404 protein-coding genes, 5 tRNA genes, 14 pseudogenes and 1 riboswitch (2 of these 424 cut by a window edge) are annotated in these 447,941 nt (G+C 70.7%); of the genes and pseudogenes, 252 read left to right on the forward strand and 171 right to left on the reverse strand.

Features of this window, described 5'->3' with window-relative positions:
- From ACJX2R_RS29725 to ACJX2R_RS29735, 3 genes are all read left to right on the forward strand, one after another.
- Positions 1-56 carry the 3' portion of an N-acetyltransferase family protein gene (locus ACJX2R_RS29725; RefSeq protein ID WP_413102656.1) on the forward strand. Its footprint begins 469 nt before the window's first position, so only the last 56 of its 525 coding nucleotides appear in the window; the start codon falls outside the window, past its left edge; it ends in the stop codon at positions 54-56.
- Positions 57-163: 107 nt separating this feature from the next.
- Positions 164-451: a DUF4229 domain-containing protein gene (locus ACJX2R_RS29730; RefSeq protein ID WP_262701516.1), complete on the forward strand. Its 288-nt coding sequence runs from the start codon at positions 164-166 to the stop codon at positions 449-451.
- Positions 452-806: 355 nt separating this feature from the next.
- Positions 807-2,132 carry a dicarboxylate/amino acid:cation symporter gene (locus tag ACJX2R_RS29735; RefSeq protein WP_262701515.1) on the forward strand — a complete coding sequence of 442 codons (1,326 nt, stop codon included), beginning with the start codon at positions 807-809 and terminating at the stop codon, positions 2,130-2,132.
- Between the two features lie 59 nt (positions 2,133-2,191).
- Here ACJX2R_RS29735 and ACJX2R_RS29740 read toward each other — a convergent pair whose 3' ends face one another.
- Together ACJX2R_RS29740 and ACJX2R_RS29745 are read right to left on the reverse strand one after the other, a co-directional pair.
- Positions 2,192-2,512, reverse strand: coding sequence for a DMT family transporter (locus ACJX2R_RS29740; RefSeq protein WP_262701512.1), 321 nt, complete (start codon positions 2,510-2,512; stop codon positions 2,192-2,194).
- Between the two features lie 33 nt (positions 2,513-2,545).
- Positions 2,546-2,613: riboswitch (guanidine-III (ykkC-III) riboswitch) on the reverse strand.
- Between the two features lie 4 nt (positions 2,614-2,617).
- On the reverse strand, positions 2,618-3,634 hold the full coding sequence (locus ACJX2R_RS29745) for an alpha/beta hydrolase (protein ID WP_413102657.1): 1,017 nt from the start codon (positions 3,632-3,634) through the stop codon (positions 2,618-2,620).
- A 132-nt stretch (positions 3,635-3,766) separates the two neighbouring features.
- Between ACJX2R_RS29745 and ACJX2R_RS29750 the strand changes: the two genes are divergently transcribed.
- Entirely contained in the window at positions 3,767-4,483 is a 717-nt protein-coding gene (locus ACJX2R_RS29750; RefSeq protein ID WP_413105972.1) for a TetR/AcrR family transcriptional regulator, read from the forward strand.
- Positions 4,484-4,534: 51 nt separating this feature from the next.
- On the opposite strand, the gene ACJX2R_RS29755 is transcribed toward ACJX2R_RS29750, so the two are convergent.
- Both ACJX2R_RS29755 and ACJX2R_RS29760 read right to left on the reverse strand, forming a co-directional pair.
- On the reverse strand, positions 4,535-5,704 hold the full coding sequence (locus ACJX2R_RS29755; RefSeq protein ID WP_413102658.1) for a lipase family protein: 1,170 nt from the start codon (positions 5,702-5,704) through the stop codon (positions 4,535-4,537).
- Between the two features lie 117 nt (positions 5,705-5,821).
- Positions 5,822-6,907 carry an AraC family transcriptional regulator gene (locus ACJX2R_RS29760; protein WP_413102659.1) on the reverse strand — a complete coding sequence of 362 codons (1,086 nt, stop codon included), beginning with the start codon at positions 6,905-6,907 and terminating at the stop codon, positions 5,822-5,824.
- Between the two features lie 186 nt (positions 6,908-7,093).
- On the opposite strand from ACJX2R_RS29760, the gene ACJX2R_RS29765 reads away from it, so the two are divergent.
- Positions 7,094-7,540: a cupin domain-containing protein gene (locus ACJX2R_RS29765; RefSeq protein WP_413102660.1), complete on the forward strand. Its 447-nt coding sequence runs from the start codon at positions 7,094-7,096 to the stop codon at positions 7,538-7,540.
- Between the two features lie 90 nt (positions 7,541-7,630).
- On the opposite strand, the gene ACJX2R_RS29770 is transcribed toward ACJX2R_RS29765, so the two are convergent.
- The gene (locus ACJX2R_RS29770) at positions 7,631-7,834 is read right to left on the reverse strand and encodes a cold-shock protein (RefSeq protein ID WP_030834854.1); all 204 of its coding nucleotides are present in this window, start codon (positions 7,832-7,834) and stop codon (positions 7,631-7,633) included.
- A gap of 395 nt (positions 7,835-8,229) precedes the next feature.
- Here ACJX2R_RS29770 and ACJX2R_RS29775 point away from each other — a divergent pair, with 395 nt between their 5' ends.
- The 6 genes from ACJX2R_RS29775 (at position 8,230) to ACJX2R_RS29800 (ending at position 14,858) form a co-directional block, all read left to right on the forward strand.
- Positions 8,230-9,048, forward strand: a complete 819-nt coding sequence (locus ACJX2R_RS29775; protein WP_262701506.1) for a menaquinone biosynthetic enzyme MqnA/MqnD family protein — start codon at positions 8,230-8,232, stop codon at positions 9,046-9,048.
- A gap of 80 nt (positions 9,049-9,128) precedes the next feature.
- Positions 9,129-10,901, forward strand: a complete 1,773-nt coding sequence (locus ACJX2R_RS29780) for a serine/threonine-protein kinase (protein WP_413102661.1) — start codon at positions 9,129-9,131, stop codon at positions 10,899-10,901.
- A 126-nt stretch (positions 10,902-11,027) separates the two neighbouring features.
- Positions 11,028-12,227: a cyclic dehypoxanthinyl futalosine synthase gene (gene mqnC / locus ACJX2R_RS29785; protein WP_413102662.1), complete on the forward strand. Its 1,200-nt coding sequence runs from the start codon at positions 11,028-11,030 to the stop codon at positions 12,225-12,227.
- Positions 12,227-12,676, forward strand: coding sequence for an imidazolonepropionase-like domain-containing protein (locus ACJX2R_RS29790; RefSeq protein ID WP_182467881.1), 450 nt, complete (start codon positions 12,227-12,229; stop codon positions 12,674-12,676). The genes mqnC and ACJX2R_RS29790 overlap by 1 nt, the downstream gene beginning before the upstream one ends.
- Before the next feature lie 55 nt (positions 12,677-12,731).
- Positions 12,732-13,424 carry a demethylmenaquinone methyltransferase gene (locus ACJX2R_RS29795; RefSeq protein ID WP_191067564.1) on the forward strand — a complete coding sequence of 231 codons (693 nt, stop codon included), beginning with the start codon at positions 12,732-12,734 and terminating at the stop codon, positions 13,422-13,424.
- A gap of 123 nt (positions 13,425-13,547) precedes the next feature.
- Complete coding sequence (locus ACJX2R_RS29800) at positions 13,548-14,858, forward strand: geranylgeranyl reductase family protein (RefSeq protein ID WP_413102663.1); 1,311 nt, start codon at positions 13,548-13,550, stop codon at positions 14,856-14,858.
- A gap of 117 nt (positions 14,859-14,975) precedes the next feature.
- Here ACJX2R_RS29800 and ACJX2R_RS29805 read toward each other — a convergent pair whose 3' ends face one another.
- Entirely contained in the window at positions 14,976-15,758 is a 783-nt protein-coding gene (locus ACJX2R_RS29805) for a VOC family protein (protein ID WP_413102664.1), read from the reverse strand.
- 267 nt (positions 15,759-16,025) lie between these two features.
- On the opposite strand from ACJX2R_RS29805, the gene ACJX2R_RS29810 reads away from it, so the two are divergent.
- On the forward strand, positions 16,026-16,445 hold the full coding sequence (locus tag ACJX2R_RS29810) for a CBS domain-containing protein (RefSeq protein WP_262701499.1): 420 nt from the start codon (positions 16,026-16,028) through the stop codon (positions 16,443-16,445).
- Between the two features lie 128 nt (positions 16,446-16,573).
- Here the strand turns inward: ACJX2R_RS29810 and ACJX2R_RS29815 are convergent, their stop codons facing one another.
- Positions 16,574-17,389, reverse strand: coding sequence for a C40 family peptidase (locus tag ACJX2R_RS29815; protein ID WP_413102665.1), 816 nt, complete (start codon positions 17,387-17,389; stop codon positions 16,574-16,576).
- A 712-nt stretch (positions 17,390-18,101) separates the two neighbouring features.
- Here ACJX2R_RS29815 and ACJX2R_RS29820 point away from each other — a divergent pair.
- From ACJX2R_RS29820 to nuoN, 14 genes are read left to right on the forward strand one after another with little or no spacing between them, the layout of a single operon-like run.
- Positions 18,102-18,461, forward strand: a complete 360-nt coding sequence (locus ACJX2R_RS29820; RefSeq protein WP_020869381.1) for an NADH-quinone oxidoreductase subunit A — start codon at positions 18,102-18,104, stop codon at positions 18,459-18,461.
- Positions 18,462-18,494: 33 nt separating this feature from the next.
- Positions 18,495-19,049 (forward strand): NuoB/complex I 20 kDa subunit family protein, encoded by a 555-nt coding sequence (locus ACJX2R_RS29825; protein WP_020869380.1) that lies wholly within the window; start codon positions 18,495-18,497, stop codon positions 19,047-19,049.
- Entirely contained in the window at positions 19,046-19,789 is a 744-nt protein-coding gene (locus ACJX2R_RS29830) for an NADH-quinone oxidoreductase subunit C (RefSeq protein ID WP_262701497.1), read from the forward strand. The genes ACJX2R_RS29825 and ACJX2R_RS29830 overlap by 4 nt, the downstream gene beginning before the upstream one ends.
- On the forward strand, positions 19,789-21,123 hold the full coding sequence (locus tag ACJX2R_RS29835) for an NADH-quinone oxidoreductase subunit D (protein ID WP_413102666.1): 1,335 nt from the start codon (positions 19,789-19,791) through the stop codon (positions 21,121-21,123). Before ACJX2R_RS29830 ends, ACJX2R_RS29835 begins: the two co-directional genes overlap by 1 nt.
- Positions 21,124-21,140: 17 nt before the next feature.
- A complete protein-coding gene (nuoE, locus tag ACJX2R_RS29840) occupies positions 21,141-21,950 on the forward strand; it encodes an NADH-quinone oxidoreductase subunit NuoE (protein WP_346167709.1) in 810 nt (269 codons plus the stop codon).
- Positions 21,950-23,332, forward strand: coding sequence for an NADH-quinone oxidoreductase subunit NuoF (nuoF, locus tag ACJX2R_RS29845; RefSeq protein WP_138914455.1), 1,383 nt, complete (start codon positions 21,950-21,952; stop codon positions 23,330-23,332). Before nuoE ends, nuoF begins: the two co-directional genes overlap by 1 nt.
- Positions 23,329-25,818, forward strand: coding sequence for an NADH-quinone oxidoreductase subunit G (locus tag ACJX2R_RS29850; RefSeq protein WP_413102667.1), 2,490 nt, complete (start codon positions 23,329-23,331; stop codon positions 25,816-25,818). Before nuoF ends, ACJX2R_RS29850 begins: the two co-directional genes overlap by 4 nt.
- A gap of 26 nt (positions 25,819-25,844) precedes the next feature.
- Positions 25,845-27,170, forward strand: coding sequence for an NADH-quinone oxidoreductase subunit NuoH (gene nuoH, locus ACJX2R_RS29855; protein WP_413105973.1), 1,326 nt, complete (start codon positions 25,845-25,847; stop codon positions 27,168-27,170).
- Entirely contained in the window at positions 27,163-27,777 is a 615-nt protein-coding gene (nuoI, locus tag ACJX2R_RS29860; RefSeq protein ID WP_413102668.1) for an NADH-quinone oxidoreductase subunit NuoI, read from the forward strand. Before nuoH ends, nuoI begins: the two co-directional genes overlap by 8 nt.
- The gene (locus tag ACJX2R_RS29865; RefSeq protein ID WP_413102669.1) at positions 27,774-28,697 is read left to right on the forward strand and encodes an NADH-quinone oxidoreductase subunit J; all 924 of its coding nucleotides are present in this window, start codon (positions 27,774-27,776) and stop codon (positions 28,695-28,697) included. Before nuoI ends, ACJX2R_RS29865 begins: the two co-directional genes overlap by 4 nt.
- Positions 28,694-28,993, forward strand: coding sequence for an NADH-quinone oxidoreductase subunit NuoK (nuoK, locus tag ACJX2R_RS29870; protein WP_046084223.1), 300 nt, complete (start codon positions 28,694-28,696; stop codon positions 28,991-28,993). Before ACJX2R_RS29865 ends, nuoK (ACJX2R_RS29870) begins: the two co-directional genes overlap by 4 nt.
- A 16-nt stretch (positions 28,994-29,009) precedes the next feature.
- The gene (gene nuoL, locus ACJX2R_RS29875; protein WP_413102670.1) at positions 29,010-30,950 is read left to right on the forward strand and encodes an NADH-quinone oxidoreductase subunit L; all 1,941 of its coding nucleotides are present in this window, start codon (positions 29,010-29,012) and stop codon (positions 30,948-30,950) included.
- A 3-nt stretch (positions 30,951-30,953) separates the two neighbouring features.
- Positions 30,954-32,633 carry an NADH-quinone oxidoreductase subunit M gene (locus ACJX2R_RS29880; protein WP_262701491.1) on the forward strand — a complete coding sequence of 560 codons (1,680 nt, stop codon included), beginning with the start codon at positions 30,954-30,956 and terminating at the stop codon, positions 32,631-32,633.
- Entirely contained in the window at positions 32,630-34,282 is a 1,653-nt protein-coding gene (gene nuoN, locus ACJX2R_RS29885) for an NADH-quinone oxidoreductase subunit NuoN (RefSeq protein WP_413102671.1), read from the forward strand. The genes ACJX2R_RS29880 and nuoN overlap by 4 nt, the downstream gene beginning before the upstream one ends.
- A 703-nt stretch (positions 34,283-34,985) precedes the next feature.
- On the opposite strand, the gene ACJX2R_RS29890 is transcribed toward nuoN, so the two are convergent.
- Both ACJX2R_RS29890 and fahA read right to left on the reverse strand, forming a co-directional pair.
- Entirely contained in the window at positions 34,986-35,483 is a 498-nt protein-coding gene (locus ACJX2R_RS29890) for a PT domain-containing protein (RefSeq protein ID WP_262706153.1), read from the reverse strand.
- A 60-nt stretch (positions 35,484-35,543) separates the two neighbouring features.
- Positions 35,544-36,794: a fumarylacetoacetase gene (fahA, locus tag ACJX2R_RS29895; protein ID WP_413102672.1), complete on the reverse strand. Its 1,251-nt coding sequence runs from the start codon at positions 36,792-36,794 to the stop codon at positions 35,544-35,546.
- 459 nt (positions 36,795-37,253) lie between these two features.
- Here fahA and ACJX2R_RS29900 point away from each other — a divergent pair, with 459 nt between their 5' ends.
- The 4 genes from ACJX2R_RS29900 (at position 37,254) to ACJX2R_RS29915 (ending at position 41,801) form a co-directional block, all read left to right on the forward strand.
- Positions 37,254-38,264 (forward strand): polyprenyl synthetase family protein, encoded by a 1,011-nt coding sequence (locus tag ACJX2R_RS29900; protein WP_413102673.1) that lies wholly within the window; start codon positions 37,254-37,256, stop codon positions 38,262-38,264.
- Positions 38,265-38,548: 284 nt separating this feature from the next.
- Positions 38,549-39,784: a LolA family protein gene (locus ACJX2R_RS29905; protein WP_262706156.1), complete on the forward strand. Its 1,236-nt coding sequence runs from the start codon at positions 38,549-38,551 to the stop codon at positions 39,782-39,784.
- Positions 39,785-39,859: 75 nt separating this feature from the next.
- Positions 39,860-40,843: an ABC transporter ATP-binding protein gene (locus tag ACJX2R_RS29910; RefSeq protein ID WP_413102674.1), complete on the forward strand. Its 984-nt coding sequence runs from the start codon at positions 39,860-39,862 to the stop codon at positions 40,841-40,843.
- The gene (locus tag ACJX2R_RS29915; RefSeq protein ID WP_413102675.1) at positions 40,830-41,801 is read left to right on the forward strand and encodes an ABC transporter permease; all 972 of its coding nucleotides are present in this window, start codon (positions 40,830-40,832) and stop codon (positions 41,799-41,801) included. The genes ACJX2R_RS29910 and ACJX2R_RS29915 overlap by 14 nt, the downstream gene beginning before the upstream one ends.
- Before the next feature lie 79 nt (positions 41,802-41,880).
- On the opposite strand, the gene ACJX2R_RS29920 is transcribed toward ACJX2R_RS29915, so the two are convergent.
- The 9 genes from ACJX2R_RS29920 to ACJX2R_RS29960 form a co-directional block, all read right to left on the reverse strand.
- Positions 41,881-42,822 (reverse strand): M28 family metallopeptidase, encoded by a 942-nt coding sequence (locus ACJX2R_RS29920; protein ID WP_262706159.1) that lies wholly within the window; start codon positions 42,820-42,822, stop codon positions 41,881-41,883.
- A gap of 195 nt (positions 42,823-43,017) precedes the next feature.
- Complete coding sequence (rarD, locus tag ACJX2R_RS29925; RefSeq protein WP_413102676.1) at positions 43,018-44,034, reverse strand: EamA family transporter RarD; 1,017 nt, start codon at positions 44,032-44,034, stop codon at positions 43,018-43,020.
- A 137-nt stretch (positions 44,035-44,171) separates the two neighbouring features.
- Positions 44,172-45,029, reverse strand: a complete 858-nt coding sequence (locus ACJX2R_RS29930; protein ID WP_413102677.1) for an SDR family oxidoreductase — start codon at positions 45,027-45,029, stop codon at positions 44,172-44,174.
- A 131-nt stretch (positions 45,030-45,160) separates the two neighbouring features.
- Positions 45,161-47,158: an APC family permease gene (locus ACJX2R_RS29935; RefSeq protein WP_413102678.1), complete on the reverse strand. Its 1,998-nt coding sequence runs from the start codon at positions 47,156-47,158 to the stop codon at positions 45,161-45,163.
- Positions 47,159-47,264: 106 nt separating this feature from the next.
- Positions 47,265-48,347 carry a 2-oxoacid:ferredoxin oxidoreductase subunit beta gene (locus tag ACJX2R_RS29940; RefSeq protein ID WP_413102679.1) on the reverse strand — a complete coding sequence of 361 codons (1,083 nt, stop codon included), beginning with the start codon at positions 48,345-48,347 and terminating at the stop codon, positions 47,265-47,267.
- Complete coding sequence (locus ACJX2R_RS29945) at positions 48,340-50,292, reverse strand: 2-oxoacid:acceptor oxidoreductase subunit alpha (protein WP_413102680.1); 1,953 nt, start codon at positions 50,290-50,292, stop codon at positions 48,340-48,342. The genes ACJX2R_RS29940 and ACJX2R_RS29945 overlap by 8 nt, the downstream gene beginning before the upstream one ends.
- Before the next feature lie 251 nt (positions 50,293-50,543).
- On the reverse strand, positions 50,544-51,257 hold the full coding sequence (locus ACJX2R_RS29950) for a response regulator transcription factor (protein WP_262706165.1): 714 nt from the start codon (positions 51,255-51,257) through the stop codon (positions 50,544-50,546).
- A gap of 185 nt (positions 51,258-51,442) precedes the next feature.
- Positions 51,443-52,786: a sensor histidine kinase gene (locus tag ACJX2R_RS29955; RefSeq protein WP_413102681.1), complete on the reverse strand. Its 1,344-nt coding sequence runs from the start codon at positions 52,784-52,786 to the stop codon at positions 51,443-51,445.
- A 255-nt stretch (positions 52,787-53,041) separates the two neighbouring features.
- Positions 53,042-54,295: a sensor histidine kinase gene (locus ACJX2R_RS29960; RefSeq protein ID WP_413102682.1), complete on the reverse strand. Its 1,254-nt coding sequence runs from the start codon at positions 54,293-54,295 to the stop codon at positions 53,042-53,044.
- 180 nt (positions 54,296-54,475) lie between these two features.
- On the opposite strand from ACJX2R_RS29960, the gene ACJX2R_RS29965 reads away from it, so the two are divergent.
- The 12 genes from ACJX2R_RS29965 (at position 54,476) to ACJX2R_RS30020 (ending at position 66,299) form a co-directional block, all read left to right on the forward strand.
- Complete coding sequence (locus ACJX2R_RS29965; RefSeq protein ID WP_413102683.1) at positions 54,476-54,898, forward strand: NADH-quinone oxidoreductase subunit A; 423 nt, start codon at positions 54,476-54,478, stop codon at positions 54,896-54,898.
- Positions 54,889-55,575: an NADH-quinone oxidoreductase subunit B gene (locus tag ACJX2R_RS29970; protein WP_413102684.1), complete on the forward strand. Its 687-nt coding sequence runs from the start codon at positions 54,889-54,891 to the stop codon at positions 55,573-55,575. The genes ACJX2R_RS29965 and ACJX2R_RS29970 overlap by 10 nt, the downstream gene beginning before the upstream one ends.
- 236 nt (positions 55,576-55,811) lie before the next feature.
- A complete protein-coding gene (locus tag ACJX2R_RS29975; protein ID WP_413105974.1) occupies positions 55,812-57,047 on the forward strand; it encodes an NADH-quinone oxidoreductase subunit C in 1,236 nt (411 codons plus the stop codon).
- The gene (locus ACJX2R_RS29980) at positions 57,044-58,009 is read left to right on the forward strand and encodes a complex I subunit 1/NuoH family protein (RefSeq protein ID WP_413102685.1); all 966 of its coding nucleotides are present in this window, start codon (positions 57,044-57,046) and stop codon (positions 58,007-58,009) included. Before ACJX2R_RS29975 ends, ACJX2R_RS29980 begins: the two co-directional genes overlap by 4 nt.
- Positions 58,009-58,659, forward strand: coding sequence for a NuoI/complex I 23 kDa subunit family protein (locus ACJX2R_RS29985; RefSeq protein WP_413102686.1), 651 nt, complete (start codon positions 58,009-58,011; stop codon positions 58,657-58,659). Before ACJX2R_RS29980 ends, ACJX2R_RS29985 begins: the two co-directional genes overlap by 1 nt.
- Positions 58,656-59,270 (forward strand): NADH-quinone oxidoreductase subunit J, encoded by a 615-nt coding sequence (locus tag ACJX2R_RS29990; RefSeq protein ID WP_413102687.1) that lies wholly within the window; start codon positions 58,656-58,658, stop codon positions 59,268-59,270. Before ACJX2R_RS29985 ends, ACJX2R_RS29990 begins: the two co-directional genes overlap by 4 nt.
- The gene (nuoK, locus tag ACJX2R_RS29995; protein ID WP_413102688.1) at positions 59,270-59,671 is read left to right on the forward strand and encodes an NADH-quinone oxidoreductase subunit NuoK; all 402 of its coding nucleotides are present in this window, start codon (positions 59,270-59,272) and stop codon (positions 59,669-59,671) included. Before ACJX2R_RS29990 ends, nuoK (ACJX2R_RS29995) begins: the two co-directional genes overlap by 1 nt.
- A complete protein-coding gene (locus ACJX2R_RS30000) occupies positions 59,668-61,737 on the forward strand; it encodes an NADH-quinone oxidoreductase subunit L (RefSeq protein ID WP_413102689.1) in 2,070 nt (689 codons plus the stop codon). The genes nuoK (ACJX2R_RS29995) and ACJX2R_RS30000 overlap by 4 nt, the downstream gene beginning before the upstream one ends.
- A gap of 3 nt (positions 61,738-61,740) precedes the next feature.
- A complete protein-coding gene (locus tag ACJX2R_RS30005) occupies positions 61,741-63,330 on the forward strand; it encodes a complex I subunit 4 family protein (protein ID WP_413102690.1) in 1,590 nt (529 codons plus the stop codon).
- Positions 63,327-64,886 carry an NADH-quinone oxidoreductase subunit N gene (locus ACJX2R_RS30010; protein ID WP_413102691.1) on the forward strand — a complete coding sequence of 520 codons (1,560 nt, stop codon included), beginning with the start codon at positions 63,327-63,329 and terminating at the stop codon, positions 64,884-64,886. Before ACJX2R_RS30005 ends, ACJX2R_RS30010 begins: the two co-directional genes overlap by 4 nt.
- Positions 64,887-65,043: 157 nt before the next feature.
- A complete protein-coding gene (htpX, locus tag ACJX2R_RS30015) occupies positions 65,044-65,910 on the forward strand; it encodes a zinc metalloprotease HtpX (protein ID WP_262704989.1) in 867 nt (288 codons plus the stop codon).
- The gene (locus tag ACJX2R_RS30020) at positions 65,907-66,299 is read left to right on the forward strand and encodes a YccF domain-containing protein (RefSeq protein ID WP_262704990.1); all 393 of its coding nucleotides are present in this window, start codon (positions 65,907-65,909) and stop codon (positions 66,297-66,299) included. The genes htpX and ACJX2R_RS30020 overlap by 4 nt, the downstream gene beginning before the upstream one ends.
- 112 nt (positions 66,300-66,411) lie before the next feature.
- On the opposite strand, the gene ACJX2R_RS30025 is transcribed toward ACJX2R_RS30020, so the two are convergent.
- Positions 66,412-66,900 (reverse strand): YajQ family cyclic di-GMP-binding protein, encoded by a 489-nt coding sequence (locus ACJX2R_RS30025; protein WP_037963620.1) that lies wholly within the window; start codon positions 66,898-66,900, stop codon positions 66,412-66,414.
- Between the two features lie 189 nt (positions 66,901-67,089).
- Between ACJX2R_RS30025 and ACJX2R_RS30030 the strand changes: the two genes are divergently transcribed.
- Positions 67,090-67,171, forward strand: a tRNA-Tyr gene (locus ACJX2R_RS30030).
- Positions 67,172-67,402: 231 nt separating this feature from the next.
- The gene (locus ACJX2R_RS30035; protein WP_413102692.1) at positions 67,403-67,849 is read left to right on the forward strand and encodes an MscL family protein; all 447 of its coding nucleotides are present in this window, start codon (positions 67,403-67,405) and stop codon (positions 67,847-67,849) included.
- 42 nt (positions 67,850-67,891) lie between these two features.
- On the opposite strand, the gene ACJX2R_RS30040 is transcribed toward ACJX2R_RS30035, so the two are convergent.
- Complete coding sequence (locus ACJX2R_RS30040; RefSeq protein ID WP_413102693.1) at positions 67,892-69,130, reverse strand: amidohydrolase family protein; 1,239 nt, start codon at positions 69,128-69,130, stop codon at positions 67,892-67,894.
- Positions 69,131-69,343: 213 nt separating this feature from the next.
- Here ACJX2R_RS30040 and ACJX2R_RS30045 point away from each other — a divergent pair.
- Positions 69,344-69,810, forward strand: a pseudogene (locus ACJX2R_RS30045) (DUF3574 domain-containing protein).
- Positions 69,811-69,837: 27 nt separating this feature from the next.
- On the opposite strand, the gene ACJX2R_RS30050 reads toward ACJX2R_RS30045, so the two are convergent.
- The gene (locus ACJX2R_RS30050) at positions 69,838-70,503 is read right to left on the reverse strand and encodes an NAD(P)H-binding protein (RefSeq protein ID WP_413102694.1); all 666 of its coding nucleotides are present in this window, start codon (positions 70,501-70,503) and stop codon (positions 69,838-69,840) included.
- 24 nt (positions 70,504-70,527) lie between these two features.
- On the reverse strand, positions 70,528-71,808 hold the full coding sequence (locus tag ACJX2R_RS30055; protein ID WP_413102695.1) for an amidohydrolase family protein: 1,281 nt from the start codon (positions 71,806-71,808) through the stop codon (positions 70,528-70,530).
- 228 nt (positions 71,809-72,036) lie between these two features.
- Here ACJX2R_RS30055 and ACJX2R_RS30060 point away from each other — a divergent pair.
- From ACJX2R_RS30060 to ACJX2R_RS30085, 6 genes are all read left to right on the forward strand, one after another.
- Positions 72,037-72,109: transfer RNA gene (locus tag ACJX2R_RS30060), tRNA-Thr, on the forward strand.
- 59 nt (positions 72,110-72,168) lie between these two features.
- Positions 72,169-72,241: transfer RNA gene (locus ACJX2R_RS30065), tRNA-Met, on the forward strand.
- A gap of 87 nt (positions 72,242-72,328) precedes the next feature.
- On the forward strand, positions 72,329-72,493 hold the full coding sequence (gene rpmG, locus ACJX2R_RS30070) for a 50S ribosomal protein L33 (RefSeq protein WP_009715907.1): 165 nt from the start codon (positions 72,329-72,331) through the stop codon (positions 72,491-72,493).
- Between the two features lie 84 nt (positions 72,494-72,577).
- Complete coding sequence (locus tag ACJX2R_RS30075) at positions 72,578-73,048, forward strand: MaoC family dehydratase N-terminal domain-containing protein (protein ID WP_413102696.1); 471 nt, start codon at positions 72,578-72,580, stop codon at positions 73,046-73,048.
- A complete protein-coding gene (locus ACJX2R_RS30080; protein ID WP_044571702.1) occupies positions 73,045-73,479 on the forward strand; it encodes a MaoC family dehydratase in 435 nt (144 codons plus the stop codon). Before ACJX2R_RS30075 ends, ACJX2R_RS30080 begins: the two co-directional genes overlap by 4 nt.
- 166 nt (positions 73,480-73,645) lie before the next feature.
- On the forward strand, positions 73,646-74,701 hold the full coding sequence (locus ACJX2R_RS30085) for a UDP-N-acetylmuramate dehydrogenase (protein ID WP_413102697.1): 1,056 nt from the start codon (positions 73,646-73,648) through the stop codon (positions 74,699-74,701).
- A 32-nt stretch (positions 74,702-74,733) separates the two neighbouring features.
- On the opposite strand, the gene ACJX2R_RS30090 is transcribed toward ACJX2R_RS30085, so the two are convergent.
- Both ACJX2R_RS30090 and ACJX2R_RS30095 read right to left on the reverse strand, forming a co-directional pair.
- A complete protein-coding gene (locus tag ACJX2R_RS30090; RefSeq protein ID WP_413102698.1) occupies positions 74,734-75,762 on the reverse strand; it encodes an adenosine deaminase in 1,029 nt (342 codons plus the stop codon).
- A gap of 172 nt (positions 75,763-75,934) precedes the next feature.
- Entirely contained in the window at positions 75,935-77,173 is a 1,239-nt protein-coding gene (locus ACJX2R_RS30095) for a pyridoxal phosphate-dependent aminotransferase (RefSeq protein ID WP_413102699.1), read from the reverse strand.
- A 181-nt stretch (positions 77,174-77,354) separates the two neighbouring features.
- Between ACJX2R_RS30095 and ACJX2R_RS30100 the strand changes: the two genes are divergently transcribed.
- From ACJX2R_RS30100 to tuf, 14 genes are all read left to right on the forward strand, one after another.
- Positions 77,355-77,427 (forward strand) — tRNA-Trp (locus tag ACJX2R_RS30100).
- Between the two features lie 107 nt (positions 77,428-77,534).
- Positions 77,535-77,825, forward strand: a complete 291-nt coding sequence (gene secE, locus ACJX2R_RS30105; protein ID WP_037952862.1) for a preprotein translocase subunit SecE — start codon at positions 77,535-77,537, stop codon at positions 77,823-77,825.
- 84 nt (positions 77,826-77,909) lie between these two features.
- Positions 77,910-78,746: a transcription termination/antitermination protein NusG gene (nusG, locus tag ACJX2R_RS30110; protein ID WP_262704999.1), complete on the forward strand. Its 837-nt coding sequence runs from the start codon at positions 77,910-77,912 to the stop codon at positions 78,744-78,746.
- A 180-nt stretch (positions 78,747-78,926) separates the two neighbouring features.
- Entirely contained in the window at positions 78,927-79,361 is a 435-nt protein-coding gene (gene rplK / locus ACJX2R_RS30115; protein ID WP_044571693.1) for a 50S ribosomal protein L11, read from the forward strand.
- 95 nt (positions 79,362-79,456) lie between these two features.
- Positions 79,457-80,176 carry a 50S ribosomal protein L1 gene (gene rplA, locus ACJX2R_RS30120; RefSeq protein ID WP_037952865.1) on the forward strand — a complete coding sequence of 240 codons (720 nt, stop codon included), beginning with the start codon at positions 79,457-79,459 and terminating at the stop codon, positions 80,174-80,176.
- Positions 80,177-80,384: 208 nt separating this feature from the next.
- Positions 80,385-81,218, forward strand: a complete 834-nt coding sequence (locus tag ACJX2R_RS30125; RefSeq protein WP_413102700.1) for a hypothetical protein — start codon at positions 80,385-80,387, stop codon at positions 81,216-81,218.
- Positions 81,219-81,493: 275 nt separating this feature from the next.
- Entirely contained in the window at positions 81,494-82,057 is a 564-nt protein-coding gene (gene rplJ / locus ACJX2R_RS30130; RefSeq protein ID WP_020869302.1) for a 50S ribosomal protein L10, read from the forward strand.
- Between the two features lie 84 nt (positions 82,058-82,141).
- Positions 82,142-82,531: a 50S ribosomal protein L7/L12 gene (gene rplL, locus ACJX2R_RS30135; protein ID WP_037952872.1), complete on the forward strand. Its 390-nt coding sequence runs from the start codon at positions 82,142-82,144 to the stop codon at positions 82,529-82,531.
- 607 nt (positions 82,532-83,138) lie between these two features.
- The gene (rpoB, locus tag ACJX2R_RS30140) at positions 83,139-86,621 is read left to right on the forward strand and encodes a DNA-directed RNA polymerase subunit beta (RefSeq protein WP_413102701.1); all 3,483 of its coding nucleotides are present in this window, start codon (positions 83,139-83,141) and stop codon (positions 86,619-86,621) included.
- A 98-nt stretch (positions 86,622-86,719) separates the two neighbouring features.
- Positions 86,720-90,619, forward strand: coding sequence for a DNA-directed RNA polymerase subunit beta' (locus tag ACJX2R_RS30145; RefSeq protein ID WP_262705002.1), 3,900 nt, complete (start codon positions 86,720-86,722; stop codon positions 90,617-90,619).
- A gap of 330 nt (positions 90,620-90,949) precedes the next feature.
- On the forward strand, positions 90,950-91,321 hold the full coding sequence (rpsL, locus tag ACJX2R_RS30150) for a 30S ribosomal protein S12 (RefSeq protein ID WP_014054153.1): 372 nt from the start codon (positions 90,950-90,952) through the stop codon (positions 91,319-91,321).
- A 2-nt stretch (positions 91,322-91,323) separates the two neighbouring features.
- Positions 91,324-91,794, forward strand: a complete 471-nt coding sequence (rpsG, locus tag ACJX2R_RS30155) for a 30S ribosomal protein S7 (RefSeq protein WP_014178748.1) — start codon at positions 91,324-91,326, stop codon at positions 91,792-91,794.
- A gap of 38 nt (positions 91,795-91,832) precedes the next feature.
- Positions 91,833-93,953, forward strand: coding sequence for an elongation factor G (fusA, locus tag ACJX2R_RS30160; protein ID WP_037952877.1), 2,121 nt, complete (start codon positions 91,833-91,835; stop codon positions 93,951-93,953).
- Between the two features lie 226 nt (positions 93,954-94,179).
- Positions 94,180-95,373 carry an elongation factor Tu gene (tuf, locus tag ACJX2R_RS30165; RefSeq protein ID WP_020869272.1) on the forward strand — a complete coding sequence of 398 codons (1,194 nt, stop codon included), beginning with the start codon at positions 94,180-94,182 and terminating at the stop codon, positions 95,371-95,373.
- 273 nt (positions 95,374-95,646) lie between these two features.
- On the opposite strand, the gene ACJX2R_RS30170 is transcribed toward tuf, so the two are convergent.
- The 3 genes from ACJX2R_RS30170 to ACJX2R_RS30180 form a co-directional block, all read right to left on the reverse strand.
- Positions 95,647-97,800, reverse strand: a complete 2,154-nt coding sequence (locus ACJX2R_RS30170) for a PIG-L family deacetylase (RefSeq protein ID WP_413102702.1) — start codon at positions 97,798-97,800, stop codon at positions 95,647-95,649.
- Between the two features lie 170 nt (positions 97,801-97,970).
- Entirely contained in the window at positions 97,971-98,960 is a 990-nt protein-coding gene (locus ACJX2R_RS30175; RefSeq protein WP_413102703.1) for a GNAT family N-acetyltransferase, read from the reverse strand.
- A 107-nt stretch (positions 98,961-99,067) separates the two neighbouring features.
- Positions 99,068-99,877 (reverse strand): DUF3152 domain-containing protein, encoded by an 810-nt coding sequence (locus tag ACJX2R_RS30180; RefSeq protein WP_413102704.1) that lies wholly within the window; start codon positions 99,875-99,877, stop codon positions 99,068-99,070.
- A gap of 625 nt (positions 99,878-100,502) precedes the next feature.
- On the opposite strand from ACJX2R_RS30180, the gene rpsJ reads away from it, so the two are divergent.
- The 37 genes from rpsJ to ACJX2R_RS30365 all read left to right on the forward strand — a co-directional run bounded on the left by rpsJ (position 100,503) and on the right by ACJX2R_RS30365 (position 122,284).
- Entirely contained in the window at positions 100,503-100,811 is a 309-nt protein-coding gene (gene rpsJ / locus ACJX2R_RS30185) for a 30S ribosomal protein S10 (protein WP_003948644.1), read from the forward strand.
- 13 nt (positions 100,812-100,824) lie between these two features.
- Positions 100,825-101,469, forward strand: coding sequence for a 50S ribosomal protein L3 (gene rplC / locus ACJX2R_RS30190; protein WP_020869262.1), 645 nt, complete (start codon positions 100,825-100,827; stop codon positions 101,467-101,469).
- Between the two features lie 8 nt (positions 101,470-101,477).
- A complete protein-coding gene (rplD, locus tag ACJX2R_RS30195) occupies positions 101,478-102,131 on the forward strand; it encodes a 50S ribosomal protein L4 (protein WP_037952891.1) in 654 nt (217 codons plus the stop codon).
- A complete protein-coding gene (gene rplW / locus ACJX2R_RS30200; protein ID WP_262705012.1) occupies positions 102,131-102,457 on the forward strand; it encodes a 50S ribosomal protein L23 in 327 nt (108 codons plus the stop codon). The genes rplD and rplW overlap by 1 nt, the downstream gene beginning before the upstream one ends.
- Positions 102,458-102,504: 47 nt before the next feature.
- On the forward strand, positions 102,505-103,341 hold the full coding sequence (gene rplB / locus ACJX2R_RS30205) for a 50S ribosomal protein L2 (RefSeq protein WP_030835102.1): 837 nt from the start codon (positions 102,505-102,507) through the stop codon (positions 103,339-103,341).
- A 12-nt stretch (positions 103,342-103,353) separates the two neighbouring features.
- Positions 103,354-103,635, forward strand: a complete 282-nt coding sequence (gene rpsS / locus ACJX2R_RS30210; RefSeq protein WP_020869258.1) for a 30S ribosomal protein S19 — start codon at positions 103,354-103,356, stop codon at positions 103,633-103,635.
- 40 nt (positions 103,636-103,675) lie between these two features.
- A complete protein-coding gene (gene rplV, locus ACJX2R_RS30215; RefSeq protein WP_014054168.1) occupies positions 103,676-104,023 on the forward strand; it encodes a 50S ribosomal protein L22 in 348 nt (115 codons plus the stop codon).
- Positions 104,023-104,850 carry a 30S ribosomal protein S3 gene (gene rpsC / locus ACJX2R_RS30220; protein WP_014054169.1) on the forward strand — a complete coding sequence of 276 codons (828 nt, stop codon included), beginning with the start codon at positions 104,023-104,025 and terminating at the stop codon, positions 104,848-104,850. The genes rplV and rpsC overlap by 1 nt, the downstream gene beginning before the upstream one ends.
- Positions 104,851-104,855: 5 nt before the next feature.
- Positions 104,856-105,275: a 50S ribosomal protein L16 gene (gene rplP, locus ACJX2R_RS30225; protein WP_009715875.1), complete on the forward strand. Its 420-nt coding sequence runs from the start codon at positions 104,856-104,858 to the stop codon at positions 105,273-105,275.
- Positions 105,275-105,499 carry a 50S ribosomal protein L29 gene (gene rpmC, locus ACJX2R_RS30230; RefSeq protein WP_009715874.1) on the forward strand — a complete coding sequence of 75 codons (225 nt, stop codon included), beginning with the start codon at positions 105,275-105,277 and terminating at the stop codon, positions 105,497-105,499. The genes rplP and rpmC overlap by 1 nt, the downstream gene beginning before the upstream one ends.
- Positions 105,499-105,786, forward strand: coding sequence for a 30S ribosomal protein S17 (gene rpsQ / locus ACJX2R_RS30235; protein WP_014054172.1), 288 nt, complete (start codon positions 105,499-105,501; stop codon positions 105,784-105,786). Before rpmC ends, rpsQ begins: the two co-directional genes overlap by 1 nt.
- A 103-nt stretch (positions 105,787-105,889) precedes the next feature.
- Positions 105,890-106,258: a 50S ribosomal protein L14 gene (gene rplN / locus ACJX2R_RS30240; protein WP_003998823.1), complete on the forward strand. Its 369-nt coding sequence runs from the start codon at positions 105,890-105,892 to the stop codon at positions 106,256-106,258.
- Positions 106,259-106,261: 3 nt separating this feature from the next.
- Positions 106,262-106,585, forward strand: a complete 324-nt coding sequence (rplX, locus tag ACJX2R_RS30245; RefSeq protein ID WP_014054173.1) for a 50S ribosomal protein L24 — start codon at positions 106,262-106,264, stop codon at positions 106,583-106,585.
- Entirely contained in the window at positions 106,585-107,145 is a 561-nt protein-coding gene (gene rplE, locus ACJX2R_RS30250; protein WP_020869255.1) for a 50S ribosomal protein L5, read from the forward strand. Before rplX ends, rplE begins: the two co-directional genes overlap by 1 nt.
- 3 nt (positions 107,146-107,148) lie before the next feature.
- Entirely contained in the window at positions 107,149-107,334 is a 186-nt protein-coding gene (locus ACJX2R_RS30255) for a type Z 30S ribosomal protein S14 (protein WP_003956452.1), read from the forward strand.
- Positions 107,335-107,543: 209 nt separating this feature from the next.
- Positions 107,544-107,942 (forward strand): 30S ribosomal protein S8, encoded by a 399-nt coding sequence (gene rpsH, locus ACJX2R_RS30260; RefSeq protein WP_037952895.1) that lies wholly within the window; start codon positions 107,544-107,546, stop codon positions 107,940-107,942.
- A 20-nt stretch (positions 107,943-107,962) separates the two neighbouring features.
- A complete protein-coding gene (gene rplF / locus ACJX2R_RS30265; RefSeq protein ID WP_020869252.1) occupies positions 107,963-108,502 on the forward strand; it encodes a 50S ribosomal protein L6 in 540 nt (179 codons plus the stop codon).
- Positions 108,503-108,505: 3 nt separating this feature from the next.
- A complete protein-coding gene (rplR, locus tag ACJX2R_RS30270; protein WP_262705013.1) occupies positions 108,506-108,889 on the forward strand; it encodes a 50S ribosomal protein L18 in 384 nt (127 codons plus the stop codon).
- Positions 108,890-108,932: 43 nt separating this feature from the next.
- On the forward strand, positions 108,933-109,538 hold the full coding sequence (rpsE, locus tag ACJX2R_RS30275) for a 30S ribosomal protein S5 (RefSeq protein ID WP_020869250.1): 606 nt from the start codon (positions 108,933-108,935) through the stop codon (positions 109,536-109,538).
- Between the two features lie 2 nt (positions 109,539-109,540).
- A complete protein-coding gene (gene rpmD, locus ACJX2R_RS30280; RefSeq protein ID WP_037952898.1) occupies positions 109,541-109,723 on the forward strand; it encodes a 50S ribosomal protein L30 in 183 nt (60 codons plus the stop codon).
- Between the two features lies 1 nt (position 109,724).
- Positions 109,725-110,180, forward strand: coding sequence for a 50S ribosomal protein L15 (rplO, locus tag ACJX2R_RS30285; RefSeq protein ID WP_020869248.1), 456 nt, complete (start codon positions 109,725-109,727; stop codon positions 110,178-110,180).
- A 204-nt stretch (positions 110,181-110,384) separates the two neighbouring features.
- On the forward strand, positions 110,385-111,698 hold the full coding sequence (gene secY, locus ACJX2R_RS30290) for a preprotein translocase subunit SecY (protein ID WP_138914403.1): 1,314 nt from the start codon (positions 110,385-110,387) through the stop codon (positions 111,696-111,698).
- Complete coding sequence (locus ACJX2R_RS30295) at positions 111,698-112,354, forward strand: adenylate kinase (protein WP_256652943.1); 657 nt, start codon at positions 111,698-111,700, stop codon at positions 112,352-112,354. Before secY ends, ACJX2R_RS30295 begins: the two co-directional genes overlap by 1 nt.
- A gap of 93 nt (positions 112,355-112,447) precedes the next feature.
- Entirely contained in the window at positions 112,448-113,284 is an 837-nt protein-coding gene (gene map, locus ACJX2R_RS30300; RefSeq protein ID WP_346167367.1) for a type I methionyl aminopeptidase, read from the forward strand.
- Between the two features lie 164 nt (positions 113,285-113,448).
- On the forward strand, positions 113,449-113,670 hold the full coding sequence (gene infA, locus ACJX2R_RS30305; protein ID WP_003956442.1) for a translation initiation factor IF-1: 222 nt from the start codon (positions 113,449-113,451) through the stop codon (positions 113,668-113,670).
- A 28-nt stretch (positions 113,671-113,698) separates the two neighbouring features.
- The gene (gene rpmJ, locus ACJX2R_RS30310; RefSeq protein WP_003956441.1) at positions 113,699-113,812 is read left to right on the forward strand and encodes a 50S ribosomal protein L36; all 114 of its coding nucleotides are present in this window, start codon (positions 113,699-113,701) and stop codon (positions 113,810-113,812) included.
- A gap of 196 nt (positions 113,813-114,008) precedes the next feature.
- Entirely contained in the window at positions 114,009-114,389 is a 381-nt protein-coding gene (gene rpsM, locus ACJX2R_RS30315) for a 30S ribosomal protein S13 (RefSeq protein ID WP_009715861.1), read from the forward strand.
- Between the two features lie 68 nt (positions 114,390-114,457).
- Positions 114,458-114,862 carry a 30S ribosomal protein S11 gene (gene rpsK / locus ACJX2R_RS30320; RefSeq protein WP_009715860.1) on the forward strand — a complete coding sequence of 135 codons (405 nt, stop codon included), beginning with the start codon at positions 114,458-114,460 and terminating at the stop codon, positions 114,860-114,862.
- A 28-nt stretch (positions 114,863-114,890) separates the two neighbouring features.
- Positions 114,891-115,517 carry a 30S ribosomal protein S4 gene (rpsD, locus tag ACJX2R_RS30325; protein ID WP_256652941.1) on the forward strand — a complete coding sequence of 209 codons (627 nt, stop codon included), beginning with the start codon at positions 114,891-114,893 and terminating at the stop codon, positions 115,515-115,517.
- A gap of 130 nt (positions 115,518-115,647) precedes the next feature.
- Positions 115,648-116,670, forward strand: a complete 1,023-nt coding sequence (locus ACJX2R_RS30330) for a DNA-directed RNA polymerase subunit alpha (RefSeq protein ID WP_009715858.1) — start codon at positions 115,648-115,650, stop codon at positions 116,668-116,670.
- A gap of 112 nt (positions 116,671-116,782) precedes the next feature.
- Positions 116,783-117,298 carry a 50S ribosomal protein L17 gene (rplQ, locus tag ACJX2R_RS30335; protein WP_262705014.1) on the forward strand — a complete coding sequence of 172 codons (516 nt, stop codon included), beginning with the start codon at positions 116,783-116,785 and terminating at the stop codon, positions 117,296-117,298.
- An 85-nt stretch (positions 117,299-117,383) separates the two neighbouring features.
- Complete coding sequence (gene truA / locus ACJX2R_RS30340) at positions 117,384-118,271, forward strand: tRNA pseudouridine(38-40) synthase TruA (RefSeq protein WP_413102705.1); 888 nt, start codon at positions 117,384-117,386, stop codon at positions 118,269-118,271.
- A gap of 43 nt (positions 118,272-118,314) precedes the next feature.
- Positions 118,315-119,193: an STAS domain-containing protein gene (locus tag ACJX2R_RS30345; protein ID WP_413102706.1), complete on the forward strand. Its 879-nt coding sequence runs from the start codon at positions 118,315-118,317 to the stop codon at positions 119,191-119,193.
- Positions 119,190-119,600 carry an STAS domain-containing protein gene (locus tag ACJX2R_RS30350; protein ID WP_413102707.1) on the forward strand — a complete coding sequence of 137 codons (411 nt, stop codon included), beginning with the start codon at positions 119,190-119,192 and terminating at the stop codon, positions 119,598-119,600. Before ACJX2R_RS30345 ends, ACJX2R_RS30350 begins: the two co-directional genes overlap by 4 nt.
- Positions 119,584-120,063: an anti-sigma regulatory factor gene (locus ACJX2R_RS30355; protein ID WP_413102708.1), complete on the forward strand. Its 480-nt coding sequence runs from the start codon at positions 119,584-119,586 to the stop codon at positions 120,061-120,063. The genes ACJX2R_RS30350 and ACJX2R_RS30355 overlap by 17 nt, the downstream gene beginning before the upstream one ends.
- A complete protein-coding gene (locus tag ACJX2R_RS30360; RefSeq protein ID WP_413102709.1) occupies positions 120,060-121,079 on the forward strand; it encodes a SpoIIE family protein phosphatase in 1,020 nt (339 codons plus the stop codon). Before ACJX2R_RS30355 ends, ACJX2R_RS30360 begins: the two co-directional genes overlap by 4 nt.
- Positions 121,076-122,284 carry a PP2C family protein-serine/threonine phosphatase gene (locus ACJX2R_RS30365; protein WP_413102710.1) on the forward strand — a complete coding sequence of 403 codons (1,209 nt, stop codon included), beginning with the start codon at positions 121,076-121,078 and terminating at the stop codon, positions 122,282-122,284. Before ACJX2R_RS30360 ends, ACJX2R_RS30365 begins: the two co-directional genes overlap by 4 nt.
- Here ACJX2R_RS30365 and ACJX2R_RS30370 read toward each other — a convergent pair.
- Both ACJX2R_RS30370 and ACJX2R_RS30375 read right to left on the reverse strand, forming a co-directional pair.
- Positions 122,278-122,814, reverse strand: coding sequence for a hypothetical protein (locus ACJX2R_RS30370; protein ID WP_413102711.1), 537 nt, complete (start codon positions 122,812-122,814; stop codon positions 122,278-122,280). The genes ACJX2R_RS30365 and ACJX2R_RS30370 overlap by 7 nt on opposite strands.
- Positions 122,815-122,913: 99 nt before the next feature.
- Entirely contained in the window at positions 122,914-125,013 is a 2,100-nt protein-coding gene (locus ACJX2R_RS30375) for a glycosyltransferase family 4 protein (protein WP_413102712.1), read from the reverse strand.
- 229 nt (positions 125,014-125,242) lie between these two features.
- Here ACJX2R_RS30375 and ACJX2R_RS30380 point away from each other — a divergent pair, with 229 nt between their 5' ends.
- The gene (locus ACJX2R_RS30380; protein ID WP_413102713.1) at positions 125,243-126,046 is read left to right on the forward strand and encodes a hypothetical protein; all 804 of its coding nucleotides are present in this window, start codon (positions 125,243-125,245) and stop codon (positions 126,044-126,046) included.
- A gap of 37 nt (positions 126,047-126,083) precedes the next feature.
- Here ACJX2R_RS30380 and ACJX2R_RS30385 read toward each other — a convergent pair whose 3' ends face one another.
- Positions 126,084-126,950, reverse strand: coding sequence for a hypothetical protein (locus tag ACJX2R_RS30385; protein ID WP_413102714.1), 867 nt, complete (start codon positions 126,948-126,950; stop codon positions 126,084-126,086).
- Between the two features lie 416 nt (positions 126,951-127,366).
- On the opposite strand from ACJX2R_RS30385, the gene rplM reads away from it, so the two are divergent.
- The 3 genes from rplM to glmM all read left to right on the forward strand — a co-directional run bounded on the left by rplM (position 127,367) and on the right by glmM (position 129,865).
- Entirely contained in the window at positions 127,367-127,810 is a 444-nt protein-coding gene (rplM, locus tag ACJX2R_RS30390) for a 50S ribosomal protein L13 (RefSeq protein WP_020869230.1), read from the forward strand.
- Positions 127,811-127,851: 41 nt separating this feature from the next.
- Positions 127,852-128,355 (forward strand): 30S ribosomal protein S9, encoded by a 504-nt coding sequence (gene rpsI / locus ACJX2R_RS30395; protein ID WP_037952927.1) that lies wholly within the window; start codon positions 127,852-127,854, stop codon positions 128,353-128,355.
- 151 nt (positions 128,356-128,506) lie between these two features.
- Entirely contained in the window at positions 128,507-129,865 is a 1,359-nt protein-coding gene (gene glmM, locus ACJX2R_RS30400) for a phosphoglucosamine mutase (RefSeq protein WP_413102715.1), read from the forward strand.
- 139 nt (positions 129,866-130,004) lie between these two features.
- Here the strand turns inward: glmM and ACJX2R_RS30405 are convergent, their stop codons facing one another.
- From ACJX2R_RS30405 to ACJX2R_RS30415, 3 genes are all read right to left on the reverse strand, one after another.
- Positions 130,005-130,925 carry a DUF389 domain-containing protein gene (locus tag ACJX2R_RS30405; RefSeq protein ID WP_413102716.1) on the reverse strand — a complete coding sequence of 307 codons (921 nt, stop codon included), beginning with the start codon at positions 130,923-130,925 and terminating at the stop codon, positions 130,005-130,007.
- A gap of 13 nt (positions 130,926-130,938) precedes the next feature.
- Positions 130,939-131,949: a type I pantothenate kinase gene (coaA, locus tag ACJX2R_RS30410; protein ID WP_262705026.1), complete on the reverse strand. Its 1,011-nt coding sequence runs from the start codon at positions 131,947-131,949 to the stop codon at positions 130,939-130,941.
- 83 nt (positions 131,950-132,032) lie between these two features.
- Entirely contained in the window at positions 132,033-132,884 is an 852-nt protein-coding gene (locus ACJX2R_RS30415) for a hypothetical protein (protein ID WP_413102717.1), read from the reverse strand.
- Positions 132,885-133,012: 128 nt separating this feature from the next.
- Between ACJX2R_RS30415 and glmS the strand changes: the two genes are divergently transcribed.
- Together glmS and ACJX2R_RS30425 are read left to right on the forward strand one after the other, a co-directional pair.
- Positions 133,013-134,860: a glutamine--fructose-6-phosphate transaminase (isomerizing) gene (gene glmS, locus ACJX2R_RS30420; protein ID WP_413102718.1), complete on the forward strand. Its 1,848-nt coding sequence runs from the start codon at positions 133,013-133,015 to the stop codon at positions 134,858-134,860.
- Positions 134,861-134,888: 28 nt separating this feature from the next.
- Complete coding sequence (locus ACJX2R_RS30425) at positions 134,889-135,257, forward strand: holo-ACP synthase (RefSeq protein ID WP_262705029.1); 369 nt, start codon at positions 134,889-134,891, stop codon at positions 135,255-135,257.
- A 159-nt stretch (positions 135,258-135,416) separates the two neighbouring features.
- Here ACJX2R_RS30425 and ACJX2R_RS30430 read toward each other — a convergent pair whose 3' ends face one another.
- Positions 135,417-136,880: an NAD(P)H-hydrate dehydratase gene (locus ACJX2R_RS30430; RefSeq protein WP_413102719.1), complete on the reverse strand. Its 1,464-nt coding sequence runs from the start codon at positions 136,878-136,880 to the stop codon at positions 135,417-135,419.
- A 161-nt stretch (positions 136,881-137,041) separates the two neighbouring features.
- Between ACJX2R_RS30430 and alr the strand changes: the two genes are divergently transcribed.
- From alr to ACJX2R_RS30450, 4 genes are all read left to right on the forward strand, one after another.
- Positions 137,042-138,196, forward strand: a complete 1,155-nt coding sequence (gene alr, locus ACJX2R_RS30435) for an alanine racemase (RefSeq protein ID WP_413102720.1) — start codon at positions 137,042-137,044, stop codon at positions 138,194-138,196.
- A gap of 2 nt (positions 138,197-138,198) precedes the next feature.
- Positions 138,199-139,422 carry an alpha/beta fold hydrolase gene (locus ACJX2R_RS30440; RefSeq protein ID WP_413102721.1) on the forward strand — a complete coding sequence of 408 codons (1,224 nt, stop codon included), beginning with the start codon at positions 138,199-138,201 and terminating at the stop codon, positions 139,420-139,422.
- 144 nt (positions 139,423-139,566) lie between these two features.
- On the forward strand, positions 139,567-140,103 hold the full coding sequence (gene tsaE / locus ACJX2R_RS30445; RefSeq protein ID WP_413102722.1) for a tRNA (adenosine(37)-N6)-threonylcarbamoyltransferase complex ATPase subunit type 1 TsaE: 537 nt from the start codon (positions 139,567-139,569) through the stop codon (positions 140,101-140,103).
- Positions 140,104-140,342: 239 nt separating this feature from the next.
- Complete coding sequence (locus tag ACJX2R_RS30450; protein ID WP_413102723.1) at positions 140,343-140,537, forward strand: hypothetical protein; 195 nt, start codon at positions 140,343-140,345, stop codon at positions 140,535-140,537.
- Between the two features lie 58 nt (positions 140,538-140,595).
- Here the strand turns inward: ACJX2R_RS30450 and ACJX2R_RS30455 are convergent, their stop codons facing one another.
- Positions 140,596-141,135, reverse strand: coding sequence for a hypothetical protein (locus tag ACJX2R_RS30455; RefSeq protein ID WP_262704932.1), 540 nt, complete (start codon positions 141,133-141,135; stop codon positions 140,596-140,598).
- Between the two features lie 253 nt (positions 141,136-141,388).
- Here ACJX2R_RS30455 and tsaB point away from each other — a divergent pair, with 253 nt between their 5' ends.
- From tsaB to ACJX2R_RS30475, 4 genes and pseudogenes are all read left to right on the forward strand, one after another.
- Positions 141,389-142,057: a tRNA (adenosine(37)-N6)-threonylcarbamoyltransferase complex dimerization subunit type 1 TsaB gene (gene tsaB, locus ACJX2R_RS30460; RefSeq protein WP_182467813.1), complete on the forward strand. Its 669-nt coding sequence runs from the start codon at positions 141,389-141,391 to the stop codon at positions 142,055-142,057.
- A gap of 32 nt (positions 142,058-142,089) precedes the next feature.
- Positions 142,090-142,578, forward strand: a pseudogene (gene rimI / locus ACJX2R_RS30465) (ribosomal protein S18-alanine N-acetyltransferase); the annotation flags it as partial.
- A gap of 148 nt (positions 142,579-142,726) precedes the next feature.
- Positions 142,727-143,827 carry a tRNA (adenosine(37)-N6)-threonylcarbamoyltransferase complex transferase subunit TsaD gene (gene tsaD / locus ACJX2R_RS30470; protein WP_413102724.1) on the forward strand — a complete coding sequence of 367 codons (1,101 nt, stop codon included), beginning with the start codon at positions 142,727-142,729 and terminating at the stop codon, positions 143,825-143,827.
- The gene (locus tag ACJX2R_RS30475) at positions 143,824-144,087 is read left to right on the forward strand and encodes a hypothetical protein (protein WP_413102725.1); all 264 of its coding nucleotides are present in this window, start codon (positions 143,824-143,826) and stop codon (positions 144,085-144,087) included. The genes tsaD and ACJX2R_RS30475 overlap by 4 nt, the downstream gene beginning before the upstream one ends.
- Before the next feature lie 384 nt (positions 144,088-144,471).
- Here ACJX2R_RS30475 and ACJX2R_RS30480 read toward each other — a convergent pair whose 3' ends face one another.
- Positions 144,472-146,673 (reverse strand): BTAD domain-containing putative transcriptional regulator, encoded by a 2,202-nt coding sequence (locus ACJX2R_RS30480; protein WP_413102726.1) that lies wholly within the window; start codon positions 146,671-146,673, stop codon positions 144,472-144,474.
- A gap of 137 nt (positions 146,674-146,810) precedes the next feature.
- Here ACJX2R_RS30480 and ACJX2R_RS30485 point away from each other — a divergent pair, with 137 nt between their 5' ends.
- The gene (locus tag ACJX2R_RS30485; RefSeq protein WP_413102727.1) at positions 146,811-147,710 is read left to right on the forward strand and encodes an alpha/beta fold hydrolase; all 900 of its coding nucleotides are present in this window, start codon (positions 146,811-146,813) and stop codon (positions 147,708-147,710) included.
- A gap of 12 nt (positions 147,711-147,722) precedes the next feature.
- Here ACJX2R_RS30485 and ACJX2R_RS30490 read toward each other — a convergent pair whose 3' ends face one another.
- From ACJX2R_RS30490 to ACJX2R_RS30505, 4 genes are all read right to left on the reverse strand, one after another.
- On the reverse strand, positions 147,723-148,862 hold the full coding sequence (locus tag ACJX2R_RS30490; RefSeq protein ID WP_413105975.1) for an ABC transporter permease: 1,140 nt from the start codon (positions 148,860-148,862) through the stop codon (positions 147,723-147,725).
- Between the two features lie 62 nt (positions 148,863-148,924).
- On the reverse strand, positions 148,925-149,695 hold the full coding sequence (locus ACJX2R_RS30495) for an ABC transporter ATP-binding protein (RefSeq protein ID WP_413105976.1): 771 nt from the start codon (positions 149,693-149,695) through the stop codon (positions 148,925-148,927).
- A 56-nt stretch (positions 149,696-149,751) separates the two neighbouring features.
- A complete protein-coding gene (locus ACJX2R_RS30500) occupies positions 149,752-150,816 on the reverse strand; it encodes an efflux RND transporter periplasmic adaptor subunit (protein ID WP_413102728.1) in 1,065 nt (354 codons plus the stop codon).
- The gene (locus tag ACJX2R_RS30505; protein WP_413102729.1) at positions 150,813-151,346 is read right to left on the reverse strand and encodes a hypothetical protein; all 534 of its coding nucleotides are present in this window, start codon (positions 151,344-151,346) and stop codon (positions 150,813-150,815) included. The genes ACJX2R_RS30500 and ACJX2R_RS30505 overlap by 4 nt, the downstream gene beginning before the upstream one ends.
- A 238-nt stretch (positions 151,347-151,584) precedes the next feature.
- On the opposite strand from ACJX2R_RS30505, the gene ACJX2R_RS30510 reads away from it, so the two are divergent.
- Together ACJX2R_RS30510 and ACJX2R_RS30515 are read left to right on the forward strand one after the other, a co-directional pair.
- The gene (locus ACJX2R_RS30510) at positions 151,585-152,301 is read left to right on the forward strand and encodes a response regulator transcription factor (RefSeq protein ID WP_413102730.1); all 717 of its coding nucleotides are present in this window, start codon (positions 151,585-151,587) and stop codon (positions 152,299-152,301) included.
- Positions 152,298-153,476, forward strand: coding sequence for a sensor histidine kinase (locus tag ACJX2R_RS30515; protein WP_413102731.1), 1,179 nt, complete (start codon positions 152,298-152,300; stop codon positions 153,474-153,476). The genes ACJX2R_RS30510 and ACJX2R_RS30515 overlap by 4 nt, the downstream gene beginning before the upstream one ends.
- A gap of 2 nt (positions 153,477-153,478) precedes the next feature.
- On the opposite strand, the gene ACJX2R_RS30520 is transcribed toward ACJX2R_RS30515, so the two are convergent.
- Positions 153,479-154,336: a polysaccharide deacetylase family protein gene (locus ACJX2R_RS30520; RefSeq protein ID WP_413102732.1), complete on the reverse strand. Its 858-nt coding sequence runs from the start codon at positions 154,334-154,336 to the stop codon at positions 153,479-153,481.
- A gap of 214 nt (positions 154,337-154,550) precedes the next feature.
- Here ACJX2R_RS30520 and ACJX2R_RS30525 point away from each other — a divergent pair, with 214 nt between their 5' ends.
- Positions 154,551-155,324, forward strand: a complete 774-nt coding sequence (locus tag ACJX2R_RS30525; RefSeq protein ID WP_413102733.1) for a hypothetical protein — start codon at positions 154,551-154,553, stop codon at positions 155,322-155,324.
- On the opposite strand, the gene ACJX2R_RS30530 is transcribed toward ACJX2R_RS30525, so the two are convergent.
- From ACJX2R_RS30530 to ACJX2R_RS30545, 4 genes are all read right to left on the reverse strand, one after another.
- Entirely contained in the window at positions 155,237-155,614 is a 378-nt protein-coding gene (locus ACJX2R_RS30530; protein ID WP_413102734.1) for a hypothetical protein, read from the reverse strand. The genes ACJX2R_RS30525 and ACJX2R_RS30530 overlap by 88 nt on opposite strands.
- A gap of 100 nt (positions 155,615-155,714) precedes the next feature.
- The gene (locus tag ACJX2R_RS30535; RefSeq protein WP_413102735.1) at positions 155,715-156,551 is read right to left on the reverse strand and encodes an arylamine N-acetyltransferase family protein; all 837 of its coding nucleotides are present in this window, start codon (positions 156,549-156,551) and stop codon (positions 155,715-155,717) included.
- Between the two features lie 35 nt (positions 156,552-156,586).
- The gene (locus ACJX2R_RS30540; RefSeq protein ID WP_413102736.1) at positions 156,587-156,799 is read right to left on the reverse strand and encodes a DUF397 domain-containing protein; all 213 of its coding nucleotides are present in this window, start codon (positions 156,797-156,799) and stop codon (positions 156,587-156,589) included.
- A 10-nt stretch (positions 156,800-156,809) separates the two neighbouring features.
- Complete coding sequence (locus ACJX2R_RS30545; RefSeq protein ID WP_413102737.1) at positions 156,810-157,661, reverse strand: Scr1 family TA system antitoxin-like transcriptional regulator; 852 nt, start codon at positions 157,659-157,661, stop codon at positions 156,810-156,812.
- A 189-nt stretch (positions 157,662-157,850) separates the two neighbouring features.
- On the opposite strand from ACJX2R_RS30545, the gene ACJX2R_RS30550 reads away from it, so the two are divergent.
- Positions 157,851-158,318: an ATP-binding protein gene (locus ACJX2R_RS30550; RefSeq protein WP_413102738.1), complete on the forward strand. Its 468-nt coding sequence runs from the start codon at positions 157,851-157,853 to the stop codon at positions 158,316-158,318.
- On the opposite strand, the gene ACJX2R_RS30555 is transcribed toward ACJX2R_RS30550, so the two are convergent.
- A complete protein-coding gene (locus tag ACJX2R_RS30555) occupies positions 158,315-159,751 on the reverse strand; it encodes an acyltransferase (RefSeq protein WP_413102739.1) in 1,437 nt (478 codons plus the stop codon). The two genes, ACJX2R_RS30550 and ACJX2R_RS30555, sit on opposite strands and share 4 nt — an antisense overlap.
- Positions 159,752-160,511: 760 nt before the next feature.
- Entirely contained in the window at positions 160,512-161,717 is a 1,206-nt protein-coding gene (locus ACJX2R_RS30560) for a THUMP-like domain-containing protein (protein ID WP_413102740.1), read from the reverse strand.
- 44 nt (positions 161,718-161,761) lie between these two features.
- Here ACJX2R_RS30560 and ACJX2R_RS30565 point away from each other — a divergent pair, with 44 nt between their 5' ends.
- The 3 genes from ACJX2R_RS30565 (at position 161,762) to groL (ending at position 165,164) form a co-directional block, all read left to right on the forward strand.
- Complete coding sequence (locus ACJX2R_RS30565; protein WP_413102741.1) at positions 161,762-162,892, forward strand: polysaccharide deacetylase family protein; 1,131 nt, start codon at positions 161,762-161,764, stop codon at positions 162,890-162,892.
- Positions 162,893-163,135: 243 nt separating this feature from the next.
- The gene (groES, locus tag ACJX2R_RS30570; protein ID WP_014054228.1) at positions 163,136-163,444 is read left to right on the forward strand and encodes a co-chaperone GroES; all 309 of its coding nucleotides are present in this window, start codon (positions 163,136-163,138) and stop codon (positions 163,442-163,444) included.
- A gap of 94 nt (positions 163,445-163,538) precedes the next feature.
- On the forward strand, positions 163,539-165,164 hold the full coding sequence (gene groL / locus ACJX2R_RS30575; protein ID WP_413102742.1) for a chaperonin GroEL: 1,626 nt from the start codon (positions 163,539-163,541) through the stop codon (positions 165,162-165,164).
- A gap of 109 nt (positions 165,165-165,273) precedes the next feature.
- Here groL and ACJX2R_RS30580 read toward each other — a convergent pair whose 3' ends face one another.
- Together ACJX2R_RS30580 and ACJX2R_RS30585 are read right to left on the reverse strand one after the other, a co-directional pair.
- The gene (locus ACJX2R_RS30580; protein WP_198276515.1) at positions 165,274-166,047 is read right to left on the reverse strand and encodes an SDR family NAD(P)-dependent oxidoreductase; all 774 of its coding nucleotides are present in this window, start codon (positions 166,045-166,047) and stop codon (positions 165,274-165,276) included.
- A 97-nt stretch (positions 166,048-166,144) separates the two neighbouring features.
- A complete protein-coding gene (locus tag ACJX2R_RS30585; protein ID WP_413102743.1) occupies positions 166,145-166,831 on the reverse strand; it encodes an MOSC domain-containing protein in 687 nt (228 codons plus the stop codon).
- A gap of 80 nt (positions 166,832-166,911) precedes the next feature.
- On the opposite strand from ACJX2R_RS30585, the gene ACJX2R_RS30590 reads away from it, so the two are divergent.
- Positions 166,912-167,832, forward strand: a complete 921-nt coding sequence (locus ACJX2R_RS30590) for a LysR family transcriptional regulator (protein WP_413102744.1) — start codon at positions 166,912-166,914, stop codon at positions 167,830-167,832.
- 106 nt (positions 167,833-167,938) lie between these two features.
- On the opposite strand, the gene ACJX2R_RS30595 is transcribed toward ACJX2R_RS30590, so the two are convergent.
- The gene (locus tag ACJX2R_RS30595) at positions 167,939-168,253 is read right to left on the reverse strand and encodes a WhiB family transcriptional regulator (RefSeq protein WP_014054233.1); all 315 of its coding nucleotides are present in this window, start codon (positions 168,251-168,253) and stop codon (positions 167,939-167,941) included.
- Between the two features lie 408 nt (positions 168,254-168,661).
- Here ACJX2R_RS30595 and ACJX2R_RS30600 point away from each other — a divergent pair, with 408 nt between their 5' ends.
- From ACJX2R_RS30600 to ACJX2R_RS30615, 4 genes are all read left to right on the forward strand, one after another.
- On the forward strand, positions 168,662-169,273 hold the full coding sequence (locus tag ACJX2R_RS30600) for a response regulator transcription factor (protein WP_003948568.1): 612 nt from the start codon (positions 168,662-168,664) through the stop codon (positions 169,271-169,273).
- Positions 169,274-169,563: 290 nt separating this feature from the next.
- Positions 169,564-170,175 carry a sigma-70 family RNA polymerase sigma factor gene (locus tag ACJX2R_RS30605; protein ID WP_262704908.1) on the forward strand — a complete coding sequence of 204 codons (612 nt, stop codon included), beginning with the start codon at positions 169,564-169,566 and terminating at the stop codon, positions 170,173-170,175.
- A 156-nt stretch (positions 170,176-170,331) separates the two neighbouring features.
- On the forward strand, positions 170,332-171,834 hold the full coding sequence (guaB, locus tag ACJX2R_RS30610; RefSeq protein WP_198276511.1) for an IMP dehydrogenase: 1,503 nt from the start codon (positions 170,332-170,334) through the stop codon (positions 171,832-171,834).
- Between the two features lie 119 nt (positions 171,835-171,953).
- Complete coding sequence (locus tag ACJX2R_RS30615; RefSeq protein ID WP_037953000.1) at positions 171,954-173,081, forward strand: GuaB3 family IMP dehydrogenase-related protein; 1,128 nt, start codon at positions 171,954-171,956, stop codon at positions 173,079-173,081.
- Between the two features lie 108 nt (positions 173,082-173,189).
- Here ACJX2R_RS30615 and ACJX2R_RS30620 read toward each other — a convergent pair whose 3' ends face one another.
- Positions 173,190-173,879 (reverse strand): hypothetical protein, encoded by a 690-nt coding sequence (locus ACJX2R_RS30620; protein WP_262704907.1) that lies wholly within the window; start codon positions 173,877-173,879, stop codon positions 173,190-173,192.
- A 208-nt stretch (positions 173,880-174,087) separates the two neighbouring features.
- Complete coding sequence (locus ACJX2R_RS30625; protein WP_413102745.1) at positions 174,088-174,531, reverse strand: hypothetical protein; 444 nt, start codon at positions 174,529-174,531, stop codon at positions 174,088-174,090.
- An 89-nt stretch (positions 174,532-174,620) separates the two neighbouring features.
- Between ACJX2R_RS30625 and ACJX2R_RS30630 the strand changes: the two genes are divergently transcribed.
- The gene (locus ACJX2R_RS30630) at positions 174,621-175,778 is read left to right on the forward strand and encodes a rod shape-determining protein (protein ID WP_201851718.1); all 1,158 of its coding nucleotides are present in this window, start codon (positions 174,621-174,623) and stop codon (positions 175,776-175,778) included.
- Positions 175,779-175,927: 149 nt separating this feature from the next.
- Here the strand turns inward: ACJX2R_RS30630 and ACJX2R_RS30635 are convergent, their stop codons facing one another.
- Complete coding sequence (locus ACJX2R_RS30635; RefSeq protein ID WP_413106190.1) at positions 175,928-176,077, reverse strand: hypothetical protein; 150 nt, start codon at positions 176,075-176,077, stop codon at positions 175,928-175,930.
- Here ACJX2R_RS30635 and ACJX2R_RS30640 point away from each other — a divergent pair.
- Positions 176,037-178,787 (forward strand): DUF6049 family protein, encoded by a 2,751-nt coding sequence (locus tag ACJX2R_RS30640; RefSeq protein ID WP_413105977.1) that lies wholly within the window; start codon positions 176,037-176,039, stop codon positions 178,785-178,787. The genes ACJX2R_RS30635 and ACJX2R_RS30640 overlap by 41 nt on opposite strands.
- Positions 178,788-178,818: 31 nt before the next feature.
- Here the strand turns inward: ACJX2R_RS30640 and ACJX2R_RS30645 are convergent, their stop codons facing one another.
- Positions 178,819-180,090, reverse strand: a complete 1,272-nt coding sequence (locus tag ACJX2R_RS30645; protein WP_262704904.1) for a nucleotide sugar dehydrogenase — start codon at positions 180,088-180,090, stop codon at positions 178,819-178,821.
- Between the two features lie 206 nt (positions 180,091-180,296).
- Between ACJX2R_RS30645 and ACJX2R_RS30650 the strand changes: the two genes are divergently transcribed.
- Positions 180,297-182,003, forward strand: coding sequence for a glycerol-3-phosphate dehydrogenase/oxidase (locus tag ACJX2R_RS30650; RefSeq protein WP_413102746.1), 1,707 nt, complete (start codon positions 180,297-180,299; stop codon positions 182,001-182,003).
- A 51-nt stretch (positions 182,004-182,054) separates the two neighbouring features.
- On the opposite strand, the gene ACJX2R_RS30655 is transcribed toward ACJX2R_RS30650, so the two are convergent.
- Entirely contained in the window at positions 182,055-183,227 is a 1,173-nt protein-coding gene (locus ACJX2R_RS30655) for a serine hydrolase domain-containing protein (protein ID WP_413102747.1), read from the reverse strand.
- A gap of 200 nt (positions 183,228-183,427) precedes the next feature.
- Between ACJX2R_RS30655 and ACJX2R_RS30660 the strand changes: the two genes are divergently transcribed.
- Together ACJX2R_RS30660 and ACJX2R_RS30665 are read left to right on the forward strand one after the other, a co-directional pair.
- Entirely contained in the window at positions 183,428-185,440 is a 2,013-nt protein-coding gene (locus ACJX2R_RS30660) for a serine/threonine-protein kinase (protein ID WP_413102748.1), read from the forward strand.
- 157 nt (positions 185,441-185,597) lie between these two features.
- A complete protein-coding gene (locus ACJX2R_RS30665; protein WP_413102749.1) occupies positions 185,598-188,591 on the forward strand; it encodes a protein kinase domain-containing protein in 2,994 nt (997 codons plus the stop codon).
- A 114-nt stretch (positions 188,592-188,705) separates the two neighbouring features.
- Here ACJX2R_RS30665 and ACJX2R_RS30670 read toward each other — a convergent pair whose 3' ends face one another.
- The gene (locus ACJX2R_RS30670) at positions 188,706-190,253 is read right to left on the reverse strand and encodes an AMP-binding protein (protein ID WP_413102750.1); all 1,548 of its coding nucleotides are present in this window, start codon (positions 190,251-190,253) and stop codon (positions 188,706-188,708) included.
- A gap of 147 nt (positions 190,254-190,400) precedes the next feature.
- On the opposite strand from ACJX2R_RS30670, the gene ACJX2R_RS30675 reads away from it, so the two are divergent.
- From ACJX2R_RS30675 to ACJX2R_RS30685, 3 genes are all read left to right on the forward strand, one after another.
- The gene (locus ACJX2R_RS30675; RefSeq protein ID WP_413102751.1) at positions 190,401-191,564 is read left to right on the forward strand and encodes an acyl-CoA dehydrogenase family protein; all 1,164 of its coding nucleotides are present in this window, start codon (positions 190,401-190,403) and stop codon (positions 191,562-191,564) included.
- Positions 191,565-191,571: 7 nt separating this feature from the next.
- On the forward strand, positions 191,572-192,645 hold the full coding sequence (locus tag ACJX2R_RS30680; RefSeq protein WP_413102752.1) for an acyl-CoA dehydrogenase family protein: 1,074 nt from the start codon (positions 191,572-191,574) through the stop codon (positions 192,643-192,645).
- A gap of 471 nt (positions 192,646-193,116) precedes the next feature.
- Positions 193,117-193,674, forward strand: coding sequence for an ATP-binding protein (locus tag ACJX2R_RS30685; RefSeq protein WP_413102753.1), 558 nt, complete (start codon positions 193,117-193,119; stop codon positions 193,672-193,674).
- 273 nt (positions 193,675-193,947) lie between these two features.
- Here the strand turns inward: ACJX2R_RS30685 and ACJX2R_RS30690 are convergent, their stop codons facing one another.
- Entirely contained in the window at positions 193,948-194,874 is a 927-nt protein-coding gene (locus ACJX2R_RS30690) for a cyclase family protein (RefSeq protein ID WP_413102754.1), read from the reverse strand.
- A gap of 110 nt (positions 194,875-194,984) precedes the next feature.
- Between ACJX2R_RS30690 and ACJX2R_RS30695 the strand changes: the two genes are divergently transcribed.
- From ACJX2R_RS30695 to ACJX2R_RS30710, 4 genes are read left to right on the forward strand one after another with little or no spacing between them, the layout of a single operon-like run.
- Positions 194,985-195,896 (forward strand): SDR family NAD(P)-dependent oxidoreductase, encoded by a 912-nt coding sequence (locus ACJX2R_RS30695; RefSeq protein ID WP_413102755.1) that lies wholly within the window; start codon positions 194,985-194,987, stop codon positions 195,894-195,896.
- A 58-nt stretch (positions 195,897-195,954) separates the two neighbouring features.
- Positions 195,955-197,370, forward strand: coding sequence for an acyl-CoA dehydrogenase family protein (locus ACJX2R_RS30700; RefSeq protein WP_413102756.1), 1,416 nt, complete (start codon positions 195,955-195,957; stop codon positions 197,368-197,370).
- Positions 197,367-198,833 (forward strand): aldehyde dehydrogenase family protein, encoded by a 1,467-nt coding sequence (locus tag ACJX2R_RS30705; RefSeq protein WP_413102757.1) that lies wholly within the window; start codon positions 197,367-197,369, stop codon positions 198,831-198,833. The genes ACJX2R_RS30700 and ACJX2R_RS30705 overlap by 4 nt, the downstream gene beginning before the upstream one ends.
- A 21-nt stretch (positions 198,834-198,854) precedes the next feature.
- Complete coding sequence (locus tag ACJX2R_RS30710; protein ID WP_413102758.1) at positions 198,855-199,904, forward strand: Zn-dependent alcohol dehydrogenase; 1,050 nt, start codon at positions 198,855-198,857, stop codon at positions 199,902-199,904.
- A 105-nt stretch (positions 199,905-200,009) separates the two neighbouring features.
- Here ACJX2R_RS30710 and ACJX2R_RS30715 read toward each other — a convergent pair whose 3' ends face one another.
- Positions 200,010-200,975, reverse strand: coding sequence for a GlxA family transcriptional regulator (locus ACJX2R_RS30715; RefSeq protein WP_413102759.1), 966 nt, complete (start codon positions 200,973-200,975; stop codon positions 200,010-200,012).
- Between the two features lie 213 nt (positions 200,976-201,188).
- On the opposite strand from ACJX2R_RS30715, the gene ACJX2R_RS30720 reads away from it, so the two are divergent.
- Complete coding sequence (locus tag ACJX2R_RS30720; RefSeq protein ID WP_413102760.1) at positions 201,189-202,523, forward strand: MFS transporter; 1,335 nt, start codon at positions 201,189-201,191, stop codon at positions 202,521-202,523.
- Positions 202,524-202,668: 145 nt separating this feature from the next.
- On the opposite strand, the gene ACJX2R_RS30725 is transcribed toward ACJX2R_RS30720, so the two are convergent.
- From ACJX2R_RS30725 to ACJX2R_RS30740, 4 genes are all read right to left on the reverse strand, one after another.
- Positions 202,669-203,304, reverse strand: a complete 636-nt coding sequence (locus ACJX2R_RS30725) for a flavin reductase family protein (RefSeq protein WP_413102761.1) — start codon at positions 203,302-203,304, stop codon at positions 202,669-202,671.
- A 193-nt stretch (positions 203,305-203,497) separates the two neighbouring features.
- Entirely contained in the window at positions 203,498-204,313 is an 816-nt protein-coding gene (locus tag ACJX2R_RS30730; protein ID WP_413102762.1) for an enoyl-CoA hydratase/isomerase family protein, read from the reverse strand.
- 16 nt (positions 204,314-204,329) lie between these two features.
- Positions 204,330-206,579 (reverse strand): acetate--CoA ligase family protein, encoded by a 2,250-nt coding sequence (locus ACJX2R_RS30735; RefSeq protein WP_413102763.1) that lies wholly within the window; start codon positions 206,577-206,579, stop codon positions 204,330-204,332.
- 205 nt (positions 206,580-206,784) lie between these two features.
- Positions 206,785-207,939 (reverse strand): flavin-containing monooxygenase, encoded by a 1,155-nt coding sequence (locus tag ACJX2R_RS30740; protein WP_413102764.1) that lies wholly within the window; start codon positions 207,937-207,939, stop codon positions 206,785-206,787.
- 262 nt (positions 207,940-208,201) lie between these two features.
- Between ACJX2R_RS30740 and ACJX2R_RS30745 the strand changes: the two genes are divergently transcribed.
- Together ACJX2R_RS30745 and ACJX2R_RS30750 are read left to right on the forward strand one after the other, a co-directional pair.
- Positions 208,202-208,654, forward strand: coding sequence for a DoxX family protein (locus ACJX2R_RS30745; RefSeq protein ID WP_210948436.1), 453 nt, complete (start codon positions 208,202-208,204; stop codon positions 208,652-208,654).
- Positions 208,651-209,124, forward strand: a complete 474-nt coding sequence (locus ACJX2R_RS30750; protein WP_413102765.1) for a Zn-ribbon domain-containing OB-fold protein — start codon at positions 208,651-208,653, stop codon at positions 209,122-209,124. Before ACJX2R_RS30745 ends, ACJX2R_RS30750 begins: the two co-directional genes overlap by 4 nt.
- A 65-nt stretch (positions 209,125-209,189) precedes the next feature.
- On the opposite strand, the gene ACJX2R_RS30755 is transcribed toward ACJX2R_RS30750, so the two are convergent.
- Positions 209,190-209,876: a pyridoxal 5'-phosphate synthase gene (locus ACJX2R_RS30755; protein WP_413102766.1), complete on the reverse strand. Its 687-nt coding sequence runs from the start codon at positions 209,874-209,876 to the stop codon at positions 209,190-209,192.
- Positions 209,877-209,947: 71 nt separating this feature from the next.
- Positions 209,948-211,126, reverse strand: a complete 1,179-nt coding sequence (locus tag ACJX2R_RS30760) for a thiolase C-terminal domain-containing protein (protein ID WP_413102767.1) — start codon at positions 211,124-211,126, stop codon at positions 209,948-209,950.
- Between the two features lie 146 nt (positions 211,127-211,272).
- Between ACJX2R_RS30760 and ACJX2R_RS30765 the strand changes: the two genes are divergently transcribed.
- Together ACJX2R_RS30765 and ACJX2R_RS30770 are read left to right on the forward strand one after the other, a co-directional pair.
- Positions 211,273-212,697, forward strand: coding sequence for an acyl-CoA dehydrogenase family protein (locus tag ACJX2R_RS30765; RefSeq protein ID WP_413102768.1), 1,425 nt, complete (start codon positions 211,273-211,275; stop codon positions 212,695-212,697).
- Between the two features lie 7 nt (positions 212,698-212,704).
- Entirely contained in the window at positions 212,705-213,178 is a 474-nt protein-coding gene (locus tag ACJX2R_RS30770) for a nitroreductase family deazaflavin-dependent oxidoreductase (protein ID WP_413102769.1), read from the forward strand.
- A gap of 139 nt (positions 213,179-213,317) precedes the next feature.
- Here the strand turns inward: ACJX2R_RS30770 and ACJX2R_RS30775 are convergent, their stop codons facing one another.
- On the reverse strand, positions 213,318-213,965 hold the full coding sequence (locus ACJX2R_RS30775) for a TetR/AcrR family transcriptional regulator (protein ID WP_262704879.1): 648 nt from the start codon (positions 213,963-213,965) through the stop codon (positions 213,318-213,320).
- A 461-nt stretch (positions 213,966-214,426) separates the two neighbouring features.
- Here ACJX2R_RS30775 and ACJX2R_RS30780 point away from each other — a divergent pair, with 461 nt between their 5' ends.
- The 4 genes from ACJX2R_RS30780 (at position 214,427) to ACJX2R_RS30795 (ending at position 219,657) form a co-directional block, all read left to right on the forward strand.
- A complete protein-coding gene (locus tag ACJX2R_RS30780; RefSeq protein ID WP_413102770.1) occupies positions 214,427-215,272 on the forward strand; it encodes a VOC family protein in 846 nt (281 codons plus the stop codon).
- Positions 215,273-215,502: 230 nt separating this feature from the next.
- Positions 215,503-218,160 carry a serine/threonine-protein kinase gene (locus ACJX2R_RS30785; RefSeq protein WP_413102771.1) on the forward strand — a complete coding sequence of 886 codons (2,658 nt, stop codon included), beginning with the start codon at positions 215,503-215,505 and terminating at the stop codon, positions 218,158-218,160.
- 213 nt (positions 218,161-218,373) lie between these two features.
- Positions 218,374-218,973 carry a hypothetical protein gene (locus tag ACJX2R_RS30790; RefSeq protein ID WP_413102772.1) on the forward strand — a complete coding sequence of 200 codons (600 nt, stop codon included), beginning with the start codon at positions 218,374-218,376 and terminating at the stop codon, positions 218,971-218,973.
- A 135-nt stretch (positions 218,974-219,108) separates the two neighbouring features.
- Entirely contained in the window at positions 219,109-219,657 is a 549-nt protein-coding gene (locus ACJX2R_RS30795) for a hypothetical protein (protein WP_413102773.1), read from the forward strand.
- 62 nt (positions 219,658-219,719) lie between these two features.
- Here the strand turns inward: ACJX2R_RS30795 and ACJX2R_RS30800 are convergent, their stop codons facing one another.
- Genes ACJX2R_RS30800 through ACJX2R_RS30810 form a run of 3 tightly spaced genes read right to left on the reverse strand, consistent with a single transcriptional unit; the run spans position 219,720 to position 222,150 of the window.
- Positions 219,720-220,487 carry an enoyl-CoA hydratase/isomerase family protein gene (locus tag ACJX2R_RS30800; RefSeq protein WP_413102774.1) on the reverse strand — a complete coding sequence of 256 codons (768 nt, stop codon included), beginning with the start codon at positions 220,485-220,487 and terminating at the stop codon, positions 219,720-219,722.
- Complete coding sequence (locus ACJX2R_RS30805) at positions 220,484-220,975, reverse strand: Zn-ribbon domain-containing OB-fold protein (RefSeq protein ID WP_413102775.1); 492 nt, start codon at positions 220,973-220,975, stop codon at positions 220,484-220,486. The genes ACJX2R_RS30800 and ACJX2R_RS30805 overlap by 4 nt, the downstream gene beginning before the upstream one ends.
- Before the next feature lie 8 nt (positions 220,976-220,983).
- Complete coding sequence (locus ACJX2R_RS30810) at positions 220,984-222,150, reverse strand: lipid-transfer protein (RefSeq protein ID WP_413105978.1); 1,167 nt, start codon at positions 222,148-222,150, stop codon at positions 220,984-220,986.
- A 116-nt stretch (positions 222,151-222,266) separates the two neighbouring features.
- Here ACJX2R_RS30810 and ACJX2R_RS30815 point away from each other — a divergent pair, with 116 nt between their 5' ends.
- On the forward strand, positions 222,267-223,877 hold the full coding sequence (locus ACJX2R_RS30815; protein WP_413102776.1) for a FadD3 family acyl-CoA ligase: 1,611 nt from the start codon (positions 222,267-222,269) through the stop codon (positions 223,875-223,877).
- 548 nt (positions 223,878-224,425) lie between these two features.
- Here the strand turns inward: ACJX2R_RS30815 and ACJX2R_RS30820 are convergent.
- From ACJX2R_RS30820 to ACJX2R_RS30830, 3 genes are all read right to left on the reverse strand, one after another.
- A complete protein-coding gene (locus ACJX2R_RS30820; protein WP_262700404.1) occupies positions 224,426-224,788 on the reverse strand; it encodes a hypothetical protein in 363 nt (120 codons plus the stop codon).
- Positions 224,789-225,001: 213 nt separating this feature from the next.
- Positions 225,002-227,926 carry a BTAD domain-containing putative transcriptional regulator gene (locus tag ACJX2R_RS30825; protein ID WP_413102777.1) on the reverse strand — a complete coding sequence of 975 codons (2,925 nt, stop codon included), beginning with the start codon at positions 227,924-227,926 and terminating at the stop codon, positions 225,002-225,004.
- Between the two features lie 129 nt (positions 227,927-228,055).
- On the reverse strand, positions 228,056-230,515 hold the full coding sequence (locus tag ACJX2R_RS30830; RefSeq protein ID WP_413102778.1) for an ATP-binding protein: 2,460 nt from the start codon (positions 230,513-230,515) through the stop codon (positions 228,056-228,058).
- Between the two features lie 157 nt (positions 230,516-230,672).
- Between ACJX2R_RS30830 and ACJX2R_RS30835 the strand changes: the two genes are divergently transcribed.
- Positions 230,673-231,893, forward strand: a complete 1,221-nt coding sequence (locus tag ACJX2R_RS30835; RefSeq protein ID WP_413102779.1) for an amidohydrolase family protein — start codon at positions 230,673-230,675, stop codon at positions 231,891-231,893.
- A gap of 138 nt (positions 231,894-232,031) precedes the next feature.
- Here the strand turns inward: ACJX2R_RS30835 and ACJX2R_RS30840 are convergent, their stop codons facing one another.
- Positions 232,032-233,090: an AraC family transcriptional regulator gene (locus tag ACJX2R_RS30840; protein ID WP_413102780.1), complete on the reverse strand. Its 1,059-nt coding sequence runs from the start codon at positions 233,088-233,090 to the stop codon at positions 232,032-232,034.
- A gap of 284 nt (positions 233,091-233,374) precedes the next feature.
- Here ACJX2R_RS30840 and ACJX2R_RS30845 point away from each other — a divergent pair, with 284 nt between their 5' ends.
- The 6 genes from ACJX2R_RS30845 (at position 233,375) to ACJX2R_RS30870 (ending at position 240,386) form a co-directional block, all read left to right on the forward strand.
- Positions 233,375-234,337: an LLM class F420-dependent oxidoreductase gene (locus ACJX2R_RS30845; RefSeq protein ID WP_413102781.1), complete on the forward strand. Its 963-nt coding sequence runs from the start codon at positions 233,375-233,377 to the stop codon at positions 234,335-234,337.
- 30 nt (positions 234,338-234,367) lie between these two features.
- Positions 234,368-235,150: an SDR family NAD(P)-dependent oxidoreductase gene (locus ACJX2R_RS30850; protein ID WP_413105979.1), complete on the forward strand. Its 783-nt coding sequence runs from the start codon at positions 234,368-234,370 to the stop codon at positions 235,148-235,150.
- 623 nt (positions 235,151-235,773) lie between these two features.
- Complete coding sequence (locus ACJX2R_RS30855; RefSeq protein ID WP_413102782.1) at positions 235,774-236,901, forward strand: LLM class flavin-dependent oxidoreductase; 1,128 nt, start codon at positions 235,774-235,776, stop codon at positions 236,899-236,901.
- A gap of 99 nt (positions 236,902-237,000) precedes the next feature.
- Complete coding sequence (locus tag ACJX2R_RS30860; RefSeq protein ID WP_413102783.1) at positions 237,001-238,743, forward strand: N-acyl-D-amino-acid deacylase family protein; 1,743 nt, start codon at positions 237,001-237,003, stop codon at positions 238,741-238,743.
- Between the two features lie 145 nt (positions 238,744-238,888).
- Positions 238,889-239,644: an SDR family oxidoreductase gene (locus tag ACJX2R_RS30865; RefSeq protein ID WP_413105980.1), complete on the forward strand. Its 756-nt coding sequence runs from the start codon at positions 238,889-238,891 to the stop codon at positions 239,642-239,644.
- A gap of 85 nt (positions 239,645-239,729) precedes the next feature.
- Positions 239,730-240,386, forward strand: coding sequence for an O-methyltransferase (locus tag ACJX2R_RS30870; protein WP_413102784.1), 657 nt, complete (start codon positions 239,730-239,732; stop codon positions 240,384-240,386).
- 33 nt (positions 240,387-240,419) lie between these two features.
- On the opposite strand, the gene ACJX2R_RS30875 is transcribed toward ACJX2R_RS30870, so the two are convergent.
- Entirely contained in the window at positions 240,420-241,940 is a 1,521-nt protein-coding gene (locus ACJX2R_RS30875; protein ID WP_413102785.1) for a CehA/McbA family metallohydrolase, read from the reverse strand.
- A 305-nt stretch (positions 241,941-242,245) separates the two neighbouring features.
- Between ACJX2R_RS30875 and ACJX2R_RS30880 the strand changes: the two genes are divergently transcribed.
- The 3 genes from ACJX2R_RS30880 (at position 242,246) to ACJX2R_RS30890 (ending at position 249,250) form a co-directional block, all read left to right on the forward strand.
- Complete coding sequence (locus tag ACJX2R_RS30880) at positions 242,246-244,858, forward strand: bifunctional FO biosynthesis protein CofGH (protein ID WP_413102786.1); 2,613 nt, start codon at positions 242,246-242,248, stop codon at positions 244,856-244,858.
- Between the two features lie 68 nt (positions 244,859-244,926).
- The gene (locus tag ACJX2R_RS30885) at positions 244,927-247,941 is read left to right on the forward strand and encodes a tetratricopeptide repeat protein (protein ID WP_413102787.1); all 3,015 of its coding nucleotides are present in this window, start codon (positions 244,927-244,929) and stop codon (positions 247,939-247,941) included.
- Positions 247,942-248,125: 184 nt separating this feature from the next.
- Positions 248,126-249,250, forward strand: a complete 1,125-nt coding sequence (locus tag ACJX2R_RS30890; protein WP_262700417.1) for an ADP-ribosylglycohydrolase family protein — start codon at positions 248,126-248,128, stop codon at positions 249,248-249,250.
- Here ACJX2R_RS30890 and ACJX2R_RS30895 read toward each other — a convergent pair.
- The 3 genes from ACJX2R_RS30895 to ACJX2R_RS30905 all read right to left on the reverse strand — a co-directional run bounded on the left by ACJX2R_RS30895 (position 249,235) and on the right by ACJX2R_RS30905 (position 253,653).
- Positions 249,235-250,674 (reverse strand): glycosyltransferase 87 family protein, encoded by a 1,440-nt coding sequence (locus ACJX2R_RS30895; RefSeq protein WP_413102788.1) that lies wholly within the window; start codon positions 250,672-250,674, stop codon positions 249,235-249,237. The genes ACJX2R_RS30890 and ACJX2R_RS30895 overlap by 16 nt on opposite strands.
- 313 nt (positions 250,675-250,987) lie before the next feature.
- Complete coding sequence (locus tag ACJX2R_RS30900; RefSeq protein WP_413102789.1) at positions 250,988-252,556, reverse strand: sodium:solute symporter family protein; 1,569 nt, start codon at positions 252,554-252,556, stop codon at positions 250,988-250,990.
- Positions 252,557-252,870: 314 nt separating this feature from the next.
- Entirely contained in the window at positions 252,871-253,653 is a 783-nt protein-coding gene (locus ACJX2R_RS30905; RefSeq protein WP_413102790.1) for an SDR family oxidoreductase, read from the reverse strand.
- 154 nt (positions 253,654-253,807) lie between these two features.
- Between ACJX2R_RS30905 and ACJX2R_RS30910 the strand changes: the two genes are divergently transcribed.
- A complete protein-coding gene (locus ACJX2R_RS30910; protein ID WP_413102791.1) occupies positions 253,808-254,635 on the forward strand; it encodes a hypothetical protein in 828 nt (275 codons plus the stop codon).
- Between the two features lie 133 nt (positions 254,636-254,768).
- Here ACJX2R_RS30910 and ACJX2R_RS30915 read toward each other — a convergent pair whose 3' ends face one another.
- The 3 genes from ACJX2R_RS30915 to ACJX2R_RS30925 form a co-directional block, all read right to left on the reverse strand.
- Positions 254,769-254,978: a DUF397 domain-containing protein gene (locus tag ACJX2R_RS30915; RefSeq protein WP_262700422.1), complete on the reverse strand. Its 210-nt coding sequence runs from the start codon at positions 254,976-254,978 to the stop codon at positions 254,769-254,771.
- Positions 254,979-255,171: 193 nt separating this feature from the next.
- Positions 255,172-256,065, reverse strand: coding sequence for a helix-turn-helix domain-containing protein (locus ACJX2R_RS30920; protein WP_262700423.1), 894 nt, complete (start codon positions 256,063-256,065; stop codon positions 255,172-255,174).
- A 381-nt stretch (positions 256,066-256,446) separates the two neighbouring features.
- Complete coding sequence (locus ACJX2R_RS30925; protein WP_121824677.1) at positions 256,447-257,202, reverse strand: GOLPH3/VPS74 family protein; 756 nt, start codon at positions 257,200-257,202, stop codon at positions 256,447-256,449.
- 255 nt (positions 257,203-257,457) lie between these two features.
- Here ACJX2R_RS30925 and ACJX2R_RS30930 point away from each other — a divergent pair, with 255 nt between their 5' ends.
- On the forward strand, positions 257,458-260,022 hold the full coding sequence (locus ACJX2R_RS30930; RefSeq protein WP_413102792.1) for a D-alanyl-D-alanine carboxypeptidase family protein: 2,565 nt from the start codon (positions 257,458-257,460) through the stop codon (positions 260,020-260,022).
- A 199-nt stretch (positions 260,023-260,221) separates the two neighbouring features.
- Positions 260,222-262,123 carry an MFS transporter gene (locus ACJX2R_RS30935; RefSeq protein ID WP_413102793.1) on the forward strand — a complete coding sequence of 634 codons (1,902 nt, stop codon included), beginning with the start codon at positions 260,222-260,224 and terminating at the stop codon, positions 262,121-262,123.
- Positions 262,124-262,197: 74 nt separating this feature from the next.
- Here ACJX2R_RS30935 and ACJX2R_RS30940 read toward each other — a convergent pair whose 3' ends face one another.
- From ACJX2R_RS30940 to ACJX2R_RS30960, 5 genes are all read right to left on the reverse strand, one after another.
- Positions 262,198-263,484, reverse strand: a complete 1,287-nt coding sequence (locus ACJX2R_RS30940; protein ID WP_413102794.1) for an ABC transporter substrate-binding protein — start codon at positions 263,482-263,484, stop codon at positions 262,198-262,200.
- The gene (locus tag ACJX2R_RS30945) at positions 263,481-264,413 is read right to left on the reverse strand and encodes a hypothetical protein (RefSeq protein WP_413102795.1); all 933 of its coding nucleotides are present in this window, start codon (positions 264,411-264,413) and stop codon (positions 263,481-263,483) included. The genes ACJX2R_RS30940 and ACJX2R_RS30945 overlap by 4 nt, the downstream gene beginning before the upstream one ends.
- Positions 264,410-265,834, reverse strand: coding sequence for a VWA domain-containing protein (locus tag ACJX2R_RS30950; protein WP_413102796.1), 1,425 nt, complete (start codon positions 265,832-265,834; stop codon positions 264,410-264,412). The genes ACJX2R_RS30945 and ACJX2R_RS30950 overlap by 4 nt, the downstream gene beginning before the upstream one ends.
- Positions 265,835-265,996: 162 nt before the next feature.
- Positions 265,997-268,432 carry a tetratricopeptide repeat protein gene (locus ACJX2R_RS30955; protein ID WP_413102797.1) on the reverse strand — a complete coding sequence of 812 codons (2,436 nt, stop codon included), beginning with the start codon at positions 268,430-268,432 and terminating at the stop codon, positions 265,997-265,999.
- Complete coding sequence (locus ACJX2R_RS30960) at positions 268,429-270,132, reverse strand: S1 family peptidase (protein ID WP_413102798.1); 1,704 nt, start codon at positions 270,130-270,132, stop codon at positions 268,429-268,431. The genes ACJX2R_RS30955 and ACJX2R_RS30960 overlap by 4 nt, the downstream gene beginning before the upstream one ends.
- Before the next feature lie 576 nt (positions 270,133-270,708).
- Between ACJX2R_RS30960 and ACJX2R_RS30965 the strand changes: the two genes are divergently transcribed.
- Positions 270,709-270,867 (forward strand): hypothetical protein, encoded by a 159-nt coding sequence (locus tag ACJX2R_RS30965; RefSeq protein ID WP_413102799.1) that lies wholly within the window; start codon positions 270,709-270,711, stop codon positions 270,865-270,867.
- Positions 270,868-270,889: 22 nt separating this feature from the next.
- On the opposite strand, the gene otr(A) is transcribed toward ACJX2R_RS30965, so the two are convergent.
- A complete protein-coding gene (gene otr(A), locus ACJX2R_RS30970; RefSeq protein ID WP_413102800.1) occupies positions 270,890-272,866 on the reverse strand; it encodes a tetracycline resistance ribosomal protection protein Otr(A) in 1,977 nt (658 codons plus the stop codon).
- A 309-nt stretch (positions 272,867-273,175) separates the two neighbouring features.
- Between otr(A) and ACJX2R_RS30975 the strand changes: the two genes are divergently transcribed.
- On the forward strand, positions 273,176-274,642 hold the full coding sequence (locus tag ACJX2R_RS30975; protein WP_413102801.1) for a glycoside hydrolase: 1,467 nt from the start codon (positions 273,176-273,178) through the stop codon (positions 274,640-274,642).
- A 68-nt stretch (positions 274,643-274,710) separates the two neighbouring features.
- Here the strand turns inward: ACJX2R_RS30975 and ACJX2R_RS30980 are convergent, their stop codons facing one another.
- Entirely contained in the window at positions 274,711-275,319 is a 609-nt protein-coding gene (locus ACJX2R_RS30980) for a TetR family transcriptional regulator (protein WP_413102802.1), read from the reverse strand.
- Positions 275,320-275,500: 181 nt separating this feature from the next.
- Here ACJX2R_RS30980 and ACJX2R_RS30985 point away from each other — a divergent pair, with 181 nt between their 5' ends.
- A complete protein-coding gene (locus ACJX2R_RS30985) occupies positions 275,501-276,328 on the forward strand; it encodes an SDR family oxidoreductase (protein ID WP_413102803.1) in 828 nt (275 codons plus the stop codon).
- Between the two features lie 198 nt (positions 276,329-276,526).
- Here the strand turns inward: ACJX2R_RS30985 and ACJX2R_RS30990 are convergent, their stop codons facing one another.
- A complete protein-coding gene (locus ACJX2R_RS30990) occupies positions 276,527-277,615 on the reverse strand; it encodes a Ku protein (RefSeq protein ID WP_413102804.1) in 1,089 nt (362 codons plus the stop codon).
- A 30-nt stretch (positions 277,616-277,645) separates the two neighbouring features.
- Between ACJX2R_RS30990 and ligD the strand changes: the two genes are divergently transcribed.
- Genes ligD through ACJX2R_RS31005 form a run of 3 tightly spaced genes read left to right on the forward strand, consistent with a single transcriptional unit; the run spans position 277,646 to position 280,356 of the window.
- Positions 277,646-278,626 (forward strand): non-homologous end-joining DNA ligase, encoded by a 981-nt coding sequence (ligD, locus tag ACJX2R_RS30995; protein WP_413102805.1) that lies wholly within the window; start codon positions 277,646-277,648, stop codon positions 278,624-278,626.
- Complete coding sequence (locus ACJX2R_RS31000; RefSeq protein WP_413102806.1) at positions 278,623-279,567, forward strand: ATP-dependent DNA ligase; 945 nt, start codon at positions 278,623-278,625, stop codon at positions 279,565-279,567. The genes ligD and ACJX2R_RS31000 overlap by 4 nt, the downstream gene beginning before the upstream one ends.
- A 54-nt stretch (positions 279,568-279,621) precedes the next feature.
- Positions 279,622-280,356 carry an MBL fold metallo-hydrolase gene (locus ACJX2R_RS31005; protein WP_413102807.1) on the forward strand — a complete coding sequence of 245 codons (735 nt, stop codon included), beginning with the start codon at positions 279,622-279,624 and terminating at the stop codon, positions 280,354-280,356.
- Between the two features lie 84 nt (positions 280,357-280,440).
- Here the strand turns inward: ACJX2R_RS31005 and ACJX2R_RS31010 are convergent, their stop codons facing one another.
- Positions 280,441-281,415, reverse strand: a complete 975-nt coding sequence (locus tag ACJX2R_RS31010; RefSeq protein ID WP_413102808.1) for a 1-aminocyclopropane-1-carboxylate deaminase/D-cysteine desulfhydrase — start codon at positions 281,413-281,415, stop codon at positions 280,441-280,443.
- 84 nt (positions 281,416-281,499) lie between these two features.
- On the opposite strand from ACJX2R_RS31010, the pseudogene ACJX2R_RS31015 reads away from it, so the two are divergent.
- The 3 genes and pseudogenes from ACJX2R_RS31015 to ACJX2R_RS31025 all read left to right on the forward strand — a co-directional run bounded on the left by ACJX2R_RS31015 (position 281,500) and on the right by ACJX2R_RS31025 (position 283,077).
- Positions 281,500-282,266: pseudogene (locus tag ACJX2R_RS31015) on the forward strand (helix-turn-helix transcriptional regulator).
- 89 nt (positions 282,267-282,355) lie between these two features.
- Positions 282,356-282,667, forward strand: coding sequence for an ArsR/SmtB family transcription factor (locus ACJX2R_RS31020; protein WP_262700443.1), 312 nt, complete (start codon positions 282,356-282,358; stop codon positions 282,665-282,667).
- A complete protein-coding gene (locus tag ACJX2R_RS31025) occupies positions 282,664-283,077 on the forward strand; it encodes an SRPBCC family protein (RefSeq protein WP_262700444.1) in 414 nt (137 codons plus the stop codon). The genes ACJX2R_RS31020 and ACJX2R_RS31025 overlap by 4 nt, the downstream gene beginning before the upstream one ends.
- Before the next feature lie 37 nt (positions 283,078-283,114).
- On the opposite strand, the gene ACJX2R_RS31030 is transcribed toward ACJX2R_RS31025, so the two are convergent.
- The 5 genes from ACJX2R_RS31030 to ACJX2R_RS31050 form a co-directional block, all read right to left on the reverse strand.
- Complete coding sequence (locus tag ACJX2R_RS31030) at positions 283,115-283,984, reverse strand: class I SAM-dependent methyltransferase (protein WP_413105981.1); 870 nt, start codon at positions 283,982-283,984, stop codon at positions 283,115-283,117.
- 106 nt (positions 283,985-284,090) lie between these two features.
- Complete coding sequence (locus tag ACJX2R_RS31035; RefSeq protein WP_413102809.1) at positions 284,091-284,564, reverse strand: thioesterase family protein; 474 nt, start codon at positions 284,562-284,564, stop codon at positions 284,091-284,093.
- On the reverse strand, positions 284,561-285,574 hold the full coding sequence (locus ACJX2R_RS31040) for a 3-hydroxyacyl-CoA dehydrogenase NAD-binding domain-containing protein (RefSeq protein ID WP_413102810.1): 1,014 nt from the start codon (positions 285,572-285,574) through the stop codon (positions 284,561-284,563). Before ACJX2R_RS31040 ends, ACJX2R_RS31035 begins: the two co-directional genes overlap by 4 nt.
- Positions 285,575-285,628: 54 nt before the next feature.
- Entirely contained in the window at positions 285,629-286,522 is an 894-nt protein-coding gene (locus ACJX2R_RS31045) for a 3-keto-5-aminohexanoate cleavage protein (protein ID WP_037948033.1), read from the reverse strand.
- A 51-nt stretch (positions 286,523-286,573) separates the two neighbouring features.
- Positions 286,574-287,500 (reverse strand): TetR family transcriptional regulator C-terminal domain-containing protein, encoded by a 927-nt coding sequence (locus ACJX2R_RS31050; protein ID WP_413102811.1) that lies wholly within the window; start codon positions 287,498-287,500, stop codon positions 286,574-286,576.
- Positions 287,501-287,688: 188 nt separating this feature from the next.
- On the opposite strand from ACJX2R_RS31050, the gene ACJX2R_RS31055 reads away from it, so the two are divergent.
- The 3 genes from ACJX2R_RS31055 (at position 287,689) to ACJX2R_RS31065 (ending at position 291,502) form a co-directional block, all read left to right on the forward strand.
- A complete protein-coding gene (locus ACJX2R_RS31055; RefSeq protein ID WP_413102812.1) occupies positions 287,689-289,329 on the forward strand; it encodes a serine/threonine-protein kinase in 1,641 nt (546 codons plus the stop codon).
- A 140-nt stretch (positions 289,330-289,469) separates the two neighbouring features.
- On the forward strand, positions 289,470-290,711 hold the full coding sequence (locus tag ACJX2R_RS31060) for a hypothetical protein (RefSeq protein ID WP_413102813.1): 1,242 nt from the start codon (positions 289,470-289,472) through the stop codon (positions 290,709-290,711).
- Between the two features lie 56 nt (positions 290,712-290,767).
- On the forward strand, positions 290,768-291,502 hold the full coding sequence (locus tag ACJX2R_RS31065; RefSeq protein WP_413102814.1) for a TSUP family transporter: 735 nt from the start codon (positions 290,768-290,770) through the stop codon (positions 291,500-291,502).
- Positions 291,503-291,531: 29 nt separating this feature from the next.
- Here ACJX2R_RS31065 and ACJX2R_RS31070 read toward each other — a convergent pair whose 3' ends face one another.
- Complete coding sequence (locus ACJX2R_RS31070; RefSeq protein ID WP_413102815.1) at positions 291,532-292,530, reverse strand: alpha/beta fold hydrolase; 999 nt, start codon at positions 292,528-292,530, stop codon at positions 291,532-291,534.
- Positions 292,531-292,729: 199 nt separating this feature from the next.
- Here ACJX2R_RS31070 and ACJX2R_RS31075 point away from each other — a divergent pair, with 199 nt between their 5' ends.
- Positions 292,730-293,026 (forward strand): GYD domain-containing protein, encoded by a 297-nt coding sequence (locus ACJX2R_RS31075; protein ID WP_413102816.1) that lies wholly within the window; start codon positions 292,730-292,732, stop codon positions 293,024-293,026.
- Positions 293,027-293,101: 75 nt separating this feature from the next.
- Here ACJX2R_RS31075 and ACJX2R_RS31080 read toward each other — a convergent pair whose 3' ends face one another.
- Positions 293,102-294,562: an FG-GAP and VCBS repeat-containing protein gene (locus ACJX2R_RS31080; RefSeq protein WP_413102817.1), complete on the reverse strand. Its 1,461-nt coding sequence runs from the start codon at positions 294,560-294,562 to the stop codon at positions 293,102-293,104.
- Between the two features lie 412 nt (positions 294,563-294,974).
- Here ACJX2R_RS31080 and ACJX2R_RS31085 point away from each other — a divergent pair, with 412 nt between their 5' ends.
- On the forward strand, positions 294,975-295,403 hold the full coding sequence (locus ACJX2R_RS31085) for a cupin domain-containing protein (RefSeq protein WP_413105982.1): 429 nt from the start codon (positions 294,975-294,977) through the stop codon (positions 295,401-295,403).
- Positions 295,404-295,451: 48 nt separating this feature from the next.
- Here ACJX2R_RS31085 and ACJX2R_RS31090 read toward each other — a convergent pair whose 3' ends face one another.
- From ACJX2R_RS31090 to ACJX2R_RS31105, 4 genes are all read right to left on the reverse strand, one after another.
- Positions 295,452-296,096: a LysE family translocator gene (locus ACJX2R_RS31090; protein WP_413102818.1), complete on the reverse strand. Its 645-nt coding sequence runs from the start codon at positions 296,094-296,096 to the stop codon at positions 295,452-295,454.
- Positions 296,097-296,218: 122 nt separating this feature from the next.
- On the reverse strand, positions 296,219-297,433 hold the full coding sequence (locus ACJX2R_RS31095; RefSeq protein ID WP_413105983.1) for a 4-hydroxybenzoate 3-monooxygenase: 1,215 nt from the start codon (positions 297,431-297,433) through the stop codon (positions 296,219-296,221).
- A gap of 119 nt (positions 297,434-297,552) precedes the next feature.
- Complete coding sequence (locus ACJX2R_RS31100; RefSeq protein WP_413102819.1) at positions 297,553-298,344, reverse strand: helix-turn-helix domain-containing protein; 792 nt, start codon at positions 298,342-298,344, stop codon at positions 297,553-297,555.
- 40 nt (positions 298,345-298,384) lie between these two features.
- Complete coding sequence (locus ACJX2R_RS31105; protein WP_413102820.1) at positions 298,385-299,275, reverse strand: DUF5134 domain-containing protein; 891 nt, start codon at positions 299,273-299,275, stop codon at positions 298,385-298,387.
- Between the two features lie 178 nt (positions 299,276-299,453).
- On the opposite strand from ACJX2R_RS31105, the gene ACJX2R_RS31110 reads away from it, so the two are divergent.
- The gene (locus ACJX2R_RS31110; protein WP_413102821.1) at positions 299,454-299,906 is read left to right on the forward strand and encodes a hypothetical protein; all 453 of its coding nucleotides are present in this window, start codon (positions 299,454-299,456) and stop codon (positions 299,904-299,906) included.
- A 95-nt stretch (positions 299,907-300,001) separates the two neighbouring features.
- Positions 300,002-301,624 (forward strand): multicopper oxidase family protein, encoded by a 1,623-nt coding sequence (locus ACJX2R_RS31115; protein WP_413102822.1) that lies wholly within the window; start codon positions 300,002-300,004, stop codon positions 301,622-301,624.
- Between the two features lie 58 nt (positions 301,625-301,682).
- Here ACJX2R_RS31115 and ACJX2R_RS31120 read toward each other — a convergent pair whose 3' ends face one another.
- The 3 genes from ACJX2R_RS31120 to ACJX2R_RS31130 all read right to left on the reverse strand — a co-directional run bounded on the left by ACJX2R_RS31120 (position 301,683) and on the right by ACJX2R_RS31130 (position 303,701).
- Positions 301,683-302,363 (reverse strand): class I SAM-dependent methyltransferase, encoded by a 681-nt coding sequence (locus ACJX2R_RS31120; protein ID WP_413102823.1) that lies wholly within the window; start codon positions 302,361-302,363, stop codon positions 301,683-301,685.
- A 97-nt stretch (positions 302,364-302,460) separates the two neighbouring features.
- Positions 302,461-303,330, reverse strand: a complete 870-nt coding sequence (locus ACJX2R_RS31125) for a M56 family metallopeptidase (protein WP_413102824.1) — start codon at positions 303,328-303,330, stop codon at positions 302,461-302,463.
- Positions 303,327-303,701: a BlaI/MecI/CopY family transcriptional regulator gene (locus tag ACJX2R_RS31130; protein WP_413102825.1), complete on the reverse strand. Its 375-nt coding sequence runs from the start codon at positions 303,699-303,701 to the stop codon at positions 303,327-303,329. Before ACJX2R_RS31130 ends, ACJX2R_RS31125 begins: the two co-directional genes overlap by 4 nt.
- Positions 303,702-303,998: 297 nt before the next feature.
- Here ACJX2R_RS31130 and ACJX2R_RS31135 point away from each other — a divergent pair, with 297 nt between their 5' ends.
- The 3 genes from ACJX2R_RS31135 to ACJX2R_RS31145 all read left to right on the forward strand — a co-directional run bounded on the left by ACJX2R_RS31135 (position 303,999) and on the right by ACJX2R_RS31145 (position 307,511).
- Complete coding sequence (locus tag ACJX2R_RS31135) at positions 303,999-304,304, forward strand: hypothetical protein (protein ID WP_413102826.1); 306 nt, start codon at positions 303,999-304,001, stop codon at positions 304,302-304,304.
- Positions 304,305-305,094: 790 nt separating this feature from the next.
- Positions 305,095-306,210, forward strand: a complete 1,116-nt coding sequence (locus ACJX2R_RS31140) for a PLP-dependent cysteine synthase family protein (RefSeq protein WP_413102827.1) — start codon at positions 305,095-305,097, stop codon at positions 306,208-306,210.
- Positions 306,210-307,511 carry an MFS transporter gene (locus ACJX2R_RS31145; RefSeq protein WP_413102828.1) on the forward strand — a complete coding sequence of 434 codons (1,302 nt, stop codon included), beginning with the start codon at positions 306,210-306,212 and terminating at the stop codon, positions 307,509-307,511. The genes ACJX2R_RS31140 and ACJX2R_RS31145 overlap by 1 nt, the downstream gene beginning before the upstream one ends.
- Positions 307,512-307,634: 123 nt before the next feature.
- Here ACJX2R_RS31145 and ACJX2R_RS31150 read toward each other — a convergent pair whose 3' ends face one another.
- Positions 307,635-309,143, reverse strand: a complete 1,509-nt coding sequence (locus ACJX2R_RS31150; protein WP_413102829.1) for an MFS transporter — start codon at positions 309,141-309,143, stop codon at positions 307,635-307,637.
- An 84-nt stretch (positions 309,144-309,227) separates the two neighbouring features.
- Between ACJX2R_RS31150 and ACJX2R_RS31155 the strand changes: the two genes are divergently transcribed.
- Positions 309,228-310,034: an AraC family transcriptional regulator gene (locus ACJX2R_RS31155; RefSeq protein ID WP_413102830.1), complete on the forward strand. Its 807-nt coding sequence runs from the start codon at positions 309,228-309,230 to the stop codon at positions 310,032-310,034.
- Positions 310,035-310,046: 12 nt separating this feature from the next.
- Here ACJX2R_RS31155 and ACJX2R_RS31160 read toward each other — a convergent pair.
- Positions 310,047-310,208, reverse strand: a pseudogene (locus tag ACJX2R_RS31160) (aldo/keto reductase); the annotation flags it as partial.
- 305 nt (positions 310,209-310,513) lie between these two features.
- On the opposite strand from ACJX2R_RS31160, the pseudogene ACJX2R_RS31165 reads away from it, so the two are divergent.
- The 3 genes and pseudogenes from ACJX2R_RS31165 to ACJX2R_RS31175 all read left to right on the forward strand — a co-directional run.
- A pseudogene (locus tag ACJX2R_RS31165) lies at positions 310,514-311,425 on the forward strand (XRE family transcriptional regulator); the annotation flags it as partial.
- A 185-nt stretch (positions 311,426-311,610) separates the two neighbouring features.
- Positions 311,611-311,940: a hypothetical protein gene (locus tag ACJX2R_RS31170; RefSeq protein ID WP_413102831.1), complete on the forward strand. Its 330-nt coding sequence runs from the start codon at positions 311,611-311,613 to the stop codon at positions 311,938-311,940.
- The gene (locus ACJX2R_RS31175; protein WP_413102832.1) at positions 311,937-312,773 is read left to right on the forward strand and encodes a Scr1 family TA system antitoxin-like transcriptional regulator; all 837 of its coding nucleotides are present in this window, start codon (positions 311,937-311,939) and stop codon (positions 312,771-312,773) included. Before ACJX2R_RS31170 ends, ACJX2R_RS31175 begins: the two co-directional genes overlap by 4 nt.
- Before the next feature lie 180 nt (positions 312,774-312,953).
- Here ACJX2R_RS31175 and ACJX2R_RS31180 read toward each other — a convergent pair whose 3' ends face one another.
- The 4 genes from ACJX2R_RS31180 to ACJX2R_RS31195 all read right to left on the reverse strand — a co-directional run bounded on the left by ACJX2R_RS31180 (position 312,954) and on the right by ACJX2R_RS31195 (position 319,271).
- Positions 312,954-316,169, reverse strand: coding sequence for an alpha-mannosidase (locus tag ACJX2R_RS31180; protein ID WP_413102833.1), 3,216 nt, complete (start codon positions 316,167-316,169; stop codon positions 312,954-312,956).
- A gap of 77 nt (positions 316,170-316,246) precedes the next feature.
- Positions 316,247-317,059, reverse strand: coding sequence for a carbohydrate ABC transporter permease (locus tag ACJX2R_RS31185; protein ID WP_413102834.1), 813 nt, complete (start codon positions 317,057-317,059; stop codon positions 316,247-316,249).
- The gene (locus ACJX2R_RS31190) at positions 317,056-318,012 is read right to left on the reverse strand and encodes a carbohydrate ABC transporter permease (protein WP_413102835.1); all 957 of its coding nucleotides are present in this window, start codon (positions 318,010-318,012) and stop codon (positions 317,056-317,058) included. The genes ACJX2R_RS31185 and ACJX2R_RS31190 overlap by 4 nt, the downstream gene beginning before the upstream one ends.
- Positions 318,000-319,271, reverse strand: a complete 1,272-nt coding sequence (locus ACJX2R_RS31195) for an ABC transporter substrate-binding protein (RefSeq protein WP_413102836.1) — start codon at positions 319,269-319,271, stop codon at positions 318,000-318,002. Before ACJX2R_RS31195 ends, ACJX2R_RS31190 begins: the two co-directional genes overlap by 13 nt.
- A 147-nt stretch (positions 319,272-319,418) precedes the next feature.
- On the opposite strand from ACJX2R_RS31195, the gene ACJX2R_RS31200 reads away from it, so the two are divergent.
- From ACJX2R_RS31200 to ACJX2R_RS31210, 3 genes are all read left to right on the forward strand, one after another.
- Positions 319,419-321,233 (forward strand): class I mannose-6-phosphate isomerase, encoded by a 1,815-nt coding sequence (locus tag ACJX2R_RS31200; protein WP_413102837.1) that lies wholly within the window; start codon positions 319,419-319,421, stop codon positions 321,231-321,233.
- Positions 321,230-322,252, forward strand: coding sequence for a LacI family DNA-binding transcriptional regulator (locus tag ACJX2R_RS31205; protein WP_413102838.1), 1,023 nt, complete (start codon positions 321,230-321,232; stop codon positions 322,250-322,252). The genes ACJX2R_RS31200 and ACJX2R_RS31205 overlap by 4 nt, the downstream gene beginning before the upstream one ends.
- A 63-nt stretch (positions 322,253-322,315) precedes the next feature.
- A complete protein-coding gene (locus tag ACJX2R_RS31210) occupies positions 322,316-323,308 on the forward strand; it encodes an ROK family protein (protein ID WP_413102839.1) in 993 nt (330 codons plus the stop codon).
- A 112-nt stretch (positions 323,309-323,420) separates the two neighbouring features.
- Here the strand turns inward: ACJX2R_RS31210 and ACJX2R_RS31215 are convergent, their stop codons facing one another.
- Positions 323,421-323,813 carry a peptidoglycan-binding domain-containing protein gene (locus tag ACJX2R_RS31215; protein ID WP_413102840.1) on the reverse strand — a complete coding sequence of 131 codons (393 nt, stop codon included), beginning with the start codon at positions 323,811-323,813 and terminating at the stop codon, positions 323,421-323,423.
- A gap of 304 nt (positions 323,814-324,117) precedes the next feature.
- On the opposite strand from ACJX2R_RS31215, the gene ACJX2R_RS31220 reads away from it, so the two are divergent.
- From ACJX2R_RS31220 to ACJX2R_RS31230, 3 genes and pseudogenes are all read left to right on the forward strand, one after another.
- On the forward strand, positions 324,118-324,852 hold the full coding sequence (locus ACJX2R_RS31220) for a peptidoglycan-binding protein (protein ID WP_413102841.1): 735 nt from the start codon (positions 324,118-324,120) through the stop codon (positions 324,850-324,852).
- Positions 324,853-324,884: 32 nt separating this feature from the next.
- Positions 324,885-325,112: pseudogene (locus ACJX2R_RS31225) on the forward strand (helix-turn-helix domain-containing protein); the annotation flags it as partial.
- Positions 325,113-325,361: 249 nt separating this feature from the next.
- The gene (locus ACJX2R_RS31230; RefSeq protein ID WP_413105984.1) at positions 325,362-325,787 is read left to right on the forward strand and encodes a DUF2690 domain-containing protein; all 426 of its coding nucleotides are present in this window, start codon (positions 325,362-325,364) and stop codon (positions 325,785-325,787) included.
- Positions 325,788-326,401: 614 nt separating this feature from the next.
- Here ACJX2R_RS31230 and ACJX2R_RS31235 read toward each other — a convergent pair.
- Both ACJX2R_RS31235 and ACJX2R_RS31240 read right to left on the reverse strand, forming a co-directional pair.
- Entirely contained in the window at positions 326,402-326,683 is a 282-nt protein-coding gene (locus ACJX2R_RS31235; RefSeq protein ID WP_413102842.1) for a hypothetical protein, read from the reverse strand.
- A 178-nt stretch (positions 326,684-326,861) separates the two neighbouring features.
- Positions 326,862-327,626: a serine/threonine-protein kinase gene (locus ACJX2R_RS31240; protein ID WP_413102843.1), complete on the reverse strand. Its 765-nt coding sequence runs from the start codon at positions 327,624-327,626 to the stop codon at positions 326,862-326,864.
- 556 nt (positions 327,627-328,182) lie between these two features.
- Here ACJX2R_RS31240 and ACJX2R_RS31245 point away from each other — a divergent pair.
- Both ACJX2R_RS31245 and ACJX2R_RS31250 read left to right on the forward strand, forming a co-directional pair.
- Positions 328,183-328,581, forward strand: coding sequence for a peptidase inhibitor family I36 protein (locus ACJX2R_RS31245; protein WP_413102844.1), 399 nt, complete (start codon positions 328,183-328,185; stop codon positions 328,579-328,581).
- Positions 328,582-328,693: 112 nt separating this feature from the next.
- A complete protein-coding gene (locus ACJX2R_RS31250) occupies positions 328,694-328,999 on the forward strand; it encodes a hypothetical protein (protein WP_413102845.1) in 306 nt (101 codons plus the stop codon).
- Positions 329,000-329,380: 381 nt separating this feature from the next.
- Here the strand turns inward: ACJX2R_RS31250 and ACJX2R_RS31255 are convergent, their stop codons facing one another.
- Positions 329,381-329,791 carry an ArsI/CadI family heavy metal resistance metalloenzyme gene (locus tag ACJX2R_RS31255; RefSeq protein ID WP_413102846.1) on the reverse strand — a complete coding sequence of 137 codons (411 nt, stop codon included), beginning with the start codon at positions 329,789-329,791 and terminating at the stop codon, positions 329,381-329,383.
- An 80-nt stretch (positions 329,792-329,871) separates the two neighbouring features.
- Between ACJX2R_RS31255 and ACJX2R_RS31260 the strand changes: the two genes are divergently transcribed.
- Genes ACJX2R_RS31260 through ACJX2R_RS31275 form a run of 4 tightly spaced genes read left to right on the forward strand, consistent with a single transcriptional unit; the run spans position 329,872 to position 332,324 of the window.
- A complete protein-coding gene (locus ACJX2R_RS31260; RefSeq protein WP_413102847.1) occupies positions 329,872-330,273 on the forward strand; it encodes an ArsR/SmtB family transcription factor in 402 nt (133 codons plus the stop codon).
- Positions 330,273-331,394: an ACR3 family arsenite efflux transporter gene (gene arsB, locus ACJX2R_RS31265; RefSeq protein ID WP_413102848.1), complete on the forward strand. Its 1,122-nt coding sequence runs from the start codon at positions 330,273-330,275 to the stop codon at positions 331,392-331,394. The genes ACJX2R_RS31260 and arsB overlap by 1 nt, the downstream gene beginning before the upstream one ends.
- Complete coding sequence (locus tag ACJX2R_RS31270; protein WP_413102849.1) at positions 331,360-331,818, forward strand: arsenate reductase ArsC; 459 nt, start codon at positions 331,360-331,362, stop codon at positions 331,816-331,818. Before arsB ends, ACJX2R_RS31270 begins: the two co-directional genes overlap by 35 nt.
- The gene (locus ACJX2R_RS31275) at positions 331,815-332,324 is read left to right on the forward strand and encodes an N-acetyltransferase family protein (RefSeq protein WP_413102850.1); all 510 of its coding nucleotides are present in this window, start codon (positions 331,815-331,817) and stop codon (positions 332,322-332,324) included. The genes ACJX2R_RS31270 and ACJX2R_RS31275 overlap by 4 nt, the downstream gene beginning before the upstream one ends.
- 43 nt (positions 332,325-332,367) lie before the next feature.
- Here the strand turns inward: ACJX2R_RS31275 and ACJX2R_RS31280 are convergent, their stop codons facing one another.
- Positions 332,368-333,234: an alpha/beta fold hydrolase gene (locus ACJX2R_RS31280; protein ID WP_413102851.1), complete on the reverse strand. Its 867-nt coding sequence runs from the start codon at positions 333,232-333,234 to the stop codon at positions 332,368-332,370.
- Positions 333,235-333,338: 104 nt separating this feature from the next.
- Between ACJX2R_RS31280 and ACJX2R_RS31285 the strand changes: the two genes are divergently transcribed.
- From ACJX2R_RS31285 to ACJX2R_RS31315, 7 genes are all read left to right on the forward strand, one after another.
- Positions 333,339-333,818, forward strand: a complete 480-nt coding sequence (locus ACJX2R_RS31285) for a CGNR zinc finger domain-containing protein (protein ID WP_413102852.1) — start codon at positions 333,339-333,341, stop codon at positions 333,816-333,818.
- Positions 333,819-334,234: 416 nt separating this feature from the next.
- Positions 334,235-334,993, forward strand: coding sequence for a TetR/AcrR family transcriptional regulator (locus ACJX2R_RS31290; RefSeq protein ID WP_413102853.1), 759 nt, complete (start codon positions 334,235-334,237; stop codon positions 334,991-334,993).
- Between the two features lie 6 nt (positions 334,994-334,999).
- Positions 335,000-335,701: a DUF3159 domain-containing protein gene (locus ACJX2R_RS31295; protein WP_262700505.1), complete on the forward strand. Its 702-nt coding sequence runs from the start codon at positions 335,000-335,002 to the stop codon at positions 335,699-335,701.
- Between the two features lie 128 nt (positions 335,702-335,829).
- On the forward strand, positions 335,830-336,501 hold the full coding sequence (locus ACJX2R_RS31300; RefSeq protein WP_413102854.1) for a GOLPH3/VPS74 family protein: 672 nt from the start codon (positions 335,830-335,832) through the stop codon (positions 336,499-336,501).
- An 8-nt stretch (positions 336,502-336,509) separates the two neighbouring features.
- On the forward strand, positions 336,510-336,992 hold the full coding sequence (locus ACJX2R_RS31305; RefSeq protein WP_413102855.1) for a hypothetical protein: 483 nt from the start codon (positions 336,510-336,512) through the stop codon (positions 336,990-336,992).
- A 278-nt stretch (positions 336,993-337,270) separates the two neighbouring features.
- Positions 337,271-340,231 carry a BTAD domain-containing putative transcriptional regulator gene (locus ACJX2R_RS31310; protein WP_413102856.1) on the forward strand — a complete coding sequence of 987 codons (2,961 nt, stop codon included), beginning with the start codon at positions 337,271-337,273 and terminating at the stop codon, positions 340,229-340,231.
- Positions 340,232-340,476: 245 nt separating this feature from the next.
- A complete protein-coding gene (locus tag ACJX2R_RS31315) occupies positions 340,477-341,883 on the forward strand; it encodes an IS1380 family transposase (protein ID WP_413102857.1) in 1,407 nt (468 codons plus the stop codon).
- 126 nt (positions 341,884-342,009) lie between these two features.
- On the opposite strand, the gene ACJX2R_RS31320 is transcribed toward ACJX2R_RS31315, so the two are convergent.
- Positions 342,010-342,162: a hypothetical protein gene (locus ACJX2R_RS31320; protein ID WP_413102858.1), complete on the reverse strand. Its 153-nt coding sequence runs from the start codon at positions 342,160-342,162 to the stop codon at positions 342,010-342,012.
- A gap of 152 nt (positions 342,163-342,314) precedes the next feature.
- Here ACJX2R_RS31320 and ACJX2R_RS31325 point away from each other — a divergent pair, with 152 nt between their 5' ends.
- Together ACJX2R_RS31325 and ACJX2R_RS31330 are read left to right on the forward strand one after the other, a co-directional pair.
- Positions 342,315-342,455, forward strand: a complete 141-nt coding sequence (locus ACJX2R_RS31325) for a hypothetical protein (RefSeq protein ID WP_413106191.1) — start codon at positions 342,315-342,317, stop codon at positions 342,453-342,455.
- Positions 342,456-342,661: 206 nt separating this feature from the next.
- Complete coding sequence (locus ACJX2R_RS31330) at positions 342,662-342,922, forward strand: hypothetical protein (protein WP_413102859.1); 261 nt, start codon at positions 342,662-342,664, stop codon at positions 342,920-342,922.
- 299 nt (positions 342,923-343,221) lie between these two features.
- Here ACJX2R_RS31330 and ACJX2R_RS31335 read toward each other — a convergent pair.
- Positions 343,222-343,398, reverse strand: a pseudogene (locus tag ACJX2R_RS31335) (helix-turn-helix domain-containing protein); the annotation flags it as partial.
- A 426-nt stretch (positions 343,399-343,824) separates the two neighbouring features.
- On the opposite strand from ACJX2R_RS31335, the pseudogene ACJX2R_RS31340 reads away from it, so the two are divergent.
- From ACJX2R_RS31340 to ACJX2R_RS31350, 3 genes and pseudogenes are all read left to right on the forward strand, one after another.
- Positions 343,825-344,143 (forward strand): annotated as a pseudogene (locus ACJX2R_RS31340) (transposase); the annotation flags it as partial.
- 715 nt (positions 344,144-344,858) lie between these two features.
- Complete coding sequence (locus ACJX2R_RS31345) at positions 344,859-346,415, forward strand: glycosyl hydrolase (protein WP_413102860.1); 1,557 nt, start codon at positions 344,859-344,861, stop codon at positions 346,413-346,415.
- A 299-nt stretch (positions 346,416-346,714) separates the two neighbouring features.
- Complete coding sequence (locus ACJX2R_RS31350) at positions 346,715-348,079, forward strand: RICIN domain-containing protein (RefSeq protein WP_413102861.1); 1,365 nt, start codon at positions 346,715-346,717, stop codon at positions 348,077-348,079.
- A gap of 76 nt (positions 348,080-348,155) precedes the next feature.
- Here the strand turns inward: ACJX2R_RS31350 and ACJX2R_RS31355 are convergent, their stop codons facing one another.
- From ACJX2R_RS31355 to ACJX2R_RS31365, 3 genes are all read right to left on the reverse strand, one after another.
- Positions 348,156-348,527 carry a DUF4913 domain-containing protein gene (locus tag ACJX2R_RS31355; RefSeq protein ID WP_413105985.1) on the reverse strand — a complete coding sequence of 124 codons (372 nt, stop codon included), beginning with the start codon at positions 348,525-348,527 and terminating at the stop codon, positions 348,156-348,158.
- A gap of 272 nt (positions 348,528-348,799) precedes the next feature.
- A complete protein-coding gene (locus ACJX2R_RS31360) occupies positions 348,800-349,684 on the reverse strand; it encodes a hypothetical protein (RefSeq protein WP_413102862.1) in 885 nt (294 codons plus the stop codon).
- 792 nt (positions 349,685-350,476) lie between these two features.
- On the reverse strand, positions 350,477-350,875 hold the full coding sequence (locus tag ACJX2R_RS31365) for a hypothetical protein (protein ID WP_413102863.1): 399 nt from the start codon (positions 350,873-350,875) through the stop codon (positions 350,477-350,479).
- Positions 350,876-351,702: 827 nt separating this feature from the next.
- Between ACJX2R_RS31365 and ACJX2R_RS31370 the strand changes: the two genes are divergently transcribed.
- Positions 351,703-353,310, forward strand: a complete 1,608-nt coding sequence (locus ACJX2R_RS31370) for a hypothetical protein (protein WP_413102864.1) — start codon at positions 351,703-351,705, stop codon at positions 353,308-353,310.
- A 271-nt stretch (positions 353,311-353,581) separates the two neighbouring features.
- Here ACJX2R_RS31370 and ACJX2R_RS31375 read toward each other — a convergent pair whose 3' ends face one another.
- On the reverse strand, positions 353,582-353,956 hold the full coding sequence (locus tag ACJX2R_RS31375; RefSeq protein WP_413102865.1) for a hypothetical protein: 375 nt from the start codon (positions 353,954-353,956) through the stop codon (positions 353,582-353,584).
- A 449-nt stretch (positions 353,957-354,405) separates the two neighbouring features.
- On the opposite strand from ACJX2R_RS31375, the gene ACJX2R_RS31380 reads away from it, so the two are divergent.
- From ACJX2R_RS31380 to ACJX2R_RS31410, 7 genes and pseudogenes are all read left to right on the forward strand, one after another.
- Complete coding sequence (locus ACJX2R_RS31380; protein WP_413102866.1) at positions 354,406-354,597, forward strand: hypothetical protein; 192 nt, start codon at positions 354,406-354,408, stop codon at positions 354,595-354,597.
- Between the two features lie 265 nt (positions 354,598-354,862).
- Positions 354,863-355,177, forward strand: coding sequence for a hypothetical protein (locus tag ACJX2R_RS31385; protein ID WP_413102867.1), 315 nt, complete (start codon positions 354,863-354,865; stop codon positions 355,175-355,177).
- A complete protein-coding gene (locus ACJX2R_RS31390) occupies positions 355,174-355,473 on the forward strand; it encodes a hypothetical protein (RefSeq protein WP_413102868.1) in 300 nt (99 codons plus the stop codon). The genes ACJX2R_RS31385 and ACJX2R_RS31390 overlap by 4 nt, the downstream gene beginning before the upstream one ends.
- The gene (locus ACJX2R_RS31395; protein ID WP_413102869.1) at positions 355,431-355,892 is read left to right on the forward strand and encodes a hypothetical protein; all 462 of its coding nucleotides are present in this window, start codon (positions 355,431-355,433) and stop codon (positions 355,890-355,892) included. The genes ACJX2R_RS31390 and ACJX2R_RS31395 overlap by 43 nt, the downstream gene beginning before the upstream one ends.
- 1,725 nt (positions 355,893-357,617) lie before the next feature.
- Positions 357,618-357,887, forward strand: coding sequence for a hypothetical protein (locus ACJX2R_RS31400; protein ID WP_413102870.1), 270 nt, complete (start codon positions 357,618-357,620; stop codon positions 357,885-357,887).
- Positions 357,888-358,134: 247 nt separating this feature from the next.
- Positions 358,135-358,593, forward strand: a pseudogene (locus ACJX2R_RS31405) (DUF418 domain-containing protein).
- Between the two features lie 412 nt (positions 358,594-359,005).
- On the forward strand, positions 359,006-359,359 hold the full coding sequence (locus ACJX2R_RS31410; protein ID WP_413102871.1) for a hypothetical protein: 354 nt from the start codon (positions 359,006-359,008) through the stop codon (positions 359,357-359,359).
- Positions 359,360-359,860: 501 nt separating this feature from the next.
- Here ACJX2R_RS31410 and ACJX2R_RS31415 read toward each other — a convergent pair.
- From ACJX2R_RS31415 to ACJX2R_RS31450, 8 genes are all read right to left on the reverse strand, one after another.
- Positions 359,861-361,678, reverse strand: a complete 1,818-nt coding sequence (locus ACJX2R_RS31415; protein WP_413102872.1) for a type IV secretory system conjugative DNA transfer family protein — start codon at positions 361,676-361,678, stop codon at positions 359,861-359,863.
- Between the two features lie 5 nt (positions 361,679-361,683).
- A complete protein-coding gene (locus tag ACJX2R_RS31420; protein ID WP_413102873.1) occupies positions 361,684-363,315 on the reverse strand; it encodes an ATP/GTP-binding protein in 1,632 nt (543 codons plus the stop codon).
- Positions 363,312-364,808, reverse strand: coding sequence for an SCO6880 family protein (locus ACJX2R_RS31425; RefSeq protein ID WP_413102874.1), 1,497 nt, complete (start codon positions 364,806-364,808; stop codon positions 363,312-363,314). Before ACJX2R_RS31425 ends, ACJX2R_RS31420 begins: the two co-directional genes overlap by 4 nt.
- A gap of 114 nt (positions 364,809-364,922) precedes the next feature.
- Positions 364,923-366,308: a hypothetical protein gene (locus ACJX2R_RS31430; RefSeq protein ID WP_413102875.1), complete on the reverse strand. Its 1,386-nt coding sequence runs from the start codon at positions 366,306-366,308 to the stop codon at positions 364,923-364,925.
- Position 366,309: 1 nt separating this feature from the next.
- Positions 366,310-367,101 (reverse strand): hypothetical protein, encoded by a 792-nt coding sequence (locus ACJX2R_RS31435; RefSeq protein WP_413102876.1) that lies wholly within the window; start codon positions 367,099-367,101, stop codon positions 366,310-366,312.
- A 25-nt stretch (positions 367,102-367,126) separates the two neighbouring features.
- Positions 367,127-367,474: a hypothetical protein gene (locus ACJX2R_RS31440; RefSeq protein WP_413102877.1), complete on the reverse strand. Its 348-nt coding sequence runs from the start codon at positions 367,472-367,474 to the stop codon at positions 367,127-367,129.
- A gap of 47 nt (positions 367,475-367,521) precedes the next feature.
- On the reverse strand, positions 367,522-367,770 hold the full coding sequence (locus ACJX2R_RS31445; protein WP_413102878.1) for a hypothetical protein: 249 nt from the start codon (positions 367,768-367,770) through the stop codon (positions 367,522-367,524).
- Entirely contained in the window at positions 367,767-368,462 is a 696-nt protein-coding gene (locus tag ACJX2R_RS31450; protein ID WP_413102879.1) for a DUF6668 family protein, read from the reverse strand. The genes ACJX2R_RS31445 and ACJX2R_RS31450 overlap by 4 nt, the downstream gene beginning before the upstream one ends.
- 451 nt (positions 368,463-368,913) lie before the next feature.
- Between ACJX2R_RS31450 and ACJX2R_RS31455 the strand changes: the two genes are divergently transcribed.
- From ACJX2R_RS31455 to ACJX2R_RS31465, 3 genes are all read left to right on the forward strand, one after another.
- Positions 368,914-369,492, forward strand: coding sequence for a transglycosylase SLT domain-containing protein (locus ACJX2R_RS31455; protein ID WP_413102880.1), 579 nt, complete (start codon positions 368,914-368,916; stop codon positions 369,490-369,492).
- Positions 369,493-369,515: 23 nt separating this feature from the next.
- Positions 369,516-370,523, forward strand: a complete 1,008-nt coding sequence (locus tag ACJX2R_RS31460; protein WP_413102881.1) for a hypothetical protein — start codon at positions 369,516-369,518, stop codon at positions 370,521-370,523.
- A gap of 221 nt (positions 370,524-370,744) precedes the next feature.
- The gene (locus tag ACJX2R_RS31465; protein WP_413102882.1) at positions 370,745-371,332 is read left to right on the forward strand and encodes a sigma-70 family RNA polymerase sigma factor; all 588 of its coding nucleotides are present in this window, start codon (positions 370,745-370,747) and stop codon (positions 371,330-371,332) included.
- Between the two features lie 33 nt (positions 371,333-371,365).
- Here the strand turns inward: ACJX2R_RS31465 and ACJX2R_RS31470 are convergent, their stop codons facing one another.
- From ACJX2R_RS31470 to ACJX2R_RS31480, 3 genes are read right to left on the reverse strand one after another with little or no spacing between them, the layout of a single operon-like run.
- A complete protein-coding gene (locus ACJX2R_RS31470) occupies positions 371,366-372,361 on the reverse strand; it encodes a hypothetical protein (protein ID WP_413102883.1) in 996 nt (331 codons plus the stop codon).
- Between the two features lie 39 nt (positions 372,362-372,400).
- The gene (locus tag ACJX2R_RS31475; RefSeq protein ID WP_413102884.1) at positions 372,401-373,063 is read right to left on the reverse strand and encodes a hypothetical protein; all 663 of its coding nucleotides are present in this window, start codon (positions 373,061-373,063) and stop codon (positions 372,401-372,403) included.
- On the reverse strand, positions 373,060-374,109 hold the full coding sequence (locus ACJX2R_RS31480) for an NlpC/P60 family protein (protein ID WP_413102885.1): 1,050 nt from the start codon (positions 374,107-374,109) through the stop codon (positions 373,060-373,062). The genes ACJX2R_RS31475 and ACJX2R_RS31480 overlap by 4 nt, the downstream gene beginning before the upstream one ends.
- Positions 374,110-374,269: 160 nt before the next feature.
- Here ACJX2R_RS31480 and ACJX2R_RS31485 point away from each other — a divergent pair, with 160 nt between their 5' ends.
- From ACJX2R_RS31485 to ACJX2R_RS31510, 6 genes are all read left to right on the forward strand, one after another.
- Entirely contained in the window at positions 374,270-374,881 is a 612-nt protein-coding gene (locus ACJX2R_RS31485; protein ID WP_413102886.1) for a DUF6668 family protein, read from the forward strand.
- Between the two features lie 12 nt (positions 374,882-374,893).
- Positions 374,894-375,214 carry a hypothetical protein gene (locus ACJX2R_RS31490; RefSeq protein ID WP_413102887.1) on the forward strand — a complete coding sequence of 107 codons (321 nt, stop codon included), beginning with the start codon at positions 374,894-374,896 and terminating at the stop codon, positions 375,212-375,214.
- Between the two features lie 124 nt (positions 375,215-375,338).
- On the forward strand, positions 375,339-376,106 hold the full coding sequence (locus ACJX2R_RS31495) for a hypothetical protein (protein ID WP_413102888.1): 768 nt from the start codon (positions 375,339-375,341) through the stop codon (positions 376,104-376,106).
- Positions 376,106-377,398, forward strand: a complete 1,293-nt coding sequence (locus ACJX2R_RS31500; protein ID WP_413102889.1) for a hypothetical protein — start codon at positions 376,106-376,108, stop codon at positions 377,396-377,398. The genes ACJX2R_RS31495 and ACJX2R_RS31500 overlap by 1 nt, the downstream gene beginning before the upstream one ends.
- On the forward strand, positions 377,388-378,884 hold the full coding sequence (locus tag ACJX2R_RS31505) for an SCO6880 family protein (RefSeq protein WP_413102890.1): 1,497 nt from the start codon (positions 377,388-377,390) through the stop codon (positions 378,882-378,884). Before ACJX2R_RS31500 ends, ACJX2R_RS31505 begins: the two co-directional genes overlap by 11 nt.
- Positions 378,885-378,916: 32 nt before the next feature.
- Entirely contained in the window at positions 378,917-380,392 is a 1,476-nt protein-coding gene (locus ACJX2R_RS31510) for an ATP/GTP-binding protein (RefSeq protein WP_413102891.1), read from the forward strand.
- Positions 380,393-380,542: 150 nt separating this feature from the next.
- Here the strand turns inward: ACJX2R_RS31510 and ACJX2R_RS31515 are convergent.
- From ACJX2R_RS31515 to ACJX2R_RS31535, 5 genes and pseudogenes are all read right to left on the reverse strand, one after another.
- Positions 380,543-380,665: pseudogene (locus tag ACJX2R_RS31515) on the reverse strand (transposase); the annotation flags it as partial.
- Positions 380,666-380,971: 306 nt separating this feature from the next.
- The gene (locus ACJX2R_RS31520) at positions 380,972-381,511 is read right to left on the reverse strand and encodes a group II intron reverse transcriptase/maturase (RefSeq protein ID WP_413102892.1); all 540 of its coding nucleotides are present in this window, start codon (positions 381,509-381,511) and stop codon (positions 380,972-380,974) included.
- On the reverse strand, positions 381,508-381,705 hold the full coding sequence (locus ACJX2R_RS31525; protein WP_413102893.1) for a transposase: 198 nt from the start codon (positions 381,703-381,705) through the stop codon (positions 381,508-381,510). Before ACJX2R_RS31525 ends, ACJX2R_RS31520 begins: the two co-directional genes overlap by 4 nt.
- 1,833 nt (positions 381,706-383,538) lie before the next feature.
- Positions 383,539-383,875 (reverse strand): annotated as a pseudogene (locus ACJX2R_RS31530) (IS30 family transposase); the annotation flags it as partial.
- A 692-nt stretch (positions 383,876-384,567) separates the two neighbouring features.
- Positions 384,568-384,777, reverse strand: a complete 210-nt coding sequence (locus ACJX2R_RS31535; RefSeq protein ID WP_413102894.1) for a hypothetical protein — start codon at positions 384,775-384,777, stop codon at positions 384,568-384,570.
- Between the two features lie 114 nt (positions 384,778-384,891).
- On the opposite strand from ACJX2R_RS31535, the gene ACJX2R_RS31540 reads away from it, so the two are divergent.
- Genes ACJX2R_RS31540 through ACJX2R_RS31550 form a run of 3 tightly spaced genes read left to right on the forward strand, consistent with a single transcriptional unit; the run spans position 384,892 to position 386,764 of the window.
- A complete protein-coding gene (locus tag ACJX2R_RS31540; RefSeq protein WP_413102895.1) occupies positions 384,892-385,395 on the forward strand; it encodes a CHAT domain-containing protein in 504 nt (167 codons plus the stop codon).
- Entirely contained in the window at positions 385,392-386,087 is a 696-nt protein-coding gene (locus tag ACJX2R_RS31545; protein ID WP_413102896.1) for a hypothetical protein, read from the forward strand. The genes ACJX2R_RS31540 and ACJX2R_RS31545 overlap by 4 nt, the downstream gene beginning before the upstream one ends.
- On the forward strand, positions 386,087-386,764 hold the full coding sequence (locus tag ACJX2R_RS31550) for an RES family NAD+ phosphorylase (protein ID WP_413102897.1): 678 nt from the start codon (positions 386,087-386,089) through the stop codon (positions 386,762-386,764). The genes ACJX2R_RS31545 and ACJX2R_RS31550 overlap by 1 nt, the downstream gene beginning before the upstream one ends.
- 289 nt (positions 386,765-387,053) lie before the next feature.
- Here the strand turns inward: ACJX2R_RS31550 and ACJX2R_RS31555 are convergent, their stop codons facing one another.
- The 3 genes from ACJX2R_RS31555 to ACJX2R_RS31565 all read right to left on the reverse strand — a co-directional run bounded on the left by ACJX2R_RS31555 (position 387,054) and on the right by ACJX2R_RS31565 (position 389,541).
- On the reverse strand, positions 387,054-387,914 hold the full coding sequence (locus ACJX2R_RS31555; protein ID WP_413102898.1) for an LLM class flavin-dependent oxidoreductase: 861 nt from the start codon (positions 387,912-387,914) through the stop codon (positions 387,054-387,056).
- A 158-nt stretch (positions 387,915-388,072) separates the two neighbouring features.
- Positions 388,073-388,222, reverse strand: a complete 150-nt coding sequence (locus ACJX2R_RS31560; protein WP_413102899.1) for a hypothetical protein — start codon at positions 388,220-388,222, stop codon at positions 388,073-388,075.
- A 269-nt stretch (positions 388,223-388,491) separates the two neighbouring features.
- Entirely contained in the window at positions 388,492-389,541 is a 1,050-nt protein-coding gene (locus ACJX2R_RS31565; RefSeq protein WP_413102900.1) for a methyltransferase, read from the reverse strand.
- Between the two features lie 361 nt (positions 389,542-389,902).
- Between ACJX2R_RS31565 and ACJX2R_RS31570 the strand changes: the two genes are divergently transcribed.
- The gene (locus tag ACJX2R_RS31570; RefSeq protein ID WP_413102901.1) at positions 389,903-391,135 is read left to right on the forward strand and encodes a glycoside hydrolase family 19 protein; all 1,233 of its coding nucleotides are present in this window, start codon (positions 389,903-389,905) and stop codon (positions 391,133-391,135) included.
- A gap of 1,487 nt (positions 391,136-392,622) precedes the next feature.
- Here the strand turns inward: ACJX2R_RS31570 and ACJX2R_RS31575 are convergent.
- Both ACJX2R_RS31575 and ACJX2R_RS31580 read right to left on the reverse strand, forming a co-directional pair.
- Positions 392,623-393,843 (reverse strand): DMT family transporter, encoded by a 1,221-nt coding sequence (locus ACJX2R_RS31575; protein WP_413102902.1) that lies wholly within the window; start codon positions 393,841-393,843, stop codon positions 392,623-392,625.
- Positions 393,844-394,559: 716 nt separating this feature from the next.
- Positions 394,560-395,426: a calcium-binding protein gene (locus ACJX2R_RS31580; RefSeq protein ID WP_413102903.1), complete on the reverse strand. Its 867-nt coding sequence runs from the start codon at positions 395,424-395,426 to the stop codon at positions 394,560-394,562.
- Between the two features lie 519 nt (positions 395,427-395,945).
- On the opposite strand from ACJX2R_RS31580, the gene ACJX2R_RS31585 reads away from it, so the two are divergent.
- A complete protein-coding gene (locus ACJX2R_RS31585) occupies positions 395,946-396,167 on the forward strand; it encodes a hypothetical protein (protein WP_413102904.1) in 222 nt (73 codons plus the stop codon).
- A 67-nt stretch (positions 396,168-396,234) separates the two neighbouring features.
- Here ACJX2R_RS31585 and ACJX2R_RS31590 read toward each other — a convergent pair whose 3' ends face one another.
- On the reverse strand, positions 396,235-399,246 hold the full coding sequence (locus ACJX2R_RS31590) for an AfsR/SARP family transcriptional regulator (protein ID WP_413102905.1): 3,012 nt from the start codon (positions 399,244-399,246) through the stop codon (positions 396,235-396,237).
- Between the two features lie 707 nt (positions 399,247-399,953).
- Between ACJX2R_RS31590 and ACJX2R_RS31595 the strand changes: the two genes are divergently transcribed.
- Entirely contained in the window at positions 399,954-400,400 is a 447-nt protein-coding gene (locus ACJX2R_RS31595; protein ID WP_413105986.1) for an ATP-binding protein, read from the forward strand.
- Here the strand turns inward: ACJX2R_RS31595 and ACJX2R_RS31600 are convergent.
- Both ACJX2R_RS31600 and ACJX2R_RS31605 read right to left on the reverse strand, forming a co-directional pair.
- Positions 400,397-401,164 (reverse strand): GNAT family N-acetyltransferase, encoded by a 768-nt coding sequence (locus tag ACJX2R_RS31600; RefSeq protein ID WP_413102906.1) that lies wholly within the window; start codon positions 401,162-401,164, stop codon positions 400,397-400,399. The two genes, ACJX2R_RS31595 and ACJX2R_RS31600, sit on opposite strands and share 4 nt — an antisense overlap.
- 361 nt (positions 401,165-401,525) lie before the next feature.
- Positions 401,526-401,834: pseudogene (locus ACJX2R_RS31605) on the reverse strand (transposase); the annotation flags it as partial.
- Positions 401,835-402,052: 218 nt separating this feature from the next.
- Between ACJX2R_RS31605 and ACJX2R_RS31610 the strand changes: the two are divergent.
- Positions 402,053-403,273: an IS110 family transposase gene (locus ACJX2R_RS31610; protein ID WP_413102907.1), complete on the forward strand. Its 1,221-nt coding sequence runs from the start codon at positions 402,053-402,055 to the stop codon at positions 403,271-403,273.
- Between the two features lie 32 nt (positions 403,274-403,305).
- Here ACJX2R_RS31610 and ACJX2R_RS31615 read toward each other — a convergent pair.
- The 3 genes and pseudogenes from ACJX2R_RS31615 to ACJX2R_RS31625 all read right to left on the reverse strand — a co-directional run.
- Positions 403,306-403,833: pseudogene (locus ACJX2R_RS31615) on the reverse strand (IS5 family transposase); the annotation flags it as partial.
- Positions 403,834-403,871: 38 nt separating this feature from the next.
- Positions 403,872-404,495, reverse strand: coding sequence for a DJ-1/PfpI family protein (locus ACJX2R_RS31620; protein WP_262700510.1), 624 nt, complete (start codon positions 404,493-404,495; stop codon positions 403,872-403,874).
- 35 nt (positions 404,496-404,530) lie between these two features.
- Positions 404,531-405,478, reverse strand: a complete 948-nt coding sequence (locus ACJX2R_RS31625; RefSeq protein WP_413102908.1) for a GlxA family transcriptional regulator — start codon at positions 405,476-405,478, stop codon at positions 404,531-404,533.
- 171 nt (positions 405,479-405,649) lie between these two features.
- Here ACJX2R_RS31625 and ACJX2R_RS31630 point away from each other — a divergent pair, with 171 nt between their 5' ends.
- Together ACJX2R_RS31630 and ACJX2R_RS31635 are read left to right on the forward strand one after the other, a co-directional pair.
- A complete protein-coding gene (locus ACJX2R_RS31630; RefSeq protein WP_413102909.1) occupies positions 405,650-406,030 on the forward strand; it encodes a hypothetical protein in 381 nt (126 codons plus the stop codon).
- Positions 406,031-406,528: 498 nt separating this feature from the next.
- Positions 406,529-407,368, forward strand: a pseudogene (locus tag ACJX2R_RS31635) (DDE-type integrase/transposase/recombinase); the annotation flags it as partial.
- Between the two features lie 407 nt (positions 407,369-407,775).
- On the opposite strand, the gene ACJX2R_RS31640 reads toward ACJX2R_RS31635, so the two are convergent.
- From ACJX2R_RS31640 to ACJX2R_RS31695, 12 genes are all read right to left on the reverse strand, one after another.
- Positions 407,776-407,851: transfer RNA gene (locus ACJX2R_RS31640), tRNA-Arg, on the reverse strand.
- Between the two features lie 161 nt (positions 407,852-408,012).
- Entirely contained in the window at positions 408,013-409,800 is a 1,788-nt protein-coding gene (locus tag ACJX2R_RS31645) for an IucA/IucC family protein (protein WP_413102910.1), read from the reverse strand.
- Positions 409,797-410,432 (reverse strand): GNAT family N-acetyltransferase, encoded by a 636-nt coding sequence (locus ACJX2R_RS31650; protein WP_413102911.1) that lies wholly within the window; start codon positions 410,430-410,432, stop codon positions 409,797-409,799. The genes ACJX2R_RS31645 and ACJX2R_RS31650 overlap by 4 nt, the downstream gene beginning before the upstream one ends.
- Complete coding sequence (locus ACJX2R_RS31655) at positions 410,429-411,736, reverse strand: lysine N(6)-hydroxylase/L-ornithine N(5)-oxygenase family protein (protein ID WP_413102912.1); 1,308 nt, start codon at positions 411,734-411,736, stop codon at positions 410,429-410,431. The genes ACJX2R_RS31650 and ACJX2R_RS31655 overlap by 4 nt, the downstream gene beginning before the upstream one ends.
- A gap of 33 nt (positions 411,737-411,769) precedes the next feature.
- A complete protein-coding gene (locus ACJX2R_RS31660; RefSeq protein ID WP_413102913.1) occupies positions 411,770-413,347 on the reverse strand; it encodes a pyridoxal phosphate-dependent decarboxylase family protein in 1,578 nt (525 codons plus the stop codon).
- Positions 413,348-413,766: 419 nt separating this feature from the next.
- Positions 413,767-414,654, reverse strand: a complete 888-nt coding sequence (locus ACJX2R_RS31665; protein ID WP_413102914.1) for a siderophore-interacting protein — start codon at positions 414,652-414,654, stop codon at positions 413,767-413,769.
- A 61-nt stretch (positions 414,655-414,715) separates the two neighbouring features.
- Positions 414,716-415,741, reverse strand: a complete 1,026-nt coding sequence (locus ACJX2R_RS31670) for an ABC transporter substrate-binding protein (RefSeq protein WP_413102915.1) — start codon at positions 415,739-415,741, stop codon at positions 414,716-414,718.
- 151 nt (positions 415,742-415,892) lie between these two features.
- Entirely contained in the window at positions 415,893-416,921 is a 1,029-nt protein-coding gene (locus ACJX2R_RS31675) for a PDR/VanB family oxidoreductase (RefSeq protein WP_413102916.1), read from the reverse strand.
- The gene (locus ACJX2R_RS31680; RefSeq protein ID WP_413102917.1) at positions 416,918-417,142 is read right to left on the reverse strand and encodes a hypothetical protein; all 225 of its coding nucleotides are present in this window, start codon (positions 417,140-417,142) and stop codon (positions 416,918-416,920) included. Before ACJX2R_RS31680 ends, ACJX2R_RS31675 begins: the two co-directional genes overlap by 4 nt.
- Entirely contained in the window at positions 417,139-418,200 is a 1,062-nt protein-coding gene (locus tag ACJX2R_RS31685) for a Rieske 2Fe-2S domain-containing protein (RefSeq protein WP_413102918.1), read from the reverse strand. The genes ACJX2R_RS31680 and ACJX2R_RS31685 overlap by 4 nt, the downstream gene beginning before the upstream one ends.
- A gap of 176 nt (positions 418,201-418,376) precedes the next feature.
- Positions 418,377-418,655 carry a DUF4190 domain-containing protein gene (locus ACJX2R_RS31690; protein ID WP_020868993.1) on the reverse strand — a complete coding sequence of 93 codons (279 nt, stop codon included), beginning with the start codon at positions 418,653-418,655 and terminating at the stop codon, positions 418,377-418,379.
- 5 nt (positions 418,656-418,660) lie between these two features.
- The gene (locus ACJX2R_RS31695) at positions 418,661-418,816 is read right to left on the reverse strand and encodes a hypothetical protein (protein WP_262700521.1); all 156 of its coding nucleotides are present in this window, start codon (positions 418,814-418,816) and stop codon (positions 418,661-418,663) included.
- Positions 418,817-418,966: 150 nt separating this feature from the next.
- On the opposite strand from ACJX2R_RS31695, the gene ACJX2R_RS31700 reads away from it, so the two are divergent.
- Entirely contained in the window at positions 418,967-419,602 is a 636-nt protein-coding gene (locus ACJX2R_RS31700; protein ID WP_262700522.1) for a TetR family transcriptional regulator, read from the forward strand.
- Here the strand turns inward: ACJX2R_RS31700 and ACJX2R_RS31705 are convergent.
- The gene (locus ACJX2R_RS31705) at positions 419,568-420,899 is read right to left on the reverse strand and encodes a M6 family metalloprotease domain-containing protein (protein WP_413102919.1); all 1,332 of its coding nucleotides are present in this window, start codon (positions 420,897-420,899) and stop codon (positions 419,568-419,570) included. The two genes, ACJX2R_RS31700 and ACJX2R_RS31705, sit on opposite strands and share 35 nt — an antisense overlap.
- Before the next feature lie 314 nt (positions 420,900-421,213).
- Between ACJX2R_RS31705 and ACJX2R_RS31710 the strand changes: the two genes are divergently transcribed.
- Both ACJX2R_RS31710 and ACJX2R_RS31715 read left to right on the forward strand, forming a co-directional pair.
- The gene (locus ACJX2R_RS31710) at positions 421,214-421,864 is read left to right on the forward strand and encodes a TetR/AcrR family transcriptional regulator (RefSeq protein ID WP_413102920.1); all 651 of its coding nucleotides are present in this window, start codon (positions 421,214-421,216) and stop codon (positions 421,862-421,864) included.
- Between the two features lie 182 nt (positions 421,865-422,046).
- A complete protein-coding gene (locus tag ACJX2R_RS31715; RefSeq protein ID WP_413102921.1) occupies positions 422,047-423,555 on the forward strand; it encodes an MFS transporter in 1,509 nt (502 codons plus the stop codon).
- 188 nt (positions 423,556-423,743) lie between these two features.
- Here the strand turns inward: ACJX2R_RS31715 and ACJX2R_RS31720 are convergent, their stop codons facing one another.
- Positions 423,744-424,244 carry a MarR family winged helix-turn-helix transcriptional regulator gene (locus ACJX2R_RS31720; protein ID WP_413105987.1) on the reverse strand — a complete coding sequence of 167 codons (501 nt, stop codon included), beginning with the start codon at positions 424,242-424,244 and terminating at the stop codon, positions 423,744-423,746.
- Positions 424,245-424,371: 127 nt separating this feature from the next.
- On the opposite strand from ACJX2R_RS31720, the gene ACJX2R_RS31725 reads away from it, so the two are divergent.
- On the forward strand, positions 424,372-425,154 hold the full coding sequence (locus ACJX2R_RS31725) for a dioxygenase (RefSeq protein WP_413102922.1): 783 nt from the start codon (positions 424,372-424,374) through the stop codon (positions 425,152-425,154).
- Position 425,155: 1 nt separating this feature from the next.
- Here ACJX2R_RS31725 and ACJX2R_RS31730 read toward each other — a convergent pair whose 3' ends face one another.
- Both ACJX2R_RS31730 and ACJX2R_RS31735 read right to left on the reverse strand, forming a co-directional pair.
- Positions 425,156-426,259 carry a questin oxidase family protein gene (locus ACJX2R_RS31730; protein ID WP_413102923.1) on the reverse strand — a complete coding sequence of 368 codons (1,104 nt, stop codon included), beginning with the start codon at positions 426,257-426,259 and terminating at the stop codon, positions 425,156-425,158.
- Between the two features lie 108 nt (positions 426,260-426,367).
- Positions 426,368-426,802 carry a hypothetical protein gene (locus ACJX2R_RS31735; protein WP_413102924.1) on the reverse strand — a complete coding sequence of 145 codons (435 nt, stop codon included), beginning with the start codon at positions 426,800-426,802 and terminating at the stop codon, positions 426,368-426,370.
- 373 nt (positions 426,803-427,175) lie between these two features.
- On the opposite strand from ACJX2R_RS31735, the gene ACJX2R_RS31740 reads away from it, so the two are divergent.
- Positions 427,176-428,180 (forward strand): RNA polymerase sigma factor RpoD/SigA, encoded by a 1,005-nt coding sequence (locus ACJX2R_RS31740; RefSeq protein WP_210951328.1) that lies wholly within the window; start codon positions 427,176-427,178, stop codon positions 428,178-428,180.
- Between the two features lie 159 nt (positions 428,181-428,339).
- On the opposite strand, the gene ACJX2R_RS31745 is transcribed toward ACJX2R_RS31740, so the two are convergent.
- On the reverse strand, positions 428,340-429,077 hold the full coding sequence (locus ACJX2R_RS31745) for an SDR family NAD(P)-dependent oxidoreductase (RefSeq protein WP_413102925.1): 738 nt from the start codon (positions 429,075-429,077) through the stop codon (positions 428,340-428,342).
- Between the two features lie 296 nt (positions 429,078-429,373).
- On the opposite strand from ACJX2R_RS31745, the gene ACJX2R_RS31750 reads away from it, so the two are divergent.
- The 3 genes from ACJX2R_RS31750 (at position 429,374) to ACJX2R_RS31760 (ending at position 433,300) form a co-directional block, all read left to right on the forward strand.
- Positions 429,374-430,135 (forward strand): DeoR/GlpR family DNA-binding transcription regulator, encoded by a 762-nt coding sequence (locus tag ACJX2R_RS31750; protein ID WP_413102926.1) that lies wholly within the window; start codon positions 429,374-429,376, stop codon positions 430,133-430,135.
- Complete coding sequence (pfkB, locus tag ACJX2R_RS31755; protein WP_037948167.1) at positions 430,132-431,076, forward strand: 1-phosphofructokinase; 945 nt, start codon at positions 430,132-430,134, stop codon at positions 431,074-431,076. Before ACJX2R_RS31750 ends, pfkB begins: the two co-directional genes overlap by 4 nt.
- Before the next feature lie 85 nt (positions 431,077-431,161).
- Entirely contained in the window at positions 431,162-433,300 is a 2,139-nt protein-coding gene (locus ACJX2R_RS31760) for a fructose-specific PTS transporter subunit EIIC (protein WP_413102927.1), read from the forward strand.
- Positions 433,301-433,307: 7 nt separating this feature from the next.
- On the opposite strand, the gene ACJX2R_RS31765 is transcribed toward ACJX2R_RS31760, so the two are convergent.
- Positions 433,308-434,354 (reverse strand): FAD-dependent oxidoreductase, encoded by a 1,047-nt coding sequence (locus tag ACJX2R_RS31765; protein WP_413102928.1) that lies wholly within the window; start codon positions 434,352-434,354, stop codon positions 433,308-433,310.
- A 113-nt stretch (positions 434,355-434,467) separates the two neighbouring features.
- On the reverse strand, positions 434,468-435,610 hold the full coding sequence (locus ACJX2R_RS31770; protein WP_413102929.1) for a P1 family peptidase: 1,143 nt from the start codon (positions 435,608-435,610) through the stop codon (positions 434,468-434,470).
- A gap of 202 nt (positions 435,611-435,812) precedes the next feature.
- Here ACJX2R_RS31770 and ACJX2R_RS31775 point away from each other — a divergent pair, with 202 nt between their 5' ends.
- Complete coding sequence (locus tag ACJX2R_RS31775; RefSeq protein WP_243146197.1) at positions 435,813-436,355, forward strand: AMP-binding protein; 543 nt, start codon at positions 435,813-435,815, stop codon at positions 436,353-436,355.
- 3 nt (positions 436,356-436,358) lie between these two features.
- Positions 436,359-436,547 carry a hypothetical protein gene (locus tag ACJX2R_RS31780; protein ID WP_413102930.1) on the forward strand — a complete coding sequence of 63 codons (189 nt, stop codon included), beginning with the start codon at positions 436,359-436,361 and terminating at the stop codon, positions 436,545-436,547.
- A gap of 7 nt (positions 436,548-436,554) precedes the next feature.
- Here the strand turns inward: ACJX2R_RS31780 and mscL are convergent, their stop codons facing one another.
- The 5 genes from mscL to ACJX2R_RS31805 all read right to left on the reverse strand — a co-directional run bounded on the left by mscL (position 436,555) and on the right by ACJX2R_RS31805 (position 440,915).
- Entirely contained in the window at positions 436,555-437,046 is a 492-nt protein-coding gene (gene mscL, locus ACJX2R_RS31785; protein WP_413105988.1) for a large conductance mechanosensitive channel protein MscL, read from the reverse strand.
- A 108-nt stretch (positions 437,047-437,154) separates the two neighbouring features.
- Positions 437,155-437,829: an RcpC/CpaB family pilus assembly protein gene (locus ACJX2R_RS31790; protein ID WP_413102931.1), complete on the reverse strand. Its 675-nt coding sequence runs from the start codon at positions 437,827-437,829 to the stop codon at positions 437,155-437,157.
- Between the two features lie 149 nt (positions 437,830-437,978).
- Positions 437,979-438,824, reverse strand: a complete 846-nt coding sequence (locus ACJX2R_RS31795) for an S-methyl-5'-thioadenosine phosphorylase (RefSeq protein WP_262700537.1) — start codon at positions 438,822-438,824, stop codon at positions 437,979-437,981.
- A gap of 98 nt (positions 438,825-438,922) precedes the next feature.
- Positions 438,923-439,294, reverse strand: coding sequence for an FmdB family zinc ribbon protein (locus ACJX2R_RS31800; protein ID WP_413102932.1), 372 nt, complete (start codon positions 439,292-439,294; stop codon positions 438,923-438,925).
- Positions 439,295-439,427: 133 nt separating this feature from the next.
- Positions 439,428-440,915 (reverse strand): potassium/proton antiporter, encoded by a 1,488-nt coding sequence (locus ACJX2R_RS31805; RefSeq protein WP_262700614.1) that lies wholly within the window; start codon positions 440,913-440,915, stop codon positions 439,428-439,430.
- Between the two features lie 253 nt (positions 440,916-441,168).
- Between ACJX2R_RS31805 and ACJX2R_RS31810 the strand changes: the two genes are divergently transcribed.
- Positions 441,169-443,937 carry a penicillin acylase family protein gene (locus ACJX2R_RS31810; protein WP_413102933.1) on the forward strand — a complete coding sequence of 923 codons (2,769 nt, stop codon included), beginning with the start codon at positions 441,169-441,171 and terminating at the stop codon, positions 443,935-443,937.
- Positions 443,938-444,072: 135 nt separating this feature from the next.
- On the opposite strand, the gene ACJX2R_RS31815 is transcribed toward ACJX2R_RS31810, so the two are convergent.
- A complete protein-coding gene (locus ACJX2R_RS31815; protein ID WP_413105989.1) occupies positions 444,073-444,672 on the reverse strand; it encodes a 5-formyltetrahydrofolate cyclo-ligase in 600 nt (199 codons plus the stop codon).
- Between the two features lie 85 nt (positions 444,673-444,757).
- Here ACJX2R_RS31815 and galU point away from each other — a divergent pair, with 85 nt between their 5' ends.
- The 4 genes from galU to ACJX2R_RS31835 all read left to right on the forward strand — a co-directional run.
- Entirely contained in the window at positions 444,758-445,660 is a 903-nt protein-coding gene (gene galU / locus ACJX2R_RS31820; RefSeq protein ID WP_413102934.1) for a UTP--glucose-1-phosphate uridylyltransferase GalU, read from the forward strand.
- Positions 445,661-445,664: 4 nt separating this feature from the next.
- Positions 445,665-446,984 (forward strand): gephyrin-like molybdotransferase Glp, encoded by a 1,320-nt coding sequence (gene glp, locus ACJX2R_RS31825; protein ID WP_262700542.1) that lies wholly within the window; start codon positions 445,665-445,667, stop codon positions 446,982-446,984.
- Between the two features lie 65 nt (positions 446,985-447,049).
- Complete coding sequence (gene moaC, locus ACJX2R_RS31830) at positions 447,050-447,532, forward strand: cyclic pyranopterin monophosphate synthase MoaC (RefSeq protein WP_138914182.1); 483 nt, start codon at positions 447,050-447,052, stop codon at positions 447,530-447,532.
- Positions 447,529-447,941, forward strand: partial view of a MogA/MoaB family molybdenum cofactor biosynthesis protein gene (locus ACJX2R_RS31835; protein WP_413102935.1) — the 5' portion only. Its footprint extends 148 nt past the window's final position; 413 of the gene's 561 nt are visible here — the first part of the coding sequence; its start codon is at positions 447,529-447,531; the stop codon falls past the right edge of the window. The genes moaC and ACJX2R_RS31835 overlap by 4 nt, the downstream gene beginning before the upstream one ends.

Below are 447,941 nucleotides of genomic sequence, written 5' to 3' on the forward strand. Positions count from 1 at the left end.
AGGTCGCGGACGACGACTTCCGGGACGACATCACCATGTGGCTGCCGCTGAATTGATCAGAAACCGGCCGTGGTTCACTGGGAGGACAGGTTCTTCCGGCGGTAGCCCCCGGAAGACCTCGCCGCAGAACGCCGCACAGAACTCCCAGGAGAGAGGACGAGACGTGTCCTTCACGCCGAGTGCCATGTTCCGCTACACCCTCATGCGCCTGGGAATCTTCGTCGGCTCGTTCCTGGCCATCTGGGCCCTGGTCTACTTCCGGGTGCTGCCCTCCGGGCTCGGCAAGTCCAACCTCTTCTGGGTGGCGCTGCTCGCGCTGGTCGTCTCCGCGCCGCTCAGCTGGATGATGCTGCGCAAGCAGCGGGACGCCGTGGCCGTCCAGGTCGCCGAGAAGGTGGACCGCGCCAAGGAGCGGCTGGCGGCGAACCAGAGCCAGGAGGACGGCGTCTGACCGCCGCCGGGCTGTAACCCTCCTCACACCGGTTCACACACTCCCTCAACGCCCCTGGTGCCAGCTTCCGCTGGTGCCAGGGGCGTTGATGTCTTTCGGACCCTCAGCCATCCGCAGAAGTCAAAGATTTCCTTTGGGTTCCCCAAAGCGGCGGTGTTAACGTACTTGTCATGAAGACAGCAGCCGCGCCCCACATCGCAGCGAGCGTTCCGCTCGTGGCGCGCCTGCACATCGATCTTTGCCGCTGCCTGTCCGCGGCCTGTCGTCGCCGCTGATCCATCTCGCGCACAGCGGCCGGAGATCCCGTACGGACTCCTGGCTTTCTCCCCCTCTTACCTCCACCGGAGTGTGTCCGTTGTCGTCCGCCCTCAAGGCGTCCCCCCAGGGGTCGTCGTCCTTCCGCCTGCCCAAGGTGCCCTTCTGGGCGCAGATCCTGCTGGGCCTCGTCCTCGGTGTGGTGCTCGGCTGGATCGCCCGCAGTGGTGATGTCGGCTGGCTGGTGACCACGCTCGACAAGATCGGCACCATCTTCGTCCAACTGCTGAAGCTGGCCGTCGCCCCGCTGGTGTTCTTCGCGATCCTGATCTCGATCACCAATCTGCGGAACGTCAACAACGCCGCCCGGCTGGCGACCCGCACCCTGCTGTGGTTCATGGCCACCTCGCTGATCGCCGTCGCCATCGGCCTGGCGATCGGCCTGGTGACCAACCCGGGCGCGGGCACCGACCTGACCCCCAAGGACGGCGCCAAGCCCGACCACGCGGGCTCCTGGCTGGACTTCCTCACCGGCATCGTGCCGACGGACGTCATCACCCCGTTCACCGAGCTGAACGTGTTGCAGATCGTCTTCATCGCCGCCGTCGCGGGCGTCGCCGCCCTCCAGTTGGGCGAGAAGGCCCAGCCGATCCTCACCCTGAGCCAGTCGGTGCTCGAACTGCTCCAAAAGGCCCTGTGGTGGGTCATCCGCCTCGCCCCGCTGGGCACCCTGGGCCTCATCGGCACCGCCATCGCCGACTACGGCTGGAACCTGATCGGCAAGTACGCGACCTTCACCGCCGACATCTACGTCGGCTGCGCGCTGGTGATGTTCGGCGTCTACCCGCTGCTGCTCGCGACGGTCGCCAAGGTCAACCCCCTGAACTTCTTCAAGGGCGCCTGGCCCGCCATCCAGCTCGCCTTCGTCTCCCGCTCCTCGGTCGGCACCATGCCGCTGACCCAGAAGGTCACCGAGCGGCTGGGCGTCCCCAAGGAGTACGCCTCCTTCGCGGTGCCCTTCGGCTCGACGACGAAGATGGACGGCTGCGCCTCGATCTACCCCGCGATCGCGGCGATCTTCATCGCCCAGATCTTCGACGTGAACCTCGGCGTCGGCGACTACCTCCTGATCGCCTTCGTCTCGGTGATCGGCTCCGCCGCCACCGCCGGCCTTACGGGCGCCACGGTCATGCTGACCCTGACCCTCTCCACCCTGGGCCTCCCCCTGGAGGGCGTCGGCCTGCTGATGGCCATCGACCCGGTCCTGGACATGATGCGGACCGCCACCAACGTGGCCGGGCAGTCGCTGATACCGGTGATCGTCTCGGCCCGCGAGAAGATCCTCGACCACGAGGCGTACGCCCACGCCAGCGCCTCCCCGCTGGACGACCGCGACGAGCCGGAGCCCCAGCTGGCCGCCGCGTAACACCTGCCGAGCGACAGGCGGTGCCCCGGACCTCTCCCCGGTCCGGGGCACCGTGCCGTTCACTCGCCCGCCGTGGCCTCCAGGCCCACGATGGCCACCACCAGCAGGAGCAGGAAGAAGATCCGGGCCGGGGTGACCGGTTCATGGAAGAGGAGCATGCCCAGCAGGGCGGTGCCGACCGCGCCGATGCCGACCCAGACGCCGTAGGCCGTGCCGATGGGCAGGCTCTTCACCGCCGCGCTCAGCAGCCCCATGCTCACGATCAGACCGGCGGCGGTGAACACACTGGGCCACAGCCGGGTGAAGCCGTCGCTCAGCTTCATGCCGATCGACCAGCAGATCTCGAACAGCCCGGCCGTGAGCAGCAGGACCCATGCCATGACGGCACCTCCGTGAAGTCTCTCGATTACGGGGGTGCGTCGTCTTTGCGGGTCCCGGTACGGCGCGTCTCGTCGGGTCCTCTCGACCGTAGCAAACCTCCCGTGTCAGACGAGCCGGGCGGTGAGCAGGGGGAGGGCGCGGGTGAGTTCGCGTTCCCAGTAGGGCCAGGTGTGGGTGCCGGGGCCGTAGAGGTGGGCGGTGACGGCCAGGCCGTGGGCGCGGGCGCGGCGCACATAGCGCTGGGCCATCTCGCCGAGGCCGCGCTCCAGGCCGTCCTCGGGGCGGCCCGGCGGGTCGAGGGGGCCGGGGGTGCCGTTGCCGCAGGCGACGTAGAGCGGGTAGCCGCGGGGGAGCCGGGGGATGAGGGCGTACGGATTGTGGGCGTCCCAGAGCGCGGACTGGGTGGCGGGGTCTCCCCAGAGGGCCGTCGGGTCGGCGCCCTGGCCCGTGATGATGGCCTGGACGCCGGCGGGGTCCAGGGTGGTGTGGATGACCCCGCTGAAGGACGCCGCGGCGCGGAAGAGGCGGGGGTGGCGGGCGGCGTAGGAGAGGGCGCCGAAGCCGCCCATGGACAGACCGGCGATCGCCCGGCGGCCGTTGGCCCGCAGGGCGCGCTCCAGCAGGGGGCGCAGTTCGGCCAGGTGGAAGGTCTCCCAGGCGGGCGGGCCGTAGTGGCCGCCGTTCCACCAGTCGGAGTAGAAGCCGGCGGGACCGCCCTCGGGGGAGACGATCAGGGCCGGGGTGGCGGCGGTGATGGCCTCGACATCGGTGTTGAGGGTCCATGCCTCCCAGCCGGGGCCCGGGTCGCAGCAGCCGTGGAGCAGGTAGAGGACGGGCCAGCGGTGGTGGGGTCTGCGGTCGTAGCCGGTGGGGAGGAGGACGCGGGCGTGGCCCTCGCGGCCCAGGGCGGGCGAGTCGATCGTCAGGTCCAGGACGCGCTCGTCGACCCGCTCCGCGGCGACGAGGCGCGCGCGGGTGGAGGCCGTGCGTCCGGCAAGGGCTTCCGGGGACCGGGCCTTCGAGGAGCCGGGCTCCGGGGAACGGGCCTCGGCGCGGGCGGGGAGGAGCGGTGCGGCGGCCAGCGCGGTCAGCGCGGCGAGCGTGCGACGGCGGTTCGGCATCGTTCGTTCTCCTTCGCGGCACTGCGTTACGGAGCTGAACGGGGCACGGTGCGTGGTCAGTTGAAACTTTGATGTCGTCGGGCGGCCGTGGCAAGAGCGCTGACCGTGGTCCCACGTAGGCTTGTCCGCGATATGTGTGCGGGGGCACGATCGAAGGGGGCGGCCTGCGTGGGCGGGGCGACGGGGAGCAAGCGCGTGCCGCGGGCGGTGCGGGAGCGGCAGATGCTGGACGCGGGCGTGCGGGCCTTCGCGCGCAGCGGATATCAGAACGCCTCGATGGACGACATCGCCGAGCTGGCCGGGGTCTCCAAACCGCTGGTCTATCTCTATCTCAACTCCAAGGACGAGCTGTTCACGGCGTGCATACGGCGGGAGGCGGCGGCGCTGGTGACCGCGGTGCGGGCCGCCGTGGAGCGGGACGCGCCCGCCGACCGGCAGTTGTGGAGCGGGCTGAGCGGCTTCTTCGCGCACACGGCCGAACATCCCGACGGCTGGACGCTGTTGCATGTGCAGGCCCGTACGCAGGGGCGGCCCTTCGCCCGTGAAGTGGTCGCGATGCGGGCGGAGATCGTGGAGTTCGTGACGCAGCTGATAGGCGCGGCGGCGCGGGAGCAGGCATGCGGAGCGGCGCGCGCCCGGACCCTCGCGGGCACCGAGGTGTCCGGGCTCGCGCACGCGCTGGTGGGCGCGGCCGAGTCGCTCGCGGACTGGACGGCGGACGGGCGAGCGGGCGGACGAGCGGGCGGGCCGTCGGCCAAGGAGGCCGCGGCCACCCTGATGAACTTCGCCTGGGCCGGGCTGGGGAAGCTGCTCCAGGGGGAGGGGTGGTCGCCCGAGGGGGTCGGCTGAAGGGTGGGTCGGCTGACGGGTGGGGCGGCGTCGTGCGGTGTCCGCCGGGCCTCACGCGGCGCAGTTGCCCCGCGTCGGCTCGTCCGCCAGCCGTCCGGCCATCCACTCCAGGGCCGCCGGTATCCCGGTCACCGCCGTGGTGACATGGTCCAGCGGATAGTCCCTCCACTCCACCGGCACACCCCGGGCGCACCAGCGGTCGCGCAGCGCCGCGCCGACCCGGTACGGGATCAGCTCGTCCACCGTGCCCTGGTAGAGGTAGACGGGATGGTCGGGGGAGCGGGTGCCCAAGAAGGAGGCGCGGAGCGCGAGTTGCCAGGCCGGGCTGGCCAATGGGTCCCTTACGGTCACCTCGGACCTGTGCTGGAAGAGCCCGCCGATGGTGCTGAGCGGCACGCAGTTCCGCTTCATGAAGTCCACATAGCCCCGGCCCCGGTCGTTGAGGTACGAGTCGAGCCGCAGCGCGGGGAGGGCCGCGTCCTGTCCGGTGAGCGCCATAAGGGCGAGCCCGGCGCCCGGCCCGCCGTCGTTGTACTCCAGCGTCGTGGGGAGGTCGGCGGGCACGCCTCCGGCGACCGTGCCCTTCACCCGCAGCTCGGGGGCGTACGAGGGATGCAGTTCGGCGGCCCAGCCGGCCGCCTGGCCGCCCTGGGAGTAGCCCATGATGCCCACGGGCGCATCTGGCGAGAGCCCGGCATCCGGAAGCCGCTGGGCGGCGCGCGCCGCGTCCAGGACGGCATGGCCCTCGGACCGGCCGGCGGTATAGGTGTGGTCGTCCGGGGTGCCCAGGCCCTCGTAGTCGGTGACGGCCACGGCCCAGCCGCGGCGCAGCGCGAGGTCGATCAGCTGGGCCTCGCTCGATGAGCCCCGCGGGAACCGGCCGGACACCGCGCAGTCGTCGGCGAGGCCGACCGCGCCGATGCCCCAGGCGAGGAGCGGCCGGGAGCCCTGCCTGCCGTCGTCGGGTACGAGGACCGTGCCGGAGACGACGTCGGGGCGGCCGGTGGCGGTGGTCGAACGGTAGGTGATGTGCCATGCCTTGGTGGCGGTCGGCACCCCGGGCTGGGTGTGGAAGGCGGTGGGGGCGGAGGTGACGATGTCGCCGGGTCTGCCGGTGCCCGCGGCCGGGGCGCCCGATGCGGCGGCGGCCGGGGCGGCGGGTAGCGCCGAGGTCAGGGCGAGGGCGGCGAGGCCGGCGAGCACGGTGGTGCGGATGCGCATACGGCTCTCCCAACGGTGCGGGCGTGCGCCTTGGTACGGGGCTTGCGCCTTGGCGATGTTTAGTCGCTCTGCGAGGACCGTAGGGACGAGCGGGGCGTCTGTGGCTGACCGCGGCGCTCAGATGTGCTGACTCCACGTCTCATGTCGGTATGCGCCCGGTGTTGTCCCGGTCCAGCGCCGGAACGCCCGGTGGAACGCCGTGTCCTCGGAGAAGCCCAGCCGCAGGGCCAGATCGGCGATGGGCTCGACCCCCTCGGTCAGGCTGCTGACCGCCTCGTCACGCCGCACAGTGTCCTTCAGCTCCTGGAAGGACGTGCCCTCCTCGCGCAGCCGCCGCCGCAGCGTCGCCGGGCTGACCGCCAGCCGGGCGGCGACCTCGGGCAGCTCCGGGAGCCGCGCGGTGTGCCGGGCGCGCGGAACGTCGGCCGGGCCGCCGCGCGTCCGCAGCGCACCCGTGAGCGCGTGCCGCACCTGCTCGGCGACGGTCGTGCCGTAGTCGCGGCGGCTGAGCAGCCCGGCGGGCGCGTGCCGCAGCAGCGTCTGGAGCGTGGACTCGTCCTGGACGACGGGGGCGGTCAGCCAGCGGCGGTCGAAACCGGCCGCGGTGCGCGGTGCCCCGAAGCGGGGCGGGCAGCCGAAGAACGGTTCGTAGTCATCGGCGTACGGGGGCGGTGGGTACGCGAACTGGGCCCACAGCAGCGGGATCCGGCGCCCGATCAGCCAGCCCGCGACCCGGTGCCAGATGAGCATGAGCCATTCGGCGACGATATGGCTCTCGGCCGCCGTAAGGGCCTCCTCATGCGGGCCCAGCCCGCCCCGCAGGGCGAACACCGCCTCCCGGCCCGTGCCGCGCTCCAGGGCCAGATTGGGGCCGCCCGGGAAGAGCCGGTAGAAGCGGGCGCCGCGCTCCACCGCCGTGCCGAGATCCGGGCAGCTCAGCGAGGCGTAGCACATCATCGCGAAAGTGCCGGGCCGGCTGCGGATGGTCCCCAGCCCCAGGAACTCGTCCCCCGTGGCCCGGTGCAGGGCACGCACCAGCCGGGCGAACTGCTCGGGGGAGACGCGGGCGCGGTCGTCGGTGAGCAGCAGTGGGGGTATCCGGGCCCGCTGGAGCAGGGGGACGGTGTCGAGGCCGAGCCGCTGCGCACCGCGCAGCGCGGCCCGCACATGGTGCACCGTCACCGCCCGCCGCCCGTGCCCCATGGTCAAAACCGTAGCCCGAGCGGGCACGCCGCGTCAGCGGTGCGTCGCCGGGGCCCTACGCGCCGTGAGCACCGTAAGGACGACATGAGCGCCTAAGGGGCGGTGCGTGAGTGCCTTGAGAAGGGCGTGGGGCCCTACGGGCTATCCTCGACGGGCCCGGACGGACGTGTGAGAGCGGGGAACGACATGGCCACGACCCGACGGCCCGCGACGGCCGAATGGCTCGGTCTCGAGCCGCATCCGGAGGGCGGCTGGTACCGGGAGACCTGGCGCAGCGATGCCACGGTGCGGCCGCCGGGGTACGACGGCGAACGCGCGACCGCCACGGCGATCTACTTCCTGCTGACTCCCGGTGAGGAGTCCCGCTGGCATGTGGTGCGCTCGGCGGAGCTGTGGCTGTGGCACAGCGGCGGCCCGCTGCGGCTCCGGCTGGGCGGTACGGGCGACACCCCGGAGGCGGCCGCGACGGAGGTACTCCTGGGCCCCGATGTCGCCTCCGGCCAGCGCCCCCAGGTCGTCATCCCGCCGGGCGTCTGGCAGGCGGCCCGTCCGGAGACGGACGAGGAGGTCCTGGTGAGTTGTGTGGTCTCTCCGGGCTTCGACTTCGCCGACTTCCGGCTGTTGGAGGACTGATCACGGGCCCCCAAGGCAGGGGCCCCAAAGGCAGGAGCCCCGCCTCCCCGCTGGGCGGGGAGGCGGGGCTCCTTGGGTGGTGCTGCTTGATCAGACGGCGCTGACGTTCTCCGCCTGCGGGCCCTTCGGGCCCTGGGTGACGTCGAAGGTCACGGCCTGGTTCTCCTCGAGAGAACGGAAGCCGGTCGCGTTGATCGCGGAGTAGTGAACGAAGACATCGGGGCCGCCGCCGTCCTGGGCGATGAAGCCGAAGCCCTTCTCGGCGTTGAACCACTTGACGGTTCCGGTAGCCATAAGCCCTCCTTGGGCCAAAGGGTTGCCCTGCTCCAGAACCTGCAAGAAGTCTGAAAACTACAAAAGCCTGCGGTTACATGCTCCGCAGGCTCTGTACTGCAAGGAAACCAAACTGCAACTTGCGGCGAGCCTAGCACGCTCCGTGTGCGCGAGGAAAGAGCCGAAGATCACGAAAACGAGGGGTTTCCCGGGCCTCTGAGGTGGATAAGATCGCAGGTCGAGCGCCTACGCACCAGTCAGCACAAGGCTACCGGACCACCCCGCCGCCATTACCCGGGGCGAGCGGGGCTAGCCTCCGAGACGTGGACAATTCACCGAGTTCCCCCTCGCGGAGTACACAGGACGCCTCGGAAAGCCTCAGACCGCCCGGCGGCCATCGGCTGAGTCGGCCAAAAGTGGGGCACATCCAGTACCTCAATTGCATGCCGTTGTACTGGGGCCTCGCCAGGACCGGATCGCTCCTGGATTTCGACCTCACCAAGGCGTCTCCCGACGCCCTGAACGACCTGCTGGTCCGTGGTGATCTCGACATCGGCCCGATCAGCCTGGTGGAGTATCTGCGCAATGCCGACGATCTCGTCGCGCTCCCGGACATCGCGGTGGGCTGCGACGGTCCCGTCATGTCCTGCGTGATCGTCTCGCAACTGCCGCTCGAGCAGTTGGACGGGGCGCGCGTCGCACTCGGTTCCGCCTCGCGTACCTCCGTACGCCTGGCCCAACTGCTGCTCGCCGAGCGGTACGGACTCGCCCCCGACTACTACACCTGCCCGCCCGACCTCAGCCTGATGATGCAGGAGGCCGAGGCGGCGGTGCTGATCGGCGACGCCGCGCTGCGGGCCAACCTCCATGACGCGCCCCGGCTGGGCCTGCGGGTCCACGATCTGGGGCAGATGTGGAAGGAGTGGACCGGACTCCCCTTCGTCTTCGCGGTGTGGGCCGCCCGCCGCGAGTACCTGGAGCGGGAGCCGGAGATCGTCCGGCAGGTCCACGAGGCGTTCCTGTCCTCGCGGAACCTCTCCCTGGAGGAGGTCGGCAAGGTCGCCGAGCAGGCGGCGCGCTGGGAGCATCTCGAGGCGTCGGTGCTGGAGCGGTACTTCACCACCCTCGACTTCAGCCTCGGCCAGGCGCAGTTGGAGGGCATCGCCGAGTTCGCCCGCCGTACGGGGCCGACGACCGGATACCCCGCGGACGTCCGGGTCGAGCTGCTGAGCTGACCTTCCCGGCCGCACGACCTGCCGTGGATGGCCGGAACACCCCCTAAGCTGGACCGGCGCACGAAGGGGGAGGCAACGCGATGGATCCGCTGGGAGCGGACGATCCGCAGGTCATCGGCGCCTATCGGCTGCTCGGTCGGCTCGGTTCTGGCGGTATGGGCCGGGTCTTCGTGGGCCGCAGCGCGGGCGGGCGCACGGTCGCGGTGAAGGTCGTGCACGCCCATTTCGCGCTGGACGAGGAGTTCCGCGCCCGTTTCCGGCGCGAGGTCGACGCCGCACGCCGGGTCGGCGGCGCCTACACCGCGCCGGTTCTGGACGCCGACCCGGAAGCACGCATTCCGTGGGTGGCCACCGGCTATGTGGCGGGCCCTCCGCTCAACCAGGCCGTGTCCGACGAGGGGCCGCTGCCCGAGCCGTCGGTGCGGGCGCTGGGCGCGGGGCTCGCCGAGGCACTGGCCGCGGTGCACGCCCTCGGCCTGGTCCACCGCGACGTCAAGCCGTCCAATGTGCTGCTGGCGCTCGACGGTCCGCGGCTGATCGACTTCGGCATCGCCCGGGCCACCGAGGGCACGGTGTCGCTGACCACGACCGGCGCATCCATCGGCTCGCCCGGCTATATGGCGCCCGAGCAGATCCTGGGCGAGAACGTCGAGGGCGCGGCCGATGTCTTCTCGCTCGGCGCGGTGCTGGCGTACGCGGCGACTGGTGAACCGCCGTTCCCGGGCGACACCTCGGCCGCGCTGCTCTACAAGGTGGTGCACGACGAGCCCCGGTTCGGCCGCGAGCTGACCGGGGAGCTGCGCGATCTGGTCGCCGCGTGCCTCGCCAAGAACCCGGCCGACCGCCCCACCCCCGAGCAGATCGTGCGGCGCCTCGCCCCGGAGGACGGCGCCTCGGGGCTGGCGCGGCCGGGCTGGCTGCCAGGGGCGCTGGTCGAGCGGGTGAGCCGGCAGGTGGTGGAGCTGCTCGACCTGGAGGCCGAGGCCGTGGCTTCGCCGTCCGCGTCCGAGCCGTCCGATGCCCGGTCGTCCGATGCCCGGTCGTCCGATGCCGGGCCGTCCGTCACGGAGTCGCCCGCCGCCGAGCCCTCCGACACCGGGCCGTCCGCCGAGGACCGCCCGACCCCGCCGCCCGCCCCGGCCCGGGGCCCGGTCCCGGCCGCGCCCGTGCTGGGCGCCTTCGGCCCGCCCGACCCGTCGTACGCCGACAGGCCTCGGGGGGAGGACCACCCGCTCCCCGCCCCGCCGCCGTCGAAGCCGGGCGGCGGCCGCAGTGTCTCGCTCTCCGCCGCAGTCGGCGGTAAGAAGCGCCCCAAGGCGCTGAGCTGCACGCTGGTGCTGTCCGTCGCGGGCGCGCTGGCCGCCGCGACGACCGCCGCCGTGCTCTTCCAGGTGCTCCCCGGCGGCTCCGACGACGGTTCCGACCAGAACGCCGGCGCCAAACCCCGTCCGTCCGCCACGGAACGGCAGCCGGGAGCAGGGGACACCGGATCCGAGAAGGGCGATGTGCCCAAGGGGTTCATCGGCACCTGGCAGGGCGATCTGACCTCCGACTCGGGCATCCCGGTGGGCGCCCTGACCATCACCTTCCGGCAGGGGCCCACCGGGCGGGAGGTCGCCAGTGGCCGGGTCAAGCTGTCGGTGCTGCGCTGCGACTTCACATGGAAGCTGGTCTCGGCGGCCCCGAAACAACTCCACCTCGACGCGCGCCTCAAGGGCTCCGAGCCCCAGCAGGGGTGCAGCGACGCCTCGACGGACGAGCGGTTCACCCTCACGTCCGACGGAACGATCAGCTACAAGGCGAAGGACGAACAGGCGGGCGATCCCACGGGCACCCTCCGCAAGCTCAAGTGAGCGCGGAGCGACGAACGGGGTGGGTGCCGGGGGCCACAGATGTGCCCGCCACGTACTCGTACAGGCGTACAGGCCCTGGCGTAGTCTGGGTCGGTCCACCCATAAACCTCCGAAAGGTACGCCCCGGTGACCGCAAACGCAGAGGTGCAGGCAGTCCTCGACCGCGCCGCCGACGGGGGTCGGATCACCCCACAAGAGGCGCTCGACCTATACCGCTCGGCTCCGCTGCACGCGCTGGGGGCCGCGGCCGACGCGGTCCGGCGCCGTCGCTACGCGGGCACCGAGCACATCGCGACGTACATCATCGAACGGAACATCAACTACACCAACGTCTGCGTGACGGCGTGCAAGTTCTGCGCCTTCTACGCCTCTCCGAAGGACACCGCGAAGGGCTGGAGCCGCGACCTCGACGACATCCTGCGCCGCTGCGCGGAGACCGTCGAGCTGGGCGGCACGCAGATCATGTTCCAGGGCGGCCACCACCCGGACTACGGGGTGGAGTACTACGAGAAGCACTTCTCGGCGATCAAGCAGGCGTTCCCGCAGCTGGTGATCCACTCGCTGGGGGCGTCCGAGGTCGAGCACATGGCGCGGATCTCGGACGTATCGGCCGAGGAGGCCATCCGCCGCATCCACGCGGCCGGTCTCGACTCCTTCGCGGGCGCGGGCGCCGAACTGCTCCCGGAGCGGCCGCGCAAGGCCATCGCGCCGCTGAAGGAGTCCGGTGAGCGCTGGCTGGAGATCATGGAGATCGCCCACAACCTCGGTGTGGAGTCCACCTCCACCATGCTGATGGGCACCGGCGAGACCAACGCCGAGCGGATCGAGCACATCCGCATGATCCGCGACGTACAGGACCGGACGGGCGGCTTCCGCGCCTTCATCCCGTACACCTACCAGCCCGAGAACAACCATCTGAAGGGCCAGACGCAGGCCACCGTCTTCGAGTACCTGCGGATGATCGCCATCGCGCGGCTGTTCCTCGACAACGTGGCCCATATCCAGGGGTCCTGGCTGACCGTCGGCAAGGAGGCCGGCCAGCTGGCCCTGCACTACGGTGCGGACGACCTGGGCTCGGTGATGCTGGAGGAGAACGTGGTCTCCTCGGCGGGCGCCCGCCACCGGTCCAACCGGATGGAGCTGCTCCACCTCATCCGCGCGGCCGGGCGGGTCCCCGCCCAGCGCGCCACGACGTACGAGCACCTGGTGGTGCACGACGACCCGGCGAACGACCCGGTCGACGACCACGTGGTCTCGCACCTGTCCTCGACGGCGATCGACGGTGGCACGGCCCACCCCGAGCTGACGGTGATCCAGGCGTCCTGATGCTCACGCTCCACGCGGCGCCCGTCGTCCGGGTCACCCCCGGCGACGCGGCCCCGCTGCACGACGCCGCCGTCGCGGTCGACGGCGACCGCATCGCGGCCATCGGCCCCCTGGCGGAGCTGCGGGAGACCTATCCGCGGGCCCGGGTGCGGGAGTGGCCCGGGGAGCTCGGCCCGGCCCTGGTCCACGAGGGCCCGGTGCCGGACGCGCCCAGCCCGCGGGAGCGGATCCACGCCCTGCTGCGGCGGGGCGCGACCGCCGTCCTGGCCCACCACCTCGGCGACGCCGAACTGCGCGCGGCCGCCCACCGGGGCGGCATCGCCGTCCTGGACCGGCCGCGCCCGCCCGCCCTCGCCCCGGCGGGCCGCGCCGACCTGGCCGTCTTCGACGCGGACGGCGCCTGCCTGGCCACGGTGGTGGCCGGGCGGCTGGTGCACCGGCGCCGCTGAGGCACGCCGGGCCCCCGGCCGGGGGCGCGGGGCCCGCGAGGTGAACAATGGGGACGTGAGCCGAGCATCCCTGGACAAGCAGCCGCACGAAGTCGCCGCCATGTTCGACGACGTGGCGGCCAAATACGACCTCACCAACGATGTGCTGTCGCTCGGGCAGGCCCGGCTGTGGCGCAAGGCCGTCGCCCGGGCCGTGGACGCGCGCGCCGGTGAGCGGGTGCTGGACCTGGCCGCCGGTACGGGGACGTCCTCCCTGCCGTTCCGGGAGGCGGGCGCGTACGTGGTGCCGTGCGACTTCTCGCTCGGGATGCTCCGCGAGGGCAAGAAGCGCCACCCCGGGCTGCCGCTGACGGCGGGCGACGCGACTCGGCTGCCCTTCGCGGACGGGGTCTTCGACGCCGTCACCATCTCCTTCGGCCTGCGGAACGTCCAGGACACCCAGGGGGCGCTGGGCGAGATGCTGCGGGTGACCCGGCCCGGCGGACGGATCGTCATCTGCGAGTTCAGCCACCCCACATGGCAGCCGTTCCGCACGGTCTACACCGAGTACCTGATGCGCGCGCTGCCGCCGATCGCGACGTCGGTCAGCAGCAACCCGGACGCGTATGTCTACCTCGCCGAGTCCATCCGCGCCTGGCCGGACCAGCCCGGTCTCGCCGCCCGGCTGCGGTCGGCGGGCTGGGAGCGCCCGGCCTGGCGCAACCTCACCGGCGGCGTGGTGGCCCTCCACCGGGCGTACAAGCCGTAAGGCGGCCGGTGACCGGGACGGAGCGGCCCTTCGCGAGTGCCGGAGTATCGCCCCCCATAGACTGCAACTGTCCAGTGCCCGGCGCGACCGGCACGCCGTTACCGAGGCTTGGGGAGACCCCGCGTGAGCGAGACCGCACCCACCGAGAGCGCGTCCTCCGGGATCTCGGAGCGCAGCGCCGATGTGATCGTCGTCGGCGCCGGACCGGCCGGCTCCACCACCGCGTACTACCTCGCCAAGGCGGGGCTGGACGTACTGCTGCTGGAGAAGACGGCCTTTCCGCGCGAGAAGGTGTGCGGTGACGGCCTGACCCCGCGCGCCACCAAGCAGCTCGTGTCCATGGGCATCGACATCTCCGAGGAGGCGGGCTGGCTGCGCAACCGGGGCCTGCGGATCATCGCCGGCGGGGTGCGGCTCCAGCTCGACTGGCCGGAGCTGGCCGCGTACCCCAACTACGGCCTGGTCCGTAAGCGCGACGACTTCGACGAGCAGCTGGCGCGGCAGGCTAGTAAGGCCGGGGCCCGGCTGTACGAGCGCTGCACCGTGGGCGCCCCGGTCCTCGACGGGCGCACCGGCCGGATCACCGGGGTCGAGGCCAAACTGGGCGAGGAGAAGACCCCCGTCACCTTCCACGCGCCCCTGGTGGTCGCCGCCGACGGCAACTCCACCCGGCTCTCGCTCGCGATGGGGCTCCACCGCCGCGAGGACCGTCCGATGGGCGTGGCCGTGCGGACGTACTTCACCTCCCCCCGCCATGACGACGACTACCTGGAGTCCTGGCTGGAGTTGTGGGACCGGCGCGGCGCGGAGGACCGGCTGCTGCCCGGCTACGGCTGGATCTTCGGCATGGGCGACGGCACGAGCAACGTGGGCCTGGGCGTCCTCAACACCTCGTCCGCCTTCAAGGAGCTCGACTGGCGCGAGGTGCTCAAGGCGTGGTGCGCCTCGATGCCGGAGGACTGGGGCTACACCCCGGAGAACATGACCGGCCCGATCCGCGGCGCCGCGCTCCCCATGGCCTTCAACCGCCAGCCGCACTACACCCGCGGGCTGCTGCTCGTCGGGGACGCGGGCGGCATGGTCAACCCGTTCAACGGGGAGGGCATCGCCTATGCGATGGAATCCGGGCAGATCGCCGCGGATGTGATCGTCCAGGCCCATGCCCGCGCCACCGCCTCCCAGCGCGAACTGGCCCTCCAGCGCTACCCGAAGGTCCTCAAGGACACCTACGGCGGCTACTACACGCTGGGCCGGGCGTTCGTGAAGCTGATCGGCAACCCGAAGGTCATGAAGCTGGCGGCGCAGCGCGGACTGACGCATCCGATGCTGATGCGGTTCACGCTCAAGCTGCTGGCGAATCTGACGGACCCGACGGGCGGCGACGCCATGGACCGCATCATCAACGGCCTCACGAAGGTCACCCCACGCGCCTGACAGCGCCCCGAAGGGGCGCGGGGCTGTATCAACATGCGGCTCCGCCGCGGGGCGCGACCAGCCACAGCGCTGCCGCAGCCAACCGACAACGCATCGCGGGCCCTCCCAGCGGAGCGCCTACGCTCCGGGCCCGCCGCTCGCTATGACGCCGAACGGCGCCCGGCCCGCATCCGCCAGCCACGCCATCCGGCCGATCCCCTCGGCCGACATGGCCGGCATCAGCACCGAGCCGCCCAGGTCCTGCCCCCTGGCCACCACCGCGTCGCAGTCCGTCACCTCGAAGTACGGCAGCCACTGCGGCGGCGTCGAATGCCCCTCCTGGAGCTGGGCGACGCCGCCGAAGGAGCCCTCCCGGCCGGCGCCGGACGTCATCAGCACCGTGTACGACCCGCCGGGGAAGGACATCTCCTCGGTGTCCCAGCTGAAGATCTTGCGGTAGAAGGCGAGATCCTTGATGGGATCGGGGGAGTGCAGCTCGGTCCAGCACAGGGTGCCGGGGTCGGTGACCGCGTCCAGCCCCGCCGTCCTGCCGGGCTGCCAGACGGCGAAGCGGGCGCCGCCGGGGTCGGTGAACTGGGCCATCCGTCCTTCCTCGAAGACGTCGAACGGAGCGAGCCGCACCGTGCCGCCCGCCTGCTCGACGGTTTTGGCGGTCGCCTCGGCGTCGGGGGTGTGGAAGTACGGCGTCCAGGCGGCGCGCGCGCCCTCCTCGGTGAGCCGCCCGACGGCCGCGACGGTCTTCCGGTCCAGGGTGAAGAAGCCGTACCCGCCCGCTTCGGGGCCTGCCGACTCGAAGCGCCAGCCCAGCAGGGAGCCGTAGAAGGCCACGGCCGCTTCGGTGTCGGGGGCGCCCAGATCGAGCCAGTTGGGGGCGCCGGGGACGTAGTCGGTGGTGAGCATGGGGCGCTCCTTCGACGGTCGGGCGCGAAGGCGCAGGAGAGTTCTGCGGGAGTTCTGCCAGAGGTCGTCCCGCTCTGTCCGGGACTGCCTCGTTACTCAGTCTGGCACCGGGTACCGACAGCCGCCGCCGGGCTCGACATGACGTCTCCGTACGGCGGTGGTGACAATGAAGGCAGGGGGCGCCGTGTGCGCCGGCCGCGGCGACGCCGGACCGATGGGGCCCACGGGGCCGGATCCACCGCCGGTGGGCCTGGCAGGAGGTACACCATGACGAAGGCAGCGGACATCATGCACCCGGGTGCGCAGTGGGTACCGGAGAACGAGACGGTGCTGCGTGCCGCCCAGCTGATGCGGGAGCTGGGCGTGGGGGCCCTGCCGGTCAGTGACGCCAACGAGCGGCTGTGCGGCATCGTGACCGACCGTGACATCGTCGTCGGTTGCATCGCGGAGAGCGCCGACCCCTCGGGGACGCCCGTCGGGGCGCTCACCAAGGGCACCCCGCGCTGGATTCCCGCGGACGCCGATGTCAGGGACGTGCTGCGGGAGATGGAGGAGCACAAGATCCGCAGGCTTCCGGTGATCGACCAGAACAAGCGGCTGGTTGGAATGATCTCCGAGGCGGATCTGGCCCATCACCTCAGCGACGACCTCCTCGGCGAGTTCGTGGAGAAGGTCTACGCGCAGTAGCGAGGGAAGGACGTGAGGCCGCCGTCCACAGCGGGAACGGCGGCCTCAGGATCCAGCTGACCGGCGGGCGCCTTACGGGACACGCGCACGCCTTACAGGACGCGTACCGCTTACAGGACGCCTACCGCTTACAGGACGCGCACGGCCCCGGTGGGCATGTCGTAGTCCAGCGGGCGCTCGACGATCCCGGTGCTCGAGTTCTGGGCGCCGATGAACTTGCCGCCGCCGACGTAGACGCCGACGTGGTACGCGCTGCCCGCGCTGCCCCAGTAGAGCAGGTCGCCCGGCTGGAGGGAGTCCAGCGAGACCGGGGTGCCGGCGGTGGACTGGTCCTGCGAGACCCGCGGCAGGCTCACGCCGACCTGCTTGAAGGCGGCCTGGGTCAGCCCGGAGCAGTCGTAGGAGGACGGACCGCTGGAGCCGAGCACGTACGCCTTGCCCAGCTGCGCCTTGAGGAAGCTGATCAGGGTCGCGGCATTGCCGGAGGCGTTGCTGACGCTGGTGGTGGAGAGCGTGGTGCGCTCGGCGGAGCGCGACGCCTTCGCCGCCTGGGCCTTGGCCTCGGCCGCCCGCTTGGCGGCCGCCTTACGAGCCTCCTCCCGGGCTTCCTTCGCCTTGCGGTCGGCCTCCGCCTTGGCCTTCTTGGCGGCGATCTTCGCGTGGGCGGCCGCCTGGTCCTTCTGGGCCTGGAGCTCGTAGTCGGACGCCGCCTGCTGGGTGGCGTCCGCGGTCTGGGCGGCCGTGCTCGCCAGCGTGGCGCTGACGGTCGGCATCTCCAGGGTGGACTCGGCGGGAGCGGCGTTGTTCTCCGTGGCGGAGGCGGGCACGGCGGCACCGGCCACCGCGAGGGTGAGGAAGCCACCGGTCACCCCTGCGCGGAGCGCACGCGTCGACGTGGCACGGCGGGGCTTCCGGTGGCTGGGTATGTGTGCGACTGGGGACATAGGTCACTGGCTACCAGGGCCCTAAGGCCCAGATCAACAAAAGTGGGGTGCGCCACATTTGGCGTGCACACGCTCAAAAACCGGGCCAAATGATCTCCGCGGCCCACTCGGCCGGCTTGCCCGCATTTCGCGATCATGTGTCTACGCACGGCATTTGACGGCCAAACTGGGGCAGCGCGGGACCTACCACCGATCTGGCCCGCGTACAAAGGATTCCCATGAAATCTAGATCCACAACCCGTCTGGGCGTGGGATACCTCACTCGCTCCGACCCGCTCGTGAACGCGTGCGCGGAGCGTTGATCGCGAACGTGCGCGAGTCCGTGATCGATCGTCTCGGGACGAAGGTCACTCATGAGGATGGAATGCGCATATCAGCTGGCGTCGTCCAGAGCAAATTTGCATGTATGTACCATGTCTTGGTAGGGGCGCAACGCGCTCACCTGTAGCGACGTCTCCGAATGTCACTTCTCGTGGTCGTTCGGATGCTTCATGTACAAGATCACCGCTCATCCGACTTCATGATCCTTCGTCAGGTGGTGGAGATCACAAAGACGTTGTCGTACCCCGTGTCGCAGATCACAGACCGACGGGCATAGGATGCAGGCGAAACGGGCTTGTGAACTGCCTCACATGTACGCGATCTTCGTGGGGCGGCGGCATGTCCGTGCGGTCCGCCAAGCAGTCATCGTCGACTGAAGGGAGCGAGGACGGTGAACGCATACGCGCCCATCCTCGTACTGGGAGCCCTCGGGGCAGGTTTTGCGATCTTCTCGGTTTTCATGGCCGCGATCATCGGCCCCAAGCGCTACAACCGGGCCAAGCTCGAAGCCTATGAGTGCGGCATCGAGCCGACTCCGCATCCGGCCGGCGGTGGGCGCTTCCCCATCAAGTACTACCTGACGGCGATGCTCTTCATCGTCTTCGACATCGAGATCGTCTTCCTCTACCCCTGGGCCGTCACCTTCGACGCCCTCGGCCTGTTCGGGCTCGTGGAGATGCTCCTCTTCGTGCTCACGGTCTTCGTCGCCTACGCCTACGTGTGGCGGCGTGGCGGCCTGGAGTGGGACTAAAAGGGGCTCTAGAGGAGATAGGGGAAACATCGCATGGGTATCGAAGAGAAGCTCCCGAGTGGGTTCCTGCTCACCACCGTGGAACAGGCCGCCGGGCTGGCCCGTAAGTCCTCCGTCTTCCCGGCCACCTTCGGCCTGGCCTGTTGCGCCATCGAAATGATGACCACCGGCGCGGGGCGCTACGACCTCGCGCGCTTCGGCATGGAGGTCTTCCGCGGCTCGCCCCGCCAGGCCGATCTGATGATCGTCGCCGGGCGCGTCAGCCAGAAGATGGCCCCGGTGCTGCGCCAGGTCTACGACCAGATGCCGAACCCGAAGTGGGTCATCTCCATGGGCGTCTGCGCCTCCTCCGGGGGGATGTTCAACAACTACGCGATCGTGCAGGGCGTCGATCACATCGTCCCGGTCGACATCTATCTGCCCGGCTGTCCGCCACGGCCCGAGATGCTCATGGACTCGATCCTCAAGCTGCACGAGAAGATCCGCGAGGAGAAGCTCGGCGTCAATCGCGAGCGTGCGGCCCGTGAGGCGGAGGAAGCGGCGCTGAAGGCGCTGCCGATGATCGAGATGAAGGGGCTTCTGCGTTGACCGAGGCCAATGGGTCCAACGGGGTCAACCCGGACAAGGACCTCAACGCTGAGAACCTCCCCGGCCGCCGCGGCGACCAGGGCGAGCCCATCCGCGTCCAGCGCGGGATGTTCGGCGCCAACAACGGCGGCGACACCACCGGTTACGGCGGTCTTGTGCGCCCCGTACGGCTGCCCGGCCAGGCCACCCGGCCGTACGGGGGCTGGTTCGACGAGGTCGCCGACGAGCTCGAGGGCGCGCTCGAGGAGCAGTCGCTGCTCCCGGAGAACGCGATCGAGAAGACCGTCGTGGACCGCGGTGAGCTGACCTTCCACATCGCCCGGGAGCACCTGCCGCGGGTCGCCCGGACCCTGCGCGACGACCCGGCGCTCCGCTTCGAGCTGTGCACCGGCGTCAGCGGAGTGCACTTCCCCGGCGACAAGGGCCGTGAGCTGCACGCCGTCTACCACCTGCGGTCGATCACCCATGGCCGGGTGCTCCGGCTGGAGGTGAGCGCTCCGGATGACGACCCGCACATCCCGTCGATCGTCGATGTCTATCCGACCAACGACTGGCATGAGCGCGAGACCTACGACTTCTTCGGCCTGATCTTCGACGGTCATCCCGCGCTGACGCGGATCATGATGCCCGACGACTGGCAGGGCTTCCCGCAACGCAAGGACTACCCGCTCGGCGGCATCCCCGTCGAGTACAAGGGCGCCCAGATCCCGGCTCCGGACCAGCGGAGGTCGTACAGCTGATGACTGCCCCCCACGCAACGCCTTCGGCCTCGGCGCGCGAGACCACAGAAGGCACCGTCTACACCGTCACCGGCGGCGACTGGGACGAGGTCGTGGCCGCCCAGGCGAAGGCCGACGACGAGCGGATCATCGTCAACATGGGTCCGCAGCACCCCTCCACCCATGGAGTGCTCCGGCTGATCCTGGAGATCGACGGTGAGACGGTCACCGAGGCCCGCTGCGGAATCGGTTATCTGCACACCGGAATCGAGAAGAACCTCGAATTCCGGAACTGGACGCAGGGCACCACCTTCGTGACGCGCATGGACTATCTGACGCCCTTCTACAACGAGGCGGCATACTGCCTGGGCGTCGAGAAGCTGCTCGGCATCGAGGACCAGGTCCCGGACCGCGCCTCGGTGATCCGGGTGCTGCTGATGGAGCTCAACCGGCTCTCCTCGCATCTGGTGGCCATCGCCACCGGCGGTATGGAGCTCGGCGCGACCACCATCATGATCTACGGCTTCCGGGACCGCGAGCTGATCCTGGACGTCTTCGAGCTGATCACCGGTCTGCGGATGAACCACGCGTACATCCGGCCCGGCGGGCTCGCCCAGGACCTGCCGCCGGGGGCGGTCGACCAGATCCGGGCCCTTCTGAAGACGATGCGGAAGAACCTGCCCGAGTACGACAAGCTCGCCACCGGGAACCCGATCTTCAAGGCCCGGCTCCAGGACGTGGGCTACCTCGACCTCGCCGGCTGCATGGCGCTGGGCGTCACCGGTCCGATACTGCGGGCCACCGGGCTGCCGCACGATCTGCGCAAGACCGATCCGTACTGCGGCTATGACACCTATGACTTCGAGGTGCCGACCGCCGAGACCTGCGACGCCTACGGCCGGTTCCTGATCCGGCTGGAGGAGATGCGCCAGTCGCTGCGGATCGTCGAACAGTGCCTGGAGCGGCTGGAGCCGGGCCCGGTGATGGTCGCGGACAAGAAGATCGCCTGGCCCGCGCAGCTCGCGCTCGGCCCGGACGGCCTCGGCAACTCCCTGGACCACATCAAGAACATCATGGGCAACTCCATGGAGGCCCTGATCCACCACTTCAAGCTGGTGACCGAGGGATTCCGGGTCCCACCCGGACAGGCGTACGCGGCGATCGAGTCGCCCAAGGGCGAACTGGGCGCCCATGTGGTCAGCGATGGCGGCACCCGCCCGTATCGCGTCCACTTCCGCGATCCGTCCTTCACCAATCTTCAGGCCGTGGCGGCGATGTGCGAGGGCGGCCAGGTCGCCGATGTGATCGTCGCCGTCGCGTCCATCGACCCCGTGATGGGAGGAGTGGACCGGTGACTGATGTCCAGCTGGGGATGCCGGAACTGCCGGCCCCCGACTACCCGGCCGAGGTGCGCACCCGGCTCGAGGAGGACGCCCGGGAGGTGATCGCCCGCTACCCGGACAGCCGCAGCGCGCTGCTGCCGCTGCTGCACCTGGTGCAGTCCGAGGAGGGCCATGTCACCCGCACCGGCATGCGCTTCTGCGCCGAGATGCTGGGCCTGACCACCGCCGAGGTCACCGCGGTCGCCACCTTCTACACGATGTACCGGCGCAAGCCCTCCGGCGACTACCAGGTCGGGGTGTGCACCAACACACTGTGCGCGGTGATGGGCGGCGACGCGATCTTCGAGGAGTTGCAGAGCCATCTGGGGGTGGGAAACGGGGAGACCACCGAGGACGGCAAGGTCACCCTGGAGCACATCGAGTGCAACGCGGCCTGCGACTACGCACCCGTGGTGATGGTCAACTGGGAGTTCTTCGACAACCAGACCGTCGAATCCGCCAAGGCGCTGGTCGACGAGTTGCGGGCGGGCCGGCCCGTCGAGCCGACCCGGGGCGCGCCGCTGTGCACCTACAAGGAGACCGCCCGCATCCTGGCCGGCTTCCCCGACGCCCGTCCGGGCGCCGTCGAGGCCGGTGGCTCCGCGGGGCCCGCCTCGCTGGTCGGGCTGCGGCTGGCCAAGGGTGAGGTCGCCCCCGGCCGGGTGGTCTCGCCGAGGTCCGCGGACGCCCCGCAGGACGAGGCACCGCCGACGCATCCCAGCTCGCATGACGCGCCGCAGCGGACCTCCGCCTCCGATCCGCACCACCCGGCCGGTCCGGTCGCCGAGGAGGGGGAGTGATGACCGTGACAACCGAGATCAATGGGCACAGCCCCGAGAAGCTGCTGGCACCCGTGCTCTCCGCGTTCTGGGACCAGCCGAACTCCTGGTCCCTGCGCACCTATCTGCGCCACGAGGGCTACGAGGGCATGCGCAAGGCCCTCGCGATGGACCCCGACGCGGTGATCGCGCTGGTGAAGGACGCGGGTCTGCGCGGCCGCGGCGGCGCCGGCTTCCCCACCGGGATGAAGTGGCAGTTCATTCCGCAGGGCGACGGCAAGCCGCACTATCTCGTCGTCAACGCCGATGAGTCGGAACCGGGCACCTGCAAGGACATCCCCCTTCTCTACGCCAATCCGCACTCCCTCATCGAGGGCATGATCATCGCCTGTCATGCCATCCGCTCCGAGCACGCCTTCATCTATCTGCGCGGCGAGGTCGTACCCGTGCTGCGACGGCTGCACGAGGCCGTGCGCGAGGCGTACGAGGAGGGCTACCTCGGCACCGCGGAACAGCGGCGGCGGAAGCTCGGGGTGGACGGACTGCCCGGTCTCGACATCACCGTGCACGCGGGCGCCGGTGCGTACATCTGTGGTGAGGAGACCGCGCTGCTGGACTCGCTGGAGGGCCGCCGCGGCCAGCCCCGGCTGCGGCCTCCCTTCCCCGCGGTCGCCGGTCTGTACGCGTGCCCCACTGTTGTCAATAACGTCGAATCCATCGCCTCGGTTCCCGCGATCCTCAACAAGGGCAAGGAATGGTTCCGTTCGATGGGCAGCGAGAAGTCCCCGGGCTTCACGCTCTACTCGCTGTCCGGCCATGTGGCCAACCCCGGACAGTACGAGGGCCCGCTCGGGATCACCCTGCGCCAACTGCTCGACATGAGCGGCGGGATGCGCCCCGGCCACCGGCTGAAGTTCTGGACCCCGGGCGGCTCGTCCACCCCGCTGCTCACCGATGAGCACCTCGACGTCCCGCTGGACTACGAGGGCGTGGGCGCGGCCGGGTCGATGCTGGGCACCAAGGCGCTCCAGTGCTTCGACGAGACCACCTGTGTGGTGCGGGCCGTGACCCGCTGGACCGAGTTCTACGCGCATGAGTCCTGCGGCAAGTGCACACCCTGCCGCGAGGGCACGTACTGGCTGGTCCAGCTGTTGCGCGACCTCGAGGCCGGTAAGGGGCGCATGGAGGACCTCGACAAGCTGGCCGATATCGCCGACAACATCAACGGCAAGTCCTTCTGCGCCCTCGGCGACGGCGCGGCCAGCCCCATCTTCTCCTCGCTGAAGTACTTCCGCGAGGAGTACGAGCAGCACATCACCGGCGGAGGCTGTCCGTTCGACCCGGCCAAGTCCACTGTGTGGGCCGACGAGCCGCGCTCCACTCACCTGGGGGTGAACGCATGACCGTGACCACCAACGCACCCTCGTCGGGCGGGGAGGCGGCGGTGCCGCGAGAAGATCTGGTCTCCGTCACGATTGACGGGATCGAGATCTCCGTCCCCAAGGGGACGCTGGTCATCCGCGCCGCCGAACTGCTCGGCATCGAGATCCCGCGGTTCTGCGACCATCCGCTCCTCGACCCGGCCGGCGCCTGCCGCCAGTGCATCGTCGAGGTGGAGGGCCAGCGCAAGCCGATGGCCTCCTGCACCATCACCTGCACCGACGGGATGGTGGTCAAGACGCAGCTCACCTCGCAGGTGGCCGAGAAGGCCCAGCGCGGGGTGATGGAGCTGCTGCTGATCAACCACCCGCTGGACTGCCCGGTCTGCGACAAGGGCGGTGAATGCCCGCTCCAGAACCAGGCGATGAGCGCCGGACAGGCCGACAGCCGGTTCGAGGGCCAGAAGCGGACGTTCGCCAAGCCGGTTCCGATCTCGGCCCAGGTGCTGCTGGACCGCGAGCGCTGTGTGCTGTGCGCGCGCTGCACCCGCTTCTCCAACCAGATCGCGGGCGACCCGATGATCGAGCTGCTGGAGCGGGGCGCGCTCCAGCAGGTGGGCACCGGCGAGGGCGACCCGTTCGAGTCGTACTTCTCCGGCAACACCATCCAGATCTGCCCGGTGGGCGCGCTCACCTCGGCGGCGTACCGATTCCGCTCCCGCCCCTTCGACCTGGTCTCCTCGCCGAGCGTGTGCGAGCACTGCGCGGGCGGCTGCGCCACCCGCACCGACCACCGGCGCGGCAAGGTCATGCGGCGGCTGGCGGCGGACGACCCCGAGGTCAACGAGGAGTGGATCTGCGACAAGGGGCGCTTCGGCTTCCGCTACGCCCAGCTGCCGGAGCGGCTCACCACCCCGCTGGTGCGCGACCGCGAGACGGGGCAGCTGGAGCCGGCGAGCTGGCCCGAGGCGCTGGACGCGGCGGCCGAGGGGCTCAGCATGGCGCGCGGCCGCACCGGCGTGCTCACCGGCGGCCGGCTGACCGTCGAGGACGCCTACGCCTACGCGAAGTTCGCGCGGCTCGCGCTGGACACCAACGACATCGACTTCCGGGCCCGCCGGCACAGCGATGAGGAGGCCGACTTCCTGGCCACCCACATCGCGGGCCGGGGGCGTGACCTGGACGGTGGCGGACTCACCTACACCGCGCTGGAGAAGGCACCGGCCGTGCTGCTGGTCGGCTTCGAGGCCGAGGAGGAGTCGCCCGGCGTCTTCCTGAGGCTGCGCAAGGCGCACCGCAAGCACGGACAGCGCACCTTCGCGCTGGCCACCCACGCCACCCGGGGCCTCGAGAAGGCGGGCGGCACCCTGCTGCCGGCCGCGCCCGGCACCGAGACCGAGTGGCTGGACGCCATCGCGGGCCGCACCGGTCTGGACGCGGGCGGGGAGCTGGCCGCCGAGGCGCTGCGCCAAGAGGGCGCGGTGATCATCGTCGGCGAGCGGCTGGCGTCCGTGGCGGGCGGGCTCACCGCCGCCGTACGGGCCGCCGCCGCCACCGGGGCCACGCTCGCCTGGATCCCGCGCCGGGCGGGGGAGCGGGGCGCGATCGAGGCGGGGGCGCTGCCCGGGCTGCTGCCCGGCGGCCGCCCGGCCCATGACCCGCGGGCCCGCGAGGAGGTCTCCTCCGTCTGGGGCACCAACGACCTGCCGCACCAGGTGGGCCGGGACACCGGCCAGATCATCGAGGCGGCGGCGGTCGGCGGGCTCGGCGCGCTGCTGGTCGCGGGCGTCGAGGTCGCCGATCTGCCCGATCCGGCGCGGGCCCTGGAGGCCCTGGACGCGGTGGACTTCGTGGTCAGTCTGGAGCAGCGGCCCTCGGAGGTCACCGAGCGGGCCGATGTGGTGCTGCCGGTCGCGGCGGTCGTCGAGAAGTCCGGCACCTTCCTCAACTGGGAGGGCCGGGCCCGGCCGTTCGAGGCCGCGCTCAAGCCCGACCAGATGACCCGCCGCCATACGCTCCCGGACGCCCGGGTGCTGCACATGCTGGCCGACGCGCTGGACGCCCCCCTGGACCTGCCGGACGTCGAGGCCGTACGGGCCGAGATGACCCGGCTCGGCAGCTGGCAGGGCCCGCGCGCCACCGCCTCGCTGGAGACGGGCGGTCCGCTGCCCCGGCCGGCCGAGGGCGAGGCGGTCCTCGCCGGCCATCGGCTGCTGCTCGACCAGGGCCGGCTCCAGGACGGCGATCCGGCGCTGGCCGGGACCCGCCACGCGGCCGTGGCCCGGCTGTCGGCGGCCACGGCGGGCGAGGCCGGGGTCGAGGACGGCCAGCTCGTCCGCGTCACCGGCCCGGCCGGATCGGTCCAACTGCCGCTGAGCGTCACCGCGATGCCCGACCGGGTGGTCTGGCTGCCGCTGGCCTCCGTCGGCGGTGGTGTCCAGCGCGATCTGGGGGCCCGCCCCGGCGATGTCGTGACGATCACTGCCCCCGCGACGGAGGTGACCCAGTGAGGATTCTCGCCGCAGAGGACCTGTCGATGTTCGGCCGCGACCCGTGGTGGCTGATCGTGATCAAGGCCGTCTTCTGCTTCGCGTTCCTGATGGTGACCGTGCTCATCTCCATCGTCATGGAGCGCAAGGTGGTCGGCTGGATGCAGCTGCGCATCGGCCCCAACCGCCATGGCCCCTGGGGCATGCTCCAGTCCCTCGCGGACGGCGTGAAGCTGATGCTCAAGGAGGACGTGGTCGTCAAGGGCGCGGACAAGGTGGTCTACGTCCTGGCGCCGGTCGTGGCGGCCATCCCCGCCTTCATGGCGGTCGCGGTGATGCCGTTCGGCCCGGCCGGCGGCGAGGTCTCGGTCTTCGGGCACCGCACCGCGATGCAGCTGACCGATCTGCCGATCGCCGTCCTCTACATCCTCGCCACCGCCTCGGTCGGCATCTACGGCATCGTGCTGGCGGGCTGGTCCTCCGGATCGACGTATCCGCTTCTGGGGGGCTTGCGCTCCTGCGCCCAGATGATCAGCTACGAGATCGCGATGGGGCTCTCCTTCGCGGCGGTCTTCCTCTACTCCGGGTCGATGTCGACCTCGCAGATCGTGGAATCGCAGCAGGACCGCTGGTACGCGGTGCTGCTGCCGGTCTCGTTCCTCATCTACATCGTCTCGATGATCGGTGAGACCAACCGGGCGCCGTTCGACATGCCGGAGTCCGAGGGCGACCTGGTCGGCGGCTTCAACACCGAGTACTCCTCGATCAAGTTCGCGATGTTCATGCTCGCCGAGTACATCAACATGGTCACCGTCTCGATGGTCGCCGTCACCCTCTTCCTCGGCGGCTGGCGGGCCCCCTGGCCGATCAGCACCTTCTGGGAGGGTGCCAACCACGGCTGGTGGCCGCTGCTGTGGTTCGTCGGCAAGGTCGTGACATCGCTCTTCGTCTTCATCTGGGTGCGCGGCACGCTTCCGCGGGTCCGCTACGACCAGTTCATGAAGCTGGGCTGGAAGGTGCTCATCCCGATCTCGATGGTCTGGCTGATGCTGGTCGCCACCGTCCGGGCGCTGCGCAACGAGAACTACGACTACCAGGACATCGTGCTCTACGTGGGCAGCGCGGTGATCGCGCTGCTGCTGCTGTCCTTCGTGGTCGACTTCTTCCGCGACCGCTCGGCGCGGGCCGAGCCCGAAGCGGAACAGGGACCGGAGCCCGCCTTCGATCCGATGGCGGGAGGTTTCCCGGTGCCGCCGCTGCCCGGCCAGACCTTGCCGCCCGTCCCCCGCCGACGTCCGCGCACCGAGCGTGAGTTGATTGTCAGTGGTGGCCCCGACACTGTCAGTGACGGAAAGGAGGCCGACGGTGTCTGACTTCCAGAATCCGGTGGCCGGCTTCGGCGTGACCTTCAAGGCCATGTTCAAGAAGCGGCTCACCGAACAGTACCCAGAGGTGAAGAAGCCCACCGCGCCCCGCTTCCACGGACGCCACCAGCTCAACCGGCACCCGGATGGGCTGGAGAAGTGCGTCGGCTGCGAGCTGTGCGCCTGGGCCTGCCCCGCCGACGCGATCTATGTGGAGGGCGCGGACAACACCGACGAGGAGCGCTACTCGCCCGGTGAGCGCTATGGCCGCGTCTACCAGATCAACTATCTGCGCTGCATCCTGTGCGGCCTGTGCGTCGAGGCGTGCCCCACCCGGGCGCTGACCATGACCAATGAGTACGAGCTCGCCGACCGCACCCGCGAATCGCTCATCTACACCAAGGAGGAGCTGCTCGCGGGCCTCGAGGACGGCATGGTCGACTCCCCGCACGCCATCTACCCCGGCACCGACGAGCAGGACTACTACCGGGGCCTGGTGACCGAGGCCGCGCCCGGCACCACCCAGCAGGCCGCGGTCAGCAAGGGCGAGACCCTGTCCGACCAGGCCGCGGGGAACGAGGAGTCACAGGAGCGACAGCAGGGGGTGCAGGCATGAGCGGCGGCACTCTGGCCGCGGCGGCCTCCACCACCTCCACCGGTGAGGCCCTTCAGTTCTGGGTGCTCGGCACCGTCGCCGTGATCGGCGCGCTGTGCACGATCCTGATGCGCAAGGCCGTGCACAGCGCCCTGTGCCTGGCGGGCACCATGATCGTCCTGGCGGTCTTCTACCTCGCCAACGGCGCGTACTTCCTGGGCGTCGTCCAGATCGTCGTCTACACCGGCGCGATCATGATGCTGTTCCTCTTCGTGGTGATGCTGGTCGGTGTCACCGCCGCCGACTCCCTCAAGGAGACCCTGAAGGGGCAGCGCTGGCTCGCCGCCCTCTGCGGGCTCGGCTTCGGCATCCTGCTGTGCGCCGGGATCGGCAATGCCTCGCTGAAGACGTGGAACGGCCTGGGCCAGGCCAACTCCGGGGGCAATGTGGAGGGCCTGGCGTCGCTGATCTTCACCAAGTACGTCTTCGCCTTCGAGATCACCGGCGCGCTGCTGATCACCGCGGCGGTCGGCGCGATGGTGCTGACCCACCGCGAGCGCACCGAGCGGGCCCGTACCCAGCGCGAGCAGTCCGAGGCGCGGGTGCGCACCGGGCAGAACGTGCCGCCGCTGCCGGCGCCCGGTGTGTACGCGCGGCACAACGCGGTGGACATCCCCGGTCTGCTGCCCGACGGCACCCCGTCCGACCTCACCGTCAACGCGACGCTGCGCGGCCGCGGTCAGATCCGGGACGTCTCCAGTGAGGCGCTGGCCGAGCTGGCGGCGCTGGAGCAGCGCTCGCAGCGCTGGCTGGGCCGGAAGAACGACACCGGCAAGCCGTCCGGAGGCCCCGGGAAGCCGGGCATTTCCGAGAACGGCGAGAACGGCGAAGACGGCGAGAACGCGGGCAGTGCGCCGAACCCGAGGGGAGTCGCCAAGTGAATCCGGTCAACTACCTCTACCTGGCCGCCCTGTTGTTCACCATTGGTGCGGCCGGTGTCGTGATCAGGCGGAACGCGATCGTCCTCTTCATGTGCGTCGAGCTGATGCTGAACGCGTGCAACCTGGCGTTCGTCACCTTCTCCCGGCTGCACGGCAATCTCGACGGCCAGATCATCGCCTTCTTCACGATGGTCGTGGCCGCGGCGGAGGTTGTGGTCGGTCTCGCGATCATCGTGACCATCTTCCGCTCCCGCCACTCGGCCTCGGTCGACGACGCCAGCCTGATGAAGCTCTAGAAGGGGTCGCGTTCAAGTGGAGAACCTCATCGGATTGCTTGTCGCGGTCCCGCTGCTCGGCGCGGCCCTGCTGCTGTGCGGAGGGCGGCGGCTGGACGGCAAGGGCCACTACATCGGCACCGTGCTCGCCGCCGCCTCCTTCGCCATCGGCGCGGTGCTCTTCGCCGACATGCTCGGCCGCGGCGAGCACGACCGGGCCCTGCACAGCAAGGTCTTCAGCTGGATTCCGGTGGGCGGCTTCCGCGCGGACGTCGCCTTCCAGCTCGACCAGCTGTCCATGACCTTCGTCCTGCTGATCACCGGTGTGGGCACGCTGATCCACATCTACTCGATCGGCTATATGGAGCACGACGAGCGCCGCCGCCGCTTCTTCGGCTATCTCAATCTCTTCCTCGCGGCGATGCTGCTGCTCGTCCTCGCCGACAACTACCTGCTGCTGTACGTCGGCTGGGAGGGCGTCGGCCTCGCCTCGTACCTGCTCATCGGCTTCTGGCAGCACAAGCCCAGCGCGGCCACGGCGGCGAAGAAGGCGTTCATCGTCAACCGCGTCGGCGACGTCGGCCTGTCGATCGCGATCATGCTGATGTTCACCACCTTCGGGACCTTCGCCTTCGCCCCGGTGCTGACCAACGCGGATGACGCGGGCGAGGGCAAGCTCACCGCGATCGGGCTGATGCTGCTCCTCGCGGCCTGCGGCAAGTCGGCCCAGGTGCCGCTCCAGTCCTGGCTCGGGGACGCGATGGAGGGCCCGACCCCGGTCTCGGCCCTGATCCACGCGGCCACCATGGTGACCGCGGGCGTGTATCTGATCACCCGCTCCGGCGCGATCTTCAACGCCGCGCCGGACGCCCAGGCCGCGGTAGTCGCGGTCGGCGCGGTCACGCTCCTGTTCGGTGCGATCGTCGGTTGCGCCAAGGACGACATCAAGAAGGCCCTGGCCGGGTCCACCATGTCGCAGATCGGCTATATGATCCTGGCCGCCGGTCTCGGGCCGATCGGCTACGTCTTCGCGATCATGCACCTGGTGACCCACGGCTTCTTCAAGGCGGGGCTCTTCCTCGGGGCCGGGTCGGTCATGCACGCCATGAACGACGAGGTCGACATGCGCAAGTACGGCGGCCTGCGGAAGTACATGCCGGTCACCTTCATCACCTTCGGGCTCGGCTATCTCGCGATCATCGGCTTCCCCGGGCTGTCGGGCTTCTGGTCCAAGGACAAGATCATCGAGGCGGCGTTCGCCAAGGGCGGCACCGAGGGCTGGATCCTCGGCGGCGCGGCCCTGCTGGGCGCGGCCATCACCGCGTACTACATGACGCGGGTGATGCTGCTGACCTTCTTCGGCGAGAAGCGCTGGGGCACCACGCCCTCGCCCGAGGAGCCCAGCGCCGAGCCCGCCGCCGAGTCGGCCGGGGCGCACGCCGAGCCGCATCCGCACGAGTCGCCCTCGTCCATGACCATCCCCATGATCGTCCTGGCCGTGGGATCGGTCTTCGCGGGCGGGCTGTTCAGCGTGAACGACGCGTTCCTGAAGTGGCTGGAGCCGGTCACCGGCCACAGCCACGGCGACTCCCCGCTCAGCGCCGCGGCGGTCACCGCCGGGACGATGGTGGTGCTGGTGATCGGTGTGGCCCTCGCCTGGGCGCAGTACGGACGCCGGCCGGTGCCGCGCACCGCCCCCCGCGGATCCCTGCTCACCCGGGCCGCCCGGCGCGATCTGCTCCAGGACGACTTCAACCATGTCGCGCTCGTCAAACCAGGCCAATATCTGACCCGCGGTCTGGTCTATGTCGACCACAAGCTGGTCGACGGGGTGGTCAACGGCACCGCGGCCTCCGTCGGCGGGCTCTCCGGCCGGTTGCGAAAGCTCCAGAACGGCTATGCCCGTACGTACGCGGTCTCGATGTTCGGCGGTACGGCGGTGCTCATCGCCGCGACCCTGCTGATGAGGGCGGTCTGAGTCATGTCATTTCCCCTGCTGACGGCCACGGCCGTGGTGCCCGCGCTCGGTGCGGTGGCCACCGCCGCCGTGCCCGCCGCCCAGCGCGCCGCCGCCAAGTGGGTGGCGCTGGGCTTCTCCCTGGTCACCCTCGCCCTCGCGGCGGTCGTGCTGGTCCGCTTCGACCCCGGTGGCGCCCGCTTCCAGCTCACCGAATCCCATGCCTGGATCAAGGACTTCGGCGTCCGCTACGAACTGGGCGTGGACGGGATCGCGGTCGCGCTGATCGCGCTCACCGCCGTGCTCATCCCCTTCATCATCCTGGCGGGCTGGCATGACGCCGATCCGCTGGAAGGCGCCCGCCCCAACCGCCGCTGGCGGCCCACCCAGGGCTTCTTCGCGCTGATCCTGATGGTCGAGGCGATGGTGGTGATCTCCTTCGAGGCCACCGACGTCTTCCTCTTCTACATCTTCTTCGAGGCCATGCTGATCCCGATGTACTTCCTCATCGGGGGCTTCGGGGACCGGGCCGGGGGCCGCTCCGAGGAGGAGACGGCCACTCAGCGCTCGTACGCAGCGGTGAAGTTCCTGCTCTACAACCTGGCGGGTGGGCTGATCATGCTCGCCGCGGTGGTCGGTCTGTACGCGGTCACCGCCGATCAGCTCGGCACCGGCACCTTCTCGCTCCAGGAGATCGTCCAGGCGCGGGCGGGCGGCCATCTGGACATGGCGACCAGCACCGAGCGGCTGCTCTTCCTCGGCTTCTTCTTCGCCTTCGCGGTGAAGGCGCCGCTGTGGCCGCTGCACACCTGGCTGCCCAACGCGATGGGGGAGTCCACCGCCCCCGTCGCCGTGCTGATCACCGCGGTGGTCGACAAGGTCGGCACCTTCGCGATGCTCCGCTTCTGCCTCCAGCTCTTCCCGGAGGCCAGCAAGTGGGCCACCCCGGCGATCATGATCCTGGCGCTCATCAGCATCATCTACGGAGCGCTGCTGGCGATCGGCCAGCGGGACATCAAGCGGCTGATCGCCTACGCCTCGATCTCCCACTTTGGCTTCATCATCCTGGGCATCTTCGCGATGACCACCCAGGGCCAGGGTGGCGCCACCCTCTACATGGTCAACCACGGTGTCTCCACGGCCGCGCTGATGCTGGTGGCCGGGTTCCTGATCACCCGGCGCGGTTCGCGGCTCATCGCCGACTACGGCGGGGTGCAGAAGGTCGCCCCGGTGCTCGCCGGCACCTTCCTGATCGGCGGGCTCGCCACCCTCTCGCTGCCCGGGCTCGCGCCGTTCATCAGCGAATTCCTGGTCCTGGTCGGCACGTTCAGCCGCTACCCGGCGTTCGGCGTGATCGCGACCGTCGGAATAGTGCTGGCGGCGCTCTACGTCCTGATCCTCTACCAACGCACCATGACCGGTCCGGTGAAGGCCGAGGTGCGGTCCATGCCCGATCTGCGGGCGCGTGAGCTGGTCGTCGTGGCCCCGCTCATCGCGCTGCTGATCTTCCTCGGGGTCTATCCGAAGCCGCTGGCCGACATCGTCAACCCGGCGGTGGACCACACGATGTCCGTGGTGGACAAGAAGGATCCCAAGCCCGATCACCCCGTGACCGATGCGGGCTGGTTCAGCTACAGCCCGATGCCCGAGGGCGCCAACCACGGCGGTGCCCCCCACGACGGTGCTTCCGGAGGTGCCAAGTGACCCACGCGGCCACTGTCCACAGCCTGTGGACAACAGCGGCGGCGGCGCCCGACAAGATCCCGTCGCCCGATATCGAGTACGGGCAGCTGTCGCCCACGCTGATCGTGCTCGGCGCCGCGATCGTCGGCGTCCTGATCGAGGCGCTCCTCCCGCGCCGCCAGCGGTACGTGGCACAGCTGTTCGTCTCCGTGGTCGCCCTGGCCGCGGCCTTCGCCGCCGTGATCGGCCTCGCCGCCGGTGACTACGGCACCAGCAAGGCCCGGGTCGCGGCCATGGGCGCGATCGCGGTCGACGGACCGGCGCTCTTCCTCCAGGGGACCATTCTCCTGGTGGCGCTGGTGGCGGTGTTCACCTTCGCCGAGCGGCGGCTGGATCCGGTGGTGCACGGCAACCGCGTCGACTCCTTCGCGGCCCAGGCCGCCGCCGTGCCCGGCGGCGACGCCGAAAAGGCCGCCGTCAAGGCGGGGTTCACCACCACCGAGGTCTTTCCGCTGGTCCTCTTCGCGGTCGGCGGCATGCTGGTCTTCCCGTCCGCCAACGATCTGCTGACGCTCTTCGTGGCGCTGGAGGTCTTCTCCCTGCCGCTGTACATCCTGTGCGCGCTGGCCCGGCGCCACCGCGCGCTGTCGCAGGAGGCCGCGGTCAAGTACTTCCTGCTGGGCGCCTTCTCCTCGGCGTTCCTGCTCTTCGGCATCGCCCTGCTGTACGGCTACGCGGGCACGGTCGCCTACTCCGGGATCGCGGACGTCGTCGACGGCCAGGTCAGGAACGTCACCCCGGCGCTCGCCGGGACCATGGGCAATGACGCGCTGCTGCTGATCGGCGGGGCGATGGTGCTGATGGGGCTGCTGTTCAAAATCGGCGCCGTGCCGTTCCACATGTGGACCCCCGACGTCTACCAGGGCGCCCCCACCCCGGTGACCGGCTTCATGGCGGCGGCCACCAAGGTCGCGGCCTTCGGCGCGCTGCTGCGGCTGCTGTACGTCGTGCTGCCGGGGCTGCGCTGGGACTGGCGGCCGGTGATGTGGGGCGTCGCCATCGTCACCATGCTGGGCGGCGCGATCGTGGCCGTCACCCAGACCGATGTGAAGCGGCTGCTGGCGTACTCCTCGATCGCCCACGCCGGGTTCATCCTGGCCGGTGTCATCGCCACCACGCCCGACGGCATCTCCTCCGTCCTCTTCTACCTCGCCGCGTACTCCTTCGTGACCCTCGGCGCCTTCGCGGTGGTCACCCTGGTGCGGGACGCGGGCGGCGAGGCCACCCACCTGTCCAAGTGGGCCGGTCTCGGCCGCCGTTCGCCCCTGGTGGCCGCCGTCTTCGCGGTCTTCCTGCTGGCCTTCGCCGGTATCCCGCTGACCAGCGGCTTCGCCGGGAAGTTCGCGGTCTTCAAGGCGGCGGCCGACGGTGGGGCGGGCGCGCTGGTGGTGGTCGGTGTGATCTCCTCGGCGGTCGCCGCGTTCTTCTACATCCGGGTGATCGTGCTGATGTTCTTCAGCGAGCCGCGCACGGACGGCCCGTCCGTGGCCGTGCCGAGCCCGCTGACCTCGTCGGCCATCGCGATCGGCGTGGCGGTCACGCTCGTCCTGGGCGTCGCCCCGCAGTACTTCCTGGACCTCGCGAGCCAGGCGGGCGTCTTCGTCCGCTAGCGGTCACCTCAATCCAGGGGCTCCGCCCCCTGGACCCCGTCCCGGCAGGGACACCGTTCGCGGTGTCCCTGCCGGGACGGGGCACGTAGGGGCTGGGGCGTGGCTCAGGCACGGGCCGTGGGTGCTGGAGCGTTCCCCACCCCGCCCCTACCCGATCCCAGGGGGTTCCGCCCCCTGGACCCCGGCCGGGTCCGGGCACCGAGACGGTGCCCGCGCCCGGCCGGAGCTGTTCCCCACCCCGCCCCTTCCCGATCCAAGGGGCTGCGCCCCCTGGATCCCGCCCTTGCGGGGATACGTGATGGTGCCCGGGCGGGGGTGGAGGCGTCTCCCGGCTCACCCCTTCCCGAACGCAGTAGCCTGCGCCCCTTGCCGCGCCCGGAGTTGATCAGAAGTGGGAAGTCCCCCATCGATCCGAGCCGCCGGCGGCGCGCGGCGGCGACCGGCGGGGCGTGCTCGCGGGGGCGTTCGGCTGGCATCGGCCGGCTCCGGGGGTTTGCTGGTCGGCGGGTCGTATCGGGACCATACCGACGGGGCCGGGCCGATGGTGTTGCCGAAGTATTGCGCCACCTGACGGTGGCTTTCCTACCGCTTCTGCCTGCGGTTTCGTGTCCGCGGCGGCAAGATCTGCCACTGTGCGCGGCGGGCCCCCGGCGCGCTCGCGCGCCAGGGGCCCGGAGTGCCGGAGGGGGTCCGGCGCCGTGGTTCAGCCGGTCGGGAGGTCGGTCGGCACATCGGTCGGGAGGCCGGAGGGCAGCGACGTCGGCAGGCCCGAGGGGAGGTCGCCGGGCGAGGTCGCCTTGACGAACGTGTCGTTCTTGGCGAGCGCGTCCCAGTCGACCGTGAGGGTCTTGCCGTCCGCGCTCGCGGTGACCTTGCCCGCGCTGCGGTCGGTGTTTCCGTCGGCGCACTTGAGCATGAGCATCTTCCCGCCCATGTCGGCGTACTCGCCGTTGCAGATGTGCTTGTCGGCCATCAGGACGGCCTTCTTGCCGCTGATGGACAGGATGACGGCCCCCTCACCGGCCTTCGCCACATAGGTGCCGGAGACCTTCGTGTCCGCGCCCCCCTCCGCCGGGGCGCTCGACGCGGAGGAGGGGTCCTTGGATGTGTCCTTCTTGTCGTCGCCACCGTCGCTGCCGCATGCGGTCAGCAGCAGGGCGGCCGCCGCCGCCGTGCCGGCGATGCTCACTGCCTTCTTCACGTGCTTCTCCTCGATCGTCCGGGATCGTCAGGGCAGGAGCACGACAAATTAGCAGCCGCGTCAGGGCGTGGCCGGGACCACCTGGCCGGTCACCTCGCCCAGGCCGATACGGGTCCCCTCCGGGCCCGGGGCCCAGGCCGTGACGGTCACCTCGTCGCCGTCCTCCAGGAAGGTGCGGGCGCCGTCGGGGAGCCGCAGGGGGTCCCGGCCGCCCCAGGTGAGTTCGAGGAGAGAGCCGAGCTCGTCCGGGCGCGGACCGCTGACCGTTCCGGAGGCGAAGAGGTCGCCGGTGCGCAGCGAGGCGCCGTTCACCGTCAGATGGGCGAGCTGCTGGGCCGCGGTCCAGTACATGGCGGAGAAGGGCGGGCGGGAGATCGTGTGGCCGTTGAGCGCGACCTCCAGGCGCAGATCGAGCCCGCCGGGCTCGGCGGCGCTGTCGTCCAGGTAGGGGAGGGGCGGGACGTCGCGGGCGGGAGGGCCGGTACGGGCCGCGGCGAGGGCGTCCAGCGGGGTGACCCACGCGGCGAGCGAGGTGGCGAAGGACTTGCCCAGGAAGGGGCCGAGCGGGCGGTACTCCCACGCCTGGATGTCGCGCGCGGACCAGTCGTTGAGCAGACAGACGCCGAAGACGTGGTCGTGGAACCCGGAGAGCGGCACCGGTGTATTCACAGTGGAAGGGGCGCCGACGACGAAGGCCACCTCCGCTTCGAAGTCGAGGCGCAGGGAGGGGCCGAAGACCGGAGTGGGGGAGGAAGCGTGTGGTGCGGAGGTATCGGCCGGGGGCAGATGCTGGCCCTGCGGGCGGACGATGGGCGTGCCCGAGACGAGGATGGTGCCGGCCCGGCCGTGGTAGCCGATCGGCATGTGCTTCCAGTTGGGGGTGAGCGCCTCACCGTCGGGGCGGAAGATCCGGCCCGTGTTGGTGGCGTGGTGCTCGCTCGCATAGAAGTCGGCGTAGTCGGCCACTTCGAAGGGGAGGTGGAGCGCCACGGTGGGGAGGGGATGCATCAGGGGCTCGATGGTCGAGCGATGTGCCGGGTCGGTGAGCCAGTCGAGCAGCTCGGCGCGGACGGCCTGCCAGACCGGGCGGCCCGCGGCCATCAGCGGGTTGAGGGTGTCGGCGCCCAGCGGCTCGGCGTGCGGAGAGGCGGTGGCGGCCGCGGCGGCGCCCACGTCCAGCACATGGTTTCCGTAGCGCACCCCGATTTTCCGCAGATGAGGAGTGTGCGGCGCGGTGAAGACCCCATAGGGGAGGTTGTGCGGGCCGAAGGGGTCGCCTTCGGGCAGGTCCAGCGGGGATCGCTGCGGCATCGGGGCTGCCTCGCCTTCTCCTCGTCACTGTGGGACGCAGCACACCCTAAGGCGCGGGGAGCGCGGGGAAGGCCCAGGGCAAGGCCGGTGGTCGGGGCTGGCCGCCGACCATGTGGTGGGCGCTACGGGCTATCGGATGGGCGTCGCGGCGCTGGACTTCCTCGGGCCCGGGCTCCGCTCCGAGTTGGTCACCGGAGCCGGGGGCCGGGCGGCCGGGTGGGATCCGGCGGGGCGGCCTGGTGGGATCCGGCCAAGCGGCCGGGTGGGGTCCGGGGCATGAATGATCTGCTGCGATCGCGGTACTGCCATGTGAAGCGGTCGGTTCGGGAGAGAACGGTGAGAGGTGCACAAGGCGGGAAGGCGCCAACAGTGATCGATACCCGACCGGATACGCTGCCTGTTGGTGGAGGCAGCGACACATCGACATTCGCGTCATTCGTAGGCAGACAGGAGTACCCCGTGAGCTTCGTCGGGCCCTTGGGGCTGAGCGTGCGGGACCGGACTCTGGAAGCCGACACCCAGGCCGGGCTGACGGCGGTCGAAGAGGGCCTGCTGGAGGCCACCAAAAGCGATGTGCCCTTCATCACGGAGGCCGCCCAGCATCTGGTACGGGCCGGGGGGAAGCGGTTCCGGCCCCTGCTGGTGCTGCTGGCCGCGCAGTTCGGTGACCCCCACGCACCCGGAGTGGTGCCCTCGGCGGTGGTCGTCGAGCTCACCCATCTGGCGACGCTGTACCACGACGATGTGATGGACGAGGCGGAGGTGCGGCGCGGCGTCTCCAGCGCCAACGCCCGCTGGGGCAACTCGGTGGCGGTCCTCACCGGCGACTTCCTCTTCGCCCGCGCCTCGCACATCCTGGCCGACCTCGGCCCCGAGGCGGTGCGGATCCAGGCCGAGGCGTTCGAGCGGCTGGTCACCGGCCAGATCCTGGAGACGGCGGGCCCCCGCGACGGCCGTGACCCGGTCGAGCACTACCTGGATGTGCTGGCCGGTAAGACGGGCTCGCTGATCGCCGTCTCCGGCCGGTTCGGCGCGATGATGTCGGGCGCCGACGAGAGCATCGTCAGCATCCTCACCCAGTACGGCGAGCGGCTCGGCATGGCCTTCCAGCTCGCCGACGACGTACTGGACATCGCCAGCGACAGCCATGAGTCCGGTAAGACCCCCGGCACCGATCTGCGCGAGGGCGTGGCCACCCTGCCCGTGCTGTATGTGCGGGAGCAGGCCGAGGCGACCGGTTCGGCCGAGGACCGCGAGCTGTGCGAACTGCTCGCGGGCGATCTCACCGATGACGCGCGCCATGCCGAGGTGTTGCGGCGGCTGCGTGCCCATCCGGCGCTGGAGCGGGCCCGCCGGGTCACGGTCCGCTATGCGGCCGAGGCCCGTTCGATGCTGGCACCGCTGCCCAAGGGCCCGGCGAAGGCGGCCCTCGAGGGGCTGTGCGATGCGGTGGTCCACCGGGCCGGGTGAGCCCGCCCGGCGCCCGTTCCACCTCGCCAGGCCCTTGATCCGGGGAGTCGGCCCCCGATCCCGGGGGCCGTGCTCGTGACTCCCGGGGGAGTAGGACCCTGACTCCCGGGGGAGCGGCGTCATACCCGAGCATTACGCCGAGGTGATCCTGCGGGCTGACGCGCCACGTCGAACGATTTGGTGGGATGAAAAGACCACCACATGGCGGGATCGGGTGACAATGGCCCGAGAGGTGGACGAGTGCAAGCTGACGAACCGCCGCCGACGACGGAGGTAGAGCACACATGGCACGGATCCGACCGACACAGGTCGCCGACGACGGCTTCTGGGATGAAGAACGGCCATCACGAGGGAAGAAGGCCGCCCGGTACGCCGCTCCGGTAGCCGTCGCGGGCATCGCGGCGGCGACCATAGGACTGGTCCCGGCGCTCGCCAGTACCGGCGACCCCGATCTGCCGAAGATCTCGGCGCAAGAGCTCATCAGCAAGATGGCGGCATCGGACGCCCAGCAGATGTCCGGTTCGGTGAAGATCACCACCGATCTGGGCATCCCCTCGCTCCCCGGCGGCGGCTCCATCGCCGACCTCGGCGGGGCCCGGGGCGGTGACGCGTCCGCCGCGCCCGAGTCCAAGCTGATGGAGCTGATCTCCGGCTCCCACACCCTGCGGGTGGCCACCGACGGCCCCGACAAGCAGCGCGTGTCGATCGTCGAGAACGCCGCCGAGTACAGCATGATCCACAACGGCGATGACGTCTGGGCGTACGACAGCGGGAGCAATTCCGCGTACCACGCCACCGCCCCGAAGGACGCGAAGGCCAAGGGCGACCACCGGCAGGAGGTGCCCAAGGACCTGCGGGACGCCACGCCCCAGAAGCTGGCCAAGACGTTGCTCTCCTCCGTGGACGACACCACCGACGTGACCGTCGACGGCACCTCCCGGGTCGCCGGGCGGGACGCCTACGACCTGCTGATCAAGCCCAAGCAGAACAGCGACTCCACGATCGGATCGGTCCGTATCGCGGTGGACGCGGACAACGGTGTCCCGCTGAAGTTCACGCTCTCCCCGAAGAGCGGCGGCAAGGCGATCGTCGATGTGGGCTTCACCAAGGTGGACTTCGGCAAGCCCAAGGCGAGCACCTTCGACTTCACGCCGCCCAAGGGCGCCAAGGTCACCGAGGAGCCCAAGGCCGACCGCAAGCACGCCCCGAAGGACTTCGGCGCCAAGGACTTCAAGGACGCCCAGGGCGCCCTGTCCGGGCTGAAGGTCGTCGGCGAGGGCTGGGACTCGGTCGCCAGGCTCGACACCCCCGGCGGCGCCGCGGCACCCGGCGGCGACAGCGGCCCGGGCGCGGCCTCCGGCCTCCTCGGCGGCTTCGGCAAGGAGGTCAAGGGGAAGTTCGGCTCGGGCACCGTGGTCAGCACCCGGCTGGTGAACGCGCTGCTCACCGACGACGGCAAGGTGTTCGTCGGCGCGGTCGACAAGGACGCCCTGGTCAAGGCCGCCAACGCGGCCAAGTGAGCCCACTGGGCGCATAAGGCGCGGTGACGACGGACGACGTGGGGCGCGGATACGACGCAGAACGAAGGGGAGCCCGTGGAGCAGCGGTCCACCGAGGGGGACGACGCCGCGGTGGAGACCCGCGGGCTCACCAAGCGCTACCGGGGCGGACAGCTCGCGGTCGACGCGCTGGATCTGTCCGTGCCGCGGGGCAGTGTCTTCGGCTTCCTCGGGCCCAATGGCTCGGGGAAGACGACGACCATCCGCATGCTCATGGGCCTGATCGAGCCCACCTCGGGCAGGGCCAGGCTGCTCGGCGAACCGATGCCACGCGCCGCCCGGAGCGTGCTGCCCAGGGTGGGGGCCCTCATCGAGGGCCCCGCCCTGTACCCCTTTCTGACCGGCCGCGACAATCTGCTGCGCTACGACGCGGCCGACCCCACCGCCGACCCCCGCACCCGCGCCCCCCGCGTGGCGGCCGCCCTGGACCGGGTCGGGCTGGCCGCCGCGGCCGGGAAGAAGGCCCGTGCGTACTCGCTCGGCATGAAGCAGCGCCTGGGCCTGGCCGCCGCACTGCTCCAGCCGCGAGAGCTGCTGGTGCTGGACGAGCCGACCAACGGCCTCGATCCGCAGGGCATGCGCGAGATCCGCGCCCTGGTGCGCGAGCTGGCCGAGGAGGGCACCACCGTCTTCCTCTCCTCCCATCTCCTCGATGAGATCGAACAGGTGTGCACGCACGCCGCCGTGATGGCCCAGGGCCGTCTGATCACCCAGGGCACGGTGGCCGAGCTGGCGGCGGGCAGTCGCGGTCGGCTGGCCGTCACCACCCCGGACCCGGTGGACGCGGTCCGGGTGCTCAAGGAGCACGGGGTGACGGATCTGGTGGTCCTGGACGAGCGCGTCTCCGGCGAGCTGCCGGTGCCCGGCCCCGGCGTGGAAGACGCACCGCTGGAGCTGGCCGATCTCAACGCCGCCCTCGTACGCGCCGGGGTGCGGGTCCGGGCCTTCGGGGCCGAACGCGCCTCGCTCGAGGACGCCTTTGTCGCGCTGACCGGGGAGGGCTTCGATGTCGCGGGCTGACGAAACGAGGACGGCCGACACCGGCGTACCCGAGACGGGCCACACCGGCGCACCCGCGACGGCCGACACCGGCGCACCGGCCGACAGGGCCGCGAAGCCGCCCCGCCCGAGCCCCCTGTGGGCCCTGGCGCTCTTCCGCTCCGAGCTGACCACCACCCTCCGCCGCTGGCGGACCCTGGCCCTGCTCGGGGTGCTCGCGCTGATCCCGATCCTCATCGGCGTCGCGGTGAAGATCGAGACGAGCGACGGTGGCAGCTTCGGCGGCGGCCGCGGGGGAGAGGGGTCGGGCCCCGCCTTCTTCCCCCAGATCACCAACAACGGGATCTTCCTGGTCTTCGCGTCACTGGCGGCGACGCTGCCGGTCTTCCTGCCGATGGTGATCGGTGTGATCGCCGGTGACGCCATCGCCGGTGAGGCGGGTTCCGGGACGCTGCGCTATCTGCTGGTCGCCCCCGCCGGGCGGACCCGTCTGCTGCTGGCCAAATTCACCACCACCATGGCCTTCTGCCTGATCGCGACGCTGGTGGTGGCCCTCTCGAGCCTGGTGACGGGGGTGCTGCTGTTCCCGCTCGGCGATGTCACGCTGATCTCGGGCATCACCGTCTCGTTCGAGGAGGCGCTGCTCCGGGCGCTCGGCGTGGCCGCCCTGGTGGCCCTGTCGCTGGTGGGGATCGCCACGGTGGGGCTGTTCATCTCCACCCTCACCAACAGCGGGATCGCGGCCATGGCCACGACCGTGGGGCTGGTGGTCACCGCGCAGATCCTCGACACCATCCCGCAGCTGCACGCGATCCACCCGTACCTCTTCCCGCACTACTGGCTCAGCTTCGCCGATCTCCTCCGCGAGCCGGTCTACTGGGACGAGCTGGTCAAGAATCTGGGGTTGCAGGGGCTGTACGTGGCCGTGTTCGGCTCGGCGGCCTGGGCCCGGTTCACCGCGAAGGACATCACGGCCTGAGCGGCCCGCGACGGCATGGGCGGCATGGGCGGCATGGGCGGACGGAGCCGAACACGGCAGCACGGCACATCATCCGGGATCAGGCGCCGCCGAGCGTCCAGACCGCGTAGGCGATGGCGTCGCTGTTGCGGTCCAGGGCGGTGTCGTCGATGTTGCTCGAGGTGTCGCAGGAGCGGTGGTAGCAGCGGTCGAACGCCTGACCGGAGGTGCCGCCCCACTTCTGGGCCTGGGCGGCGGTCTTGATGTAGTCGGCGCCGCTGAAGAGGCCGCCCACCGGGATGCCCTTGTTCTTGAACGGCGCGTGGTCGGAGCGGCCGTCGCCCTCGGTCTCGATCTCGGTGGGCACGCCCTTGGCGGAGAAGAACGCCTTGAAGACCGACTCGATCCCGGGGTCGTCGTCGTACACGAAGTAGCCGGGGTTGGGCGAGCCGATCATGTCGAAGTTGAGATAGCCGTCGATCTTCGCCCGTTCGGATGACGGCAGATTGTTGATGTAGTAGGTCGAGCCGACCATCCCCCGCTCCTCGGCGCCCCACCAGGCGAACCGCAGATGCTTGGTGGGCTTCGCGCCCTGGCGGGCGACGGTGAGCGCGGTCTCCAGGATTCCGGCGGAGCCCGAGCCGTTGTCGTTGATCCCGGGGCCCGCGGTGACGGAGTCGAGGTGGGCGCCGGAGAACACCACGTTGTTGGTGTCGCCGCCGGGCCAGTCGGCGATGAGGTTGTAGCCGGTGGCACCGCCGGAGGTGAACTGCTGCACGGTGGTGGTGTATCCGGCGGCGTCCAGCTTGCCCTTGATGTAGTCGAGCGACGCCTTGTAGCCGGGGCGGCCATGGGCGCGGTTGCCGCCGTTGGCGGTGGCAATGGACTGCAACTGGGTCAGATGGGCCTTCACATTGGCCACGGAGATGTCGGGTGCCGCGAGGGCGGTACGGGCGTCCGCCGTGGGCCGTGCCGATGCGGCGGCGGAGGTGGCGGGGGCGGCCGAGACCAGGGCGGCGACCGCCGTACCGGCGGCGGCCATGGCGGCCGTACGCCGTATCAGGGATCTTCGGGGGCGGGCTTGCGCGCATGAGGACATGGGGGGCTCCGGTTCCGAACGTGGACAGGACGGAATGACGTGACGCTGTGTGGTGCACGTGCCCGTGGGGCGGTGGAGCGGTGAACGTGCTGATGCTCCGGGCGTGGCTGACTCCGCGTCAAGGGCGGAAACCGGACATCACCCGCCGGATATCGGTCCCGGCCGGAGATCGGACACCGAGGCGTCAGGAACCACATCGGCCTCCACTGTCGCCGACAGCGCCCCCGCCCGCGCGGCGGCGTCGGCCAGCGCCCGCCGCGCCCGCCGGGCGGTGCGCAGCGCGTCCCAGGTCAGCAGCGCGAGGGCGAGCCAGACGAGGGCGAAGCCCGCCCACCGTTCGGGTGGCATCGACTCGTGGAAGACGGCGAGCCCGAGGATGAACTGGAAGGTCGGCGCCACGTACTGGAGCATCCCGATCGTCGACAGCGGCAGCCGCACCGCGGACGCCCCGAAGCAGATCAGCGGCAGCGCCGTGACGAAGCCGCAGCTCGCCAGCAGCGCGGCGTGCCCGACGCCCTGGCTCGCGAACGTGCTGCCGCCGTGCGCCCCGAGCCAGATCAGGAAGCCGAGCGCGGGCAGGAACTGCACGGCGGTCTCGGCGGCCAGCGACTCCAGCCCGTCGAGACCGACCCGCTTCTTGGCCAGCCCGTACGTCGCGAAGCTGAAGGCGAGGGTGAGCGCGATCCACGGCGGTTTGCCGTAGCCCACCGTCAGCACGGCCACGGCCAGCACCCCGACGCCGACCGCCGCCCACTGTGCGGGCCGCAGCCGCTCACGCAGCAGCAGCACCCCGAAGGCGATGCTGACCAGCGGGTTGATGAAGTATCCGAGCGCGGTCTCCACCACATGCCCGCTGTTGACGCCCCAGATGTACAGGCCCCAGTTGACCGAGATCACGGTCGCGGCGAGCGCGATCATGCCCAGCCGCCGGGGCTGCCGCAGCAGCGGCCGGATCCAGCTCCAGCGGCGCAGCACCAGCAGCACCAGACCGACGGCCGCCAGCGACCACACCATCCGGTGGGCCAGGATCTCCACCGCCCCGGCGGGCTCCAGCAGTGGCCAGAAGAGCGGCACCAGACCCCAGATGCCGTATGCCGCGAAGCCGTAGAGGAGCCCGGCGCGATCGACGCGGTCCTGCTGGTCCTGCGGCGTCACGGCACCCTCCCCGACGGCATGACGAACCCCCGGCGGGCCCGTTCCGAGGGTCCGAAGGTAGCGCTGGTGAGGCCCGCCTGTCATTCCCGTATCGGAATACGGTGATGACAGGCGGGCCGCGGTGCGTACGGGGCGGGTCAGCCCTTCAGCGCGGCCGCCACCGAGTCCGCGATGGGCGTGGTCGGGCGGCCTATGAGCCGGGACAGCTCACCCGGGGTGGCGTCCAGCCGACCGCGCTCGATGGCCACCTCGACATCGGAGAGGATCACGGCGAGCGGCTCGGGGACGCCCGCGCCGGTGAGGATGGACTGGTACTCGGCGGGGGAGACGGCGCCGTAGACGATCTCCTTGCCGGACTGCCGGGCGACCACCTCGGCGTATTCGGCGAAGCCCCAGGCGGTGTCGCCGGACAGCTCGTACGCCTTGCCCTCGTGGCCCTCACCGGTCAGGACGGCGACGGCGGCGGCCGCGTAGTCGGCGCGCGCGGCGGAGGCGACCCGGCCCTCGCCCGCGGCGCCCACGACGGCGCCGTGCTCCAGGACGGTGGCGAGGTTCTCGGTGTAGTTCTCGTTGTACCAGCCGTTGCGCAGCAGTACGTACGGCAGACCGGAGTCGGCGATCGCCTGCTCGGTGACCTTGTGCTCATCGGCCAGGGAGAAGTCGGCGGCGGGGCCGCCCAGGACGCTGGTGTAGGCGAGCAGCGCGACACCGGCCTCCTTGGCGGCGTCGAGCACGGCCTGGTGCTGCGGCACCCGCTGCCCGACCTCGCTGCCGGAGATCAGCAGCACCTTGTCCCCGGCGGCGAAGGCGCCGGGGAGCGTCTCGGGCCGGCTGTAGTCGGCCACATGCAGCCGCACCCCGCGGTCGGCGAGGTCGGTGGCCTTCGCGGTGTCGCGCACGACCGCGGTGATCTGGTCGGCGGGAACCTTCTCCAGCAGCCCCTCGACGACGAGGCGGCCGAGGTGGCCGGTGGCTCCGGTGACGACGATGCTCATATGCGTGACTCTCCTGGTTCGGGATCGGCACACCCACCATAAGGGAAGCGCTAACCAATAGAAAGGTACTTCCGGTTAAGTAAGTGTGTTCATTCGGGGCCGGGCCGCTCCGGGGACCCCGGCTCCCCGGCCTACCGCTCTCCGGGCCCCCGTTCCCCGGCCTCCCGCTCCCCGGTCTCCCGCTCCCGTGCCGCGAGGCTGACGGCGTACGGCAGGATCGTCACCGCGACACCCGGCAGCCGCTCCAGCGCCTTGGCCAGCGACTCCGCCGTCCCCCGGTGCAGCAGCTTGCCCAGCGGGGAGGCATAGGTGCGGCGCGGCACCAGCAGGGTCAGCGCGGTCCGCCCGTCCTCGGTGCTACGGGCCGCCAGCTCCATCACCGCGTGGCGCAGCCGCCGGTCCGGGCACTCCACGACCTCAAGCGGCACCGTCACCCCCACCGTGGCCTCCCACCGCGCCATCAGCCGCCGGGCGTGGGTCTCGTCCACCATGAAGTGCACCGCGCGGACCTCGTCGGGCCGCAGCTCATGCGCGTACCGCAGCGCCTTGACCGTCGCGAGGTCGATGCTGTCCGCCAGGACGAAGACCACATGGCGCCGCCAGCGCGGAACGTCGTTCCCGGGGCGCTCCACCGCCTCCAGGGCGGCCGCCTCCGCGCGGTACTCGCGGTTGATCCGGATCAGCGCCCAGACCCCGAGCGGGAAGACCACCACGACCAGCCAGGCGCCCTCGGTGAACTTGGTGATCCCGAAGATCAGCACCACGGCGGCGGAGACCACCGCGGTGATGAGGTTCACCGCGACCTTCCATGTCCGTCCGGGCTCGCGGCGCCGCAGGTGATAGGCCGTCATCCCGGACCCGGCCATGGTGAAGGCGGTGAACACCCCGATCGCGTACAGCGCCACCAGCCGGTCCACATTGGCCTCGGTGACCACCAGCAGCGCCAGCGCCACCACGGCCAGCGACACGATCCCGTTGGAGAAGGCCAGCCGGTGGCCGCGCCGGGTCAGCTGCCGGGGCAGAAAGCGGTCCTCGGCCACGAAGCTGGCCAGGAACGGGAAGCCGGTGAAGGGCGTGTTGGCGCCCGTGTAGAGGATGAGCGCGGTCGCCAGCTGGACGAACGCCAGCCCCAGGGCCCCCGGCACCCCGCCGCCGAAGACCAGATGGGCCTCCTGCGCGAGGACGGTCGGGGTGCCGTCCCGGTACGGGATGGCGTGGGTGAAGTGGGCCAGGGCGGACACCCCGAGCACCAGCGTGCCCAGGACGCAGCTCATCGTGACCAGCGTGCGGCGGGCGTTGCGTCCCTTGGGGTCGCGGAAGACCGAGACGCTGTTGGAGATCGCCTCCAGACCGGTCAGCGAGGAGCCGCCGTTGGCGAACGAGCGCAGCACGATGAAGAGCGAGGCGCCGTAGAGCCAGCCGCTGCCCGGGGTTCCTAGGGGCACGGCGCCGGCGGCGTGCACATCGGCGTGCGGCAGCGTCCCGGTGAGCCCGCGGACCACGCCGACCACCAGCATCAGGCCGACGGCGAGGATGAACAGGTAGGCGGGCGCCATGAAGACCCGCCCGGCCTCCCGCAGTCCGCGCAGATTGCCGTACGCGAGGATCAGGATCACCAGGGCGCTGAGGGGCAGTTGGAGATGGTCGATACCGGTCCAGGTGCCGCCGACGAGATGGGCGAACGAGATGATCGCGTTGGTGCCCGCCGAGACCTGCACCGCGACGGTGACGATGTAGTCCACCAGCAGCGCCACGGACGCGATCTGGGCGATGTCCGGGCCGAAGTTCTCCCGCGCCACCACATAAGAGCCGCCCGCCCGGGTGTAGATCATCACCACATCGCTGTAGCAGAGCGTGACCACCAGCAGCACCAGCAGGATCGCCCCGGTCACCGGGAGGATCATGGTGAACGCGGCGACCCCGATGACCGGCACCAGCACCCGCAGCATCTCCTCGCTGCCGTACGCCGTCGAGGAGATGCAGTCGGAGGCCAGCACACCCAGCGCGGCCGGGTTGCGCAGCTTCTCGCGCCGGATCCGCTCGGTGACCAGGGGCGGACCGAGCAGCAGCCGCTTGAGGCGGTAGCCGGGGCGGTCGGGCGGCTGGAGCGGGGCGGCGGTGTCGGCCATGCGCATAGCAGAGCGGGTGCCCGGCCGGGGCGCGGTCAGACGCTCCGGCCGGGCACCCGCCTGTGCCCGTATGTACGAACGCGCCCGCTGGGCGCGCCTGACGGGGTCAGCCCACGACGGTCCAGGTGTCGCCGCCCGCGAGCAGCGCGCCGAGGTCGCCCTTCCCCTTCAGCTCCACGGCGTTGTCGAGCTGGTCGGACATCTGGGTGTCGTAGACCGGGCGCTCCACATCGCGCAGCACCCCGATGGGGGTGTGGTGGAGGGTGTCGGCGTCGGCGAGCCGGGTCAGCGCGAACGCCGTGGTGGGCGAGGCCGCGTGGGCGTCGTGCACCAGCACCTGGTGCTCGTTCTCGGCGGTGACGGTGACCACTTCGAGGTCGCCGGTGCGCTGGTCGCGGATGACACCCTTGGACTGGTCGGCGCCGAAGCGGATCGGCTGCCCGTGCTCCAGCCGGATCACGGCCTCCTGGGCCTGGTCCTTGTCCTTCAGGGCCTCGAAGGCGCCGTCGTTGAAGATGTTGCAGTTCTGGTAGATCTCCACCAGCGCGGTGCCCGGGTGGGCCGCCGCCTGCCGCAGCACCTCGGTCAGGTGCTTGCGGTCGGAGTCCACGGTGCGGGCCACGAAGCCCGCCTCGGCGCCGAGCGCGAGCGACAGCGGGTTGAACGGCGCGTCCAGGGAGCCCATCGGGGTCGACTTGGTGATCTTGCCGACCTCGGAGGTGGGGCTGTACTGCCCCTTGGTCAGGCCGTAGATGCGGTTGTTGAAGAGCAGGATCTTCAAGTTCACATTGCGGCGCAGCGCGTGGATCAGGTGGTTGCCGCCGATCGACAGCGCGTCGCCGTCACCGGTGACGACCCACACCGACAGATCGCGGCGGGAGGCGGCCAGGCCGGTGGCGATGGCCGGGGCGCGGCCGTGGATGGAGTGCATCCCGTAGGTGTTCATGTAGTACGGGAAGCGCGAGGAGCAGCCGATGCCGGAGACGAAGACGATGTTCTCCTTCGCCAGGCCCAGTTCGGGCATGAAGCCCTGGACGGCGGCGAGGATCGCGTAGTCACCGCAGCCGGGGCACCAGCGGACCTCCTGGTCGGACTTGAAGTCCTTCATCGTCTGCTTGGTGTCGCTCTTGGGCACCAGGGAGAGCGCGTGCCGAGCCGATGCCGCGCCCTCGGCGATGGTGTCAGTCATCGATGGCCTCCTTGAGGGCGGTGGCGAGCTGTTCGGCCTTGAAGGGCAGTCCGCGGACCTGGGTGAACGAGCGGGTGTCGACCAGATAGCGGGCGCGCAGCAGCGTCGCCAGCTGCCCCAGGTTCATCTCCGGCACCACGACCTTCTCGTAACCCTCGAGCACCTTGCCGAGGTTGGCCGGGAAGGGGTTGAGATGGCGCAGATGGGCCTGGGCGATCCGGTCGCCCGCGGTGCGGACGCGGCGCACCGCCGCGGTGATCGGGCCGTATGTGGAACCCCACCCCAGGACCAGGGTGCGGGCGTCGCCGGTCGGGTCGTCCACCTCGATGTCCGGCACCGCGATGCCGTCCACCTTGGCCTGGCGGATGCGGACCATGTGGTCGTGGTTGGCCGGGTCGTAGGAGATGTTCCCCGTGCCGTCCTGCTTCTCGATGCCGCCGATCCGGTGCTCAAGACCGGGCGTTCCGGGCACGGCCCAGGGGCGGGCCAGGGTCTCCGGGTCGCGCTTGTACGGCCAGAAGACCTCGGTGCCGTCGGCGAGTACGTGATTGGGGCCGGCCGCGAACTGGACGCGCAGGTCGGGCAGCTCGCCCACGTCCGGCACCCGCCAGGGCTCCGAGCCGTTGGCCAGATAGCCGTCCGACAGCAGGAACACCGGGGTGCGGTAGGTCAGGGCGATCCGGGCGGCCTCGAGCGCGGCGTCGAAGCAGTCGGCCGGGGTCTTCGGGGCCACGATCGGCACCGGGGCCTCGCCGTTGCGCCCGTACATGGCCTGGAGCAGGTCGGCCTGCTCGGTCTTGGTGGGCAGCCCGGTGGAGGGGCCGCCGCGCTGGATGTCGATCACCAGCAGCGGCAGCTCCAGCGACACCGCGAGCCCGATGGTCTCCGACTTCAGCGCCACACCGGGGCCGGAGGTGGTGGTCACGGCGAGGGAGCCGCCGAAGGCCGCGCCCAGCGCGGCGCCGATCCCGGCGATCTCGTCCTCGGCCTGGAAGCTGCGCACGCCGAAGTTCTTGTGCTTGGACAGCTCATGCAGGATGTCCGAGGCCGGGGTGATCGGGTACGACCCCAGGAACAGCGGCAGATCCGCCTGGCGGGAGGCCGCGATCAGCCCGTACGACAGCGCCAGGTTTCCGGAGATGTTCCGGTAGGTGCCGGTGGGGAACGCGGTGGTGGCCGGGGCGACCTCGTAGGAGACGGCGAAGTCCTCGGTGGTCTCGCCGAAGTTCCAGCCCGCCCGGAAGGCGGCCACGTTCGCCTCGGCGATCTGCGGCTTCTTGGCGAACTTCTGGCGCAGGAACTTCTCGGTGTTCTCGGTCGGCCGGTGGTACATCCACGACAGCAGCCCGAGCGCGAACATGTTCTTGCTGCGCTCGGCCTCCTTGCGGGACAGCCCGAATTCCTTCAGCGCCTCGATGGTCAGCGTGGTGAGCGGCACCGGGTGGACGCGATAGCCGTCCAGCGAGCCGTCCTCCAGGGGGCTTTGGTCATAGCCGACCTTGGCCATGGGGCGCTTGGTGAACTCGTCGGTGTTGACGATGATTTCCGCCCCGCGCGGCACATCGGGGAGGTTGGCCTTCAGCGCGGCCGGGTTCATCGCCACCAGTACGTTCGGCGCGTCACCTGGTGTGAGGATGTCGTGATCGGCGAAGTGGAGCTGGAAGCTCGACACTCCGGGCAGGGTGCCGGCGGGGGCGCGGATCTCCGCCGGGAAGTTCGGCAGGGTCGACAGGTCGTTTCCGAACGACGCCGTCTCCGAGGTGAACCGGTCACCCGTGAGCTGCATACCGTCACCGGAGTCCCCCGCGAACCGGATGATCACCCGGTCCAGACGGCGGACCTCCTTGCCACCGTCTGCTGATCGCTGTCCCCCGGCGGGCATCTGCCCGCCCTGCTGATCGGCTGGTTCGGCCTGCTCGGCCGGGCTGCTGACCTGGCTGGTCACTGCTTCGGACCTCCCTTGAGGCGGCGCTCCTGGACAGTCGGTGCCGACCGGTTGTTGTCCCATGACCATCGTACGTCGGTAAGGGTGGCCTTCCTTGGCCGGATCACATGGTGGACGCCGAAAGAAGAACCATATATGTCCTGGTTTGGCGCGACGTGTCCCTCCCCCCGTGCTGTCATTTCCGCTGATCCCCCGTTCAGCCTTTGGCCCCGCTTTGGTGTGCGGGAGTCTGCTTTCAGGAATTGAGAGTCTCAGGAATTGAGATAAGTGAGGACGGCGAGCACCCGACGGTGATCCCCGTCACTCGGCGACAGGCCGAGCTTCAGGAAGATGTTGCTCACATGCTTCTCGACCGCGCCGTCGCTCACCACGAGCTGCCGGGCGATGGCCGAATTGGTACGGCCCTCCGCCATCAGCCCCAGCACCTCCCGCTCCCTCGGGGTGAGCCCGGCCAGCACATCCTGCTTGCGGCTGCGGCCCAGCAGCTGGGCGACCACCTCCGGGTCGAGCGCCGTGCCGCCCTGGGCGACCCGCACCACCGCGTCCACGAACTCGCGCACCTCGGCCACCCGGTCCTTGAGCAGATAGCCCACGCCCCGGCTGTTCCCGGCCAGCAGCTCGGTGGCGTACTGCTCCTCCACGTACTGCGACAGGACCAGCACCGCCAGGCCAGGGTGGTCGCGGCGCAGCCGGACGGCCGCCCGGACCCCCTCGTCGGTGTGGGTGGGCGGCATCCGGACGTCGGCCACCACCACATCCGGTGGCGTGCCCTCGTCGGCCAGCTCCCGCACCGACTTGATCAGCGCTTCCGCGTCCCCGACGCCCGCGACCACGTCATGGCCCCGGTCGGTCAGCAGCCGGGTCAGCCCCTCCCGCAGCAGCACCGAATCCTCGGCGATGACCACCCGTACTCTGTCCGCCACGATGCTCGGCCCCCGTTTCACTCGGTTCGTCGGGACCAGCATCCCAGGGTTCGGCCGCTCGCGTCGCGCAGAACCGGCCGCGTACGGGCCGCGCAGGAGTGGAGGGGTGTGCGCCGTCAGCGCCAGGGGCGTGTGCGGTCAGGGCCAGGGGCGTGTGCGGTCAGGGCCAGGGGCGTGTGCGGTCAGGGCCAGGGGCGTGTGCGGTCAGCGTCAGGTTTCGTGCGGCGTCAGCGCCAGGGGAGCTCGGCGGTCACCGTGGTCGGGCCGCCCGCCGGGGAGTGGACCACGAGGACCCCGTCCACCGCGTCGATCCGCTCGGCCAGCCCGGCGAGACCCGAACCGGCGGAGGTGTCGGCCCCGCCCCGCCCGTCGTCCGTGATCTGGATCAGCAGCCGGTCCTCGGTGCGCCAGACGTCGACCTCGGCGGTGCGGGCGCCGCTGTGCTTGCTGATGTTCTGGAGCAGCTCGGAGACGGTGAAGTAGACGATGCCCTCGATCGCGGGCGCGGGCCGCTGCGGAAGGTCCACGGTCGCCTTCACCGGGACGGTGCAGCGGGCGGCGAGGGCGGAGAGGGCGGGGTCGAGGCCGCGGTCGGTGAGGATGGCGGGGTGGATGCCGCGGGCGAGGTCGCGCAGTTCCTGGAGGGCGAGCTTCACCTCGCCGTGGGCCTCGTCCACCATCTTGGCGGCGGCTTCCGGGTCCTCCTCCAGCTTCTCCTTCGCCAGGCCCAGATCCATGGCGAGGGCGACCAGCCGGGCTTGGGCGCCGTCGTGGAGGTCGCGTTCGATCCGGCGCAGGTCGGCGGCGGCGGTGTCCACCACCGTGCCCCGGTCCGACTCCAGCTCCCAGACCCGGCTCGCCAGCCGGGACGGGCCGAGCAGCCCGGTCACCATGATCCGGTCGACCGTGGTCAGCGCCCGCATGATCCACGGGGTCAGCAGCAGGACCAGCACCCCGGCGGCGCAGGTCACGGCGGTCTCGAACGGGGTGTCCAGATAGAAGTTGTGCCCGCGGTCGTCCCCGAAGACCTGTAGACCCGGCTCGTCCAGATACCGGGGGAAGACCCAGCGCCACAGCGGATAGGTCGCGAAGCCCCAGCCGTAGCAGGTGAACGCCACCGCGAAACCGAAGGAGAGCACCGCCCACGGCAGATGGATCAGCGCGTAGATCACATGCCGCCAGGAGGTACCGCTTCTGAGCAGCGCGCCCACCCAGGCGACCGGTCCGCGCCTGCCCCCGCGGCCGCCCCTCCGGCCGAGCACGGGCTCCGGCTCGGCCACCTCCAGCCCCAGCAGCGCACGGGCACGGGCCCGCTCGACCACGCCGATCGCCCGGCAGCCCGCGAGGGCGGCGCCGAGCACCGGGACGCCGAGGAAGGTGATCAGCAGCCCGGCGCCGAGCGCGATCATCGTGACCGTGTAGACGAAGGTGAGGATGGACATCGGCAGGCTGATCAGGACGTAGAGGAACTCACGCCACACGCGGCCCTGGAACGGCGCCTTCAGCACTGCGGGCACCAGCTGGCCACGGGGATCGGTCCCCGGCTCGTAGGGGCGGTATGCGGTGGCCATCGTCTCGTCCGTCCTCCGGGGCCTGATCGGTCGCGCTTCTGCGTATCCCCAAGAGTCCCGGAGCGGGGCCGGCCGGGCCATCGGGTGGGTGGGCCTCTTCACCGGGGGGTTAGCCCTACCCCGAGGGGTGCGGTCAGGGCCTCGGGGGATGAGGTCAGAGGCAGGTCGGTGTCGTATCAGGTGCCAGGCCAGGCGCAGGCCAGAGGGCAGGCCGGGGGACAGGCCAGGGGCGGGTCGGGGGCTCAGGCCAGGTGGTCAGACCTTTCGCCGGGACCGTGCCACCGCCGCGCCCGCCGCCGACCCCGTCCGGTGGCGCCAGGGCAGCTCGGCGGTCACGGCGGTCGGCCCACCGGGCGGCGAGTCCACCACGAACAGCCCGTCCACCGAGCCCAGCCGCTCCGCCAGGCCCGCGAGCCCCGTGCCCCCGTCGGTGGACGCCCCGCCGCGCCCGTCGTCCCGCACCTGGATCAGCAGCCGGTCCTCGGTGCGCCACAGCTCGACCTCGGCGGTGCGGGCGCCGCTGTGCTTGCTGATGTTCTGGAGCAGCTCGGAGACGGTGAAGTAGGCGATGCCCTCGATGGCCGGTGCCGGGCGTTCGGGCAGTTCGACCGCCACCTTCACGGGCACGGTGCAGCGGGCCGAGAGCGCGGAGAGGGCCGGGCCGAGGCCGCGGTCGGTGAGGATGGCGGGGTGGATGCCGCGGGCGAGGTCGCGCAGTTCCTGGAGGGCGAGCTTCACCTCGCCGTGGGCCTCGTCGACCATCTTGGCGGCGGCTTCCGGGTCCTCCTCCAGCTTCTCCTTCGCCAGGCCGAGCCCCATGGCGAGGGCGACCAGCCGGGCCTGGGCGCCGTCGTGGAGGTCGCGTTCGATCCGGCGCAGGTCGGCGGCGGCGGTGTCCACCACCGTGCCCCGGTCCGACTCCAGCTCGGCGATCCGCCGCTCCAGCTCGTCGGAGGGGAACAGCAGCCCGCGCACCATCGCCCGGTCCACATGCGTCAGCCCCCGGGCGATCCACGGGAGCACCGGCCAGGCCGCGAACAGCGAGGTCAGCGTGATCGCGAAGGTGACCACCGACCACGGCAGCCGGATCAGGGCGTAGAGCGTGGCCCGCCAGCCGACCGGGTCCCGCAGACTCGTCCACAGCCTGCCGAGGAAGCCGCTGTCCGGCTGGTACGGCAGGGGGCTGGGCTCGTCGATGCGCACCGAGAGCAGCGCCCTGGCGCGGTTCCGCTCGAACCGGCCGAGCAGCCGGCTGAACCGCAGCCCCAGGGCCAGCAGGGGCAGGCCCACCACCGTGACGGCCAGTCCCATGCCCACGGCCAGCCAGACCAGGGTGAAGACGAAGCACACGATGCCCACCAGCAGATTGGCCAGGAGATACGCGATCTCCTTCCAGGTCTGCGTGGGAAAGGCGAACGCGGGCGGGCGCGGCAGCCGCTCGTCGGAGCGGCCACGGCCGCCGCCGTCGGGGCCGTCGACGGACCCGTCGACGGGGGAACTGGAGGTCATGACAGCAAGACTGCCCGGCCCCGCGGGGGCTCCGCCATGGGGCTACCCCCACCGCATGGCGGACGGGCCGCCCGTCCGGGTGGCGGCAGGGCCTAGACTTCCCGTCCGTACGGATCGTCGAACACGCGAGGTCGACGAGGAGCGGACAAGCACCACGAGACCAGGGAGCGAGGGGCGGACGTGCCGGAGGCGACGACCGTACGCACCACCAACGCCACCAGCGTCCAGCTCGCGGCCGACTACTTTCACGGCTATACGGTGGTCGGACTGCTGGCGGCGATCGGCGTGATCTTCGTCGCCGTCGCCTTCGGGGCCGGGCGGCTGCTGCGGCCCGTCGTGCCCACGCCCGAGAAGCTGATGACCTACGAGTGCGGAGTGGACCCCGTGGGCGAGGGCTGGGCCCACACCCAGGTCCGCTACTACGTCTACGCTTTTCTGTATGTGATTTTCGCCGTGGACTCGATCTTCTTGTTCCCGTGGGCGACGGTCTTCGCGGCGCCCGGCTTCGGGGCCGCCACGCTGGTGGAGATGTTCATCTTCCTCGGGTTCCTCGCCGTAGGTCTGCTGTACGCATGGAAGAAGGGCGTCCTGGAGTGGACGTGACACCCAACCCGACGCCGACGACGGCCTCCGGGCCGCCGTCCCCCGCGCCCGCCCCGGTGGACCTGCCGGAGCCGCGCCGCCTCGGCCCGCTGGCCCGGCTGGCCCCCGAGCCGATGAAGGTGGTCCTGAACTGGGGCCGCCGCTACAGCCTGTGGGTCTTCAACTTCGGGCTCGCCTGCTGCGCGATCGAATTCATCGCGGCGTCGATGGCCCGCCACGACTTCATCCGGCTCGGCGTGATCCCCTTCGCGCCGGGGCCGCGCCAGGCCGACCTGATGGTCGTCTCCGGCACGGTCACGGACAAGATGGCGCCCGCGGTGAAGCGGCTGTACGAGCAGATGCCGGAGCCGAAGTACGTGATCTCCTTCGGAGCCTGCTCGAACTGCGGCGGCCCCTACTGGGACTCGTACGCCGTCACCAAGGGCGTCGACCAGATCATCCCCGTCGACGTCTACGTCCCCGGCTGCCCACCCCGGCCCGAGGCGCTGCTCCAGGGCATCCTCAAGCTCCAGGAGAAGATCGCACGCGAGTCGCTGGGCGAGCGCTACGGAAATTCCGAGCCCGGCGCCGCATCGACGGCCGCGTCCACGGCCGCGTCTACGGCTGCGGGCCGCCCGTCGGCAGCCGCGCTGCGCAGCGGGCTGGTCACGCCTCCGGGGCGGGAAGACACGCGATGACCGAGCGCAACGAGGCCAACGAGCCGAACGAGACGGCCAACGGGCCGAGCGGGACGGCGAACGAGCCGAGCGGGACGGCGAACGAGCCGAAGAACGGGACGGCGGGGACGAGCGGCGCGGCGGAGTCGACCGGGACCGTGGGGCCGAGTGGGGCCGAGCGGACCGGGGCCGAGCCGGGTGGGGCGGCGACCGGGCCGAGCGGGACGGCGGGACCGAGCGGGACCGAGCCGACCGGGGTGGCGGAAGCCGCGGAGGTCTCGGAGGCCGAGGTTTCCGAGGCGGAGGCCGAGGCGCCGCCGCCCGTGGGCTGGCTGCCGCGTTCCGCTGCCGAGCTGTTCGGTGAGGGCGCCACGGCGGAGGAGGCGTACGGGCTGCTGACCGTCGACGTCCCCGCCGACTCCTGGATCCCGGCGCTGGAGACGGCCCGCGACACCCTCGGTTGCACCTACTTCGACTGGCTGAGCGCGGTCGACGAGCCGGGCACCGGCTTCCGGGTGGCCGCGCGCGTCGTCGCCCTGGGAGCCCCCGGGACCACGCCGGGGGCCACGCCTGGGCCTGGGCCCGGGGCCGGACTCGCGGTGCGCGGTCTGCTGGTACGCACCACCGTGCCGCACGAGGTACCCGCGCTGCCGACCGCGACCGGCGTCTACGCCGGGGCGGCCTGGCATGAACGCGAGACCCACGAGATGTTCGGCATCGGTTTCCCCGGCCATCCCGGGCTCGCGCCGCTGCTGCTCCCCGACGGCTTCGAGGGGCATCCGCTGCGCAAGGACTTCGTACTGGCGGCCCGGGTCGTCAAGGCGTGGCCGGGCGCGAAGGAGCCGGGGGAGTCCGAACACGGCGGCCCCAAGCGGCGGCAGATGCTGCCGCCGGGCGTCCCCGACCCCAACGAGTGGGGCCCGCTCAAGGGCCAACTGCCCCCCGCCCCGGCCCGCCCGGCGCGGGGAGCCCGCGCGGCGGGCGCCGCCGCGGGCGAGCGCCCCGCCCGCCGCACCCGCAGCGCGACGGCGGGCTCGGCGAGCCAGCGTCCGGCGGAGACGTCGGGGGAGGCTCCAGCCCCGGCGGCCGAGCGCCCGGCCCGGCGCTCCCGCAGTGCGAGCCAAGGTTCCGCGAGCCAGCGTTCGACGGGTGCCGAGACTACGGCCGAAGCCTCGGCCACGGATGCGCCCGCCGACGAGCCGACAGCGGCCGAGGCCCCGGCCCGGCCGCGGCGCCCCGCGCCGCAGCGCCGCTCGTCCGACGCGCCCTGGCACCAGGCGCGCCCCGCGCGGGACGAGGACGCCGAGTCCCCGCGTGAGCCGCGGGCACCGGAACCGGAAGCGGAGACCGAGGCGGCCGGAGACGGACCCGGCGCGAAACCCGAACCCGCACCCGAACCCGTACCCGACGCACCCGGCACCCCGGACACACCGGCCACCCCGGACGCCACCCCCGACCACGACACCGACGACCAGCCAGGAGGCACCGCGTGAACGACGTCCTCGACGTCGCGCTGCGACTGCTCGCCCTCCTGCTCGCCTTCCTCGTGCTGCCCCTGGTCGTGGGGCAGACCGAGCACAAGGTCATGGCCCATATGCAGGGCCGCCTCGGGCCGATGTACGCGGGCGGCTTCCACGGATGGGCCCAGCTGGTCGCGGACGGCGTGAAGTTCGCGCAGAAGGAAGACGTCGTACCGGCCGGAGCCGACCGGCGGATCTTCCAGCTCGCGCCCGCCGTCGCCCTGTTGCCGTACCTCCTCGTCCTCGTCGCGATCCCGATCGGCCCCGCCGAGGGCGCGGTCGGCCAGGTCCTGGACGCGGGCATCTTCTTCGTGCTCGCCGTGATGGGCGTCGGAGTGCTGGGTTCGCTGATGGCGGGCTGGGCCTCGGCGAACAAGTTCTCCCTCCTCGGCGGCCTGCGCACGGCCGCCCAGCTCCTGGCGTACGAGCTGCCGATGCTGCTCACCGCCGCCTCCGTGGCGATGGCGGCGGGCACGGTCTCGCTGCCCGGCATCCTCGACGCGTTCGAGTGGTGGTGGGTGCCGTGGCAGATCGTGGGCGGGGTGGTGTTCTTCACCGCCGGTCTCGCCGAGCTCCAGCGCCCGCCGTTCGACGCGCCGATCGCCGACTCCGAGATCATCTTCGGCGCGTACACCGAGTACACCGGCCTGCGGTTCGCGCTCTTCCTGCTCGCCGAGTACGCGGGCATCGTCGTCCTGTGCGGCCTGACCACCGTCCTCTTCCTCGGTGGCTGGCACGGTCCGTCCGCCGACGGCCTCGGCTGGCTGTGGACCCTGCTGAAGACGGCCGTCCTCGCCTTCGTCGTGATCTGGCTCCGGGTCAGCTATCCGCGGCTGCGCGAGGACCAGCTCCAGCGGTTCGCCTGGACCTGCCTCATTCCGCTCTCACTGGCCCAGATCGCCCTCACCGGCGTCGTCAAGGTGGTGATCTCCTGATGGGCATCCCCGGATCCGGTCTGGCCAAGGGCCTGGCCGTCACCCTCCGCACGATGACCCGGAAGTCGCACACCGCGCAGTATCCGGACGCGCAGCCCGAGCTGCCGCCCCGCACCCGCGGGGTGATCGGGCTGTTCGAGGAGAACTGCACGGTCTGCATGCTGTGCGCCCGCGAATGCCCGGACTGGTGCATCTATATCGACTCGCACAAGGAGACCGTGCCCCCGGCCGCCCCGGGCGGGCGCGAGCGCAGCCGCAATGTGCTGGACCGGTTCGCGATCGACTTCGCGCTGTGCATGTACTGCGGTATCTGCATCGAGGTGTGTCCTTTCGACGCGCTGTTCTGGTCGCCGGAGTTCGAGTACGCGGAGGAGGACATCCGCGATCTCACCCATGAGCGGGACAAGCTCCGCGAGTGGATGTGGACGGTGCCCGCGCCGCCCGCGCTCGACCCGCGCGCGGAGGAGCCCAAGGAGCTCGCCGCCGCCCGTAAGGCCGCCGACAAGCTCGCCGCCGCCGAGGCCGCACAGGCCGCCGAGGCCGCACAAGCGGAGGCCGAACGCGGCTCCGGCGGGACCGAGAGCGGGACCGGCGGGACCGAGCACGGGACCGGGACCGGGAATGAGACCGGGAACGGAGCCGCCTCGTGAGCCCTGCGGTCCACTTGGCCGCCACCGGCCACGGGTTCCTTTCGCCGACCGGAGTCGAGATCGCCTTCCTGCTGGTGGGCATCGCGACCTTCGGCGCGGCCGTCGTCACCGTCACCACCAAACAGCTGGTGCACGCCGCCCTGTGGCTGGTGGTGGCGCTCGGCGGCCTCGCCGTGGAGTACCTCCTGCTCACGGCGGAGTTCATCGCCTGGGTGCAGGTGCTGATCTACGTCGGTTCCGTCGTCGTCCTCCTCCTCTTCGGACTGATGCTCACCAAGGCGCCCATCGGCCGCTCCCCGGACGCCGATTCGGGCAACCGCCCGGCCGCGCTCGCCGTGGCCGTGGCCGCCGCGGGCGTCCTGGTGTGGGTGGTCGTGGACGCCTTCCGGACCACCTGGATCGAGCTGGACAAGGGCGTGCAGGGCTCCACCGCCGTCTCCGGTGAGAGCCTCTTCCGCCACTGGGTGCTGCCGTTCGAGGCGCTGTCCGTGCTGCTCCTCGCCGCGCTCGTCGGCGCGATCGTCCTGTCCCGCAAGAGCGGCCACGACAGCGGCACAGGTGTCGGCCACGAAAGTGGCCCACGCGCCGGCCACGGCAAGGAGAAGCGCTGATGCACCTCGCCTACCCCGCCGTGCTCGCCGTCCTCCTCTTCTGCACCGGCCTGTACGGCGTCCTCGCCCGCCGCAACGCGATCCTGGTGCTGATGTCGGTCGAGCTGATGCTCAACGCCGTCAACCTCAACCTCGTCGCCTTCGACGTCTGGCTCCGCGACACCCTGCACGCGGGCCAGGCGCTGACCCTCTTCACCATCGCCATCGCCGCCGCCGAGATCGGCATCGGCCTCGCCATCGTCCTGCTCGTGTATCGCAACCGCGGCACCTCCGACGTCGACCGGCTGCGGGACCTGGCCGACCCCCCGTCGGCCGGCCAGGCCCCGATGGACGACAGCATGGCAGCCCCCACTGACAACGACGCCGACCAGGCACGACGCGCCCGGAGGCAGACCGCGTGACGACCACGACCGCCGCCGTTCTCGTCCCCCTCCTGCCGTTCCTCGGCGCCGTCGCCGGGCTCCTGCTGGTCCCGCCCGCCGCCCGCCACCGCCCTTCCAAGGAAGCGCTGCGCGCGCCCTTCTTCTTCGCCCCCGGTTTCGTCCGCCCCCTCGCGGTGCTGCCGACCCTCGCCGCGGCCGGGCTCGCCGTGCTCGTCGCCGTGCGGCAGGGCGGCGGAGCGGGCGGCGGCACGCCCCCGCTCACCGCCGCGACCCGGCTCGCCGACACCGGCTCGGTCCCCGTCGACCTGGCCCTCCAGATCGACGGCTTCGCCGCCCTGGTCGCGGTCCTCGTCGCCGTCGTCGCCTGCTGTGTGCAGATCTACTCGACCGGCTATCTGCGGGACGACCCCCGCTACCCCTCCTACGCCGCGCTCGTCTCCCTCTTCACCGCCGCGATGCTCCTCGTCGTCTACTCCGACGACCTGATCGTGCTGCTCGTCGGCTGGGAGATCATGGGCATCTGCTCGTACTTCCTGGTGGGCCACTACTGGGAGACCGCGGCCGCGCGCTCCGCGTCCCTCAAGGCGTTCCTGGTCACCAAGCTCGGCGACGTCCCGTTCCTGATCGGCATCTTCGCGCTCGCGGGCGACACCGGCACGTTCCGCATCAGCGAGATCCACACCCGGCTGACCTCCGACACCGCCGGGGTACCGCTGGACCACCCCACCCTGATCGCGCTGCTGCTGCTCGCCGGGGTCGCGGGCAAGTCCGCGCAGTTCCCGCTGCACACCTGGCTGCCGGACGCGATGGCCGGTCCCACCCCGGTCTCCGCGCTGATCCACGCGGCCACCATGGTCGCCGCCGGTGTCTATGTGGTGGCCCGGCTGCTGCCGGTCTTCGCCTCCTCGGCCGCCGCGCTCGCCGTACTGGCCGCCATGGCGGCCGTGACGATGGTCGGCTCGGCGCTCGCCGCGCTCGCCCAGGACGACATCAAACGCGTCCTCGCCTACTCGACCGTCGGCCAACTCGGCTATATGACGGGCGCGCTGGCCGTAGACGACCGCGGCGCCGCCGTCTTCCACCTCATCACCCACGGCGCGTTCAAGGCGCTGCTCTTCCTCGGCGCGGGCGTGGTGATCCACGCCGCGGGCAGCAACTCCCTGGCCGCCATGTCCCGGATGAGCGGCCTCGCCCGGCGCATCCCCGACGCCTTCTGGACGATGACGGTCGCGCTGCTCGCGCTCGCCGCCATCCCGCCCTTCGCGGGCTTCTTCTCCAAGGAGGCCGTCCTCGGCGCGGCCGAGCACGCCGCCACCGGCCACACCTCCGGCGTCCCGGCGGGCGTCGGCTGGACCGTGCTCCTCGCCGGGCTGCTCACCGCGCTGCTGACCGCCGGGTACGCGGCCCGGCTGTGGCTGCTCGCCTTCCGCGGCGCGGGCGAGCCCGTCCCCGACCACGGCAAGCAGCCGGTGGCCATGAACGTCGTCCTGTGGGTGCTGTTCCTCCCCACGGCCGCCCTCGGCCTCGCCTACGGCACGCTGCCCGACTGGTTCGACGGCGAATCCCTCACCCCGACCCTCACCACCTCCGTCCTCGGCACCGGGCTGGCCCTCGGCGGCGCCCTCGTCATGTACGGCGCCTGGCGGCACAGCTCGGCGCGGGCCCGCCGGGTCCCGCTCGGCGCGGTGGCCGCCCACCCCGAGGCCGCCGACGCCGTCTCCGAGGCCGAGGCCATCGCCACCCACGAGGCGGCCTACGGCTCCATCGCGGGCGCCAGCGACCCCGCCGACCCCGGGCGGCTGCTCCTGGGCCCGCTGCACCGCCACGCGGCCGTCGGCTTCCACCTCGACGCCGTCTACAGCGCCCTGTTCGTCCGGCCCGTGCGGGCCGCCGCCCGGCTCGTCCGCTTCCTGGACCGCGAGGTCGTGGAGACGTACGTACGCGGCGCGGGCGGTGCGCCCCGGCTGCTCGGCGCGGCGGTGCGCCGCGCCCAGACCGGCAATGTGCAGACCTACCTCGGCGCGCTGCTCGCGGGCTCCCTCGTCCTGGCCGTGGCCGCCGTCCTCGTCGCAGCGGGAGCCTGACCCGTGAACCACACCGTCCAGCAACTCCTCCTCGCCGCCGTGGTCGTGCTCCCCCTGCTCGGCTCCGCCGCCGCCCTGCTCCCGGCCCCGCCCGGGCTGCGCGGCCGCGGGCCCGACCAGGCCGTCATGCGCCACGGCGTGACCGTCACCGGTGTGGTGCTCGCCGCCGCCATCGCCCTGGCCGCCGGATTCGACCACGACCACCCGGCCAGGATGCAGGCCCAGACCGACATCGGCTGGATCCCGGCCCTGGACATCCGCATCCACCTCGGCGTGGACGGCGTCTCGCTGCCGCTGCTCGTGCTGACCGCGCTGCTGACCTTCCTCAGCGCGCTCTACGCCTACTTCAACCGGCCCTCCGGGCCGTCCCCCAAAGCGTTCGTGGCGCTGCTCCTCCTCCTGGAGTCCGGCACCCTGGCCAGCTTCGCGGTGCTGGACCTGATGCTGTTCTTCCTGGCGTTCGAGATGGTCCTCATCCCGATGTACTTCCTCATCAACCGGTGGGGAGGCGCCGAACGCGAACGCGCCGCCTGGCGGTTCATCCTCTACACGCTGCTCGGCTCCGTGGTCATGCTGCTCGGCCTCCTCCTCGTCGGGCTCAAGGGCGGCACCTTCGACATGGTGGCACTCGCCACCGACAATGGCTCCGGGCTGAGCCACACCACCCAGCTCATCGCGGCCCTCGCCATCATCGCCGGACTCGCCGTCAAGGCTCCGATGTGGCCGCTGCACAGCTGGCTGCCCGACGCCCACACCGCCGCCCCCACCGTCGGCTCGGTGCTGCTGGCGGGCGTGCTGCTCAAGATGGGCACCTACGGCCTCGTCCGCATCGTGCTGCCGATGACCCCCGACGCGGCCCACACCTACGCGCCCTACCTCGCCGCGTTCGCCGTGGTCGGCATCATCTACGGATCCCTCGCCTGCCTCGCACTCGCACGCACCGGCGCCAAGGGCGACCTCAAGCGGCTGATCGCCTACTCCTCCGTCGGCCATATGGGCTTCGTGCTGCTGGGCATCGCGACCCTCACCCCCACCGGCGTGAACGGCGCGCTCTTCGCCAACATCGCCCACGGCCTGATCACCGGACTGCTCTTCTTCCTCGTCGGCGCACTCAAGGACCGCTCCGGCACCACCGACCTCGACCAGCTCTCGGGCACCAGCGGCGCCGCCCTCTACGGCAGGGCGCCGCGCCTCGGCGGGCTGCTCGCCTTCGGCGCCGTGGCCTCCCTGGGACTGCCCGGACTCGCCGGGTTCTGGGGCGAGATGCTCGCCATGTTCGGCGCCTTCGACCCCGCCGACGGGCTCAGCCGCCCGGCGTACCTCACCTATATGGCGCTCGCCGCCTTCGGCACCCTGCTCACCGCCGCCTACATGCTCATCGTCGTACGGCGCGTCTGCATGGGCGACCATCCGGTCGAGCCCGGCACCGGGACCGAGGCCGAGCGGCCCGCCCTGGCCGACGTCCACGGCCATGAATTCGCCGCCTGGAGCCCCCTGGTGGCCCTCACCGTCCTCGCCGGACTGTGGCCCGCGGCCCTCCTCGGCCTCACCGACCCGGCCGTGCAGCAGCTCCTCGCGGGAGGCACCCGATGACTCCGAACGCCTCGAGCCTCGCCACGAGCCTCGTCCAGTCCGTCGACTGGCTCGCCGTCGCACCGCCCACCATCGCGGCCCTGGCCGGCCTCGCCGTCCTCGTCGCGGACCTCTTCCTGCCCGAGCGCAGGAAGCACCTGCTGGGCTGGGGAGCGATAGCGGGACTGGCCCTGGCCGCACTCGCCCTGCTGCCGCTGCTGGACGGCGACCGCTCCACCTTCTGCCTGACCACCGGCACCCACGCGTGCAGCTATACGGCCGACACGTTCGCCCTCGTCATCCAGTTCCTGGTGCTCGGCGGGGCGCTGCTCACCGCGCTGCTGTCCTTCAGCGCCCTCGACGACCTCAAACTCCCCGCGGGCGAGTTCTGGTTCCTGCTGCTGTCCTCCGCCTCCGGGGCCGCCCTGCTGCCCGCCTCCCGCGATCTGGCCACCCTGGTCATCGCCCTCGAAGTCGCCTCGCTCCCGGCCTTCGCCCTCGTGGGCCTGCGCCGCGGCGACCGCCTCTCCTCCGAGGCCGCGCTGAAGTTCTTCCTCTCCTCGGTCACCGCGACCGCCGTGATGCTGCTCGGCGTCAGCTTCGTCTACGCCGCCACCGGAAGCCTCCACCTGTCGCGGATCGCCGACGCCCTCACCCATGTCGACCCGCGGCTGGACACGCTCGCTCAGGCGGGCGTCGTACTCACCCTGGTCGGCTTCGCGTTCAAGACCGCCGCCGTGCCCTTCCACTTCTGGGTGCCCGACACCTATGTCGGCGCGCCGGTGCCCGTCGCGGCGTATCTGTCCGTCATCGGTAAGGCGGTCGGGTTCTCCGGTCTCATCCTGGTGACCGTCCTCGCCTTCCCCTCCTACGCCGATGTGTGGGGCCCGGCCGTGGCGGTCCTGGCCGCCCTCACCATGACCGCGGGGAACGCCGCGGCGCTGCGCCAGCGCCCGGAGCGCTCCTTCAGCGCCGTACGGCTGCTCGCGTGGTCCTCCGTCGCCCAGGCGGGCTATCTGCTGGTCCCGATCGCCGCGGCCGGCTACGCCGACTCCGGCCAGGACGCGTCCCGCGCCATCGGCTCCACGGTCTCGTACGCCCTGATGTATGCGGTCGTGAACCTCGGCGCCTTCGCCGTGGCCGCCCTGGTGGCCCGTACGAGCCCGGCCAACCGGCTCACCGACTACCGCGGCCTGTACGCGGCCCGGCCGGCCGCCGCCCTGGCCCTGGGCTTCTTCCTGCTGTGCCTGGCCGGGCTGCCCCCGGGCGTCATCGGCCTCTTCGCCAAGGTGACCGTCTTCTCGGCGGCGGTGGACGCGGGGCTGGGCTGGCTCGCGGTGGTGATGGCGCTGAACGTGGTGGTGGCGCTGTACTACTACCTCCAGTGGACGGCGGCGCTCTTCCGCACTCCGGGGCCCGCCGCGGAGCCGGAGCCCGTGCCCGCCGCCGGGGCGGCCGTCACCCGCCCCCGCGCCGTCCCCCTTACGGCCGCCATCGCCCTCACCGCGGCCGCCGGCATCGCCCTCTCCGGCGCCCCGCAACTCGTCCTCCGGTTCGCTTCGAGCACCTTGCTGTAGGCACCCCCACGGGACCCCCTCAGCCGCCGCGGGTCCGCGCCCATGTGCACAAGGGAACTGGTGCCCTTCGCCTGGCGTTGACTTTTTCAGGAGGGTCCACTGGAAGGTGGAGACACCAGGCAAAGGGTTCCCCTGCGGCACATCGGGAGGGCACACCGTGCACCGCCGGCACAACGGGCTGAAGACCGCCGTACTCCTCGGCGGTCTGTCCGCGCTCATCATCGTCATCGGCAGCCTCTTCGGCCGTACCGGACTGATCATCGCGGTGATCGTCGCACTCGGGACCAACGCGTACGCCTACTGGAACAGTGACAAGCTGGCCCTGCGCGCGATGCGCGCCCGCCCCGTCAGCGAGTTCGAGGCGCCAGGGCTGTACCGGATAGTGCGCGAGCTCTCCACGGCCGCGCGCCAGCCGATGCCCCGGCTCTACATCTCCCCGACCGAGGCCCCCAACGCCTTCGCCACCGGCCGCAACCCCCGTAACGCGGCGGTGTGCTGCACCGACGGCATCCTGCGGCTGCTGGACGAGCGCGAGCTGCGCGGGGTCATCGGCCATGAGCTCAGCCATGTCTACAACCGCGACATCCTGATCTCCTCGATCGCGGGCGCGCTCGCCAGCGTCGTCATGTTCCTGGTGAACTTCGCCTGGCTGATCCCCATGGGCCGGTCCGACGACGACGAGGGTCCCGGCTTCCTCGGCATGCTGCTGATCATGCTCCTCGGCCCGCTCGCGGCCTCCATCATCCAGCTCGCCGTGAGCCGCTCCCGCGAGTACGAGGCGGACGCCTCCGGCGCCCAGCTCACCGGCGACCCCCTGGCACTCGCCAGCGCCCTGCGCAAGCTGGAGGCGGGCACCAAGCAGCTTCCGCTGCCGCCCGAGCCCCGTCTGGAGACCGCCAGCCACCTGATGATCGCCAACCCTTTCCGCGCCGGTGAGGGCATGGCCAAGCTCTTCTCCACCCACCCGCCCATGCGGGAGCGCATCGCCCGCCTCGAGCAGATGGCAGGAGGCCGCCGACCGTGAAAACCCTCCTGAACCTGATCTGGCTGGTCCTCTCCGGCGTCTGGATGGCGATCCTCTATCTCCTCGCCGGGGTCCTGCTCTTCGTCACGATCATCGGCATCCCCTTCGCGATCGCCTCCTGGCGCATCGCGGGCTTCGCCCTGTGGCCCTTCGGCCGCACCGCCGTCCCCCGCCGTGACGCCGGAGCGCCCTCATGCGTCGGCAATGTCCTCTGGCTCGTCCTCGCGGGCTGGTGGCTGGCGCTCGGCCACCTCCTCACCGGCGTCGCCCTCTGCGTCACGATCATCGGCATCCCGCTGGGCCTGGCCAACTTCAAGCTCATCCCGATCTCCCTGGCCCCCTTGGGCCACGAGATCGTCCCCACCGACCAGCCCTTCGCCCGCCGCTGACCGGGGACGCCGACAACACCGGCCGACAACACCAGCCCACGACACCGGCCGACAACACCAGGGGCGGCACGGCAATGCCGCGCCGCCCCTGCCGCACCGGTCCGGACACCGCCTACCGGTAGTTCACGAACTGCACCGCGAAGTCGAGATCCTTGCCCTTGATCAGGGCGATCACGGCCTGGAGGTCGTCCCGGCTCTTGGAGGTCACTCGCAGCTCTTCGCCCTGCACCTGCGCCTTGACGCCCTTGGGGCCCTCGTCGCGGATGATCTTGGCGACCTTCTTCGCGTTCTCCTGCGAGATCCCCTCCTGGAGCGAGGCGAAGATCTTGTACTCCTTGCCCGACGCCTGCGGCTCGCCCGCGTCCAGGGCCTTCAGCGAGATCCCGCGCTTGACCAGCTTGGACTGGAAGACGTCGAGGATCGCCTTGACCCGCTCCTCGGAGTTGGCTCGCATCTCGATCCGCTCGCCCGACCACGCGATCGAGGCGCCGACGTTCTTGAAGTCGTAACGCTGGGAGATCTCGCGGCTCGCCTGGTTCAGAGCGTTGTCGACCTCCTGCCGCTCGACCTTCGAGACGATGTCGAAACTGGAGTCGGCCATCTTGAGTTGGCTCCTCGTACGTAGATCCGTCAGTGGCACGGCCCAGCGGACCGCTCCGGCCAGCCTAGCGATCTCGGCCATGATCGAGCGGCGATCAACCGGGTGGCGAACCACCCCCGCACATCAGGTATTGTTTACGTCGTTGCCAGGGAGCAGCACCGCGAGAGCGGGGCACCTGGCCACATCCCAGGCGGTGTGCCCGAGTGGCCAATGGGAGCGGACTGTAAATCCGTCGGCTTAGCCTACCCAGGTTCGAATCCTGGCGCCGCCACACGTGGGAAACGGCCCCTGAACTGCGGAAACGCAGCCGGGGGCCGTTTTCGTCGTTTCAGTGCCTCATCGATCCGGGCGTTCGCCCTGACTGTGGCACCGTGCCGGGCCGGTGTGGGCCGCCTGGGCCGCTGCCGCCGTACGGGCGGCCGTCCGTCGTGGCGCGCCGTGGGCTCCGTGAGACCGCTCCTAGGGTGGTGATTCCCCCGTATCAGGACAGAGAGGGCGGATCGTGCTCAGGGGCTTCAAGAACTTCCTCATGCGCGGTGATGTCATCGTTGTCGCCGTCGGCCTGGTCACAGCGCTGGCGTTCTCAACGCTGATCAAGGCGTTCACCGACTCCGTGATCAACCCGGTCATCGCCCGGCTCCAGGGCGGCAAATCGGTCGGGTTGGGCTGGCAGCTCGGCGACCAGGGGAACACCTCGACGTACCTCAACATCGGGTCGTTCATCTCCGCCCTGATCTACTTCATCATCTTCATGGGCGTCATCTACTTCCTGATCGTCGTGCCGTACAAGTACACCCAGCGCCGCCGGGGCGCGGAGGTCTTCGGGGAGCCGGGCCCGCTCAAGACCTGCCCGGAGTGCCTGGCCGAGGACATCCCCGAGGCGGCGCGCAAGTGCCGCTACTGCGGCTCGGCCCAGCCGCGCGCGAGCGAGCCCCCGCGCACGGCCTAGTCGCCGCACAGGGCCTGGACGACGCGCGTGGCCCGGCCGGGGCTAGCCGCCCGCCCCCGCTCGCCGCCCCCGGTCGAGGTCCAGCTCCAGCATGCGGATCGCGTTGCCGCGGAGGATCTTGTACGTGGTCTCGGGGGAGAGGTCGGCCACGTGCTCGGCGGCGATGCGGCGGGTGTGCGGCCAGGTGGAGTCGACGTGGGGGTAGTCGGTCTCGAAGGTGGCGTTGTCCACGCCGACCGTGTCCAGCGAGGCGACCCCGTGCTTGTCGCGGAAGAAGCAGCAGAAGATCTGCCGGTAGTAGTACGTGGACGGGGGCTCGGGGATGAGGTCGCGGACGCCGCCCCAGGCGCGGTGCTCCTCCCAGACGTCGTCGGCGCGCTCCAGGGCGTAGGGGATCCAGCCCATCTGGCCCTCGGCGTAGGCCAGCTTCAGGCGCGGGAAGGAGACCAGGACGCCGCTGAAGAGGAAGTCCATCATCGACGCCATGGCGTTGTTGAAGCTCAGCGCGGCTTGGACGGCCGGCGGGGCGTCGGGGGAGGCGGCGGGCATCTGGGAGGAGGAGCCGATGTGCATGCACACGACCGTCCCCGTGGCCTCGCACTCGGCGAAGAACGGGTCCCAGTAGCCGCTGTGGATGCTGGGGAGCCCCAGGTAGGTGGGGATCTCGCTGAAGGTCACCGCGCGGACGCCGCGGGCCGCGTTGCGGCGGACCTCCTGCACGGCGAGGTCGACGTCCCACAGGGGGATCAGGCAGAGCGGGATGAGGCGGCCGCCGCTGTCGCCGCACCACTCCTCGACCATCCAGTCGTTGTACGCCCGGACGCACGCCAGCCCGACCTCCTTGTCCTTCGCCTCGGCGAAGGTCTGGCCGCAGAAGCGGGGGAAGGTCGGGAAGCACAGTGACGCCTCGACATGGTTGAGGTCCATGTCGGCGAGCCGGTCCTTGGGGTCCCAGCAGCCGCGGCGCATCTGCTCGCGGGTGATGCCGTCGAGGGTCATCTCGTCGCGGGAGAAGCCGACGGCGGCGATGATCCGCTTGTAGGGGAAGAGGTCGCCCTCGTAACTCCACCAGTCGGTGAGCTGGCCCTCCGGGTCGGTGGTGAACTTGTACTTGCCTCCGATGTAGGCCAGTTCGCCGATCCCGGCCGTAAGGGGCTTGGGGCCGCGGTCCCGGTACTTGGCCGGGAGCCAGGTCTCGAAGAGGTGCGCGGGCTCGATCACATGGTCATCGACGCTGATGACCAGGGGCAGCTCGGTGGTGCCGTTCGTCTCGCCGGTCATCTCGCCATCTCTCCCCGGTCGCCTCGTAGTGGTCCTGTCCGTTCCGCTCTATCTGACGGTTCGTCAGATTCGGTGGCGGCAGCGTAGGGCGGATCGCTTCAACCAACAAGGGAAAGTCACCTCATGCCTCGCGCGGACGTGCACCGCGCCTCGCACGGATGTGCACCGTAAGGCGCCCTTCCCGAGGCTCCTCGGCGTCGGGACGATCGGACGATGCCGACCATGAAGCCACGCGCCCGTCTCGCCGCCGTCGGGGTGGCCCTCGCCCTTGCCGCCGCCACCCCCGTCGCCGCCTACGCCGCGCTGGACGACCCGCCCGTCGCGGCGGCCTCGGGCGCCGTGGGCCGGGGCAAGCCGTACGTCGAGACCCGGCTCTTCTTCGGCACCGAGCGCCCCGACGGCGGGCCGCCCGTCACCGAGAAGCAGTTCCTGGCCTTCGTGGACCGGCGGATCACCCCGCGCTTCCCCTCCGGCCTGACGATCCACGACGGCCGGGGGCAGTGGCGGGACCAGAACGGGACGATCGAGCGGGAGCGCTCGTACGAGGTGGTCCTGCTCTACCCGCTTCTGAGGCGGGGGCGCAGGACCCGCGGATCGAACGGATCCGGACGGCGTACGAGCGCCAGTACGCCCAGGAGTCCGTGGCCCGGGCCGACGCCCCGGCCCGGGTGGACTTCTGAGCGGTCGGGCCGAACCGACCCGGCCCCTCACCCCCGCTGGGCGACCGCCCCCACCGCGTCCGCCACCGCCGTGTCGCCGTTGATCAGCTCCAGCGTGCGGCCCGCCGTACGGGGCTCGTCCAGGAGGGCCACCAGGACCGCGGCCACGTCGTCGCGGGTGATCTCGGCGCGGCCGGTGCGTTCGGCCAGCTTGACCCGGCCCGTGCCCGGGTCGTTCGTCAGCCGCCCCGGGCGCAGCACGGTCCAGTCGAGGCCGTCCCGGGCGCGGATGTCGTCGTCCGCCGCGGCCTTGGCGCGCAGATAGGCGGCGAAGACCGGGTCGGTGTCCGGCGGCGGCTCGTGGGAGGCGCCGGTCGAGGAGATGATCAGGAACCGCCGGGCCCCGGCCCGTTCGGCCGCGTCCGCGAAGAGCACCGCGGACCGGTGGTCGACGGTGTCCTTACGGGCGACACCGCTGCCGGGGCCCGCTCCGGCCGCGAAGACGGCCGCGTCCGCGTCCTCCAGGTGCTTGACCACGTCCTCCAGCGAGGCCGACTCCAGGTCGCAGACGACCGGTTCGGTGCCCGACGCAAGCAGGTCGCCCGCCTGTTCCGGCTTGCGGACGATGCCCGCCACTTCGTCTCCGCGCGCGGTGAGCAGCCGCTCCAGCCGCAGCGCGATCTGTCCATGTCCACCAGCGATGACAATGCGCATGATCCCGACCGTACGCCGCGCGGCCTACTGTTGCTCGCCGCCGCTCTGCGGCCGCGCCTGCCGGGGCAGATCCAGTGCCGCCGCGGCCGCCGAGTCGCAGTACTCCCGCACCGCGCTGGTACGGGCCACCACCCGCCCCCGGTGCACCACGACCCTGCTGTACGCGAGCGAGAGCACCCCCGCGAGGCCGTCCCCGCGCACCGCCAGCAGCTCCGCCGGGAACCCGGCCTCCACCCGCACCTCGGCGAGCCCCATCGCGGCCCGCGCCCGCGCGCACACCGCCTCGTACGCCTCCTCGGGGCGCGACTCGCCCCGGGACGCCAGCAGAAAGGCGGCCTCCAGGGGATCGCCGCGCCCCACGGGGTTCACCGCGTCCCGCAGCGCCCCGCTGCCCGCGGCCACCCGGACGCCCGCGGCGCGCAGCAGCCGTACCGGCGCGCAGGCGCGGGTGCGCGCTCCCCGCATGCCCTGGTGCTCCAGCCCGGCGCAGTCGCCCTGGGGGAGGCAGACGACGGTCACCCCGGCCGCCGCCAGCCGCTCGGCGATCCTGCCCGCCGACTCCGAGGGCAGCCGGGACAGCCCGCCGCAGGGGCCGATGGCGACCCCCGGCCGCAGGCCCCCGGCCATCGCCGCGAGCCGGGCGAGGCGGGCCGGGTCGTCACCGTCCGTGTGCAGATCCACGGCGCACCCGTGGCGCGCGGCGAGGTCGAGGACGGCCTCGGCGTGGCCGGTCGGATCCGGGTCGAGGTCGGGGCAGCCGCCGATGACCGACGCGCCCATCTCCACCGCGTCCCGCAGCATCGCCAGACCGTCCGCCCCGGCGGCGCCGGTCAGCACCCGGGGCACCGCCACCGCGCTCAGCTCCGTGAGCCCGCGCAGCGCCCGGCCGGCCTCCAGGACCGCGTCCAGGGAGCGCAGCCCGTGCACCCCGCCGATGCGGACATGGGTGCGCAGCGCCGTGGCGCCGTGGCCGAGTTGGAGCAGGGCGGCCTCGACGGTGCGGCGCTGGACGTCCCCGGGGGCGTACGGGACCGGGCCCGCCATGTCGGCCGTAAGGGCGGTGTCGCAGTGGGCGTGGGGTTCGGCGGGGGCGGGCAGCAGCAGATAGCCGCCGAGGTCCAGCCGGGTGCCGGGGACGAGGCTGCCCGCCGTGCCCACGGCCTCGATGCGCCCGCCGCTGAGCCGGACGTCCACGGTGCGTCCGTCGGCGAGCCGGACGCCGCCGAGCACCAGGGCGGTGGGCTCGCCGGGGGCCGCTCCGCCGTTCCTGGGCGGCTGTTGCGGCTGCTGCTGGCTCTCGGGCATCGCGCTCCTGGGATTCGCGCCGAGCACGCGACGGGTGACGCGCCGGGCACGCGTCGGATGCGTGCGCAGTCAAGATCACGTGGGTGCGAAGCGAAGCCTAGGACCAGGTGGGGGCGGCTTCGCGGAGGAGCCGAATAGTCGTACCGGTGTGGTGCACGAGACCAGGGTGACGAGGGGCCGATACGGATTTCACCTTCGGCGGCCGACCGTGTAATGTCTTCATCGCTCGCCCCAATAGCTCAGTCGGCAGAGCGTCTCCATGGTAAGGAGAAGGTCTACGGTTCGATTCCGTATTGGGGCTCTGATGTGTGAGGCTTCCCGTTCCGCTACGCTGGTTGAGCGGGGAGTCACTCGCATCACAGCGGTGTAGCTCAGTCGGTAGAGCAAGCGGCTCATAATCGCTGTGTCACCGGTTCAAGTCCGGTCACCGCTACTGACAGTAGCCGATTGTGGGGTCGGTCCTTCGATCGGCTACTCTTTCTGCGTTAATCCCCTAGTCCGTTCGTCAAGGAGCACTCACGTGGCTGCCACCGACGTCCGCCCGAAGATCACGCTGGCCTGCGTGGAGTGCAAGGAGCGGAACTACATCACCAAGAAGAACCGGCGCAACGACCCGGATCGTCTTGAGATCAAGAAGCACTGCCCGCGTTGCAACGCGCACACCGCGCACCGTGAGACGCGATAGCAATAAACTCTCATTCGAGGCCGCCCCCACTCGCGGGGGGCGGCCTCGTTTCGTTGGTAATTCAATCGCAGGAGGTGTGCGCCGATGGCGCTCGACCAGTCCTTCGTGGGGCGGACCTACCCACCCACCGCCGCGTACGAGGTCGGCCGGGAGAAGATCCGGGAATTCGCCGAGTCCCTCGGTGACACCAATCCGGTCTACACCGACCCCGAGGCGGCCCGGGACCTCGGCTACCCCGATGTGATCGCCCCGCCGACGTTCATCTTCACGATCACCTTCAAGGCGGCCGGGAAGCAGGTCGTCGAGGATCCGCAGCTGGGGCTGGACTACAGCCGGGTGGTCCACGGCGACCAGCGGTTCGAGTACACCCGCCCGGTCCGCGCGGGGGACCGCCTGGAGGTCACCTCGATCATCGACTCGATCAAGTCGCTGGCCGGCAACGACATCCTGTCCGTCCGCGGCGAGGTCCACGACGAGGCGGGTGATCATGTAGCGACGTCGTTCACGACGCTGGTGGCCCGCGCCGCTGACGCAGAGGTGGAGGAGAGCAGATGACGGCCAAGATCTCGTATGACGCCGTGGAGGTCGGTACCGAGGTGCCGACGCGCGAGTTCCGGGTGAACCGCGCCGACCTCGTGCGCTACGCGGGCGCGTCGGGCGACTTCAATCCGATCCACTGGAACGAGAAGTTCGCCAGAGAGGTCGGTCTCCCCGACGTCATCGCGCACGGCGCCTACACCATGGCCGAGGCGGCCCGGGTGGTGACCGAGTGGGCCGGCGACCCCGGCGCACTCGTCGAGTACGGCGTCCGCTTCACCCGGCCGGTCGTGGTCCCCAACGACGACAAGGGCGCGGTCATCGAGATCGGCGCCAAGGTGACCGCCAAGCTGGACGACGAGGCCCGTACGGTGCGCCTCGACATCACGGCGACCAGCGCCGGTCAGAAGGTGCTGGGCCGGGCCCGCGCCGTGGTACGGCTCGTCTGAGCCCCCGACCGCGCCCGATGCGGCCCCCGGGCGGATGAGAGCACGCCGGAGCGCGTGCGGCCCGTCCGATCCCCTTACGGCCCGCAGGCCCGCCGGCCCCCGGATTCCCCACACCGGGGGCGGCCGCCTCGAGGAGCCCAGGGGGCGCCCCCGTACTCTTGAGCGCGTGCAGGAACTCCACGACGCCCCTCTCGCGCCCCTCACCACCTTCCGTCTCGGCGGACCGGCCAACCGGCTGCTCACGGCCGCCACCGACGACGAGGTCATCGCCGCGGTCCGCGCGGCCGACGCGGCCGGGACCCCGCTGCTGGTGATCGGCGGCGGCAGCAATCTGGTCATCGCCGACAAGGGCTTCGACGGCACCGCCCTGCACATCGCCACCAGCGGCTTCACGCTCGACGGCACCCGCCTGGAGCTCGCCGCGGGCGAGAACTGGTCGGCCGCCGTGGCCCGTACGGTCCGGGCGGGGCTCGCGGGCATCGAATGCCTCGCCGGAATCCCCGGCTCCGCGGGCGCGACGCCGATACAGAACGTCGGCGCCTACGGCCAGGAGGTCTCCGCCACGATCACCGAGGTGATCGCCTACGACCGCCGCGCCGACGAGGTCGTCACGATCCCGAACGCCGACTGCGCCTTCTCCTACCGCCACAGCCGCTTCAAGGCCGACCCCGACCGCCATGTGGTGCTCCGGGTCCGCTTCGAACTGGAGGACGCGGACGGGCTCTCCGCACCCGTCCGGTACGCCGAGACCGCGCGGGTGCTCGGCGTCGAGGTGGGCGACCGGGTACCGGCTGCCGTCGCCCGCGAGACCGTCCTGGGGCTGCGCGCGGGCAAGGGCATGGTGCTCGACCCCGAGGACCACGACACCTGGTCCGCGGGGTCGTTCTTCACCAACCCGGTGCTCGACCAGGACGCCCACGCCGCCTTCCTGGCCCGCGTCGCCGAACGCCTGGGCCCGGACACCGCGCCGCCCGCCTTCCCGGCGGGCGACGGCCTGATCAAGACCTCCGCGGCCTGGCTGATCGACAGGGCGGGCTTCACCAAGGGCTACGGCACCGGCCCGGCCCGCATCTCCACCAAACACACCCTCGCCCTCACCAACCGGGGCGACGCCACGACCGAGGATCTGCTGGCGCTGGCCCGCGAGGTGGTGGCCGGGGTCGAGGAGGCGTTCGGGATCCGGCTGGTCAACGAGCCGGTGACGGTCGGCGTGAGCCTCTGATCCGGTCTACTCACATGAGTGGTCCGACCTACTCACATGAGTAGGTCGGGGCCCGCCAGCCAGTCGTCGATCTCCGCCAGCATCCGCCGCCGGACCTCCTCCGGCGCGGCCGAGCCGCGCACCGACTGACGCGCCAGCTCGGCCAGTTCGGCGTCCGTGAAGCCGTGGTGCTCGCGCACCAGCTCGTACTGCGCCGCCAGCCGCGAGCCGAAGAGCAGCGGGTCGTCCGCCCCGAGCGCCATCGGCACCCCCGCGTCGTACAGCGTGCGCAGCGGTACGTCCTTCGGCTTCTCGTAGACCCCGAGCGCCACGTTCGACGACGGGCACACCTCGCAGGTCACCGCGCGCTCGGCGAGCCGGGCGAGCAGCCGCGGGTCCTCCGCCGCGCGCACCCCGTGGCCGACCCGGGCCGCGCCGAGGTCGTCCAGGCAGTCCCGCACGCTGCCGGGGCCCGACAGCTCGCCGCCGTGCGGCGCCGCCAGCAGCCCGCCCTCCCGGGCGATGGCGAAGGCCCGGTCGAAGTCACGGGCGAATCCGCGCCGTTCGTCGTTGGAGAGGCCGAAGCCCACCACGCCGCGGTCCGCGAAGCGCACCGCGAGCCGGGCGAGGGTGCGGGCCTCCAGCGGATGCTTCACGCGGTTGGCGGCGACCACCACCCTGATCCCGAGCCCGGTCGCCGCGGAGGCGCTTCCGACCGCGTCCAGGATGACCTCCATCGCGGGGGTCAGCCCACCCAGGCGCGGGGCGTACGAGGTGGGGTCCACCTGGATCTCCAGCCACTGGGCCCCGTCCCGCACGTCCTCCTCGGCCGCCTCGCGCACCAGCCGCCGGATGTCGTCGGCCTCCCTCAGACAGGAGCGTGCGATGTCGTACAGCCGCTGGAAGCGGAACCAGCCGCGCTCATCGGTGGCGCGCAGCTTCGGCGGCTCACCGCCGCTCAGCGCCTCGGGGAGATGGACGCCGTACTTGTCGGCGAGTTCGAGGAGGGTTCCGGGGCGCATGGAGCCGGTGAAGTGGAGATGCAGATGCGCTTTGGGGAGCAGGAGTACATCGCGTGCCATTACCAGATACTGCCCCACGACCGGATCGGTCGGTACCGCTTTCCCCGAACGAGAAGGCGCGCGCACGTGAACGGGCCGGAATCCGCCCCCGCGGACTCCGGCCCGTTTCCTTACGCCCGTACGGATCGCGCGTACGGATCGTCCGTACGGATCGCGCGTGAGGCCAGGCGCCTTACGCGGCCGCCTCGCCCAGCAGCTTCTGGAGCCGGGAGACGCCCTCGACGAGGTCCTCGTCACCCAGCGCGTAGGACAGCCGCAGATAGCCCGGGGTGCCGAAGGCCTCACCCGGCACCACCGCGACCTCGGCCTCCTCCAGGATGATCTCGGCCAGCTCCACGGTGGTCCGCGGCCGCTTGCCGCGGATCTCCCTGCCGAGCAGCGCCTTGACCGAGGGGTAGGCGTAGAAGGCGCCCTCCGGCTCCGGGCACTCCACGCCGTCGATCTCGTTCAGCATCCGCACGATGGTGCGGCGGCGGCGGTCGAACGCCTCGCGCATCGCGGCCACGGCGTCGAGGTCGCCCGAGACGGCGGTCAGCGCGGCGACCTGGGCGACATTGCTCACATTCGAGGTGGCGTGCGACTGGAGGTTGGTCGCGGCCTTGACGACGTCCTTGGGGCCGATGACCCAGCCCACCCGCCAGCCGGTCATCGCGTACGTCTTGGCGACACCGTTGACCACGACGCACTTGTCGCGCAGCTCGGGCACCACGACCGGCAGCGAGTGGAACTCGGCGTCGCCGTAGACCAGGTGCTCGTAGATCTCGTCGGTCAGCACCCACAGCCCGTTGTCGGCGGCCCAGCGGCCGATCGCCTCGACCTGCTCACGGCTGTAGACCGCGCCGGTGGGGTTGGAGGGGGAGACGAAGAGCAGCACCTTGGTGTTCTTGGTGCGGGCCGCCTCCAGCTGCTCGACGGAGACGCGGTAGCCGGTCGTCTCGTCGGCGACGACCTCCACCGGGACACCGCCGGCCAGCCGGATCGACTCCGGGTAGGTGGTCCAGTAGGGCGCGGGGACGATGACCTCGTCGCCCGGGTCCAGGATCGCGGCGAACGCCTCGTAGATCGCCTGCTTGCCGCCGTTGGTCACCAGGATCTGGGCCGCCTCGACCTCGTACCCGCTGTCACGCAGCGTCTTCGCGGCGATCGCGGCCTTGAGCTCGGGGAGGCCGCCGGCCGGGGTGTAGCGGTGGTACTTCGGGTCGCGGCACGCCGCGGCCGCGGCGTCGACGATGTAGTCGGGCGTGGCGAAGTCGGGCTCACCGGCGCCGAAGCCGATCACCGGACGGCCCGCGGCCTTGAGGGCCTTGGCCTTGGCGTCGACGGCGAGGGTCGCGGACTCGGAGATCGAGCCGATCCGGGCCGATACCCGCCGGTCGGTCGGGGACTGTACTGGGGGAGTAGCAGCGGTCATAGATGCATCGTCGCAGACGGGCGAAATGGGTGGCACACGGGTTTGCGGAGAGTTCGCGCGCTTCTCGTTCGACGCCCGGCCGTCAAGCACGTACACTCACTCGTCGTTGGCCGATCAACAGCCGGATCCGACCGCACACTCCGTGCAGCCGGGTGTATGCGGTAGGTTGGGAGTGCCGCAAAGGGTCGTAGCTCAATTGGTAGAGCACTGGTCTCCAAAACCAGCGGTTGGGGGTTCAAGTCCCTCCGGCCCTGCTACACGCACTGTGATGAGGGTGCGTGCATGCGTACGCAAGGACAAGCACCGCTGTGCGGCCGGGCCGGACGCGGCACGGCCACGACCCGGATTCAGGTGAGGACGAGTGACGGAAGCCCTGGGCTCCACCGCGACGCCTGAGAGCGGTCGTCCCGAGGATGAGGAGACGACCAAGCGGGGTCGTCGTGGCGGCAAGCGCGCGAAGAAGGGGCCCTTCGGCCGGCTCGCGCTTTTCTACCGCCAGATCATCGCCGAGCTGCGGAAGGTCGTCTGGCCCACGCGCAGCCAGCTGTCCACGTACACCAGCGTGGTGATCGTCTTCGTCGTCATCATGATTGGCATCGTGACCGTGATTGACTATGGGTTCAACAACGCCATCAAGTACGTCTTTGGCTGAGACCCTCGCGAAAGGCGACCGCTGTCCCGGCGTCGCCTCTTTCGCACGTTCCACCCCCTTTGAAGCCAGGAAGAAGCAGCCACAGTGTCTGACCCGAACCTGAACGACGCCGCCGAGCCCGTCGAGTCCCGTGAGGACGAGCTCGACATCGTCGAGGCGGCGGACTCCGACCAGGCTGAAGCGGCCGACGCCTCGGCGGGCGTTCCCGCCGAGGAGGACGCGCTGCGCGTCGAGGACGAGGACGCCCTCGAGGCCGAGACGGCCCAGGCGGACGACGCGGTCGAGACCGAGGCCGAGGCTGAGGTCGACCCGGTCGAGGCGCTCCGTGAGGAGCTGCGCGGGCTGCCCGGTGAGTGGTACGTGATCCACACCTACGCGGGCTACGAGAAGCGCGTGAAGGCGAACCTGGAGCAGCGTGCCGTCTCGCTGAACGTCGAGGACTTCATCTACCAGGCCGAGGTCCCCGAGGAAGAGATCGTCCAGATCAAGAACGGTGAGCGCAAGAACGTCCGGCAGAACAAGCTGCCCGGCTATGTGCTCGTCCGCATGGATCTGACGAACGAGTCGTGGGGCGTCGTCCGCAACACCCCGGGCGTCACCGGCTTCGTGGGCAACGCCTACGACCCGTACCCGCTGACCCTGGACGAGATCGTCAAGATGCTCGCCCCCGAGGCCGAGGAGAAGGCCGCCAAGGCCGCCGCCGAGGAGAGCGGTGTGCCGGCGCCGAGCCGCAAGGTCGAGGTCCAGGTGCTGGACTTCGAGGTGGGCGACTCGGTCACGGTCACCGACGGCCCGTTCGCGACCCTCCAGGCGACGATCAACGAGATCAACGCCGACTCGAAGAAGGTCAAGGGCCTGGTGGAGATCTTCGGCCGGGAGACCCCGGTCGAGCTGAGCTTCGACCAGATCCAGAAGAACTGAGTCCTTTCGGGACTGAGTCTCTTCACAAGAACTTCCGACAGGTCAGACGGGCTTTCGCGGCCGGTCTGACCTGCTCGGTTTTAAGGCGCACAGCTATACCCGTTATCGTTGTGCGGTATGCCTCCATCCGGATGATCCGGTTCGGAGGCGAACACCCTCTCACTAGGACCCGGAGAGAGCATGCCTCCCAAGAAGAAGAAGGTCACGGGGCTGATCAAGCTCCAGATCCAGGCCGGCGCCGCGAACCCGGCCCCGCCGGTCGGCCCCGCGCTGGGTCAGCACGGCGTCAACATCATGGAGTTCTGCAAGGCCTACAACGCCGCGACCGAGTCGCAGCGCGGCATGGTCGTGCCGGTGGAGATCACGGTCTACGAGGACCGCTCCTTCACCTTCGTGACCAAGACCCCGCCGGCCGCCAAGCTGATCCTCAAGGCAGCGGGCGTGGAGAAGGGCTCCGGCGAGCCGCACAAGACCAAGGTCGCCAAGATCAGCCGCGACCAGGTGCGTGAGATCGCCACCACCAAGATGCCCGACCTGAACGCCAACGACCTGGACGCCGCCGAGAAGATCATCGCCGGCACCGCCCGTTCCATGGGCATCACGGTCGAGGGCTGACACCTCACGCACGAGGGCCGACAGCCCCCGTGGCCCCCTGTGGCAGGGCCAAGCGCTGGCCCGGACCACGAACTCCACAGACATCAGGAGCAAGAGTGAGCAAGCGCAGCAAGACCCTCCGCGCTGCGGACGCCAAGATCGACCGGGAGCGCGCATACGCCCCGCTCGAGGCCGTCCGGCTGGCGAAGGACACCTCCACCACCAAGTTCGACGCGACCGTCGAGGTCGCCATGCGCCTGGGCGTCGACCCGCGCAAGGCCGACCAGATGGTCCGTGGCACCGTGAACCTGCCGCACGGCACCGGTAAGACCGCCCGGGTCCTGGTCTTCGCGACCGGTGACCGTGCTGCGGCCGCGGAGGCCGCGGGCGCCGACATCGTCGGCTCCGACGAGCTCATCGACGAGGTGTCCAAGGGCCGCCTGGACTTCGACGCCGTCGTCGCCACCCCGGACCTCATGGGCAAGGTCGGCCGCCTCGGCCGGGTGCTCGGTCCGCGTGGTCTGATGCCGAACCCGAAGACCGGCACCGTCACCCCGGACGTGGCCAAGGCCGTCACGGACATCAAGGGCGGCAAGATCGAGTTCCGCGTCGACAAGCACTCGAACCTGCACTTCATCATCGGCAAGCTCTCGTTCGACGAGACGAAGCTGGTGGAGAACTACGCCGCGGCGCTCGAGGAGATCAACCGTCTCAAGCCGTCCGCCGCGAAGGGTCGCTACATCAAGAAGGCGACCCTGACCACCACGATGGGCCCCGGCATCCCGCTGGACGCCAACCGCACCCGCAACCTGCTGGTCGAGGAAGACGCCATCTGAGGCAGTCCCTGATCGGCGCACCTCGGTGTGCAACCGCCGGGCCCCCGCACCGCGTCGAAGGTGCGGGGGCCCGGCGTCTTCCGTTGTCGGCCCCCTCCGCTAGAGTCAGCCTGCACAACACGTAAAAGAGAAATAAAAACTAGGGGGAGCCGTGCGCGGTACTCATGTCGGTGCGCGATGGGCGATAGCCGCTGGAAGTCTCGTTCTGATGGTCGGCCTCACCGCGTGCGGGAGCGAGAAGTCCGATGGTGACAAGGCCGGCGACAAGACCGGCGGCGACAAGTCCGGGCAGTCCGGGATGAGCCCGCTGGCGGCGCTGAAGCTCGCCTCGCAGCAGACGGACAAGAAGAACTCGGCCAAGGTCGAGGGCACCACCAAGATGGGCGAGCAGAACTCGCAGATGTCCGGCGACATGGACTGGGCCAACGGCATCCGGGCCAACATGTCCATCACGCAGAACGGTGGCGCCATCGCCAACTCCCCGGTCGCGGGCAAGCCGATGGATGCCAAGTACACCCCGGACGCCATGTTCCTGAACATGGGCGACGAGTTCGCCGCCCAGGCGGGCAGCGGCAAGCACTGGGTGAAGTACGACTACGACGTGCTGGCCCAGAAGGCGGGCCCCTCGGGCGCCTTCCTGAAGGACCAGATGCAGAACAACAACCCGTCGCGCTCGGTGGAGCTGCTGCTCGCCACGGGCAAGGTCAAGAGCGTGGGCAGCGAGGACGTGAAGGGCGTCAAGGCCACCCACTACACGGGCACGGTCAAGGTCTCCGAGATCGCCAAGATGCAGTCCAAGGAGCTCAGCCAGTCCGACCTGGACGCGCTCCAGAAGCAGCTGGAGTCCTCCGGTATGGACACCGAGACCATCGACCTGTGGGTGGACGAGGAGAACCTGCTGGTCAAGAAGCGTGAGCAGGCGCAGAGCAACAATGGCGCCTATGACTCCACGGTCTTCTACTCGGACTACGGCACCAGCGTGACCGTCACCGAGCCGTCCGCCTCGGACACCGTGGACTTCCAGGACATGCTCCAGCAGTAGAGCCGATTTGCCTGGCCGCGGCCCGTTCGCGTAATCTCCTAGAGAAGCCAAAGACCGCTGGTTGTCGCTGTGTCCCGCAAGGGATCCGGTGGCTGAAGGATCCGCTAGCTGCGGGCGACCTGCGTAGGTGACTTAAGGTTGCACTCCCGAACGGGCCGTGGGTCCGTGTCGGTCGAGTTACGCCCCGAGCGCCTGCGCCGGGGCGTTTTCGCATTGTCCAGTCTCCTTCCTTCAGACCGAAGCGGTCCTCATCACCCGGAAGGAGGCCGAGGCTCATGGCGAGTCCTGACAAGGTCGCAGCCGTCGACGAGATGCGGGAGAAGTTCCGCAACGCGAACGCGGCCGTTGTGACCGCGTACACCGGTCTCACCGTTGCGCAGCTGAAGGAGCTGCGCCGTTCGCTCGGTGAGAACGCTCAGTACCGTGTGGTGAAGAACACGCTGACCAAGATCGCGGCCAACGAGGCCGGGATCAACCAGCTCGACGACCTGTTCTCGGGTTCGTCGGCCGTCGCCTTCGTGACCGGTGACCCGGTCGAGGCGGCGAAGGGTCTCCGTGACTTCGCCAAGGACAACCCCGCTCTCGTGATCAAGGGCGGTGTCCTTGATGGCAAGGCGCTGTCCGCCGACGAGATCAAGAAGCTCGCGGACCTCGAGTCCCGTGAGGTGCTGCTCGCCAAGCTGGCGGGTGCGATGAAGGCCAAGCAGTCCCAGGCTGCCGCGCTCTTCCAGGCCCCGCTGTCGAAGTTCGTCCGGACCGCCGAGGCGCTCCGGCAGAAGCAGGCCGAGCAGGGCGGTGCCGACACCCCGGCTCCCGCCGAGGCCGAGGCCGCCGAGTAGTAAGGCCCCGGTCGCAGCGGGCCCGGAAGCCCGCCGACATGTACATCCGGCACCACCTGCCGAATTAGTGGAAGGACCGCCACCATGGCGAAGCTCAGCCAGGACGACCTGCTCGCGCAGTTCGAGGAGATGACCCTCATCGAGCTCTCCGAGTTCGTGAAGGCCTTCGAGGAGAAGTTCGACGTCACCGCCGCCGCCCCGGCCGCCGTGGTCGCCGCCGCCCCGGGTGCCCCGGGCGCCGCTGCCCCGGCCGAGGAGGAGAAGGACGAGTTCGACGTCATCCTCACCGGCGCCGGCGACAAGAAGATCCAGGTCATCAAGGTCGTGCGCGAGCTGACCTCCCTGGGTCTGAAGGAGGCCAAGGACCTCGTCGACGGCACCCCGAAGCCGGTCCTCGAGAAGGTCAACAAGGAGCAGGCCGACAAGGCCGCCGAGTCCCTCAAGGGCGCCGGCGCCTCCGTCGAGGTCAAGTGACCCCTCGAGGTCGGATGACCTCGCGGCCCGCCGCCACACGCCGGTAGGACGTCCGGCGGCGCGGCCCGGTTCCAAGCCAAGGGCGATCACCCGTTCGGGTGGTCGCCCTTCGGCGTTCCCGTGACGGTTACATTGCCTTATGGGTTTGTGGAGGTAGGGTGATCTTCGTTGCCCGTCGCCACGCCCTGTGACGATCTCGCCGGAGTGGGGGGCCTTGACGAACGGCACGCAGCGCGCAATTCTCAGGACGCGACGTCACACCGATCCAAAAGTCCGAGGCATGGATCGTCGGCGAAGCGGGCAGTATCGATATGCGCATCGGCAGCGCGGGCTGCCGACAGGGCGTGAGAAGACAACGAGGGGCGGGCCCCTCACCGGAGGGAGAGATTGGCACTGCCGGTCTCAGAAACTCGGCGCTGGACATCAGTGTGCCAAGTGGCTACACTGACCCTTTGCGCTGCCTGTTAGCTGCTCCCTGCCCGTCACCAGGGGCATGCCCACCTTCGAGCACTACCGATGAATAGTCCCTGACCAGGGATTTCATCCATGGGCTCTCGGTGGGACCGGTACGCGCGTAGTGAGTCCGAGCCCTCGGAAGGACCCCCTCTTGGCCGCCTCGCGCAACGCCTCGACTGCCAATACGAACAATGGCGCCAGCACCGCCCCGCTGCGCATCTCCTTTGCGAAGATCAAGGAGCCTCTTGAGGTTCCGAACCTCCTTGCGCTTCAGACCGAGAGCTTCGATTGGCTGCTCGGCAATGCCGCGTGGAAGGCTCGCGTCGAGGCTGCGCTGGACAGCGGTCAGGACGTCCCCACCAAGTCCGGTCTGGAAGAGATCTTCGAGGAGATCTCCCCGATCGAGGACTTCTCCGGGTCGATGTCCCTGACCTTCCGTGATCACCGTTTCGAGCCGCCGAAGAACTCGATCGACGAGTGCAAGGAGCGTGACTTCACCTACGCCGCTCCGCTCTTCGTCACGGCCGAGTTCACCAACAATGAGACCGGCGAGATCAAGTCCCAGACGGTCTTCATGGGCGACTTCCCGCTCATGACCGACAAGGGCACCTTCTGCATCAACGGCACCGAGCGTGTCGTCGTCTCGCAGCTGGTCCGCTCGCCGGGTGTCTACTTCGACTCCTCCATCGACAAGACGTCCGACAAGGACATCTTCTCGGTCAAGGTCATCCCCTCCCGTGGTGCCTGGCTGGAGATGGAGATCGACAAGCGCGACATGGTCGGTGTCCGCATCGACCGCAAGCGCAAGCAGTCCGTCACCGTCCTCCTGAAGGCGCTCGGCTGGACCACCGAGCAGATCCTCGAGGAGTTCGGCGAGTACGAGTCCATGCGCGCCACCCTGGAGAAGGACCACACCCAGGGCCAGGACGACGCGCTGCTCGACATCTACCGCAAGCTGCGCCCGGGCGAGCCCCCCACACGGGAGGCCGCGCAGACGCTGCTGGAGAACCTCTACTTCAACCCGAAGCGCTACGACCTCGCGAAGGTCGGCCGCTACAAGGTCAACAAGAAGCTGGGTTCGGCCGCTCCGCTGGACGCGGGCGTCCTGACGGTCGAGGACGTCATCGCCTCGATCAAGTACCTGGTGAAGCTGCACGCCGGTGAGATCGAGACCGTCGGGGACAACGGCCAGTCCGTGGTCGTCGAGACCGACGACATCGACCACTTCGGCAACCGCCGCATCCGTAACGTCGGCGAGCTGATCCAGAACCAGGTCCGCACGGGTCTGGCGCGTATGGAGCGCGTCGTCCGCGAGCGCATGACCACTCAGGACGTCGAGGCGATCACGCCGCAGACCCTGATCAACATCCGGCCGGTCGTCGCCTCCATCAAGGAGTTCTTCGGCACCAGCCAGCTGTCGCAGTTCATGGACCAGACGAACCCGCTGTCGGGGCTGACCCACAAGCGCCGTCTGAACGCGCTCGGCCCCGGTGGTCTCTCCCGTGAGCGGGCGGGCTTCGAGGTCCGTGACGTGCACCCCTCGCACTACGGCCGCATGTGCCCGATCGAGACGCCCGAAGGCCCGAACATCGGTCTGATCGGCTCGCTCGCCTCGTACGGCCGGGTCAACGCGTTCGGTTTCATCGAGACCCCGTACCGCAAGGTGGTCGACGGTGTGGTCACCGACGAGGTGCACTACCTGACGGCCGACGAGGAGGACCGCTTCGTCATCGCGCAGGCCAACGCGCCGCTGACGAACGATCTTCACTTCGCCGAGAACCGCGTCCTGGTCCGCCGCCGTGGCGGTGAGGTCGACTACATCCCCGGCGACGACGTCGACTACATGGACGTCTCGCCGCGCCAGATGGTGTCGGTCGCGACCGCGATGATCCCGTTCCTGGAGCACGACGACGCCAACCGCGCGCTCATGGGCTCGAACATGATGCGCCAGGCCGTGCCGCTGATCAAGGCGGAGTCCCCGCTGGTCGGCACCGGCATGGAGTACCGCTGCGCGGTCGACGCCGGCGACGTCATCAAGGCCGAGAAGGACGGTGTCGTCCAGGAGGTCTCCGCCGACTACGTCACGGTGGCCAACGACGACGGCACCTACACCACCTACCGGGTGGCCAAGTTCTCCCGCTCCAACCAGGGCACCTCCTTCAACCAGAAGGTCGTCGTGGACGAGGGTGCCCGGGTGATCGCCGGCCAGGTGCTGGCCGACGGCCCGTCCACCGAGGACGGCGAGATGGCGCTCGGCAAGAACCTCCTGGTGGCGTTCATGCCGTGGGAGGGCCACAACTACGAGGACGCGATCATCCTCAGCCAGCGTCTGGTGCAGGACGACGTCCTCTCCTCGATCCACATCGAGGAGCACGAGGTCGACGCCCGGGACACCAAGCTGGGCCCCGAGGAGATCACCCGGGACATCCCGAACGTCTCCGAGGAGGTCCTGGCCGACCTCGACGAGCGCGGCATCATCCGCATCGGCGCCGAGGTCATCGCCGGGGACATCCTGGTCGGCAAGGTCACCCCGAAGGGTGAGACCGAGCTGACCCCGGAGGAGCGCCTGCTGCGCGCGATCTTCGGTGAGAAGGCCCGTGAGGTCCGTGACACCTCGCTGAAGGTGCCGCACGGTGAGACCGGCAAGGTCATCGGCGTGCGCGTCTTCGACCGCGAGGAGGGCGACGAGCTGCCGCCGGGCGTGAACCAGCTGGTCCGCGTCTACGTGGCGCAGAAGCGCAAGATCACCGACGGTGACAAGCTCGCCGGCCGCCACGGCAACAAGGGCGTCATCTCCAAGATCCTCCCGGTCGAGGACATGCCGTTCCTGGAGGACGGCACCCCGGTCGACATCATCCTCAACCCGCTGGGTGTCCCGTCCCGAATGAACCCGGGGCAGGTCCTGGAGATCCACCTCGGCTGGCTGGCCTCCCGGGGCTGGAAGGTCGAGGGCTCCGAGGAGTGGATGCAGCGGCTCCAGGCGATCGGCGCGGACGAGGTCCAGCCCGGTACCAACGTCGCGACCCCGGTCTTCGACGGCGCCCGTGAGGACGAGATCGCCGGTCTCTTCGACTCGACGATCCCGAACCGCGACGGCGACCGCCTGGTCCAGTCGTCCGGTAAGGCCCGGCTGTTCGACGGCCGCTCCGGTGAGCCGTTCCCGGACCCGATCTCGGTCGGCTACATGTACATCCTCAAGCTGCACCACCTGGTGGACGACAAGCTGCACGCCCGGTCCACCGGTCCGTACTCGATGATCACCCAGCAGCCGCTGGGTGGTAAGGCTCAGTTCGGTGGCCAGCGCTTCGGCGAGATGGAGGTGTGGGCGCTGGAGGCTTACGGCGCCGCGTACGCCCTCCAGGAGCTGCTGACCATCAAGTCCGACGACGTGACCGGCCGCGTGAAGGTCTACGAGGCCATCGTCAAGGGCGAGAACATTCCCGAGCCCGGCATCCCCGAGTCCTTCAAGGTGCTCATCAAGGAGATGCAGTCCCTGTGCCTCAACGTGGAGGTGCTGTCGTCCGACGGCATGTCCATCGAGATGCGCGACACCGACGAGGACGTCTTCCGCGCTGCGGAGGAGCTCGGTATCGACCTGTCCCGGCGCGAGCCGAGCAGCGTCGAAGAGGTCTGACGGGTCTGGCCGGGGCACTCGCCACAGAGCGCCCCGGCCTCTCCCCGGACCCCCAGTCAGACCCGAAGACACGACCCTGAAAGAGGGATTGACGACAAGTGCTCGACGTCAACTTCTTCGACGAGCTGCGGATCGGCCTCGCCACCGCTGATGACATCCGTCAGTGGTCCCACGGTGAGGTCAAGAAGCCGGAAACCATCAACTACCGCACCCTCAAGCCCGAAAAGGACGGACTCTTCTGCGAGAAGATCTTCGGTCCGACCCGGGACTGGGAGTGCTACTGCGGCAAGTACAAGCGCGTCCGCTTCAAGGGCATCATCTGTGAGCGCTGCGGTGTCGAGGTCACCCGCGCCAAGGTGCGCCGTGAGCGGATGGGCCACATCGAGCTGGCCGCTCCCGTCACCCACATCTGGTACTTCAAGGGCGTGCCCAGCCGTCTGGGCTACCTGCTCGACCTCGCCCCGAAGGACCTCGAGAAGGTCATCTACTTCGCCGCCTACATGATCACGTGGGTGGACGAGGAGCGCCGCACGCGCGACCTGCCCTCGCTGGAGGCCCATGTCTCCGTCGAGCGCCAGCAGATCGAGCAGCGCCGCGACGCGGACCTCGAGGCCCGCGCCAAGAAGCTGGAGGCGGACCTCGCCGAGCTCGAGGCCGAGGGCGCCAAGGCCGATGTGCGCCGTAAGGTGCGCGAGGGCGCCGAGCGCGAGATGAAGCAGCTGCGCGACCGCGCCCAGCGCGAGATCGACCGTCTCGACGAGGTGTGGAACCGCTTCAAGAACCTCAAGGTCCAGGACCTGGAGGGCGATGAGCTGCTCTACCGCGAGCTGCGTGACCGCTTCGGCACGTACTTCATGGGTGGCATGGGCGCCGCGGCGCTCCAGAAGCGCCTGGAGTCCTTCGACCTCGACGAGGAGGCCGAGAAGCTCCGCGAGATCATCCGGACCGGCAAGGGCCAGAAGAAGACCCGTGCGCTCAAGCGCCTGAAGGTCGTCTCCGCCTTCCTCCAGACCCGGAACAGCCCCAACGGCATGGTGCTGGACTGCATCCCGGTGATCCCGCCGGACCTGCGTCCGATGGTGCAGCTGGACGGTGGCCGCTTCGCGACCTCCGACCTGAACGACCTGTACCGCCGTGTGATCAACCGGAACAACCGGCTGAAGAGGCTCCTGGACCTCGGTGCCCCCGAGATCATCGTCAACAACGAGAAGCGGATGCTTCAGGAGGCCGTTGACGCCCTCTTCGACAACGGCCGCCGTGGCCGCCCGGTCACCGGCCCCGGTAACCGTCCGCTGAAGTCCCTCAGCGACATGCTGAAGGGCAAGCAGGGCCGGTTCCGTCAGAACCTGCTCGGTAAGCGCGTCGACTACTCGGCCCGTTCGGTCATCGTCGTCGGCCCGCAGCTCAAGCTGCACCAGTGCGGTCTGCCCAAGGCCATGGCGCTGGAGCTCTTCAAGCCGTTCGTGATGAAGCGCCTGGTGGACCTGAACCACGCGCAGAACATCAAGTCGGCCAAGCGCATGGTCGAGCGCGGCCGCACGGTCGTGTACGACGTGCTCGAAGAGGTCATCGCCGAGCACCCGGTGCTGCTGAACCGTGCGCCCACCCTGCACCGCCTCGGTATCCAGGCGTTCGAGCCGCAGCTGGTCGAGGGCAAGGCCATTCAGATTCACCCGCTCGTGTGCACCGCGTTCAACGCGGACTTCGACGGTGACCAGATGGCCGTGCACCTGCCGCTGTCCGCGGAGGCGCAGGCCGAGGCCCGCATCCTGATGCTGTCCTCGAACAACATCCTCAAGCCGGCCGACGGCCGTCCGGTGACCATGCCGACCCAGGACATGGTGCTGGGCCTGTTCTTCCTCACCACCGACGAGGAGGAGCGCGAGGTCGTCGGTGAGGGCCGCTCCTTCGGCTCCACCGCCGAGGCGATCATGGCGTTCGACGCCCGGGAGCTCTCGCTCCAGGCGAAGATCGACATCCGCTTCCCGATCGGCACCGTCCCGCCCCGCGGCTGGACCCCGCCGGTGCCCGAGGAGGGCGAGCCCGCCTGGCAGCCCGGTGACAGCTTCCGGCTGCGCACCACGCTGGGCCGCGCGCTCTTCAACGAGCTGCTGCCCGAGGACTACCCGTTCGTCGACTACTCGGTGGGCAAGAAGCAGCTCTCCGAGATCGTCAACGACCTCGCCGAGCGCTACCCCAAGGTCATCGTCGCGGCGACGCTGGACAACCTGAAGGCGGCCGGTTTCCACTGGGCCACCCGCTCCGGTGTCACCGTCGCCATCTCCGACGTGGTCGTGCCCGAGGCCAAGAAGGCCATCATCGAGGGCTACGAGGCGCAGGACGAGAAGGTCCAGAAGCAGTACGAGCGCGGTCTGATCACCAAGGACGAGCGCACCCAGGAGCTGATCGCGATCTGGACCAAGGCGACCAACGAGGTCGCCGAGGCGATGAACGCGAACTTCCCGAAGACCAACCCGATCTTCATGATGGTCAACTCGGGCGCGCGCGGAAACATGATGCAGATGCGTCAGATCGCCGGTATGCGTGGTCTGGTGTCCAACGCGAAGAACGAGACCATCCCGCGGCCCATCAAGGCGTCGTTCCGTGAGGGTCTCTCCGTGCTGGAGTACTTCATCTCCACCCACGGTGCCCGTAAGGGTCTCGCCGACACCGCCCTGCGTACCGCCGACTCGGGTTACCTGACCCGTCGTCTGGTGGACGTCTCGCAGGACGTGATCATCCGCGAGGAGGACTGCGGCACCGACCGCGGCCTCAAGCTGGCGATCGCGTCCAAGGGCGCGGACGGCGTGCTCCGCAAGACGGAGGACGTCGAGACCAGCGTGTACGCGCGCTGCCTCGCCGAGGACATCGTCGTGGACGGGAAGGTCCTGGCCCCGGCCGGTACCGACCTGGGCGATGTGCTCATCGACGAGCTGGTCCGCCACAACGTGGAGACGGTCAAGACCCGCTCGGTGCTCACCTGCGAGTCCGCCGTCGGCACCTGCGCCATGTGCTACGGCCGCTCGCTGGCGACCGGCAAGCTGGTGGACATCGGCGAGGCGGTCGGCATCATCGCCGCCCAGTCCATCGGTGAGCCCGGCACCCAGCTGACGATGCGTACCTTCCACACCGGTGGTGTGGCCGGTGACGACATCACCCAGGGTCTGCCGCGTGTCGTCGAGCTCTTCGAGGCCCGTACGCCCAAGGGTGTCGCCCCGATCTCGGAGGCGGCCGGCCGCGTCCGGATCGAGGAGACCGAGAAGACCAAGAAGCTCGTCGTCACCCCGGACGACGGCTCCGACGAGACGGCCTACGGCGTCTCCAAGCGGTCCCGTCTGCTGGTGGGCGAGGGCGACCACGTCGAGGTCGGCCAGCCGCTGACCGTGGGTGCCGTCAACCCGCACGACGTGCTGCGCATCCTCGGCCAGCGCGCCGTCCAGGTGCACCTGGTGGGCGAGGTCCAGAAGGTCTACAACTCGCAGGGTGTGTCGATCCACGACAAGCACATCGAGATCATCATCCGGCAGATGCTGCGCCGTGTGACGATCATCGAGTCCGGCGACGCGGAGCTGCTGCCGGGCGAGCTCGTGGAGCGCTCGCGCTTCGAGGGTGAGAACCGTCGTGTGGTCCAGGAAGGCGGCCACCCGGCCTCCGGCCGTCCGCAGCTGATGGGTATCACCAAGGCCTCGCTGGCGACCGAGTCCTGGCTGTCGGCGGCGTCCTTCCAGGAGACGACCCGGGTGCTCACCGACGCGGCGATCAACGCCAAGTCGGACTCCCTGATCGGCCTCAAGGAGAACGTGATCATCGGTAAGCTCATCCCGGCCGGTACGGGCCTGTCCCGCTACCGGAACATCCGGGTCGAGCCGACCGAGGAGGCGAAGGCCGCGATGTACTCGGCCGTCGGCTACGACGACATCGACTACTCGCCCTTCGGCACCGGCTCCGGCCAGGCGGTTCCGCTGGAGGACTACGACTACGGTCCGTACAACCAGTAGGTCCGCGGACGGCTGGTCAACGTTCACAGGGCGGTCACCCCATGGCGGGGGTGGCCGCCCTGCGGCTATGCTCCGGGTTGGTGTGTCCAGCGCGTGTGCATTTGTTTTGACCGGAGCCGATGCTATAGGTACGCTCTGACCTTGTGCCTGGGGTGTCCCTGGGCTCCTGTGCGCGCTTCCAGACCGCTCGGGGGCCCGAGGTGTCGACACCAACAATCTGCACTCTCTGACTTTCGCAGAGGGCTGCGGTGCGCGACACACCCGACCGCGTGGGTCGGAGAAACTCCAGGTTAGCTTTACCGAGACTGGCACACAGAAACCGGAGAAACGGTGCCTACGATCCAGCAGCTGGTCCGCAAGGGCCGCCAGGACAAGGTCGAGAAGAACAAGACCCCCGCCCTCGCGGGGTCGCCGCAGCGCCGTGGTACATGCACCCGCGTGTTCACCACGACGCCGAAGAAGCCGAACTCGGCGCTCCGCAAGGTCGCGCGTGTCCGGCTGAGCAGTGGGATCGAGGTCACCGCCTATGTCCCCGGTGAGGGGCACAACTTGCAGGAGCACTCCATCGTGCTCGTGCGCGGCGGTCGTGTGAAGGACCTGCCGGGTGTTCGTTACAAGATCATCCGCGGCTCCCTCGACACGCAGGGCGTCAAGAACCGCAAGCAGGCTCGCAGCCGCTACGGCGCCAAGAAGGAGAAGTAAGAATGCCTCGTAAGGGTCCCGCCCCGAAGCGCCCGGTCATCATCGACCCGGTCTACAACTCTCCTCTGGTGACGTCCCTCATCAACAAGGTGCTGCTGAACGGCAAGCGCTCCACTGCCGAGCGCATTGTCTACGGCGCCATGGAGGGCCTGCGCGAGAAGTCCGGCAACGACCCGGTCATCACCCTCAAGCGTGCGCTGGAGAACGTGAAGCCGACCCTCGAGGTCCGCTCCCGCCGTGTCGGTGGCGCCACCTACCAGGTGCCCGTCGAGGTCCGTCCCGGCCGTTCCTCCACCCTCGCGCTGCGCTGGCTGGTGGGTTACTCCCGCGCCCGTCGCGAGAAGACCATGACCGAGCGCCTGATGAACGAGCTGCTGGACGCCAGCAATGGTCTGGGCGCCTCCGTCAAGCGTCGCGAGGACACCCACAAGATGGCCGAGTCCAACAAGGCCTTCGCGCACTACCGCTGGTAGTCGCTACCCCATCGAGAACCGAGAGAAGACTGAGCCATATGGCCACCACTTCACTTGACCTGGCCAAGGTCCGCAACATTGGGATCATGGCCCACATCGACGCGGGCAAGACGACCACCACCGAGCGGATCCTCTTCTACACCGGCGTGAGCTACAAGATCGGTGAAGTCCACGATGGCGCCGCCACCATGGACTGGATGGAGCAGGAGCAGGAGCGCGGCATCACCATCACGTCCGCCGCGACGACCTGTCACTGGCCGCTCGAGAACGTCGACCACACGATCAACATCATCGACACCCCGGGGCACGTCGACTTCACCGTCGAGGTGGAGCGCAGCCTGCGGGTGCTGGACGGTGCCGTGACGGTGTTCGACGGCGTGGCCGGCGTCGAGCCGCAGTCCGAGACGGTGTGGCGTCAGGCGGACCGCTACGGCGTTCCGCGTATCTGCTTCGTCAACAAGCTCGACCGCACCGGTGCTGAGTTCCACCGCTGCGTCGACATGATCACGGACCGCCTCGGCGCGGTGCCGCTGGTCATGCAGCTGCCGATCGGCACCGAGGCCGACTTCAAGGGCGTGGTCGACCTCGTCCAGATGAAGGCGCTGGTCTGGTCCGCCGAGGCCACCAAGGGCGAGATGTACGACACCGTCGACATCCCGGACACCCACACCGAGGCCGCCGACGAGTGGCGCGGCAAGCTGCTCGAGGGCGTCGCCGAGAACGACGAAGAGATGATGGAGCTGTACCTCGAGGGCGAGGAGCCCACCGAGGAGCAGCTGTACGCGGCGATCCGCCGTATCACCATCGCCTCCGGCAAGGGCGGCGGCACCACCGTCACCCCCGTGTTCTGCGGCACCGCGTTCAAGAACAAGGGCGTGCAGCCCCTGCTCGACGCGGTCGTCCGGTACCTGCCGTCGCCGATCGACATCGAGGCGATCGAGGGCCACTCGGTCAAGGACCCCGACGAGGTCATCAAGCGCCGTCCTTCCGAGGAAGAGCCGCTGTCGGCCCTGGCGTTCAAGATCGCGAGCGACCCGCACCTCGGCAAGCTCACCTTCATCCGTGTGTACTCCGGCCGCATGGACGCCGGCACCCAGGTGCTGAACTCCGTGAAGGGCAAGAAGGAGCGCATCGGCAAGATCTACCGGATGCACGCGAACAAGCGTGAGGAGATCGACTCGGTGGGTGCCGGCGACATCGTCGCCGTCATGGGTCTGAAGCAGACCACCACCGGTGAGACCCTCTCCGACGCGGCGAACCCGGTGATCCTGGAGTCGATGGACTTCCCGGCCCCGGTCATCGAGGTGGCCATCGAGCCGAAGTCCAAGGGCGACCAGGAGAAGCTGGCCGTCGCGATCCAGCGGCTTGCCGAGGAGGACCCGTCCTTCCGCGTCAAGACCGACGAGGAGACCGGCCAGACGATCATCTCCGGCATGGGCGAGCTGCACCTCGATGTGCTGGTCGACCGCATGCGCCGGGAGTTCAAGGTCGAGGCCAACGTCGGCAAGCCGCAGGTGGCCTACCGCGAGACGCTGCGCAAGCCGGTCGAGCGGTACGACTACACGCACAAGAAGCAGACTGGTGGTTCCGGCCAGTTCGCGAAGGTGCAGATCGCGCTGGAGCCGCTCGAGGGCGATGGCTACGAGTTCGAGAACAAGGTCACCGGTGGCCGCATCCCGCGGGAGTACATCCCGTCGGTGGACGCGGGCTGCCAGGAGGCCATGGAGTTCGGCGTGCTCGCGGGCTACCCGCTGACCGGTGTGAAGGTCACCCTGCTCGACGGTGGCTACCACGAGGTCGACTCGTCCGAGATGGCGTTCAAGATCGCCGGTTCGATGGCCTTCAAGGAGGCCGCCCGCAAGGCCAGCCCGGCCCTGCTCGAGCCGATGATGAAGGTCGAGGTCACCACGCCCGAGGACTACATGGGTGACGTGATCGGCGACATCAACTCCCGTCGCGGGCAGATCCAGTCCATGGAGGACCGGAGCGGCGCCAAGCTGGTCACCGGCCTGGTTCCGCTGTCGGAGATGTTCGGCTACGTGGGTGACCTGCGCAGCAAGACGTCCGGCCGCGCCAGCTACTCCATGCAGTTCGACTCCTACGCCGAGGTTCCGCGGAACGTCGCCGAGGAGATCATCGCGAAGGCCAAGGGCGAGTAAGGCGGGTTCATCCGCATTCCTCACCCTTTAGGCTGGAAGCACAAGGCATCGGGGCATTCCGTCGTGGAGCGCGTTCACCGCGTTTCATGGCGGGCCCCGGGCGCCGTTTCCCCAGACGAATACGGCGAAGGGCATCCCCCTCGGGGTCCTGGCCGGTTCGGTAAGACCACCTGAACCCATCCGCAAAGCGTGGATGCGTACAGAACCACTCCACAGGAGGACCCCAGTGGCGAAGGCGAAGTTCGAGCGGACTAAGCCGCACGTCAACATCGGCACCATCGGTCACATCGACCACGGTAAGACCACGCTTACCGCTGCGATCACCAAGGTGCTGCACGACGCGTACCCGGACCTGAACGAGGCCTCGGCCTTCGACCAGATCGACAAGGCTCCTGAGGAGCGCCAGCGCGGTATTACGATCTCCATCGCGCACGTCGAGTACCAGACCGAGTCGCGTCACTACGCGCACGTTGACTGCCCCGGTCACGCGGACTACATCAAGAACATGATCACCGGTGCGGCGCAGATGGACGGCGCCATCCTCGTGGTCGCCGCCACCGACGGCCCGATGCCGCAGACCAAGGAGCACGTGCTCCTGGCCCGCCAGGTCGGCGTGCCGTACATCGTCGTCGCCCTGAACAAGGCCGACATGGTGGACGACGAGGAGATCTTGGAGCTCGTCGAGCTCGAGGTCCGCGAGCTGCTCTCCGAGTACGAGTTCCCGGGCGACGACGTCCCGGTGATCAAGGTCTCGGCGCTCAAGGCGCTCGAGGGCGACGCCGAGTGGGGCAAGTCCGTCCTCGACCTGATGAAGGCCGTCGACGAGTCGATCCCGCAGCCGGAGCGCGACGTCGACAAGCCGTTCCTGATGCCGATCGAGGACGTCTTCACCATCACCGGTCGCGGTACGGTCGTCACCGGCCGTATCGAGCGCGGTGTGCTGAAGGTCAACGAGAACGTCGACATCATCGGCATCAAGCAGGAGAAGACCTCGACCACCGTCACCGGTATCGAGATGTTCCGCAAGCTGCTCGACGAGGGCCAGGCCGGTGAGAACGTCGGTCTGCTGCTCCGTGGCATCAAGCGCGAGGACGTCGAGCGCGGCCAGGTCATCATCAAGCCGGGCTCGGTCACCCCGCACACGGAGTTCGAGGCCCAGGCGTACATCCTGTCCAAGGACGAGGGTGGCCGCCACACGCCGTTCTTCAACAACTACCGTCCGCAGTTCTACTTCCGTACCACGGACGTGACGGGCGTTGTGACCCTCCCCGAGGGCACCGAGATGGTCATGCCGGGCGACAACACCGAGATGTCCGTCCAGCTGATCCAGCCGGTCGCCATGGAGGAGGGCCTGAAGTTCGCCATCCGTGAGGGTGGCCGGACCGTCGGCGCCGGCCAGGTCACCAAGATCAACAAGTGACCTGACGCTCCCCGGAGCAAAGAGCCCCATTCGCTTCTCGCGGGTGGGGCTCTTTCGTTGAGGCGAGGGCGAGGGCGAGGAGGCGGAGGCCTCGGCCCGCCCGGCGAAGAAGACAGCGGCGAGGGCGCGCAGTCCCTCTCCGAGGGCAAGTCCCCGGGGCAGGCCCTGATGAAGGCCGGTACCTCCCAACACGAACGGGCCCCACCCGGACGCAAGACGCCGAGTGGGGCCCGCCCATGCCGGCTCCGCCTCACCCCGTGGTCAGCCGGGCCGTCAGGCCCGTTTCGTGGGGCGGGGGCGCCAGATCCAGGGGGTGGCGTCGGGGGACAGGCCCACCACGCAGACGCCCTGGCGGCCGTCGTCCGCCAGCAGGGCCGGGGCGCCGACCGGGGTCAGATGGCCGGGGGAGCGCAGCGGTTTGGCGTCCGGGCCGGTGCCGTACTGGACCTGGACCTCCCCGCCCAGGTCGCGCCCGGCCAGCAGCAGCGTCTTCGCCTCGTGGCGGCCGGAGGGTTCGGCCACGGTGTGGGCGGTGATCGCCCCGTAGCCCTCGAAGTGCCGCACGGTGAGGGAGGTTTCGCCGTGGACGGCGGGCACGGTCGCCGTGGGGGTGCGGTAGACCAGCGCGAGCGTGCCGTCGGGCGCCACCGCGGCGCCCAGCGGATCCCCGCCGGGGCGCGGCAGACCGGACGGCGGGCGCAGGGCGACCGGGCCGCCGGCCCACTCCTGGGCCCAGTGGTGGACGGTGTCGCGGCCGGGGGCGAGGACATGGACCTGCCCCTCCGCGTCCAGCAGCGCGGTCAGCCCGTCCTGGATCTCGGCGCCGCCGAGCCGCCGCCAGGGACCCCAGCGGCCGTCGGCGTCCCGCACCCGGGTGGCCAGACTCTTGTCCGCGGTCCTTACGAAGAGGTGCACCTGGCCGTCAGGGGTGGCGACCGCCGCCGGGCAGCCGACCCGGCGGCCGTGCTCGGGGTCGGTCTCGGGGGTGCCGAGCCCGGTCCAGGCGCGGAACGGGCCGTCCGGGCGGCGCTGCTCCAGCACCACGATCTCGCGCAGATCGTCCGCGCCCTGCCCGGTCAGCGCCGCGAACCGCAGGGCGAACAGCACGTGCCGTCCCGCGCCGTCCCGCACCGCGGCGAGCGCCGGGGCGAGCGGTCCGCCGCCGAGCCCCTGGGGTGCCCCGAACCGCCCGCTGCCGGGCGCCGTCTCGCGCCACCGCACGGCCTGGGCGCCGAGCACGCCGTACGCCACGAGCCGCCCCTGGGCGTCGGTGGTGGGGGCGGGCAGCGAGGTGGGGTAGCGGTAGTGGGTGGAGCGGATCCAGCCCTTGCGGTTCCGCAGCGGGCGCACCCCGCCCTGGCTGTAGTCGCCGCAGCCTGCCGCGTTGCCGCAGTCCCAGTCCGGCGCACCGCCGTAGGACTTGATCGCCCGCGCCTTCTGGGCGAGCACCGCGGGCGGCAGATTGTGCGGCCAGCGCTGGTTGTAGTAGCCGCGGAACGCGGTGGTGGTGAAGCGCGGGGCGTGCTGGTCGCGCCGCGTGGACGCGGCCACCCACTGGGCGATCGCCTTCCAGGTGAAGAGCGCGACCGGGGTGTGGTCGCGGTGGTCCGAGCAGCCCGGCTGATCGTTGTCCTTGGGGTGCAGCGTGTCGTGCACCTGGAAGTCGGGGTCCGGGTCCAGCGTGTGGATCAGCGTGGGTCGATACCGGTCCATGATCCCGGCGAGCACGTCGACCAGTGTCCGGTGGTCGTACGAACTGGGGTGCGCCACGGGGGAGCCGGCGGCCTGGAGGGTGCGCATCACGGTGCCCGGGGTGTCCCACAGCGCGGGGATCCGTACGCCGCCCTCCGACAGCATCGCGATGTTGAGGAAGATCAGCCGGGCGCTGCGGGCGCCGTTGGCCAGGGTGTTGGTCTCCGCCGTGACCCCGCCGGGCAGCCGCAGCACCGACCGCTGCCAGGGCGCGAACTGGTTCAGCCCCATCATCTGCGCGTACGCCTGCCGCAGCCCCTGGTGGCGGGAGGCGGAGTACGCGGCCTTGTCGGCGTGCGGGATCGGCGTCCCCGCCTGATGGTTGATCCCCCGGGCCTCACCGGCCGTGACGTACACGCACACCACCGGGACTCCGGAGCGCAGCACATGCTCGGCGTCCGGGTTCATGAAGTACAGATCGTCGTCGGGGTGCGCCATGATCTGTAGCAGCAGCGCCCGCTTGTCGCCCACCGTCGAGGTGAACGGCTCCGCGGCCCCGGGCGCACTGGCCCGCGCCGGCCCGGCCGCCGCGCCGCTCGAATGTCCGGCCCCCCAGCCGGCGATCCCGGTGACCCCGGCAACCCCCACGGCTCCCCCGGCGGTGAGCGCCGCCAGCGCGGCGAGCGTCTGCCTGCGGGTGGTCCGCGTCCCCCGCGATGTCCATCGACTGTTCAATTTGGTGACCCTGTCACTTCGGCAGCGCGTAGTCTCCGGCTGCTCCGAGTGAAGGGACGGTTGGTGATCTTGACAGGTTGTCCGATGGCCGGGAGGTGTCGGTCACAGATTGGGCACACCGTCGCCACGGGGCCGACGCATCTCGCCGGGGGCCGGCCCCTTCGGCCACGTCAGCCGGCGATCAGCACCCCGAGCACCGCGAGCCAGCAGGCCGCGACCAGCACCGGCAGCAGCATCATGATCGCGCCGGTCGGGGACACCTTCAGATAGGCGGCGCCGGGATCGTCGGTGCGGCGGTTCACTATCCGCTCGCCGCCGTGCCAGGCCATGTACTCCTCGAGCTCGATCACGGCCTCCTTGCGCGCCAGGAGGTACTGGCGCCCGAACCGCAGCATCAGCGAGAACCCCAGCGACACTCCGATGCCGATGACCGCGATGATCACCGCCAGCGCCTTGCCGAGGGAGCCGCCCGCGCCCTCCTTGCCGAGACAGAAGGCGGTGGCGGCCGCGAGGCCCGCGGTGATGTAGAAGAAGTTGTTCAGCTTCTGCCAGTTGAGGTTGTCCTCGTGCTTGTAGAGGTCCACCGCGATCCCGTACTGCGCGTGCAGCATCGCCTCACGCGGTTTGCGCCACACCCACACCACCCGGGGCAGCCCGTCCGGCGGCGTCAGCCGGGTCAGCTCCTGGAAGCCGAGCTTGTGGTGGAAGTGGGCGGAGGCGTCGTTGGGGGGATCGTTGACCACGGCGGCGATCACGGGGCTCTGGTCCCACTGGTCGAGGACGTGGTAGTAGAGCATCGAGGCGATGCCGCTCCGCGCCGCCTCGCGGGCCACGCAGATCTGCTTGATCACCAGGAAGTTGCCGAGTGCCGTCTTGATCCGGCGGTTCAGCCATTCGTCCGGCTCGACCTGGTCGGAGCTGTAGGCCAGCAGGAACGCCACCACATGCCCGCCCTTGACCGCCACGTAGAAGTGCTCGGCGGTCCTCAGCCGGGCGCGGTAGTCGGCCTCGGTGTACGCCGAGACCAGGAAGCCCCCCTCCACCGGCCCCTGAGTGCCGTCCGGCCCGTTCAGACTCCGTGACTCGGCGAGCCGGGCGATCCGCTCCACATGCTCCTCGCCCGCCCGTAAGATCTCCACCCGCAGCGGCACCCCGGCCATCCCGATACCCCCTCGTCCCGGCGACCTGGCGCGCCGAACCTACCGTGGGCGCGGTCCGCCGCACCACCGTGCCTCCCGGGGGCGGTACTCCCATGCGGCGGTGGTGGTCACGGGACCGCCGGGCCCTCGATGTACCTGCCGTTCGCGCCGTAGGGCCACTCGTTCGCGACACAGCCCTTCAAGCCGTATATCTGCTGCATCATCACCGGCGCCCTCTTGCCCTTCCCCGGGCAGGTCTCGTGGCCGCGGCCGATGCGGTGGCCGACCTCGTGGTTGACGATCAGCGCCCGGTAGCCGCCGATGGGGCCGGAGAACTCCGGTGAGCCGGTGTTCCAGCGCTTGAGGTTGACCATGATCTGGGTGCCGGCGTCGCAGTTGACCTCGCCATGGGTGTCCAGGCCCACGGCGCCGCAGATCTTGTCGACCGTGTCCGGGGTGGCGATCTTCACCTCGAAGTCGGAGCGGCCGTCGGCGACCAGCTGGAAGGAGTGCTTGCCGTCGTTGGTCCAGCCGCGCTTGTCGGCGAGGATCGCCGAGATCTCCGCCGCGGCCCGTTTCGCGTCCACGCCGGTGCCCTTCTCCACCATGACCTTGAACCGCCGGAGATCGCTTCCCTTGCCGATCACCGCGCCGGAGGACTTCGCGGTGACGAACTCGCCGGTCGCGGTGGCGGGGGAGCCCCGGCGAGGGGGTCTCGAGGTGGCCGAGATGGCGTCGGGCGGCGGGGGTGTCGCGTTGGCGGCGCGGGTCGTGCCGTCGCCGCCGTCGTCGCGTAACGCGAACACGACCCCGGCGATCAGGGCCGCACCGGCGGCCAGTGCCACCGCCACGTTCCGGGCCCGGACGCTCCGGGTGGCGCGTCCCCGCCGTCTCGGTGGTGAGGTGGATGGGCCGGGGGCCTGCGCGGTGGAGGTCATGGGGGCGCTTCCAGGGGGTGTCAGCGGGGCGGGCGAATCGGCCGCGGGTGCATGCCGCCGTGGGTGCGTGCCGCGTGAGCATGCCGGTGCCCCGGAGTGCGAGTGTGGCCTGTGTTCCCCTGGAGAGAGACGTTTGGGGAGGGTGACCGGTTGGGGCTTGTGCCCTGTTGTGCGCGGGGTCACATTGGGTAGCGCAGTCGCACGTGACACCGTGCCCCGGCCTCCCGTGCGCGCCGAGTTTGAAGAACCCCCCGCCAGGGGTACGCTTCCGGGCCCCTGATTGGCGTCCGGAGCAGCCGATATGGCACACTAACCAGGTTGCTCGGTTGAGTGCCGATGCTGCGCGCCTCCCGCCGGGAGGACCGGAAGCGAGTCCCACAGTACTCGTCGCCCCTGATCAGGGGCGGAAGTACGGGAATCTTCCGGGAAGCGTCAGCGGGGCCCCAGCCAGGCGCCCGGTGGGTGACCTTCTCCCCCAGCAACCCCCTTCATCAGGGATCTCCGTACGGAGATTTATGGGAAGGGCTGCGACACGCCCGACCGCGTGGGTCGGGAGTGAGGTGGAGGAGGGCACGAACGCCATCGGGTCCCAGAGCGTTACGAGAGACAGGACTACGAAGTAGCCATGGCGGGACAGAAGATCCGCATCCGGCTCAAGGCTTACGACCACGAGGTCATCGACTCCTCGGCGAAGAAGATCGTCGAGACGGTGACCCGGACTGGTGCGTCGGTCGCGGGCCCGGTGCCGCTGCCCACAGAGAAGAACGTGTACTGCGTCATCAAGTCGCCGCACAAGTACAAGGACTCGCGCGAGCACTTCGAGATGCGTACGCACAAGCGCCTCATCGACATCCTCGACCCCACGCCGAAGACGGTTGACTCGCTGATGCGTCTCGACCTGCCGGCGGGCGTCGACATCGAGATCAAGCTCTGAGGTGACGCGCGAGATGGCTAAGCAGATCAAGGGCGTCCTGGGCGAGAAGCTCGGCATGACGCAGGTGTGGGACGAGAACAACCGCGTCGTCCCGGTCACCGTCGTCAAGGCCGGTCCCTGCGTCGTGACCCAGGTCCGCACCGATGACGCGGACGGCTACAGCGCCGTCCAGATCGCCTTCGGCGAGATCGACCCGCGCAAGGTGAACAAGCCGCTCAAGGGCCACTTCGCCAAGGCGGATGTGACCCCGCGCCGCCACCTGGTGGAGCTGCGTACCGCCGACGCCGGTGAGTACACGCTCGGCCAGGAGGTCACGGCCGAGGTGTTCGAGTCCGGTGTCAAGGTCGACGTGACCGGCACCAGCAAGGGCAAGGGCACCGCCGGTGTCATGAAGCGCCACGGCTTCGGCGGCCTCGGCGCCGGCCACGGCACCCAGCGCAAGCACCGCTCGCCGGGCTCCATCGGTGGCTGCGCCACCCCGGGCCGCGTGTTCAAGGGCCTGCGCATGGCCGGCCGCATGGGCAATGAGCGGGTCACCACCCAGAACCTGACCGTCCACGCCGTTGACGCGGAGAAGGGTCTGCTCCTGATCAAGGGAGCGGTTCCTGGTCCGAACGGCGGCCTCGTCCTGGTCCGTACCGCGGCCAAGGGGGCCTGAGGTAACCGATGAGCACCATTGACATCCTTTCGCCGGCAGGCGACAAGGCCGGGTCCGTCGAGCTCCCCGCGGAGATCTTCGACGCGCAGGTCAGCGTTCCGCTGATCCACCAGGTCGTCGTCGCCCAGCTGGCCGCTGCCCGCCAGGGCACGCACAAGACCAAGACCCGTGGTGAGGTCCGCGGCGGTGGCAAGAAGCCGTACCGCCAGAAGGGCACCGGCCGCGCGCGCCAGGGTTCGACCCGCGCGCCGCAGTTCGCCGGCGGTGGCGTCGTGCACGGCCCCGTGCCGCGCGACTACAGCCAGCGCACCCCGAAGAAGATGAAGGCCGCCGCGCTGCGCGGTGCCCTCTCCGACCGGGCGCGTCACGAGCGGATCCACGTCGTGACCGGCGTGGTCGACGGTGAGATCTCCACCAAGGCCGCGAAGGCCCTGCTGGGCAAGATCAGCGAGCGCAAGAACGTGCTCCTGGTCGCCGAGCGGAGCGACGAGGCCGCGTGGCTGTCCGCCCGCAACCTGCCCCAGGTGCACATCCTGGAGCCGGGCCAGCTGAACACGTACGACGTGCTCGTCTCCGACGACGTGGTCTTCACCAAGGCCGCCTTCGAGTCCTTCGTGGCTGGTCCCAAGGCCGCTGAGAAGACCGAAGGGAGCGCCGCCTGATGACTGAGGCGACCGCTGTCACCAGCAAGACCTTCACCGACCCCCGCGACGTCCTCGTCAAGCCGGTGGTCTCGGAGAAGAGCTACGCGCTGCTGGACGAGAACAAGTACACGTTCATCGTCGACCCGCGCGCGAACAAGACCCAGATCAAGCAGGCCGTCGAGGCGGTCTTCTCGGTCAAGGTCACCGGGGTCAACACGATCAACCGCCAGGGCAAGCGCAAGCGCACCCGCACCGGTTTCGGCAAGCGCAAGGACACCAAGCGCGCCATCGTGACCCTCGCCGAGGGCGACCGCATCGACATCTTCGGCGGCCCGGTCTCCTAACGGAGATCGGAACGTCCAGAAGTCCGGAATCTTCCGAGGACTGAGAAATGGGTATCCGCAAGTACAAGCCGACGACCCCGGGCCGTCGTGGCTCCAGCGTCGCCGACTTCGTCGAGATCACGCGGTCCACGCCGGAGAAGTCGCTGGTCCGCCCGCTGCACAGCAAGGGTGGTCGTAACAACGCCGGCCGCATCACGGTCCGCCACCAGGGTGGCGGTCACAAGCGTGCGTACCGCGTGATCGACTTCCGCCGTCACGACAAGGACGGCGTCCCGGCGAAGGTCGCACACATCGAATACGACCCCAACCGCACCGCGCGCATCGCGCTGCTGCACTACGCCGACGGCGAGAAGCGCTACATCCTCGCCCCGCGTGGCCTGAAGCAGAACGACCGGATCGAGAACGGCCCCGGCGCCGACATCAAGCCCGGTAACAACCTCGCGCTGCGCAACATCCCGGTTGGTACCACGCTCCACGCCATCGAGCTGCGGCCCGGCGGCGGCGCGAAGTTCGCCCGCTCCGCGGGTGCCTCCGTGCAGCTGCTGGCGAAGGAGGGCTCCATGGCCCACCTGCGCATGCCGTCCGGTGAGATCCGCCTGGTCGACGTCCGCTGCCGCGCCACCGTCGGCGAGGTCGGCAACGCCGAGCAGTCGAACATCAACTGGGGCAAGGCCGGCCGCATGCGCTGGAAGGGCGTCCGCCCGACCGTTCGTGGTGTGGTCATGAACCCCGTCGACCACCCGCACGGTGGTGGTGAGGGCAAGACCTCCGGTGGTCGCCACCCGGTCTCGCCGTGGGGTCAGAAGGAGGGCCGTACGCGCTCGCCGAAGAAGGCCAGCAACAAGTACATCGTCCGCCGCCGCAAGACGAACAAGAAGCGCTAGGAGCGGGTTTAGATGCCGCGCAGTCTCAAGAAGGGGCCCTTCGTCGACGACCACCTGATCAAGAAGGTGGACACGCAGAACGAAGCAGGCACCAAGAACGTCATCAAGACCTGGTCCCGCCGCTCGATGATCGTCCCGGCCATGCTCGGCCACACGATCGCGGTGCACGACGGCCGCAAGCACGTCCCGGTGTTCGTCACCGAGTCGATGGTCGGCCACAAGCTCGGCGAGTTCGCGCCGACCCGCACCTTCCGCGGCCATGAGAAGGACGACCGCAAGTCGCGTCGTCGCTGATCAGCGGAAAAGACTCATGACAGACACCGAAGGGACAACCATGGAAGCCAGGGCCCAGGCGCGGTACATCCGCGTCACGCCCATGAAGGCCCGCCGCGTGGTGGACCTCATCCGTGGCATGAGTGCCACGGAGGCCCAGGCGGTCCTGCGTTTCGCCCCGCAGGCCGCGAGCGTGCCGGTCGGCAAGGTGCTGGACAGCGCCATCGCCAACGCCGCGCACAACTACGACCACACCGACGCCGACAGCCTCGTCATCTCCGAGGCGTACGTCGACGAGGGCCCGACCCTGAAGCGGTTCCGGCCGCGCGCCCAGGGCCGCGCCTACCGGATCCGCAAGCGGACCAGCCACATCACCGTGGTCGTCAGCAGCAAGGAAGGAACCCGGTAATGGGCCAGAAGGTAAACCCGCACGGGTTCCGGCTCGGCATCACCACCGACTTCAAGTCGCGCTGGTACGCCGACAAGCTGTACAAGGACTACGTCAAGGAAGACGTCGCCATCCGCCGGATGATGACGAAGGGCATGGAGCGCGCCGGTATCTCCAAGGTGGAGATCGAGCGCACCCGTGACCGCGTCCGCGTCGACATCCACACCGCCCGGCCGGGCATCGTCATCGGCCGCCGCGGCGCGGAGGCCGACCGTATCCGCGGCGAGCTGGAGAAGCTCACCGGCAAGCAGGTGCAGCTCAACATCCTCGAGGTGAAGAACCCCGAGGTGGACGCTCAGCTGGTGGCCCAGGCCGTCGCCGAGCAGCTCTCCTCCCGCGTCTCCTTCCGTCGTGCGATGCGCAAGTCGATGCAGAGCTCGATGAAGGCCGGTGCCAAGGGCATCAAGATCCAGTGTGGTGGCCGTCTCGGCGGCGCCGAGATGTCCCGCTCGGAGTTCTACCGCGAGGGCCGCGTGCCCCTGCACACGCTCCGCGCCAACGTCGACTACGGCTTCTTCGAGGCCAAGACCACCTTCGGCCGCATCGGCGTCAAGGTGTGGATCTACAAGGGCGACGTGAAGAACATCGCCGAGGTCCGCGCCGAGAACGCCGCCGCCCGCGCCGGCAACCGCCCGTCGCGCGGTGGCAGCGACCGCCCGCAGCGCCGTGGTGGCGAGCGCGGTGGCCGTGGCCGCAAGCCGCAGCAGCAGCAGAGCGCGCCCGCCGAGGCCCCCAAGGCCGAGGCCACCGCCGCTCCGGCTGCTGAGAGCACTGGAACGGAGGCCTGACCGACATGCTGATCCCTCGCAGGGTCAAGCACCGCAAGCAGCACCACCCCAAGCGGTCCGGCATGGCCAAGGGCGGTACGGAGCTGGCGTTCGGCGAGTACGGCATCCAGGCCGTCACCCCGGCGTATGTCACCAACCGTCAGATCGAGGCCGCTCGTATCGCGATGACCCGCCACATCAAGCGTGGCGGCAAGGTCTGGATCAACATCTACCCGGACCGTCCGCTGACGAAGAAGCCTGCCGAGACCCGCATGGGTTCCGGTAAGGGCTCGCCGGAGTGGTGGGTCGCGAACGTCAAGCCCGGTCGGGTGATGTTCGAGCTGTCCTACCCGAACGAGAAGACTGCGCGTGAGGCGCTCACCCGCGCTGCTCACAAGCTCCCGATGAAGTGCCGGATCGTTCGGCGCGAGGCAGGTGAGTCGTGATGGCGGCCGGTACCAAGGCGTCCGAGCTGCGTGAGCTGAACAACGAGGACCTCGTTGGCAAGCTGCGTGAGGCCAAGGAAGAGCTGTTCAACCTCCGCTTCCAGGCGGCGACCGGACAGCTCGAGAACCACGGCCGGCTGAAGGCCGTCCGGAAGGACATCGCCCGGATCTACACCCTGATGCGGGAGCGCGAGCTCGGCATCGAGACGGTGGAGAGCGCCTGATGAGCGAGACGAATGTGACTGAGAACGCAACGCAGAACCGCGGCTTCCGCAAGACCCGTGAGGGTCTGGTCGTCAGCGACAAGATGGACAAGACCGTCGTCGTCGCAGTCGAGGACCGCGTCAAGCACGCGCTGTACGGCAAGGTCATCCGCCGTACCAACAAGCTCAAGGCGCACGACGAGCAGAACGCCGCGGGTGTCGGCGACCGCGTCCTCCTGATGGAGACCCGGCCGCTGTCCGCGACCAAGCGCTGGCGCGTCGTCGAGATCCTCGAGAAGGCCAAGTAATTCTTCCTGCGGGCAATAGTCCGCAGGACGGTTCCGCCAGGCTCGGCAGGGGCTTGATATATCGAGCCCCTGCCGGGAACCGGCAGACGATCAGGAGATAGACGTGATCCAGCAGGAGTCGCGACTGCGCGTCGCCGACAACACGGGGGCGAAGGAGATCCTTTGCATCCGTGTTCTCGGTGGCTCCGGTCGCCGCTACGCGGGCATTGGTGACGTCATCGTCGCCACCGTCAAGGACGCGATCCCCGGTGGCAACGTGAAGAAGGGTGACGTCGTCAAGGCGGTCATCGTGCGCACCGTGAAGGAGCGCCGCCGCCCGGACGGTTCGTACATCCGCTTCGACGAGAACGCGGCCGTCATCCTCAAGAACGATGGCGACCCCCGCGGCACCCGTATCTTCGGCCCGGTGGGCCGTGAGCTGCGCGAGAAGAAGTTCATGAAGATCATCTCGCTCGCGCCGGAGGTGCTGTAACCGATGAAGATCAAGAAGGGCGACCTGGTCCAGGTCATCACCGGTAAGGACAAGGGCAAGCAGGGCAAGGTCATCGCGGCCTTCCCGCGCGAGGACCGGGTCCTGGTCGAGGGTGTCAACCGGGTCAAGAAGCACACCAAGGCCGGACAGACCGCTCGTGGTTCGAAGACCGGCGGCATCGTGACGACCGAGGCCCCGATCCACGTGAGCAATGTGCAGCTCGTAGTGGAGAAGGACGGCAACAAGGTCGTCACCCGCGTCGGATACCGCTTCGACGACGAGGGCAACAAGATCCGCGTTGCCAAGCGGACCGGTGAGGACATCTGATGACTGCCACCACCACTGCACCGCGCCTCAAGGCGCGCTACCGCGAAGAGATCCAGGGAAAGTTGCAGGAGCAGTTCTCCTACGAGAACGTCATGCAGATCCCGGGTCTGACCAAGGTCGTGGTCAACATGGGTGTGGGCGACGCCGCCCGCGACTCCAAGCTGATCGAGGGCGCCATCCGCGACCTCGCCACGATCACCGGCCAGAAGCCCGCCGTCACCAAGGCCCGTAAGTCCATCGCGCAGTTCAAGCTGCGTGAGGGCCAGCCGATCGGTGCCCACGTCACCCTCCGCGGTGACCGCATGTGGGAGTTCCTGGACCGCCTGGTGTCGCTCGCGCTTCCGCGCATCCGCGACTTCCGCGGTCTGTCGCCGAAGCAGTTCGACGGCCGGGGCAACTACACCTTCGGTCTCACGGAGCAGGTCATGTTCCACGAGATCGACCAGGACAAGATCGACCGCGTCCGGGGTATGGACATCACCGTGGTGACCACGGCGACCAACGACGAAGAGGGCCGCGCCCTGCTGCGTCACCTCGGCTTCCCGTTCAAGGAGGCGTGAGCCGTGGCGAAGAAGGCTCTCATTGCCAAGGCCGCCCGCAAGCCCAAGTTCGGCGTGCGTGCGTACACGCGCTGCCAGCGCTGCGGACGTCCGCACTCCGTGTACCGCAAGTTCGGCCTGTGCCGCGTGTGCCTCCGTGAGATGGCTCACCGCGGCGAGCTGCCGGGCGTGACCAAGAGCTCCTGGTAATCGACCCTTACGGGTTGATACCGGGCTCTCGGTAAGCAAATGGATGGCGAGGCCCGCCCTTCCGCTCCCGTAGAGTGGAAGGGTTGGGCGCTCGCCGCCCAGAATCCTTACTACGCCGTAGGTCCCCGCGCCGCACCCGTGCCCGCCACTGAGCGGGTGAGAGGGATGGCGCATACAGGAAACCCCGGCGAGAGAGGCCGAAGGCCATCATGACCATGACCGATCCGATCGCAGACATGCTGACGCGTCTGCGAAACGCGAACTCGGCGTACCACGACTCCGTCGTGATGCCCCACAGCAAGATCAAGTCGCATATCGCGGAGATCCTCCAGCAGGAGGGCTACATCACCGGCTGGAAGGTCGAGGACGCCGAGGTCGGCAAGAGCCTCATCCTCGAGCTGAAGTTCGGCCCGAACCGCGAGCGCTCGATCGCCGGCATCAAGCGGATCTCGAAGCCGGGCCTGCGGGTCTACGCAAAGTCCACCAACCTGCCGAAGGTGCTCGGCGGCCTGGGCGTGGCGATCATCTCCACGTCGCACGGGCTCCTCACCGACAAGCAGGCCGGCAAGAAGGGCGTGGGTGGGGAAGTCCTCGCCTACGTCTGGTAACCAGGGAACGGAGGAAGCACATGTCGCGCATTGGCAAGCTGCCCATCCAGGTTCCCGCTGGTGTGGACGTCACCATCGATGGCCGCACGGTCGCCGTGAAGGGTCCCAAGGGCTCTCTCTCGCACACCGTCGCCGCGCCGATCGAGGTCGCCAAGGGTGAGGACAACGCCCTCGTTGTCACCCGCCCGAACGACGAGCGTCAGAACAAGGCCCTGCACGGCCTGTCGCGCACGCTGGTGGCGAACATGATCACCGGCGTGACCCAGGGCTACAGCAAGGCGCTCGAGATCAGCGGTGTCGGTTACCGCGTCCAGGCCAAGGGCTCCAACCTGGAGTTCTCCCTGGGCTACAGCCACCCGATCCTGGTCGAGGCACCGGAGGGCATCACCTTCAAGGTGGAGTCCCCGACCAAGCTGAGCGTCGAGGGCATCGACAAGCAGAAGGTCGGCGAGGTCGCCGCGAACATCCGCAAGCTGCGCAAGCCCGACCCGTACAAGGCCAAGGGCGTGAAGTACGCGGGCGAGGTCATCCGCCGCAAGGTCGGAAAGGCTGGTAAGTAAGCCATGGCATACGGTGTGAAGATCGCCAAGGGCAACGCTCGCAAGGCCGCTGCCGTCAAGCGCCGTCACATCCGCGTCCGCAAGCGGGTCTCCGGTACGCCGGTCCGCCCCCGCCTCGTGGTGACGCGGTCCAACCGTCACATGGTGGCGCAGGTCATCGACGACATCGCGGGCCACACCCTGGCCTCGGCGTCGACGCTGGACAGCTCCATCCGGGCGGGCGAGGGCGACAAGAGCGCCCAGGCGCAGCAGGTCGGCGCCCTGGTGGCCGAGCGGGCGAAGGCCGCGGGCATCGAGGCCGTCGTGTTCGACCGCGGTGGCAACAAGTACGCCGGGCGCATCGCCGCTCTGGCGGACGCCGCCCGCGAGGCCGGGCTGAAGTTCTGAGCCCCGGTTCCAACGCAAAGCGGAAACGAGAGAGGTAAATCCAATGGCTGGACCCCAGCGCCGCGGTGGCGGCGCCGGTGGCGGCGAGCGGCGGGACCGGAAGGACCGGCGGGACGGTGGCGCTGCCGCCGAGAAGACCGCTTACGTCGAGCGTGTTGTCGCGATCAACCGCGTCGCCAAGGTTGTGAAGGGTGGTCGTCGCTTCAGCTTCACCGCGCTGGTCGTGGTGGGCGACGGTGACGGCACCGTGGGTGTCGGTTACGGCAAGGCCAAGGAGGTGCCGGCCGCGATCGCCAAGGGCGTGGAGGAGGCCAAGAAGCACTTCTTCAAGGTCCCCCGGATCGCCGGCACCATCCCGCACCCGATCCAGGGTGAGGAGGCCGCGGGTGTCGTGCTGCTGAAGCCGGCGTCCCCCGGTACCGGTGTGATCGCCGGTGGCCCGGTGCGCGCCGTGCTGGAGTGCGCGGGCATCCACGACGTGCTGAGCAAGTCGCTCGGCTCCTCGAACCCGATCAACATCGTGCACGCCACGGTGGCCGCTCTGCGGGGCCTTCAGCGCCCCGAGGAGATCGCCGCCCGCCGTGGTCTGCCGCTCGAGGACGTCGCTCCCGCCGCTCTGCTGCGGGCGCGTGCCGGGGTGGGTGTGTGAGCATGGCCCGCCTCAAGATCACGCAGACGAAGTCGTACATCGGCAGCAAGCAGAACCACCGCGACACTCTGCGTTCGCTCGGGCTGAAGAAGCTCGGCGACGTGGTCGTCAAGGAGGACCGCCCCGAGTTCCGCGGCATGGCGCAGACCGTGCGGCACCTCGTGACGGTCGAGGAGGTCGACTGACATGGCGGAGAACAACCCGCTGAAGGTCCACAACCTCCGGCCCGCCCCGGGCGCCAAGACCGCCAAGACCCGTGTCGGTCGTGGTGAGGCGTCCAAGGGTAAGACCGCTGGTCGTGGCACCAAGGGCACCAAGGCCCGCTACCAGGTTCCGGAGCGCTTCGAGGGTGGGCAGATGCCCCTCCACATGCGGCTCCCGAAGCTCAAGGGCTTCAAGAACCCCTTCCGCACCGAGTACCAGGTCGTGAACCTGGACCGGCTGGCCGCGCTCTACCCCGAGGGTGGCGAGGTCACGGTGGCCGACCTGGTCGCCAAGGGTGCGGTTCGCAAGAACCAGCTCGTCAAGGTGCTGGGCTCCGGTGAGGTCTCCGTGGCGCTCCAGGTGACGGTCGACGCCGTCTCCGGCTCCGCCAAGGAGAAGATCACCGCCGCCGGTGGCACCGTCACCGAGCTCGTCTGAGCACGGTGGGTTTCTGACCGGGGGTGCCCCAGATACGGGGCATCCCCGGTTGGTCGTTCCAAGCGGGGCCGGGTCGCCGGTAAGGTGGCTGGCGTTGTTACCTTCCGCGCGGTACGTCTCCGCGCGGGTCCTGGCTGATAAGTATCCGTCGATCCTCAAGACCGTCACCTCTCGCGAAGCGACGCGGGGGGCGCAGGAGGCACCGTGCTCACCGCGTTCGCCCGGGCGTTCAAGACGCCCGACCTGCGCAAGAAGCTGCTGTTCACGCTGGGCATCATCGTGCTCTTCCGGCTCGGGCAACATGTCCCGATCCCGGGCATCGACTACAAGAACGTCCAGACGTGCATGGACCTCGCCAAGGGCCAGCAGGGGCTGTTCGGCCTGGTCAACATGTTCAGTGGTGGCGCACTGCTCCAGATCACCATCTTCGCGCTGGGGATCATGCCGTACATCACGGCGAGCATCATCCTCCAGCTGCTGACCGTGGTGATCCCGCGCCTCGAGGCCCTCAAGAAGGAGGGCCAGGCCGGTCAAGGGAAGATCACGCAGTACACCCGCTATCTGACCATCGCGCTGGCGATCCTCCAGGGCACCGGCCTGGTGGCCACCGCCCGCAGCGGCTCGCTCTTCCAGAGCTGCCCGGTCGGCGGTCAGATCGTACGCGACGACTCGATCTTCACCACCGCCGTGATGGTCATCACGATGACCGCGGGCACCGCGCTGATCATGTGGCTCGGTGAACTGGTCACCGACCGCGGCATCGGCAACGGCATGTCGATCCTGATGTTCGTCTCCATCGCCGCCGGCTTCCCGAGCGCGATGTGGAGCATCAAGCAGCAGGGCAAGATCATGGACGGCTGGCTGGAGTTCGGCCTGGTGATCCTCTGTGGTCTGGCCATGGTCGGCCTGGTGGTCTTCGTCGAGCAGGCCCAGCGCCGGATCCCCGTGCAGTACGCCAAACGCATGATCGGCCGTCGTTCGTACGGCGGTACGTCCACCTACATTCCGATGAAGGTGAACCAGGCGGGTGTGATCCCCGTGATCTTCGCCTCATCGCTGCTGTACATCCCGGCGCTGATCGTCCAGTTCTCCAATTCGAAGGCCGGCTGGGCGACCTGGATCTCGCAGAACTTCGTCAAGGGCGACCACCCGATCTATATCGCCACGTACTTCCTGCTGATCGTCTTCTTCGCATTCTTCTATGTCGCCATCAGCTTCAACCCCGAAGAAGTTGCCGACAACATGAAGAAGTATGGTGGGTTCATCCCGGGTATCCGGGCTGGTCGTCCCACCGCGGAGTATCTGAGCTACGTGCTGAACCGCATCACGTGGCCCGGTGCGCTCTATCTGGGCTTGATCGCCCTGGTGCCCACGGTGGCGCTGGTGACGCTCAACGCCAATCAGAACTTCCCGTTCGGCGGCACGAGCATCCTGATCATCGTGGGTGTCGGCCTGGAGACTGTGAAGCAGATCGAGAGCCAGCTTCAGCAGCGACACTACGAAGGGTTCCTCCGCTGATGCGAATCGTCCTCGTCGGGCCTCCGGGAGCCGGCAAGGGTACGCAGGCCGCGTACCTCGCCGAGAAGCTGTCGATCCCGCATATCTCCACCGGCGACCTGTTCCGCGCGAACATCAGCCAGGGCACTCCCCTCGGCAAGCAGGCGCAGGAGTACATGCGGGCCGGACAGCTGGTACCGGACGAGGTCACCATCGGCATGGCGGAGGACCGGATGGGCCACGCGGACGCGGCGAGCGGCTTCCTGCTCGACGGCTTCCCGCGCAATCTGGCGCAGGCCGAGGCCCTAGACGGCTACCTCCGGGACAACGAGCTCACCCTGGACGCGGTGCTGGACCTGGAGGTCCCCGAGGCAGAGGTGGTCAAGCGGATCGCCGGCCGCCGCACCTGCCGCAACGACAGCGCGCACACGTTTCATGTGGAGTACAAGAAGCCCAAGGTCGAGGGCGTGTGCGACGTGTGCGGTGGTGAGCTGTACCAGCGCGAGGACGACAGCGAGGAAACGGTCCGCGACCGGCTGGAGGTCTACCACAGCCAGACCGAGCCGATCATCGACTACTACAAGGCCCAGGGCCTGGTGGTGACGATCTCGGCGCTGGGCAAGGTGTCCGAGGTCACCCAGCGGGCGATGGACGCCCTGGCGGCCAAGGCGGCCTAGGGAACGCAAGCTGTCACCGGCCGCGGTGCCCCGACGGGGCATCGCGGCCGTACTGTTGAGCAGATACGTGTATGGACCGCGGAAGGCTGAGTGATGGTGGAGATCAAGACTCCCGAGCAGATCGCGAAGATGCGTGAGGCGGGACTGGTCGTCGCCGCCATCCACGAGGCGACGCGGGCGGCGGCCGTCCCCGGCGCCAGCACCAAGGACCTGGACGACGTCGCCCGTAAGGTCATCGCCGACCACGGCGCCAAGTCGAACTTCCTGGGGTACGGCGGCTTCCCCGCCACCATCTGCACCTCGGTGAACGACATCGTGGTGCACGGCATCCCGGACCGGGAGACCGTCCTCAAGGACGGCGACATCATCTCCATCGACGCGGGCGCGATCGTGGACGGCTGGCACGGCGACGCCGCCTTCACCGCCTTCGTGGGCACCGGTCACGCCCCGGAGCTGTACGAACTCAGCCGGGTCACCGAGGAGTCGATGTGGGCCGGGATCGCGGCGGTCCGCAAGGGCAACCGGCTGGTCGACATCTCCAAGGCGATCGAGGGCTACATCCGCCGCCAGCCCCGCCCGGCCTCCGGCAAGTACGGCATCATCGAGGACTACGGCGGCCACGGCATCGGCACCCAGATGCACATGGACCCGCATCTGCTGAACTACGTCTCCAAGAAGCGCGGCAAGGGCCCCCGGCTGGTCTCCGGCTTCTGTATCGCGATCGAGCCCATGGTGAGCCTGGGCACCGCGAAGACGCATGTGCTGGCCGACGACTGGACGGTCAAGACGGACGACGGCACCTGGTCCAGCCACTGGGAGCACTCGGTCGCGCTGACCGAGGAGGGCCCGCTGGTGCTGACCGCCGTGGACGGCGGCAAGGCCAAGCTGGCCGAGCTGGGCGTGGAGACCGCGCCCGACCCACTGGCTTGACGATCTCCGGCTGACGATCTCCGTGGGCATAAAGATCTCAAAATCGGGGCATGATGCCCCGGATTCGTGTTTCGGGATGCCCTGACGTAGACTGACACGTCGGCTCTCGCATGCCCTCCCGCATGTCGCGAGCCGATCAAGGTAGCCGATCCCGAAAGCAGGACATGGCCAAGAAGCAAGGCGCCATCGAAATCGAGGGCACCGTGATCGAGTCTCTGCCGAACGCGATGTTCAAGGTGGAGCTTCAGAACGGTCACAAGGTCCTCGCGCACATCAGCGGCAAGATGCGTATGCACTACATCCGCATCCTGCCCGATGACCGGGTTGTCGTGGAGCTGTCTCCGTACGACCTCACGCGCGGACGGATCGTCTACCGCTACAAGTAGATCTCACGACCCGGAGAACCTCACACCCATGAAGGTCAAGCCGAGCGTCAAGAAGATCTGCGACAAGTGCAAGGTGATCCGCCGCCACGGCCGGGTCATGGTCATTTGCGACAACCTGCGCCACAAGCAGCGCCAGGGCTGACGCACACCGGCCGAAATCCTGCACCACTCGCAGTATCTTCGCGCGACGTCATAACTTTGCGTACATACGCAGTCACCCGTTCCCGCCCGGCGGGGACGACACCCCCGGTCGGAGGCCGGGGACCCGAGAGCCGTTCCGTACGGCGGCCGGGAGTGGTGCTGCGGAAGACCTCCGACAACCATCTGGAGCCAGATTCATGGCACGCCTCGCAGGCGTTGATCTCCCGCGCGAAAAGCGCGTCGAGGTCGCCCTCACCTACGTCTTCGGCATCGGTCGCACCCTTGCCCAGCAGACGCTCGCCAACACCGGTGTGAACCCGGACACCCGCGTTCGCGACCTGGCCGAAGAGGACCTGGTCAAGATCCGCGAGTACGTGGACAACAACATCAAGACCGAGGGTGACCTCCGTCGCGAGATCCAGGCCGACATCCGCCGCAAGGTCGAGATCGGCTGCTACCAGGGTCTGCGCCACCGCCGCGGCCTTCCGGTCCACGGCCAGCGCACGTCGACCAACGCCCGCACCCGCAAGGGCCCGCGTCGCGCGATCGCCGGCAAGAAGAAGCCGGGCAAGAAGTAGTCCGCACCGGACGCTGACAAGCGGTCCGAGCTGTAGGACCGACCACCTCCACGGGAGATTTCAAGAGAATGCCTCCGAAGAGCAGGACGGCCGGCGCCAAGAAGGTGCGCCGCAAGGAAAAGAAGAACGTCGCCCACGGGCACGCTCACATCAAGAGCACGTTCAACAACACCATCGTCTCGATCACGGACCCGACCGGGAACGTGATCTCTTGGGCCTCGGCCGGCCACGTCGGCTTCAAGGGCTCGCGCAAGTCCACTCCGTTCGCCGCGCAGATGGCCGCCGAGTCGGCCGCCCGCCGCGCGCAGGAGCACGGCATGCGCAAGGTCGACGTGTTCGTCAAGGGTCCGGGCTCCGGCCGTGAGACCGCGATCCGCTCGCTCCAGGCCACCGGCCTGGAGGTGGGCTCGATCCAGGACGTCACTCCGACTCCGCACAACGGATGCCGCCCGCCCAAGCGTCGGCGTGTCTGACCGGCTGAAGTAGGAGACAACAGAAACAATGGCGCGTTACACCGGGGCCGACTGCAAGCGTTGCCGTCGGGAGAAGCAGAAGCTCTTCCTCAAGGGGAGCAAGTGCGAGAGCGCGAAGTGCCCGATCGAGATCCGTCCTTACCCCCCGGGTGAGCACGGTCGCGGGCGCACCAAGGACAGCGAGTACCTTCTCCAGCTCCGCGAGAAGCAGAAGGCGACCCGCATCTACGGAGTCCTTGAGAAGCAGTTCCGTGGTTACTACGCGGAGGCGAACAAGAAGACCGGCAAGACCGGTGAGAACCTTCTTCGCATCCTCGAGACCCGACTGGACAACGTGGTTTACCGGGCCGGCTTCGCCAAGTCCCGCGACCACGCCCGTCAGCTGGTCCGCCACGGTCACTTCACCGTGAACGGCGTCAAGACCGACATTCCGTCGGCTCGGGTCACCGTGAACGACATCATCGAGGTTCGTCCGAAGTCCCGGACCATGACCCCCTTCCAGGTGGCCCAGGCCGAGGCGGGCGAGCGCACGGTGCCGGCGTGGCTGGAGGCCATTCCGTCGCAGCTGCGGATCCTCGTGCACTCGATGCCCGAGCGCCAGGTGATCGACACCCAGGTGCAGGAGCAGCTGATCGTCGAGCTCTACTCCAAGTAGTAGCCAAGGCCCGCCGGCGTAGCCGGCTGGTGTGAGGGTCGGGCGGTACGGAGCCGTTTGGCACGTACCGCCCGTACCATTGAAGGGTTCGGCGTCAAATAGCGGGCGCCGAAGACTGGAGGCAAAACCCATGCTGATCGCTCAGCGTCCCTCGTTGACCGAAGAGGTCGTCGACGAGTTCCGCTCCCGGTTCGTGATCGAGCCGCTGGAGCCGGGCTTCGGCTACACCCTCGGAAACTCCCTGCGTCGTACGCTCCTCTCCTCGATCCCCGGTGCGGCCGTGACCAGCATCCGGATCGACGGGGTCCTGCACGAGTTCACCACCGTGCCGGGCGTCAAGGAGGACGTCACCGACCTGATCCTCAACATCAAGCAGCTGGTCGTCTCCTCGGAGCACGACGAGCCCGTCGTGATGTACCTGCGCAAGCAGGGCCCGGGTCTGGTCACCGCCGCCGACATCGCGCCGCCGGCCGGTGTCGAGGTGCACAACCCCGACCTGGTCCTGGCCACGCTGAACGGCAAGGGCAAGCTGGAGATGGAGCTGACCGTCGAGCGCGGTCGCGGCTATGTCTCCGCCGTGCAGAACAAGCAGGTCGGCCAGGAGATCGGCCGGATCCCGGTCGACTCGATCTACTCGCCGGTGCTCAAGGTCACCTACAAGGTCGAGGCGACCCGTGTCGAGCAGCGCACCGACTTCGACAAGCTGATCGTCGACGTCGAGACCAAGCAGGCCATGCGGCCGCGTGACGCCATGGCGTCGGCCGGTAAGACCCTGGTCGAGCTGTTCGGCCTCGCCCGCGAGCTGAACGTGGACGCCGAGGGCATCGACATGGGCCCGTCCCCGACGGACGCCGCCCTCGCCGCCGACCTGGCGCTGCCGATCGAGGAGCTCGAGCTCACCGTTCGGTCGTACAACTGCCTCAAGCGCGAGGGCATCCACTCCGTGGGTGAGCTCGTGGCGCGGTCCGAGGCGGACCTGCTCGACATCCGGAACTTCGGCGCCAAGTCGATCGACGAGGTCAAGGCGAAGCTGGCCGGTATGGGCCTCGCGCTCAAGGACAGCCCGCCCGGATTCGACCCGACCGCCGCCGCTGACGCCTTCGGCGCCGACGACGACGCGGATGCCGGTTTCGTGGAGACCGAGCAGTACTAGAACCTGCTGGTCCGCTGTGGCTGAGGCGTCGTCCTCAATCGCCGGACGGGCTGGATTTTGTCCACTGACACCGGTACCTGATACGGCCGGTGCAGACATCTAGGAGATACACATGCCGAAGCCCACCAAGGGCGCCCGTCTGGGCGGCAGCGCTGCGCACGAGCGGCTCCTGCTGGCGAACCTCGCCACCGCGCTGTTCGAGCACGGCCGGATCACCACCACCGAGGCGAAGGCCCGCCGCCTGCGCCCGGTCGCGGAGAAGCTGGTCACCAAGGCGAAGAAGGGCGACCTTCACAACCGCCGTCTGGTGCTCCAGACCATCCGCGACAAGAGCGTCGTGCACACTCTCTTCACCGAGATCGGGCCGCGCTACGAGAACCGGCCGGGTGGCTACACCCGCATCACCAAGATCGGTAACCGCCGTGGCGACAACGCCCCGATGGCGGTCATCGAGCTGGTCGAGGCGCTGACCGTGCAGCAGGAGGCGGTCGGCGAGGCCGAGGCCGCCACCAAGCGCACCGCCAAGGACGCCGCCGGTGACCAGGCCGTCGCGGACCTCAAGAAGGAGGCCCCGGCTGCCGAGGCCGCCGAGGCTCCGGCAGAGGCCGAGGAGTCCAAGGACGCCTGAGGCGTTCGACGGCTCTTGTCGTAACGGACGGGCCCGCCCCCAGATCCTGGGAGCGGGCCCGTTCCGCATGGAGAGGAACGGTTGGGTGAGTGACGAGGCGGCGCCCGGTTTCGTACGGGTCCGGCTGGATCTGAGTTACGACGGCAAGGACTTCTCGGGCTGGGCCAAGCAGCGCGAGCGGCGCACCGTACAGGGCGAGCTGGAGAGCGCGCTGCGGACGGTGACGCGCTCCGCGGAGACCTTCGAGCTGACCGTCGCGGGCCGCACCGACGCGGGGGTCCACGCCCGCGGCCAGGTGGCGCACGTGGATCTGCCCGAGGCGCTGTGGGCCGAGCACCGGGACAGGCTGCTGCGGCGGCTGGCTGGCCGGCTGCCCCATGACGTACGGGTCTGGAGGGTGGCCGAGGCCCCGTCCGGGTTCAACGCCCGCTTCTCCGCGATCTGGCGGCGCTACGCCTACCGGGTCACCGACCACCCCGGCGGGGTCGACCCGCTGCTGCGCGGCCATGTGCTGTGGCACGACTGGCCGCTGGACGTGGACGCCATGAACGCCGCCTCGATACGGCTCCTGGGCGAGCACGACTTCGCCGCGTACTGCAAGAAGCGCGACGGTGCCACCACCATCCGCACCCTCCAGCGGCTGGACTGGGTGCGCGGGGCGAACGGCGTGATCACGGCCACGGTGCGGGCGGACGCCTTCTGCCACAACATGGTGCGCTCGCTGGTGGGCGCGCTGCTCTTCGTCGGCGACGGCCACCGCCCGCCGGACTGGCCCGCCAAGGTGCTCGCCGCCGGACTGCGCGACTCCGCCGTCCATGTCGTCCGCCCCCATGGGCTGACCCTGGAAGAGGTCGGCTACCCGGCCGACGACCAACTCGCGGCCCGTAACCGCGAGTCCCGCAACAAGCGCTCCCTGCCGGGTGCGACGGCGATCGGCATGCTGCGGCTTCCGGGGCACCCGGAAGATCGATAAAATTTGCCAACCAAGAACGGTCGCCGACCGCGAAGGGAACCGCGTGAGTACCAGCGAGGCCGCTGTGCGCGAGCGCCTGACCAGGGCGCTCCATGAACGCGGCGAGGAGATCGCCGATCGCTGGGTCGAGCTGCAAATGGAGCAGGCCCTGCTCGACACCGACATCGGGGAGGCCGAACTCCGCGAGGAGGCCGACTCCTTGATCGAGGCGCTGGTCCCGGGGCTCCGGAGCGGTGTGCCGGCGGACCGCGTGGTGACCTCCAGCCCGGGGCTGCACGAGGCCGTGGTCGGCCTGTCGCTGCGCCGGGCGCGGGCCGGGGCCACCCCGACGGCGACCTCGCTCGCGGTGCTGGCGCTCAAGGAGGCGCTGCTGAAGGCGGTGCAGCGGGACACCCGGGACGCCGAGGAGCTGTTCGCCTCGGCCGTCTTCATGAACCGGCTGCTCGATGTGGCCGGGGCGCTGTCCTTCGAGACGTATGTGGATGGCCGGGAGGAGATCATCCGCCGGCAGAGCCAGCAGCTGATGGAGCAGTCGACACCGGTGGTGCGGCTGTGGCGGCAGGTGCTGGCCGTTCCGCTGATCGGCACGCTGGACACCGCCCGGACCCAGGTGGTGATGGAGAATCTGCTCCAGGCCATCCAGGACCATGAGGCACTGGTCGCGATCATCGACATCACGGGTGTGCCGACGGTGGACACCGCCGTCGCCCAGCATCTGATGCAGACCGTGAACGCGGTGCGGCTGATGGGCGCGGACTGTGTGATCAGCGGGGTGCGCCCCTCGATCGCCCAGACCATCGCCCAGCTCGGCATCGATCTGTCCACCATCCTCACGCGGGCGACGCTGGCCGACGCGCTGGCCGCCGCGATCAAGCTGATCGACGGGCCCGGGCCCGACGGTGACGAAGGAGACGGCCGGTGACCGGTCAGCCCCAGCCCGGCGTTCCGATTCTGCGACTGGGAGACGTCCTGGTCACCGGCCTGCTCAATGAAATCGACGACCGGACCGCCATCGCCTTCACCGAGGAGCTGACCGAGCGGATCTCGGCCGAGGGCGCCCGAGGGGTGCTCATCGACATCTCCCGGCTGGAGGTCATCGACTCCTTCGTGGCCCGGACGCTGATGGAGCTGACCACGGTCGCCCGGCTGCTGGGGGCGCGGGTGATCGTGGCCGGGATGCGACCGCCGGTGGCGATCACCCTGGTCGAGCTCGGGATCGAGCTCGTCGGCGTGGAGACCGCACTCAATCCGGAGCAGGGCTTGGCCGCGCTGGGGTGGCGTCAGGCCCCACAGCCCCTGGAAGGGGCCCGACGTGGCACCGCCCGGTGAATTCACCCTCGCCTCCCGCGGGCCCAAGACGCCCTCGCGGACGGATGGCCGGCGCCCGCCCGCGCCGGCCTCGTACCCGGTGCGCACGGAGGAGGACCTGCTGACGGTCCGCCATGCCGTGCGCGCGGCCACCGTCGAGGTGGGCTTCGGCCTGGTGGACCAGACCCGCGTGGTGACGGCCGCCAGCGAGCTCGCCCGTAACGCCTATGTCCACGGGGGCGGCGGCACGGTGACCCTGGAGTATCCGCGCGACCCCCGCGGACGGCGGGGACTGCGGCTGGTCGTCAAGGACGAGGGGCCGGGGATAGCCGACCTCGACGCGGCGCTCACCGACGGCTTCACCACCGGCTCGGGCCTGGGCCACGGACTGGGCGGCGCCCGGCGGTTGATGGACGAGTTCTCGGTGCGTACCGGCCCGGGTGAGGGCACGGTGGTGGTCGCCACCCGCTGGACGGTGCGGTGACCCATACGTTCACGGCGCCCACCGTCCAGGTGCGCGTCGACCACCGCAGCGCCGTGCAGCTGGCCGCCGAGGCGGCGCGTGAGGTGGCCCGGGCGTGCGAGCTGCCGGGGGCGCTGCCCGACCAGGCGGCGGTGATCGCCTCGGAGCTGGCGACCAATCTGGACAAGCACGCCAGCGACGGCACGCTCTACGTCCAGCCGATGCCGCTGGGCCACGGGATGGAGATCCTCGCCGCCGACCGCGGCCCCGGTATGCACGACCCCGAGCGCTGTCTCGCGGACGGCTACACCACCTCCGGAACGCTGGGGGTCGGGCTCGGCGCCGTCAAGCGGATGGCGACCCACTTCCATATGCGCAGCGCCGACGGCACCCACGCGGGCACCTGGGCCTGCGCCCGGCTCATCGCGCCGGGCGAGCGGCGGCCGGAGTGGCAGGGGGTCGGCGCGGTCTGTCTGCCCGCCGAGGGGGAGGAGGGCTGTGGCGACGCCTGCGCGATCGTCGACACGGACTCCGCCCGCACCGCGGTCGTCCTGGACGGTCTGGGCCACGGCCGGCCCGCCGCCGAGGCGGCCCAGGCGGCGCTGCGCACCTTCCACGCCGACCCCGACCGGCCGCTGCCCGAGGTGCTCACCCGGATGAACCGGGCCCTGCGACACACCCGAGGGGCCGCCGTGGGCGTGCTGCGGCTGCGTTCCGGGCACGCCGACTACTGCGGTGTCGGCAACATCCGCGCCCTCGCCCTGACCCACGACCGGGTTCGGCACCGGCTGACCGGGCAGCCCGGAGTCGTCGGCTGGGGAATGCCCACCCCCCGCGTCCACGATTTCCCGCTGCCCCAGGGCGGTACGGCGGTGCTGCACAGTGACGGCATCGACGCCCGCTGGTCGCTCGACCCGCCCCCGTCCGTGCTCCGCCTCCCGCCGCCCCTGTTGTCCGCCGCACTCGCCCATGGCCACCGCCGCGTCCGCGACGACGCCACGGTGCTCGCGGCCAGGTCCCCCTTAAGGCTTCCATGACGACGAGGAACCTCATCTGCGCCACGACGGCGGGGCTCAGCCGGGCCGTTCGGGCGCTGGCCCGCGAGCACGCCCTGGACCCCGCGGTCCGGGCGCGCCTTGTGCTGTCCGCCACCGAGGCCGCCGGGTCGGCGCTGCGCGCCGGGCGGGAGACGGGCCTCGAGTGGGGTTACGAACCGGCCGGGGGACTGCTCACAGTGGTGCTGCGGACCCCGGGCGACACGGGTCCGGTGGCGGCGGATCTCCCGATGGCCCCCGACGAGGTGACCGGGGACCGGGTGGTCTGGCGCCTCCCGGCGTCACCCCCGTCCGGCGCCGCGGACGAGGCGCCCGACGAGGACGCCCTCGCCGCGGAGGAGCTGCGCGCGGTCGTGGCCGCCGCCGACGCGCTCACCTCCGAGCACCGCCGTCTCAATGACGAACTCGCCGAGACCAACAGCGGGGTGCTCGCGCTCTACGTCCAGCTCGACGAGCGGGACAAGCGGTTGCGCACCGCGCACGGCCAGACGCTGCGGGAGCTGGAGGACGCGCTGCGCCCGGCGCCCATCAAGGCCGACGGTCTGGAACTCGCCGTGCACTACGAGCCGGCCGGCACCGACGCGCCGACCGGCGGGGATCTGTACGACTGGTTCGTACTGCCCGACGGCACCGTCCACATCACCATCGTGGACGCGCTGGGCCATGGGGTGACCAGTACGCGCAGCGCGCTCAACGTCACCCACGCGGTGCGCACCCTGGCCCTGGAGGGCCACCGGCTCGAGTCGATCGTGGCCCGCACCGACGAGATCCTGCGGCCCTTCGACCGGTCCGTGATGGCCACCGTGCAGCTGGCCCGGATCGATCCGGCCACCGGTGAGCTGTGGCTGGCCAATGGGAGCCATCCGCCCGCGCTGCTGCTGCGCCGCGACGGGTCGGCCCGGTATCTGGAGGCCCGGGGGCGCGGAATCGGCTTTCCGCTGCCCGGCAGCGAGACCCCGCTGACCGAGCGGCTGGCCCCCGGGGACCTCCTCCTGCTCTACACCGACGGTCTCACCGAGAGCCGCCGGGACCCGATCGAGGGCGAGAAGCGCCTGATCGAGGCCGCGCACAAGCATGTGCGGAGCCCGACGGAGGAGGTTCCCGGCGCCATCGCGGAGGATATGCACACGGTGATCCTGCATCCGGATGACACCCTCGCGCTGGCGGTGCGGCTCACCGGTCAGTGATCGGCGGCCGGGCCGAGGCGCTGCCGCGGGATACGGCCCCGCCGGTGGTCCCGCCGGCGGGGGACCGGAGGCGGGAGCGGGCGCTCGTCCTGCGGCTGGGCACGGACCAGCTGTTCGAACAGGGGACGCGCCGCGACCAGCGCCTCCCGCATCCGCTCCGTGGCCGTCTCGGCGGGCTCGTTGTCGTTCACCCGCGCCGCCATGGCGTGCAGCCGGCGGTAGCCGTCGATCTCCTCGGGGTGACGGACGGACAGCGCGGCCATCCGCTTCTCCGCGGACTCGGCCGGATAGCCGCGGTCGACGGCCAACGCGCCCAGCAGCCGGTCGGCTTCGCGCAGGGCCCATCCGGGGGAGTCCACGAACCGCTCTTGCAGGCCCGCCCACCGCGCCGCGTACCGCTCCCTGGCTTCCGAGGGCAGGCTTCGGACCGGCAGTTCGCCCTTGCGGCCCTGCCGCACCGAGGGGGCGATCACCAGGCCGGCCATGGCGGCCAATGCCGCCAGCAGGATGATGAGCGTGACTGTTGACATCGCTGTGCCTTCCGCAGAGATTTCCCTCGCTCGAGGCTGGTATCACCGAGTGTTACCGGTGGTCTCGGCGGCAAACACGGCACCTTTGGACCGATTCCCTCAATTCCCCGTGGTGACGGAGGTGATGGCGAGGTCACCGGTGCGGGTGAGGTGGGGGCGGACACCGTGAGTGATCGGGAAGAGGTCCGTTTTGTCGCGGTCCACGATGTCGCCGACGATGCGTCCGATCCGGATCGGGGTCCCGCCCCGGGCGGACTTATGGAGCGTCAGGGTCCAGCCCGCGGCGCCCTCTTCGCCGTCATGGGCCTCCCGGATCCGCTCGTACGGGACGGTGAAGCGGAACCGGCCGCCGTCGAGCGCCGTGACCCCGGTGAGGAACGGACGGGCCGGGCCCCTGGACGGGGTGGCCACCGCGGTCGGGGTGGCGTCGGGCCCGAAGCGGGCGCCGTGCAGGGTGCCTTCGACGGCGATCCCCTCGGCGTCCAGGCGGATCACCCGGGCCTCGGCGTGGGCCGGGCGCCGCCAGGCGCGCAGCGCGAGATAGCCGTCGACGGTGGAGTAGGGGATCCACCAGGTGAACGGGGAGCCGGGCAGCGGCTCCAGGTCCAGCAGCCCGCGCCCCTCGGCGAAGCGGCAGCCGACCCGGCGGCGGACGCCGTCGGAGGGGCGGACCACATGCAGATCCCAGCGGCCCTCGTCGAGGTCGAGCGTCGCGCGGTCGAGCGTGGCCGTCCAGGGCGCGGACGGCGCGGCGCCGACCGGGGGCAGCAGCGGTATGTGGAAGGGGGGTTCGTCGCTCTTGCGGCGGGTGACGGTCAGTACGAGCTCACCGCCGTGCAGACCGGCGGGCTCCAGCAGCACCGACAGATCGCCCCCGGCGGTGACCCGGCAGGAGGCGACGGGCCGCAGGGGCTTGCGGATCAGGTGCTTGACCGTGTCCTTGAGGGTGCCGGTCAGCGGCGCTCCGGCCGGCCGGCCCCGTAGCGGCGCGGCCGTACGGCGCCGGTGGGCCGGGGCCGTGGTGGAACGGGCGGTGCGGAGCTCCTCGATGAGCCGTTCGTAGGCGGCCGCCACGCGCTCGGGGGCGTAGCGCTCCGCCGCGACCCGGGCCGCCGCGCCCATCGAGCGGCGCAGCTCGTCGTCCTCGATCAGGGTCAGCAGCCCCTTGGCGATCCCGTCCGCGTCGCCCACCGGCACCAGCAGCCCGTCCCGGCCATCGGTGATGATCTCGCCAGGGCCGTGCGGGCAGTCGGTGGCGACCACGGGCACCCCGCAGTGCATCGCCTCGACGATCGTCATGCCGAATGACTCCTCGCGGGAGGTGACGGCGGCGATCGCGCCCTTGGCCCATTCGGTCTCGATGGGGGAGTGGGCGCCCATCAGGGTGATGTGACCGGCCAGCCCGAGCTCGTCGATCTGGCGGCGCAGCGCGGGGAGTTGGGGGCCGCGGCCGTAGATGCGCAACCGCCAGTCGGGGTGTTTGGCGGCCACCGTCTCCCAGGCGGCCACCAGCAGGTCGTAGCGCTTGACGGGGATCAGCCGGCCCGCGGCCACGACGAGTTTGGCGCGGCCGTCGGAGGGTTCGATCCCGGTGGCGGGCACCCCGTTGGGCAGGGCGGTCAGCCGGGTGGTGACGCCGGGGAGATGGGCTCGGTGGGTGGCCGCGTCGGCCTCGGAGACGGAGGTGTACGCGTCGAGGTGGGGTATGGCGGCGTCGCAGGCGGCGCGGATCTCGGCGCGGTGGGTGCCGTAGAGGCGGTGCTCCTGGCCGATCCGCAGAAAGCGGCCGGCGCGGCCGAGCGCGGCGAGATAGATGACCAGGCCGGGGCGGGTGGCGATGACGACATCGGCGTCGGTGCGGTCGAGGTACTCGGCGACGCGTTCGTCGGTGAGGGCGTTGAAGTTGGTGGTGCCCCTGGCCTCGGCGGCGGGGATGTGGGCGCTGGTCCGGGTCAGCAGCGGATGGCCGAGGTCGGCGGCGCGGCGCCCGGCGCGGGGCTGGTCTTCCTGGGGGCGCAGGTCGATCAGGGGTCTGAGCCGTACGGCGGGGTGGAGGGGGAGGTTCGGGGTGTCGATGGTGCGGATCAGGGAGACGATCTCCACGGTGTGGTGGGCGGCGAGCGCCCCGGCCACATTGAAGGTCGACCGGATGGTTCCGCCGATGCCATAGGCGTTGTGGAGCAGGAAAGAAATCTTCATGGTGATGTACGCGCGGCGGAGCAGAACTGCCGCGTCGTGCCCTCCCCTCCGAGGCGGAGCCAGTAAGGACCGAGTCGGTCGGTAAGACTGGCTGGGGCCGCGAAGGTTGCTTATGCGTGTGGTGATATGGGATCCACCACATTCGCAAAAGGGATTACAACCTTCCCCGGGTTCTGGGAGTCTGCGGGGTGTCCGTGCGGAGCCCGTACGGGACCGATACCGACCAGGGGTGGACAGAGAGATGAACGACTCCGGTGCGAAGCGGACCGTGGCCGCGGCCATCGCGGTGGTGGCGGCGCTCGGGCTGATGACCGGATGCGGCAGCGACTCCGGCGACGGCAAGGCGGACGGCGCCAAGCAGGCGGGCAGCGCCGAGCAGGGTGACGGCGCTTCGCAGGGGGACGAGGCCGCGAGCTCCGACCCGGCCGCCAAGCCCCTGTCCGCGTCCGCCCTGGAGCGGGCCGCCCTGACCAACGGCGAGGTCAAGGGGGTCGAGGTGCAGAAGATGACCGACAAGGAGGTCAGCGAGGGCGGCTCGGCCAAGACCGGCAAGGCCGCGTGCCAGCCGATGGCCGCGCTGATGGGGAGCAAGTACGACCCGGCGCCCAAGGCCAGCGTCCACCGCGCCTACGCCACCAACCTCACCAAGGCGAAGGTCGGCGGCACCGGCCTGATCCGGATCTCCTCCTACGGACCGGGCGACGCCGAGCGCACGGTGAAGGACCTGCGCGAGGCCGTCGCCTCCTGCCAGGGCGGCTTCCCCGCCCAGGACGGCACGGGCGGGAAGGCGGACGTCGAGAAGGTGACACCGCTGGACGCGCCGAAGGCCGGGGACGAGGCGCTGTCCTTCAGCCTGCATGACGCGGGCAAGCAGAAGGCCGTCATCAAGTTCACGGTCGTGCGGACCGGGCCGCAGGTGACGGTGTTCTTCGGGGTGAACATCGCCGACCCCGCGAAGTCCGAGATCCCGGCCGCGGTGGTGGACGCCCAGATGGCGAAGGTGGAGAAGGCCACGAAGGGCGCCGCGTCGTAGCGCCGCCCGGCGGGCGGTTTCCGTTCGTGGCCGGTTCTCAGTTGGTGGCGGAGGCGGCCGAGGCGGCCTCCGCCGACGCCTGGGCACTGCCCCGGGCCAGGATCCGGCGGAAGGTGTAGTCGGCCACATCGCGGCCGGCCTGGAGGGTGGCGGTGTCCGACGACGTGACCGCCTTCCCCGACGTATAGCCGGAGATCGTGAAGTAGGCGTACCGCCCGATCGCGTTCGCCGAGCTCTGGCAGGCCGTCCGGCGGCAGAAGGTCGGGACGCCCCCGCCCGAGAGCGAGGCGATGTTCGGCTGGTACCGGTCCTTGGCCTTCTCAGCCGCCGCCTTGCCGTCGAAGACGGCGACACCGACCGTCACCGCGACACCGTCCCGGGTGAAGGTGGCCCGCAGCAGCTTGCGGCAGCCGTTGTTCACCAGGACGGAGCCGAGCGCCCCCTGGGTCGCGGCCGAGCAGCTGGTGGTGGAGGCGGACGCCGCCTTGGTGTACGAGCGGTCGTCCTTGGCGGCGCGCTTGTCGGGGAAGAGGCTGCCCGCGCTCAGCGGTGCCTTGTCCCGCCGGGCGCTGGAGATGATGTCCAGCGGCTTCGGCGGCGCGGGCGGCGCCACATTGGAGAAGGACGGCTCGGGCGTCGCCGACTCGCTGGGCAGGTCCGGCTGGGTGGGCACTCCACCGGCCGAATCTCCGCCCCCCTTGTCCTTGTGGCCGCTGCTGACCACGGCGGTGGCGACGATCGCGGCGACGGCGGCCGTCGCCAGCGCCCCGCCCCCGATGAAGAGCAGCTTGCGGCGGCGGTTGCGCGCGGCGGACTGATCGGCGAGCGCCGCCCAGTCCGGCGTCGACGGCTGAGGCGGCTGAGAACCCCCGGGCCCATAAGGCCCCCCTTGCCCAAAGCTCATGGCGCGCATCTTAGACCGGCCGAGTGACACGATGGACCCGCCCGCGGGTCTCTCTTCCTCGCGCCCCACGCCCACTCGGCCGCTGTCCCCGGCCCGACCCGGGGCGCGGGCGGACGCACGGCGAAGCCCTCCCGGCGGTGGCCGGGGCCAGCGCGAGGGGCGTGGGGGCGTTTTGACCCGGGTGGGGGCGGGCCGGTATTCTGCCAGTTCGTTATGCGTATTGGCTTGCTCGTTCTCACGTGAGAGGCCGTTACGCCGGTCCACCGGGCCGATGACCAGCGGCAAGCACTCGGCATGCGTCACCGAGGTGCGGCCACGGCTGTCGTGATCGTCCGGGTGGCCTTGTCCGGACCTGTCCTCCCGGCCCTCGCGGGCTCGGGGAGACTCCACTCACTGAAGAAGCGAAGGCTACGACCGTGCGTACGTACAGCCCCAAGCCCGGCGACGTTCAGCGTCAGTGGCATGTCATCGACGCCACCGACGTGGTTCTGGGCCGTCTGGCCACCCAGGCCGCCACCCTTTTGCGGGGTAAGCACAAGCCGGTGTACGCGCCGCATGTCGACGCTGGTGACTTCGTCATCATCATCAACGCCGACAAGGTGCACCTCTCCGGCAACAAGCGGACCCAGAAGATGGCGTACCGCCACTCCGGCTACCCGGGTGGTCTGCGCTCCATCCGCTATGACGAGCTGCTGGAGAAGAACCCGGAGAAGGCCGTCGAGAAGGCCATCAAGGGCATGCTCCCCAAGAACACCCTGGGCCGTCAGATGCTCTCGAAGCTGAAGGTGTACTCGGGCGACCAGCACCCGCACGCCGCTCAGCAGCCGGTTCCGTTCGAGATCACCCAGGTCGCGCAGTAGTCCCGGCCACCCCTTACGACGAAGAGAATCTGAGGAGCATCGTGGCCGAGACCACCGCCGAGACCCCCCTCGATGTCGAGGAGTACACCACCGAGAGCGTTGAGACGGTCGAGTCGGAGTACACCTCCGAGTCGCTAGCTTCCCGCTTCGGTGACCCGCAGCCTGCCGCCGGCACCGGCCGCCGCAAGAACGCCGTGGCGCGTGTCCGCATCGTGCCGGGCAGCGGGCAGTGGAAGATCAACGGACGTACTCTCGAGGAGTACTTCCCCAACAAGGTCCACCAGCAGGAAGTCAACGAGCCCTTCAAGGTGCTCGAGCTGGACGACCGCTACGACGTCATCGCCCGCATCTCCGGCGGCGGCGTCTCCGGCCAGGCCGGGGCGCTGCGTCTGGGCATCGCCCGGGCGCTGAACGAGGCGGACGTGGACAACAACCGCGGCCCCCTCAAGAAGGCCGGCTTCCTGACCCGTGACGACCGCGCCACCGAGCGTAAGAAGGCCGGTCTGAAGAAGGCCCGCAAGGCGCCGCAGTACAGCAAGCGCTGACGCCCATCGCGGCACCGCTGCTTCACCCGAACGCCCCGGCGGCACCACCTGTGCCTCCGGGGCGTTCGGCTATCGCCACCGGGGGGCGTATACCTACAAGCAAGCTTCAAGCAAGCTTCGGCCCCCCAGCTCGTAACTTCGGAGGACACCAGTGGGACGACTCTTCGGTACGGATGGTGTGCGCGGCGTCGCGAACGCCGATCTGACGGCTGAGATGGTGCTCGGCCTGTCGGTAGCGGCGGCGCATGTGCTCGCCGAGGCGGGAACCTTCGAGGGCCATCGGCCGGTGGCGGTGGTCGGGCGGGATCCGCGAGCGTCCGGGGAGTTCCTGGAGGCGGCCGTGGTGGCGGGGCTGGCCAGTGCCGGGGTGGACGTACTGCGGGTCGGCGTGCTGCCCACGCCGGCCGTCGCGCATCTGACCGGGGCGCTGGACGCGGACCTCGGGGTGATGCTCTCCGCGAGCCACAACCCGATGCCCGACAACGGCATCAAGTTCTTCGCCCGTGGCGGCCACAAGCTGGCCGACGAGCTGGAGGACCGCATCGAGACCACCTACCGCGCCCACGCCTCCGGTGAGCCGTGGGACCGGCCGACGGGCACCGGGGTGGGCCGGGTCCGGGACTACGACGAGGGCTTCGACGCCTATGTGGCCCATCTGGTCGGCGTCCTCCCCAACCGGCTCGACGGTCTCAAGGTCGTCATCGACGGGGCGCACGGCGCCGCCGCCCGGGTCTCCCCGGAGGCGTTCGCGCGGGCCGGGGCCGAGGTCGTGACGATCGGTACCGACCCGGACGGGCTCAACATCAACGACGGCTACGGCTCCACCCACCTCGCCCGCCTCCAGGCGGCCGTCGTGGAGCACCGGGCCGACCTCGGCATCGCCCACGACGGGGACGCCGACCGCTGTCTCGCGGTGGACGCGGCGGGCCGCGAGGTCGACGGCGACCAGATCCTCGCCGTCCTGGCCCTGGCCCTGCGCGAGGCGGGCGAGCTGCGCGGGGACACGGTGGTCGGCACCGTGATGTCCAACCTCGGTTTCAAGCTGGCGATGCGGCGCGAGGGCGTCGAACTGGTCCAGACGGCGGTCGGGGACCGCTATGTGCTGGAGGAGATGAAGTCCCACGGCTACGCCCTGGGCGGCGAGCAGTCCGGGCACGTGATCGTCCTCGACCACGCCACGACGGGTGACGGCACCCTCACCGGCCTGCTGCTGGCGGCCCGCGTCGCCGCGACCGGCCGCGCCCTGGCCGACCTCGCGGGCGTCATGGAGCGGCTGCCGCAGGTGCTGGTCAACGTCCCCGACGTGGACAAGTCCCGCGTCGCCTCCAGCGCGGACGTGGCCGCGGCCGTCGCCGAGGCCGAGCGCGAGCTGGGCGAGACCGGCCGGGTACTGCTCCGCCCCTCGGGCACGGAGCCGCTGGTGCGGGTCATGGTCGAGGCCGCCGACATCGAGCAGGCCCGCTCGGTGGCGGGCCGCCTGGCGGACGCGGTGAAGTCGGCGCTGGGCTAGGGCCGCGTCGCTCCTCAAGCGCCGGAGGGGCTGGTCTGCCAGCCCCTCCAGGGGGCACCTCCCAGCGGTAGCTGGGGGAGCTTGAGGAGTGGGGTCCGGGGCGGAGCCCCGGCGGGGGTCCGGGGCGGAGCCCCGCACCCTACCTCCGCCGCCCCCACAAAACCTTCTGCGCCACCAACGTCAACGTCCCCGCCACCACGATCCCCACCAGATTCAGCAGCAGCTGCTCCGTCGAGCCCCACATCTGGTCGATGTCCCCATACCCCAGCGCCACCGCCGCGTTGGCCGCCGCCGGCACCGTGGTCACCGAGATCGCCACACCCACCAGCGCGCCGGACTTCGCCGAGGTCAGCGAGAGCGTCCCGGCGATCCCCGCGAGCACGGCGACCACGAACGAGAACATGTCCGGCTTCCAGATGAAGTCCGTGTTCGGCCGGGCATGCTCCAGCATGTCCTTGCCGAAGAGGCCCGCCGCGTCCATCGCGATGCTGAAGCCGGTGGTCAGCGCCATCGCCGCCGCGAATCCGACCAGCAGCGCGATCGCCGAGCGGGCGGCCAGCCGCGGCGCGCGCCGCACCAGCGCGGTGCACAGCCCCGCCAGCGGCCCGAACTCGGGGCCGACCGCCATCGCGCCGACGATCAGGATCGCGTTGTCCAGCACCACACCGCATGCCGCGATCATCGTCGCGATGACGAGGAAGGCGAGATAGGTGACCGAGAGTGTGGACTCCTCGTGGGTGGCGTCCGCCAGGTGCTCCCACAGGACCGCGTCCGCGCCCTCGCCGGGCGCCTCCTCCTCCGCCTTGTCGGCGCGCTTGGACAGCGACAGGTCGATGTTCTCCACCGCGATCGAACCGGCCTCGTCAAGGCCCAGCTCACGCAGTTCGCCCAGCAGGGCGTCCCCGGCCTCGCGCGCCACGTCGCACATGACGACGTCCCCCGCGGGGTCGCGGGCGGCGCCCGGCAGCACCACCAGATGGGTGGCGCCGACCGTCTTCCCGATCGTGCGCACCACGTCCTCGGTGCGCTCGGCGGGGACGATCAACCTCAAGTGCAGCATGGCCCGACGCTCCTCACAGCTTGCGCAGGGACAGCCGCTGCACCTTGTGATCCGGCCCCTTGCGCAGCACCAACGTGGCCCGCCCCCGCGTGGGCTGCACATTCTGCTTCAGATTGGGCTGGTTGATGGTCCGCCAGATCATCCGCCCGTAGTCCAGCGCCTCCTCCTCCGAGACCTGGGTGTACTTGCGGAAGTACGAGGACGGGTCCTGGAAGGCCGTCTCCCGCAGCTTCTTGAAGCGGCCCAGGTACCAGCGCTCGATGTCCTCGGTCCGGGCGTCCACGTACACGCTGAAGTCGAAGAAGTCCGCGAGCCCGACGCGGGTCAGCCCGTCCTTCCCCGGCAGCGCGGGCTGGAGCACGTTGAGGCCCTCGACGATGAGGATGTCGGGGCGGTGCACGGTCAGCCGCTCGTCCGGCACGATGTCGTAGATCAGGTGGGAGTAGACCGGCGCCGACACCTCCGCCCGGCCCGCCTTCACATCGGCGACGAAGCGGGTCAGCGCCCGGCGGTCGTAGCTCTCCGGGAACCCCTTGCGGGACATCAGCCCACGGCGGCGCAGCTCGGCGTTGGGGTACAGAAAGCCGTCCGTGGTGATCAGCTCCACCCGCGGATGCTCGGGCCAGCGGGCCAGCAGCGCCTGGAGCAGCCGCGCGGTGGTCGACTTGCCGACCGCGACGCTCCCCGCCACGCCGATCACGAACGGCGTACCGGGCTGGGCCCCGTTGCCCCGCTTGGTGTCGCCCAGGAAGGTGTTGAGCGCGCCGCGCAGATTGCCGGTGGCGGCCACATAGAGGTTGAGCAGCCGGGACAGCGGCAGATAGACATCCCGCACCTCATCGAGGTCGATGACATCGCCGAGCCCTCGCAGCTTCTCGACCTCGTCGGCGGTCAGCGGCAGCGGCGTCTTGTCCCGCAGCGCGCTCCACTCGGCGCGGGACAGATCGACGTACGGGGTCGCTTCGCCGCTCCGCCGCTGCGGGCCGCGCACGGTGCGCGCCGCGCGCGCGGTTGACGTGATCACCCCCTCATTGTCATGGCAGGGACCGTCCGAGGGAGCGGTGCCGAGGCGTGGGGTCGGTCACCCCGGGCCGGGGCCGGGGGTCGTCACCCGGGGAGCACGCCCGTGACGGAGTCGGTCGGGGCGGTCCTGGACGCGTCCGGGACCCGCACCTTCACGGGCTTGCCGAAGTCGGTCAGGTTCATGGTGACGGTGACGTACCCCGTCTGCTGTACGGCCGACAGCTCGACCCGGGCCGGTCGTCCCTCCTCGTCCACCCAGACCATCGCGGACGCGGGCAGCCCGCCGCCCATCGCCTTCCGGGCCGTGTCGAGCTGCCTGCGGTGCTCGTCCGCCAGGCCGAGGGTGAGCGTCCGGTAGTCGAGCGTGCCCCGGTAGAGGCGCACCGGACGGCCGTCGATCGTGGTCGTGCCCCGGTCCGAGACGTCGCGGATGGCGGACGCCTGGCGCAGGAGGTGTTCGGGGTCGTTCAGCGGGGCCCGCAGCAGGGAGTGGGCCCTGGCCTTGTCGCGGTCGATGACCGCCCAGTGGCCCTTGGGAACGGTCCGGGAGAGATAGACCTTGCCCCCGCTGAAGACCTCGTCCATATGGTCGACCGCGCCGCCCGGGAAGTCGACCGACAGCTTGCCCTTGTCGGCGGCCAGGTCGAACGGGCCCGCTAAGGAGAGGGTGAAATCCTCACCTCTGCCGCGGGTCACGATGGTCTCGTCGATCCGGGCGCTGGTGGCGCGGGCCTTCGTCAGGGCGGCGCGGACGATGTCGACGGGTCTGCCGTCCGTGCTCTTCGTGGCGGACGCTTTCGCTCCGGCCGCCTTTCCGCTCGATTTCTCGGTGACGCGGGCCTTCTCGCTCGAACCCGATCCGCTCGAACCCGATGAACAGCCGGTGCCGAGCGCGAGAAGCAGTACGGCGGCGGACGACATGGTGATACGGCGCACGATCCCCCCAGGGAAGTGAAAGTAAAAGGGCGGCCCCCCGGCCGCTCGTGCGCATTATGCACGGCATGAGAGGGGCCTGTGCGTGGCCGGTGGTCGGTCTGCCACCCCCGGGGTCGTACGCTGCGTCCATGTGCGGAATCGTTGGTTACGTGGGAGGGCAGTCGGCCCTCGATGTCGTCCTCGCCGGGCTCAAGCGGCTGGAGTACCGCGGCTATGACTCGGCGGGCGTCGCCGTGCTGGCCGACGGTGGGCTGGCGGCGGCCAAGAAGGCGGGCAAGCTGGGCAACCTGGAGAAGGAGCTGGCCGACCGCCCGCTGCCCACCGGGGGCACCGGTATCGGCCACACCCGTTGGGCCACCCACGGCGGTCCGACCGATGCCAACGCCCATCCGCACCTGGACAACGCGGGCCGGGTCTCCGTCGTCCACAACGGCATCATCGAGAACTTCGCCGCGCTCCGCGCCGAGCTGGCCGAGCGCGGCCATGAGCTGGCCTCCGAGACCGACACCGAGGTCGTGGCGCATCTGCTCGCCGAGTCGTTCTCGTCCTGCGGCGACCTCGCCGAGGCGATGCGGCAGGTCTGCCGCCGGCTGGAGGGGGCCTTCACGCTGGTCGCGGTGCACGCGGACGCGCCCGATGTGGTGGTCGGGGCACGCCGCAACTCGCCGCTGGTCGTCGGCGTCGGCGAGGAGGAGGCGTTCCTCGCCTCCGATGTCGCCGCCTTCATCGCCCACACCCGCGAGGCCATCGAGCTGGGCCAGGACCAGGTCGTGGAGGCCCGCCGGGACGGTGTGACCGTCACCGACTTTGAGGGGGCGCCGGCCGAGGTCCGCCCGTACCACGTGGACTGGGACGCCTCCGCCGCCGAGAAGGGCGGCTACGACTACTTCATGCTCAAGGAGATCGCCGAGCAGCCGAAGGCCGTCGCGGACACCCTGCTCGGCCGGATCGACCTGGCCGGGAACCTCTGCCTGGACGAGGTGCGCATCCCGGCCTCGGTGCTGCGCGAGGTCAGCAAGGTCGTGATCGTGGCGTGCGGCACCGCGTACCACGCGGGCATGATCGCGAAGTACGCCATCGAGCACTGGACCCGGATCCCCTGCGAGACGGAGCTGGCCAGCGAGTTCCGCTACCGCGACCCGATCCTGGACCAGCGGACGCTGGTGATCGCCATCTCGCAGTCCGGCGAGACCATGGACACCCTGATGGCGCTGCGGCACGCCCGTGAGCAGGGCGCGAAGGTGCTGGCCATCTGCAATACGAACGGCTCCACGATTCCGCGTGAGTCGGACGCGGTGCTCTACACCCACGCCGGTCCCGAGGTCGCCGTCGCCTCCACCAAGGCGTTCCTCACCCAGCTGGTGGCCTGCTACCTGGTGGCCCTGTACCTGGGCCAGGTGCGCGGCACCAAGTGGGGCGACGAGATCCTCTCCGTGATCCGCGAGCTGTCGGAGATCGCGACCCAGGTGGACGAGGTCCTGGAGACCATGGAGCCGGTACGGGAGCTGGCCCGCACCCTCGCCGCCAAGAACACGGTCCTCTTCCTGGGCCGCCACGTCGGCTTCCCCGTCGCCCTGGAGGGCGCGCTCAAGCTCAAGGAGCTCGCGTACATGCACGCGGAGGGCTTCGCGGCGGGTGAGCTCAAGCACGGGCCGATCGCGCTGATCGAGCAGGACGTGCCGGTGGTCGTGGTCGTCCCCTCGCCGCGCGGGCGGTCCGTCCTCCACGACAAGATCGTCTCCAACATCCAGGAGATCCGGGCCCGCGGCGCCCGCACCATCGTGATCGCCGAGCGCGGCGACGAGACGGTGGCCCCGTACGCCGACCACCTCATCGAGATCCCCGCCACCCCCACCCTGCTCCAGCCCCTGGTCGCGACCGTTCCGCTACAGGTCTTCGCGTGCGAGCTGGCCACGGCGCGCGGCAACGAGGTCGACCAGCCGAGGAACCTGGCCAAGTCGGTGACGGTCGAGTGAGCCGTCGAGTGGTCCCTCGGGTGACGCCGTGATCATCGGCGTCGGCATCGACGTCGCCGAGATCGACCGCTTCGACGACGCGCTGCGGCGTACCCCTGGCATGGCGGACCGCCTGTTCGTCGAGCGCGAACTGTGGCTGCCGAGCGGGGAGCGCCGCGGCATGGCCTCCTTGGCCGCCCGCTTCGCGGCCAAGGAGGCGCTGGCCAAGTCCCTGGGCGCCCCCGGCGGCCTGCGCTGGACCGACGCCGAAATCCTCACCGAGCCGAGCGGCCGCCCCCGCTTCTCGGTCCGCGGCACGGTCGCGGTGTGCGCGGAGCGGCTGGGGGTGCGGGGCCTGCACGTCTCCCTGAGCCATGACGCGGGGGTCGCGTCGGCGGTGGTGATCGCGGAGGGATGAGGCTTCCGCGGAGTCCGCTGGGTGCGGGTGCGTGGGTGGTTCGCCTGCTGTTCGTGGGTGGTGCCGGGGGCGGTGCCCTGGAGGCCCCGCCCCCGGCACCCACCACACAACCGACCGCGCACCCCAGCAACCACCACGCAGCCGCACCCAGCGGACCTCTCAGGCCAGCACGTCCCGCCACGTGTCCGTCAGCGCCGTCGACACGTCGTACGCCGCGATGGGCGCGCCATGCGGGGCCGTGGTGCGGCGGGCGGCGAGGCCGTGGAGGTAGGCGCCGGCCGAGGCCGCTTCGCGGGCGGGGAGGCCCGTGGCGAGCAGGGAGCCGATCAGGCCGGACAGCACATCGCCGCTGCCCGCCGTGGCCAGCCAGCCGACGCCGGTGGGGTTGACGCGTACCGGCTGGTGCTCGGCGGCGATCAGCGTGGTCGACCCCTTCAGCAGTACGGTCGCGCCGTAGCGCTCGGACAGCGCCCTTACGGCGGCCAGCCGGCCCGCCTCGACCTCCTCGCGGCTCACGCCGAGCAGCGCCGCCGCCTCGCCCGCATGCGGGGTGAGGACCGTGGCCGCCTCGCGTTTGCGCAGGTCACTGCCGGTGGGCAGCAGGTGGAGCCCATCGGCGTCGACCAGGACCGGGACATCGGAGGCCAGGACGTCCTCCAGGGAGTGCCGGGCCGCCGCGCCGTCGCCGAGGCCGGGGCCGACGACCCACGACTGGACCCGGCCCGCCTTGGCCGGGGGTCCGGAGTGGACGAGGGTCTCGGGGAAGCGCGCGATGACCGTGTCGGCGGCGGGGCCGACGTAGCGCACCGCCCCCGCACCGCCACGCAGGGCGCCCGAGACGGCCAGTACGGCCGCGCCCGGGTAGCGGGCGGAGCCCGCGACCACGCCCACCACGCCGCGCCGGTACTTGTCGCTCTCCGCCGAGGGCCGGGGCAGCAACGCCGCCACGTCCTCGTGCTGCAACGCCTCCACGTCGGGGTCGGCCGGGAGGTGCGCGTCCAGGCCGATGTCAACCAGCCGCAGGGCGCCCGCGTGGGTGCGGGCGGGGTCGATGAGCAGCCCCGGCTTGTACGTGCCGAAGGTGATCGTGGCGTCCGCGCGTACGGCGGAGCCGCGCACCTCGCCCGTGTCGGCGTCGACCCCGCTGGGCAGGTCCACGGCGACGACGATCCCGCGCACCGCCCGGACGAGCCGCTCCGCGTCGGGCCGCAGCCCGCCCTTGCCGCCGATGCCGACGACGCCGTCGATGACGAGATCGGCGCGGGCCACGGCCGCCTCGGCGTCACCGGCCGCCTCGCTTCCGCCGCCAACGGCGGCCACCCGCCCGCCCGCCGCCCGCAAGGCGGCGAGGCCGCCCCCGTGCGCCCGGTCGGGGTTGAGCAGTACCGCCGTGACGCCCGCGCCGCGGCGGGCCAGCCGGGCGCCCGCGTAGAGCGCGTCGCCGCCGTTGTCGCCGCTGCCGACGAGCAGGGTCACCCGGGAGCCGTACACCCGGCCCAGCAGATCGGCGCACGCGGCCGCGAGTCCCGCCGCCGCGCGCTGCATGAGCGCTCCTTCGGGCAGCCGTGCCATCAGTTCGCGCTCGGCGGCCCGTACGGTCTCGACGCTGTAGGCAATCCTCATGCCCATAGTCTCCCGAACAGAGGGCACTCCTTGCGTGGAAGCGAGGCACTCCGTGCGCAGATGCGCAGATGCGTCGATGCACAGATCCGTCGATGCGCAGATGCGTCGATGCGCAGATGCGCGCACTCCGGTCGGGGGACGGGCCTGAGAGACTGACGGAGATGGACGAGACACCGATGCGCGCCCGTGCCGTGGTCGATCTGGCCGCCCTACGGGCCAACGTGAGGGCGCTGCGCGCCGCGGCACCCACGGCCGAGCTGATGACCGTGGTCAAGTCGGACGCCTATGGCCACGGCATGGTCCCGTGCGCGCGCGCCGCCCGCGAGGCGGGCGCGCACTGGCTGGGCGCGGCCACGCCCGAGGAGGCGTTCGCGCTGCGGGCGGCGGGGGACACCGGCCGGCTGATGTGCTGGTTGTGGACGCCAGGCGGCCCCTGGCGGCAGGCCATCGAGGCGGACATCGACGTCTCGGCCAGCGGGCTGTGGGCGGTGCGCGAGGCCGTCGCCGCGGCCCGCGCGTGCGGCCGTACCGCGCGGCTGCACCTGAAGGCGGACACCGGGCTCGGCCGCAACGGCTGCCAGCCCGCCGACTGGCCCGCCCTGGTCGCCGAGGCGCGCGCCGCCGAGGCGGAAGGGGCCATCCGGGTGACGGGGCTGTGGTCCCACTTCGCGTGCGCGGACGAGCCGGGCCATCCGTCCATCGCCGCCCAGCTGTCGGTCTTCCGCGAGGTGATCGCCCACGCGGAACAGGCGGGGCTGCGGCCGGAGGTGCGTCACATCGCCAACTCACCGGCGACCCTGACCGTGCCCGATTCCCACTTCGACCTCGTCCGGACCGGCATCTCCACCTACGGCATCTGCCCGAGCCCCGAACTCGGCACGTCCGCCGACTTCGGGCTGCGCCCGGTGATGACGCTGTCCGCCGCGCTCGCCTCGGTCAAGCGGGTGCCGGGCGGGCACGGCGTCTCCTACGGGCACCGCTATGTGACCCCCGGCGAGACGACCCTCGCGCTGGTGCCCGTCGGCTACGGGGACGGCATCCCGCGCCATGCCTCGGGCACCGGCCCGGTACTGGTGGCGGGAAAGTGGCGGACCATCGCGGGCACGGTCGCCATGGACCAGTTCGTCGTGGATCTGGGCGGCGACACCGCCGTCCCGGGGGACGAGGCGGTGCTGTTCGGCCCGGGGGACCGGGGCGAGCCGACCGTCGAGGACTGGGCGCGGGCCGTGGGCTCGATCGGCTACGAGATCGTGACCAGGATCTCGGCCCGTATTCCCCGCGTTTATGTAGGTGAGGACGGGGGCACAGGGAACTGACCATGGGCGACGAGACCACGGCCGTCAGCACGGCAGAGATGGCGACACGAGTCGCGGCGGGGGCCACAGCCGTGAGCTGGCGCCGGGGCGCCGGATTCGCGGGCGCCGCGATCGGCGTGCTGGCGGCGGGGGCGGCGGCGGGTGTCGCGCTCGAGCGGCTGACGGTCGGCCGCGGCGTACGGCGCAAGGCCCGGCTCGCCCTGGACGCCGAGGGCCCGTACGGGACGCTGCGCGGCACTCCGGGGACGGCGGTCGCCGACGACGGCACCGAGCTCTACTACGAGGTCGAGGAGATGCGGGAGAACGCCGCGGCCCCCTCGCCCCGGCGCAAGCGGCGCTTCGGGCGCCGCGCCCCCGCCCCCGTCACCATGATCTTCAGCCATGGCTACTGCCTCGCCCAGGACTCCTGGCACTTCCAGCGCTCCGCGCTGCGCGAGGTGGTCCGCACCGTCTACTGGGACCAGCGCTGCCACGGCCGCTCGGCGCGCGGCTGCGCCCAGGCGGACGGCGAGGCGATCAGCATCGACCAGCTCGGCCGCGATCTGAAGGCGGTGATCGACGCGACGGCGCCCGAGGGGCCGCTGGTGCTCGTCGGCCACTCCATGGGCGGCATGACGATGATGGCGCTGGCCGCGCAGTACCCCGACCTGATCCGCGAGCGCGTGATCGGCGCGGCCTTCATCAGCACCTCGGCGGGGAGGCTGGGCGAGGTCAGCTTCGGCCTCCCGGTGGTCGGGGTGAACGCGGTGCGGCGGGTGCTGCCCGGGCTGCTGAAGGCGCTGGGCTGGCAGGCCGATCTGGTCGAGCGCGGGCGGCGGGCGACCGCGGACCTGTTCGCGGGGCTGATCAAGCGCTATTCGTTCGGCTCGAAGGACGTGGACCCGGGGGTCGCGCGGTTCGCCGAGCGGCTGATCGAGGCCACGCCGATCGATGTGGTCGCGGAGTTCTACCCGGCGTTCATCGCCCACGACAAGGCGGCCGCGCTGCCGCACTTCGACGGCATGCCGCTGCTGGTCCTCGCGGGCGACAAGGACCTCATCACCCCGATGGAACACAGCGAGGCGATCTCGGAGCTGCTTCCGGGCGCTGAGCTGGTGATCCTCGAGGAGGCCGGACACCTGGTGATCCTCGAGCACCCGGAGGTGGTCAACGGCCACCTGACGGAGTTGCTCTCGCGGTCGGTGGACGGGATCGGCGACCGGGCGGGGCGGGGCGTGACGGGCTGAGGGGAGTCGGCCCGGGGCTAGGCCCAACCCGAAGGCCGCGGTCCAGCCCGAACCGATCCCTACCGGGACAGAGGGAAAATATCATGGGCCGGAGAAGCAATGCGGCCGCCGACGGAAGCCGGTGGCCCTCGCGCTAGGAGACAGATGGACGTAGGCACGCGCATCACCGTCACCTCTCCCGACCAGATGCGGGACCTGGGCCGCAGACTCGCCAAGCTGCTGCGCCCCGGCGATCTGGTGCTGCTCACCGGTGAACTCGGCGCGGGCAAGACGACCCTGACGCGCGGCCTCGGCGAGGGCCTGGGCGTCCGGGGCGCCGTCACCTCGCCCACCTTCGTGATCGCCCGGGTGCACCCCCCGCTGGGCGACGGCCCGCCGCTGGTCCATGTCGACGCCTACCGGCTGAACGGCGGCCTCGACGAGATGGAGGATCTGGACCTCGATGTCTCCCTGCCCGATTCGGTGGTGGCCGTGGAGTGGGGCGAGGGCAAGGTCGAGGGGCTGGCGGAGGACCGGCTGCATGTGGTGATCCAGCGGACGGTGGGCAGCGACATGGCCGTCACGGACACGACGGCGGTCACGGACACGATGGCCGCCGACGTGGACGACGTACGGGATGTGGTGGTGACGGGCGTGGGCACCCGCTGGGCGGGGGAGGACCTGGCGTCGCTCGCGGGGTAGCGCGGGGGACGGCGCTGCCGGGTAGCGCTATCCGGTCAAACGGTCAAAGCCGCGGAACGGTCAAGCCGCTTAACGCTCAAGCCGCTGGTAGAGCTCGCGTGCAGATGCCGCGTAGTTTCCGACAAGCCGTCGGCATGCTGTTGCATTCGGGGCATCACCCGTGGTCACATGGTGGGAGAAAGCATGGGTTAGGTCTACCTAACCCCGCTCGACTGCCCCAGGACCCTCAGGAGGCATCCATGTCGGCCCACGACCCTGTGGCCGGGACCGGCGCCGCGCGCGACGACCGGTCACCGTCGATGTCGGAGCTCCTGGCGGCGTGTGCGGCGGCGAGCGCGGTCTCGACGCCCCCGCGACCGGCCGAGGAGGAGACCCGGGCGTCGTCCGTCGAGACCGAGACCGAGACGGATGGCGAGGAGCGGGACGCGGCGTAGCCGCGCACGGCTGCGTCATCAGGGTGCGGCATCCAGGTCTGGCCCTGGCCGGGTCCCGCTAGGGGACGACGACCACCTTCGTGTCGACCTGGGCGAACTCCCACATCGCCGTACCGTCCGTCCGGCTCTCCCGGACGGCCCCGGTCCGCTTGCGCGCGTTCGGGTCCGGCATCGACCCGTCCACCGCCGCGCTGAAACCGAACACGACGCCCCCTTCCGAGTGGAAGACGACGACGTGCTCGACCTGCACTCCGTCCGATCCGACCCCGCCCGCGTTGCGCGAGGTCACCGTGTAGGTCCCCGGGTCGGGGCTGGCCGGGCTGGGGCCCACCTCGAAGGTGCGGCTCGCCTTGCCGTCGGCGCCGACCAGCCAGACCCGCTTGTCGCCGAGGGCGTAGACGACCCGTACGCCGGTGCCGGAGCGGGCGGGAAGGGCGGTGGACTTCTTCTTCGACCCCGCGTCGTCCTTGTCCTTCTTCTTGGACTCGGCGGAGTGCGACCCCGGCCGGGCCTGGGTCGGATGGTCGGGCGCGGTCGCGGCGGCCTGGTAGCCGAGGAACCCGACGACGCCCAGCGCGGCGGCGGTGAGTACGGCCACAGCTGGCCCGGTACTGCTCCTTGGCACGGCGGCTTCCCTCTCCTGCGGTCAGTACGTGCCGACGGCCCGTACGCGCTTAAGGCGACGGTAGCACCGGCGCCCGCCGCCCGGCCGCGCTCCGGCCGTCCGGTGACCGAGCTGTTCCACCGCCGGTACGAAAGCCGGTACCGGCGTCGGTTCCAGGGCCGGTACCACCGCCGGTACCGCCGCCGATACGAAAGAACGACCTCCCGGCGCGCCGTAGGCTGTTCTCGTGCTGTTGCTCGCTCTTGATACCGCCACCCCCGCCGTGACCGTCGCCCTGCACGACGGCTCCGCAGTGATCGCCGAGTCCGCCGACGTGGACGCCCGGCGCCACGGCGAGCTGTTGCTGCCCGCCGTGCACCGGACGCTGAAAGCCGCGGGCACCGAGCTGGGCGCGGTGACGGAGATCGTCGTCGGCGCGGGCCCCGGCCCGTACACCGGACTGCGCGTGGGCCTGGTGACCGCGGCCACCTTCGGGTCGGCCCTCGGCGTCCCCGTCCACGGGCTGTGCACGCTGGACGGGATCGCGTACGCCGCCGGGCGGGCCGGCCTGGAAGGCCCCTTCGTCGTGGCCACGGACGCGCGGCGCAAGGAGGTCTACTGGGCGCGTTACGACGACGCCCGCACCCGCGTGACCGAGCCCGCCGTCGACCACCCCGCCGATCTCGCCGAGCGGGTGGCCGGGCTGCCGGCGGTCGGCGCGGGCGCGCTGCTCTATCCGGCGGCCTTCGCGGACGTACCGCCCGGGATGCCGGAGCACCAGTCGGCCGGGGCGCTCGCCTCGCTCGCCGCCGAGAAGCTGGCGCGCGGCGAGGAACTGCCGCCGCCCCGGCCGCTGTATCTGCGCCGCCCCGACGCGAAGGTGCCCGCCAACTACAAGGTGGTCACCCCCAAGTGACCGGCACCGGCACGACCGTGACACTGCGCGAGATGCGCTGGTGGGACCTGGAGCGGGTGATGGAGCTCGAGGAGGAGCTGTTCCCCGAGGACGCCTGGTCGCGGGGGATGTTCTGGTCTGAGCTCGCCCATGCCCGGGGCCGGGAGGCCACCCGGCACTATGTGGTGGCGGAGGACGTGGTGGCGGAGGACGGCCCTCGGCTGGTCGGGTACGCCGGGCTCGCGGTCGTCGACCGCACCGGCGACGTACAGACCATCGCCGCCGCCCGCGACCAGTGGGGCACCGGCCTCGGCGCCCGCCTCCTCACCGACCTCCTTACGGCCGCCACCGCCTTCGAGTGCCGTGAGGTACTGCTGGAGGTGCGGGTGGACAACGCCCGCGCCCAGCGGCTGTACGAGCGCTTCGGCTTCGAGCCCATCGGCATACGCAAGGGCTACTACCAGCCCGGCAATGTGGACGCCCTGGTCATGCGGCTGGCCGACCCGGCGATGGCGAGTGCGGCGACGGCGAGTGCGGCGACGGCGGGCGCCGCGACGACCGCGAACGGCGAGTCCGGCGAACCCAGCGAGCCCACGACGAACACGGCGTCCACCGCGAATTCGGCATCCACCGCGCACACAGCCAATCCCGCGAACCCCGCGACCTCATCAGTACAAGGAACCGAGACCCATGGCTGACGAACCCCTCGTCCTCGGCATCGAGACCTCCTGCGACGAGACCGGCGTCGGCATCGTCCACGGCCACACCCTCCTCGCCGACGCCGTCGCCTCCAGCGTGGACGAGCACGCCCGCTTCGGCGGCGTCGTCCCCGAGGTCGCCAGCCGCGCCCATCTGGAGGCGATGGTCCCCACGATCCAGCGCGCGCTGAAGGAGGCCGGGGTCGCCGCCTCCGACCTCGACGGCATCGCCGTCACCGCGGGCCCCGGGCTCGCGGGTGCGCTGCTGGTCGGCGTCTCGGCCGCCAAGGCGTACGCCTACGCGCTCGGCAAGCCGCTCTACGGCGTCAACCACCTCGCCTCCCACATCTGCGTCGACCAGCTGGAGCACGGTCCGCTGCCCGAGCCGACGATGGCGCTGCTGGTGAGCGGCGGCCACTCGTCGCTGCTCCTCGCGCCCGACATCACCGCCGATGTCCGCCCGCTGGGCTCGACCATCGACGACGCGGCGGGCGAGGCGTTCGACAAGATCGCCCGGGTGCTGAACCTGGGCTTCCCCGGCGGCCCCGTCATCGACCGCATCGCCCGCGAGGGCGACCCGGACGCGATCGCCTTCCCGCGCGGGCTGACCGGTCCGCGGGACGCCGCGTACGACTTCTCCTTCTCCGGGCTGAAGACCGCCGTCGCCCGCTGGATCGAGGCGAAGCGGGCGGCGGGGGAGGAGGTTCCGATCGCCGATGTCTCGGCCTCCTTCCAGGAGGCGGTCGTGGACGTGCTGACCCGCAAGGCCGTTCGCGCCTGCAAGGACGAGGGCGTGGAGCACCTGATGATCGGCGGCGGCGTCGCCGCCAACTCCCGGCTGCGGGCGATGGCCGAGCGCCGCTGCGAGGACGCGGGCCTCACCCTGCGGGTGCCGCGGCCGAAGCTGTGCACGGACAACGGGGCGATGGTGGCGGCGCTCGGCGCGGAGATGGTGGCGCGGGGGCGGTCGGCGTCGGCGTGGGACCTGTCGGCCGACTCGTCCCTGCCGGTGACGGACCCGCATGTCCCGGCGCCCGCCGGGCACACCCACGACCATGTGCACGAGCTGAGCCGGAAGAACCTGTACGCATGACCGTCGCGTTGATGTGGGAAGCCCGGGCCGTGGCCGGAAAGGGCGAGGAACTCCTGACCTGGGCCACCCACCAGCCCCTCGACCCGCCCCCGCTCCGCCGCGAAACCTTCCGCGCGCCCGAGGACCGCGTCCTCGTCATCACCTGGTGGGAGGGTGCCTACGACACCCAGGGTCTGCCGGAACTCCCCGAGCCGGGTGAGGACTTGGTACGGCGGGCGGTCCACCGCTGGCGCTTCGAGGCGGTCGCGGACGGGGGCTAGGGGGTCCGGCGGATCGTGAAGCCTGCGGCGGGCTGCTCCCCTCCCCGCCCCTTCCCAAAACCGGGGCTCCGCCCCAGACCCCAAAACCGGGGCTCCGCCCCAGACTCCGGGCAGGGGCTCTGCCTCAGATCCCGGGTCGAGGCTCTGCCTCAGATCCCGGGCCGGGGCTCCGTCCCAGACAGGGGCTCTGCCTTAGATCTCGGGTCGGGGCTTGGCCTCAGATCCTGGGTCGGGGCTCCGCCCCAGACCCCGGGGTTCAGGGGCGGAGCCCCTGTCATGCGGCGGAGCCGCAATGTGATGCTGCGGGGAGGGGCAAGCATCGATATGCGGCTCCGCCGCGTGGTGCGCCGGGCACCCCGTAGGGGTACGGCGCCAGCCGTGCCGTTAACGCAGGGCTTCGGCCAGATCGGTCAGGTGCCGGGAGACCGGGCCCAGGGTGAGCAGACCGCTGGCCGCCCCGGCGAGTTCGGCCGCCGCCGGGGTCAACGCCGCGTGAGCGCGCGCGATCATCTCCCGGTCGCCGATGGCGATGGCCGCCCGCCCGGTGAGGCACCACAGGGCCTCCAGCAGCAGATCGCCGGGCGGCTCCGGGACTTTGCGCAGCGCCGCCGCGGCCTCGGCGCGGCGGTCCTGGGCCAGCAGTACCAGCGGGCGGGCCCAGGGCGCGTACGGCCCCCAGTCGAGGTCCGCGTCGGTCGGGGCGGGGCGCCCCCGCTCCACGCGCAGACAGAGCAGCGCGAGCGGCAGCAGACCGCGCTCCAGGCCGGGCATCCCGGCGCCGTCCAAGAGCGCGGCGGCGTCCAAGAGCGCGGCGGCGTCCCGGTAGGCCGCCTCGACCGCAGCCTCGCCCTCGACTGCTGCCTCAGCCGCAGCCTCGCCCTCGACCGCTGCCGCAGCCTTGCCCTCGACTGCTGCCTCAGCCTTGCCCTCGCCCTCGACCACCGCCTCGCCCTCGACCACCATCTCGCCCTCGCCCCTACCCTCGGTCTCGACCACCGCCTCGGCCTCCTCCGCCCGTCCCGTCGCCGCCAGCCGCAGTGCCCGGTACCACGTGGTGAACACCCCCACCAGCGGCCGCTCATGGCGCTCACCCAGCCGGTCGGCGGCGGCCGCGTGGCGGTCGGCCGTCGCGAAGTCGCCGAGCGCGCTGCGGGCCTGGAGCCGGATGAGGTGGCCGAGTACCTCGAAGGCGACCAGCCCGTGCCGCGTCGCGAGGGCGATCAGCTCGGCCCCGGTGGCGTCCCGGCGCGGCGCCAGCCCGGCGCGCTCGAAGCTCTGCATGAAGACGCCGTTCAGCGCGAATGCCAGCAGCCCGGGATCGTCCAGCCGCCGAGCGATCTCCTCGGCCTGCCGAGCAGCCTGCCGCCCCCGTTCGGACCGCCCACCCCGCGACTCCACGGCGATCGTCGCCAGCAGCCGGGCGCGAATCGCGTCATGGCCGACCGGCCCGGAACCGGCCGCGAGCGCGGCCAGCGTGCGTTCGGCTGCCCTGACGATCGAGGCCGCCTGTTCGGGGTCGTCCAGGCGGGTCCAGATCGCGGGGACGTCGTAGGCGCCGATGACGCGGGCGGTCAGTTCGGGGTCGCCCAGTTCTTCCGCCGCCGCGACGGCCGTCACGCGTTGTCGCCGGGCCGTCAGCAGGCCGCCGCCACCGGTCATCGAGAGGTCGCGGAGCAGGGCGGCCGTCGACTCCAGGCGGGTCCGGGCCCCGGAGGCCACGGTGCGGTCGTACGCGGCGGTCGCGTCCGCCCACACCTGGGCCACCGCGCCGCCCCGCGCCGGAGTGGGGTCGAGGTGGGGCGCCTGGTCGAGGATGTCCGTCTCCAGGCGGCGCAGTTCCGGGCCGGGGTCCACGCCCAGCTGCTCGACCAGCAGCGTGCGGGCCCGGCGCAGTACCGCCAGCGCGTCGCCCTGGCGGCCGGTGCGGTACAGCGCGAGGGCCAGCGCCCGCCAGGCGCCCTCGCGCCACGGGTGCTCGGCCAGATGCGCCTCCAGGTCCGGCACCGCCTCGGCGGCCCGGCCCAGCGCCAGCCGGGCCTCCGCCTGCCGCTCCACGGCGTGCAGCCGCAGCTCAGCCAGCCGGGAGCGCTCGCCCCGGGCCCAGCCCTCGTCGGCGAACTCCGCGTACGCGGGCCCGCGCCACCGGCTCAGCGCCTCCTCCAGCCGGGGCAGCGCACCGTCCGGCGGCAGGGTCGCGGCGGCGGCCACGTCCTGTTCGAAGCGCCAGGCGTCCACCGCGTCCGGATCGGCCCGCAGCGCGTACCCCGGGCCCTCGGTGACCAGCAGCCGGGCCGGGGTGCGCGGCGGGCGCTGCGGCTCCAGCGCGCGGCGCAGCGCGGCCACGAACGTACGCACCGCGCCCACCGCGCCCGGCGGCGGCTCCGTCCACAGGTCCTCGATCAGCCGGGAGACGGGTACGACGCGGCGGCGGGCGACGATCAGCCGGGCCAGCACCGCGCGGTGCCGTGGCCCCTTGAGCGCGATCGCGGGCCCGTCGGCGTCGGCGGGCCCGTCGGCGTCGGCGCGCCCGTCGGCGTCCGCGTCCCAGGCCACCACCGGCCCCAGCACCCCGAAACCGACCCGCATGCGGCCACGGTAGCGCGCTGATCGGATGCTCATCCGCACCCGGCAGGCTGACAGCCATCTCGTCAGTCACTTACGTCGTCCGGTCGCCCGGATCCCCTACAGGTCGCCCGGATCCCCTACAGAAAGCGCGCTGACCCATGACCCCTGTCATCCCCGGCTTCGACTACCGCCGCGTCCCCGTCGCCGACGGCGTGTCCCTGAACGTGGCCGTCGCGGGCTCGGGCAGCCCCATCGTCCTGCTGCACGGCTTCCCGCAGACCCACCTCATGTGGCGGCACGTGGCCGCCGACCTCGCAGCCGACCACACCGTGATCTGCCCCGACCTGCGCGGCTACGGCGCCAGCGACAAACCGGCAGCCGATGCTGACAGGGAAGCCGACGCCGCCCCCGCCGCCTATGCCAAGCGCACCATGGCCGCCGACATCGTCGCCCTGGCCCGCGCGCTCGGGCATGACCGCTTCGCGCTGGCCGGTCATGACCGCGGCGCCCTGGTCGCCTTCCGGGCAGGCCTCGACCATCCCGCGACGATCACCCATCTCGCCTGCCTGGACGTGCTGCCGACCCTCGACATGTGGGACGTGCTGCACGGCACCACCGCCGCCGTCGGCTTCCACCTCTTTCTGATGGCGCAGCCCCCGGGGCTGCCCGAGCGGATGATCGCCGCCTGCCCCGACGACTTCTTCGGCCACTTCCTCGACCTGTGGGCGGGCGATCCGCGGGCCATCCCCGCCGAGGTCCGTACCGCCTATCTGGACGCCTGCCGCGCCGCGGTGCCGTCGATCGTGGCCGACTACCGGGCCTCCGCCGGTGTCGACGTCGACCACGACCGGGCCGACCGGGACGGCGGGCGCCGGCTGACGATGCCGCTCACCGTCATCCAGCAGGACTGGGGCGCCGCCCTCGGCTATGACGCGGCGGCGCTGTGGCGCGCCTGGTCCGACGACCTGGAGCACCACACCGTCAACTACGGCCACTTCATGGCCGAGGAGGCACCCGCCGACATCGCCAAGGCGCTGCGGGAGCTCCTCACCCGCTAGGGGCTGTCGTGATCAGGTCGCGTGGAGAGCGAGGGTCGGGGACAGATGGGAAGCGCGGACCGCTGGATAGAGGCCCGCGAGGGTGCCGATGACGAGGGTGGCGCCGAAACCGCCGCCGATCGTCCACGGCGGGATCACCCAGGGAATGCCGTTGCTGGTGGCGTAGACGCCGGTGACGGCGGCGCCCAGGAGGATCCCGGCGAGACCGCCGAGTCCGGACAGCAGCAGCGACTCGGTGACGAACTGGCCCCGGATCTGACCTCGGGTCGCGCCGATGGAGCGGCGCAGGCCGATCTCGTAGCGGCGCTCCAGCACTGAGATGATCATGGTGTTGGCGACGCCGACCCCGCCGACCAGGAGGGCCACTCCGCCGAGTCCGAGCAGCAGGTTGCTGAAGGCGCCCTCGGCGGCGGCCTTGGCCTGGAGCCCGGATGACGGGTCGGTGACCTCGACGTTGTGGGGCGTCTCGGGGTCGACCGTGCGCGGGATCAGGCTGTGGACCGGTTCCACCCTCCCGTCGGCGGAGCGTTCGTAGATCGTGGTCGGTCGGCCGTCGAAGCCGAGTCGGGTCCGACCGACATCCCAGCCGACCAGGGCGGAGCGGGCGATCTCGGGGGTCAACGGCAGTTCGTCGAGGATGCCGAGGACGGTGAAGTACTCGTCGTCGATGTAGACCCGCTGGCCGGGCTCGGTAATGCCGAGGCGCCGAGCCGCGACGTCGCCGAGCACCACCGTGGGGTACTTGCCGGTGGCCGCGTTGAGCCAGGTGCCGCTGCGCATGCCGCCCCGCAGGGTGGTCAGCAGGTCCTCGGTGGCACTCTGGACCGAGATACCGCCGGTGATCATGTCGTCGATCTTCTCCGACCGGCGGACGGTGTGATCCAGCAGGCCGGTGGCGCCGACGTGCTCGACGCCGTCGATCCGGGCCACCCTGCCCGCCGCGTCCTTGGCCATTGGCACCTCCTTCTGGGTGAGCAGATCCGTGCCGGGGGTGACGACCAGCATGTTCGTGCCGAGCCTGTCGAGTTCCCGCAGGAGGTTCTCCTTGCTGGAGGCGGAGATGCCAACCACCGAGATCATCGTCGCGATACCGATGGCGATACCGAGAGCGGACAGCACGACGCGCATCGGGCGGTTGCGCATCCCGGCCATCCCGGTGTGCAGGATGTCCAGCGGTGTCAGACGGGCCGGTTTGAGCACCGACCCCCGCCGCCTCACCGGGCCTCGCTCGGTACGTGGCCGGGGGTACTCGTGTGCGTATCCGTGTGCGTACCCGTGTGCCCCTGGCCGTGAGCGGTGTCCTGGACGATGCTGCCGTCGCGGATCCGCACCTGCCGGGGCAGCCGGGCGGCGATCTCGGTGTCGTGGGTGATGACCGCGATGGTCGCGCCCTCCTCGTTGAGTTCGTGGATGAGTTCCACGACGGCCTCGCCGGAGGCGGAGTCCAGCGCGCCGGTCGGCTCGTCGGCGAGGAGCAGATCGGGCTCGCCCACGACCGCACGGGCGATGGCGACTCGCTGTTTCTGACCGCCGGACAGCTCATGCGGCCGGTGGTTCAGCCGGTCGCCGAGGCCGACCCGTTCCAGGGTCTCAATCGCGCGCCTGCGGCGTTCGGCGCGCGGCAGACCGGAGTAGAGCAGGCCCTCGGCGACGTTGGCCTGCGCGCTCATGCCCGGTACGAGGTGGAACGCCTGGAAGACGAAGCCGATGTGCTGAGCGCGCAGCGCGGACAGGCCGCGGTCGCCGAGCCCGGCCGCGTCATGGCCCGCGATGGTGACCGAACCGGCCGTGGGCTGGTCGAGCGTGCCCACGATGTGCAACAGGGTCGACTTGCCCGACCCCGACGGGCCGACGATGGCCACCAGCTCGCCCCGGCCGATGGTCAGATCCACGCCGCGCAGGGCCACGACCCCGCCCGGGTACTCCTTGGTCACACCCGTCAGCCGCACCACGGGTCCGGTACGGGCGGCGTTGTCGGCGGTCATGTCGGCGGCGAGCGCGGTGTCAGCGGTCGCGTAAGGGACCGGGAGGTCAGGAGCGGTCATGTCGTGGGCACCCCGACGCGCATACCGTCCCGCAGTCCGGCGCCGGAGACCTCGACCCGGCCTTGAGCGAACATGCCGAGCCGCACCTTGACCTCGCGTGCCTTGCCGCCCGCGACGACCTGGACGCCGAACGAGCCGTCCTCCAGCGCGAGCAGAGCGCTGACCGGAACGCTGAGCACGTCCTCGCGGGTCCGGCCGGTGAACTTGACGGTGGCGGGGGACTTGTCGACACCCTCCACCGAGCCGGGTTCGTCGAAGGTGACGGTGACGCCGACCTTCGGGGTCTTGTCGTTCGGGTCGTCCCCCGTCGTGGCGGCCTCGTCCACGGAGGAGACCTTTCCGTCGGCGGCGGTTCCGTCGGGCAACTCCACCCGCACCTTGTGGTCCGGCTTGGCCAGCGCGGCCTCGGAGACCTTGACCTCAAGGCGTACGACCCGGTCGGAACCGGTGGTGGTCATGATCTTCTGGCCCGGCCTCGCCACGTCGCCGACCGACGCGTTCACGCTCTGCACCCGCAGCGGGCCGGACGCGAAGGCGATCTGGTCGGCCCCGATCCGGCCGGTCTCCTTCAGCCCGTGGTCCTCCTGCCAGCGCTCGACGGCCGCGGCCGTGCCCGCGGTGAACTCGTCGTCGGCGGCGAGTGCGCCGCCGTACCCGAGCTCGACAAGGTTCTCCTTCAACTGCTTGACGTCGGTGCCCGTATCGCCTTCCTTCAGCGTCCGGTACATGGGCTCGCTTCCGTACATCAGGCGTACGTCCTTGCCGTCCAGGGCGTACAGACGGCCGTCCCGCTTGACGGTGGAGCCGCCGCGTGTCACCCAGGTGAGGGTGCCGGACGCCCCGGCGTTCAGCTTGCGTTCCTGGGCGTAGCCGAGCGTGCCGTCGACGCTGGTGCTGCTGGTCAGGTCGGCGCGCTCGACGGTTTCCGTCGCCGCGGGCAGTTGGGACCGCCGCGGCCCGGAATCGTCCTTCTGCGGCTGGGCCAGCCCCGTCACGGCGACGGCGCCGCCGATGACGGCCGCGACCGCCACCAGCGGGACGACGATGGCTGCCCGCCTCATGCCGCGCACTCGTTGAGGGCCTTGAGGAACTTGTCGGGGTCGGCTCCCTTCGGGATCCGGAAGCCGCCGTTGGCCCCGTTGGCGCCGGGCTTCGGGTCGGGCATGTCGAAGCCCTTGCCCCGCACACACTCGGCGATCTTGACCTGCTGGTCGAGCGAGTCCTGCTGGTCGGCGGCGCCGCCGGAGCCGCCCCCGGCCATGTTGGAGCCGCAGTCCTTGAGCGCCTTGGACCACTTGTCCGCGGATGTGCCCTCCGGCTGCCCGAGCGTCGCCGAGTGCGGGTCCTCGCCCGGCTTGAGGTCGGGAACGTCGATGCCCTTGTCCCGTAGGCATGCGCGCAGCTTCTGGGCCTTGTCGAAGGCGGCCGAGTCCGAGCCCGAGCCGCCGGACCCGCCCGAAGCGGTGGAATTCTCGGACGAGGCCGAATCCTTGGACCCGCCGGAGTCGGACGAGCCGGAGCAGCCGGTCACGGACAGGGCCAGACCGGCCACGGTGGCCGCCAGGGTCAGGGTGAGCCTGTGGTTCCTCACGGTTCTCTCTCCTCGCGAACGAGCCGCCGCGCCGTGCTGCGCACCGTGCGGCGACCGCGTGGTTGCGGACAGTTCGGAGAGTGATCGATGGAGCTGTTTCGTTTCTCTTACAGGCGCGTTGGGCGCCCCTACAGACGGGTGGGCGCCCCGCCCGCCGCCGCGGGGCGGCACCGCGGACCCGTGTAACAGCGGACACGGGTAACAACGGCGAAAGGCGCCCGTCGGGTAGACAGGGGCCATGCGTGTTCTGGTGGTGGAAGACAGCGCGTTCCTCGCCGCGATGATCGCCGACGGTATGCGCCGCGACGCGATCACGGTCGACGTCGCCCTCGATGGAGTCAGTGCTCTGCGCAAGCTCCAGTTCGGCGACTACGACGTCCTCGTACTCGATCGCGACCTTCCCGGCATGCACGGCGACGAGGTGTGCCGCCGCCTGGTCGCCGAGGGCCTGCTCACCCGGGTGCTGATGCTCACCGCCTCGGTGACCGTTCCCGACCGGGTGGCCGGCCTGAGCCTCGGCGCCGACGACTACCTCACCAAGCCGTTCGCCTACGAGGAACTGCTCGCCCGCGTGCTCGCGCTCGGCCGCCGCGTACAGCCCGCGCTGCCGCCGGTGATCGAGCGCGCCGGGATCACCTTGGACACCGCCCGCCGTCAGGCCGACCGCGACGGCACGGCGCTCTCCCTGACCCGCAAGGAGTTCGCCGTCCTCGAAACGCTGATGCGCGCGAACGGCGCCGTCGTCAGCGGCGAGGACCTCATCGAGAAGGTGTGGGAGGAGAACGCCGGGTACGACACCAACCCCGTGCGCGTCGCCCTGAGCCGCCTGCGCACCAAGCTCGGGGGCCCGCCGGTGATCGAGACCGTACCCGGCGCCGGATACCGGATCGCCCCGTCCTCCGATTCCGGGCAGGCCGGTTCCAGGCAGGCCCGTTCCAAGCAGGCCGGGCGATGATGCGCCGACTGCTTCCCACCACGGAGCGGGCCCGTCTCACCGCCCTGTACGGCGGGCTTCTGCTGCTGGCCGGAGGCGTCCTGGTCGGCGTCATCTACGCACTGGTCCAGGATGACCTGGACGCACGTTTCGGCAGGGCGGTCACCCCCGTGCCGCGCGGGCCGCGGATGACCTCCGACGAGGACATCCCGCCCGGCGCCGTCCAGGGGGACGAGTACGCCGTCGTCCCGGCGAACAAGGTGGGCGAGGCCGCCAAGACACGGACGGTGGCGGCCCTCACCGCCACCACCCTCAGCCGCCTGCTGACCGTCTCGGGCATCGCGCTCGGCGTCTTCGCGGTGCTCTCGCTCTTCCTGGCCTGGTGGATGGCGGGCCGGGTGCTGCGCCCGGTCGGTGTCATCACCGCCACCGCGCGCAAGCTCTCCGGGGAGAACCTCCACCAGCGCATCGGCCTCAAGGGGCCGCCCGGGGAGCTCAAGGCGCTGGCCGACACCTTCGATCAGATGCTGGGCCGGCTGGAACAACTGGTGACGGCCCAGCAGCGGTTCGCGGCGAACGCCGCGCACGAGCTGCGCACCCCGCTGGCCGTCCAGCGGGCCGCCGCCGAGATCGGCCTGGCAGACGCCGACCCCGACCGCGTGGCGTGGATCCGGGCCGAGCTGATCAAGGCGGCGGACTCCAGCGAAAGACTCATCGAGTCGCTCCTCCTGCTCGCCGCCACCGACCAGGGCATCCAGCGCCGCGAGAACGTCGAGATGGACGAGACGGTCGCGGTCGTCACCGCTGGGTTCTCCGACGAGGCCCGCGAAAAGGCGATCACTGTCACGACCACAGTGGAGCCGCTGACGGTTCCGGGCGACCCGGTCCTGCTCGCCCATCTGGTCCGCAATCTCGTCGCCAACGCGGTGGCGTACAACCACCAGGGCGGCCACATCCGCGTCCACCTCGCCGACCGGGTACTGCGGGTTTCCAACACCGGCCCGGAGATCCCCGCGGACATCGTCCACCAGCTCTTCGAACCGTTCCGCCGTCTGAACGAGCGCACGCACACCGCCGGGGAAGGCGCCGGACTCGGCCTGTCCATCGTCGCGTCCATCGCGCGGGCCCACGGCGCCGAGGCCACCGCGGACGCCAACCCGGGCGGCGGCCTCTCCGTCATGGTCCGCTTCCCATGACGTCACGCCGTCCGGGCGTAGTGGTCGGCGATCTCGTCGCTGGTCGTCACCCACACCCCGGGGTGGTTCACCACGTACTCGAGCGCCTGGTCCACGTACTTGTGCCGGAAGGGCTGGTTGATCACGAACGGATGCAGCACCAGCGACATCACCCGCCCGCTGTCGGCCGAGTCCGCGTAGAGCTGGTCGAGCTGGTCCTTGACGATCCGGACGAAGTCGGGCCCGCTGAGGCTCTTGCCGACGAACAGCTGGATGTCGTTGACCTCGATCGAGTACGGCACGCTGAGCACCCCCGGCACGTTCAGCCGGTACGGCTGGTCGTCGTTGGCCCAGTCCAGTACGTACCGCAGCCCCAGCTCGGCCAGGAGCTCCGGGGTCCGGAAGGTCTCGGTCAGCGCCGGCCCCAGCCAGCCGCGCGGCCTGCGGCCGGTGGCCTTCTCGATGGTGCCGATCACCTCGGTGAGGTAGGCGCGCTCCTCCTCGGGTGACATGTCGGCCTGGAGGATCGAGTTGTTCCTGCCGTGCGCCGCCCACACCCAGTTCCGCTCCCGTCCGGCCCGGATGATCTGGGGGTAGCGCTCGGCGACATCGGAGTTGAGCATCACGCTCGCCCGCACCCGGTGCCGGTCCAGGCTCTCGATCAGCCGCCAGATCCCCACCCGGGGCCCGTAGTCCCGCCACCCGTAGTTCAGCGGATCGGGCGCCAGCGCCCTGGTGTCGGGGAAGATGCTCGTGGAGGGGCGGTCAACTTGGTAGTGCTCGACGTTCAGCCCGACGTAGAAGGCCACTCGGGCGCCGTCGGGCCAGTGGATCGGGGCGCGTTCGACGATGGGGCTGTAGTCGAAGAGCTGGTTGTCCATCAGGGCTCACCTCATTTGTGTGGCTCAGCGGTACGGCGTTCGGCTCCGCTCGATGGACATCGTGAAACCCTCACACAAGTGAGAAGGTCAAGTGGCATGCCCTCGTGAGCTGAGAGACTGCGTCGGCGTACACCGCAGTGCAGTGCGTGCGCTACGTGCGATACGTACCCTGCGTGCGCTGCGTGCCGTGCGTGCCGTGCGTGCCATGAGTGCCATGAGTGCCATGAGGAAGGACGCCATGACGCCGCCCAACGAGCTTCCGCCACCGCCGCCCGCCCCGGACGAGCGGCCGTGGACGGACCGCGCCGGGTTGCTCGATGAGCGCGCGCGGGCGATGGGGGCGCTGGCGCGGTGGTACCTGGCGCCGCACCGGGCGCTGCTGCTGTGGCTGTCCACGCTCGTCTTCGCGCTGGGGTGGAGCCTCGCGGTCTCGGGGTTCCAGTTCCTGGTGAAGGGCGAGATCATCGAGCATGTGCTGGGCGTGATCTTCCTGGGGCTCGCCCTGGGCGCCACGGTCCCCTCCAGCGTCGGGGTGGCCTCCGGCATCCGGCGCGATGTCTTCGTGGGCGCGTGCCTCCGCGACTGGGCGGAGCTGGAGCGCGATCCCCAGTCGCTGCCGCACTGGCGGGTCTCCGGCGGCGCTCTCCTGTGGCTGGGCCCGTCCATCGTGCTGACCTGCCTGGGGCTGGCGCTGGGCGGGTTCGCGGTCTTCTCGGACGTCGGCACGGAGAGCGTCGGCACGGTCGCCGGTATCGGCCTGGTCTTCGCGGCCGCCGGTGTGCTCGGCATGGCCAAGGCGATCGACTACTACCGCCTGGTCAGCCGGGAACTCCGCCCCCTCCGCCCCGACACCGGCGGTCCGGACGCCCACCGCCCGGACGCCCACCGGCCGGACTCCGGCTACGGCGAAGGCTTCTCCGGCGATGGCTTCTCCGGCGAAGGCTTCTCCAAAGACGGCTTCTCCGACGACGGCTTCTGTAGTGACTGAAAGCGGGTCCGCAGCTCCTCGTACCGTTCGCCCGGGGTCTCCCCGCGCTCCTTGGCGACCTCCTCGATACGGGTCAGCAGCTGCCTGACCCGCACGGCGTCCGTATAGGCGTCGCGCTCCAGCTTCTTGTACGCGGCGGCGGCCGGGCCCTTGTGGTCGTCGGGGTCCACCGACTGCCTCAGATGGCCGAGACGCTCGATCTGTTCCTCAAGGTAACTGAGCATTCCCTCAAGGTCTTTGATGAGATCCGACAGATCCTGGTCCGATACGGACAGTTTGTCTTTACTCATGTTCCATCCGTCCCTGCCACCCTCCCATCGGCCCATTAGCGGGATGATCGTGCCATGACCGGGGCCGGTGTGGAGAGTCACCCGGGTAACTCCTCTGCCGTCAGTCCGGTAGGACCGTGCCCGGGGGCAGCTCGATGCCGAAGTCGGCGGCGAGAACGCGCAGCACCTGGCCGTTGTCGGCGAGTTCGCGCTCCTTACGGCTGCCGTCGGAGCAGGTCTCGACGAGAGTCCGCCCGGACAGGAGGAGATGGCGGTCCGGGGTGGTGCGCTGGACGTGGAGGGTGTGCTGGAAGGGCGAGTGCGGGTTGGTGGCCACGTGCCAGTTGATGACCCCGTAGTCGGACGCCTCGAACGGCTCACGGGTGAAGGCGTACTGGTCCTGCCAGGAGCCGTCCAGGAACGCCTGGAACACCCACAGGTCCTCCAGCCCCTCCGGGTACGCCTCGCGGACGTAGCGGTGGCGGCGGGTGCCGTCGTGGAACTCCGTGTCGGCGACGAGCGGTACGGCCTCCAGGAGGCCGCCGACGCTGCCGAAGCCCACATCGGCCACGTACCGCCGCTCCTCGCCCGGGATCCCGACCAGCAGCAGCATGTGGGTGCGCGGACGGACCGTCCCGGGGGCCGCTCCGACCCGGACGCGGGCGGTGAGGCCGGTGACACGGAAGCCGAGGGCGGTGAGGGCGGCGGTCAGCAGCGTGTTGTGCTCGTAGCAGTAACCGCCGCGCCGGCCGTGGACCAGCTTGGCCTCGAGGTCGGGGACGGCGAGGGAGGGGGCCGAGCCGAGGAGGGGGTCGAGGTTCTCGAACGGTATGGACATGAGGTGCGCCCGGTGCACCGCCCGCAGCGTCTCCACGGTGGGGACGGGGCGACGGTCGCCCGTCCAGCCGATACGCGTCAGATAGGCGTCGAGGTCAAGGGCGGTACGGGCTGATTCCATACTGCCGACCGTAACGCCGATCCCTCGTGGATCTGTTACGTCCCCGGCACCGCCGCGAGGTGATCGAGCGCGCCCGCCTTGATCGACTGGAGCAGGGCTCCCAGCCTCGCGGGGCTCGTGGTGAGGACCGTACGGGGGTCATCGCTCTCGCGGAGGGCGACGGTGGTGCCTATGGAGGCGAGCTCTATGCAGGAGTTCCCGTCCCCCGCGCCGGAGTATGACGACTTGCGCCAGTTGATCTCGGACATTCCTTCGCCCTCACATCTGTTGAACGGTCTCGCGGATGAAGTCACGTGACTCCTTCTCGGACAAAGCCAGCTCTTCGGTCCGGTCCATGACCGCCCGGTAGTTCAGAAGCTGGGACTCCCCGTCAAGGAACGCCGCGTCCTGCGCGACGTCGAGTTGAACGGTATCCAACTGCGGCACTGGACCCGTGGCGTAGGTGACGGAGATACCCGCGACGTGGAAACCCCCGGCCGCGATCGGGACGACCCGGACGGAGACGTTCGGGCGCTCCGAGGACTCCAGCAGGCTGTCGAGTTGCGCGCCCAGCACGCGCTGATCGCCGAACCGTACGCGGAGTGCGGTCTCGTGGATGATGAATGTGCAGGATGGCGGCCGGTCCCGATCCAGGATGTCCCGGCGCTTCATGCGGTGGGAGAGTCTTCGGCGAAGTTCCGTCGGCGACCAGCCGGGGACGGCCGTGCTCAGTACCGACCGGGCGTAGTCCTCGGTCTGTAGGAGTCCAGGGACGTGCATCAGCTCGACGACGCGCAGGCTCGTGGCGAAGTACTCCAGTTCCGCCAGATCGAGACCGGCGGCGCCGAGCGTCCCCCGGTACTCCTCCCACCACCCGCGCTTGCGCTCGGTCGCCATCGCGACCAGCGCCTCGACGTACGCCTCATCCGGGCAGGCGTAGTTGGCGGCGAGTGTGCGTACGCGCTCTTCGCTGACGCCGAATCGGGCCAGCTCCATATTGGTGACATGTGAGCGGTTCGTGCCCAGCCGGTCGGCCGCTTCCTGGATGGTGAGACCCGCGTGCTCGCGCATCCTCCGAAGCTCCGTGCCAAGTCGGCGCTGACGTGCCGTGATGGTGGTCCTCGAAGCCATGCCTGCCTTCCTCGTGGGTCGTCACCCAGTGTGGCGTGTGACCACGAATGGGTCTATCTACTCACTAATTTCGACGATCTGGTGGCACTAGTTAGGTGCCGACCTCTACCGTAGGTGTCGTTGCCGCTACTGCGCGTTGATCGCCGTAACGGTACGCGCGCTGTCGGCCCCTTCACAGGGAGTTGCCCCATGGATTCCGATCACGAGTCCGACGACCGTCCCCCACGCCGCCCACCCGTTCCCTCCAGGGATCCGTACGTCTACACCCTCCAGAGCAGCCGGCACGCGACCTCCGCCAAGGTGTGCCGGGACTTCGTCGCCTGCGTTCTGAACTCCGTGGGGCAGGAGGAGCTGGTCGGCACGGCGACGCTGTGCACCTCGGAGCTGGCCACCAACGCCTTTCTGCACGCCGAGGGCGACTCCGTGATGCTGCGTGTGGTGATCGAGCCGCCCCGCTTCCGCGTCCTGGTCTACGACGCCTCCGCCGAGCTCCCCACCGCCGCCCGCCTCCCCGAGGGGGACCGCCTCCACGGCCGTGGCCTCGGGCTGGTGGCGGCCGTGGCCGACGCGTGGGGGACGGCGGAGGGGGACGGGGTGGGCATGTACGCCAAGGGGGTCTGGTTCGAACTCGCGGGCAAGGGGGAGGACGAGGCTTAGCCGGCCGCGACGAAGGTCAGCGGAAATGCCTCGCCGGAATCCGCGTAACGGTGGAACCGCCCGACCCAGGACGGCTCCTGGAGGGCCCGGACCTGGGTGCGGGGCAGCGCGATATGCACATCGCGGCCGCCGTCCTGGTCGGCCGGGGTCGGCGCGATATGCACGGTCCAGGGAATGGGGATGGGCGAGAAGTCGTACCAGAAGGGGGCGCCCTGTCCGAAGTCGATGCGGTAGAAGGGCAGCTTCGACCAGTTGTTGATCGCGATGGTGTTGTCGAACGCGTCCAGGCCCATGGTGGTCATGACCCGCTTGAGACGTCCCGCGTCGCGTTCTGCGCACAGGAACGCCGCTTCCGCGCGGATTCGCTCCTCCGTGTTCTCGGCATAGCCCGCGCGGATCGTCGCGGCGATTTCGCCGAGCGGGCGGGAGCGGAGTTCGGCGGCGGTCATTCCGGGCCGGGTGTTGGTGACGGCGTTGCCCCAGTAGTCATCCGGTACGGCCGCGCCGACGAACGAACGGAAGTCGGCGATGAGGCCGAGCCTTTCCTCGCTCGTATCGGGTCGGTCACGCAATGTGCCGAGCACTTTCCACAGGTGGGCGGTGAGCGCGTCATTGGTCGACACCCACCGCTCCGTGCCCGCGAGGTCGGCCATCGCGGCGTCCTTCATGGCGGTCAGCTCGGCGGCGGTGAAGCGGGTGGTCACCGTCGTCACACCGCCGAGGCTGCCCTTCAGGGCGCGGCCCACGAAGGCGGTCTTCTGGCCGCGCCCGGTGACGGTGAGATGGGCACCGCCCGTAAGGCCGCCCGTAAGGCCGCTCGTCGGGTCGCCCGTAAGGGTGTCATCGGAGGCCGAGGCGGCGAGCGCGTCGATGACCCCACGGTCATGGCTGGGCTTGGCGTATCCGAGGCCCCGGTGCTCGTGCGACCAGGCCTCCAGGAAACTCATATAGCTGGATCCATCACCCACGGCGTGGTTCATCGTGAGCCCCAGGATGGAGCCACCGCCTTTCATATGGGTGAGCTTCACCGTGAAAAGCGGCGTATCGCGGTCGACCACCCAGAACGGCATGGCGTGACTGAGATAGCGGTCCAGCCCCTTTTTCGCCGTGTGCCGGGGTCCGTAGTCCGGCATGGGCACGGACGCCTGTGCCTCGACGAAGCGCACCCCGGAGTCGTCGCAGAGTACGCTGAGACCGCCGTCGGGATCCTTCTTCATACGGCCCGAAAGGATGGGGAAGTTACGCAGCGTCCGGCCGAGGGAGGCGCGCAGCGCCTCGCCGTCGAGCGTCTCCCGGTAGAAAAAGGCGCGAGGCGTATAGACCGTGCCGATGAGCATGTCGTAGACGCTCAGCCGTATGCGGTCACCGCTCGCCTCTCCGGCACACACGGTGAACGATCGCTTGGCGTCGCTCTCGGTGGCGGAAGCCGTCATACTCACACGCTCTTTCGTCGGGCCCAAACGCGCTGTTACGGCGACGCGTTGACCGTAACTCCCGACGCGTTGACCGTAACCCTCGAGGCATTGACCGTAACCCCCGGGGGCGAGCGGCCTCACGAACTGGAACCGGGTTTAGGGAATTCCCCACCGTGTCCGCCGGATCTTTCCCCTCCCCGCCCCTTCCCGTACCAGAGGCTCCGCCCCTGGACCCCGGGGACCGACGGGCCGACCGTCACCGCCGCGAGCACCCGCACCGGCGGGCTGGTCGAGGTTGGCATGCGCACGGCGGCGGATGATCGGGCGGACGCCAGCGCCCATCCGGGCCCTCCGGCCGGGGTCCGGGGCGGAGCCCCACCAGGTGGCGGGGTCGCATGTCGGTGCTGTGGGAGGGGGCGGGGTGGGGATCGGCTCGCCGCAGGTGATGCCCGCGCGTGTCCGGGGCGTCCGGCGGGGTCTGGGGCGGAGCCCCGGTTTCGGGAGGGGGCGGGGTGCGGATCGGCCCGCCGCAGGTGACGCCTGCGCGTATCCGGTGCGTCCGGCCGGGGTCCGGGGCGGAGCCCACCTCACGCGGCGGGGTCGCATATCGGTGCTGCGGGAAGGGGCGGGGTGGGGATCAGCCCGCCGTAGGCGTCGCCTACCCGCATCCGGGGCGTCCGGCCGGGGTACGGGGCGGAGCCCCACCACGGCGGGGCCGCGCCGTGCGGCGGGGCCGCGTATCCGTGCTGCGGGGAGGGGGATCAGCCCGCCGTAGGCGTTACGGGCCGGTGGGCTGGGCGGTCTGGGCCGGGTGGCCCAGCAGCATCGTGGGGGAGCCCGCCGACCGCGTCAGCACGATCGTGCAGGCGTTCCCACCCTCGAGCCGCAGTTTCTTGCGCAGCTGCTCCGGCTCGACCGCCGAACCGCGCTTCTTGATGGTCGCGATGCCGACCTCCCGCTCCCGCAGCAGCGCCTTGAGCTTCTTCAGGTTGAACGGCAGCACATCCGTGATCTCGTACGCGGTGGCGAACGGCGTCGGCCGCAGCTCGTCCGTCGTGATGTAGGCGATCGTCGGGTCGATCAGACGGCCGCCGACGCGGGCCGCGACATCGGCCACGAGATGGGCGCGGATGACGGCGCCGTCCGGTTCGTAGAGCCAGCGGCCGACCGCGCCGGGCTCGGGGTCGGGGAGGAGCGGGGTGCCGATGAGGGAGTGACCGCTCGGCAGCAGCGTGGCGCGGCGCAGCCCGGGGCGGGCGGTGCCGAACCACAGGACGGCCTCCTTCACATGGCCGTGGTCCGAGATCCACTCGGCCTCCGCGTCCTCGGGGACCGCCTCGTGCGGCACGCCGGGGGCGATCTTGAGGGCCGCGCGCGGAGTGGTGCGGGCGGCCTCGATGGCCCAGGAGAGGGGCGGGGAGTACGCCTCGGGGTCGAAGACGCGGCCCCGGCCGCCGCGCCGGGCCGGGTCGACGAAGACCGCGTCGAAGTCCCGGGTGCCGACCTCGGTGACATCGGCGCAGCGGACCTCGATGAGCTCGGCCAGGCCGAGCGCCTCGGCGTTGGCGCGGGCGACGGCGCAGGTCAGCGGGTCGCGATCGACGGCGAGCACGGAGATCCCGGCGCGGGCGAGCGCGATCGCGTCGCCGCCGATGCCGCAGCACAGATCGGCCATGCGGCGGACGCCGAACTCCGCGAAGCGGGAGGCGCGGTACGCGGCCACGGAGGTGCGGGTGGACTGCTCGACGCCGTTCGGCGTGAAGTACATGCGGTGCGCGTCCTCGGGGCCGAATTTGGCCACGGCCCGCTGCCGCAGCGCGGCCTGGGTCAGGGCCGCCGAGACCAGCGCCGGGGGATGGTCGCGGCGCAGCCGCGTCGCGGTGGCGAGCTCCTTCGCCGGGTCGTAGTCGCGGAGCGCGGAGAGCAGCGCCTGCCCCTCGTCGCCGAGCAGTGAATCGAAGGCGTCAACGTCCACATGGCCCATTCTCCCCGCTCCCGCGAGCGCATTCGCCCGCGCACGGCGCGCATATGCGCGCCCTCGGACCGAAGATCACTTATGTGATGATGATCAAGACTGGTTTTCCTCGCTGTCTGGTTCTCGTCGGCGCGGCGGCCGTCCTCACGGCCTGTGGATCCCTCGCCGCCGCCCCCGAGCCGCACACCGGCCCCCGCCACGGCGCTCCCATGCCACCGGCCTCCCTCGCCGCACGGCTGGACGACCCGCCCCCGGCGGCGTCGCAGCCGCCCTCCGGACGGGAGCCGGAGCAGCGGCCTCCGGCGTCGTCCGGGCCGGGGTACGAAGGAGGCGGGGGGTACCAGGGGGACGAAGGCGACGAGGGTCGGGAGGAGGGCGAGAGGGGCGATGGAGGGGCCGCGTACGGCCGGGCCCAGGACGCGTCGCCCTCCGGTGACGCCCCGGCGCCCGCCCCGGCCGCCGGGCCGCCCCGTGCGGCCCCGGCGGGCGGGTCCGGCGCCTACCGCCGCTGGGGGCTGGACCGGCCGCTGGCGCGGCCCCCGGCCCCGCCCGACGTCAAGCCCGCGCTCGGGCGTTCGGGACCGCAGCAGTGGGGGCTGCCGCCGATCGTGCGGCGGGTGCCGACCGACCAGCGGGTGGTCTTCGTGACGATCGACGACGGGATCGAGAAGGACCCTCGCTTCGTGGAGCAGGCCCGCGAGCTCGGGCTGCCGTTCACCGGGTTCCTGACCGACAACGTGATCGGGACCCACTACGACTACTTCGACCAGCTGCGCCGGCTCGGCAACCCCATGGAGAACCACACCCTGACCCATCCCAGCCTGGCCGGTATGGCCTACGACGACCAGGTGCGCGAGATCTGCGGCCAGCGCGACATCCTGTGGCACCGCTTCGGTCAACAGCCGAGGCTCTTCCGTCCCCCTTTCGGGGAGTACGACGACACGACCCTGCGGGCGGCGTCCTTCTGCGGGGTGCGGACGGTGGTGCTGTGGCGCGCCGAGATGGAGACCCACGGGCTGGCCTACCGCTCCGGCGACCATCTGCTGCCGGGGGACATCGTGCTCGCGCACTTCCGGGGGCCGGAGCAGCTCGAGGGCCAGTCGATGACCGAGTGGATCACGGGGCTGGTACGGGCGATCCAGGCCCAGGGCTTCACGATCGGGCGGCTGGAGGACTACGTGTGAGGGCTCTCAGCGGAGAACGGCCCCGTAGCGCCGCCCGGAGCGCCGTCCGGAAGCCGCCACCACGTCGCTTGGCACTCTAGTTGACTGAGTGCTAACCGCGTCATAATGTCGAGGCTGGCACTCGGGACCGATGAGTGCCAGGGATACAGCGACGGGCAGGTCCGGCACCCGCGACGACGGATCCACCTGGTCGCCACCTCAGACAGTTGACCCCGTGAGATCTCCGAAGGGGGAGGTCGGATCGTGACGACCACCAGCTCCAAGGTTGCCATCAAGCCGCTCGAGGACCGCATTGTGGTCCAGCCGCTCGACGCCGAGCAGACCACGGCTTCGGGCCTGGTCATTCCGGACACCGCCAAGGAAAAGCCCCAGGAGGGCGTCGTCCTGGCCGTGGGCCCGGGCCGCTTCGAGGACGGCAAGCGCCTTCCGCTCGACGTCTCCGTCGGTGACGTCGTGCTCTACAGCAAGTACGGCGGCACCGAGGTGAAGTACAGCGGCGAGGAGTACCTCGTCCTCTCGGCTCGCGACGTTCTCGCGATCGTCGAGAAGTAATCACCGAAGTTTTGCCTATGAGCCGTGCCCCGGTGCCCGTGTCATCTGAAACCGGGGTCGGGGCACGGCTTGTTTGAGAGGACATACGCAACTCATGGCGAAGATCCTGAAGTTCGACGAGGACGCCCGTCGCGCCCTCGAGCGCGGCGTCAACAAGCTCGCGGACACCGTCAAGGTGACCATCGGCCCCCGTGGCCGCAATGTCGTCATCGACAAGAAGTTCGGTGCCCCCACCATCACCAACGACGGTGTCACGATCGCCCGTGAGGTCGAGGTCGAGGACCCGTACGAGAACCTTGGCGCGCAGCTCGTCAAGGAGGTGGCGACCAAGACCAACGACATCGCGGGTGACGGCACCACCACCGCCACCGTGCTGGCCCAGGCGCTCGTCCGCGAGGGCCTGAAGAACGTGGCCGCCGGTGCCTCCCCGGCCGCCCTGAAAAAGGGCATCGACGCGGCGGTCAAGGCCGTCTCGGACGACCTGCTGGCCACCGCCCGCCCGATCGACGAGAAGTCCGACATCGCCGCCGTGGCCGGGCTGTCCGCGCAGGACAAGCAGGTCGGCGAGCTGATCGCCGAGGCGATGGACAAGGTCGGCAAGGACGGTGTCATCACCGTCGAGGAGTCCAACACCTTCGGTCTGGAGCTCGACTTCACCGAGGGCATGGCCTTCGACAAGGGCTACCTCTCGCCGTACATGGTCACCGACCAGGAGCGGATGGAGGCCGTCCTCGACGACCCGTACATCCTGATCCACCAGGGCAAGATCTCCTCCATCCAGGACCTGCTGCCGCTCCTGGAGAAGGTCATCCAGGCCAACGCCAGCAAGCCGCTGCTGATCATCGCCGAGGACGTGGAGGGGGAGGCCCTTTCCACCCTCGTCGTGAACAAGATCCGCGGCACCTTCAACGCCGTCGCGGTGAAGGCCCCGGGCTTCGGTGACCGCCGTAAGGCCATGCTCGGCGACATCGCCACCCTTACGGGCGGCACCGTCATCGCCGAGGAGGTCGGCCTCAAGCTCGACCAGGTCGGCCTGGACGTGCTGGGCACCGCCCGCCGCGTGACCGTCACCAAGGACGACACCACGATCGTCGACGGTGGCGGCAAGGCGGACGAGGTCTCCGGCCGCGTCGCCCAGATCAAGGCCGAGATCGAGTCCACGGACTCCGACTGGGACCGCGAGAAGCTCCAGGAGCGGCTCGCGAAGCTGGCCGGCGGCGTGTGCGTGATCCGCGTGGGCGCGGCCACCGAGGTCGAGCTCAAGGAGAAGAAGCACCGTCTGGAGGACGCCATCTCCGCGACCCGCGCCGCGGTCGAGGAGGGCATCGTCTCCGGTGGTGGCTCCGCGCTGGTCCACGCCGCGAAGGTGCTGGAGAACAGCCTGGGCCTGGAGGGCGACGAGGCCACCGGTGTCGCCGTGGTCCGCCGCGCCGCGGTCGAGCCGCTGCGCTGGATCGCCGAGAACGCCGGTCTCGAGGGCTACGTGATCACCTCGAAGGTCGCCGAGCTCGAGAAGGGCCACGGCTACAACGCGGCCACCGAGGAGTACGGCGACCTGGTGAAGGCCGGCGTCATCGACCCGGTCAAGGTCACCCGCTCCGCGCTGGAGAACGCGGCGTCGATCGCCTCGCTGCTGCTCACCACCGAGACCCTGGTGGTCGAGAAGCCGGCCGAGGAAGAGGCCGAGGCCGCGGGCCACGGCCACGGTCACGCGCACTGACGCACTGAAGCAGTGCGCTCCGGCGTTCTGCCACGAGCAGCGCGAAGGCGCGGCCGCCCAGCTGGGCGGCCGCGCCTTCGCGTGTTCCGGTTCCGGTTCCGCCGGACGGCTACCCCTTCGCCGGGGGGCGGCCGACCTTGGAGGAGATGGAGGAGAGGGCCGAGCGCGGGGCCAGCTTCGCCAGGCTCGACATCGCCTTGTAGCGCGGGTCCGGGATGGACAGCGACTTGCCCCGGGCGAAATCCTTCAGCGCCGCCGTGACCAGCCGGTCCGGGTCGAGCCACATCCAGCTCGGCACGCTGGTGTCCTTGATCCCCGCCCGCGCGTGGAACTCCGTACGGACGAACCCCGGGCACAGCGCCATGAGCCGCACCCCCGAGCGGGCCAGGTCCTTCGCCGCGCCCTGCGTGAACTGCACGACCCACGCCTTGCTCGCCCCGTACGTCCCGCGCGGGAAGAAGGCCGCGACCGACGCCACGTTGATCACCCCGCCGCGCCCCCGGTCCCGCATCGTCCCGGCCCCCGCGCTGGTCAGCCGCAGCACCGCCTCGCAGTGCAGCTTCAGCATCCGCAGCTCATCGGCGATCGGCACCTCCAGATAGCGGGCGCGGTTGCCGAAACCGGCGTTGTTGACGAGCAGATCGACCGGGTGGGTACGGTCCTTCAGCCGGGCCTCGACCGCAGCGATCCCGTCATCCTCGGAGAGGTCCGCCACCAGCACGTCCGCCTCCACGCCGTGCCGGTCGTGCAGATCCGCGGCCTGCTCCCGCAGCCGCTTCTCATCGCGTGCGACGAGCACCAGATTGTGCCCGTCGGCGGCGAGCCGGCCCGCGAAGGCGGCGCCGATGCCCGCGGTGGTTCCGGTAATCAATGCAGTCGTCATACGCGCACGTTATCGGCCACGGCAGGCCCCGGCGGACCGCCGAGCGGCACCGCGAGCGATCTGCGCCGGAATGAGCGCTTCCGTCAGTCCGCTTCCGTCAGACCGCCTGCGCGGACCGGTACTTCAGAGCGGTCTTCCGCGCCTCCGGATGCAGCGCGTCACCGGCCGCCAGCACCCTCGGCAGCAGCTCCCGCTCCGTGGTCTCGGCGCGGAAGAGGAACGCGACCGTCACCTCGTGGTCGGGCCGGTACACGATCTCGACGGGGTCGCCCGAGCGGATCTCGCCGGGCTCGAGCACCCGCAGATACGCACCCGGGACGGCGGCCTGGGTGAACCGCTTGAGCCACCCCCGCTCGCCCAGCCATCCGGCGAACGTACGGCACGGGATCCGCGGTGAGGTCACCTCCAGCAGCAGCTCGCTCCCCACCCGCCAGCGCTCGCCGATCAGGGCGCCGTTGACGTCGATACCGCTGGTGGTGAGGTTCTCGCCGAAGGCGCCGTTGGACAGCTCGCGGCCCAGCTCCCGCTCCCAGACGTCGAGGTCCTCCCGGGCGTAGGCGTAGACGGCCTGGTCGTCGCCGCCGTGGTGGCGGAGGTCGCAGACCGAGTCGCCTTCCAGACCGCTTCCGGCCCGGCCCTTCGGCCCGGGGGCCGCGACCCGTACCGATCGGTCGACGGGCCGCTTGTCGATTCCGGTGCCGGCGGGGCAGTCGGTGTGGGCGCTCGGCATCGCGCGGCCGATGTTCACGGTGAGGACGGCTGAGGGGCGTGGAGTAGGCGGCATGACCGCACCGTAGGACAGCGAAGGGCAAAGCGTCGACGTAATATCCCGGCCCGTACCCAAGGGTCCCTTATGCTCAAGGCATGATCGAGGCCCGCCATCTCAGGGTGCTGCGCGCGGTGGCCGCCACCGGCTCCTTCTCCGCCGCCGCCCGTGAGCTCGGCTGCACCCAGCCCGCCGTCAGCCAGCAGATGAAGGCCCTGGAGAGCGCCGCGGGCACCCCGCTGCTGATCCGCAGCGGACGCGAGATGCGGCTGACCGAGGCGGGCCGGGCACTGGTGCGGCACGCCGGCGGGATCCTGGCCGGGCTGACCGCCGCCGAGGAGGAGGTCGCGGCGATCGCCGGGCTGCGCTCGGGCCGGGTGCGGCTGGTGTCCTTCCCCAGTGGCAGTTCGACCCTGGTGCCCATGGCGCTCGCCGAGCTGCGCGCGGCGCACCCCGGAACGCGGGTCTCGCTCGTGGAGGCCGAGCCGCCGGGCTCGGTGGAGATGCTGCGCTCGGGCGACTGCGAGATCGCGCTGGCCTTCCGTTATCCGCAGGTGAGCGCGGCGGCGGAGGCGGCTTCGGGAGGCGGCGGCGAGTGGGACGACCTGGTCCTGCGGCCGCTGCTGAGCGATCGGCTGGTGGGCGTGGTGCCGGAGGGGCACAAGCTGGCGGGCGCCGGGGCGGTGGGGATCGCCGAGCTGGCCGGGGAGCCGTGGATCGCGGGCTGCCCGCGTTGCCGGGGACATCTGGTGGAGGTGTGCGAGTCCGAGGGCTTCACCCCGCGCATCGACTTCGCGACGGACGACTATCCGACGGTCGTCGGCCTGGTCGGGGCCGGGCTGGGGGTCGCGGTGCTGCCCGAGCTGGCGCTGGAGTCGGTGCGGACCAAGGGCGCCACGACGCTGGAGGTGGAACCGGCGGTGCGCCGGGAAGTGGTGGCGCTGACCCTGCCCGACCTCGCCCGCGTCCCGGCGGTGGCGGCGACGCTGGACCGGCTGGAGCGGGCCGCCCGCAGATGAGCGGCGCGCACCACCTCATGGGCCGTCCGCGCCCGCGGTGGGTGGCGGCCCGCGGTGGGCGATGCCAGAAGGAACGTTTCTTCAGTTGGCCGGGATCAGGGTCGGCTCACGACCCCGGAGCCCCCGTACCGGCGACCGCGCGATGCCGCGCCCGCCCCATGAGCTCCTCGCGCTCGTCCTCGGTCAGCCCGCCCCACACTCCGTAGGGCTCGCGTACGGCAAGGGCGTGGGCCGCGCACTGCGCCCGTACCGGGCAGCGCATGCACACCTCTTTCGCCGACATCTCGCGTGCGCTGCGGGCAGCGCCGCGCTCCCCCTCCGGATGGAAGAAGAGCGAGCTGTCGACCCCGCGACACGCGGCCAGGAGCTGCCAGTCCCACAGGTCGGCATTCGGGCCGGGAAGACGGGAGAAATCTGCCATTGCCTTATCTCCTCGAAGCGATCGGCTGCGGACGCTGTGTCCTGGGTCGTACACCTACGGTGTAAGTAGATGTAAATATGACTCATTGCGAATCTAGCCATACAGATCGCCAAATTGGAAGCAAGGTGGCCAAATGCCACCGAAGGGACTGCCTCGGGGGCTGTCCTATGGGGGAGGCGCGAAGGACGCGACCGGCGCGACGAAGCTGCTCCGTGTCCGGTCCCTCACGTAGAGTGTCGAAGGTGGCCGCCGAACCCCGTAACTCTTTCGGGTGACCGTCGTTGAGAGTGCGGAGGCGGTTGATGGGTAAAGCTCTCGGACAGACATCCGGGGCTGTCAATCGCTCAGGTGACGATATGTACCAGCCTGGAGGCTCAAGGTGACGCGCATCAGCTGCGGAGGGCGGCCATGACATCCGTCCTCGTCTGCGACGACTCCCCGCTTGCCCGAGAGGCGCTGCGCCGCGCGGTGGCGACCGTGCCCGGCGTCGAGCGTGTGACGACGGCGGCCAACGGCGAGGAAGTCCTCCGCCGCTGGGGTGCCGACCGCTCGGATCTGATTCTGATGGACGTGCGGATGCCCGGTCTCGGCGGGGTCGAGACCGTGCGGCGGCTGCTCTCCGCCGACCCCGGCGCCCGGATCATCATGCTCACGGTCGCCGAGGACCTGGACGGAGTGGCGCTGGCCGTGGCGGCCGGCGCCCGTGGCTATCTGCACAAGGACGCCTCGCGCGCCGAGCTGCGCGCCACCGTGACCCAGGCGCTCGCCGACCCCACCTGGCGGCTGGCCCCGCGCCGGCTGCGCTCGGCCGAGATGGGCGCCGCGCCCACGCTCACCGCGCGGGAGATCCAGGTGCTCGAGGGCATGAGCCACGGCCGGTCCAACGCGGAGATCGGCCGCGAGCTGTTCCTGTCCGAGGACACGGTCAAGACGCACGCACGCCGGTTGTTCAAGAAGCTCGGCGCGTCCGACCGGGCACATGCGGTGGCCCTCGGGTTCCGCTGGGGTCTGGTCCGCTGATCCGGCCACGACCGTTCTGACGTGCTGCGCAGCGGGGGCGCGACGGTCCCCGCCCGTCGGTTGGCGGGCGGGGCGAAAGCGTGCGCGGCGAGCGCTGTGGTGGTGGCCTGTATCAGTTCCCCGCGCTATGCCGCATCCTTGAAGGTGTGGAGTTCCTCGGGGACGAGTCGGTCGGGCGTGAGGGGAGAGCGCAGGACGTGACGACAGCCGGCGCACCTGCTCATAACGCTTCAGCGCACAACTACGGACGCGATGCCACGGAGCCCCCGGGCCCGAGGCACCATGGATGGATGCCGCGCGACGACGAGAGCCCAGGAGCCCCCAAGGGAGCTCCCGGGGGTACGGGGGCGATCGGCTCCCTCGTCGGGCGCGCGGCCGAGGGGGACGAGCAGGCCACCCACGATCTGCTGGCCCTGGTCCACCCGCTGGCCCTGCGCTACTGCCGTACGAGGCTGTCCCGACTTCCGGGTGATGCCCGCCACTTCGTGGACGACCTGGCGCAGGAGGTCTGTCTCGCGGTGCTGTGCGCGCTGCCGCGCTACCGCGACACCGGAAAGCCCTTCGAGGCGTTCGTAGTGGCCATCGCCTCCCACAAGGTCGCCGATCTCCAGCGGGCCGCCATGCGCCACCCGGGATCCACGGCCATCCCCTCGGACGAGATGCCGGAGCAGCCGGACGATTCGCTGGGGCCCGAGGAGCGGGCGCTGCTCAGCAGCGACGCGGAGTGGGCCAAGAAGCTGCTGGCCAACCTTCCGGAGAACCAGCGCGAGCTGGTGCTGCTGAGGGTCGCGGTCGGGCTGACGGCGGAGGAGACCGGGCAGATGCTCGGGATGTCCCCCGGGGCGGTGCGGGTCGCCCAGCACCGGGCGCTGAGCAGGCTGCGCGCGCTCGCCGAGCAGTGAGCCCCGGGCTCACCGGAGTTCGGATCGGCTCGTTACCTTGTTGTGCCTTCCGCATTTAGCAGGTCGCTGAGAAGTTATCCACAGGGCGGAATGAGGCACTCGGGGAGCCCGTTAGCATGGGAGTCCGCGCTGGGGCAAGACCATTGGAAGGGTGTCATGACTGACAACGTCGACGGAGTGCCTGAGAAGTTCGCGATGCTCGGGCTGACGTACGACGACGTGCTGCTGCTGCCGGGCGCCTCCGAGGTGCTGCCGAACGCGGTCGACACCTCGTCCAGGGTCTCCCGGAACGTGCGGGTGAACGTGCCGCTGCTGTCCGCCGCCATGGACAAGGTCACCGAGTCCCGGATGGCCATCGCCATGGCCCGGCAGGGCGGCGTGGGCGTGCTGCACCGCAATCTGTCCATCGAGGACCAGGCCAACCAGGTCGACCTGGTCAAGCGGTCGGAGTCCGGCATGGTCACCGACCCGATCACGGTCCGCCCGGACGCCACGCTGCACGAGGCGGACGCGCTGTGCGCGAAGTTCCGCATCAGCGGTGTGCCGGTCACGGACGCCGTGGGCAAGCTGCTCGGCATCGTCACCAACCGTGACATGGCCTTCGAGGTCGACCGGGGTCGTCAGGTCCGCGAGGTCATGACCCCGATGCCGCTGGTCACCGGCAAGGTGGGGATCTCCGGCGAGGACGCGATGCAGCTGCTGCGCCGCCACAAGATCGAAAAGCTGCCGCTGGTCGACGACGCGGGCGTGCTCAAGGGCCTGATCACGGTCAAGGACTTCGTGAAGGCCGAGCAGTACCCCCACGCGGCGAAGGACGCGGGCGGCCGGCTGGTCGTCGGCGCCGCCGTCGGCGTCGGCGACGAGTCGTACGAGCGGGCGCAGGCGCTGGTCGAGGCCGGGGCCGACTTCCTGGTCGTGGACAGCGCACACGGCCACAGCCGGGGCATCCTCGACATGATCGCCAAGGTCAAGTCCAATATCGCGGTGGATGTGGTGGGCGGCAATGTCGCCACCAGGGACGGCGCCCAGGCGCTGATCGACGCGGGGGTGGACGGGGTCAAGGTCGGCGTCGGACCGGGCTCGATCTGCACCACGCGCGTGGTCGCGGGCATCGGCGTACCGCAGGTGACGGCGATCTACGAGGCCGCCCGCGCCTGTCACGCCGCCGGGGTGCCGCTGATCGGCGACGGCGGTTTGCAGTACTCGGGCGACATCGCCAAGGCGATCGCGGCCGGTGCGGACACCGTGATGCTGGGCAGCCTGCTGGCCGGCTGCGAGGAGTCGCCGGGCGAGATGGTCTTCATCAACGGCAAGCAGTTCAAGTCCTACCGGGGCATGGGCTCCCTGGGCGCGATGCAGACGCGCGGCCAGGCCCGCTCGTACTCAAAGGACCGCTACTTCCAGGACAACGTCCTGTCCGAGGACAAGCTGGTCCCCGAGGGCATCGAGGGCCAGGTGCCCTACCGCGGTCCGCTGGCCTCGGTCGCGCACCAGCTGGTGGGCGGTCTGCGGGCGTCGATGGGCTATGTCGGCTCGGCCAATGTGGCGGAGCTGAAGGAGAAGGGCCGCTTTGTGCGGATCACCGCGGCGGGCCTCAAGGAGAGCCACCCGCATGACATCCAGATGACCACCGAGGCGCCGAACTACTCCGGCCGTTGATCCACGCTGTCCGCTGATCCGTGCCGTCCGTGCCGTCCGCGCCGTTCACCCGGGCGATCTCGCGACGGTGCGGGCAGGGATACTGGGACGGCTGTTCGTGAACAGGGAAAGGCACCCACGTGACTGAGATCGAGATCGGGCGCGGCAAGCGCGGCCGCAGGGCGTACGCGTTCGACGACATCGCCGTTGTGCCGAGTCGTCGCACCCGGGACCCGAAGGAGGTCTCGATCGCCTGGCAGATCGACGCCTACCGCTTCGAGCTGCCGTTCCTGGCCGCGCCGATGGACTCGGTGGTCTCGCCCCGCACCGCGATCCGCATCGGTGAGCTCGGCGGCCTCGGGGTGCTCAACCTCGAGGGGCTCTGGACCCGTTACGAGGACCCGGAGCCGCTGCTGGCGGAGATCGCCGAGCTGGACGAGCGCACCGCGACCACCCGGATGCAGGAGATCTACGCCGAGCCGATCAAGGAAGAGCTGATCGGCCAGCGCCTGAAGGAGGTGCGGGACGCGGGCGTGGTGACCGCCGCAGCCCTGTCCCCGCAGCGCACGGCGCAGTTCTCCAAGGCCGTGGTGGACGCGGGGGTCGACATCTTCGTGATCCGCGGCACCACGGTCTCCGCCGAGCATGTCTCCGGCGCCGCCGAGCCGCTCAACCTCAAGCAGTTCATCTATGAGCTGGACGTCCCGGTGATCGTGGGCGGCTGCGCCACCTACACGGCCGCGCTGCACCTGATGCGTACCGGCGCGGCCGGTGTGCTGGTGGGCTTCGGCGGCGGCGCCGCGCACACCACCCGCAACGTGCTGGGCATCCAGGTGCCGATGGCCACGGCGGTCGCCGATGTCGCCGCCGCCCGCCGGGACTACATGGACGAGTCCGGCGGCCGCTATGTGCATGTGATCGCCGATGGCGGCGTCGGCTGGAGCGGCGATCTGCCGAAGGCCGTCGCCTGCGGCGCGGACGCGGTGATGATGGGCTCCCCGCTGGCCCGGGCCACCGACGCACCGGGCCGCGGTCACCACTGGGGCATGGAGGCCGTGCACGACGAGGTGCCGCGCGGCAAGCGGATGAACCTGGGCACGGTGGGTTCCACCGAGGAGATCCTCCTCGGCCCCTCGCACACCACCGACGGCTCGATGAACTTCTTCGGCGCGCTGCGCCGGGCGATGGCCACGACCGGCTACTCGGAGCTGAAGGAGTTCCAGCGGGTCGAGGTCACGGTCGCCCCGTCGGCCCGCGACAAGCGCTGAGCGTTCGTTACGGACCGGTCCCGCGACGGGTTCGGAACCAAGTCAGCATGGGGAAGGCCCCGACCGCCTCGCGGTCGGGGCCTTCCCCATGCTGTGTCGCCCGTGGGCTCAGCGGTTGCTGATCCGGTAGGCGGTGCTGACCGCGGCGACCGGCGCGAGCGCCATGAAGATGTAGGTCAGCGCGTCGGAGTCTTCCTTCCACGACTTCCACAGGTCGCTGAAGTGGTCGAAGAAGATCTCGTTCGAGGAGAGCACCTGGCTGCTGGCGCCGCCGCCGATCTTGTCGGCGTAGTTGCTCATCACATCGTGCAGGATCATGGCGTAGCCGTAGAGCTCGCCGAGGAACACCGCGGCCAGGGCCAGCACCGCGCCGACCACCCACAGTCCCGTGTTGCGGCCGCCCAGCTTGGCGACCGCCAGACCGATGAGCGCGCCGACGACCACACCGGCGTACGCGAACTGCGTGACCTCCGGCGGGGTCTTGTCCGTGTCCGCCATCGCGCTCAGCAGGAACGCGTAGAGGAACGCGCCGACGATCGTGGCCACGAGGGCGGCGCCCACGGCCAGCAGCGGGTTGCCGGGCCGGCCGGCCGGCGGCGCGGGCGGCGGGAAGCCGCCGCCGTACTGCGGCTGAGGCTGCTGGGGCTGCTGCGGCTGGCCCTGCGGGTAGCCGTAGCCGGGCTGCTGCGCGGAGCCGTACCCACCGGCCTGCTGGGGCGGGGCGGGCTGCTGCGGATAGCCACCCGGCTGCTGCGGGTACCCGCCTGGCTGCTGTGGCTGCTGCCAGTTCTGGCTCATGGAATTCCCCCGGGGATGAAGGTGTTGAGACCGCGTTCCGGGGACAGCTCGGCTGATGAGCGGCTGCGGGCTGGGAACGCGGAAGGAAACTATCGAGCCATAAAACTAACAGGCAGGCATGACAATCAGACAAGTCGTGTCTGACGTCCGTGACATGGCTGGGACCGGACGGAGACACGTTGGCCCGGCATATGGGGATTCGTCGCCGCTATTCGGTGACGCGCTTCGCGACGAGGTAACTTTCCGCTCCCGCCACGGCGTAGAAGGTGATGTCGTTGCGCCCCAGGATGTGATCGCGCCAATAGTCCGCCACCAGCCCGAAGTGCCTGATCAGGGTGTCGGCGGTGGGCCAGGAGCTCTCGTCCCCCATCAGCACCGCGGCGCCGATCAGTTGCGCCAGCGAGACGCTGACCACGGCCAGCGGTATGCCGATGAGCGCCAGCAGCGGCGCCCGGCCGCCCAGCTTGCCCAGCGCGGCGCCGGTCAACAGCCCGATGCACAGCGCCCAGTAGCCGACCTCCTGGCCGCGGTGGCCGATTTTGCCCTGGATGAAGCCGAAGACCAGGGCTCCGAGCAGGGCCGCCGCGATGCCCGCCGCGAGGCCACGGGCCGGACGTGGGGCCTGAGCTGCGGAGGGAGCGGACGCGATCATGTCCGCAAGGTAGCAGTGGCATGGCCGCACGGTGGTGCGAATGACATCAGTGCCGGGACAGAATCCGGCATAAGCAATAATGTCAACTTATGGCGCAGAACAAGTCGTTCAATGGGCGTGACATGGGTATCGACCTCGGCACCGCCAACACACTGGTGTACGTACGGGGCAGGGGCATCGTGCTCAATGAGCCGTCGGTTGTGGCCGTGAACACAGTCGACGGCAGTGTGCTGTCGGTGGGTTCGGCGGCCAAGGAGACCATGGGGCGGACACCGACGAACATCGTCGCCGTGCGGCCGCTGCGCGATGGCGTGATCGCCGATTTCGAGATCGCCGAGCGCATGCTGCGGTACTTCATCAAGAAGGTCATGGGCAGCCGTCGGCTGGCCCGCCCCCGTGTGGTGGTCTGCGTGCCCTCCGGGATCACCGGCGTTGAGCGGCGCGCGGTGATGGAGGCCGCCACCCAGGCCGGGGCGCGTCAGGTGCATCTGGTCGAGGAGCCCATCGCGGCGGCGATCGGCGCGGGGCTGCCGGTGAGCGAGCCGACCGGCTGCATGGTCGTCGACATCGGCGGCGGTACGACGGAGGTCGCCGTGGTCTCGCTGGGCGGCATCGTCACCGCGCGGTCGGTGCGCACCGCGGGCGACGCGATGGACGTCGCGATCACCTCCTATGTGAAGAAGCAGTACGCGTTGGCGATCGGTGAGCGGTCCGCCGAGGAGATCAAGGTCTCCATCGGATCCGCCTCGCCCACCGGGCCGCTGTCCGTACCGCGGGTCTCGGAGTCCGTCCGGCGGCCCGAGCGGAATGTCGAGGTGTTCATCCCGGGCCAGAGCGAGGACAACGAGGACACCCAGGCGCTGCTGCCGCCGGACCGCTGCACCATCCGCGGCCGGGACCAGGCGACCGGGCTGCCCAGGGTGCTCGAACTGACCTCGGACGAGGTGCGGCACGCCCTCGCCGAGCCGGTGGACAGCATCGTCGCGGCGGTACGGGCCACGCTCGACGAGACCCCGCCGGAGCTGGCGGGCGACATCATGGACCGCGGCATCGTGCTGACCGGCGGCGGGGCCCTGCTGCGCGGCCTGGACGTACGGCTGGGGCGCGAGCTGAACATCCCGGTGCTGGTGGCCGACGACCCGCTGGACTGCGTGGCCATCGGCACCGGCCGCTGCGTGGAGGACTTCGCCTCCCTGCGCACCGCGATGGACGCGCGGCCCCGTCGGCCGGACGCCGTGCGGGTCTGACGCCCCGGGCCCCGGGCCGCTCCGCCCCGGGCGGCCCGGTGGGTCTCCCCGGGGCGGCGGCCTTGAGCGTGCGGCGTCGTCCCCGGCGTGGTGGGCTGGTGACACCGCGTCGGTCCCGTGCGGCGCGGGCTGACGGCAGGCGCGGGCGTCTAGGTGGTGGTCGTGGGGCGTGGCAGGACGTACCGGCGGGCGGTCACCGCGACCGCCACCACGATCCTGGTCGCGATCACTTCCCTGCTGTCGACGCCCGCCGGGGCGATGGTCCTGGCGGACGGCCGGGAGGCCCATGACGCGGCCACGGCGACGGCGCGGAGCCGCGCGCCGCACGAAGCCGCTCCGGCGAACGGCCACGGGGCTCATGGCGTCAGGGCGCCGCAGGGGCGTGGGGCTCACGGTGCCGTTCCGGCGAACGGCCGCGGCGCTCAGGGCGCCACGACTGCGCAGCGCCGTGGGGCTCACAGCGCCGCTCCCGCGGACGGCCGTGGGGCTCGCGGCGCCACGTCGGAGGGCCGTGGGCCTTATGGCGGTGCCGTTGCGGCGAACGGCCGCAGCGCTCAGGGCGCCACGACGGCGCAGCGCCGTGGGGCTCACAGCGCCGCCCCCGCGGGCGGCCGTGGGGCTCGCGGGGCCACGGCGCAGGGCCGTGGGGCTCGCGCCGCCACGACGGCGCAGGGTGGTGGGGTTCACCGCCTCGCCCCGGCGGGCGGCCGTGGGGCTCGTGGCGCCACGCCGCCGCAGGGCCGTGGGGCTGACCGTGCTGCCCCCGCGGACGGCCGCGGGTCTCAGGGCGTCAGAGCGGCGCAGGGCCGTGGGGCTCATGGTGCTGCCCCGGCGGATGGTCGTGGGGCTCGCGGGGCCACGGCGCAGGGCCGTGGGGCTCGCGCCGCCCCGCCGCGGGGTCGTGGGTCTGACGGCGCCGCCCCGGTCCGCGGCCGTAGGGCTGACGGCGTGCCCATGGCCCACGCCCCCTCCCGCCGGTACCCCGTCTCCGTCGAGCTGGCCTCCCTCACCCCTGCCGTGATCCGTCAGGGCGGCGAGCTGAGGATCAGCGGGCGGGTCACCAATACCTCCGGGCGGCGGGTCGGGGCCGCGCGGATCGGGGTGCGGATCGGGGCCGCCGGGGCGATCGACACCCGGGGCGGGCTCGCCACCGTGGCCCGTCGTACCCCCCTGACCCGGGCCGACGGCCCTGAGGTGGCCGATCGCACGGCCCGTCTCGCCCCGCTCCCGACCGGCGCCGAGCGCGGCTTCCGGCTCACCGTGCCCGTCCCCGACCTGGGGCTGGACGGCGCCGGGGCGTACGCGCTCACCGTGCATGTCGTCCGGGCGGACGGCGCGGGCGCCGGGGCCGTGCTCGGGCTGACCCGCACCCATCTGTCCGCGTATCCCGACGCCACCCGGCTGGAGCCGCTGCGCACCACCGTGCTGTGGCCGGTGCTGGACGCCCCGCGGATGGAGGCGCTGACCCTGCGCACCCAGGACAGCGTGCTACCGGTCTTCCGCGACGACCAGCTGACCGCCGCCTTCGGGCCGGGCGGGCGGCTGCGGCGGCTGGTGGAGATGGGCAAGGGGCAGCCGGTCACATGGGTCCTCGATCCGGATCTGATCGTCCAGGCGCGGGCCATGGTCGCCGGGTACCGGGTGGCCCGTACGCCGGGCGACACCGATCCGCAGCAGGCCACCGAGGGGAAGGGCGGTGCGGCGGCGGCGGGCTGGCTGGCCGCGCTCCGGGCGGCGGTCCGGGGCCGGGAGGTGATCGCGCTGCCGTACGGGGACCCGGATCTGGCCTCGCTCGCGCGCGGCGGCGGCGCCCCGCTGACCGGACTGCTGCGCCGGGCCTCGCGCACCGGCCGGAGCGTGGTGGACCGGGCGCTGGGCGTCCACGCGCGCGCGGGTGTGGGCTGGCCCGCGGGCGGTGAGCTGGACGACGGGATCGCCCGGTATGCCAAGGGGCTCGGCCTGGACACGGTGCTCGCCTCCGGCGCCGGGGTGGCCTCCGCCGGTGAGCTGGTCTCGGAAGGGGCCACCGACGACGGCGCCGTCTCGCTCGAGGGCGGCACGACCGCGCTGCGCTACGACGCGGCGATCGCGTCCCAGCTCTTCGCGAGCCACCCGGCCGCGGGCGCCTCCGGCGCGCCCGCCCGGCTGCGCTTGCGCCAGCGGCTGCTCGCCGAGACCCTCACGGCCGCGCGGGAGCTGCCGAACGCCCGCCGCGAGCTGGTGATGGTGCCGCCGCGCCGGATGCCGCTCGCGGTCGCCCGGGTGCTGCTCACGGTGGTGGCCGAGGGCCGTAGGGCGGGCTGGCTGGAACCGGCCGGGTTCGCGGCCGCGCTGCGCAAGCCCACGGCGGGGCGGCTGCGGGGCTTCGACGGCTATCCGCTCGTGCGCCACGCCTCCGAGCTGCCGCCCGCCCGGCTCGCGGCGGTGGTCCGGGACCGGCTGCGGATGCGGGCCCTGGCCAAGGTGCTGTCGGACGCGCGGGCCACCGCCGCGTCCGTACGGGCCGCGCTGGCCCGTTCCGTCGCGACCGCCTGGCGCGCCGACCCGGCGGGCGCGGCCTCGTACCAGCGGGGGGTGTCCCGCTATCTGACCGCCTCGATCGCGTCGGTGCGGCTGGTGCCGAAGTCCACGGTGGTGGTGACCGGGGGTTCGGCGACCATCCCGGTCACCGTCGACAACGGCCTCCAGCAGGACCTCACCGGGGTGGAGCTCCGGGTGCTCTCCAGCCGCCCCGAGCGGCTGAACGCCAGGGACCGCGCGATGCCGGTACGGGCGGCGCGGGCGGTGAGCCGTACGGTGCGGATCCGGGTGGAGGCGTACGCGAACGGGCCGGTGCGGCTGACCGCCCAGCTCTACACCACCACCGACGGCCGGCCCTGGGGCGCGCCGATGACGTTCACGGCGGATGTGCGGTCGGTGCCGTCGGGAGCGGTGATCTTCGTGCTGGGCGGGACGGCGCTGATCGTGCTGGCGGTCGCGTTCCGGCTGCGGCGTACCCGGACCCGGTGACGGCGGGGCCCGAAACGGAGCCCCGCGCGCCTCACAGCCGGTGCGCCGTCCCCGCCGGTCCCGCGCCCCGGGTGTCCAGCAGCAGCTGGGCCTTCACCGAGAGCCCCTGGAGGTCGTAGGTGCGGTGCGGCTGGAGCAGGACGGTCAGGTCGGCGTCGGCGGCCGCCTCGTACACCGAGTCGGCGCGCTCCACCTCGCGCCCCAGCACCCGCCAGCGCGTGACGTACGGATCGTGGTAGCTGAGCCGGGCGCCCAGCTCGATCAGCCGGGAGGCGATCTCCCGCGCGGGCGAGCCCTCGGCGTCGGCGACGTCGGCCTTGTAGCCGACGCCCAGCAGCAGGACGTGCGCACCGCGCGCCGACTTCCCGTACTCGTTGAGCAGGGCCGTGCAGCGGCGGGTGACATAGCCCGGCATCCGCCCGTTGACCTGCTGCGCGAGCTCCACCATGCGCAGCGGGATGCCGAGGCCGCGCTGCGGGTCGGCCATATGCCCGTGGTCGACCGGTACGCCGTGGCCGCCGACGCCGGGGCCGGGGCGGAAGGACTGGAAGCCGAACGGCTTGGTCTCGGCGCAGCGGACCACGTCCCACACATCGACGCCGAGGTCATGGCAGTACACCGCCATCTCGTTGACCAGGGCGATGTTGACGTGCCGGTAATTCGTCTCCAGGACCTTGACCGTCTCGGCCTCGCGCGTGCCGCGGGCCCGGACGACCTTCTCGGTGAAGCGCCCGTAGAAGGCGGCGGCCGCCTCGGTGCAGGCGGGGGTGAGGCCGCCGATGACCTTGGGGGTGTTGGCGGGGCCGTGGGCGCGGTTGCCCGGGTCGTGGCGGCAGGGGGAGTAGGCGAGGTGGAAGTCGCGCCCGGCCCGCAGCCCGGATCCCTCCTCGAGGAGCGGACGGAGGAATTCCTCGGTGGTGCCGGGGTACACGGTCGACTCCAGCAGAACGGTGGTGTGCGGGCGCAGCCTCGCCGCGAGCGTACGGGCCGCCTCGCCGACCGCCGACAGATCCAGTCTGCGGTCGTCCCCGAGCGGGGTCGGGGCGCAGATCACGGCGGTGCGGACGCGGCCGAGTTCGGCGGGGTCGGCGGTGATCCGGAAGCCCTGGGAGGCCATCCGGCGCAGTTCGGCGGCGGAGAGCAGGCCCTCGCCCGAGCCGGCGGGCAGCCGTCCGGCCCGGAGGTCGTGGGCCGTGCGCGGATCGGGGTCGTAGCCGACGGTGCGGACACCGGCGGCGGTGGCCGCCCGGGCGAGAGGAATACCGAGATGACCGAGTCCGATGACGGCGAGATCTGCGGGCATGACGTCGTGTCGTCCTTCCCGGGACGATGTCGGATGGCGTAAACCCCCCACATACAGACTAAGCGGAAATATGACTCGTATTCAGTATTGGTGAGGGGTGTTGACACGGTGTCGCGTCGATGGCCGGGGCAGCGGCATGGCATGGAGGGGAGAAAGCCAGGAAAATCGGGAGGGCGGCGTGGCGTCGATCACAACGGGAGGCAGCGGTGAAAACACCGGCACTGGGACCGGCCGAGCGCGGCGAGGCGCTGGCCCGGATGGCGGACCGTGAGCTCGATGTGCTGGTCGTGGGCGGCGGAGTGGTCGGCGCGGGCACCGCGCTGGACGCCGCGACGCGGGGCCTGGAGACCGGTCTGGTCGAGTCGCGGGACTGGGCCTCCGGCACCTCCAGCCGGTCCAGCAAGCTGATCCACGGCGGACTGCGCTATCTGGAGATGCTGGACTTCGCACTGGTGCGCGAGGCGCTGAAGGAGCGCGGGCTGCTGCTGGAGCGGATCGCACCGCACCTGGTCAAGCCGGTGCCGTTCCTGTATCCGCTGAAGCACCGGGTCTGGGAGCGGTTCTACGCGGGCTCGGGCGTCGCGCTCTACGACACCATGTCGATCTCCTCGGGGCACGGCCGCGGACTGCCCGCCCACCGCCATCTGAGCCGCGGGCGCGCACTGCGCGTCGCCCCCTGCCTCAAGAAGGACGCGCTGGTCGGGGCGTTGCAGTACTACGACGCCCAGATGGACGACGCCCGCTATGTCACCACGCTGGTGCGCACGGCGGCGGAGTACGGCGCCCAGGTGGCCAACCGCGCGCGGGTGGTCGGCTTTCTGCGGGAGGGCGAGCGCGTGGTCGGCGCCCGGGTGCACGATCTGGAGCAGGGCGGTGAGTTCGAGGTCCGCGCCCGGCAGGTGGTCAACGCCACCGGGGTGTGGACCGACGAGACCCAGGCGCTGATCGGCGAGCGCGGCCAGTTCCACGTCCGGGCCTCCAAGGGCATCCACCTGGTGGTCCCCAAGGACCGCATCCACTCCACGACCGGGCTGATCCTGCGCACCGAGAAGAGCGTGCTGTTCGTGATCCCCTGGGGCAGGCACTGGATCATCGGCACCACGGACACCGACTGGGACCTGGACAAGGCCCATCCGGCCGCCTCCAGCGCCGATATCGACTATCTGCTGGAGCATGTCAACGAGGTCCTCGCGGTGCCGCTGACCCGCGACGACGTGGAGGGCGTCTACGCCGGGCTGCGCCCGCTGCTGGCCGGGGAGTCGGACGCCACCAGCAAGCTCTCCCGCGAGCACACCGTCGCCCATCCGGTGCCGGGCCTGGTGGTGGTCGCGGGCGGCAAGTACACCACGTACCGGGTGATGGCCAAGGACGCCGTGGACGAGGCGGTGCACGGCCTCGACCGCCGCGTCGGGCCCTGTGTCACCGAGGAGATCCCGCTGGTCGGCGCCGTCGGCTACAAGGCGCTGTGGAACGCCCGGGAGCGGATCGGCCGGCAGCACGGGCTGCACGCGGCGCGGATCGAGCACCTGCTCAACCGCTACGGCTCGGTGGCGCAGGAGGTGCTGGACCTGATCGCGGGCGACGCCTCGCTGGGGAAGCCGCTCGCCGGGGCGGAGGACTATCTGCGCGCCGAGGTCGTCTACGCCGCCTCGCACGAGGGGGCCCGCCATCTGGACGACGTCCTCACCCGCCGCACCCGCATCTCGATCGAGACCTTCGACCGCGGTACGCGCTGCGCCCGCGAGGTGGCCGAGCTGATGGGGCCGGTGCTGGGCTGGGCCGAGGACCAGCTCGACCGGGAGGTCCAGCACTACGAGAAGCGGGTGGAGGCGGAGCGCGAGTCGCAGCGGCAGCCGGACGATCTGACGGCGGACGCGGCCCGGCTGGGCGCGCCGGACATCATCCCGCTGTAGGAGGAGGGCGGGGTGTCTTGCCGGCCGTGTCCTACTGGGTCTTACTGGGTCCTACTGGTGAGGACGGCGAGGGCAGAACTCGGCCTCGAGCAGGGACGTTTCGGCGGTCAGACCCGAGGCGGCCGTGCTGTTGAGCCGGTAGGCGAGGCTGTGGCGGCCGTCGGGCGCGGTCACGGCCAGCGCGTACGAGCCGTTGATCTCGCCGTTGTGGCCCCACAGCGTCACCCCGCACGCCAGCCGCACCGGGAACAGCCCCATGCCGTACCGGCCGTCGGAGGCGGAGGTGTTCCGCATCTGCCGCAGCTCGGCCCGGGGCACGACCTTGCCGCGCAGCAGACCGGGGAGGAGGCGGGTCAGATCGCCGAGCGTGGAGATCAGCTCCCCCGCGGCCCCGGCCGAGGAGGGGTTGAGGTCGGTGACATCGCGCCGGGCGCCGCCGTCCCCGGCCCCGCCGTCCCGCGTGTACGCGCGGCCGTGCGGGTCCGGGAGGGTGGCGCGGGCGCCGGGGAAGGAGGTGCCGTGCAGCCGCAGCGGGGTGAGCACGTCGCGCCGGGCCTCGGTCGCGTAGGAGCGGCCGGTGACCCGCTGGACGACCATGCCCAGCAGCACGTAGTTGGTGTTGGAGTAGCGCCAGCCGGCCCCGGGCGCGAAGTACGGGCGGTGCGCGACGGCGGTCCGCACCAGGGAGGCGGGGGTGCGGGTGCGGTCGGCCGCGGCGGACAGCTGACGCGCCAGCACCGGATCGGCGGTGTAGTCGAACAGCCCGCTGGTCTGGTTCAGAAGCTGACGGATCGTGATCGCCCGGCCGTCGTTGCCCCGGCCGCGGACCAGCCCCGGAAGGTGCTCCTCCACCGTGTCGCCGAGGCCGATCCGCCCCTGGGCGGCGAGACGCAGCGTCACCGCCGCGATGACGGTCTTGGTGAGGCTGCCCGCCCGGAAGTGGTCGTTCCGGTGGATCCGGCGTCCGGTGCGGACGTCCGCGACCCCCGAGGCGAGATACCGTGTGCCGCCGTTCTCCCGGCGGATGAGCACCGCGGCCCCCGGCGCGTCGCCCTGGGCCGCCAACCGCCGTACGGCGGCGCGCAGGACGCCGTCATGTCCGCCCTCGGCACCCGGGCTCGCGCTCGGCCGCGGGTCCGCGACCCGGCCCGGTCCGTTGGCCGCCGCGCCGCAGCCGGACAGGACGAGCGCGAGGACGGTGGCGAGCGCCACGGCGGTCGGCATACGGCTCCGCCTGTGCCATCGTATGGCGGAGATGGGCATGACACGGACCTCCGTTTCCTGCGTACTTCCAGATGGTCGCAGGTACCGCGGTGGCCGCCACGCCGCGCCCCGGACCCGGGGCGGTTCCGGGTCCGCGGATGAGAGACAATGGACGCTCTCCCAGGGTGGGTTCAGGGTGGGTAGATTTGCAGAGGGGTCGCATGTCGGAGGCTGAGAAGACGCAGGGTTCGACTGGGCGCCTCCTCGCCGGGCGGTACCGGCTCGGGGAGATCCTCGGTCAGGGCGGCATGGGCACGGTCTGGCGTGCGAGTGACCAGACCCTCGGCCGTACGGTCGCGGTCAAGGAGCTGCGCTTCCCGTCCAGCGTGGAGGAGGACGAGAAGAGACGGCTCATCACCCGTACGCTGCGCGAGGCGAAGGCGATCGCCCGGATCCGCAGCAACGGCGCCGTCACCGTCTACGACGTGGTAGACGAGGATGACCGCCCGTGGATCGTCATGGAACTCATCGAGGGCCGCTCCCTCGCCGACGTCGTCCGCGACGACGGCCCGCTGACCCCCAAGCGCGCCGCAGAGGTCGGGCTCGCCGTCCTCGATGTGCTGCGCGCCGCCCACCAGGCGGGCATCCTGCACCGCGATGTGAAGCCCTCCAACGTGCTGATCTCGGACGACGGCCGCGTCGTCCTCACCGACTTCGGCATCGCCCAGGTCGAGGGCGACCCGTCGGTGACCTCGACCGGCATGCTCGTCGGCGCGCCCTCCTACATCTCCCCGGAGCGGGCCCGCGGCCACAAGCCCGGCCCGCCGGCCGACCTGTGGTCGCTGGGCGGGCTGCTGTACGCGGCGGTGGAGGGCGTGCCGCCGTACGACAAGAGCACGGCCATAGCGACCCTGACCGCCGTGATGACCGAGCCGGTGGAGCCGCCGAAGAACGCGGGCCCGCTGGAGGAGGTCATCTACGGCCTGCTCACCAAGGACCCGGACCGGCGGCTCGACGACGCCGGGGCGCGGGCGCTGCTCGAGCACGTGGTGAACGGGCCCGAGTTGACCAAGGCCCCCGCCGACGCGACCCGCACGATGAGCCTGCCGCCCGCCCCGTCGAAGGAGGACGAGGCCGCCGCCGAGGCCAAGGAGAAGGCCGCCGCGGAGCGCAGGCGCGGTGCGCTGAAGTCGGTGCGCAACGCGGCCGCGGCCGCTGCCGCGAAGAAGGTGGGGGACAAGGGCGAGGCGGGGCCGGCGCCGGCGTCGGCGTCGGGTGCCAAATCCGGGACGAAGTCCGGAGCGAGGTCCGGGACAAAGTCCGGGGCGACGTCCGGAGCTGCGGGCTCCGCCTCGGACGCCGTGACGCCCGAGGCCGCGCCCACCCCGCGGCCTTCCCTGCCGCCGCGCGCCTCGATCACCGATGTGGTTCCCAAGCGCACGCTGATCATCATCGCGGTGGTCGTGGTGCTCGCCGTCGTGGCCACCGTGCTCGCCGTCGTCCTGAACGACGGCGGGGACGGCGGCGACAAGGCCAAGGGCTCTTCCGGCGGCGACAAGTCCGCCTCCGCCGGGGCCTCGGGGGGCTCCAAGGAGGACCAGGGCAAGGGCACCGACAAGAGCGGCCAGTCGGGGGGCGAGTCGCCGAAGACGGAGGACCCCGACGGCAAGCAGAGCGGTCAGCCGGATGCCTCCAAGGGTTCGGACGACAACTCGGGCAAGGGCGGCGGAGGCGACGACAACGGCGGTAAGGGCAAGGGCGACGGCGGTAAGGGCGGCCTGCCCGACGGCTACAAGACCGTCAAGAGCTCCGACTTCCCGTTCAGCATGGCCATGCCGGAGGGCTGGTCGGTCCACTCCGGGAGCTATTCCGGAAGCCGTAAGTACTACGGCGGCTCCAGCATTCCGCGTATTCAGATCGACTTCACCAACGCGCCGAAGTCTGACGCGGAGGCGGACTGGCGCAAGAGCGAGGAGAACGCCCGCCGCACCATGTCCGGCTACAAGGGACTCGGCATCAAGTCGGTGGACTGGCGCGGCTATCCGACCGTCGCGGACTGGGAGTTCGAGCGCGACCAGGACGGCAAGCGGGTCCGGGTGCTCAACCGCGGCTTCAAGGCGGACGGCAGCCATGGCTTCGCCATAATGATCACCTGCGAGGCGAGCAAGTGGGACGACAAGGAGTGCGTCACCCTCCGCCAGACCGCCTTCGACACGTTCAAGATTACGGACTGAACACTCCTGTCGGCGAAGCGTCGTTCGGGCACGTATCGTGAGAGGCCCTAGACTGTGCGCAGCCGCGGGAACCCGCCAAAACGACCATATTTGAAGGGTTTCAGGCTGCGCTGACTGCTGATGAGGGCGGCGTTGGTCGCGCGCTTGGGGAGGCGTCGTGGAGGAGTACGCGGGCCGGGTGCTGGCCGACCGCTACCGCCTGCCCCTGCCGCCCGCCGACGAGTACGAACTCGTCGAGACCCGCGCCTTCGACACCTACAGCGGACAGGAAGTCCATCTGCGGCAGATACCGCTGCCGGAGGTCGTCGAAGCCGAAGTCGTGGGCGACGACGCGCGGTGGGGCGGTGGGCCGTCAGGGCGGAACGGCACGTTCGCCGGTGCCGGGCGTACGGCCCGGGGCGGCGGTGACCCGGCCGTCCGGCGCGCCATCGCCGCGGCGACATCCGCCGCGCAGATCCCCGACCACCCCCGGCTCGGCCAGGTCTTCCATGTCTTCGCGGAGGCCGGAAGCCTGTGGATCGTCAGCGAACTGGTCTCCGGCCGCCCGCTGGCCGCGCTGCTCGCGGAGGGCACGCTGTCCCCGCACCGTGCCGCCGAGGTCGCCAACGACATCCTTACGGCGCTGCGCGCCCTGCACGCCCACGGCTGGGTCCACCGCAACATCACCGCCCGTACGGTGCTGTTGTGCGACGACGGGCGCGCGATGCTCACGGGGCTGGCGGCGGGCGCGGCGGAGGAGGCGCTGTGCGGCTACGACCCCGTTCCGGCCCCCGCCTCCTCGCCCGCCGTGTCCGCCCCTGAGGACGGGCCGCCGGCTGACGCCCCGGCCGCCCTGCCGCCGGGCCCGGCGGATTCCGGCGACCACTCGGACGGGGCCGCCCAGGACCCGGCGGAGCGAGGGGACGAAGGGCGCGCCGCCATCCCCGGGGCCCGTACGGCGGAGGGCGGCGAGGGGCGGCCGCACGGCGGTCCGCGCTACCACGACCAGGGCGCGGCGGGCGGCTTCCGGCCGCCGGGCCGTCCTTACGGCGGCCATGAAACGGCGGGCGCGGCACGGCCCGACGAGCCCGGGGGCGCGGCTTGGCCCGACGCGGACGGCCGGGAACACGGCGGGCAGGGCACATCGCCGGGGCTGCCCGAGCCGCGGTCGCCTTACGGTGACCACGGGGCGATGGGGGCGAGTTCGGGGCCGGGTGCGGGACCGGGTGCGGGGGGGCCGGGCGCGGATGACTCGGCGGGGCCGGGGCCGGGCGGTCCGGCGAGCGCGGGCGGTCCGGCGGGCGCGGGCGCCGGTGGTCCGGTGAGGTCCCGGCCCGGTGGTCCGGTGTACCGGGATCAAGTGACGCTCGGCCCGGGGGCCGGTGGGCCCATGGCGCCTTACCGGGACCAGGCGGCCGCCGGTGGGCTGCCCGGGCCCCGGCGAGCTGGACAGCCGGGGCAGCCGGAGCAGCCGGAGCAGCCGGGGGACCGGGAGGGCGAACGGGGCGGCGCCGGCGCCGGCGCCGATGCGCCCAACGCGGCCGCGCGGGCGGCGCGGGCCAGCGCCATCGCCGCCTACGCGGCGGGCGCGCGAGCCGCCGCACGGGCCAACGTCGACGCGGCCACCCGCTCCCCGCACGCCTCCGAGCCCGCCCCGACGGCCGCTCCCGCCCCCGAGCCCGACCCGGGGCCGGTGACCGGCGGCGCCCGCTGGCCCGGCCGGCCGGAGGCCGTGGAGAGCGCCAAGCCCACCGCTTCCGAAGGCCCGCCCGCCCCCGAAGGCGGCTCCTGGGACTCCGGCGGGGCCACCGGCGGCGGCCCCGCCACCGCGCTCGCCGCCGAACGCGCCCGCCAGGCCCGTATCGTCGTGGTCGGCGCCGTCACCGAGCGGTGGGCGCCCGAGCAGGCGGGCCCGGTCCACGAGAACTGGCGGCTGGCGCCCCCGGTCGGCCCCGCCGCCGATCTCTGGGCGCTCGGCGCGCTGCTGTTCCGCGCGGTGCAGGGCCATGCCCCGTACCCGGAGGAGAGCGCCGCCGAGCTGGTGCAGATGGTCTGTGGGGAGGCGCCCGCGTACGCGGAGGAGTGCGGCCCGCTGCGCCCCGTCGTCGAGTCGCTGATGCGCCAGGACCCCACCGAGCGCCCGGACTTCGAGGAGCTGCGCGGCTGGCTGCGGTCCCTGATCCGGTCGGCGCCCGAGCCGGACGTCGGCATCAGCACGGTCACGGTGCCCTCGCTCGGCTCCGGTGGCGCGTCCGACCCCCGGCGGCTGCCGATCGTCCGCAGGCGGGGCTGGCTGGTGCGCAGGGGCCGGGGCCGCCGCCCGGCCGCGGCGGCCGACGCGCCGGTGGGTCATGCGCGGCACCGGCGGGACAAGCGCGAGAAGCGGGAGAAGAGAGAGCCCCGGGAGACCCGGCAGGCTCCTCCGGCGCCCCCCACCCAGCGCAAGCCGCGCAGGCTGGGGCGGATGCTGCTGCTCCTGATCCTGTTGGGGCTGGCGGCCGCGGTGCTCTACGCGATGATGTTCATGCCGCGCTCCAAGGACGACGGCGGCCAGGAGCGTACGGGCTCGGCCGGTGCGCCCAGCGCGGCGCCGCACGATCCCGCGGGCGGCGACAAGGGCGACGGCGACGAGGGGGAGGCCGGAAAGCCCGCCGACTCCTCCGACCCCTCCGACCCCGGCGACCAGGAGCCGCAGTCGACCGACCCGGCCGGGCTGGCGAAGGGCTTCGCGGTCCGTAAGGATCCCAAGGGCTTCAAGGTCGCCGTCCACGAGGGCTGGACCCGCCGGGGCGAGAACGGCCGCGGCCAGATCCGCTACATCGGCGGCGACTTCGAGCTGGTGGTCGTGGCCGGGCGGGACAAGATGTCCGAGTTCGGCGGCGACCCGATGGCGTACCAGCAGGACCGCGAGGCCGAACTGTCCGCCTTCCGCGGCTCCTCCTGGGCCTCGTCCTCCGGGCTGCGGCGGATCGACGTCGGCCGTACGGCGATGGCGGAGGGCGCGTTCACCTGGCGCGACAGCAGCGGGCGGAATGTGTACGCGCGCAACCTCGCGATGCTGATCGACGGCCGCTACCACGTGGTCCTGGTCATCGGCCCGTCCGATCAGCGCCGGGCGGTCAACCAGTACTTCGACCAGGCCACGGCCACGTACAGCACGACCAACGGCTAGGGGTCCACTTCCAGCCCCTCCGGCGTTTGAGGACCGGGGCCTGGGGCGAAGCCCCGCCGATATGCGGCTCCGCCGGGTGGCCCGCCGCAGGCGTACGCGTACCGCCGGACACCCCTAGGCGGCGCCCTCCGCGAACCGCTCCCGCAACTGGTACTTCAGCACCTTCCGCAGCGTCTCGTTCCGAGGCAGGGCGTCCACCACCTCGAGCCGCTCCGGCAGCTTGTGCACCGACAGTCCGGCCCCCCGCAGATACGACACGACCTGGCCGAGCGTCAGCGCCTCCGCCCCGGCCGGCTGCTCCACGACGGCGCAGACCAGCTCGCCCCGGTCCGGGTCTGGCAGGCCGATCACCGCCACGTCGCCCACGTCCGGGTGCTGGTACAGCAGCTGCTCGATCTCCTTGGCCGAGATGTTCTCGCCCTTGCGGATGATGATGTCCTTGACGCGGCCGGTCAGCACCAGATGGCCGCTCTCCGTAAGGTGGCCGAGATCGCCAGTGAGGAAGAAGCCATCCGCGTCGAACGCCTTACGGGTCTCGGCCTCGTCCAGATATCCGGCGCAGACCGCCTCGCCGCGCAGCCGCACCTGACCGTCGACCACCCGGATCTCCATCTCCTCGGGTGGTCGGCCCTCGGTGGTGGCGAGGTTCTCGTCCGTGTCGTCCGGCGCCCCCATGGTGATCATGGGGACCTCGGTCATCCCGTAGCCGTGGGTGAGCGTGCAGCCCAGCTCCCGTACGACCTCGTAGTAGAGCTCGGGCGGCTTGGGCGCGCCGCCGCCCGCGAGGAGCCGCAGGGTGGGAATGAGCCGGCGCGAGGGATCCTTGCGCTGCTCGGCCAGGAACATCGAGTAGAAGGCGGTGCTGCCGCCCGCGACCGTCACCCCGTGCCGCCGGTAGGCGGGCAGCGACTCCGGCAGCGAGAAGTGCTCCAGCAGCACGGCAGGGAAGCCGTAGAGCAGCAGCATCACGGTGTAGTCGGGCCCCGCGACATGGGCGTACGGAAAGGCCATGGACCCGATGTCGTCCGGGCCGAGCCGCAGCGCGTGGGCGAGGCAGGCACCGGCGGCGATGAGGCTGCGGTCGGTGTGCAGCACGCCCTTGGGGTCGGAGGTGGTGCCCGACGTCCAGTAGATCCAGCGGACGGCCCGTCCGTCGGTGGGCGGTGGCGGCAGCCGCAGCGCCTTGGGGTCGGCCACCGGCAGCGTGTCGTACGCCTCGAAGACCATCGGCGGCTCCGGCAGTTCGGCGGCCAGACGGCGCGCCATCGTGGTGTGGTCGAAGCCGCGCCACCGGCCGGGTACGGCGAAGAACCGCGCCCCGGACTCGCGGAGCGCGAACCGTACCTCGCGGTCGCGGTAGTACGGGATGAGCGGGGTCTGCACGGCGCCGAGTCGGGCGAGCGCCATGGTCAGCACGACCGTCTCGAGCCGGGTGGGCAGCTGCCAGGCGACCCGGCTGCCGGGACGTATCCCCAGCCGGTACAGCCCGGCGGCGGTCCGCTCGGCGCGGGTGCGCAGGGCGCCGAAGGTCAGCCGCCGGTCGTGGCGGGCGGAGGCGGTGGCCTGGAGCAGGGCGGGGGCGTCGGGGGTGAGGGCGGCGCGGCGCTCGAGCAGCTCCCACAGCGTCGCCGAACTGCCCAGCTCATGCGCGATGTCGGTCATCCCGGCCTCCCGTGAGACGGTAGCTGACGACCCATCAGATAGTGCTCGAAGCGTAAGGGCCCGTGCCTTGTCGGTCCAGGGGGTGCGGGCTAGCCTGCGGAGGCCCATCATGTCTGACGGACCATCAGAAAGGGAGGTCGGCGGCTGATGGATCTCACCTATACGGAGGACGAGGAGGACTTCCGGCACCGGCTGCGCGCCTGGCTCGCCGAGGTTCTGCCCGAGCTGCCGGACCGCCCGCACCCGGCCGACTGGCCCGGCCGCCGCGCCTATGACTGCGGCTGGCAGCGCATGCTCCACGACGCGGGCTACGCCGGGCTGCACTGGCCCGAGGACGCGGGCGGCCGGGGCGCGACGCCCACCCAGCATCTGATCTTCCTGGAGGAGACCGAGCGGGCCGGTGCGCCCTATGTGGGCGCGGGCTTCGTCGGACTGCTGCACGCGGGCCCCACCATCGCCGCGGAGGGCACCCCCGAACAGCGGGCGCGCTGGCTGCCGCCGATCCTGCGCGGGGACGAGGTCTGGTGCCAGGGGTTCTCCGAACCGGACGCCGGCTCCGACCTGGCGTCGCTGCGCACCCGGGCGGTACGGGACGGCGATGAGTACGTCATCAGCGGAAGCAAGATCTGGACCTCGCACGCCGAGATCGCCGACTGGTGCGAGCTATTGGTGCGCACCGCGCCGGTAAACGCCGACACGCCGAAGCACCGGGGCATCACCTGGCTTGCGATGCCGATGGACGCGCCCGGGGTGACGGTGCGGCCGCTGCGGACCCTCGCCGGGACGGCGGAGTTCGCCGAGGTGTTCCTGGACGAGGTGCGGGTGCCGGTCAGCCATCGGGTCGGGGAGGAGAACGACGGCTGGCGGGTGACCATGGTGACCCTCTCCTTCGAGCGCGGTACGGCCTTCGTGGGCGAGGTGGTCGCGTGCAGGCGGGTGCTGGCGGCGCTGGCCAGGACGGCGCGGGCCAACGGGCGCTGGGACGACGCGGTGCTGCGGCGCCGGTTGGGGCGGCTCGCGGCGGAGTGCGCGGCACTGTGGCGGCTCACCCAGTGGAATGTGAGCGAGGCGCAGCGCACCGGCGGGGTGCCGGGCGTCGGTGGTTCGGTCTTCAAACTGCGCTTCTCACAGGTGCGGCAGGAGCTGTACGACGCGGCCGCCGAGGTGCTGGGGCCGGACGCGCTGGACGCCGGTCAGGAGTGGGTCGCCGACCGGCTCTCCTCGCTCTCGTACACCATCGCGGCGGGGACCTCGCAGATCCAGCGGAACATCGTGGCCGAGCGGATCCTCGGCCTGCCGAAGGGACGGTGAGCGAGGCGTGGACTTCCAGCTCACGGACGACCAGCGGGCACTGCGGACCGGGATGCGCGAACTGCTGGAACGGCGCTTTCCGCGCACCCGGCTGCGGGCGGTGGTGGACGGGGACGCGGTGCGGGGCGACGGGGACAAGGCGCGGGGTGGGGAGCTGGACCGGGCGCTGTGGCGGGAGCTGGGCGCGGCGGGCCTCTTCGCCCTGCGGCTGCCGGAGTCGGCGGGCGGGGTGGGGCTGGGATTGCCGGAGGTGGTGCTGGCCTTCGAGGAGGCGGGCCGTGCGCTGCTGCCGGGACCGCTGGTCGCGACGGAGTTGGCGGCGGGGCTTTCGGGATCTTTGGCGGCGGGTGCGGCCCAGGGCGAGACGGTGGTGACGGCGCTGGACGAGGGCGGTGCGCCGGTCGAGCATCTGGCCTCCGCCGATGTGGTGCTGGCGCTGGGGCCGACGGCGGTCGAGGTGATTCCGGCGGAGGAGGTGGCGCGTTCGGTGGAGCCGATGCGCTCCGTCGACCCGACCACCCCGCTGCACCGGACCGCCCCGAGCCGAACCCGGCTGGCCCAGACGGAACAGACGGGCTCGGCCGACCGGACGGGCAAGGCGCACCAGGCGACCCAGGCAGGGCCGGGCCGTTCGGGGCTCGTCGCCCGGCTGCGGCGCGAGGCGGCGTTGCTGACCGCGGCCCAACAGCTGGGCAGCGCCTCCCGCACGGTCGAGCTCGCGGTGGACCATGCCAAGCACCGCACCCAGTTCGGTCGGCCGATCGGCGCCTTCCAGGCCGTACAGCATCTGTGCGCCCAGATGCTGGTTCGTGCCGAATCAGCCAGAAGTGTGGTGTATGCCGCGGCGGTCACAGAAGACCCGGGTGACATCGCGGCCGCCAAGCTGCTCGCCGATGAGGCCGCTGTCCACAATGCCCGCGATTGTCTGCAAGTCCATGGCGGGATGGGCTTCACCTGGGAGGCGGATGTCCATCTCCATCTCAAGCGGGCCTGGATGCGGGCAGGTCAGTGGCAGTCCGCGGCGGCGGCGGAGGAGGAACTGGCGGCCGGGCTCGTGTCGACCGTTGAAACATGTTTGTAGCCGGGCTCGATGGATACGCCTGAATTGTTGGGATGTCGCATTCTCTGGGGAGATCCCCAGAGCTTCTGAGGTGACCGAGCGTTGATACCAGGTTGTTTCCTAGGCGTGACTCGTCACAGGGTGGAGTCGGGCCCGGGCTCGGGTACTCTCCGTGGGGTGCGAGCGCTTAAGGGGTGCGAGAAGCCCGGCGTTGCCCATGGGGCGATTCCGGGCATGACGACGTGCCCCGCTCGCCCGGGGTGTGCGGCGCCCCAGCCTCGATGTTCGAGTCCTCAGGACGCGTGTCGCACAGTATGCCCCACGCATACTCCTTGGCGCTGGAATATGACCGAAGCGCTTGTTGGGGTGACTGTACGTCAACCATGCTGTCGCGCACGGGGGTACCTCCCAGCGGTAGCTGGGGGAGTGTCACGGTCCGTGACCTCTTGGAGGTACAAGGCGATGTGTCTGCCGGTTCGGATGGTGTGAGCGGTGCAGGTGCTTCAGGCGCAGATGGAGGTCAGGCCCGACCCGGCGGAGGTGAGTCGTGCCCGTCGATGGGCCCGTTCGCGGCTTGTCGGGTCCGGAATCGGAGCCGATGAGCCACTCGCTGAGACGTTGATTCTGCTCATCTCCGAACTCGTCACCAACGCCGTGGTGCACACCGGCTGTCCGGCCGTGCTGCGGATGCTCTTCCCCGCCCAGTCGATGGGCGGCGGGAGTGGTGTCGGCGCCGGGGGCGGGGCGCCGGGGCCGTTCACGAGCCGGGGTGCCGGTGTGGGAACGGTCCGGGTCGAGGTCGCCGACGCCAGTGACCGCGCTCCGTGCCAGCGCTGCGCCGATGAGGGGGACACTCATGGGCGCGGTCTGGAGCTGGTCGACGGTCTCGCCGACCGCTGGGGCTGGCAGCCGGAGGGCTCCGGGAAGCGGATCTGGTGTGAAATCGACCGCGCGAAGGGCGAGGAGTCGCTCTCCAAGAAGCGAACGGCCTCCCATGCGCCATCACCCATGGGGCGAATCAGGCAAAGTCCAGACCAGGTGTTGACGTGACGTGTTCGGTTGATCACTCTAGGATCAGCGATTCGTCGCGAGGGGACGCCGAGGGCTGTGGTGTCTCTGTGGACCGTGTGTTCACGGGGACGTTCCTTGGCGAGTGCGGGTCGCGCCCCCGCTGCTGAAACAGGGCTCAGCGTCGGGAGCCGGGTGGCGGTGTGCGGTGCCGTGCTCGGGGCGCGCATGAGCGCACCGCCACCCGAAAGAGATCGACCCGCCGTTCCCCTCCACGGGCATCGGAGACGTCAAGGCGTCGGCGGCGGCAGGCCTTCAGAGGATCGCGACGGGTGCGACGGGCGAACCCGTGCCACCGACGAACGGCTCCGGCGGAGCCGACAGCAGAAAGGCGTAGCGCCCCTCCTCGGCGCAGGCTTCGGAGAGTTCCTCCAGATTCCAGTTCTGGCCCTGGAGCATGCCCATCTCGACCAGGTCCAGGGCGTGGACCGGCATCCAGAGATCCTCGATCTCCGGTGGGAAGGCCTCGAAGGTCAGGGTGTCATTAGCGACCGCCGCCACATCGCGGGCGTGGAACCACTCGGGCGTGCGCAGGGACAGGCCCGGTGAGGGGAAGGCGTACGCCTCCTTCTCGCCCGCCAGATAGCGCTGGATCTGCCCGGTGCGGACGAGCGCGATATCGCCGGAGCGCACCCTCGTCCCGGCCAGTTCCTCGGCGGCGTCGAGGTCTTCGGGGGTGATCACATGCCCCTCGGGCAGCCGCTCGGCCCCCCGGGTCCGGGCCACGTCGAGCAGCACTCCGCGTGAGACGAGGGGTCCCGCCTTGTCGATACCGCTGAAGGCGGCGCGCTCATGGGAGGTGATGGAGTCGGCGGGGCGGCCGTTGTAGATCCGGCCGGAGTGCGAGACATGGGTCAGCCCGTCCCAGTGGGTACCGGCCTGGAGCCCCATCGTCACGGCGTCGTCGCTGGTCGCCACCGTGCCCGGGCCGAAGATCTCGAAGTTGACCGCGATCATCGTATGCAGCGGGTTGACCCGCCCGGGGATCATCCCGGTCTGGATGCCGTCCTGTCGCAGCGGCACCGCGAGCGGTATGCGACGGCCGGTCCGTATCGTCGCGGCGGCCTCCCGGACCACGGCATCGCTGATCAGGTTGAGCGTGCCGATCTCGTCCTCCGTTCCCCAGCGGCCCCAGTTGTTGACCCGCTTGGCGATCTCGTGGAACTCGGCTGGCAGCGGCATGGCGTCTCCTTCGGTGTTCCCGGCCGACGTTTGTGTGCGGGGGCTTGTACTCGGGCCGCGTCTGCTCAAAAATCTAACGGACCGTCAGAAACTCCGGGAGGGGATGCGACGTGGGCAACTTCTTGGACGGCAAGGTGGTCGCCGTCACCGGGGCCGGACGCGGTATCGGACGGGCGGTGGCCCTCGCCTGCGCGGCCGAGGGAGCACAGGTCGTCGTCAATGACTACGGGGTCTCGATCGAGGGCGGCGAACCGAGCAGCGAGGTGGCCGAGGCCGTGGTCAAGGAGATCGCGGCGGCGGGCGGCGAGGCGGTCGCGGTCGCCGACGACATCTCAACCATGGCCGGTGGCCAGCGGATCGTGGACACCGCACTGGAGCGGTACGGACGGCTGGACGGAGTCGTCTGCGTCGCCGGGATCCTGCGCGAGCGGATGCTCTTCAACATGTCCGAGGAGGAGTGGGACCCGGTCGTCGCCACCCATCTCAAGGGCACCTTCACGGTCTTCCGGGCGGCGTCGGCGGTGATGCGCCGCCAGCGCTCCGGCACCCTGATCGGCTTCACCAGCGGCAATCACCAGGGCAGCGTCTCCCAGGCCAACTACGCCTCCGCCAAGGGCGGGATCATCTCCCTGATGCGCAGCGCCGCGCTGGGGATGTACAAGTACGGCGTCACGGCGAACTGCGTGGCCCCGGTCGCCCGCACCCGGATGTCCGCCAACGTACCGATGGAGCTCAAGGAGATCGGCGAGCCGGAGGATGTGGCGGCCCTGGTCGTCTATCTGCTGAGCGAACGCGCCCGCGCCGAGCGGATCACCGGGCAGGTCTATACGATCGCGGGCCCCAAGATCGCGGTCTGGGCCCAGCCCCGTGAACTGCGCGCCGGATACGCCGAGGGCGCCTGGACCCCGGAGAAGATCGCCGACTTCCTCCCGGGCACGGTCGGCACCGACCCCATGCCGATGCTGGCCCAGTTGGAGGCCATGGCCCAGGCCGCCGCGGACGGCCAACGCCCCAACGCCTGACCCCGGCAACGGCGGGGCGTACCGGAAACACCCACCAGGGCCGACGAGGGGAGAGGTTGTGGACTTCGCTTTCGGGCCGGAGGACGAGCGGTTCCGCGCCGAGGCGCGCGACTGGCTGGCCGAACACTTCACCGGACCGTTCGCCGCCCTCAAGCAGCAGACCGGCGGCCACCCCGGCGAGGCGCACGGCGACATGGCCGTACGCCGCGCCTGGGAGCGCGAGCTCGGCACGGCCGGCTGGATCGGCCTGGGCTGGGACCGTACGGACGGGGCGTACGGCAACCGCGCCGCGACGCTGACCCAACAGGTCGTCTGGGCCGAGGAGTACGCCCGCGCCGGGGCGCCCGGCCGACTGGGCCATATCGGCGAGAACCTCCTCGGGCCCACTCTGCTCGCCCACGGCGACTCCGCCCAGCGCACCCGCTTTCTGCCGCCCATCGCCCGTGGCGAGGAGGTGTGGTGCCAGGGCTACAGCGAACCCGATGCCGGTTCGGACCTCGCCGGGCTGCGGACCCGCGCCGTCCGCGACCCGGGCGAGGGCACCTATCGCATCACGGGGCAGAAGATCTGGACCTCCCTCGCCCATGAGGCCGACTGGTGCTTCGTGCTGGCGCGCACCGAGGAGGGCTCACAGCGTCATCATGGACTCTCCTTTCTGCTGGTGCCCATGGACCAGCCGGGACGGATCGAGGTGCGGCCGATCCGGCAGCTGACCGGGACCGCGGACTTCAACGAGGTGTTCTTCGACGGGGCCGTGGCCCGCGCCGAACACCTCGTCGGCGGCGCGGGCCACGGCTGGCGCGTGGCCATGGGCCTGCTGGCGGTGGAGCGCGGGGTCTCCACCCTGGTCCAGCAGATCGGCTTCGCCCATGAGCTGAGCCGGGTGGTGCGGCTGGCCCTGGAGACCGGCGCCGCGGAGGAGCCCCTCCTGCGAGACCGGCTCATACGGCAGTGGGCCGAGCTCAAGGCCATGCGCTGGAACGCCCTGCGCACCCTGGGCAGCGCACAGAGCCCCGCCCCGAACTCCGCCCGGCCCGCCCGGGACCCCGCCCCGCGGAAGGTCGTCCCCCATGACCTCCCCCCGCGGAGCGCGAACCCCCAGGCGTCCGAGTCCGGCTCACCTGATCCCAGCTCACCCGACCTCGGCTCATCTGCCCCCGGCTCATCTGACCCCGGCCCCCAGTACTCCGGCTCCCAGTACTCCGGACCGCGGGATCCCGGCGCGCCCAGCGTCGCCAAGCTGCTGTGGGGCGGCTGGCATCAGCGGCTCGGCGAGCTGGCCGTGGAGGTGAGAGGCGCCGCGGCCGCACTCGGCCCGGCGCGCTGGACCGCCGGCCGGCCGTACGAACTCGACGCCTTCCAGCGTCTCTTCCTCTTCTCCCGCGCCGACACCATCTACGGCGGCTCGGACGAGATCCAGCGCACCATCATCGCCGAGCGCGTACTTCACCTCCCCAAGGAATCACGCCGATGACGAAGACCTACGCGCACTGGATCGGCGGCTCGTGGCGGGCTCCCGGGAACGGGCACTACCCCGTCATCAACCCCGCCACCGAGGAAACCGTCGGCCATGCCCCCGAGGCCGACCCGGCCGATGTGGACGCCGCGGTCCGGGCCGCCCGGACCGCGTACGACGGCTGGTCGCGCACCGCCCCAAAGGAGCGCGCCGCCGTACTCGACCGGGCTGCCGATCTGCTCGCCGAGCACGCCCCGGACCTGGTGCCCCTCGTCCAGGCGGAGACCGGCGCGACGCTGCGCGTCACCTCGTCCCTCCAGGTGCCCCCGGCGATCGACCGCTTCCGCCGCTATGCGCGCGGCGCCCTTGAACCGGACACCGTGCCGCTGGCCCCGCTGCCCCTGGCCGCCACCCCGCTGGCGCCCGGCGGGCTGATCGGAGCGGCAGCGGTCCGCCGTCCCCTGGGTGTCGTCTGCTGCATCACCTCCTACAACTTCCCTCTCACGAATCTCGCGGGCAAGGTGGCCCCGGCCCTGGCCATGGGCAATACAGTCGTGGCCAAACCCGCGCCGCAAGATCCGCTGTGCTGTCTCGAGCTCGGCCCCCTGCTGAAGGAGGCCGGACTCCCGGACGGTGCCTTCAATGTCGTCACCGGCTCGCGCGCGGCCGCCGGCGAGGCGCTGGTCGCGCACCCCGGTGTCGACATGGTCAGCTTCACCGGATCCACCGCCGTGGGGAAGAAGATCGCCGAATCCGCGGGGCGGTCGATGAAGCGCACCCTGATGGAACTTGGGGGCAAGGGCGCGGCCATCGTCCTGGGGGACGCCGACGAGCGAGTGATCGCGTCGGCGGTCGGGGCGGTCGGTTCGACCTTCTCCTTTCACAGCGGACAGATCTGCACGGCGCCGACCCGTGTGCTCGTACATCGATCGCTGTACGAGAAGGTCATCGCCGCACTCACACACTACGCAGAGTCACTGAAGATCGGGGACCCTGTGGATAACTCCACGGTCGTCGGCCCGTTGATCTCCGCCGCACAGCGCGATCGCGTCGAGGCGTATATATCCGGCGCCCGTGAGCAGGGCGCCCGGATCGTCGTGGGCGGCGAACGCCCGGCGCTCAAGCCCGGCTTCTACGTGACTCCCACCCTGATCGCCGACGCCGGCCCCGCGATGACCGTCGCACGCGAGGAACTGTTCGGCCCGGTCGTCGTGGCCCTGCCCTTCGACGACGAGGACGAGGCGGTGCGGATCGCCGACGCCACCCCCTACGGCCTCTACGACTACGTCTTCAGCGCCGACGCGGGCCGCGCCTGGGCCCTCGCCGCCCGTCTGCGCAGCGGAAACGTCGGCATCAACACGGCCCAGCGCCACCCCGAGACACCGTTCGGCGGCTTCAAGGAAAGCGGAGTCGGCCGCGACGGCGGGTCGTTCGGCCTGCACGCGTACAGCGAACTCCAGTCGCTGGTCTGGGTCGCCTGAGGCACCGGAAGGGTGATGAGGATGAGAGGCGTCATCTTCGACGGCACCGCGCCGAGCGTGGTCGAGGACTTGGAGGTGCGCGACCCCGGCCCCGGCGAGGTGCTGGTGCGCATTGCCGCCGCCGGGCTGTGCCACAGTGATCTGTCGGTCGTCGACGGCACCATCCCCTTCCCCCTCCCCGTGGTCCTCGGCCACGAGGGCGCGGGTGTGGTCGAGGAGGTCGGGCCGGGCGTCACCCATGTCGCACCCGGTGACCATGTGGCGCTCTCCACCCTCGCCAACTGCGGGACCTGCACCGACTGCGCCCGGGGCCGCCCCACCATGTGCCGCGCGGCGATCGGCCGGCCGACCCGGCCGTTCCGCCGCGGCGACGAGCGGCTGTACAACTTCGCCTCGAACTCCGCCTTCGCCGAGCGCACCCTCGTCACCGCCGTCCAGGTGGTGCCGATCCCCGAGAACATTCCGCTCGTCCCCGCCGCCCTCATCGGCTGTGCCGTCCTCACCGGCGTCGGCGCCGTGCTCAACCGCGCCAAGGTGGACCGCGGCGAGTCGGTCGTCGTCATCGGCAGCGGCGGCATCGGACTCAATGTGCTGCAAGGGGCCCGGATCGCCGGGGCGTCGCCCATCGTCGCCGTCGACTCCAACCCCGCCAAGGAGCCCATGGCCCGGCGGTTCGGTGCGACCCACTTCGTCCCCTCAGCCGACGCCGTACGGGAGATCCTGCCGACCGGTGCGGACCACGCCTTCGAATGCGTCGGCTCCACCCAGCTCATCCGTCAGGCCGTCGATCTGCTCGACCGGCACGGTCAGGCGGTGCTGCTCGGGGTGCCGCCCGCCGACGCCGAGGCGGCCTTCCGCGTCTCCTCCATGTATCTGGACAAGTCCATCCTGGGTTGCCGCTACGGCTCCTCACGGCCACAGGCCGACATCGCGCTGTACGCCGACCTCTACCGGCAGGGGCTGCTGCTGCTGGACGAACTCGTGAGCAGGACCTATCCACTGGAGGACTTCGCCAAGGCCGCCGACGACGCCCACCACGGCCGGGTGGCGCGTGCCGTGCTCACCTTCTGAACGGGCGGCGTCCGGTGGATCTGACGGCGAGGGAGCGGCCGTACGGTTACGCCGCCGTGACGGGCTGAGCGGTCTTTACGCGCGGGGCGCGGGCGTTGAGCGGCCTTACGCGCGGGCGTCGGCGCCGGGAGCCGTACCGGCCTCGGCGCTCGCGCGGAAGGTGCGGCGGTAGGCGGTGGGGGAGACGCCCACGGCCGCCTGGAAGTGCTGGCGCAGGGACGCGGGGGAGCCGAAACCGGCCTCGCGCGTCACCTGGTCCACCGACAGATCGGTGCCCTCCAGGAGATGACGGGCCCGCTCGACCCGCTGCTGGGTCAGCCACTGGCCCGGGCTGACGCCGACCTCCTCACGGAAGCGGCGGGTGAACGTCCGTACACTCATCGACTCCTGGGCGGCCAGCTCCCGCAGCGAGACGGGCCGGTCCAGCCGGCCGAGCGCCCAGGCGCGGGCCGCCGTCGTGGTGGCCTGCTGGGCCTCGGGCAGCGGGCGCGGGATGTACTGGGCCTGGCCGCCGTCGCGATGGGGCGGCACCAGGCTGCGCCGGGCCACGTCGTTGGCGACGGCCGTGCCGTGGTCGCGCCGCACCAGATGCAGACACAGGTCGATGCCCGAGGCGACTCCGGCCGAGGTGAGCACATCGCCGTCGTCCACGAACAGCACGTTCGGATCGACCTTGACGGTCGGGAAGAGGCGCTGGAAGTGGTCGACGCTGGACCAATGGGTGGTGGCCGGACGGCCGTCGAGAATCCCGGCGGCGGCCAGCACGAACGAACCGGTGCAGATGGACACCCAGCGCACGCCCGGCCGGGCATGGGCCAGCGCGGCGCCGAGCGGCTCGGTCATCCGGCCCTCCTCGTGGACCGGGCCGAGTTCGTACGAGGCGGGCACCACGATGGTGTCGGCCTCGGCGAGGATCTCCGGGCCCCGCTCCACGGCGATCGGGAAGTCGGCGTCCGTCGGCACCAGACCGGGCTCGGGGGTGCAGGTGACCACCTCGTACAGCCGCCGGCGGTCGGCGGAGCGGGCCTTGCCGAAGATCCGGTACGGAATGCCCAGCTCGAAGGGGATCACGCCGGGGAGGGCGAGGACGGCGACGCGATGGCGCGCGTCCGCGGGCCAGGGCGGGGAATGGGATGGGGGCTGGGGCTGGGATCGGGGCTGGGGTGGGGACACTTCCGGCCTCCCGTCGTTCGGACACGGCCAGAAAAGGCCATGGCCCGATCCTAGCGAATGCTGTCCCTCGGGCCACTCGTCCGTATCGGCCCCCGGCCCGATGCTGGTCCGGTGACGCAGACGACCGAGCTCTCCGAAGCCCCCGAACAGGACGAACAGCCGGAACAGCCCGCACGGCGGGCCCTCCTACGCCTACCGCATCGCGCCTGGTCGGTCGCCGCCATCGCCTTTGTGACGATCATCGGCGCGGCCGGATTCGCCTCCCTGCCGGGTCTGCTCATCGATCCGCTCCACGAGGAGTTCGGCTGGTCGCGCGGCACGATCGGGTTCGCGGTCTCCGTCAACCTCGCCCTCTATGGGCTCACCGCGCCCTTCGCCGCCGCCCTGATGGATCGCTTCGGCATCCGTAAAGTCGTCGCGGCCGCACTCGTCGTCATCGCGGCCGGTGGCGGCCTTACGGTCTTCATGAGCGAGCCCTGGCAGCTCATCCTGTGCTGGGGTGTGCTGGTCGGCCTCGGCAGCGGCTCCATGGCGCTGGCCTTCGCCGCGACCGTGACCAACCGGTGGTTCGTGGCCCGGCGCGGGCTGGTCACCGGCATCCTTACGGCGGGCGGGGCCTCCGGGCAGCTGATCTTTCTCCCGCTGCTCTCCTGGATCGTCGAACGGCATGAATGGCGGCCCGCCGCGCTCACCGTCTCGGTCGCCGCGCTGGCGATCGTCCCCCTCGTCTGGCTGCTGCTGCGCGACTACCCCTCGGATGTGGGCCTCGCCGCTTACGGCGCCGACGGGCCGCCCGCCCCGCGGCCCGCACCCCGGCGCGGTGCGGCCCGGAGGGCCGTCAAAGCCCTCGCCTCGGCCTCGCGCACCGGCTCCTTCTGGCTGCTCGCGGGCGCCTTCGCGATCTGCGGCGCCTCCACGAACGGCCTCGTCAAGACCCACTTCGTGCCCGCCGCGCATGATCACGGCATGCCGGTGACGGCCGCCGCGAGCCTGCTCGCCGTCATCGGCGTCTTCGACATCGTGGGGACGGTGGCCTCCGGCTGGTTCACCGACCGTTTCGACGCGCGACGGCTGCTGGCCGTGTACTACGCGCTGCGCGGGCTCTCCCTGATGTTCCTGCCGATCCTGCTGGACGACGTGGTCCATCCGCCGATGCTCTTCTTCATCGTCTTCTACGGTCTCGACTGGGTCGCCACCGTGCCGCCGACGATGGCGCTGTGCCGGGAGCAGTACGGAGAGGACAGCGCGATCGTCTTCGGCTGGGTGCTCGCCTCCCACCAGGTGGGGGCCGGAGTCGTGGCCTTCGCGGGCGGCGCGGCGCGGGACGCCTTCGGCTCGTACGACCTGGTCTGGTACGGCGCGGGGGCGCTGTGTGCGATCGCCGCGCTGATGTCGCTGGTCATCCAGCGTGTGCCGGGCGCGAAGGCCGCGTCGGCGACGGTCTAGGGGTGTCGTCCGGCGGATCTTGGCGCCTGCGGCGGGCTCTTTCCCCTACCCGCCCCTTCCCTCAACTGGGGCTCCGCCCCAGACCCCGGAGCCCCTGCCACGCGGCGGAGCCGCATATTGCCTGGGTTTACGCAAACAGGCGGCCTTACGGAGACGCCGTGAACTCCCCGAAGGAGCCGCGGTGGAAGAGCAGTGGCCCCGATCGCGCCGCGGGCTCGTCCGTGCCCAGTGCCCGGACACGGCCCACCACGACCAGATGGTCGCCGCCCGTGTGCACGGTGTGGATCGCGCAGTCGATCCACGCCGGGACGTCCGCGAGCCGCGGTGAGCCGGTGACCGGGGACGCCTCGTAGCGGACGCCCGCGAACTTGTCGGGGCGCCGGGAGCCGCTGACCGCGAAGGAGCGGCACAGCTCGCCCTGGTGCGCGCCCAGGACATTGACGCAGAAGACGCCCGCGCGGGCGATGCGCGGCCAGGTCGTGGAGGTGCGGGCGACCATGAAGGCGACCAGCGGCGGGTCCAGGGACAGCGAGGCGAAGGACTGGCAGGCGAAGCCGGTCGGTCCGTTCTCGTCGACGGTGGCGATCACGGTGACCCCGCTGGCGAAGTGGCCCAGCACATGGCGGAATTCGGCCGGGTCGACCGGGGGCAGCTCATCGTCGCGCACACAGCGCAGCTCCGGCGGGGGCAGCGGGTCGACCGGTCGTACGGAGGCGGTCGGCGAGCCGGCCGCCCGGAGGTAGCGGACGGCGGTGGCGGCCATACCGGCGTGTCCCATCATGGCCCGTCCCCCTTTCTCGCTTGCTCGGGTTTCTCGCTTACTCGGGGTTATGCCTCGCTGTCCCGGGTTCCCTGACAGCGCGGTTCCTCATTGGTCTCAGCGGTCTCCGTGGCCTCAGCAGCCAGTGGTCTCAGCAGCATCAGCGGCCTCCGTGGCCTCGGCGGCCCCGGCAGTCTCCGTGGCCCCGGCAGCATCAGCGGCCTCGGTACCCGGGCGGCCGGCGCTCGATGAACGCGCGGACGCCCTCCTGAGCGTCGGCCGTGGTCATGTTGATCTCCTGCGCCGCCGCCTCGGCGGCGAACGCGGCCGGTCGGTCGGCCTCCAGGGAGGCGTTCACCAGCGCCTTGGTGAGGGCCAGGGCACGGGTGGGCCCCGCGGCGAGGCGCTCGGCCCAGGCGCGGGCGGTCTTGGCCAGATCGTCGTCCGGGACGACCCGGTTGACAAGACCCAGCCGCTCGGCCTCGGCGGCGGGCAGCGCGTCGCCGAAGAACATCAGCTCCTTCGCGCGCTGCGGCCCGATCAGCCGGGGGAGGAGATACGCACCACCCCCGTCGGGGACCAGACCGCGGCGGATGAACACCTCGATGAAGACGGCCGATTCGGCGGCCAGCACCAGATCGCAAGCGAGGGCGAGATGCGCGCCGAGCCCGGCCGCCGTGCCGTTGACGGCGGCGATCACCGGCTTCTCGCAGTCGAGGACGGAGGCGATGAGCCGCTGCGCCCCGCCGCGGATCAGCCGGGCGACATCGCCCGCGACCCGTTCCGCCCCGTCGGACGCGCCGCGCAGATCCGCTCCCGCGCAGAAGCCCTTGCCGGTGGCGGTGAGCACGACGGCCCGGACGGCCGGGTCCGCCGAGGCGTGGTCCAGCAGCGAAATCAGGTGTTCGCGCTGGTCAGGGGTGATGGCATTCATCGCCGCGGGGCGGTTGAGGGTGATCCACGAGACGCCGTTGTCAGTGGTGTGCCGTAGAACGGAGTCACGGGAATCTTCAAGGGGGGCAGAGGTCATGGCAACGCTCCATGCGTCAGCGGCAGATCGCCAGGGCGTCCAGTGCCACGGCACCTTGGCCACGTTCCAGCACCATCAGCGGATTGACGTCCAGTTCGGCGAGGTGGTCCCCGAGCTCCAGGGCCATGCGCTGGACCCGCAGCACGACCTCCACCAGCGCGTCCACATCGGCGGGGGGAGCGCCGCGCACCCCGTCGAGGAGGGCGCGGCCGCGCAGTTCGGCGAGCATGGCGCGCGCCTGGTCCTCGCCGAACGGGGGGACGCGTACGGCGGCGTCACGGAGGACCTCGACGAGCACGCCCCCTATGCCGACGGTCACGGTCGGGCCGAAGAGGGGGTCCTGGCTCATGCCGACCATCATCTCCACCCCGCGCTCGACCATCTGGCAGACCAGCACCCCGTCCAGCTCGACGCCTTCGTAGCGGGCGATGTCGGTGAGCTCCCGATAGGTGTCGCGGACCTGGCTGGCCGAGGTCAGTCCCAGCCGGACCAGCCCCAACTCGGTCTTGTGGGCGAGCTGCGGCGCGGACGCCTTCATGACCACGGGGTAGCCCACCAGACCCGCGGCGCGCACGGCCGCGGCCGCGCTGGTCACCAACTGCTCGCGCGGCACCCGAATGCCGTACGCCCGCAGCAGCTGTTTCGCCGCGTGCTCGCTCAGGCTGTCTCCTGGGCGCAGCAGATCGCGCACCTTGCGAAGGGAGGGGGACGGCGTGCGCGGGGCCTCCTCGAACGGGGAGCGGTAGGAGGCGGTGAAGCGATGGTGCCCCAGATAGGCGCGCACGGCGGTGATGCAGTTGGCGAACGTCCGGAAGGTGGCCACGCGGGAGGAGCCCAGCAGGGTGGTGCGGTAGGCGTCCTCGGTGCCGACCGGCGAGCCCCACACCACGCACACCAGCTTGTCCGTCTGCTCCGCCGCGTCCACCAGATCCTGCGCCAGCTTGTCGCTCATGGGCGGGAAGGGGCCGGTGATCGGGCAGATCAGCACGCCCACGGAGGGATCGGCGAGGATCGCGTCGATGATCTTCCGGCCGCGCCAGTCGCCGACCGGGTGGCCGCCGTTGTCCACCGGGTTGGCGACGCTGAGATCGCCGGGTATCCACTGGTGGAGCTCGGTCTGCTTCTCGGCGGAGAGGGCGGGCAGGGTGAGACCCGCCGCGGTGGCGAGGTCGGAGAAGTGGGCCCCGGTGCCCCCGGAGATCGAATACACCACGACGCCCTCGGCGAGCGGCGGGCGGGCGCGGGCGAGCAGCGCCGCCGTGTCCTGCAACTCGTCCAGGCCGTCCACGCGGATCACGCCGAACTGCCGCATGGCCGCGTCCACCACCGCGTCCGAGCCGGTCAGCTTGCCGGTGTGGGAGGCGGCCATGCGGGCGCCGGTTTCGGTGCGGCCGACCTTCACGGCGACGACGGGCACCTTGGCACGGGCGGCCCGGTCGGCGGCGAGGAGGAAGCCGCGGCCGTCCTTCAGCCCCTCCGCGTACAGGGCGATGGCGCCGACCTCGGGCCGGGTGGCGAAGTAGGAGATGAAGTCGGAGGTCTCCAGATCGGCCTCGTTGCCGGTCGGGGCCCAGTGGCTGAGCCGGATGCCGAGTTCCTGGAGGGTGAAGACCGGGCGGCCCTGGTGGCCTGACTGGGTGATGAGGGCGATGGCGGGGCCGTCGAGGTCGTCGCGGAACTTCTCGAAGGCGTTGAGGTTGGTGTTGGGGCCGAGCAGCCGCAGCCCGGCGCCGCGGGCCGCGGCGGCCAGCCGGGCCTGCGCGGCGGCGCCCTCGGGGCCGGTCTCGGCGAAGCCGGAGGCGAAGACGACGGCGAATCTCACCTTGCTCCCGTCGAGTTCCTCGATCACCGGGAGCGGGTCGCGGACGAGGAGGACGGCGAGGTCGACGGGTTCGGGCAGCGCGGCCACGGACGGTACGCACGGAACGCCGAAGACGGCGGGACGGGAGGGATGCACGGGGTGCAACCGGGCGCCGACGCGTTCGGCCCAGGCCAGGAGCTGGCGGGTGATACCGGTGTTGGGGCGGCCGTCCGCGTCGGAGGCGCCGATGAGGGCCACCGACTCGGGATGGAAGAAGCGGTCCAGATCGGGGACGGCGGACGTCAGCGGGCGCCCGCTGACGTCCACGTCGTCCACGCCTTCGGCGGTCCCGCCCGCCGCGGCCCTGCTGTGGACATGCACGGCGGAGCCGGGGGCCTGACCGCAGGCGACGGCGCGGGCATGACGGGAGTTGGTGGTCAGGGTGCCGTAGGTCGATCCAAGCATCGGTATCCGCCACTCCTGCTCGTTGGCCAATAACCGGGCACGTGACCAGGGGATTCGGCGTCGGCCGCCATAGCAAAACTGACGCCAAGTCACATTACCCAGTAGTCAGGTTACTGAACTGACGGCCTGTCAGGAATGCTCGGGGCGTGAGGAACACGCAGGGTGACGGCGGGGTGGCGGAACCGCGGCTCGCCCCGCCGCGCCGTCATGCCGTCGTGCGGGCGACCGTCTTGGCGATCTTCCGGGCGTCGATGGCCAGCTCGCGCAGCATCCCGCTGATCGGGTTCGTATAGCCCGTGAAGTGCAGTCCCGGCGCGCCCTTCAGGGTCCGTCGGCCGTGCGGGAGGGGGCGGCCACGGTCGTCGAGCACGTTCAGATGGCCGACCAGTTCCTCCAGGCCGCGCCGGTAGCCGGTCGCGGCGATCACCACCTCGGGGCTGATCCTCGAGCCATCGGCCAGGATCACCTTGTCCAGATCGAAGGAGTCCACCGCCGAGACCACTTCCACCCGTCCCGTCCGCACCGCGTCGACCAGCCCCACGTCCTGGACCGGGATCGCGCCCTCCCGTACGCGGGTGTAGAGCCCGGTGTCGGGCCAGGGCAGACCATGCTCGGTCAGATCCGGCATGCTCATCCGGCACATCACCCGGGCCGCCCGGTCCACCGCGCGCCGCGGCAGCCTGCGCACCAGGATGCCGGTGGCCTGTGCGGGCCACCCGGCCGTCGAGCGGCGCAGGATGTGCGGCACGGTGCGGATCGCCAGCCGCACCCGGGCCGCGCCGCCCTCGATCAGATCGACCGCGATCTCGGCGCCGGTGTTGCCGACGCCGACCACCAGGACGTCACGGCCCTCGAAGGGGCGGGCGTTGCGGTAGTGGGCGGCGTGCAGCAGCTCGCCGGTGTAACCGGCGCGGCCCGGCCAGTCCGGCAGCCGTGGGGTGTGGTTGAAGCCGGTCGCGACGACGACCACGGGTGAGGAGAGCGCACGGCCGCCCGTGGCGCGCAGCACCCACTCCGTGTCGTCGGACGACCGGTCGATGCGGGAGACCTCGACACCCGTGACGATGTCCAGCCGGTGGTGCTCGACATAGCGCTCCAGATAGCGCACCACGTCGTCGCGCCCGACCCACCGGCCGTAGGAGCGGGGGATCGGCAGCCCGGGGAGCGCGGAGAGTCTGCGCGTGGTGTGCAGATGCAGCCGGTCGTAGTGGTTCCGCCAGGACGCGGCGACCGCGTCGGACTTCTCCAGGACGACGGCGCGGATCCCGCGGTGGCTGAGCGCGGCAGCGGCGGCGAGTCCGCCCGGTCCACCGCCGATCACATAGACGGGTGAGGACTTCTCGGGGGAGCGGTCGGCCATGCGGGTGAGCGTAGTCGGGTATTTGACGGGTTTCGGTCAAGTGATCCGGTCAAAGTGATTCCGGATGGGTTGCGGAGAGGTCACGGTCGGTCGGCGACCGACCGTCGGTGCCGGACGGTCGGTCGCCGGACGGTCGGTGCCGGACCGTCGGCGCGATGTCCCATCGGTTTCCGTTCCGCCGGTGCGACCCCTTGCGCGGGCCGTGTCCGGCCCATGAAACTGACGTACCGTCAGATTCGCCGGGACGGGAAGGTGGAGGACGATGCGGACGATCGGGCTCGACGGGGCCGAATGGCTCGCCGTACTGCGCATCGGACTCGGCCTGTGGTGGCTGGAGAGCTGGCGGCACAAGGACAAGAAGGACTGGTTCGAGCGCGGCACCGGCATCGGCTGGGCGGTGGGCGTGGCCGCCAAGCACCGCTGGGCGTTCGTCCGCGGCGGCTTCGACGCGGTGGTCACGCCCCGCCCCAAGGTCATGGCGTACGTCGTCGTCTACGCCGAACTCGCCCTCGGCCTCGGGCTGACGCTCGGATTTCTGACCCCCATAGCCCTGATCGGCGCGATCGTGCTCAATCTGCTCTATTTCCTGCTCATGATCCACGACTGGGCCGAGCAGGGGCAGAACTCGATGATGGTGCTGATCTCCGTGGTCGGGCTCTTCGGTATGAGCTGGCAGACCTGGTCGCTCGACGAGGCATGGGGGCTGTTCCTATGAGCCCGACGCTCCCGCCCGCGGGCGCCCCGCGCTTCGACCTGCCCGAGATCGACGCCTTCACCCGCCCCTACTGGGACGCCGCCGCCGAGGGCCGGCTGCTGATCCGGCGCTGCGGCGGGTGTGGCCGGGCCCATCACTACCCGCGCGAGTTCTGCCCTTACTGCTGGAGCGAGAACGTCGCCTGGGAGGCGGCGAGCGGTGCCGCGTCGCTCTATACGTGGTCCGTGGTGCACCGCAATGACCTGCCGCCGTTCGGCGCCCGCGTCCCGTACACCGCCGCCGTCGTCGACCTCGCCGAGGGGCCGCGGATGATGACCGAGCTCATCGAGGTCCCGGAGGATGGCCCGCGGGTGGGGATGCGGCTCAGGGTGGCGTTCCGGGCGGCGGGGGCCGCGGAGGCGGCCGAGGGGGACGTGCCGGTCGAGGGGGACGTGCCGGTCGTTCCTGTCTTCCGGCCCGTGCTTGCTTAGTCGCACGGCATGGCCGCCTTACGGCCGCACTGTTCAACGGTGCACGCCTTAGGGTCGCGCCGCCGCTACGGCCACAGCAGCTCTCGCCGCCAGCCGCCGCGCTCCCCGGGGTCGCGGCGGTAGCGGACCCGTACGTGCCGCCGCAGGGCCTCCTCCTGGTAGAACTCGACCTCGTCGGCATCCAGGACGTACAGGGTCCAGGTGGGGGCGGTCGCGTCCGGTTCGCGTTCGGCCCGTTCGTACGCCGCCTCGAAGACCCGTAGCAGCTCCTCGTAGGAGCCGAGCACCTCGCTCTGCCGTCCGCTCCCGGCCAGCGCCGCCGCGAGCGCCGCGGGGGAGCGGCCGCGCAGATCGGCCGCGCTCTCCTCCGGTCCGGCCTCGCGGACCCGCCCGCTGACGCGCACCTGACGGCCCGAGCGCATCCAGTGGAACGCGAGCGAGGCGTACGGACGCTCGGTCAACTCTCGGCCCTTACGGCTGGTGCGATGGGTGCCGAAGTGCCAGCCGCGCTCGTCGGCGTCGTGCAGCATCACCGTGCGCTGGGACGGGCGGCAGTCGGCGCCCGCGGTGGCCAGAGTCATGGTGTGCGGCCCGGGTTCGCCCGCCTCGGCGGCCTCCCGCAGCCACCGCCGGAAGAGCGGAAGCGGTGCGTCCGGTGCCGTGGCCGGGTCGAAGACGGGCAGTTCGCCCGCATGGGGTACGCGCAGGCCGCGCAGCAGTGCGCGGAATGCCTCATCCACGTTCTCGCTCATCGGCTCCCCATCCGATCACCCGTGAGGGGCCGGGGCAAGCGGGGGCGTACGTACGGCCGGGGGCGGGTCCGTCAGCCGCGGCCCAGGACCACCGTGCCCGCCGAGCAGAACCAGCCCCCCGTGCCCGATGCCACGGCCAGCTCCGGCAGCCGTCCGCCCGCCTTGCGCACCTGGCGCTCCCCGGCCTCGCCGCGCAGCTGACGTACCGCCTCGACCAGCAGGAACAGTCCGCGCATCCCCGGGTGGCAGGCGGAGAGGCCGCCGCCGTCGGTGTTGGTCGGCAGCTCGCCGTCCCGCGTCAGCCGCCCCTTCTCCGCGAACGCCCCGCCCTCGCCCTTGGCGCAGAAGCCGAGATCCTCCAGCGTCACCAGGGTCATATAGGTGAAGGCGTCATAGAGCTCGGCCACGTCGATCTCCGACGGCTGGACGCCCGCCCGCGCGAAGGCCGCCCGGCCGGAGGCCGCGGCCGGGGAGACCGTGAAGTCCTCCCATTCGGACATGGTGGTGTGCGAGACGGCCGTCCCCGAACCCAGCACCCATACCGGGGCCTTCGCCGTGTCCGGTACGTACTCCTCGGCCGCGAGCAGCACCGCGCAGCCGCCGTCCGAGCGGATGCAGCAGTGCAGTTTGGTGAAGGGGTCGGCGATCATCGGGCCGCTCAGGACGTCATCGACCGTGATCGGTTCGCGAAACATCGCGTCCGGGTTGTGTCCGGCGTTGATACGTGCCTGAACGGCGATGTCCGCCAACTGTTCGAGTGTGGTGCCGTACTCATGCATATGGCGGCGCGCGGCCATCGCGTACTTGGCGACCAGCGTATGCCCGTACGGGACCTCGAACTGGAGCGGTCCGCGCGCCCCGAAGGAGAGGTTCGCGGTGCGGCGGCCCGCTCGGATGTCGGCGCGGGCGGTGGACCCGTAGACGAGCAGAACGGCGCGGGCGTGCCCGGCGGCGATCGCGTCCGCCGCGTGCGCCGCCATGACCTCCCAGGTGGAACCGCCGACGGCCGTCGAGTCGGTCCAGGTCGGCCGCAGCCCCAGATACTCGGCCACCTCGACCGGCGCGAGGGTGCCGAGCCCCGCCGAGGCGAGGCCGTCGACGACCGACCGGTCGAGACCGGAGTCGGCGAGGGCCCGGCGGGCGGCCTGGGCGTGGAGGGCGTAGGGGGTGGCCGTGTCGACGCGGCCGCAGTCGGAGAGGGAGACGCCGACGACGGCGACCTTACGGTTGCGCTGCGCTGCGGGCGACATGAATCTGACGGTACATCAGATTTACCGGCGCGGGGAGGAGCGTGATGGGGCGGCAGCGGCTTAGCCGTGGATGGGGTGGGAGGGGTGGGAAAGTCCGGAGCTCGTCCCTAGTATGACGGTCCGTCAGAAAACGGAGGTGCTCGCCGATGGACGCCGCGTTCACCGAGGAACAGGACGAGATCCGCCGTACGCTGCGCACTCTGCTGCGGGAGCGGTGCGGGCCCGACGAGGTCAAGGCGGCGGTCCAGACCGCGCCCGGCTATGACGAGGCCCTGTGGCGGCGGCTCGCCCGGACGCTCGGGCTGCCGGGCCTCGCCCTTTCAGCCGCGTACGGAGGTGTCGGCTGCGGCGTCACCGAGCTGGCGCTGGCCTGTGAGGAGACCGGGCGGGTGCTGCTCCCCTCGCCGCTCCTGGCCACCGCCGTATTCGCCGCGCCCTTGGTCGCCGCGCTGGGGACGGAGGCGCAGCGCGCCGAGTTGTTGCCGCGCATCGCGGACGGTGCCCTTACGGCGGCGCTCGCGGTGCCCGGGCGCGCGCTGCCCGAAGCGATGGGGCTCGTAGGAGCGCGGGACGGCGCGTGGGCTGGTGGGGGGCGCGCGGGGGGTGTCCAGGCGCGCCCGGACCGGGACGGCGGCGCGGGGTGGCGGCTGTACGGGCAGGTGGAGCAGGTGCCGGGCGGGCACAGCGCCGAACTGCTGCTGGTCGCCGCCCGAGCCGGGGGCTATACGCGCGGGCGGACGCTGCTGTTCCTCGTCCGGGCGGGGGCGGACGGCCTGGCCCGCACCCGGCTGACCGCGCTCGACGCGACGCGGCCGCAGGCCCGGATCGAGCTGCGGAACGTCTCGGCCGAGCTGCTGGGGGTGGACGACGGCGGGAGCGGGCGCGGAGAGGCGGTGGCCGAGGCGCTGGCGGCCGTGGGCACGGTGGCCGCGGCCGTGCTCGCCGCCGAGGCCGTGGGGGCGGCGGACGCCGCCCTCACGCGGACGGTCGAGTATGTGCGGGCGCGTGAGCAGTTCGGCCGTCCCATCGGCTCCTTCCAGGCGGTCAAGCACCGGCTGGCGGATGTGTACGTCGCGGTGCAGGCGGCCCGTTCGGCGGCGTACTACGCGGCATGGGCCGCGACCGAGGGCGGTGCGGGCGGTACGGGCAGTGCGGGCGGTAAGGCCGCTACGGAAGCCGCGGTCGCGGGCGGGCTGGCGCTCGCGCAGGCCCTGGAGGCGCAGCGCACGGCGGCGGCCGAGGCGGTGCAGCTGCACGGCGGTATCGGCTTCACCTGGGAGCATGACGCGCATCTCTACTTCAAGCGGGCAGCCTCGGACGAGCTGCTCTTCGGCCCCGTCCACCGGCTGCGGGCCCGGGCCGCGGAACGGGAAGGACTCTTCGGCGCGGCCGATCGCGCTCCTTACGGTGGCCATGAAGGGCGCGGCGGGAGCGGTGGGAGCGGCGGGAGGGGTGGAAGTGGCGGAGCGGCGGTCCCAACGGGGACGGCACCCACGATGGGCCGGACGGGTGCGACGGACCCGACGGCCGGGATGGGCCTGACGGACGCGATGGGCCGCGTAAGGCGGTGACGGTCTGATGGCCGGTTACGGCGTGAGGCTGGTCCGCAAGGTGTCCTCGACCCGCGCCTTCGCCAAGGTCGCGCCCCATGTCATCCCCGCGTTCGACCGCACCGTCCACCGGCTGACCCGTGGCAAGGTGCTGCCGAGCGCGCGGATGCTGCCGGGCGTGATCCTTACGGCGCGCGGCGCGAGGTCGGGGCTTCCCCGCCGTACGCCGCTGGCCTGCATGCCGGAGGACGGCGGTACCTGGATCCTGATCGGCAGCAACTTCGGCCGTCCGGGCCATCCGGTCTGGACCACGAACCTCCTGAAGCACCCGGAAGCGGAGATCAGCTGGCGGGGCCGGGACATCGACGTCCGGGCACGCCTGCTGGAGGGCGCCGAACGCGAGGCGGCCTGGGCCGCGGTCCTCGCCTTCTGGCCGCCCTACGCGACCTACCAGTCCCGGGTGGACCGCGAGATCCGCCTCTTCCGCCTCCAGCGCCGGTGACCGCAAAGGGCCGCGGCGGATCACTGGAGAGTGATCCGCCGCGGCGTGACAGGACGTGCGGGCCCGGCCGGGCAGCCGGCCGGGAGGGGCCGGGAAGGGAGGTCGGGGTAGGGAGGCCGGGGAAGGGGGTGCGGATTCGTTACTTCGGCGGCTTGCGTCCGGTGATGCCGAGGTGGACGAGCCAGGTCAGGCTCGGCCTGAGGTCGGCCTGCTTGACGCCCCAGCTCTGGAAGCCCTTCTGGTGCGCCGCGACCGCCGCCAGCATGGCGACCAGCGAGCCCGCGATGGCACCAGGGTTGAGGTCCCCGTCGATCCGGCCCTTGGCCTGCTGCTCCTTGACGGCGTCCGTCAGGGAGTTGGTGACGGAATTGAGGATCTTCATGCGGATTTTGTAGAACCGCTTGTCACCCTCGGCGGCGCCCAGATCGACCACCCTCAGGATGGCGTCGTGTTTGCGCCAGAAGGAGAGGAACCCCTCGACCAGGTCCTCCGCCGCGGTCGCCCCCGACTTGCCTGCCCATGAGCGGTCGGCGACCAGATCGGTGAGGCTCGCGCCCTCCTTCGCCATCTCCTCGGCGAGCTCGAGGACCGCGCCCTCCACATCGGGGAAGTACTGGTAGAACGTCGCAGGCGAGGTCCCTGCCTTACGTGCGACATCGATGACCTTGACGTCTCGATACGGGGAGGTGCTGAGCATCTCGCCGAGGCAGTCGAGCAGCTTCTGCCGCGTCGCCTGTCCGCGACGACCGGCCACCCGCCCGTCGACTGTGCGTACTTGTCCTGTCATGCCGTCAGCTTACCGAGGGGTGATCGGAGCGCGATTCGGCTGCGTGCAAATGGGGTTAGGGCGGGATGCGGAGGTTTGTGAACCTCGCTGAGCAGGCTGGAATGGCTGATTCCGGCCCCTGTCCACAGTCGTCAAGCCCTCAATCACCGCTCACCCACGCGCGTGAATCGTGTTATCAACAGCCTGTGGATAACAACGGTGGATGACGAGGTCGGATCCGTCTTCGAGCCAAAAGGATTGGCCAAATATTTCGAGTTCCGGGGCGAGCAGACCGGGCGATCCCCCGTTAGCGTGGCAAGTGAGGTGAACGAACCAAGCCGCCCCAAACACATGCCAACCACCTCCAAACGGGCTGTGAGCAAGTTCCGAGGTGAGCGGGCTCCGAGATGAGCGGGCTGCGGAGCGAGCCAGCTCCGAGGCGGGCAAGTCCGAGGACCGAGGGACGCGGGAGGATCCGGGCCATGGCGGCATTCGCGGAAGGCGTGCCCTGCTGGGCGGATGTGCTGCTATCCGACCTCGCGGCGGGCCGGCGCTTCTACGGTGAGCTCTTCGGCTGGACCTTCCAGGAGATCGCCACCGAATACGGCACGTTCACCCGGGCCCTCCTCGGCGGTAAGGACGTCGCGGGGCTGGTGCCCAAGCCGGACGGCCGGATGCCCACCGTCTGGAACATCTACTTCGCCGCCCGGGACGCCGCCGCGACCGCCGTACGGATCCGCGAGGCCGGTGGCCGGGTGATCACCCCGCCGGTGTGGATCGACGAGTTCTGCGTCATGGCGACGGCCGCCGACCCGGGCGGCGCCGTCTTCGGAGTCTGGCAGGCGGGCAGCCACACCGGCTTCGCGCGGCGCGGCACGCCCGGTTCGTACGGCTGGACCGAGGTCCACACGCGTCAGCCGCGCGCCGTGGACGACTTCTACCGGGCGGTCTTCGGCTACGGGATGACGCCCGCCGCACCGCCGTCCGCGGGGCCCGCCACGCCGCCCCCGGGCGCGTCCCCCGCACCGCCCTCCGCCGAGGGCTCACTGGCCGACGTGGTCCTGTGGACGCCGCGCGGAGAGCCCCCGGACCCCCGTCACGCGATCGGCGGACGCGTCGTGATGGGTGAGGAGTACCCGGCCGTTCTGCCCGCCCACTTCCTGACGTACTTTGTGGTGGCGGATTGCGATCAGGCGCTGCGCACGGCCCACAGGCTGGGCGGGCGGGTTCTCAAGACCGCCGAAGATACGCCGTACGGGCGTTTCGCGGTCCTTGTGGACAATCAGGGCGCGGCCTTCGCCGTCATCGACACCTCGACGGCGGGCTGAACTCGGGGCGGATAACCGGGCGATACGGGCCTGTGGGCACTTGGATGGTCCCCGGTCGAACCGGACGGACCCCGGCTCCGTATCGCCCGATGACACGACGATTCGCCCCCGGGTTCGCAACCGCCGCCTTCGCCAGAGAGAATGCAGGATGCGTGCCGCCGGTTGGTTTGTCGGTGAGACGCTGCACGGGGCTGTATTTTTTCAAGCCCCCACGGGGAGGTGGCAGGCAAGTGGTGGAGCAGCTGACGCAGCACGATCCGAGGCGGATCGGCCCTTTCGAGGTGCTCGGACGTCTCGGCGCGGGCGGCATGGGGCTGGTCTATCTGGCCCGCTCGGCATCGGGCCGACGGGTCGCGATCAAGACGGTCCGGACCGAGCTCGCCGAGGACCAGCTGTTCCGTGTCCGATTCACCCGTGAGGTGGAGGCGGCCCGCGCGGTCAGCGGGTTCTACACGGCCGCCGTCGTGGACGCCGATCCGCGCGCCGCGGTGCCGTGGCTGGCCACGGCCTATGTGCCGGCGCCGTCCCTCGAGGAAATCGTCAACGAGTGCGGGCCGATGCCGGCCCAGGCGGTGCGCTGGCTGGCGGCCGGGGTCGCCGAGGCGCTCCAGTCCATCCATGGCGCGGGCCTGGTCCACCGGGACCTGAAGCCGTCCAATGTGCTGGTCGTCGAGGACGGCCCGCGCGTGATCGACTTCGGTATCGCCTCCGGTGTCTCGAACACCCGGCTGACGATGACCAACGTCGCGGTCGGCACCCCCGCTTATATGTCCCCCGAACAGGCGCGCGACTCGCGCAGTGTGACGGGCGCGAGCGACATCTTCTCGCTCGGCTCGACCCTGACCTTCGCGGCCACCGGACACGCGCCCTTCCACGGCGCCAACCCGGTGGAGACCGTGTTCATGCTGCTGCGCGAGGGCCCCGATCTGGCCGGGCTGCCCGACGAGCTGCGGCCGCTGATCGAGTCGTGCATGCAGATGGAGCCCGAGCGGCGGCCGTCCCCGGCCGATCTCCAGTCCCAGCTGGCCCCGCATCTGTTCGCCTCCAACGCCGACGACAGCGGTACGGCCTCGGCCTGGCTGCCGCCCGGCGCCGTCGCGCTCATCGAGCGCAAGCGCAGCGGCCGCAACCAGGTGCGCGGCTCCTCCCGGCCCGCGGCCGGAGGCGGCCGCCCCGGCGGGCACGCCGGAGACGCGGGGAACGCCGGAAGCGCCGCGAGCGCGGGCAGCCGCCCCTCCGCGCCGCTTCCGCCGGAGCGCCCGCCCACGCCGCCGCCCTCGTACTCCCCCGCCGCGGACGGCCATGGCGGGCGGCACGGCGCCGCCCCGGGCGGGCCCGGCGGTCCGAGCGGCTGGGAGCCCGTGGGCGTGGGCGATCCGCGTGGCGGCCTGCGCGCGCCGGAGGCCGCGAGCCCGCCCAGCGCGCTGGGCTCCATCGGGCCCGGGCGGCACGCCGCCCCCTCCGCTGCCCCGTCCGCCGCCGCGGCGCCCGCCCCGGCGCCCGCAGGGGCCGACGGGTCGGTGCGGCTGCCCGGTTCGCAGGTGCCGATCGGCCCGGGGCTCCGGGCCGCCGACGCGCGGGACCCGCAGGCGCAGCACGGCACCGGGCCGGCCACCGGCTGGGTGCGCCCGCCGGCCGGGGTGACGAGCGGAGGGCTGAACGGGGGCGATGGCACGGCCGCCGTCCCGCCGCCGACCCACTCCCCGTCGGCCGAGCCGTCCGAGCCGCCCGGCGGAGCCGGGCACGGCCGCTGGCGCCCGTGGCGGTTCCGCATGTCCAACGACGTATGGGGCACCCCCGCGGTCGCCGGCGAGCTGCTGTACGTGACCTCGTTCGAGGTACACGCGCTGGACGTGGGCACCGGCCGGCGCCAGTTCAAGACCCGCGACGTGGCATGGGCGATGGCCGTGGCGAACGGCCGGATCCACGCCTCCGACGGCCCCACCCTGTACGCGCTGGACGCGGAGGACGGCGCCGAGCGCTGGCGGCTGTCGACCGACGGCTGGGTCTACTCCCTGAAGGTCGACCGCGGCACGGTCGTCACCGGCACGCGCGGCGGTGGCGTCCAGGCGTGGGAGGCGGCCAACGGCGAGCTGCTGTGGGAGATGCAGGGCCTCCAGACCGACTTCGAGACGCCCGAGTCGGGCCCCGCCGTCCACGACGGCACGGTGTATGTGTGGGCGGACGCGCGGCTGCGCGCCCTGGAGGCGCGCACCGGCGCGGAGCGCTGGTCGTATCCGGTGGGCGACGCGGCGTCGTGCGGCGGGGTGCCGCTGCGTCTGCTGGCGGCGCCCGACGGGGTGGTGTACGTCTCGGCGGGCACGCGGGTGCTCGCGCTCGACATCGCCCGCGGGGATGTGCGGTGGCGTTTCGAGGCGCCCGCCGTCTTCCTGTGCGCCCCCGCGTACGCGCCGGGGCCCGCGGTGACCGGCGGCGGCATCTACATCGCCGACTATCTGGGCACGGTGTACGCGCTGGACGCGGCGAACGGCCGCGACCGCTGGCGCATCGCCACCGAGGCCCGGCAGTCGATCGAGCCGGTGCTGGTGGCCGACGGCTCGGTCCATCTGGGCAGCGGCAGCGCGCTCTACACGCTCGACGCGGTCACCGGCACGCCCAAGTGGCGGTTCGCGGCGGGCGGCGAGGTCATCGGCTCGCCGGTGGTCGCCGACGGCCGGGTCCACTTCGGCTCCGCCGACCACTGCCTCTACACGGTGGACGCGGCGGGCGGACAGCTGCGCTGGAAGCTGGCGACCGGCGGCGAGATCACCGGATCCCCGGTGGCCGCCGGGGGCGTGGTGTACGCGTGCAGCAAGGACCGCTGCGTCTACGCGCTGGACGCGGTGAAGGGCACCGGCCAGTCCCGCCCGTCGGGCGGCCGGGCCTGACCGATCCCGGGGCGGCACGGCGAGTGGGCGGCGCGGCGTGGCGGCAGGTCGCAGGCCCGGCGTGGCGTGGCGGCGACGCGCCGGAGGCGGCGGCAGGTTGTAGGCCGTGTCCCTGACAATTGCTGCTACGGTTGCGGGCGTTCATCGACCTCCTGGGAGCCGGGAGGTCGATGGGTAACTCTGCGCGGTCTTCGGGGGAAACGGGGTCTGTGAATGCGGCGTGGTCTACGGCTGGCGGCCGTGCTCACCGTGGTGCTGGTGGCGCTCACCGGGTTCAAGGGGCGTGGCCATGGCCACGGGGGTGGCGGAGGCGGCTGCTCCAGTTCGTCCTCGCACCACTCGTCCGGGTCGGGCTCCGATTCCGATTCCGGTTCTGGTTCCGGTTCCGGCTCGGGTGGTTACTCGGACTCCGACGACGAGAGCTCCACCACCGGTGCGGGCTCCGGCGGCTCGCGCTACCGCGACTACGACGATGACGACTACGGCGACAGCGCCTCCAGCGGTTCCTCGGGCGGCTCGGCGTCGTCCAACGAGCCCCGGGCGTCGGTCGTCAGCTGCGCGGAAAAGGGCAAGGACGCCGAAAAGGGCAAGAGCGGCGGTCCGGCGGCGACCGTGAAGGTGCGCAACCGCTCGGGCACCACCGACACCTACCTGGTGGACATGAACTTCAAGGACCGGGACGGTACGACCCTCACCTCCGGCCGCGCCGATGTACGGGTCCCCGCGGGGAAGACGCGGACCGTAAGGGTGCCGCTCGACGATCCCTCGGTCGTGGGAACCGTAGTGCGGTGTGAGGTCGTCTCCGTGCTCTGAGAGCCGGGACAGGCGCGCTGACATGTGACTTTGGGGTAGCAAAACCCGTTGCTAGGGTGGCGTGCACTTGTCAACCGGCCACGGTTGGCTTGAATATGCCTTTTCAACGGGGGTAATACCATGCAACGCCGCTCCATGCGCATATGCGCTGTCGCCCTGGTCGGGCTCATCGCACTGACCGGCTGCGGAAAGAAGAAGGGCGGCAGCCACGACGGCGGCCTCGGGGGGTTCGTCTCGGGCGGGAGCGGGGGCAACGACAACCCGGTGTCCGGCCCCACCGACCTCCCCAGCGGCATGCCCACCGATCTGCCCAGCGGCGCACCCTCCGATGTGCCGTCCTACGACGCCCCCACGCCCTCCTACACCTACTCCGCGCCGGCCACCTACAACTCGGACGGCACGAACGACATCACCGCCACCGGCTGCGACTACGACGAGTCGACCCGTTCGTTCCAGTACACCCTGAATCTCAGGAACCCCGAGACGCAGTCCATGCACTACTCGATCACCATCGAGTGGGAGGACCAGAACGGCGGCAGCCTGCTGGGCTCCGACTACAAGTCCGTCACCGTGGCGTCCGGCAGCAGCCAGACCCTCAACGCCACCTCCTACCGCACCCTCACCGAGCAGACGTCCTTCACCTGCAAGGTCACCTCGGCGCTCAAGTACCCGAGCTCCACCTGAGGCCCGAGCCGACTGAGGCCCGAGCCGATCAAACCGAGCCGACCGATCCGAGGCGTACGGCCTCACCGGGTACGGAAGCCGGGCGTACGGGCCGCGAAGAGCGCGGCCTGGCGCCCCGGCGGCAGATTGCCCAGCGCGATCAACTGCGGGGCCCGTGCGAGCGCCTGGTCCAGCGCCGCCTCCTTCGCCGCCCATAGCGCCCTTACGGTCCCCTGTACCGCCTCAGTCGGGTACGACGCGATGACCGAGGCGGCACGGATGGCCGCCGTAAGGGCCTCACCGGCCGGGGTGACCTCGCTGACCAGGCCCGTCTCATACGCCCGTCGGGCCGAGAGCCGCTCCGCCGTCCCCATCAGCGCCATCCGCGCGACCTCGCCCATGGGCATCCGCTGCGCCATATAGACGGCCTCATAGGCGCTGACCATCCCATAGCTGGTGTGCGGATCGAAGAAGGTCGCGGTTTCGTCGGCGACGATGAACTCGGCCTCGCCCAGCAGATAGAACGCCCCGCCGCAGGCCATCCCGGCCACCGCCGCGACCACCGGCTTCCACAGGTCGTTCGCCTTGGGCCCGACGGTGCGCAGCGGATCGTCCATCGCGTAGGGCGACGACGGCTGCGCGACCTCCACCGAGCGGTCGATACCGGTGCTGAAGGCCCGGCCGCCCGCGCCGGTGAGGACCACGACCCGGACCGCGTCGTCCCGGCGGAAGCGCCGCCATACGGCGGTCAGTTCCGAGGCCGTCTCCAGGTCCATGGCGTTGTGCCGCTCGGGCCGGTCGAGGGTGACGACCGCGACGCCGTCCTGCTCCACCCGTACGCGGACCGTCATGGCCGCTCCAGCAGCCAGCGCACCACCGTGAGCCCGCCGTCCGTCCCATGGAAGGCGGCCTTCACGGGCGCGCCGACACGGATCCGCTCGGGCGGGACCGAGTTCAGCGCGGCGTCCGCGGAGGCGACCAGATTGCCCACCAGCCGGATGCGCGGAGCGTCCGCGAGCTCCACGAGGACGACGTTGTACGGCGCCTGTGCCGCGTAGGCGGGCAACAGCGGGGGATGGGGCAGCACATACGACCAGATCCGGCCACGGCCGCTCATCTTTTTCCACAGGCTCTCGAAGGACTGGCAGTGAGGGCAGCAGGGCCGGGGCGGAAAGCGCGGTTCGCCGCAGTCGGCGCAGCACTGGACGCGCAGTTCGCCGCGCGCCGCATAGCCGAAGAAGGGTGCCCCGTCGTCGTCGGGCACGGGCGCGAGCAGCCCATCGGCCTCGGCCCCGTCGTCCCCGCCACTCGCGGCCGTCGTCGTTTCCGTCTGTGTCATGCCGTCGCTCAACTCCTCAGCAGCAGGGCCGATGTGGGAACTCCCTCACCCGCCGTGACCAGGCAGGTCGTGGCGCCGGGGACCTGGGCGGTGCCGGTGCCGCGCAGCTGTCTGACCCCCTCGGTGATGAGGTTGAAACCATGGACGTACGCCTCGCTGAGGCCGCCCCCGCCGGTGTTGAGCGGCAGCCGTCCGCCGATCTCCAGCGCGCCCCCTTCGGTGAACGCGGCGCCCTCGCCGCGGGCGCAGAAGCCGTAGCCCTCCAGGGAGAGCGGGATCAGCGGGGTGAAGGCGTCGTAGATCTGCGCGACATCCACGTCCTGCGGACCGAAGTCGGCGGTTTTCCACAGCCGGCGGGCGGCGGTCCAGGAGGGGCCGGTCAGCGGGTCGTCGTTCCAGTAGTTGACCATTCCGTGGTGCTGGGAGGGCAGCCCCTGGGCGGCGGAGTGGACGTACACCGGCCGCTGCCGGCAGTCGCGCGCCCGCTCGGCCGACACCAGCACACAGGCCAGCGCGCCATCGGTCTCGAGGCAGTTGTCGAAGAGGCAGAGCGGTTCGCTGATCCAGCGCGCGGTCATATACATCTCGCGGGTCAGCGGGCGGTCGTACATCATCGCGGCGGGGTTCTGGTTGGCCCGGTTGCGGCAGGCCAGCGCCACATTGAAGAAGTGGTCGCGGGTCGCGCCGTACTCATGCATATAGCGCCGGGCCAGCAGCCCGATCTCATCGGCCGGGCGCAGCAGCCCGTACGGCCGGGTCCACTGGGCCGGGGTGGGCAGCTGCACCTGGGTGTTGGTCCAGGGGCGCGGCCCGCTGCCGCGTTTGCGGGACCGCCAGGCCACCCCGACGCTCGCCTGCCCGGTGGCGATCGCGGCGGCCAGATGCGCGACGGTCGCGCATGAACCGCCGCCCCCGTAGCCGACCTTGCCGAAGAAGGTCACATCCCCGGCGCCGATGGCCTTGGCGATCTCGACCTCGTCGGTCTCCTCCATGGTGTACGAGGCGAAGGCGTCCACCTCGGACGGGGCGATGCCGGCGTCGTCGAGCGCGGCGAGGATCGCCCGGCAGGCGAGGGTCTTCTCGGACTCGGGGAGGCGTTTGGCGAAGGGTGTCTGCCCGATGCCGGCTATCGCCGTCGCGTCCTTCAAGGTCGCCGTCGCCCTTGCCGCCCCCATGGCCACCTCCGTGGTCGCGTTCACCGGTGCTGACAGCGGGGAAGGCTACCGCTAATCTGACGGGTAGTCAGCTAGTGGGGTCGTCCATCCCGGGTTCCGGGGAGGGGAGCGGTCCGATGGAACAGAAGCGGCAGGGGCACACCATCCCGGCCCTGATCCGGGCGGCGGTCGAGCGATACGGCCCGGACGAGGCCGTCGTCGAGGGCCGCGCCCGGATCTCGTACGCGGAGCTCGGCGCCCGGATCGAGCGCGCGGCGGCCGCGTGCGTCGCCTCGGGCCTCGAACCGGGCGACCGCGCCGCGATCTGGGCGCCGAACACCACCGACTGGATCGTGGCGGCGCTCGGCGCGGTCACCGCGGGCGGGGTGCTGGTCCCGGTCAACACCCGCTTCAAGGGCGGCGAGGCGGCGTATGTGCTGCGCCGCACCCGGGCCACGCATCTGTTCATCACCGGCACCTTCCTGGGCACCTCGTATGTGGCGTCGCTGCGCCGGGCGGCGGGGGAGGGGCCGGGCCACGGTCCGCTGCCGGGCCTGCCCTATCTGCGGGAGGTGGTCGTCCTCGCCGACAACGGCCCGGAGGACTTCCGCACCTGGAAGGAGTTCCTGGCGCTGGGCGACGCCGTGCCGCCGGAGGAGGTCCGCTCCCGGGCACAGGCGGTGCGCCCCGCGGACCCCTCCGACATCACCTTCACCTCCGGCACCACCGGCCACCCCAAGGGCGTGGTGACCACGCACTCCCAGACCGTGCGGGTCTTCGACACCTGGAGCGAGATCACGGGGCTGACGGCGGGCGACCGCTATCTCATCGTGAACCCGTTCTTCCACACCTTCGGCTACAAGGCGGGCATCGTCGCCTGTCTGAGCCGCGGTGCCACGATGGTGCCGCAGCCGGTCTTCAGCGTGGAGACGGCCCTGGCCAATATCGCGGCCGAGCGCATCACGGTCCTGCCCGGCCCGCCCACCCTCCACCAGTCCCTGCTCGACCACCCCTCCCGCACCGCCCACGACCTGTCCACCCTGCGCCTGGTCGTCACCGGCGCCGCCGTCGTCCCGCTGGAGCTGGTGGAGCGCCTGCGCTCGGATCTGGGGGTCGCCACCGTGCTGACGGCGTACGGCCTGACCGAGGCGTCCGGCACCGTCACGATGTGCCGCCGCGGCGACCCGCCCGAGGTCATCGCGGGCACGGCGGGCCGCGCGATCCCGGACACCGAAATCAAGATCGCCACGGCCACCGGACGCGAACTCCCCCCGGGGCGACCGGGCGAGGTCTGGGTCCGCGGCTACCACGTCACATCCGGCTACTTCGAGGACCCGATCGCCACGTCCCGCACCATCACCCCCGACGGCTGGCTGCGGACGGGCGATGTCGGGGTGCTCGACGAGCGGGGCAATCTGCGCATCACCGACCGAGTCAAGGACATGTTCATCGTCGGCGGCTTCAACGCCTATCCCGCCGAGATCGAGCAACTCATCGCCCGCCACCCGGATGTGGCCGACGTCGCCGTGATAGGCATCCCGGACCCACGCCTGGGCGAGGTGGCCAAGGCCTACGCGGTCCGCCGCCCGGACTCGACGCTGACGGCGGACGACCTGATCGCCTGGTCCCGCCGCGAGATGGCCAACTACAAGGTGCCCCGGCAGGTGGAGTTCCTCCCCGAACTACCGCGCAACGCCAGCGGCAAGGTCCTCAAGGCGAAGCTGCGGGCGGGCTCATCCGCCACCTGAGAAGCCGGAACAAAGGTGTGCCCCGGCGCGGGGCAGCGCAAAGGGGCCGGGCGGTTTCGCCCGGCCCCCTTTGGTGCTCACGAGTGTCTCGTGGCGCCTACTGCGGGCTGGTGGGGGCATGGCCCTCGCCCTGGGGGCCCGCGGCGGCAGCTGTGGTGTATTCACCACTGTCCATACCGACGACGGGGGTGTGACTATCGCTTGCAGACGCGAATGCGGCTGTTTGGCTTGTGGCTCCGACCGCGGCACCTATCGCGATAATCAAGGTCGCAATGCCCTTTGTAGCACGAGTCATTCCGGTTCCTCCGTTACGGGGGGTGATTATCTGTTTTGTACTGCAAATTAACAATGAGGGGTACATGTGTTCGGCCATCTGGCCGGAACTGGTCGAAGCTTGGCGGAAAGGGGGTCCGCCCGGTGGTGCTGGGGCGCTCATCCGGGAGGTGGCCCGCGCAAAGGGGCCGATGTCGATGACGTCCCCTCCGCGTCATCGACATCGGCCCCGCGGTGTTACCTCATGGAAATGAGCGACGCTTCGTGTGCTGCTCCTACTGGGGCGCTGAAGGTGTGTGGCCCTCCCCTTCGGCGCTCAGCTGCGGCGGTGCCGGTGTGTGGCCCTCGCCCTTGGTGCTCAGCTCCGACGGCGCGGGCGTGTGGCCCTCGCCCGCGGGGCTCAGCTGCGGTGGCGCGGGTGTGTGGCCCTCGCCCTGGGTGCTCAACTGCGGCGGTGCGGGCGTGTGCCCCTCCCCCTGGGTGATCAGCTGGGGCGGCGCGGGCGTATGGCCCTCGCCCTGGGTGGTCACCTGTGGAGGTGCCGGTGTGTGGCCCTCGTCCTGAGGAGTGAAGGGCGCCGGGTCGGCCTCCAGTGGCCGGTAGGTGTCGGACTCAGGCTTCTTGTCCGTGCTTGTCACGATCAACTCCATCGGATGCTTTGGTCGGTATAGGCCGTTGGCATCCGCCCGGCGACTCCCCCGTGGGTCGCCGGACGGATGTCTCAAAAGGGCCGTCCACCTTACGGTGTGACCTCGCAACCGACCCGTCTGCCCCCCGCGGGGACGGGTCGACCGCTACTAAGACTCCCGGACGGCGATAAACGATTGATGAACGGTCGGCGAGCCGCGCCGTTATGCGGCGGCCGCAGGGGTCAGAAGCCTGCGGACGTCCTCCGCCTCGGGCGTCCCCAGCCGCTGGTGAATGGACAGCGCCTCACGCCAGCAGGCGTCCGCGCGCTCGTTCTGGCCGAGCTCCAGCAGCGCCTTGCCGAGCAGGGTCAATACGATGGCCCGGCGCCACTCGCCCCCGATGCCCCGCAGGGCCAGGGCCTGTTCGGCGTGGGTGGCGGCCTCCGCGGGGCGCCCGATCGACAGATGCGCCTCGGCCAACCGCTGGTGGGTCATGCCCTCCCAGAGCGGCTGGCGGTGCTCACGGAACAGGCCGAGGGCCTCGGTGAGCTGTTCGAGCGCTTGGGTGAGGCTGCCCGCCCCGGTCAGGGCGATACCCAGCGCGTACTTGCCGTTGGCCAGGCGCAGGGTGCGCCCCAGGCTCCCGTAGATCCGCACGCCCTGCCGGGCCAGGTCCACGGCGCTGTCGATGCGGCCCATCTCCACGTACGCGCGGGAGAGGTTGCACAGCGCGCTGGCCTCTCCGGGCTGGTCGTCCACGGCCCGGTAGGCGTCGATGGCACGGAGGAAATGCCGCTCGGCGTCATCCCAGCGGGTACGGCTGAGATGCGCGATGATGCCGCGCTCGGTGAGGGCGCGCCCCATCGCGACATGGTCCTCGACCGCGGAGCCCAGGACCAGGGCGCGTTCCGCCTCCGCGTCGGCCTCCTCGAGCCGGCCGGTGAGGTTGCGCACCTTGGCGAGGCAGGTACGGGCCCGGCCTTCGGCCCGGGTGTCGCCGACCGTGTGTGCCGTCTCGCTGACGACGCGGGCGACGGCCTCGTAGCGAGGGGCGTTGGCACCGGACTCGGCGAGGTCCATCGCGGCGAGCAGCAGATCCGCCGACCGGCCCAGGGTGCTGCCCCAGGCGGCTTGCTGGGCGCAGGCCAGCAGGCAGTCCGCCTCGGTGAACAGCCAGTCCAGAGCGGCGTCCTGATGCGGGAAGACCAGGCCGGGGTGGCTGGCGGGGGCCAGGTGGTCGCCCAGGCGGTCACCGGGCCGCTCCATGGCGTACACCCGGGCGGCGGTGGCGAGGTAGAAGTCCAGCAGCCGGGAGAGCGCCGCCTCGCGGTCCGCCGCCGACTGGTGCCGCTCCGCGCAGTCACGCGCGTAGAGGCGTACGAGGTCGTGGTAGCGGTAGCGGCCGGGCGCCGCGGACTCCAGCAGGGAGGCGTCGACCAGGGACTCCAGGAGCTCCTCGGCGTCGAGGGTGTCCATCTCCAGGACGACGGCCGCCGCGGCGAGCGAGATGTCGGGCCCGTCCGCGAGCCCCAGCAGCCGGAACGCCCGGGCCTGTGACGGCTCCAACTGGCCGTAGCCCAGCTCGAAGGTGGCCCGCACGGCCAGGTCGCCCGCCCGCAGCTCGTCCAGCCTGCGGCGCTGGTTGGCGAGCTTGTGCGCCAGCGTGGAGACGGTCCAGGTGCGGCGCGAGGCCAGCCGGGAGGCGGCGATCCGGATGGCCAGCGGGAGGAAGCCGCACGCCGCCACCACGTCCATGGCCGCGTCGCGCTCGCTGGTGACACGCTCCTCGCCCACTATCCGGGTGAAGAGGGCGAGGGCCTCCTCCGGGCTCATCACGTCCAGGTCGACCAGGTGGGCGCCCTCCAGGTCGACCATCCGGGTCCGGCTGGTGATCAGCGCGGCGCAGCCCTCCGTACCGGGCAGCAGCGGCCGCACCTGCGCTGCGTCGCGCGCGTTGTCGAGCAGTGTGAGCACCCGGCGGCCGTCCAGCATCGAGCGGTAGAGCGCGGCACGCTCCTGGACGCCCTCGGGGATCGCGTTGTCCGGGGTGCCGAGGGCGCGCAGGAAGGCGCCCAGGATCGCGTTGGGCTCCGCCGGTACCGGGCCCGCCCCCTGGAGGTCGACGTAGAGCTGGCCGTCGGGGAATTGCTGGCGGGCCGCGTGGGCGACGTGTACGGCGAGCGTCGTCTTGCCGACACCCCCGATTCCGGCCACGGCTGACACGGCCATGACACGCCCCTCGGCGGTGGCGAGCTGATCGCTCAGCTCGTCGACAAAGGCGACGCGGCCGGTGAAGTCGGCCACCGTCGCGGGAAGCTGGGCCGGCCGTACGAAGCTGGGCCCCGCGTGAGCGCGGTCGTCCACCGGGGCGGCCAGCTCGGCGTCCGCCTGGAGAATGCGCTGATGCAGCTCGGAGAGTTCCGGGCAGGGGTCCACGCCGAGATCCTCGGCGAGCAGCCGCCGGGTGTCGTTGTAGACGGCCAGCGCCTCGGCCTGCCGGCCGCTGCGGTAGAGCGCCAGCATCAGCAGTTCGCGCAGCCGCTCCCGGAGCGGATGGGCGGCGGTGAGGGCGGTGAGTTCGGAGACCACGTCGGTGTGGTGGCCCAGCTCCAGATCGAGGTCGAGCCTGGTCTCGGTGAGGACGAGATGCCACTCCGACAGCCGGGCGCGCTGGGTCACGGCGTAGGGCCCCGGCACTCCGGCCAGGGGCTCACCGTCCCACAGGCCCAGTGCCTGGCCGATGAGCTCATGGGCCCGCAGCCGGTCGCCCGAGTGCCGTGCCTTCTCCGCCTCCGCCACCAGGCGCTCGGCCACGTCGGTGTCCAGGGCCCCGAGGCCCACCTGGACCGCGTACCCGCCCGACTCGCTGACCAGGACGTCCGATTGCGGGGTGAATGCCTTGCGCAGCCGGGAGGCGTAGGTGCGCAGCGCCGCGATGGCGGCGTCCGGCGGGTCGTCGCCCCACAGGGCGTCGATGAGCTCGGGGGCGGTGGCGGTGCGCCCACCCCGCAGCAAGAGAGCGGTGAGCAGGGCTCTTTGCTGTGGTGATCCGGTGCTCACCTGTTCCTCGCCCCGCCAGGCCCGTACCGGTCCGAGCACGGTGAAGCGCAAGGGCTGCTCCTGTGCCCGCTCCATCTCGCCGGCCATGGTCTCCCCCTGCCTCTGCTCCCAGTTGCACGGGCCAGTTTGCCTTGCCGATACCCCTCACGTCAGTAGGGGCCGGACCTCTCCACAAGGCCTGCCACACTTCACAGCCCCCGGAATACCGACGCACCGTCAGGTCCATGGGTCGCTTTCGGTCACCGGAGGGCCGACTCCATACGCGTCGCGATGGCCGGTATACGGATCCGTGGCCGCCGGGAGATCCGGTGCCGATGTGGACAGCAGCTGCCGTACCTCCTCGGGTTCGGGTGAGCCCAGCCGTTCCCTGAGAGCCCGCGCCTGCCGCCAGCAGTCCTGGGCCCGGGTTCGCTGCCCGGCCGCCATCAGGGCCTTCGTCAGAACGGTGAGAAAGGAGAAGCGCCGCCACTCGCCGCCGAGACCGCCCAGCGCGAGGGACTGTTCGGCATGTGCCACCGCTTCTGAGGGGCGCTGCGCGGCCAGATGCATTTCGGCCAGCCGGAAATGTGCCATGCCCTCCCACAGTGGCTGACGGGCTTCGCGAAAGAGATCGAGCGCTTCGGTGAGGTGGACGGACGCCTCCTCCAGCCGGTGGGCGCGCGTCAGCGCGATGCCGACGGTGTACATCCCGTTGGCGAGCCGCAGGGGGGCGCCGAGCCTGCGGTAGATGGCGAGCCCCTGCTCGGCCAGCTCCACACCGGTCCGGGTGCGGCCCCGGCTCACGTGCAGCCGGGAGAGATTGGCCAGGGCGCTCGCCTCACCCGCCTCGTTGGCGTCGGCGCGGAACGCCTCGAGCGCCTGCCCGAGGTACCTCTCGGCGTCTTCGTGCCGCCCCAGCCCGTTGGCCACGATGCCGAGCTGATTGGAGGCGCGGCTGGCGACCACCGGATCGTCGCCGTCCAGCTCCAGCGCGCGGCGCAGCTCCCGCTCGGCGTGGCCGTACCGGCCAGTGAAGCTGTACAGATGGCCCAGTGCCGAGCGGGCGCGGGCCTCGGTACGGGGGTCCCCGGCGGTGTGGGCGGCGTCGCAGACCACCTGCGCCACCGTCTCGTACTGCCGCGGCCGGGCGCCGGACTCGGCGAGGTCCAGCGCGCCCAGCAGCAGGTCCCCGGCGCGGCGGCGGGTGCTCTCCCCGGTGCACTTGGGCACACAGGCGAGCAGGCAGTCGGCCTCCGCGAAGAGCCAGTCCAGGGCGGCTTTCGAGGTCTCGAAGAGCAGTCCGGGGTGGCCGGTGGGCTCCAGGTGCTCGACCATGCGGTCCCCGGGCCGCTCCAGGGCGTACACCCGCGCCGCCGTGGCCAGGTAGAAGTCCAGGAGCCGGGACAGCGCCTCCTCGCGCTCCGCCGCCGCCCGCCGCTCCCGCTCCGCGCATGCCCGTGCGTAGAGCCGTACGAGGTCATGGAAGCGGTAGCGCCCCGGTACGGCGGACTCCAGCAGCGAGATGTCCACGAGGGAGGTGAGGAGCCGGCCGGTCTCCGTGGCGTCGAGACCGAGCACCGCGCCCGCGGCCGACAGGGAGATGTCCGGGCCGCCGGCCAGGCCCAGCAGCCGGAAGGCGCGGGCCTGAGCCGGGTCGAGCTGTCCGTAGCCGAGTTCGAAGGTCGCCTTGACCGCGAGGTCCCCGGCCCGCAGCTCGTCCAGCCGCCGGCGCTCGTCGGCGAGTTTGCGGGCGAGAACGGAGACGGTCCAGGTGCGGCGGGAGGCGAGCCGGGAGGCCGCTATGCGGATCGCGAGCGGCAGGTAGGAGCAGGACGCCACCACGTCCATGACCTCGGCACGTTCCAGGGCCGCCCGCTCCTGGCCCACGATCAGCGCGAAGAGGGCGAACGCCTCCGGGGGGCTCATCGCGTCCAGGTCGACCGGGTGGGCGCGGTCCAGGTCGGACATATGGGTACGACTGGTGATCAGCGCGACGCAGTCCGGCGCGCCGTCGTCGGGGAGCAGTGGCCGGACCTGGGCGGCGTCGCGGGCGTTGTCCAGGAGAACGAGGACACGGCGGCCCTCGAGGCATGCGCGGTAGAGCGCGGCGCGCTCCTCGGTGCCGTCCGGAATGGCGGCGTCGGAGGTGCCGAGTGAGCGCAGGAAGGCGCCGAGCACGGTCTCGGGGTCGGCGGGGGAGGAACCGGCGCCGCCGAGGTCGGCGTAGAGCTGGCCGTCGGGGAAGCGGTGGCGGGCGGTGTGCGCGAGATGGACGGCCAGGGCGGTCTTGCCGATGCCTCCGATTCCGGCGATCGCGATGGCGGCCGGCCGGCCGGCGGAGGTCGCGAGCCGGTCGTTCAGCTCCCGTACGAGGTCGTCGCGGCCGGTGAAGTCCGCCACCGCCGCGGGCAGTTGCGCGGGGCGCACGACGGTGGTGTCGGCCGTGGGGTGCCGCGGGCGGTTGGCGGCGGTGGGCCGGGAGAGCGCGGGGGCGGGCCGCGCGGGGACGTGCGGCCGGAGCTCGCGGACGACATCGGCGCGGTAGCCGCCCTCCAGCTCCAGTTCGAGCCGTGCCCGGCCGAGGGCGGAGTCCGGGTCCTCGCCGAGGGCCAGGCTCGCCTCTTCACCGTGCCAGGACCGGTCCGGTACGGAACCGGTGGAACCTTCCTGCCGCCCCAGGCGCTCGTCGTCGGCCATGGTGCCCCCCGCACGTGCTTCCTCGCTGTACGGCCAGTCTGCCGTGCCCGCGGCTCGTACGTCAGTAAAGAGTGCGACGTGTCCGGGGCATCCATCGAACATCGCAGGAGACGCCCGCGTAGCTGACGATCCGTCAGATCAGCGCTACCGTGCAGTCATGGAGAGCTTCCCGAAGATAATCTCGGTGGACGACCACACGGTTGAGCCCCCTCACGTCTGGCGGGACCGGCTCCCGTCGAAGTACCGCGACAGCGGGCCGCGCATCGTCCGGGCGCCGCTGAAGGAGATGACCTTCATCGGCGGCAAGTTCGCCCCGAAGATGGGCGCGCCCGGGGACGACGGGCCGCTCGCGGACTGGTGGGTGTACGAGGAGCTGCACCGTCCGCTGACCCGGCTGGACACCGCCGTCGGCTACGACCGGGACGAGGTCAAGCTGGAGGCCATCACCTACGAACAGATGCGGCCCGGCTCCTTCTCGGTGCCGGACCGGCTCGCGGACATGGACGTCAACCACGTCCAGTCCGCGCTCTGCTTCCCGACCTTCCCCCGCTTCTGCGGGCAGACCTTCACCGAGGCCGCCGACCGCGAGCTGGGGCTGCTCGGCGTCCGGGCGTACAACGACTGGATGGTGGAGGAGTGGTGCGGGCCCGAGGCCCGGGGCAGGCTGATCCCGCTGATCATCATCCCGCTGTGGGACGCCGAGCTGGCCGCCGCCGAGGTGCGGCGGAACGCGGCCCGTGGCGTGCGTGCCGTCTGCTTCTCGGAGATCCCGCCGAACCTGGGGCTGCCGTCCATCCACACCGACGACTGGGACCCCTTCCTCGCCGCGTGCGACGAGACCGGCACGGTCATCGCGATGCACATCGGCTCCTCCTCCCGGATGCCCTCGACCTCCGCGGACGCGCCCCCCGCGGTCGGCTCCACGATCACCTTCGCCAACTGCTGCTTCTCGATGGTCGACTGGCTGATGAGCGGGAAGTTCGAGCGCTTCCCGAACCTCAAGGTGATGTACGCCGAGGGCCAGATCGGCTGGATCCCCTACATCCTCGAGCGCGCCGATGTGGTGTGGGAGGAGAACCGGGGCTGGGGCGGAGTGGCCGACAAGGTGCTGCGCCCGCCGTCCGAGCTGTTCGCCGAGCATGTCTACGGCTGCTTCTTCGACGACGCCTTCGGGCTGCGCAACCTCGACGCCATCGGGGTCGGCAACGTGCTGTACGAGACGGACTATCCGCACTCGGACTCCACCTGGCCCAAGTCGCGGGAGGTCGGCGAGGCGCAGATGGGGCATCTGGCGCCGGACGTCGTGGACCGGATCGTGCGCGGCAACGCGATCGAGCTGCTGGGGCTCACGGCGGACGGGCTCTGGGCGGGGGCGTAGCGCGATGATTTCATCGCCGCCGCCATGGTCACGGAGGAGCAAGAAAGCGGTCACTGCCGGTCAATGACAACCCCCGGACCCTCCGGCAGGCTGTGGGGCATATCGGCCCTCCCGCCTCCCCACGCCGTCACCCACCCCCTACGACGTGACAGGGGCCGTGGGCGGCGCGGAGGGCCGGGTGTCTCTGCGCACCGGGCGTCGCGGGGTAGCGCCCGGCGCGCGGGACACAAGCGGATGGGACACCAGCGCCAGATGGCGGTAGTCGCTGGGCGGCATCCCGTACGCGGCCCGGAAGGCGCGGCTGAAGACGGCGGGGTGGGCGAAGCCCCAGCGGGCGGCGAGCTCATGGATGCGGACCGTGAGCAGGCCGGGGTCGGTGAGGTCGCGCCGGACGCGGTCCAGCCGCTGCTGCCGGATCCACGCGGAGACCGTGGTGTCGCGGGCCCGGAAGAGGCGGTGCAGATGGCCGACGGAGATGTGGTGCGCGGCGGCGATGGTGGCCGGTGACAGCTCCGGGTCGGACAGGTTCCGCAGGATGAAGTTCTGCACCCGCAGGGCGAGGGTGTGCCGGTGGGTCTCGGGCGGCAGCGCGTCGTCGGCCTCGACGGCCTGGGCGAGCAGCGCCGCCGCCAGGTCGATCAGCACGGTGCCCAGGCGCGGTCCGTCGGAGGGGCGTAAGGAGCGGTCCGCCGCGAGCCGGGTGAGGAACCCCGTCAGCAGGGCGCCCACCCCTTCGCGCGCCGGGATGGGCCGGGCGAGCAGCCGGTCGATCCGGTCGTGGGGGACCGGGATCAGGGCCTTGGGGATCTCCAGGCCCACGCCTGCGGGAGGGCCGCCGAAGGCCAGACAGTCGAAGGGCCGTGAGGTGTCGACGACATAGAGGCCCTCCGCCCGGTGCGCGGCCTCCTGGCGGGACTGGGAGACCTGGAGGTTTCCCCCCTGGATGAACGAGAAGTGGTACAGCTCGGGGTCGGACTGCCGGATGAGCTTGGGCGTCCGCCGGAAGTCCATCTCACGGAACTTCGTGGGCCACACGGAGGCGGCGCCGAACTGGAGGATGCGCACCTCGCCCCGGAAGTCCCGGGTGTAGTCGCTGGTCATCTCCATCGGCGCCATGAGCTGTGCCATCTGCTCGCGCCAGAAGTCGAACCGATCCGCTCTGGGCAGATCCTCGCAGCGGAAGACCGTCTCGATCATCACGTGCCCCTCTGAGTGCCCCTTGCCGTGCCCCCTCGCCGTTCCTCTTGCTGCGCCCCGTGCCGTGCCTCGTGCGGTGCCCGTGCGGTGCCTCCTTGCCTGTGCCCCGTGCCGGCCCCTGGGCGGGGATGCGGGCGTGGGCCCCGAGGTCCGAACGTCCGTACGCTAGCAAAGCGTTGCGCGGCGGGACGAGACTGCCGTACCCCTTGTCTGATGGACCGTCAGATACGACGATGTCCGGCGTCAGATACGACGATGACGGTCCACCGACAAGGAGGCCCGGCATGCGCGTCCTGCCCCGGGGCCGGTTGAGCTACGGCATGCAGCTGCCGATCCAGTCGCAGTCCACCCTCTACGCCGAGCCGTGGGAGGCCGGGGCGGGCCCGGCCGAACTGCTCGAGATCGCCCGCGCCGCCGACCGGCTCGGCTTCGCGTACCTCGCCGTCTGCGACCACGTCGCGATCCCGCGGCGGCTGGCCGCGGCCATGGGCACCGTCTGGTACGACCCGGTGGCCACCCTCGGCTGGCTCGCCGCGGCCACCGAGCGGGTGTGGCTGCTCAGCCATGTGGCGGTCGCCGCGCTGCGCCATCCGCTGCTGACCGCCAAGCAGTACGCCACGCTCGACCACCTCTCCGGCGGCCGGCTGATCCTCGGGGTCGGGGCCGGGCACGTCCGGGAGGAGTTCGAGGCGCTGGGGGTGGACTTCGCCCGGCGCGGGGCGCTGCTGGACGAGACGGTCGACGCGCTGAAGGCGGCGCTGGGGCCGGAGGAGTTCCCCGACTTCCGCGGTGAGCGGTTCGCCTTCAGCGGCCTCGGGCAGGCCCCCCGCCCCCTCCAGACGCCGCGGCCGCCGCTGTGGGTCGGCGGCTCCTCGCCCGCGGCGGTGCGCCGGGCGGCGGTCCGGGGCGACGGCTGGCTGCCGCAGGGCGATCCACGGGACCGGCTGCCCGGCCAGATCGCCCGGCTGCGCGAGCTGCGGAAGGAAGCGGCCCAGCACGATCGCGACTGTGAGGAGCCCGCCGAGATCGGCGCGATCACCGAGCCGCTGTACGTGGGCGAGCCCGGCTGGGACGTGGGGCGCCGGACCCTGACCGGCGCGCCGCAACGGCTGGCCGAGAGCCTGCGCGCGTACGCCGCGATGGGGGTGGACCAGATCCAGGTGCGGTTCCGCTGCCGGGACCACACCGAACTGACCGACCAGATGGCGGCCTTCGCCGCCGATGTCGCTCCGCACCTCGATGACTAGCGATGACTAGTGATGACTAGGGAGATCGGAATGGGCAAGCTGGACGGGCGGGTCGTCATCATCACCGGGGCGGCGCGCGGACAGGGTGAGCAGGAGGCGCGGCTGTTCGCGGCCGAGGGCGCGCGCGTGGTCCTCGGCGACGTACTGGACGAGCCGGGCGAGGCGCTGGCCAAGGAGCTGGGGGAGGGCGCCCGCTTCGTCCATCTGGACGTGGGGCGCGAGGACGACTGGACCGCCGCCGTCGCCGCCGCGAAGGACGCCTTCGGCTCGGTGGACGGCCTGGTCAACAACGCCGGGATCCTCCGCTTCAACGAGCTGGTGGGCACCCCGCTGGCGGAGTACCTGGAGGTGGTCCAGGTCAACCAGGTCGGCACGTTCCTGGGGATGCGGACGGTCGCGCCGGAACTGGCGGCGGCGGGCGGCGGAACGATCGTGAACACCGCCTCGTACGTCGCCCTGTCCGGGATGCCCCTGCTCACCGCGTACGCCGCGACGAAGGCGGCGGTGGTGGGGATGACTCGGGTGGCCGCGATGGAGCTCGCGGACAAGGGCATCCGGGTCAACGCGATGTGCCCGGGCGCGGTTGACACCCCCATGACCAACCCGGCCCAGCTCGACCCGGAAGCCGACAGCGCGGAGGCGACGGCGGCGGTCGACGAGCTCTACCGGAAGCTGGTCCCGCTGGGCCGGATCGGTCGCCCGGAGGAGGTGGCGCGGCTGGCGCTCTTCCTGTCCTCGGAGGACTCCTCGTACGTCACCGGCCAGCCGATCGTCGTCGACGGCGGCTGGCTGACCGGCGTCTCGGTCTTCTAGGGCGAGTCCCGGCGGATCGTGGGCCTGCGACGGGTCCCTCCCCTCCCCGCCCCAGCCCCCAGCTGGTCAGCTGATGGCAGCGACGATCGGCTCGTCGCCCCCCGGGAGGCCAGGAGCGAAGCGGAAGCCGGGCTCCGCCCCGGACGCGGGCCGGAGGGCCCGGATGTGCGCGGGGCGTCCGCCTGGGAATCCGCGGTAGTCGGTATGCCGACGGCGGTCAGCCTGCGGGTGCGGGTGTTCGCGGCGCGACGGTCGGTTCGTCGGCCCCGGGGGTCAGGGGCTAGGCGGAGCCGGGGCTCCGCCCCGCACGCGGGCCGGAGGGCCCGGATGCGCGCGGGCCTCCGCCCGGCAATCCGCGGTAGTCGGTATGCCAGCCGCGGTCAGCCTGCGGGTGCGGGTGTGCGTGGCGGCAACGGCCGACCCGTTGACTCCTTGGGGTCCAGGGGCGGAGCCCCTGGTAGCGGGAAGGGGCGGGGAGGGGAAAGGCCCGCCGGGCAGCCCCGTAGGCCCTCCGGCCCCGCGCGGCCCGGCTCCGGCCCTTGACGGTCCGTGCCCGCGGTGCCAGAGTCAATCAAAATCTGACGATCCGTCAGATGGACGTTCGTCTGAGGCGGTGAACCTCCATGGAATTCGGACTCTTCGTGCAGGGCTACGTCCCCGAGAGCCGACGCCGAACCGACCCCGAGGCCGAGCACCACGCGCTCGTCGAGGAGACCGAGTACGTCATCCAGGCCGACCGGTCGGGCTTCAAGTACGTATGGGCCTCCGAGCACCACTTCCTGGACGAGTACTCCCACCTCTCCGCGAACGACGTCTTCCTCGGCTATCTCGCCCACGCCACCGAGCGCATCCACCTCGGCTCCGGCATCTTCAATCCGTTGCCGCAGGTCAACCACCCGGTGAAGGTGGCCGAGAAGGTCGCGATGCTCGACCATCTCTCCGGCGGCCGGTTCGAGTTCGGCTCGGGCCGGGGCGCGGGCAGCCACGAGATCCTCGGCTTCCTGCCGGGCGTGACCGATATGAACGCCACCAAGGAGATCTGGGAAGAGACGATCGCCGAGTTCCCCAAGATGTGGCTCCAGGACGAGTACCAGGGCTTCACCGGCAAGCACTGGTCGCTGCCGCCGCGCAAGGTGCTGCCCAAGCCGTACGGGGGCGCCCACCCGGCGATGTGGTACGCGGCCGGATCGCCGCCCTCGTACGCGATGGCGGGCAAGAAGGGCCTCGGCGTGCTCGGCTTCTCCATCCAGAAGGTCTCCGACATGGAATGGGTCCTCGACTCCTACAAGAACGCGATCAAGGAGGCCGAGCCGGTCGGCGGTTTCGTCAACGACAACGTGATGGTCACCTCGACCGCGATCTGCGCCGAGACCCACGCCAAGGCCGTCGAGGTCGCGCTCGGCGGGGGGCTCAACTACCTCCAGTCGCTGCTCTTCCGTTACCACGACACCTTCCCCCGCCCGGAGGGCATCCCGCAGTGGCCCGAACTGCTGCCGGAGTACACCGAGGAGATCATCGAACTCCTCATCGCCGAGGAGCTGATGATCTGCGGCGACCCGGACGAGGTCTTCCGCCAGTGCAAGCGGTGGGAGCAGGCCGGGGCGGACCAGCTGTCGTTCGGGCTGCCGATCGGGATCGGCTACGAGGACACGATGAACACGATCAAGCTCATCGGCGAACACGTCATCCCGAAGATCGACACCGATCCGGTGCACCGTACGACCCGGTTCCGCCAAGCCGTCACGCAGTAGTCGCACAGGCCGTCACTCAGTAGCCACAGACCACAGACCACAGATCACAGACCGCAGGCCACAAACACCAGCCGCAGCCGCGAGAAGGGACCTGAACCCGTGCTCGACCACCTGATCAAGGGCGCCACCGTGGCGGACGGCACCGGCGCGCCCTCATACGTCGCCGACGTCGGCATCCGGGACGGCCGGATCGTGGCCATCGCCGAGCCCGGGGCCGTCACCGAACCGGCCCGGTCCACCGAGGACGCCACCGGGCTCGTCCTCGCGCCCGGATTCGTCGACCCGCACACCCACTACGACGCGCAGCTGTTCTGGGATCCGTACGCCACCCCGTCCATGAACCACGGCGTGACCACCGTGGCCGGCGGCAACTGCGGTTTCACCCTCGCCCCGCTCAACCCCGACCGGCCCGGCGACGCCGACTACACCCGGCGGATGATGAGCCGGGTCGAGGGCATGTCGCTGGTGGCGCTGGAGCAGGGCGCGCCCTGGAACTGGCACGGCTTCGGCGAGTACCTGGACGCGCTGGAGGGCCGGATCGCCGTCAACGCGGGCTTCATGGTGGGGCACTGCGCACTGCGCCGCCATGTGATGGGCGAGGACGCGATCGGCGGACAGCCCAGCCCCGCGCAGCTGGAGGAGATGCTGCGGCTCTTCCACGAGGCGATGGACGCGGGGGCGTGGGGGCTGTCCACCACCCAGTCATCCACCCACTCGGACGGGGACGGGCAGCCGGTCGCCTCCCGCCATGCCCGGCCCGAGGAGCTCCTGGCGCTCTCCCGGGCCGTCGGCGACCACGAGGGGACGCAGATCGAGGCGATCGTGGCGGGCTGTCTGGACCAGTTCGCCGACGAGGAGATCGAGCTGCTGGTGGACATGAGCGCGGCCGCCGGCCGCCCGCTCAACTGGAACGTGCTGACCATCGACGCGGCCGTCCCCGAGCGGGTGCCGCGCCAGCTCCAGGCCAGTGAACGCGCCCGTAAGGCGGGCGGCAGGATCGTCGCCCTCACGATGCCGATCCTCACCCCCATGAACATGTCGCTCGGCACCTTCTGCGCGCTCAACCTCATCCCGGGCTGGGGCGACATCCTGGGGCTGCCCATCCCGGAACGGATCGCGGCCCTCCGCGACCCGGCCGTACGGGAGGAGATGCTGCGCCGCGCGAGCAGCCCCGAGGCCGGGGTCTTCCGGCGGCTCACCCACTTCGGTCGTTATGTCATCGGCGACACCTACAGCGAGGCCAACGCCGGGCTGACCGGGCGCGTCGTCCGCGACATCGCCGCCGAGCGCGGACAGGAGGCGTTCCACTGCCTGGTGGAGATCTGCGCGGCCGACGAGATGCGTACGGTGCTGTGGCCGATGCCGACCGACAACGACCCGGCCAGCTGGAGCCTGCGGCGGCAGACCTGGGAGCACGAGGACGTCATGCTCGGCGGCTCCGACGCCGGGGCCCATCTGGACCGGATGTGCGGCGCCCCGTACACCACCCGGTTCATCGGCGACTGTCTGCGCGGACGGAAGCTGGTCGGCCTGGAGCGTGCGGTACGGATGCTGACGGACGATCCGGCGCGGCTGCTCGGGCTGCGGAGGCGCGGCCGGATCGCCGAGGGCTACCACGCCGACCTGGTCCTCTTCGACCCCGACCGGATCGACGCGGGCCAGGCGCGGCTGGTCCATGACCTGCCAGGCGAGAGCCCCCGGCTGGACTCGCGCGCGACGGGGATCGTGAGCGTCCGGGTGGGTGGCACGGAGACCATCCGGGACGACGAGATCACCGGCGCGGTGCCGGGGAAGGTTCTCCGGTCGGGCCGCGACACGGAGACGGTGAGCACGAGGGGCTGAGGCCGCGGTGAACGCTGCTGTCGGGGACGGCGGGCGTGGTGGGTCTGATGGGCTCGCCGGACCCGGCACCGGACATGGCGGACCCACCGCCTCCACTGGACCCACCGCCTCCGCCGGACCCACCGCCTTCGCCGGACCCACCGGACTGGGCTCCCTCGCCGGGCGGGCAGCCCTGGTCACCGGGGGCTCACGGGGCATCGGGCTCGCCGTCGCGGAGGCGCTGACGGCGGACGGTGCGGCGGTGTGCGTCACGGCGCGGGACCCGAGGGGGCTGGCCGACGCCGTACGCCGCCTCGGCCCGCGCGCCATCGGCTGCCCGGGGGACGTGGCCGACCCGGCCCATCTGTCGGCGGCGGTGGCCCGCACCCTGGCCGAGTTCGGCCGCCTCGACATCCTGGTCAACAACGCCGCCACCAACGCCCCGTTCGGCCCGCTGATGGCCGTGGACCCGCTCGCCTGGCGCACGGCCTTCACGGTCAACGTGGAGGCCCCGCTGCGGCTGGCCCAGGCGGCCTGGCGGGCCTGGATGCGCGACCACGGCGGGGCGGTCGTCAACATCTGCACCGAGGGCACCCACGGCGTCGGCCCGGACGTCGGCGCCTACGGCACCACCAAGACGGCCCTCCTCCGCCTCACCCGCCAGCTCGCCGGGGAACTGGCCCCCGCCGTCCGCGTCAACGCCGTCTCCCCGGGCCTGGTCCGCACCGAGATGGCCCGCTTCGTCTGGGAGCCCGGCGAACAGGAGATCGCCGCGACGCTCCCGCTGGCCCGTATCGGCGAACCGGAGGACGTGGCGCACGCGGTCCGCTGGCTGGTCTCGGACGAGGCGTCCTGGATCACCGGCGCGGACCTGGTGGTCGACGGCGGCCGCCGCGTCCGCGCGGCGCGCCGCACCAGCTGACGGGAAATCTGGCCCCCTGGCCTTCGACCAGGGGCAGCTCTGTATCCGCTAGACGAGACGCAACGTAGCGTCTACTCTAGCGCCCATGACACTCACTCACACCCTTGCCGACCCCCGGGTCGAGACCGCCATCAGCCGCATGTTCAAGCTGGCCGAGCAGGACGAGACCGCCCAGGCGCAACTGCCGCCCGGCGCGCTGGAAATGGCCCCGCAGGAGCTCGCCGACGCCGCGGCCGGGATCTATATGCCGATCTCCGCCGATGGCGGGAAGCTGCTCTACAACCTGGTGCGCGCCATCCGCCCGGCCACGGTGGTCGAGTTCGGCATGTCCTATGGGATCTCCACGCTCCATCTGGCCGCCGCCGTGCGGGACAACGGCAGCGGGCGCGTCATCACCACGGAGATGAGCAAGGAGAAGATCGCCGCGGCCCGCCGCACCTTCACCGAGACCGGGTTGGACGACCTGATCACCGTGCTGGAGGGGGACGCCCGGGAGACCCTCGCCGACCTCGAGGGTCCCCTGGAGCTGGTCCTGCTCGACGGCTGGAAGGACCTGTGCCTGCCCGTGCTGCGGATGCTCGAACCGAGCCTGCGGCCCGGCGCCCTCGTCGTGGCCGACGACATCGACCAGTTCGAGGGCCCCATGCGGCCGTACCTCGACTACGTACGCGACCCGGCGAACGGCTACCAGAACGTCAGCTTCCCCATCGAGGACGGCATGGAGATCAGCTGCCGCCTCTGACGCCGCCCGCCGCGCCGCGCGGTCAGGAAGCCGTCAGCGCTCGCCCAGCCAGATCGGGTTCGTCAGCGCCGCCATCGGGCCCGGTATGCCCGATGCCCCGCCGTCCGCCGGGGCGTGGCGGACCTCGGCGCGGACATACGCCGCGTAGGACGCCGTCGTACGCCATTCGGCGGTGAGCTCGCCGGAGGCCGGGACCGGCGTTCCGTAGAGCTGGCCCTGGTCGGTGATGAACCGCACCGAGCAGTCCGGGCCCGCGCCGGAGACCTTCAGGCGGACCGTGACCTCCTCCGCGCCGCCGACCTTCAGGCGCTCGCCGATTCCGGCGTGCTTGCCGCGTCCGCCGACCGCCTCGAAGGTGAGGTCGATCTTGGAGGACTCCGCGATCCAGCTGCGGCCGGCCCGGATGCCCTCCTGGATGGCGGTGCGGGAGAGGTCGTCGGCGAGCACCACCGTCTGGGGCAGGCCGACGACCTGGGGCTCGCGGTGGGCGTCGCTGTGGCCGACGGCGGGCAGCCAGCGGCCGTCGCCGCGGGAGGCGGCCACCAGCGTGTTGTCCCACTCGGAGATCGTGATCTCGTCATCCGGGGTGAAGTCCGCGTTCCACACCTCGACCGCGTCGGCCTCGTTGAAGCCGAACTTCCAGTTGCAGCCGACGCAGGTGCCGTGCGGATGGGCCGGGATCACCAGGCCGCCGGCCTGCCGGACCTTGCGGGCGAACTGGCCGAAGCGGTTGTCCCGGGCGCGGTAGCGCCAGTCGATGAAGACGCCGGGGTCGGTGCCGAGGGCGACCACATGGCCATTGCGCGTGGTGATCTCCTCGCCGGTGAGGATCAGCAGGTCATCGCCCCACAGCCCGTCGAACGCGGTATGCGCGGACGTGGTGTTGTGCTCGGTGGTGGTGATGAAGTCCAGCCCCGCGGCACGGGCGGCGGCGACCAGCTCGGCCGGGGTGCGCTTGCCGTCGGAGTGCACGGTGTGCAGATGTGAGTCGCCCCGGTACCAGGCGCGGCCCCGGCCCTTCGCGCGCTGCGGCGGGTACACCGGCTTCGGGGTGGTGCCGGGGGCGCCGTACCGCAGTGTGACGGTGACCTTGTAGTCCAGGCCCTGCGGGGCGACCGTGTACGGCCCCAGCACGACATGCCAGGTGCCCGCCTCGACCGGACCCGCCAGATAGCCGGGGGTGGCCTCCTCGGCGCTGATGGCGAACTCCGTACGGGCGCCGCCGGACCAGCCGCGGAAGCCGGGGCCGCCCAGCTCCGTGCCGCGCTCGTCGAAGATGCCGATGTCGCAGGCGTTGCCCTGCGTGCCGGCCGGGACGGTCGGCTTGTCGTACGAGTACGACACGGCGATCTCGCGGACTCCGCGTGGCACCTTGACCGGTACGTAGACGAAGTCGGCCGCGCCGGTGGGCAGATGGCCGCTGAGGGTCCTGGTCTGCTCAGGACCGTCGGCCGTGCCCGCCGCGTCGGCCTGGGTGAAGGTCATGGGATCGAGTGTCAGCACACCCGCCGCGCCCGCAAGCGCGGAGAGCCTGAGTACATCGCGTCGCTGCATGAGGTGCCCCCCAGAGTCGAGAGTGCCGTCCGACACCCGCGTGACACCGTTGTACGCGTGGGTGACACGCGCGGAAAGCCCTGTGGATAACTCCATGGCGGAGAGGGAACGGACGACCCCGCCCCGGCGATCCTCGCACCCGCCAAGTCCGGTCCGGGCGGCGGCCGTCGGCGCCCAGTGGGTGTAGCCCGCACGTTCCACCGCGCCGTATTCCCGCCCACTGCCCGCGGCCGCCGTGATCAGACCCACAAAACCGCAGGCCCGGGCCGTCTGGCGGTGTCCCACACCGCTCGTATGCTCGGAGGATGACCACGAGCGCGCAGGGAAACGAACCGGGTGCCCCGACTGGCTCCGCCGCCCCCACAGCCAACGCGATGCGCCGTGCGCTCAAGCGCGCCCGCGACGGCGTGGCGCTGGACACCGCCGAGGCGGCGGTGCTGCTCCAGGCGCGCGGTGACGACCTGCGGGAGCTGATGGCCTCCGCCGCCCGGGTCCGCGACGCGGGCCTGGAGGCGGCCGGCCGCCCCGGGGTCATCACCTACTCGCGCAGCGTCTTCATCCCGCTCACCCGGCTGTGCCGGGACAAGTGTCACTACTGCACCTTCGCGACCGTCCCCGGCAAGCTGCGCCGCGCGGGCCACGGGATGTTCATGTCGCCCGACGAGGTCTTGGACATCGCCCGCCGGGGCGCCGAAATGGGCTGCAAGGAAGCGCTGATCACGCTCGGCGACCGCCCCGAGGACCGCTGGCCCGAGGCGCGCGAATGGCTGGAGGCCGAGGGGTACGACGACACCATCGCGTACGTACGGGCCATGGCCATCCGCATCCTGGAGGAGACGGGCCTGCTGCCCCACCTCAACCCCGGCGTGCTGACCTGGACCGACTTCCAGCGGCTCAAGCCGGTCGCCCCCTCCATGGGGATGATGCTGGAGACCACCGCCGAGCGGCTGTGGAGCGAGCCCGGCGGACCCCACTACGGCTCGCCCGACAAGGAGCCGGCGGTGCGGCTGCGGGTGCTGGAGGACGCCGGGCGCAGCTCCGTCCCGTTCACCAGCGGGCTGCTGATCGGGATCGGCGAGAACCATGAGGAGCGGGCCGAGTCGCTGTTCGCGCTGCGCCGCGTCTCCCGCTCGTACCACGGCATCCAGGAAGTCATCGTCCAGAACTTCCGCGCCAAGCCGGACACCGCCATGCGCGGGATGCCGGACGCGGAGCTGGACGACCTGGTGGCCACCGTCGCCGTCGCCCGCCACATCCTGGGCCCGTCCGCCTGCATCCAGGCGCCGCCCAACCTGGTGGACGCGGAGTACGAGCAGCTCATCGGGGCCGGTATCGACGACTGGGGCGGCGTCTCCCCGCTCACCCCGGACCACGTCAACCCCGAGCGCCCTTGGCCCCAGGTGGACGAGCTGGCCGAGCGCTCCGCGGCCGCCGGCTTCCGGCTGCGCGAACGGCTCGCGGTCTACCCCGAGTACGTCCGGTGCGGCGAGCCCTGGCTGGACCCCCGGCTGCTGCCGCATGTGACCGCCCTCGCCGACCCCGGGACCGGCCTGGCCCGCGAGGACGCGATCCCCGCCGGGCTGCCCTGGCAGGAGCCTGACGAGGCGTTCAGCGCCTCCGGCCGCACCGATCTGCACCGCGCCATCGACACCGAGGGCCGCACCGGTGACCGCCGTGAGGACTTCGACGAGGTCTACGGCGACTGGGAGGCGCTGCGCGAGGCCGCCGCCCCCGGTATGGCACCGTCCCGCGTCGACACCGACGTCAAGGCCGCGCTGGCCCAGGCGGCCGACGACCCGACCCGGCTGACCGACCCCGAGGCGCTGGCCCTGCTCCACGCCGAGGGTCCGGCGCTGGACGCCCTGTGCCGCATCGCCGACGATCTGCGCCGGGCCACCGTCGGCGACGACGTCACCTACATCGTCACCAGGAACATCAACTTCACCAATGTCTGCTACACCGGCTGCCGCTTCTGCGCCTTCGCCCAGCGCCGCACCGACGCGGACGCCTACACCCTCTCCCTGAACCAGGTCGCCGACCGCGCCCAGCAGGCGTGGGACGTGGGCGCGGTGGAGGTCTGCATGCAGGGCGGCATCCACCCGGATCTGCCCGGCACCGCCTACTTCGACATCGCACGCGCCGTCAAGGAGCGCGTGCCCGGCATGCATGTCCACGCCTTCTCCCCTATGGAGGTCGTCAACGGCGCGACCCGTACGGGCATGTCCATCCGCGAATGGCTGACGGCGGCGCGCGAGGCGGGTCTGGACACCATCCCCGGCACGGCCGCCGAGATCCTGGACGACGAGGTGCGCTGGGTCCTCACCAAGGGCAAGCTGCCGACGGCCACCTGGGTCGAGGTCGTCAAGACGGCGCATGAGCTGGGCATCCGGTCATCGTCCACGATGATGTACGGCCATGTGGACCAGCCCCGCCACTGGCTGGCCCATCTGCGGCTGCTCGCCGAGATCCAGCAGGAGACGGGCGGCTTCACGGAATTCGTCACCCTCCCCTTCATCCACACCAACGCCCCCGTCTACCTCGCCGGTATCGCCCGCCCCGGCCCCACCGCCCGCGACAACCGTGCCGTCACGGCCATGGCGCGGATCCTGCTCCACCCCCACATCCCCAACATCCAGACCAGCTGGGTGAAGCTGGGCACGGAGGGCGCCGCCGAGATGCTCCGCTCCGGCGCCAACGACCTGGGCGGCACCCTTATGGAGGAGACCATCTCCCGTATGGCGGGCTCCTCCTACGGCTCCTACCGCTCCATCCAGGACCTGGTGGGCATCGCGGAGCTGGCCGGCCGCCCGGCCCGCGCCCGCACCACCACCTACGGCCCCGTCCCCGAGGACCGCCAGGCCGCCGCCCTCGCCTCGGACGGCCATCTGCCGGAGCTGCTGCCGGTGCTGGGGGACTGACCCCGGCGCACGGTTCGCGGGCGCCCCGCGCGGATACGCTGCCAGGGGAAACGGGGGAAGGGGCACCCATGGCAGAGCGGCGTCCGACGATGAGTGAGCTGATCCGGCAGCGGCGCCGGTTCGTGGGGCGGCGGCAGGAGCTGGCCGCGTTCCGGGAGAACTTCACCGTGCCGCCCGAGGACGCCGCGCACCACTTCCTGTTCCATGTGCGCGGCGACGCCGGGGTGGGCAAGACGACGCTGCTGCGGCAGCTCGAGAACACCGCGCGGGAGCACCGGGCGCTCACCGCCTGCGTGGACGAGTCGGTGAACAGCGTCCCCGAGGTGATGGCGGCCATCAGCGCCCAGTTCGCGCAAGCGGGCCATCCGCTGAAGTCCTTCGACAAGCTGCTGGCGACCTACCGGCAGCGGCGCCACGAGGCCGATTCGGTGGCGCAGCAGCCCGCGCCGCAGCCTTCGGAGGAGGCGGCGGGCGAGCCCCGGCCGTCCGCGTCGAGCGCGTTCGTCGCCCGCGCGGGGCTGATCGGGCTCGGCATGGTGCCGGGCGTCGGGGCGCTCGCCGGGGCGGCGGAACCGGACCGGGTCGCCCAGGCCGCCGACCGCGCGCGGGCCAAGCTCAGTGCCCGCCTCCGCAGCCATGACGACGTGGACCTGGTGATGTCGCCTCTGGACGCCCTCACCCCCGCGTTCCTGAAGGACGTGGGCGAGGTGGCCGCGTCCGTGCCCTGGATGGTGTGGTTCTTCGACACCTATGAGCGCACCGGTCCGCTGCTCGACCTCTGGCTGCGCGATGTGATGTTCGAGGGCCGCTACGGCTCGCTCCCGGCCAACGCGGTGGTGACGCTGGCCGGACAGGGCACGCTCGCCCCGCGGTGCTGGGCCGACTACGCCGACCTCGTCGCCGACCTCCCCCTGGTCCCCTTCACCGAGACGGAGGCCCGGCAGCTCCTGACCGCCAAGGGCGTGGTCGACGAGCAGGTGGTCGAGGTCGTCCTGCGCCTCACCGGAGGGCTGCCCGTGCTGGTGTCCATGCTGGCCGAGACCCGGCCCACCACCCCCCAGGCCGTGGGCGACCCCTCCGGCACCGCCGTCGAGCGCTTCCTGAAGTGGGTGAGCGACGAGACCCACCGCTCGGCCGCCCTGGCCGCGGCCCTGCCCCGGCGCCTGGACGAGGACGTGTTCGCGGCCGCGGTGGAGGAGGAGGCGGCCGACCTCTACGGCTGGCTCCGCTCGCTCCCGTTCGTGGCCGACGGCTCCGGCCGCTGCGGCTACCACCAGGTCGTCCGCACGGCCATGCTGCGGCTCCAGCGCAACCAGTCCCCGCGGGCGTGGAGCGCCCGTCACCTCCGGCTGGCCGAGGCGTTCGCGCGATGGCAGCGGCAGATCGAGGAGACCCTGGAGGGCGACGAGAAGTGGGAGCACGAGCGGTGGCTGGACTACCGGCTCGAGGAGGCCTACCACCGGCTGTGCGCGACGCCGGAGGAAGCCCTGCGCGAGGAGCTGCGCGCGTATGTGTGCGCGTACATCGACTACGCGTCGGCGTCGTGGGAGCACCGCTGGAGGCAGATGCTCGTGGAGGCGGGCCGGGATTCCGGCAGCGGGTCCGTGGCCGCCTGGGGCGACCGGCTTCTCGCGGAGTCCACGAGGGGTGACCTGGTCGACAACGCGACGCGGCTGCTGGACGAGGTCGGGTCGGACCAGCGGGCCGTGTCCATGGCGCTCGGGCTCCGCGGCATGGTCCGCGCGGACATGAACGAGCTGGAAGGGGCGCTGGCGGACGCGGAGCGAGCGCTGGAGCTGGACCCCGACTGTGTGCGTGCCCTCGCCGCCCGGGGGAGTGTGCACCTCGACAGGGAGCTTTACGAGCAGGCGCTGGAGAGCTTCGACCGCGCCGTGGCACTGGATCCCGACTTTCCCTGGCCGCTCGCCCGGCGCGGCGAGACGTACCGCCTTCTCGGACGGTACGAGGAAAGCCTGGCGGACCTCAATCGCTCCTTCGACCTGCACGAGAGCGCATGGACCGTGGGGACCCGCGCTCAGGTCCACCACGCCATGGAGGACTGCGAGAAAGCGCTGGCGGATTTCGGGCGGGCGGTGGAGATCACTCCCGAATGGTCCTGGATCTACGCGGAGCGGGCCAGGACCTACCGCTTCCTGGGGCGGGACGAGGAGGCACTCGCGGACTGTGAACGGGCCCTCGAACTCGGTGCCGAGTACGCCGCGTTCGGGCGCGTCCACGCACTCCGCAACCTGGAGCGTTACGAGGAGGCGATCGAAGCGGCCGACCGATGCCTGGCGTCCCACCCCGAGGACCAGGCCGTGCTCGCCGAGCGCGGTGAGGCATACCGGATGACGGACCGCTTCCAGGAGGCGCTGGCGGACTTCGGGCGGGCCATCGAGATCGAGCCGTCGTATGTGTTCGCGCTGGTCCGCCGGGGGCAGACGTATGAGCACATCGGTCTGCTCGGCGAAGCTCTGGCGGATTTCGACGCCGCCGCCTCCGCCTCTCCCGACGGCGCGTGGGTGCTGGCGAACCGGGGTGCCCTGCGGCTGCGCCTGGGCGACGACGAGGCCGCCCTCGCCGATCTGGACCGGTCGCTCGGGCTCAGCCCCGACGGCCTGCTCGCGCTGGAGTCCAGGGCCAGGTGCCACCGCCTGGCGGGTCGGTACGCCGAGGCCGCCGCGGACATCGAGCGGGCGGCGGCCGTGGACGGCCAGGACCTCGACATCGCCTTCGAGCACGCGATGCTGGTGAGCCGCGCGGCCGGTCTCAGCGAGGCGCGGGGGTTGTGGATCGCCTTCGAGGCGCGCCTGGAGGAGTACGACCGCCGATGGGACGCGGCGGCCCGGGCGGCCGCCCCGATCATCAGCAGGGCCGCCCTCGGGGACGGGGCCGGAGCGGAGCGTCTCGTGGCGGAGCTGCCCGCCGCCCGGCCGTACTGGCAGGTCGTCGACGTCGCCGTAGGCGCGCTGGACGAGCTCGCCCGGACCCCCGGGGCCGACCCCACCCTGTTCGCCGCCCTCCGTGCGCCGCTCGCCGAGCTCCGGGCGAGCCTGGAGCACGGCCGGACGGCGCTCGGATAAGGGCTTTCGGCGCGCGGCCGACATTCGGTGAGTGAATTCGCATTCTCGGAATGCGACCGTCCGTCGTCTTCTCCGTGATGACGCCTTCACAATCCGCGGCGGCCAAGAGGCGATCATTAGGTGTCCATTACAGTTCGAAGGCAGTTCAGGGCCATTCACGCAGCGAAGAAAAGAGGCATGGGTCGTGACCGCAACCGCCAGCGCAGCGACCGGCGTATGGGGCCGCGCCGAACAGCAGGACTTCCGCAGCCGGGTGCGCGGCTGTCTGCTCGGCGGGGCCATCGGGGACGCGCTGGGGGCGGCCGTGGAGTTCGCCTCCCTGGACGAGATCAGGGCGGCACACGGACCCGGGGGAGTGACGGACTTCCTGCCCGCCTATGGCGGCCGCGGACGGGTCACCGACGACACCCAGATGACGCTGTTCACCGTGGATGGACTGATACGGGCACAGGTGCGCCGCGACACCGGGGCCTGGCACCCGCCCACCGACATCCACTCCGCCCACCGCCGCTGGTACTCCACCCAGCGCGACTGGGGCCCCGATGAGCGCCGTAAGGACGCCGGCTGGCTGGCCCGCGAGGAGTGGCTGTACGCCCAGCGGTCCCCGGGCCGGGCCTGTATCACCGGGCTCGCCGACGAGACCATGGGCACCCTGGAGCGGCCCAAGAACCCCGACTCCAAGGGATGCGGCGCCGTGATGCGCTCCGCGCCCTTCGGACTGCTGGTCGGCTGGGAGCCGCAGCTGGTCTTCCAGCTGGCCATCGAGTGCGCGGCCCAGACCCACGGCCACCCCACCGGCTATCTCTCGGCCGGTGCCTTCGCCCTCATCGTGCACGGCCTGGCGCGCGGCGAGGCACTGGACGGAGCCGTCCAGCGCGCCCTCGCCCATCTGGCCACCCGCCCCGGCCACGAGGAGACCACGAACGCGCTGCGGCACGCCCTCGGCGCCGTACGGCAGGGCCTGCCGACCCCCGACCGCGTCGCGTCGCTCGGCGAGGGCTGGACCGGTGAGGAGGCGCTGGCGATGGGCCTGTACTGCGCGCTGGTCGCCGAGGACGTCCGCCATGGGCTGCTGCTCGCGGTCAACCACGGCGGGGACAGCGACTCCACGGCGGCCATCTGCGGCAATCTGCTGGGCGCGCTGCACGGCGAGACGGCGCTGCCGCCCGCCTGGCTGGCGGAGGTCGAGGGGCGCGGCACGATCCTGGAGCTGGCCGACGACTTCGCCATGGAGATGACCCAGGGCCCGGCCCTGCACGGCCCCGGCAGCTCCTCCCCGGCCTGGCTCACCCGCTACCCGCGCGCGTAGGTCCGCTCCGGCCGCCGCCGCGCCGCGTCCGTCCGCTGCCGCCCCAGGGTCCCGCTGCCCTCCCAGGGGCGCGTTGGACGCCATGGACGCCTTACGGCGCGCATGGTCAGATACGCGGCCACGCCCAGGAAGGCGACGCCGATCAGCGGATAGACGGCGGTCAGCAGCATCTGGGCGGGGTTCTGGTGGAGCTCCACCCGGGCCGGCCGGCTGTGGGGCGCGTACCAGACCATGAAGGAGCAGAACAGCAGGCCGGTCACCACCGTGCAGGCCGTCCACGCCGCGGTGCGCCGCCGCACCGCCTCCACCGCGAGCAGCAGGACCATCGGGACGGCCCACACCCAGTGGTGCGACCAGGAGACCGGGCTGACCATGAGGGCGGTCACCGCGCAGGTCAGGGCGGCCCAGGCGCGGGCGTTCGGCAGACGGCTGTCGTCGGTCAGCTGGGCGGCCACCGCCGTGGCCAGGCCCACCAGGCCGACCAGCGCGGCCGCCGTGAGCCACCACATGCCCGGGTCGGGGGTGTGCAGCACACGGGCGAGGGCGCCCTTGAGGTTCTGGTTGCCCGCGCCCTCGACATCGCCGGGGCGGTCGGTCGCGAAGACGACCTCGGTCCAGAAGCGCCGGGAGTCGTGCGGCAGCGCCAGGGCCGAGAACGCGACCGTAAGGACGAAGGCGGCGGTGGCGACGGCCGCCCGCCGCAGATGGTCGTTCAGGAAGCGCCGTGGCGGCGGGCCGCTGTCGTGCCCAGCACGCCTGCGGGCCGTCCGGGCCGTCCGGCCCGCCCGCAGCCGCCGGAGGCCGAGGAAGAGTCCGGCCAGCCCCAGGAAGACCACGAAGAGCCCCGGGGTGAGCTTGATCCCCGTGGCGACGCCCGTCCCGACCCCCGCCCAGCGGTGGCCCGCCCGACGGGTCAGATCCCACAGCACCAGCGCCGTGACCAGCAGATTGATCTGCCCGTAGCGCAGGGTCGTCCACACCGGCTCGCACCACACCCCGACGGCGGCCAGGGCCAGGACCGCGGCCGGTCGCGGCACCCGCGCGGGCAGTCCGGTCAGCCGCAGCGAGAGATGGGCCACGGCGACCATCAGGACGAGATTGACGGCCGTCCCGAAGGTCCGCAGGACGCCCGTGCTCATCACGGTCAGCGGGGTGAAGAGCAGCGCCGCGAACGGCGGATAGGTATTGGGGAGATTGTGCTCGGTCGCCCGCATGTCATACAGATCCATCGCATTGCGTACGGTCCATCCCTCGGCGCGATAGACCAGCAGATCGACCATCGTCACCTGGGCGGCCCGCTGCGCGATCCAGAACCCGGTGAAGGAGAGCAGGCAGAAGACCGCCGCGCACAGGACCGGTCGGCGCAGTACGAGGGCGCGGGCCCGGTGGATCCGGGAGTCGGTGATCGTCTGGGTGGCGGTCACGGGGGCTCCAGAGGGGTCCCTGAGGACGGCGGCTCGGTGGGGGCGGGGCGAGCCGGGTCCAGGGTGGTGCGGTCGGTGCGGTTGGCGCGTTCGGTGACAAGTGGGCTCGGACGGCCGACCATAGTACGTTCCGGATGTGGACGTCAGGTGAAGAAAAGATCGCCTGGACTGCCACGTTCGCTGAATGCCGCCCTGTCAGTGCGTTCCGTTTATGACCTGCTCGCCCAGTTGTGTCCAGACGCGACCGGGCCGCCGGTCACCCCGCACGGGGCGGTGACCGACGGCCCGGGTCATGGCCGCCGCGCGGAAGGCGTCAGTCCGTGGCGCCCGCGACCGACTTGCGGTCGTCGCCCTCCTTAGGCACCGACAGCGCGGCACTCGCGGAACCCGGCCCGTCGTCATCCGAGTTGAGCGAGGCGAGGATGGCATCGCGCTCCGGGGTGTCCTCCGGCTTGAGGTAGCCGACGACGATGAAGAGCACGAGCGAGACCGCGAGCGGGACGGAGATCTGGTACTCCAGGTTCACGCCTCCGTCGATCGCGTCGTTGATCGGGTAGTTGACCAGGTAGAAGGCGATCAGACCCATGGCCCAGCTGACCAGCGCCGCCGTCGGGCCCGACTTGCGGAAGGTGGCCAGCATGCCGAGCATCAGCGGGATCGCGATCGGTCCCATGAGCCCGGCGACCCACTTGATCACGACGGTGATGATGTCCCCGAAGAAGTCCGAGTTGACCTGGGTGGCGATGGCCATCGACAGGGCGAGGAAGAGCAGCGTGGTGTAGCGGGCCGCGAGCAGCCCGGTGCGGGAGGACCATTCCCGTACCGACTTGAAGACGGCGGGCATGATGTCCCGGGTCACCACGGCCGCGATCGCGTTGGCGTCCGAGGAGCACATCGCCATGGTGTGCGAGAAGAAGCCGACGATCACCAGGCCCAGCAGACCGTGCGGCAGCAGGTGTTCGGCCATCTCGGCGTACGAGTCGGCGGGCTTGTCCGTCTTGATGATCAGCGGTGCGACCCACATCGGGAAGAACAGCACCAGCGGCCAGACGAACCACAGAACGGCCGACAGCCGGGCCGAGCGCTTGGCGGAGTGGGCGCTGTCGGTCGCCATATAGCGCTGCGCCTGGTTCCACATGCCGCCGTTGTACTCGAAGGTCTTGATGAAGAGGTACGCGAGCAGGAAGACCAGGGTGTACGGGCCGACGGTCGGCTGGTGGTGGCTGTCGGGGAGGTCGTCCCAGACGGTCCAGAAGGTGCTGAAGCCGTCCAGCTCGTGGAGTACGGCGATCAGCATCGAGATGCCCGCCACGAACTGGATGATGAACTGGCCGAGTTCGGTGAGCGCGTCGGCCCACAGCCCGCCGACGGTGCAGTAGACGGCGGTGACCGCGCCCGTGATCAGGATGCCCTGGTTGAGCGAGACACCGGTGAAGATGGAGAGCAGGGTGGCGATGGCCGCCCACTTGGCACCCACGTCCACGATCTTCAGCAGCACCCCGGACCAGGCCAGCGCCTGCTGCGTGGGCAGGTTGTAGCGGTTCTTCAGATATTCGAGCGGCGAGGCCACCTTCAGTTTGCTGCGCACCCGGTTCAGGCGTGGCGCGAAGAGACTGGCGCCGATCGCGATGCCGATGGCGATGGGGAAGGACCAGGTGACATAGGAGGTGATGCCGTATTGGTAGGCGATGGCCGCGTATCCCGTGAACATCACCGCGCTGTAGCCGGACATGTGGTGCGAGATCCCGGACAGCCACCAGGGCATCTTGCCGCCCGCGGTGAAGAAGTCGCTGACGTTGTCCACACGCTTGTGGGACCAGAGGCCGATGCCGACCATGACACCGAAGTAGCCGATCAGTACAACCCAGTCGAGACTGTTCATGTCCCCTCCCAAGGGTCCGCCATATGAACGGGTGCGCACTTCGCCGCGACGTTCGTCATGGGCGGTTCCCCCGAGCGGGAGCGGGGTACTTCCGGGATTGAACCGCTCGTTCGGGTGACCGGTCAAGGGTTCTATAGGTCACGAATGTGAACGCAAATCAGAAAGAGAGACGATTTTACGGTTTCTTGACCCGCTGGAGTGTTGTCGTGCGCATCGTCACGAACCCACCATGATCTGGCACTTCGTCAGACGCACGCCCACCGATCGCTGGGTCGTACGGGAGCGGGATCCCGAAAGGCCGGACAGGAGTCGCGCTAACGCATCAGTTCACCGGCGTTCACCAGCAGCGACTGCCCGGTGATCGACCGGGCCCGGTCGGAGGCCAGGAACGCCGCGGCCTCCGCCACATCGCCGTCCGTCGCCAGCTCGGGCAGGGCCATCCGGTCGGTGAGTCGGCTCAGTACCTCGGCCTCGCCCACGCCCTCGGTCTGCGCGGTGAAGGTCACATACGCCTGCACCGGCGGCCCCCACATCCAGCCGGGCTGCACGGTGTTGACCCGTATCCGGTGCGGACCCAGCTCACGCGCGAGCGCGTACATGGCGGAGGTCAGCCCGCCCTTGGAGGCGGCGTAGGCGGTCTGGCGCAGCTCGGTGGGGGCGGCGGACGACGACTGGGTGCCGATCAGCACGACCGAGCCGCCGTTCCGCTTCAGCGCGGGCAGACAGGCGCGGGTCATCCGGAGCGTCCCGAACAGATTGATGTCCACCACCCGCGCCCAGGAGGCGAAGTCGGCGTCCTCCAGCCCGCCGAAGTGGCTGTCCAGCGCGGCCACATGGATCACGGCGTCGATCCGGCCGAAGCGGTCGAGGGCGAGCGCGGCCAGCGCCTCGCACTGCGCCTCGTCCGCGATGTCGGTGGGCCGCCAGGCGGTGTGCTCACCGCCAGGATCGACCTCCTCCGCCACCTTCGGCAGCCGCTCCTCGGTCCGCGCCCCCAGCACCACCTGGGCCCCGTCCCGGACGCACGCGGCCACCACCCGGGCTCCCAGCCCGGGTCCGACCCCGGAGACGACGACGGTCTTGCCCTCCAGCGGCATGGCGGTCCCTCCCGTATCTGGCGTCGCGTCAGGTTAGGGGCGCGGCCGTGAGATGGCCAGAGCGCCACCGGCCCCGTTTCGCCGTCCGATTCCGCGCACTTGATTCGTACGCACCCCTCCCCAACTGACGTCACGTCAGCTACACCTGAGGGACATGACGAGCGACGCGTACGCGGAACTGGCCTCCGTCGGCCCGTACGGGGTGCGTCCGGGCCATGCCCTGATCACCCTGGTAGAGCCGCACCCGGGCCATGAGTACGCCTACAACCGCTGGTACGAGGACGACCACTTCATCGCGGGCGCGATGGCCATGCCCTGGATGTACGCGGGCCGCCGCTGGGTCGCCACCCGTGAGCTCCAGCTGCTGCGCTACCCCGAGAAGTCGGCGATCGCCCAGCCGGTGACCGCCGGCTGCTACCTCTCCGTCTACTGGCTCACCGAGGGGCGCTACGCGGACCACATGCGGTGGACGGTCGGCATCAACAAGCGGCTCCTCCGGGACGGGCGGGTCTACCAGGACCGTACGCACATCTTCACGGCCTTCCAGGACCACGAGGCCACCGTCTACCGGGACGGGGCGGCCGGGCCGCGTGACCACCACGCGCTGGACCACCCCTACGCCGGGCTGGCGCTGGAGGTGATCGAGAGCGAGGGCCCGGAGCAGCGGGAGGAACTGCTCGCATGGCTCCGATCCAGACATCTGCCGCGCCGGCTCGCGGGCTCGCCCGCCGCGATGGTGACGGTCTTCCGGCCGACCCCGCTGCCCTCGGACCGGATGTCGTATGTGAAGCAGGTCGAGGGGGTCGACACCCGGCTGACCCTGCTCTGGTTCCTGGAGTCCGACCCCCGGGAATGCTGGGACCCCTGTTTCACCGGTCTGGACGGTGAAGTGGCCGCTGCCGGTCTCGGCCGGGTGGAATTCATGGCGCCGTTCATTCCGACGATTCCCGGTACGGACCAATACGTGGCGGAACTCCGCTGAAGCGGCGATGCGGGAAAGCGCCGGAAACGGCAAGAGCCCTCTCGGCAGGGACGGCGACCGGTCGAGAGGGCTCGGATGCGGGCTTGGCGCTCCGCGCCGCCGACCGCGCTACCGCGGTCGGGTGTTGCGGAGATCAGTCGAGGTCGAAGGCGCCTCGGCTGACGTCGGACACAAAGGCCGACCACGATGCGGGAGCGAAGTTGAGCGTCGGTCCCTGCGGGTCCTTGGAGTCGCGCACGGCGATCTCGCTGATGACCGGGGAGGAGATTTCCACGCAAGCGCCGTTTCCGGCCGAGTACGAGGATTTCACCCACATGCTCGTCTTTCCCTGCTGAATGGACACGATTGCTCCGATGCATTGTGTAGATGAGACGCACCCCCGATTGGAGGCGTCACCGACGTTACTCGGCAACATCGTCTGGAAAGCGGGCCATTCACTCGACCGGATGGCATATTCCCGTGGCCCCTTCCACGGCGAGGCGCGGAGGTGTAGTCTCCGCCCTTCGCCGTTTGCGCCGGAGCGTTTCCGTTCCCCCTCAGTCCGCCGGGGCCGCCTCGCTCTCCTCCCGGTGCCTGCGGGCGTGCTCCTGGGCCATCTCGGTGATGAACTGGCGGCTCTGATCCGCGTTCAGCGCCTGGGCCCGCAGATGCTCGTACATCATGCTGTAGCTCTGCACATCGCTGAGCTTCTCCAGATAAAGGTCGCTGGTGACGCCCTCGAGATAGACGACGCTGGTGTCCGACTCGTCCGAGAACTCCAGGATGGTGAACTGCCCGCTCATCCCCGGATGCGACCCCATGTCGAAGGGCAGCGCCTGCACCGTCACATGGGGCTCGTGGCTCATCCGGACCAGATAGTCCAGCTGATCGCTCATAATCTTGGAATTGCCGACCACCCGCCGCATCGCCGCCTCGTCCACGACCGCCCACAGCCGCAGCGGGGCCAGCGGATCGGTGATCCGCTCCTGGCGCCTGAGCCGGACCTGCACCCGCTGGGCGATCTGGTCCTGCGGGGCCTCCGGAAGGGCGCCGCTGATCACCGCCTCCGCGTACTCCGGAGTCTGCAAGAGGCCGGGCAGCACCTGGGGTTCGTAGACCCGCAGCGACGCCGCGTCCGTCTCGAAGCCGATGTAGACGCTGTACGGCACATCGCCGAAGGCGTTCCACCAGCCCTGCTGGCGCGACTCCTTCGCCATTTGCATCAGGGAATCGACCAGCGCCTTGTCCTCCACCTTGTAGGTGCGGCACAGGTCGCGCACATCGCGCTGGCTGATGCTGCGGCGTCCGTTCTCCAGTCGACTGATCTTCGACTGGGAGACCATCAGCTCCTCCGCCACCTCCTCCGCCGTCATGCCCTTCTCCTGGCGGAGCCTGCGCAGTTCCTGGCCCAACCGGCGTCGCCGGACAGTGGGGCCGACGTTCGATGTCACGGGACGTGCACCTCCGGCTTCGTACTGCTGATTTATGCTGTTCAGCAGCCTGCCACTACCGGACGGGGCCGCGCTGGGAAATGGCCGCACAAGGGCGGTCGCACAACGGTGGACGAACGCGCGCGCGGGGCGGTGGGACGGCCGGTCGTCCAAATCGGCCGTCCCACCACCCCGCGCGCTTCAGCGGCTCCCGAACCGGGTCAGTGGGGACTGCGGTGCGGTCGGTGGAGCGTCAGTGGTGCTCGGTGCTGCTCGGAGCCGGACGGTGGCGCTCCGCCCCGGACGGTGCCGGGAGCGGTGTCCGCCGCCCCGCTGACGGGCTGCTGGTGCGTTCGACGGGCTGGGTGGTGCGTACTGGTGCGATGGCGCCCCGAAGGGGCCTCAGCGCGCTCCGACGCGGGCCATGCTCCCGCGACGGGACGGCTGCGCCGGAACGCCGGCCGCGGGCTCCGCCGCGGCGCGCGTGCCCGGCTGTCGGCCCGGCCCCGCGGCCGGTGCGCGCCGTGGCTGCGCCGCGACACCGTTCTGCACGTCCATCACGGCGTGCGCCACGAGACCGCCCATCGGGTCGTGCCGGATCAGATCCCGGAGCCTGGAGCGCGAGGAACGCCCCTCGTTCCCGGGATACAGGTGCTTGCCGAGCCCGACCGCGTGAGCCAGGGCGGCGAGCGCGGCGGTCCGCGGGTCCGGCGGTACGCCGGTGCGGATCGCGCTGTCCAGCCGGGCCCTGATCTCCCGGCTGATCGCCGTGTCCGTCGCCTGGTAGCGAGTGGTCGGCAGTACGCCACACATCTGGCCCGCGACGGCATGCACCATGCCGCAGCGCTCCAGGTGCGTGAGGTACGTCTGGCGCAGCCCCAGTCGGGGCCCGCCGATCCAGTGGACCGCGCGCACCGGGCTGCCGCGTCGGCGCAGCAGCTCCAGCGCGGAGTCCAGAGTCGGATCTCCGGTCGGCCGTGGCAGCACCACGGCGATACGATCCCCGTCAGGGGCTATCCGTCCGGCCAGGGCCAGCTCTACTAGCTGTGCCCCGGCAAGACCGAGGTCAAGCGACTGCGGCTGCGCCGTGGTACCCGTGGTCGGGTCCAAAGCGAGCAGCAGAAGCTCCTCCGGAATTGTTCTGCGGCTCCTGCCCATCCATGCCTCCCCGCGTGGATGAATGACAGGGTGACCCCTCTCACATTGGTCTGTCGAGAGTGCCTGGGGGGTTTGGGTGGGAACCAGTAGGTATGTCGTTCTCGTCTAGCAGGTGGGCGGGCACCTGAAGACGCTCTCCGGCTGTGGCGATGCGCGATCGCGTGCCGGACACACATGACACTGGTAGAGGTTGGGCTGCGGGACGTGACGCCATGGGGCGTAGGGCGTCCCGCGACACATATCGAGGAGGCATCGGTGGCGGGCGAGTCCCCCGGCAGGTCGGATCAGCAGAAGTCGTCGGGGGAGACGGCTAGGGGAGAGAGCGATCCGAGGCTCGCGATCTCGCGCGAAGCGGAGGCGGGTCAGGGCTCGACGGCGGTCGCCGTCGTGTCCGACGACCTCCGGTCGGGTTCCGAGGAGCCGGAGTCGGCTTCTGACGAGCCCGGGGTGACCTCCCAGGCGAAGGCCGAAGCGGAGGCGGAAGCGGAACCAGAGGCACCGGCGGCAGACCGGGGCGAAGCGAAGGTTTCTGGTGTTCGCGATAGTGAACAGGGCGAAGGTTCCGGGGCGTCGGAGGTGAAGGCGGAGCCGGAGGCGGATGCCGGTGCATCGGACGAATCGCCCAAGGGGGATGCGGCCGAGCCCGGCGCGGAGGCAGAAGCGGACGAGGACGGTGCGGACGGCGCCGATGATTCCGGTGACTCCGGTGACGCTGACGACTCTGATGACGCGGATGCCGACGCGAAGGTTGAGCGTGCGTCCGAAGCCGAGGCGGGCGAGGACGGTGATGAGCCGTCGAAGCCGTCGGTGGATCAGCGGACGGCTGTCTTCCGTACGGTGAAGCCGAAGGAGGACGCCGACGCCAAGGCTGATGGCGCGCCCGAGGCCGGAGCGGACGGGGCGGACAGGGACGGCGATGAGCCGTCCAAGTCGTCGGTGGATCAGCGGACGGCTGTCTTCCGTACGGTGAAGCCCAAGGCGGACGCCGAGGGCAAGGACAAGAAGGACGAGGCCAAGAAGGACGAGGCCAAGAAGAAGGAAGAGGTCACGGCGGACGAGCCCAAGGGCGACTCCGGTAAGGGCGAGTCCGGTAAGGACGCCGCGTCCGCCGCGGACGACGACGCGTCCGCCAAGCCGATCGACCGCCCGACGGCCGCCTTCGGCGTGCTCCCGGAGAAGCCCGGCAAGGGCGGTAAGGGCGGCGAGGGCGGTAAGAAGGGCGTCGACCAGCCGACCACCGCCTTCAAGGCGGTCAGCCCCCCGGCTGACAGCAAGACGGCCGACAAAGCGTCCGACGCGAAGACGGCCGACAAGGCGTCCGACGCGAAGACGCCCGGCAAGAAGCCCGTCGGCGAGTCGGACAACGAGCGGACCAGCAAGTTCGTCCCGCTGCGGTCCCCCGATGACCCGGCCCCGCCGAAGCCCGCCGCCCCGCCCGTCGCGCCGAAGGCCCCCGCCGCCCCGCCCACGGCGGTGCCCGAGGCCGAGCGGACCAAGCAGCAGCCGCTGCCGCCGCTGACCCCGGACGGCAAGCAGCCCGCGCCGCTCGACCTGCTGGCGCAGCTGACGAATACGCCGCCCAAGCCCGAGACGCCGCTGCGGACGGCGGTCCGCCGGGTCAAGATCTGGACGCCACTGGCCGTGCTGCTGGTGATCATCCTGGGCGTCGTCCAGACGCTGCGGCCGCTGCCGGATCCGTCGCTGAAGCTCACCTCGGACGCCTCCTACCGCTTCGGCGGGGGCGCGCTCTCCATGCCGTGGCCCGACCAGGGCCAGTCGGCCGCCGAGGTCGAGGGCGTGGGCAGCCTGGGCACCTCCGGGGAGCAGAAGCCCGTGCCGATCGCCAGCGTCACCAAGGTCATGACGGCCTATGTGGTGCTCAAGGACCATCCGCTGAAGGGCGACGCGGAGGGTCCGAAGATCAAGATCGACGCGCAGGCGGCCGAGGAGGCGAAGTCCGCCGACGAGTCGCGGGCGGAGGTCAAGGAGGGACAGACCTTCACCCAGCACCAGCTGCTCCAGCTGCTGCTGATCAACTCCAGCAACAACATCGCCCGGCTGCTCGCCCGCTGGGACGCCGGATCGCTCGACGCGTTCGTGAAGAAGATGAACGACGCGGCCGAGAGCCTGGGGATGAAGCACACCACCTACACCGACCCCAGCGGTCTGAAGGAGTCCACCAAGTCCACCGCGGCCGACCAGCTGAAGCTGGCGAAGGCGGCGATGCAGTCCGATGCGTTCCGGACGGTGGTGGCCACGCCCAACACCGATATCCCGGGGCTCGACGACCGCATCTACAACAACAACAATCTGCTGGTGAAGCCGGGTGTGATCGGTATCAAGACCGGTTCGTCCACCCCGGCCGGCGGTGCGCTGATGTGGGGCGCGGTGCGGACGATCGACGGCAAGAAGCAGCGGATCCTCGGTGTGGTCCTCGAGCAGCGCGCGACCACCACGCTGGACGCCAGCCTCCAGCTCGCGCAGACCAACAGCTACAAGCTGATCACCACCGCGCAGGACGCCCTCACCTCGGCCACCGTCATCAAGAAGGGCGATGTCGTCGGCGAGGTCGACGACGGCCTCGGCGGCACCACGCCGGTCGTCGCCACCAAGGATCTGAAGGCGGTCGGCTGGTCCGGTCTGACGGTCGACATCAAGATCGGCGACGGCGGTGAGAAGGTGCCGCACTCGGCCAAGGCGGGCACGGTCGTCGGCGAGGTGACCGTGGGCACGGGCCCCGGACAGCTCAAGGCGCCGGTGGCCCTCCAGAAGGATCTGTCCGAGCCGTCGTTCGGCGCGAAACTGACCCGTATCGGCTGACCCGCGGGGAAGTGGGATAGAGGGGACGAGAGGAAGCGGCCCCGGCGCGAAACGCCGCCGGGGCCCGAGCCGGATCGGGGCCGCCCGAGCGTGCTAGCGTCGGTGGGTCCCCGGCCTGGACCCGCCGCGGAACCGGAGTGACCCGGTGCGGGGTTGAGGACGATGGGGCAGACCTCGGGGGAAGACGGGGAGAGCCGCAGTGACCACCGTGGATCCGACACGGGCCGATAAAAGCGGGGGCTCGGAGGAGAGCACCGCCGCACGAATACGCGTACCCACGCAGCGCTGGCCGGAAGAGCCGACCGGACCGGCGGAGGCGGAGGGCGAGAGTCGCCAGGCCGCTTTGGGCGGGCTGCTCCAGCGCGCCCGGAGGGCGGCCCTGCGCCATCCGGTTCTGGCCGCCCTGGCCGCCGCCGCGCTGCTGCATCTGGTGTGGGTAGCGCTGCTCGCGAACAGCGGCGGTGACCTCGCCGCGCAGGACGCCTGGGCGGAGTTCGCCCTCCAGCACCCGGACCTGGCGTACAACCTGGCCTGGTACGGCGGGATGCACCCCGTCTCGTACAGCGTCATCTCGCCCTATCTGATGGCGGTCCTCGGGGTCCGCTCGACGATGATGATCGCGGGGACGCTGTCCGCCGGACTGCTCGCGCTGCTGCTGGTGCGCAGCCGTGCCGTACGGCGGCCGATGTGGCCCGCCATGTACGGCGCGTTCGCGCTGACCTGCAACGCCATCTCGGGCCGTGTGACCTTCGGGCTCGGCGCGATGTTCGGGCTCGCGGCCGTCGCCGTGATCTTCGCCTGGCCCCGGCGGTGGCGCTCCCGGCGCTGGCACCACAAGGCCGGGCGGTTCGTCCTGGCCGCCGTGCTGTCGGCGCTGGCGACCATGTCCAGTCCGGTGGCCGGTCTGTTCGTGGGCGTCGTGGCCGCCGGGCTGTGGCTGACCAAGCGGCGCCCCGCCGCGTACGCGCTCGGGGTCACCCCGGCCGTGGTGGTCGGTCTCTCGGCGTGGCTGTTCCCCTTCTCCGGTGAGCAGCCGATGGGCATCGGATCGGTGATCCTGCCGTTCATCACCGGTGCCGCCACGCTGATGTGTGTGCCGCGCACCTGGTCGACGGTGCGGGTCGGGGCCGGGCTCTACTGCCTTGGAGTGGTGCTCACCTGGGCGATTCCCTCCCAGATCGGCACCAATATCTCCCGGCTCGGCATGATCTTCGGCGGTGTGGTGCTCATCGCCGCGCTGCCCGCGGTGCGCAAGCCACCGCGCGCCGAGCTGCGCACGACGCGCGCGGGCCGCCGCTGGACCGTCCTGGTGCTGGCGCTCGCGACCGTCACGGTGTGGCAGGGGGTCAAGACCGTCGACGACGTGATCCACACCGCCCCCTCGGCGTCCTGGGCCCGTGAGCTGGCGCCGCTGGTCGACCGGCTCAAGCGGGAGCAGGCCGACCGGGGCCGGGTCGAGGTGGTTCCGGTGCGCAGCCACCGCGAGTCCTCCGCGCTCGCCCCGTACGTCAATCTGGCGCGCGGCTGGAACCGCCAGCGCGACCTGGACCGGAACCCGATCTTCTACGGCGAGGACACCCTCACGCCGGTCAGCTACCACGAATGGCTCAAGCGCTGGGCGGTGCACTTCGTGGTGCTGCCCGCGGACGACCCGGACACCGCGGCGGAGAAGGAGTCCGAGCTGCTCGGCACCGATCTGCCGTATCTGCGCCAGGTCTGGTCGGACGAGAACTGGAAGCTGTACGAGGTCAAGGACCCGACGCAGATCGCCGACCCGCCCGCCACCGTGCGACGCGCGGGCGCCGACCAGCTGGTGCTGTCGGTCCGCGCCAAGGGCCCGGTGCTGATCCGTATTCCGTACTCGCCGTGGCTGGGCCTGGTGGACAAGGACGGGCACAGCGTCCGGGCCCCGAAGGGGGAGGACGACCGGCTGCCGATCAACCGCGAGGGCTGTCTCACCAAGCAGATCCAGGGCGGGGAAGAGGGCCAGCCGGAGGACGAGTGGACGGTGCTGCACGCCCCCCGGCCCGGCATCTACCGGATAACGGGCAAGTACCAGCTGCCGCGCGGCACGCCCTGCCCGGACGAGATGGCGCCCTGAGCGCCCTGAACCCGCTCGGCGGCTGACCCGGCTTCCTGAGCCAGGTCGGCCGCAGTCCGGTTTCCCGACCCCGGTCAGCCACAGACCGTCGACAGCCAGGGCTGGTCGGGGGCGTCGCGCAGGCTCTGGCGGATTCTCTCCAGGCTGCGCAGCAGCCCGTCCGGCGGCTTGCCGGTGTCGCTGAGGTAGGCCAGCGCGGCGCGCTGGAAGGCCACCCGCATGCGCGTGGGCATCGCGTCGGAGGCGTCCAGGCACAGCGAGGCCGAGTCCCGGAGGGTCTTCGCGATGCTCCGGCCCACGGCGTCGTCGCCCTGGGCGTCCAACTGGACGTCGCGGTTGGCGAAGAACGGGTGGGTGCTGCTGTCGGCGGTCTTCTCGCCCCAGGCCCGCTGGGCGTCGGCCGAGATCAGATAGCGCATCAGCTCCTGGGCCTGCGGGGTGTCGCGGAACATCGCGGCGAAGTCGCCGGACACCTCGCGGGCGGTGGATCGCTGGTCGGTGTCGGGGATGAGCCCGGGGGAGAAGGCGAACGCCGCCTTGGCGGGGTCGGGGTAGCCGCCGCGGATGAACGACCCCTGGTGCTCCAGCGCGCACGGTGGTTTCGCGCCGAACAGCTTCGCGCCCGCCTCGCGGAAGTCGGTGATCAGCGCGGTGCGCGCGGTGTCCTTGCCGAAGAGCGAGCCCCAGCTCCGCCAGGCGCGCTCCACCCGGGGGTCCGTCCACGGCAGCCCGCCGGTGGCCCAGTCCTGGTAGACGGATCTGCCCTGCTGCTGGAGGAGCAGATCCTCGATCCAGTCGGTGCCGGGCCAGCCGGAGGTCGCGTCGTCGCCCATGCCGACGCACCACTGGCGGCCGTCGGCGGCGAGGGCGGCCAGCGTTCCCGGGCGGCGGTCGCGGCCGTACCACACGATGCTCTTCAGATCGGCCTTGACCGCGATCCCGTACACCGGACCGTCGGCGCTCAGCCGGGGCGTCCACAGCTTTCCGTAGGCCGTGCGCTCCCGGCTCGGGATCACTCCGTCCAGCGGGGTCAGCTGGCGCTGGCGGGCGTACGCGGCCAGCTCGCCCGCGCTGGGCAGCACGGCGATGTCGGGCGGGGTCCCGGAGGCCACCTCCGAGGACAGCACCTCGCGCAGCGCAGTGGTGCCCTGATAGTCCACATGGATGCCGGTGCGCCGGGTGAACGTGTCCAGCAGGGCCCGGAACGCCTGGCCCTCGTCGCCGGTCCATGACGCGAGCACGCTGACGCTGCCGCGCGACTGCCAGCCGCTCGTATCGCCCGCGCCCACGACACACAGCAGCACCATCCACAGCCCGAGGACCGTGGCCGTGGCGTGCCCGGACCGCTTCGCCGCGCTCATCGGGGCTGGAACCGGTACTCGTCGATACGCGGCTGGAGACCGACCAGGATCAGGGCGGCCAGCACGGCGCCGCCCACGGGTATCCAGCCGACCGCGCCTGCCTGCCAATGCGCGTTCCGCATCGTCCTCGCGACCTTCCTGGCGGTGGGGCCGCCGGTGCGGCCGATGTCCGATTGGGTCAGGCTGGCCCGGGCCGACTCCAGCCGGTCCTGGGTCTGGTACGTGAACACCGCCAGCGGCAGCAGGGCGACGAGCAGCGCGGTGGCCGCCGCCAGCCAGGGATTGACCAGCCGCCGGAAGCGGTGCCGCAGAAAGCGCTGGGTGTGGACCAGCAGCGCCGCCAGCGTGAGGAACAGCCCCGGCACCAGCAGCCACCAGGCGAACGTCAGCAGCCAGCCGAACGAGGTCTGGTCGTCGAGCACGCCGTACTGCCGCTGCTGCACCGCCTTCAGGCGGTCGAGGACGCCGCTGTGGTCGTGGCGCAGGATGGAGTCCGCGTACCGCAGATAGGCGTCCCTGAGCGTCGGGTTCTCGCGGTTCGCGTACGCCTGCTCGACGGTGTCGCCGTAGGACGTCACCAGCGCCGCCGAGGTGCGCAGGGCCCCGCGCGCCGACTCGCCCCCGATGGTGCTCTTGGACACCTGGGTCAGGCTCTGCCTGGCCGTGGACAGCTTGTCGCGGTACTCCTCGCTGAGCCCCTCGAACTCCGCCGTGGGGCTCGAGATGCTGCGCCGCGCCTCGTCGTACGAGGCGTTCAGCGCGTCGATCGCGGCGGCCACCTGCAATATCGCCGGGGTGGACCGGTCGGTCACCGCCCTGGAGTTGCGGCTGACGCCGTAGTACGCGCCCAGCAGCGCGGCCACGGCCACCGTCGTGACCACGAGCAGGGCGATCAGCCGGCGCACCAGGAAGGCCCGGGTGGCGGTCATGTCGCGCCGCCCGCTCGACCCGGCTCACCCGGTTCGCCGCTCAGGGGAGTGTTGCACTGCTGGCAGAACCCGGCGGTGGCGGGCGACCGGCGCCCGCAGGCCGGGCAGAGGACATCCGCGGCGGGCGGCGCGGCGGGCTCCGGGCGCTCCAGCCCCATGAAGGGGGCGCTCTCCTCCGACACGACGATCACCGAGTTGAGGTCCAGCGGCCGGATGGGCTCGCGGATCCGCACCTCGCCCGTGGCCGCGTCGACGATATGGACCAGCCCGCTCAGCCGGGCCAGCATCTTCTCGCTGCCCAGCTGATGGGCCAGCTGTACGGCGCGCCCCCACTGGCGGCGGGCCCGCTCCCGGTCACCCGCCTCGTAGGCGTCGCAGCCCGCGGTGATCGCGTGACCCAGCTCGGAGTCGGCGTCGTAGTGGGCCAGCCGGGGGTCGATACGCGAGGAAAGCAGCACATCGTCCGTCCACTGGACCAGCACCGACTCCGGCTCGGGCGGCGGCAGCGCGGTGTCGCCCTCCACCACCAGCTCCACGGCGGCCAGCTCCACGTCCTCGCCCATCGGATCGCGCCGCGGATCGGCGAGCACCGACACCTGGTACTCGCGGGTCTCGTCGCCCCACGCCCTGCCGGTCCACTCCCAGGTGCGCTCATCGGGGCGGACGCCCTCGTCGGTGAGGTCCGCCCGGGTGGGGTGCACCTGCTTGACGAAGCCGACCCGGCTGCCCGCCCGGGTGCGGATCCGGATCCGCACCCCGGCCAGCGCCTTGGCCATCGAGGCGGAGACCATCTCCTCGAACTCGGCCGCCAGCGCGGAGTCCTCCAGGACCGCGTCGGCCCGGCCGTGCAGCCGGTGCGCGATCCGCTTCAGCTCGGTGGCGTCCCAGCCGTCGCCGATCCCGCGCGCGTCACAGGTGAAATGCGGGGCACAGGCGTCCAGCACCTGGTCCAGATAGCCGGGCGGATCGTGTTCGTTACGGCCGTCGGTGAGCAGCAGGGTGTGCCGGATCGCGGCGGGCTGCCGCAGATGCAGCCGCCGGGCGAGATCCAGCCAGGAGCCCATCGCGGTGCCGCCGACCGCGGGCAGCCGGGCGGCCACCCGGGCGGCCGCGGCCTTGGTGTCCGGCCCCGCCACCGCCATGCCGCCGGTGAACGGATAGACCACCTGGGCCTGTTCGGTGCCCTCGACGATCGCGAAGCGGGTGCCGTCGCGCAGTATGCCGACCGCGGTGGCGGTGGCCCGGCGCGCTGCCGCGATCTTGGTCGGCGGCCAGCTCATCGACATCGAGCAGTCGATGACGATGACCTCCGAAGTGGCGGTACGGGCCGCCGCCGGGCCCAGGCCGTGGGCCCGCACGCTGACGATGGCGTGCATCTCGGTGCGGCCCGCGGAGGCGGGCAGGTACTTGTTCTGATGCACCCGCAGCGTGAGGGCCGCGCCCGCGCCCCCCGGGCCCGCGCCCGCGCCCCCCGGGCCCGCGCCCGCGCCCCCCGGGCCCGCGCCCGCGCCCCCCGCGCCCGCGCCCCCCGGGCCTGGGCCGTGCTGTCTCCTTCTGCGGTCCTCGTTCATCTGATCCCCCTGTCAGACGCGGGTCACGGGCCGGATGGCGTTCGCGCGGTCGATCAGCGCCCCGAGCGCCTCGGGGCTGTCCGCCTGCCGGGCCACCCGGCGCAGCGTCAGCTCCAACTCCCCGCGCAGCGCGCTTTCGTCCTCCCACTCCCCATACACCAGTGACCGGGGTTCGGTTCCCCTCCGGGGCGCATCAGCCGCCGGATCGGCGCGCCCCTGATCGGCGCGCCCCTTCCGCACCCGGCGCCTTGACCGGGCGTCCCCAGCGGGCGCGCCCCGCTGCTCCCCGGCGCCGGACCGCCGCTCCGCCCAGTCCAGCGTCACCTCCAGCGACTCCGCCGTCAGCCGGTCGCGGGCCGGGCCGGACTCGCGCCCCTCGTCCAGATACAGCCGCGGCAGCCTCGTGCGCACCTCCGCCAGGTCCTCGGCCGTCGGCAGGGCGTCGGGGTGGCCCAGCCGCCCCGACAGCACCCGCACTATGGCGATCCGCGCGGCGTCGTAGTGGCGGGAGACCTTCGGCACCCCGCCCAGGATCTCCACCGCGCCGCCCCGGTCGCCCGCCGCGAGCCGGAGCCGGGCCAGCCCGAAGGCGGCGCTGCCCTGCGAGCGGTTGCGCTGCCACACCGCCTCGTAGAACCGCTTGGCGGCCTCGTGGTCGCCCAGGTGCTCGGCGCAGTAGCCGAGCGCCAGCTTGGGCGCGTACTCCCCGGGCAGGGCGCTGTAGACCTCGTCGAACTCGCGCCGGGCGTCGGCCACCGCGCCGTCCGCGAGCCGCAGCAGCGCGCGGTGCCAGGACAGCCGCCAGTCGTACGGGGCGGCGGAGCCGATCAGTTCGACGGCGCTCGCCAACTCATCGGCCGCCGCGTCCCGTTCATCCAGCTCCAGACGGGCGCGGCAGACGCGCAGCCGGATTTCGGCGGAGGGGCGGGGGAAGGCGTGCAGCTGCTCGATCAGCCGCCGCGGCCCGCTGTCGGTCGGGACGCCCAGCAGCGCCGCGCCGGGATCCGCCGCGTCCGGGAACGGCACCGGCAGCCCGAGCGGCACCCGCTCCGGCCGGGGCAGCCCGGATGCCAGCAGCGGGCGCGGCTCCCCGTCCAGCCAGCGCTCCAGGCCGGGGATCCGGCCCAGCGAGGAGTCCAGCAGCGCCGAGGTGGGGGCGAAGAGCGTGGACGGCTGCGGCTGCTCCCGGTTCAGCCGCAGCGAGTGGATCTCCCGCAGCACGCCCCACAGCTGCTCGGACATCTCCTCGGCCGATCCGAACCGCCGCTCCGGGTCGGCCGCGGTGGCGCGGGCCAGCACCCGGCGGTAGGACTCGGCGCCCAGGCCCGGCGGCCGCTGGGTCTGCCGGGCGGCCTTGTCCGAGAGTTCCTTGAGCGTCCTGCCGACCCCGAAGAGGTCATGGCGCTCGGTGAGGGCGGAGGCGCCCCGGGCCAGCACTTCGGGGGCGGCGAACGCCTCCGTGATCACCGGCGGCCCGCCGTCCCGCTGGCCCAGCCGCCGCACCGCGCCGAGGTCGATCACCTTGACCCGGTCCTCGTAGTGCATCACATTGCTCGGCTTGAGATCGCAGTACAGCAGCTTCTCGCCGTGCAGATAGCCCAGCGCGCGCAGCACCAGACAGCCGTAGGCCAGGATGTGCTCATACAGCCGCGGCCCGTCGTACGGCCGCACCGCGTCCGCGATGTGGTCCTTGATCTGGGCGAGGGTCATCCCGCCGACGAACTCCATCACGATGTAGCCCGTGAGCGCGCCGTCGTCGCGGGGGTCGGGCTGGGTGACGTAGTTGATGATCCGGACGATGCCCGGGTGGTCGAGCATGGTCAGATAGCGGCGCTCCTCGACCGCCACCCGCAGGGCCGCCTCGTCCTCGTTGTTGATCAGGCCCTTGATGGCCACGGGCTGGTCGTCCAGCTGGGTGTCCTCGGCGAGATAGACCCAGCCGAGCCCGCCGTACCCGACGCAGCCGACCACCCGGTACTGATCGCCCAGCAGATCGCCGGGGCTCAGCCGCGGGGTGAAGTCGAACGGATGGCGGCAGCGCGGGCAGTAGCCCCGGGAGAGCGCGGACTGTCCGGCGTAGGGCGCGCCCACGACCGCGTCGCACCCCTCCCAGCCGCAGGTCTGGCCGCGCGAGGGGGGATGCGGATCGTCCATCACCAGGTCGCGCAGCGAGGGGAGTTCGACGCGGGGCAGGTCCAGCAGGCCCTCACCCGCCGGTCGCACCGTGAACTTCCGCGCCACATCGCGGCGGCGGGCACGGGCCGTGGTCGCCGTCGACTCGGACGTCAGAGGGGCGGCGGGCCCAGCGGGCGGGGGAGCGGGATCCGGGGCGGCGGGCGGGGGCCTGCGGCCGCACTCCGAGCAGAACCCCCGGGCGTTGATCCGGCCCAGGCCCTCGCCGCGGCAGTCCGGGCGGTCGCAGACCGCCCCATCCGTCGGGCCCGTCATGGCGCCTCCCCCTCCGGCGGTGTGTGCACGGCGGCCACGAACCGGTCGACGGCGCGGCGGGCCTCCGGCAGATCGCAGGGCACCTCGGCCAGCAGCCGCACCGCGGCGCGGTGCAGCGGGATCAGCTCGGCCCGCTCGGATTCGGTCTTGGTCCCGAGCATCGCCGTGTACGACACCAGCTGCCACTTCAGCTCCTGGACCGCCGGCTGCTGGGCGTCGATCACCCGCAGCGTCTCCTCGGCCCGCTCGGCGACCGCACGCACCGAGTGCTCGAACGCGGCCAGTTTGGCGACGATGCGGTGGGAGCGCAGCTCGGGGTCGGAGCGCAGCCGGGTCAGGTTGATCCGCAGCGCCGTGGCGTCCTCGGCGTCCGATAAGGACGAGCGGCGCGCCCCGCGCCCGGCCGTCTCGTGCTCGCGGTCGGCGGCGAGCGCCACCCGCCCGGCGAGCTCGTCCAGCCAGGCGTCGATCCGGGCCGCCTCGGGGCGGAACAGCCGCTCGGCCAGCCGCAGTCCGCTCGAGTGGGGGTCGCGGAAGACCAGCAGCAGCCGGCTGCCCCGGTCGGCGAGCAGCTTCATGAAGCCGACCAGCGCCTCCGGGTCGCGGGCCCGGTCCACACCGACGGCCACGATGGTGAGCGGCACGGCGTTGGCCCGGACCCGGCTGAGCGGGGAGGTGTCGCCGGGCGAGCGCAGATCCATCCGGTCCGCGACCCGCAGCGCGACCTCGGTGTCGGTGCGCTTGGTGACGTCGATGGCCAGGTCCACGCTGCCCAGCGGCGGTACGGTGCCGTGCGGCGCGGCCGAGACCGCCTCGTCGGGGCCGCCGCCCGACAGCTCGCGGTCGGCGAGCGTGATGGCGCGGCTGAGCGCCTCGTACCGCGCGTGGTCGGCGTCCTCGATGACCACGGTCTCCACGTCGGTGATGCCCGCGCGGCCGGTCAGGGGCTCCCGGCGCAGCCACACGGCGAGCCGCTGGGCGAAGCCGATGTCCTGGACGCCGGTGGTCAGCGGGGAGACCAGCGGCCGGTCCACCCCGGGGTCCCCGCGCACCCAGCGGTGGACCACCGGCAGATGGCGCACGATCGTCTCGACCGGGATCATGTAGGAGACGCTGAGGCGCTCGGCGGAGGGCACGTCGACGGGGTCGTCGTACCGGCTGACGACCATGCCGATGACATGCCGGGTCGCCTCGTCCTCCACCCCGGCGCCGCTGAAGCCCTTACGGACCACATCCCTGGGCGACTTGGGGTCGAGACCCACCCACTCAGCCCGGGGGCCGACCCGCCCGGCGGTCTTCGCACGCAGATAGTGGCCGTTGTCGAGCCCCTTGGGGAAGCCGCCCATCCACACCGGCCGGCCGAGCACGGGCGGCAGCCGGTAGAGCGGCGCGGCGTGCTCGGCGGGCTGCGGCCGGCCCAGCCGCAGCAGCGCCACATCGCCGCAGCCGTCGGAGCGCTGGGGCACCCAGCAGCCGTCGGCGACGCGCGCGGGGACGGGCCGGGCCTCGTGCACCTCGACCAGCTCGACCAGCACTTCGGTGGCGGGCACCGGGAGCCCGTCGTCGGGGATCACATGGGCGCACGTCAGCACCGTCTCGCTGCCCAGGAGGATTCCGGCGCCCAGGACGTCACCGGCCGAACTACGGATCCTCACCCGCCATGTGCCCCCGTTGGAGGTCGCATCGGCGGTAATGCCCATTTCCGCCCCCATGTGGCAAGAGCATACGCCCGGGACGTACGGAAGTGACCCGTCCGTCGGATGGGTCACGGGAACGGGTGAGGGGCGGGGCCCGCGACCGGGGAGGGGCGGCGCCGGGTCGGGGGAGGGGCGGCCCCTGGACCGGAGAGGGGCGTGTCAGGGCCGTCCAGGGCGGGACGGCGGGCCCGGCGCGTCCGGTGTGCGGCGCCGCCGGGTTCGCGCGCCCGGCCATTCGGGTGACGTGGCGTCACCTCTTCTTGTGGCGGGCTACGTCGGATGGATTACTGAAAGTGTGCGGTGGAACTCCCGTCGATTCTTTCGGCGCTGGGGGCGCCGCGCCCTCGCCGGAGCCGGGCGCCAGGCGTACCGCGAGGAGGACCGGGCGGGTGCCCCAAAGCCCGCGGTCGCGCACCGGACTCCCGTGAGCGCGAGCGGGTCCAGCCCGCCCGGTCCCGTCCACGCCCCGCCCTCACCCCAGGGGGCAAGGCGCCATGCCCACTTCGCCCAACCAAGGGTCCACCGCGGGCGGTACGACCGTCACCATCACCGGGTACCAACCTCGGTGGTGCCGCGGCCGTGCCCTTGTCGTACACCGTGGTGTCCGCCACGCGGATCACCTGGGTCACCGCCATCGCGCCGTCCGGCCCCGCCGGGCCGGTGAACGTAAAGGTCGTCACGGTTGGCGGTAGCAGCAACAGCGTCGTCTACACCCGTGTCGGGCCGCCCGAGGTCTAGAGCCAGGAGGAGCCAGGAGGAGCTAGGAGCCGAGGCCCGGGGCCGCCGCCCCGGCGCGCAGCGGCCGGTCGGCGCACGGCCGGGACCACCACACCCCCTCGCCGTGTGTCAGCCGGGGCAGGACCCGCTCGAAACCGTGCACCCGGCGGGCCGGGAGCTCGCCCCGCAGCAGCCACCCCGTGGCACCGTCCGCACTCTCGCCGATGTCCGCCTCGGCGGCGGCGAGGTGGGCGGTGACCGCGGCGAGCGTCTCGGCCGGAAGCTCCAGCTCGAAGGCGTGGTACGGCTCGTAGATCCGCCACCCCGCGCGCTCCAGGGCCTCCCCGAGCACCACCGGGGTGAGGTCCCGGAAGTCGGCCGCGGTGCTCAGCGGGCCGATGAACCCGGAGCGGACGAGGACGACCCGGCAATCCGTCACCGAGCGGCCACGGGGGCCGTGGAAGAGCGTCTCGTACACGGTCTCCTCGATCGCGTTGTGGAACGCCCGGGGCAGTGCGCCGAGTTCGGTCTCGTAGCCGAAGACCACCCCGGCGCCGCGCTCGGTGGGCTCCACGCGCAGCCCGACGGTCGCCCAGGGCCCGGTGTGGCCGACCCGGGCGATCTCGCGGGTGGCCTCGCCGACCCCGGAGGGGCGCTCGACCAGCACCGGACGGCTCGGTTCGAAGTCCGCCTCGATGCCGTAGTCCTGGACCAGCGTGGCCGCGATGATCTCCTTCTGCACCTCCCCGTACAGCAGTACCGAGGTGGCCCCGCCCGGCATCGCCCGCGCGTGGATCAGCGGATCCTGGTCGGCCAGGTCGAGCAGCGCGGTATGCAGCCGGGACGCGGCGGCGGCGCCGGGCTCGCGGGCGCGGACGAGGGTCTGGAGGCTGGGCGCGGCGAAGTGCCGCCGGTCCGACGGGACCTCGTGGACGGGCCCGAGCCGGTCGCCGACCCGGACCCCGGGCAGCCCCTTGATCCTTGCGATGTTCCCGGCGGTCAGCGGCCCGCGCGCGGCCCCCGCGGCTCCGATGACCTCCAGCGCGGTGATCTGCCCGGTGTGCTCGGTCAGGGCGCCGCCGGGCTCGCGGCGGTGCAGGGTCACCCGCTGGCGCAGCGTCACCTCGCCGGAGAACAGCCGCAGATAGGCCGTACGGCCGCCACGGCCATCACGACCGTTACGGGCCCCGCCCGTGCCGCTTCCGCCGCGCTCCACGGCGAAGACCGTGCCGCGCGGCTCCGCGCCGCCCGGCGCGGGCGGCACCAGCCGGGCCACCCCCTCGACCAGCGCCCCGACGCCCTCGCCGCTGAGCGCCGAGCCGAAGAAGACCGGATGCACCAGCCCGTCCGCCGTACGGGCCGCGAGCACCGCGCCCACCTCCTCGGCCGAGGGGAGCGGACCGTCCACGACCCGCGCGAGCATCGCGTCATCGGTCTCGGCCAGCACCTCGGCCGCCTCCGCGCGCACCCCCGGATCGTCCAGGGAGTACGGCCGGACGCGGGCGTTCCGCGTGCCCAGGTCCCGTACCGACGTCAGCGGGACGAGATGCGGGGCCAGGGCGCGCCGGACGTCCGTGAGCAGCCCCTCGTCGCGGGCGCCCGCACGGTCGATCTTGTTGATGAAGAGCAGCACCGGAAGCCGCAGCCGCCGCAGCGTCTTCATCAGCACCCGGGTCTGCGCCTGGACGCCCTCGACGGCGGACAGCACGAGCACCGCGCCGTCGAGCACCCCGAGGGCGCGCTCGACCTCGGCGATGAAGTCGGAGTGGCCGGGGGTGTCGATCAGGTTGATCTGGGTGTCCCCGGCGGTGAGGGACGCGACCGCGGTACGCACGGTGATACCGCGCTGCCGCTCGATCTCGCCGGTGTCGGTCTGGGTGTCCCCGGTGTCGACGCTGCCGAGCCGGTCGATCACCCCGGCGTCGTAGAGCAGCCGCTCGGTCAGGCTGGTCTTACCGGCGTCGACATGGGCGAGCACACCGATGTTGAGGGTCCGGGAGACCCGTGGAGAGCTGGGCATGGATGCTGAGGTCCTCGAAAACGGTCGTCCGGTGGGGGCACTGAGTCGTTCCGAGGAATCGGCGCATCGGTTGCTCCTGCTCGTAGATGTCTCGTAGCTGCCTCGTAGACGTGAGGTCGCGGACATCCTGGACACGGGGGCGGGCGGAGGCAACCGATTTTCGGGCCGCCCGTCACCGGGTAAGCCTCGGCCCGCCCCGTGGGAAGCGCGGCCCGTCCGTAGAAAGCGCTGTCACGCCTCTCGACAACGCCCGCCGCTGCCCCGAGTCTTCGTAAGCGACGGGGGCCGGTGCGGCGGAGGGGACTGACGATGCGGCGCAGAACGCTTCTGGTGGCGGCGGGCACCACCGTGCTCGGGACCGCCCTCACGACCGGCACCGCCTGGGCCGACGAGACCATCGGCGTCGACCCCGGCACCGACCACGGGGCCTGGGAGGGCTGGGGCACCTCGCTCGCCTGGTGGGCCAATCTCTTCGGGCAGCGGGACGACTTCGCCGATCTCTTCTTCACCACCAAGTCGGTGGGCTACGGCGTCCGCTCGCTGCCCGGTCTCGGGCTGAACATCGCCCGCTACAACCTCGGTGGCTGCTCCTGGACCAGCGTGGGCGGCGAGTCCATGGTGGCCTCGCCCAACATCCCCCGGTTCAAGCAGATCGAGGGCTACTGGCACGACTGGAACAGCGAGGACCCGGCCTCCGCCGCCTGGCACTGGAACGCCGACGCGGTCCAGCGGGCGGCGCTGACCAAGGCCGTCCAGCGGGGCGCCGTCAGCGAGCTGTTCTCCAATTCACCCATGTGGTGGATGTGTCTCAACCACAACCCGTCCGGCGCGGCGGACGGCGGCAACAACCTCCAGTCCTGGAACTACCGCCAGTTCGCGCTCTACCTCGCCACCACCGCCCGCTACGCCCAGGACCACTGGGGCGTCCGCTTCGCCACCGTCGAGGCGTTCAACGAGCCGTCGTCGGCGTGGTGGAAGGCGGACGGCACCCAGGAGGGCTGCCACATCGACGCGGCGGTCCAGCGGACCGTCCTCGGCCACCTCCGCGCCGAGCTCGACGCGCGCGGCCTGACCGGCACCCGGATCTCGGCGTCGGACGAGACCAGCTACGACCTGGCCCGCACCACCTGGAGTTCGTTCGACACCGCCACCCGCGCCCTGGTCGACCAGGTCAACGTGCACGGCTACCAGGGCTCGGGCGGCCGCCGCGACCTGCTGTACGCGGATGTGCGCGCGGCGGGCAAGAAGCTGTGGAACTCCGAGACCGGCGACAAGGACGGCACCGGCCTCACCCTGGCCACCAACCTCTGCCTGGACTTCCACTGGCTGCACCCCACCGCGTGGTGTTACTGGCAGGTCATGGATCCCAGCGCCGGCTGGGCGCTGATCCACTACGACCCGGACACCGCCCAGCCCGGCGCCGTGCAGACCAAGTACTACGTGCTCGCGCAGTTCACCCGCCACATCCGCCCCGGGATGCGGATCCTGGAGACCGGCTCGGACCACGCGGTCGCCGCGTACGACCCGGGGGCGCGGCGGCTCGTGCTCGTCGCCGTCAACCCCGGCGCCGCGCAGACGCTCACCTTCGACCTGTCCCGCTTCGGCCAGGTCACCGGGGGCACGGGCGGCCTGGTGCCGCGCTGGTCCACGCAGACCTCGGGCACCGGCGACCTTTACACCGCGCGCCGGGACACGGCGCTGGACGGGAAGCGGCTGAGCGTTCCGTTCGCCGAGAAGTCGGTGCAGACGTTCCAGATCGACGGGGTGACCGAGTGAGCCGAAGCCGACGGTAGGGCGTGGGGCGTGGGGCGTGGGGCGCGGGGCGTGCGTCGTGCGGCGTGCGGTTACGCGGCGAGGTGGCGGATGACGCGGCGCAGCTGCTCCTCCCACCGCTCCCGGAACTCCGGCGAGTCCGGCTCGATGCCGAAGATCTGGCGGACGGCGTGCGGCATGGTGGCCGGTGCGGAGACCATGGCGTAGCACATCAGCAGCACGGCGGCCGGGTCGAGGTCGTCCGCCAGCTCGCCCGCCGCCTGCCGGCGCCGCATATCGGACAGGTCCTCGCGCGGCTCGTCCCCCACCTCACCGGTCAGCGCCTGCCAGATGGCCAGCCGGATGCCGCGGGGGTCGTCGAAGGCCTCCCGTAGGTAGCGGACGACCAGCTCCTCGAAGGGGACCGCGGGGTCGTTGAAGGTCGCCTCGCGCCGCAGCCACTCGCGGCCCAGCTCCCGGTAGAGGCCCTCCTTGCCGCCGAAGTAGTAGGTGATCAGCTGCTTGTTGAGGCCCGCACGGTCCGCGATGTCCTGGACGCGCGCGCCCGCGAACCCCTTCTCGGAGAACTCGTCCATGGCCGCCTCAAGCAGCAGCTGCCGGGAGCGCTCCGGGCACTGCTTGCGCTCCTCGGGCGTGGCGGCGCGGCGGGGCCTCTTGGACGTCCCGTGCATCGTCGTCATCTCCTCTTCCTCGGCCCGGACCGGCTGTCGGCCTGGACCGGCTGTCGGCCCGGACAGGCTAGCCGGGGTACCCGTCATGCTCTCATCTAACTGTTTGACAAGTTCATCCGTTTGGATGAACCTGGCTGCGGTTACGTACGGGATCGCAGGACAGGCAACAGGACAGGCAAGGAGATCGATCATGTTCGTGGTGACCGGAGCCACCGGAAACGTCGGCAGCCATGTGGTGAAGCACCTGGCCGACGCGGGCGCCGACGTGCTCGCGCTCACCCGTGACCCCGAGGCGGCCCGGCTGCCGGAGGGCGTGCGGGCGGCCCGCACCGACGAGCTGCCCCTGGACGGTGCCACGGCGCTGTTCCTCAACCCCGCGGTGGTCTGGCAGGTCGGGTCCGAGAAGATCCTCGAACGGGCCAAGGCGAGCGGGGTGCGGCGGATCGTGATGCTCTCCTCGTCCTCCGTCCTGGACGATGTCGATCCGCAGACGAACCCGATCGGCGCCCGCCACCGCGCCCTGGAGGACGAGGTCGAGGCCACGGGGCTGGAGTGGACGTTCGTCCGCCCGGGCGGCTTCGCCGCGAACGCGTTGCAGTGGGTGGACCAGATCAAGGCGGGGGACGTGGTGTACGGGCCGTACGCCGGGGCGCAGATGGCGCTCATCCACGAGGCCGACATGGGGGCCGTCTGCGCCCGTGCCCTGCTCGCCGACGACCTGGTCGGCAAGGCCCCCGAGCTGACCGGACCCGAGTCGCTGAGCTTCGCCGACCAGGTGCGCGTCATCGGTGAGGCCATCGGGCGGCCGCTGCGGTACGAGGAGATCCCGCATGAGGCGGCGCGGGAGCGGATGTCCGGCGGGTTCGTCACGCCGGAGATGGCGGACTCGCTGTTGCGGGTCTTCGCGGAGTTGGTGGACCGGCCGCAGACGATCTCGCCGGAGGTGGAGCGCATCACGGGCCGTCCCGGGCGTACGTTCGCCCAGTGGGTGGAGGACCACATGGCCGACTTCCGCTGAGGCGCGTGCCGCGCCGGGGCCCGGGTACGCACCGGACCGCCTCCTGAGGCGGGCTTTCCCCTACCCGCCCCTTCCCACAACCGGGGCTCCGCCCCGGACCCCGCTCCTCAATCGCCGGAGGGGCTGAAATCAGCCCATCCGGGGTCCAGGGGGCGGAGCCCCATGGTTCGGGAAGGGGCGGGTAGGGGAAAGCCCGCCTCAGGAGGCGGTCCGCGTGCCGCGCTTGCCCGTCTGCTTCTTCGCGGTGGCCTTCTTGGCCGCCGTCTTCTTGGCCGCGGCCTTCTTCGTGCCCGTCTGCTTCTTCCCCGCCGGCTCCGCCTCCGCGGCCTTCGCCGTCTTCGTCCCGCCTCTCTTCGCCGCCGTCTTCTTCTCGGCCGCGGGCGCCTTCTTCGCCGACGCGGCCTTCTTCGCCGGTGCCTTCTTACGGCCGCGCAGCTCGTGGACCGTCGCCTCCGCCTCCTCCCCGGCTTCGCCCTCCGGGGCCTCGGCGGCCTCCCCGGCCTCCTCGCCCCGGGCCTCCTTGGCGCTGCGGACGCTCTCCTTCAGCGCGGCCATGAGGTCGACCACCTGCGCGCCCGCGGGCCGCTCACCGGGCTCGGCGGTGGGCGTGGCGCCGGACACCTTCGCCGCGACCAGTTCCTCCAGCGCCTCGTGGTACTCATCCCGCAGATCGTTCAGATCCACCTCTCCGAGCGTCTGCATCAGGGTGTCCGCGAGGTCCAGCTCCGCCGGCTTCACGGTGACCTTCTCCTTGGGGGCCACCCCCGCGGGCTCGCGCACCTCGTCCGGCCAGAGCAGCCGGTGCAGCGCGATCGTGTCGCCCACGACGCGCAGCATCCCCAGCCGCTCGCGGCCGCGGTGGGCGTATTTGGCGATGGCGACCTTCTCGCTGCGCTTGAGCGCCTCGCGCAGCAGGGTGTACGGCTTGGCCCCGGCGGCGCCGCTGGTGCCCAGGTAGTAGGCGTCGCCCATCTGGAGCGGATCGATCTCGGAGGCGGAGATGAACGCCTCGATCTCCAGGGTGTGGGTGGTGGGCAGCGGAAGCGCCGCGAGGTCCTCTTCGGTGATCGGGACCAGTGCGCCGTCCGCGTCCTCGTACGCCCGCCCGATCTCGCCCGACTCGACCGGCTTGTCCTCGAGCTCGCAGACCTTGCGGTAGCGGATGCGGCCGTTGTCGCGGGTGTGGATCTGCCGGAACGAGATCGAGTGGTCCTCGGTGGCCGGATAGATCTTGATCGGAATGCTCACCAGGCCGAAGGAAATGTTCCCATTCCAGATAGATCGCATGCTTGATCCCTTTCGTGAGATTCTTATCGTATGTCCCCGATCGCGGAGGTGGAGGGGCGGCGGATCACGCTCAGGAACCTCGACAAGGTCATCCATCCGGCCACCGGCACCACCAAGGGCGAGCTGCTGCACTATCTGGCGTCGACCGCGGACGCGCTCCTCGGCCATCTGCGCGGGCGGCCGCTGGCGTTCCTGCGCTACCCGGACGGCCCCGACGGCCAGAAGTTCTTCACCAAGAACCCACCTCCGGGCACGCCTTCCTGGGTGACGACGGCCGAGGTCACCCGCCATAAGGGGGAGACCGCGCGGCAGGTGGTGATCCAGGACCTGCCCTCGCTGATGTGGTCGGCCAACCTCGTGGTGGAGCTCCACACCCCGATGTGGCGGATCGACCAGGGCGTGGGCATCGCCGACCGGCTCGTCTTCGACCTCGACCCCGGGCCGCCCGCCACGATCGTGGACTGCCGAGCCGTCGCCGTATGGCTGCGCGAACGGCTGGCCGCCGACGGCCTTACGGCGTACGCGAAGACCAGTGGCTCCAAGGGGCTGCATCTGCTGGTGCCGGTGGAGCCGACCCCCTCCCGGCAGACCACCGCCTACGCCAGACGGCTGGCCCTGGAGGCCGCGAACGCCATGCCGGACCTGGTCATCCGCAAGATGACCCGCTCGCTGCGGCCCGGGAAGGTGTACGTGGACTTCAGCCAGAACGCCGCCGCGAAGACCACCGCCGCCCCGTACACCCCCCGCGCCGTCCCCGAACCGGCCGTCTCCGCGCCCGTCACCTGGGAGGAGGTCGAGGCGTGCGGCGACGCCGCGGAGCTGACCTTCCTGATCGACGACATCCCCGCGCGGCTCGACCGCCACGGGGATCTGCTCGCCGCGCTGCTGGACCCGGCGGAGGGGCGCCCGCTGCCGACGGGCGAGGCCGCCGTGGAAGGGGAGGGCGAGGAGGCCGTAGACGAGGACGGGGAAGACGGCCAGGGCGACGACGAAGGCGCGGCCGGCCGATGACCTCGTCCTCCCACGAGCAGCCGCCCCTTCAGCCACCCGTGGAGGTGGCGCTGGCCCGTGTCGTCCCGATCCTGCCCACCGCCCCGCCCGGACGGCGGCTGGCGTACGAGCCCAAGTTCGACGGCCATCGGCTGCTGATCTTCCGGCTGAGGGACACCGTAAGGATGCAGGCCCGCTCCGGCCGCATCATCACCCGTGCCTTCCCCGACCTGGCGGCCGCCGCGCGGCCGCTGCCGCCCGGTACGGTCCTCGACGGTGAGGTGGTGGTGTGGGCGGGCGGCCGTACGGACTTCGCCGCCGTCCAGAAGCGCGCCTTCGCCGCGTCCGAGTCCCGGGCGGGGCGGCTCGCCCGGGAACTGCCCGCCTCCTACGCCGCCTTCGACCTGCTCGCGATCGGCGCGGAGGATCTGCGGCCGCTTCCGTACGAACAGCGTCGCGCCCGGCTGATGGCGCTCCTCGAACCGCTCGGCCCACCGCTCCAGGCCGTGCCGATGACGACCGATCCGGAGCTCGCCGCCACCTGGTACGAGTCGCTCCTGGAGATCGGCATCGAGGGCCTGGTCATCAAGGAGCTGGACCAGCCCTACCGGCCGGGCCGCCACTGGCGGAAGGTGCGCCACTCGGAGACCCGTGACGCCGTGGTCGTCGGCGTCGTCGGCCCCCGCCTCCGCCCGCGCGCCCTCGCGCTGGTGCTCCCGGGCGACGACGTGCCCCTGATCTCCGCCCCGCTCTCCACGGCCGTCCGCGCCCAGCTCGGCACGGCCCTGCGCGACCTGCCCGACCACCGGCCCCCGCCCGCCGAACTCCCCACCGCCCTGGACCGGGTCGGCGCCGAGATCGCCTACCGCCCCATCGCCCCGGACCTGACCGTCGAGGTCCGCCAGGAAGGCACGGTCCGCCACGCGGCGACGAGAGTCATGCGCCTCCGCATCCCCGACTGATCACCTTCGGCCGACCCCGTGCCCTGTGCGCCCCGGCCGTGCGACGATGCGCGGATGCGGGTGACGGTCGTGGGCAGCGGTGACGCGTTCGGCTCGGGCGGGCGGTTCCAGACCTGCCTGGCGGTGGCCCCCGACCCGACCGGCCCGCCCCACGTCCTGGTGGACTGCGGCGCGACCAGCCTGACGGCGATGCGTCAGCAGGGGATCGAGCCCAACGACATCGACACGGCCCTGGTCACCCATCTGCACGGTGACCACTTCGGCGGTCTGCCCTTCCTCGTCCTCGACGGGCAGTTCCGGCGCCGCACCCGTGATCTGACCGTGGTCGGCCCGCCCGGGACCGGTGACCGGCTGACGCGGGCGATGGAAGCGCTGTTCCCCGGCTCGAGCGGGGTGCGACGGCGCTTCGACGTCCACGTCATGGAGCACGCCGACCGGTGCCCCAGGCAACTGGGGCCCCTGCGAGCGACCCCCTTCGAGGTGCGGCACGCCTCCGGAGCCCCCGCCTACGCGCTACGGGTGGAGGGGCCGAGCGGAGCGATGGCCTACTCGGGCGACACCGAGTGGACCGATGCCCTGCTCGACGCGGCGGACGGCGTCGGGCTGTTCCTGTGCGAGGGCTACAGCCCGCGCCCCATCCGCTGGCATCTCGACCTCGACACGCTCGCGCGCCACCGCGACCGTTTCACCTGCCGACGGCTGCTGCTCACTCATCTGTCCCCGACAGCGCTGGCCGAGGATCTGAGCGGCTGGGACGTCGCCCACGACGGGCTGCACGTCGAGCTGTGACCGTACGCCGGCGGCGGCCGGGGCTACCCGGGGTCGAACGGAGCGGCCTGGAGCGGGCCGACGAACGGCCCGTCCGTCGGGCGGCTACGCACTGCTGCCCGGATCCACTCGCTCCGCCGGATCCGGAGGCCCCGTCACCACCGCCGTCACCCGGCTGCCCGGGGCCAGTTCGCCCCGCTCCACCAGCCCGTACACACCCCACAGCAGCTTCGCCACGTACCGCCGCTCCAGCCGGACCGCGTGCCGCGCCTCGAACTCCGCCGCGAACGCCTCCAGCTCCGCCGGGACCCGTCCGTAGCCGCCGCCGTGGTAGCCGTGCTCGATCCGCCAGTTGCCGAAGGCCCGCCCCCACCCCCGCTCGTGCAGCGCGGCCACCTCGCGCTCCAGGTACCCCTCCGCCCCCTTCAGGACGGCGAACCCCACCGCCCGCGCACCAGCCGGGAGCGCGGCGGCGATCCCGGCCAGCGTGCCTCCGGTGCCCACCGCGCAGCACACCACATCGCCCGGCCCCCGCCCCAGGTCGGGCAGCTCCACGACGAGCTCCGCCGCCCCGCACGCCGCCAGGACGTTCGTACCGCCCTCCGGGAGCACATAGGCGCGCCCCCACCGCTCCTCCAGCGCCCGTAGGGGGCCCGGGTCGTCCTCACCCAGGCCGCGCAGCGTCTCGCGGTAGGCGGAGCGGGTGACGAAGGCCAGCTCCATGCCGTGTGCCTCGGCCCGCGCCAGCGACCAGTTGCGCGGCGCGTCGGCCAGCTCGTCGCCCCGGATGACCCCGACCGTCGACAGCCCGTACGCGGCTCCCGCCGCCGCCACCGCCCGGATGTGGTTGGAGTACGCCCCGCCGAACGTGAGCAGCCGGGTGTGGCCTTGCTCGACGGCCGCGCGCAGATTCGGGGTGAGCTTGCGCCACTTGTTGCCCGGCACCAGCGGGTGGATGAGGTCGTCGCGCTTCAGCCGCAGCTCCACGCCCCGGCGCGCAAGCCACTCGTCCGGTACGTCCTGCAACGGGGACGGCGGCCAGGGCTGGTACAGGGTGGCGAGGTCTATCGGGCGTCTCACCTGTCCATTCTGACCGCTGGCCCTCGTTCACTGAGCCGTGCCGTCTGTGCCGCCATTGCCCAGGACACCGCTAGCGTGGACGTCATGACGACCGAGGTGCACGCACCGAATGACGCGCTGCGGGCCGTGCGGATCGGCCTGCGGATGAGCCAGGACGACTTGGCAAGGGCGCTCCGCCGGGCAGGTGTCGAATCAGGCGAGCCGAACGAGGCCAGCAAGCGGGTGATCCAACGCTGGGAATCCGGTATCAGCAGATCGCCGAGGCCGGTCTACATCCGCGCGCTGGAGAGGGTCACAGGGGCGCCGATCGAGTCGTTGGGATTCGCCCCGCAGGTGCCCATGGCGATGGAGCAGGAGGGCATGACATGACACCGAGCGCGGAGGGTGTGGCTCCCGCCTCCGCCGACACCCGGGCGGGCCAGCAGACGGCGGCGGAGAACTACGGTGGCGTCTGGCTTTCCCGGTACGAGTACTACTCGTCGGGGCGCGAGGACGTCTTCGAGGGCAGGCACTACGTGGTGCTCGTGCAGCACGGCAATCGCCTGACCGGGCGGTCACTCAACGGAGCGTCCTTGAACCCGGACTCCCCGCTCTCCCTGGACCTCACCGTTGACCGGAGCGTGGTCACGGGCACTTGGACCGAGCAGACGGCCACCGGCGGTTACTACCAGGGGGCGTGCTACCACGGCGCGCTTCAGATGCTCGTGGAGCCGACCAGCCGCCGCATGGCTGGCAAGTGGGTCGGTTTCGGCAAGGACTTCGACGTCAACACCGGCCCATGGGAGCTGCGCCTCATGGACACCTCGGTCTCCAAGGCGGCCCTGGAGCGGTACAGCGTCCCGCCGGAGTGATGGGCACCCTCGGGGGCTGCCTTCGCTCCGAATTCCGACGCGTCGGGAAATGTTGACGCGTCGGGAATCCCCGACGTAATCTCCGAGCCGTGCCCACAGACGTCTTCAGCGCGCTCGCCAACCCCGTGCGCCGCAAGCTGCTCGACTGCCTCCGGGACGGCCCCCGCGCCGTCAACGACCTCGCGGGCGAGTTCGAGCTGAGCAGACCGGCGATCTCGGAACATCTCCAGGTGCTCCGGCTGGCCCGGCTCGTACGGGAGGAGCCGCGGGGGCGGCAGCGGTACTACCACCTGGAGCCGGATCCGCTCGCCGAGGTGCGGCAGTGGCTGCATCCCTTCGAGCATTACTGGCGCGCCCGGCTCCACGCGCTGCGCGACGTCCTCGACGAGGAGAACCCATGACCGAGCCCGATGCCATCCACTGCGACCAGTTCCTGCCCCACCCCCCGGCCGTCGTGTGGCAGGCCCTCACCGATCCGCGGCTGCACGCGCGGTGGTGGGCCGCGGGCGATGTGCGGGCGGAGGTCGGCCACCGCTTCACGCTCGACATGGGGTCCTGGGGAGAGCAGCCCTGCGAGGTGATCGCCGTCGAGCCGGAGCGGCTGCTGAGCTACCGGTTCGCCGAGACCACCCTCGACACCACCATCACCTGGCGCCTCGAACCGGAGGGCGCCGGCACCCGGCTCCTCCTCGAACACGCCGGGTTCGACCTCGACTCCCCGCTGGGCAGGAAGGCCCTCGACGGGATGGGCCGCGGCTGGCCCTCGGTGCTCAAGAACCTCACCAGGGTCCTCGCCGAACCGGCGGGATGAGCGGCGGGCCGGGAGACCGTCACGAGAACGGGGACCGTCACGAGAAGCGGGCTATCGCCGTCATCGTCGGCCGCAGATTCCGCACCGCGGGCAGCCACCGCATCAGCGGCGCCACCGCCCCGTAGTAGAACCCCCGCCCGCGCGGCGGCGGCACCTCGCGCACGTCCGTGATCGCCGGATGGGCCGTCCGCACCTTCGGCAGCTCACCCGCGTCCATGCCCCACGGCATGGGCGGCGCCTGATAGCCCTGGGCGGTGCGCAACTCGCCGCGCAGCGTCCGGGCGCTGAACCACCGCGGCACCGCGTCGAAGACCAGCGCCCCGCCCCGGAACCGCTCGGCGCACCCCGCGATCAGGTCCTTCACCTCGGTCGGCCGCAGATACATCAGCAGCCCCTGCGCGGTGATCAGCACCCCGCGCGCCGGATCGACCTCGTCCCGCCAGGACAGGTCGAGCGCCGAGCGGGCGAGGGTGCGCCGCCGCTCCTCGTCCGGCAGCAGCGCCCGCCGCACCTCGGCGGTCTCCGGCAGCTCCACGCACAGCCAGCGCGCCCGCCCGTTGTCCACCCGCCAGAACTGCGTCTCCAGACCCTCGGCGAGCGTGACGACCGTGCCGTCCGGATGCTCGTCCAGGAAGGCCCGTACGGCGCTGTCGAAGGTGCGGACCCGCAGCGCGTGGCCCTGCGCCAGCAGCGGGCTGGGCGCCCCGAAGGTCTCCTCGAAGGGGTAGTCGACGCGGTCGACCAGCTCCACGGCCTTGGGGTCGTCCAGCACGGTCCGCGCCCGGCGGGCCTCGGCGGCCCGCATATAGAGGTTCCACAGCAGGGTCTCGGGCACCCCGCTCAGCTCGACGCGCCGACCGCCCTCGCCGTCCCTCGGCGTTTCCCCCATCGCCTCCACCGCTTCCATCGCCTCCACCGCCATTCAACCTCACCCGATCCCCCATCCGGAACGGTGAACGCCCCGGCCCCCGGACGAATCCGGGACCGGGGCGTTCAGGCGGTACGGCGGTCCTTCAACCCGCCTCGGCCGGAACCGGGCCGATCGCCCGGCCCGCCCACTCGGGGGCCTTCTCGAGCAGATCGGTCAGCCGCTCCCGCACCTCATCGGGGAACGGAACCGAGCGGCTCTCCTTCTGGTCGATGTGGAGCGCGAGCAGCTCGGCCGTGGCCACGGGGGCGCCGTCCGGCTCGCCCACATGCATCTCGTGGGTGAACCGGACCTTCTTCTCGTCCACGCCGATGACGCGCGTACGAATGGTGAGCTCGGCGCCCTCCTCGACCTCGCTCAGATACCGCATGTGCGACTCCACGGTGTAGAGGGAGCAGCCGGTCTTGGCGCGGTAGGCGGAGTCGAGCCCGGTCTCCACCATCATCTCGTCGGTGCTGTGGCCGAAGACGAGGACGTAGAACGCCTCGCTCATATGGCCGTTGTAGTCGATCCACTCGGGACGTACGGTCTGCCGGTAGTCGGGGAGCGTGCTGCTCACTTCTCGTCTCCCATGGTGCTGGGGGTATGTGCGATGCCGTCCGTCCCCTCGGTGCGCTGCCGCGGCAGACGGCCAGTCGCCCGCAGGACGTCTATGACGCCCTGGTCCCGCTCCGCGACGAGCTGCGCGATGGTACGGCTGCCCGCCGCCTCGTCACAGCCGTCGACCATGGCCGCACGCAGCGTGTCGTCCAGCTCAGGCGCCTCGAGACGGGTCCACGGAGACTTCAACGAGGGTCCGAAGTGGTCGAGCATATGTCCCATGCCTCCGTCGCCGCCCGCCAGGGCGAACGTGAGGCACGGACCCATGAACGCCCACCGCAGCCCGGGTCCCTCGGTGATGGAGTCGTCGATCTCCTTAACCGTGGCCTCACCGTTGGCCACCATGTGCAGCGCCTCCCGCCACAGCGCCTCCTGGAGCCGGTTGGCGATGAAGCCGGGCAGCTCGCGCTCCATGGTGATCACGGACTTGCCCGCCACCTTGTAGAAGCGCGAGGCCCACTCGACCGCCGCGGCGTCCGTCTGCTTCCCGCCGACGACCTCGACCAGCGGAATGAGGTACGGCGGATTGAAGGGATGGCCGACGACGAGACGGCCGGGGTCGGCGGCCTCGGTCTGCATATCGGTCATCGGATAGCCGGAGGTGGAGGACGCGATGACGACACCGGGCGGGGCCGCCGCGTCCAGCTGGGCCAGCAGCGACCGCTTGAGCTCCAGCTTCTCCGGGGCGCTCTCCTGGACGAACTGCGCGTCGGCCACGGCCTCCGCCAGGGTCGCGGTGACGGTCAGCCGGTCGGGGGAGGCGCCGTCGGCGAGGCCGATCTGCTCCAGGGCGGGCCAGGCGGCCGCCACGAGACGGCGCAGCTTCTCCTCGGCGTCGGGGGCCGGGTCCCAGGCGGTGACGTCGTAGCCGCGCGCCAGGAAGTGGGCGACCCAGCCGCCGCCGATGACTCCGGCGCCGACGCAGGCGACGCGGCGTACCTCTTCGGGGGTGCGGGGGGATGAGGGCATGGCGGTCCTAAGGGTGTGAGGGGGAGCGGGAGGAGAGGGGAGCCGGTGGGGGGATTACGCGCGGGGCTTGAGGCCCAGCCGCTGCCGCGCCTCGTCCGGTGTGGCGACCTTCGCCCCCAGCAGCTCCGTGATCTGGACCGCGCGCTCGACGAGCTGGCCGTTGGTGGCCTTGACGCCCCGGCTGAGGTAGAGGTTGTCCTCAAGACCGACCCGTACGTTCCCGCCGAGCAGGATGGACTGCGCCACCCACGGCATCTGCATCCGGCCGAGCGCGAAGCTGGCCCACTGGGCGCCCTCGGGCAGCATGTTGACCATCGACGCGAGCACGCCCGGATCGGCCGGGGCGCCCCACGGGATGCCCATGCACAGCTGGAAGACGGTCGGGTCGTCCAGCAGCCCCTCGGCCAGCAGCTGCTTGGCGAACCACAGCTGCCCGGTGTCGAAGATCTCCAGCTCGGGGCGTACGCCCAGCTCCTGGATGCGCTTGGCCCCGGTGCGCAGCATGTCGGGGGTGGAGACGTAGAGGTTGCTGCCGTCGCCGAAGTTGAGCGAGCCGCAGTCCAGGGTGCAGATGTCGGGGAGCAGATCCTCGACGTGGGGGAGCCGGTCGAGGCCGCTGACCAGGTCGGTGCCGGGGAGGTGGGTGAGCGGGTTCTCCGGGTCGATGACCAGGTCGCCGCCCATGCCCGCGGTGAGGTTGATGACGACGTCGGTGCCGGTTTCCTTGACCCGCTCCACGACCTCGCGGTAAAGCCGCGGATCGCGGGCGGGGGCGCCGGTCTCGGGGTCGCGTACGTGGATGTGGACCACGGCCGCCCCCGCCTCCGCGGCCTCGACGGCGGAGCGGGCTATCTGCTCGGGGGTGACGGGGACATGGGGGCTGCGGCCCACGGTGTCACCGGCGCCGGTCAGGGCACAGGTGATGATGACGCTGTCGTTCATGGGCATGGGCTTCTCTCCCTCTTCTCGCGGTGCACCGCACTCTTGCTAATGCTTCGGCTACGGTCCGGGCCGGTCGGCCGGTCCGGCCGCGTCGGCGCCGGAGCGCCGTGCGGTCAATTCGGTGTCCACGTACGCGTTGCAGGCGATGTCCATGGCCTCGGCGCTCGTACCGCCCGCACCGGGTTCGGTGGCCAGCACCTGGATGGCGAGTCCGTCGATCAGCGCGGTCAGGCGCAGCGCGCTGAACTCCGGGTCGACGGTGCGGAAGACCCCCTGCTCGATACCGCGCCGGATCACCTCGGCCACGGTCTGCCGCCACTGCCGGTAGAAGTCGGCGTGCAGCCGCCCGATGGCCGTGGACCGCGCGGCCTCGGCCCACAGGTCCATCCACACCAGCCACTGCCGCCGCTGCCGCTCGGTGTGCGGCGCCTGGAGCGCGATCAGCTGCCGCAGCTCCTCGCGCGCGTCGTCGGCCTCGGCGATCCGGGCGGCGCGGCGCGCGGTGTCCTCGTCCATGCACCAGCGCACGGCGGCCTCGAGCAGCTCGGCGCGGCCCGGGAAGTGGTAGTGGATGGTGGCGGTGCTGGTGTCGCAGGCGGCGGCGATGTCCGCGACGCGTACGGCGTGGAAGCCGCGCTCGGCGATGAGCCGCACCGTCTCCCGCACGATCTGTAGCGGCCGTCCGCTGCCGGGGGGCGCGGCAGGGGCGGGCGGCCGCGGCGCCCCGGCCGCCCCGCCGTACGCTCCCTCGGCCCCGCCGTCCGCCGCGTCGGCCGTCGTGGTGCCCAGCAGCCATCCGGCGTCCACGTTCCCGGCGTCGGCGATCCGCGCCAGCTCGGCCACGGTGAAGCGCCGGCTCCCGCTGAGCGAACGCGAGAGCTTGGACGGGTCCATCACGACCCGCCGAGCGAATTCGCGCTGGGTACAACCGGCTTCGCCGATCACCTGACGTACGCGTTCCGCCACGTCGAACTGTTGCCGCATGGCCGACACGGTACGGATGCGTTGAGATAACCGCAATGAATGCGACGGCGGAGTGCCCGGTTTCTCCATAAAACAATGGGAATTACACCTGGGAATTGCGATGCAGGCTGACTGATGCATCAGTTGTGCCCGATGATGTTCGAACACTTCCGACTATGCTCACCGGGCGTGGGAACAGGAGAGATCGGGTGACATCGGATGGGGACGACGTACGGCTTATCGGCGGCCGCTACCAGCTGGGCAACCGGCTGGGACGAGGCGGTATGGGCACGGTCTGGCGCGCTTACGACCAGATGCTGGAGCGCGAGGTCGCTGCCAAGGAGCTGAACGTCGCGAGCGACGACCACGAGTACCACCGACGGCTGCGCCGGGCGCTGAGAGAGGCGCGTACCGTCGCCCGGGTGCACCACCCGCATGTGGTGGGCGTCCATGACCTGGTCGAACACGACGACCGGCTGTGGATCGTGATGGAGCTGATCGACGGCCCCAACCTGGCCCGCCGGATCGCGGACGACGGCCCCCTCACCCCGGGCCACACCGCCGCCCTCGGGCTTCAGCTGCTCGGCGCGCTGGAGGCCGTGCACGCCGCCGGGGCGTTGCACCGCGACGTCAAGCCCGCCAACGTCCTGCTGCGCCGGGACGGCAGCGCCGTCCTCACCGACTTCGGCATCGCCGCCCTGGAAGACGACGACTCGCTCACCAGCACCGGTGAACTCCTCGGTTCCATCGGCTACATGGCGCCCGAACGGCTGACGGCGGAGGAGGTCGGCCCGCCGTCGGACCTGTGGTCGCTGGGCGCGACCCTGTCCGCGGTCGCCTCCGGCGTCGCGCCCTTCCAGCGCTCCACGGGGGCCGCCGCGCTGCACGCGGTCACCTTCGCGGACCCGGAGATCCCGGAACGGGTCGGCGCCCTGCGGCCCGTCGTCGAGGCCCTGCTGAACAAGTCACCGGACCAGCGCCCGTCCGCGGCCACGATCGGGGCCGCGCTGCGACGCGTGGCGGACGGGGCGGAAGACCCGGGCCCGCTGCCTCCGGCCGGGCCCGCGGGGACGGCAGGAACCCCGGGCCACTTCCCGGAGACCCCCACCCCCTTGGCGGACACCCCGACGCTGACGGCGCCCCCCACGGTGACCGGATCCCACAACAGCCTGTCCGGAAGCCCGCGGCCCACCGCGCCGCACACCGTGGCCGGAAGTCCGACGCCGACCGCGCCGCACACCCTGGCCGGAACCCCCGCCCTGGACCGGGAACCGACCGTCATCGACCAGGCGGCCGGATCGCCACCTCGCCCCCGCGGCCGGGGCCGGGCCCGGACCTGGTGGTGGACGGCGGGCGCGGCGCTCGCCGTGGCGGCCCTCGCCACCGGGCTCTTCTTCGCCTTCGGGCCCCCGTCCGACAACGACGGCGACGGCGACGCGGCGCAGCCCGGCACCACCATCAGCAAGGTGACCGTCGACGCGACGCGCGGCTGGCAGCCCGCGACGAGCACCCCGGTCCAGAAGGGCGACAAGGTGTCGGTCCGCTACGCCGGCGGCACCTGGACGGTGGACTCCGCCAACCTGCCCCTCGTCGGCCCGGCCGGCCACACCCGCGCCGACGACGAATCCCTCAACTTCGCCTGGGAGGACTGCAAGATGAAGTCCTCCGCCCCCTTCGGCGCCCTCCTGGGCCGCTACCCGGGAAACCCCGGGAACCCCCACGCCGTAGGGCGCGCATGGCACTTCACGGCAACCCGCCAGGGCACCCTGCAACTCCGTATCAACGACGGTGAGAGCTGCCTCGACGACAACAAGGGAGCCGTCACCTTCATCGTGCAGATCACCCACTGACCGGGCGGCGCGGCGCGCCCGGTCACGCGGTTCCGCGAAAAACGTGGGCACCATGGGCAACGCGCGGGCTTCGTCGACGCATCCTCCCGGGCGGTCCGGGCAGCAGCGCCTGGGTCACCAGCACGAACAGGGAGCGTCACTTGGATACGGAGAAGAGGAAGAAGCCGCTCGCGCGGCGACGTGTTCTGGCCCTGACGGGCGGATCCCTCATCGCCGCGGGGTGCACACAGGGCGAACGACGGCCCGCCGCCAAGACGACCAGTCGCGACCCCGAGGCGAAGACCTCCGCCGACGGGCCGGACGGCGCGCTGGGGGCGAATTTCAACGAGGACCCCGACAGCGTGACCTTCGGCGAACTGCGCGAGCTCTCCGCGAGCTGGCTCCGGGGTTTCGTTCCGATGCCCGAGGTCGAGGACGACGCCTCCCAACAGCGCGCCATCGCGAAGCTCCTGGACGCCCATCGGCTCGGTCACAGCACGGTGCTCTCGCTGAAGTTCCCGTACAACCACAAGCCGATACCCCGGCCGGACAGCTCCGCCATGGACGCGGAGCTCGCCCGGGTCGACAAGGTCCTGCACACCGTCCTCGACACCGTCGACGTCCTGGCCATCGGCAACGAACCGTTCATCGAGAGCCTTGACCAGGACCGCGGCTCGGGCGCGCTGAACGCGTTCTACGAGCACGTCGCGGAGCACATCATCGCGTACCGGAAGAAGCACTTCGGCTCGCGCTGCCGGACCCACCTCCACATGGGGGCGCTCAACCACCTCGACAAGCCGGACAAGCGGACCCGGGCCACCGACCGCTGGCTGTCCTTCACCCGCCGGACCCCGGAGATCGAGGGCGTGGACATCCACCCCCATGTGTCCGCGCCGGAGAAGGTGAAGCCCTACCTCGACTACATCCTGCCCCGGCTCCGCGACGACCAGAAGTTCCTGGTCACCGAGTTCTCCCTGGTCCAGCTGTGGAAGCTGCACCTGAACGACACGATCCCCGCGCGCTTCGCCCGCCGCTACCGCCTTCCGTCGGACACCCCGGTGTGGAAGTTGATCAGGGAAGCCATCGAGCATCCCTTCCCCGAGGAGAAGTGGCGCGACTTCCTCTCCATGAGCCCCTGGTTCGAGAACAACAAGCACTTCCTGCGGGACCAGGTGAGCCACTTCCGTGACACCGGACGCCTCGCCGTGGCCACCTACGGCGTCACCCAAGGCGCCGCCATGACCCGGAACTTCGGCCCGGACAAGTCACCCTGGCTGCTGAACAGCCTCTATGCCAACCGCACCGTGGAGCGGACCGACGACGGCTCACCGGCCCACAACTACGGCTTCTTCGACGACTTCCGAGCCCTCCAGCGCCCCCAGGACCGCCCACCGAAGAACTGATCTCCCTCCGGGGCTCCTCCGGGTCCCGGCCGCCCAGGATGCGAGAGACTCCCGCGATGAGTGGTTGTTGCGGCGCGGAGCTGGTACTCGGCGGGATCGTCATGGCGGGGGCGTCCGTGCAGTGGCTGACGGGCATGGGGTTCGCACTGATCGCGGTGCCCGCTCTCGTCCTGCTGCTCGGCCCGGCCGACGGCGTCGCCCTCGCCAACTGCGGGTCCGGTGCCATCTGCGCGCTGGGACTCCTCGACGGGGGCTGGCGGCGGGTGCGGCTCACCGCGATGGTCCCCCTGGTCGCCGCCTCCGCCGGCACCGTCCCGGCCGGCACCTGGGTGGCCGCCCGCCTCCCCGAACCCGTCCTCCTGGCCGGTACGGGCGCCCTGGTGAGCCTGGCCGTCCTGCTGGTGATGGCCGGTATGCGCGTCCCCGCCCTGAACGGTGTCAAAGGCGCGCTGACCGCCGGTGCCGCCGGAGGCTTCATGAACGCGTCGGCCGGTGTGGGCGGCCCGCCGATATCCCTGTACGCGGTGAACGCGGGCTGGACGGTCCGCGAGTTCGTGCCCAACGCGCAGTTCTACGGAATCGTGGTGAACGCGTTCTCCGTCGCCACCAACGGCGTCCCCCGACTCGGCCCACCCCTATGGGCCTTGGCGGCGACAGGAATGATGGCGGGCGCCTTCATCGGCAAGTCCCTCACCGCCCGCGTCCCCGACCACCGAGCCCGCCTGCTGGTCCTGCTGCTGGCGCTGGCAGGCGGGCTGTCCACGCTGGCGAAGGGGGCGTGGGAGCTCTGAGGACCCCTACCTCAGGTAGCCCGCATGCGTCACACGGGAAGCGAATCGGGAAGCGAATCCAGCCAGTCGACCAGCAGCCGGTTGATCTCCTCCGGGCGCTCCTGCTGGATCCAGTGGCCGCAGTCCTCGAGGATGTGCGAGCCGACGAGTCCGGGCAACGTGTTCGGGTACGCCTTGATCGCATCGCCCATCCAGGCGGTCGAGGCGTCCAGGGCGCCGCCGACGAACAGCGACGGCTGGGTGATGGGCGCGCCGTCGTACTCGGCCAGGTCCTCCCAGTCCCGGTCCATGTTCCGGTAGCGGTTCAGCCCTCCGCTCAGCCCGGTCCGCTCGAACTCACCGGCGTAGACATCGAGGTCCCGCTCGCTCAGCCAGGCGGGCAGCCGTCCGGCGGGGAACCGTTCGCGCAGCGTACGGCCGCGCGTGACGAAGTGCGGGTCGGGCAGGTCGGGGCCGGGCATGGTGTCGCCGGACAGCGCCGAGTAGATCCCCGCGAGCCAGCCGCGCACATCCGGCTCGACCTCCGCCTCGGCCCGGCCCGGCTCCTGGAAGTAGGAGACGTAGAACTCCTCGTCCCCGCCCATCCCGGCGAAGACCTCGGAGGGCCTGGGGCCGCCCCGCGGGGCGTACGGCACGCTCAGCATTCCGACCGCCCGGAACACATCCGGGCGCAGCAGGGCGGAATTGGCGGCGATGGGCGACCCCCAGTCGTGACCGATCACCACGGCGGACTCCTCGCCGAGCGCTTCCACCACGGCGACGTTGTCCGCCACCAGTTCCCGCATCCGGTACGCGTCCACCGCCGCGGGCCGGGACGAGCGCCCGTATCCACGGACATCGACGGCGGCCACCCGGTATCCGGCCGCGGCCAGCGCGGGCAGCTGGTGGCGCCATGAGTACCAGGACTCCGGAAAGCCGTGGACGAGCAGCACCAGCGGGCCGGTGCCCCGCTCCACGAGGTGGATCCGCCCGGCGGGTGAGGGCACCAGACGGTGGGTGGGGTCGGTTGTGGGCGGCGTCTGCGGCATGGTTTCCTCCCGGGGCGCGCTGAACATTCCGTGTGGCGGCCGATGGGTCCGAGCCTGCCGTGCCGTCCGCGGCTCGGACCACACTCCTTGCCGGTTCGGCAAACCACTTCGGCCACTCGCCGACGCACCAGATGTGCGGGTTCGCGGCATTACTTCCAGAATTGATCGCACGGTGAGTCTTCTCGCGGAGGTGAGGGCCGTGGCCACGTACATCACGCTGCTGAACTGGACCGAGCAGGGAGTCCGCGCCTACAAGGACACCACCAAGCGCACCGAGGACTTCACGGCGGCGCTGGACAAGCTCGGGGCGCGGCTCGTGGACATCTACTGGACGGACGGGCCGTACGACCTCATGTGCATCGTGGAGGCCCCGGACGACGAGACCGCGACCGCGGCGTCGCTCCAGCTCAGCGCGTTGGGCAATGTCCGCACCACGACCCTGAGGGCCTTCGGGCGGGAGGACATGGGCCGCATCATCGCCAAGGTCGCCGGCTGAGGCGGCGCGCATACGGAGACGAGGGTGGCCCGGCCCCGAAGAACGCGGGCCGGGCCACCGAACCACCAGGTGGTGCTACTTCGTGGCGGGGCCGGACAGCTCCTTGCCGAACGCGGCGTCGTCCGCCGGGGAGCCGAGGTCGCCCGGCCCGATGAGGGCGGAGCCCTCGGCGGTGAGCCCGTCGGCGCCCGCGTACAGCAGGGCCACCGCGCCCGCGCCCTCGGTCCGGTTCGGGACCCCGACGGCCAGGTCGGGCTTGCCGTCGCCGTTGTAGTCGGCAGGCGAGATGGCGTCGCCGAACCAGTCGCCGCCCGTCATGTCGCCGGGGACGCCCTCGGTGTCGAGGGAGAAGGTCTGCGCGCCCGCGTCGGTCAGCCAGTCCTTGGTGCCCTTGAGCACGGTGATGGCACCGGCGTCGTTGTAGCCCCCGGGGGCCTCGGCGTCGGTGTCGCTGACGACGAGGTCGTCGTGGCCGTCGCCGTTGATGTCGGTGAGCCGGGAGGCGATGCCGTTCTGCGCCTTGCCCGTCCAGTTCACCGGGGTGCCGAGCCCCCCGGCGGTGCCCGGGTACGTCCGCAGGCGCGCGTCGTCCGGACCGTCCGTGAACCCGGTGTCCGTGACGACGTCGTCCTTGCCGTCGCCGTTGATGTCACCCACCACGGCCCGGTACGAGGCGAACGGCAGCGGTACGTCCTCGCCCAGCGATGTGCTCTTCAGCCCCGCGGACGAGCCGGGCAGCACGCCGAGCGTGCCCTCGTCGGCGGGGTCGTCCTGGTAGGCGACGGTGACCAGGTCGGCGAAGCCGTCCCCGTTGATGTCGCCGGAGGACAGGTGTTCCGTGCCCGCGCCGCCGCCGGGCGGGGTGACGGCGGACATCTTCGGGGTGGCCGTCTCGCGCAGGTTCGCCGCGCCGTTCACGACCTGGACCTGGGTGCCGTCGGAGATGGCGATGTCGTCGCGGCCGTCGTGGTTGTAGTCGCCCACGGCCATCCGGTCGCCGAACAGCGCGTAGGCGGTGGCCTTGGGCGCGTGGAAGGCGATGGCGTCGCTGGAGAGGCCGTCCTTCGAGCCGAAGACGACCGTGACCGAACCGGCCCGCTTGGCGTCGCCGATGGCCTCGTAGTTCGCGGCGACGATCAGATCGCCGTACCCGTCCCCGTCCACGTCGCCGCGCACCACGGCCGAGCCGAAGTGGTCCGAGGTCTCGGGCGTGCCGGGAATCCCCGGGCTGGCCTGCGACAACGTGCCGTGCCGCCCGGTGTCGACCCCGGCCTCGGCGCCGTAGGTCACACCCACGTAGCCCGCCTTGGACTTCCCCGAAACGGTCCCGTCGGGCGCGCCCACGCCGAGGTCGGCATAGCCGTCGCCGTCGATATCGCCCGGTGTGGTCTTCCCTGCCGCGGCAGCCGTGGGGGAGGACTGCTTCTGGTCGGTTCCGTCGCCGTTCGACACCACGGCGCCGGCCCCGGCGGCCACGGCGGCGGTCACGACGGCACCCACCGCCACGCCCACCACACCTCGGGTTCTATTGCGCACAAATCCTCCATGAGTAACGCATCGGTCGCCCTTGAGCCCCGACCGCCACCTGTCTCCCCCGGCGGCCGGAACGGAAGGGTCATGGAAGGAGAGCTGTCCGAAAGCTGAACGGTTGCACAACCGGAGGAAAACGAGACAGGGTCGTGATCAACGCAAGGTGCGGCCCAACTTCCCTGCCGGGCAGGGAACTTGGGGCCAAAGGCGGAGAAGCCGGACGCGTCCGCGAACGTCCGCCACTGACCGTGAGGCCCCCCATGTCCCCCGGCCCGCGTGCGCCCCGCCCCGCACCGTCGCAATCTGGACCCATGAGCCGTCGGTGCCCGGCGAAAGGGGACCCGTCGACCACGCCGACGGGCTCTCCCGCACCACCCGGCCCATCCCTGGAGGTCTCGCCATGTCGAGCAAAGAGCAGATGGCAGGCAGCGCCGAGAGCCAAGCGCGGATGGCGGCGCTGAGCTCGGCGATCACCGTGCTTCAGTCGGCCAAACCGCCGTTCGTGCCGGAGGGGGCGGAGGGGATGACGATCCGCGTGGACTACCCGCCCGGCGACCCCGGCCTCCCCCCGCACCGCCACTCGGGCCCCGCCTTCGGCTACGTGCTGGAGGGCGAGATGCTCTTCGAGCTGGAAGGCGAGCCGGAGCGAGTGATCCGGGCGGGGGAGACGTTCTGGGAGCCGGGCGGCGAGGTCATCCACTACCAGGACGGAAACAACCGGACGGACGCCTGGAGCCGCTTCATCGTCACCATGTTCTGCGCCCCGGGCCAGCCCATGCTCACCCTGGTCGACGACGAGGAACTGGCCCGGCGCCAACACCTACGGGCTCCCCGCCCGGGGGCGTGATCCGCCACCGACGCCGGGGACGAGGGTGTGTCCGGCAAGGTCAGTTCCTCAGTCGGCGCGGCCAGTAGCCGCCACGGTCACGCCCAGGCCGATCATCGCGAGGCCGCCCGCCCCGCCGACCATCGACAGCCGCCGGTCGGAGCGGGCGAACCAGGAACGTGCCGCCGAGGCACCCAGGCCCCACAGGGTGTCCGTGATCATTCCGATGGTGACCGGGACCAGGCCCAGCACCATCATTTGCAGCGGAAGGTGGCCCGCCGAGTGGTCGACGAACTGCGGTAGCACCGCCGCGAAGAAGACGATGCCCTTCGGGTTCGTGACGCCGACGAAAATGCCGTCCAGGACCGTGCGCAGATCGCCGCGCTGCGCACGGGCCGGGGCCTCCATGTCCGTCACGCGCATGTCCCCCCGGTGCCGGAACGCCTGCACGCCCAGATAGACGAGATAGGCCGCCCCCGCCAGCTTCACGCCCATGAACACCGCCGCCGAGCTCTGCACCAGCGCGCCGAGACCCCATGCCACGGCGGTCACGAGCAGATAGCAGCCGACCATGTTGCCGAGGACCGTCTCCAGGGCCGTACGACGGCCGTATGCGAGGGCCCGGCCGACCACGAACAGCACGCTCGGCCCCGGGATCACGATCACCAGTAGCGACATCGCCGCGAACGCGAGGATGCTCTCCGTGGACACCATATGTCCGTCCCTCCTGGACCGTCTCAGTACAGGAGGCATTCAAACAGAAGGCGGAACGTCCGCCCAGACCCATCCGCATCCCGCCACCTCGACGGCGGCGGTGAGCTCCGGAGCCCGGAGCCCTAATTCACCCCGGCGGCGAATTCGCCGAAAAGGCGGTTCGCCGTGGGGGAGGTGAACTGGCGCTCCAGTTCCGCTCGGGCGGTCTGCTTGCGGAACTCTCCTTCGTAGGAGGCGTCACCGGCGTTGTGCATGAGCTCGGTGATCCATGCCGCGTATGCCTGGTAGTTCCAGACATGGCGCAGACAGGTCTCCGAATAGCCGGTGAGCAGGGCCGGATCGTCCTTCTGGATCCGGGCGATGACGGCGCGCGCGAACACTTCGGCGTCGTGAAGGGCGAGGTTGATTCCCTTCGCGCTCATCGGGGGGACGATATGCGCCGCGTCTCCGAGGAGATACAGCCTGCCGTGGCTCATGGGACTGTAGACCACACTCCGGAGCGGCAGTATTTGCTTGTGGAGGACCGGGCCGGTCGCCACGGGGACACCGAAACGAGCTTCCAGTTCGCTCCAGACGCGCTCGTCCGGCCACTGCTCAAGGGTGTCGTCCGGCGCGCACTGGAGATAGAGACGACTGGCCGTCGTGCCGCGGGGGATGATTCCCGCCAGGCCGCGGGAATGGATCGCCATGGCCGCGGGGTCCGGCGTCACCTCGGCCAGGACGCTCAGCCAGGCGTACCCATAGTCGTAGGAGTAACGAGTGAGGGCGTCGGCGGGGACGGAATCCCTGCTGACCCCGTGGTAGCCGTCGCAGCCGGCGATGTAGTCGCAGTTGATGACCCGTGTCGCACCGGCGGTGTCCCGGTAGCGGACCCGCGGGCGCGCGCTGCCGACGTCCTCGCTGCCGACGTCCTCGCCGTCGATGTCTTCGAGGGAGATGTCGACGGACTCGTAGCGAAGGTCTCCGCCGTCCCGCAGAAAAGCGTTCGTGAGGTTCCGGACGAGGACCTGCTGAGGGCAGAACACCATATCGGCGAAGTCGCCGTCTTCGTCATCGAAGGGATCGTTCGTGAACTCCTCCCCGTCCATCCGGAAGCTTATCGACTCTTCCGGGGCGCCGAAACTCTCCACGACCTCTTCGAGCCCCCACGCGCGGAACATGCGCACTCCGCGGCTGTCGATGGTCCCGGCCCGCTGTCGCCGCTCGACATATTCCCGGCTGCGCTTTTCGAGAACGATGCAGCCGATGCCGTTGCGCAACAGGAAATTGCCGAGCGTCAGCCCGGCGACCCCGGCCCCCACGATGACTACGGCGGTGTTCTCGGCTGTTTCTGACATATATTTCCGAGCCTCCTCGAGGCATGAAGAAAGCAATGCGGTGTGCCGATCACCACTGTGGACCCGGCCGTCATCGCCGCCCACTGCTGAATGGACACCGAATACCGAAAAGCCGCCAACTACCGTGCGTCGTCGCGCAGATCCGCCTGATAGCGGCCCGGGGTCTGCCCGACGACCTCGGTGAACGCCTCGATGAAGCTCGAGGGGTTGGACCACCCGCACTCCATCGCGGTGTCGGTCACGGACCGGCCGTCGGTGAGGTGGACCAAGGCGTGGTGGATGCGCAGGATGGTGCGCCACCGGTGGAAGCTCATGCCCAGCTCGGTGTGGAACAGGCGGCTCAGCGTGCGGTCGCTCGCTCCCACGGCCCGCCCCAGCTCGGTCAGGGTCGTGGTCCGGCCGGGGTCGGCGTGCAGGAGGTCGGTGACGGCACGCAGCCGGTCATCACGGGGTTCGGGCAGGTGCAGGGACTGCTCGGGGGCGGCGGTGAGCTCGTCGATCACCACCGCGCGCAGCCGTTCATGGGCGCCGGGCCGGACCTCCCGCCGATCGGTCAGCGCCAGGAGGGCTTCTCGCAGCAGGGGACTCACCGCGAAGACGCTGGGGTGTGCCACGAGCGCGTCGCACAGCTCGGCCGGGATGACGACCAGACGGGCGTCGGTCCTCCCGTAGATGCGATGGGAGTGGTCGAACCCGGGCGGGGTCCATGTCACCCGGTTGGCCGGGGCGACCCAGGTCCCGCGTGCGGTCGTAGTGGCCAGGGCGCCGGCGGCCGCGTACAACAGCTGGCCCTGGGGGTGGGAGTGGGTGTCGAGGCGGTAGCCGTGCGGAAGCCAGCCTCCACCGCTACGGGGTGACGCCTTCCGCGGCGTCGTCGGGGGTGGTGAGGAGGGCTGGCGGGTTTCCGGCATCGGCCATCAGTTTACCGCCGCTCCCGCTCGGTGAGGCCCGTCACACCACCATCATGAGCAGCATCGCGGACATGGTTCCGCCCATGCCGATATGGGCGGCCAGTGCGGCGTCCGGCGCCGTGCCGAGCCTGCGCCGGCGCCCGTGGCTTCCCCGTTCCACCGTCCGGGCCCTGTCCCACACCGAGACGGACAGCGACACCACGAAGACCACCACCGTGTCCGGCATGGCGAGCAGCCAACGTCCCCATGTGCGGCCCCGGCCGCCGTCGCGGGCGGTGGAGAGGTGCTTCCCGTTGGTCCCCCGGAGCCGGGCCCAGACGGACGCGCCGATGGACAACAGGAAGTACACCGCGAGCGCCGCGGCCACGTAACGCCAGAAGGAGCCCGAGGACGACGCGCCGGTGGCATCGGCCGCGGTGGCCATGCCCGGTGTGTCCATCCCGTGCATCCCTCCCATGCCCTGCATTCCCTCCATCCCGTCCATCCCGTCCATGCCTTCCATGCCCTGTGCCGAGTCCATCCAGGGCATGTTCTCCATGCCCGGCATCCCGGCCATGGATGAGCCGCCCAGCGCGAGTACCGGCCCGGAGGACGTGCTCGTCATGGCGAGCGTCATGATCACCATGCCCGCGCTGCCGACGATGAGGTGCACCCATTGACGGCCGTGGCTCCAGCCGCTCGCACGCGTGTGCTTGGCGGCCATCACCACACCGCCGAGTGCCAGGAGGGCGAAGGCCACGGCCCACCACATGCCGTGGCCGGTGTACCAGGCCGCGGTCGCGGGCAGCGCCATGGCGGCCATGCACGTGCCCATCAGCACATCGCCTCCCGCGGCGAAGCGGGCGTCCCCCTCGGTGGTCACCATGCGGATCAGGCTTACGGCGGCCACCAGCGCGGCGACCGCCGCTACGGACCAGCTCAGAGTCTCCATCGTTGCCTTCCCTCGTCGTCCGGGTGCGGCTTCGGTACGTCGTGCCGTCGTGCCGTCGTGCCCGTCGTGCGGCATCATCTACTGAGCCCCTAAGTACGTAGGAGATTAGGAGAGCGTTCAGCGTTACCCCCGCCGGGTATATTGGCCGAGTCGCTCACCGAGAGCAGGGATGGAAGCCATGACCACAGCCGGGGCCGGACGGGACCGTTCCCGTGGTGGCGCCGGACGCTGGATGTGGGTCGCGGCCGTCGCCCTGTTCGCCGCGTTCGCCGTGCTCGTCCACCACGAGACGAGTGCGGCCGTCTCGCCCCCGGTGCGTGCCACCGGCATGAGCGGGATGGCGCGCATGGTCCACGCGCCCTCGGCGACGGTGTCGGCGCACCCGGGTGGGCACGACGACACCGCACGGGCTTCCGCCCCGGCCGCGCACGGTGCCGATGGACCCTGTTCCGGCATGGGCGGGCAGCACTGCTCGGCCGCCGGCATCGACGTCGTCAAACTCATGCCGCCGAGCGAGTCCTGGGCCGACCGCGAGGGCGATGTGCACGCCATTCCGGCCGGTCGCCCCGTCCCCGGCACCGTGAGCCGCGCGCCGCCCGACCTTTCCGTGCTCTCTCGACTGCTTCTGTAGGCCGCCCCCACGGCTTCTTCGCGTCCGCGTACGCGATCAGCCGTGCCCGCGTGCGACCGAACACAAGGCATATCGAGAAGAGGAACACCGTCATCGTGAACAGCATCGACCGCCGCTCTGTCCTGCTGGCCGGGCTCGGCGCCGCGGGCGCGGGCGCGCTTGCCGCCTGTAGTGGCTCCAGCGGCGCCGCGGACCGCGCCACCGCCCTGGTCAAGCCGTCCGACCCGGCCGTGGCCGCCGCCGAGAGGAAGCGCACCAGCACCGGCAAGGTGCACAGGCCGACCCTGACCGCCGCGCCCGCCATGCTGGACCTCGGTGGCGGCGTCATGGCCAAGAGCTGGGCCTTCGACGGGCGGACCCCCGGCAAGGAGCTGCGGGTGTCGGCCGGGGACACCGTGGCCGCCGAACTCTCCAATCAGCTGCCGAACAGGACGGCCACGTCCATCCATTGGCACGGTCTCGCCCTCCGCAATGACATGGACGGCGTTCCCCCGGCCACGCAGACCGCGGTACGGGCCGGATCCACCTTCACGTACCGCTTCATCGCCGACACCCCCGGCACCTACTTCTTCCACCCGCACGTCGGGGTCCAGCTCGACCGCGGGCTGTACGCGCCGCTGATCGTCGAGGATCCGAAGGAGCCACTGTCCTACGACGAAGAGTGGGTGGTCGTCCTGGACGACTGGGTCGACGGTGTCACCGGCACACCCGACGAGGTCTTCGCCGAGCTGCGGCAGGGCATGGGCGGGATGGACATGGGCGGCCATGACTCGGGTGGCCATGACATGAGTGGCATGAGCGGCATGGGCGGCATGGACATGAGCGGAGACGGGGGCGGGGCGAGCGCATCACCGTCCTCTTCCGGTGACGGCATGTCGATGAGGTTCATGCTGATGGGCGCCGAAAGCGAACTGCTCGGCGGTGACGCGGGCGATGTGAAGTACGCGTACCACCTGATCAACGGCCGTGTCCCGGCCGATCCGGAGGTCTACACCGGCAAGCCCGGCAGGCGGGTCCGGCTACGGATCATCAACGCCGGCGGCGACACCGCGTACCGTGTCGCGCTCGGCGGCCACAGGATGACCATCACCCACACCGACGGCTTCCCCGTCGAGCACCAGCGGACCGATGCGCTGCTGATCGGCATGGGTGAGCGCTACGACGTGCTGGTCACGCTCGGGGACGGCGTCTTCCCGCTCGTCGCGCTCGCCGAGGGGAAGAACGCCACCGGTCTGGCCCTGGTCCGTACCGGCTCCGGCCGGGCGCCGAAAGCCACCGTCCGCCCGAAGGAACTGGACGGCACGATCGTGACCGCCTCCAAGCTCCGCGCGGCGGACGACGTCAGGTTGTCCCCGAAGAGGACGGACCGGGTCCACCGCGTCGAACTGACCGGCGGCATGACGAAGTACAACTGGGCCATCAACGGCAAGGCATTCGACATGAGCGATCCGACGGCCGCCCCGCTCATGGTCGAGGAAGGGCAGCGGGTCCGGCTGGACTTCGTCAACCGCACGGACATGTGGCACCCGATGCATCTGCACGGCCACACCTACCAACTCGGCGGCTCCGGGCCCCGTAAGGACACCGCGATCGTGCTGCCGAAGAAGAAGCTGTCCGTGGTCTTCGACGCCGACAACCCCGGCCAGTGGATGCTGCACTGCCACAACGCCTACCACGGCGAGGCCGGGATGATGGCGCTGGTGGCCTATCGCGCCTGACCGCCGCAGGGCTTCCGTCGCCTGGTGGGCTCCATCAGGTGACGGGAGCCTCGGTGCCTCACCGTGCGGACGTCTCGGCCTTGCGTGCGGCTTTGCGTGCGACGCCGATGACGCACGGGGAGCTGGGTGTGGTGCGGCCGTTGATGAGGAAGTCGAAGTGCCGTGCGCGTTCGATCCTGAATCCGGCGGCGGTGATGGCTGGTTCGGGATTCCGGGTGAGATTGCAGCCGCCGCCCAGCAGGGGCCACACCACGTTGGTGATCCGCTGCCGCCTCGCCAGGACGGGGCGTGTCGACCGGATGTGCTCGTAGAAGTACAGGAGCCCGCCCGGTCGTAGCACACGGGCGGCTTCCCCGAGCGCGGCGGGGACGTCGGCGATCGTGCACAGGACGAGCGAGGCCACGACTCCGTCGACGGAGGCGTCGGGGACGGGCAGCGCCTCGGCCCGGCCTGCCCGGACCTCTACCGGCACCGGGGACCCGGCCGACGACCGCTTCGCGAGTTCACGCAGGTGTGGCTCGGGTTCGACCGCGATGACCTGCTCGACCTTCGCTGGGTAGTGCGGGAAGTTGGCGCCGGTTCCCGCGCCGATCTCCACGATCCGGCCGGTGGTCTCGGCCAGCAGCTCCCGCCGGTGTTCCAGGGCGCCGTGGGCTTCGGCGAAGGCGTTGATCCTCGGGTAGACGCGAGCGAAGAGCGCATGGCGTATCGGCTTCTCCCGGTCCGTCGCGGCGGCCATGGGTGACTCCTCTCGGCGGGTAGGACTCCGAGCTTACTACGATCACGTAGTAGATACTATGTGGTCGTAGTAGACAGGGGGTGCTGGCCGCCGAAGCTCAGTGACCTCCCCCCAGGCAGGCCAACGGAGTCGTCGACATCAGCCAGGCGGAGCCGGCGATCGCCCATATGTGGAGCGCGGCCCCGGCGGCCGTGACGGCCACATGCCGGTGTTCCGGACGTACGGGCGGCGGTTCCGTGCCCTCGAGTTGTGTGATCCTGGCGGCCAGCAACTCGCGGCCACCCATCGCGGCGGCGGGGGCGGTGTCCGCCCACCGGGGAGTGTCACCGGCCTTCAGCAGCGCCCCGGCCACGGCGCCGACGCCGCAGTGGGCCATCGCGCAGCGGTCCGCCGCCAGTTCACGGTCGGCGGCGACCACCGTTCGCAGATGACGCAGGAGCGGAAGCGCGATGTGGCGTGCCGCCAGGAAATCGGCCACGAGCGTTCTGAGCGGATCGCGCCCGCGGACGTGCTCGGCCTCATGGGCCAGAACCGCACGCAATTCCCCAGGAGTCGCCGACTTCATGAGCCCGCTGCTGACCGTCACTCGGGGGCGCAGCAGACCGTGGGTGAACGCGAAGTTACCGGCACTCTCGATCACATCCACGCGGGCGGTCAGCCCCGCCTGCCGGGCGGTGGTGTGGATGGCCGCATCCGTGACAGCGGCGGCGCGGACCTGGCGGTCCACGGCCCGAGCCGCGCCGAGTCCAAGCCATAGCCGCCGGGCGGACCGTATCGCTCCAGCCGTGGAGAGGGCGAGCAGCGTGGCGCCGGCCCACGCGGCGCCCGACCGCGCGTCGGCACCGAGCCCGTGATGGGTGAACTGCCAGACCAGGGCCGTGACCAGACAGCAGCCGAGGAAGGCCACCGCCGCGTGAATCGTCACGGACACCGCCACCAGAGTCCGGAAGGCCCGCTTGCCGGTCATGGCGACTGCTCCAACAGCCGCCGAAGACGGTCCCGCAGCCGCGGATCCAGTGATGCCTCGGCGGCGAAATGCGCGACCGCGGCATCCCCGTGCGCCCGCAGCACCTCCCGTACGGCGATCGCGGCCTCATCCGCGACGGCGGCTGTGTACGCGTAGCCACGCCCCTGTATGGCCCGATCGAGAAAGCCCTTCTCCGCGAGGCGGGTCATCACCGTCATCACGGTGGTGTAGGCCAGCGGCTGTTCCCGGCCCTCGTTGAGTCTGCCGAGCACGGCGCGGACCGTCACCGGCGCCTGGACCTCCCAGCACACCCGCATGACCGCGCTCTCCAGTGCCCCCAGCGTCACTGTGGTCTCACCTCCGTAAAGCATCGTCCACTACGCCAGGGTAGGAGGTTCGAACGCGGGCGACGGCCCGGCCGCGTGCCGCGCGGGGCCGTGCGGGGCCGTGCGGGAACTTGGCGCGAAGTCTCAGGTCTTTCTTGGGCGCTTCGGCACCAGTGCTAGTGTCACGGCATGGTTACGGCCTGGTCTCCCTCTGTTATGTCGTGGTGTCGCCCGTCGCGGCGGCCGCTGCGTGTGCTGTGGGTGGCGGCGCTCCTGCTCGGGCTCGTATACGCGCACGGCGTGAGCGCGGAAGGCGTAGCCGGGCATCTAGCGTTCGGTGCGGTGGATCAGGGCGCGACCGTGAGCCAGGCCGACATCGGGACGGCGTCCGTCGCCGCCGAGAAGGCGTCCGACGGCGGGGCCGAGTCCCCGGGTGATCACCGCAACGGCGACCATCACTCCTCTCACTCGGAGTGTCTGGTGGGTCAGCCGCAGTACGGTTCCGGATGGGTGGCCCCCTGCCCGGCGGTGTTCGGCCGGGCGTCGGCTTCTCCGGCCGCGCCATCGGGAATGACCGGCCTGGTCAAGTCGGCTTCGGGCGAATGCCCGTTGACGGACTCCGCCGCCTGCGTGGTTCTGCGGATCTAGGCGCCCCGGCACCCTCGGCCGGTCGGCGTATGCCCGCATACGCCCGGCCCGGCCCGGTGCCGCGTGCGCGCGGTGCCCCTGATCGCCCGGATCCGCCGGCTCAGCACGCTGGTTCGGGGACATTCGGGGCGCTGAACCCCGCCCTGCCGGTCTCTGTCCACCGTCCCTCCCCGCTCCGCGTCGGGGGCGGTGGTCCATGCGGAGGAATCGTTGCCGTTCCATCTCCATGTCCGCCCTGCTTCCTTACCCTCCTTACCTTCCTTACCGGGGTCTCCTTGGCACCGCTGCCTCGTCGCCGTTGTGTTGTGCGGACTGCTGCTGGCCGTTCTGGACTGTGCCGGGCCACATGAGGCGTCAGGCCATCGGAGCGCTCAGGTGCCGATCGCGTCCGGGGGGTCCGCGCAGGCGGCATCGCCCGTGGGCTCCGATACCGAGGTGGTACCCAGCGCGGGGTCCTGCGCTCCACGCGGTATCGCCGGTCTGTCCGTGCCGAGGCCACCGGCGCCCGCGCGGGAGCTGGTACCGACCGTCGGCGTAGCTCCGGCATTCGCCATTGCGGCCATCCGCGCCGTGGCACACCCCGGAGAACAGAGCAGCGGCAGAGTGCTGGCCGGGAGTTCCAGGCTGTCCGTCGTCTGCCGGTGGCGCATTTAGACCGTGCCCGCGACCGCCGTCATACCGGCGTACCCGAACGAGCGCACCCCGGATCCGGGAAGCGCGCCACGGGGTCCCGCCGGGACGCGATCAGACGACCCGACAGCTTTTCACGCTCTGAGAAGAAAGCGGAAAGATGCACTCCTCGACCACCGCCGACACCGGTCAGCTGACCGCAAGGTCCGCCCTTTCCGGGCTGGTCGGCAACACCCCGCTCCTGCGAGTGTCCGAGCCCTTCGTCCCGGCGGGACGTGGCTTCTGGGCCAAGCTGGAGGGCTTCAACCCCGGCGGCATCAAGGACCGTCCCGGGCTGCATATGGTCCAACGGGCCCGGGCCCGCGGTGACCTGCGGCCCGGCGGCCGGATCATCGAGTCCACCAGCGGGACCCTGGGACTGGGGCTCGCCCTGGCGGGCATGGTCTACCACCACCCGGTCACCCTGGTCACCGATCCGGGGCTGGAGTCGTCCATGACCCGGTTGCTGACCGCGTTCGGCGCCCAGGTCAATGTCGTCTCCGAGCCCCATCCGACCGGTGGCTGGCAGCAGGCCCGCCGTGACCGCGTCCAGCGACTGCGGGACCAGCACCCGGGCTCATGGTGCCCGGACCAGTACAACAACCCCGACAACGTCACCGCGTACACCCCGCTCGCGCTCGAACTGGCCCGCGAGCTCGGCCATATCGACGTGCTGGTGTGCAGCGTCGGCACCGGCGGACACTCCGCCGGGGTCTCCCGGGTCCTGCGCCAGCTCTACCCCGAGTTGACGGTCGTCGGAGTCGACACCATCGGATCGACGATCTTCGGTCAACCCGCCAGGCCCCGCCTGATGCGGGGGCTGGGATCCAGCATCTACCCCCGCAACGTCGCCTACGACCAGTTCTCGGAAGTGCACTGGGTGGCCCCCGCGGAAGCCGTGTGGACCTGCCGCCAACTGGCCGCGTCCCACTACGCCACCGGCGGATGGAGCGTCGGAGCGGTCGCCCTGGTGGCGGGCTGGCTCGTCCGGACCATGCCCGCGGAGGCCCGGATCGTGGCCATCTTCCCCGATGGACCGCAACGCTACCTGGGGACGGTCTACGACGACGACTACTGCGCCGCCCATGGCCTGCTGGGCTCACCCCCCGCATCCGAACCAGACCTGATCGGCCGCCTGGACGAAAAGGAGGTGCACCGCTGGAGCCGGTGCACCACCGTGGCCGACCCCCTCACCCTCCAGGACGCCACCGAGGAGTCCGACGAGGAGGTGGCGTAGTGAAGTCGCTGTTCACACAGGTGCGTTCCTATGAGGGCAGTGTCCAGCTGTTGATGGTGAACCAGTTCACCATCAACCTGGGTTTCTACATGCTCATGCCTTATCTGGCCGCCCACCTGTCCGGCACTCTGGGGCTGGCCGGCTGGCTCGTCGGACTCATCCTGGGAGTGCGCAACTTCAGCCAGCAGGGCATGTTCCTGGTCGGTGGCACACTGGCGGACCGGTTCGGCTACAAGCCGCTGATCATCGCCGGATGCGTGCTGCGCACCGTCGGATTCGCCGCTCTCGGACTCGTGGACTCCCTGCCCGCGCTGCTCGCCGCCTCGGCGGCCACGGGGCTGGCCGGTGCCCTGTTCAACCCCGCGGTACGGGCGTACCTCGCGGCGGATGCTGGAGAGCGCCGAGTGGAGGCGTTCGCCCTGTTCAACATCTTCTACCAGGCGGGAATCCTGCTCGGCCCGCTGGTGGGCATGGTGCTGACCGGCATCGACTTCCGTATCACCTGCCTGGTCGCGGCAGCGGTCTTCGCCCTGCTCAGCGTCGTACAGATCCGTGCGTTGCCGCCCCGGAGGGGCGACAACGCCAAGGCCGGTCAGGACACGGGACGCGAGAGCGTGTTGTCGCAGTGGCGAGAGGTGGTGGCCAACCGGCCCTTCCTGCTCTTCTCGGTCGCCATGATCGGCTCGTATGTCCTGTCGTTCCAGGTCTATCTGGCCCTGCCGCTGGAAGTGCGCCGCCTCGGCGGCGAGGGTGAGTCCGGGACGGTGGCGGTGGCATTGCTGTTCGCCGTCTCGGGACTGAGCACCATCCTCGGACAGACGAAGGTCACCGCCTGGTGCAAGGCCCGGATGGCGCCGGGGCAGGCGCTGACCTGGGGGCTGTTCTCGATGGGTGTGGCGTTCGCACCGCTGCTGCTCGCGACCGCCGTTCCAGTCCCGGACGGTGGTGTGGGCCGTTGGCTGCTCGCCGCCGTCCCGTCGGCGCTCTCGGCATCGCTGCTCGCGCTGGGGACCATGATCGCCTACCCGTTCGAGATGGACACCATCGTCCGGCTGTCGGGGAACCGGCTCGTGGCCACCCACTACGGGCTGTACAACACCATCTGCGGCGTCGGCATCACCCTGGGCAACCTGCTCACCGGCGCGGCGCTGGACGCTGCCCGGGCGGCGGGGATGTCCGCGCTGCCATGGCTCGCGCTGCTGGCGCTGGGCCTGGCCTGCGCCGTGGCTCTGTACGGGTTGCACCGCACCGGCCGCCTCGCGGCACTGCCCGCGGCTGAGGCACGGCCCGCGGCCGCCTGACGGGCCATATGCGGGAACGGGGCGGCGGACGGGGATCAGTCCGTTCGCCGCCCCTCACCCGGGTCCGAGGCACGGCAAGCGGCGGTTGGGTACGGGTGCGGCGGCTACGTACGGGTTCCGTGCCTACGTACGGGTTCCGTGCTGGGCCGGAGCTTCTTCGGCGTCGGGTGCGTGACCCGGGCGGCGGTCCTTCCCGAGCAGGGCGGCTATGAGGACGGCGCCGAGCGCGAGGAGGGCGGCGGCGATGGAGAGCGCGTAGGAGAAGCCCTCCGCCGCGGCCCGCCGTGGGCCTTCCGCCGCGGCCAGGGCCTCGCCGCGGCGGGTGGCCAGAGCGACCAGGACCGCCACGCCCACCGCGCCACCGACCTGTTGGACCGAGCTCAGGAACGCCGAGCCGAGACCGGCGTTCTCCTCGGTCGTGCCCGTGAGCGCGGCGACGGCCAGGGCGGGCAGACTCAGTCCGCAGCCGAGGCTCGTGACGAGCATGCCGGGCAGCACTCCGGAGGCGTAGCCGTCGCTCGGTGCCACTCCGGACAGCAGCACCAGTCCGGCCGCGCTGATCAGGAACGACATGATGAGCGTCCAGCGCATGCCGAGCCCGGCCACCGCCCGGGAGGAGAGCCACATACCCGCGAGGATCCCGGCGCCGTAGGGGAGATAGGCGACGCCGGCCGCGAGGGGGCGGTAGCCCAGCACCGTCTGAAGGTGCACCATCAGCAGGAAGGCCATCGCGTAGAAGGCGGCGGAGAACAGCAGGGTCGCCCCGTTGGCGACGGCGCGGACGCGGAAGGACAGGAACGACAGCGGTACCAGCGGCTCAGCGGTGCGCGCCTCGACCGTGATGAACGCGAAGGCCAGGACGACGGCGAGCACCAGGGGTCCGGCAGCGGCCGGGTGTCCCCAGCCCGACTCGGTCCGGAGCAGCCCGTAGACCAGGGACACCAGGGCGCCGGTGCCTAGGACCGCACCGGGTACGTCGAGGCGTACCGGGCGGCTGGTCCGGCTCTCGGGGACCAGGCGCGGGAGCAGGGCGAGGGCCATGAGGGCCACCGGCAGGTTGATCAGGAAGATCCAGCGCCAGGAGGCGAGGCCGGTCAGCGCACCGGATATCACCAGACCGGAGGTGCCGCCCAGAGCCGCGACGGCGCCCCAGACGCCGAGTGCCCTGGCGCGCTCCCCGTCACCGGGGAACAGGAGGGTGATCAGCGCCAACGAGGCCGGGCCGGCCATGGCCGCCCCCGCTCCCTGGACGAACCGCCCGCCCACAAGCTGCCACGGCTCCCGCGCCAGCCCACAGAGCAGGCTCGCCGCGCCGAACAGCGCCACCCCGGTCAGGAAGACGCGTCTGCGGCCCCACAGGTCGGCCATGCGGCCGAAGAACAACAACAGCCCACCGAAGGCGAGGAAGTAGGCGTTGACGACCCAGGCCAGGCCGGCGGCGGTGAAGCCGAGGTCGTCGCGGATGCTGGGGAGCGCCACGCTCACCACGTTGTCGTCCAGGACGAGCATGAACTGCACCAGACACAGCACCACCAGGGCCGGTCCACGGCGGCCGGTGGCGCCGGCCGCCGCCGAACCCGGCGACCCGTTCGTGACGCGGCGGCGCCCACGGCGCGGATGAGGGATCGTCATACGGCGACGCTATGCACCGGCCGTTCTGGCCGCGATGCGCTACGAGGCCAGACCGTATCGCCTTGGGGACATACGCTGGGCGGCATGACCGAGGCCACCGAGGCCATCGTGGGACCCGTACCGCCCGGGGTCGGCGCCATCGTCGTCGGACACTTTCCGCTGGCGTCCGGACAGTGGTTCGCCCGGCATTCCCACCCACAGCACCAGTTGGCCTGGACACGGCGCGGCGTACTCGGCGTCGCCGTCGACGACGCCTACTGGGTTCTGCCACCCACCCGGGCGCTGTGGCTGCCCGGGGGGATCGTCCACCGGACCGGCGCGACCCGCGACGCCGTGCTGTGCGGCCTCTACTTCGAACCCGACCGGTGCCATCTGGACTGGCCCGGCCCCACACCGGTCGGCGTCGACGGGCTGCTGGCCCACCTGATCGCCTACCTCGGCCGGAACGACCTCCCCGACGACGCCCGGCTGCGGGCCGAGGGCGTCGTACTGGACCTGCTGCGCCCGTTGCCGAGCACCCCCATCAACGTGCCGACCCCGGCCGACGACCGCGTACGCGCCGTCACCGAGGCGCTGCTCGCCGACCCCGCTGACCCCCGCGGCCTGGAGGCGCACGCACGGTCCGTGGGAGTGAGCCGACGCACCCTCACCCGGCTGTTCGCCCGCGACACCGGCATGACCTTCGACCGCTGGCGCACCCATGCGCGACTGCGCGCGGCCCTCTCCCTCCTCGCCGAAGGCCACCCCGTCTCCCGGGTCGCGCACACCGTGGGCTACGCGACCCCAAGCGCGTTCCTCGCGGCGTTCCGGCGAACGGTCGGCACCTCCCCGGGGCGCTACCTGAGCGGCGACACCTCGTTGCCGTCGGACCCGGATCGAGCTCAGTTGTAGCCGGTACGGCGCTCGTGCCTCGGCGAGGCGCACCACGTGTTCGTCGTCGAGCCGCACACGGCGTGCGGCCAGCGCCTCCTCGATCTGCTCCACTCGGCTCGCGCCGACGATGGGATCGATCCCCTGTCGCATGAGCCATGCGAGGACGACCTGGTTCCGCGTGACCCGGAGCTCGTCACGGTGGGTGCGACGTCATCGAGGGTCCCGGGCATCAGCCGGAGTCCGGCCGTTCAGCGTGGCCGCGTCCTTGTAGACGACGAACGGCCGCCCATCGACCGTGTGCCACTCGTCCGTGCCGACCAGTGCTGACGCGCATGGGCCCGTCCAGGTCCTTCAGACAGACCTTGGTTCCGGGCAGCTCAGCCACCCGCGCGGTAGCGACTGCTTGGGAGTGAACCGCCTCACACGGCAACGGCCCTGCCCATACCCTGGCAGTGACGAGCTGGACAGAGAGGGGCAAGGCCATGTCATCTGACGCGCCGTCGCCCGCGCATCTGAGCGCACGTCTCCAAAGCGCCTGGTCCGCCCGTCACTCCGCACCCAACCACCGCGAAGTGATCGGCGGCCTCTTGCCGGCCCTCATCCGGGATGCGCAACTCGCCGTACGTCAGGCCGACCGCGCCCCCGAACGGCGGGCAGCTCAAGCGGTCCTCGCCGAGGTCTACAGCCTCAGCCAGTTCTTCATCGCCTACCAGCCCGATTCGGCGCTCCTCTGGCGCGTTGCCGAACGCGGTATGGTCGCGGCCCAGGAGAGCGAGGACCCGCACGCCATCGGCATGGCGGCATGGCTCGCCGCCCAGGCCCACCGCGACAGCGGTCCCGCCCACTACGACGCGGCGGACGCGGTCACCATGGAGACGCTGCGCCACCTCACCCCACTACTGCCGGACGCGCCGGACAACGTACGCGCGATCGCCGGCGCCCTGCGGTTCGAGGCCGGATACACCGCGGCCCGCCGCGGTGACACCGGCGCTGCCTGGGGCCATTGGGACACCGCCCGCGAGATGGCCGAGCGGCTTCCTGCCGACTACTACCACCCCATGACGTCGTTCTCCCGAGGCATCATGGGCGCGCACGCGGTCACGGTCGCCGTCGAGCTGCACGCGGGCGGGGAGTCCGTACGACAGGCCGTGAAGGCGGACGCCAAGACGATTCCCTCACGGCCGAGGCGAGCCCGGCACCGGATCGAGGAGGCGCGCGGCTACCACCTGGACGGACAGCCGGAGACCGCGCTGGCGACGCTGGACAAGGCGTACGAGGCCGCGCCGGAGACGATCCGCTACAACGGCTACGCACGCCGCATCATCTTGGAGGAGACCGAGTCGAAGTCTCCGGCGCATCGTCGGCGCGCTGCCGAACTGGCAGTGAAGATCGGCGTGCTGGCTGCCTGAACCGGCGTTCGAGGGGCAGAATCTCTGCCCCTCCTCCGTCCCCGGCGCTCTTACGGTCGGTCATCACCTGATCACCGATGACGCCGGGGGACCCCGTGCAGACCAGCAGCCGTAAAACAGAGCCGTGGACGCCACCGCAAGGCGCCGATATAGAGATGGTCCGGGTCGGCTCCCATTGGGATGCCGTGCGCGCTCCCGTGGCGATCGGTGAGCGAGCGCTGGAGTTACTCGGCGGGGCGACTGGCGCCGTCATCGCCGACTACGCGCAGATGTACTGGCTGATCGTCGCGGGAGGCGCCCAGTACTGGCGGCGCCTCCCACAGGTACAGACGCTCGGTGCGGTCTCGACCTCGTACATCGGTGTGCCTCCCATCCGCCACACCGCCGGGCCGATACTGCACTGGCGCGTCCCGCTCGGGCCCGACCGCTACCTCACGGACAGCCCTCTGTTACGCGGGGCCCTGGCCCAGGCGGTCGCCGCCGAGCTCGGCCCTGACCGGGAGGTCGGCCGGTGAGGGCCAAGGGCCTCAAGCTCTGTGACGCCGCCGAGTCCATCCGCGGCTCGGCGGCCAAGCTGAGCCGGATGGAGACCGGCCAGGTGGCACAGGAGTGGCGGGACGTGTCCACACTGGCCAGGGCCTACGGGGTGACCGACTGGTCCACCATCATCGGCGCGCCGCGGTTGGCAGGCCAGCAGCCGAGAGATCCCAAGCGCAGGACGGGCACCATCCACGACAACGCCGAAGGCTGGGCGGACCGACTCCGCGCCTGCGAGCAACAGGCATCCGCGATCTGCGTCTACGCCTCGGCCATCATCCCGCGCATCGTGCAGATCACCGGATACCCCGTAGTCCAACTGCCCCTGCTGCCATCGTCCACCCAACCGCGGGACGTCACCGTCATCCTCGACGGGGCGACGCTCCTGCGCACCTTCGGAAACCCACAGGCCATGGCAGCCCAGATGGCCCACCTGCAACGACTGGGCACCTCCCCACACGGGCCTCGGATCTTGGCCGTGCCCTTCCAAGCAGGTGCCACCCCACCGCCGGGCACCCTGCACCGCTTCCAGCTCCACGGGCAGGAGGTCTTCGCCGAGGAGACCTGGAGCGCGCTCTACACCACTGGAGCCGACAGCCAGGCGGCACGCAGATGCCTGGCCGCCGGGCTCGCCGCTGCCAAGGACCCCGAGGCGAGCCCGGCCGCCGCGAACGAATGGCGCGCGGTCCTGGAGCACGCTGCGGGCTGCCCGGCCTGCCGGACACCCGGTGTCATATGCGAGACCGGGGAGCGGCTGCTCGCTGCTTACGAGAGAGCCGCGCGGCAGGCCCGGTCAGAGGAGGGCCAATGAGGCACCGACGCCAGGCCCCGCCGAACGAGCGGAGCTCTTTGCCCTCCGCATCACCGCGGTTGGGATCGCTACTGAGCGCGATCCCCGTGCTGCTCCTTCCAGCACATGGCCGTGATGGAGCGTGTCGTAGGAGCCGCCCGCCACCGGACCCGGGCCGGTGGCGGGCGGGGTGCCGCCCCGCTATCCCCGCGGCGTCAGCCGCACCCGTACCGCCGTGGTGCCCAGGCGGGGGATCTCCACGAGGATGTCGTCGCCGTCGAGGGTGGCGGGGCCGTCGGGGTCGCCGAGGTAGGTGGCGCGCTGCGCGGCGGTGACGGGGAAGCCGCAGCGGAGGCGGGCCGTGCGCGGTTCCGTGGCGAAGGACTGGAGCCGCACCAGCAGGTCGACGCCGTCGTCGCCCGGGACCGGGGCGGCGTCGCGGACCGCGATGCGGGCGTCGTCCACGGAGAGCAGCGCGAGTTCGGCCGGCCGGGCCGCGTCGGGGGTGCCGTGTGCCGGGACGCCGATCAGCGGGTGGTCGACCTCGTAGGCGGTGCGCAGTGCCAGGGCGTTGGCGTCGATGGTCTCGCCGCGCCGCCGGACGCCCACCGCGTAGCGGAAGGTGGTGTGGAACGCCTGCTGGGACGGGAAGTTGGTGTCCCACAGGTTGTTGTGCACCCAGGAGTAGACCGTGCCGGGCTGTCGCGGTGACGTCGAGTCGGGGAAGGGCGCGTAGGGCAGGGCGATGGTCTCCGGTTCGACCAGTGGCGCGTCCCTGGTGATCCAGGCGACGGGGCCGCCGTCGTCGGTCAGGGAGACGAACGACCTGACGGCACGCATGTGCTGGGGCGCGCCGGGCACGTGGGCGAGGCCGGTGCCGGTCAGGGCGCCGGTGATCTCGTAGTGGACCGTGGGCCGCGTCAGCGCGAACGGGAACGCGAGGTACGCGCTCTCCTTCGTCATGGTGGCGGGTTTGTCGAAGCGGTTGTCGATCACCAGGTGGGCGTCGTCGCGGCCGAGGCTGATCGTGGTGCGGGCCCGGCGGACGCCGTCCGCCGCGTACTCGTAGGTGAGGCGACCGCCGAGCGCGTCGTCGACGCGTTCGAGGAGCACGGCGGGGCGGGCCAGGGTGCGGGAGCCGAGGAGTTCCAGCTCCTCGCTCACGGTGGTCTTGTTGGCCTGGTGGTTGTAGCCGCCCGCGGTGGTGTACGTGTCGTAGACGTAGCCGTTGAAGCCGACGACGGCGTCCTGGTCGACGAGTTCGCGGCCGGTGGCCTTCTCGACGAGGCTCGCCACACAGGCCCTGGTCAGGTCGACGCGGACGCGCAGGTGGCCGTTCTCCAGGATCAGGTCGTCGGCGGTGGGCAGGGGTACGGCGCGGGCCTTGCGCTTCTCGCCCTCCTGGCCGTCCTCGTCCCCGTCGAGGCGGAGCGGCGCGGGGGACGCCACCACCTTGCCGCTCTCCTCGCCGGTCACCGTCACGTCCAGCCGTACGAGGCCGAACGGGGGCACATCGGGTACGTGGACGTGCAGCCACCGCCCGGCGTCCCGGTGGACCGGGTTGGTCTGCGCCTCCTGGACCACGGGCAGTTTCGCGCCGGTGCGGCCGTCGGCCACCGACACCGCCCTCGCGAGCGGGACACGGCTCTCGCGCAGGAACACCGTCACGACCGAGGTGCGCGCGGCCGCAGTGGTGTTGACGGCCCAGTACGTCACATCGGCGCCGGCCGCGGTGGGCAGTACGGCGCCGAGCGCGGCCGAGGCGTGGTCGAGGAAGGTGTCGGCGTCGTTGTCGCCGTGCAGCGCGTAACCGTACTTCCAGTGCCACTGCTGCTCGCCCGACTCGCCGCCCGCGTCACCGTGGGTCCACGGGTCGGCGGCGCCCCAGGTGTGCTCGTTGAACAGGGACACCGACCGGTACACCTGGTCGGCCCCGGCGCGGGCGGCGGTGGCGAGGTCGGCGGTGGGCCCCGCGGGGGAGGCCAGGGCGGCGATGCCGTACAGGGTGGCGGCGTCGGTGACGGTGGACTGGGCGCGGCGCACCATGGCCTGGGGCCGGGCGCCCGAGCCGACGCCCTCGACCCACCAGTCGCCCCAGTCGCCCTCGAAGGCGGGGATGGCGTCGCCGAGGCGGGCCTCGGCGTCGGTGAAGAAGTCGGTGTTGGTGGACAGCCGCAGCCGGGGGCTGTCCCAGGTCTCGTTCCAGCGGCGTACGGTCTCGGCGAGGATCAGCCGCGGCGGCGCGTTGTCCCCGAAGTGGCCCTGCACCCTCAGGTGCAGCACGTCCCACGGGTACGGCTCGCGCTCGCCCGGCGCGGGGGCCGGTGAGCCGAGGAGCTCGGGCGGGAACGGGTAGGGGTTGGTCGCGAGCGACGTCAGATAGGCGGGCAGCAGGTCGTCCACCATGGCGTAGGAGGTGTCGAAGCCCAGCACGGGCCCCTCCATGTAGGCCAGGCCGTGGGGGCTGTCGGTCATCCACACCAGCACCTCCTTGCCCGACGGGGCGCGCCACCGGAACAGGCGCGGCAGCCGCGCCCCGCCGTTGGTGGTGGGCACCGAGCGCCCGGCCCAGTTGTGCGCCACCGAGAGGTAGCGCACGCCCAGGGGGGACAGGGCGTCCGGCAGCCCGGCGACGGAGCCGGGCACGTCGGTCTGCATGGCCGAGCGGAAGTCGATCCCGTAGGTGTCCCGCACCCGGCGGGCCAGCCGCAGCAGTTCGTGGAGTTCGTCGGTGGAGCAGGTGTCGCTGTGGAGGTTGTACGGCATGGCCGTCAGCTCGATCTGGCCGGCGCGTACCCGCTCGATGAACTCCGCGACCCGCTCCGGCGGCCGGACGGCGGCCCACTGCTCGAACGACCACAGCGACTCCACGGCCCACCGGAACCTGGCGTCGTCGGGCCAGCCGTCGGTGGTACGGGTCAGGTCGAGACAGGAGTCGAGGAAGGCGACGTGTTCGCCGAGGACGGTGCCCTGGGGGTCGGTGTAGCCGATGTCCAGGTGCGAGTGGTGGACCAGGTGGATCGTCCAGTCCCGCGGCGGTTCCAGCGCGAAGGCGAGCACCGCCGAGGCGTCGCCGTTGCGGGCCTCCACGCGCACGTCGCGGCGGTCGCGCTCCAGGGGGAGCATCAGGCGCGGTCCGCCGGGCGCGGGCAGCACCTCGACCGGCACCCGGCCACGGCCTGCGATCTCCACGTCGAAGGACCAATCGCCGGGGTCAGGCGCCTCGCCGGAGATGAGGATGCGCACCCCGCGCCGGGCACCGGCCCCGGCGGCGTCGCGGCGTACGAGATGTTCCGGCAGGGCCCGCAGTTCCGTGGTGCCGGCCCGCGCGGTGGCGGCGACGGCGAGGCCGATCATGCTCGTCCGGGCCTTGTCGGTGGACCAGCGGCGGTCGCGTACGAGGGCGCGCGTCGTCATGTGTGTCTTCTCTCCCGGGGTGGTTCAGTGGTTCGTTTCAGTCCGTGAGCCGCGGGTTCAGTCCGTGAGCCGCGAGTTCAGGCCGTGAGCCGCAGGCTGTTGACGAAGAAGCGCTGGAACACGAAGAAGAGGACCACGGTCGGCACCGAGGCGATGAGCGCGCCCGCGAGCACGACGGGCGGCCCCACCGTGGCGTAGTTGCCGTTGAGGTCGGCGAGTGTGGCCGTCACCGGCCGCACGTTCGGGCTGAGCGACAAGGTGATGCCGAACAGCAGGTCGTTCCAGATCCAGGTGAACTGGAAGATGAACGCGGCCAGCAGCGCGTTCCTGGCCAGCGGCAGATGGATCCGCAGGAACATCGACAGCCAGTTCACGCCGTCGAGCTGGGCCGCCTCGGAGATCTCCCTCGGCACGGTGAGCATGAAGTTGCGGTTGACGAAGAACGCGAAGGGGATCGTCAGCGCCACGTAGATCAGCAGCATGCCGTACTGGGTGTCGTAGAGGTCGGTGGTGGCGTACCCGCTGAACAGCGGGGACAGGAACGTCTGGAGGGGCAGCACGGTGCCGATGAAGATGAACCAGAACCAGAGCCCGGGCCGCCGCACCGGCATCACGGTGACGGCGAACGAGGCGAGTGCCGCGATCACCACCGCCACCGCCGCCCCGATCACCGCGTAGATCAGGGTGTTGAGCAGTCCCCGCCCGACGTCGGCGCTCTCGAACGCGGTGCGGATGTTCGCGAACAGCCCGGGGGAGGCGAACCACCACCGCGGGGATCCGGTGTACTGCTTCGCCGGGGTGAAGGCGTTGACGACGACCAGCCAGGTCGGCACCAGCCACAGCACGGAGACCAGGGTGACCAGGACGCCGCGCGCCGTCCTGCCCGTCATACGCCCTCCCCGGACCGCTGCCGCACCTGTTGCCGCAGGTAGAGCCAGGAGGCGGCGATGACGACGACCGTAAGGACGACGGATACGGCCGCGCCGTAGCCATACCGGTTGAGGGTGAAGGTCTGCCGGTACATCGTCAGCGCGAGCGTCTCGGAGGCCGTTCCGGGGCCGCCCTGGGTGAGCAGCCACACGATGTCGAAGGTCTTGAGGCTGTTGACGATGGACATGCCCACCACCACGACGGTCATCGGCCGCAGCTGCGGCACGATCACGCGCAGGAACAGTTGGAGGCCCCGCGCGCCGTCGATCCGGGCGGCCTCGATGGTGTCCGTGGGAATGGTCTGGAGCCCGATCAGGAACAGGATCAGCGAGGCCCCGGTCGCCTGCCATGTCGTCGCCACGATCATGACGAGGGTGTTCAACGGCCAGTGCAGCAGCCATTCCTGCTGCCAGCCGCCGAGCCCCACCGCGCCCAGCGTCTGGTTGACCGCCCCGTCGCTCCTCAGCAGGTACGTCCACAGCAGCGCCGTCGCCGAGCCGGAGAGCGCGTACGGGATGACCACGGCGGTACGGGCCACCGCGCCCCAGCGCATCGAGTGGGTCAGCACCGCGAGCAGCAGGCCCAGCAGTACGGGAAGGACCAGCGTGCCCACCACCCAGAGCACGGTGTTCAGCAGCGACCGGCCGAAGTCGGGGTCGGTGAACAGCGCGGTGTAGTTGGCCAGGCCGACGAAGCGCGCGGTGATGCCGTTGTCGTCGAAGAGGCTGCGCCATGCGGTGATCAGGAAGGGCACGATCAGGAGCAGCAGGACCAGCGCCACGGCGGGCGCCAGGAACGCGCCCACCCAGGCGGCGGAGCGGAAGCGGGCGGAGCGCGGATCGGGAGCGAGGGGTTCGGGCCGGTGTGGCCCCGTTCGGCTGGCTGCCTCGTCGGCAGTGGTCAGGACGTCCACACCTTCCACTCCTTGTCGGCTCGGTGCTGCATGTTCGTCAGGGTCCGCGTCGCCTTCGCCGGGGTGGGGTCGATCATGAAGGCGCTCAGATCCTGGACGTTCCCCTCGATCAGTACGGGGGGCGATGCCTCCCAGTAGCGGATGGCCTGCTTCGGCCGCTCCCGCCGCACCTGGGCGGCGACCTGGCGCACGGTGCCCACGTCCGGCACGACGTCAGGGTCGGCGGAGGTGTCCCGGAGGAATCCCGTCCACGCCGTCTGGACCGCCGGGTCGAGCCAGGCGCGGGCCACGGCGAGGGCGGCGTCGCGCTTGTGGGCCCGTGCCGACACCGCCAGTACGCCGCTCTCCACGAGCACCGAGCGATTGCCGCCGGGCGGCGGAGGCAGCAGGAACGCGCCGAGGTCGGCGTCCTTGACCCCGGCGTCGAGGAACGCCCCGGTGTTCCAGGCGCCGTAGAGGCACATGGCGGTGCGGCCCTGCGCGAACTGACCCGGCAGGTCCGTGGCAGACGCGTCGGCGGAGGAGAACGCGCCCCGCCGGTACAGATCGCTCCACAGGGCCATCGCGCGTCGGCACACATCGTCGGTGTACGAGGCCCTGCCCGCCGTGAGATCGAGGTAGAAGCGGTGGTCGAGCCCGTTGACGAGCTGCTGGAACCAGATCGAGGACTCCCAGGTGGTCGCGCCGCCGGAGGAGATCGGCGTGATGCCCTTGGCGTGGGCGGCGTCCACCACGTCGAGGAACTCCTGCCATGTCGTCGGTACCTCCACACCGAGCCGCTTGAAGACGGGGCGGCTGTGGAAGACCACGTAGTACGACTTGTAGAGCGGAACGCCGTACTGCCTTCCCTCATGGCTGAAGGTCTCGCGCAACGCGGTGTCGTCGCTCCAGCCGCGCCGGGCCGCCTCGTCCCAGGCCTCGGTGACATCGGCGAGGATCCCGGCGCGGGCGATGTCACGCAGCCGGTACCCGTTCCACCACTTGAGGAGATCCGCCGTGGAGTCGGTCTGCGCCGACATCCGCACGATCTGCTGATAGTTGCTGACGTTGGGAACCGCCCGCGGGGCGAGCCGGAAGCCGGACAGCGGCCGCAACTTCCTGCCCGCCGCCCGGAAACCCGGCGACCAGGTGGGGTTGTCGTTGAACACCGAGACCACGTCGGCGGGCGCGGGCCGGCTCATCGAACCTCGTGCGCACGCGCTGAGGGCAAGGCCGGCGATGCCCGCGGAGGAGGCGGCCAACAGCCGACGCCTGCTCATCCCCTGTGGCATGTCGATTGGCATGTCGATCGAGCCCATCTGACCCCCTCGTCACGGAATCAGTGACCTGGTAAGTTATCGGTAACGTACAGGTGTGCAGGTGGTTTGAAAAGAAGTCGCGTTAACGTATCTCACGGGATTGGTGACATGGGCGAGAGTCCGCAGGTCAAGGTGAAGGCACCGCAGTACGATCCGACACCGTGCTATCCGGTCCTCGCCGACGCGGTCGCCGTCGGCTGGGCCGACGCGGCCGGGACGCTCCCGAAGGGGACCCGGGTCCTCGCCGTGGACGGCCCCGCGGTACTGGACTGGGCCGCCGTCGCCGCCGGGCTGGGCGCGGCGTTCGGCGACGGGGGCCCCCGGGTGGAGTTCGCTGACGTCCGTACGGCGGTGCGCGACTGGGAGACGGTGCGGCGGCTCACGGACTCCGACGAGCTACGGGGCGACCCCGACTTCGCGCGGCTGGCGGGCGGCGACCTCTCCGACCTGATGGACCCGCGGGCCCTGGCGGCGCTCGCCGATCCGGGCGGATCCGGTGCGGGCGAGTCCGGCGCGGGCGGATGGGGCGAGACCGAATCCGATCCGGACGGATCCGGCCCGGCCGGGGGCGGCGCGCTGCGCGTCCTGCTCGGGCCCGGCGCCGCGCTCGCGGACGCCGACGTCCTGTGGTGGGCCGACCTGCCGAAGCGGTACGCGGAGGCGGCGGTCAAGCACGGCCGGGGCCGCAACCTCGCGGCGCCCGAGGACGAACCGCCGACCCTGCGGCGGCTGCTCTACATCGACTGGCCGCTGCTCGACCGCCATCGCGACCACATGGCGGAGCGGATCGACCGATGGTTCGACGTTACCGATACCGTAGCCCCGACGTCGATCGGCGGCCAGGCGCTGCGCGAGACCTGCCGGTCGCTCGCCACCCGCCCCTTCCGCACCCGGCCGACCTTCAACTCGACGCCGTGGGGCGGGCACTGGGCACAGGAGACGCTCGGTCACAACCCGGACGCGGAGAACACGGCGCTCGGCTACGAGCTGATCGCGCCGGAGAGCGGCGTCCTGCTCGGCGACGACGCCTCCCGGTGTGTGGAGGTGCCGTTCCAGCTCGTTGTCGCGCTCTCCCCGGTGGATGTGCTCGGCCCGACCGTGCACGAGATGTTCGGCACGTCGTTCCCGGTCCGTTTCGACTACCTCGACACCGTCCGCGGCGGCAATCTGTCCGTCCACTGCCACCCCAGGCCCGACGACATGCGCGACGTCTTCGGCTGGCCGTACACCCAGCACGAGACCTACTACCTGATGCACGCCGGGGAGCACGGCAAGGTCTTCCTCGGACTGCGTGACGGCGCCGACGTCGAGGCGTTCCACCACAGCGCGCACGCCGCCGACGCGCACGGCACACCGTTCGACATCGAGCGGTATGTGCAGGTGTTCCCCGCCGAGGCCGGGCAGCTCTACCTGGTCCCGGCCGGTACGCCGCACGGCAGCGGCGAGGGCAATGTCGTCCTCGAGGTCAGCGCCACCCCCTATCTGTACTCACTGCGGTTCTACGACTGGCTGCGGCGGGACCCGGCGGACCGGCAGCGTGCCGTGCACGTGGAGCACGCCTTCCGCAATCTCGACCCGGCGCGGTCGGGCGCCGCGGTCGCCCGCGAGCTGATCCAGCGGCCCCGGCCGCTGCGCGCGGGGGACGGCTGGCGGGAGGAGGTGCTGGGCGCGCTGCCGGCGATGTTCTTCCAGGTGCACCGGATCGTCGTCGAACCGGGCCGGACCGCCGAGCAGCGGACCGACGGGCGCTTCCATGTGCTGACCGTCGTGGACGGGCAGGGCGCGGTCATCACCACCGCCGCCGGGCGCCGGCACTCCGTACACTATGCCGAAACTCTCGCAGTCCCGGCGTCCGCCACCGCCTACCACGTGCATGCTCAGGGGCCGGAGCCGGTCCGTCTGGTGAAGGCACAGGTGGTATGAGCGCACACTCGGAGTCCGAGCCGGCCCTCACCATGCGGGACGTGGCCGCGCGGCTCGGCGTCAGCCCGATGACGGTCTCCCGCGCGCTGCGCGGTCAGCGCGGCATCGGCGAGGCCACCCGCCAGCGGGTGCTCGCCGAGGTGGCTGCCCTCGGCTACCGCCCCAACAAGCGGGCCCGAGAGCTGCGTTCGGGCGGCCCGAACGAGCTCATTGGCCTGGTCGTGACCAACCTGGCGAACCCGTTCTACTCCCAACTCGCCGTGGGCCTCGAGCAGATCTGCGTGGGCTACGGCGCACGGGTCATGCTCGGCAGCACCGGCGAGGACCCGGCCACCGAACGGGAGGTGGTGGCCGACCTGGTGGACCGCGGCGTGGACGGCCTGGTCGTCGCCCCGGCCGGTCATGACCACAGCCACCTCGGCGGGACACGGCTGCGCGACCTCCCGGTGGTGCTCGCGGCCAGCCCGCCGATGGGAGTCGACGTGGACTGCGTCCTCGTCGACGACTTCGGCGGCACCCGGGAGGCGTGCCGCGGCCTCGTCGCCCGCGGCCACCGGCGCATCGGCTTCCTCGGTCTGCCGCCGTCGCTGTGGACGGGTTCCGAGCGCTTCCGGGGCTACGCGGTGGCGCTGGAGGAGGCGGGCATCGCGCTCGACGAGCGGTACATCAGCCGGCACCGGGGTGACAGCGCCCTCGCCGAGGAGGCGGCGCGGGCCATGCTCGCCCTACCGGACCCGCCGACCGCGCTGCTGACCGCCAACAACCGGAACACGGTGGGCGCGCTGCGTGCCCTGCGGGACCGGGCACAGGACGCGGAGCCGGTCGCCCTCGCGGGATTCGACGACATCGAACTCGCCGACATGCTGCACCTGCCGCTCACCGTCGTCTCCTACGACCCGGTCGAACTCGGCCGGGCCGCCGCGACGCTGCTGTTCGAGCGCCAGGCGAGCACCGCCCCGCAGCCGCCGCGGCGCGTGACCATCGCGACCACGCTCGTCGACCATCCGGCACCGCGGTAGGCGCCGATGACGGCTTCCGGAAATCCCGCCGTGCCGCACCGACGCGCTGACGAGCCCTCCGTCGTGCCCGTCCTCGAAGTGGGCGGTTCCCATGTCACGGCGGCGGCCGTCGACCTCGACCGGGGCCGGATCGCCGACGGCACCAGGCGCCGCCTGCCGCTGACGCCCGGCGTCGGCCCCGAGGACTTCCTCACGGCGCTCGCCGAGGCCGCGAACGGCGCGCTCTCCGGGCTCTCGGCGCCTTCTGTGCCTTCTGCGTCCTCTGTGCCTTCTGCGTCCTCTGCGACCCCTGCGCACTCTGCGACCCCTGCGCTCTCGGCGACGGCGCTCGGCGCGCGCGGGATCCGCGACACCTGGGGCATCGCGGTCCCGGGGCCGTTCGACTACGCGCGCGGCATCGCCCGCTACCACGGCGTCGGCAAGTTCGCCGCGCTGGACGGCCTCGCCGTCGGCGACCTCCTGACACCGCGTCTGAACCCGCGCCCGGCCCGGCTGCGGTTCCTCAACGACGCCTCCGCCTTCGCGCTGGGCGCCCGGCACACGGCCCACGCGGAGAGCCGCCGCCTCGTCGCGGTCACCCTCGGCACGGGGGTCGGCTCGGCGTTCCTGGACCGGGGGACGATCGTCGAGGACGACCCGTGCGTGCCGCCCGAGGGCCGCGTCGACCTGCTCGCCGTCGACGGCCGTCCGCTGGAGGACACGGTCTCCACCCGGGCGATGACCGCCCACTACACGGACCGCACGGGCCGTCCCGTCGACGGGCTACGCGAGCTGACGGCCCTCGCCGCGATCGACGACGCCACCGCCCGCGACGTCATCGCCACGGCCCTGCGCGCCCTCGGCGCCGCCCTCGCCCCATGGCTGACCGCCTTCGAGGCCGACACGGTCGTCTTCGGCGGCTCCATCACCGCCGCCTGGCCCCTGATAGGCCCACCCCTCACGGCCGGCCTCGCCCACCACGACCCACGGCTCACCCGCCTCACCCTGTCGGTACACGACGACGGCGAGGACCAGGCCCTGGTGGGCGCGGCGGTGTTCGCGACGCGGAGTGTGTAGCCCCAACGTCCTGCGCGGCAAGCGGTCGGGCGCCACCTGCTCCGTGACCGCGCGCTCTGCCGTCAACGCCCTCACGATCCAAGATCGTGAGGGCGTTCGGTGGTCCCGGCGTTCAGCTTGGGCAGGCAGAGCGCAGCGCGGCCCAGGTGTATGTGCCAACGACGCCGTCGACCGAGAGGCCACCATGGCAGATGCTGTTGTACTCGTTCTGGAAGCGGAGAACCGCGTTGTAGGTGATGCTCCCGAAGATGCCGTCCACCTGTCCGGCGCTGAGGAATCCGCGGTGGTAGAGCTGGCACTGCACCTCGATCACCCTGTTTCCGGTGTCACCGGATTCGGTGATGGCCGTGCCGCTGTAGTACGTCCTGGAGCAGCTGTAGGACTGCACGGCGGCGGAACTCGCCGAGGTGACGTCGGCGGCCATGGCCGCATCGGCGACGCCGATCGACGTGCCGGTCAGGGCGAGCGCCGCCGCGGCGGCGACGACAGCCTTGCGCATGAACATCAGTCAGTACCTTTCGTCTGGAGAAGTACGCGGGCGACTCCACGGCGTTGGTGACCCGTGGCCGGAATCACTGTTCTTGGGTGACGTGGTGCTTCACCAGCCAAAATGAACAACCGGAGATGTCCCGGGACCTCCCGGACGGTCACCTGTGATCTCGTCGTGGCCCTGACGTGGTCCTGGGAAGTCCACGTCCACTCACGCGATGTCCGGATCTGGCGCCTGGAAGTAGGACAGCGAGGTCGAAAGCGCTCCACGATCAGCCGGACGGGAGGAGACTCTGGGCGGACTGCGGAGGGGGAGCGTAGTGAGATGGAGAGCACTGCCCCCGTCACTCGACTCGAACGGGCGGCGGTTCGTAGGACAGCTGCGGCTGTTGAAGGACCGCAGCGGCCTCAGCTTGGTTTCCCTCCAGGCGAAGACGCCCTTCAGCGGTTCATCGTGGGAGCGCTACCTCAACGGCAAGGTCCTGCCTCCCGAGGCGGCCGTCGAAGCCATGGCCAGGATCGCCGGCGAGGATGCCGCACCTCTACTCGAGTTGCGGGACGCCGCCGAAAGGACCTGGAACACGGCCTCGGACGCTGACTCCACGGCCGGAAGCGATCCGGCGCGAGGTGCGCCGGAGTCCGAGGTGCCACGGATACGAGTCGTGGCGTTGTCCGTGGCCGCGGGTGCGCTCCTGCTTTCCGCGGTCGTTTCCGTACTGCTGGTCATGGACGCGCGGCATCCGAAGGCCGGGAGCAGACAAGGAGTCACCGCCGACGTCGGGAAGTACACCTGCACGTACACCCGGCGCGACGACCTGGTATTCGCCGGGAACAGCACGGCTATGACCCATCGGGTCATGCTCAACAGCACGGGCCCCGACGCGGCCGAGGTGCAGTGTCTCCTCCTGCGTCACAAGCTGTCCCCGGGGGATATCGACGGATACTTCGGACCGCATACGGAAGCGCAGGTCAAACGATTGCAGCGGCAGGACCATGTCCCCGCCGACGGCGTGGTGGGGGAGCAGACGTGGGCGCTTCTTCGCCACGTGGAGTGAACACCCGGTCGTGACGAGGAAGGGCTCGGTGCGTGGAGAACTCGCGGAGGACGTCCCGCTGGCGCGAACTGCCCCTGACCCTGCCCGCCGAATGTGCGAAGTCGGTCACCGATCTGCGGGAGCTGAAGGCCCGCAGCGGCCTGAACCTGGCCGAGTTGGCGGAAGCGACAGCCATCAGCAAGTCGTCCTGGGAGCGGTATCTCAACGGGAAGCAGTTCCCACCACGTCACGCTGTCGTGGCCTTGTGCCAGGTGGTGGGGGAGACCGACGCCGGAATCCTGGCCCGGTGGGCCCTGGCGGACGCGGCCTGGAGCTGTCGCGAGCACGGCATCGCGGGCGGCCACGTCCGCTCGTCCCCCACCACTGAGCATGCCGCTACGGTCAGGCCCGACGACCCGGCCCCGCGTCGGCACGCCGGTCCATTGCACCGGGTGCTCCTGGCGGCCTCTGTCTTCATCACCAGACGGCCTCGAACCGCTACGGCCGGCGTCGTGCTCGCATGTGCGGCAATGATCACGCCGGCCGCCATTTACCACATGTCGCACGGTGTCACCCATGCGTCACGCATGCGCCCGCCCGTCTGCCGCCTGGGGTCCTGCGAAGGCCGCAACCCTCGCACCACGGCCTGCGAGGACCCCATCACCGTGGCATCGCACACGGCCGATGACGGCACCCGTCTCGAAATTCGCCTCAGCCCGAGCTGTCGGGCGGGCTGGATCCGTACCCGGCCCACGCACAAAGGCTTCCGCATCGAGATCACCGGGCCGGGAGGACGCCGCCAGAGCGTCGTGGTGACCGCCTTGCCGTCGGACCAGGGCCCGGTCACCACTGCCATGATCTCCGCGGCTCATCCCTCACGCCTTCGTGCTTGCTATTACCCGTCCGCTCATCAACCCGGCAGGGAATGCTTCGACGGCGCCGATGCCCCGACGTGAGGGGGTGCGGCGGCATTCCGACCGTCCGGCCCGCATGGCACGCGTCCGCCAGATCGGCGCGACAGCGTGCCAGAGGAGGAAATCGCCTCCCGCCGCTCCACCATGCTGGTGAGAAACATTGCCGAGAGGCCTATGACGGCCGATCCGAGGCGCCCGATCGGTGCCGATTCCAGCATCGCGCACTGGTCGGCGACTCCTTCCAGGAATCGGGCCAGAAGCACCCCGGGACCGTTCCTCAGCGGCACCGGCCCCCGCGTCAGATTTCGCGACGCACACGCCGAAATGGGGACGGCGCTGCGGAGTAATTGCACAACCACCGCCCGTTCCGGCTCCTCTCGGCCGATCAGCGACAGGTCGAGCGGCTGTGTCTCCTCCCGAAGGACAAAAGCGGTGGCTCCTTGATGAGTTACTCCCCGCGCCTGGAACGGTGACGGATCCTTATGGAACGAGAGCACGATGAGCCAGCTATCCGGGTTGGACTGGAGGAACGTACGGTATTCCCCTTCCCGTGCCGGCGCGAGGTGCTGTGGCACGAGGTCCACGGCCGTGTCTTCGAGGACTTGCCCGACGGCTTCGGAGTGACAGTGATGACCTTGGTCGGCTGCGGCTTCGGCTCACTGGCCGCGTGGGTGGGCGCCGTATCCTCTCCGCCGCCCGGGGCGGACGGTTCCGTGGCAGGAGGGGGCTGTGGTCGCGGTGCCGATGTGCTCGGCACCGGATGCTTCTTCGCCCGGTGCGGTCGGGGTGGGCGTAGGCGAGACGGTGGGCGACGCCTCACGGGCGTCGGCGCGCGAGCTCTTCGAGTGCGCTTCCTGCGACCCCTCATGTCCCGGGACGATGAAGGCGACCACGACTGAGACCACCGCCACCACGATCGCGGCCGCTCCCAGGACCATCGCTCGCCGGCCCTTCCGCTGATCGGTCTCTTTGACCGTACGCTGGGCCCCCGCGCCGAAACACCGTCAGCTGGTCCATGGGGCGACACAGCGGCCGATCGACCACTCCACCCCGCGCTCGACGCGATCAACTCCGCGACCGGATCCGGCCATTCTTCGGCCGGGTCATGCTCGCGAGTCACCTCTGCCACCCGCTCCGGGGAGGCCGGGCGTCAGGGCCCTTGTCGAGGCAGCGGTGTATGAGCTCGGCGAGCTCCCGGGCGTTCTCCGCCACCCGGTCGACGACAGCCGTGCTCGGCGGTTCGTAGATCACCCGGTGGATGACGCCCCCGGTCGATCCTTCGCCGAACGGCGCCTGGCCGGTCGCCGCGAGTGCCAGAACCGAGCCGAGTGAGAAGACATCCGACGCGGAGCCCACGGCCCGTTCGCTCGCCTGCTCGGGTGACATGTACGCCGGGGTGCCGACGTGCTGGCCGGTCATGGTGAGCGCACTGGCGTCGGCGGTATGGACCACCCCGAAGTCGATGACCCGCGCCCCGTCCGCACCCAACAGGACATTGGACGGCTTCAGATCACGGTGGACGATCCCGGCGGCGGCGATGGTGGCGAGCGCCTGCCCGATCTCGGCTGCCAGCCGCCACACGACGGGTGCGGACAGCGGACCGTGGCGGCGCACCGCCTCGTCCAGGCTGAGGCCCGGAAGGTACGCGGTCGCCATCCACAGATGCTCGTCCTCGTCGAACCCGGACCCGAGCAACTCGGCGGTGTACCGGCCGTGGACCCGCCGCACGGCCTCGACCTCGCGCTCGAACCGGCGGCGGAACCGGGCGTCCTCGGCGTACTCCGGCCGGATCACCTTGACGGCCACCAGGTCCCGGGCCGGGTACGCGGCCGACTGCGACTCGTCCGCGGCCACGGCGCGACCGAGGAACAGCCGCCCCATCCCCCACCACCCAACCGGGCCAGCACCCGGTAGGGCCCGATCGTCACAGGGTCGGCCCGGCGCAACGGCTGGGATCCGAGCCGTTCGAGATCGGCTGGGCTCAGCTCTCCGGTCCAGGGGTGGGCCGGGTCGGTCTCAGGCATGTGGAATTCCCGGTGATGTCCTCGGACTTCGCTCGGTCACGCACCACCGGCGTGCGCGATGTTGTTGAGCAACACGACGGCCGCACTGTGCTGCCCACCGACGGAGCCCCAGCCGGCGCGGGCCACCCGCGACGCAGCGAGCGCAGAGTCTTTGACCGTCGGCGCAATCTTTGCCGCTGATATGGGGTCGTCGTATGGCGAGGGCGGGACTCGGCCTGCGGTCCGCCTGAAAGCCCATCACGCGATAGATCCCAGCGGCACGCTTGTGGGGCGACGTCCCAGCAGGTCAGCGGATGGGACGTCCCGGGAAATCCTCAATCCGCCACGGTCCCTGCCGGACCCGCTGGATTGGCCCGCAGACTCGTCAGTGCGTTGTCGGAACGAGACAACGCATCCCAAGAAAAGGGGGATCCATGCGCCCTGTCAGGCATGCCACCTTCGCCGTGGCAGCTGCTTTCACCCTGGCTATGTCAGCCGCGTTCACCCTTGCCATGCCGGGAGCCGCAAATGCCGCTCCGAGCGCCTGGGGCGACGACTGTCCGTCCTCATACTTCTGTGTCTGGGACGGCTACAGCGGGGCTGGCCATATCTGCAAGTGGCAGGATGATTCCTACAATTGGTACGAGGAATGTTCGTGGGCCGACAGTGCATATCCGAAGTCGGTCTACAACCACGGCACTTCGGGGCTGGGAGTGCGTCTATACCGGTATCCGGCCATGCAGAGTGAGATTGGGGACTGCGTCACCAAAGGCAAGAAGGTCAATCTTGCGGGCAACTATTTCATCGGGTCGCACGAGTGGAACTGCTACTAAAATGCGCAGATAACGCGAGCCGAACGCCCTTATGGCCGTTGGTCAACATTGCCCGGCATCTTCGAGGAGCGGGCGGTGACTCCGCTTCAGAGAACCCGAGAAAGGAAAGGTCATGCGCGTCCGCTACGCTCTTGCGGCCGTTACCCTCGGTAGTGTACTCGTCATCAGCGCTCTGGCCTTGCCGGCTCAGGCCGACCAGCCCGCGCGAGTTGCGAAGACCGCGACATCCAGCACCACAGCGACGGCAAGCGGTGCTGCTGGTGACTTTTCCCCCACGGCGAGCTGGCACTTCTACCGGAGCTACTGGACTTACGGAGAGTGCTTGGACGCGGGGGACGCCACCGGAAAGACCTACGTATGCCTGGAGGGCACCGGAACCGACGGGAAGCTCAAGTACCACCTCTACGTGTGGTACTAACATCGGCCCCCGCCTTTCAACTGGGTCAGGACGTCGACTCAGCGAGTAGTCGGACGGCGCGCAGAAGGGCGGGACCCGGTGAGTGGGCCCCGCCCTTCTTGGTCATTGCGGTGGGCGGCTCACTCGGGGTCTTTGATGTCGTCGTCGGACTGGAGCCCTTGCTTGGAGGGCGGGTCGATGGTCCCGGTGGGGTTGGTGCAGCCGGGGACGCTGCCCTCGGGGGCGCGGTTGTCCGGGACGTCCTTGACGACCGTGTCGTTCAGGTTCAGCGTGCCCTGCTCGTTCGCGGCGCCGCCGCCGAAGTTGCTGCTGACGCCGCCGCTGACGGTGAGCGACTTCAGGGTGAGCGTGCCACCGGATACGACGGGCCTTGCCGACCCCCTACGCGTCCGCGGTGCCGAGTGCCGCGCTCTTGCTCATCTGGTCGGCGTCGCCCTTGACGACGTAGACCTCCCAGGGCTCCTTGCCGGGGCCGTGGACCCAGACCTTGTCCTGGAGGGCGTAGCAGCAGGAGGTGTCGTTCTCCTCGAAGGTGGCGAGCCCCGCGCCCTTGAGGCGGTCGGTGGCGGCGGTGACCTGGTCGGTGGAGGTGACCTCGACGCCGAGGTGGTCCAGCCGGGTCTCCTGGGTTGCCTCGCCTTCGATCAGGACGAGCTTCAGTGGCGGCTCGGTGATCGCGAAGTTGGCGTATCCGGGGCGGCGCTTGGCGGGTTCGACGCCGAAGAGCTTGGAGTAGAACGCCACCGAAGCGTCGAGGTCGGGCACGTTCAGGGCGAGCTGTACGCGGGACATGGCGAGGTCTCCCATCGGTTTGTATCGATGTTCTTCGATGCAACATTGCGCCTTGGATAGAAAAATGTCAACATAGAAGAATGTCGAAACAAGAGCTTGTGGTACTCGGCCAGGACGGCGTCGACGGCTGCTGCCCAGGGCTGCTGACCGCTCCGCTGGACGAGGCCCAGTCCGTTGAGCTGGCGAAGGTGTTCAAGGCGCTGGGCGATCCGATCCGGCTGCGGCTGCTGTCGATGATCGCTTCCCGAGCCGGAGGCGAGGTGTGCGTCTGTGACCTCACTCCGGCCTTCGACCTGTCACAGCCGACGATCTCGCATCACCTGAAGCTGCTGCGGCAGGCCGGGCTGATCGACTGCGAGCGCCGTGGCACATGGGTCTACTACTGGCTGCTGCCGGAGATGACCGACCGGCTCGCGGGTATCCTCACCCGCCCCACCGGGCAGCCTCTGCCCGAGTCCGCCGGGACGGCGGGGGACGCCTGATGGCCGCCGATCCCACGGCGTCTTCGGCCGCTGCGGTCGGTGCACGCCTGACGTTCGTTGATCGCTTCCTCGCGGTGTGGATCCTGCTGGCGATGGCGGCCGGCCTCGGCCTGGGGCGGCTCGTCCCCGGCCTGGGCGACGCCCTGGCGAAGGTGACCGTCACCGGCGTCTCCCTGCCCATCGCGCTGGGCCTGCTGGTGATGATGTATCCGGTGCTGGCCAAAGTCCGCTATGACCGGCTCGACACGGTCACCCGGGATCGGCGCCTTCTGGTCCCCTCGCTGGTACTGAACTGGGTTCTGGGCCCGGCGGTCATGTTCGCGCTCGCCTGGCTGCTCCTGCCGGACCTGCCGGAGTACCGTACGGGCCTGATCATCGTCGGCCTGGCCCGGTGTATCGCCATGGTCATCATCTGGAACGACCTGGCCCGCGGCGACCGCGAAGCGGCCGCCGTCCTCGTCGCCCTGAACTCCGTCTTCCAGGTGATCGCCTTCTCCGCGCTCGGCTGGTTCTACCTCACCGTGCTGCCCGGCTGGCTCGGTCTGGAACAGACCGGTCTCGATATCGGCGTGTGGGAGATCGCCCGCAGCGTGCTGATCTTCCTCGGCATCCCCCTGGTTGCGGGCTTCCTCACCCGGCGCCTCGGCGAGAGGGCCAGAGGCCGGGCCTGGTACGAGACGAGGCTCATCCCGCGCATCGGCCCATTCGCCCTGTACGGGCTGCTGTTCACGATCGTCGTCCTGTTCGCCCTGCAAGGCGACGCGATCACCTCACAGCCGGTGGACGTGGCGCGGATCGCGCTGCCGCTGCTGGTGTACTTCGCCGTGATGTGGGCCGGGTCCATGGCGCTGGGCAAGGCCGTGGGCCTGGACTACCCCCGCTCCACGACACTGGCGTTCACCGCCGCGGGCAACAACTTCGAACTCGCCATCGCCGTCGCCATCGCGACCTTCGGCGCCTCCTCCGGGCAGGCCCTGGCCGGAGTCGTCGGCCCGCTCATCGAGGTCCCCGTACTGATCGGCCTCGTCCACGTGGCCCTGGCCGCCCGCCGCTACTTTCCCCAGCTCACCGCCGCGACCGCCGAGCATGCGCCCGCCCAGGAAGGTGTCGCCCGTGTCTGACCCCCAGAGCCCCGAGAAGCAGCCGTCCGTGCTGTTCGTCTGCGTCCACAACGCGGGCCGCTCCCAGATGGCCGCCGCCTTCCTCACCCACCTCGCGGGCGACCGCGTCGAAGTCCGCTCGGCCGGTTCGGCGCCCGCCGAGCACGTCAACCCGGCCGTGGTGGAAGCCATGGCGGAAGTCGGCATCGACATCGCGGCGGAGATCCCGAAGGTGCTGACCGCCGAAGCCGTGCGGTCCTCGGACGTGGTCATCACCATGGGCTGCGGCGACGCCTGCCCCTACTTCCCCGGCAAGACCTACCTGGACTGGAAGTTCGACGATCCGGCCGGGCGGGGTGTCGAGGCGGTGCGGCCGATCCGTGACGAGATCCGGGCCCGCGTTGACGGCCTCGTCGGCGAACTCACCGCTGGGGGCCGCGGATGACCCCGCACGTCGAGACGATCCGCGTCACCGGACTGACGGCCGAGCACGCCGATGAGGTCCTGGCGATCTACCAGCTCGGCATCGATGAAGGAAACGCCACCTTCGAGACCGCCGCACCCCGCTGGGAGGCCTTCGACACCGCCAAACTCCCGGATCACCGGCACGTCGCGGTGGACCACGACGGACGCGTGCTCGGCTGGGTCGCCGCCACAAAGGTGTCCGACCGCTGCGCGTACGCCGGTGTCGTCGAGCACTCCGTCTACGTCCACCCCGCCGCGCGCGGCCGAGGGGTGGGTCTCACTCTTCTGGACGCGTTGATCGCCACCACGGAAGCGGCTGGCATCTGGACCATCCAATCCGGCATCTTCCCCGAGAACACCGCCAGCCTCGCTCTGCACCAGCGCGCGGGCTTCCGTGTCATCGGCACCCGCGAACGCATCGGCCGCCACCATGGCGTATGGCGTGATGTCCTCCTCATCGAGCGTCGGAGTGCGCGGATTTCCTGACCCGAAGCAAGAACCGGGCTCAGCGTCATTCGGGTAGCGGCCCTCAGCCCAGCACCCGCCCGAGGAAGCCGCGCAGGTAGCCCGCGACGACGTCCAGGTGGCTCTCCAGCAGGAAGTGTCCGCCGTTGATCAGGTGTATCTCGGCGTCCTTGGCGTCGCGGGCGAAGGCTCGCGCCCCGGCCGGGCCGAAGATTTCGTCGTTGCGGCCCCACACGGCGAGCACCGGGACCTCGCTGGTGCGCAGGAACTCGTGGAGCAGCGGGTAGAGCGGGCGGTTGTTCTGGTAGTCGCGGAACAGCGCCAGCTGGACCTCGTCGTTGCCCTCGCGGGAGACGAGGGCGAAGTCGTGCTCCCAGGTGTCCGGGCTGACCAGGCTCGGGTCGGGCACGCCGTGCACGTACTGCCAGCGGATGGCGTCGATGCCCAGCGCGGCGCGGACGGCGGGTTCGGTGGCGGGGCCGGGGTCCGCCCCGTAGGCCCAGACGTCGGTCCAGAACGACTCGACGAAACCGTCCTCGTAGCCGTTGCCGTTCTGGGTGACGAGGGCGGAGATCCGTTCGGGGTGCCTGAGCGCGAGGCGCCATCCGATGGGGGCGCCGTAGTCCTGGACGTAGAGGGCGTAGCGGTCCAGGCCCAGTTGGTCGAGCAGCCCGGAGGTGATGTCGGCGAGGGCGTCGAAGGTGTAGGTGAACTCGCCTACGAGGGGGGCGGCGGAGTGGCCGAAGCCGAGGTGGTCCGGCGCGATGACGTGGTAGTCGTCGGCCAGCAGCGGGATGAGTTCGCGGAACATGAACGAGCTGGTCGGGTAGCCGTGCAGCAGGACGATCGCGGGGGCGTCCGCGGGGCCGGCTTCGCGGTAGAAGATCTCGTGGCCGCCGATGGTGGCGGTCCGGTGGTGCACCGAGCTCATTTATAACCCCTTTAAGTGCTCGATCTGGTTAGTTCTTCGCCATGCAAGCACGAGCTGAGCTAACCTGTCAAAGGATTCAGTCTGGTTAGATGGGGTGACACCCGATGGACGAGCTGCTGGACCTGCTCAACAGCAGGCCACTGGTCAACGGCGAGGAACGGGACGCGCTCGGCGACCCGGCCGGGGGCAGGCGCTGGGCGCGGGAGCGCGGCGGTGAAGGCAGCCTCGCGGAACTGGCGCTGCTGCGCGAAGCACGCGACGCCCTACAGCGCGTAGTGCGCGGAGAAAGCTCGCCCGCCGCGTTGAGCCCGCTGCTCGAAGGGGTCCACCAGATTCCGGAGATCACTTCGGATGGCCTTCGGTGGACAGTCAGGACTCCCCCGCACGCCCGGCTGGCCGTCGAGGCGGTCCTTGCCTGGGCCGCCACCGAGGAGCGACTGCCCGGCCGACTGCGCCCCTGCGCCAACGACCAGTGCCAGCTGTTCCTGCTCGACCGCAGCCGCGCCAACCGTGCGCGCTGGTGCTCGATGGCTGTCTGCGGCAACCGCGAAAAGGCGCGCCGCCACTATGAACGGACCCGCTGACCCGGTCCCCGCGCGCCTCCCACTCTTGTGGCTCCCCCTGTAACCGCTACCTGCTCCGCCACGGCCACCGCCACCGCTGCTGCCGCCGCCACCGCTACCTGCTCCGCCACCGCCACCGCTGCCGCCACCGCCATCGCCGCCACTGGTCCTGATGGGTCGTCGCCGGGCGGAGAGGGATCTTGTGAGGGCTGTCCCTCCTGTGAGCGACACGCGGGTGACCGCCGAGTGGGGACGACTCCAGGACGCGGGATCCGTAGCGTCTGAGCCGGTCGCGACGGTGATTTCGGGCTTGCCTCCGACCCCGAGAAGCCCAAGTCGACGACCGAACTGAGGAGTTTGGGGGCCTCGCGTCTTGTTTGAAGCGTCACTTAGTGCCATTCTGTCGTTAAGAGACGCCCGACGGGAGGTGAGGTGCCATGGCCACGACGCGGAAGCGCGACGGGGGCGGGATGAGTGAGCGGCGCCGTGCGCGATTGCGGCTGGAGATCTCGAGGGAGGCGGCGCGTCTGTTCTGGGAGCAGGGAGTGACCGCCACGAGCGGCGCTCAGATCGCGGAGGCCGTGGGCCTGTCCACGCGCACCATCTGGCGGCACTTCCGCAGTAAGGAGAGCTGTGCCGAGCCGATCGTCATGCAGGGCGGCGTCACCCTGATGAGCGTGTTGCGCGGCTGGCCCCGGCAGAGCTCCCTCGAAGACCATCTGGCCACGGAACTGGCCAGGTTCCATCACGAGGAGCCGCCCGTCGATCTTGCCGACGAGATGCTCGCGATGAAGATGAGCCGGCTCGCCGACACCGAACCGGCGCTCCGCACGGCCTGGCTGATGGCCTGCGACCAGACGGAACGGGAGCTGTGCGCGATCATCGCCGACCGTCTTGAGCGCCCGGCCGGTGATCTGGAGGTGCGGCAGCACGCGGCGGCCGCCGCCGCGGTCGTACGGGTCCTCGAAGAGCACATCGGCGCCGCCATCCTCGCCGGCGCGGACCTCACGGAGTTCACCGACGTGGTGGCCGTCTCCCGGCGTTTCGCCCATGCGATCCGCACGGCTACCGGCGGAGTCGACGCCCGTCATCCGCGTGGGCAGGGGAGCACCGAGCAGCCGGTGGCCCAAGAGCACCAGCCTCCGTCAGCCGGTGCGGACGCAGCCATACAGACCAAATGCCTATCTGGTGAGTGATTTCCCATGACTGAACCTCAGCCCATACGCACCGCCGACCCGGCGCCCGGCTCGCACGGGCCGGGCAGGCCCCCGGAGGGCCGGGCGAAGCAGACACCGCTGGAGCAGATGGGCGGCACCACGGGCCTGGTGTACATGATGCTGCCGGTCGTGGCCTTCGTGCTCGCCAACGCGTCTTACGGGCTGACCGCCGCCATCTGCACCGCCGTCGGCGTCTCCCTGGCCATCTCCGTGCTGCGACTGGTGCGCAAGGAATCGATTCAGCCCGCGCTCTCCGGCCTGTTCGGCGTCGCCGTCGCCTCGTTCGTCGCCTGGAAGACGGGATCGGCCAAGGGCTTCTTCCTGACGGGCATCTGGGGCAACGTCGCACTCGGCGTGCTCTTCCTGCTCTCGGTCCTCGTACGCCGGCCGCTGGCCGGAATCGTCTGGGGCTCGCTCAACGGCACCGGCACCGCCTGGCTCAAGGACAAGCCCTCGCGCCACTACTACGACATCGCCACCCTCACCCTGGTGGGCGTCTTCGCCGCCCGGGTCGCCGTACAGCAGTGGCTCTACGAAAAGGACGCCACCGGCTGGCTCGCCTTCACCAAGATCGCGATGGGCTACCCCCTTCTCGCTCTGGCCTTCCTGGTCGTGCTGTGGGCGGGGCGCCGCTCGGGCAAGCGACTCACGGCCCTGGCCGGACCGCGGCCCGCGCGATCGGCCTGACTGCCTGACCGCCGACCCCGCCATGACCGCCGACCCCGCCATGACCGACGACCCCGCCAGACCGACGACCCGGCATGACCGCCGAACTCGCCATGACCCAAGCCCCTGTTGGAGCCCTGAGGAGAGAAATGGACCAGTCCCTGCCCAAGAGCCAGTCCCTGCCCCAGAGCCTGTTCCTGCTCTGCTACACCGTGGACAAGGAGAAGTTCGAACTCACCAACCTCCAGGGCCGCGGCCAGTTGCTGCGTGCCGCGGCACTGACCGTGCTGACCCTCGACGGCCTGCTCAGCGCCGCGGGAAAGAAGGTCGTCCGGCTGCCCGCAGAGCCGCCGAGCGATCCCTTCCTGGCCGAGGTATGGCGCGACGTACCCGCGGAGAAGCCCAAGAGCTGGCTTTCGCTCGTCCACAACAAGGCGCACACCGCCGAAAAGCCCATCCGCGAGCAGCTTGCCGCGACGGGTGCGGTCACGATCCGGCACGAGAAGCGGCTGGGGCTGCTCGCCGTCGACCGGGTCATCGTCAACGATCCGCAGCGGGTACTGGCCATGCAGGAGAGGGTGCGCGACGCCGTGCTCCGCGGGCCCGATCCGGCGGCGGTCCCGATGGAGGAGCTGACCATGGCCGTGTTCGCGGCCGAGGTCGAGGTGACCAGCGTGTTCTCCGGTAAGGAACGCCGTGAGCACGAGCAGGCGCTCAAGGCCCTCGCCGCACATTTCGACGATGCCGTACCCGGTCTGCGCAAGGCGCTGCGCGACTCGTACCTGTCGAGCAGGGCCGTCGGAGGCGGCTGGGGCGCATGATCGCCGAGATGGACCGCCCCGTGTCGGCGAGCGCGTTGGCTTCGGCCCTGGCCACGCTCCAGGAGCGGCATCCGTTGCTCGGGGCGGCGGTTGACCGCGCCGCGTCCGCGCCCGAGGCCGTGTACCGGGTGTCCGAAGGCACGATCCCGCTCGAGACAGCCGCCGACGGCACCCCATGGCAGGCCATCGTCGCCGTCGAGCGGACGCGGCCGATCCCCCCGGTACCGGGGCCCCTCGCACGCGCCGTACTCGTCCCACGGGAGCCGAGCTGCGCCATAGTGCTGCCCTCGGGCGATGTTCCTCGCAGGCAGGAGGACCTCCTCGCCCACGTCGGCGCGGCGCTCGCCCACGTCGGTGCGTCGGCGGACGGCGACGCCGCCGCGGCCGACATCCAGATCACCAACCTCGGAGTGGCGTGCCCGAACGGACAGAGCCCGAGCGGGCAGAGTCCGAATGGACAGAGCCCGAGCCGACAGAGCCCGAGCCGATAGAGCCCGAGCCGATAGAGCCGGAGCCGATAGAGCCCGAGCCGATAGAGCCGGAGCCGACAGAGCCCGAGCCGATAGAGCCCGAGCCGATAGAGCCGGAGCCGACAGAGCCCGAGCCGATAGAGCCCGAGCCGACAGAACCTGAGTCGGCAGAGCCCCAGCGGGCTCTCCGCTCTGTGGGGCCCCGCACAGATCACGCAGTTGCGAGGCGAGCACATTCTCGGTGTCGCCACGACCGGCGGGCGGCTACGGATGACAGAGCGCACCCACGACCCGGTCCCGTGAACGCGACCCGCGCGGATTCCCTGCGTTTCGCGGTGCTGGGGCCGGTCAGGGCCTGGCGTGGCACGCATGAGCTGGATCTGGGTTCGCCGCAGCAACGCGTGGTGCTGGCCGCGTTGCTGCTGCGGCGCGGGCGGCCGGTCACGGTCGCCGAACTGGTGGACGCCGTCTGGGGTGATGAGCCGCCGCCGGCGGCCGTGTCCGTGCTGCGCACCTATGCGTCGCGGTTGCGCAAGGTGCTGGAGCCGGGGCGGGACGCAGGTGAGCCCCCAAGGGTGGTGGTCTCGGCCGCGGACGGATATCTGGCGCGGGTACCGGAAGGTTCGGTGGATCTGGGTGTGTTCGAGCAGCGGGTCGCCGAGGCGAAGAAGCTGCGGGCCACGGGGGCGATGTCGGCCGCCGCGGATCTGCTGCGGGCCGCGCTCGACGCGTGGGAGGGGACACCGCTGGCCGGTCTTCCCGGTCCGCTGGCCGAGGCCGAGCGTTCCCGGCTGGCCGAGGAGCGGCTGGCCACGCTGGAGACCTGTCTGGAGACCGAGGTCCGGCTCGGGCGTCACAGTGAGGTGATCGCCGAATTGGCCGCGCTGACCGGTGAGCATCCGCTGCGGGAGCCGCTGTGCCAGCTTCTCATGCTGGCGTTGTACCGGTCCGGACGGCAGGCCGAGGCGTTGGCGGTCTACCGCAGGACGCGCGGCACCCTGGCGGCCGAACTGGGCATCAACCCCAGTGCGTCACTGCGGGAGCTGCACGGCCGCATCCTGACCGCCGACCCCACGCTGGACCACACCTCGACGGAGACGGAGACGGAGACGACGGAGCCGGATACGGAGGCCGAGCCGTGGGTGTCACTGGCTGCCGGGCATCTTGCCCGCCCCGCGCAGCTACCCGCCGACCTGACCACTTTCACCGGCCGTGAAGCCGAACTAACGCAGATCCAGGCTCTGCTGCCCGGCGTCCCCGGCGTCCCCGGCGTGCCCCGCGTGCCCCGCGTGTCCGGCGTAGCCGGCGACGGGACGCCCCCGGCCACGGTGCTGATCAGCGCGATCGGCGGTATGGCGGGCGTAGGCAAGACCACCCTGGCCGTGCATCTGGCCCACCGGCTCGCCCACCGCTACCCCGACGGACAGCTGTACATCAATCTGCGCGGTTTCGACCCGACCGGCTCGGCCATGCCCCGCGCGGAGGCCATCCGTATTTTCCTCGGCGCGCTCGGCGTCCCCTCGCGGCGGATACCCGCCCACCTCGACGCCCAGGCGGCGCTGTACCGCAGCCTGCTCGCCAACCGGCGGATGCTCCTGCTCCTCGACAACGCCCGCGACGCCGAACAGGTCCGCCCCCTGCTCCCGGCCTCACCCGGCTGCCTGGCCATCGTCACCAGCCGCGACCAGCTCACCGGCCTGATCGTCTACGAGGGGGCGCGTCCGCTGACGCTGACCCCGCTGACCCGGGCCGAGGCTCGTGACTTCCTGGTGCGCCGCGTCGGAGCCGAACGCCTGGCGGCGGAACCCGAAGCGACGGACGAGATCATCGCACGCTGCGCCGGGCTGCCCCTGGCCCTCGCCATCATCGCCGCCCGCGCCATTGCCCACCCCAGATTCCCGCTCGAAGCCATCGCCAAGGAGCTGGGCGACAGCCGGCGCAGTCTTGATGCGTTCGCCGGGGGCGAGCCCGCCACGGACGTACGAGCCGTCTTCTCCTCGTCGTACGAGGCCCTGTCCGCTCCGGCCGCCCGGCTGTTCCACCTGCTGGGCCTCCACCTCGGCCCCGACATCTCCGCACCCGCCGCTGCCGCCCTCGCCGGGCTTCCCCTCCGCGAGACCCGCGGCCTCCTCGCGGAACTCACCCGCGCCCATCTGCTCACCGAAGACTCACGGGGCCGCTACGCCCTGCACGTCCTGCTGTGTGCCTACGCCGCCGAACGCGTCGCCACCGAGGAGACTCCACAAGAACGGGACCGGGCCACCGAACGGCTCCTGTGCTGGTACCTGCACACCGCCGACGCCACCTACCCCCACCTCACCCCCCACCGCCGCCGGGTCCCCCTCCCATCACCACCCCCCGGCTGCCACCCCCTGACCTTCGCCACCCACGACGAGGCCCTCACCTGGTGCGAGGCCGAACGCCCCAACCTCGTCGCCGCGGTGCACCAGGCCGCCACGTCCCACCGGCCCCGCCTCGCCTGGCAACTCACCGCCGCCCTATGGGGGTTCTTCTATCTGCGCACACATCTGCACGACTGGCTCGACACCACCCGGACCGCACTCGACACCGCCCGCGACACCCACGACCGCGTGGGCGAGGCATGGAGCCTCAACGACCTGGCCGTCGCACTGACCGTGACTCACCGCTTCGACGAGGCCATCGACCACCTCAAACAGGCGATGACCCTCTGCCGGGACCTCGGGGACACCCCCGGCAGGTCCCAGGCCATGGGCAACCTGGGCAACACGTATCTTCAGCTCGGCCGGCTCGACAAGGCCGCCGAATACATCCGTCGCTCACTCGTCCTCGACCGGGCGCACGGCAGCGCCTGGGGAGAGGGCCTCGCCCTGGCCAAGCTGGGCGACATCTACCAGCGGCTCGGCCGCTTCGACGAGGCCATCGACCACCTGGAGCGATCGCTGACCATCCTGCGCGCCGGCGGCAACCGCTGGGGCGAGGGCGTCACACTCGACATCCTCGGCACCGTCCACCACCGGCTCCACCGCCACGACGACGCGATCCAGCACTACCGCCAGGCCCTCGGGGCACTCCGGGACATCGGCAACCGCCGGGACGAGGGCGAAACCCTCGGCCACCTCGGCGACACCCTGCTGGCCGCGGGCGACCCGGAAGCGGCCCGCACCAAATGGCGCCAGGCCCTCGCGGTCTTCGAGGAGTTCGGCCATCCCGACACCGAGGAGATCCGGGCGAGGCTCCGCCGCCTGGACGAATGCGGGCCGGACACGGGGGGCGCCTGAGCAGACGGCGAACTCGCGATTGTCGGCACAACCTCGGAGCGGGTCGAAGCCTGTCCAACGAACGCCTGGGCGCCCTGCTCCAACGCGGTCCGAACCAGCTCGACTTGGGCGTCATCCAGCTTAGCCTCGATCCACCGGTCGATGGTGGGTCCAGTAGCCGGACATGAGGGCGCGGGTGTCATCTGACCTGGGGTGATGGGACTTCCTACAGTTCCGTTGCACCCGATTGAGAGAACACCCGCGAGATGCAATCTTCCCATGCCGCATCGACGGTCTCGGCCAGATTCGATGACCGGAACCTGGTCACGGACGCGGGGCTGCTTCCGGTGATGCGGCTTGCCGAGCGGGGGCGGCTGTCTGCGCTGGTCCGCGAGTCGGTAGGCATCTGCGGTGCCGGCAACAGCGGCGGGGCGAATCCGGCGGCGAAGGTGACCTCGCTGGTCGCGGCGATGTGCGCGGGGGCGGACAGCATCCAGGACGCCGGCCGGCTGCGGCACGGGGCCATGCCGCAGCTCTTCGACCAGATACGGGCCCCCTCGACGCTGGGCACGTTCCTGCGGTCTTTCACCCACGGCCACGGGCTGCAACTGCACGCGGTCCACCGCAGGTTCCTGCGGGAGGTGGCCGCTCACACCCCGCTGCTGCCCGACGCCGGGCAGGTCGCGTTCATCGACGTCGACTCCACCCACAAGCGGGTCTTCGGACCCGCCAAACAGGGCGCCCAGGTCGGCCGGTTCAAGGGCATCCGCACTCTGCACCCCCTACTGGCCACCGTCTGCACCCCGACCACCCGGCCGGTGATCGCCGCCGTTCGGCTGCGGCAGGGCAAAGCCGCCGACTCCCGCGGAGCCGAACGCTTCGTCACCGAAGCCCTGGCCACCGCCGGAGAGGCCGACTGCACCGGCACCCGCGTCCTGCGCGCGGACAGCCAGTTCTGCAACGCTGACGTGGTCGCCGCCTGCCGCCGCACCGGAGCCCACTTCTCGATCACGGCCGGGATGAACCCCTCCATCAACCGGGCCGTCGCCTCCCTCGACGAAACTGCCTGGCAGCCCATCCGCTACACCACGGCAGTCGTCGATCCCGATACCGGCGAGCTGATCTCCGACGCCCAGGTCGCCGAGATTCCCGCCTACACCGCCTACACCGCCTACACCGGCCGAAAGAAGGCCGAGCAGGTCACCGCCCGGCTGATCGTGCGCCGGGTCCGTGACCTGGCCAAACCTGCCACCGTCGGTGAGCAGGACGAGCTGCTCCCCGCCTGGCGCTACCACCCCCTCTTCACCGACAGCCCGTTCGGAACCCTCCAGGCCGAACGGCAGCACCGCCATCACGCGGTCATCGAGCAGGTCATCGCCGACGGCAAGGCCGGACCTCTGGCCCACCTGCCCTTGGGGAAGTTCAACGCGAACGCCGCCTGGCTGACCCTGTGGGCCATGTCCTACAACCTGCTGCGGACCGCCGGCGCTCTGGCCTCGGTCTTCCACGCGAAGGCCACCACCACAACCCTCCGCGCCCACCTCGTCCACGTCCCCGCCCGCCTGGCCCACTCCGCCAGACGCCTCACGCTCCACCTGCCCCGACGATGGCCCTGGCACGACGCGTGGATGCAACTGTTCGACACGATCCACCGCCCACCCGACCCAGCCTGACCCCGCCGTCCACCCGCCCCACCGGGCACGACCGGAACCACCGTGGAAAAGCTGGGCAGACCAGCGAACACCCCCTGCCCACACCCAGCCAACGCCCCCCGGAACCACCCTGCAAAGCTCAGAAGATCACGCCAAACCGCCACCGGTGGATCGAGGCTTAGCCGTCGCGGCAAGTCCGCGGTGCTGGTCCGCGATGCCGTGGGCGTCCTTCGCTCGTCCGTCGAAGGAGATGCGCGCGTAGCAGACGACGCACTTGAGGGCGAGGGCCACTGCCGGCATCGCGTTGACCTCCGCCACTGAGGGCAGGTCCGTCGGGACCCCCGGAGTCCGCTGACTACCTCATCCGTGCTGCCACATCTCCCCCCTCAGAGTCGGCTTCTTGCCGTCGGGAGAGCAATCTGGACATGGGTGCTCCAGTAAGGTTCCACTCGATGAAGATCTCCCACGAGATCCGCGACCAGCACGGCGCCGACCTGTCGCTGTCGGAGGAGGAAGTGGAAGCCGGAATGGCGGAGAAATCCCGCGAGTTCGCGGACGTGGGCAACCGCGTGTATCTGCCGATGGCGGAGTAGCTCCTGCCCCGTGTGACCCCTGCGCTGCCCCTGGTCCGCTGGCCGGGGGCAGCGTCGCGCGAAGGGTGCCCTCAAGTACCGCTTGCGACTGAACCGTTGGCGGAGCGGATCCGTTGTGCTTCCGGAAGGGCAGCGGGGCGCCTTCCGGCCGGTACCGGCCGCTGCCCATGCAACCATCGAACCATCCATAGCTTGTGGGAGAACGTATGAAGTCCTGGCGCTCTCGAATCGCCACCGCCCTCGCCGTCGGCGCCGCAGCCATCACCATTCCGCTGACCGCGAGCCCCGCTCAGGCCGACCCCCCGCCGGCGGGTGAAGGCTGGGGCGAGCCGGTGGGAGCTGAAACGTACGACTCGTGGAGCGACTGCATGTACGATCAGGCCGTGAACGCGCCGGCCGGGGTCAAAGACGTGTGGTGCGATGGCGACGGCGGTCGCGACCAGTACACCGTCTATTACCGCTACTGACCCCCTGAGGCACCGCGCAGGTCGGCCATCCAGGCGCGGTGCGCCCAACCGCCGACCCGGCCGCCCGCTCACGCACGTGAACGGGCGGCCTGTGCCTCCTTGATCCCCCCTCGATCCATTCACCGCCCAGGGAAACAGGGTCTGCCTGCCTGTTTCGGAGTGATCTTCTAGGCTGAGTGTCCCCCCGGAACGCTCCGGGGGGACACTCGGCTAAGCCTTGATCCACTGATCGGTCCGTTGTGGATAACGTCCGGGAAAACGAGGAAGTGCCGAGGACGCGCCCCAAAAACCCTCGGAGATCATTTAGAAACCACGTCGGTGGATTCAGGCTTAGGTGGCCGCCCGGTGGCCGGACGCCGCCGCAGTGCCTCAACCCCGCCCTGCTCCCACAGGCGTTTCCACCGGCGCACGCTCTCAGGGTGGATCCCCACCATCCGTGCAACCACGGATGAAGAACGTCCTTGCTCGAACAATTCGACCGCGCATGCGCCGGGCCTCGGCCAACTGCGGCCGCGTCAGCGGCAGAACGGAGACGTCGGGGCGGCCGGGGCCGGAGCCGCTCCCTTCCGTCGGGTCCGGTCGAGACCCTACGGCGGAAGCAGGCGAGGAGCGTCCGGTGGGAGCCGGCGGTCCTCGACCACCGGACGCCGAGCCGGGACAGGAAGCCGGACACTCGCGGCACCGGGAGCCGCCCCCTGTCGGCTGCACAGATGACACGGATGGAAGCCAAGAACAGTTCAGCGCGTTGGGGTGGGCTCGTTGGACCGCCCGTGGGATCAGTGAGCCGTCGGGAGCCGCCGTACGACGACTTGGTGTGCGTGATCGCAGAGCTTCAGGTTGAATCGGCAGGTGCGGTCCGAGCTTGCCGACGTCCGGGCGGAGGCCGACACCCCCCCACCACAGGCGACGGATCGCCGCAGTTCCTGGAGGTCCGCCACCGTGTCCACGCCCGCGTTGAGGACCGCATCCGCTGCGGCAGGACCACCGGATTCGGCCGGTTCCCCTCCCGCCACTTCGGCATCAACGCCGTGTGGCTGGAGCTGTCGCTGACCGCGATCGACCTGCTCGCCTGGACCCGCACCCTGGTGCTGGACGGCGAACTCGCCGACGCCGGACCGAAGAAACTCCGCTACCGGCTACTGCACGCCGCCGCCCGCACCGCGTTCGCCCGTCTGGCGGCTTGCGGTGTGCACCGGATTGCCGTGGCGCCCCGGTGTGTGACCGCCCGGTCCGCCGCGGACCGCATCGAGCCCACGCGAGACCATGTGCCGACACGCTGAGCAAAGTCTGAAAGTGGCCGAGTATGAGCAGCCTGATCTGCTGCAACAGCCCTTGTTCGCGTGGACGGTGGCCGCAAGCGTCGCGGTACTCGTCATTGGCCGACTGGTGGTGTGGGGCAGCGGTGGACCGGAGGGTGCGCAGGAGCGGGCCGTCGGTTTGGACAGCGGGGGCCCGTTGCCCTCCGCCTCACCGGAAGGGCCTCCGAAGGCGGGAGGTGACTCCGGTGGTGTTCCCCAGGGTGTGGTGCTGATCAGGAACCGGAAGTCCGGCTTCTGCGTGGATCTCCCCGGCAAGGGGAAGGGGCGGCCGGACGGCAGGGTGCAGGACGATCCCGGCGGTGAGGCGTCGGACAGCGACAACCAGCGTGTCAAGGACGGACAAGACGGGCCCGGGCGCCAAGCTCAGGCTCTTCACGTGCGGCGATTGCGACGACCACCAGTGGCGCTTCGTGAAGAACTGAGCCCACGTCGGCCGCCGATCAGCTCTGATCAAGCACAGTCCTCATCTGATGAACCGTTTGCTCCCCACATACGTCGTGCCTGCGCAGGCTACCCCTGGCTTGAGAGGCTGATTTATGCGCGTGAGATCACTTCGATCACTTGCCCCACGATCACTTCGATCGCTACTGCTCGCCTTCCTCCTGATCGCCGTCGGCGTGACAGCCGCGTCTGCGGCGGTGTTCCAGGGCTCTTCCGGCAAGGACAAGGACCAGGTCACCGGGGTAGCGGCAGCTGGTGACGCGGAGCACACCGTCACCGTGCGGAACGGGACGAGCAGCCGTATCTGGGTCGGCGCGGGGGTCAATGCCGACGGCTCGGCCCAGCTCACCGGGCTGCCGACGCTGGACCCGGGCAAGTCCGCCACCATCACCATCCCCGAGCGCTCGGACGCCGGGCACTGGCGCGGCAAACTCTTCGCCCGCCAGGGCTGCTCCGGGGAGAGTGGCAGTACGTTCCACTGCGAGGTGGGCGATTGCGGGCCGTACGCTGACCGCTGCTCCACCGGTGAACAGCCGGTCAGCCTCGCCGAGTTCAACTTCGACACGCGCGACAAGTCGGCACCCTGGTACAACGTCAGCTACGTCAACGCCGTCTCGACGCCCATCACCATCAGCCCCGATGGAGTCAAGCCGCCCGAGAACGGCGACGAGTGTTCCGATGTGGGCTGCCCCACAGATCTGCTGGCCGTCTGCCCGCCCGAGAACCTGACCAAGGCCCAGGGCACGGGTAAGCCGCTGGTGTGTGTCAACCCGAACCGGGACGCGAAGACCGCCTACAGCGACGCGCTCACCAAGAAGTGCCCCAAGGCGTACGCATGGTCCAAGCACGACGCGGAGGGCGGCAACCAGGTCGTGCGTCAGTGCAGCAAGTGCAGCGGCCTGACCGTCACCTTCCATGGCAACGGCGCTCCCGAGAAGCCCAAGCCGGACCCCAAGCCCGACCCCAAGCCCAAGCCCAAGCCCGGCCATGGCGACAAGTCCGACCCCCTCAAGGGCGTCGGCGTCAACGCCGAAGACGGCGCCGCCCAGGCGCTGAAGAACTCCGGCGTGTCCTGGTACCACAACTGGACCTCCTCCACCGGCAAGGTCGCCAAGCCGAAGGGCGTCGAGTTCGTCCCGACGATCTGGGGCCCCGGCTCGGTCAACGACGCGGAGCTGGGCAAGGCCGCCAAGGAGGGGAAGAACCTCCTCACCTTCAATGAGCCCGACTTGTCCTCGCAGGCCAACATGTCGGTCGAGCAGGCCCTTGACCTGTGGCCCCGGTTGGAGAATACCGGGCTGAAGCTGGGAGCCCCGGCGGTCGCCGCCAACGCGGACAAGCCCGGCGCCTGGCTGGACCAGTTCATGAAGGGAGCCGCGAAACGCCACTTGCGCGTCGACTTCATCCCGGTGCACTGGTACGGCTCCGACTTCAGCTCCGCCGCCAGCTACCAACTGGCCGACTACCTGGAGCGCATCCACGACCGCTACAAGAAGCCGATCTGGTTGACCGAGTACGCCCTCACCGATTTCAGCAAACAGGGCGCCTCCCGCTACCCGAGCGAGAAGGAGCAGACCCGCTTCATCAAGTGGTCGACGGAGGCACTGGGAGTCCTGCCCTACGTGAAGCGCTACGCGTGGTTCGCCCTCTCCAGAACCAAGTCCAACTCGACCGGCCTCTACGACGGCACCACCCCGAACGCCAGCGGTAACACCTACCGCGACGCGGGCTGATCCGTAGCAGCCCCTGGTGAGCGGCTGCTCGTATCGCAGAGGGACTCGCCGTGGCCCATGGCCCATCCCCGGGTCACGGCGAGCCCAAGGCCGGGCGGGAAATGGTTCAACGTCCGCCCACCGAGCCGGAGGCGGCGTACGGTCGCGGCGCGGAGTTGAGCTGTTTTGAACCGTTTCCCCACGGAGCCCGTTGCGGTGTGCGGGACCGCCGTGGCGCCCTGTCCGTGACCGCTTCCTGAGGACCGCGACGGACTCGGACCGAGGCCACGCGGTCGGGCGATATGCAGGAAGGGATGGTCATGAGCCTGGGTGAAGAACCGGATAAGCCGAAGACCGGGGACGAGCGCCACGCGGCGGGGGAACCGGCGGATCTCGATGAGCCGGAGTCCATCGGGGAGCCGCCCGAGACGTCCTCCCCGCTTGCCGTGATCATCTCCGGTGACGGCTCCGCCAGCATCGACGGCGTACCCGTACCGGTGGTGGGGGAGGAGCAGGTCGACACCGCGATCCTCGACACGCTGCATGGGTATGCCCGCGGCCGGAACGCCCCCGTGACGGCGACCATCTCCGATCCCTCCGAGGGGTATGTGGTCATCGTCGAGGTTGCGCCCGACGGTTCCAGCAGGCTGCTGGAGCAGCACGGGGAGGAACCGGACGGGGACGAGACGCGCGAATTCGCCGGGCCCGGCGCGTACCCCGGCCCCTCCGGCGTCGAGGCCGGGCCACCCGATGCGCCCGATGCCTCTGACGTCCCCCATGTCTCCGACCTCCCCGACGTCGGCGACGTCGACGAGTTCGACGACTTTGGCGACGAACCGGTCTCGACGCCGGGCCCCGCACAGCCGGCGCTCACGACCCCGGCTCCCAGCCCGGGCCTTGACCGGAAACCGATCCGCAGGAGGCAACTGGACCAGTCCGACGACGAGTACGAGTCGCCCGGGTTGCTCAAGCGGCCCCTGTTCGTCGGGGTGGCAGGTGTGGCCCTGGCGGCGGTCGTCGTGGTGCCGCTGATAGTGATCGGCAGCTCGGGAGGCGGCGGGGAGCGGAACCTGGCCACCGGCGGGACCGAGAGCGCGGAGAAATCTCCGCCCACGCCGTCCAAGTCCGCGTCACCGTCGCCTTCGAGTTCGCGTTCCTCCTCGCCGTCCCCGTCGGCCTCCCCATCCGCCCCGCCGAAGCCGACGGACGCCCCGAAGGCCGCGGTGGATCCCCGAACCTACAAGGGCGGGATGCTGATCAAGAACAAGAAGTACGGCCTGTGCGTGGACCTTCCCGGCTCCGGCAAGAGCGCACCGGATACGGAGGTCAAGGACGCGACCTGCAAGAGCGACGACAACCAGGGGTGGGTCCTGAACGTGGTCTCCCAGGGCGGCGGCAGAGCCGACCAGTATCTGATCCGCAATACCAAGTCCGACCTCTGCCTGGACCTGCCGGGCAACGGCTCCGCTTCTGAGGGCGCACAAATGGGCATGTCCAACTGCAACAACAGCAAGGAGAAGGACAACCAGCTCTGGTGGCTCGGCAAGCGCTCCGACGACTCATACCGGCTCCGCAACCAGAAGAGCCGCCTGTGCCTCACCACGGAGAAGAGCGCGAACTCCAAGGTCACGATCTCCAAGTGCGGCGAAGCGGAAGACCAGGAGTGGAGTTTCGTCGAGAGCTGAGCCGGGCCCGACGACGTCGAAGAGCGGATGTACGCACCGTGCGCACATCCGCTCTCCATGACCCGCCATGCCTCCGTCAGGCCCCAGGGGGCGGTGGAGGCGGCGGGCCGAAGGGGTCGACGGCGTCGACGGGAGGCTGCTCCATCGCGCGGTGGGCTCCTGGCTTGCAGGCGGCGAAGGGACCTTCCGGGTCCCGCAGGACGCCCATGACGGGGATCATGTAGTCACGGTGCCAGTTGGCGGGCCCGCACATCCCCGAACCGGGCCCGGTCAGCTCCCCCCAGGCGAGCCACAGCCCGTGGAGCTGTGCCACCGCCTCCGGATGCTCCCACCAGCGGGAACACCAGGGTGCCGTGGAGGTGACCTCCCTGCCGTAGACGGGCAGCAGCACATGGTGGGTCCACAGGGTCAACTGCCGCAGGTTCTGCGCGTATTCGGGCCCGTCCATGTAGAGGATGAAGTGCGGCTTGGGCGGGGGCGGCGGGCCCTCCTTCTCCTGAGGAGCAGCGCTGTCCGTCGTCGTATCGCCCTCCTCCTCGGCGGGTGCCTCGTCCCGCTCCTCCTCGGACACCTCGGGGGCCTCAGTGGACATGCCCGTCCTGCTCTCTCTCGGCGGCTTCAACTTGGCTGGTGCCCTGGCCACCACGTACGCCCGCCCCATACGGTTCACCGGCCGGTCGGCCGCGGCCGCGACGGTAGCCGGTGGCGATGTCGCGCCACTTACAGCCGCCGACTGTTGTTCTGGCTCGGGATTTCGGATCTCCGATTGATGGCGGGGCCAGCGGCCTGCGAGGAATCTCTCCGTACTTGTCCCGGGTACGCAGCATAATGCGGCGTGGCTGCATTACGAGGCTCACTTCCTGCCCCTTGTTGAGTAAGGTTCTGCCACGAGCGGACATAGCTATCAACCTTTTCGGGAAGTTCTCGGCGGATCCGGCGCACTTGCCTATCGCTCAGGCCGTATGACCGAAACCGGCGATCCGAAATATCCCTATTCCCGTTCAGTGCGGAACGGAATTCTTCGGCATCGATCAGCTGGCCGGAAAAAAGATGATATGCGATGGCCTGTGGTTCCAACCTCGAGTCAATTTTCTCCCAGTCGGCGAATGCTTTGACCCGCATTGCAGTCCGGAGGCCCTCCTTGTCCGCCTCCTGGCTGATGATGTCATCGGCCCTAAAGCGCACCAGGTCTCCGGCGGATATGACCCTCATGCCGTTTCCCCGTGGATCCGTCACCTGGAAACTGTGACCCTCGGGCGGTACCCCGAACTCGATACGCACCTCGTCGTCCGGCCTTCGCGGATGGCTGACTACCATTTCCTCCATTCCGAACTGCGCGAGAGACCCTCCTGTATCTCTCACCTGGTAGCCCGCTTCCTGCAAGGCGTTACTGGCTTCGGCTTTAGCGTGAGTGGCCGTTGTGTACGGAGTTTGGGCGCTGGGAAGTTGATCCCCCATTTTGCTGAACAGGTCTATGTCATTGGGTTCGCGATCGGCCAGTCCGTGAGTCAAGCGCGCCAGGCTCCCGCCCAAGGCGTAACCGTATTTCTCGCCGATGCCCCACAGCGCAATACGGGCGATTTGCTCCTTGTCCTTCAATTTCATCGATCAGGTCGCCCCTCCCGCAGTAAAGGGGCGGAGTATAGGTTTGCAACTTCTGAGTTTGTCAGGATTTATCATGCGTGGCGCTCCAGGTGAGGATGACTACTTCGAGATCGCCGACTGCCATAGCAAACGCAGGGCGGGTGCCAAGGTTCCACGATTGGCGTGGATGCTCTGCACTGGCGAGGGTTCTGGGGGTTCCGGCAGGCAGAAAAGCAGCGCTCGTCGACGTATACGGAATGTTCTCAGTTCTTGATGTGCTGAGGGCGGTGGGTCGACAGTCTGCTGATGTCTGTTCAGGGCGGCGAAGGAAGGCGGACGGTGGTTCTGGACCCGCAGCGGTGGTTGGAGCTTCGGCGTTTTCACGGTCTGTGCGACGTTTTGACGGGCAGTGATCCGGGCCGTGTCACCAAGGTGATGTGCGGCCGGGGCGGGGCTGGGGCGGCGGGATCTCCTCCTCGGGGGCGCTTTCCGTCGTCGCGCCGACGTCCTCCTCGGCGGGATCGCGTCTGCTCCTCTCCGGGCACCTCGGGGGCCTCAGTGGACATGCCCGTCCTGCTCTCTCTCGGCGGCTTCAACTTGGCTGGTGCCCTGGCCACCACGTACGCCCGCCCCATACGGTTCACCGCCGGTCGGCCGCGGTCTCGAGGGACTGCGGGTCGAGCCGGGCCTCTTCGGGCGGGTGGTCTCGGATCCTGACCAAGTGGTGACGGCGTTAACGCAAGACCTTCTTGCCGACGGCCAGAACTGCGGAGCACGGCGGCCAGATCCGCGACGGGGACTGGGCGGCCGAGCTCATAGGTGGCGGCCTGAAGGGGAATAGCCGGGCTGTGAGAACACCGACGTATTTGCGGGGGCGTTTTCGTGTGTGCCCGGTATCTGTGGGGGCGGGTACGCGACGGCATGCACATGATGCGCGAGAGGGTTGTGCATCGGCCCCGGACCGGATGTATTCGGCTTGCAATCTGGGCCGATGACGCGGAGGCGCACCCATTTTTCCACGTATCCGCTCTTGAGGAGGTAGCGAGGGTATTTTCCGTCATGTTTTTGCTCTATGTCGTTATTAAGCTTGTAGAGGAAACGCCCCAGGGGGCCGTCTCTCCGTGCGGGAACTTTTCCGATGTTCTTCTCTTTTGAGTAGTATTCGTCGATCGCATTATCCATGGCGCCAAAGTCATAGTCGTCGGGGAACATGGCGACTCCTCTGGGTTGCTTGCGCTGTGAGGTGGGACCACCAACACGTGCACAGGCATCAGATGGTTCACCATGGTCAGGGCACACCACACGCGGCTCCGTCCACAGTTCCGTGAGCCCCAGGTCGGCGGAGGGAACGGGGATTACCTCGGCGGGGGTTCCCTGCCCTGGCGGGGGAGACCGTTGAGGATGTGCTGCTTCCCGGGGCCGGTGCGCGAGTGGAGCGCGTCAGCACTCCTCCGACGCCCTTGTCGTGGAGGTGGTGCGCCTTTTCTGTCCTCGGTCCGAGCTGGCCGGACGCAGGGTCAGGACGGCCAACGAGCGCGTGATGAGCGTGGTCGAGCCCCGGCGCCGGCGGACGGTTCACCGACCGCCGGCCGCGGCGCCGAGGGTGAATCTGTGCGGGTCCCGGCTCCGTTGGGCGGACGGGGCCGAGCCACCCGTCTCACCGCCGTGCCGTGGCTTCCGCCCGACGACGGCTGCTTCACCCTTCTCCCCACGTACCACGGTGGCTGCGCTGTCGGCGCTGACCTCCTCGCCCGAGGAGGAGCCACGGCGGCGTGCGGAACTCTGGGCACGAGCCTGCCGCAAGGCAGGGCCGTCGCGGAGTGCTCGGGTGCTCGGTGCCTCGCCCGTGGGGGCGGTCCCGTCCTCAGCCCGTGGACACGCTCCGTACCACGCTCACCTGGTATGACGTCGACATTGAACCGAAACGCCGATGACGACGTTGTGTCCATCGAGCGGTCTCGTACGGCTCGGCGACACCGAACCCAGCGCCGCGACAGGGCTCCGTGAGGGGCTGACCTCCGCCTGAAGGGGAAAGCGAAATGGGAAAGTACGACGGTTTCTACACGCCGTTCCAGCCGAGTGGCGATGGAAAATATGCTCTCAAAACAGGTAAACGGGTGAAGGACGCGCCCAGGCCCCCTCGAGGGGCCTGGGACGGCGCCTGGAACGCAACAACCAACGAATACTTTGTGCGGTACGAGGGAGACCCAGAAATCTACCGTTTGTCGAATCGGAAAAACGGTGGCTGGAATACGAGCTCGCAAAGGTCTGCCCGGGATGCCTTTGAGCTTATGGATGCTGCGCAGGCGGCAGCTGAACCGAGGGAGTCGGAAACGGAGGAGCAGAGCGCCGAAGCTGGACCGAGCACGTGGTCGATGGATGAGCTTACCCAGGGAGTGGGCGCGCTCAACTATGACCCGGCCAGCAATCCAAACACGTGGTCGATGGATGAGCTTACCCAGGGGGTGGGCGAGCACACCTATGATTCGGCTGGCAATTCAGAAGAGTCCTTCTACAGCGCTGCCAGCTCTTTCCGTGCTGTGGAGGTCGTTCGCTCTAAGGGGAAGGCCCGCCTCGTAGAGTCAGATGTGCCGGTCCCACCGGAGGCACCTGAGATTCACGAAAATGCCGACGAAGGATTTTACATCATAGACCCCGAGCACCCCAAAGAATCGGGGTTCTACACGGTTACCAAGTACCCCGAATCCAACAAAACTTGGGTTGCGCGTGCGAGTCAGGCAGTGAGCGGCGTTTGGGAGTGGGGGACGAATAACCCGGGGAAGGTGGCGAGGCTGCTGGCCGATTTCGGTCCCAATATCCTGGGTGGTGGCGCGGGTATTGCGCGGATAGCCGGCAATGATAGAGCAGCAGAGATCCTTGGAGGCTTTGGAGGTGCTGGTCAGGCCGCTCTGGCCGGCGAGAATTTCCTGAAGACAGCGTGGCAATTTTGGAAAAAGGGAGAAATCAACCCGCACGAACTGGCCATGGGTACAGGAACGACAATTGCCTCGTCAGGTCCTCTAGCTTCCCTCTCCGACACCAAGGGGGCGGAAGTTTGGGGGGGAGCTGCGGAATTCATCAACGGAGTGACAACCTGCTATAGGGCGGGTTATCATCAGTATGAGGCCTATCGAGCAGAAGCAAAGAAACAAAGGGGACGGCGGGACGTCGAGATGGGCCTGATGGAGGGGCCTCAGAGTCAGGGTCGAAAAGGCAAGTCGTGGCCGCCTCACTACTGGGCGTACGCCGCGCACATCTGGAACGAGGGCGACCCCCAGCCCCATCGAAAGGTTGGGATCCGGGAGGTGGAAGGCGGCGACACTGTGATCGCGGATACGGAGACGGACCCGTGGCTCAAGCATTTCGCCGATACATACGTGGAAGACATGAATAAGGTCGTGGCGCAGTCATCAAGCCCTTCCCATAAGTTCTCCAACATTGTCCGTACCAGTAAATACCCTGGCGCATCCAGCTCGCATGCAGACGGCCCGGAGCAATACTCCCTCAAGGACATTAAAAAGTGGGCCAGGACGGACCCGGGATGGGCCGCCTATCTTGAGAACCAGAAGAAGAGTGCGAAGGAACCTGCGGACGGGAAGAAGGCTGGCAGCAGCAGCCGCCTCACTCACAGCGGCCGTCGTCCATAGCCCAGGTGATCCGAACGGGGGAGCCGCCGTCTCAGTGAACCGAATCGCTCGGGCTGGGCTCCGGGGCCTCCGCCGGATCACGCTCAAGGCGCGCTGCCGTACCCCCGTTCGGGGGCGCGGCAGCGCGCTCCCCTCACCTCTGATCGATCCGCGCCCCGGTCCAGCTCGGTGTCACGGGAGCGGGACTGGCTGCCCACCCCGGGGGCACTCTCTCCGACCACGGCCTCGGGGCGGGGGTGCGAGCGGCACCGGGGCCGCAGACCTTCCCTTTTCAGCTTCCGAGCACGTCGATGAGGTGATCGTCCAGGTCAGCGACGAAGCTCTCACGCCTCCACGGCCGCAGCTGTTTTCGGGCCTGGCGCAGCCGCAGCGCAGGCACTCTCCCACCGGTGCCGGCCGCGGAGCCGACGCAGTTGTGCAGGAGGGTCACGTCCCTCTCCGGCGCATCGAGACGGATGCAAGCCAGGGCTTGATCGGTTGAGACGATGGCCCGCTGCACCCGCTCACGCGGCGCCCCCAGGGCCTGCGCGCTACTGGCGAAGATGTCGTGAGCGACCGCCGCGTCCCCTACGTACAGCTCGCACAAGCCCTCGAAGCCGCGCAGGTGATCAGCGCTGAAGCTGGTCGGCCAGGGGTCCGAGTCCACGTCGCGATCGAGGTCGTACCACGCGAGCGACAGCGCGGTCTGTGCGTGTCGTTCGGCGTTCGACCGGGCGGCGATCCCGCATACAGAGCGCGGGACGCCTGGTCATCACGGGTCTCGAACGCCAACCGCCCAGCGAGGGTGTACGCCTGAGCGGCGATCGTGCGTAGTCCAGGCAGCAGTGGCTCGGGAACGTCTCCGGCCAGCAGCCTTCGGCAGGATTCGGTCACGGGGGCGAGCAGTAGCCGCAAGCGTGCGAAGGGAACCGAGCCGACTTGCGCGTTGACGTCTCCGATTGCCGTCCGTAGTCCGGCGAGGAGCGCGTCATCGGCGAGTGCCGGATCGGCGAGCGCGGCCGCCATGGACAGCCGGGTGGTGGGCCCCAGCAGAGCTAGCAGGCCGGTCCCGTCATCGGTGGCCGTGCGGACCATGAGCCTGCGGAGTTCACGTAGATGAGTCTCTGCTTCGCCCAGGTGCGCGAGGGCGCCGAGCAGCTCGGCGAAGTCGCTGCCGGGCCCCAGCGTGACGTGGCCGTCAGCGCCTCGGCTGTAGAGGTGCGCGAGCAGGAGTTGGTGCCGGTCGCTGGGGAGGGTGGGTTTGGAGCTCTCCCACCGAGCGACGGACCGCTGCACGCTCGGGACTGATGAGGAGAGGGGCTGGCCGATGCGGCGTGCTGTGTCGACAAGCGCCCGCGCGGTGTCAGCCAGGGACCAGCCTCGCGCCTTCCGAAGGGACTTGAGGGCAGCAGAGCCGCGGGTTTCGCACGTGCTCATGCCCTCATCATGCCGGTGATTCGCGTCACACTGGCACGATAAGGTGTGGTTTCCCCTGCTCGGCACCGTAGTTGATCGTGTACCAGGTTCCCGAGGTCTCGCTGTCGGCGAGCGGGAAGCCGATGACCATGTCCGAGTGGTCGACCATCCACCGGTTCCGGGCGTGGAACGCGGGTGTACGGAGCTGGTCAGCACGCAACTCGACGATCTCCATGATGCGCTCGCGGCTGCGGGCGATGGCCTGCCGCGCTTCCTCGGGCTGTTGCGGGACGGTGCCGGGGGCGACGATCGAAATCTGCGCTTCGGTGTTCTCGGCCAGCCACAGCAGGGACAGCGTATCGATGCCCTTTGTTCCGCCGATGTAGAAGCGGGAGTCGGAGCCTGCGAACGGGCCGAGGTGCGTCTGGTGGGCGGCTGGCCGGCGATCCCGGCCTTCGAGGGCGCTGGTTGACGAACGGCCTCGAATCCGTGCTGTGGCTGGGCGGAACGTCGGGCGTGGGCAAGACCACGGTCGCCCGGTTGCTCGCCCGCCGCCACGGGCTGCGGTGGTACAACCCCGACGCGCACACCTGGGAGCACCGGGACCGGGCGATCGCCGCGGGCCATCCGGCCGCGATCCGGTACGAGGAGATGCCCGTCCCGGACCGCTGGTCGGCGCCGATGGTGGACCACTCGCGATCTCCTTGCACCAGGTGCGCGGCCCCATGGTCTGGGACGACTTGCGCGCGTTGCCCGCCGCGCCGCTGACGATTGCCGAGGGCACTCCGATCACGCCGGAGGTGGCCGGTGGCGGTCCGGTCCCGGCCCTATGGCTCTTGCCGACCCCGGAGCTGCAGCGTGACCGGCTCGACGAGCGTGACCTGCACCCCGGCGTACGGGACTTGTACCAGCACTTGGGCGACGTGATCTCGGCAGAGCTGAAGCGCTTCCGAGGGCGCATGCTGGTAGTCGACTGCTCATGGAGCCTGGAGGAGGTCATCACGGAGGTCGAAGGCCACTTCGCCGAACTGCTCGCCCGTGGGCCCGTGGCAACCAGCCGGGCGGAGCGACGTCAGCTGCTGCGCTACGCCAACCGCGCCTTCGTCGATCAGTACCGGACCTACTTCACCCGGCCGTGGGTGCGCGCGATCGCCCGTTGCTGCGGGAGGCACCGACGGTTCGGGTGAGCTCGGCGATGTTGCGGGGCCCGACCCACCAAGTGGCTGCCAGTAGATCGGCGCTTGGCGGTCGGGCAGGCAGCCGTGGCGCACAGCTGCCTGCCCTTGAACGCGTTGGTGGTGAAGGGGACGTTAGGGTATGGGCCGGTTGTTGGACCCAAAGCCGCTGTGGTACTGGCGATGCATAGCCATCCGAGCGTTGTAATTCTGCTGGCTATGTTGTTCTGCCTCGGGAGACATGGCCGCAGTGCCAGGCACCGTAAGTGGTTGAGTGGTTTGGACGCTCGAGGCGAAGGGATTGGAGGCGAGTGGTTGAGTGGATGGGACGTTCGAGGCGAAGGAAGCGTAGGGCAGGCCGCTCTGGGCGCTGGGGTCGGGCGTCGTGAAGTTGCCTTTCAGGAAAGCCACTCGTTGCGCGTTAGAGTCCGGACCTACCTGGCTGTAGCTTTGACCGAAGGGCAGGCCGCTCTGGGCGCTGGCGACGGGGGGCCTGGCGTTGGCTTCCAGAAAAGCCACCCGGTCGTTTGGATCATTGCCCACCGGCACTTGGCGTGCATCTTGCCTCGTCGGTCGTTCGGATATCCTTCCTCTTTCGACAGCGGCTATCGCATCTTGCCGACGGACTTGCGCCCTCTGCACAAATGCATCCGGATCCTGATTGTATTCATTCATCACCTCTCTTCGAATTTGGTGAGTGTCCCGGGCTTCGCGCCGGGCTTCTTGTCGGGCTTCTTGGTTCGGATTATAGCGAGCTCGTCGTACCTTTTCTTGTCCCGGGCCCTCTGGTTCTTGTCCCGGGCCCTCTGGGCGGGCCGGCTCCGACCGGTCCTTTCGCAGCCATTGGGCCTCCATCTCCGCCTCTTCCGGAGCGAGCCCGTCGAGGTATGAAACATCGGAGGCGGCAAGAGAAACAGGCCTTCTCGAGGAGGCGACCGAATTTCTGGGAGAAACGGGGTCGTTGTAAAAATCCCTAGGATTTCGCCTAAACTTCCCAGGAGGTGGCATGCCTTGCTTCCTTCCGTCGAGTTGTTGTTCTGCTCTGGAGTACGGCAGCGTCACTGATCTACGACGTGCCAGCGCAGTTGATCTCCTGTTGTCGGATCTCCGCTTGGCATGACGTGATCAGGGGCCTGTCGCTCCTGATCGCCTGCCCTCAACACCTTTCGTCGTGTCGGTCCATCGCATGGCAGCCCGTCCTGTGGCTGACGCGTTGGGGCGGCCTGTGTCCTGCCTGATACAGCAGGCCGGGCAAGCCCTCCGTTGGACGTCCTTGTCTTTGCCGTCACTACGGGACGGGAGCGGACCCGGTTCAGTATTCCTCGGGGACATGCGCGGCCGCCCGTTGTGAACTGCACGTTCGCCACAAGCCCGGGTTTGCGGCATGGCGAAACTATGGCCCGCCGGGCCGCCCGGCTGCTCCAGCGGCGTCTGCCTCGGCTCCTTGCGGACGGGATGTACTGGCGCTTCATCTCAATGTCTGAGGCGCGGTTCGCTGCGGCGCCGGGCCCGTGCCCAGCGCGTGGCGCTCAGCCAGAAGCTCCATAGGCCACAATGTGCGGGAATCTTCGCAGGGCTCACCGCCTACGCACATCTCCGCGAACTGAACCGTTGACGAGGGGCTTCCGTGGTGAACTCCCGACCGCGGTCGGCGAAGAGCCTGTGGGCGGGTGCCCCAGGCCGGTCGCGGCTCTTCCCGTTCCCGTCCTGCCGGCGCATTGGCTACGGAGGCCCACCGTGCACTTCTCGCCCCGTATCCAGACCTTGTCCAGCGCTGAGGCGGTGTCCGGGCGCGACCGGGTACGGGACGTCGACGTCCTGCGCGGGTTCGCACTGCTGGGCATTCTCCTGGTCAACATCCAGAGCATGGCCGGGCCGCACGTGGGTCCAGGGGGCGGGACGGTGGTGTCGTGGGCGGACGAGGTGGCCGGGTGGCTGGTCACGGCGCTGGTCAGCGCCAAGTTCTGGCGGTCTGGCTCATCGCCGGAGTCGCGGCGTTACTGCTGATCTGGGGCCTGCTCACCGTCGCCCTCGTGGAACTGCCGCGTCCGCAGGACGGCACGTCCGCGGTGGGTGAGGTGGTGGCGGCCTACCGGGGCGGTCCCGGGTCGGTCGTCCGGGCCAATCTGGAGTGGCTGCGTGACGGGATGGGCTGGACGTCCTGTACGACGTCGACATGCTGGCGGCGTTCCTGGTGGGCCTTGCCGCGGGCTGGCGCGGGCTGCTCACCGAGACCGGCCGGTACCGCGCGTGGATGGCGCAGATCGTTGTCAGTGGTCAGCCGGGCGGCCTGGCCGGAGGCGCGTTCATGGCGATCTGCCGCAACGGGCCGCTGGACGCGCGCTGGTACGACGTCGGCTCGGCCGTCGGAGTGCTCACCGCCCCCGCTCCGACCGCGGCCTACGCGTGCGGCCTGCTGCTCCTCATACGGCGGCTTTCGTGGACCCGGCCCGGCCGTCGCCTCGCCGGATTACTGGCCGGGGCCGGTCGCTTGTCCCTGACCCACTACCTCACCCAGTCCCTGGTGATGGCGATGGTCTTCACCGGTTACGGACTGGCGTGGTACGGCCGCCACGGCACCGCGGTCCTGCCGGCCGGGTGCCTCGTCCTGTAGGCGGCCCAACTCGCGGTCAGCAGATGGCTGTTGGGCCGCGCACGGTACGGACCGGCCGAGTGGCTGCCGCGCGCGGCGACGCTGGCGCGCAGGCCTTGACGCGTACGCGGCGAGGTCGCCGTGCCTCGCGAGCACTGAACCACTCAGCCCCTCTCCACGTTACGACTCTTGATGACGAGGATCACTGTTCTGACACCCGTGCACGAGGGCGGGTACGCCCACATGCACGAACTGTACGAGTGTCTCTCCGAGCAGGAACTCCCCGCGGGCTGGCAGCTCGAGTGGGTGGTGCAGGAGGATGGGCGGGTCGATAGATGCCCTCCGGGACGTACCGTGGATCTGGAAGGGGGCGGGCCGCTGGGGTGGAGCCGCTCAAGCCCGTACGCTGGGTTGGCGCGCGCCAGCGGAAGGTTGCCGCGCTGCGTCGGCGCCGACGACCTGCTGCCCGATCAGGAGACCCTCGCCCGCGACATCGAGGTCCTGGAGGTCAACCCGTCCTGCGGCTGGACCGTTGCCCCGTGCCTGGACCTTCACGCTGACGGCCGCCTGGAGCCGGGCCCGTACGACCCCGGTCCCGGGCTGCTGCCTGAGCGTGCGCTCCCTCCGGCTGGCGCTGGTCGCCCGTGGCGTCAGGATTCTGATGACCGTGCTGCCCTTCTCCTGCGAGCGCGCGCTGGATCGCTGCGAGGTACAGCTCGACCTGGCCGTGGCCGACTTCCCCGCGCCCTCCCTGACGATTCTTCTCCTCCGCTGCCGGCCACGGACCACCATCTCTCCGGCAGGCAGGCGCATTGACCACGGGCTCTGGAACGGACGGCCCGGGACCCTGCCGTTCCTCCTTCTCACGGGACGAGCAGCGGTATGAAACAGATCAAGGCATATTCATCGATTGGAGCGTCACGCGATGCCATTGGACGAATACCTGCGGAATCTAAGTGCTTTGGAAGCTCAACAACAACGGCAGGCAAGGGCTTTGGAAGCTCAAAAGCAGGCGGAGGAACAACGGCAGGCGCTATCGACGACTTATGGGGAGTTGATCGCTAACCAGGGGCTTACGGGGCAACTGCCCGGGACGTCACAGAACCCCGCGCACTGGAGCAGGGTCATGGGGCAGTCGACGACCTCGGGAGCGCAGCACACCGTGCGGGATGTGAACGCGAGCGCTCCCCAGCCGCCCGCCCAGCAGCCGAGCACTGGAACGCAGTCTCCGTCGCAGCGGCCAATTATTAAGTGACCCGTTGGAGGTCTCGGCGTCGGCCACATCCGAGAGGAGCCCCATCCCGGTGGCGGTCGAGACCTCCTGCGGCCCACATCGCCCCGGGATCTTGGCGTCATCGCTCGCGCGCAGGCCCTGCCCCCTCCCGGGCTACGGCTTCTCCAGCGGTACCGCTCCCCGTTGCCACCTGGTCGGGGCTTCGGCGGCCGTCGGGGTGCCGGCCCAGGCGCGGGCGGCCCGCTCGGTGATGGCGGCCGTCTCGGCCTTGGCCGCCGCCGAGATGGCGCCCGCGCCCGGCTCCTTGTACCAGGGGCGCAGCCGGATCAGCGCGGGCCGCACACCGGTGGCCAGCAGCAGGGCGGTGCCCTTGGGCAGCGCCCGTATGCGGTCGGCGGGCAGCACCGGGTCCAGCCGGTAGGAGTAGGAGCGGGAGGTGCCGTCCTTGCTCTTGGAGATCGACGGGGTGCGCACGTCGTGGTTGCCGACGAGCTTGGAGACCTTCTCCACGAAGTCGGCGTCGTCCAGACCCGCGCCGAGCAGCTTGACCGTGGCCGCGCTCCACAGGGCGTCCATTCCCGCGTCGCCCCAGACCCGGCTGCCCTGGCGGTAACTCTGAAGCAGGGTGACCACGTTGATGCCGCGCGAACCGAAGTGGCTGTACAGGTCGGGCAGGTCGGAGATGCGGCAGACGTTGGCGGCCTCGTCGAGGACCGCGGTCATCGGCGGGTCGAGCCGACCGCCCATCCGCTCGGCGGCGACCACGCCCGCGCGCATCGTCGCGTCGGCGAGGCCCGCGATCACGCCCGCGGCCGAGCCGCCGCCGTCCTTCGACAGCAGGTACAAGGTGTCCTTGCCCAGCACGTGCATGTGCGGCTTGAACTGCGGACGCGTGGGATCGGGCGTCACCCAGGCCAGGACGTCCGGGTCGAGCAGGCAGGACACGCACTGCCGGGCGGTCTCGTAGATGCCGTCGCGGGTCTCCACCGCGCCCCGGACCGTGCCCTGCAACTGCTCGGCCATGGCGAGCATGTTGACGTCCCGCAGTAGGTCGATCGGTGTGCGATCGGCGGGGCTGGCGAGCCAGGTCAGTACGTCGGGCACCGTGGCCTTTCCACGGGCGGCGGCGAGGAAGAGGGCGGTGAGGGTGTTCTGGCCCGCGGAGATGAAGAAGTCCTTCTTCGACTGGTCGTCGTTGACGGAGGCGACGAAGTGCCCCGCCAGGCGGCGGGCGCCCTCGATGGTGTGGCAGTCGGAGAGGAGGTCCCACCACATCTCGCGCGGGGTGTGGGCGATGCCCTGCGGGTCGAACGTCCACACCTTGCCGGCCTTCTCGCGTTCGGCCCGGGTGACGGCGTAGACGTCGGACTTGTTGGAGGTCAGCAGCACCGCCCCCTGTGCGCGCAGCACACGCGGAACGGCGATGCCGGTGGACTTGCCGGCTCGTGGGGCCATCAGGTCCAGTTCCACGTCCTCGAACGAGGAGCGCAGTTCCGGGCCGCTGGGATCGAGGTCGCCGAGCAGGTTGCCCGTCTCGTCGGGGTGGAGGTGCTCCCGGCCCTTGAGCGAGGGACGCAGATCACGGGCGCGCGCCGCGATGCCGTCCGGGCACATGGCGGCCAGTTCCCGCTTCCCGGCGAGCCCCTTGGACCGGGACGCCCACCGCATCACCCGTTGCACGGCCAGCACGCCGAGGGCGCCCGCCGCGCCGAAGACCAGGACGATACCGGCGACCACGGCGACCGGCGACGCGTCCGGCCAGAGGCTCTTCGGGCCGTCGGTGAGCAGGGTGCCGAACGTCACCAGAGTGAACGGCGGAGGGTGCCAGCCCGAGCCGGTCACCACCGCGCCCAGGGTTCCGCCGAGCCACACGCCGCCGAAGAGCACCAGGCCCACGCCCGCCACCAGGACGATCGCCCACGGCATCAGCTCGCTGCCGTACGTCCGGCCCTTGGCCGCGGCTTGGTTCATATGGCTCACCCCCTGCCCGGCTGCGGCTGTTTGGAGAGGCTGGGGGCGCGCCCGGACGCCTTCTCGCCGACGGGCTCGTTCGGCGCCCAGCGCTTGTTGGTGTCGTGCAGATGCCGCTCGGTGTCGGTGATGGCGACCTGGATCGGGATGCCGGGCCGGCCACCGACCTTGATCAGGAAGCGGCCGCGGCCGGGCGGCTCCTCACGGTCCCCGTGCGCGGCCCAGCCCGGGGGCGAGGACCAGGAGGAGACCAGTTCGATCTCCCGACGGGAGAGACCGACGATGTGGCCGAGCTCCTCCATCTCCTGGCGCGGCAGCCCCGCGCACACCACCATGCCGGCGCGTTCGACGAAGCCGCGCGCCTTGGCCCGGTCGGAGTCGGTGCCCAGCGCCTCGGCGTCCTTCAAGGTGTGGGTGATCTTGGCGTCGCCCAGGCCGAGGGTGCGGTTGAGCCGGGTCAGGGCGTCGATGCGGTCGACGATGCCGGAGGCCGAGCGCAGCGGTCGCCACAGTTCGTCGAGCACGGTGAAGAACCAGCGCCGGGGCCGTAGTCCGGCGTCCGCCAGGGCGTGGGAGGCGGCCACCGCGCCCAGTCCGTCGGACCAGGCCGCCAGCATCGCCGCCGCGGTGAGCTGGGTGTCGGCCTCCCCGATCCGGGAGATGTCCACGCACACCGCGGACGCGTCGAGGTCGATGCGGGTGGAGGTCTCGGAGGCGAACGTGTCGCCCAGCGGCCCGTCCAGGATGCCCAGCAGCGACCGGTGCAGCGGGTCCACGGCGTCGCGGTAGCGGGTCTCGTCCCCGCGGTCCAGGGTCACCGCCCGCACCCGGTCCGGCCCTTCGGTGAGGATGCGCAGCAGGTCGGGCAGGAGCGGCTGCCGGTCCGGCGGCGTGCGCTCGCGCAGATGGTGCAGCGCCGCGGAGAGCACGGACTGCTCGTGGTCGTCCATGGCACGGCCACGCACGATGGTGATGAGCGCGGCGACCATGTTGAGGACACGGCCGTGGGTCTCGGCGGCCAGCACCCGCCCGGCCTCGCCGCCGATGCGCCGCGCGGCGGCGCCCATGGCCCCGGGGTTGAGGACGTTGATGCCGCCCACCCCGCGCCCGAGGGAGATGACCTGGCCGCCCAGCGCGCGCACGGTGTCGGCGTAGTCGGGCTTGAGGTCACCCAGCACCAGCGGCACCACACCGGTGGCGGCCAGGCCGATGAGCATGCGGTTGACCAGGGTGGACTTGCCCAAGCCCGGCATGCCGAGCATGAACAGCGAGGGGTTGGAGATGTAGTGGGCACGGGTGAACCACGACAGCGGGTCGCCGCACACAGTGGCACCGGTGTACAGGTGCCGGCCCAGCGGGACGCCGCTCATGGGCGCGCCCGAGCCGGCCGCGAACGGCCACAGTCCGCACGCCTGCACGGTGGTGGCCCGCCACATCGACGGCGGATCCACATTGGCGACCTGGCCGCCGCCGGGGCCGGGCCAGCCGCGCGTGTTGAACGGCTCCTCCCTGGGCTTGACGGGCTTCTTCCCCTTCCCCTTTCCCTTCCCCTTGTTCTTCTTCTCGGGTTTCCGGTCCGGGTCCTCGTCCTTGTAGGTGATCTCGCCTGTGTCGCTCGCGTCGTCCTTGGTTCTCACAGTGCTTCCTTCAGCTCGCGCGGCACCAGCGTGTACTCCCACGGCAGGATCCCGGCCGGCAGCGTGCAGCTGAACGCCGCCGCCTGCATCCGGTCGGCCGGGCGCATCAACAGCCGTGCCCCGGCCAGCAGATTGCGCACCGTCGTGTTCGCGTCGTCGAGGTCGGCGTCGGAGTCGACCGTCACCGTGACCATCAGCGAGAACTCCACCAGGCCGGCGCCGGTCGCCTCCTCCACCGCCGTCTGCTCGGTGGCGCGCACCTCATGGGCGGCCCGCGCCTGCACCATGCCGCGCCGCGAGGTGGCCATGAACTGCGCGGCCCTCCGGTCGGCTTCGACGATGCGCGCCGAGGTCGCCGGGTCGATGGGCCGGTACAGCAGCGCCACCCGCTTGCGACGGGTGCCGGGCGCGTCCGCGAGCAGACCGCGCAGCACCTGGGCGCGCACGGTGCCGCGCGGCGCGACGGTGAGCATCCAGGTCCGTGACACCCCCGAGTCGTGCTGGTACGCGTTGGTCTTCTCGACGGCCGCCGCGGGACCGGCGTCGTTCCAGTCCAGGCCGGTGCCGCCGTGAGCGGCGCGGGCTTCGAGGACATCCCCCGCCACGGCCGGGTCGTAGGCCACCCGTACGACTTCGGCGATGCGCTCGGCCGACAGGGGGGAGGCGGGGCCGCCACCCGCGCTCACCACTCCCGTCAGCAGACCGGGGATGCGGACGGCGAGGTCGGCGATGATGTCCTCACTCTTGCGCTTCTGCCCGGGGGGCATGCCGTAGGTCAGCGAGATGTAGGTGTGCATCTCCGAGGACGCGGTCGGATACCGCTCCACCACCTCCTCCATCACGGCCCGCGCCGCCGCCGGGGCGTCGGGGCTGATGCGCGGCAGCACCTCGGCGGCCAGCCGGCTTCCCGTGTCCGGGGCGGTCTCCACCACGACGGAGGCCCCGCGCAGGTTCGGTTCGTTGGACAGCCGGGCCAGCCAGTGGCCCCACCCCGCCACCCAGGTGTCGATCTGCTCGGGGTCGACCAAGGACCCGCCGTCGGGTTCGCAGCCGAGCACGATGGTGTACAGGTTGCGGCCGCGGTGGTGCAGTACGCCGAACGGCTGGTCGTAGGCGTCCCTGCCTTCCATGACCTTGACGCGGCTGAGCAGTCCCGGGGGGCGGAACGAGCCGCCCGGCCGCTGGGACAGCGGACCGGCGACGTAGGCGGTCGCCCCCTTGGCCTTGCGCCGGGACCAGCCGATGCGCACGGCGATGAGCTGGTAGACGTTGCGCCCGTCCTGTGTGCGCACGGCCAGCGGCAACAGGAGGAACAACTGGATCACGACGATGATCAGCGTGAACGGCAGCGAGATCAGCGAAATGATCAGGTCGAAGACCAGCCCGCCGAACACCCCGATGGTGCCGACGAGTCCGAACGGGCCCAGGCCGGGCCGCCGCGGTCTGCGCCAGTTCCCGTAGGTGGGGTCGACTGTGGCGGCTTGGGTGGACATGGGCGTACCTGCTTTCCCTTTCCGTGTGGATGGATCTCGTGAGGGCCGGTGGACGGGAGATGAGGGCCGGGTACGACGGGCCCCGGGGGAAGGCCGTCGTCGTACCCGGCCCGGTCAGGAGTTCGGGTCCCCGCGGCTCCCCGACGGGTCCCCCAGGCCCTTCTCCCCATCGGCGCCCTCGACCGCGCTCTTGGCGGTATTTTCGCCGTCCTGGACCTTCTGCGACGCCACCTGCGCCGCCACGGTCGCCGCCGTGGTCACCGCCATGATGCCGGCCGAAACCGCCATGGGGCCCGCCATGCCCTTGAGCGCGCCTCCGCCGCCTTTGCCGCTTTCTTGGTGCTCTTCTTCGTCGCCTCCGCCGCCGGAGCCGTTACCCGACCCGCCACCGGACCCGCCGGACGACCCGCCACCGGACCCGCCGGACGACCCCCCTCCGGACCCGCCGGACGACCCGCCACCGGACCCGCCGGACGATCCGCCGCCGGAGCCACCGGACGATTCGCCGCCGGAGCCCGAGGACTCGTCCGCGCTGGAAGACCCCTCGGAGTTTTTGGCTCCCTGGGCCTTCTTGCCGCCGGCCGCGGCGCCACCGACACCGCCACCCATCATCGCGGCAGTCATGGCGAGTTGGCCGCCCATGGACGACGCTCCGGAGGCGAGGGCGCCCATGGCGCCATCGCCGGATTTTCCGGACGAGTCGTTGCCGAGGGCGGCCGTCGCCGGGACAACCACTCTCATCAACGCCGGCAGGGCGATGGCCGACAGCAGCAGCAGGCCCATTCCCGCGATCTGGATGTCGACTTGGTCGCCACCCGCCTCGTCGATCATGACGGCCCCCGCATACAGCACGAGAGCGACCGTCGGCTTGTACAGCAGCCAGGCGACCATCCAGCCGACGTGCTTGCGCCACCACGTGCCGCCCCAGTCCGTCATGGACGCGGCGGCGGCCAGGGGAAGCGTGCCCATCAGAAGGATCATCACGCCGAGCCGGATGTACAGCAGGATCGTGTGGGCGATGCCGGAGAGGATCAGGAGGCACGCGATGATCAGCAGCAGCATGTTTCCGATATTGCCGCTGCAATCGATGCCGCTCATCAACTTGTCGAGGGCCTCGCCCAAGAGGTGGTCGGCGTAATCGTCCATGAGGACGGCGAACGTGGAGATCACACTGGACGCCGCCGCGCTGACCACGATGACGCGCACCATGCCCTTCAGCGCGGTCCGGCCGGCGTCGGCCTTGCGGTCCAGAGCCATCTTGGCCGCGGCGAAGAGGAGCGACCCGACTGAGAGATAGACGATGAGCCACCGTATTTCGCCGCTGATCACGTTCGATGAGGTCTTGTCGTGTGACCTGGGGTGCACGCCGGCGATGCCCTCGAAGATGTTGAGGGCGCTCCTCATCGCGAGCTGGGCCACGGTCTTGACCAACTCGCCGACGGGATTCGAGAACATCCCGAGGAAATCGACCGTATGGTCGCATTTCTCGGCCAAGTACATGTCAGCCTCCCCACATGACGAAGCCGCTGGGCGCCGCCTGCTTCGCGGGTGAGTAAGGGGCACCGTCGTCCTGCGGCATCACCTTCCAGTCGCCGTCGCGCCAGCGCACGGAGACCGACATCGACAGGTAGCCGCCAACAGGACTGGCGATGAGCAGCCGCACGGTCGCGGTGTCGCGCGAGTACGAGGACAAGGAGAAGCCGGCGAACCTCTCGATGGCGCTGTTCTCCTGGCTTGTCTGGTCGGTCGTCGCCTTGTCGGCGACGAACTTGTCGCGCGGCTCGCCGGGCACGAGCTGCTGTTCCGCGACGGTGCGCCAGGCGGCACCGCTCATCTGAACGGGAATGATGTGCGCCGCCAGAACCGCCCCCATGGGCGTGCGGGCGAAGCACCACCACATCCCCGCTTCGGCGCGCAGCGGTCCGGCCGACGGTGAGCTGGGCACCATGATGGCGCCCAGCTTCTTCCACCGCATGTCCGCGGGCTCGGCGGTCGGCCGCGAGGTGTCCCGGTCGTCGGTGCGGCAGTTCTCCGGCCGCCCGTCCGGGCCATGGCGGAGGTGCTGCGGATCGCCGGGGGACAGCGGGCCGCTGACCCCGGCCAGGGGGTCCGGGGCTGAGGTGTCCCGGCTGTCGGCCGTGGTGTCGGCGCCCTGGTCGTCCGTCCCACTCGTCAGGAGTGCCAGCAACGACATGGTCACGAGAAACCCCAGGAACGCGGCGGAGTTGATCCAGGCACGCTGTTTGTAGAAGGGACCGTCGGGCGGGACTTGTTTTCGTCGCGAGCCGAACACGTCGGTGATCTCTTTCTACGCTCGACTACTGCCCGCCGCCCCCGCCGTCGGGATTCTCCGCGAAGAAGAACGTGACGATGGGCCCCGCGGTGGCCACCAGGACGCAGCCGCCGAGAACCATGCCCAGGCGGCTGAGGTGTTCGGAGCCCTCTCCGCGCTTCACGGACATCGCCATCATCACTCCGGTGATCAGGATGCCCGCCACACCGGCGGCGGTGCCGGCCCAGGCGAGGACGCCCAACACCGTGTCGACCGCGCTGGCAAGCCCGTCGGGCGCGTTCCTCGTCGGCTTGGGGACCTTACCGGTGCCGTCACCTCCATCGGCGAGGTACGTCTGCCCGTGGACATAGAGGGAGAGCAGGGCGTCTTTCATGGATTCTCCGTTGTCGCAATGAGTCGTTTGAGAAGGTGCGTGGGCTCTTAGATGAGGTAGGGCACGACGAGGAATTCGACGAGCGGACCCGCTGCGGCCCCGAGGATGCAGGCGACGGCCACGACGACCCCTTCCCGGTAATATTCCGCGCCCTCGCCGCGGCGCAGTCGCATGGCCATCTGGATGCCGATGACGATCAGGCCTGCCACGGCGCAGGCGGTCACGGCCCATGCCAAGTAGCCGATCAGAGCGTCGCCCCCGTGCTGTGACGGGTCGAACTCCTTGGCCAGGTTCATCGCGACCTCCCCGCACGCCCGGACGGGGCCGCGAGGAGCGAGGCCAGCATGCGTACTTCCCTCGGAAGCCGCTCGACGTCCTCGCCGGCGCGCCAGGCCGGGATCCAGGGCACGCGGTGGACCTTGGCCGCCGAACGCAGCACACGCACCCGTCGGCCGAGTGCGCGCGGCAGCCGCCCCGGTGCGTCGGCGACGAGCACGACGGCGATGAGCCCCACTCCCGCGGGGTGCTCGGCCATGCGCAGCGCGTTCAGGGCCTGGGAGGCCGCCCGGGTTCCCGCGGCGTGGGTGCGCGCGACGAGCAGGACCCGTCCGGGCTCGCCCCGGGCCGGATCGGGCCATCGGCGGCCCACGTCCGCGCCGCCCAGCACGCGCGCGAGCGTGCTCGCGCCCGCGCCGCCGTGCGCGCTGACCCAGGCGACCTGATGGCCCCGGTGCCGCGTCGGCGCCTGTTCGGTCGGTGCGGCGGGCCAGGACGGCGCGGCCCGCGCGGCCCGCGAGGTGCGCCGGGAAGGCGCCTCGCGTGTGGACGGCGCGGCCGGTGCCGAGCGCTTGGCCGGCGCGGTTGGCGTGGCCCGTGCCGGGCGCCCCGATGGTGCGGTCGGCGCGCCGGGTGCCGGGGCAGCCTGCTTCGTGGTCGGTCCGCGGGCCCACAACTGCGGGCCGCCGGACGGCGCCGAAGGGACGCCCATGTGCGTCCACTCCTTCCCTCGTTTCACGTCACGCGACGGATTCGCATTGAACTGATGGGCCGCTGTGTCCGTTGCGGCATGCGGGGCTCGCGGCGGTCCGTCGGGCAGCCACTACGGGAAATCGGGCGACCTGGTTCAAGGTCTCCGGTGACGCGTGTCGTGCGGGTCGGGTGTCGGCAGTTGAGCGAATGGGATGTGACCGGTCGTGAGTGGAAGTTCCGGGGAGTCGCCGGAGGCCTCCCATGCGAAGTCGACGAACACGGCGCTGCTGGTCATCGGCCTCGGGGCAGCGGCGGGATGCATTATGTTTCCCATAATGCTGCTTTTGCTCGCAGGGGCGCTCATCGTTTCTGGCATTGGGCACCTTTTTTGGCCCCTTGTGATCATCTGTGACCTTTTCAAGGCCTGCGGCGGAGGCGATGACGGTGGGGGCGGGAAGAGCGACCAGGTCGTGGCGGTCAACAGCGGCGACGGGCGGGACGAGTTGTACTCCCCGGCCGTGCCCCAGGACCTGCTGACTACCGTCCGGGACGCCGGGCAATTGTGCTCACAGATCGGCCCCGTCGTCATCGCCTCGCAGATCCAGCTGGAGTCCGGGTGGAACAAGAAGCTGGTCGGCACCGACGGGGCCGAGGGCATCTCCCAGGTGCCGCCGGACAAGTTCGAGGAATTCGGCGAGGACGAGAACGACAACGACAAGACCTCGGGCCTGGACCCCGAGGACTCGATCATGGCGCAGGGCCGGTACATGTGCTCGCTGGCCAAGCAGATCGACACGCTCCTCGACACCAAGCAGGTCAAGGGTGACCCCCTCGACCTGACCCTGGCCGCGTACGACGTCGGCCTCGACACGATCAAGGAGGCGAAGGGCATTCCGGATGGCTCCCCCGCGAACGGTTACGTCACCGGCGTCAGGAGCTCGTTCGCCTTGTACGCCGGTGTCATGAAACCGCCGGAGGGGGAGGACTACCCCACCATGAGCCCAGCGCCCATGCCCAGCGGGTCGTCGATTCCCACGGACGGACAGTGACCAGTACAGCGAGGAGCAGCACCGTGTCCGGCGAACGGGCCCGCCAGGGCCGGCAGGACCACGCCCCACACGACGACACATCGCGGCGGTCGCCCTCCCCCTTCGAGGTGCTGATGCGCCGCAACGGCACCGTGGTCCTCGACGGCGATCCCCTCCGCGTACCTGCGGGCGAACCGGTCCACACCGCCGTGCTCGACACGCTGCACCGCCACGCGCGGGCCCGGGGCGAACCGGTCGAGGCGGTGATCGACAACCGGCAGGCGGGGGACCTCACCCGCATCGAGGTCGCTCTCGACGGGTCGAGCCGGATCGTGTGGTACGAGGGACAGCGAGAGGAGCACGAGCCGGATCCAGGACCTCCCCCCGGGCCGCGCCGAGCCGACCCCCCGCCGGACTCCGAGCCGCTTCCGGCCGGCCCCGCGCTGGCCGAATGGCCGTCGGCCGACCCGCCGTTGGCCGAACCCCGGTCGGCGCAACCGCCCTGGGCCACCAGGCCGTCCCCGGACGCGATCCCGTCCGCTGACGGTAAACAGGGCCCCGGAGGGGACACCGGTGTCCAGGCGGTGCCGGACCAACTCGCCGACTTCGTGACGCACATCACCCGTGCCATGGACGCCGGCGCTCTCGAACGCGCCGCGGCGCTCGCCTTCCGGTTGCGGGGACACGCGGCCCGTACCTTCGGCGACGAGCACCCCTTCACCCTCGAAGCACAGGCGCTGGACGCGTTTACGGCACACCGATGCGGGAATTACTCCGCCGCGACCACCATGTGCCTCGAACTCGCCCGGATCCGCCACCGGCAGGGTGACCCCCGCGCTCATGAGGAACTGATGCGCGCCCTCGCCGCCTGGCGGCTGATCGACGACCCGGCATCCGCCGCCGACCACGGGCGGGAGCTGCTCGCCGTGTGGTCCGGGGTTGCGGAGCAGGGCGGTGACGCCGCGGAGGACGCCAAATTGATGCGTGACGTCAAGCGCCGTATACACGCCCTCTCCGCCGCGGTAGCCACGCCGGAAACCGGAGCGACCTGAGAGGGAACGCGCAGGTCAGCGGCGCGTATGTCACGGAAGAGCCGCTTCCGTCGCCGCGGTATCCGGACCTCCGGATCGCCGGAATCGGCTGCTACCCAAGTCAATCGAACGTCAAACCGATGTGGAACTCCGCTCGAAACACTCACCCCGAATCGCGGCCTCCGAGCCCCGCTTGGAGGCATGGCCTCCACGAGGTCACGAATCGAGGGAGTAGCACGAACGTGAGTTGGACCATGATCGGTTCCTCGGGGACGGAGAGCGCCCGGGAACGCGCGCTGCGCACGCTCTACGCCGAGCAGGCGGGCCCTCTGTACGCCTACGTGGTACGGCTGTTGGGGGGTGACGGGTACCGGGCAGAGGACGTGGTGCAGGAGACGCTCCTGCGCTGCTGGCGCACGCAGGACCTGAACGCCGGCCAGCCGCTGCGGCCGTGGCTGTTCAGGGTGGCCCGCAACCTCGTCATCGACGACTACCGGTTGCGTATGACGCGCCCCCAGGAGGTCAGTGGCATGGCCTGGCTGGACGACCTGGTGATCAGTCCCGACGACGTGGACTGGCTGCTCTCCTCCCTGCTTCTCAGGGAGGCTTTCCGGCAACTGTCGCCCAAGCATCGGGAAGTGCTGTACGAGACGTACTACTCGGGCAGGTCGACGCGGGAGGCGGGCCAGTTGCTCGGTATTCCGCCGGGCACCGTCAAGTCGCGGACATATCACGCGGTACGTGCCCTGCGGCTGGCCATGGGCGTCGTCGAGAGCGCCGACGACGAGGTCGGTGAGAAGCCCGAGTGGGCGTACCCGTCCGCGGCGTGACGCGGGACCGGGCGGGGGTTTCGAGGTCTTCGCTCACCCCATCGGCCGGGCCTGCACCGCGGGCCGTTCCCAGGTCAGGACGGGACGGGGCCTTGGCAGCGCGGGTGATTTCGCCACGGAGGGTTCCCGCGTCCCGGGCCCGTTCGCGTCGTGGGCACTGGGCGCGTGAGGCGCGTGGGGCGTATTGGGTGCGCTGCGGGCCGTGTGGGCCTCCATCAGCCGCGCCTGGTGTGCCACGGCGGCGGTGAGCGCGTCGCCGGCGCTGCCCGGGATCTGGTTGCGCATGCGGATCACGGCGTCCCCGGCGGACAGCGCCTGCTCCGGGTCGGTGATCTGCCGCCACAGCGCTTCGGCCCGGCCCGCCACCGCCTCAGCCTGCTCGCCGTCCCCTTGGTAGTACCAGCGCTCGGCCACGTCGCGGTACAACCGGACGCCGCCGACCGGGTCCCCGGCCAGGGCGGTGACCCGGGCCCGGACCTCGCGGATGCGCAGTGCGTCGGGGTGGGAGACCCCGAGGGCGCTCGCGGCCTGCTCGTCGAGTTGCGCGACGAGACTGGTGGCCTGGTCGACACGGCCCGCCTCGAGGTGGTCCGTCACCTGGGACAGGGACTCCACCACCTGGGACAGGGAATCCGTGCGTGCTCCGGGCCCCATCCGTGCGCGGGATCCGGCCCCGGAGCTTTCGGAGGCCGCTGCCGCCGGATCGGTGGCAGCCGCCTTCGCCGCGCGTTTCGCGTGGCGCTTCCTCGGCACCGCGGCGCGCGGGCCATCGCCCGGGATCTCGCCCACTTCTCCGTCGGGTGAGATGGTCAGGTGCCATACGGTGCCGTCCGGTTCGGTGGCCCTGGCCCGCACGGGACGGCCGAGCCTGGCGGCCACGTCGGCCACCGTGTGCACGGCGGCGGCCCGGGTGGAGTGCCCCGACGTGGATATCAGAGGGCCGGAGGAGAGGACCCGGCCGTCGTCGTGCACGGTGAGGTCGTAGACCGGCCAGGCGGGTATGTCCGCGGGCTCGCGCGTCGTGGGCATGCGGTTTCCTTCGTGCTGGTGGACGGAGACGTCCGGGGGCTAACGGACGATGACGTCGGCGACCCGCCATGCCGTGCCGGCCGCCGCGCGGGTGAGGTGTACGTATGCCGCGACGGGGACAGGCCGGCCGGTCCACTGGTCGCGCCCCGACGGGGTGGTGATGACGGTCCACTGCCGCCACGCCTCGGTGCCGGTGTCGGTGGGCTTGGCGGCCTCCTCGGCCTGCTCCAGCTCGACGGTGCCGTAGGCCCGGTGGCGGACCCACTCCTGCCACTGGGCGCCGGGGTCCGACTGGGGTTGCCGCGAGCGCAGCCGGTTCGCGTACGCCTCGGTCAGCCAGCCCGCGTCCGCCGCGCGCAGCTCGGCGTCGTGAGGACCGCGGTCGACGGCGGTGTCGAACGTCCACAGCGCGGTGAGCACGCCCCGGCTCACCGCGTCGGCGTCGGTCTGTTCGACGTCGCCGGGGCGGGGTGTGCCTCCCCTGGGCGTGCCGGTGGGCCGGGAACTCGGGGACTCGGGTGCGGTGGTGCGGGCGGCGGAGGGAGTCGGATACGGGCCGGTGCCGGTCGCGGCGGGAGACGGCGTCGATGAGCGTGCGCGCTCTTCACCGCCGCTGTCCGAACCGCACCCGCTCGCGGCGAGGGTGAGCGTGAGCACTGTCGCCGCCGCGGCGGTGATACCCCGCGGGCTGGAGGACGTCATCCGAACCGTCTCACTTTCTGGGGCTTGCCGGCGTAGTAAGGGTCGTCGAGGCTGCTGATCTTGACTACGTCACCGGTCTTCGGTGCGTGGATGAACTGCCCCTGGCCGATGTAGATGCCGATGTGGTCGTAGCTGTCGCCGAGCTGGAACCCGATCACGTCGCCGGGCCGTATGCCGTCGCGGGGTACGGCCTTGCCGGAGGTGACCTGGGCCTGGCTGACGCGTGGCGGGAGGATCGCGCCGCCGCTGGCGTGGTAGACCGCGTACTGCACGAGGCTGGAGCAGTCGAACCCGACCGTGTCCGCGCCCTGCGCGAATCCGCGCCCGGGGCCCTCCGGCCCGCCGCCGCCCCACGAGTACGGGGTGCCGAGCCATTTCTTGGCACCGGCCACCACCCGGCTGCCGAACGAGCCGTTCGCCTCGCCCGGTTGGCCGCCGCTGTACCGGGCCATCGCCGTGATGATTCTGGTGACGTAGTTCTGGGTCTCCGGGTACGGGGGCACGCCTTTGTACTCCTTGACCGCCGCGGGGCCCGCGTTGTAGGCGGCGAGCATCAACCGGGTGAGGTCGCCGCCGAGGCGCATCTCCTTGACCTCGTCCGCGAGCCAGCAGTCGTAGCGGGCCTGGGTCATGATGGCGTCACCAGGGGTGAACGGGTCGGCGGTACCGTCCGGTCGCGAACCGCCGTCCTTGCCGGCCGCGTCCACGCCCCACGTCGCCCAGGTGGCGGGGATGAACTGGCTCAGCCCCCGGGCGTCGGCCGGGCTCACGGCGGTGGGGTTCCAGCCGGACTCCGCCTCGATCTGCGCGGCCACAAGCGGAGCGCTGACCTCCGGGCAGAGTTCGCCGGCGCGCTTGATCCACGACACGTACTCGGGCGGTACGCGCCCGGGTTTGAGCCCGGGGGTGAACCCCACCGGTGCGGAGTCCTGTTCCCGGCCCACGGCCCCCAGCACCGACAGACAGACCAGGGAGCCGACCAGCCCCAGGACAGCGCATCCCGTGACCAGCGTCGCCGGTCCCGCCCGGCCGGGGCGGCCGTTCATCTGTGGCACCCCGCATGATCCGCTGCCTCCGGGAGAGTCCTGTGATCCGACATGGGCGAATCAATCCTTATGCTTCCTAAGGTACAAAAGATGTATTTGCGGATTATTGTCAACTTATGTATATGCTTGGCCTGTTGTGTCGGCGGTCGAAGGAGGTTCCTTGGCAGGGGATGCGCAGGTGGTCAATCCCTGGCTGCCGCAGCCGGGCCCTCCGGGGGGCACCAACGGGAAACCCCGGCAATCGGTTCAAGGCGCGACCACCGGACTCACCGGCCCGGCGGCACCTCAGGGTGCCGGAGTCCCGCGGCCGGAGCGGGCACTGCCCGTCACCCGGCCGCGGCCGGACGACGGGCTGGCGTGGTGGTGGCTGGGCGTGCACGGCGGCGCCGGTGTCAGCACGCTGGAGCGGGCCGTGCCCGGTGGCCGGGACTCGGGCCGCGCCTGGCCGGCCACCGGGGAGCCGGAGCCGGTCGTGCTGGTCGCCCGTTCCAGCGCGCACGGCCTCGGAGCCGCGCAGAACGCCGCTCAGCAGTGGGCCTCGCGCATGGTCACCGGCGTCGACCTGCTGGGCCTGGTCGTCGTGGCCGACGCCCCCGGCCGACGCCCCCGGATCCTGCGGGACCGAGTGCGGCTGGTCTCCGGCGCCGTGCCCCGACTGTGGGAAATCCCGTGGGTGGAGCCCTGGCGGCTCGGCGAGACGCATCTGCCGCAACTGCCCAAGGAGTGCGTGTCCCTCGCGCGCGACCTGAAGCGACTCACCCAACTCGCCTAGGAAGGTATCGAGTTGTCCAGCCTGCTGGCGGCCGTGACGGACGCCTCCCCGTATCTGGCCCATGTGGCCGCAGCCTCCCCGCAGCCCTCAGGCGTGCCCGACGTCGGCGGGGGAGAGGCACCGCCCGGAGCCAACGACCTGCTGAAGGTGCTGAAGTGGGTGGCCTGGAGCGTCACCGCCCTGTGCGTCGCGGGCATCTTCGGCGTCGCCGCCCGGATGGCGGTAGACCATTCCAAGGGCGGCGGCCGCGAACACGCCCGGGGACTCGGCTTCGTGCTGGGCGCGTGCCTGCTCATCGGCTCCGCCTCGGGCATCGTCGGCGCGCTCGTCTAGGCGCCGACGGGACCTGGGCGCCGACAGGACGTAGGCGCCGACGGACCCGGGCGCCGACGAGGCAGGCCGCTCATCCGTCCGGCCGACCACCACACCGAACCACCCATGAGGATGGGGAAGAACCATGGCAGACTCCGGCACCCGCGCGGCGTCCGACGAGCCGCGCAGCCCGTGGCTGCGTACAGGCTTCATCCTCGCCGCCGCGTTCATCGGCTTCGTGACCGTCATCGGAGGGGCGGTCGTCGCCACCTCGGACGCCTCCGGCGAGGACGACCGCTCCACCGCTTCCCAGCCGCCCCCGGACCGTGCCGCCGCCCCGTCGTCCCGCTCCCCGGAGGATGGCGACGGCGACGACTCGTGCCCCCGACTGGCCGATGAGCGGCAGGACGTGCCCACCGCCGCCCCCCGGGGTGTGACCTGGGACCTGTACGGCGCCGTCGCCCTTCCCTCGTCCAAGGCAGCGGGCCCGGCCGTGGCCGGCGAGGACGTGGCGCGCTGTTACGCGCGCACACCCGTCGGCGCCCTGCTGGCCACCAGCCAGATCAGCGTGCGCTACCTGGCCGCCGACGACTGGCGGAAGGTGACCCTGACCCAGACCGTCGGCGCGGGCCGCGACGCGTACATCGCCGAGCGGACGAAGGCGGAGGAGAGCGCGTCCGCGGACCGGGACGGCGGTGCCCACGGGCAGATCGCTGGATTCAAGTTCGTCACGTACAACGACACCACGGCGGTGATCCAGACCGTGTGGCGGTTCCCGGACGGCCGGATGCAGGCCGCCACCACGACGGTGCTGTGGCGGGGCGGCGACTGGCGGCTGGAGTACCCGGCCGCCCCCGCCGCCGCCACCCCCGTCGACTCCCTGGCCGGATACGCCGAGTGGGGAGGTGTGTGATGGCGGGCTGTGACTTCGGCTGGGTGGCTCCCTCGGTGGGCGGCTACTGCGTGGGGGACGGCACGGGGACGTCCCCGGACGACCTCGGCGGCAGCGCGTTCGACGACATCGCCGAGAGCGCCGCGAAGGCGGCGAGCATCACCGTCAAGGCGCTCGGCGGCGCCTGGATGAACCTGGGCAGCCCCGATCTGGGCGACGACGCCGGACCGGTGGCGTTTCTCCGTGGCTCCACGCTGTGGTTCACCTCGTTCACCGCCGTACTGTGCCTGCTGGTGGCGGCCGGGCAACTCGCCTGGCAGCGCCGTGGCGAGCCGGCCCGGCAGGCTCTTCAGGGGCTGCTCAACCTGGTGGTGGTCTCCTCAGCCGGGGTCGCCACCGTCTCCCTGCTGACCTCGGCGGGGGACAAGTTCAGCGTCTGGATCATCGACAGGTCCACCGGTTGCCGGCAGATCAGCGCCACCGGGGAGCCGGTCGCGAGTTGCGTGGCCGAGTTCGACAAACGCACCTCGGCCATGCTGGCCCTGGGCGGCACGGACTCGTCGTTCCTCGTCCTGGTCATGGCCATCCTGGTGGTCGTCGCCACCGTGGCGCAGATCGCCCTGATGGTCGTGCGGATGGCCATGCTGGTGATCCTCACCGGCACACTGCCCCTGTCGGCGGCAGCCAGCTCCACCCCCGTCGGTCGGGTCTGGTTTCGCAGGTCCGTGGGCTGGCTGCTCGCCTTCGTGCTGTACAAACCGGCCGCGGCCGTCGTGTACGCCGCCGCCTTCTCGATCACCGGCCAGAAACAGGACGACGAGGTCGTCTCCATGGTCTCCGGGGTCGTGCTGATCGTCCTCGCCTGCTTCACCCTGCCCGCGCTGATGAGGTTCACCGCCCCGGTCGTCCAGGCGGCCGTATCCGGCACGGGCCGTGCGGCGAAGGCGTCCGCCGGAGCGGGCGGCCCGGCCGCCGCGGCCACCGGGGCGCTGCCCGTACCGCACCTGCGCGGCCTGGCCACCGGCCGGTCGGTGGCGGGGGCCGCCGTGAGCCGGGAGGCCACCGGCGCACGGGCGGGCGCTACGCAGGTCGCGCGGGGCGTCGACGGGGCAGGCGTGACGTCGGACGGGGCCCGTGGAACGCCGGACCGCGGGCGTGCCATGACACCACTCGCCCGGCCGGCGGCGAAGGACACCGTGGCGGAGGACACCACCGAGCCGCGGTCCGAGGACCGGGAGGAGACGGCGCCCCCGCTGCCGGTGCCGGTCCGGCAGTATCCCGACGACCAGCAGGAGACACCCCGTGGCCACTGAAGAACTCACCCCGCGCACCTACGGCAACTTCCGCAAGCCGCGCAGCTCCGGCCTGCGTGGTCTGTCCCTCGGGGCGACGATGCTGCTGTTCGCCGGGATGATCGCCGTGGTCCTGGCCACGCTGATCTCCATCTGGGTCGCCCTGGCCCTGGCGATGTCGTTCGCCGTCGTCCTGGCCCCGCTGGCGGTGAAGGACCGGCACGGCCGCACGCTCATGCAGCGCGGCGCGGTCCGCCTGGCCTGGTGGCGCACCACCAAGTCCGGCGGCCACCTGTACCGGTCGGGTCCGCTGGGCCGGTCCGGGTACGGCACCTGCGAACTGCCCGGCCTGGCGGCCGCGTCGAAGCTGACCGAGGCGCGGGACGGCTACGGCCGCCCGTTCGCCATGGTCACCACTCCGGCGACCGGCCACCACGCCGTCGTCATCTCCTGCAACCCCGACGGAGCCGCCCTCGTCGACGAGCGGCAGGTCGACACCTGGGTGGCCCACTGGGGCCAGTGGCTGTCCGCGCTGAGCGCCGAGCCCGGCCTCGTCGCCGCGAGCGTCACCGTGGAGACCGCCCCCGACTCCGGGGTCCGGCTCCAGCAGGAGATCGCCGCCAACACCGCGCCCGATGCCCCCGACCTGGCCTCGTCGATGCTGAACGAGGTGGTGACCGACTATTTCGCGGGCTCGGCGCAGATCACCACGCGGATCGCGCTGACGTACTCCGGCGCGGCCCGCCCGGGCTCTCCCCGCCGCAGCGCCGAGGACATGGCGGTGCACATCGGCACCCGCCTGCCGGGCCTGACCGCCGGGCTGTCCATGACAGGCGCCGGCACGGCCGTACCGATGACCGCGACCGAACTCGCCGAGGCGGTGCGCGTCGCCTACGACCCGGCCGTGGCGCCTCTGGTCGAGGAGGCGCAGGCCACCGGCGGCACCGGGCTCACCTGGAGCGAAGCCGGTCCCATGGCGGCCCAGGAGGCGTGGGCGCACTACCGTCACGACGGAGCGTTCAGCGTGACCTGGGCCATGACGGAGGCCCCGCAGGGCGAGGTGTTCTCCAACGTCCTGACCGGGCTGGTACAGCCCAACCGCGACATCGCCCGCAAGCGCGTCACCCTCCTGTACCGCCCGCACACCCGGGCCGAGAGCGCCCGCGTCGTCCAGCAGGACTACAAGAACGCGCTGTTCAGCGCCCAGCAGTCGCAGATCGGCCAGGCGCGCGACGACGCGGAGGTGACCGCGGCGCGCAGGACCACCGAGGAACAGGCCCAGGGACATGGCGTGATCCGCTTCGGCATGCTGATCACCGCGACCGTCAACTCCGCCGAGGAGCTGCCGAAGGCCGCCGCGGCCGTCGACCACCTGGCCCCCGCCGCCCGCATCGCGGTGCGGCCCGTCTACGGCTCGCAGTCGGCGGCGTTCGCGGCGGCGCTGCCCCTGGGCCTGGTCCTGCCGCTGCACACCGCCCTGCCGCAGACGGTACGCGACGCGATGTGACGTCGGCCGCCCGACAACTTACGGAGAACCCGATGGCACGCACGACCAAGCAACCCCGCCCGCCGCACCCCACCGCCCGTGGCTGGCCCGGCCACGGCGGCGGCATGGTCGGCTATGTCGACCCCGCGCCCGAGTGGCGCGGCACCTCGGTACAGGTGTGCGGCCTGTGGCCGTTCGGCGCGGGCGCCGGAACCCCCATGGTCGGGGTACCCCTCGGTCGTGACCTGGACTCCGGGGCCACGGTGTGCTGCGACCCCGTGTCATGGTTCATGCGCACGGGGCTGCTGGCCAACCCGTCCATGTTCGTGCTCGGCCGCCCGGGACTCGGCAAGTCGACGGTCGTACGGCGCATGGCACTCGGCCTCTCCGGCTACGGTGTCCACCCGCTGATCTTCGGTGACCTCAAGCCCGACTACGTGGACCTGATCAGAGCGATCGGCGGGCAGGTCATCAGCCTGGGCCGGGGCCGCGGCAACCTCAACGTCCTGGACCCCGGCGAATCCCTCCAGGCCGCGGGCCGGCTCACCGGCGACGCCCGCGGCCGGCTCCTCGCCGAGATCCACGGCCGCCGCCTCCACATGGTGTCCGCCCTGGTGACCATTCTGCGCACGGCGCCGCCGACGGACCGTGAGGAGACGATCCTCTCGACGGCGCTGAACGTCCTGGCCGACCGCCACGGCTCGGGCTCGGGCGGCTCAGGCCGCGTTCCGGTCCTCGGTGACCTGGTGCGGGTCATCAAGGACGCCCCGGAGGCCGTACGGTCGGTCGCCCTGGACCGAGGCGACATGAACCGCTATCGGGACATCACGGAAGACCTGGAGGCGTCGCTGACCGCGTTGCTCGGCGAGGGCCGCCTGGGCGGCACCTTCGCCCAGCCGACGACGGAGGCGATGAAGCTGGACCGCCCGGTCTGCTTCGACGTCAGCGGCATCGACGACAGCGAGGTCCTGCTCCAGGCGGCGGCCCTGCTGTCCTGCTGGTCGTACGGGTTCGGCGCGGTCGCCGCGGCACACGCGCTCGCGGACGCGGGACTGGAGCCGCAGCGCAACTACTTCCTCGTCATGGACGAACTCTGGCGCGTCCTCCAAGCGGGCCGCGGCCTGGTCGACCGGGTCAACGCCCTCACCCGCCTTGACCGCCAGCGCGGGGTGGGCCTGGCCATGATCACACACTCCATCGACGACCTCCTGGCCCTCCCCACGGAGGAGGACCGCACCAAGGCGAAGGGCTTTGTGGAACGCGCCGGCATGGTGATCTGCGGTGGCCTGCCGCCCGTCGAGATGCCGCAACTGGCCCAGGTCGTGGAGCTGACAGAGGCGGAGAAACGACTCCTGGTGGACTGGTCAACCCCACCCGCCTGGGATGCCACCAACGGCCGCCGAGCCGACCCACCCGGCCTCGGCAACTTCCTCATCAAGGTCGGCAGCCGCCCCGGAATCCCGCTGCACGTGGACCTGACGGCGGCGGAGCTGGAGGTCAACAACACGAACAAGAGGTGGAACAAGTAGCCGTGCCCGGCGACACCGCCCAGCGGAGCCGTGGGGCCGGTGGCGATTGAACCGTAGCAGTCAGGTTGGCGACGATCCACTGCCACCAGCACGGCAGCAGGCCGGAGGACGACGTGGTGAAGTTGTTCAGCGGTATTCACAGCACATTACTGAGGCGGTGTCCGAGGCCAGGTGCAAGGACACGCCCGCCTGGCAATTGGTGACCTTGCCGGCGGTGCCTGTGTACTGCCGCGACACACAGGCCGAGGTGTCGCCGTCCTTGAGTAGTTGGGTCGGGGAGGGGACGCCGTGCACCTTCCCGGGTGTCGGTTTTCCCGTCCCCGCCCGCCGAGTGAAGTAGGCCGCCGACGAGGTGCCCGTGGTGCGGGCCCTTTTCCGACAGCCCCTTCCCGAACGGAACGGGCGAGTTTCCCCGCATTCCGCTCTCCAGTGATCACGTCCGTTTAAGAGCGGTGAGCCGCCCGGCGTGAATGTCTTCATGGCAGCGTCGGCAGATCACCAGGGTCTTTCGCCGTCGCACAGCCATGGACTGCGTCCGGGATTCGCACATCTCGCAGCATTCCGCAAGGAGCCGATGGATCAACTCATTGCGTCTGCTGCTGGCCATGACGGGTTCAGGACGGTGAGGGTCGCTGTGCGTTGTTGTTTGAGCGGGATCCCGCCGAGGCGGGCCACCAGTGGCTTCCTTCCTCGATCCCGTTCAACCATGACCTGAAAACATGTGCGCGGCCCGTCGGGCGTCTCGATCAGTCTCTTGTACTTCCGAGCCGTCTTCGTGACCGTGCTGCGGGACTTCCCGGCCAGGGTCTTGAGCATCGAAGTCTCCATGACCCATCGGAGCCTGCCCAGACGAAACACATCCTGGGCCAGGAGGTAGTACTGGACGACACCTTGGAACTCGGGCCTCTCGGCGCCCACAGGATAAAGGCGACCGGAAGAGGAGAGGCCACCGGATAAGGCACTCTCCAGCACTGCGGCGCGACCCATCCACCAGATTCGGCAGGCCGCTGACGACTCACGGGGCTTCAACCACCGGTTCAGTTTCCTTACGCCCATTCCGTCTTCGCTTGCGGGCACGAACCGTCTGGTGGTGTCGATCCGCCTTTCATCGATGATCAAGACGGTCGTCTGATCGCCGGGGCCATCCTCCAAGCGAGGCGGGCCCGCACATGCGCCGGATCCCACGGGCTGGTGGTGATGAAGTGAGCCAGGGCCTGGCGGTTGTCGTCCTCGCCCAGCCGGGCCGCCATCGGCTCCACCGATGTGCGCTGCCCATCCAGCAGCGGTCCCCGCAGATAGAGACCCCGGCCCACCGGCAAATGAACCCGACCAAGCCCTACTAGCAAGCCGACGGGCCGTCAGCACGATCGAGCCTGCGAGTTATCGTAGGCGCCGTTGGCTGTGACTGCTTGAGTAGTGGTGATCCTGCTGCCCGCTGGGCCACGAGGAAGAATTCGAATGGCCAGACGTCTGCTCTGGTTGGGTCGCCATGGTCCACTGCGCCGAGGGATTGCCGTGCGGCACCCCAGCCTGGTCCAGGATCCCTTCCATCCTCCGCTCGTATCGAAACCCCCTTCGCAGCCACTTATCCGTGGCCTCGGCATGGTTGCTCTCGGCCGTTTCGCGCCTTATCTCGTAAGCCTCCCGCGGAGTCGGCACCTCCCTACCACGTCCCCTTCGTACAAACCCACGCGGCCCTTCCGGTACAGGTTCCTCATAGACCCGGTCCACCGCCTGTCCGGTCGCCTTGAAATACGCTTCCGCAGAATAGGCTTCCGTGCTCAACTTTTGCGTTTCATGATCTGCGGTGCCCAAGAAAATGATCGCGCCTCGGTGGTAGTTTGATGCGCGCAATTCCTCAAGTGAAATCATCGCTTCCGATTGAGCCGGGGTGTAAACAGGCAATTTTCCTGCCCCTCCTTCTGTCGCCAACGGCGGCACGGAAGTGCCACCCGTGTGCTCGCGAAGCGCTCGGGCTCGGTACAGCGTTCGCGAAACGGACTCGCGCCTCACGGGTTCTGTGAGGCCCTCCACGGACAACAACGTGTAGGAAACAGATCGGTTCAATCGGCGCGAGTATCGGGACGAGTCTGTAGTAGGGCTTGGTCAGGCTGCGGTTGAGGATGACCACTGCTGGCACGAGTTGGCAAGCCGGGGGCCACAGGACGTGGCAACGTTCCCCGTACGAAGATCACCCCGGGGTGTGCACATTCTTCTGTGGCACCCCGGGCTGTGACCGCGTCCTGGGCGGGGTGCTGGCCGACCACCCCGGTCCAGATGGGACCGGGGAGTGCGCCGACGCCGCTTGGGCCAATGTGGTGTTGGACGGGGACGCGGTATGGGTATTGGCCTCTGGTCGGCCGGTCGAAGTCGCTGGCGGAACACGCCTGGCACGGGGGGCGGCCCTGGGAGTCTCATCCAAGACGCTAGCTACTAGAGGGGGGAGTGGGGCCCTCGGAGCAGTAGTGGGAGGGGGAGTTCCGGCTGGCTGATTGGCTGGGCCCGGTGGCTGTTGGGACGCCACAGGCTTACGGCGGATCGGCTTGCCCGCCCTTGACTGCCGCGTGGCCGACAGGGCGGAGTTGAGCGCCGCCGACGACTGCGGGTTCGGTCCGTAGGGTGGCCGATTGAGGGGCGGCGCTTGAGCGGGCGGCGGCACCTCATAACCTCGGTGAGCCTGCCACATCTGTTGGCCTTGAGGAGGCTGCTGGGGTTGGGGTCCCTGCCTCCGCCTCTCGGCAGACTCCAGTGGCTCCTGTCCCTTCGCGAGCCTCTCCTCCGCGTATTCGATCGCCGTCTTCACGACAGCACTGCCTATTTTGTGCACCAGACCCCCCCTGGCGTCACGCAGGTTACGCAGGAAATCCAGGAGCCGGGCCGTGATGCGGATTTGGCGACTGGGTTGCTGCTCAGGCGGCATAGGCGTGTCCTCCTCCGTGTCGTAAGCGACCAACGCTCAAGGGCAACACGGATTTTCCCCGCGGTTGGTTCATTCGCCCGACTTCGGCGCCGGCTCGCACCGGTCCGAAGACAAACGTGCCCACCGCTCAAGGACGCGCGGTCTCCGCCGGGAGCGGGGCGAGGGTGAGCGGGACCCGGCCGTGGCGGCGGATTCCAGGGGTCGTTGCAACACGTGGTCGTGTTGATCAGGCCGTGAGCAGTTGGTGCAGGCGCTCGGCTGGGGTTTCCCAGCCGGGCTTTTTGCGTGGGCGGCCGTTGAGTTCGGCGGCGACGGCATCGAGATGCTCGCGGCTGTGGGCGTACAAGTCGGAAGTACTGCCGCAGCAGGCCGTTGGTGTTCTCGTTCGAGCCGCGTTGCCAGGGGGTGGCGGGGTCGCAGAAGTAGACGGGGATGTTGGTGGAGACGGTGAAGGAGCCGCGGGCGGCCATTTCGGCGTTATGGTCCCAGGTCAGGGAGCGCATCAGGTGAGCGGGCAGGGCCTGGACGGTATCGGTGAGGGCGTCGCGGACGTGTTCGTGCGTCACCTCCGACAACGAAGCGACACCGGGAACGGTTCACCCGGACCGGATCCCTTGGCGGCGTCGGCTCAGTCGCGCCGTAGAGCGGCATCGAGGTGTCGGGAGCGCTGTGAACCACTTGGCCGCTCAGCCCGTTGTAAGTGGTGATACCGCTACCCCCGAGCGGTTCTCTCGGCGGGACGGGTCCTGGCGCGACTACCTCGAGTTGCCAGGATCCGTTCCGCTGGCAACGCCGTACCATGATTCGCCTGTCTGCGGCTACCGCCGCAAAGGGATCAGGTCTCCGTGAAGAGCGGGCTCGCGATCTCCATTGCGAGTGATCGCGAGAAGGCCGGTGCTGGGCGATCCCCGGGCGGTTGGCGGGCGAATTCTGGCAGGAACGCAGATCAAGGTCTTAATCGGGCAGGTGTGGGGTCATCATGAAGTCATGACCGGAGGCCACACGGATGGACTGTCCCCAGCGAGCAAAGCCGTGGCGCGAGCCGTCCGGCAGAGACTGCTCGCCGAGCCTTCCCCTTCGCTCGATGAGCTCGACCGGCGCTGGGCCGCGGATCCCGCGGGACTGATCCTGCTTGAGGATCCCCAGCGTGGGCCGCGTTGTCCGTCGTTTCAGTTTGACGCTGAAGGCAGCCCTCTTTCCGTCGTGCGCCGGATTAATCGGCTGCCGATGTCGGTGATGGCGGCCCGCCAGGGCTTCAGCTGTCCAGGAAGCACAGGATCGGGTGGAACCCGAACCCGTGCTTGTGGGTGGCTTGCGGTCTGCTCCTTTGGTCGGGTCGCCGATAGCCATCGGCGAGCATCACCGCCACGTCCACCGCGATCCGTCCAAGGTGTGCCGCGCGGCCGGAGGCGGCGCAACTCCACAGAACAACCACGCCGCGCGCTGATCGCAGGTTGCTGCTCAAACACATTGACAAATGCTGCCCTTGGAGATGAACGAAGCCCACACTGAACAGGGTTCTGGGCAGTCTGAGATGGCGCGCCGTCTGTTGATGTTCTCAAGTTGTGAGGGAGTACCGGTGGGGGAAGAAGAGGAGAGTGGCGGCGTTCAGGCGTTGCGGGCCTGGGCCGACGAGGCCGTCGTGCGGGCGCAGGCATTGCCGCCGAGGCCGGATGCCGTCGTTGGCCCCTCCCGCGCGTATGACGGCTCGGAGACCGAACGGACACCCTCGGACCACCAGTTGACCGTTCTGAGCACCCGCGACTACGACGGGGCCTTGACCCTCACCACGGCGTTCGTCTCGGGCGGCGCGCGTGATGTCGTGGGCTCGCGATGGACCGCCAGGGATGGCGCGTCGGTGCTGTTGATGGCGGACTTCCACCGTCATCTGCGGGCCGGTCTCAGCCCCGCCCACGCACCGCGGGCCGCGCGGCTGTGGATGCTCGACCCGGACCGGACGGATCCGGGCTGCCTGAGCGACGAGCTACGGTTGGACACAGGCCACCCCGGCCTCCAACATTCCGCCACCTGGACCGCGTTCATCCATCAGGGCCACCCAGGTCGTGGAAAGGAGCGCGTATGACCCCGGGGGAGGACGGCGGGACTAGGGTGCTCGGCCTCATCGACGAACACCTCGACAGCATCCGCGCCCAACTGACCGACGAGCGGTACCAGCTCCTGCTCACCCGCCTGCGCGCGCTCGCCGACACCCCGCCGGACGACTCCAGGTCCGTACGCCGGGCTTTTCAGGCCCTATGCCTCTGCCTGGTGCCGCTGCCGTTCGACCATCCGGTCCGGGAGGCACTGGACTCCCTACGGCTCGCCGGTCCGGCGCCTGTCGGTCACCCGGCCATCCTGCGGACGCGAGATCTGCTGGCCCGGCTTACGGCCGGCCCATCATCGACCCCCGACACCACGGTCGTCATCATCGCCGCCGTCGAGCGCAGACTGCTCCAAGCACCCGCGCTCTCGGCCGCCGAGGTCCGCGGCCGGTACCGCGGTTCGGCGCCACCGCCCGAGCTGATCCGGTTGGCCGACCCCAACCTCGGCGGCCGTTACCCGGAGTTCCAGTTCGAACCCCGGGGCGGAGCGCCGTACCAAGTCGTCCTTGAGGTCAACCGGGTGCTGCTCGCCGACGCGGACCCGTGGGGAGCCGCCGACTGGTGGCTGAGCGGCAACGCGTGGCTGGGCGGCGGGCCGCCCGCCGCCCTCATCGGTATCCGGCCGGACCGCGAACTGGTGGACGCCGCCATCGCGTTGGTGGAGGGGGACTGATGCATGAGGGAAGCGTGACGCTCTCCATGTACCGCTTCCGGCCGCACTGGGAGGTGCTGCCCGCCGGTACCCAGCTGTGGCGGATGCACTCGTCCCGGTTCGCGGCCGAGGAGTTCAAGCCGTTCGACCCTGACGACCCTGCACCCGGGCGCTTCCACGGCACGCCGGAGGATCCGTACCCCTGTCTGTACGCGGCCACGGACCCGGAAACCGCCCTCGCCGAGACCCTGTTGCGCTCGGTCCACTATGACCTTGAGATCGGTATGCGACTGGTGCCCTGGGTGAAGGTGCGGGGCAAGTCGCTGAACGTGGTGCGGACCCGGTGCGAGTTGAAACTGGTTTCGCTGTGCTCCGGAGCCGCCCTCGCCGCCGTTTGCCAAGACAACAACCTGCTGGAGGGCGAAGGAGAGAAGCACTACAGGGACACGCGCAACTGGGCGCGGGAGATCCGGGCCCAGGTGCCCGAAGCGATGGGGATGATCTGGGGCTCGAGGCGCAACCTGTCACGGTTGGCCCTGGTGCTCTTCGGAGACCGCCTCGCGGGCTGCGCGGACGGACCGCTCGAAGCACTTCCGCACCGCAGCATCCCGAACCTCGGCTCTCCGAACGGGATCAAGGAGGCCAACCAGTTGTTGGAACCCCTCCGTTCGGCGATCAAGGAGCCGCTTCACCGCTGAGCCCCATTGATTACACGTCAATTCTTGTAGGCCTGCGGATGGCGCGACGGGCAGGACTGCTGAGACTCCGCAGCCGCGAGCCGCGCACCCTGGAGTCGGCTGCGGCCTCTTCGGGGGGCCGCGCGCACTCATGAGGGGGAGCGTTCTCGCGTCGATGTCGGCCTCGCCGCCAGCGACGCAGCCATCGAGCCAGCCCCGTACGCGAACAGCTCAACGCTTCCGCCAGTACCCCAGGGTGACGAGCTGTCCGGGTGCGTTCTGGCAGCACTACCCAAGGGACCCACGAAGCTCAGAGGACGACTTCGGCGAGCCGTCCCACCTCATGGGTGTCGGCGAGCGCCGGGGTGAAGATGATCTCGTCAACTCCGAGTTCCGAGTAAGCCTTCACCGCGTCGCGCACCGCGTCGGGCCCAGCGCAGATGCCACTGTCGACGATGTCTATGGTCCGTTGGCCGGAGGCGCTGTAGTAGTGCTGTACGTTGGCCCGTCCCTGTGCGACATCGCTGAAAACGTAGTACGCGATGGCGACAAGCCGCGGGGATCCTTCGCGGCCCGCCTTCTTCCACGCGGATCCGGCCGCGTCAAACATCTTGGCGGCCATCCCCACGGGCGCCGACGGGCCGATGTATCCCTCACCCCAGCGTGCCATGCGCTCGAAGGAGGCGGGAGACCCGCCGCCGAACATCAGGGGCACACTGCGTGTGCCGGCGGGCACCAGGGGATTCGAGGCGCCTCCGACCGTCTCTCCGCGCCAGATGCTCCGGTAGACCTCAAGGTCGCGGTCGAGCCGCTTGCCCCTGCCGCGTGGCCCCAGCCCGTCCACGAGAAAGTCGTCGGAACGGGCGCCGACGCTGATGCCAAGAGTGAGACGGTTGCCGGATACCGCGTCGATACCGGCCACTTCCTTCGCCAGGAGCACCGCCGGCCACATCGGTGCGGCCATGATATGGCTGATCAGCCCAATCGTGCTGGTGGCGCCGGCCGCGGCGGCGAGTGCGACGGTGTCCATGAGGCCCGGGTACGCAATGTGGCCGATAGATCCGAGCGACGAGAATCCTGCCTTCTCGGCCCTTGTGGCCCATGTGGGAATGATCGCCGGGTCCATCTCGCGCACCTGATTGGGCAGTCCTATACCAATTTTCATGCCCATGGCTCCTTACTATGCACCAGAAAAGTGGCAGGGGGTTCGGCGCGTGATTCGCCGGATGCGCCGCACTCATCGGCTGCACGTATCCCTTGCTTTCTTGCTTGCCTCGGCGGCGGTGAATGCCGAGATCTCGTATCCGGGTCTCTCGATGGCGGGCGATGTCAGCGAGCGGCAAAGACTTTGCGCTGGTATCGCTTCAAGACGATCGGGCCGACCCTGGACATCACCGCGAATACTGGAGGGGTGATGGCTTCCTTGAACAGTGCGCGGTGGTCGTCGGAGGCATCCCGCAGCATCATTCCGAACAGCACGGGAATCTTCGCGCGGGGAACGTCGCCCAGCCCCCTGTTGCCGACCTCGGCCCACTCATCGGCGGTCAGACGATGGGTGCCACGTCCTGTGGCCCCCGGCTTGCCAACTTGGGCCAGCAGCGAATCACGCAGGGACCGGCAGAGGAGGTCACCAGGCTCGGGCCTGGTGCCACCTGCCGTGTCCGCGGTCCGGTCCCCTCCACCGACTCCCGGCGCCGGTCCGTACGGGCCGAGACTGGACTGTCCAATCGGAAGGGACAACCTTTACGTCAGACGGGCGCGGCCTCCAGCACGGAGACCAGGGACGCGGACGACGACACCTTGACGAGTTCCAGCCCGGCTCGGTGGAACAGGGCCTCGAACTCCTCGGCGCTGCGCTCCCGTCCGGTCAACAGTGCCATCATGTTCAGATCCATCAGCGGCTCCAGACCCGGCTTGCCGACCTCGTCGATCAGCAGCTCCATCACCAGCACCCGCCCGCCGGGCCGAAGCGCCTCCCGGCAGTTGCGCAGGATCCGTACGCAGGCATCGTCGTCCCAGTCGTGGAGGACGAATTTCAGCAGGTGCAGATCGCCGGAGGGCACCTGATCGAAGAAGTCGCCGCCCACGAAGGCGAACCGGTCCGTGACCCCGAGACTCTCGGCGGAGGCGTCCGCCTCGGTGCCCGCGTGCGGCAGGTCGAGCACCATCCCGGTCAGTCCCGGATGCCGCCGCATCAGGGTCTGGACGAGGTTTCCGCCGGCGCCGCCGACATCCACGGCGACCTCGGCGTCCTTGATGTCGATCACGTCGGCCAGCTGATGGGCCAGATTGTGTGTCATGGCGGTCATGGAGTTGGTGAAGACCTCCGCCTCCCTGGGCCGGGTGGCGAGCCAGTCGAAGAACGGCGCGCCGAGGGCGGCCCCGGCCGGGGTGGTGCCGGTGCGTATCGCGTCGGCGAGCCGCCCCCAGGGCAGCCAGTGCGATTCGGCACCGCCCCACAGCGCCAGATCACGCAGCGACCCGGGCTTGTCGGTACGCAAGGTGTCGAGCAGGGACGTGCTCTCGAACCGTTTCCCGTCCGTCGAGGTGGCCAGGCCGAGCGAGGCGCACGCTCGCAGAAACCGGAACGTCGAGTCGGGGTCCAGCGACTCCGCCGCGGCCACCTCGGCCGCGGTGGCCCCACCCGGGTGGAGATGGTCCGCGATGCGCAACTCGGCTGCGGTCCGCACCACCTGGGTGACCCAGTACCCGGTCATCATCTGCATCATCCGCCCCGTGTCACCCACAGGCGGACGGGCTGAACCAGCCGCAACGAACGGATGCTCGAACAGTGCCATGTCATTCTCCTCGACTTGGAAGCGGTGTGCGCCCAGGAGACCCGGGGCGTAGGTGGCCCACAGCACCTCCCACCGAGCCGCTCCATCGCGCGGAGCGGCCGGAGCGGCCACCTGTGGAGAACGAACGGATGGACACTGAGAGCGGTTCAATGGGCGGCCACCACCCCACCGTCGCGGAAGCCCCTCGGCCGTCCGAAGCCGACCGCCTCGGGGTTCCGCGAGTACAGGGCGAGCGCGGCGACTTGACGACACCACAGAACCGTTTATGCCTCACGGCCGTAGAACCTGCGTCAGGCAACAAGGGGGCGCCTTCTCCCGCGGATCCGCCCCAGCCTTCACGGCAGGACCGAGGAGTGAGTCCATGATGTCCACCACCCCCCGCCTCAGGTGGCACTTCCCCAGACAGTTCGTCCGGGTCGCCCTCGCGACGGGCGCCGTCGCGGCGGCCGTCGCCATCACGTTGTTCGGCGGCGCACCCGAGAAGCTGCTCGCGGCGTCCGGCGCCTCCGCGTCTCAGGGGCCGGTCACCGGCCTGGCCGGCAAGTGCCTCGACGTGGCGGAAGCGAAGAGGGACAACGGCACCGCTGTCCAGCTTTTCGACTGTAACGGCACCGGCGCCCAGCGGGTGTCCAACCCAGGTGACGGGACCCTGCGGGTACTCGGCAAGTGTCTGGACGTTCTCGGTGGGGGTACCGCCGACGGGACGCCGGTCCAGTTGTGGGACTGCAACGGCGGCCCCGGCCAGCAGTGGGTGGTCACCGAGGCCCACGACATCGTCAACCCGGCCGCGGACAAATGCCTGGACGTGCGTGACAACAACAGCGCCAACTGGACACGCTTGCAGATCTGGACCTGTGCCGGTACCGCGAACCAGAAATGGACTGCCCTGGCGGGGGCACGGCACACACCCGCCCATGTCGTTCCCCAGACGCGGAAGCCGAGTGACTCCGTTCCCCGGACGCGGAAGCCGAACGCGGGCTTCGTCGTGAGCGAGAAGCAGTTCAACGAGATGTTCCCGAACCGGAATTCCTTCTACACCTACGATGGGCTGATCTCGGCGTTGAACGCCTACCCCGGATTCGCCACCACCGGCAGCGATACCGTCCGGAAGCAGGAGGCCGCCGCCTTCCTCGCTGACGTCGGCCATGAGACCGGCGGCATGGTGCACGTCGTCGAGCAGAACAAAGCCAATTACCCCGGCTACTGCGACCCCGGCAAACCCTATGGCTGCCCTGCGGGACAGGACTCCTACTACGGCCGCGGCCCGATCCAGCTGAGCTGGAACTACAACTACAAGGCGGCGGGCGACGCGTTGGGTATCGACCTGCTCGGCAACCCCGGGCTGGTGCAGAACGACGCGGCGGTGGCCTGGAAGACCGGCCTGTGGTACTGGAACACCCAGTCCGGTGCCGGCACCATGACCCCGCACGACGCCATGGTCAACCAGGCCGGCTTCGGCCAGACGATCCGCTCCATCAACGGCAGCCTGGAATGCGGCGGCGGGAACCCCGCCCAGGTACAGAGCCGCGTGGAATCCTACCACCGCTTCACGCAGATCCTCGGCGTCGCCCCCGGGGACAATCTCTCCTGCTGAGGCGTTACGGCGTACGCAGAGGCCACCATCTACGGCTGTGCCCTGACCGGGCGTCCGCATGCCGCAATTGGTGAGCGTCCTCCTTCCCACTATGCCGGGCAAAGCCGCCGCCGACCTATAGCTTCTGCGAGAGACGAATTCATGAGCGCACCCTCCCCTCACGTGGGGACGCGGAATGCGAGGCGGTCAAGGGCGACCTGATCGCCACCACGTCACTGACGAGGGCGCCGACGGCCGCCCCGGAATTCTCCCGGTGGAGGTCACCGGCCGCGACGAGGTCAGCGTCAACCCGGCCGTTTCGAGTCGGAGTTGTCCGGCCTCGTCTGGAGGGCTACTCGATGAAAGAGAATCAAGAAATGAAGTTCATGTCGAAGTTCCGACCCTGCTCAGAGATTGAGCTCGAAATTCTGGAGAGCGGGGCAATGATGCTTGGGACGCCCACGGCGCGGACGTGGTGCCCGCCAGACGATACGGTCATGTGGGTTGCACTGTGTGAGCAGGGGGGAGACCCCCAAGCAGCCGCTGATCGGCTCTCCGCCGTATGGGGCTCAAGCGCGTACAGCGTTTACGTGGAACTCATGGACCGGATAGAGAAGTGGCGTCATGCGGGCCTGCTCTCTCGAGAGGACATTCCGTTCTGAGCATCAGGTGAAGCGATGTCAAGTGTTCGTGTCACGCGATCAACGCCGCGGACCATCGGCGTCCCCGGCGCCGCGTTCAGCGGTCGCGCCCCGTCCGTACAGTGCCTGCCTGGTGAGTTGCCGATCCGGCGCCCGGCCCGCAGGGGCGGGGCACGCCTCCAGGAGGCCAGACGCAGCAGGTAAAACCGCCTGTTCCGGTGCGGCCGGATCTGCCGCACTGGACGCACCCGCGGCTCTCTGCATGGGAGCGCTCAACAATATTGAGCGGCCTGGGGAACGGATGAAGGCCACCGATCGCTGGCTGTCCTTCACCCGCGCGACTCCGGAGATCGATTCGCACGCCGGTACCAGATTCCGTGGGGCACTCCGTTGTGGAAGAGCATCGCGGAAGCGATCGAGCACCCCATGCCGGAGGAGAGGTGGCGCGACCGGAGGACCGTCGGCCGGTGCGGCTGAAGAGGGTGGCCACATGAGGACTGCCGAGGGTTTCAGATACCGGCGTCCGGTTGCGGCATCCTCAGCGTCCAGTTCGCTTGTCACGTCCCGCAGGGCGGTCGCGGCGCGGTCGGCGAAGGCGGCACGGCGCACCGGGTAGCTGCGCTGCAACCGGGCGTCGACGACACTCCCCTGTACGGTCTGCACGGGTGAGTTCATTGCCGGGCAACTCGACGGCGAAGCCTTCCGGCAGCAGCGCGAGCCAGTCAGCGCCGGTGATCTCGGTCTTCATGGTGTCTTTCCGGGGAGGGGCTCATGCCCGGAGTCGGCTCCGACGCCGGACATGAACCCACGTGACATTCGGTGGGGACCACACCCGTTTGGTGATCACGGCCACCGACCACGGTCCGGTCATGTCTCGGTGGGGTCGTCGAAAGCCGCCCTCGCTTCCTCCGTATGAGATCTGCTCGCGAACATGGTTCCGAACGCTCCGGCTCCGTGAGCGGTGAGCGTGATCGTCGGACTGTCGTCCCGGCCGAGTCCTGCCCATTGCACTCTCGGGTCCCGTTTGGCGTGGTGCCCGAGCGGCTGTGGCTGTGGCGGTGTCGGCCGCGTAGCCGCGAAAGCTGGAACCAGTGTGTCGTGTTCGCGCTCACCGGCGGTGGATTCGCCAGTCGTGAAGGGCGGTTGTGGTGTGTACGGGGTGTGGGCCGGGTACGGCGGCACATCTTTGCGGTGTTTGCCTTGCCGTGGCTCGGTCCGCTTGCCGCCGCCGCTTGTTACGACGATGGCGACGCCGACGATGATCAGCAGGAGCCCCGGGACGGACGCGGGCTTGATGCTCTGCCCCATCAGCCACCATGCGCCGAGCGCGGCCACCGGAGCCTCCAGCAGGAGGACGGCGCTTACCGTCGTCGCCGATGTCCTGCCGAGCGTGAAGTTCAGTGCGCCGAGGCCCAGGAGCTGAGGCAGGAGGAGCAGCCCGAGCAGCGACAGTTTCGTAGATGTGTCCAAACCCGTGAGCGGGGCGTCGGCCAGCCAGCAGACGGCGAGGAGCTCCACCCCGCAGACCAGCGAGCAGACCGTCGAATACAAAGGAGTGCTGATATCCGTGCGCGCCTTTTCACTCAAGGCGTTGTACCCGGCCTGAGCCATGCCTCCGGTGAGGGCGAGCAGATCGCCCATCAGCGCCGTGCCACCGGACTGTACGTCGAGACCCGAGGCCGCAACCACTCCCACTACGGCGAGCGTCAGACCCGCCCAGGATTTGCCGGAGACCCGAACGCCCAGACCCGCGGCGATGAGGGCCTGCCAGACCGGTGTGGTGTTCACTAGCGCCGTGGACATGGCGACCGAGGTCATCTGCGCGCTCATCATGAAGGTCGCGAAGTGGACAGCGATCGACGTGGACGCGAGGAACCCGAACGCCAGAGGCCGCCACTGCGCCCGGCGCAGCAGGCCGCGCTCGCCGCGCGTGATACGCAGCACCTCGCGGCGGCGCAGTAGCAGCAGGAACGGCCCGAGTGTGACGAAGCCCAGGGCGTTGCGCCAGAAGGCCATGGCGAGCGGCGAGGCGGAAGCGACGGCGGTGAGAGGGGCAGTGGCCGCGAAGGCGACCACATTGACCGCCATCGCCGCGACGGTCAGCGGATCGATTCTGGATTTCACGCGTTCGTACCGCCGTCCGTGCGTGGCCAGGCCGCGGCGGGCGCGGAGTCGCCCAGACCGCCGAACGGAAGGCAGTCGTCGACTATCTGTCCAAGATTGACCATTGAATAGATGCTTTCTGTGCCTGGTCAGGCCGCCGGTCGACGGCAGAAGCACGGCGCGGGCGGCAAAGGGCATGTTCCGTGGCGGGACGAGGTGAACGCGTCCTCTGCAACGCCACCCACAACGTGGAGAATCGCGCAGCGGTTCATTCGCGGTTCATTCACCACCGTCGGAACTCGCCGACCGGCCTCCGTCGCGGGGAAGTCGCGGGAGGGTTCGAACGGCGCAGGCCGGCCGAGTGCCCTCCGGGTAGCGGGACCAGACGGAGGCAGGCTGCGACCTCACCAGCGCCTACCGCAAGCTGGGTATCCAGGGCCGCAGGGAGCTTCAGGCGGCGCTCGGCGCGCCGGGCGAGTGAGGCCGGCGGCCCAGCACCCAATGGATCGGCGGCCACAGGATCGTGTGGCGAACGTGCCCTGCCCCTCGCCCGGCCACGGGCAGATGTCAGAGAGGAATTCCACGAAGTCACGCCGCACGGGGACTACGGCTACGGCTACGGCTGGCAGAATTCCCCTGCTCCGGCGGTATTCCGGGGCAGGGGAATTCGCGGCGGTGGCGGCCGTCGCCCTTTCGGTCCGTCAGTCCTGGACGATCACATTGCTGCCGGGGCCGCCGGAGATCTCGTCCGTGCCGGGACCGCCGTAGAGCTTGTCGTCGCCGCTGTTGCCCCACATGCGGTCGTCGCCCTCGTCGCCGCGCAGCTCGTCGTCCCCCTTACCGCCGTACATCTCGTCCTCGCCGGCACCGCCCACGACGGTGTCGTCGCCGTCGTCGGCGCGCAGGATCTGGGCGCCCGCGCCGCCGTGCAGCTCGTCGTCGCCCGCGCCGCCATCCACGATCTCGTCCCCGCCGTCGGCGTAGAGGACGTCGTTGTCGTCCCCTCCCCCGGCGAGCGCGTAGGCGCCGACCTTGAGGGTGTCCTCGCCGGCGCCGCCACGGACGTGGCTGCCGTCGACCTCCCGGTCGGGGTCGCTGGTCCACTGGTCCTCGCCGTCGCCCAGCTCGACGTCGTTGAAGTAGAAGACCTGGTCGGTGGCGTTGTCGAAGGCGACCGTGTCGTCGCCGTCGCCGAGGTCCATCTCCATGGAGTTGAGCGGGGACTGGCTCTCCGGGGCCTCGACCGTGCAGGAGATCTTCGTCTTGTCCGCGCTGTCGGGGTGGGTGCAGCCGTTCCCGGCCTCGACGGGCACCGAGTCGTCGATGACGTAACGGAACTTCGCGCGGTCGTCGGTGTACGTCTGGGAGACGGCCACCTCGTTGGCCTGCCCCGCGGCGGCCTTGTAGGTCAGGTGCCAGCCGTACTCGTTGACCTCGGCGGTGGCCGTCGGCTCGGCAGCCCCTGCCTGCCCCGTCAGGGCGATCGGAACGGCGATGCCGATGCCGAGAACGGGCGCGAGCACCGACAGTGCGCGGCGCGTCCTGCGGCCACCAAGGCGAGAGGACATTGCATAACCTCCAGAAGGAAGTCGGGGTCTCTTTCGCCAGGCACGACGGCCGGGGCAGGCAGTTGGTTCACCCCTCCCCGAGCATTTCTCTTTCGCACTTCCAGGGCCTCACTGCATTCTTCCGCGATTCCCGTGGAATTCACCTTCTCGTCGTTCTCCGGGATTTCCGGAAGGTGAGAACCGGACCTGCGGACGACGGCGCCGCGCGCCTTTCATCCGCCTGCGCGGCGGCGCCGTGGAGCCGCGTCAATCACCGTATACACGCTCCCCGCTGTCCCTCCGGCGAGCGGATCCGAGGCAGTCGGAGATGCAAAAGAGCAGGTCAGAACCGATTCTTTCGCGGGGCTTCCGCTTCCGGCGCCCACGCCCGGCAGGCCCACGGGAAGCGGAACCCGTTGCTTCGCCCGTCAATCACACATCAATGTCGCGTGGAACCCCAGTCGCGAGACTCCTCTTGACCACTGGAACAAGGGGGGACTGCACGTGAGCTGGGTCGTGATGCGCTCCTCATCAGGAGCGATGACCGAGATGACCGACAAGGAGCGCATGATCCGTGCGCTCTACGAAGAGCAGGCGGGCCTGACGTCGGGGCGACCGCTGCGGCCGTGGCTGTTCAGGGTGACGCGCGATCTCGTCGTCGACGACTACCGGCTGCGGATGGACACCGACGAGGTCCCGGGCGCCGACGAGCGCGGGAGGGCCGGCGAGGAGCCGAGCGAGCAGTACTCATCGGCGGCGTGACATGGCTCGGCGGACATCCCCGCGCCTTCCTTCCGGCTGGTCACAACAGGGCAGCGCGCGGGACGGTTCAATCGCGCGGCGCGGGCCGTACGCCGGCGGTCCGGTGCGGGGGCGGTGCCGGCCCCGGGGCCGACTCGCCTGTCTCCAGGCGGTGGAGCCTGTCGCGGATGGCCTCGGCGCCGGGACGGCCGGTCTCCTCGAAGAGCGCCAACGCCTGCTGCCATCGAGCGCGGGCCTCTTCCGGGCGGCCCGCTTCGAGGAGGGCATCGCCGAGGTGGTTGAGCGTGTCGCCCTCGCTCCAGGGATTGCCGACGTCTCTGAGGACCTCCAGCGCCTCCTGGTAGCGCTCCAGGGCCTCATCGAGTTCGCCACACCGGTGCAGGACGGTGCCGAGCACGGCGAGCGTGAAGCCCTCGAACCAGACGTTGCCGGTGGTTTGCAGGAGCTTCAGTCCGTGCCGCAGGCACGCGATGGCCTCCTCGTCACGGCCCAGCTGCTGGCAGGCGTCGCCCAGATGCGCCAGGGCGATGGCCTCGGCCCAGTCGTCGTGGTTCGCGCGGGAGAGCGCCAGCGAGCGATTGAGGAAGTTGACGGCCTCGTCGAGTTGCCCCGAGTGCAGATAGGCGACGCCGAGGCCGCTCACGGCCTGGGAGCTGCCGTAGGTGTCCCCGATCCGCTGGTAGAGCAGCATCGCCGCGCGGTATTTCTCGATGGACTCGTCGAGACGGCCCATCGCCGTGAGCGCGGCGGCCACTTCGGTGAGGCCCCATGCCTCGTCCCTGCGGTCGCCGGCCTCGAGCGCGCCCTCCAGCGAGGTCCGCGCCACGTTGAGCCACTCCTGCAGGTCGCCGCCGATGAAGCTGAACCCCCACAAGGACGCGGTCAGCTGCCACGCGAGGTCGGGCCGACGCGATTCGGCGGCCCGGTGCACGGTGGCGACGAAGTTGGGCCGCTCGGTCTCGCACCACCGCAGGGCCTGCTCGCGCGAGGTGAACGTCATGCGCTCGCACTCCGCGGGCAGGGGTTCGAGAGGCAGCGGGTGATGGCGCGGGGTGAGGTGGACGTAGACGGCGTCCGCCGCGTGCAGGTACCAGTGGATCAGCCGCTCGATGGCCGCTGCCCGCTCCGCCGCCGACTCTTCGGTCGCGACGCGTTCGGCGCCGTACACGCGCAGCAGGTCGTGCAGGACGTACCGCCCCGGTGCGCACTCGTCGAGCAGGTTGCCCCGGGTGATCTCCGCGAGCAGCACGCGGCCCTCGCGCAGCGGGAGCCCGGCGAGCACCGCTGCGGCCTGCGCGGAGATGTGCGGCCCGCAGTGCAGGCCCAGCAGGCGGAAGAGGCGCGCGGCGGGCGCCGAGAGCGACTCGTAGGACCAGGAGAAGACGCTGCGTACGTCCGAGGTCGCGTCGCCGCCGGTGAGCACGTCGAGGCCGCCCCGGCTCTCGCGCAACTCCCTGGCCACGGTCTCCAGGGCGAACGCGGGGTTCGTCGCGGCCCGTGCCGCAACGACGGCGAGGGCCAGGGGCAGCCGCCCGCAGCACTCGATGATCTCGTCGACGGCGCCGGGCTCGGCGGCGAGCCGCGCGGCGCCGATCCGGCGGGCGAGGAGGTCGTGTGCCTCGGCGGAGGTCAGGGGGCCGAGCGCCAGCGGTTGCGCGCCCTCGTTGGCGATCAGCCCGGCGAGCTGGCTGCGGCTGGTCACGATGGCCAGGCAGCCCGGAGAGCCGGGCAGCAGCGGGCGTACCTGCGCGGAGTCGCGTGCGTTGTCGAGGACAATCAGCATCCGGCGGCCGGCGAGCAGGCTCCGGTAGAGAGCCGCCTGGGCGTCCAGCGAGTCCGGAACGGACCGCGGGGGGACGCCGAGGGCGTTGAGGAAGATCCGTACGGCTTCCGCCGGAGCGACGACGGAGCCGGTCGGGTCGAAGCCGCGCAGATTGATGTAGAGCTGTCCGTCGGGGTACTGGTGGGCGATCCGGTGCGCCCAGTGCACGGCCAGCGTCGTCTTGCCGATGCCCGCCATGCCGCAGATCACCGTGGTACGCGCGTCCGACGGGAAACCCTCCGCGAGGTCCAGGACCTGCCCGAGTTCGCCCTGGCGCCCGCTGAAGTTAGGCAGGTCGGCGGGGAGTTGTGCGGGCCTGGCCGTGAGGGCGGCGGCCTCGGAATCCTGCTGCGGGTACGGTTCCAGGACCGTGGCCTGTCCCGTGGCCTGCGCTCGGTCGGACGCGGGTCTGGGGGGTGCTGCCGAATCCGGGACCGGGGCCGAGGCCGGCGAGATCAATGAGGGGTCGGCCGCCAGAATGCGCTCGTGCAGCTCGCGCAGCGACGCGCTGGGCTCGACGCCCAGCTCCGACACCAGGGTGCCGCGGGTCCTGCGGTAGACCGCCAGCGCCTCGGCCTGCCGGCCCGACCGGTACAGCGCGAGCATGAGCAATCGACTCAGCCGCTCCCGCAGCGGATGCTCACCGCTCAGCGCGACCAGCGCGGGGATCGCCTCGCTCAGGCACCCGACCTCGACGTCGATCTCCAGGCGGGTCTCCAGCGCGAGCAGCCGCTCCTCGGCCAGCCGGGAGCGCTCGACCTCGGCCAGCGGCCCTGGGAGCCCGGCCAGCGGCGTCCCCTCCCACGCCTCCAGCGCGGAGTGCAGCAGCTCTCCGGCCGCCGGGAGCGCGCCCTCGGCGCGCAGCTTCTGCGCCTTGGCGACCCGCCGTTCGAACACGTCCAGGTCCAGGCCGCCCTCGGGGATGTGGATCAAATAGCCGTCCGTGATCGAGGTCACTATCTGCGGGGCGTCGGCACCGCGCGGGCCGGGTTGCAGCACCTTGCGCAGCCGTGACACGTAGGTGCGCAGCACGGACACGGCGGCGTTCGGCGGTTCCTCGCCCCAGACCGCGTCGACCAGCTCGGCCACCGTGACCGGCCGCCCCCTGCGCAGCAGCAGCGCGGCCAGCACCACCCGCTGCTGCGGCGAACCGAGCTCCAGCTCCACGGCGCCTCGCCATGCCCTGACTCGCCCCAGCACGGCGAAGCGCAGCGGAGGGGTCGCCGGCGAAGGCGTCGCTCGGTCGGATGCGTCCATATTTTCCTGGCTCCCAGCACTCGGATACCTGGGGCAGTGTCGCCTCAGAGGCATCCCGGTGACAAACAGAGCCGGGTCTTGTCTCTCGTCAGGCGCCGTGTCCGTCCCTCACGAGGCGGGGCCTGTCCCCCGCGCGAGGGACAGGGGCCGCTGCCGTGCGGGGGCGCCTACCGCGCGAACAGCGTGTAGTTGCCGCTCGGCTGTTTGGCACACTCGAAGTAGTCCCACTCCGGATCCCACGACGCCCCGTCCGCCATGCACTCCGCATACGAGTCATAGCCGCCGGCGACCGGGCGGAGCGGGGGAACAGGGTCATCGGCGGACGCGGTGCCCGCGGTCAGGGGACTGGTGACGACGGCGGCACCGATGGCGAAGCCGGCGGCGATACGGGAACGCCGGATTGCACAGGCCCTTCACTTGCGATGGACAGTCAGTCTCCAGTACCAACTGGCTTGTGCCGACGGCGGTTCAATCGGAAGCCCGGCTCGTACGGCCGCGGGTTCCGCCGGCCGGGAGACCGCGATCCACCTGCCGCCGTGATGCTCCTGCCACGCCCCGTCGGAAGGCCGCTCTGACCCGCAAGAACGCTCTGACCGGAGCTTCTCGGACACCCTCTGGTACTCCAGTGCGGTTTCGTGATCTACCCAGCAGGTTCGTCGAGGGACCGCCGTTGATAGTGACTGCGACGAACTGTTGCCCCCAAGCGCCTGGAGGACTTCGCGTTCGAGAAGAACCCCAACGTCTCGCCCGAGGTCATCGCCGATCCGAAGTCCCCGTCCTGGGTGCGTGAGGGCCGCCTGCTGGTGCTGATCGGCGACTCCGGCACCGGTGAATCCCACTTGCTGATCGGGGTGGGCACGGCGATCGCCGAGGCTGGCCTTTCAGTCCGCTACACCACCACCTCGGCGCTGGTGAACGAGCTTGCCGAGGCGGATGCCGGACGCCGCCTGTCCTCCATGATCGCCCGATACAGCAAAGTCGATCTTCTGTGCCTGGACGCGTTCGGCTACCTGAATCTGGACAAGAAGGGCGCGAAGCTGTTGTTCCAGATTTTCACCGAGTATACCCAAAGCGCATGCCCACGACGGCTGGCCGCGTCGTCAGTCCCATCCCGACGGGGAGTCTTCTTCCCGTTCAGCGGAAGGGCTGGCTAGGACGCCGGAAGCTGAAAAAGCTGGTACTCGGCAACCTTCTCAAACCCCATGCGCGCGTAGACAGGTGCCCCCAGCCGACTGGCCTGCAACGTACCGATGTGCAACCCCCGCTGACGGCCCGCCTCCAAGGCGGCTGCGGTGAGCATCGCGCCGATGCCCCGGCGGCGGTAGCTCTCGGCCGTCGCGACTATGTAGATCCCGGCCACGTCGTGAGCATCAAACATGAGAGCGGTGCCCACGGCCTGCGGACCGATACGGGCGGTAAGACGCACGATACGGGAGGCATCCCCGCGCCCTGCTTCCATGCGCACCGCATCGTCTATCAGCCCCGGCCCGACTCCGAAGGATGGACTGTTAGTCCGAACCCATTCAGTGAGGGCCTCGTCGCCTTCCACCGTTTCGATCTTCAGCTCCGGCGGTCCTGCCACGTCGGCAACCCGATCGAGTGCGACGGCCATGATCGGTACCGCGCCGACCTTTCCCACGCCCTGTTCAAGAAGCCCGTCAGCGACCCCAGGCGCACTGTCCGGTCCCACCCACCACAGCCAGGGCACGCCAGCCAATCCGCTCTTGGCCCGGGCTAGAGCCCGGGCAACATCATCGCTACTCCGCAGCCGGAGCACTCCGTTGAGCTGACCGTGTGCAAGCCCGCTGCGGTAGTACGTGAGGTCGTCATCGACGGCCTCTGCTTCTCCCCAGCCGAGCCAGTAATCCCGGCAGTTAGCCAACTGCGGCTCAAGGTCGGTGATCCTTTTCACTGCCATGGCCGGAGAACGTTCAGAGCTTTCGGAGTGTTCCCTACCGGGAGAGCCCCCAGACCCAGCCGGGCCCTTGCCAGCCGCGCCTGTCAGGGACACGGACCAGCAGGGCCCGGAACCCACAAGCTACCGGCCCGCCCCCACATTCCGCCCACGGGACACTCCCACTCCTAACCGACACCGAGAGAAGTCACTCCATAGGGGTGGCTCCCATTCTCACCGCCGATCATGAACCTGTGCTGTGATCCGTCCCCTTCACGGATGGACGAACTGGCTCCCGAACTTGCCGTCGCAGTGGCTCTCACTCATCCCGCTGAAAACAACGGGGCCTCCGTCGCCTTAGGACTCGCGTCCCTTAGACCGTGTCCTACGTGGTGAGGCGAACGAGTCGTTTGTAGCAGCACAGGGCGGCAGCGAGACCGAGAAAGGCCAGGTAGTTGCGGGGATGGCGCTCGTAGCGGGGGCTGAGTCGGCGGTAGCCGGACAGCCACGACATCGCTCTCTCGATCACCCACCTGCGACGGCCCAATCGTTCGCTGGACTCGATGCCCTCGCGGGCGATCCGCACTCCAGTGCGCTTGCCGCGTAACCATTTCCGCAGGTCGGGCCGGTCATAGGCTTTATCCGCGTGCAGGCGCTCGGGCTTGAAGTGCCGGCCGCGATCCGGGTCGTGTCTCCTTACGTTGTTGGTGGGTTGATTCCGGTCACTCGTAGGATCGGGAGGCCCAGGGATGGCGGGTGTGGCTACGTGTCTCCAGCCCCATGAGTGGCTTCAAACGATTGGCCGCCTGGCATCCCGCGACGACTCGGCCACTCATTGGGATGCGCGCGGCAAGATCGCTTGGTAAGGACACGCTGGCGAGGTCGTCTGCTGGAAGAGGAACGACTTCGGAGGTGGCAGTGCCCGAACTCTGGGCCGGTACGGACGCGGGGAAGGCCGAACATCACTGTGTGGTGATCGACGCCGATGGCAAGCGGAAGCTGTCGCGGAGGGTGGCCAACGATGAGACCGCATTGCTCAAACTCATCGCCGATGTCCTCGCTCTCAGCGAAGGTGAGTCTGTGACCTGGGCGATCGATCTCAACGCCGGTGGCGCCGCGCTGATGATCGCGCTGCTGAATGACAACGGGCAGCCCGTCCTCTACATCCCCGGCCGCACCCTCCATCACGCCTCCGGCTCCTACCGGGGCGAGGGGAAGACGGACGCGAAGGACGCCTTCGTCATTGCTGACCAGGCGCGCATGCGCCGCGACCTCCAGCTGATGCATCGAGGTGACGACATTGCCGTCGACCTGCGGATTCTCACCTCGCGTCGGCTGGATCTGGCCGCGGACCGGACCCGAGCGATCAACAGGATGCGGGCCCGGATGCTGGAGTACTTCCCAGCCCTGGAACGTGCCTTTGACTACAAGACGTCCAAGGCGTCTCTCGTGCTCCTGACGGCCTACCAGACGCCAGCTGCCTTCCGTCGGCTCGGGAAAAACCGCCTCGTGACCTGGCTAAGGAATCGCAAGGTCCGCAACTCCGAACTCATCGCGGTCATCGCGGTCATCGCGATCGAGGCCGCCGAGGCTCAGCACGCCGCCGTCCCCGGGGAGAAGCCTGCCGCCGCCGTGGTGGCCAAGCCGGCAAGGCAAGTGATCGCACTCGACGAGGAGATCGCCGAGACCGATCTTCTGATCGAGCACCGGTTTCGCGACCACCCGCGCGCCGAGGTCATTCTGAGCATGCCCGGCCTCGGCCCTGTCCTGGGAGCCGAGTTCATCGCTCACACCGGCGGCGACATGAGTGTCTTCGGCACTTCCGACCGCCTCGCCGGCGTCGCAGGACTGGCCCCAGTCCCCAAGGACTCAGGTCGCATCAGCGGCAACATGCGCCGTCCACGGCGCTACTGCCGACGCCTACTGCGAGTCTTCTACATGTCCGCCATGGTCGCCGCCAGGTGCTGCCCCGTCTCGAGGGCGTTCTATGAACGCAAGAGAGCTGAAGGCAAAGGCCACAGGCAGGCGATCATTGCTCTCGCACGCCGCCGTCTGAACGTCCTGTGGGCCCTCATACGCGACAACCGGACCTTCGAAATCACCGCACCGCCGAGCCCTGCCCCGCTCGGCTGACCCCGCTCACCATGAGTCACCCTCCTGCGCTTGACAGCTCTATTGGGAATCGTTTGGTGACCCGTCACCATGGGCTTCAGCCCTTCGCTGTCGTGGGTGTTGCCAGCTGAGACACCGACGACGAGGGGCAGTCCGTTCGCGTCCGACAGGATGTGCATCTTGGAAACCCGGCTTGCCGCGGTCCACAGGGCTCGGACCTGTGTGTTCGCCCCCTTTTTCGCCCTGACATGCGCGGTGTCGAGGACGAGGCGGGTGACGTCGATGAGGCCGGCGTCGTCGAGCCGGTGCAGGACTGCCTCGTGCAGACAGCCCCAGACGCCGGCTCTGGACCAGATGAGGAACCGCCGGTGTGCAGTGGACTCCGAGACGCCGAAGCAGGGCGGCAGCGCCCGCCAGGCACAGCCACTGACCAACACATAGATGATGGCCGCGAACAGCGTCTCATCAGGGGTGTTGGCTGTTCCGCCGCCCTGCGGCCGTGTTCGTTGCTCCGGAATCAGCGGCTTCGCGATCTCCCACAGCCCGTCCGGCGCGATCCAACTCCACGTACCCCGCCCCATACCGGGTCAACGACCGCCTCACCACGTAGGACACGGTCTTAAGCGCCTTCCTGGAGCATCCGGGCAGTCAGCTCGGCGGGGGCCTTGTGCGGTGAGCCGGAGTCGTAGGGCGGCTGGGGATCGTACTGGAGCATCAGCTGCACGGTTTGCGCGGTGGCGTCCCCGGCGATCCGCCCGGCCAGGGCCAGGCCCATGTCGATCCCGGCCGAGACACCCGCCGCGGTGACGTACTTGCCGTCGAACACATAGCGCTCGTCCACGGCCTCCACCCCCAGGGCCCGGAGGCCGTCCATGGTGGTCCAGTGGGTGGTCGCACGGCGGCCGGTGAGCAGTCCGGCCGAGCCGAGGATCAGCGAACCAGTGCACACCGACGTGGTCCAGGTCGTGGTGGCGTCCACGGCCCGCAGCCAGGCGAGCACCTCCGGGTTCTTCTGCTGCTCGTCCGGGAAGGGGCCGCCGGGCACCAGCACGACGTCCGGCCGTGTGACTTCTTCCAGCGTGGCCTCGGCCACCAGGTGAAGGCTGCCGCTGTCGTTGCGCACCGGGCCGCGGCGTTCGGCCACAAACACCGGCTGAGCCCCTGGCAGTCCGGCCAGGGTGTCGTACGGACCGACGGCGTCGAGGGCGGTGAAGTGTTCGTAGAGCAGGATCGCGATCTGCACGATGGTGCCTCTCGGTAAGGGGCTATGACGTGTACTCAGGGATGGAACCGACGCCGGTACTCGGCGGGGGCCATGCCCAGGTGGCGGACGAAGGCGCGGCGCAAGGCCTCCGGTGTGCCGTAGCCGCAGGCGCGCGAGACCTCCTCAATCCCGTCTCCGGTGTCCTCCAGCAGCCGCCGCGCCACTTCGAGCCGCACCTGGTCTACGTACCGGCCAGGCGAGGTGCCGATCTCCTCCCGGAACGCGCGGGCGAAGTGGCGGGGCGAGAGGTTCGCCCGCTCAGCCAGCGCGCTGACAGACAGATCCGCATCGGGGTGTTCGGCGATGTACTGCTGGATGTCTCGCAGCGGACGGCGCTGTGCGCTCTGCGCTGCGAGCTGGACGCTGAACTGTCGCTGATTCCCGGGACGGCGGAGGAAGACGACCAGGAAGCGGGCGACGGTGAGCGCCACGTCACGGCCGAGGTCCTCCTCCACGAGGGCGAGCGCGAGGTCGATGCCACTGGTGACCCCCGCGGAGGTGGACACCGGTCCGTCGCGGATGTAGATAGGGCCCGGGTCCACCTCCACGGCCGGGAACCGCTCGGCCAGCCCCTCCCACAGCGCCCAGTGGGTCGTCACCCGGCGTCCGTCCAGCAGCCCGGCCGCGGCCAGCGCATAGGCCCCGGTGCACACCGACACCAGACGACGCGCCGCCTGGGCGTTCTCCCGCAGCCACGCCACCACCCCCGGATCCATCGCCCGGGTGCCCTCACCCCCCGGCACGATCAGGGTGTGCGGAGCGGACGCGTCGGACAGCGCGAGGTCCGGCGTGACCGACAACCCGCTGGAGGTGCGCACCGGTGAGCCGTCCAGGCTGCCGGTCCTGATGTCGTACGCGCCGGGGACGCAACCGGCCGCACCGGCGAAGACCTCCAGCGGCCCGGTGAAGTCCAGGCTCAATACGCCGTCGAAAAGGACGATGAGCACGGTGCGCCGTTCCATGGTGTCCATGCTGGCCGCCAAGAAGGATGGCAGCAATGACGTGCTTCCCACCTTTCCTGCCATCCGCCGGACGCGTGATGCCGCGGCACGGGGGCGCACAGGAAGTAGCGTCGGCGCTCGGGCTCTCGCAGTGCGGTCGTGCTTGGGCTCCGTCGTAGGGAAATCCTGGGCTTGCACTGGCACGACGTGGACGCGGTCGCCCCGCTCCTCCCGCTGGGCTGGGGAGCAGTCGGCCCGCAACTCCTGCACCACTTCCACACCGTCGCCAACACCACCCCGACCCCGGTCCCGGCCGCGCCTGACGCTCCGGTCGAGAAGGCACCGGCCCCCGCGCCGGAGCCTGTTCCGGCCCTCGAACCGATCTCGTCCCCGGTCACGCTGAAGCCGGAGAGCTTCCCGGCGGTCACGGTGCCCGTGCCGCTGTTGAACGCGGCGCGCTCCATCGCCGACACCGACTGGGCCGAGCACGGCGAGCCCATCAGCCCGGCTCAGCTCCGGGCCCGCCTCGGCGTCGCACTGCCGTTGGCCACTGCCGCGCACGCCCAGCCCTGACCCGGAGCCGGCCGTCCCGGCAACCCAGAAACCCCCACCCCTGACCGGGCCCGGATTCGCCATGCCCCGAGCAGCACCCGCAGCCCTGCCCCGGTGCTGCCCGGGGCCCCTCTTCCCCGGAAAGGACACCTCACCCGTGAAAGCCCCTCTGGACCTGCGCCACGTGGCGAGCCTGGCCCTGCGGGACCTCATCCACCTCGCCCACCACCCCGACTTCGACCGCGTCCAAGACCAGATCAACCGAATCCGCGGTTGCACCCGCCCCGTCCAGCTCGTCGGCTCCACCGAGACCCACGACACAGGCCTCGAAACCTGTACCGGTCCTTCGGCCGCATCCCCGAGGCCGCCGGACCTCTGCCGTCAACGCCCCCCCCACGATCCAAGATCGCGGGGGCGTTCGGCCAGGTCAGGCATGGTGCCCCCGGCAGTGTGGTCGCTCAGGACATAGGAATGGGGTGTCTCAAGACATCGGAATGACCTTGGGGTCAAGGTCTGACGATGTCGAAGAGGCGTCTGGTGATCACTGCTGTGGTCGTAGAGGGCCGTACCCAGGGCGAGGTTGCGCGGGCGTACGGGGTGTCGCAGGGATGGGTCAGCCGTCTGGTGGCCCGCTACCGAGCCGAGGGCGAGGCTGCCTTCGAGCCGCGCTCCCGGCGGCCGAAGACCTCACCGACCGCGCTCGATGCGGCCACGGTCGACCTGATCGTCCGCATCCGAAAGGAGCTGGCCGGACAGGGCCTGGACGCGGGGCCCGAGACGATCGCCTGGCACCTGCTCCACCATCACCACCTGCGCGTGTCGCGGGCCACGATCAGCCGCTACCTCACCGCCCACGGCCTGGTGGTCCCCGACCCCAGGAAACGACCCCGCTCGTCCTACATCCGCTTCCAGGCCGAGCTGCCCAATGAGACCTGGCAGGCCGACTTCACCCACTACCGCCTCGCCGACACAGCCGGCACCGACACCGAGATCCTCACCTGGCTCGACGACTGCTCCCGCTACGCCTTGCACGTTACCTGCTGGCCACGCGTGACCGGCCCGATCGTCCGGGACACGTTCCGCCAGGCCGTCGCCGCGCACGGCATCCCGGCCTCCACCCTCACCGACAACGGCATGGTCTTCACCACCCGCCTCTCAGGCGGCCGTGGCGGCCGCAACGCCCTGGAACACGAACTGCGCCGCCTGCACATCACCCAGAAGAACGCCGCCCCCAACCACCCCACCACCTGCGGCAAAGTCGAACGCTTCCAGCAGACGATGAAGAACTGGCTGCGCGCCCAGCCCCACCAGCCCACCACCCTGCCCCACCTGCAGACCCTCATCGACCAGTTCACCCACGCCTACAACCACCAGCGACCCCACCGGTCCCTGCCCCACAAAGCCACCCCCGCCACCATCTACACCACCCGGCCCAAGGCCCTACCCGCCCACAGCCGCAACGCAGACACCCACACCCGTATCCGCCACGACCGCATCGACAAATCCGGCATCGTCACCCTCCGCCTGGCCGGACGCCTGCACCACATCGGCATCGGACGAACCCACGCCGGAACCCACGTGATCATGCTCGTCAACGACCTGGACGTCCGGATCGCCAACGCCGCCACCGGCGAACTCCTCCGCGACCTGACCATCGACCCCAGCCGCGACTACCAGCCAACCGGCCGACCACCCGGGCCCACAACGACGATGACCCCGAACCCAATCGTGGGTTCGAGGTCATTCCGATGTCCTGCGACATCACATGGTGCCCCCGGCAGGATTCGAACCTGCGACACCCGCTTTAGGAGAGCGGTGCTCTATCCCCTGAGCTACGGAGGCCCGGCGTCAGGGCGGCATGGTGGTGCCGTCGCGGCGCGCCGTCACAGTGTAGCGGGTCGGGTGCGTGGGCGTTTGGGGGCTCCGGGGTGGTGGGGGCTCGGGCTGGGGGTGGATTGCGGAGGTCCCGGGGGGCGGGTGTGGCCCGCGGGGCGGTGGGTGGGTCAGGGCCGTGGGCCCAGTCCCGCGATCGGGTTCTTCAGGGTGCCGATCAGCTGGAGGGCGCCGGCCGGGTCCTGGAGGTCTACCATTTCGCGGTTGTTGCGGAGCTGGAGGCGGTTGAGGCAGGAGAGGGCGAAGTCCTCGGCGAACATGTCGTACTGGGCGAATTTGTCCGCTAGGTGGGGGGTCGAGTGCTGGTAGGACAGGACGCAGTCGGCGACCTGCTGCCAGAAGGTGTCTTCCTCCAGGAGGCCCTCGCTGACGAGGATGCCGTTGAGGAAGCGCAGGAAGCAGTCGAAGACGTCCGTGAAGATGGAGAGGAGTTTCTTGTCCTCGGGGACGTCGACGCGGATGCGTTCCACGGTCGGGGGGAGGACCGCGGTGGGGTCCATGACGGCGATCTCCTCGGCGATGTCCTTGAAGATCACGCGCTGGACGGCGCCGTCCTCGATCACCAGGATGACGTTCTCGCCGTGCGGCATGAAGACCAGGTCGTAGGCGTAGAAGCTGTGCAGCACCGGAGTGAGGTAGGCATCCAGGTAGCGGCGTAGCCATGTGGCTGGGGTGAGGCCGGATTCCTCGATGAGGGCGCTGACGAAGGAGGCGCCGTCGGGGTCGGTGTGGAGGAGGGAGGCCATGGTGGCCAGGCGCTGGCCGGGTTCCAGGGACGGGACGGGGCTCTCGCGCCACAGGGCCGCCAGCATTTTGCGGTACGGCGAGCCCTTCGCCGTGGCCGTCTCGTACTGGCGGTGGTGGTAGCCGATGGCTGCTCGTTCTCGGATGATGGAGAAGCGCGTGGCACGGAAGGTCTCGTCCGAGGCGATCAGGGACGACAGCCAGTCGTTGATGGCCGGTGTCGCCTCCATGTACGCCGCCGACAGGCCCCGCATGAAGCCCATGTTCAGCACCGACAGCGCGGTCTTCACATAGTGCTTGGACGGGTCGCTGGTGTTGAAGAACGTCCGGATCGACTGCTGCGCCAGGTACTCGTCGTCGCCCGGGCCCAGGCACACCAGGTGCTGCCGGGCGACCTCGGCGGCGAAGCTGACCGACAGCTTGTTCCACCACTGCCAGGGGTGCACCGGCAGCAGGTGGTAGTCGGCCGGGTCCAGGCCGAGGTCGGTGAGGGTCTGCGCGAAGCGGGTCCGGGTCTCCTCGCTCAGTTCGGAGTGGATCAGGGCGTCGTAGTCCAGGTCCGCGGAGGAGGTGAAGGTGGAGCGGTCGCGGCGGGCGGCGAGCCAGATCAGGCGGACGGGGCTCGCGGTCTCGGGGGCGTACGAGAGGTATTCGTGGATGCCGAAGCCGAGGCGGCCGTTGTTGGCGACGAAGCAGGGGTGGCCCTCGGTCATCCCCGTCTCGATCTCCTGGAAGCCGGATTTGGCCAGCTGGGCGGCGGCCTCCGGCTCACCGGCCAGTTTGAACGCCGTCCCGGAGAGGGTGGAGCTGATCTCCTCGAGGTAGACGGGGAGGATGTCCTCGCTCAGGCCGAGCCGCCCGCGCAGTTCGATGAAGAAGTCCAGCGCGTCCAGGGGGAGTTCGGTGGCGTTCCGGTCGTGGCGGGTGATGCTGTCCGCCTCGACCAGCCAGTGGTCCAGGGAGAGGACCCGGGCGGCGAAGCGGTAGGTCACCGCCCCGTCGTCGCTGGTCACGGCGTAGCGGCCGTCGGGGCCGAGCTCGGGCGCGAGCAGGCGCTCATGGGTGAATTCGGCGAGCGCCTTGCGGATGAGGAGGCGGCCCGCCCGGTCCCACAGGTCGGGGGTGAGGTGGGCGACGGCGTCGCGGGGGCTCATCGGGTCACTCCTTGGGCGTCGCGGTCAGCCCGGGCGGTCCGGGCGGTTCGGGCCGCATCGGCGGCCAGTGCGGTGCGTGCGGCCTCGAACCGCTCGCGGGTGCAGATGCTGAGGTACGCGTCCTTCTCGGGTTTGGCGATCTGCTCGACGATCTCGAAGCCGACGGCCGCGTTGAGCGCGTGTACCGCGTCGTTGCGCACATCGGGCTCGACGACTACGCGCCGGACGTGCGGATCGGAGAAGCAGAACTCCATGACGGCGGTGATCACGGCGAGGGTGAAGCCGTGCACGGGGGTGCCGGTCGGCGCGCACAGGAAGTGCATCCCGACGTCGCCGGGCCGGGCGGGGTAGAGACCGGCGAGTTCCACCCGCGACGGGTCGTAGCGCTCGGCCAGGAACGCCGGGCGCCCCTCGTGCAGGCCGATGAACGCCTCGTGGTGCGGATGCTCGTGGATCCTGCGGTACTCGGCGGCGACCTCCGCCTCGTCCGCCTCCAGCATCATCCAGTAGGACGCCTTGGGGTGGGTCACCCAGCCGTGCAGCAGCTCGGCGTCGGCCGCCGGGTCCAGGGCGCGCAGGGCGAAGGTGCCCAGGCGCGCGTCCTTGTGCTCGAAGATCGGCGGAAGCGTCATGACACGGCTCCGTCCGGTGCGCCGAACTCCTGGAAGGCGATGGACTTCTCCACCGGATAGTGCTCCCGCCCCAGCAGCTCACGGATGATCCACGAGTTGCGGTACGGGCCCATGCCCAGGTCCGGGGAGGTCAGGCTGTGGGCGTGGGTGGCGCCGTTCTGGAGGAAGATGCCGCGCCCGGTGGTGTCGATGCTGTAGTTGCGGGCGACGTCGAAGCGGCCGTGGCGGTCCCAGCGGATGCGGTCGCGCACCGGGTCCAGGAAGGCGGGCACCTGGTAGCGGTAGCCGGTGGCCAGGACGAGCCCCTGGGTGGTGAGCGAGAAGTCCCGCTCCTGCTCGGTGTGGCGCAGCCCGAGGGTGTACGTGGCGGACCGCTCGTCGTACGCCGCGTCGGTGAGCGCGGTGTTGGTCAGCAGCCGGGTGGGCACCGGGCCGCTCACGCTCTTCTGGTACAGGAGGTCGAAGATGCCGTTGATGAGGTCGGCGTCGATCCCCTTGAACAGGCCCTTCTGCTCGCCTTCCAGCCGGTAGCGGGTGTCCTCGGGGAGCGCGTGGAAGTAGTCCACGTACTCGGGCGAGGTCATCTCCAGGGTGAGTTTGGTGTACTCCAGCGGGAAGAAGCGCGGGGAGCGGGTCACCCAGTTCAGCCGGTAGCCGTGAGTGTCGATGTCGGCGAGCAGGTCCTGGTAGATCTCGGCGGCGCTCTGGCCGCTGCCGACGACGGTGATGGACTCCTTGGACTGGAGCGCCCGCTTGTTCTCCAGGTAGTCCGTGTTGTGCAGCAGATCCCCGCCCAGGCCCCGGCACACCTCGGGCAGGTACGGCGGGGTGCCGGTGCCCAGCACCAGATGGCGGGCGCGGTGGGTGGTGGTCTCGCCGCTCGCGGGACGCAGGGCGCGCACCGTGTAGAGGCCGTCGGCCTCGTCGTACTCGACGCTCGTCACCCGGTGGCCGAAGCGGACGGACGGGAGTTTCGCGGCGGCCCAGCGGCAGTAGTCGTTGTACTCGGCGCGCAGCGGATAGAAGATCTCGCGGATGTAGAAGGAGTACAGCCGCCCCGACTCCTTGAGGTAGCTGAGGAAGGAGTACGGGGAGGTGGGGTCGGCCAGGGTCACCAGGTCGGCCATGAAGGGGGTCTGGAGGGTGACGCCGTCCAGCAGCATGCCCGGATGCCAGTCGAAGTCGGGCCTGCTCTCCAGGAACAGTCCGTCGAGTTCGTCGATCGGCTCGGTGAGGCAGGCAAGGCCCAGGTTGTAGGGGCCGAGCCCGACCGCGATGAAGTCGTATATGTGCGGGGTGGACACGGGGTTCTCCGAGGGGGACGTGCGGTCAGCGGCTCAGCTGGCGCGGGAGTGGCTGAGTGCGGGCTCGATGTGCAGGGCCAGGTACTGACCGGCGTGCTCGGCGAGGAGGTCGAGGACGAACGCGATGTCGCGCAGCGACGTCTCCGGGTTGAGCAGCGTGAACTTCAGGTAGTGGCGGCCGTCCACCACCGTGCCCGCCACGACCGCCGCACCGGAGGCGGCCAGGGCCTCGCGGGCGTGCAGATTGGCGCGGTCGACGATGTCCGGGTCGCACGGCCCGTCGGACGGCGGTACGTAGCGGAAGACCAGCGTTGACAGCTGGGGCTCGGTGACCACCTCGTAGCGCGGATCGGTGTCCAGCAGGGCCCATGCCTCGGCGGCCCGCTCCACCACCTCGTCGAAGAGCGCCCCGATGGCGTCCGCGCCCATGATCCGCAGCGTCAGCCAGAGCTTGAGCGCGTCGAAGCGGCGGGTGGTCTGGATGGACTTGTCCACCTGGTTGGGGATCAGGTTCCGGGCGCTGCGCTCGGGGTTGAGATAGTCCGCGTGGTACGTGGCATGGCTCAGCGTGGCGCGGTCGCGGACCAGGACGGCGCTGGAGCTGACCGGCTGGAAGAAGGACTTGTGGTAGTCCACGGTCACCGAGTCGGCGCGTTCGATGCCGTCCAGGAGGTGGCGGCGGGTGGCGGAGGCCAGCAGTCCGCAGCCGTACGCGGCGTCCACGTGCAGCCAGGTGCCGTGCCGGGCGCACAGCTCGGCGATCTCGGGCAGCGGGTCGATGGAGCCGAAGTCGGTGGTGCCCGCGGTGGCCACGACGGCCATGACGATCAGGCCCTCGCGGCGGCAGCGGTCCAGCTCATGGGCGAGGGAGACGGTCCGCATCCGGCGGTCCTGGTCGCAGGGGACCGGGATGACGGCCTCGTAGCCGAGCCCCAGGATGGCGGCGGCCTTCTGGATGGAGAAGTGGCTGACCTGGGAGGTGAGGATGCGCAGCCGGGGCAGGATCGCGGATTTGGCGATCGTCTCGCCGGCCGCGGTGGCCTCCTTCTCGACCAGGGTGCACGCCTCGTCGCGGGCGAGCAGCATCGCCTGGAGGTTGGACTGGGTGCCGCCGCTGGTGAAGATGCCGTCCGCGGCCTCGCCGAGGCCGATGCGCTCGGCGGTCCAGTCGATCAGCCGGCGCTCGATCAGGGTACCGCCGGCGCTCTGGTCCCAGGTGTCGAGCGAGGAGTTGACGGCGGAGAGGACGGCCTCGCCCAGCAGCGCGGGGATCACCACGGGGCAGTTGAGGTGGGCCAGGTAGCGCGGGTGGTGGAAGTAGACGGCGTCCTTGAGGTAGACGCTCTCCAGCTCCTCGAGCGCGGCGTCCGGATCGCCGAGCGGGCGCTCCAGGTCGATTCCGGAGATCTCGGGGGCGAGTTCGGCGGGGGTGATGCCGGTGAAGGGGCGCTCGGCGCGGGCGACGGTGGTGGCCACCAGTGCGACGCCGTCGGTCACGGAGCGCCGATAGCGTTCCGCCGTACGGCCGTTGAAGAGGTGGGCCCTGCCATCCGCCGCCCCGGGTATCGGCTCCGGCGACGGGTCCTCAGCGGTCTGCGCGAGGAAACTCACGGTCTGTCCCTTCTGGAAACGAGCATGCGGGCGTGCGGAGGGCGCGGGCATGCGGCTGGGTGGGGGAGGGGTGGCCCCGCGGCCTGATGGCCTGCCGGCCCGGTGGCTTGGCGGCCTGGCGGCTTGGCGGCCTGGCGGCTTGGCGGCCTGACGGCCTGACGGCCTGATGGGCGTGCGGGGGCGCCGGACGTGGCGGCAGGGCGCGTGGGGGTGCGCCGAGCGGTCGGCCGCCTGGTGTCAAGCGGTCGGCTCTCCGCGGTCCTTCGGATGGATTCAGTTGTGCGACGCGGTTGTGGGCTCAGCTATGGGCCGCGGCTGTGGATCCAGCCGTGGGGCACGGTTGTGGGTTCTGCCGTGGGCCGCGGCTGTGGGGATGGAGAGCGGGTACGGCGACGGGGGCAGTTGTCGGCCGTCGGTCGTCAGTCGTCGGTCGCGGGGCCGGTGCCCGACACGGCCTCCTCGACGAGCTGCTCCTCACAGGCGCCCAGGCGCCAGTAGCCGGTGAAGGTGACGGCCTTACGGTCGAAGCCGCGCTCGCGCACCAGGTGGCGGCGCAGCGCCTTGACCGTTCCCGCCTCGCCCGCGATCCAGGCGTACGGCGTGCCGTGGGGCAGCTCGGTGGCGCCCACCGCGTTCAGCAGCAGGGCGGAGCGCGGGGTGCCGGGGGCCACGGCGTCCCGGACCAGCCAGGTGATCTCGGCTTTCGCCTCGGTGCGCAGCTCCTGGATGTCCTCGGCGTGCTGGACCTCGAGCCACACCTTGACGGGGAAGTCGGCGGGCAGCCATTCGAGGATGCCGGCGATGGCGGGCAGCGCGGTCTCGTCGCCGGTGACCAGCGCCCAGTCGGTGCTGGACGGCGGCCGGAAGTCCACCCCGCCGTTGTCCTCCACGACCGGGCCAAGCAGGGTGACGCGGTCGCCGGCCTCGGCGCGCGCGGCCCAGCGGGCGGCCGGGCCGCCGTCGTGGTGGAGCGCGAAGTCCACGTCGATCTCGTCGGGGCCGCGGCGCTGTTGGCGCACCGTGTACGAGCGCATGATGCCGCGTTCGGCCGGGTCCATCGCCCGCCAGGTGGCGAACCAGCCCTCCCCGGCCTCGACCGGCACCACCGGGGCGGTCTGGCCGGGGTGCGGCAGGAAGAGTTTGAAGCGCTGGTCGCGGCCTCCGCTGGTGAAGTCCTTCAGACAGGCGCCGCCGAAGGTGATCCGCGCCATGGACGGTCCGAGCGAGCGGGTCCGTACGACCCGCGCGTCGAAGAACCGGAACGGGATGGCGGTGGTGGTGGCGGTTTTGATGGCTGCGGTGGTCATGGGAGGAGGGTCTTCCCTTCGCTTGCCGTGGGGAGGCCGGGGCCAGCCGGTCGACTGACCGTCAGCTGACCTTCTTCGCGTCCTGGATGGCCTTGGTGAGGGATTCGACGAGCGGGGCGGCGCCCGCGTACGAGAAGCGCGGCTCGCTGCTCCAGGGGGTGATCTGACCCGCCTTGACCGCGGCCAGCTTGGACCAGGTCGGCTTGGAGGTCAGGGCCTTGGGCTGGAGGGTCGCGGTGCGGTTGTCGAGGAAGAGCACATCGGCGTCGTACTTGTCGGCGTTCTCCCAGCTGAGGCTCTCGAAGTAGCCGCCCTTGTCGGGCTTTTCGGGGACGACGAAGTCGACGCCGAGCTCGCTGAAGTAGATCAGGTCGGCATTGACCTTCGGGTCGGAGACATAGAAGAGATCGGCGCTGGCGGAGCAGGCCATGACCTTGATCTTGTGCGATTTGACGGTTTTGCGCAGGGTCTCGGCGGCCTTCTCGAACCGCGCCTTGGCGTCGGTGACCTTCTTGGCCTTCGGATCGGCGCCGAGCGCCTCGGCCAGTGCGGCGTAGCGCTTGATGGGTTCGAGCATGGAGATCCGGCCGGTGGAGATGGCGGCGCTGGGGGCCAGCGAGAGGATCTTCTTCTTGCTGTCGTCCGGGATGTAGAAGAGCGCGCCCGGGTCGAACATGTTGGTGATCAGCAGATCAGGGTTGAGCGAGGCGTACTTCTCGACGTTGAACTGGCCCCAGGTGTTGCCCAGGGACGTGGCCTGGTCCACGGGGAAGTCGCCCGCCTGGACGTCCGGCTTGCCGTTCTTCAGCGTGGTCGGGCCGAAGACGCCCGTGATCTGCTTCTCGATGCCGAAGTCGTAGAGCGCCGCCGCCGCGCCGATGTAGGCGACGATGTGCTGCGGCCGGCCGTCGAGGCTGATCTTCTCCTTGCGGTCATCGGTGAACGACCAGGAGCCGCCGCCGTCGTCACCGCCGGAGCCCGAACCGCCGTTGTCCCCGCAGGCGGTGACCAGGGCTCCGAGTCCGAGGGCGCCGCCCGCGGTGAGCAGACCGCGGCGGGAGAGGGGGAGTGCTCTGGCCTGGCGCATGATGGTGCTCTCTCTCGATGCATACGGGGACGTGGTCACGGGACGGCAACCCGAGGACGTAGTTAGGTTAGCCTAACCAACCTGGTTGTCCAGTGGGTGGGGTCGTTCCGAACCTCACATCGAGGGGCTCATACGGCCGTTCAGGGCGGATTCACAGGTCCAGCACCAATCGCGGGCCATGGCAGCGGGAGACGCAGATCATCATCGTCTCGCCCGAGGCCCGCTCCTCGTCGGTGAGCACGGAGTCGTGGTGGTCCACCTCCCCCTCGATGACGTCCGTCTCACACGTCCCACAGGTGCCCTCTTCGCAGGAGTACAAAACCGGTACCCCCGCCGCCTCGACCGTGCGCAGAACGCTGCGCTCCGGCTCCACGGTGAGGGTCAGCCCGGAGCGGGTGAGCACCAACTCGAAGGCCCGGCCGCCCGGTTCGGTGCCCGCGTCGTCCGTACGGGGCTGGAACCGCTCGGTGCGCAGGGACCCCTCCGGCCAGTCGCGGCACGCCTCCTCGGCGACCTGGAGCAGCGGCTCGGGGCCGCAGCAGTAGACCAGGGTGCCGGGACCGGCCGGGGTGGTGGGACCGGTCGGGACGGTGGGATGCGGTGCGGTGGGATGCGGTGCGGTGAGGTACGGCGCGAGGTCGAGCAGCCCCTCCTCGTCCTGCGGCACCAGGCGCACCTTGTCGCCGTAGGCGGAGGCGAGCTCGTCCGCGAAGGCCATCGAGGCACGGGTGCGCCCGCCGTAGAGCAGCCGCCAGTCGACGCCCGCGGCCTCGGCGGCGGCCGTCATGGGGAGGAGAGGTGTGATGCCGATGCCGCCCGCGATGAAGAGATAGCGGGCCGCCGGGCGCAGCGCGAAGTGGTTGCGCGGCCCGCGCACCCGCACCGCGCTGCCCTCGGTGAGGGCGTCGTGCACGTGGGCGGAGCCGCCGCGCCCGGCGGGGACGCGGAGCACCGCGATCCGCCAGGAGGCGCGGTCGGCGGGGTCGCCGCACAGCGAGTACTGCCGGGAGTACCGCCGGGCCGGGCCCGCGTCGAGGACGAGGTCGAGATGGGCGCCGGGCTCCCAGGCGGGGAGGTCACGGCCCGCCGGGTGGCGCAGTGTCAGCGCCACCACGTCCGAGGCCACCTCCTCCCTGCGGGCCACGAGCAGCGTGTCCTCGTACTCGCCACCGGGGTTCATGAACGGGGCTCCTTACGGTGGCCGTTGGGGTCGTCCTCGACGGGATCGGCGGGATGGTGGCCGCTGGGATGGTGTCCGCTGGGATGGGCGAGCATCCACTGCCACAGCTCGACCGGGTCCTCCGCGGTGCGCTCGGCGCCGCAGTGGCAGACCCCGTGCAGCACATCGGTGCCGGGCAGCCAGTCGATCCGGTACACCTCCGCCGTGGGCGTGCCGCTCACGGGGACGCCACCACAGGCGCGGTCTTCTCCCCTTCGGCGGCGAGGCGGGCGAGGATGCGGCGCGCGGCCAGTCCACCGGTGTCGATGTTGATGCTGAGCTCCTGGTAGCCCTCGCGCTCGGTGTCCAGCGCCTTCTGGAGCACGTTCAGCGCCGCCACGTCCTGGAGCACCACGGTCCGGTTGAGGTCGTGGAGGAAGGTGGAGACCTCCTCGTCGTCCTGTGCGAAGTCCCGTGAGACGGCCCAGAAGTCGTACACATGGCGGTCGGTGGACGGGGTGATGGCGTAGGTGATCTCCACATGGAAGGCGTTCGGATCGGAGCCGTCCGGCTCCGGCAGTACCCCGACCGGGGCGATCCGGCTGTGCAGCAGATACAGACAGGGCGCGTGGTACTCGATGTCCTGCCAGCGGGTGATGCGGCCTTCGATGCCGGTGGAGCGGGCGTAGAAGGGCGGGCACTCGGCGTCGTCCATGTGCCGGCTGACCCGGACGACGCCCGCGCCCTCGTCGACCTCCGTGGTGATCGGGGTCTCGGCGACCTCGGGGGTGCCGATGTAGCCGCCGTGCAGATACGTCTCGTGGGAGAGGTCCAGCAGATTGTCCACGAGCAGGCCGTAGTCGGCGTCGATCGGCTCCATGCCGCCCACCGTCGTCCAGCGCGGATCGGCCAGCCAGGGGGCGCGCGGCACCGCGCCGGGGTCGGCGAGCGCCGGGTCCCCGATCCACACCCACACCAGCGAGTCCTGCTCGACGACGGGGTAGGAGCGGACCCGGGCGGTGCGCGGGACGCGCTTCTGGCCCGGTACGAACACACAGGTGCCGCCGGTGTCGTAGGTGAAGCCGTGGTAGCCGCAGACGACCGTGTCGCCGTCGAGACGGCCGGCGGTGAGCGGATAGCGGCGGTGCACACAGCGGTCGGCGAGCGCGATGACCTTGTCGTCGGACTCGGCGCGGTAGAAGGCGATGGGCTCGTTGAGGATGGTGCGCCCCAGCAGCTCGCGGCCGATTTCCCGGCCGTAGGCGGCGACGTACCACTGGTTTTTGGCGAAGGTGGTCATGCGTGCCAGCGTGGTGACGCCCGTCACGCACGGGCAACGGCCCTTCCACTGAGTGGAAGGGCCGCGCGGGGAGGTGTGCCGCGGTGGGCCGCCGGCGGTGTGGTGCCGGTCGGCCGCCGGGCGGTGTGCTGCCGGTGGGCCGCAGGCGGTGTGCTGCCGGTGGGCCGCCGGGCGGGTCAGCCGCCGAACTGCCAGAAGACGGAGTGATTCAGCGTCAGCAGGACGATCAGCAGGACCACATCGGCGATGCCGAGGGTGAGTCCGAGCAGCGCCCGGCCCCTGCGGCGGGTGTCCCGGGCGATGGCGAGCGTCCCGAGGACGATCGCGCAGGGCCCGAAGACCGCGTTGAAGAGCAGCAGACCGATCAGACCGAGCACGAAGGAGGCGACGGCCATGCCGTCGGCGTCCCGGCGCGCCCGGACCGGTGAGGTGCGGGACGGTGCGGTGAGTGCCATGGGTCTCAGCTCCTCTTGTGCCCGGTGCGTTCGCGGATGAAGAAGACCAGCAGCCAGGCGCCGATGGCGCCCGCGGCGGCGAGGAACAGGGGGAGCGGAGTGTGCGCCGCCGCCCCCAGAAGAACCCCCATCAGGGCGAGTGCCGCGACGATGAAGAGCATGGGTGCCTCTCTCGAAGTGACGATCCGGATGCGGTTGGCGTGCGGATGATAATTGTTCGGTGAACAGTTGGAATCACAACTGTTCACTGAGATCTAGAGTACCCCGCCGAGCCCTGGAAAAATTCAGCGAACGGCTGTTTACTGAATGATATGAGTCACACGTCCGGGGTCCGGCAGGCCCAAAAGGAGAAGACCCGGCGCGCGCTGATGGACGCCGCGTTGGGGCTGCTGGAGGACCAGAGCCTGAGCAGCTTGGGGCTGCGCGAGGTCACGCGGGCGGTGGGGGTGGCGCCGGCCGCGTTCTACCGGCACTTCCGGGACCTGAGCGATCTCGGAGTCGCCCTGGTCGAGGAGTGCCTGAGCAGCCTGCACCATATGATCGGCGCCATCCTCGCCGGTCAGGACGGTGACGAGGAGCGGATCGAGGCCACCGTCGACGCGGTCGCCGAGCATGTCCGCCGCTACCCCGCGCACATCCGCTTCATCGCACGTGAGCGGCATGGCGGGGTGCGCCCGGTGCGCCAGGCCATAGCCGCCGAGCTGGATCGATTCGCGGACGAGGTGGCCACCGCGTTCTGCCCGCGGCTCCCGGCGGAATCCTGGCCACCGGAAGATGTCCGGATGCTTGCGGAGATGTATGTGGACCACATGGTGATGACGGCGACGGCGTTCCTGGAGGCACAGGCCGACCACTCCGAGGCCGCGGACGAGCGGCGGGTGGCCGCCACGGCGCGCAAACAGCTGCTGCTGATCAGCCTCGGGCGCCGCCACTGGCACGACGTGTGATCTCGACGCCGTAGTCGCCCGCCGTGTCCCGGCCGGTGACCCGGACCCGTATCCGTATGCCGTTCGCCACGGTGTCGAAGGTCTCGCCGGGCGCGTAGGCCGCGTCGCTGAGCCCGGGGTGGACATTGCGCTCCCGGGTGCAGCCGCGGCCGTGGGGGGTGGAGTCCACGATGGCGACGGGGCCGCCGCCGGAGTCGACACCGGTGTCCACCCGGGAGATCAGCACCCCGGGCTTGCATATGGCCTCGTCGTTGCCGCCGGTCGCCCGCGCCTCGATCGCGTAGCCGGTGGACGGCGAAACGGGGACGAAGACCAGCTTGGTCCCCTCCGCGCGGCTCAGCGGGGACAGGGTGTGGTCGAACGCCCCGGAGCGGGCGGCGCACGCGATCTGCCGCGGGTCGAGCCAGCCCAGCTTCCACTTGTGCCAGGCCAGCAGGTCGTTGCCGGGCCCCCAGTCCTCGGACATCACATCCCAGTGGCCAGCCTTGTCGCCGCCGGCGTGGGTATAGAGGTCGGGCAGCCCGAAGACATGGCCGTTCTCATGGGGCAGGACGCGGAAGCCGGTGCGGCGCAGCGACCCGGAGCCGTCGTCCTGGCGGCTGTAGACGAAGGAGACATTGGCCAGCGGAACGCCGTCGGCGGTCGGGGCGTGCTGGTTGTCGGCGTAGGTGACGGACAGCACGGCATGCGCGGCCGGCGGCCCGGCGTTCGGGGTGACCAGGACGTTCACCAGGTCGTAGCGGCGGAAGTCCACCTTGGGGTCGGCGGACTCGGCGATGTCGGCGACGAGTTTGCGATAGCCGGGGTCGAAGGGGCTGCCGCGCTTGATGCCGTACGCGTGGAACGGGCGCGGCATCCGCAGCCAGTGGGTGATCGGCATCTCGGGGCGGTAGTCCAGCCGCCCGTACGAGCTCTGCGCGAACCACCGGGAGGTCTGGGGGAAGAACTCCTCGAAGCGCTGGCGGGCGGTGCCCTGGCCACGCACATCGGGGAAGTCGATCATGAGGTTGAGGGCGTGGACGGTGCCGGTGCTGCGGCTGTAGCCGCGGTCGGTGGGTATGCCCTCGGCCATCTGGAGCCCGGGTCCTGAGGCGAGGGCGCAGGGTGCCAGCGAGCCGAGGGCCGGGCGCGCGGAGGGCGCCGGGGCCAGCTCGGGGGGTGCGGGGGACTCGGGACGCGGGGCCGCCGCCGGGGCGACCACCGCCACCGTGAGCACGGCGGCGGTGGCGAACGCGCTGGCTCTGCGGGGCCGGCGTATTCGTATGCGGGGGCGGGCGGTCCCATGCGTCTGGTCCATTGCCGACCACGGTGGGACGGCGCGGACCGGGGCGCCCGTGGGGTGCCGCCGAACGGTGGAATGGCCTGCTCCGTCCGGGCGGCGGGGGCGCCGGGCAAGTGTGAGGCAGGTCACCTGCGGACGCAGAAATTCCGGGGACTCATTCCCCGTTTAACCGAGTGAACGCATAAACGGGGACTCACTCCCCGGAAAAGTTGAAGCTCGAACGTCAAGGCCGGGACGCAAGCCGGGGCGCGGCGCCGCCGCCAAGCCGCCGGAGCACCGGCCGCGGAGAACCGTACGCGTGGAAGCCGTACGCAGAAGGGAGTGCTGTCATGGCCGCCGACACGATGACCGCGAAGTCCGCACAGCCCCGGCTGCGCGCGGACGCCCTGCGCAACCGGGAGCGCATTGTCGCGGCCGCCCGAGAGGTGATCGTCGAGTGCGGGGCGCACATCCCCCTCGATGAAATCGCTCGACGGGCGGGGGTCGGCAATGCCACGATCTACCGGCACTTCACGGACCGCCGTGAGCTGATCCACCATGTGGCGCTCTCGGTGATGTCCCGTGTCGCCGACCAGGCCGAATCCGCCCTGGCCGAGGAGGCCGACACCTTCTCGGCACTGCGGCGCTTCGTTCACGCCGCGGCGGACGAGCACATCGGCGCGCTGTGCCTGCTGCTCTCCGACGGCCTCGACAAGGAGCATCCTGATCTCATCGCCACCCGCGACCGTCTGGCGGACGGTGTCGAGGCCCTGATGGGGGCCGCGAAAGCCGACGGCAAACTGCGCACCGACATCGGCGTCGGTGATCTGATGGTCGCACTCAACCAGCTCACCCGGCCGCTGCCCGGCAGCGCCTGTGTGGACTTCGAGCCCTTTGTGCATCGGCATTTGCAGCTGTTCCTGGACGGACTGCACACCCCGGCGCGCTCGGAACTACCCGGAAAGTCCGTGACCTTGGAGGATCTACAGCACCGGCCGTGACAGTGACATAAATCGCACCCGGCCGATCCCGGAGCACCGCTTATTCCGCGCACGTTCACACGTCTTCCTTGCGTGCGTCGTCGCCTCTCGCTACCTCTTACCCAACTGCCTGTGCCGGTCTGACCTCGACCGGCCCTTTACGTCCCATTTCTCACTCTCCGCACCGCTAGGTAGGCCCATCCATGCCTGAAACGGCTAAATTCGTGGATCCCCGGCGCTGGAAAGCGCTGATATTCATCGCCCTCGCCCAGCTGATGGTCGTGCTCGACGCGACCATCGTGAACATCGCGCTGCCCAGCGCCCAGGCCGATCTCGGCATCTCCGACGGCAACCGGCAGTGGGTCATCACCGCCTACGCCCTCGCCTTCGGCGGACTGCTGCTGTTCGGCGGCCGGATCGCCGACCTGTGGGGGCGCAAGCAGACCTTCATCGTCGGTCTGATCGGCTTCGCCGCCGCCTCGGCCGTCGGCGGTGCCGCGCTGAACACCGGCATGCTGCTGGGCGCGCGTGCCCTCCAGGGCGTGTTCGGCGCACTGCTCGCCCCCTCCGCGCTCTCGCTGCTCGCGGTGATGTTCACCGACCCCAAGGAGCGCGCCAAGGCGTTCGGTGTCTTCGGTGCCATCGCCGGTGGTGGCGGCGCCGTCGGGCTGATCCTCGGTGGTGTGCTCACCGAGTACATGGACTGGCGCTGGACCTTCTTCGTGAACATCCCGTTCGCCATCATCGCCGCGATCGGCGCGGTCGCCGTGATCCGCGAGCCGGTGGAGAGCCACAACTCGTCCCGGCTGGACATCCCCGGCGTGATCCTGGCCACCACCGGTCTGGTCTCGCTGGTCTACGGCTTCACCCGCGCCGAGTCCGACGGCTGGTCCGCGGGTCCGACCATCGGTCTGTTCGTCGCCGCGGCCGTGCTGCTGCTCGCCTTCGTGGTCGTCGAGTCGCGGGTGAAGGCGCCGCTGCTGCCGCTGCGCGTGATCGCCGACCGCAACCGCGGCGGTGTCTACGCCTCGCTGGCCCTCGCCATCATCGGCATGTTCGGCCTGTTCCTCTTCCTCACCTACTACATGCAGATCGTGAAGGGGTACAGCCCGGTCAAGACCGGCTTCGCCTTCCTGCCGATGGTCGCGGGCATGATCACCGGCTCGACGCAGATCGGCGCCCGGCTGATGACCCGCGTCCCGGCGCGGCTGCTGATGGGGCCGGGCTTCCTGGTCGCCTCGGTCGGCATGCTGCTGCTGACCCAGATCGACCTGGACACCTCGTACCCGGCGCTGATCCTGCCCGGGTTCCTGCTGCTCGGCCTCGGTATGGGTACCGCCTTCATGCCGGCGATGAGCCTGGCCACGCACGGTGTCGAGCCGCGTGACGCGGGTGTCGCCTCGGCGATGGTCAACACCTCGCAGCAGGTCGGCGGCGCCATCGGCACCGCGCTGCTGAACACGATCGCGGCGAGCGCCACCACCGAGTACGTGAAGTCGCATGCGGCGGGGGCCCCTTCCCGCACGGCATTGCAGCTCCAGTCGATGGTGCACGGCTACACCGCCGCCATCTGGTGGGCGGTCGGCATCCTGGTGCTGGCCGCGGTCATCGCCATCACGTTCATCAACGCCGGACAGCCGGAGGGCGGCGGCGCGGTCGCCGGCTCCGGTGACGGTGCGGCGGAGGACGCTGTTCCGGTGATGGCGCACTGATGCGCTGAGGGCTGCCCGTTCCTGTTGGGCTGTCGTTCCTGGGCGGCCGTTCCTGGGCGGCCGTTCCTGGGCTGTTGTTCCTGGGCGGTCCTGTGACAGGTGACAGGTGACCGGCGAAGGCCCCGCTCCTCCTCGACGATCGAGGAGGAGCGGGGCCTTCGTGCGCGGCTGGGTTGGTCCCGGTGGCGTCAGCGCAGCCAGGGGAGGTCGGCGCCCGCGGGCTGGAGGCCGTCCGCGATGATCCGGCATGCGGTGCCGAACTGCTCGACCTGCTCGGGCGTGAGCCGGTCGAAGATGGCCGTCCGTACGGCGGTGACATGGCCGGGGGCGGTGTCCTGTAGCACCTTGAGCCCCTTGTCGGTCAGGACCGCGTTCTGTCCGCGCTTGTCGTCGGGGCAGTCCTCGCGCCGGACCCAGCCGTCCTTCTCCATGCGCGCGACGGCATGGGACAGCCGGGAGCGGGTGATCTTGGCGGCCTCGGCCAGTTCGGTCATCCGCATCCGGTGGCGCGGTGCCCAGGAGAGCTTCACCAGCAGGCCGTAGTAGACGTGGGGCATACCCGCGTCACGCTGCAACTGGCGGTCGAGGTGGTCCTCCAGGAGCATGCTCGCCTGGACATACGCCTGCCAGCTGCGCTGTTCGTCTTCGGTCAGCCAACGCGGCTCGTCGGCGTCTGCGGGGGTTTTCATGGCGTCGTCCACGCGTCCATTCTAGGCAATTCTCTTTGAATCTTAAATAACTGTGCGCTACAGTGATAACTGCATGCTTGAGACTTCAAGCATCTTGGCGAGCTCTGTCGACTGACGAGGAGTCCTCATGTCCGCGCTCGACGGGCGCATGCCCGCGCTCTATCTCAGCCATGGTGCTCCGCCGCTCGCCGACGATCCGGTCTGGCCGGGACAGCTCGCCGCCTGGGCCGCCGGCCTGCCCCGACCCAACGCCATTCTCATGATCTCCGCTCACTGGGAAGAGGCCCCCCTGGCGATCGGCGCCACTCAACAGGTGCCTCTGGTCTATGACTTCTGGGGCTTCCCTCAGCACTATTACCAGGTGCGGTACGCCGCACCGGGCGCCCCCGAGCTCGCCGAGCGGATCCGCAAGACACTGCGCACGGCGGGTACCCCGGTACAGGACATCCCCGACCGGGGGCTGGACCACGGGGCCTATGTGCCCCTGGTCGAGATGTATCCGGAGGCCGACATCCCGGTACTCCAGGTCTCGATGCCGACCCTCGACCCACGGAGGCTGATGGAGATCGGCCGGAAGCTGGCACCGTTGCGGGACGAGGGCGTCCTGATCGTCGGCAGCGGCTTCTTCACCCACAACCTGGCCGCGCTACGGCAGACGGGCCCGATGCCGCCCAGTTGGTCGGCCGAATTCGACGACTGGGGGCAGCGGGCCCTGGACACGCAGGACATCGACGCGCTGCTGGACTTCGAGCACACGGCCCCGGCGGCGGGGCTCGCCCATCCGCGCACCGAACACTTCGCGCCGTTGTTCGTCACGCTGGGCGCGGCGGAGGCGGAGCTGCACGGCCAGCGGAGTGTGATCGACGGGTTCTGGATGGGGCTGGCGAAGCGGTCGTTGCAGTTCGGGTGAGTCAGAGCACCGGGTCGATCATCGCGCAGGCGTGCAGTGCGGCGGCCAGGGCCATCGGGTCCGCGCCCCGGGCGACATCGAGCGCGGTGTCGGTCAGCTTGATGGCGTGCTCATCGCCGTGCGCGGCGGCGTGGGCGAAGACCTCCTCGGGAGTGACGTCCTGCCCATCCACAGCAGACGGCAGCCGGTCGACCGGGAGCGGCTCGCTCGGCGCGTACACCGCCGTGACCGCGGCGCTCGCCGCCCATGCCGCGTCCAGGCTCGGTGCCCACAGCTCGCCCGGCAGCGCGGGCAGGACGCGCAGGACGGCGTTGGGCGCGGTCGCGGCGTGGACCAGCATGATCGGTTCGCCGTGGCCGTGGGTGGCGTAGCGGTGCGTCGCGGCCCGTACGAGCTCGGTCAGCCGTCGGTGCGCCTCCTCGGGCTGGTCGGCGAGGCCGGCGAGCCCGTCGGAACTGGGCGCGGGCTCGGTCGTCGGGGTGGTGGGCGGCCAGGTGGGGAAGGCGGTGAGCCGGGCCAGCCGTTCCCGTATGCCACCGCTCTGGTCGGCGATCGGCTCCACGGCGGCCAGCGCGTCGGCCGCCGACCCGGAGGCGGGGCCCGGCTGCTGTCGGAGCGGCGGCAGCGGGGCGTGGCGGGCGGCCCAGTAGCCGAGGGCATGGGCCAGCTCGGCGGTGCGGGGAGCGGCCGTCGTATCCGGGTCGTCCAGCAGGGTCCGTACGGCGTGGCCGACGCGGATCACCGGATGTGTCGCGCCGCCGGCGATGCCCGGCAGCAGCCGCGGCCACCACACGGCGAGGACGTCCTGCCAGGGGTGGTCGGCGAGTTCCCGGTCGAAGTAGGCGGGCCAGTCGGCGAGCCGGCGTGGATCGCCGAGCGCCTCGTGCCAGTTCTCCTCGGTGATCGCGGCGTACGAGCGCGGCATCTCCTCCAGCTTTTCGCGATAGCGGTCCAGCCAGCGGTGCACGGTGCGCCCCTGGCCGTGGCGCACCAGTGCCTCCACGGCCATCGGCGCGTGATTGCTCAGCCATCCGTGGCGCTCGGGGCCGGAGGCGTGCAGTCGCTCGAGGGCTTCGTCGAGAGTTCCACTCGTGTCGTCTGTCATGACCTCACGCTAGGGAGGGCGGGACGGCCCCCGGAACGGACCGGGGACGGAAGCGTGCGGGGACCAACGACCTAAGCCGGGCCGGGTCCGAGGGCCGCTCGTTGGGGGCTACTCCCGAGGGTGTTCCGCCCGTACGTGGAAGACGTAGAACGACATGCCCAGCATCACGAGCCCCGCCCCCAGCCCGATCCCCGAGGCCCGGAGAACCGAGCCTCCGCTCACGGAGTGCAGAAAGCCGAGCGCACAGCCGAGGACCGTCCCGTAGAGCACGGCCCGGATCTCCGGCATCAGGCCCGGCGTCATCCTGCCGAGGGCGTAGCAGAGCGCCCCGACCACCGCCGCCGACACCACACCGAAGACGGCGGCCGTGGGGATGGTGGAGCCCTGGTTGTGGGCCACGAACATCACCCAGCCGCCGTAGAGCACCGCCAGAACGGCTGGGACGCCCCAGGAGGCGGAGGGGCGCAACTGGAGAGGGAGCCGTGGATGGCGGTGGTGGCGCGCGGGGGCTGTGAGGGCTGTGGGGGCTGTGGGGGCATTCATGGCGGAACCTCCTCGTCGCCGCGTCCCCGCCCTGGCCTGTCAGTTTCCAGCGCACACCCATGCGGAGGGACGGGCAACCCGGCGCGATGGGCCGTACGGGCAACCGGCGGCCCGCGAGATTCGTCTTGACAGATGAGAGAAGGGCGGGAAAGCCGTAACGGGCGACCGTACAGGGGGTCTGACCTGCGCTTCCCGGTGTCTCGGCGGTGTGCTGACCCGCGTGTGGCTGGACAGGATACTGCATGATCGTAAAAACGTGGGGGCCTGATGGGAATTCTGTCCTGATTCCAGTCGTTGTTTCCTTCGGACGGGGCACCCGACACCGGATAGTCCGTCCATAGTCCGCGCCCGATCCATCTGTAAGGGAGCACGCATGGCAACCCGTGCCGTCGCCCGTAATCAGTCCGCCGCCGGTGGTGGCGCTGATGGGGCCAACAGTGTTCGCGCCTCAGGCGGGGAGATCGCCGATCGCGACCTGGTCGGCATGTATCTCGACGAGATCGCTCGCACCCCGTTGCTGGACGCGGCGAAGGAGGTCGAGCTTTCTCAGTCCATCGAAGCGGGGGTGTATGCCCAGCAGATCCTGGACGGGGAGGTTGAGGACACCCCTGCCGCAGGTGCGAGCCGCGAGGAGCTGGAGGCGATAGCCGCCGAAGGTGCCCGCGCCAAGGACATCTTCATCCGCTCCAATCTGCGCCTCGTCGTGGCTGTGGCGCGCCGTTATCCGCGCAGTGGGCTGCCCCTGCTGGACCTGATCCAGGAAGGCAACGCGGGCCTGGTGCGCGCGGTGGAGAAGTTCGACTACACGAAGGGCTTCAAGTTCTCGACCTATGCCACGTGGTGGATCCGTCAGGCCATCACGCGCTCGATCGCGGATCAGTCCCGTACGATCCGGCTGCCCGTCCACCTGGTCGAGGAGCTCGGCCGGATCCGCCGGGTGCAGCGGGAGTTCAACCGTGAGCACGGCCGCGAGCCGGAGCACGCCGAGATCGCCGAGGAGCTCGGCTCCACGATGGAGCGGGTCTCGGATGTGCTCGACTGGGCCCGCGACCCGGTCAGTCTGAACATGTCGGTCGACGACGAAGGGGAGACCCAGTTCGGCGATCTGCTGGAGGACACCTCGGCCGTCTCGCCCGAGCAGTCGGTGATGACGCTGCTGCGCAGCGAGGAGCTGGAGGATCTGATCGGCCGCCTCGACGACCGCACCGCCTCCATCATCAAGGCGCGGTACGGCATCGACGACGGCCGGGAGCGCACCCTGACCGAGGTCGGCAAGCAGCATGGCCTCACGCGTGAGCGGATCCGCCAGATCGAGAAGCACGCATTGCTTGAGCTGAAGAAGATGGCCCGCCAGACCGGTTTCGACGCAGCGGCTTGAGTTCGCAGGCCAGCAGAGCCCAGCCACCAGATCCCCGGCAACCCCTGGACCGAGCCCCGGCGCCTCCCCCCCTGGCGTCGGGGCTCGCTTGTGTCTGTCTGTTGGGTCTGGGGATGGAGGGCGGTCGTTGGGGGGCGGAGAGGATGGCGGACCGACCGGTCAGACGGCGAAGCCGCCGTCCACGGCGATCGACGCACCGGTGATGTAGCGGCCGCTGTCGCCCGCGAGATGGGCCACGGTCGCCGCGATCTCCGTGGTGCGGCCGTAGCGACCGAGGGCGGTGAAGCCGCTTTGGAAGGCGGCGTTCTCGCCGTCGGCCGGGTTCATCTCGGTGTCCACGGGGCCCGGGTGGATCAGGTTGGCGGTGATTCCGCGCGGGCCGAGCTCACGGGCCAGGGCCTTGGTGAGGCCGGTGAGCGCGGTCTTGCTGGTCGCGTAGAGGCTGCCGCCCGGGAAGGCGACGCGCTCCGCCATGCAGCTGCCGATGTTGATGATCCGCCCGCCGTCGGCCATATGCGCGGTGGCGGCCTGCGCCAGGAGGAACGGCGCCCGGACGTTCACGGCGAGCACCCGGTCCACATCGTCCAGCGACAGCTCGGCGATGGGGCCGAGGACGCCGACGCCCGCGTTGTTGACCAGGATGTCCAGGCGGCCGAACTCGGCGGCCGTCCCCTCCACGGCGGCCCGCACCGCCCGCGCGTCGACGCCGTCGGCCTGCACGGCCCAGGCGCGGCGGCCGAGCGCCTTGATCCGGTCGACGACATCCGCCGCGCGTTCGGCCTGGCTGTGGTAGGTCAGGGCGACATCGGCACCCTCCTCGGCGAGCCGGATCGCCACGGCCTCGCCGATGCCCCGGCTGCCGCCGGTGACCAGGGCCGCCTTGCCGTCGAGTGTCATGCCTTCTCCTCTATTCCTTGTGTTCCTGGTATGCGGTAAAGGTCCCGCTATGCGGTGGTCCCGGAGGACATGACTAGATCCTGGCCGGGCGGGCCGTGGAAGTCCGGCGGGATTCGGACGGTGCGCTGGGGCGATGGGCGGGCAGCCAGGGGCGGGTCAGTTTGGGCTGAGGCGATGAGCCACGAAATATGCCCGGTCGAGTTTGTTTGATGCCCGAGTCTGTTTACTTTCCTGCATCGCCCACGTAATCTGGCCGCGAAATCACAGGTTCGGGCATGGAAGGGACGTAAACCCACATGTACGCACCGGAGCGTCAGCAGGAGATTCTCCGGCTCGCCCGCGAGAGCGGGCGGGTGGATGTCCTGTCCCTCGCCGAGGAGTTCCAGGTCACCGCCGAGACCGTGCGGCGTGATCTGCGCGCCCTCGACCGGGCGGGGCTCGTCCGCCGTGTGCACGGGGGCGCCATCCCGGCCGGACGGCTGGACTTCGAGCCCGATCTCGCCGAGCGCGAGTCCACCGCCGCCGATGAGAAGGACCGCATCGCGCGGGCCGCCATCGCCGAGCTGCCGTCCGACGGCAGCGTGATCATCGACGCCGGTTCGACGGCGGCCCGGTTCGCCGCCGCCCTCCCGCTGGAGGCCAAGCTCACCGTCGTCACCCACGCCCTGCCGGTCGCCGCCCGACTCGCCGACCACCCCGGTATCGCGCTGCACCTCGTCGGCGGGCGGGTCCGCCATCGCACCCGGGCCGCCGTGGACGCATGGGCGCTGCGCGGCTACGGCGAGATCAAGGCGGACGTGGTCTTCCTCGCCACCAACGGATTCTCGGTGGACGGCGGGCTCACCACACCCGATCTCGCGGAGGGCGCCGTCAAGAGCGCCATGATCGCGGCGGCCCGGCGGGTGGTGCTGCTCGCGGACTCCGCCAAGTTCGGCCGGGAGCACTTCGCCCGGTTCGGCGGCCTGGACGATGTCGATCTGCTCATCACGGACACCGGGCTCTGCCCCCAGGACGCCCTGGCCATCGAGCGCCGGGGCACGGAAGTGGCACGCGCATGATTCTCACCGTCACCCCCAACCCCAGCCTGGACCGTACGTACGAGATCCCCGCGCTGGAGCGCGGCGCCGTGCTGCGGGCCACGGCCGACCGGGTCGACCCCGGCGGGAAGGGCGTCAATGTCTCGCGCGCCGTGGCCGCCGCGGGGCAGCGCACGGTGGCCGTGCTGCCGCTCGGCGGACCGGAGGGCGCGCTGCTCGCCCGGCTGCTGGAGGAGCTGGGCATCGAGGCGGCGGGCGTGCCCGTGGCGGGCTCGACCCGGGTCAACATCTCCGTGGCCGAACCGGACGGCACCCTCACCAAGCTCAACGCGAGCGGGCCCGAACTGAGCGACGCCGAGGCCGAGGCGGTGCTGGAGGCCGTCCGGACGAGGGTCGAGAGCGCCGACTGGATCGCCTGCTGCGGCAGCCTGCCCCGAGGGCTCGCGCCCGAGTGGTACGCCGAACTGGTGGCGCGCGCCCACCGGGCGGGCGCCCGGATCGCCCTGGACACCTCCGGCCCCTCGCTGACCGCAGCCCTGCGCGAGCGCCCCGATGTGGTGAAGCCCAACGCCGAGGAGCTGGCCCAGGCCGTGGGCCGTCCGCTGGCCACCGTGGGCGAGGCGGTCAAGGCGGCCGAGGAACTGCGCGGGCTGGGCGCCCGCGCCGTACTGGCCAGCCTGGGCGCCGACGGCCAGTTGCTGGTCGACGAGACCGGCGCGTACTTCGGCACCGCCCGGGTCACCGCCGTGCGCAGCAACGTCGGCGCGGGCGACGCCTCGCTCGCCGGATTCCTCGCGGCGGGCGGCTCCGGGCCCGCCGCACTCGCCTCGGCCGTGGCCCATGGAGCGGCCGCGGTGCAGTTGCCGGGCAGCGCCATGCCGACTCCGGCCGACCTCGACCCGTCCGCCGTGGTCACCACGTCGGACATCCCGCTGGACCGTGTGCTCAAGGAGCCCGCGTGACCGGCCGACCCCACTCCCACCCCCCAGTCCCCACTCCGTCCGCCCGCCTCCCCCAGGGCGGCACCGCACACAAGGGAGCCGCGAGATGAGTGAGCTGATCACCGCGGATCTGGTCGACCTTGACCTGTCCGCCGACACCAAGGAAGCCGCCGCCCGGTCGCTCGCCGAACGCATGGTCGAGGCCGGCCGGGTCACCGACCTCGACGGCTTTCTCGCCGATGTGGCGGCGCGCGAGGAACAGATGCCGACCGGCCTGGACGGCGGCATCGGCATACCCCACTGCCGCAGCGCCCATGTCACCGAGCCGACCCTGGCCTTCGGGCGCAGCGCGGCCCGGATCGACTTCGGCGCGGCGGATGGACCGGCCGATCTGATCTTCCTGATCGCCGCCCCGGCGGGCGCGGACAGCGACCATCTGACGATCCTGTCGAGCCTTGCGCGGCAGCTGATGAACGCCGACTTCACCGGTGCACTGCGCTCGGCCGACCAGCCCGAACAGGTGGCCGCCCTGATCCGCGGCGAGGAGCCCGCCGCTGCTGAGCCTGCCGCTGCGGAACCTGCTACGGCCGAGCCCGCTCCGGCTGAGCCTGCCGCCTCCGACTCGGCTGCGTCCTCCGACTCGGCTGCGTCCTCCGACTCGGCCGTGTCCTCCGACTCGGCCGTGCCCTCCGATGCCTCCCAGACCGCCTCGGAGCCGGTGGCCCCCTTCCGGATCGTGGCCGTCACGTCCTGTCCCACCGGTATCGCCCACACCTATATGGCCGCCGAGTCGCTGGAGAACGCCGCTCGCGAGGCCGGGATCGAGCTGGTGGTCGAAACTCAGGGCTCGGCCGGATTCGACAAGCTCCCCGCCGCCACCATCGCCGCCGCGGACGCGGTGGTCTTCGCGCACGATGTGGAGGTGCGGGAGAAGGCCCGCTTCGCGGGCAAGCCGACCGTGGACGTCGGGGTGAAGGCGGCCATTAACCGCCCCGCCGAGCTCATCGCCGAGGCGCGCGGGAAGGCGGCGCGGGGCGAGATCGCCGCACCGGCCGACGGCGCGGCGGAGGGTTCGGCGCCGATGGACACCGACGGTGCCGCCGGTGACCGCTTCGGCACCCGGCTGCGCAAGTGGCTGATGACGGGCGTCAGTTACATGGTCCCGTTCGTCGCGGCGGGCGGTCTGCTGATCGCGCTCGCCTTCGCGATCGGCGGCTACGAGATCGCGAGCGCCAAGTCCGTGGCGGACCACTTCGTGTGGACCGAGACCAGCAGCTGGGCGGCGCTGCTCTTCCAGATCGGGAGTGCGGCGTTCACCTTCCTGGTGCCGGTCCTTGCGGGCTATATCGCCTACGGCATGGCCGACCGGCCCGGTCTGGTCCCCGGCTTCGTGGGCGGCTACATCGCGACCACCATCAAGGCCGGATTCCTCGGCGGTCTGGTCGCGGGTCTGATCGCGGGCGCGGTCGTCATGGCCATCCAGCGGTTCAAGGTCCCGGCGTCGCTGCGCGGCATCATGCCGGTGGTGGTGATCCCGCTGATCTCCTCCGCGATCGTCGGTGTCCTGATGTTCGTGGTGATCGGCAAGCCCATCGCCTCCGCGCAGGAGGCGATGACCGACTGGCTCAACGGCCTCTCCGGCGCCAACGCCATCGGCCTCGGCGTCCTCCTCGGCCTGATGATGTGCTTCGACCTGGGTGGCCCGGTCAACAAGGTGGCCTACGCCTTCGCGACCGGCGGTATCGCGGTGTCGGACCCCTCCACCGGAAGCCTCAAGATCATGGCCGCGGTGATGGCCGCGGGTATGGTCCCGCCGTTGGCGATGGCTCTCGCCACCACCGTGCGCGGACGGCTGTTCACCAAGACCGAGCGGGAGAACGGCAAGGCCGCCTGGGTGCTGGGCGCCTCCTTCATCAGTGAGGGCGCCATTCCGTTCGCCGCGGCGGATCCGCTGCGGGTGATCCCCTCCTCGATGGTGGGCGGTGCCGTCACCGGTGCGCTGTCGATGGCGTTCGACTGCACGCTGCGCGCCCCGCACGGTGGCATCTTCGTGGTCCCGCTGATCGGCCAGCCGTTCCTCTACCTGCTGGCCATCGTGGCGGGCACGGTGGTCTCGACCGGTCTGGTGGTCTTCCTCAAGGGGCTGCGGAAGACGGCGGAGCCGGGGGCCACCGGCCAGCCGGGCGGTGGTGCCGCCACGGGCGGCACCACCGAGGACGAGTCGAAGGTGGCGGTGGCGGTCTGACCGCATCTCAGTCACCCCCTGTCGGGTCCGGCGGCCCGCCCACCTCCGTGGGCGGGCCGCCGGTTTCGATGGGCAGACCGCGCGAGGCGTAGTAGGCGCCGAGCGCGGCCTCGCCACCCGACCCCATGGCGGTCGCGATCCGCTGGAAGCGGACCGACCGCAGATCACCGGCGGTGAAGACCCGGGGATGCTGGCTCCCGGGAGGGCAGTACCCGGACCGGTCGGTGGCCACGGCCCCGGCCGGGGGCGCCGGGGCGCTGCCCAGGTTGAGGAAGGCGAGATCGGCCATGAGCGTCCGCCGCTCGCCCCCCACCGTCTCGACCTCGGCGGTGACCGGTGCCGACGTGGAGACCGGAGCCGACGTGAACACCGGGGCCGACGTGGACCCGGGCCCCAACTCCAGCCGCCGCACGGCCACCAGCTCCACCCGGGGGTCCCGCCGGATCTCCTCGGTCTTGTAGGCGTCCTCGGGCGGATACGCCACCACAAAGCGGGCCCTGAGCTCCGGATGAGCCCGCGCCACGGTACCCAGGGGCCGGTCTGCCCCCAGGACCAGCACCGTCCGGTCGTCGATCGTGTCCGGTTCTGCCTCCCACAGCCGCGGCAGCGCCCGGCCCGCCGCACCCCCGAGCCATCCCGCGCCCTCGGGGCCCAGCGGCCCGACCCCCGTGGCGACGACCGCATACGGAGCGGTCAGCCGCGAGCCAGGAGCCCGACCGGAACCCGTGGCCTCCACCGTTTCCACAGGCTCCACGGACTCCACCGGCTCGACCGTGACCTCGACACGGTCGTCGAAGGCATCGATCAGCGTGGCGCGGTGGCCCAGCTCCACCCGGCACAGATCGCACTGCGCCAAGTCGGCCGCGATCGCCGCCGCCAGGTCTGGGCCGTTGGTGACGGTGAGGACATTGCGCACCACCGGGATGCGCCGCAGCGCCCCGCAGAGGGCGCCGCCCGACTCGATCAGCACCGAGCGCATTCCCACGCTCGCCGCCATCACGGCGGCGGCGCAGCCAGCCGGGCCGCCGCCAACGATCAGCAGATCCGTATCCATCCGAAGCGCCCCCCTTCTCTTCATCGCTCCGGCCCGCTTCTCCCGAGCCGGACGCTTTCTTCCCTCCGGCCCTCGCGGCTTACCGGCTGGACGCTTCCCCCGGCCCTCGCGGATCAGAGGCCGTAGAGATCCCGGTACGCGGGGAAGACACCGCCCGGGCCGTCCACGGTCTCCGCCGCGAGCACCGCCTTGACCACGGCCCGGGTCAGCACATCCGCCCCGGCCGCCAGGATCTCGTTCAGCGCACCGCTCTCCCGGTGCACCCCGAACGCCGGATCGCCGGCGTCCTCGGGGTCGCCCTCCGGTATCAGCGGGCGTCCGCAGGTGGCGAGGGCGAAGACCGTGTCGCCGTCGGAGAGCAGATGCACCGGCCGGATGGCCCGCGCCAGACCGTCGTGCGCCGTCCCCGCGAGCTTCTGCGCCTGGGCCCGGGTGAGCACGGCGTCGGTGGCGACCACGGCCAGCGTGGTGTTCAGCGGAGGCCGCACCGACGCGGCCTGCCGCCGCTCCGACTCGGCCCGCGCGGCGGCGAGCCGACGCATCGCCTCCACGTGCACGGCCGCACCGGGCCGGTGCGGCCCGCCCTCCTCCGACGGCCCGTAGTGCTCCCCGTACAGCGCACCCGTACCGGGATCGACGACCGATCCGGCGGCGTTGACCACCACCAGCGCGGCCACCGTGACGCCGGACGGCAGCACCATGGAGGCCGAACCGGTGCCGCCCTTGAGCCCACCGGCCACCGCGCCCGTACCCGCCCCGACATTGCCCTGTGCGACCGGAGCCCCCGTTTCCGAACCGGCCGCCGCCTCGATCGCCTCGCGCCCCAGCGCGGCGTCCGGGCGGGCCCGCCAGTCGCCGCCCCGGCCCAGGTCGAAGAGGGCGGCGGTCGGGACCACCGGAACGACCTGCGCAGGATCGGGGCCGACCCGGAAGCCCCGACCGTGGTCGTCCAGCCAGGAGGCCACCCCCGAGGCGCTGTCGAGTCCGAAGGCGCTGCCGCCGGTCAGTACGACGGCGTCGACGCGCTGGACCAGATTGCGCGGATCGAGGGCATCGGTCTCCCGGGTGCCCGGCCCGCCGCCACGCACATCGACGGCGGCGACCGCACCGCCCTCGGGGGCCAGCACCACGGTCGTCCCGGTGAGCCGGCCGCCGCCGGACCGCTGGGCATGGCCCACCCGCAGTCCGTGGATATCCGTCAGGCCGTCTGCCGCACCGGTGGGAACTGATTCGAGGTTTGTCTGCTCGTCATCCATGGAAGCTATGCGTAGCACGGGAAGCCATGGCATGGTCCAGTAGTGAGGCGCGCGCCACCTCCGTGTCCGCCCTTCCGCGATCGCCGCCGAAGCGCGCCGGACGGGATGAGGGGCTCTCATATAGAGGGCGTTCATCAGACGTTGATGGCTTGGCAGCAGTCTGAGCTGTATGCCGTTCGCCCCCGTCCGAAAGAAGACCGCCGTGCCCCGTACGTCTCGGACGGAGGAGCTCCCGACACCGGCCGCCGACCCTCGGCGGGCCGCCCGGGTGGCCCTCCGCTGGATCAGCGAGCCGGACTGCACCGAGGAGCTCACCCATGCCGAGCTGCTCGACCAGGCGGCCCGGGCCGCCGCCGCGCTCACCCGGCTCGGCGTCCGCGCCGGGGACCGGGTGGCGGTCCATCTGCCGCTGGTGCCCGAGTCCGTGATCGCCACGCTCGCCTGCGGCCGGCTCGACGTCGTCCGTGCCAGCCTCCCCGTGGGGCTGCGCCCCCATGAGTTGCGCGACCGGATCAGGGAGGTCGGCGCCAAGGTCGTGATCACCGCGGACGCCGGGCAGCACGGCGGGGAGATACAGCCGCTCAAGCGCCATGTCGACCGGGCGCTGGCCGGCTGTCCCGAGGTGCGGTCCGTACTGGTGGTCCACCGGCTGGCCTGCCCGGTGTCCTGGAGGCCCGGGCGTGACCTGTGGTGGCACGACGAGCTCGGCCGATACACCGAGCCGCTGCCCGGGCCGTACTCTTGAGGCATGAGCACCGCCCCTGCCCCTGGACCGCGCGATCCGGCCGCCTCGCTGATCTTCGACGATCCCTTCGCGCAGCGGTCATCGGACGATACGGACCACGGGTGGGGCGAGCGGGTTCCCGGCGGCGACAGTGCCGACGATGCCGCTGATCTGGCCCGGTTCCTCGACGAGAAGCCGCCCCACCACCTCTGACGGATTCCTAGGCGCTGGAGCCGCTGCCGCCACCGTCCCGGGCGGTGGCGCGCTGTGCCACCAGCTCGTCGCGGATCTCGCGCAGCAAGATGATCTCCTCGGCGTCCGCGACGGCCTGCTCCTCCTCCGCCTTCGCCTCTTTGGCGGCCTTCCGCGCCAGATAGCGTGACATCGGCAACACCATCAGGAAGTACACCACCGCCGCAGTGATCAGGAAGGTCAGCACGGCGGAGAGCACGCTTCCCCAGAGGATCTGGATGCCGTGGACGATATCGCCCGTGGCGTTGGTCTCGCAGGGCGCCTTGAGACAGGAGCGGTACTTCTCGAGGTCCTTCGTGCCGAAGGCTCCGACTATGGGGTTGATGAGGCCCTTCACTATCGAGTTCACGACGGCGGTGAAGGCGGCTCCGATGACGACCGCGACGGCCAGATCGATCACGTTGCCGCGCATCAGGAAGGCTTTGAACCCTTCCATGACGCTCTTCTTCTCCTCGGTCACCTTCTCCTGGCTCAACCCACTGCCTCTCTTTCGCCGCTTCGGTGCTTGAGCGGACGGTTCCGCAACCTACACCCGCAGGTGAGAGGGGCATCAGGGGAGTCGGGGGAGTCAGCAGCGGCATAGCGTCACCGCCAGTCGGGAGTCGGCAGCGGCCCCGGCCAACGCGGTGGCGTCCGCTCGCGGCACCGTCAGCACCACCAGCGCCCCGCCGCCGTCCAGTGCCCTACTGTCGAGCGTGCCGCCGCCGTCCAGTGCCCCGTCGCCGCTCGCATCCGCGTCCGGATCGGGCTCCGGCGCGGCGCCGTCGGCCCGGCCGTCCGTCGCGCGGGCGCTCCGCGCCCCCGGCACCTCGGCCACCCGTACCCCACGCGCGACCACCCGGGCCGTGGTACCGGACGACCGGGTCCGTGCGGTGTCCGGAAGCGGTGTGGCCAGCACATCCACCCGGTCGCCGGGGTGCAGCAGCCGTACCGCCGCCGCGTCGGCGATCCGGACCGGCGCCGAGACCATCGCGGGGCGCGGACCGCCCCTCCGCTCATCACCCGCGGGCGCGGGCGCCCGGGAGGACACCGCGTCCGTGTGCCCCCGGCCGGACGGTGCGGCAGCCGCGAGTGCGGCGGCCGTCAGCGCCAGCCCGGCCGCCATCGCACGGCGGCGTCGCCGCACTGTCCGCCGCAGCCCGAATCCGCCGGTGCGTCCGGTGCGCACCGGGTCGAAGCGGGGCACCGCGCGGGCTGGGGGAGCGGAGCGGGGTAACGCGAGGGTGGGGGACGGATGGGACATGGCACATCACCGCCTGCCGTGAGGGTCCGGGTGCTTCTGGCCCCCTCACCATGCCCGTCCCCGCCCGATCCCGCTCCGGCCTGTGGACGGCCACCGGGCTGTGGAAAACTCGGCCACCCGCGCGAGCGACACCCGCCCCCGCGCCGCGCCTACGGAAGCTCGATCCCCAGGTCCCAGCCGTCGTGCGCGTGTGTGCACAGGCAGTCCCGGGCGGAGGTCTCCGGAAGCCTGCCCACCGCGTCGAAGAGCACCTCGCGCAGTCGGCCCACATTCTCGCCGAAGACCTTCAGCACCTCGGTGTGGGTGACGCCCTCGCCGGTCTCGACCCCCGCGTCCAGGTCGGTGACCAGCGTCAACGACGTGTAGCAGAGGCCCAGTTCACGGGCGAGCACCGCCTCCGGGTGGCCCGTCATGCCGACCACCGACCAGCCCTGCGCCGCATGCCAGCGCGATTCGGCGCGGGTGGAGAAGCGCGGTCCCTCGACCACGCACATCGTCCCGCCGTCCACCGGCTCCCAGCCGCGTCCGCGCGCCGCGTCCACGGCCGCCTTCCGGCCCACCGGGCAGTACGGGTCGGCGAATGTGGTGTGCACCACATTCGGGATCCGGCCGTCCGGCAGCTGTTCGCCGTCGAAGTAGGTCTGGGCACGCCCCTTCGTGCGGTCCACCAGCTGGTCCGGGACGAGCAGCGTGCCGGGTCCGTACTCCGGCTGTAGCCCGCCGACCGCGCACGGGCCGAAGACCTGCCGCACCCCGAGCGAGCGCAGGGCCCAGAGGTTGGCGCGGTAGTTGATGCGGTGCGGCGGCAGATGGTGTTTGCGGCCGTGCCGCGGAAGGAAGGCGACCCGTCGCCCCTCGATGTCACCGAGGACGAGCGAGTCGCTCGGCGCCCCATAGGGAGTCTCCACGGTGATCTCGGTCACGTCGTCGAGGAACGTGTAGAACCCCGACCCCCCGATGACCCCTATGTCTGCTTGCCTGCTGGTCTCGACCATGTGATCACCCTAGCCACCCGCGCCCACGCGAACGACACCCCGCCGCCTCCCGGGGGAGCGGCGGGGTGTCGATGAAGCCGAAGAACCAGGCGGCCGGATCAGGCGGCCGAGCTCGACGTCGAGGACGACGAGGGTGTCGAAGACGACGAGGGTGACGTCGACGACGAAGACGTCGAGGAGGAGGACGAGGAAGACGAGTCCGAGGACGAGGAAGACGACGAAGAGGACGACGAGTCGGAGCTGTCGCTCTTCGCCGCCGGCTTGCTGGAGCCGCCACTCGAGCTGCTGGAAGAGGAGCGGCTGTCGTTCCGGTAGAAGCCGGAGCCCTTGAACACGATGCCGACCGCCGAGAACACCTTCTTCAGGCGTCCCTTGCAGCTGGGACACTCGGTGAGCGCGTCGTCGCTGAACTTCTGCACCGCCTCGAGGCCCTCGCCGCACTCGGTGCACTGGTACTGGTAGGTCGGCACGTTCATCCTCCTGGCACTCTCACTCAATGAGTGCTAACGACGCTCCATAGTGCAGTATTCCCGCCCGTCAGTCCACTGGGACGAGACATACGGTGATCGAACACACCGCCCGAGGCGGTCTCCGGCAGGCCCCTCAGCCCGCTCCCGTGCCCAGCCAGCCCGCCAGTTTGCCGCCCCGGCCCACCGCCCGCAGCCGCCGCTCCGCCGCGTCGCGCACCGGGTCCGTGGCCACCACCAGCAGTTCATCGCCGCGCCGCAGCACCGTGGAGGGCAGCGGTACGAAGCTGGTCTCGTCCCGGACCACCAGGGTGACCGCGGCGCCCGGGGGCAGCCGCAGCTCGCCGACCTCGACGCCGTGCATCTTGGACGACTGGGGGATCGACACCGACAGCAGATGGCCGCGCAGCCGCTCCAGCGGCGCCGACTCGATGCCCAGGTCGGCCGGTTCGGGTTCCTCGAGCCGCAGCCGGGGGGCGAGCCAGGGCAGTGTCGGGCCCTGGACCAGGGTGTAGACGATCACCAGCACGAAGACGATGTTGAAGATCCGGCGGCTGTCGGGCACATCGCTGACCATCGGGATGGTCGCCAGCACGATCGGCACCGCCCCGCGCAGCCCGGCCCAGGACAGCAGTGCCTTCTCCCGCCAGGGCAGCCGGAACGGCGCCGTGCTGACCAGGACCGACACCGGACGGGCCACCACGGTCAGCACCAGCCCCACCGCGAGGGCGGGCAGGATGTCATCGCCCAGTTCATGCGGGGTGACCAGCAGCCCCAGCAGGACGAACATCCCGATCTGGGCGAGCCAGCCCAGCCCCTCGGCGAAGCCGCGCGTCGCCGGCCAGTGCGGCAGCCGTGCGTTGCCCATGATGAGCGAGGCGAGGTAGACGGCGAGGAAGCCGGACCCGTGCGCCAGCGAACCCTCCGCGTAGGCGGTCACCGCGATGGCGATCACCGCGATCGGGTACAGACCCGAGGCGGGCAGCGCCACATGCCGCAGGCCGTAGGCGCCCAGCCAGCCGACCGCGATGCCGATCACCGCGCCGATCGCCAGCTCCAGGGCGATCGTGCCGACCAGGGAGTACCAGGACTCCATGGGGCCCTGGCTGGAGAAGGCGACCACCAGGATCACCACAGGGGCGTCGTTGAAGCCGGACTCGGCCTCCAGGACGCCCGTGAGCCGCTTGGGCAGCGGCACCGTGCGCAGCACCGAGAAGACCGCCGCCGCGTCCGTGGACGACACCACCGCGCCGATGATCAGCGCCTGCCGCCAGTCCAATCCCACCACGTAGTGCCCCGCCGCCGCGGTGATCCCCACGCTCACCGCGACGCCCACGGTGGACAGGACGGCGGCCGCCGGCAGGGCGGGTTTGATCTCGCCCCACTTCGTGCCCAGACCGCCTTCGGCCAGGATGACGACCAGCGCGGCGTAGCCGAGGATCTGCGTCAGCTCGGCGTCGTTGAAGGTGACGCCGATCCCGTCCGTGCCGATGGCGACGCCGATCCCGAGATAGATCAGCAGCGTGGGCAGTCCGCTGCGCGATGACACCCTTACGGCCGCCACCGCGAAGAGCAGGACGAGGGAGCAGATCAACAGCAGCTCATTGAGGTGGTGAACAGTCAGGGGCCGACCCTTTCTCGCGGGAGCGGAGGGAACGCTGCGAAGGGGTCCCCACCGACCGGAACTTCATTGCCTTACCTAACATTTTACGGGATCTTGACGCGAGCCTCCCACGAGAAGGCTTCACCGAGGTGTACGAGCCCGGGGCGGTGGCCGGTGCAGGGCGTCAGTCATGACTCCGCGTAGGGGCGGCGACAGCGCTGCGCCTATGGTTGCTCCAGCACTCCAGGTTCACCCTGCCCCTCGAAGGACAGCGATGCCCGCCAACACAACCGGCTCTTCTCCCAAAAAGAAGAAGAGCCGACGTCTCCGCCTGATCGTGATCGCAGTCGTGCTGCTGCTCGTCGGGGGCGTCGGCTACGGCGCGTACTGGAGCATCAGTACCGTTCGAGCCTCATTCCCGGAGACCACGGGATCGCTACAGCTGAAGGGGTTGTCCGGCCCCGTGCAGGTCAAACGTGACGGCTACGGGATACCTCAGATCTACGCCGGCACCCCCGAGGACCTCTTCCGCGCCCAGGGGTTCGTCCAGGCCCAGGACCGCTTCTGGGAGATGGACGTCCGCCGTCATATGACCGCGGGCCGGCTCTCGGAGATGTTCGGTTCCGGCCAGGTGGAGACCGACGCGTTCCTGCGCACCATGGGCTGGCACCGGGTCGCCAAGCAGGAGTACGAAACCAAGGTGTCGGCCGCCACCAAGAAGTATCTGCGGGCCTACTCCGACGGCGTCAACGCCTACCTCAAGGACCACCAGGGCGACGCGCTGTCCGTCGAGTACGCGGCCCTGGACTTCAAGAACGACGGCTACAAGCCCGAGAAGTGGACCCCGGTCGACTCGTTGGCGTGGCTGAAGGCGATGGCATGGGACCTGCGCGGCAACATGCAGGATGAGGTGGACCGGGCCCTGGCCTCCAACCGGCTCAGCGCCAAGCAGATAGACGAGCTCTACCCGTCCTACCCGTACAGCCGGAACAAGCCGATCGTCCAGGGCGGCGCCGTCAACGAGGTCACGGACGAGTTCGACCCCAAGGGCACCCCGGCCGGCTCCACGGGCGGCACGGGCGGCACCGGCTCGGTGGACGGAGGGGCCACCGGAGCCGCTCAGGGGCTACAGACGCAGCTGTCCTCGCTCTCCAAGACCCTGGACGACGTCCCGGCGCTGCTGGGCCCGAACGGGACCGGTATCGGCTCCAACTCGTGGGTGGTCTCCGGCAAGTACACGACCACCGGCAAGCCGCTGCTCGCCAATGACCCGCACCTGGCGCCCCAGCTGCCGTCCGTCTGGTACCAGATGGGGCTGCACTGCAAGCGGGTCAGCAGCGCGTGTCCGTACGACACCGCGGGCTTCACCTTCGCAGGCCTCCCCGGTGTCGTCATAGGTCACAACCAGGACATCAGCTGGGGCATGACCAACCTCGGCGCCGACGTCAGCGACCTGTACCTGGAGAAGGTCACCTCCGACGGGTATCTCTACGACGGCAAGCAGGTTCCGTTCACCACCCGCGAGGAGACCATCAAGGTCGCGGGCGGTGCGAGCCGTAAGATCACCGTCCGCACCACCAACAACGGCCCGATCGTCTCCGACCGCGACGACGAGCTCGCCGGCGTCGGTAAGAGCGCCCCGGTGGGCACCGGCGCCGATGACGTGGCCCCCGACCGTGGCGACGGCTACGCGGTGGCGCTGAAGTGGACCGCGCTGACCCCGTCCAACACCATGGACTCGGTCTTCGAGCTCAACACCGCCAAGAACTTCAGCGACTTCCGTAAGGCGGCCCGCGACTTCGCGGTCCCCTCCCAGAACCTCATCTACGCCGACACCAAGGGCAACATCGGCTATCAGGCGCCCGGCCAGATCCCGGTGCGCTCCGAGGGCGACGGCCGCTACCCGGCACCCGGCTGGGACTCGCGCTACAAGTGGAGCAAGTACGTCCCGCAGTCGGCGCTGCCCTGGGAGCTCAATCCGGATCGCGGCTATATCGTCACCGCCAACCAGGCCGTCATAGACAAGAAGAACTACCCGTATCTGCTGACCGACGACTGGGGCTACGGCGCGCGGAGCCAGCGCATCACCGACCTCATCGAGTCGAAGATCAAGGACGGCGGGAAGATCTCCACGGACGACATGCAGTCCCTTCAGATGGACAACAGCAGTGAGATCGCCAAGCTGCTGACGCCCTATCTGCTGAAGATCGACGTCAAGGACGACTACGTACGCGAGGCCCAGAAGCTGCTGGAGAGCTGGGACTACACCCAGGACTCGGACTCGGCGGCCGCCGCCTACTTCAACGCCGTCTGGCGCAACACCCTCAAGCTGGCCTTCGGCGACAAGCTCCCCAAGGAGCTGCGGGTCAAGGGCGAGTGCCTGCGGGTGCGCCCGGCCGACGACTCGGGCCCGCTGGAGGATCTGAACGGCAACACCCGGCTGGTGCGCGAATGCGGTAAGCGCGACCCCGACATGGCCCAGCCCGACGGCGGCGACCGCTGGTACGAGGTCGTGCGCAAGATCATCAAGGATCCGAAGAACGACTGGTGGAAGACGGCGGGCAGCCGCAACAAGCCCGGCGCCACCAACCGTGACGAGTTGCTGGGGCAGGCCATGCGGGCCGCGCGCTCGGAGCTCACCGCCAAGCTGGGCAAGGACATCAACAGCTGGAGCTGGGGTCGGCTGCACCGGCTGACGCTGAAGAACCAGACCCTGGGCACCGACGGTCCCGGCGTGGTGCAGTGGCTCCTCAACCGGGGCCCGTGGAACCTCTCCGGCGGCGAGGCGGCGGTCAACGCCACCGGCTGGAACGCCGCGGGCGGCTACGACGTCACCTGGGTCCCCTCGATGCGGATGGTCGTCAACCTCGACAACCTCGACAAGTCGCGCTGGATCAACCTCACCGGCGCCTCCGGCCACGCCTATAACGCCCACTACACGGACCAGACCGAGAAGTGGGCGAAGGGCGAGCTGCTGCCCTGGGCGTTCAACAAGAGCGCCGTGGACAAGGCGACGGAGGACGAGCTGGCGCTCACCCCGTAGTGCCCCATGGAGCACCCAAGGCCCCGCACGGGGCACCGAAGGGTCCGGTGGCCGTCTGAGGGGCGTTTCCGCCCCCGGTCGGTCCCGGGCCCCTTCGATCCTCGCGGCCCCGCCGACAGGCGCCTCCTGGCGCCTTCAGCGGGGCCGCGGCGTGAAGCGGTGGAGGCGCGACGGCGTCACCGCCGCGTGCACCGGACGGTCGTGGGCCTCCTCGGGCACCTCGTCCAGCAGCTCGCCGTCGTACAGCAGCACCACCAGCGCCGGATCGGCCCCCGCCGCCGCCAGCCGGGCCAGCACCCGGTCGTACGAGCCGCCGCCGCGGCCCAGCCGCATCCCGCGCCGGTCCACCGCGAGGCCGGGCAGCAGCACCACGTCCGCTCCGGTCACCGCCTCGGGGCCGAGCCGCGGCCCCTCGGGCTCCAGCAGGCCGCGCCGTGCGGGCGCCAGCCGGCCGGGCCCCTCGTCCTCGCCCCAGTCGAGATCGTCGTCCTCGAGCAGCACCGGAAGCAGCACCCGGACCCCGCGGGCGCGCAGGGCCTCCCTCAGAGCGTGCGTGCCGGGCTCGCCTCCCACGGACACATAGGCCGCCACCGTGGCCGCCCCGGCGAGCTCGGGAAGCTCCAGGGCGCGACACGCCAGAGCGGCGTCGGCCGTCTCGATGTCATCCGCCGTCAACCTGGACCTCATCGTCAGGTGATGTCTCCGCAATGCGCGCTTACTAGCGTCGGTGTTGATCACTGGGTGCGCAATCTCCCTGTCTCATGCCATATTCACCGAATACTCATCATCTGTCCCAAAGGCACCGGATAGGGTTCGGTACATGACTCAATCGCGTACTCGGATCAGCAAGGCTGTCATCCCTGCCGCGGGACTCGGAACCCGCTTTCTTCCGGCCACCAAGGCCACCCCCAAGGAGATGCTGCCGGTCGTCGACAAGCCGGCGATCCAGTACGTCGTCGAGGAAGCAGTCACCGCCGGGCTGTCCGATGTCCTCATGATCACCGGTCGCAACAAGCGGCCCCTGGAAGACCACTTCGACCGCAACTACGAGCTCGAAGAGGCCCTGACCCGTAAGGGCGACGAGACCCGACTCGCCCGCGTCCAGGAGTCCAGCGACCTGGCGACCATGCACTACGTGCGCCAAGGAGACCCCAGGGGTCTCGGCCACGCCGTGCTCTGCGCCGCCCCGCACGTCGGTGACCAGCCCTTTGCCGTCCTCCTTGGCGACGACCTCATTGATGCCCGCGACCCGCTACTGGCCCGCATGGTCGACATCCAGGAGCGGCACGGCGGCAGCGTCATCGCACTGATGGAGGTGGACCCTGCACAGATCCACCTCTATGGCTGCGCGGCCGTCAAGCCGACCGTGGACGACGACGTCGTCCAGGTCACCGGTCTGATCGAGAAGCCCGACCCCGCGGACGCGCCCAGCAACTACGCCGTCATCGGCCGCTATGTGCTCGACCCGGCCGTCTTCGGGGTGCTGCGCGAGACCGAGCCGGGCCGCGGTGGCGAGATCCAGCTCACCGACGCCCTGCAAGCGCTAGCCTCCAGTCCGGACCTCGGCGGCCCGGTGCACGGCGTCGTCTTCAAGGGACGCCGCTACGACACAGGCGACCGTGGCGACTATCTGCGTGCCATTGTCAGACTCGCGTGCGAACGTGAAGACCTGGGCCCGGAGTTCCGGGAATGGCTTCGCAGTTACGTCACCGAGGAGATGTAGCACCTTGAGCAGCACCGCAGAACGGGCCGCCGACCGCGGCCCGGACCAGGACCGGGTCTGGACGGTGGCCGAGCACCTGGACGACATCCTCGGGCATGTCCATCCGCTGGAGCCGATCGAGTTGCAGTTGCTCGAGGCCCAGGGCTGCGTCCTGGTGGAGGACGTCACCGTCCCCGGCGCGCTTCCGCCGTTCGACAACAGCTCCATGGACGGCTATGCCGTCCGTACGGCTGACGTCGCGGCCGCGACCGAGGACCATCCCGCGGTGCTGACCGTCATCGGCGACATCGCGGCGGGCAGCGGTGACCTGCCCGCCGTGGGCCCGGGCGAGGCGGCCCGGATCATGACCGGTGCCCCGGTCCCGCCCGGCGGCCAGGCCATCGTCCCCGTCGAGTGGACCGACGGCGGACTCGACAGCGGGCCGGTCACCCATATGCCCGCGCGGGGCTCGGACCCCCACGGCGGCAGCGGCAGGGTGCGCGTCTTCCGCCCGGCGCGGGAGGGCCAGCACGTGCGCACCCGGGGCAGCGACGCGGACGCGGGCGAGCTCGCGCTGCGCGCGGGCACGGTCCTGGGCGCCTCGCAGCTCGGACTGCTGGCCGCGCTCGGCCGCGCCACCGTGATGGTGCGGCCCCGGCCGCGGGTGGTGGTGCTCTCCACCGGCAGCGAGCTGGTCCAGCCCGGTGAGGAGGTGGGCCCCGGCCGGATCCACGACTCCAACAGCTTCCAGCTCACGGCCGCCGCCCGGGAGGCCGGTGCGATCGCCTACCGGGTGGGCGCGGTGGCCGACGACGCCGCCACGCTGCGTGCCGCCGTCGAGGACCAGCTGGTCCGCGCCGACATCGTGGTCACCAGCGGCGGTGTCAGCGTCGGCGCCTACGACGTGGTCAAGGAGGCGATGCACGAGGTGCACTTCCGCAAGCTGGCCATGCAGCCCGGCAAGCCCCAGGGCTTCGGCCGCGTCGGCCCGGAGAACACCCCGCTGATGGCCCTGCCCGGCAACCCGGTGAGCTCGTACGTCTCCTTCGAGCTCTTCGTGCGCCCCGTCATCCGCACCATGCTGGGCAGCGCCGACGTCCACCGCACCACCGTCCAGGCGGTCTGCCCCGAGGGCGTCGCCTCCTCGCCCAAGGACAGGCGCCAGTTCCTGCGTGGCTGGTACGAGCCGGCCACCCTCGACGGGCCGGCCACCGTCAGCCCGGTGGGCGGCGCGGGATCGCACCTGATCAAGGCCATGGCGCACGCCAACGCGCTGATCGTGGTCCCCGAGGACGTCGCCCAGGTCGCCCCCGGCGCCGAGGTGGACGTCGTCCTGCTGGCCTAGCCGCCGACCGCGGCGGGTACGGTGTCGTCCCACACAGGAGCCACCTGGCCCGGACCGGGAGAACGATGAGCAGCGCCCAGGACCATCTCACCCACCTCGACCCGTCGGGCGCCGCCCGCATGGTCGACGTCTCGGCCAAGGACGTCACCGCGCGCACCGCCCGGGCGAGCGGCCGCGTGCGCGTGGCGCCGCGCGTCGTGGAACTGCTGCGCGGCGAGGGCCTCCCCAAGGGCGACGCCCTCGCCACCGCCCGGATCGCGGGCATCATGGGCGCCAAGCGGACCCCGGACCTGATCCCGCTGTGTCATCCGCTCGCGGTGTCGGGCGTCACGGTGGATCTCGAGGTCGCCGACGACGCCGTCGAGATCACCGCAACCGTGAAGACCACGGACCGCACGGGCGTGGAGATGGAGGCCCTGACAGCGGTCTCGGTCGCCGCCCTGACGGTGATCGACATGGTCAAGGCCGTCGACAAGGGAGCCGTCATCACCGACGTCCGGGTGGAGGAGAAGACCGGCGGCAAGTCCGGCGACTGGAGCCGGGCATGAGCGGCTCAGCGGCGTCACGCCGCGCCCTGGTCGTCACCGCCTCCAACCGCGCCGCCGCGGGGGTCTACGCCGACACCGGGGGCCCGCTGATCGCCGAGGGGCTGGCCGGGCTCGGCTTCGCCGTGGACGGCCCGCGCGTGGTGCCCGACGGTGATCCGGTGGAGGCCGCCCTGCGGGACGCCGTGGCGGCCTCGTACGACGTCGTGGTGACCACCGGCGGCACCGGCCTCACCCCCACCGACCGCACCCCGGAGGCCACCCGCCGGGTCCTGGACTACGAGATCCCCGGGATCGCGGAGGCCATCCGCGCGGAGGGGCTCGCCAAGGTGCCCACCGCCGCGCTCTCCCGGGGGCTGGCCGGGGTCGCCGGCACGACCCTGGTCGTCAACCTGCCCGGCTCCACCGGAGG

The organism is Streptomyces sp. Inha503, from assembly GCF_047215865.1.
In the GTDB taxonomy this organism is placed as follows: Bacteria; Actinomycetota; Actinomycetes; order Streptomycetales; family Streptomycetaceae; genus Streptomyces; species Streptomyces lycopersici.

What these genes read in the sequence shown, in the direction of transcription:
- ACJX2R_RS29740 (WP_262701512.1), bottom strand. Translation starts at nt 2,512, where the DNA reads ATGGCATGGGTCCTGCTGCTCACGGCCGGGCTGTTCGAGATCTGCTGG.
- ACJX2R_RS29745 (WP_413102657.1), bottom strand. Translation starts at nt 3,634, where the DNA reads ATGCCGAACCGCCGTCGCACGCTCGCCGCGCTGACCGCGCTGGCCGCC.
- ACJX2R_RS29750 (WP_413105972.1), top strand. Translation starts at nt 3,767, where the DNA reads ATGTGTGCGGGGGCACGATCGAAGGGGGCGGCCTGCGTGGGCGGGGCG.
- ACJX2R_RS29755 (WP_413102658.1), bottom strand. Translation starts at nt 5,704, where the DNA reads ATGCGCATCCGCACCACCGTGCTCGCCGGCCTCGCCGCCCTCGCCCTG.
- ACJX2R_RS29760 (WP_413102659.1), bottom strand. Translation starts at nt 6,907, where the DNA reads ATGGGGCACGGGCGGCGGGCGGTGACGGTGCACCATGTGCGGGCCGCG.
- ACJX2R_RS29765 (WP_413102660.1), top strand. Translation starts at nt 7,094, where the DNA reads ATGGCCACGACCCGACGGCCCGCGACGGCCGAATGGCTCGGTCTCGAG.
- ACJX2R_RS29770 (WP_030834854.1), bottom strand. Translation starts at nt 7,834, where the DNA reads ATGGCTACCGGAACCGTCAAGTGGTTCAACGCCGAGAAGGGCTTCGGC.
- ACJX2R_RS29780 (WP_413102661.1), top strand. Translation starts at nt 9,129, where the DNA reads ATGGATCCGCTGGGAGCGGACGATCCGCAGGTCATCGGCGCCTATCGG.
- ACJX2R_RS29790 (WP_182467881.1), top strand. Translation starts at nt 12,227, where the DNA reads ATGCTCACGCTCCACGCGGCGCCCGTCGTCCGGGTCACCCCCGGCGAC.
- ACJX2R_RS29805 (WP_413102664.1), bottom strand. Translation starts at nt 15,758, where the DNA reads ATGCTCACCACCGACTACGTCCCCGGCGCCCCCAACTGGCTCGATCTG.
- ACJX2R_RS29810 (WP_262701499.1), top strand. Translation starts at nt 16,026, where the DNA reads ATGACGAAGGCAGCGGACATCATGCACCCGGGTGCGCAGTGGGTACCG.
- ACJX2R_RS29815 (WP_413102665.1), bottom strand. Translation starts at nt 17,389, where the DNA reads ATGTCCCCAGTCGCACACATACCCAGCCACCGGAAGCCCCGCCGTGCC.
- ACJX2R_RS29825 (WP_020869380.1), top strand. Translation starts at nt 18,495, where the DNA reads ATGGGTATCGAAGAGAAGCTCCCGAGTGGGTTCCTGCTCACCACCGTG.
- ACJX2R_RS29835 (WP_413102666.1), top strand. Translation starts at nt 19,789, where the DNA reads ATGACTGCCCCCCACGCAACGCCTTCGGCCTCGGCGCGCGAGACCACA.
- nuoE (WP_346167709.1), top strand. Translation starts at nt 21,141, where the DNA reads ATGCCGGAACTGCCGGCCCCCGACTACCCGGCCGAGGTGCGCACCCGG.
- nuoF (WP_138914455.1), top strand. Translation starts at nt 21,950, where the DNA reads ATGACCGTGACAACCGAGATCAATGGGCACAGCCCCGAGAAGCTGCTG.
- ACJX2R_RS29850 (WP_413102667.1), top strand. Translation starts at nt 23,329, where the DNA reads ATGACCGTGACCACCAACGCACCCTCGTCGGGCGGGGAGGCGGCGGTG.
- nuoH (WP_413105973.1), top strand. Translation starts at nt 25,845, where the DNA reads ATGTTCGGCCGCGACCCGTGGTGGCTGATCGTGATCAAGGCCGTCTTC.
- ACJX2R_RS29865 (WP_413102669.1), top strand. Translation starts at nt 27,774, where the DNA reads ATGAGCGGCGGCACTCTGGCCGCGGCGGCCTCCACCACCTCCACCGGT.
- ACJX2R_RS29880 (WP_262701491.1), top strand. Translation starts at nt 30,954, where the DNA reads ATGTCATTTCCCCTGCTGACGGCCACGGCCGTGGTGCCCGCGCTCGGT.
- fahA (WP_413102672.1), bottom strand. Translation starts at nt 36,794, where the DNA reads ATGCCGCAGCGATCCCCGCTGGACCTGCCCGAAGGCGACCCCTTCGGC.
- ACJX2R_RS29905 (WP_262706156.1), top strand. Translation starts at nt 38,549, where the DNA reads ATGGCACGGATCCGACCGACACAGGTCGCCGACGACGGCTTCTGGGAT.
- ACJX2R_RS29915 (WP_413102675.1), top strand. Translation starts at nt 40,830, where the DNA reads ATGTCGCGGGCTGACGAAACGAGGACGGCCGACACCGGCGTACCCGAG.
- ACJX2R_RS29920 (WP_262706159.1), bottom strand. Translation starts at nt 42,822, where the DNA reads ATGGCCGCCGCCGGTACGGCGGTCGCCGCCCTGGTCTCGGCCGCCCCC.
- ACJX2R_RS29930 (WP_413102677.1), bottom strand. Translation starts at nt 45,029, where the DNA reads ATGAGCATCGTCGTCACCGGAGCCACCGGCCACCTCGGCCGCCTCGTC.
- ACJX2R_RS29935 (WP_413102678.1), bottom strand. Translation starts at nt 47,158, where the DNA reads ATGGCCGACACCGCCGCCCCGCTCCAGCCGCCCGACCGCCCCGGCTAC.
- ACJX2R_RS29940 (WP_413102679.1), bottom strand. Translation starts at nt 48,347, where the DNA reads ATGACTGACACCATCGCCGAGGGCGCGGCATCGGCTCGGCACGCGCTC.
- ACJX2R_RS29950 (WP_262706165.1), bottom strand. Translation starts at nt 51,257, where the DNA reads ATGCTGGTCCCGACGAACCGAGTGAAACGGGGGCCGAGCATCGTGGCG.
- ACJX2R_RS29955 (WP_413102681.1), bottom strand. Translation starts at nt 52,786, where the DNA reads ATGGCCACCGCATACCGCCCCTACGAGCCGGGGACCGATCCCCGTGGC.
- ACJX2R_RS29960 (WP_413102682.1), bottom strand. Translation starts at nt 54,295, where the DNA reads ATGACCTCCAGTTCCCCCGTCGACGGGTCCGTCGACGGCCCCGACGGC.
- ACJX2R_RS29985 (WP_413102686.1), top strand. Translation starts at nt 58,009, where the DNA reads ATGGGCATCCCCGGATCCGGTCTGGCCAAGGGCCTGGCCGTCACCCTC.
- nuoK (WP_413102688.1), top strand. Translation starts at nt 59,270, where the DNA reads ATGCACCTCGCCTACCCCGCCGTGCTCGCCGTCCTCCTCTTCTGCACC.
- ACJX2R_RS30010 (WP_413102691.1), top strand. Translation starts at nt 63,327, where the DNA reads ATGACTCCGAACGCCTCGAGCCTCGCCACGAGCCTCGTCCAGTCCGTC.
- ACJX2R_RS30025 (WP_037963620.1), bottom strand. Translation starts at nt 66,900, where the DNA reads ATGGCCGACTCCAGTTTCGACATCGTCTCGAAGGTCGAGCGGCAGGAG.
- ACJX2R_RS30040 (WP_413102693.1), bottom strand. Translation starts at nt 69,130, where the DNA reads ATGACCGGCGAGACGAACGGCACCACCGAGCTGCCCCTGGTCATCAGC.
- ACJX2R_RS30050 (WP_413102694.1), bottom strand. Translation starts at nt 70,503, where the DNA reads ATGCGCATTGTCATCGCTGGTGGACATGGACAGATCGCGCTGCGGCTG.
- ACJX2R_RS30055 (WP_413102695.1), bottom strand. Translation starts at nt 71,808, where the DNA reads ATGCCCGAGAGCCAGCAGCAGCCGCAACAGCCGCCCAGGAACGGCGGA.
- ACJX2R_RS30075 (WP_413102696.1), top strand. Translation starts at nt 72,578, where the DNA reads ATGGCGCTCGACCAGTCCTTCGTGGGGCGGACCTACCCACCCACCGCC.
- ACJX2R_RS30080 (WP_044571702.1), top strand. Translation starts at nt 73,045, where the DNA reads ATGACGGCCAAGATCTCGTATGACGCCGTGGAGGTCGGTACCGAGGTG.
- ACJX2R_RS30090 (WP_413102698.1), bottom strand. Translation starts at nt 75,762, where the DNA reads ATGGCACGCGATGTACTCCTGCTCCCCAAAGCGCATCTGCATCTCCAC.
- ACJX2R_RS30095 (WP_413102699.1), bottom strand. Translation starts at nt 77,173, where the DNA reads ATGACCGCTGCTACTCCCCCAGTACAGTCCCCGACCGACCGGCGGGTA.
- rplK (WP_044571693.1), top strand. Translation starts at nt 78,927, where the DNA reads ATGCCTCCCAAGAAGAAGAAGGTCACGGGGCTGATCAAGCTCCAGATC.
- ACJX2R_RS30125 (WP_413102700.1), top strand. Translation starts at nt 80,385, where the DNA reads ATGGTCGGCCTCACCGCGTGCGGGAGCGAGAAGTCCGATGGTGACAAG.
- rplJ (WP_020869302.1), top strand. Translation starts at nt 81,494, where the DNA reads ATGGCGAGTCCTGACAAGGTCGCAGCCGTCGACGAGATGCGGGAGAAG.
- rplL (WP_037952872.1), top strand. Translation starts at nt 82,142, where the DNA reads ATGGCGAAGCTCAGCCAGGACGACCTGCTCGCGCAGTTCGAGGAGATG.
- rpsG (WP_014178748.1), top strand. Translation starts at nt 91,324, where the DNA reads ATGCCTCGTAAGGGTCCCGCCCCGAAGCGCCCGGTCATCATCGACCCG.
- fusA (WP_037952877.1), top strand. Translation starts at nt 91,833, where the DNA reads ATGGCCACCACTTCACTTGACCTGGCCAAGGTCCGCAACATTGGGATC.
- ACJX2R_RS30175 (WP_413102703.1), bottom strand. Translation starts at nt 98,960, where the DNA reads ATGGCCGGGGTGCCGCTGCGGGTGGAGATCTTACGGGCGGGCGAGGAG.
- ACJX2R_RS30180 (WP_413102704.1), bottom strand. Translation starts at nt 99,877, where the DNA reads ATGACCTCCACCGCGCAGGCCCCCGGCCCATCCACCTCACCACCGAGA.
- rpsJ (WP_003948644.1), top strand. Translation starts at nt 100,503, where the DNA reads ATGGCGGGACAGAAGATCCGCATCCGGCTCAAGGCTTACGACCACGAG.
- rplC (WP_020869262.1), top strand. Translation starts at nt 100,825, where the DNA reads ATGGCTAAGCAGATCAAGGGCGTCCTGGGCGAGAAGCTCGGCATGACG.
- rplD (WP_037952891.1), top strand. Translation starts at nt 101,478, where the DNA reads ATGAGCACCATTGACATCCTTTCGCCGGCAGGCGACAAGGCCGGGTCC.
- rplW (WP_262705012.1), top strand. Translation starts at nt 102,131, where the DNA reads ATGACTGAGGCGACCGCTGTCACCAGCAAGACCTTCACCGACCCCCGC.
- rplB (WP_030835102.1), top strand. Translation starts at nt 102,505, where the DNA reads ATGGGTATCCGCAAGTACAAGCCGACGACCCCGGGCCGTCGTGGCTCC.
- rpsS (WP_020869258.1), top strand. Translation starts at nt 103,354, where the DNA reads ATGCCGCGCAGTCTCAAGAAGGGGCCCTTCGTCGACGACCACCTGATC.
- rplV (WP_014054168.1), top strand. Translation starts at nt 103,676, where the DNA reads ATGGAAGCCAGGGCCCAGGCGCGGTACATCCGCGTCACGCCCATGAAG.
- rpsC (WP_014054169.1), top strand. Translation starts at nt 104,023, where the DNA reads ATGGGCCAGAAGGTAAACCCGCACGGGTTCCGGCTCGGCATCACCACC.
- rplP (WP_009715875.1), top strand. Translation starts at nt 104,856, where the DNA reads ATGCTGATCCCTCGCAGGGTCAAGCACCGCAAGCAGCACCACCCCAAG.
- rpmC (WP_009715874.1), top strand. Translation starts at nt 105,275, where the DNA reads ATGGCGGCCGGTACCAAGGCGTCCGAGCTGCGTGAGCTGAACAACGAG.
- rpsQ (WP_014054172.1), top strand. Translation starts at nt 105,499, where the DNA reads ATGAGCGAGACGAATGTGACTGAGAACGCAACGCAGAACCGCGGCTTC.
- rplX (WP_014054173.1), top strand. Translation starts at nt 106,262, where the DNA reads ATGAAGATCAAGAAGGGCGACCTGGTCCAGGTCATCACCGGTAAGGAC.
- rplE (WP_020869255.1), top strand. Translation starts at nt 106,585, where the DNA reads ATGACTGCCACCACCACTGCACCGCGCCTCAAGGCGCGCTACCGCGAA.
- rpsH (WP_037952895.1), top strand. Translation starts at nt 107,544, where the DNA reads ATGACCATGACCGATCCGATCGCAGACATGCTGACGCGTCTGCGAAAC.
- rplF (WP_020869252.1), top strand. Translation starts at nt 107,963, where the DNA reads ATGTCGCGCATTGGCAAGCTGCCCATCCAGGTTCCCGCTGGTGTGGAC.
- rplR (WP_262705013.1), top strand. Translation starts at nt 108,506, where the DNA reads ATGGCATACGGTGTGAAGATCGCCAAGGGCAACGCTCGCAAGGCCGCT.
- rpsE (WP_020869250.1), top strand. Translation starts at nt 108,933, where the DNA reads ATGGCTGGACCCCAGCGCCGCGGTGGCGGCGCCGGTGGCGGCGAGCGG.
- rpmD (WP_037952898.1), top strand. Translation starts at nt 109,541, where the DNA reads ATGGCCCGCCTCAAGATCACGCAGACGAAGTCGTACATCGGCAGCAAG.
- rplO (WP_020869248.1), top strand. Translation starts at nt 109,725, where the DNA reads ATGGCGGAGAACAACCCGCTGAAGGTCCACAACCTCCGGCCCGCCCCG.
- ACJX2R_RS30295 (WP_256652943.1), top strand. Translation starts at nt 111,698, where the DNA reads ATGCGAATCGTCCTCGTCGGGCCTCCGGGAGCCGGCAAGGGTACGCAG.
- map (WP_346167367.1), top strand. Translation starts at nt 112,448, where the DNA reads ATGGTGGAGATCAAGACTCCCGAGCAGATCGCGAAGATGCGTGAGGCG.
- infA (WP_003956442.1), top strand. Translation starts at nt 113,449, where the DNA reads ATGGCCAAGAAGCAAGGCGCCATCGAAATCGAGGGCACCGTGATCGAG.
- rpmJ (WP_003956441.1), top strand. Translation starts at nt 113,699, where the DNA reads ATGAAGGTCAAGCCGAGCGTCAAGAAGATCTGCGACAAGTGCAAGGTG.
- rpsM (WP_009715861.1), top strand. Translation starts at nt 114,009, where the DNA reads ATGGCACGCCTCGCAGGCGTTGATCTCCCGCGCGAAAAGCGCGTCGAG.
- rpsK (WP_009715860.1), top strand. Translation starts at nt 114,458, where the DNA reads ATGCCTCCGAAGAGCAGGACGGCCGGCGCCAAGAAGGTGCGCCGCAAG.
- rpsD (WP_256652941.1), top strand. Translation starts at nt 114,891, where the DNA reads ATGGCGCGTTACACCGGGGCCGACTGCAAGCGTTGCCGTCGGGAGAAG.
- ACJX2R_RS30330 (WP_009715858.1), top strand. Translation starts at nt 115,648, where the DNA reads ATGCTGATCGCTCAGCGTCCCTCGTTGACCGAAGAGGTCGTCGACGAG.
- rplQ (WP_262705014.1), top strand. Translation starts at nt 116,783, where the DNA reads ATGCCGAAGCCCACCAAGGGCGCCCGTCTGGGCGGCAGCGCTGCGCAC.
- ACJX2R_RS30365 (WP_413102710.1), top strand. Translation starts at nt 121,076, where the DNA reads ATGACGACGAGGAACCTCATCTGCGCCACGACGGCGGGGCTCAGCCGG.
- ACJX2R_RS30370 (WP_413102711.1), bottom strand. Translation starts at nt 122,814, where the DNA reads ATGTCAACAGTCACGCTCATCATCCTGCTGGCGGCATTGGCCGCCATG.
- ACJX2R_RS30375 (WP_413102712.1), bottom strand. Translation starts at nt 125,013, where the DNA reads ATGAAGATTTCTTTCCTGCTCCACAACGCCTATGGCATCGGCGGAACC.
- ACJX2R_RS30385 (WP_413102714.1), bottom strand. Translation starts at nt 126,950, where the DNA reads ATGAGCTTTGGGCAAGGGGGGCCTTATGGGCCCGGGGGTTCTCAGCCG.
- ACJX2R_RS30405 (WP_413102716.1), bottom strand. Translation starts at nt 130,925, where the DNA reads ATGCTGCACTTGAGGTTGATCGTCCCCGCCGAGCGCACCGAGGACGTG.
- glmS (WP_413102718.1), top strand. Translation starts at nt 133,013, where the DNA reads ATGTGCGGAATCGTTGGTTACGTGGGAGGGCAGTCGGCCCTCGATGTC.
- ACJX2R_RS30430 (WP_413102719.1), bottom strand. Translation starts at nt 136,880, where the DNA reads ATGAGGATTGCCTACAGCGTCGAGACCGTACGGGCCGCCGAGCGCGAA.
- alr (WP_413102720.1), top strand. Translation starts at nt 137,042, where the DNA reads ATGGACGAGACACCGATGCGCGCCCGTGCCGTGGTCGATCTGGCCGCC.
- ACJX2R_RS30440 (WP_413102721.1), top strand. Translation starts at nt 138,199, where the DNA reads ATGGGCGACGAGACCACGGCCGTCAGCACGGCAGAGATGGCGACACGA.
- tsaE (WP_413102722.1), top strand. Translation starts at nt 139,567, where the DNA reads ATGGACGTAGGCACGCGCATCACCGTCACCTCTCCCGACCAGATGCGG.
- ACJX2R_RS30450 (WP_413102723.1), top strand. Translation starts at nt 140,343, where the DNA reads ATGTCGGCCCACGACCCTGTGGCCGGGACCGGCGCCGCGCGCGACGAC.
- tsaD (WP_413102724.1), top strand. Translation starts at nt 142,727, where the DNA reads ATGGCTGACGAACCCCTCGTCCTCGGCATCGAGACCTCCTGCGACGAG.
- ACJX2R_RS30475 (WP_413102725.1), top strand. Translation starts at nt 143,824, where the DNA reads ATGACCGTCGCGTTGATGTGGGAAGCCCGGGCCGTGGCCGGAAAGGGC.
- ACJX2R_RS30480 (WP_413102726.1), bottom strand. Translation starts at nt 146,673, where the DNA reads ATGCGGGTCGGTTTCGGGGTGCTGGGGCCGGTGGTGGCCTGGGACGCG.
- ACJX2R_RS30485 (WP_413102727.1), top strand. Translation starts at nt 146,811, where the DNA reads ATGACCCCTGTCATCCCCGGCTTCGACTACCGCCGCGTCCCCGTCGCC.
- ACJX2R_RS30490 (WP_413105975.1), bottom strand. Translation starts at nt 148,862, where the DNA reads ATGGCCGGGATGCGCAACCGCCCGATGCGCGTCGTGCTGTCCGCTCTC.
- ACJX2R_RS30495 (WP_413105976.1), bottom strand. Translation starts at nt 149,695, where the DNA reads ATGACCGCCGACAACGCCGCCCGTACCGGACCCGTGGTGCGGCTGACG.
- ACJX2R_RS30500 (WP_413102728.1), bottom strand. Translation starts at nt 150,816, where the DNA reads ATGAGGCGGGCAGCCATCGTCGTCCCGCTGGTGGCGGTCGCGGCCGTC.
- ACJX2R_RS30510 (WP_413102730.1), top strand. Translation starts at nt 151,585, where the DNA reads ATGCGTGTTCTGGTGGTGGAAGACAGCGCGTTCCTCGCCGCGATGATC.
- ACJX2R_RS30515 (WP_413102731.1), top strand. Translation starts at nt 152,298, where the DNA reads ATGATGCGCCGACTGCTTCCCACCACGGAGCGGGCCCGTCTCACCGCC.
- ACJX2R_RS30520 (WP_413102732.1), bottom strand. Translation starts at nt 154,336, where the DNA reads ATGGACAACCAGCTCTTCGACTACAGCCCCATCGTCGAACGCGCCCCG.
- ACJX2R_RS30525 (WP_413102733.1), top strand. Translation starts at nt 154,551, where the DNA reads ATGAGTGCCATGAGGAAGGACGCCATGACGCCGCCCAACGAGCTTCCG.
- ACJX2R_RS30530 (WP_413102734.1), bottom strand. Translation starts at nt 155,614, where the DNA reads ATGAGTAAAGACAAACTGTCCGTATCGGACCAGGATCTGTCGGATCTC.
- ACJX2R_RS30535 (WP_413102735.1), bottom strand. Translation starts at nt 156,551, where the DNA reads ATGGAATCAGCCCGTACCGCCCTTGACCTCGACGCCTATCTGACGCGT.
- ACJX2R_RS30540 (WP_413102736.1), bottom strand. Translation starts at nt 156,799, where the DNA reads ATGTCCGAGATCAACTGGCGCAAGTCGTCATACTCCGGCGCGGGGGAC.
- ACJX2R_RS30545 (WP_413102737.1), bottom strand. Translation starts at nt 157,661, where the DNA reads ATGGCTTCGAGGACCACCATCACGGCACGTCAGCGCCGACTTGGCACG.
- ACJX2R_RS30550 (WP_413102738.1), top strand. Translation starts at nt 157,851, where the DNA reads ATGGATTCCGATCACGAGTCCGACGACCGTCCCCCACGCCGCCCACCC.
- ACJX2R_RS30555 (WP_413102739.1), bottom strand. Translation starts at nt 159,751, where the DNA reads ATGACGGCTTCCGCCACCGAGAGCGACGCCAAGCGATCGTTCACCGTG.
- ACJX2R_RS30560 (WP_413102740.1), bottom strand. Translation starts at nt 161,717, where the DNA reads ATGGGCCATGTGGACGTTGACGCCTTCGATTCACTGCTCGGCGACGAG.
- ACJX2R_RS30565 (WP_413102741.1), top strand. Translation starts at nt 161,762, where the DNA reads ATGCGCGCCCTCGGACCGAAGATCACTTATGTGATGATGATCAAGACT.
- groL (WP_413102742.1), top strand. Translation starts at nt 163,539, where the DNA reads ATGGCGAAGATCCTGAAGTTCGACGAGGACGCCCGTCGCGCCCTCGAG.
- ACJX2R_RS30580 (WP_198276515.1), bottom strand. Translation starts at nt 166,047, where the DNA reads ATGACGACTGCATTGATTACCGGAACCACCGCGGGCATCGGCGCCGCC.
- ACJX2R_RS30585 (WP_413102743.1), bottom strand. Translation starts at nt 166,831, where the DNA reads ATGCCGCCTACTCCACGCCCCTCAGCCGTCCTCACCGTGAACATCGGC.
- ACJX2R_RS30590 (WP_413102744.1), top strand. Translation starts at nt 166,912, where the DNA reads ATGATCGAGGCCCGCCATCTCAGGGTGCTGCGCGCGGTGGCCGCCACC.
- ACJX2R_RS30595 (WP_014054233.1), bottom strand. Translation starts at nt 168,253, where the DNA reads ATGGCAGATTTCTCCCGTCTTCCCGGCCCGAATGCCGACCTGTGGGAC.
- ACJX2R_RS30600 (WP_003948568.1), top strand. Translation starts at nt 168,662, where the DNA reads ATGACATCCGTCCTCGTCTGCGACGACTCCCCGCTTGCCCGAGAGGCG.
- ACJX2R_RS30605 (WP_262704908.1), top strand. Translation starts at nt 169,564, where the DNA reads ATGCCGCGCGACGACGAGAGCCCAGGAGCCCCCAAGGGAGCTCCCGGG.
- guaB (WP_198276511.1), top strand. Translation starts at nt 170,332, where the DNA reads ATGACTGACAACGTCGACGGAGTGCCTGAGAAGTTCGCGATGCTCGGG.
- ACJX2R_RS30620 (WP_262704907.1), bottom strand. Translation starts at nt 173,879, where the DNA reads ATGAGCCAGAACTGGCAGCAGCCACAGCAGCCAGGCGGGTACCCGCAG.
- ACJX2R_RS30625 (WP_413102745.1), bottom strand. Translation starts at nt 174,531, where the DNA reads ATGATCGCGTCCGCTCCCTCCGCAGCTCAGGCCCCACGTCCGGCCCGT.
- ACJX2R_RS30630 (WP_201851718.1), top strand. Translation starts at nt 174,621, where the DNA reads ATGGCGCAGAACAAGTCGTTCAATGGGCGTGACATGGGTATCGACCTC.
- ACJX2R_RS30640 (WP_413105977.1), top strand. Translation starts at nt 176,037, where the DNA reads ATGGTCCTGGCGGACGGCCGGGAGGCCCATGACGCGGCCACGGCGACG.
- ACJX2R_RS30645 (WP_262704904.1), bottom strand. Translation starts at nt 180,090, where the DNA reads ATGCCCGCAGATCTCGCCGTCATCGGACTCGGTCATCTCGGTATTCCT.
- ACJX2R_RS30655 (WP_413102747.1), bottom strand. Translation starts at nt 183,227, where the DNA reads ATGCCGACCGCCGTGGCGCTCGCCACCGTCCTCGCGCTCGTCCTGTCC.
- ACJX2R_RS30660 (WP_413102748.1), top strand. Translation starts at nt 183,428, where the DNA reads ATGTCGGAGGCTGAGAAGACGCAGGGTTCGACTGGGCGCCTCCTCGCC.
- ACJX2R_RS30670 (WP_413102750.1), bottom strand. Translation starts at nt 190,253, where the DNA reads ATGACCGACATCGCGCATGAGCTGGGCAGTTCGGCGACGCTGTGGGAG.
- ACJX2R_RS30675 (WP_413102751.1), top strand. Translation starts at nt 190,401, where the DNA reads ATGGATCTCACCTATACGGAGGACGAGGAGGACTTCCGGCACCGGCTG.
- ACJX2R_RS30690 (WP_413102754.1), bottom strand. Translation starts at nt 194,874, where the DNA reads ATGCCGCTGCCAGCCGAGTTCCACGAGATCGCCAAGCGGGTCAACAAC.
- ACJX2R_RS30705 (WP_413102757.1), top strand. Translation starts at nt 197,367, where the DNA reads ATGACGAAGACCTACGCGCACTGGATCGGCGGCTCGTGGCGGGCTCCC.
- ACJX2R_RS30710 (WP_413102758.1), top strand. Translation starts at nt 198,855, where the DNA reads ATGAGAGGCGTCATCTTCGACGGCACCGCGCCGAGCGTGGTCGAGGAC.
- ACJX2R_RS30725 (WP_413102761.1), bottom strand. Translation starts at nt 203,304, where the DNA reads ATGATGGGACACGCCGGTATGGCCGCCACCGCCGTCCGCTACCTCCGG.
- ACJX2R_RS30730 (WP_413102762.1), bottom strand. Translation starts at nt 204,313, where the DNA reads ATGACCTCTGCCCCCCTTGAAGATTCCCGTGACTCCGTTCTACGGCAC.
- ACJX2R_RS30735 (WP_413102763.1), bottom strand. Translation starts at nt 206,579, where the DNA reads ATGCTTGGATCGACCTACGGCACCCTGACCACCAACTCCCGTCATGCC.
- ACJX2R_RS30740 (WP_413102764.1), bottom strand. Translation starts at nt 207,939, where the DNA reads ATGGCCGACCGCTCCCCCGAGAAGTCCTCACCCGTCTATGTGATCGGC.
- ACJX2R_RS30745 (WP_210948436.1), top strand. Translation starts at nt 208,202, where the DNA reads ATGCGGACGATCGGGCTCGACGGGGCCGAATGGCTCGCCGTACTGCGC.
- ACJX2R_RS30750 (WP_413102765.1), top strand. Translation starts at nt 208,651, where the DNA reads ATGAGCCCGACGCTCCCGCCCGCGGGCGCCCCGCGCTTCGACCTGCCC.
- ACJX2R_RS30755 (WP_413102766.1), bottom strand. Translation starts at nt 209,876, where the DNA reads ATGAGCGAGAACGTGGATGAGGCATTCCGCGCACTGCTGCGCGGCCTG.
- ACJX2R_RS30760 (WP_413102767.1), bottom strand. Translation starts at nt 211,126, where the DNA reads ATGTCGCCCGCAGCGCAGCGCAACCGTAAGGTCGCCGTCGTCGGCGTC.
- ACJX2R_RS30765 (WP_413102768.1), top strand. Translation starts at nt 211,273, where the DNA reads ATGGACGCCGCGTTCACCGAGGAACAGGACGAGATCCGCCGTACGCTG.
- ACJX2R_RS30770 (WP_413102769.1), top strand. Translation starts at nt 212,705, where the DNA reads ATGGCCGGTTACGGCGTGAGGCTGGTCCGCAAGGTGTCCTCGACCCGC.
- ACJX2R_RS30775 (WP_262704879.1), bottom strand. Translation starts at nt 213,965, where the DNA reads ATGACAGGACAAGTACGCACAGTCGACGGGCGGGTGGCCGGTCGTCGC.
- ACJX2R_RS30780 (WP_413102770.1), top strand. Translation starts at nt 214,427, where the DNA reads ATGGCGGCATTCGCGGAAGGCGTGCCCTGCTGGGCGGATGTGCTGCTA.
- ACJX2R_RS30790 (WP_413102772.1), top strand. Translation starts at nt 218,374, where the DNA reads ATGCGGCGTGGTCTACGGCTGGCGGCCGTGCTCACCGTGGTGCTGGTG.
- ACJX2R_RS30795 (WP_413102773.1), top strand. Translation starts at nt 219,109, where the DNA reads ATGCGCATATGCGCTGTCGCCCTGGTCGGGCTCATCGCACTGACCGGC.
- ACJX2R_RS30800 (WP_413102774.1), bottom strand. Translation starts at nt 220,487, where the DNA reads ATGACGGTCCGCGTACGGGTGGAGCAGGACGGCGTCGCGGTCGTCACC.
- ACJX2R_RS30805 (WP_413102775.1), bottom strand. Translation starts at nt 220,975, where the DNA reads ATGACACAGACGGAAACGACGACGGCCGCGAGTGGCGGGGACGACGGG.
- ACJX2R_RS30810 (WP_413105978.1), bottom strand. Translation starts at nt 222,150, where the DNA reads ATGGGGGCGGCAAGGGCGACGGCGACCTTGAAGGACGCGACGGCGATA.
- ACJX2R_RS30815 (WP_413102776.1), top strand. Translation starts at nt 222,267, where the DNA reads ATGGAACAGAAGCGGCAGGGGCACACCATCCCGGCCCTGATCCGGGCG.
- ACJX2R_RS30825 (WP_413102777.1), bottom strand. Translation starts at nt 227,926, where the DNA reads ATGGCCGGCGAGATGGAGCGGGCACAGGAGCAGCCCTTGCGCTTCACC.
- ACJX2R_RS30830 (WP_413102778.1), bottom strand. Translation starts at nt 230,515, where the DNA reads ATGGCCGACGACGAGCGCCTGGGGCGGCAGGAAGGTTCCACCGGTTCC.
- ACJX2R_RS30835 (WP_413102779.1), top strand. Translation starts at nt 230,673, where the DNA reads ATGGAGAGCTTCCCGAAGATAATCTCGGTGGACGACCACACGGTTGAG.
- ACJX2R_RS30840 (WP_413102780.1), bottom strand. Translation starts at nt 233,090, where the DNA reads ATGATCGAGACGGTCTTCCGCTGCGAGGATCTGCCCAGAGCGGATCGG.
- ACJX2R_RS30845 (WP_413102781.1), top strand. Translation starts at nt 233,375, where the DNA reads ATGCGCGTCCTGCCCCGGGGCCGGTTGAGCTACGGCATGCAGCTGCCG.
- ACJX2R_RS30850 (WP_413105979.1), top strand. Translation starts at nt 234,368, where the DNA reads ATGGGCAAGCTGGACGGGCGGGTCGTCATCATCACCGGGGCGGCGCGC.
- ACJX2R_RS30855 (WP_413102782.1), top strand. Translation starts at nt 235,774, where the DNA reads ATGGAATTCGGACTCTTCGTGCAGGGCTACGTCCCCGAGAGCCGACGC.
- ACJX2R_RS30870 (WP_413102784.1), top strand. Translation starts at nt 239,730, where the DNA reads ATGACACTCACTCACACCCTTGCCGACCCCCGGGTCGAGACCGCCATC.
- ACJX2R_RS30875 (WP_413102785.1), bottom strand. Translation starts at nt 241,940, where the DNA reads ATGCAGCGACGCGATGTACTCAGGCTCTCCGCGCTTGCGGGCGCGGCG.
- ACJX2R_RS30880 (WP_413102786.1), top strand. Translation starts at nt 242,246, where the DNA reads ATGACCACGAGCGCGCAGGGAAACGAACCGGGTGCCCCGACTGGCTCC.
- ACJX2R_RS30885 (WP_413102787.1), top strand. Translation starts at nt 244,927, where the DNA reads ATGGCAGAGCGGCGTCCGACGATGAGTGAGCTGATCCGGCAGCGGCGC.
- ACJX2R_RS30900 (WP_413102789.1), bottom strand. Translation starts at nt 252,556, where the DNA reads ATGAACAGTCTCGACTGGGTTGTACTGATCGGCTACTTCGGTGTCATG.
- ACJX2R_RS30905 (WP_413102790.1), bottom strand. Translation starts at nt 253,653, where the DNA reads ATGCCGCTGGAGGGCAAGACCGTCGTCGTCTCCGGGGTCGGACCCGGG.
- ACJX2R_RS30910 (WP_413102791.1), top strand. Translation starts at nt 253,808, where the DNA reads ATGACGAGCGACGCGTACGCGGAACTGGCCTCCGTCGGCCCGTACGGG.
- ACJX2R_RS30925 (WP_121824677.1), bottom strand. Translation starts at nt 257,202, where the DNA reads ATGGGCAGGAGCCGCAGAACAATTCCGGAGGAGCTTCTGCTGCTCGCT.
- ACJX2R_RS30940 (WP_413102794.1), bottom strand. Translation starts at nt 263,484, where the DNA reads ATGAGCGCGGCGAAGCGGTCCGGGCACGCCACGGCCACGGTCCTCGGG.
- ACJX2R_RS30945 (WP_413102795.1), bottom strand. Translation starts at nt 264,413, where the DNA reads ATGACCGCCACCCGGGCCTTCCTGGTGCGCCGGCTGATCGCCCTGCTC.
- ACJX2R_RS30955 (WP_413102797.1), bottom strand. Translation starts at nt 268,432, where the DNA reads ATGACGGGCCCGACGGATGGGGCGGTCTGCGACCGCCCGGACTGCCGC.
- ACJX2R_RS30960 (WP_413102798.1), bottom strand. Translation starts at nt 270,132, where the DNA reads ATGGGCATTACCGCCGATGCGACCTCCAACGGGGGCACATGGCGGGTG.
- ACJX2R_RS30975 (WP_413102801.1), top strand. Translation starts at nt 273,176, where the DNA reads ATGCGGCGCAGAACGCTTCTGGTGGCGGCGGGCACCACCGTGCTCGGG.
- ACJX2R_RS30980 (WP_413102802.1), bottom strand. Translation starts at nt 275,319, where the DNA reads ATGACGACGATGCACGGGACGTCCAAGAGGCCCCGCCGCGCCGCCACG.
- ACJX2R_RS30985 (WP_413102803.1), top strand. Translation starts at nt 275,501, where the DNA reads ATGTTCGTGGTGACCGGAGCCACCGGAAACGTCGGCAGCCATGTGGTG.
- ACJX2R_RS30990 (WP_413102804.1), bottom strand. Translation starts at nt 277,615, where the DNA reads ATGCGATCTATCTGGAATGGGAACATTTCCTTCGGCCTGGTGAGCATT.
- ligD (WP_413102805.1), top strand. Translation starts at nt 277,646, where the DNA reads ATGTCCCCGATCGCGGAGGTGGAGGGGCGGCGGATCACGCTCAGGAAC.
- ACJX2R_RS31000 (WP_413102806.1), top strand. Translation starts at nt 278,623, where the DNA reads ATGACCTCGTCCTCCCACGAGCAGCCGCCCCTTCAGCCACCCGTGGAG.
- ACJX2R_RS31005 (WP_413102807.1), top strand. Translation starts at nt 279,622, where the DNA reads ATGCGGGTGACGGTCGTGGGCAGCGGTGACGCGTTCGGCTCGGGCGGG.
- ACJX2R_RS31025 (WP_262700444.1), top strand. Translation starts at nt 282,664, where the DNA reads ATGACCGAGCCCGATGCCATCCACTGCGACCAGTTCCTGCCCCACCCC.
- ACJX2R_RS31030 (WP_413105981.1), bottom strand. Translation starts at nt 283,984, where the DNA reads ATGGAAGCGGTGGAGGCGATGGGGGAAACGCCGAGGGACGGCGAGGGC.
- ACJX2R_RS31040 (WP_413102810.1), bottom strand. Translation starts at nt 285,574, where the DNA reads ATGCCCTCATCCCCCCGCACCCCCGAAGAGGTACGCCGCGTCGCCTGC.
- ACJX2R_RS31045 (WP_037948033.1), bottom strand. Translation starts at nt 286,522, where the DNA reads ATGCCCATGAACGACAGCGTCATCATCACCTGTGCCCTGACCGGCGCC.
- ACJX2R_RS31050 (WP_413102811.1), bottom strand. Translation starts at nt 287,500, where the DNA reads ATGCGGCAACAGTTCGACGTGGCGGAACGCGTACGTCAGGTGATCGGC.
- ACJX2R_RS31065 (WP_413102814.1), top strand. Translation starts at nt 290,768, where the DNA reads ATGAGTGGTTGTTGCGGCGCGGAGCTGGTACTCGGCGGGATCGTCATG.
- ACJX2R_RS31070 (WP_413102815.1), bottom strand. Translation starts at nt 292,530, where the DNA reads ATGCCGCAGACGCCGCCCACAACCGACCCCACCCACCGTCTGGTGCCC.
- ACJX2R_RS31085 (WP_413105982.1), top strand. Translation starts at nt 294,975, where the DNA reads ATGGCAGGCAGCGCCGAGAGCCAAGCGCGGATGGCGGCGCTGAGCTCG.
- ACJX2R_RS31090 (WP_413102818.1), bottom strand. Translation starts at nt 296,096, where the DNA reads ATGGTGTCCACGGAGAGCATCCTCGCGTTCGCGGCGATGTCGCTACTG.
- ACJX2R_RS31095 (WP_413105983.1), bottom strand. Translation starts at nt 297,433, where the DNA reads ATGTCAGAAACAGCCGAGAACACCGCCGTAGTCATCGTGGGGGCCGGG.
- ACJX2R_RS31100 (WP_413102819.1), bottom strand. Translation starts at nt 298,344, where the DNA reads ATGCCGGAAACCCGCCAGCCCTCCTCACCACCCCCGACGACGCCGCGG.
- ACJX2R_RS31105 (WP_413102820.1), bottom strand. Translation starts at nt 299,275, where the DNA reads ATGGAGACTCTGAGCTGGTCCGTAGCGGCGGTCGCCGCGCTGGTGGCC.
- ACJX2R_RS31110 (WP_413102821.1), top strand. Translation starts at nt 299,454, where the DNA reads ATGACCACAGCCGGGGCCGGACGGGACCGTTCCCGTGGTGGCGCCGGA.
- ACJX2R_RS31120 (WP_413102823.1), bottom strand. Translation starts at nt 302,363, where the DNA reads ATGGCCGCCGCGACGGACCGGGAGAAGCCGATACGCCATGCGCTCTTC.
- ACJX2R_RS31125 (WP_413102824.1), bottom strand. Translation starts at nt 303,330, where the DNA reads ATGACCGGCAAGCGGGCCTTCCGGACTCTGGTGGCGGTGTCCGTGACG.
- ACJX2R_RS31130 (WP_413102825.1), bottom strand. Translation starts at nt 303,701, where the DNA reads ATGCTTTACGGAGGTGAGACCACAGTGACGCTGGGGGCACTGGAGAGC.
- ACJX2R_RS31140 (WP_413102827.1), top strand. Translation starts at nt 305,095, where the DNA reads ATGCACTCCTCGACCACCGCCGACACCGGTCAGCTGACCGCAAGGTCC.
- ACJX2R_RS31150 (WP_413102829.1), bottom strand. Translation starts at nt 309,143, where the DNA reads ATGACGATCCCTCATCCGCGCCGTGGGCGCCGCCGCGTCACGAACGGG.
- ACJX2R_RS31155 (WP_413102830.1), top strand. Translation starts at nt 309,228, where the DNA reads ATGACCGAGGCCACCGAGGCCATCGTGGGACCCGTACCGCCCGGGGTC.
- ACJX2R_RS31180 (WP_413102833.1), bottom strand. Translation starts at nt 316,169, where the DNA reads ATGACGACGCGCGCCCTCGTACGCGACCGCCGCTGGTCCACCGACAAG.
- ACJX2R_RS31185 (WP_413102834.1), bottom strand. Translation starts at nt 317,059, where the DNA reads ATGACGGGCAGGACGGCGCGCGGCGTCCTGGTCACCCTGGTCTCCGTG.
- ACJX2R_RS31195 (WP_413102836.1), bottom strand. Translation starts at nt 319,271, where the DNA reads ATGAGCAGGCGTCGGCTGTTGGCCGCCTCCTCCGCGGGCATCGCCGGC.
- ACJX2R_RS31200 (WP_413102837.1), top strand. Translation starts at nt 319,419, where the DNA reads ATGGGCGAGAGTCCGCAGGTCAAGGTGAAGGCACCGCAGTACGATCCG.
- ACJX2R_RS31205 (WP_413102838.1), top strand. Translation starts at nt 321,230, where the DNA reads ATGAGCGCACACTCGGAGTCCGAGCCGGCCCTCACCATGCGGGACGTG.
- ACJX2R_RS31215 (WP_413102840.1), bottom strand. Translation starts at nt 323,813, where the DNA reads ATGTTCATGCGCAAGGCTGTCGTCGCCGCCGCGGCGGCGCTCGCCCTG.
- ACJX2R_RS31230 (WP_413105984.1), top strand. Translation starts at nt 325,362, where the DNA reads ATGATCACGCCGGCCGCCATTTACCACATGTCGCACGGTGTCACCCAT.
- ACJX2R_RS31235 (WP_413102842.1), bottom strand. Translation starts at nt 326,683, where the DNA reads ATGGTCCTGGGAGCGGCCGCGATCGTGGTGGCGGTGGTCTCAGTCGTG.
- ACJX2R_RS31240 (WP_413102843.1), bottom strand. Translation starts at nt 327,626, where the DNA reads ATGGGGCGGCTGTTCCTCGGTCGCGCCGTGGCCGCGGACGAGTCGCAG.
- ACJX2R_RS31245 (WP_413102844.1), top strand. Translation starts at nt 328,183, where the DNA reads ATGCGCCCTGTCAGGCATGCCACCTTCGCCGTGGCAGCTGCTTTCACC.
- ACJX2R_RS31250 (WP_413102845.1), top strand. Translation starts at nt 328,694, where the DNA reads ATGCGCGTCCGCTACGCTCTTGCGGCCGTTACCCTCGGTAGTGTACTC.
- ACJX2R_RS31255 (WP_413102846.1), bottom strand. Translation starts at nt 329,791, where the DNA reads ATGTCCCGCGTACAGCTCGCCCTGAACGTGCCCGACCTCGACGCTTCG.
- ACJX2R_RS31260 (WP_413102847.1), top strand. Translation starts at nt 329,872, where the DNA reads ATGTCGAAACAAGAGCTTGTGGTACTCGGCCAGGACGGCGTCGACGGC.
- arsB (WP_413102848.1), top strand. Translation starts at nt 330,273, where the DNA reads ATGGCCGCCGATCCCACGGCGTCTTCGGCCGCTGCGGTCGGTGCACGC.
- ACJX2R_RS31270 (WP_413102849.1), top strand. Translation starts at nt 331,360, where the DNA reads ATGCGCCCGCCCAGGAAGGTGTCGCCCGTGTCTGACCCCCAGAGCCCC.
- ACJX2R_RS31275 (WP_413102850.1), top strand. Translation starts at nt 331,815, where the DNA reads ATGACCCCGCACGTCGAGACGATCCGCGTCACCGGACTGACGGCCGAG.
- ACJX2R_RS31280 (WP_413102851.1), bottom strand. Translation starts at nt 333,234, where the DNA reads ATGAGCTCGGTGCACCACCGGACCGCCACCATCGGCGGCCACGAGATC.
- ACJX2R_RS31285 (WP_413102852.1), top strand. Translation starts at nt 333,339, where the DNA reads ATGGACGAGCTGCTGGACCTGCTCAACAGCAGGCCACTGGTCAACGGC.
- ACJX2R_RS31290 (WP_413102853.1), top strand. Translation starts at nt 334,235, where the DNA reads ATGGCCACGACGCGGAAGCGCGACGGGGGCGGGATGAGTGAGCGGCGC.
- ACJX2R_RS31295 (WP_262700505.1), top strand. Translation starts at nt 335,000, where the DNA reads ATGACTGAACCTCAGCCCATACGCACCGCCGACCCGGCGCCCGGCTCG.
- ACJX2R_RS31300 (WP_413102854.1), top strand. Translation starts at nt 335,830, where the DNA reads ATGGACCAGTCCCTGCCCAAGAGCCAGTCCCTGCCCCAGAGCCTGTTC.
- ACJX2R_RS31305 (WP_413102855.1), top strand. Translation starts at nt 336,510, where the DNA reads ATGGACCGCCCCGTGTCGGCGAGCGCGTTGGCTTCGGCCCTGGCCACG.
- ACJX2R_RS31315 (WP_413102857.1), top strand. Translation starts at nt 340,477, where the DNA reads ATGCAATCTTCCCATGCCGCATCGACGGTCTCGGCCAGATTCGATGAC.
- ACJX2R_RS31320 (WP_413102858.1), bottom strand. Translation starts at nt 342,162, where the DNA reads ATGCCGGCAGTGGCCCTCGCCCTCAAGTGCGTCGTCTGCTACGCGCGC.
- ACJX2R_RS31325 (WP_413106191.1), top strand. Translation starts at nt 342,315, where the DNA reads ATGAAGATCTCCCACGAGATCCGCGACCAGCACGGCGCCGACCTGTCG.
- ACJX2R_RS31330 (WP_413102859.1), top strand. Translation starts at nt 342,662, where the DNA reads ATGAAGTCCTGGCGCTCTCGAATCGCCACCGCCCTCGCCGTCGGCGCC.
- ACJX2R_RS31350 (WP_413102861.1), top strand. Translation starts at nt 346,715, where the DNA reads ATGAGCCTGGGTGAAGAACCGGATAAGCCGAAGACCGGGGACGAGCGC.
- ACJX2R_RS31355 (WP_413105985.1), bottom strand. Translation starts at nt 348,527, where the DNA reads ATGGACGGGCCCGAATACGCGCAGAACCTGCGGCAGTTGACCCTGTGG.
- ACJX2R_RS31360 (WP_413102862.1), bottom strand. Translation starts at nt 349,684, where the DNA reads ATGAAATTGAAGGACAAGGAGCAAATCGCCCGTATTGCGCTGTGGGGC.
- ACJX2R_RS31365 (WP_413102863.1), bottom strand. Translation starts at nt 350,875, where the DNA reads ATGTTCCCCGACGACTATGACTTTGGCGCCATGGATAATGCGATCGAC.
- ACJX2R_RS31370 (WP_413102864.1), top strand. Translation starts at nt 351,703, where the DNA reads ATGGGAAAGTACGACGGTTTCTACACGCCGTTCCAGCCGAGTGGCGAT.
- ACJX2R_RS31380 (WP_413102866.1), top strand. Translation starts at nt 354,406, where the DNA reads ATGAGTCTCTGCTTCGCCCAGGTGCGCGAGGGCGCCGAGCAGCTCGGC.
- ACJX2R_RS31395 (WP_413102869.1), top strand. Translation starts at nt 355,431, where the DNA reads ATGGTCTGGGACGACTTGCGCGCGTTGCCCGCCGCGCCGCTGACGATT.
- ACJX2R_RS31415 (WP_413102872.1), bottom strand. Translation starts at nt 361,678, where the DNA reads ATGAACCAAGCCGCGGCCAAGGGCCGGACGTACGGCAGCGAGCTGATG.
- ACJX2R_RS31425 (WP_413102874.1), bottom strand. Translation starts at nt 364,808, where the DNA reads ATGTCCACCCAAGCCGCCACAGTCGACCCCACCTACGGGAACTGGCGC.
- ACJX2R_RS31430 (WP_413102875.1), bottom strand. Translation starts at nt 366,308, where the DNA reads ATGTACTTGGCCGAGAAATGCGACCATACGGTCGATTTCCTCGGGATG.
- ACJX2R_RS31440 (WP_413102877.1), bottom strand. Translation starts at nt 367,474, where the DNA reads ATGAAAGACGCCCTGCTCTCCCTCTATGTCCACGGGCAGACGTACCTC.
- ACJX2R_RS31445 (WP_413102878.1), bottom strand. Translation starts at nt 367,770, where the DNA reads ATGAACCTGGCCAAGGAGTTCGACCCGTCACAGCACGGGGGCGACGCT.
- ACJX2R_RS31450 (WP_413102879.1), bottom strand. Translation starts at nt 368,462, where the DNA reads ATGGGCGTCCCTTCGGCGCCGTCCGGCGGCCCGCAGTTGTGGGCCCGC.
- ACJX2R_RS31470 (WP_413102883.1), bottom strand. Translation starts at nt 372,361, where the DNA reads ATGCCCACGACGCGCGAGCCCGCGGACATACCCGCCTGGCCGGTCTAC.
- ACJX2R_RS31475 (WP_413102884.1), bottom strand. Translation starts at nt 373,063, where the DNA reads ATGACGTCCTCCAGCCCGCGGGGTATCACCGCCGCGGCGGCGACAGTG.
- ACJX2R_RS31480 (WP_413102885.1), bottom strand. Translation starts at nt 374,109, where the DNA reads ATGAACGGCCGCCCCGGCCGGGCGGGACCGGCGACGCTGGTCACGGGA.
- ACJX2R_RS31495 (WP_413102888.1), top strand. Translation starts at nt 375,339, where the DNA reads ATGGCAGACTCCGGCACCCGCGCGGCGTCCGACGAGCCGCGCAGCCCG.
- ACJX2R_RS31500 (WP_413102889.1), top strand. Translation starts at nt 376,106, where the DNA reads ATGGCGGGCTGTGACTTCGGCTGGGTGGCTCCCTCGGTGGGCGGCTAC.
- ACJX2R_RS31510 (WP_413102891.1), top strand. Translation starts at nt 378,917, where the DNA reads ATGGCACGCACGACCAAGCAACCCCGCCCGCCGCACCCCACCGCCCGT.
- ACJX2R_RS31545 (WP_413102896.1), top strand. Translation starts at nt 385,392, where the DNA reads ATGACCCCGGGGGAGGACGGCGGGACTAGGGTGCTCGGCCTCATCGAC.
- ACJX2R_RS31550 (WP_413102897.1), top strand. Translation starts at nt 386,087, where the DNA reads ATGCATGAGGGAAGCGTGACGCTCTCCATGTACCGCTTCCGGCCGCAC.
- ACJX2R_RS31555 (WP_413102898.1), bottom strand. Translation starts at nt 387,914, where the DNA reads ATGGGCATGAAAATTGGTATAGGACTGCCCAATCAGGTGCGCGAGATG.
- ACJX2R_RS31565 (WP_413102900.1), bottom strand. Translation starts at nt 389,541, where the DNA reads ATGGCACTGTTCGAGCATCCGTTCGTTGCGGCTGGTTCAGCCCGTCCG.
- ACJX2R_RS31570 (WP_413102901.1), top strand. Translation starts at nt 389,903, where the DNA reads ATGATGTCCACCACCCCCCGCCTCAGGTGGCACTTCCCCAGACAGTTC.
- ACJX2R_RS31575 (WP_413102902.1), bottom strand. Translation starts at nt 393,843, where the DNA reads ATGGCGGTCAATGTGGTCGCCTTCGCGGCCACTGCCCCTCTCACCGCC.
- ACJX2R_RS31580 (WP_413102903.1), bottom strand. Translation starts at nt 395,426, where the DNA reads ATGTCCTCTCGCCTTGGTGGCCGCAGGACGCGCCGCGCACTGTCGGTG.
- ACJX2R_RS31585 (WP_413102904.1), top strand. Translation starts at nt 395,946, where the DNA reads ATGACCGAGATGACCGACAAGGAGCGCATGATCCGTGCGCTCTACGAA.
- ACJX2R_RS31590 (WP_413102905.1), bottom strand. Translation starts at nt 399,246, where the DNA reads ATGGACGCATCCGACCGAGCGACGCCTTCGCCGGCGACCCCTCCGCTG.
- ACJX2R_RS31600 (WP_413102906.1), bottom strand. Translation starts at nt 401,164, where the DNA reads ATGGCAGTGAAAAGGATCACCGACCTTGAGCCGCAGTTGGCTAACTGC.
- ACJX2R_RS31625 (WP_413102908.1), bottom strand. Translation starts at nt 405,478, where the DNA reads ATGGAACGGCGCACCGTGCTCATCGTCCTTTTCGACGGCGTATTGAGC.
- ACJX2R_RS31645 (WP_413102910.1), bottom strand. Translation starts at nt 409,800, where the DNA reads ATGAGCCCCCGCGACGCCGTCGCCCACCTCACCCCCGACCTGTGGGAC.
- ACJX2R_RS31650 (WP_413102911.1), bottom strand. Translation starts at nt 410,432, where the DNA reads ATGACGCTTCCGCCGATCTTCGAGCACAAGGACGCGCGCCTGGGCACC.
- ACJX2R_RS31665 (WP_413102914.1), bottom strand. Translation starts at nt 414,654, where the DNA reads ATGACCACCGCAGCCATCAAAACCGCCACCACCACCGCCATCCCGTTC.
- ACJX2R_RS31670 (WP_413102915.1), bottom strand. Translation starts at nt 415,741, where the DNA reads ATGCGCCAGGCCAGAGCACTCCCCCTCTCCCGCCGCGGTCTGCTCACC.
- ACJX2R_RS31675 (WP_413102916.1), bottom strand. Translation starts at nt 416,921, where the DNA reads ATGAACCCCGGTGGCGAGTACGAGGACACGCTGCTCGTGGCCCGCAGG.
- ACJX2R_RS31685 (WP_413102918.1), bottom strand. Translation starts at nt 418,200, where the DNA reads ATGACCACCTTCGCCAAAAACCAGTGGTACGTCGCCGCCTACGGCCGG.
- ACJX2R_RS31690 (WP_020868993.1), bottom strand. Translation starts at nt 418,655, where the DNA reads ATGGCACTCACCGCACCGTCCCGCACCTCACCGGTCCGGGCGCGCCGG.
- ACJX2R_RS31695 (WP_262700521.1), bottom strand. Translation starts at nt 418,816, where the DNA reads ATGCTCTTCATCGTCGCGGCACTCGCCCTGATGGGGGTTCTTCTGGGG.
- ACJX2R_RS31700 (WP_262700522.1), top strand. Translation starts at nt 418,967, where the DNA reads ATGAGTCACACGTCCGGGGTCCGGCAGGCCCAAAAGGAGAAGACCCGG.
- ACJX2R_RS31705 (WP_413102919.1), bottom strand. Translation starts at nt 420,899, where the DNA reads ATGGACCAGACGCATGGGACCGCCCGCCCCCGCATACGAATACGCCGG.
- ACJX2R_RS31710 (WP_413102920.1), top strand. Translation starts at nt 421,214, where the DNA reads ATGGCCGCCGACACGATGACCGCGAAGTCCGCACAGCCCCGGCTGCGC.
- ACJX2R_RS31715 (WP_413102921.1), top strand. Translation starts at nt 422,047, where the DNA reads ATGCCTGAAACGGCTAAATTCGTGGATCCCCGGCGCTGGAAAGCGCTG.
- ACJX2R_RS31720 (WP_413105987.1), bottom strand. Translation starts at nt 424,244, where the DNA reads ATGAAAACCCCCGCAGACGCCGACGAGCCGCGTTGGCTGACCGAAGAC.
- ACJX2R_RS31725 (WP_413102922.1), top strand. Translation starts at nt 424,372, where the DNA reads ATGTCCGCGCTCGACGGGCGCATGCCCGCGCTCTATCTCAGCCATGGT.
- ACJX2R_RS31730 (WP_413102923.1), bottom strand. Translation starts at nt 426,259, where the DNA reads ATGACAGACGACACGAGTGGAACTCTCGACGAAGCCCTCGAGCGACTG.
- ACJX2R_RS31735 (WP_413102924.1), bottom strand. Translation starts at nt 426,802, where the DNA reads ATGAATGCCCCCACAGCCCCCACAGCCCTCACAGCCCCCGCGCGCCAC.
- ACJX2R_RS31740 (WP_210951328.1), top strand. Translation starts at nt 427,176, where the DNA reads ATGGCAACCCGTGCCGTCGCCCGTAATCAGTCCGCCGCCGGTGGTGGC.
- ACJX2R_RS31745 (WP_413102925.1), bottom strand. Translation starts at nt 429,077, where the DNA reads ATGACACTCGACGGCAAGGCGGCCCTGGTCACCGGCGGCAGCCGGGGC.
- ACJX2R_RS31750 (WP_413102926.1), top strand. Translation starts at nt 429,374, where the DNA reads ATGTACGCACCGGAGCGTCAGCAGGAGATTCTCCGGCTCGCCCGCGAG.
- pfkB (WP_037948167.1), top strand. Translation starts at nt 430,132, where the DNA reads ATGATTCTCACCGTCACCCCCAACCCCAGCCTGGACCGTACGTACGAG.
- ACJX2R_RS31760 (WP_413102927.1), top strand. Translation starts at nt 431,162, where the DNA reads ATGAGTGAGCTGATCACCGCGGATCTGGTCGACCTTGACCTGTCCGCC.
- ACJX2R_RS31765 (WP_413102928.1), bottom strand. Translation starts at nt 434,354, where the DNA reads ATGGATACGGATCTGCTGATCGTTGGCGGCGGCCCGGCTGGCTGCGCC.
- ACJX2R_RS31770 (WP_413102929.1), bottom strand. Translation starts at nt 435,610, where the DNA reads ATGGATGACGAGCAGACAAACCTCGAATCAGTTCCCACCGGTGCGGCA.
- ACJX2R_RS31780 (WP_413102930.1), top strand. Translation starts at nt 436,359, where the DNA reads ATGAGCACCGCCCCTGCCCCTGGACCGCGCGATCCGGCCGCCTCGCTG.
- ACJX2R_RS31790 (WP_413102931.1), bottom strand. Translation starts at nt 437,829, where the DNA reads ATGTCCCATCCGTCCCCCACCCTCGCGTTACCCCGCTCCGCTCCCCCA.
- ACJX2R_RS31795 (WP_262700537.1), bottom strand. Translation starts at nt 438,824, where the DNA reads ATGGTCGAGACCAGCAGGCAAGCAGACATAGGGGTCATCGGGGGGTCG.
- ACJX2R_RS31810 (WP_413102933.1), top strand. Translation starts at nt 441,169, where the DNA reads ATGCCCGCCAACACAACCGGCTCTTCTCCCAAAAAGAAGAAGAGCCGA.
- galU (WP_413102934.1), top strand. Translation starts at nt 444,758, where the DNA reads ATGACTCAATCGCGTACTCGGATCAGCAAGGCTGTCATCCCTGCCGCG.
- moaC (WP_138914182.1), top strand. Translation starts at nt 447,050, where the DNA reads ATGAGCAGCGCCCAGGACCATCTCACCCACCTCGACCCGTCGGGCGCC.